Here is a 461,373-nt window from a genome sequence, read left to right as displayed (position 1 = left end):
AACCCTACAATGAAGTCTTAAAAGAATGGTTAGATCGGGCCGATCTACTCTTCACAATTTCCCAAAAAACTAAAGACGATGTTTTAAAAGTTTTTCCCAATGCTACCTATGCTAGTAAATTAAAAGCTGTACCCTTAGCAGGATTTGTCGAGCAGTCTAATCCCAAGAGTGATTTAGTCAAAAGTGAGCTAGTTACTTTTTATTTTCCCTCCTCCTTTGGTATCTACAAAGATCATCTGACTTTGCTCAAAGCAACTATACAACTAGCCAAAAAAGGCTTAAACTTCAAGGTTGTTTTGATTGGCAAGGAAACCGATAATCTAGTTAGTGGAAATTTGCAATTATCTCAACAGTCCCAAACCCAAGAATACCAAGATTATCTCAAAGAATGTACCCGACTTTATCGGGAAAATCAAGAAATTTTCGAGAGTCATTTCAAGGGATTAGGTTATCAAGACTATGAAACATTGCAGTTTTATTATCAAACCTGTTCCTCTGTGGTATTTCCCTCAAAATACGAAGGTTTTGGATTAGCAATAGCGGAAGCCATTTTACAAGGTATTCCCGTTATCGCTTCCGATTTAGAAGTGTTTCAAGAACAGGTGGAATTATATAATTGTCCTGAAAGAGTGCAATTCTATCCTAGGGAAGATGCGGAAAGTTTAGCCAACTGTTTAGAACAATTTATCCTCAATCCAATTCCTCGCTTGTTACCCGAAGATATCCCCAATAAAATTAATCTCTGGACTTGGGAAGATGTGGCTAAAAAATATGTAGAACTACTGAAAGAAAATGCAGGTTACTGATCTCTATATCTACCCGATTAAATCCTGTCGAGGTATTCAATTATCCCAAGCTGAAGTGACTCCTAAGGGTTTACTCTGGGATCGAGAAATGATGTTAGTGGATGGCAAGGGTAAATTTATCACCCAAAGGGAATATCCGCAATTAGCCAGGGTTTCTGTCACGATGACAGGAGATAAATTTTCTCTAAAAACATCTCAAGATTCCCTGACTTTCCAGCCTAATTTCACAGGAGAAAAAAGAGCGGTTCAAATCTGGGAATCTCAAACCATAGCCATGGATCAAGGGGATGAAATCGCCGAATGGTTCGAGAAAATTCTCGACATTCCTTGTCGTTTAGTGCGACAATCTCCCGATTATCCACGTCCCGCGAATCCTCGCTATGCAGGGAATGATCATACTCCCGTCAGCTTTGCCGATGGTTATCCAATTTTATTAACTAATACTGCTTCTTTAGAGGACTTAAATCGGCGTTTAGTTGCACCGGTGCCGATGAATCGTTTTCGGCCTAATATTGTTATTAGTAGCGATCGAGCTTTTAGCGAAAGTAGTTGGCAAAAGATCACAATTGGAGAGATAAATTATGCCCTAGTTAAACCCTGTAGTCGCTGTATTATCACCACCACCGATCAAGAAACAGGTAGGAGAAATCCCCAGCAAGAACCTTTAAAAACCTTAAGCACTTTTCGCAGTTTCCCCGGGGGCATCATGTTCGGAGAAAATGTCATCCCCGAAAAGACAGGTACAATTAAAGTCGGCGATCCTATTACCGTAATCTAGAGATCTAGAGATCTAGGGGGATAGGGGTTATCAGTTATCAGTTATCAGTTATCAGTTATCAGTTATCAGATGTGAGTTTTCAGTTCACTGATTAAGTACCTAAGCAAAATTAATTACACATATCTAACCCCGCTCTTGCCTATTGCCTTTTGCCTCTTGCCTATCTTCACTAGGAAATTAATTTTGCACGACTACTTACTGTTCACTGTTCACAGCAAAAAACTCCCCACTCCCCACTGATAACTGTGCGGGCATCAAGGTTAAGATAAATAACCATAAGAACAATACTTGATTAGAGACACTGAAACCATGCCCCTTGATACCGCATCGATTTTAGAAGTATTACGTCCCGTTCAAGATCCGGAACTGCAAAAAAGCCTAGTGGAATTGAACATGATCCGCAATGTGGCGATCGATGGCGGAAAAGTTAGCTTTACCCTAGTTTTGACCACTCCTGCCTGTCCTTTGCGCGAATTTATCGTGGAAGACTGCCAAAAAGCCGTTAAACAGCTGCCCGGGGTGGAAAGTGTCGCTGTGGACGTAACTGCCGAAACCCCGCAACAAAAAGCTTTACCCGATCGCCAAGGCGTGGAGGGGGTTAAAAATATTATCGCCGTTTCCAGTGGTAAGGGCGGTGTGGGAAAAAGTACCGTGGCTGTCAATATCGCCGTCGCCTTGGCTCATTTAGGGGCAAAAGTGGGGCTATTAGACGCGGACATCTACGGCCCCAACGCCCCGACAATGTTGGGCTTAAATGACGCACAAGTGACCGTACAGGGCGCAAATGGCGAGATATTGGAACCCGCTTTTAACCATGGCATCAAAATGGTTTCCATGGGCTTTTTGATCAACCCCGATCAACCGGTAATCTGGCGCGGTCCGATGTTAAACGGCATTATCCGTCAGTTTCTCTATCAAGTCAATTGGGGCGATTTAGACTATTTAATCGTCGATATGCCTCCCGGTACCGGGGATGCACAATTAACTTTAATTCAATCGGTCCCCCTAGCGGGTGCGGTGATTGTCACCACTCCCCAGACGGTTTCTTTAATTGATGCGCGCCGGGGTTTAAAAATGTTCCAACAGCTAGGGGCGCGGGTTTTGGGTATCGTGGAAAATATGAGTTATTTTATCCCTCCCGATCAGCCCGATCGCTCCTATGATCTATTTGGGTCCGGTGGTGGGGAAAAAACCTCGCAAGAATTGGGCATTCCTTTACTGGGATGTGTGCCTCTGGAGATAGCCCTACGGGAGGGCGGTGATACTGGTGTACCAGTGGTTTTGGGGCAACCGGAATCGGCCTCAGCTAAAGCCCTGATAGCGATCGCTCGTCAGGTGGCGGCGAAAGTATCCGTAGCAGCCTATAGTTAGGGTTTGCGGCAAAAAGTTTTTCTTGGGGGCAGGGTGTGGGGTGTGGGGTGTAGGGTGTAGGGTTTTACCCATTTTCAGGGAAAAAGTCCCTAAATTTTCCCCCCGATCACTCCAATGGCCGGTACTTTTGGATTTCAAAAAGGTCTAAAAGTATTATCGAACAATGTTTTTAGATTTATTGAGCAAACCCTAGTTAGTTAGTAAATTTGGGGAGAGAAATGGTGAGAAGACAGTCCCTTATTAGTAGGAAACTAAGCGGTTTTAATGAGCGGTTTAGCTTCATTTTCCGGGATATAGCCCAAATTGATTGGCTTTTGTTCGTTTTGGTGACGGGTTTAACCGTTTTCGGTGGTTTAATGATTCGTAGTGCCGAAAGACATACCACTGCTCTCGACTGGTGGCAACACTGGTTATTCGGGGCCGGGGGAGTGGCGATCGCTTTATTTCTGGCCCGTTGTCGTTACGAAAGTCTGCTGAAATGGCACTGGTTAACCTATCTTCTCACCAATCTCTCCCTAATTGCAGTAATTGTCCTGGGGGTGACGGCGAATGGGGCGCAAAGTTGGATTAATATCGGCAGTTTTAACGTGCAACCGTCGGAATTTGCCAAGGTAGGTTTAATTATCACCCTAGCAGCCCTCCTACATCATCGTCCCGCCGATAATCTTTTTGCGATCGCTCGTGTCTTTGTCGTCACTGCCATCCCCTGGGTGTTAATTATGGCGCAGCCGGACCTGGGGACGGGATTAGTCTTTGGGGCAATTACCCTAGGCATGATTTACTGGGCTAATGCGAAACTGCCTTGGATGATTATCCTCTTATCTCCCCTCGCATCGGTTTTTCTGTTTAATTTACTTTTTCCTGCTTGGATTGTTTTAGCAATTATCATCGCTGTGCTTGCTTGGTTTACCCTTCCCTACCGTTTTTTATCTACTTTCATCGTGGTGGCAACTAATCTGGCAGTGGGTAAATTAGGCGAGGTTTTTTGGGGTTTATTAAAAGAATATCAAAAAGATCGTTTAACCCTATTTCTTGACCCAGAAAAGAATCCTTTGGGGGGAGGTTATCAATTAATTCAATCCCGCATTGCCATCGGATCGGGAGAATTATTGGGACGGGGATTACACCAAGGCACCCAAACCCAATTAAATTTTATTCCCGAACAACACACCGATTTTATCTTCTCCGTAGTCGGGGAAGAATTCGGTTTTGTCGGCAGTATTCTAGTTTTAATAGCTTTCTGGTTAGTTTGTTGGCGTTTGTTAGTCATTGCTAATACTGCTAAAGAAAACTTTGGTTCTTTAATAGCGATCGGTGTTCTCTCGATGATCGCTTTTCAGGCAATTCTTAATATTAGCATGACCGTGGGATTAGCCCCGATTACAGGGATTCCTTTACCCTGGTTAAGTTATGGACGTTCATCTTTATTAACCAATTTTATTGCCTTGGGTTTAGTGGAATCCGTGGCTAATTATCGCCCCCGTAAGCGTTTGTACTAAGTAGTTGTACAGCTATCAGTTATCAGTTATCAGATTTGAGTTTTAAGTGTGGAGTATTAAATAGAAGTTTCCTACTGTATTTTTACTGATTACTGTTTACTGATTACTGTTTACTGATCACGGCAAAAAGCTGACGGCTTAGATGTATAATTAATTTTGCTTAGGTAATTAATATTTGAGCAGATTTAGTAGAGTGGGAAACCCACTTTCCGCACTTCTTAACATTCAATTAATAATTTTTACCAATATATTGCTTACAATCCTTGTCCAGTAAGGATTATAGCTACAATCATTGATTTTGATCAAGGTGAAGAATTGTCAATTTTTTTCTCAGAAAAAATCAATTATTGAAAATGTTCTCAATAGTAGTTTCTACAATCAAGGTTTTTCGTTAAAACATCTTGGGGAATGTAAAAACATATACAAGTATATGAAGATGTGCTGAATGTCGGATTTAGCAGAAATTGTTCTTAAGTGCTTGACATTGGCCGGATTAGTGCTTATGATGTTTTCCATCACCCAAACAAAGGCAAATTATTTGCACAATCCCAATTCTGAAAGCCATGCACAGCAAAGCTTTCAGGGGTTATTGCAGGTGGTTAGTTTTGTCTGAGTGATTAAACCTATTCACTCGAAATTACCAGAGGAATAACTATGGCATATCCCAACGATCAACAAGGTAAAGCACTTCCTTTCTTTGCTCGTTTCTTGTCCGTAAGCAAAGAGGAATCTTCCATCAAGTCTCCTTCCCCTGAGCCTACCTACGGGGGCACCTTTAAATACCCTTCTGACTGGGAAGATTATTAAACTCAGATCACTTGAGTAATTGCAGCACTTTTCTTGATTACACCGTACAGACAAAAAGCTAAAAGCTCCACTAAGCAAGGCTCGCAGCCAAAAAAACTGCACGTTGAGATCCTGAGAAGTGCTGTAAAGTAACTTTAGTAATTACTCAAGAAAAAAACAAATACTGCAATTAGTTAAGCAAAAGCAGCAATTTTTTCCGCCTTTTATTGAGATTCTTCTCGATAAATATCCGCCCAAAAGCCTTAAAATGGGTTAAAATATAGGGATTTGCAATTGACATGAAAGAATCGCCTAAAGTTGTTTTATTGTTGACCCATAGCGGCGATTTTTTCACGATTGACCGCGTGGCTGAGGCGATAGAAAAAAAAGGAGCCACACCTTTTCGCTTAGATACCGATAAATTTCCCTTAGAGGTTCAATTAGCAGCCCAATTTAATGGGAAAAAAAGTTTTTATCAATTAACCTATAACCATCAATCTATTGATAGTGAACAGGTGCAATCTGTTTGGACAAGACGTATTTGGCAACCTGAAATAACAGCGGATTTAGATCCTCAGTTTCGGGAGGCTTGTGTGCGAGAATCCCAGACGACTTTGGCTAGTTTTTGGGATAGTTTAAGGTCAGCGCGTTGGTTAGATAATTTAGCGCAAATTGAGAGGGCTAAAAATAAGTTATTACAACTTCGTTTGGCCTCAGAAGTTGGCTTGATTATCCCCCCCACTTTAGTTACCAATAATCCTGATGCTGCCCGGGAGTTTTTTTCCCAGGTTCAGGGAAGAATGGTGAGTAAATTGTTAACTGCGATCGCCAGAAGTATGGAGTCGCCGGAATTTTTTCTTTATACCAGTAGGGTGAAAGCAGAAGACCTTGAGGAAGCGGAATCTTTACGCTATTGTCCTATGGTTTTTCAAGCGGAAATTCCCAAACAATTAGAATTGAGAGTTGTCGTGGTTAATGGACAGACATTTGTGGGAGCTTTAGAATCTTCTCAGTATAATAATTCTGCCGTAGATTGGCGAAGACCGGGTATTGATCCGGGTGCTTGGCAACATCATACTTTACCTGATTCACTATTGCAGCAACTTCAGATTTTTATGGCTAATTTAGGGTTGAATTTTGGGGCGTTTGATTTTATCTTAACTCCTGGGGGAGAATACGTTTTTTTAGAAGTTAATCCGGGTGGTGAGTGGGGAATGTTAGAACGGGATTTAGATTTACCTATTTCTAATGCGATCGCTGATTTTTTAGTCTTCGGTTGATCGGCAAAGCTGGCGCTCAAAAAATTGTTAATATTAAGTTTTCAAGGAAATCTATGACCGTTTTAATTGTTACTTTTAGCCACGATAATGAAAGTATTCCTCTGGTAATCAAAGCCATAGAAGCCATGGGTAAAAAAGCCTTCCGTTTTGATACTGATCGCTTCCCTACAGAGGTGAAAGTTGATCTTTACTCAGGCGGTCAAAAAGGCGGAATTATTACCGATGGAGAACAAAAATTAGAGCTAAAAGAAGTTTCTTCTGTCTGGTATCGACGCATGAGATACGGACTAAAATTACCCGATGGGATGGATAGTCAATTTCGCGAAGCTTCTCTTAAGGAATGTCGGTTAAGTATTCGAGGAATGATTGCTAGTTTATCTGGCTTTCATCTTGATCCAATTGCTAAGGTAGATCATGCCAATCATAAACAATTGCAGTTACAAGTGGCGCAACAATTAGGTTTATTAATTCCGGGGACTTTAACTTCTAATAATCCTGAAGCTGTCAAGCAATTTGCTCAGGAGTTTGAAGCGACGGGAATTGTGACTAAAATGCTTTCTCAATTTGCTATTTATGGAGACAAGCAAGAGGAAATGGTTGTTTTTACCAGTCCTGTTACAAAGGAAGACCTAGATAATTTGGAAGGTTTGCAATTTTGTCCAATGACTTTTCAGGAAAACATTCCTAAAGCTTTGGAATTACGCATCACTATCGTCGGTGAACAAATATTTACGGCGGCGATTAATTCCCAACAATTAGACGGTGCTATCTACGATTGGCGAAAAGAGGGAAGAGCGCTCCATCAACAATGGCAACCCTACGATTTACCGAAAACTATTGAAAAACAACTACTAGAATTAGTGAAATATTTCGGTCTTAATTATGGTGCAATTGATATGATTGTCACACCAGATGAACGTTATATCTTTTTAGAAATTAATCCCGTTGGCGAGTTTTTCTGGCTAGAACTTTATCCTCCTTATTTTCCTATCTCCCAGGCGATCGCTGAAATCCTAGTTAACTCATAAACCAACAAATACAGAGCCAGAGTATTTTATCGCATCGACGAGGCTCTGACTCCAGATTTCCCCCCCGACTACTGACTTGAAAGAGGGTGTAGGGTGTGGGGTGTGGGGTGTAGGGAAAATTTTTCAGACTTCCCCCTCTCAGGAGAACTAGAGAATCAGGTTTTTGCTGGGTAAGTTGATTAACACTGATAACTGATAACTGATAACTGATAACTGATAACTGATAACTGATAACTGACTCCTAACCCCACCAACAAACTTTTTCAGCAAACCCTACTTAATTTCCAGACCAAGACTTTCTCTCGTGCTTCTATCAGATCCATGCCTATTTTTTCTAAAACTCGCTTTGAAGCTATATTATCGGGAGCGCAGCCAGCGGTCACTGTTTGCATACCAGGTTGAGAAAGTGTCCAGTCCATCATTGCTTTTGTCGCCTCAGATGCGTAGCCTTGTCGTCGATATAACGGCGCTACTTGATAGCCAATTTCTACAGCATCTGTGGGTAAACCTGTGACATCAGGAATAATTTTGATCATCACATGACCAATAAGGGTATTTTCTGTTTGATGAATAATTAAACTCCCCCACCCCCACTCATTTTGTAAGGGGAATTGCAGCAAAATATTCGCAATATCAGGGAAAGCTTGAATCAACTCTTGTTCGGCCCAGTCAGCTGCAACTTTTACCCCCAAAATTGTTGCTAATTCATCGATACCTATAATTGCGGCCTTGAGAAGTTCAAGCTTGAAGGGGACTAAATATAATCGTTCCGTCACCAGTTTTTCCAGTGCTTTCATGTGATAAAACTCCTATACCAGTTATCAGTTATCAGTTAGTAGCTTGTTAATCAACTTACCCAGCAAAAACCTGATTCTCTAGTTCTCCTGAGAGGGGGAAGTCTGAATACTCTGTCTCACTTTCAATCTGTTTGTCACCCCATTAGCTATATTCTCACCCATTTTAAGGTTTTTGGGTCTTTATCGTAACGATAATTAAAACCATCTTTGGCAGTAATGATTTTACCTAAACTGGCTCGATTACGAACGCTACTTAAAGAATAATCAGTTAGGGACTGCATTTGTTGATGGGACAAACCTTCGGCTATTTCAGAAACTCCTGCAATTTCCGCATCATGCTCAGTTTTAACCTCAGACAAAGTCTCTATTTTTACCGCCGAAAAATTTTCTGATTTTTTTGACATCATCACTAGGTTATTCACTTTTTTGCGCTGATAATCTTCTACAGTTGACAGCTGCCAATGGGAATTTTCTGTTAACTCTAAGACCCATCGATGATAATTAAATAAACTTTCCCGATGACCAACACTAATAAAAGTGGTTTCACTTTCCTGTAATTGCTGATATAAGCTGGCTTCATTGGCCAAATCTAAAGCGCTAGTTGCTTCATCTAAGATAGTAAAGGTAGGTTTAGTGATTAATAGTCGAGCAAAAGCTAATCTTTGTTGTTCTCCCAGAGATAAAATTTGTTCCCAGTTGACTTCTTTATCTAAGCTATTTTTGTCAGTTAATAAATGTTGCAGGTTGACTTTTTTTAAGATATTTTCTAATTCTTCATCGCTCACCTGATCATTGGTATGGGGATAAAGTAATTGCTGGCGTAAACTGCCAAGGATAATATAAGGACGTTGGGGCAAAAATAACATTTTAGCTAAAGGAGGACGCACTAAACGGCCGCTACCTGCTTTCCATAAACCGGCGATTGCTCGTAACAAGGAACTTTTTCCTCGACCACTGGGGCCAATAATCAGTAGGCTTTCTCCCAAAGGGACAGAAACCGATAAATTCTCCACAATTACCTTTTCATAATCGGGAGTTTGTAGGGTAAAATTTTCAAAAGCTAGACGATTATCTTCCAGGGTGATAATACGACTTAAGTTTTTCGGCTCTTCACTGGCAACTTTTAAGGCATCTGTCAAGGTAGCTAACCGTTCAATATAACTTGAAACTTTACCCGATGTTCCCCATTCAGTAATTAATTGTCCCAAGGCATTAGAAAAAAGGAAACAGCATAAACTCGCTTGACTTATTTCCCCATAATCGATTTCATTTTTAATAAACATCGGGGTCAAAATAAACATTGAAAATACACTAATCGCTGACTGATAACCTCGATTAAAAAGATTATTAAACCGTTCCCAATTTATCAGTTTTTCCGAGCTTTGAATAACCCGTTCAAAACGGCCTTCAATGATTTTTTCTTCCTGCTCTTCTCCCTGAAAAAAAGCAATGGATTCGGCGTGGTTACGCACATGGGTTAAAGCATAATTATAATCAGCTTTATTATTAAGCTCAGATTGATTAATCTTGTTTAATTCTTGAGTTAGATAAATTGCTATGAAATTTCCTGCGATCGTATAAATTATTAGATAAACCGCAATTTGCCGAGAAATTGTCCAAAGAATAATCGCAAAAGTAATCATTTGTAACCCTTTTTCCACGAAGGTAATTAACAACCTTAGGGTCATGGTCGTAATTGGTTCAATTTCTTGAGATAATCTTTGATCGGGATTTTTTAAAGCTGAGGTAAAATCAATGTTATAATAAGCGCGATAATTGAGATATTTTTTGACGGTTTGTTTCGTTAACCACTTATACCAATCTAAGGCTACTTTGCGACGAATAAATTGAGAAAAAGCAAATAACCCCGTTGTTAATATAATCAACAAACTGGATAACCACAGCGTATTTAGATATTTAGAAAGATCTCTATCTTCAATAATAATGTCGAGTACATAACGATTCCAGTAGCTACTAAAAGCTTCTACCCCCACCGTTGCCAAGATACTTAAAAGAATCAAAGCTGACATCCCCCAAGAAATGATCACATCTCCAAAGGCACGTCCATTTAACTCCGTTGGATACCAATAGGGTTGAGCGACAATTTTTAGGCTTTCCCAAAATTGACCAAATAGTGAAAAGGGATTCTTGGCGGACTGGTCGGACACAACAGGGTTTTCCGTTGCTTGTTTAGTAGTATATTGAGGCATCTAGATCCAATTGGCAGTTCTTTTACTGTTCTCTTGACAACTCGCTATCATATTGTAGCGGCAGAATTACCCGCTTTTGTCTTTTGATAACATTTTTATCTAGAAGATGAAAGCCAGCTATGGCCAGAAAGCTCTGACATAACTAAGAACTACTTGACCCACTTTTGTCAATGTGGCACTTTAGATACTGATTACTGTTTACTGTTTACTGATCACTGAAAAACCCCCATCTCTCAATCTCCGTGATCCTCAAAATGATTAGCTAGTAGGAATTTTTGACTGGTATTCAACTCTTGCCAAAGCTGGTTAATTTTCTCGTAAGCTTCCGTGGAGGTAAGCTTTCCCCCACTGTGTAAACCAGCGATAAAAGAGACTCTCAGGGCGAATTCCTGCAAATTAGCGTTAAAAACTAAATTTTGTGGCGTGAATAAACCCCTGTAGCTGGTTTTAGGGTAGAGAAAGTTATCTTTAGAATTGAATTTTTCCATTGTTACCGACCCCCCAGTATAGGATATCTACATTATTATATATTTAAACTTTTGTTAACTTAAGCTTAACCTAAGAATTTAAACCTGTCTCTAGATTCTTAAGAGAGTAGCTGCTGAACTTGATTAGCCGCCGCTATCCCAGAAGTTAAGGCCGTTTCTAGGGAAGAATTTCTCGACAAATCTCCCCCTTGACACCAATCACCACAGGCAACTAGAGGTAAAGGACTATTAACACTTAAACAGGGTACAGCTAAACCCTGACGGACTAAAGCATAACGCCAACGGTGAATCCAGGACCAATCGGGGAGAGGCAAAGAAGCACGAGCGAGCAAATCTAGCTTAACTGCTTCTAAATCCTCGCTATCGAGATATTTAACCGCAAAATCTCCACTACTATGCACAACAAAGACATAATCAGGGGATGATTGCCGTTTACTGCTATCAAGTCCTAACCAAGCGATATCGGTGGAGGGAGCAACTGCGGGTAAAGAATCGCCATAACCCGCCATTACCGTTAAACAGGGATCGTAAACGATCGATCGCAATTCTGGCATAGTAGTTATGAGAGAGTTTTCTAACAATAACGCTGCTTGCGGGGCGGGAATAGCCAGGACAATCGCCGAAAACTCTCCCCGAATTTGACCGTTATTGTTTAAAACCCATTTTTCTTGACGATTTTCCAGACGAGTAACCAGAAAATCTCGTTCAATTTCTAAACCTTTAGCTAAAAATTTCGCCACGCTATTGATGCCAGAAGGAGCAACATAGCTAGAATCAAACCAAGAAGTAACTAGATTCTCTCTCAGGAGATTATCAATTAAAGCCGCCGTTTTTTCGCCCTGAATAGTCAAAAAAGGCAAACCATGATCCACAGCAATCACTTGATTGACTCGGTTAACCCGTCGTGTGGCTAAACGACCACCAATGCCTCTAGACTTATCAAATAGCTTAACAGTATAACCTCGATCGCACAACTGACGAGCGCAGGTTAACCCGGCTAAACCCGCACCAATGATCCCAACCTTAATCGAAAAATTTGTCACTAGCCTTCCTAATCCTGTGAACCCTTGAGTTAATATTAGTAGTAATCAGCACTAGCGAAACTAAGTTGATTATTGGGGCTGAGGAGGACAAACCACATTGGACGAATTACGCACAGCTTTGGAGTTAGCCACCGAGGAGGAACTACAGCAAATCACTAACATCCTCTTTTGCCGTCGTTTTAACCCTCTCGATTATCTACGAGCGCCGGACGCAATCGCCGTTCAAAGTCAAGATTGGGATAGTTGGTTAGATAGCGTCGAGGATCGTTTTCGTTACTTGGCTGCCGATGGTGTGACAGTATTAAAAGGTCAAACCGAAAAAGTTAGTTATCGTCAAATTCTCGTCCGTGTCTGTCATTTCCTCAAGGTTCCCTACTCCCAAAAAATGCCGACAACGGAAATTGAAGCGGAAATCTATCTTCATCTGGTTAACAAAGCTTGGAAACGTCTCCCCCCATCGGAACAAAAATCCCTCTCGATTCAAATTCAAAAAGCGCTCGCGGATTCCCACACTCCCCAACCCTTACCCGTTCACCTACAACACAATCCCCTCGATATAGTCCTCAAAGGCGGCAGCGTCATCGCCGTTAATTCTATCCTGAAACCGATTCTGCTCAAACATATCGCCGGGCAGTTCGCTCTCCATTTTGTCCGCTATCAAGGGGCAAAAACTGCCCTAGTCCAGGGTGGGGCAATTGCTAATCAAATCGCCCTACAAACGGCTAAACAGGGCATGACTACGGCGGCGGCCCGCTACGGAGCGGTCAGAACCGTGTTAAGTTTGGTAGGACCGGCTCTATGGGGTTGGTTTATTGCTGACCTCGGTTGGAAAGCGATCGCCACCGATTACGGCCGGATTATCCCGACTATTTTTGCCATCGCCCAAATTCGTCTGACCCGTGACGATTGTTGGCAGCCTGCATAGCATGAAAAAAATTTTTTGTCAAGGGTGGGAGTGGAATTTAATACTTTTTTCAGTTTTTATTGCCATGATGCTGCCGGAGTTAGCGGGTATCGGCATTATTATCGTCTTAATTAGGGTTTTTACCGGCAATTTTCGGGCAATTATCCGGTCACGTCTTAATCAAGGTCTCGGTATCGTCACTCTTTGGTTGATGATTAGTGCCAGTCTTTCCCCAACTCCGGGGGATGCTTGGATTGGTTTAGGAAATTTCCTGCCTTTTTTCTTCTTTTTTAGCAATATTCGGCAATTAATTAAAAAACCCTCTCAATTGCGTCAACTAGCTTGGGTGATGGTTATTCCGTCGGTTTGGGTAGTGGTGATGGGATGGGGACAAATTTTTCTCGGTTGGCAAAAACCGGAAGCATTAAAAGGGATTTTTACCTGGCCCTACGGGGCGGGGGGTGAACCGAGCGGGCGGATGTCTTCGGTTTTTATGTATGCTAATCTTTTGGGGGCTTATTTATTAATAACTCTGATTTTAGCGATCGGTTTATTAATTCTAACTTTGCGGCAGTGGCACAGACAAAGAAATACCCTTTTAAATCTCAAAGTCGGGTTTTTAACTTTAACCATATTGATCGACGGTGTAGGGCTATTTTTAAGCAATTCTCGCAATGCTTGGGCCTTAGCCTTTTTAGGAGGCCTAATTTTCGCCCTTTATCTGGGTTGGAATGCCTTAGTCGCCGGTTTTATCCTCTTGGGGGGGGTGATTTCCCTCGCTTCTTGGGGACCAAATCCTTTAAGGGATAGTGTGCGTTTTTTGGTTCCTAGGACGATTTGGGCGCGATTATCCGATGAAATGTTCCCTGATCGCCCTCTAGCGACTCTCAGATCAACTCAATGGCGTTTTACTCTCGAAATGACCCAAGAAAGACCCCTATTCGGTTGGGGATTACGCAGTTTTACACCTCTCTACGAAAAAAGTCAGGGATTATGGTTAGGTCATCCCCATAATTTATATTTGATGTTAATGGCAGAAACGGGAATTATTGGCTTAATTTTATTGTCCGCTTGGGTGGGTTGGATTTATGCCCAAGGGGTGCGTTTATTAATCTTTTTACGACAACAAAAAGCCGGGGGGGAGTTAATTATCTTTACCTATCTGGTAGCTTTTGGCGCTTGTGTTTTATTTAATCTCGTCGATGTCACCCTCTCCGATGTCAAGATTAATACTATTGTTTGGTTTCTCTTGGCTGCTATTGCCGGGGTGAGTCAAAGGTTAAATTATGAATTATGAATTGGGAAGTGGGAAGTGGGAAGTGGGAAGTGGGGAAGTGGGGTGTGGGGTGTGGGGTGTGGGGTGTGGGGTGTGGGGTGTGGGAATTGGGGAAGTGGGGTGTGGGGTGTGGGGTGTGGGGTGTGGGAATTGGGGAAGTGGGGAAGTGGGGTGTGGGGTGTGGGGTGTGGGGTGTGGGGTGTGGGGAGAATAAATAAAATAATCTCCTATCTCCTGACTCCTGACTCCTGACTCGGAGAATCCTGACTCCTGACGACCGACTCCTGACTCCTAACCCCACCAACAAACTTTTTGCCGCAAACCCTACTTATAAATAGACTTTTATAGTCATTTCAAATAAGTGTGAGACGAGGGAAAAATAAGGTAAAATCAAGAGAAACGAGCAACCCATACAGAAAAATGTCTTATAGCCTAGACTTGAGAAAAAAAGTAATCGATTATGTAGAGAATGGGGGAAGCATAACCAAAGCCGCCGCTCTATTTAATATAGGAAGAGCGACGATATATAGATGGCTAGGTAGGGAAAAACTGGAAGCAACAAAGGTAAAACACCGTCAGAGAAAGCTGGACTGGAAAGCACTGTCAAAAGATGTCCAAGAAAATCCCGAGGCAAGATTAAGAGACAGAGCCGAGAAATTTGGAGTGAGACCAAGTGCCATTTGCTATGCCTTAAAAAACATGAAAGTTACCAGAAAAAAGAAGGAACTTCGTTATAGAGAAAGAAACCGAGAAGAAAGAATGAAATACTACAGAGTGCTGAGAGAATTGATTAAAATATATGGAAGTGAAAGCCTTGTATTTATTGATGAGTCAGGGTTTGAAGAATTTCAAGCCTGTTTTTATGCTTGGTCAAAAAAAGGGAAGAAAGTCTTTGGAGATAGACAAGGAAAACGAGGAAAAAGAGAGAACCTTGTCGCTGGTAGAAGAAAGGGAAAAAAAGACTTTATTGCACCGATGGTATTTACGAGAAGCCTGAATGCCGAAGGTTTTGAAGGGTGGTTATCTTTATATTTGTTGCCCTCTCTAACCATAACATCAGTATTAATTATGGATAATGCACCAATTCATCGGAAGACAGTCATTAAACAACTGGTAGAGGAAGCAGGTCATCAGGTCGTGTTTTTGCCAAAATACTCTCCTGATTTAAATGATATCGAACATGATTTTAGTGCATTAAAGAGGGCAAGAATGTATGCTCCTGTGGGGACACCCCTTGATGAAATTATTCGTACTTATTGTGTCGCCTAGTGTCTCGTTCTTATTTGAAATAACTATAATAACCAAAGAAAGAAAGGAATAGTCAGAAAACTAGCAAGGGTAGTGACCACAACTGTGCGGGCCATTAAAGCTGCTGAACCACCGAATTCTGTGACTAAAATGACGGTATTAACGGCGGTGGGCATGGCACTTTGTAGGATAAGAATTTTTAGATCCATACCGGTTAATCCTAAACTATTGCCGATCGCAAATGCCAAAAGAGGAGCGACTAAAAGACGCAAACCAGCCCCTAATAATTCTAATTTACCGATCGCTAATTTTTGCTGAGATAATTGGATACCTAGGATAATTAAAGCCAAAGGAATTGCCGATTGTCCTAGATAGCTAATACTTTTATCTAATTGCAGGGGAAGATGAAAAGAGAAAGTTTGAAAGCTAATGCCGATAAAAATTGACCAGATTAAGGGCAATTGAAAAACCAGGCGAAATCCTGAAAGAAAGCTTTTTCCTCGCAAATAAGCGGGACTAATACCAAATAACAGAATACTAGAACCAATCATATAGATTATCGCTCTTTCCAGTCCAGCCGCACCCAGGGCAAAACTAGCCACCGGTAAACCCATATTGCCGTTATTGGGCATCACAGCGGCAGCCATGAGGCTTTTGCGGGTATCACCATCGAGACTAAGACAATAGGCGATAATTTCGACGATAATCACCATTACCAGTGAAATAAGAGCAAAACCTAGGAGAATTAAACCGATATTGCTGCCGGATAAAGTGGTGCGATAGAGTCCATCAATCACTAAAGCGGGAGCAAGAATATACACCGTTATTTGGGAAAGGGAATGCACTTCCACAGTGAGAATTTTTCCTGCTATCACACCGATGAGGATGATAAAACCCACTGGAACAATAGCGGAGAGAATAGCAAGCATTAATCAAGTAAAAAGTAAATAGTACATAGAAAAAAACTTATCTGATTTTTTAACGGATTTCTGTTATATCTTCGTATAAAGATTCGATCGCACAGTGAAAATCGATACTAGCTAGATAAATATCTGCTCCTTTGCTGTAGGGATAAAGAACCCAGAATCCTTCGTCATTGCGACGAAAACAATCCACACTGATGCGTTCTTGACTGATAAGAACGTATTCTTCTAAAGTTTCAAGGGAACGATAGTCGGCAAATTTATCACCCCGATCTCGCTTCGCGAGCGCGTTGCGAGCAAAGGCAGCCGTAGTGGGGGATAATACTTCTACAATCAAGCGCGGATAACGGATAAAATCTTCCGAGAAAGACTGATTATCTCGCGAGTCGCAAGTGACCACAAGATCGGGATAAAAATAACTATTAGCTATTTCTAGACGAACTTTCATATCTGTGGCATAGACAAGACAACCACTACCCCGCAGCCGGTTTTTTAAAAGTGTGGCTAAGTTGATAATAATCATACCGTGGGCTTTACTTGCACCAGCCATGGCGTAGGTTTGACCGCGAATATATTCGTGTTTATCCTTGGCTATTCTCTCCGTTGCTAAATAATCTTCCGGGGAAAGATAGTTATGGTCAAAGTTAGCAATCATTTGGTTAAATCACCTTTATTGTCTCTAAAATCAATTCTAACTCTCGATCGAGGAGCGGTACATTTTAAAAATTTTTCTGACAAACACCTGCAAATTTTGCCAGTTGATCGGCAAATTATTGAGCTAATTGACCTGCTCGGACAATATCTAGTAAAAAAGCCTTATCCCGCCACATAAATCCCTTGCGCTGTCCCTAAAATCTCTCGTTGACGAATCCAATTATGACTCTGCTCGATCGATTTTTTCGTTAGCAAATCAACTTTCCGTCCCAATAAATTCTCTAATTCCCGTTTCATCCTCGAAAACTCCAGAAGTCCCCAAGAAACACTATCGGCTCTCTTGGGTTTGGTGGGTAAAATGTATTCTAAGATACATTCCTGCCAGTGAGCGACTGGAACGAACCACAAAGACACAAAGGACACAAAGATTGATCGGTTCTATAAAGGAGAATTATCGCTAACGACACGAAAACCGATATCGTAGAGTCCAGCAGTAGCCATAAATTTGACTCGGTAGGCCGAGCGACATTTGTTAGGGCCGTCATTCCAAGAACCGCCGCGTAAAACTCGTCTGTCCCTATCTTCTATTGTGGCTGCTTCGTAGTTATCGCGCCAGTAATCTGCACACCATTCCCTGACATTTCCGTGCAGATCGTAGAGTCCGAAAGGGTTAGCGACGGCAAACATTCCCACTGGTGTGGTTTCCCTGCGATCGCAACCTAGGCGACCTTCCCCATAACGACCAGAACTGCACACTTTGCCGCCATAATCCCAGTCCACCCCGGAATAGTTGGCTAAATCAGTGGAAATTGTCGGGCCGAAGTGAAAAGGGGTTGATGTTCCTCCCCGACAAGCGTATTCCCATTCTTTTTCTGCGGGTAAACGATAATTGAGTCCCGTGAGACGGGATAGGCGATCGCAAAATTCCACCGCTTCCCACCAGTTAATTTGTTCTACTGGGCGATCATAACCTTCAAAATGGGCCGGATAGGGATTAAGTTCAATATTTACCGGTTCTAATTTTGCCACCTCGCGCCATTGTCGTTGGGTAATTGGGTAGCGACTCAGACAAAAAGCCTGAATATTAACCGGAGATTGGGGACTTTGACTCAATTTCCAGCCTAACTCGCTTTTGGGCGCACCGATGAGGTATTGACCGCTAGGGATAGAAATCATTTCTAAAAAGGTTTTTTTGCTTAAAAAATATTTATAACCTCGATTAGTGACTTTTTCCCGTTTAATTTCCTCACCTTTGCCATTAACAGTGACCACTTCATCGGTAAAATCTAACCATTCTCCCATTCTGCACCCCTCTATCGGTTATCGGTTGATCGGGTTAAGCTGCGGGCCTAGAAAAATCCCAAAACCTACCAGTTTAAGAATAACAAGACTTCGATCGCTTATCCCCCGATGAGTTTTAATTTTAATTAATTTTTTGCTTTGACAGCAAATCGGTTTTTGATAGATGGATGGTTTTCCCTCCACTTCCCACCTTCCTACTCCCCATATTAATTGCTGGAGTCATTAACAACTTCAGGGACAATCTCTAATTCTTGTTCACCAATTACAGGTAAATGATTTTTCTGTAAACCCATAGCAGTTAAACAAGTATTGAGAGAGTTTATCGCTTGGTTATAATCCTCAATTGTTTGGTGAATTTCTTCCTGTTTGCGGGCATTATTCGCAATTTTTTCCGCTGCTTCCTGTTCTAAAGTTTGTTCTAGATAAGAACGAGCTTGATTGAACTGTTGTAGAATAGTAGCCGCTTGTTTTTTTGCCATTGGTATCAATTGATTTTTCAGAGTATTATTAACAGTTTGGCGGAAATTTTTATGAATTGTCGCTGATACTTTTGGCTCAAAATCTAACTTAAGTAATTGACGGATAGCAGGTTCGGCAGCAAGAATACTTTCACAGTCATAACCTTGGGCAGTTTGTTGCACAGTTTGCCGAAATTGAAAGATCGAAAAAGTGCCTTCGTTGTAAAAATTATGATTTTCTCGTACATAGCGATCACACTCAGTTTTTGCTTCGGAAATCAAGGCATGAATTAACTGCAATTCTAGCTGTTTTAGCTGACTTTCTAGGTGGCCATCATTGCCTAATAAGCGGTAAATTTGTCGATAATAATCACCTTGTCTTACCGCATCTAAAAGACGCTGACAAAAGCGACTAATTAAACTGGTTGACTCCTCAATTAACACATCTTCTAGCTGGTTAGACAGATAATAAAAAGCTTCCACTAATACTGCTAATAAAGGTGCTGTAGCATTGCGGGGATGGTTTAAAGTCGCTTGCGAGTAAGCATTTTTAACAGAAAAAGTATTTAATAACTCATCCAATCTTGATACCATTCTCGCTTTCAGTTTTTTAAAGTCTTCTTCAAAGTTTTCATCGCTATTAACCACGATAGCATTGACATAACCCTCGATATGTTTAGTTAATTTCTCTCCCACTTCCTTTAACTCTTGATTGAGGTGATTTAACTCCAGAGCTTTCATCGCCTCAATTTCTCGTGGTTGACTTTCTAAATCACGATAAATACCCTGGTAATGATTTTTGAGAGTGATACAGAGAGATTGTAAATCATCAGCTAAAGTTGCAAACAATTGCGGGCGTTTTTCTTCGGTGAGATAACGAGTAATTGCCCTGCGAAATTCTTCGATACCGCTATCAGCAATTAACTGCTCTAGTAAAGGAGTTCCCCACTCGCTTAAAACTCGGAAGTAATTTTTATTAGGAGTTTCATAACCGTGGATGGAAACTTTAAAGGGAGTTGCCAGTAATTTACCGGAGTTGGCACAATAGTTATTAAACTCGCTGACAAATTGCGGTGTTTCTTCTTCTCCTCCTAAATTTTTAACACTTTCGGTAAAGATAGAATCTAAACCATAACGCTGATTAATATTGGTTTGATTTTTCACCTGATACCCATAAAACCCTAAAAGTCCGCTGGTTTTGTAAATGCGGGAAGTATCACGAAATTGCGTTTGAATTAGGTTTTCTAAACGCTGTTTTAGTTGGGCTGAGTACCAGGTTTCATCGATGCGGTTAAAAACATAAAAAACTCGATCACGAATACCAGCATTAGAGCGAATTTTTTCGAGTAATTCCGTTTCTTCTGTGGCTAATTCTCCCGCAGAAGCAGCCTTTAAAACACAAACCACTGCCGAAGTATCAGGATGCTCTATTTTACGATAGGCTAAGGCGGCATCTTTTTGGACTGGGGCATCAATACCGGGCAAATCTACCAAAACGTTACCATCTTTAAGGAGAGGATGATGACAGTAATATTCTAGACGTTTTAAGACGGCGCTATTGCTACCACGACGGGCAAAACTTGCCGCTTCTGCTAAATTAGAAAAGTGAAATTGTTCCATGGAATAGGTGGCATTATGCAGCGTATGGATCCGCTCACGATTTTGAGTAAATCCTTCAATTAATAATTTTAAACCCTGAGCTTGTTTAGCTCGCTCGGATTTGCCTTCTCCCCCTTCCTGTTCGATAATTTTTTGACAGTATTGGTTTAACTGACTACAGTATTCGTGGGAATTAATGTTACTGGGATTAGTTAATTGCAGATTTTGACAGACGGTATCGACTAAAGTACGAATTTCTACTTCGCTGAGAAAGGTTAAAACCACTCTTTCCTCATCAGCTTCTGCGTACTCAATATAACATTCTGTACCCGTTGCGTGTCCTTCGGCACTATACAGCAATTCTCGCTCTAAAAGTGCATTGATTAACATTGATTTCCCGGCACTAAAAGCACCGGCAAAAACGATTTCAAATTTGGGAGAAATGGCTTTTTGTAGGGCAATTTCTATCTTGCTGGTATCCTGTTGATTGCGGAGAGAGGATTCGCCTTTGAATAGTTCAATTATACTGTTAACATTACCAGCCAGATTACTGCATTGGGGTAAAAGTTCAGTCATGGTAAAACCCAAATCTAGAAGAACAGTGCTATTGTTCCCCAGATTATAACAAAATTCCCTAACTAGATGTCACATCTTTGGTCAGCGATTTAAGCAATCAAAGACAAAGCCATCGTCTTCAATCTAGAATCAGGATTGATTAAGTAGTTGGACAAAAGTAAAGTTAACTGTGGGGTAAGGAGTCAGTAGTCAGTAGTCAGTAGTCAGTAAGAATTGCGGCAATTTACATTTCTTAAGATAGACAACAGAATTTATGTCCGACTACTTATAATCAATTTAGTACATACCGATTTCCGAGAACCTCCTTAGGTAAAAATTCCCTCCTGAATCCTAGGGTAATGATAATTATGTGGACAAAAATGGCAATAGATAAATTGAGATTAAAAAAAATTCGGCCTATGGGACAGTTGGGATTTTTGTTAGGAACAGTTTCTCTTTTGGGTGGCTGTCATTCTTTGAATGCTATCCAAAATCGTCCGCAACCCTTGCCCCAAGATCAATATATTCAAGTCTATTTTAATTATAATCAGGCCCAGGGGTCAAATTATACCGATCCCTATCGCCAAATTAATCGCCCGGGGGATAATTTAGAACAGGTTATTATTGATAATATCAACTCGGCCAAAAGTTCGATCGATCTAGCAGTGCAAGAGTTACGTTTACCCGCCATTGCTCAAGCTTTAGTTGCTCGTCAGCAGCAGGGAATTAAAGTTAGGGTTATCCTCGAAAATATTTACAATAAACCTATTCATAGTTTAGCCAAAAACCAAGAAAAATCAAGCGATCGAGAACAGGAACGTTATCAAAACCTTTTTGACTTAGTTGATCTAAATCGAGATGGTAAATTAAGTGCGGAGGAAATCGCCCAAAGAGATGCAATTACTATCCTCAAAAAAGCTGGTATTCCCCTAATTGATGATAGGGCAGATCGCTCAAAAGGTAGCGGTTTAATGCACCATAAATTCATGGTTATTGATAATTACACTACTTTAATCAGTTCAGCTAACTATACCTTAAGTGATATTCATGGAGACTTTTCTAATACCCAAACTGTCGGGAATGCCAATCACTTATTAGTCATTAATAATCCCCCACTAGCTAGAGTTTTTCAACAAGAATTTAATCTGATGTGGGGAAGGGAAGATCGGCCTAAATTTGGGTTAGATAAACCCCAAAGAAAACCGCAAAAAATTCCTATCGGTAATAGTAGTCTGACGGTCAAATTTTCCCCCGATTCTACCGCTTATCCCTGGGCAATTACTAGCAATGGTCTGATCGGTGAAACTTTAAATAAAGCTGAAAAATCCGTGGATTTAGCCCTGTTTGTCTTTACGGAACAGCCTCTAGCTAATATTCTCGCCAGACGACATCAAAAAGGGATAGAAATTAAAGCTTTAATTGATCCTAGTTTTGCCTTCCGATACTATAGCGAAGGATTAGATTTATTAGGAGTTGCTCTCAGTAATAAATGTCGTTATGAACCAGATAATCAGCCTTGGCAAAACCCAATTAATACTCTAGGAGTTCCCGATCTAGCCCGGGGAGATAAATTACACCATAAATTCGGTTTAATCGATGATAAAATTGTGATTACTGGTTCTCATAATTGGTCAAGAGCCGCTAACCATCAAAACGATGAAGCTTTAGTTATTATCGATAATCCCACCGTTGCCGCTCATTTCGATCGAGAATTTCAATATCTTTACCGTACCGCTAAATTAGGACTGCCGGAAACTATTAAAAATCGGATCGAACAGGATAGAAAAAACTGCCCCCAATCTGTAACAATTAAAAGCGATCGCTTAATTAATTTAAACACCGCCACCAAAGAAGAACTAGATAGTTTACCCGGTATCAGTGGCAAATTAGCCGAAAAAATTATCGCTGCCAGGCAACAAAAACCCTTTACTTCCCTAGAAGATTTGGATCGAGTATCGGGAATCGGTCAGGGAAAAATTAGCAAGCTCAAAGGCAAAGTCAGCTGGTGATCAGTGCCTCGTCTGTATTTTTTGCCATAGACAAAAACTAGCAATTTTCCCTTGTTACGGCAAGCTAAGTAGGTAGGTGTTAAAATCGTCAGCCCCCCTTATTAAGGGGGATCCCCCCGCCTATCGGCACCCCCCTTATCAAGGGGGGCAGGGGGGATCGAACCCAAAATCTATCTTCTATTTAATTATAACCACTTATTTACCACAGACAAAAAAGGGTTATTTTAACGGTTCGGGAATACTATCGGAAGGAGCTTCAAACTGTCCAGTAATAACGTATTCTAGACGCAATTTCAGCCAAGTAATAAACTGTTGATTGAGAGAAACAATCGCCGCTGCCGGTTGGGGAGTTTTCTTTTTGATATCGGCAAAAGCGGGAGTATCTAAAAAAGCTGGATTGGCAATTAACCAAAAATCAATTTCTTGACCTTTTTCTTGATAATTCCTGATTCTTTCCTTCAAAACTTCCTTTTCGATCGCTTCTTCTTCTAAAAACTTTTGACTGGCTACCAAATAATAATAAGTTGTCATCATCTTTCCTTTAATTTTTCAGTGTAATTGTTCGTTAGTCGGTAGATTAGCTGATAGCTGATGGCTTTTACAATTGTCCACGCATAGCCAATTTCATTTCCCTAACAGCCCGTTCCAACCCGACCAAAACCGCACGACTGATAATTGTGTGACCAATGTTCAATTCTTCCATATTGGGCAAACAGGCGACGGCATAAACATTCCCATAGGTCAAACCGTGACCAGCATTCACCCGCAAACCCAGAGAGGAAGCGTATTCACAACCTTCTTTAAGAATTGTTAACAATGCTTGACGATCGCTCTCCTGTTGTGCTTCGGCGTATTGACCGGTATGGAGTTCAATAAATTTCGCCCCCGTATTAGCGGCCGCTTGAATTTGGGCAAAATCGGCATCAATAAACCAACTAACGGGGATATTAGCCGCTTGCAGGCGCTCTACAACCCGACAAAAACGGTCAAAATTGCCCAGCATATCGATCCCCCCTTCCGTGGTCACTTCCTGGCGCTTTTCGGGGACAAGGGTGACATAATCGGGTTTAATATCGAGAGCAATGGCGATCATTTCCTCCGTCGGGGCCATTTCCAGATTCAGATGAGTCCGCACCGTTTGCCGGAGAATCCGCACATCGCGATCTTGGATATGACGACGATCCTCGCGCAAGTGAACGGTAATGCCATCAGCACCACCGATTTCGGCCAAAACTGCCGCCGCCACGGGATCCGGTTCCACGGTGCGGCGCGCTTGGCGAATTGTGGCCACATGGTCGATATTGACACCCAAAGTCAGCAAAGTTGAACCTCCTTGTTTGTTAGTCCAACTTTCCATCTTACCATTGCCGTCAAAAGCGATTACATACTGGGGATATTTAAACCACTGGTCAGTTCTTCCATTTTGCTGCGCATGGTTTCCGTGGAGGCATCATAGGCGACTTTCATGGCTTCTAGAATAGACCCAGCCACAATCTCCAGATCTTGGGAGAGGAGAGCCGGATCGATTTCAATCCCCCGGGGTTCTTGGTTGCCACTGAGATAGACTGTCACCAAGCCATTTTCACTCTGGCCGGGAATTTCCATATTTTCCAGTTCTTCTTGCAGAACTTTGGCCCCTTGTTGCACCTGTTGCGCTTTTTGGAAAGCGTCTTGTAATTCTTTAATCTTACCGAGACCGAATCCGAATCCTTGTCCTTGTGCCATAATGTTTTTTTTGTTTAAGGGGTCACTCAAGGTTTTTATTGTACTGCTTAAGGTGAACTCGGAGCAACTTTTGGCCATTTGAGGGCAAAAAGTGATTATTGACAACGATGACTTTCTGACTGGGTTAAGGTTTGAGGGAACTTGTTCTCTCTTCATCCGTCACGGGATGGTCAGAAAGAGAAATCCGAAAAATTATCCTAACCACTCAGTCGATTACCCCACGCCATAATACAATTGTTGCTTTGACGAGGAGAATAGCAATTTTGAACGCCAAAAAAACGGGAATTTTCTTGACAATTGCCCTAAGTTGTGCTTTAGCGGGGAAAGCGGCGATCGCTAATACTTCCCCTTTGGAGGGGACTCGATGGAAACTAAGGGGGTGGACAGCTGGAAGTTTGGTGAAAGAAACGGAAATTACTGCCGCTTTCCAGAAAAATATCCTCAGTGGTTCGGCCGGATGCAACCAGTATAATACTGGCTATCAAGTCAATAATGGCACGTTCCAGATCAACCAAGCGATCGCTACTACCAAAAAAGCTTGTCCGGAACCGCAGATGAAACAAGAAAATCAATATCTGGCCGCCTTGCAAGGAGTGGAACAATTCCAAGTAACAGTTAAAGGCGATTTACAATTATTTTATCGTACTCCCGAAGGTTTAGGAATACTCACTTTTACCCCCGCACCGACCACCACGCGCACGGAAAAGACAATTTATATCAATTCTAGGAAACAACCCTGTAGCCAAGGACCAACCAAAGACTGTTTACAGATACGAGAAAAACCAGAGGAAAACTGGAGATTGTTCGCCAATAGTATCGAGGGATTTGATTATAAACCAGGATTTTTCTATCAAATTAAAGTTAGCATTGAAACCGTCTCCAATCCAGCTAATAATCAAAATTCGGAAACATGGAAGCTATTAGAAGTTATTAGCCAAACCCCAGAAAAAGAGACTCCGCGAGCTTGGTTTGATCGACCGTTAACTAATTGGAATAAAGCCAAGGCACCTATCCCCAAATCTCCCGTTAAAACCGTGATTGATAACCAGTGTCGTGAACAGGTTCGTCCGGCAATTACTGCCAATGATCAAGCGCTTAATAAAGCAGGATGGTTACTGTACGGGTCCGTGCAAACCTATGGTAAAACTAGCGTTATTTCGGCCATGAGTGGAGTGGATGGAATGTGCCGACCGATGGGTTATCAAGACTTTGTTTTTGTCGATGGTAAATTCGCTGGCACTCTTTCCCCGCGACCGATGGATTCCCGCACTGATGGAGCATCTCAGAGAATTGTTTTACAAAATAGCGATCGAATTATTGTGGTTTTTAATCGCTATAAAGACACGGATCCTCTCTGTTGTCCTTCCCAATTAAGTCGCGTTATTTATCAAATCGAAACAGTCAGCGGAGTGCCAGTTGTTGTTCCCAAAGAAGTGGAAACAGAAGCGGTGAGAAACTAATTCAGTTATCAGTTATCAGTTATCAGTTATCAGTTATCAGTTATCAGTTATCAGTTATCAGTTATCAGTTATCAGTGAGATAGGGAGATAGGGAGATAGGGAGATAGGGAGATAGGGAGAAAAAGAACGTAGGTTGGGTTGAAGCATGAAACCCAACGCCCGATTATGTTACGCTACCGCTAACCCATCCTACAAATAATTGTGCCTCCCTACTTAATAGCTTCCTTTTTTATTATATCTCCCGCAAAATTGAGTTTTTAATCGCAGATGCTATTAAAGTCCTTAATTTAAGGATTTTTACAGAAAAAGATCGCTTTTCTACTGCCAGGAAATAATCTATTTCTTTCTGCTTCTCCTGACTCGGAGAATACTGGCTCGGAGACTTCTCACTTAACGGAAGATTTTTGATTTATGCAGCAGGTTTAGTGATTAGGCACTGATACTAGATAAGTAGTTATAGAATTCTAATAACTCCTCATTAGTTAGCAGTAAACGGGACTTTTTGCCATAGGTAGAAATCAGGTATTCCCGACCTTTTTCTGTGGTCCAAGCTAATCGTTTCATCTCCACATCAATTTTAGTTTTAAGAACTGAATAATCGATTTCTTCGGGAATAACAACAACTGGTTCCGGTTCTGGGGGTTCTTCTTCGGTTAAACTCGCTTCTTCTGGCAATTCTGATAATAAGGAGTAATTATCGGTTTCCATTTCTAATAATAAAGGCTCTGGTTCCGGTAAAGGAATATCCTTAACTTGGGGTAATTCTGGTTCAATTTTAGCTGGGGGAATATCCTTAACTTGGGGTAATTCCGGTTCAATTTTAGCTGGGGTAATATCCTTAACTTGAGGTAATTCCGGTTCAATTTTAGCTGGGGGAATATCCTTAACTTGAGGTAATTCCGGTTCAATTTTAGCTTCAGGACGAGGTATTTCAGTGACTTTAGGCGTTTTGGTCGATTTTTTGGCACTAGCGACGGGTTTAGGTAAATCTTCTGGTAGAGAAATATTATTGGGGCTGACTTTTTCCACAAGCTGGAGATCGGGGGTGCTTTCAGCCTCTAAAAGCAGTAAAGCCCGTTCTCTGGCTCTATCTTCGGCGATTTCCACCGTATCTGCCGCAGCTAAACCTGTAACGACCGTTTTTCCCTCAATTTCGACGATCGCTTTCACAATATACTTGCCGTGATCGATTTGAACTAACTCGCTAATCAGGGCAACTTGGGGGTAACGTTGGCGTAACTTTTGCAACATGGTGACTTTTTCGAGTTCTTTTGTACTTATATTAGAATACTCTATCGCAATTCTGGAAAAATGTAGCAAGTTCTTGCTAAGATTAAAGGTTAGATAAAATTTTCAGTCCTAGGATTAGCCTTGCCCACAGCAACAAGATTCTACTAGGCTGAAGCTTCTGCCAGAAAGACTAGCGATCGCCAAAAAGTTTGCCGGTGTTCGCTATTGGCTTATACTAACGAAGGCTTCGATAATTCTCAGGGTAGGTTCGGGTGTTCGATGCTTGGTCAGTTTACCTTCACTGTCACCACCAGCGATCGCAATTACCCCGACAGAGATAATCTCTCGAGTCAATAGTTTAAATCAATCTTCCCATTATTAAGTATTTAAACTTAATTATTCACGATTCCGTCAGTGTCTTGTAAGTAAGGATTATTGTTAGATGGACTTCTCGATCGCCACACTCCTCTCTCATCTTAGTGATGATAAATTAGCTACGGGTAAACTTCTCGAAAAAAAACTGGGCTGCGAAGACGATCCCGAAAGCTGCGAAAAATTGCAAGTGATTCTCGATGCTTTGGAACGTCTGGGAATGGTTGTCAAAGAACGCGGGCGCTATCGTCGTGTGATCGAGGAAAATGTCGTAGAAGCAAAGCTGCGCTGTTCCAGCAAAGAATTTTGCTTTGCTATCCAAGATATCGAAGATGCTGATGACATCTACGTCTCGAAAAATCATTTAAGTAACGCTTGGAATGGCGATCGAGTTTTAGTCAAAATCATCCGCGAGGGAACCCGTCGTCGTTCCCCAGAAGGAGAGGTGAGATTAATTCTCGAACGAGCTAATCCTTCGCTTCTAGCGCAAGTAAAACAGGAAAATGAGCGGTTTGTGGCGGTTCCCCTGGATGATCGCCTGAAATTTACCCTTAATCTCCTCGAAAACGGTCAAAATCTCCAAGAAAACATCGATCACCTCGTTCATGTTTCCGTCCTCCGTTATCCCCTAGGGGAAATGCCTCCCATCGGTAAAGTTACTCGTGTTCTCGGTTCCACGGCCGAGGCCGCTGCCGACACCGATATCGTCTCCTGTAAACACGATCTACCCCATAATTTTCCGCCAGAAGCCCTCGAAATTGCCGATAATTTAGCGGATTTCTTCGATAGTGGCGAAAAAGAACAACTGCGAGATTTAACCCCACTCTTCACCTTTACCATCGAAGATGACAACCCCCTGGATTATCCCCCGATCATTGAAAATGCCTTTTCTTTAGAGAAAATCAACCAAAATCGCTGGCGAGTCGCCATTCATATCAGCGATGTGGCCCGTTACATTGAACGGGGCGGATTATTGGATAAAGTTGCCAAAAAACGGGGAACTGCCGTCTATTTAGGCGAAAAAGTGCTGCCATTAGTCCCGGCTGCCGTTACCAGTCGTTGTTCCCTGTCACCGCAAGAACAGCGCCCCGCTATTTCTATCCTCGTCACCCTCGATGACAAGGGGGAGCTAGTGGAGTACGAAATCACCCGCAGCCTCATCCAAGTGGATCAACATTTTACCTATCAACAGGTGCGCGATCTGCTCAGTGAAGAAGATAGCGAAGCTGCCCCCACCGATACCGTTGAAACCCTGAAAGATTTATTTTTTAGCGTTTGCCCCACCCTAAAATCCCAACGTCTGCAGCGGGGTAGTTTTGATATTCAATTAGACAAAATCTCTCCCTACAAAGACGAAGGACGGGGGGGGACTGTTCTCGCTTCTAATAATTTACCGGCCCGTTCTTTACTGACAGAAGTGGCAATTTTAGCCGGCAAAGTCGTCGCTGAACATTTGCAAGCTTTACACTTACCCTGTATCTACTGTGGACAATCGGAACCGGATTGGGATGAATTGGAGGATTTACTCAAATTAGCCAATAATTTAGGGGCAGAATTAAATTTAACTGCCGAGGAGGAGATTAAACCCAATGACTATCAAAATCTCACCCGCATTTTTTCCGCTTCCACATCGGTGAAAGTCCTCAATTATCTCCTGCAAGAAACTCTCAAATTAGTTAGATATAGCAGCCATCCTTTACAGCATTTTGGTTTGGCCTATCCTAGCAATTATACCCACTGTCTCTCACCCCTGCAAAGATATGCCGATCTTTGGGTACAACGGGTGTTAAAAATCTTATTAACAGAGGGGAAAGATCGCCGCAGCAAAATCGTCAAAGTCGGGGTTAATTTGGGCAGTAATAGCTGTCATGGACAGATTCATTGGAATATTCTCCCAAGTCAAATTCAGGAGGAGTTAGAAGAAGAAAGCCACCTCATTGTTTCCCATCTTAATGATCGCTCAAAAATTGCTGAAGATGCGGAAAAAGACCTAGAAGGATTGAAAAAAGCCGAGAAAATGAAAGAAAGAATGGGTCAAGTTTTTCGCGGCTTAATTACCGGTGTACAATCCTATGGTTTTTTCGTGGAAATTTCCGATTTATTAGTGGAAGGGTTGGTCCATGTTTCTTCTCTCAAGGATGACTGGTATGAATATCGCGCCCGTCATAGCTGTTTGGTAGGACGGAAAAATCGCGTTGCCTATCGTCTCGGTGATGAGGTGGAAGTGGAAGTAAAAGATGTAGACTATTATCGTCAGCAAATCGATCTAGTTACGGTTAGCGGTGGCAGTTCAGCAAGTTATGACGACTTAGAAGAAGATTAATTATGAATCAACCAACCACCGAAAAAATCGGGAAAACCCGCTTTATTCTGCCCTTTTTATGCGGTATTTTTCTCTTTTTAACTGGCTGTGTCCGTTATGATGTGGGCATTAATTTTCCCCACCAACACCACGGGGAAATTATTCAACATATCACCCTCGGACAACGTTTAACCAGTCTCAGTCAAACCGAAGCCACTAAATGGTTAAATAGTATCGAACAGAGGGCAAAATTACTTAAGGGGAAAACCGATCATATTTCCGAACGAGAAATAATTGTCACTATTCCCTTTAGTAATAGTCAGGAATTAGAGGAAAAATTCAATCAATTTTTTGATCCTAGTTCTTCCTTTAAAATCAAAAATTCCCCTAATACCGATGATATAAAGTTACTGCAACTAGATTCAAAACTGGCAGTGACAGAACAAGATTGGTTCTTTTTGACCCAGAAAAACTTAAAATTAACCGTTGATTTGCGGGCTTTAGGTGTGCTTTCCGAACAGGGAAATATTATCATTAGCCCCGGTTCTTTAGTCGATATCGACTTCGCTTTAAAGACTCCCTTAGCTGGTCAAAATCTTGAAGATGACTCAGGATTAAATCCCCCGGTAGAAAAAGTTGATGATCAGTTAATTTGGCATTTAAAACCAGGAGAAATTAACACCATTGCGGCAGCTTTTTGGGTTCCTAACTATTTAGGTATCGGCACAATAGTTATTGTTTTAATAACAGGTTTTGCCTATTACTTGAAATATAAACGCTTGCCCGGTGTATCCCCATCGACTTAAATTGAGAGGGCAACTATTGACCGGGATTTAATGATCAATGAGGGGAAAATTAGCCAACTCTAAAACTGATCTAAAAATTGGACCGCAATAGGGAAAATCTTGGCTAGGATCAAATCATAGTCACAATTGAGACTAGACGGGTTTCCCTTTTTTACTTTATTACTGGCAATTACAGTTATGGTTAGCAATATTCCCTTTTCTATCCCCGAACATAGCCTCGATCGAGATTGTACCACCCTCTCCCGTCACGTCCTGCAACAACTACAAAGCTTTTCCTCCGACGCGCAGGATTTAAGCGCAATTATGAGTCGGATTGCCCTAGCGGGGAAATTAATTGCCCGTCGTCTCAGTAAAGCGGGATTAATGGCGGATGTGCTAGGTTTTACTGGAGAAACCAACGTCCAAGGGGAATCGGTCAAGAAAATGGACGTTTTTGCCAATGAGGTATTTATCTCGGTTTTTAAGCAAAGTGGTTTAGTTTGCCGTCTTGCTTCCGAGGAAATGGATAAACCCTATTATATCCCAGAAAACTGTCCCATCGGTCGCTATACCCTACTCTACGACCCGATCGATGGTTCTTCCAATGTGGATATTAACCTAAATGTGGGTTCGATTTTTGCCATCCGTCAACAGGAAGACAATGATTTAGACGGAGAGGCGCGGGATTTACTGCAAAATGGTCGTAAACAAATCGCCGCCGGTTATATTCTCTACGGACCCTCGACTATTTTAGTTTACTCGATCGGTCGCGGTGTTCATGCCTTTGTCCTTGACCCCAGTTTAGGGGAATTTATCCTCGCCCAAGAGAATATTATTATCCCCGATCACGGTCCGATTTATAGTACCAATGAGGGCAATTTTTGGCAGTGGGATGAGGCAATTCGCGACTATACTCGTTATGTCCACCGTCATGATGGTTACACGGCCCGTTACAGTGGGGCATTAGTGGGAGATATCCATCGAATTTTAATGCAGGGTGGAGTTTTTCTCTATCCGGGTACTGTTAAAAATCCCCAGGGAAAATTGCGCTTAATTTATGAAACTGCCCCCCTTGCTTTTTTAATTGAACAGGCAGGAGGTAAAGCTAGTGATGGGGTGACAAATCTTTTAGATATCGTTCCCGATAAATTACACTACCGCACACCTTTAGTGATCGGTAGTGTCGAAGATGTTAAATTGGTGGAGTCTTTTATCGCTGATCGCCGTCATCGCGATCGAGTTTAACTTATAGTTTTATTTAGCGATTAAGTAAGTAGTTATAATTAAATTGAAGATAGATTTTGCGTCTGATCCCCCCTGCCCCCCTTGATAAGGGGGGTGCCGATCCCCCCTTAATCCCCCCTTAATAAGGGGGGCATTTGAGAACTTTTAACACCTACCTACTTAGGAAGCCAGATATTTTCCCTATCTTCTAACTGTTTTACGGTTTTATACCTAGTCTATCAGCAGTCAGCATATCCCTCGCCACTCTCACCGATATGGAAATTCAACGGGTCATCTTAAATAACATCGGGCTATTTGAAAAGCTGGAAATTTCCTTGGCGCCTACAGAGCAAAACCCAAGCAACATTACCGTTTTTGTTGGTAATAACGGGGCTGGTAAAACTGCTATACTAAAAGCATTAGCAACTTCTCTTAGTTGGTTTACTGCTCGTTTACTTACAGAAAAAGGGAGTGGTAACCCTATTTCTGAAGATGCCATATTTAATACTGCTAATGCTGGCAGCATTGAAATCGAAGTCTGGGATTCCTCCAAATCATTAAACAATCCTGATCAAAGCGATATTGACCATTATTTCAGATGGATTCTTGCAAAAAATAGAAAAGGACGTAAAGCCCAATATAATAGCAACCTTAATGACTGTACGCGCTTGGCCAATCGTTATCGTGATGCCCTCACCCATGATGACAAAACTAGCCTACCCCTAATTGCGTTTTATCCTGTCGAGCGTGTCGTACTCGATATTCCACTAAAAATTAGGACTAAGCATACCTTTTTGCAATTGGACGGTTATGATAACTCCTTAAGTCAGGGCGTTGACTTTCGCCGCTTTTTTGAATGGTTCCGAGAACGGGAAGATACCGAAAATGAATCAGGAGTTCCAGAAGACGTTCTCAACCAACTAAGACCAATAATGGCTGAAACCAATCAAGACGTATGGCAATGGTTAAACGAACGCAATGCCTCCGCTAAAGATCGGCAATTAACAGCAGTTCGCACCGCCATTGGCCGATTTATGCCCCATCTGGATAACCTTAGAGTCCGTCGTAAACCTCGTCTCTACATGGCAGTGGACAAAAATGGTGAAACCCTCAACGTCGCCCAACTTTCACAAGGCGAAAAATCCCTAATGGCTCTTGTTGGTGATATTGCCCGCCGTCTAGCCATGCTGAACCCTGCCTTAGAAAATCCTTTAGCAGGTGATGGTATCGTTTTGATTGATGAAGTCGATTTGCATTTACATCCCTCTTGGCAACGTCGCCTCTGCGAGCGCCTGACCGAAACTTTCCCAAATTGTCAGTTTGTGCTGACAACCCATTCACCTCTAGTGATCAGTGATTGTAAAAATGTTTTGATCTACACTTTAGCTAATGGCGAATTGCGACAGTTACCATCTCAATATGGGCAAGATGCTAATACTGTCTTATTAGATGTCATGAATACCAGCATTCGTAATGAGAAAATTGATACTGAATTGAACGATCTGCTAGATGCCATACAAGATTCAAAGCTAACCGAGGCTCAACAATTGCTGGCAGAATTAAGTGAGGAACTACCTGCCAATCATCTCGAATTGGTCAAAGCAAAACTACTGCTCCGTAAACAAGAATTGCGTCATGGGAACCATTAGTAAAGGGGCTGAACCTTATGCGAACCATTAGTAAAGGGGCTGAACCTTGTTGTTTAAAAGCTTGGAAAAGGAAGAACCCTCATGGGGCATACGATGATTTAGATAAAACAGAAGAAGGGAAAGTCGTTCGGGCAAAGATTCGAGACTATGCTCTTAATGAGCAGTTTTATCTTTGTGCCTATTGCTGCCAGCGAATCGAAAAAATTAATGCTTGCCATAATGAGCATATAGAAGCTCAAAAGCTAAATCCTAAACGTACGCTCGACTTTTCAAATATTGTTGCTAGTTGTAATACCCCTAATCAATGCGGTGATGCACATAAATCTCAACACCTACCCCTAACTCCCCTGATGACAGAATGTGAAACAGAACTGCGATTCAAAATTAGTGGACGGGTAGAAGGATTGAGCGATCGGGCAGCTGTCACGATTCGAGTTTTAAATTTGGGTGACCATGAAAAAAATAACCGTGCTTTGATCGAAACACGGAAGCAGTTGTCTAATGTTTTATTATGGGAAAATGGCATAAATCCAGATGACGGCTTAGAGGATGATGAAATATTAAATATATTAATCGATGACCTATCACAACCTCAGCAAGATCAAATGGAACCTTTCACTCCAGTAGTAATTAATATCTTGAGAAGTTGGCTCCAAGCTTAAGAGCAACCCTCTTGATAAATATGCTCTAAATTAAAACCTAAAACAGACAAATAACAACTGAAATGCAACGGACGGTTAAAAGAAGTAAGGCTCACCAGAATTCAAAAAAGCAATTTTAATAAAAAAAGCTGGCTCTTCTCGACTTTGTGTGATAATTTTTGCTTATGGAGTCGTGAAATGCTTATCGGGCAAGACTTTTAGGGCTATTTTGCGGATATTCTATCAGTATAGACCTCGTTTCCACACAGAAACCAGAAGAGCCAAAAGCTTTTTGCTTTGTTAGATTCCAGACTATTTAAGGGTTTAGGCTGATTTAAACTACTAATTTGCTATAACCAGTTTAGGAGAGCCAGAAAAGTTCAGGGATGGGATTAAAAGAGTGATTGTAATTCTGGACTCTACTCAAAGAAAAATATCCCAGTCGTCGGGTTATTATTGCCAGCAAAAATATCAAAGATTTCCAAAACATTACTGATTGCTCCCTCTGGCAAGATATACATTATTAAAGCGAAACCGCTTGCTTTTATTTTTTTCAATAATAATTATAGATCCAAAACAATCTATTTGCCACCCGAAAAATTCTTGATCAATAGGACTCGATCGAGGATAATTAGAGAAAGTATCTTTGCTGGTGAAATTGAGCTTTACTTTGTCTAGGAAAAACCTGCCTTAGACAAAGTAAAGATCAGAAAATCCTACACCATGGATACTCTAACGGTCGTGCGGTGCGCCAAACCCAACGGTTAAGGTGTTACCCATTGGATCATAATAAACGTTTACTTCTGCCATTTTTGTCTGATTAATTATAAGGTTGTAATGATTGGGTAGGAGCGAATTTTTTGGTCAACTGTAATAATGATTAAATCATTTTGGATTGCTTGACAAATTAGCAGTCTATCAAAGGGATCACGATGCAAGGGAGGTAATTTCATTAAATAGGCGATGCTTTCTTCATCAATCGTTAAACTCGCTATTTGATGGCGATCGCGTTGTTTGGGCAGATAAACTTCTGGTGATTCTGGCAAGGGAAGTTTACCTAATTGATATTTAATAATGGCTTCCCAGATGGAGGCTACACTTAAATATACGCTATTTTTAGCGTCTTTAATGGCATCACAAAAATCTTGTGAAAGTTGAGGATCTCCATTAAGAAACCAGAGAAAGATATGAGTATCGAGTAAAAGTCGCATGATTTTTATAAAGGGTTTTCAAAGTCCTGTAGGATTTCATCGGGTAAGGGATCGTCAAAGTCAGCAGGAACGGTAAATTCTCCTTGACAGAGGGCGTAGGGTCTAGGCGTTTTTGGCTCTTTTTGTTGATTCCTTCTGGCTTGGGTAAATAATAAAAAGTCAAGCAGTTCTTCAACAATTTCTTCGGAGATTTGAGATATTTCTTGGATCAGTCTTTCTCTAGTTGTCATTAGGTTTGCTCCTTTTAAGGTTGAATATTTAAGATTTGACGTTGTTGATTATTACGGCGATCGAGTTCTTGCTTAAGGGTTTCTTTTGTTATCGTTGGCATTCAATTTTTCTTGGCGGTCTAATTGCGGGAAATAGCTCTTATAACAGTATAGCTATTGGTTTGGCGGTTTTGGTCATTTACATAGGGTTTTCTGAATAATGGTAAAACCCTTTTAAAATAAGGCTTTTGACCTGTTAAAATCCGATGTTAGTGCCAGACAATCGGATTGGGACTCTCAAAAACCTTTTGAAAAATCTGGGAACGAGACGCATTCATTCCTTTAAGTGTGTCAATCTATTCTAGGGCTACAGAATTGGCTCCTTTATAAGCTTGGTTAAAGGCTACAAACACAGTTGAAAAAACTGCGATTGCCACCTTCATACCAAACAAGCGAAACCGCTTGCTTTTATTTTTTTCAATAATAATTATAGATCCAAAACAATCTATTTGCCACCCGAAAAATTCTTGATCAATAGGACTCGATCGAGGATAATTAGAAAAAGTATCTTTGCTGGTGAAATTGAGCAGATTAGTCTAGGAAAACCCTGCCCTAGACAAAGTAAAGATCAGAAAATCCTACACCATGAATACTCTAACGATCGCTTGGATAGTCGTTCCCTTTTTGAGCGGCTTTATTGGCTATTTACTGTCTCGCTGGGCTAAATATCTGTCCTTAATTACTTCTGTTATCTCTCTCGCCTATTCTCTCCTTCTATTTAGCCAATCCTCCCCCATAACCCTCAACCTACTGGATAATTATGGCGTGAAACTGGTAGCCGATCAGTTAAGTGCCTATTTTATCCTCACTAATGCCCTGGTGACGATGGCAGTTATTTTTTATAACTGGGAAAGTAGCAAAACCGCCTTTTTTTACGCCCAAGCTATCATTCTCCACGGCAGCATTAATTCTGTCTTCGTCTGTGAAGATTTTATTAGCGTTTACGTTGCCTTAGAAGTAATTAGTATTGCCGCTTTTCTGGTGATTGCCTATCCTCGCAGCGATCGCTCTCTCTGGGTTGCCCTGCGTTATCTGTTTATCAGCAATGTGGCGATGTTATTTTACCTTATTGGCGCAGTTTTAGTCTATAAAGCCAATAATTCCTTTGCTTTTGCTGGTTTAAAGGACGCACCTCCCGAAGCCTTGGCTTTAATCTTCATGGGATTATTAGTCAAAGGGGGAATCTTTGTCTCGGGATTATGGCTACCGATGACACACTCGGAATCGGAAACCTCTGTCTCGGCGCTGATGTCAGGGGTGGTGGTAAAAGCGGGCATTTTTCCCCTCCTGCGCTGTGCTTTAATCCTAGAGGATTTGGATGGACTAATTCGGCTTTTCGGGGTGCTAACGGCGATTTTTGGTGTACCCTATATGATTTTTGAAAAGGATAGCAAGCGGATGTTAGCCTTTAGCACGATCGTGCAGCTGGGTTTTATTTTAGCCGCCCCGGTAGTCAGTGGTTTTTATACCCTTACCCACGGTTTAGTTAAATCTTCCCTATTTCTATTAGCGGGAGTTTTACCCAGTCGCAATTTTAAAGAATTACAGCAACAATCGATCCCTAATTCCCTCTGGATTGCTATTGTTATCGCCAGTTTTTCCATCTCTGGATTCCCCTTATTATCTGGTTTTGGGGCGAAAGCGTTAACGATGAAAAATTTATTACCTTGGCAAGAGGTAGCCATCAATTTAGCAGCCGTAGGTACAGCGATCGCCACTGCCAAATTTATCTTTTTACCCCACGCAAAAGTTACCACTGGGAGAAAGTTAACCTTGAGTGGTTGGTTAGGAATAATACTATTGTTAACTGCCTTATTTGTAGCCAATGCTGTCTATTTCGATGCCTACAATCTGGGAAATATCAGCAAAGCTTTAGGGATTATTGCTATCGGTTGGGGGTTGTATCTAGGGATATTTAAAAAGCTGTCCTTACAATTATCAACAGCTTGGGAACAATTTGATAATCTCGTCGGTATGATGGCTGTTATATTAATGCTGTTGTTCCTTTCAATTCTAGCCCAATTAGCTCCCTCATTCCTAGCTTTTAGCTAATAGTAACTATAGATCTTCACCAATTCACCGATGATTCAAGGAAGAAGCGGCAAAGCCTGAGAATTTTTTGATCAATTGGGACTCGATCGAGGATAATTAGAAAAAGTATTTTGACTCATAACCAAATCTAATCAAGAAGCCCAGTGACGATTCCCCTGCTAGAGTTGTTTGTATTCGCCACCGTTTTGTGCGGATTTTTAGGAACATTCCTGAAAAAAAACTTAATCATGAAGATTATCGCCATGGATGTCATGAGTACGGGCGTTATCGCCTACTATGTGGTGATTTCTTCCCGTGACGGTTTATTTACTCCCATCCTCGGTACAGTTAAACAGCAAAATTACGCCGATCCTGTACCCCAAGCAGTGATTTTAACAGCGATCGTCATCGGTTTTTCCATTCAGGCGTTAATGCTGGTGGGAGTGATGAAATTAGCCAAAGATAACCCCACCCTCGACAGCAGCGAGATAGAAAAAAATAACACACCATGAATACTTTAACGATCGCTTGGATAAGTTTACCCTTTTTGATCGGCTTTATCATCTATTTATTGCCGCGATTAGACAAATATCTTGCTCTCGCCGCCACTATTATCTCTCTCGCCTATTCTCTCCTTCTATTTAGCCAATCCGCCCCCATAACCCTCAACCTACTGGATAATTATGGCGTGAAACTGGTAGCCGATCAGTTAAGTGCCTATTTTATCCTCACCAATGCCCTGGTGACCATGGCGGTGATCTTTTATAATTGGGAAAGTAGCAAAACCGCCTTTTTTTACGCCCAAGCTATCATTCTCCACGGCAGCATTAATTCTGTCTTCGTCTGTGAAGATTTTATTAGCGTTTACGTTGCCTTAGAAGTAATTAGTATTGCCGCTTTTCTGGTGATTGCCTATCCTCGCAGCGATCGCTCTCTCTGGGTTGCCCTGCGTTATCTGTTTATCAGCAATGTGGCGATGTTATTTTACCTTATTGGCGCAGTTTTAGTCTATAAAGCCAATAATTCCTTTGCTTTTGCTGGTTTAAAGGACGCACCTCCCGAAGCCTTGGCTTTAATCTTCATGGGATTATTAGTCAAAGGGGGAATCTTTGTCTCGGGATTATGGCTACCGATGACACACTCGGAATCGGAAACCTCTGTCTCGGCGCTGATGTCAGGGGTGGTGGTAAAAGCGGGCATTTTTCCCCTCCTGCGCTGTGCTTTAATCCTAGAGGATTTGGATGGACTAATTCGGCTTTTCGGGGTGCTAACGGCGATTTTTGGTGTACCCTATATGATTTTTGAAAAGGATAGCAAGCGGATGTTAGCCTTTAGCACGATCGTGCAGCTGGGTTTTATTTTAGCCGCCCCGGTAGTCAGTGGTTTTTATACCCTTACCCACGGTTTAGTTAAATCTTCCCTATTTCTATTAGCGGGAGTTTTACCCAGTCGCAATTTTAAAGAATTACAGCAACAATCGATCCCTAATTCCCTCTGGATTGCTATTGTTATCGCCAGTTTTTCCATCTCTGGATTCCCCTTATTATCTGGTTTTGGGGCGAAAGCGTTAACGATGAAAAATTTATTACCTTGGCAAGAGGTAGCCATCAATTTAGCAGCCGTAGGTACAGCGATCGCCACTGCCAAATTTATCTTTTTACCCCACGCAAAAGTTACCACTGGGAGAAAGTTAACCTTGAGTGGTTGGTTAGGAATAATACTATTGTTAACTGCCTTATTTGTAGCCAATGCTGTCTATTTCGATGCCTACAATCTGGGAAATATCAGCAAAGCTTTAGGGATTATTGCTATCGGTTGGGGGTTGTATCTAGGGATATTTAAAAAGCTGTCCTTACAATTATCAACAGCTTGGGAACAATTTGATAATCTCGTCGGTATGATGGCTGTTATATTAATGCTGTTGTTCCTTTCAATTCTAGCCCAATTAGCTCCCTCATTCCTAGCTTTTAGCTAATAGTAACTATAGATCTTCACCAATTCACCGATGATTCAAGGAAGAAGCGGCAAAGCCTGAGAATTTTTTGATCAATTGGGACTCGATCGAGGATAATTAGAAAAAGTATTTTGACTCATAACCAAATCTAATCAAGAAGCCCAGTGACGATTCCCCTGCTAGAGTTGTTTGTATTCGCCACCGTTTTGTGCGGATTTTTAGGAACATTCCTGAAAAAAAACTTAATCATGAAGATTATCGCCATGGATGTCATGAGTACGGGCGTTATCGCCTACTATGTGGTGATTTCTTCCCGTGACGGTTTATTTACTCCCATCCTCGGTACAGTTAAACAGCAAAATTACGCCGATCCTGTACCCCAAGCAGTGATTTTAACAGCGATCGTCATCGGTTTTTCCATTCAGGCGTTAATGCTGGTGGGAGTGATGAAATTAGCCAAAGATAACCCCACCCTCGACAGCAGCGAGATAGAAAAAAATAACACACCATGAATACTTTAACGATCGCTTGGATAAGTTTACCCTTTTTGATCGGCTTTATCATCTATTTATTGCCGCGATTAGACAAATATCTTGCTCTCGCCGCCATATTATCCTCTGGCCATTCCTTCCTTCTATTAGGCCAATCCGCCCCCATAACCCTCAACCTACTGGATAATTATGGCGTGAAACTGGTAGCCGATCAGTTAAGTGCCTATTTTATCCTCACCAATGCCCTGGTGACCATGGCGGTGATCTTTTATAATTGGGAAAGTAGCAAAACCGCCTTTTTTTACGCCCAAGCTATCATTCTCCACGGCAGCATTAATTCTGTCTTCGTCTGTGAAGATTTTATTAGCGTTTACGTTGCCTTAGAAGTAATTAGTATTGCCGCTTTTCTGGTGATTGCCTATCCTCGCAGCGATCGCTCTCTCTGGGTTGCCCTGCGTTATCTGTTTATCAGCAATGTGGCGATGTTATTTTACCTTATTGGCGCAGTTTTAGTCTATAAAGCCAATAATTCCTTTGCTTTTGCTGGTTTAAAGGACGCACCTCCCGAAGCCTTGGCTTTAATCTTCATGGGATTATTAGTCAAAGGGGGAATCTTTGTCTCGGGATTATGGCTACCGATGACACACTCGGAATCGGAAACCTCTGTCTCGGCGCTGATGTCAGGGGTGGTGGTAAAAGCGGGCATTTTTCCCCTCCTGCGCTGTGCTTTAATCCTAGAGGATTTGGATGGACTAATTCGGCTTTTCGGGGTGCTAACGGCGATTTTTGGTGTACCCTATATGATTTTTGAAAAGGATAGCAAGCGGATGTTAGCCTTTAGCACGATCGTGCAGCTGGGTTTTATTTTGGCTGCCCCACCGGTGAGCGGTTTTTATACCCTTACCCACGGATTAGTTAAATCTTCCCTATTTCTGTTAGTGGGAGTTTTACCCAGTCGCAATTTTAAAGAATTACAGCAACAATCGCTCCCTAATTCCCTCTGGATTGCTATTGTTATCGCCAGTTTTTCCATCTCTGGATTCCCCTTATTATCCGGTTTTGGGGCGAAAGCGTTAACGATGAAAAATTTATTACCTTGGCAAGAGATTATGATCAATCTTGTGGCGGTGGGGACGGCGATTTCCTTTGCTAAATTTATCTTTTTACCCCACGCAGGTGGCGAAAGCAAACAGAAGCTAACTATCGGTTTCTGGACAGCAATAATTCTGCTCCTTGCCGCCCTATTTTTATCCAATGCCGTCTATGTTGAAGCTTATAATCTACCCAATATTATCAAAGCTTTAGCTGTCATCGGTGCCGGGTGGTGGTTATATCTGGGAGTTTTCAAAAAGTTATCCATAAAATTATCGCGAGCCTGGGAACAATTTGATAATCTCGTCGGTATGATGAGTATAATGTTAGTTCTATTATTTTGGATGGTATTCGCATGATCGGACATATAATTCTGCGTTTAACTATGTGGTTTTTGCTCACCGCTAATTTCACCCCTGCTAATATTATGATCGGGGTTGCTATTGCTTTTCTTTTGCCCCGTAATTTCGCCTCTAGCGAAACTTTAGGCGATTGGTTAAAGGTAATAATTAAAGTCTTTATGGCTATTCCCCAAGCTTATAAGGAAGCGTTTGAAATCATCTTTCGTCCCCACAAGGAAGAAGAAATTATTTTCGAGAGAATTTCGGGTAAACGTTCACCCAGATTAGCTTTTTGGGATATATTTCTCATTACCTTTACCCCGAAAACTATCGTCACCGAATACAAGGAAAATGAGGGTTATGAAGTTCATGTAATTAAACGGAGTTCCCAGGGATGAATATTGTTCTCATTGCCATGATTGTCGCCCTATTAATTCCCCTTTATGAAGTGGCAAAAAATGATGACATCTGGCAAAAAATGGCCGCCTTTGCCAGTGCTTCCAGTAAATCATCGATTATTATTCTAGTGGTGTCAGTTCTGCGGGATGATTGGATGATTGGAGTGGTAGCAGTGATTATTCTCAGTGTCGGTAATGCTGGTTTTATGTTATTAGCACAAATTCTTAAACGATTGAACGAATCATGATTGACATTTTCAGTTATATCTGCATCGCTATCGGAGTTTTTTTCTGGTTTTGGGGAACGGCGCATCTTTTAGACAAGCGCTCGGTATTATATAAATTACACGGTCTATCTGTCGCTGATACTTTGGGTTCCATGGCGATTATTTTCGGGCTACTTTTGAAAGTTCCCCAAAATTGGCCTTTATTATTATTGGCAATAATTTCCCTAGCAATTTGGAACACCATGTTAGGCTACGTTTTAGCTTATACTTCTAGCGATCGAGAGTAAAATTAAAGATGAATGAAAGTTATCTCTATGTTATTGTTGCCCTCTTGCCTTTAACTGCGGCGATGGTGATGTTACAATCTAATCCCTACCAAGCTCTAGTAATTCGCGGGGTTTTAGGGGCAATAGCAGCCTTAGTCTATGCTTTATTAGGGGCAGCAGATGTATCTTTAACCGAAGCTTTGATGGGAACCATGTTAGCCGTAACTCTCTACGCGGTGGCGATTCGTTCCTCTTTAGTGATGCGTTTAGGAGTAATTGCCGAGGAAACCGATACGGTTTTAGAACAGTTAAAAACTCAACTACAAACGGTTTTAAGTAAACGTTTTATGCGTTTAGAATTAGTTGCCTACAGTGACAGGCAAGCTTTGCAACAGGCACTTATGGATAAGGATATTCATGCCGTCTGTATCCGTCAAGACAATCCAGAAACCATCCCCTACGAAACCACAATTAGATTACCCTATCTCTACGATATTTTTAAAAATGAATTAACGGCAGCCAACACGATTTTAACCTGTATTGAAACCCCAAAATTAGAGGAGAAACACTAATGAAATGGATTTACACTCTAGCCGCCATTGCCTTCGCTGTCAAAATGGTAATTATTCCCAATACTGCTTCCTCTGTATCATCCTTAGAAATTGTTAAATCCCTGGTGGACGACGGCGGTGTTCCTAATGCGGTTTCGGTGGTTATTTTTCGTAATCGTCTCTACGACACCATCTATGAAGTGGTTGTTTTTACCATTGCCATTATGGGGGCGAATTTTCTTCTAGCCACCGAAAAACCCGCCAGTAAAATCCATCAATTTACCGACCAACCTTCAATTATTTTAGCCCGTTTGGGGTCAACAATTGCCGCTTTAGTGGGCATTGAATTAGCTATCCGCGGCCATTTAAGTCCGGGGGGAGGTTTTGCCGCCGGAGTCGCCGGAGGTACGGCAATTGGTTTAATAGCAATTATCTCGTCTCCCGAATGGATGCAAGCAATTTATCGCCGTTGGCAAGCGGCAACATGGGAGAAAATTTCCGTCTTAGTTTTTATTGTTTTAGCCGCCATTACTCTCTCAGGATTTGAGTTACCCCACGGGGAATTAGGGGCGCTATTTAGTGGTGGTATTTTACCGATACTAAATATTTTAGTCGCCGTTAAAGTAGCTTTAGGTTCCTGGGCAGTAATCCTCGTTTTTATCCGCTATCGCGGTTTATTGTGAGAGGTTAATATCTATATCTATAGAACGTAGGTTGGGTTGAAGCATGAAACCCAACGCCCACTCATGTTACGCTACCGCTAACCCATCCTACAAATAATTGTGCCTCCCTACTTAATAGCTATAATTTATAGCTTTAGGTCAAAACTGGGGATTAACCGATGAGCATAACATGACTTGATGGTTGAAAAAATGCTATAGTAATTTTGTTGCCCTCCTCAAGAATCAATAGGCATCTAATGATTCTGCTAAAAGAACTCCCGAGGTAAAAATTATGGTTAACGTTATTCGCGGTTCTTCAGCTAAACCTGTATCTTCTCAAAGATTAGCTAAATATTTTGAGGAAAGAACAGATATAGAGGGAACATTGTATATCGGCTATCCTATTATTGGAACTCCCCAAGGAGGATATCAAATTGATGCTCTATTAGTCTCTCGTCAGCAAGGGGTTATTATTTTTAATATTGATGAGGGAAAAAATTATGATTTGGATATTGAAGGCACTCAAGACGAGAGCATAACCAAGTTAGAAGCAAAACTGCTGTCTTATAAAGAGCTTGTTCAAAAAAGAAAGCTAATGGTTAGCATTTCTGTAGCCACCTATGCACCGATTTGGAATAATTATCCAGAAGCAATTAACCGAGAGGAATATCCTGTTCTTATTAAAGATGAAGATCTTGATAATTTTATCAAGAAATGTCAAGGCAATGATTCTGAATATTTCGAGAAAGTCAACTCAGTTATACAAGCTGTTACAACCATTAGAAAAAAAGACGCTCGCAGTTATGTTGTTAAACGAGATTCTAGGGGAGCAAAGTTAAAAAAATTAGAAGATTCTATCGCTAATCTTGATGAAACTCAAAATAAGGCTGTTTTAGAAACCACTAAAGGTGTACAAAGAATTAGAGGTTTAGCAGGTTCGGGAAAAACAATTGTCTTAGCGCTGAAAGTAGCTTATCTTCATGCAACTCATCCCGATTGGAATATTGCTGTTACCTTCTATACACGCTCGTTAAAGGATCAATACAAAGATTTAATTACTCGGTTTAGTTATGAGCATAAAAATTCCGAACCAGACTGGGAAAAAGTAAAAATTATTCATGCGTGGGGAAGTCCTAAGATAGAAGGAATTTATTATGAGCTATGTAAACGACATAATATTGAATATTTAGGTTTTAGTCAAGCAGACAACCTAACATATTCGCATGAAGAACCTTTTGACTTTGCCTGTCAAAAAGCCTTCCGAGAGATTAAAAAATTTCATCAATATTATGATCTTATTTTAATTGATGAAGCTCAAGATTTTCCTCAAGACTTCTTAAGACTCTGCTATGAAATCTTGAAAGATGATAAACGTTTAGTTTATGCCTATGATGAGTTGCAAAGCTTAAATAGTAAAGTCATGCATTCTCCCGAAGTTATTTTTGGAAATGATAATCATGGTAATCCTAGAGTTAAATTGGAGAATTTACCCAGCGAACCCCAACAAGATGTGGTTTTAAATACTTGTTACAGAAATTCTCGTCCTATTCTGTCCTCTGCTCATGCTCTAGGTTTTGGAGTTTATTATCCACAGGGACTAATTCAAATGTTTGATAATCGTCAATTATGGCAAGATATTGGTTATGAGGTTGAAGAAGGAGAATTAAAATCAGGAGAATTTGTTAAACTGATTAGAACCCCCAAAACCAGTCCTAAATTCCTTGAAGAACATTCTTCTATCGATGATATTATCAACTTTAAATCTTTCGATAACAATCAGGAGCAATTTGAATGGCTAGTGGAACAAATTGCCAAGAATCTCAAGGAAGATGAATTAAGATGCCAAGATATTATGGTTATCCATCCAATACCTAAAAATGCTCGCAACGTTTTTGGAAAAGCTAGAGAAATGTTATTTACAAAAAATATTAATTCTCATTTAGCAGGCAGCACATCTTCTCCCGATGAGTTTTTTCAAGAAAACTCGATTGCTTTTACACAGATTTATCGTGCAAAAGGCAATGAAGCGGCAATGGTTTATTTCATTAACGCTCAAGAATGTTTATCTGGTTCACAAATTGCTAGTAACCGCAATATTTTATTTACAGCGATGACTAGAAGTAAAGCTTGGTTAAGAGTTATTGGTTATGGAGCAAATATGCAAGCTTTAGAGAGGGAATTTCAGGAAATTAAATCGAGAAATTTTGCTCTTGAGTTTACCTATCCAACCCCCGAAGAACTTCAACAAATGAAGAAGGTTTATCGAGATACTCTTAATACCAAGAGATATAAAAATGACAGGGAAAAGCAAGAATTAATTGCCAAGTTAAAAAGTATAGAATTTTCATCAGATGAAAAAAACGAAATTATCAAAATATTCCAAGAATAGTTAAGAAATGCTTAATGTTCAGAATATCTTTAAAGATGTTAAAAATTTAACGGCTAAATTGATAGAAGTAGGATTATCAAGTCAGCAGAACTTTCCGACTTTGAATAAATTGAGTCAAAATATTTCTGAGATTAGCTATGCCAATAGTTCCGACTTATCCATTGCCCTAAAAAATGTTGCCTATCAAGATATTTATGATGAGCTTGATCGCGGTAAGAATTATAATATTAAAATGATTGATGGAGCCTTGATTCAATTACTTTATCGCTTCCAAGGATCGCAGTTATTATCCCATAGACTAGCTTTCTTCTCATCCCCTTATTTAGAATCTTTTCAAAATGAGCCAGAACTATATGAAGAAGATGAGATATTTGCCGATATTATCGACAAAAATATTGTAGCTGTACCGATTAGATTTGATTACGATCCTGATAATTTTCAAGAGATTCATCACCCCAGATGTCATCTCACCCTAGGACAATTCAAAAACTGCCGAATTCCAGTGTCCTCCCCTTTAACACCCAGCATATTTATTGCTTTTATCCTTCGTAACTTTTACAATACAGCCTATCATCTATATTCCGAGCAGATCAATTTTAACAATCAGCGATTTCCAGAAACCATAACTGAAATAGAAACGAATATACTACATTTTGCTATTAAATCTCCCTCTCTATAGTCCCTATTGGATTTACCCTCATACAGTTCAGCGAAACCTCGAAATTTTTTCTCAAAAAAGCTTGACAAAATCCCTCAACTTGCCTTATACTTTCTAGTATAATGGGAATCCGTGCCTGCCTGCGAACAGCTATTTTTTCAAGGAATAAGGAGTCAGGGAAAATAAAGACTCCTTAACTGAAGACAGTTTATTTGTGGAATTGGTGCAGTAGGTTGCGAAACTCCGGAAAACTAATCTGATTATCGCGACCGGTATCGGCCTGTTGTAACATAGCTTCGATTTCCTTGTCTGTCACCCCCGGTTCGATCGCCTGAAGACAAGCTTTTAACTCCTCAAGGCTAATTTGTCCCGAACCATCACTATCGAATAGCTGGAATCTTTCCAATAAAATTCTTTCCTGTTGATCACGATCGCTGTCACTACTAAAAGATAGACGATCAAAGACCTGAAAAGCGCGGGCGATATTTTGCCATAATTGACGGGACAGAGGACGATGGAGAATCGTTTCCTCCTCCTGACCGGTAACTCCGTACTCCCGACGCAAAGACTCGACAGTTTCCGTTTCCGAGGCCGGCAATTCCGTCAATAAATGCTTGATCGCCTCCCTGGAACTCTTACCGGTTAACACTTGCAGCAATTCTGACCCCACCCGGCGATCGGGGTCTTTTTTCCAAGTCACCAACAAACTTTCCAACAAAGCATCGCGGTAACTCTGCAAACGCAACCAATCCTCGCGACTATACTGCTTGTCCGGATCGAGAAGTTCGGCCGATTCCACACCCAACTCCGTTAGAATTGCCTGATGTTCGGCCTCGGTAATCGTCAACTCTAAGCGCATTTGTTCTAGGATTTCGAGGCTGTGGCCGAAGTCAGTATATCCCTCCTCCAAAGCCTCTTTTAACAAGGCTTTATAGGCTTTTAAACACTTCTGGTGTGTGAAATCCGGCAGTATCTTGGCTAACACATACACCTCATCCGCGTCCAAAGCTTCCAGCGATCGCCGATCAAGATATTTAGCCGTATCGAGACCCAGTTTACCCAACTGTTTACGCAATCTTCCCGCTAGTCCTTCTCGTTGGTAACGGCCCGGATCCCTTGTCCAGGTGCGATATAACCATAAACTACTCAAAACAGCCGGTAAAATATCAGCGAAATAATACCAAAATTTTGGCAAAAGATTAATAAAAGGACGACCAGCGAAAATAAAGAAGAAATTGAAAATCAGAAAAGTTCCGACAGTAAAGACGCGGTGACGGATAATTTCTGTAGTTAAAGGCGACTTTTTGCGAATTCTATCGACTTTGTAGGCATTTTCAACTTTTTTACCGAGAAAGTAACCCAAAAAAGTGCAGATTGCCAAAGTTAAGGGAACAGCTACCAGCTTCGGAATCGCAATTGCCTGACCAGCAAGATAAAAACCCGGTTTAAAGAGGGATTCTAGTTGATTTTCTTCGTGCGCCCAAGCTCCAGAGAAATAATAGTCCCAATTGCCAGCATAGAGATAATAATAGATAGCATAGCCAAAAACTAAGCCAAAATAACCGTAATAAAGCCATTGGCGATCTCTGTTGGTTATCCCATCCCAATAGGATCTTTCCGCATCGATATCGATACAGGGACTCTGACAGGCAACACAGGCACTTTGTTCGCTACCATCTTCCCGGACAATACGACACATAGATTGAGTAATCCCACCGCGACTGTCTTCGTGAGCGGTACTATTTAGTAAACCCCTCGGTTCACCGTAAATCCTTTCCACTGGACTCATGGGACAGAAATAGTTACACCAAGATTTGCCCCCATACCAATAACCCACAAAGATCGCCACTAGAATAGTAAAGATTAAAAAGCTGCCTAAGACTAAGCGATCGGAATTATCAAAGAGAATCCGTCCGCATAAACCCAAAAATAACAGACTTAATTGTAGATAGAGATAATTCCGAGCTAAAAAAGAGTTTTTCGGCACTTTATAGATTTCATAGCGGACTTTCCCCGATTTATCGGTGTATTTTTTCTGACGCTGTTTACCCAAAGCGCGCGGTATTTGAGAAAGAAAGGATAAAGGACAGATACGCCGCCAGAGTTCGTGACCGAATACTAATAAGATAAAAATGCTACTAGGAACCACTATTCCCCAAAAAATCGGCGCAGCTAACTGATAGGAGGATTGGGGTAAGCAAACTCCCTGGACTTTAATGCACACATCGGGAGCAACTCTCAGGGGACTAGAGAGATTATTAGTATCGGTTAATTGTGCCGAAATCGGGTCAAAAAACAGAGAAAATATCAGAATTAACCAAGCGATGGTAACAACCCATCGCAGATAGTGCATTGATCGTTCGGGAATTTGTGCAAACATAGGTCTAAGTAGTGACGGAGAAGAGACTTTTAAGGGAGATTAGGGCTTCAATCCTCGAATTATCAAGCTTTTACTTTAATAGCGGCGAAAAACTTGCCTTTTTGAGAGACTGCATTGCCTTTTTCTACCCCCGAGGAAATTCCCCTTCAGGCAGCAGGGTGCGGCGTTGACAAATTAACAGTGATCCAGTATATGTGGGAAAATTGTCTTAAAATATTATCTACGCTGCTACTATCACTAGACTAGAACATTAAAGAGCGTATTGGCTTAATCCTTCTCAAAAGTTTAAATTCTATGGCTGAAAGCTTGAACCATAAATCCGAAAAACCCTCTCCTCCTCCCGTCCCCCAAGAAAACCCTTGGCTAGAAGCAGTTAAAACCATTGTCACGGCTGGAATTTTGGCTTTTGGCATCCGCACTTTTGTGGCCGAGGCCCGTTATATTCCCTCTTCTTCCATGGAACCCACTCTCCAGATTAACGATCGCCTAATTATCGAGAAAGTTAGCTATCATTTTCAGAAGCCAGAACGGGGTGATATAGTGGTTTTTAGTCCGACAGCCGCCCTGAAAGCTCAAAATTTTCAGGATGCTTTTATTAAACGGGTGATTGGACTGCCGGGGGATAAGGTGGAAGTCAAAAACGGTCTAGTTCACGTCAACGGTAAAGTTTTAGCGGAAAAGTATATCGCCGAAGAACCTAATTATACTTTCGGACCGGTGACAGTTCCCCCCGATCAATATTTGGTTTTGGGCGATAATCGCAATAATAGTTATGATTCCCACGCTTGGGGCTTCGTTCCCCGGGAAAACTTAATCGGTCGCGCCGTGGTGCGTTTTTGGCCCTTCGATCGTCTGGGAGGACTTGACAACCCCGACGCTGCCATAAATCAGAATTAATGTCAAGAAAATTTAGTCATTCTCAATAAATTCTAGACATTCTTGACCGGTGAAAGCCTCCACTGGTCTAATATTGGTCTTCTCAATCCCGATCGAAATGACTAGAGATTTTTCAGTATTATGAGGTACAGTAACTAATATCAGTTATCAGTTTTTTAGCCATCAGCTTGTTTCTCCCTCTTCCCTAAAACTGGAGACTTTGTATCTCACCAGTATCAGAATTGCGACAATATTTGGAAAACTTTTGTAATTATAGTTTTCTATAAATCTAAATTTTCAATATTGCTTTGGGCCATAGACAAATGCTCAAGATCCAGTTGATCACTCTCAACATAATCTTTTGCGGTCATATCTTCTAAGCTTACTACTAAACCATCAGACTGAAAACGTCCAGAGTTAGGTAATAAATTTAACCACTTGTCTAGCCATTTGTCCCATCCAATGTCATTATAGTCCTCTTGTTCTTCTTCACGAATAAAATAAAACATAAGTTCAGGATTTTCATCATTCCACGAAGGTCTTGCACTAACTCTAATTTCCCGCAAAGCTCGTAAGGCTTCCCCTTCATCACTTTGTTTAGTATGCTTATCTTGCATCCGGTTTTGAAGTTTACTGACAAATTGAACAAAATCATCTGGAAAAGCAAAACGAATTCTTTTTCTTGCTATCGCTTGTCTTAAGAGTCTTTTTTCTTGATCAGTTACACAACCCTGTTGACGATTCCATTGTAAGATCAATGCTTTTTCGACTGTCATTACCCTATCGAGATCAGCTACTAAGTTTAGTTTGGCAACTCCTTCAATGTAAACGTATTGAGGTCGTCTGCCTTTTTTTATCTCACTAATTTTTTCAGCTTCAATTTCTACCAGAGGAACAACTTCTAGAAAAGGACGTTCACAACAAGAACGGACAATATCGCAAGTTTGTGTAACAACAACTAGACCTTTTACTTCCGATTCTACAAGATCATTTTCTTCAGCATCTTGCTTTGTAGAATCAGGTGTAAGAGGAAATTGAGGATTAAATCGATGAACAAACCACTGTTCTCCTAAAACAAAATCCCCTTGACACCATGTTTGTAACTCATTGTTAATGAGATCAATCTGTTTGCTTTCCACTGCGATTTTGACCACTCCTCAATGTTTTAGCAGGTCTAGAACGTCCAACATCATGATGAATAGAATCTTGTAAAGCATCAATTAATATCTCCGGTGGTAAAGGCCTACGAAGCTCACTCTCCTCCTCAGACAAAGGTCTTAATTGCGGTCTTTTGGGTGGATTACCACGCCCAAGATTCTCTCTTACTTTATCATATTCTCCTGATATTAATTGGTCTAAAGGCAGTTCCCCATCAGCATTAGGATTCAATAATAACTTACGGTTAAGACTTGCACTTCCTCGATCAATATATCTAATCACTCCCAGTAATCTATTTAATTTCTCCTCATTGTCACTAGCTAGAGGCTGTCCACTTGCCCAAAAATGAATGCTTCGACGTGAAACATTAAATAGTTTGGCAACTTGCTCCCAGGTCAGTCCACTGGTTTTTCTGAGTTCATTAATCGCTTTTTGACTATCTTGAAAAAGATGAGGATTGTGCTTCGGAACAACTATTTCGCTATTAGTTCTTTCTGAAATCGCTAGTAACTTTTGAGCGGCAAGATTATCATAGCCAATGGTACTGGATTCCGCAATACCAGGAATCATTCTAAATCGTTTTTGAGGATTGATTGAGCCAAAAGTATTTGAACGTTCAATCACTAAGTTACTCATTGTTCACCTCCAAAGCGTCTTAGAAATTCTTCGGTTACTGACCATCTAAAAAAAGTATAAATTCTTTCAGAAAATCGTTTTGCATCCTCTAAAATTTTTTCAACGTCAAATTCTTGATTCTCTGAAATAGACATATCTAAATCAAGAAACCAACTCGGTTGATCAATCGGTTCAAGGACATTTGGATCAAAAGTAGCGTTACTGGGAATCAATCCCCATCTTGCTACAAGTGTCCCTTGGGTATTAGGTAACTGAAACAGAGATTCATTATAACTTTGAAGAATATGTTCTTGAAATGTTGACGCGGTGATATTTATCAGTTCTGATCTGACTAAATTAGAAATATTCCCTACATCAATACCCTCAATACGATCAACATATCTAATACCGATTCGCTCAACAAGGTTGGGTTGAATATGTTCATTAACCGCAGTTAAAACTTCTCTCATTCGCTCTAAAAAGTCCTGACGACTGACATACTTTGATGTGTCTAAGGCTACAAAATTAGACGCTAATGAGACTCGCCAATGATTATTGGCATCTGTAAATTGCCAGATAACCTCAGCTTGAGATCTGACGGCATCTTTTTCTTGATTATCAAAAGTTAATTGATAAGTTCGTTCCTGCCGTAACTTAGGATACTTTGTTCTAATAGCTTCCTGAAATGGAGTCACAAATTTCCTATCCTCAACGGCCAGAATTTGTGGGAACCGTACTTGTCCAAGCACACACACTAGAGGTGCATTAGTTAAGTGAACCTCTGGAGGAGTTGGATCGATCAGTGGATTGTTAATATCGACCACTTTGGACATTTTAGGCTATTTATCTCCTATATTAAGCGTTTTTAGCTAATAGAACACAATAACTATCGGAAGAACTGTTCTGCATCTCCATTGTACGGCAAGACTGTGAAATAACCAGTGAAGTTTAAGAATTGCTATATTTAATTTTCCGATCGATTCTCTCTCTACACCTTCCCCCTCTCTCTGCGAGATGGAGTGGTTGATAATGCCATTAACCCACCCCATTTCCACAGAAAAGGGCTAAATATAAAAATTCCCCCTAGTTTTAGGGGGATTCGGCCATCTATTTGAACATATTACTCACGGAATTGTCCTCATGAATGCGCCATATGGCCTCACCCAGAATCGGGGCAACCGGCAAGACTTTCAGTTGCGGGAAAAGATGTTCTTGGGGGACGGGAATCGTGTTAGTAACGATCACCTCCTCGACTATGCCACTGGATAAACGCTCGATCGCAGGACCAGAAAAAACCGGATGGGTGGCACAAGCATAAACCTGTCGCGCCCCCTTGGCTTTCAGTAACTGCGCCCCTTGAGCGATCGTACCGGCCGTATCGATCATATCATCGACTAAAACCGCCGTTTTATCCTTAACATCGCCGATCAAGTTCATCACTTCCGCCACATTATGGGTTTGCCGGCGTTTATCAATAATTGCTAGGGGAGCATCATTGAGTTTTTTGGCAAAAGCCCGCGCCCTGGCCACCCCACCCACATCGGGAGAAACCACGACGATATCGGGTAATTGTTTACTGAGAAGATAGTCCACCACCACTGGGGAACCGTAAACGTGATCGAAGGGAATATCGAAATAACCTTGAATTTGGGCCGAATGCAAATCCATGGCCAACACGCGACTTGCCCCCGCTTCCGTGATCAGATTAGCCACCAGTTTAGCGGCGATCGATTCCCGGCCGGCGGTTTTGCGATCGGCGCGAGCATAACCATAATAGGGAATTACGGCGGTAATTTGTCGGGCAGAAGCACGACGACAGGCATCAATCATGATCAACAATTCCATCAAATGATCGTTGACGGGATTGCAACAGGGTTGAATTAAATAGACATCACAGCCCCGGATCGATTCCTGAATCTGGATGTACAATTCACCATCGGCGAAACGTTTACGAATCATCGGACCCACATCCATGCCCAGATAACGGGCCACCTCTTGGGCAAGAGATACATTAGCGGATCCCGAAAAGAGACGAAGACGATTGCTGTCCGACGCGGCGGGAAACATCGGATGTCGCATCAAAGTAGCAGAATAGCTCACAGCAGATTCTTTACCCTCAAACTCAAGGCACTTTTTTCTATCATCTCAGTTTTGTTGAAAATCTGAGTGGATTTCTTTGTTAGATATTGCCGCCGGATTTTGTCAAAACCGATTAACGTTTGGCTAACTTTTTCACCGGTAATTTACGCAGACGGATCGATTTCGGGGTAATTTCTACCAACTCATCCGGTCCGATGTATTCGAGGGCGCGTTCGAGACTCATATCCACGGGGGATTGTAACTGAACCAATTCATCCCCGGTGGCGGAACGATGGTTAGTTAACTGTTTAGTTTTGCAGATATTGATCTCCACGTCCTGAGGCCGGTTGCTTTCGCCGATAATCATGTTTTTATACACTTTTGTCCCCGGAGTAATAAAGAATACTCCCCGGTCCTCGGCGTTTTTGAGGGCGTAGAAAGTGGCCACTCCTTCCTCAAAGGCAGTAATCACGCCATTGTAACGGGTGGCCAATTCCCCGGAGAAAGGACGATATTCGAGAAAACTATGGTTCATAATCCCCTCACCGCGACTCAGACGGATAAATTCGCCCCGGAAACCGATTAAACCTCGGGCCGGAATCACGAATTCCAATTGAGTACGGCCATTGCTGCCCGTCTGCATATCCTGCATTTCCCCTTTCCGTTGGCCGAGACGTTCGATACTGGAACCCACCGCTTCTTCGGGTACATCTAAAACGAGGTATTCGTAGGGTTCACAGGGTTGACCGTTAATTTCCCGGTAGATAACTTGCGGCTGCGATACTTGGAATTCGTAGCCTTCCCGACGCATGGTTTCGATGAGAATGCCTAAATGCAGTTCTCCCCGTCCCGAAACTAGGAATTTCTCGGCAGAATCACTTTCTTCCACCCGCAGGGCGACGTTAGTTTCTAATTCTCGCATTAGACGATCGCGAATTTGCCGCGAGGTGACAAAAGTGCCTTCCTGACCGGCAAAGGGAGAATCGTTCACCGAGAAGGTCATTTGTAGGGTCGGTTCATCGACTTTAATTAGGGGTAAAGCTTGCGGGTCATCGGCTAAAGTTACGGTTTCCCCGATGTTAGCGTCGGCAAAACCAGCCACGGCGACGATATTACCGGCGCTGGCCTCGTTTAGTTCCACCCGTTTAAGACCTTCAAAACCAAGAAGTTTTGTTATTTTACCCTTGACAACCGCGCCCGTATCCTTTACTAAAGCTGCCTGTTGACCAGCTTTAATTACGCCGTTATGGATGCGGCCGATAACGATGCGTCCTAAGTATTCCGAGTAATCGAGGGTGGTTACTTGCAGCTGTAGGGGTTTGTTAACGTCCCCGGCCGGTGGTGGAACGTGGTGTAAAATCGCCTCAAACAGGGGCTGCATATCTTTGTCTTCGTCTTCGAGGCTTTCTTTGGCGAATCCTTGCATCCCGGAAGCGAACAGAGTAGTAAAATCACATTGGTCGTCATCGGCACCCAGTTCCACAAACAGATCGAAAACTTTGTCCACGGCTAGGTTAGGATCGACGTTAGGGCGATCGATTTTATTAACCACGACAATCGGTCTTAATCCCTTTTCTAGGGCTTTTTTCAGCACAAAACGGGTTTGGGGCATCGGCCCCTCGTTAGCATCGACAATCAGGATACAACCGTCCACCATACCTAAAACCCGTTCCACTTCGCCACCAAAGTCGGCGTGACCGGGAGTATCGACGATGTTAATCAGGGTGTCTTGGTAACGAACGGCGGTGTTTTTGGCCAGAATGGTGATACCGCGTTCTCTTTCGAGGTCATTGGAATCCATGACGCAGGTGGGTACATCTTCCCCTTCTCGAAAGATTCCCGACTGTTTGAGGAGTGCATCGACGAGGGTGGTTTTCCCGTGGTCAACGTGAGCAATGATAGCAACGTTACGGATAGGCAGAGACATAAAATATTGAAGTAGTCTTAGGTTTATTTTTACAAGTAAACATTTCTTAATAATTCTAGCTTAGACTGACCAGCACCGTTAGCAAATCTTTATTTTTCCTTGGTTTCCCATCAGCAAGCTCTACTGCTTACTGTTGACAGGCCCCCCAAACCCTAGGCAAGCAACCCACCCTCACAGGAGTCCAGACGATAGAAAAGACGACTGGAGGCAGGGGGTAGGGGTAAATTAAAGCTAGAGTGAAAATCCTCTTGAACTTTGTAGGTTAAGCGGGGGGAAACTTGGCGAACAATTTGCGTCAACAGTTTATCACCGGTTTTTTGGAGAATGGGACGGGGAATCTTATAAATAAACTTGGGAAACTTAACCATAACATCCATACGCAGTTCCCAGGTGACTTGGGTGATAACCGCCGGAATATCCCGTCCCTGTTGCCGAAAAATTGCCTCTATTTCCCGACTAGGAGAAGATAGGGGCATTTCCTCTAGTTTCATAATTGCCTGATAATCCACTAGATAGCCTAAAAACGGTTGATCGGGAATGGGAACACTGCGAGTATGATAGACTCCATTGACGGGCAGCTCCAGAACCACAGCGATTTTCGGCTCCAGTTCATAGCCAAAAGCTCCATATTTACCGATGGTGATAATATAACCATTCTCACCGAAGGGCAGAGTTTTCATCGGTTCGGCACAACGACAAAACCAACCTTCGTGAGCGCCCAGATAATCGGCAACCTTGTCCTGATTGCTATACATATCCATGGCTCCGGCAAAACGGGTTTGAAAACCGAGAAATTGATTGTCTTCTTTGACTTCTACAGATTCGCGAGCTAGGGAGTTAATGAGGGGACGCTGCATGACTTATAAACCTGGCAAATGATAGTACTAGAAACATTTGGGGATTAACCGCCAAAGGATCAGGGAAATTTGTAGAATCGAGATTAGTGTAACGTATTGTTAAAAACTATTAGGTCAAGAAGCGATGAAAGCATTTGTAGCAGGAGCCACGGGGGAAACGGGACGGCGAATTGTTGCCCAATTAGTCGAACGTCAGATTCCCGTCCGCGCTTTGGTGAGAAACCCAGAGAAAGCGGCGGAAATTTTGCCCGCAGGGGTAGAAATCGTCGTCGGAGATGTGCAACAGGCCGATAAGTTAGAGGCACTCATCGCTGATTGTAGCGTTTTGCTATGCGCCACGGGAGCCAGACCGAGTTTTAATCCCACGGAACCTTTGTTAGTGGACTACTTGGGAACTAAAAATCTCATCGATGCCGCAAAAAAGAAAGGAATCGAGCATTTTGTTCTCGTTACTTCCCTCTGTGTATCTAACTTTTTCCATCCCCTCAATCTCTTTTGGTTAATTTTATTCTGGAAAAAACAAGCGGAGGACTATTTAATCAATAGTGGCTTAACCTACACGATTGTGCGCCCCGGCGGCCTCAAAAACGATGATAATCTTAATGCCCTTAAAATGTCATCCGCCGATACCCTGTCTGAGGGCAATATTCCCCGCACGAAAGTGGCTTCCGTTTGCGTAGAATCCCTATTTTATCCCGCCGCTAACAATAAAATTCTCGAAATTGTTGCCCCCCCAGACGCTCCCAATCTCGATTGGCCCCAATTGTTTCAAAGTGTCACCTAATCAGTAATCAGTAATCAGTAATCAGTAATCAGTAATCAGGGATAAAGATGAAGATAAATAAATAAATAAATAAATAACTAATTAAGTAGGTGGGTGGAATTAAATATAAGATGAACGTAGGTTGGGTTGAAGTATGAAACCCAACCCCCGCTCATGTTACGCTACCGCCAACCCATCCTACAAATAATCGTGCCTCCCTAATTAATTAACTTAGGCTCTCCTAGACTGCTTATAGCAAATTAGTAGTTTAAATGAGCCTAAAGCCTTAAATAGCCTGGAATCCAACAAAGCAAAAAGCTTTTTTTATTAAAATTGCTTTTTCAAATTCTGGTGAGCCTTACTTGGCAAAGCTTGCGTCGATTATTTTTTGCTAATATATCATAACTACTCTAGAAGAGTTTTAACTTAAAACTTACATCTGATAACTGATAACTGATAACTGATAACTGATAACTGATAACTGATTTAGTCTGATTTTGATCGGGAGAGAGAATTTCAATCAGCCAGTCAGGAGCGATCGCAAAATTATTTAATACTTTTCCATCGGCATCGCGGGGAATATTTTCCCAGAGAAAAACTGAAACATCAGGAACTAGAGAACGACTGCCAAAAGTACAACGCAATTCGGGATAAGCACGGGCAATTCGTTGGGGTTTTAGACTGGCGTTAATAGCTGGAACTAAATCACCTTGAATAGTGCTATGTTTACCCTGGGGCATGGGTTTAGGAATAATTTGACCGTCAATAAATTCCTTGCGGGGTTTAGTTTCTGGTAATTGCAGAAATTCCCTTAGTGTCAGGGAATTATTAACAGTGACAACCATAAAATTTTTTTATTGATCGTTATGATCGTTAATTTTATCGCAATTTCTCCAAGCAGAGAAGATCAAAACAGTTATATAGGGCTGGCTGAATAAATCTAAAAACCTTGTTGGGTAAGACTTTTAGACCTTTTGTCAATCAAAAAGTACTGGCTCTGGGAGTGATCGGGGGGAAATTTAGGCACTTTTTCCCTGAAAATTAGGTAATTGGCCACCTCAAAACTGGTAAAACCCCACACCCCACACCCCACACCCCACACCCTGCCCCCAGGAAAAACTTTTTGCCGCAAACCCTATATAAAAATGTCCGTCACATCGCCGGCACCGGCTTGGGTTTGGTGGTAGTGCAGAAATGCGTGGAACTACACGGAGGCTCGATCGAAATTGCTAATATCCCCGGTAATGGAACCACTGTCACGATTCTATTACCGAAAGTGGCCTGAAAAAAATCGGAGCGAGAATGATTCTCACTCCCTACCAATCACGATATGAGGGGAAAACTTCTGGGGAAGAAATTAGAAAACATCACCTAGACGGGCATATTCTAAAATTGACCGGCTAAGAGCATCGCGATCATCGCGGGTGAGGTAATAATTCCGGCCGCCGATATCATTGAGAAATCGCAGTAGGGCAAGACAAGCGGACTCTAGATCCGCTCTGTGTCGGGCAGCCGCTAAAGCTTGTTCAGAGGTGGCATAAACTAGGCAATCGCTAATTCCTTCCCTGCCATCCACTCGCCAACATTGAAAAGAATAACCCTGCATTTCTAGGATCAATTCAATCTGCCAGCCGTGATAGTCAAATCGCGTATAAATCATTTCAAGCAGCCCCTTTTAGGAGAGGAGAGTCACAGGTTTGACCGCTCTGATTGTCTAGAAGCCCTGCACCTGTCTAACTTTCTAATTTAACGGGTGATTATGGAAACCCTCTGCAAACTTCGTGCAGATTTCGTGCAGAAATGATTTTGTCTACTGTCCCAAGGCAGATATTACTTTAAACGATAACCAAGACCGTGAACGGTTTCAATAAAGTCTTCCGGCGCACCGAGGGATTTTAGCTTGTGACGAAGACCGCGAATATGGGAAGTAACGGTTTCCTCGGCCGGAGAATCGTCCAAAGACCAAACTCGCTCAATAATACCCGATCGACTTAAGACCCGGCGCCCATGGGTAACAAGTAATTCTAAGAGAGCGAATTCCTTGGGGGTGAGGGAAAGAAGTTGACCGTTATAACTGGCCTCGTGGGTACTGGGATTTAACTGCAACCCCCCCCAAGATAATAAAACACTGCTGGTGCTGCTGCCACGCCGGATCAAGGCCCGAATCCGCGCCATTAATTCGCCCAAATCGAAGGGTTTAGTGACATAATCATCGGCCCCTGCGTCTAATCCGTCGATTTTATCGATTACCGTATCCCTTGCGGTTAATAATAGGACGGGAACGGTGGCATTAGCAGAGACGGGATGATGGGATTCCGCTCGTCGCAGACGTTGACAGAGCAAAGTTCCGCTTAATTTGGGCAGGGTGACATCGAGAACTAAAAGGTCATATTTGCCTAATTCTAGCCAATTCCAGCCTTCTTCTCCGTCTCTAGCCACATCGACAACGTATTGTCGCTCGCTCAAGGCCTCTCGCAAAATCTCGGCTAGTTGCATATCATCTTCTACTACTAAAATTCGCATGGTCTAGACTTGACACTCCCGCCGTTAAGCTGACGCTGTGACGGGGGATTCTTGATTCACCCCAAACCCGCTTTTCGGTACAAGTACCAACGAGTCTTACAGTTTCTCCCCAAGCTTGAAATTCCGACTGTCCATCGGTATTTGTTGACAGTATTCTCATACCTTCTTCCCTTACATTCTTGGCGGCGTTTTCATCTCTATCGTGCTGCGTCTTACATTCTGGACAAATCCATTCACGAATACTGAGAGTCAATAAATCATTTTTAAATCCACAGCAAGAACAGAGTTTTGTACTCGGATAAAACCTGTCAACTTCTACAAGTTTTCCTCCCTCTCTTTTTAGCTTGTAGTCCAAGAAATTAAGCAACATACCAAAACCAGCGTCATGTATTGATTTGGCTAATTTAGTCCTTGCTAACCCTTTAATATTCAGATTCTCGGCTACAACGATTTGGTTTTCATCGCATAACTTTCTGGAGAGTTTATGAAGAAAATCCTGTCTAGTATTTGCTATCTTTTCGTGAACCTTGGCTACCTCCTTAATGGCTTTTTGGCGATTATTAGACCCCTTGGCTTTACGAGACAATGCTTGTTGTCTCCGCTTTAAACGTTTAGCATATTTTCTGGTAGGTTTGATTGGGTCAATCTTGTAGGTTGTTTCACCATCAAAAACCGTAACTAAAGAAGATAAACCTAGGTCTATCCCTGATATTTTTAGTTTTTCAATGGTTGTTGAGTCATCCATCTCAAACAAGATGGCAGCAAAATATTTATCTGTACTGGTTTTAGAAACAGTTACGGATTTAATCTTACCATTTATTACTTGAGAAATCTTAGCTTTTACAACCCCTAATTTAGGTAGCTTAATTCCCTTATTTCTAATTGAACAACTTTCAGGATAACGGATTGATTGTTTTTTGTGCTTACTTTTAAATTTAGGGAATTTTGTTCTTTTTGAGAAGAAGTTCTTAAAAGCAGATTCTAAGTTTTTCAATGATTGCTGCAAGGTAGCGGCAGTAGCCTCAGCTAACCATTCAAAATCCAGCTGTTTCTTGAGTTGGGTAAGGTCTTTTGCCATGTCACAGTAGGTCATTCCTTTACCAGTCTCTAGGTACTGATTGTTAGTTTTATTTAAGTAGTAATTCCAAACAAAACGGACGCAACCAAAGTTTTTAGCTAAGGCTAGTTCCTGTTTTTTGTTTGGGTATATTCTCACTTTTAAAACATTTAACATCAGCCTGACCCCATCTGTGCTATCTTTTCAGTATAACACTTACCGCTTAAATATGTCAAGCTCATACATACCTTGAGAATCAAGCCTTTCCTTATTAGGAAACGCTGTCGCGTTAGTTTAGATTCTGGGGGCAATTCATCTCCCGTTAATTTCTGGTATATTTTTAATTAAGGAGAAATTTAACGGGAGTCCTCTTGCTCCATTTAGATAGAGTAAGCTGGAAATAGCTTCGGTTTGCTGCTGATGAATTGGCTCAAACAAGGAAAATGGATCGCGGGAGGTTTCGGGCTAACTGTCTTATTGATGGGAACTATTAGCCTAGTTTCCTATCGCAATACCCTCGCCCTGCGTCAGCGCGCTGCCGAGGTGGAAGTTACCTACGAGATCATCGATAATCTCGCTAATCTTTACGCTAACATGGCGGTGGCCGAATCGGGAAGACGGGATTATGTCAAAACTGGCAGCCCTAGGGAATTAAGCCGTCATCATCGGGCGATCGCTTTGATGCAATCTAACTGGCAACTCCTGGCTAAACAATTAGAAAACGGCACGGATTTCGAGCGGGAAATGGTGACTGAGATCGGGGATTTAATGTATCGGCGAATTGTCCTATTCGAGCAATCGATCGCTACCTATAAATCCGATCGATCCGATGATATTTCTCAAGATGCAATCACGGTTAAAAGTGTCGAAGTCCGGGATAAGTTTCAAAATCTTCTTACCTATTTACAAGCTAGTCAGAAAAGGAATTTAAGAAGTAGCATCGCTAGTTCTAGGGATAGTATCAGCGAAAATTCTCTTTTGGGTTTACTGGGAACTTTTATCAGTTTTGGGATTATTTGCGGAGTTTATTTTTTGATTTTTTGGCAAGAGAAACGGCGACAAAAAAGTGATGAAATTCACCGGTTATTACTACAGGAAAAAGAACTTTCCGATCTAAAAATTCAGCTTTTTTCTATGATATCCCATGAGTTCCGAACTCCTTTAACCGTGATTCTTTCCGCCTCGCAGTTATTAGAAAATGGCTTAAAAGATGCAGATCAGTCGAGCAGAAAAAACCTATATAGAATCCAGTCTTCTGTCAAGCTAATGAATCAATTTTTAACAGATATTTTGATTTTAACAAGGGCAGAATCTGGCAATCTCAGTTGTCAGTTAGAGCCGCTCGATATTGAAGCTTTTTGCTTAAATTTGGTCGAGGATTTTCAATTTATCAATAAAAATAATACGCCGATTAAATTTGTCAGTCAGGGATTGATGATCCGTCCTTATCTAGATGAGAAACTGCTCTACTCGATTTTAAGTAATTTACTCTTAAATGCGATTAAATATTCCCCCACAGGAGCAGGGATTAGTTTGATTTTGTGGAAAGATAGCGATCGCATTGTTTTTCAAGTCCGGGATCACGGTATCGGCATTGCCGAGGAAGATAGAGGTAAGATCTATGAACCCTTTTATCGGGGTCAGAATGTGGAAAATATTATCGGCACGGGATTGGGGTTAGCAGTGGTTAAAAAATGCGTCGAACTCCACCGTGGCGAAATCGCCCTAGATAGCCAAGTGGATAAGGGAACAAGCTTTACCGTCAAACTGCCCATTTCACCCTAGTTCCAGCTTGAGCGGCCCAAAGATGACAAAATTTAACTTTCTTTCTTCCGAAATGGGACGAAAGCAACGAAGAATTTTTAAGTAAGTAGTTATAATTAAATTGAAGATAGATTTTGCCTCTGATCCCCCCTGCCCCCCTTGATAAGGGGGGTGCCGATAGGCGGGGGGATCCCCCCTGCCCCCCTTGATAAGGGGGGTGTCTGACAACTTTTAACACCTACCTACTTATCTTCTAGATTGATCGCTCGCAAAGTCCAATCTCGATCGACCCTGAAACCGCCACCAGTGCCTGATCGCAGCCCGAATTAGTCCAGAATCAACTCACTCCGGGTTGATGGCATCGAAATTTTAGGCAAAAATAGGGCTTTTACCGCCCAAAAAGCCTATATTTGGGCTATTTACCCCCAGTTGACCCCTGACTAAAGGAAAGATTTTTGATTTTTGCAGCAGGTTGACTCTCCTGGGGAACTGGTCACGGTTTCCTGATAGGATAAGGTGACTTGGGATTAACTTATGGTGTTGAAAATATGTCTCTAAAACCTTACATTTCTCGCTTATTAGCTTTGGTTCTCGTCCTGGTCATCGGATTGATGGGTTGTTCTAGTAGTTCCGGGTTAACGGGCAATTATGGAAAAGATACCCTGACGGTGATTGAAAGTTTAACCACAGCCCTTGATTTGGTCAAAGATGACCCGAATAAAGCGGCAGTTGAGTCGCAAGCAAAGGAACAAATCAACGATTACATCTCCCTCTACCGACGAGATAAAAAATCCGGGGGTTTGCGTTCTTTCACTACTATGCAAACAGCCTTAAACTCTCTGGCAGGTTATTATACCGCCTACGGTTCCCGTCCCATCCCCGACAAACTCAAACAACGTTTAAAACAAGAATTTAAACAGGTGCAATTCTCTCTCCAGAAAGGAATTTAGATACAGTTATCAGTTATCAGTTATCAGTTATCAGTTATCAGTAGAACTCGACCTAATATTATAAGCTGTACTGAATTTAAACTGCGTATGAGAAATTTTAGTACAAATGCTCGAACTTCCTCTCCCTGCTCCCAACTCCGGCACTCCAGTGCAGTCTTAACGAGTAATTTAGATAGTCAACAGATTGGCGAGATTGTTAAGTGACAGGTATTAGGTGCGAGTAACAGTGCTGTCTTTTCCCTTGACTGATTACTGTCGGCTGAAATGACTCCTGTAAAAATCAGACCAAATCCGGTTAGACTAGAAATACAAAGCGTATTATAAAAAACTACAAAATTGATTCAAGACGAAACCCTAGAATTATTGGAATGGCCGCGGCTATGTCAACACCTAGCTACTTTTGCAGCGACTAAACTCGGTGCGATGGCGATTCGTCAATTGCCCTTACCGGAAAGCAAAGAGGAAAGTTTAAACCTACTCTGCCAAACCAAAGAAGTTTATAGCTTAGAACAAAAATTAGATAGTCGTCTTTCCTTTGATGGGATTACCGACATCGGTGATGCCCTAGAAAGGGCGCATCTGGGGGGTTTATTATCGGGACAGGAACTTTTAAATATTGCCACGACTTTGGCCGGAGTGCGACGTTTACGGCGTTTAATTGACGAACAAGAAGATATACCGGTTTTAAAAGAGTTAGTAGCGGAAATTCGCACCTATCCAGAGATAGAACAGGAGATACACCGTTGTATCGATGAAGATGGCCGGATATCCGATCGCGCTAGTCCCCAATTACGGGAAATTCGGGGACAAATGAAGGTGATTAGAGAGCGAATTTACCGCAAATTACAGGATATCATGCAAAAACAGGGCGGTGCTATCCAAGAAGCGGTGATTACCCAAAGAAGCGACCGCTGGGTGATTCCCGTCAAAGCAGCACAAAAAGAGCAAATACCGGGGATAATTCACGATACTTCCAGCACAGGAGCGACTTTTTACATTGAACCTCACTCTATCGTTGACCAAGGCAATCAACTGCGGCAATATCGTCGTCAGGAACAAATCGAAGAAGAAAAAATCCTGCGGCAGTTAAGTAATACAATCGCCGAAGCCTTTGAGGACTTAGAATATTTACTAGCGATCGCTACTAGGCTCGATCTGGCCACCGCCAGGGCCCGTTACAGTTTATGGTTAGAGGGTAATCCCCCCCACTTTATCGATGGTTCGGAAACGATTACTTTGCGGAATTTGCGTCATCCTTTGCTCTGGTGGCAAAAACACCACGAACAGGGGGGGGAGGTCGTACCAATAAATGTGCAGATTAGCCCAGAAATTCGCGTTGTTGCCATCACCGGACCAAATACCGGCGGAAAAACCGTTACTTTAAAAACTCTCGGATTAGCGGCTTTAATGGCGAAAGCGGGCCTGTTTATTCCAGCGCGGGAACCGGTAGAGATACCCTGGTTCGATCACGTTTTAGCCGATATCGGGGATGAACAGTCTTTGCAACAGAGTTTATCGACTTTTTCGGGTCATATTCGCCGGATTGTTCGCATTTTAGCGGCTTTAAATTCTCGTTCCTTGGTTTTACTCGATGAGGTGGGAGCAGGTACGGATCCGGCCGAGGGAAGTCCTTTAGCGATCGCTATTTTACAATACCTCGCCGATCATAGTTTACTGACGGTGGCTACCACTCACTACGGAGAATTAAAGGCGTTAAAGTATCGAGATTCTCGCTTTGAAAATGCCTCGGTAGAGTTTGATGATCGCACTCTTTCCCCTACTTATCGACTATTATGGGGCATTCCGGGGCGTTCTAATGCTTTAACTATTGCCCAGCGTTTGGGATTAAGTCCCGAAATTGTGGCCGAAGCGAGAAATCATCTGGGGGGGTTATCGGAGGAGATAAATCAAGTAATTGCTGGTTTGGAAGCGCAAAGACGGGAACAGGAGTCAAAAGCTCAAGAAGCTAGTCAATTACTCCAACAAACGGAGAAATTTTATACAGAAGTGTCCACGCGGGCCAATTCTCTACAGGAGAGAGAGCGAGAATTAAAACGTTATCAGGAGCAGGAGATACAAAAAGCTTTATTATCGGCAAAAGCAGAGATTAATGAGGTTATTCGCCGATTGCAAGCGGGAACAAAAACTGGTAGAGATGCCCAAAAAGCCACAGAGGAGTTAACTGCGATCGCAGAAAGGTTATTACCAAAAACGGAAAAAACTAAGGTTAATTATCGTCCGCAAGTGGGGGAAAGGGTGCGCTTGCCCAATTTGGGACAAACTGCCGAAGTTTTAGCAATTTCACCGGAATCAGACGAGATTTCCCTGCGTTTCGGTATGATGAAGATGACCCTACCCTTAGATCAGATTGAGTCTTTGGATGGTCAAAAAGTGGAAACTGCGCCAAAACCTGCCAAAAATTTGCCACAAACTCCCACAAAACCCCAGGAGACTCCTTTAATTCGTACTGCTAATAATACTGTCGATATTCGCGGTTCCAGGGTGGCAGAGTCAGAAACGGATATCGAACAGGCGATCACCCGCGCTACCCCATCGGGTATATTATGGATTATTCACGGTAAAGGTACGGGGAAATTGCGTCAAGGTGTTCACGATTTTTTATCCCGTCATCCCCAGGTAAAACGCTTTCAATTAGCACCCCAAAATGAGGGCGGTTCGGGGGTAACTATCGCTTATTTAACTTAGGGTTTTCAGAGGTGAGACTAAATCCCTTGAGTATAGGCTACTTATGGGGGTTGTCAAATTGAAAGATGCTCCGAATCAGCACCGGAACTGAAATTACTTTGATAGGAAAGATTACATGGCATCTTTCCTATTCTGATCTGACAACGCCAAATTTTCTGACCGAGTGTTACCCGCAATCGCTCCACGCCAACCCCACCATTTATCCTTAAATATAACTTAACGAACACTCTGTTCTCAACGAGCTACCATGTAGGTACAAGTGAAGGTTACATAAAAAGGACGGTCACTTTATAGTTGAGCAAAAGTGGGAATGTATTAGACAAGACACCCCGTTTGCCGAAGTCGGAAGATTTGATGAAAGACTAGACAACCTCGTGCCTCTCAACCGAATACTGTGGTCCCACTCGATAAGACTGTTGCGTGAAGGGCAAAAAAGCCCTTCCTTCAGCCCATAAAGAGAGAAAAACGCTACGGATTGCCTGAAAGGCTTAGGAGTGGTGCCATGGCTAGTAATACGCTCGTTCCCATAATTATCGATGAAGGTCTCCTACTCGATTCTCTGCCAAGAGTTGGGGGCAGTCTATTTTACGTCTTAGAGACAGCTTGGAGTTCAGTCACGGAAAGGTTGCGGGACTTTGCCCGGAGTCCAGAGTTCGCTGCCAAGATGGAACTGGCTTTTGGGCAAGATGTGAATGTTTCTGAGTTGCAGACAGCGTGGGCAGCAGGAGATTTTAGTAAGTTACCCCGGATTGAAGTGCGATTGCGCTCGCACCTCAATGGGGCGAATGGGGCTTATGCCGCAGCCCTCGATAGGATTTTTATCTCTGAGGAATTTTTAAATCAAAATGCTGGTAATATGGGCGCAGCTTCGCTGACCGCCAGAGTTATTTTAGAAGAAATTGGACACGCCGTTGATGGGCGACTGAATGAATCAGATAGCCCCGGGGATGAGGGAGCGATTTTTGCGGCGTTAGTGTTGGGGGAAAGTCTGGATGCTAAAACGCTACAGGCATTGAAGGCTGAAGACGATACGGGGGTTATCAACCTCAATGGGCAGATTGTCGCCGTAGAAATGCAGGATTTCACGGGGACTAATGGAAATGATAATATTATCGGAACTGCGGGGGATGATACGATCAGTCCCTTAAGAGGAAAGGATGCGGTCGATGGAGGGGAAGGTAATGACCTCTTAATCGTTGACTATTCCAGTAACCTCTATGCAGGAACGGCTACTTATCCTAGTGGGATTGTTGTGAGTTCTCTTGGTTCTAACGGTAATGGAGGATGGAATGGTAACTTGTATGCCTACACCAGAAACGATGGTGACTATGACGTTGTTAACTTTACCAATATCGAACGTTTCCAAATCAAGGGGACTAATGTTAATGACACCTTTGACCGAGGGGGTTATGGTGTTTTTAACCTAGATGGGGGTGCAGGAACAGATATCATCCGGTATGCTGACTTTGGTAGTGAGACCGCAGGTTTAACCGTTGATAACAGTGGCATCACCTTAACTCAAGCTAACGGGAATGTGGTCAAAAATGTGGAGGTGTTCGCTAACCTAAGCACGGGATCGGGAAACGACACCATCAACTATTCTGTTGGCTTACGCAATTACGAAAATATTAATACGGGTGCGGGGGATGACACCATCAACCCCGGACGTGGACAGGATACGGTCGATGGAGGAGAAGGCAATGACCTCTTAATCGTTGACTATTCCAGTAACCTCTATGCAGGAACGACGACTTACCCTAGCGGTTTTTTGGGTCATGCTATCAATCCTAACGGCACTGGAGGATGGAATGGCATATTTGCTGCCTACACCAGAAACGATGGTGACTCTGACCATGTTTTCTTCAGCAATATCGAACGTTTCCAAATCAAGGGGACTAACGTTAATGACATTTTTGACCGAGGCGGTTATGGAGTCTTTAACATAGATGGGGGTGCAGGGACAGATATCATCCGGTATGCTGACTTTAGTAGTGAGACTACAGGTTTAACCGTTGATAACAGTGGCATCACCTTAACTCAAGCTAATGGCAATGTGGTCAAAAATGTGGAGGTGTTCGCTAACCTAAGCACGGGATCGGGAAACGACACCATCAACTATTCTGTTGGCTTACGCAATTACGAAAATATTAATACGGGTGCGGGGGATGACACCATCAACCCCGGACGTGGACAGGATACGGTCGATGGAGGAGAAGGCAATGACCTCTTAATCGTTGACTATTCCAGTAACCTCTATGCAGGAACGACGACTTACCCTAGCGGTTTTTTGGGTCATGCTATCAATCCTAACGGCACTGGAGGATGGAATGGCATATTTGCTGCCTACACCAGAAACGATGGTGACTCTGACCATGTTTTCTTCAGCAATATCGAACGTTTCCAAATCAAGGGGACTAACGTTAATGACATTTTTGACCGAGGCGGTTATGGAGTCTTTAACATTGATGGCGGCGCAGGGACAGATATCATCCGCTATGCTGACTTTGGTAGTGAGACCGCTGCTTTAACCGTTGATAACAGTGGTGTGACCTTAACTCAAGCTAATGGTAATGTGGTCAAAAATGTGGAGGTGTTTGCAAATCTGTGGACGGGAACAGGAAACGATACTATCAACTATTCCGTAGGGCTACGCAATTACGAAAATATTAATACCGGTGCGGGGAACGACACCATTAACACCGGAAGTGGAAGGGATACAGTCGATGGGGGAGCCGGCAATGACCTCTTAATCGTTGACTATTCCAGTAACCTCTACGCAGGAAACGCCACTTACTCTGGGGGAATTGGGAGTTCTATCAACCCGAATGGTTTTGGGGGATGGAATGGCTACTTTTATGCCTACAGCCGAAATGATGGTGACTATGACAACGTTACTTTCAGCAATATCGAACGTTTCCAAATCACGGGGACTAATTTTAATGACACCTTTGACCGAGGGGGTTATGGTGTCTTTAACATTGATGGGGGTACGGGAACAGATGTCATCCGGTATGCTGACTTGAGTAGTGAGACTACAGGTTTAACCGTCGATAACAGTGGCATCACCTTAACTCAAGCTAACGGCAATGTAGTCAAAAATGTGGAAGTGTTTGCAAATCTGTGGACGGGAACAGGAAACGATACTATCAACTATTCCGTAGGGCTACGCAATTACGAAAATATTAATACCGGTGCGGGGAACGACACCATTAACACCGGAAGTGGAAGGGATACAGTCGATGGGGGAGCCGGCAATGACCTCTTAATCGTTGACTATTCCAGTAACCTCTACGCAGGAAACGCCACTTACTCTGGGGGAATTGGGAGTTCTATCAACCCGAATGGTTTTGGGGGATGGAATGGCTACTTTTATGCCTACAGCCGAAATGATGGTGACTATGACAACGTTACTTTCAGCAATATCGAACGTTTCCAAATCACGGGGACTAACTTTAATGATTCCCTCAATACAGGCGATGGGGACGACATCATAACCGGCGGGATGGGGAATGACACCCTTAATGTCAGGAATGGTAATGACATCCTCATCGGGGTTGATCCCAATAGCAGTAACCCCGGACGGGGAGAAATCGATTCTTTCACCGGCGGGTTAGGGCGCGATCGCTTTATCCTGGGAGATGTCAGTTGGCTGGGTTACGATGATGGCGATAGCACCCTAGCAGGTAACAACGATTACGCTCAAATAAGCGACTTCAACCCCACAGATGACATTATTCAGCTACGGGGAACGAGTAGTAACTATCTGCTGATGGTATCGGGTACTGATACTCAACTTTACCTCGACAAACCGGGCAGCGAACCCGATGAACTGATCGCGATTCTCCAAAACCGCACAGGATTAAGTCTAACGGGCAGTTACTTTAATTATTTTTCCGCTCTCCCCAACATTACCCTCGCTATTAACCCTGCCAGCGTCAACGAAGACGGAACCCCTAACCTAATTTACACCTTCACCCGGGATGGTTCCCTGACCAATCCCTTAACCGTTAACTACACCATCGGTGGGACGGCAACTAACGGGACAGATTATGGCAATATCGGCACAAGCGTTACTTTTACCGCCAATTCAAGCACAGCTACTGTGACTGTCAATCCGACAGCGGATACTGTCTTAGAAAGTGATGAAACCGTTGACATAACCCTAGGGAGTGGCACAGGATACACCATTGGTACAACCACCGCCGTCACAGGAACCATCCTCAACGATGATCTTCCCAGTATTACCCTCGCGGTTAACCCGCTCAGCGTCAACGAAGACGGAACCACCAACCTCATTTACACCTTCACCCGGGATGGTTCCCTGACCAATCCCTTAACCGTTAACTACACCATCGGTGGGACAGCAACCAAAGGGACAGATTACGCAAATATTGGCACAAGCGTTACTTTTGCCCAGAATTCAGCCATCGCCACCGTCACGGTTGACCCTAAGGCGGATGCCACAGTAGAAAGTAATGAAACGGTCGCCTTAACCCTAGCGCCTGGAACAGGATACAAAATTGGGACAACCACCGCCGTTACGGGAACCATTCTCAATGATGACCCTGCGCCTGCTACCGCCCTTTCTATCAACGACCTCACCGTGATTGAGGGCAAAGATACCCGGGCGATCCTCACCGTCAGCCTCAGCAGTCTTAGCAGTAAATCCATCAGCGTTAACTACACCACTACTCCGATTAACGCAACTGCAAACAGTGATTACACTCACCAAACAGGGACTCTCACTATTGCTGCCAATTCCAGTATAGGGACTATCTTCATTCCTATCCTCAATGACAACCTCAACGAAGTCGATGAAGCCTTTACTGTCACCCTTTCCAATCCCATCAATGCGACCCTCAGTGCTGACTCAGTAGGCGAAGTTATCATCACCGATACTTGGCAAAGTAATATAACTCGCACTTTACCCAGTGGAGTAGAAAACCTGCGACTAATTGGTGATAACCCCATCAATGGCACAGGTAACGCCGGCAATAACGTTCTCACGGGCAATAGTGCCAACAATACCCTGGCTGGGTTAGCAGGAAATGATGCTTATGTCTTTACTGCCAATAGCTATTTAGGTCTGGACACTATCAGTGAAACCACGACAGGAGGCATCGATACCCTCAACCTTTCTGGTACAAACAATCCAATTCGCCTTAATTTGGGCAGCATCAGCAACCAAACTGTTGTTACCGGCAATCTAACCCTGAAATTATCCGCTGTCAATGTCATTGAAAACGCTTTTGGAGGCAGTGGTAATGACCGGATTACGGGTAATAGTCTCAGTAACGCTCTTAACGGCGGCCCAGGCAATGATACCCTGAGTGGGGGTGCAGGCAATGATATCCTGACCGGTAATCAAGCAGATGATATTCTTGTTGGAGGCGTGGGTAATGACCGATTTAGTTATCTGACGGGAAGAGCGTTTATGGCCAGCGATATCGGACTTGATACCCTGACCGACTTTACCCCTAACGCCGATAAATTGAGCCTGAGCAAAACCACCTTTAGCGCCCTAACCAGCACCGTCGGCAATGGCTTTAGTCAAGCCACGGATTTCGCCATCGTAGAAGATGATGCCCTCGTCGAAACCAGCGCCGCTTTTATCGTCTATAGCAGTAACAGCGGCAGCCTTTTCTACAATGAAAACGGAAGTGCGATCGGATTGGGAACAGGAGTCGAATTCGCAGTTTTAGTGGGGAGTCCAGCGCTAACCGCCAGTGATTTTACCCTAGTCGCCTAGGAAATAACTGCTGTGATCAAGTGCTAAAGTAGGGCTGGCTGAATAAATCTAAAAACCTTGTTGGGTAAGACTTTTAGACTTTTTGTCAATCAAAAAGTACCAAATATGGGAGTGATCAGGGGGAAAATTCAGGTACTTTTTCCCTGAAAATTGGGTAATTGACCCCCTCAAAATCGGTAAAACCCTACACCCCACACCCTCTTTCAAGTCAGTCCCGATGCCAAACTTGGCACCGCCAAACATGAAAATATTCTGATTGACGAATTGGCGTTATTTCAGCTTCTATTTTCCAGTCAGTGCCTCTCCTGATATGTAGCCTATACTCAACGGATTTAGTATTACTTGCCACTTGATCACTCAATCCAAGCTTTTGGGGGGTTCTACCCCCCAAACCCCTAGGGCTGTTTCATTCTCCCATCAGAATATCAAAAGTAAAAGCGATCACTATCAGGTAAAATGAGGAGTGACCGCCAACCTTTAAAATATATGTTGAGCTTAATAGAAAAACTGAAACAAGTCAAGGACTTTAGGAAAGATAAAGGAAAAAGACACCCTTTATGGATAGTATTAGTAGTAATAATACTGGGAACAATGCTAGGATACTCAGGTTATAGAGAACTAGGAGAGTTTGCTAAAAATAATCGGCACAGGCTCAGTAAAGAATTTAACATAATTCCAGAAAGAGTCCCATCCTATTCAACAATTAGAAGGGTAATGATGGGAGTTGACTGGCAGAGTTTGTTAAAAATGTTTAATGAATGGGCATTAGAAGAATATGGACAAAGAGATGATATAAATTGGCTAGGTATGGATGGAAAAAGTCTCAAAAACACCCGAAAGAATCCTAATAATGAACAACAAAATTTTATCATGTTTGTCTCATTGTTTAGTCAAGAAAGTGGATTAGTATTACACTTAAAAAGAATCGAAAACAAAAAAGGGTCTGAAATCGACGAAGGGCAAGCTATAATTGAGGATTGCTCTCTCCAAAATAAAGTTTTTACTGGCGATGCTTTACACTGTCAGAAAAAAACAATCAGCTTAATAGCCAAGACTAAAAATGATTATGTTATCACCGTTAAAGGAAATCAGAAAAATCTTTATAAGCGAATACAAGACCTGAGTAATTCCTCAAAGCCAGAAAGTTGCTTTCTTGAACAAGATAATAGTCATGGACGAAAAATATCAAGAAAAATAGAAGTTTTTAAAGTGAGAAAAAATGAAAGACAAGGGTTTGAAAATCTGCGAAGAGTTATTAAAGTAGAAAGAAAGGGTAGTCGCGGGGATAAAACCTATGAAGAAACAGCTTACTATATCAGTAGCCTAACCGAATCCGCTCAAGTATTTGCTAAAATTATTCGAGGACATTGGAAAATAGAAAATCAGTTACATTGGGTAAAAGATGTAATTTTTGAGGAAGATAAAAGCGAGATAAGTGATTTTCAAGCGGCCAGCAATTGGTCAATTCTCACAACTATAGGATTGAATCTTTTCAGAGGTTTGGGTTTTCTCTCAATAACAGAGGGACAGAGGTGGTTAGCTGAACGTTGGGAAAAATTGATAGTTTTATCGACGTAAGAAGCAGAAAAATTAGCTAAATTAACAGGATGTACTCTCAGACAATTTCAAGAGAGATAGGCTTTTAGTGGCTTGGGAACAGGCTTTATCAATTTATTCATAATAAATATTGGCAGAAGATTAAAGATTAGTTATTGTGACTAACTCTTTTGATTAGAAAAAGATAAACTTGAGAATCTTCGGTCAAATTTATTGACTCAAAATCAGCTGTAATTAATTTAAATGAAACAGCCCTACCCAAACCCCGGAGCGCATTAGTTTTTCGGTGAGATGCTTACACGCAGCCGCTGACACATCTGTAATAATTTAAGAGGCACTCCTGCAAGTGGAGTGCCTCTTCTGATATGTAGCTTATAAGTACCTAGGCAAAATTAATTACATACTCGCCTCCAAAATTGTCCAGCACTTTTTTAACGTAAGCGAGGAGGCTCTTTCGGTCTTTATAGGCGCTAAATTCAATCCATTCATATTTTAAAAATCTCCATAATATTTCAATTAAATTTAAATGAGGTGAATAAGTGGGCAACCAAAATATTTTCAAGTTTTTCTTTTCCCATTCCTCAAGTTTCTCCATAAATGCCTCGCTGGTATGAATGGAAGCTTGGTCAATTATTATGACAGTTTTTTTCTGTATATTTTGGCAATATTTATCCAGAAAATTAATAACTATCTCGCTAGTAACCGTTCCGACCTGTGTCTCATAAAATAATTGATTATCTCGTTTCATTATTCCTAAAATATTTAGTCTTTTACCTTCAATTGGTGGTAACTTTATCGTGGTTTTTTCTTCTTGCCAAGCGTCAGGAATACAAGGCTTTGAATCCCCTCCCATTTCATCCAAATATCCTATCTCAATCTCTCCTCTTTTTTCCTGTTTTTTTAGTTCTTCTAAAATAGGTAGTTTGACCTCAAGCTCCCACTCATCAGGGGTTTTGGCGACCCCTCTTCTCACCCTTTTCCACCTCATGTTGATTTTTTTTATGAGTCTTTTTATCTTGTCTTTGCTTACGGTTAATTTCCCTTCTTCTACAATTTTTATCTGGATTTTTTTTAAGCTTTTCGGTTCTTCTTTTACCCAGTCAATAACTTGTTGACCTTGTGCTTCTGTCAATTTAGGTTTTCTCCCTCTTCCTCGACGATTATAAAAACCAATTAGTTTTCTATCTTCCCAGTCCGTCAACCAATTATAGATGGTCTTTCTCGTAACTCCAAATATTCCGCTCAATTCTTCTATCGTGGTTCCCTGAAAACTTAAGAGTATACATTTCGCTCGCTCTCTTACTTGATGATGTTTACTAGCTCGATAAATTCTCTCTAGCATTTTCTGGCTCTCGGGGTTTAGGTCTCTAATCAATCTCATTGTATTTTCCTGCTGCTTCGTTTTTTTATGTATTATACTTCTTAATTTTTTATTTGGGTAATTAATTTTGCATGACTACTTACTCAACGGATTTAGCTTGACATCCTCACCGCCGTAAACGGACGGTGATTCCCAAACCTCACGATTTAGGTTTCTGCTTCTTTCCCTTGCGGGGTTCCGCACCTGCCTTAACAGATTTACTCTGTTCTGGTCTTATGGTCGCTCTACAGACTGACACCGCAAGCCCTGCGGCCAAAATATTTTTACTAGCGTTAATATCTCGGTCATGGTGAGTCCCACAGTCTGGACAGTCCCATTCTCGAACATTTAACGGCATTTTCAAGGGCAATATACCCGCAATTACTACACCTTTTAGAGCTAGGAAACCATCTATCTATTTCGATGTAATTTCTTCCATACCAACGGCATTTATAGGCTAATTGTCGGGTAATTTCTCCCCAGCTTACATCAGATATTGCCTGAGATAATTTCGGGTTTTTGACCATATTCTTGACGGCTAAATTCTCAACCACAATCGTTTGGTTTTCACGAACTAATTGAGTGGTTAGCTTATGTAAATGGTCTTTTCTACTATCCGTGATTTGAGCGTGAATTCTGGCTACTTTGATTCTTGCCTTTTCTCGATTCTTTGAGTTTTTCTGTTTTCTAGAAAGATTTTTCGATGCTCTTCGCAGTCTCCGATAATGCTTTTTAAAATGCTTGGGATTAGACACTTTATCGCCATCGCTGGTAATCACGAGGCTACTAATTCCTAAGTCAATTCCAATGGCTTTATCTGTTACTGGTAAAGGCTTAATCGTTGGGTCATCAAATCTAATTGAAATATGCCAACGTCCTGAGGGATGTAATCTGACTGTTACTGTGCTTGGTTCACAGCTTTCTGGTATTTGTCTTGACCATCGAATAGGTAAAGGTTCTGTGCATTTAGCTAAATAGATTTGTTTGTCTTTAAATTTAAAAGCAGATTTGGTAAATTCGGCACTTCCTCCCTGATGTTTTTTCTTAAAGTTAGGATACTTAGTACGACCAGCAAAGAAGTTAGTAAAAGCTGTTTGTAGGTGTCTTAACCCTTGTTGTAAAGGTACACAGCTTACTTCATTGAGAAAGTCTAATTCTTCTTGCTTTTTCCAATCGGTTAGCATTGAAGAAGTTTGAGCTTAGCCTACTCTTTCTTGTCTTTCGTACCATGCTTGTGTTCTGACATGGAGAGCTTTATTGTAAACTAATCTTACACAGCCCAAAGTGCGCCGCAATAGCGACTCTTGTTCTGGTGTGGGGTAAAATCGGTAAGAATAGGCTTTTTCCATGTCTCACATTTTAGCATATATTTCGTAAATGTTCTAATATTTAACAGTAAAGCCGTCGTAGAACGACGGGGTTTCAGACCCAAATTTTCGATGATCGACGAATTTGCGTTATTTCAGCCTCTATTTTCTAGTCAGGAGATAGGATTCAGGAGATAGGATTCAGTATTCTCCGAGTCAGTATTCAGGAGATTATTTTTATTTATTCTCCCCTCTCCGGCGCTCCCATCTCCCATCTCCGGCGCTCCCATCTTCCCTCTCCCCTACACCCCACACCCTACACCCTTCTCCCCAACTCCCACTCTACAATAACTACTGGCAGCCAGAAATACATTGGGGTGCTATCATACTTTGTGCTTTTTGTCAAAAAAACTTTTTTTTTGCAATAAAACTACACAAAAAAAAGATCATCGTTAGGGGTGAAATTGACTGATTTACCCGTCTTAATTAGGATCACCTTGTAGGTGTGGCAAGGGTTTCAACCATTGCTGCCCAAAAAAGCACAAAATAACCCATTATGAAATTCTATCAAATCGCTGTAACCTTCATAACATCGTCGTTAAATAAAAATTTTTCTCAATTAATTCTTAAGAATTTATAAATATTGCGAAATGTTAATTTAAATATTCTCAAGTTTTTGGAGTCAGTCAATAATTTTTGCTTATCTTTCTGGACTTCCCCCGTATAAACATACTAGCTATGGCTAAAAGTCTTACAGAGCCTGAGTTAAAGCCATATAATACTAATGGACTACTGGACACAAAATCCTGAAGTCCTTACGCAGATAGGGTTTGAGGCAAAAATTTTCAAATTTGACCTTTCGACCATTATAGCTTGTTTCGGGGCAGAAAACCATCAAAAACATGGCTACAGAGGGAATCGCTGACTCTAGAGATTAATGACACCATCTGTTACAATAAGGTTAGCGATCACTATACAGCCAACTCTACGGAATCGCTCTACTCCAGATACAGTCAACGGTACAGCCATTTTCAAGGGAAAAATGTACCCAGTAGCCTCTTTTCAATTTTTTCTGAGAAGCTCCATGCAGTAAGGGTTTTGTTAATTTTTTAGTATTTCTGTATGGGGGAAGTCCAGATCTTTGACCAACATTGGGTTAGGAGACAGTATTCTCCGAGTCAGGAGTCAGGAGATAGGAGTCAGGAGTCCGGAGTCCGGAGATAGGAGTCCGGAGATAGGAGATAGGAGATAGGAGACTTTTTTTATTTATTCTCCCCACTTCCCCACACCCTACACCCCACACCCTACACCCCACACCCCACACCCCACACCCCACTTCCCCACTTCCCACTGTGCAGGGGGATTATTTTCTAGAGAATAAAACGTAAAAACAGGGAATAATAAACAGAGTTAACAGAGTTGCTAAAGACAAACCCGAAAAAACGACAATTCCTAAAGGTTGCAGGAATTGTCCCCCCTCTCCTAATCCTAAAGCGAGGGGAAATAAACCTAAAACCGTGGTCACGGTAGTCATTAAAATCGGTCGTAAACGTTGGGGAGCGGCCTTTAAAATGGCTTGTAGTCGAGTAAAACCGAATTCTTGCCGCAATTGATTGGCTAATTCCACCATAATAATCCCGTTATTAACCACAATCCCCACCAATAAAACCACCCCGACGATGACAATGGCATTAATCGGGGTTTTAGTCCAATATAGCCCGAAAATTCCCCCCGCTAGGGCCAAAGGAACGGTTAACATAATCACCAAAGGGTCTATGAGTGAGTTATACTGCACGGCCATGACTACAAAGACTAAAAATACCGATAAACCCGCTAATAAACCCAAAGAACCCTGAATTTCTTGATTAGACGTGGCAGCAGCACTGGGTAAAATGCTGATACCATCGGGTAAGGGAGTGGAATTTAAAAGCGATTGTACTCCCGCGAGTGCGTCACTTAATTTCGCCCCTTCGACTAAACTGCCGATAATAATAAAAACTTGACGCTGATTGATTCTCTGGATGACTCCGGGGGTTTTTCCCCCTTCAATCCGGGCTATATCTGCTAATTTTAAGTCTTCTTGCCTATTGACAAAAATAGGTATTTGTGATATGTCACTAATTTTTTGCCGCGAGTTGGGGTCCAATTGCACCCGGATATCGATTAATCTTTCTCCCCGTTGCAGTTGGGTGGGGATCGATCCTTGAATAGCGGTCCGTAGCGTTTGTCCCACTTCCAGGGTACTCAATCCCAAACTATTTAAGCGGGTCCAATCGGGTTTAATCTGAATTTCTGGTTGTCTGGGGTCAGCATCGGCACGAAAACGCGCACTAGGGACTTTTTCATCGAGAATACTGAGGATTTCTTCACCAGCTTGCTCTAAAGTTTTCCCATCGCGTCCCTGTAACATCACATCCACATCAGCACCAACGGAGGGAGAGTTATTAAGAATAATACCGCGCACTTGACCGGGGGTGAGACGCAAACGCACGTTAACGAGGTTTAATTGCTCTAGTGCTTTGCTCATCCGTTCGATATATGCTTCTGTATTAGTGCCTTTTTTGAGATTAATCGTACTAGAAGCGCGCAAAATATTTTCATTGGTAGTTGTGCCAAAAAGAGAACCGCCACTGGTAGTAAAAACATACTCAGTTTCCGGTTGTGATAATAAAATCTTTTCTACTTCCCGCATCACCTGACGGTTAGTATTTAAATTGGTACCCGGGGGAAATTGAGCAAAAACGTTCACCTGTCCAGTTTGAATACGACTAAAGACTTCCTGGGGGATATATTGCCAGAGATAGAAACTACTTCCCCCTAAAATTAAAAAGGCCAGCAGGATAACAGGTATTCTGTAGTGGATGATTTTAGCTAAAAAACGACCGTAGAGGATGGTTAAACCTTCTAGACGTTGACTAAAGACTCTTAAGAGCCAAAATCGATGGATACCACTAGAAACCTGCATATTTAACAAACGACTGGCTAACATGGGAACAACGGTTAACGCACACAACAGAGAAGCAGCCACAGCAAAACTGATAGTGAGGATAATCTCGTTAAACAGCAGGGAAATAAAACCACCCAGTAGTAAAAATGGCAGGATAGAGACGAGATTAGTCGCAGTGGAGGCCAATAAAGCAGATTCTACCTCTTGGCTGCTATTCCGGGCAATTTCTAAAAAATCTTGCTTATTTTGGTTTTGATTAACTTTGAGGGCAATATTTTCCAGCATGACAATGGAATTATCCACCACGATACCCACCCCTAGGGCCAATCCTCCCAAACTAAACACATTTATCGATAACCCGAATAACTTCATACAGATAATTGCGACGAGGGTAGAAAGAGGAATCGCTAGGGTAATGATAAAAGTCTGTCGCAGGGAACCGAGAAAGACGAATACAGTCAGTCCTGCTAGAATTGTCCCCGCTAGTCCCGACGAAACCACGTTATTAACCGCGTTTTGGATAAATACAGACTCATCAGTAGTGGGGACGACTTGTATTCCCCCGGTCATTAACCCGGATTTTTTTAATTCTGTAATGCGTTTTTTGACCCCTTCTACCACAGCAATCGTGTTCGCATTCGGTTGTTTTTGGACGCTAACCCTCACGGCATTTTTTCCATTTAGGGTGACAAAAATTCTTTGTTCTTCTGTCCCATCGATAACTCTGGCCACATCCCGCAGATAGATTTTTTCTTCGGGATTATTACTATCGGTCAGTGCTAAATCTTGGATATCCGCTACGTTTTTAAATTTCCCCACCGCACGGGTTAAAGGTTCCCCGGTTTCTCCCTCTAGTCGGCCCCCAGAGATGTCCTGATTGCGTCTTTTTAGGGTGTCTAAAACCTGATTTAATCCCACTCCTAAAGATTGTAATCGCTGCAGGTCAATATTAACTTGAATTTCTTCTCTAACTCCCCCAATCACGTCCACCACTGCCACTCCTTCCACAAATCCTAATTCTCTCCCTAATTCTTCATCGGCAAATAATCTTAAATCTTTTAGGGGTAGGGTATCAGAAACGACAGCGAATTCATAGACGGGTAAACGAGAGGGTTCAAATTTGTTTAAGCGCGGTTCCTCAATAATATCGGGTAAATTTTGTCGGACACGATTAAAACTTTCGGTAGCTTCATTTAAAGCGACATTTAAGTCTCCCCCCGGTTGAAAAAATAAATCTACTCGCATCCTTCCCTCGCGAGTTTCTGAATAAACTTGCACTACTCCCTCGGTGGCACTCATTCCTTCTTCTAGGGGTTTAGTTACTTCTTCGAGAATGACTTCCGGGGAAACTCCAGGTACATTCATCCTTAAACTAATGCGGGGATAAGTGATAGAAGGAAGCAAGTCCACTTCTAAACGATTTAGAAAAAAAAGACCGATGATGATAACTGCTATAGTTAACATCAATACTCCTATGTGACGACGAATTGACAGACCGCTTAGGGAGATGTTTTCTGACATGATTACCTATGGGGGAGAGTAAGGAGTGAGGAGTTAGGGGTTGGGGTTTTAGGGTTTTGGGGTTTTGGGGTTTTAGGGTTTTGGGGTTTTGGGGTTTTAGTTGAAATTTCCCCATTTCCCCATTTCCCCATTTCCCTGATAACTGATTAATTGTGCATAACTCGACCGAAACTCCATAATTTTTGATAATAATGACGACTAACGCTATCCCTATCATCAGTAAGTAGATTTATAGCGATACCATTGTTACCTGTTTCTTTTCCTGAACTGTGGATATATTGATTATTCCCTAGATATAACGCAACATGATTAACTCTTTTATCACCAAAAAAAATTAAATCTCCTGGGAGTAATTCCTCTCGGTTTATTTTTTGACAAAAAGCCTCCTGTTGATAGGAATCCCTCGGCAGCCAAATGCCAAAAGTGGCAAAAGCAGCCTGGATTAATCCTGAACAATCGTAATTAGGTGCAAGGGTTCCACCCCAGAGATAATGATTGGTACGGTTCCTTGCTTCCTGAGTAAAAGTGATAATCTCAGGAATATGTTTTTCTATGTCGGAACGAGTTAGAGGAATTTTTTGATAAGCTGTGGTGGCCAACGCAATTGCATCTAAATCTTCTCCGCATAACCAAGCTAAATAATTATCTTCCCTTAGCTGAATTTGTAGCCCTTTTTCGGTAATTTCTAGGGAAATAAATTTTAATTGTCTTCCCTGTTGTGCTTGGGTAGCTAACTCTTGACAACTGGGAGAATTGTAGAGATTTAAGTCTCTTATACAGAGATATTCTTGGGTCGATGATGGGGGAATAGAGATGATTTTCATAAAAAATAGATCAGAATTATATTGACAGAAACAAATGCCCAACTAGCCAAAAGCTAAGGGATAAAAACAAGGAGAATAACCTTAGTTCTGTCATCTTCAAGTTTCCACCTCTCTTAATTCTTGGCCACAGAGATAATTTATAACCGAACTGAATCCCTCAAATTCCTCTTGCCTAATTAACTTTTCAGGGTTCAAAAACCGCAAAAATAAGGATTAAATGGCATAAAATCTCTAAATAGACCATTTAATTGCTCATTATTCATTCTTAATTCTCCTGACTACTGACTACTGACTACTGACGACCGACTCCTAACCAACCAAGACAAATTTTGATTTTTACAAGAGGTCTATTATAGCCAGTTCCTTAACAATATGTTACAATAGCCGGCGAGAGGGGGGTGGCCAATATCTGGAACTTTTGGGCTAGAGATAGATTCTAGGGATCAGCAGTCACCTCCTAAAGTAAGCTTTTAATCAGATGTTGAGGTTAGTCCATGGCCAATGTTTCGGGGCGGTTTGAAAAGCAGGAATACAGCCAAAACTCAGAAAATACCGTCACGGTGGTCAGTTCGGTCATGTCCGGTTTAAAAAAAGCATCTCCCCTGCAAAAGGGCTTATTTTGGGGAATAACCCTCAGTTTTACCGCCCTAGTGTCCGCCACTGTTGGGGCTGCCGTCGCTTTAATTAGTCCCTTACCCGCACCAATTGGGGCCATCTTCCAAAAAACGACTTTTCCCACCCAAACAGACATCCTTGAGGCTCAAGCTTGGAATAGCTTAATTAACCAGCAGCTTTCTCGTCCTGTTAATATTTTAGTTATGGGCATCGATCGAGTTTTAGATGCCAAAAACGGCGACGATGTATTTAAAGGTCGCAGCGATACCATGCTCCTAGTGCGCTTCGATCCTAGCGATAAAACCGTGAGAATGTTGTCTATCCCTCGCGATAGCCGCGTCAGAATTCCTGGCCACGGTTTCACTAAAATTAACGATGCCAATGTTCACGGTGGACCAACTCTAGCGGCGGAAGTGGTCAGTAATACTTTAGGGGATGTCACCGTAGATCGCTATGTCCGGGTGACTACCGATGCCTTTAAGGAATTAGTCGATTTAGTCGGGGGCGTAGAGGTTTATGTACCCGAACGAATGTATCATAAAGATGTCACCCAAAAATTAGAAATTGATTTACAAGAGGGTTGGCAAAATCTCAACGGCGACCAAGCCGAACAATTTGCCCGTTTTCGTAACCAGCAATACGGCGATATCGGTCGCGTACAAAGACAACAAATTTTATTAAAAGCACTACAACAAAAGATTTTTAGTCCGACAATTCTCCCCAGTCTCCCGAAAGCAGTACAGGTTTTACAACAATATATCGATACGAATTTATCCGTCGAGGAAATGCTGGCTATCGCTAATTTTGGCCGGGAAATTAAACAGGATGACTTAAGAATGATCCTACTCCCCGGCCGGTTTAATAACCTCGAGGAATACGATGGTCGCAGTTATTGGATTTTGAACCGTCGCGAAATTAGAACCATTGTGGCTAATAATTTTACCGATAACTATTCGCGGGGAGAAACCTCCATTTATAGTCTGCGGATTGCCATTCAAAATGCCACCCATACCAAAGGTTTAGCCCGTCGTACTCGCAATTATCTGGCCAAACAGGGCTACACAAATGTTTATATTAGCGATGACTCCTCCCAAAAGCTAGAAACCACGGCAATTATTGCTCAAAAAGGTGATATTCAGTCCGCTAACCTCTTGAAAAATCAATTGGGAATCGGTAAAGTAGAATCATCCTCCACTGGTGCTTTAGACTCAGACCTAACTATTCGGGTGGGTGATGATGCAGCCCAGTTTTTCGACGCTCAACAGTAACAATGTTGAAAAAAATTTTCAGTCTGGTTTTAATTATTTTGCTGGCGATTCTTTGGCTACTTTTCGCGGCCCGTCCGGTGGCTTTGGCCCAAGATAAAACGATTAACTATAGTTTTGCCCAGCTGCAAGATCGGGATTTTTCCCATCAGGATTTACGCGGAGGAGTTTTCGCCGCTGCTGCTATGCGGGGAGTTAACCTAGAAGGGGCCGATTTATCCTATAGCATTCTTACCGAGGCTGTCCTCTTAAAAGCTAACTTAAAAGGGGCCGATTTGACCGCCTCTTTGGTAGATAGAGTTACCCTCGATTTTGCCGATTTAACTAATACTATTTTTACCGATGCGATCGCTACTCGCAGCCGTTTTTATGACACAATTATTACCGGGGCCGATTTCACTAACGCGGTCATTGATAACTATCAGGTCAAGTTAATGTGTGAACGGGCCGATGGGATTAATCCGGTCACGGGAGTGGCCACCAGAGATAGTTTAGGCTGTGATTAGCAATTCCGGGCAGATTCTAGCTGACTGCTCAAAAATAGCCTACCCCCTACACTCCGGCTATCTCGATCGAGACAGCCAGGATGTAGAATGAAAATACTGAGCGAGGCTAGAGAAAGGAGAGGGACTCTTGATAATCGTCATCGATAACTATGATAGTTTTACCTACAATTTAGTCCAGTATTTGGGAGAATTAGCCTCCGAGTTCCCGATCGCCGTGCCGATCGAGGTCTATCGTAATGATAAAATCGATCTGGCCACGATCGAACAAATGCGGCCGGATGGAATTGTCATTTCCCCCGGTCCAGGTCGTCCGGTCGATGCGGGCATATCTCTGGAATTAATCGCTAAATTTGGCCCCCATTTGCCGATTTTGGGGGTCTGTCTCGGTCATCAAAGTATCGGTCAGGTATTCGGGGGGGATGTGGTCTGGGCCCCAGTCTTGATGCACGGCAAAACTTCCCCAATCTATCACAACAACGAAGGGGTATTTCAAGGCTTAGAAAATCCTTTTACTGCCACCCGTTACCATAGTTTAGTGATCGAGCGCTCAACTATGCCAGATAATTTAGAGATCACGGCCTGGGTAGAAGATGGCACGGTCATGGGAGTCCGTCATCGGGATTACCCCCACATTCAAGGAGTACAATTTCATCCCGAAAGTATTTTAACCACTGCTGGCAAGGAACTTTTAAGAAACTTTCTGCGATCCCTCTAGTGTTTGCTAATCCCCAACCCCTGAAATTAACCTTCAATTGATTAATTCTGCATCTACATTTATGAAAAGGCGAGATTTTATCTTATCGGCGGGGGCAAGTTTCTTAACCGTGGCAGTAAGCTCAGTTTTAGCGGAAACTAAACCGAAACCCACTAACCCCACTTCCCCCCAAAAACCCGATAATTCCCTCTTAGTTCAATGGTTGGGTCATAGTTGCTTTTTATTCACCGGAGGAGGGCAAAGAGTCCTAGTTAATCCTTTCCGGGCAATTGGTTGTACGGCGGGTTTTCCTTTGCCAAAAGTAGAAGCAGATATCGTTTTAATTAGTAGTCAACTGTGGGATGAAGGGGCGGCCGAGGGTTTACCCGGTAATCCGAAAATTTTGTTTGAGCCGGGGGCTTACGATCTGGGTAAATTAAAACTACAGGGTATTAGTATCGCCCACGATCGCATGGGTGGGCAACGTTTCGGTATGAATGTGGCCTGGCGTTGGACCCAAGCGGGGATTAGTATTGTCCATTTAGGGGGGGCAGCGGCCCCAATCGAATTAGAACAAAGAATTCTCCTAGGTTCGCCGGATTTAGCTTTTATTCCCGTGGGAGGTGGTCCAAAAAATTATAATCCCCAAGAAGCAAAACAGGCGATCGAAGTTTTACAACCGCGAATTGCTATACCAACTCAATACTTTACCAGTGCCGCCGATAAAAATGCCTGTGAATTGGTGTCTGTAGATGAGTTTCTCAAGTTAGTCAAGGATAAAAATATCCGTTTGATCGAGGACAATAAATTACGGATTCGTGCCGCCGATTTACCCAAAAAAGGGACGCTCATTCGCGTGTTTGACTACCGCAAGCTGTTAGAGAAATCCTAATTTTTAGGAGCCAATGACCTAGGCTTATTGATTAGCTAATTTTCCTCGATCGACGGGACTGTAGATCATCTCCTAGTTCTCTAAAAATTGCTTTAACAATCTTATTAAAAATGTTTTTTCTGAAAGAATCTCGCTCTTTTTTTAGACAGGGATGGACAATTGCGGTTTTACTAATTGCCCTGCTTGTTTCCCTGCCAATTTTATCGGTTGCCAGTAGTTTATTAACTAATTCCAGTCAAGTCTGGCAACATCTGATCGAAACTGTTCTCTGGGATTATCTAGTTAATTCTTTTTGGTTAATGTGCGGGGTGGGCAGCGGCGTTTTAATCATCGGTGTCGGCACAGCTTGGTTAACAACGATGTGTCAATTTCCCGGTTGTCAACAATTTCAATGGTTATTATTACTACCCCTTGCCGCTCCTGCCTATCTCTTGGCCTATACTTATACCAATATGATGGACTATTTTGGTCCGGTGCAGACGTTCTTAAGAAGTGTTTTCGGTTGGAATAGTGTCGAGGATTATTGGTTTCCTAGTATCCGTTCTCTTTGGGGGGGGATTCTGATGTTAATACTGGTGCTTTATCCCTACGTTTATCTGTTAGCAAGGGTCGGTTTTTTAGAGCAATCTGTCTGCACGGTGGAGGCAAGTCGCTCCTTGGGATGTAATCCTTGGCGCAGTTTTTTTACTGTCGCTTTACCCCTAGCAAGACCGGCAATTATGGCGGGATTAGCTCTAGCTTTAATGGAAACTCTGAACGATTTTGGTACGGTGCAGTATTTTGGAATTAATGCTTTTACCACGGGGATTTATAATACTTGGTTCGGTATGGGTGATCGCATAGCGGCGGGGCAGTTATCAACAGTTTTAATGGTATTTATCCTCGTTTTAGTTTTCCTTGAACAATCCTCCCGTCGTCAAGCTCGTTACTATGAAATGACCAATCGTTTCCAGTCACCGACTAAGTACGAACTAGGATTTGTTCGGATTTTTTTGGCAATTATCGCCTGTTTTTTGCCAGTATTTCTTGGGTTTATCGCCCCTGCTTTCTATCTGACCTATCTAGCCTTTAATCACGCCCAAGAAACTTTTAATAATGACTTTTTTAGTTTATCGGTAAACAGTTTTTTTCTGGCTAGTTTAAGCGCAATTATTGCGGTAGTTTTAGCTTTAATTCTCGCCTACGGGGAAAGACTTAATCCGAATAAAACTCTTAAGGGTTCTGTGCGGATTGCGGCGGCTGGTTACGCTATCCCCGGCATTGTTATCGCGGTGGGGGTTTTAATTCCTATCGGCAAATTAGATAACTTTTTCAATCAAGGATTAAATATCAATTTAATTCTGAGCGGCACGATTTTCTGTGTGATTTTTGCCTATATTGTCCGGTTTTTAGCCGTAGCTTTTTCCACGTTAGAATCGAGTTTAAGTAAAATTAAACCTAGTTTAGATGATGCTTCCCGCAGCCTTGGCTATGGCACTGGTGCCACTTTAATTAAAGTGCATATTCCTCTTTTGTCGGGGGGATTATTGACGGCGGCTATGTTAGTTTTTGTCGATGTGATGAAGGAATTACCTGCTACTTTGGTCTTAAGACCTTTTAATTTTGATACCCTAGCGGTGCGCGTTTATCAATACGCCAGTGATGAACGTTTGGTGGAAGCGGCGGCACCGGCCCTGGCCATTGTCTTAGTGGGATTAATTCCGGTAATTTTTTTGAGTTGGCAAATTTCCCGACGGGCGATCGATTAAAGTGGCGGCTGATTCCTAGACCAGTTGGCGAGCGCCAGTCCGCTTAGTTCTATTTAGGCACTTTTTCCCTGAAAATGGGTAAAACCCCACACCCTACACCCCACACCCCACACCCCACACCCCACACCCTGCCCCGAGGAAAAACTTTTTCGGTAAATCCTAGTTCTATAGTCTAGTACAAAATAATGTTACAGTTCTTGACAAGACTACTAGAGAGAGGGGGTGTCAGTGATAGGATTCCCTAAAACCCCTTTTGTTTATTTTTGTAGAGAGAACAAAATCCTATGACAGAACTTTCTGGAAAAGCTCCTAAGTTCGGTGGCAGCACGGGCGGTTTACTCACCAAAGCCGATCTGGAAGAAAAGTACGCCATCACCTGGACCAGCAGCAAAGAACAAGTCTTTGAAATGCCCACCGGTGGCGCCGCTATCATGAACGAAGGCGAAAATCTCCTCTATTTGGCCCGCAAAGAACACGCGCTCGCTCTTGGTACCCAATTACGGACGAAATTCAAGCCCAAAATCGAAGATTACAAAATCTATCGGATTTACCCCAGTGGTGAAGTGCAATATCTCCACCCTGCTGATGGTGTCTTCCCCGAAAAAGTTAACGCCGGTCGTGAATTTTTCGGCAAAAAAGACCGCAATATCGGCAAAAACCCCGAACCAGCGACAATTAAGTTCTCTGGTGTCACTCCCTACGAAGCATAATAAATAATCCCTAAAATCGAGAGTGGGGAGTTAGATTAAGAAGCTATTTAGCCCCAAGATTTAACTTCTGACTCTCGATTTCTCTTATCGCAATCGGCAATTAATTGCTAGTTAGGGTTTGCGGCAAAAAGTTTTTCCTGGGGTTAGGAGTTAGGAGTCAGTATTCAGGAGATAGGGTGGTCACTGCGTGCGCATTGCGGGGGGTTTTGGGGTGTTAGGGTGATGAGACAACTTCCCCACTACCCCACTACCCCACTACCCCACTTCCCCACTTCCCCACTTCCCCACTCCCCACTCCTTCATAATTCATAATTCATCATTCCGTTTTCTCCCCTACAAGTGTTGTGCTATCCGTTTCCTGAACCATCAAAATATGATCTTCCCCGACTTCGATCGCTTTCGTCAACTCGCCGGTCAAGGTAACTTTATTCCTGTCTATCAAGAATGGATCGCTGACCTAGAAACACCCGTTTCGGCCTGGTATAAAGTTTGTGCCAATCAAGCCTACAATTTTTTATTAGAGTCGGTGGAAGGGGGCGAAACCTTGGGACGCTACAGCTTTTTAGGAGGCGATCCCGTCTGGGTATTAGAAGCACGGGGAAACACCACTACCCAAACTTTTCGCGATGGTTCTCAAGAGATTTTTTCGGGGGATCCTTTCGAGATTTTAACCCAATGTTTAGCCCCGATCGTGCCGGTTAAATTGCCGCAATTACCCGCCGGAATAGGGGGGTTATTTGGTTTTTGGGGTTATGAATTAATTAATTGGATCGAACCGCGAGTGCCTATTTATGCTGCTACCGATGCCGATCTACCAGATGGTATTTGGATGCAGGTGGATAATCTCATTATTTTCGATCAAGTTAAACGGAAAATCTGGGCGATCGCTTATGCCGATATCCGGGGTAAAAATCCCGATTTAGCGGCCGCTTATCAAGCGGCCTGCGATCGAGTGACACAGTTAGTTCTGAAGTTACGATTACCCCTACCAACTAATGCCAAAACCTTGGAATTATTACCGGTTGGTCAGGGGAAAGAATTAGTCTATGAAAGCAATACAACTCAGGAAAAATTCTGTCAAAATGTCTTGAAAGCGAAGGATTACATCAAAGCGGGGGATATTTTTCAGGTGGTTATTTCCCAGCGTTTAAATGCCAATTATCAGGGTCATCCCTTCGATTTATATCGTTCCCTGCGTCTGATTAATCCTTCTCCCTACATGGCTTTTTATAACTTTAAGGATTGGCAAATTATTGGCTCTAGTCCTGAAGTGATGGTTAAGGCAGAACGGGACGAATTAGGTAAAATAAAGGCTACGGTCAGACCAATTGCTGGCACCCGTCGCCGGGGACAAAACTTCAGTGAAGACCAAGCTTTAGCAACGGATTTATTGCAAGATCCCAAAGAAATTGCCGAGCATATTATGTTAGTGGATTTGGGGAGAAATGATCTAGGTCGGGTGTGCGATCGAGGTACGGTCAAAGTGGATGAATTAATGATAATTGAACGTTATTCCCACGTTATGCACATTGTTAGTAATGTGGTCGGGGATTTAGCAACCAATAAAAGTGCTTGGGATTTATTAAAAGCTTGTTTTCCCGCGGGAACCGTCAGTGGGGCCCCGAAAATTCGCGCCATGGAAATTATTCATGAATTGGAACCCTGTCGTCGTGGTCCCTATTCAGGGGTTTATGGTTACTACGATTTCGAGGGACAGTTAAATAGTGCCATCACAATTCGCACTATGATTGTTCGTCCCCAAGGTAATCAAAATTATCTGGTTTCTGTGCAAGCGGGAGCCGGGTTAGTAGCCGATTCTGAGCCGGAGAAAGAGTATGAAGAAACCCTCAACAAAGCCAGGGGTTTATTGGAGGCAATTCGCTGTTTAAGTTAGATTTTTTAGCCTAGGATCATCCTTTAGACTTTTTTCCCATCAAAAAGTGCCAGTGATTGGAGTGATCGGGGGGGAAATTTAGGCACTTTTTCCCTGAAAATTAGGTAATTGACCCCCTGAAAATGGGTAAAACCCTACACCCCACACCCCACACCCTACCCCCAGGAAAAACTTTTTCAGCAAGCCCTATTTAACCTCATTCCAGTTAAGGGGATTTGGCCATGATTTCCGAGAAGGAATAGGGTCAACTAACCAGGATAACATCAAGGTTTCAGCTTATTGCCATAAGTTTAGCTACTTGGGTTCAATGGTTACTAAAATCTGATAGGAGTTTGGTGGAGTCGTTTTAGTCGTAAACACGAATAAAACTTGGTTATTATCAAGATTTCTGGGTGAATCCCTGCTATCAGAGGTATATACATCTACATCTCTGGTTTGAGCTCCATAGACATTATGCAACCCATCCACATGGACCGCAATGCCATCTCCAGGAATTGCATCAACAGGTCTACCAAACTCGCCATTTGGTTCCGGTGTCCCGGGCAAATCTCCTTTAGGTGCAGTAAGAACACCGCAGGAAGGACTGAATGTACAAGTTCCTCCTTGAATAATTTCAGCTGTAACAGTTGCAGGCACGATAACGATGGGTATATGTCGTTTGTCAGGGTCAGCCCCGGCATCAGCCGTCAGATAAAAATAGGTGGGGGAGTCTAGGTCGCAAAATTTTTGACAAGGTATCGGGAAAACTCTGGTACTGACAGAGTATTCAAGTTCCTCATTGGTAGTCATCCTTACCTGAGCCTTGGCATGCAAAATCACTTGATTACGACCTTTGGGAACACAGGTATAAAAATCGTCCACATTGCCAGTCTGGGGGATTCGGGTAAAAGTCGGATCATCACAAATGGGGTCATTAACAGCCGCTGCTAACCTATCGATGACAGGGGAATGTTGCCAAGTCAAAGTATCATAGTTGCCATTAGCGTCCAATTGCGGACCATAGCGCCACAAGACTCGCGGACCGGTCAAGCTAATTTCATCAGGAGCAGGGTTTCTGGTATAGTAAACGATCTGTCGATCGAGCGGATGACTGGGATTGCTGGGATCAGGAATTTGGAAAGCTAGAACTGCTCGCGCTCCTGGTATTCCTTTCAAATTGAGTTGTTGAGTCGGTATGATCTCATTTTCGTTCTCAGCGATAATTTTTGCTCGTCTCACTTCATCTGAAACAAACTCTAGAGTACGATTAAGATTATTCTGGATTTCACTATCGGCATTAGCTCGATAGTTACTTCTGAGCAGGTTAATCAAGCCATTTCCCGCCACCAAGACGGCAATCAGCATCATCAAACCTGCCAGTAAGACTTCTGTAATCGTGAAACCCGCTTGCAGACGACGATGAGCAGATTTTTTCTGCAAACGACCTGAGTGATTGATGTACTCTAAATAAAAACGCATAGTTTTAACCTGTCCCGATTCCCATTTTATTATATACTTGCCTAAATATTTAACATTTATTACAATCACGCAGATTTTATTAAACTATCGGTCAATCAAGTCGAAAAGGGTTTTCGGAAACCAGTGAAAATTTACTACTACCTATTTCCTTGACAATTTCCCCAGAAAACTCCCGATCAAAAATGTCTTGACCTAACTAACTTCACCACTAACCACAGGATAAACCGAGAAAATCCTCTAGATAGTGATTTAGGTGTGGCCAGAGAGGTGATTTTGATCAAAGCTATTAATCGCTTTGGGGAGTATACTTTGCACGGCTATAACTTGCATTTTTTCCTCAAAGACAATAATATAGTTTAAGAGTCATAATTAGAAGCAAAGCACTCATTGAAAACATGATTAACCTAGAATTCACCGAAGAAGAAAAGAACTCACTGTATTATGAAAGATTTCATCATCCCCCATCCCCGGGTTCAACTGAAGATGGAAGTTCTTTGGTTAAAGAGTCAAAAGATACCGCACCAAAAAATTTGTGGTTCTTCGTTACTTGGTATGGTTCAATAGGGGGGCATAAATCGACTAAATCCTTATCTGGCAAGAGACTTAATTGATTAGTTCGCTCTAGATCGAAAACAATTGACATAAATCCCCGAATGTCTTTCTATATAAGAGTTTCATTCCTTGTAACCCTGTCAGTTGCATAAGACAAACCGAAGAACCAAATTTGTCAGTTAGCAGGAATCTCGCCAAATACCTTATTAACTTATCTTCGAGATTATCAAGAAGGCGGAATAGAAAAATTAAAAGAAATCAACTTCTATCGCCCTAAAAGTGAATTAGAGTCTCAAAAAGAAACGCTCAAAAAATATTTCGATAAAAATCCACCAGCCACAATAAATGAAGCTGTATATAGAAGAGAAGAATTGACAGGAATAAAACGAAGTCCTACTCAAGTGAGGAAATTCTTAAAATCAATGGGAATGAAATGTATAAAAGTAGGTTCTCTTCCTTCTAAAGCTGACCGGGATGAACAAGAAGACTACCAAAAAAAAAGCTAGAACCCAGACTAAATGAGGCAAAAGAAGGAAAAATGGCTGTTTTTTTTGTTGATGCCGCTCACTTTGTTATGGGAGCTTTTCTCGGTTTTGTTTGGTGTTTTGAGAGACTTTTCGTTAAGTCACCGAGCGGGAGTAAACGCTTCAATGTTTTAGGAGCATTAAATGCGATAACTCATGAAGTTATTATGGTAACATATGACACTTATATTACAGCAGCTCAAGTCTGTGAACTTCTTAAAAAAATAGCTGCTTTAGGAATAACTATTCCCATCACTCTAGTCTTAGATAATGCCCGCTATCAAAAATGTAAAATTGTTGAAGAATTGGCTCTTTCTTTGTCAATAGAGCTACTCTATTTGCCGTCTTACTCGCCTAATCTAAATTTAATTGAAAGGCTGTGGAAATTTGTCAAAAAGAAATGTTTGTATGGTAAATACTATGAAAACTTTTCTGACTTTTCTTCAGCTATTTATGAATGTCTGAATGATGCCCACCTGAAACATAAAAAAGAACTGGATTCCTTGCTCACTCTACGATTTCAGAAGTTTAATAAATCTCAGATTATGAACGTCTAAAGTATATGTGATTTTACAGGTGAGTTTTCGTACATTTGTATTGGTATAATTGTTGACCCTCAAGGAGATAAGAAGGCACAAGGACTGGTTACAATCAAGGATAAGTAATTTTTCGATCGATGTCATCTAAAAATAATCATGCGTCTCTTACACACCATGCTCCGGGTCAATAACTTGCAGGAATCTCTACAATTTTACTGCGATGTGCTAGGAATGAAGTTACTGCGCCAGAAAGACTATCCCAATGGTCAGTTTACCCTCGCTTTCGTCGGTTATGGCGATGAAGCTAATCATGCTGTCATCGAACTGACCTATAATTGGGGAGTCGATCGCTACGAAGTCGGTAATGCTTACGGTCATATCGCCCTAGGCGTGGATGATATCTATAGCACCTGTGAGAAAATTAAAGCCCTTGGTGGCAATGTCACCAGGGAACCGGGCCCGATGAAACACGGTTCTACCGTGATTGCTTTTGTGGAAGATCCTAATGGCTACAAGATCGAGTTAATTCAACTAGGAACCCAAGCTGCTGCCGTGGCTACGGCTTAAATTTATTGCCATCAAAAGCTTATGACTGTTGAAATTGAACGGAAGTTTCTGGTTAAAGGGGATTCTTGGCGATCGCTGGCTGCTGCCAGTGGGTTGTATCGTCAGGGATATATTCCTACCCAAGATGGATTGACAACCGTGCGAGTTCGTGTAGTTGGAGATCGGGGTTATTTAACCATTAAAGGCAAGACTGAGGGCATTAGTCGGCTGGAATTCGAGTATGCAATTCCCCTAGAAGATGCGGCGCTCATGTTAGAAAACCTCTGTAAGAAACCTTTAATTGAAAAGATTCGTCATCGCATTTCTCTGGATAATTTAACTTGGGAAGTTGATGAATTTTTAGGGGATAATCAAGGTTTGATTATGGCTGAAATTGAGTTAGAACAAGAGGATCAAGTCATTACTATTCCTGATTGGATCGGCGAAGAAGTCACGGGAGATGAGCGATACTACAATATCAATTTACAGGAATATCCCTATAAAATGTGGTCATTGTAGTATTAATTTCTTTCGGGGTTAACTCTGGGTAGATACGGCTTTTTCTGATTCGTTTAGCTTATTCGTTACCCGTCGGAGAACGCCATTAATAAAGCGATAACCTTCATCATCAGAATAACGTTTTGCTAATTCGATTGCTTCATTAATCGCTACTTTTTGAGGTAGATCGAGATAGAGCATTTCTGCCACGGCAATTTGGAGGATATCCCGATCAATTCTTGGTAAACGATGTAGTTGCCAATCCACTAAAGCACCGGTTAATTCCTGTTCGATTTCCGCACGACGACGATAGACTGTACCGATTAATTCTAGGGCATATTCCCGCACTTCGTACTGACTAGATAACTGGACAATTTCGGGAAAATCTATCACGGTTCCTAAACGATTAATGGCATTGTGAGTAAGAGAAATCGCTTCTTTTACCATGGTTTGGGCGCTTTTTAGATTTGTCGCCTTAGTATCACTAGCGAGAATCCGTTCATTACCACGACTAATTTCGGCAGCGGCGGTTTCTAAGGTTTCTTGAATTTCCAGGGTTAAGGTTCTAACCGCGACTAAAATTAAATCGTTTAAAGTTTGCTGTTCTAGGTTTTCAGGATTGCCTTTAATCTGACTTAAACTCAAAAGGGCAAGTTCTCGAGCAATGCGGCGGGGTTGTTGACGGGGAGACATAGAAGTTTAGAAGTAGAGGAAAGAAAATTATACAACTTTATTGATCGCTATTCGGTTGGGTTAATTTTTCTCGGCGATCAATCTTGACTTTCAGATCAATTCTTGACTAACTTCTATTCTAGCATAAAAGCTGCCAAGATTTAATTTTTCAGGTTTTAATTAGACAAAAGACAATATCTATCTTGAATCTCCCCTAATTTAGTCTCAGCTTCTTGAGCATTAATAGCTAATTGGGCAAACTCCAGAAAGCGTTTTAATTCCTTGCGTAATAAATTCCTTTCTACTTCCCAAGTTTCTCGATCTAAGGTCGGTGGCATAACAATCATATCAAATAAAGTGGCCTGTTTTTTATCGGGATGGGGTCGCAATATTCGCCCGCGACGCTGAATAAATTGTCGAGGATTACCACTACTAGCCAGAATGACTGCGTTTTGAATTGATGGCAGATCTACTCCCTCATCTAAACATCTAATTGCCACTAATCCTTGTAGATAACCCTCCTCAAATTGTTGGCGAATTTTTTCTCGTTCTTCTAGGGAAGTTTCTGCGGTGTAGGTAGCAACTCGATAACCTAATTGATTGCCCAATAAATGAGTAACTGCCTCTACTTGACGACGATAATTAGCAGTATAATTTTCCACATAACCATCCCCACAATAAAATAAAGTATGATCCGTATCTAAACGCTCTTGCATCAGTTGTTGTAAAGCCTGTAATTTATTACTTGCTGAACCGACTAATCGTGACCTTTGCATTAACAAAGCGGTGAGGTTTTCATTACCATTGAAATTACTATTTTTCTGCAAAGTCCAGCCGATTCTTTGGGTTAATTTTGCGTATAATAAAGCCTCACCGTCGGTTAATTCAACCAAGACTGGATAATAAAAATAATTGACTAAAGCTCCTTTACTAATAGCATCAGCTAAGGTAAATTCTGGTTGTAGAATTTGTCCAAAATAATCAAGAATAGCGTCAGTGCCTTCCTCATCAAAATATCTTTCAGGAGTAGCGGATAAAGCCAATCTTAGACCTAAAGAACGGGGTAATAATTCTTCTAATCGGGGGGAACCTAAATTATGTGCTTCATCACCAACGATTAAAGTTTTATCGGGAAAAAATTTTATTTGTGATTGAAACCCCTCGCTAATAAAAGTTGAGTTAGTAGTTAAAATAGTGACAAATTTTTGATTACCCGCTTGCACATTATATAATTCTGTGGCTAGTTGACTTTGCCATGTATGGACACTTTCGTAGGCTAAAATCGGTTTAAGATTAAATTTTTCCGCTTCTCGTTGCCATTGATTGACTAGGTGACGATAGGGGCAAATTACTAATAATACTTGCAGTTCTATCGCTTGGTAAAGTTCCATGGCAATAGCTAAAGCAGTAATAGTTTTACCGCTGCCGGTGGCCATTTTTAAAGTTCCCCGTCCCCGATTACGAAACCAACTGATAATCGCTGTATTTTGGTAGTCTCTCAATTCTAAATCGGGGGGAATTCTAGGAATACCAGAGGGATTAACTCGATAGAATCCTCGCAATTCAGCAACTTGCTTGAGTTTGCGGGAACTGAGAAAATCTCTAGTTATTTTTTCCCAATCTATCCAGCAACTATTCATAGGACCTCTTGTAAAAATCAACAATTGTTGTTAGGGTTAGGAGTCAGTAGCCAGTAGTCAGGAGTCGGTCGTCAGGAGTCGGTCGTCAGGAGATTGTTTTTATTTATAGCGTTTCCTGTTCGCAAGAGGTTTATACTAAATCCTGTTTAAAAGGTATAGGGGAGCAGCGGAGCGCCGGAGCAGGGAGAAACAATCCATAGCTTGGGAGTTCATCACACTATTAAAAATAGTTTTTGTATAAGCTCAAAAGTAGCAAAAAGCCAAAAAGCTAAAAGCTAAACGTTGCTACCTATACAATTGGGATGGACTAAAAAGACCATCCCACAGCTGTCAAACCACTCTTAACTGTTATCCTAGAAACCTAGGGAATGATTGAGATAATTTACCTGATCGCTACTTCTTCTTTTTGGGGAGTATTTTGCCGAAGTTTTTCTTGATCTTTGCGACGTTTTTTAGCATAAAGTTGGATTGTCACCGCCATTAATACCACTAAAGCTACAATTAACCAAGTGGTCAAATCGAGGGGTAATTGATTCTTAAATACTGCCAAAAGGACAATAACTACCAATAACAGGGTTGGTGCTTCATTTAAGGCCCGAAATTGCTGTCCCGTCCAATTACATTCCCCTTTTTCTAGCTTTTTCATGATGCGACCACAGTAGAAATGATAGAGCAGTAAAAGAGCCACAAAGGATAATTTAATATGTAACCATCCCGATTTTAAAATTTCCGGTTCTGTGGAGATTAAACCGATCGCCATGGCTACGGTGACAATCATCCCCGGTGTGGTAATGATATTGTAGAGTCGCTTCTCCATGATCTCGTATTGTGCTTTCAGAATAGCTTGTGCGGGTTCCGTTTCTGTTGCTGCCTCCGCGTGATAGACAAACAAACGTACCAAATAAAATAGTCCCGCAAACCAAACAACTACCCCAATCAGGTGAAATGCTTTAAACCAATAGTAAGCCATAGTCTATATTGTGATGTGAGTCCCGAATTACTTAGTCTAAGAGTTATCGATACTTTCCCAGACTATCCCTATACAAAAGTTTAGACGGAAAATAGGGGTTGCGGGTTAGGGAGCAGGGAGAGGGATGTGGGGTGTGGGGTGTGGGGTGTAGGGTGTAGGGTGTGGGGTGTGGGGAGCTTTTTCAGTAAACAATAAAAGAACTCTTGCAAATTAATTATATGTTATAATGATGGGTTAACTAATTTTCCCCAAAAAATTAGTTAATCAGTACATTCGTCCTGAATGAAAACTTGAAGTTTAACTTTTAACTCAAAACTCTTTAGAGCTGCTTTAATTTGGTTATCAAAACCTCTTTATTTAAGCGGCACAAACTATCTCAATTTTTATAATTGAGAATAAATTCTCCTTGACTTGATTAATCTTTAGGCAACTTTTAAGAAGCTGCTATACCTATCCCTAACTCACAGTTATAAATAGCCGCCAACAAGTTAACTCTTAAACTATATCTTCGACGACGATTCCGATATTTACAGGATAAGATTTTAAAGATTTTGAGTTTCCTATTTATATGTTCAATGATAATCCTTTCTTTAGCTAAAGCCTTGTTATACTCTTTTTCTAACTCTGTTAATTTTCTATTTTTCGATTTCTTTTTCGGTGTATAACTATTACTATGGTATGCAGCTATTCCCTGATAACCACTGTCTTCTATGCTGGTAGTTAAAGGATGAAAACGAACTCGACTTTTTTTAAATAAACTAAAATCATGACCTCTACCTTTCCCACAGAAGACACAGATAATTTCCTCTGTATTTTGATCAGCTACTAATTGGGATTTTAAAGTATGATAACCTCTTTTACCCGAAAAAAAATCTTTCTGTTTCTTTTGGGGGCGTTCAATGGGAGTTTCCGTTACATCCATTACCGTTATGACCGGTATCTCTGCTTGATTGAGTAAAGCTTTTTTTCCTTTTAAACGGAAGTTTCCCGATTGTAAAAGCATTTTTTCCGTCTTATTTACAATCCGACATATAGTTGATTCTGATAGTTCCCAGCTTGTACCAATGTGAAAATATGTTCTATATTCTCGCCAATATTCTAACGTTACTAAAACTTGTTCTTCTATAGATAGTTTAGGTTTCGGTCCCCTTTTAGATGGTGAATTAGAGTCGGCTTCAACACTTTTTACTGATTCTACCATCTTTCTATATGTTTGTTTGTACACACCGAAACGGCGTTTGAATTGTTCATCTGATAAGTTTTGATAATCCATAATTTTGCTAATAAACATAGCAAAATTATAGATGATTTCCTGACCTAAGATCACATTTTATTCTTTTTTCCACTTCAATCTAAGAATTGAGAAAAAAGCAAAACCTTATATTATACCATAAAAAAATTATGCAAGAGGTCTAAACTAAAAACTCACATCTGATAACTGATAACTGATAACTGATAACTGATAACTGATAACTGATAACTGTCTCCTAACCCAATGTTGGACAAAGATAAGCAAAAATTATTGATTAACTCCAAAAACTTGAGAATATTTAAATTAACATTCCGCAATATTTACAAATTCTTAAAAATTAATTGAGAAAGATTTTTATTTAACAACGATGTTATGATGGTTACAGCGATTTTATGGAATTTCATAGTGGCTCTTTCTGTGCTTTTTTGGGCAGCAACGGTTGAAACCCTTGCCACACCTAGAAGGTGATCCTAATTAAGACAGGTAAATGAGTCAATTTCACCCACAACGATGATCTTTTTTTTGTGTAGTTTTATTGCAAAAAAAAAGTTTTTTTGACAAAAAGCACAAAGTATGCTGCGGTCTAGCGGATTTCTAGCTGCGAGTAATTATCTAACAGCAGAGGTCGCATAAAACCGCCATAATTCTCATCATCTGTACCGATAAAGACTTCTACTTTACCTCTAGGAGATTCTCTGGTAGTCACCGCTTCCACTTTGGAGCCGTCGATTTCTGCAATTTTTTGGGGATTAGGGGCAATAATTAGGCTATTATCGGCTGTAACTTGACCGATACGGTAAACAGCACTTCTAAACACTCCCGCACTATCTGGATCGTCAGCGGAAGCTATGTAGATATTACCTTGCTTATCTACGGCTAAATCGGAGATGAGGCGAATATTTTTACCACTACCAAAAGGACTCCGAAAAGTTACCGACTGAAATTCCCCGAATTTTAAGGGATTGAAGGAGATATCCGTCCAGCGAATCTTTGTACTCTCTTGACTATCGGCCCGTTCTGCGTAGATAAATAGATAACGATCGCCTTGCCGACTAACAGCGATCGCCTCTACATTTTCCACCGCGATCGGCCAATTTATTTGCTCAACTATCTTGACTTTTTGCTGGTTATATGCTACTAAAAATAGTCTTTGAAAAGGTTTTTTCTCGCCACTTTCAGCCAACAAAAATAAATTAGTTTCTGGGATAGAAGTAATACTTTCGAGATCGTTACTCAATCCCTCTGGATTTGGCCAATCTACCCTTAAAACCTGCCATAATAGCGGTTTTTCCTCTGTAGGCAGCTGTAAAAGACTCAGCCTTGGTTGAGATGGATCACTGTTTTTGCCCTTATTTTTGGCATCGTGAACCCCTAGAAAAATATCCGCTTCTACCCAAGCTAAACCACTGAGATCCGGGAGATAAGTATCCAGTCGTCTCGATTCTTGGGCAAAAGAGACTTGAACGGCCGAAAAAAAGAAAACTAGGACTAAAATCCCCGAAAAAACAGTTTTTAATCGGCTATTCTTGCTAAAAAATGCTCTCTTCTCTAACACCTATTCCCTAACTCCCAATATCACTGAATTAACTCCTCCACCACCCGATTTAAACCGACGGAATGGGAAGCTTTACATAAAATGCGATCGCCGAAATCGATCACTTCCTTTAAACGATTAATTAAATCTGCGTGAGTTTGAAAACATTCGCAATCGACCGCAGTAGCCGCCTCAGCAATAAACTTAGCTTCCGGGTCATCTACCAAGACAAACAAGCGATCTATGCCTAGTTTTTGCACCCTCTCACCGACTTGGCGATGTAATTGCTCCGAAAAAGACCCTAACTCCTTCATCGTGCCTAAAACAGCAATATGACGCTGACCGGGGGTAGCTTTCAGTAAATCCAAGGCCGCTAACATTGATTCTAGACCCGCGTTATAGGTTTCATCGAGGAGTAGGATATCGGTTGCTAATTGGTAACGTTTGGCCCGACCACTGGGTAAATTAACTTTAATTCCCTCTTGCAAAGAAGTCCAATCGATGCCTAAAATTTTCGCTACGGCCAAGGCCGCCATAAAATTTAAAGCATGATGACGACCGGATAAAGGTAAGTTAAAATCTAGTCCATTTACTCGTAAAGTAGTTAAATCCAGTAATTCCCCGACTATATCGCCGCCAGAGAAGCCATAGGTAATTGTTTCCCCCTGCCATACCCGTTTAGCTGTTTCGGTAAGTAAAGGGTGATCGTAGTTAAGAACAGCTATACTACTAGAAGGCGACTCGGCCAATAACTCGCATTTGGCCTCTGCGATCGCTGCTTCCGACCCTAAACGACCGATGTGAGCGGTTCCCACATTAGTAATCACTGCGATCGTCGGTCGGGTGATTTGAGCGAGCAGGGCAATTTCTCCCCGTCCCCGCATTCCCATCTCGATTACGGCACTATTGTGAGTTTCATCCAGTTCGAGGAGAGTTTTCGGCACTCCGATCTCATTGTTATAATTAGCCAGGGTTTTATGTACCTTTCCCTGGGTTGCTAATACCGAAGCGATTAATTCTTTAGTCGTGGTTTTCCCCACCGATCCCGTAATAGCAATCACGGGTATAGTAAATTGATTCCGCCACCAATGGGCTAATTGCTGATAGGTTTCTAGGGTATTATGGACTAGGAATACAGGAATATTACTAGAGGAATTTACCGAAACTGGCTGATCGACAATCAAGGTTGCCGCTCCTTTTTCGATAGCCATATCGATAAAATCATGACCATTAAAATTATCACCTTTTAAGGCCAAAAATGCTTGTCCTGACTCAATACTACGGCTATCAGTATTAATGCCAGATACTAAACTATCGGGACTAAAACTTATGTCACCATTATCTTGTAAGGACAATAATTGAGCTAGTTGATTGAGGGATAAATGAAAGGCCATAGACAATAAAAATACTTAGGATTAACATACTCCCACCGTCAAGCTACGCTGTGACGGGGGATTCTTGACCTATCACTATCGGAAATTCCTTGTTCAACGAGACAGCTTAGATTCTCAATGTCTCCACTGAAAATCCAGAGACCGGACTCTCCCAAGTCGTTTGGGTCGGTTTCTGTTTGCCCAACAGTACCGTTGAGATAATTTCCCAAATATTGCAACCCTTTTTTAAGAATATTTATTGCTGCATTATGATCCCTATCCAAGACTGTTTGACAATTAGGACATTGATGAGTTCTAGTACTTAATGTTTTTTGAACTCTCGTCCCACAAACTGAACAATCTTGAGAAGTGAAATGCGGTGGTACAGCAACACAGACAATCCGATAAATCTTGGCAAAATAATTCAACCATTCAGTGAATTGATACCAAGAAGCATCAGAAATCGACTTAGATAGCTTACGGTTTTTGACTAAGTTTCTTACCTTTAAAGCCTCATAGACTACCAGATCATTAGACTGGACTAACGCCAAAGCGTCTTTAATTGCTTTGTCTTTACGTTGTCTTGATACTTTAAGATGAAGCCTAGCTACTTTTATCCGTTGCTTGTGATAGTTTTTAGACTGTTTGTTTACTTGACGAAATCGTTTTGATAATCTCCTTTGTGCTTTTTTCAGTCGTTTTTCTGACTTGCTTAAATAACGTGGATTCTCTACAGTATTGCCTTGAGCGTCAGTATAAAACTCTTTTAACCCTAAGTCAATTCCTGTTATTTGTCCCGTTGGTTTATGGTATTCTTGCCGTTCTACGTCAATCAAAAACTGACAATAATAACCGTCAGCACGTCTAACAACTCTTACCCGTTTAATCTGTTGTTCTGAATAATAAACTAAGGTTTTTTGACTACACCATAAATCAAATTCTCCTGCTTTAAAACCATCAGTAAACTTAATTTGATGTCGCTCATCAGATAGTTTGTAGCCTGTTAGTTTATACTCAACCGAACGACTATGCTTTTTGAACCGAGGAAAACCCTTTTTCCCTGGTATCTTAGCATGACAATTCTGGTAAAACCGATTAATTGATTGCCAGGCTCTATCAGCAGCCGATTGACGAGCTTGAGAGTTTAATTTATTAACCCATGGGGTCTCTTTATTGTTAGCTAGTACCGCACAAAGTTTTTGGAGATCATTGCGGGTTGTCCCTTGATTGGACTGCCAATAACGAACACAATAGTTACGCACAAACTGAGAAGTTTTGATAGCTTCATCAAGCTGGTGATATTGCTCTGGGGTTCCGTTTTTTAGCTTTGCTTCTACGACTAGCATCTAACAATCCTCGACCATTGGCTAAATTAAATATAACACAGTTTACCCACAGATGATGGAATTAAACCGATGCTACGCGGTTGATATTCTGGTCGGATTTCATCCCCCGCAAAGGTGAGTATCTTGTCGAAAAATGTAGCGTGGGTATTCATCCGACATTTTAGGTAAATTCCGAATTATCTCGAAGATGGATTGAGGTTTAAATGTGACTTAGATCACATACAATCGGGGTTTCTTTTCGCTAACTTAATTAGGGTTCTTCGTTACTTGGTATGGTTCGATAGGGGGTCATAAATCGACTAAATCCTTATCTGGTAAGAGACTTAATTGATTAGTTCGCTCTAGATCAAAAATAATTGACAAAAATCGCTAAATGCCTTTCTATATAAGGGTTCCATCCCTTATAACCCCCGTCCATTGCATAACAATTACCGAAGAGCCTTAATTAGCAGGGTACGCTGCCTAAATTTTTAGTAATCTGGGTATAGTCCGCAAGCTTGGCCAGGTAAGCCAAGGGGAATTTTCCCAAACTTGCCAAGCTAAAATGGATCGACTCGATCAGTGCAATGACCCAAAATAGGGGCATCCTAAGAAGGGAGCATCTACTATCTAATCACAATTGACCCCTTTATGGTCATAGCCCTAAAATCCATCCGCTTACTGATTTAGGAGGGCTGAATCAAATAACCATGGCTAGTCTAAACACTGGACAAAGACAAACAAGAGACGAAGAACAGCTACTATACGATTATTGGCTCGACCGCGCCAGGACCGATTCCCCCGAGCAATTAATCGAGGATTTTTGTCGTTTGTTTATCGAAGGTGGCGGTTATCAAGAAGCTCCTATTTATTTAGCCCTAGAGCGTCTTGTCAAGGCTAAGGATGCCGAAATTCGTTTTTATCATGTCTTTAACCGCTGCTGTCATATTTTAGTGAATCGATGGCAAACGCAGCCTACCCATCAGCCGGCAATTCCCGAATTGGTATCGCTACTGGAAAATTTGCCCTCCCCACGTCCCGGACATTACAGCAGCCCCAATAATTTGGGCCATCTGGTCAAAAATTTTACCTTCTCGGATGACTACGTTAGGCTGCAGCGTCTGGCGAGAATTATTAGCGGCAAATACAGCGAAAAAACCGCCGCTTCCCTGGGAACCCTGATTAGTCGTTATCCCTATCTCTATGATTACTATTTACTCGGTGATGAAAGTCCCCGAGAACAGCGACAAACCGTTAGACGTATTAAGGTGAAAACCGAGAGCCGTTTCGAGGTAAATATCTCTCGTTATGTCACCTATCAGGTACGTTTGGCACAGGTTGCTCATCGCCCAAAAATCAGGGAAGAAGCGGGAAGAATCATTCAATCGGTAGAAAATCCCACCCTGCTCAATGATAAGGAGCTAAATCGCGCCCTCAAGTATTATCTGGGGACGGTAGCAGGAAATTATACTTATAAGGAGCTTTCGCAAAATTTTCTGGCGAATACAGTTTATACCCCTACCTATAAAGATTTTAAAAATGACCTCTACGATTATCTGATTACCTCCCTAGACTACGGCAAGGGGCAATTTAACAAAAAACTCGACGATGTCCTGCAAAATACTCTACCCCACTGCGATCAACAAAAACCGAGTGAATTTCTCATGCTGCGTACTTCTAGCCAACTGTTAAATTATCTGGTGGTGGAAAGCGGGCAAAAACCCGATCATTACATTTTTATCGATATGATCACCAATATGGGGGTAACTCGGACTGTGGGGTTATTGCTCAAGTTGATTTTGATCTGTCCCCAGGCAAAACCCCACTTAGATAAACGTTTTGCGATTCTATTTAACCACTACGAGAGTTATTCTTGCGAGCGGGTGCCTTGGTTGGTTAAATCCCTAGAAAATCTGCAAGTAGCTTTTAGTATTCATTTCGGTCAAGCTGATTTGTCCTGTCTCCGTCAAATCCAGTGATCAGCTGTTCGCTATCTAAATTACTTGTTAAGACTGTCTATGAGAGGAGAAGGGGGGAAGTGGGGAAGTGGGGTGTGGGGTGTGGGGTGTGGGGTGTGGGGTGTGGGGTGTGGGGAGAATAAATAAAATAATCTCCTATCTCCTGACTCCTATCTCCTGACTCCTATCTCCTGACTCCTATCTCCTATCTCCTATCTCCTATCTCCTATCTCCTATCTCCTGACTCCTGACTCCTGAATCCTGAATCCTGAATCCTGCCTCCTGAATCCGTCAAATCGATTAAAAAGTTAAGTAATCTCAACTTCTAGCCAATGGTGACCCGGAGCTAGGGGATAATTAAACCATCGTCATTCAGGCTGCGTTTATCCGTGAAAATTATCGTTATCGGCAGTGGTGGTCGAGAACACGCCTTGGCTTGGAAACTGCTGCAATCGCCCGAAGTAGAACAAGTGTTCTGTATTCCAGGTAATGGGGGAACGGCAATTTTACCTCAATGTGAAAATATCCCCATAGCAATGGAGGATTTTGCCGAAATTAGCCGCTTTGCCCGAGAAAATTGCGTCGATCTCGTGGTTGTCGGGCCAGAATATCCCCTCTCCCTCGGCATTACCGATCATCTTCTCGGCCAAGAAATTGCCGTTTTTGGCCCCACACAAACCGGGGCCTTAATTGAATCGAGCAAATCCTGGGCAAAAGAATTAATGAGCGAAGCAGCAGTTATCACCGCCGTCTCGGAAACCTTTACCGATGCAGAATTAGCAAAAACTTATATCCGAGAGCAAGGAGCGCCAATTGTGGTGAAAGCTGACGGATTAGCCGCAGGAAAAGGGGTAATTGTCGCCGAAACCGTAGATACGGCCCTAGAAGCGATCGATGATCTTTTTACCGGTGGCTTTACTAAAGTGGTGGTGGAAGAATTCCTAGAGGGAGAAGAAGTGTCTATCCTCACCCTCACCGATGGGATCAGTTTTCGTTCCCTGCTACCCGCCCAAGATCACAAGCGGATCGGTGAAGGCGATACCGGCAAAAATACCGGCGGTATGGGAGTTTATGCCCCCGCACCCATAGCCACCGCCGCCATTATCGAAGCGGTAAACCGAGACATCCTCGCCCCCATCGTCGCCACCCTGCAAAAACGCGGCATTGACTATCGGGGAGTCCTCTACGCGGGTTTAATGATTTCCCCCGCCGGAGAGCCAAAAGTTCTCGAATTTAACTGTCGTTTTGGCGATCCCGAAACCCAAGCGGTTTTACCCCTACTGGAAACTCCCCTGGCACCGCTGCTGCTGGCTTGCGCTCAACAAAAATTAACTGATTTCCCCTCTTTACAATGGCGATCCGGTAGTGCCGTTTGTGTGGTGGCCGCGTCTGCCGGTTATCCCGACCACTACGAAAAAGGCCAGTTAATCACTGGAATTAAGGCAGCTGAAACCGCGGGAGCGATCGTTTTCCACGCCGGCACGGTTTTAAAACACGGCGATATCTTCACCGATGGCGGCCGCGTCTTGGGTGTCACGGCTATGGGAGCTAATTTTAATCAGGCGATCGAACTTGCCTATCAATCGGTGAAAAGGATACACTTTCAGGGCATCTATTATCGTCGTGATATCGGCCACCGGGTAAGGGAAAAATAAGGGTCAGTATTTAGGCAGGGGTAAAAGGGGGAATAGTTAGGGGTTTTGAGGATTAATTTATTAGCCAATTTCCCTTTTTTTCCGCATCTCTCACCGCTAATCCTCACCTGATGCCAAACCTCTTTCTAGGGTCATCCCTGACAAAAGCGCATCTGATTTGTCAAAAAAACAGTAACTATTGATAAAATCATGAAACTGAATCGCCCAACCAAATTGCCATCCCTATGCGAATTTTGCTCTATTCTTATAACTATTATCCCGAACCGATCGGCATCGCTCCCCTGATGACGGAATTAGCGGAAGGATTGGTTAAAAGAGGTCATCAAGTCAGGGTTTTAACCGCTTTTCCTTGGTATCCTAATAGTGAAATCGATCCCGAATACCGAGGAAAAATCTATCTAGAAGAAGAACGAAATGGTGTTAAAATTCAACGTTCCTACGTCTGGGCGCGTCCCCAAAGAAGTTTAAAAAATCGAATTTTATTTGAATTGAGCTTTGTTTTTTTGAGTTTCTTTCAGGCTCTCAAGGGTGAAAAACCCGATCTAATTTTCTTAACTGTCCCCGGATTACCCGTTTGCGTTCCCGCCGCTTTATTGAGTAAATTATATGGGGTACCGATTATTCTAAATTTACAGGATATTTTGCCCGATGCGGCAGTTCATGTGGGATTATTAACTAATGAGAAAATGATTAAGGTTTTTAGTCGTCTCGAAAAATTTGCCTATCAAACTGCCAGCAAAATCTCGGTTATTGCCGATGGTTTTACCAAAAATCTCCTAACTAAAAATGTGCCGAGTCAGAAAATTATTGAAATTCCTAATTGGGTGGATGTAAGCTTTATTAAACCTCTGCCGAAAAACAATAATTATTTTCGCCAAGAAAATCATCTTGAGGGCAAATTTGTTGTTTTATATTCTGGCAATATTGCCCTAACCCAACCCCTAGAAACCCTGATCGATGCTGCAGTTTACTTAGTTGACATCCCTGAGATTAAAGTGGTAATTGTTGGTAAAAAAGAAGCACTCGATCGCCTAGAAAAGTATCGCCAACAACAGGGGGCCAGTAATGTGCTTTTATTACCCTTTCAACCCCGGGAAAAATTACCAGAAATGTTAGCAGCCGCCGATGTGGGTATGGTGATGCAAAAACATAACGTTATTTCCTTTAATATGCCGTCCAAAATTCAGGTATTATTAGCTAGTGGCCGTGCTATTATTGCTTCTGTTGCCGCCGATGGAACCGCCGCTAGGGCGATCGAGCGTAGTGGTGGTGGTTTGGTGGTTACTCCTGAAGATCCAGAGGCATTAGCTACGGCTATTTTAAAATTATACAAAAACCCAGATTTAGCAACTATACTAGGAGAAAAAGGACGACAATACGCGGAGGAAAATTATGCCTTTGAAAAGACTTTGGATCAATACGAAAATCTTTTTTCTCAAGTAGTTAGTTAATAATTAGGGTATAGGGATTAGGGATAGGGAAATGGAGGAATAGGGTAATGGGGGGATAGGGGAATTTCAACTAAAACCCTAAAATCCTAAAACCCTAAAACCCCAACACCTATTACCCAACCCCCATCACCCCATCACCTAACCCCTAACTCCCACTTAACTATTTTCATGTTCGATAATTTCTCAAAAAAACTCCCCTGGCAAAGTCTCAAACAAGCGCTCGCTTTTTTCTTAACAATTATTGCTTTAACTCCAGTGGTTACAGCTTTAATTTCTAGTGTTAATCAGCCTCAAATCCAATCGAATATTCAACTGTATCAAACCAATATCAATCTACAAGCCACGACTCTCAGCAGCGATGCTGACCCTAATAGCGAGGAATTTGCTAATCTTAAATTAATTCAAACTTCCCTGATCGGTGAAGCTCCTTATACCACTGCCGAGGAACAGTATTTATCAGCCCAGAAAAGTGCCAAAAAAACAATCACCGAACTAGAAAAATCAGCAGTTAATCCCGAACAAAAAAAATCTCTTGAGCGCGAAATCAATTCCTTAAAAGATTTAGAGCTAAAATTAAGTCTCATTCAAGCTAGTCAAGGTGACTTGGATTCAGCACGGCAAATCTGGCAAGATATCAAGGAAAAATCAGAATTTAAGAACTATAAGCCTGCTATTTTACGAAATGCGCTGCTGTTAGAGGGATTGTACAGTGACCCCCCCCAAATTGCTGCCGATGCTGAAGCGAGAATCGAGCGCAATTTTCAAGGATGGTTTCGTTATACCATTCTGGAAAAATTATATAGTCTCGAAAATCGTCAAGAGGATTTACTCGCTTTAGAGGAAGAACAGAGTGAAGTGGCGGCTAATGCGTTAATTAAACTAATTTTACTGGCTTTGTTGCCTCTTATCGGTGGTTTAATCGGTGTTGTGCTGTTGATCTTTTTATTAGTGCAGTGGCTTCTCCGTCAACAGCGATCGCTGCTCTTTTTAGATGATAGTCTCGCTTGGCAAACTAAGTGGGGAGGAGAAACCCTCTGGTGGGGAATAATTATCGGTTTCTTTTTCGTCGGACAAATTGTTTTACCGGTAATTTTCGTGATTTTATCGAGTTTCTTGAGTCTCAATCCCGAACAATTTAACCTAGAAGCTAAAGCAATATACGTTGTAGTTAGTTATTTAGCCTTAACAGTGAGCAGTTTATCGGTTTTATACCTAGCGATCAAGCCTTTTCGCCCTTTACCTCCCGATTGGTTTCGTTTTAACCTCTTTAGTCCTTGGCTTCTCTGGGGATTGGCCGGCTATTTCGTCGCTTTACCCCTCGTTATTATCGTTTCTTTGCTTAATCAACTAATTTGGCAAGGACAAGGGGGCAGTAACCCGCTGCTGACTTTAGCTCTAGAATCCCAGAATACCTTCGCTTTACTCTGTTTTGCCTTTACTGCTTCCCTTGCCGCTCCTTTTTTCGAGGAAATTGTCTTTCGCGGCTTTTTACTAGCTTCTTTGACTCGTTATCTACCCGTCTGGGCTGCGATCGCTCTTAGTAGTTTGATTTTCGCCCTGGCTCACCAAAATTTGTCAGAAGTGCTGCCTTTAACCGTCCTAGGTTGTGTTCTTGGCTTTGTTTACACCCGATCGAAAAATTTATTATCCTCGATGTTGGTTCATAGTCTCTGGAATGGTGGCACCCTGTTAAGTTTATTTTTATTAGGCAGCGGTGCAGGTTAGGTATCTGAACTATTCAGCGAATATTTTTTAAGGAAGCCTTGTTTGTCGATTGTACCCGATAACGGCTAGTTCAAAAATCGATACAACTACCTCGGGGGAAGGCTTTCGTGATTTTTCTTGGGGGAAAGTTCAGCTATAAGAGCCAATGACTCAAATCTCTATCAATCAACTGACTTAACTGCTGTATTTCTGGAATGAACTCCTGCTGTAAGGCTTTATGGATATCAATGGGCAGTTTTTTCTCGTCTTTGGATAGGACTTGCTTGTTCGTTTTTTTGAGATAGTCTTTAATTTTCTTCAAGAGTTCTCTTCTTTGTTCTTGAGGTAAAGGAATAAAATATTTACCAATCTCTAGTAATTTTGCTGGTGGTCTTTTATACAGATCTTGTAGAAAATAGCTACGAACCTTTTTTCGGCTATTAGTTGAGTTAAATGTGGTAGTAAAACTATACTCTACTTCTAAAAATCTGAGAACTTCTCGATAAGATTCATCGGTCTTGTTGACGAAATCATCAAAGATAATAATGTGAATTTTACTTTTGTCAAAATACCGCAAGTATCTTTTAATTTGTGCCGTAAATTGGACAACATTTCTATAAAATAATTTTTCTACATTTGAACACTTTTCTGGTATACATCTTCCTGCTCTGCGCTCATTTTCTAAATTAAGTGCTTTTAAAAAATCTGTCTCATCTTCCGAGCTGCCGTCCCATAACAGTTGAGCATGAAAAGAATAGAGTAAAGCCACGGGTTCGCGCAACATAATAATAATTTTCGCCTCGGGATTGAATTCATAAATTCGAGCGGCGGCAGTTTCACTCCTTAGATAAGAGGGGGTTCCTTCTCCACAAATCATTTTCTGTCCATCCCGAAAAAAATTGAGATATTTTTCTAAGGTGAAAACAGGATCATTACTATTAAAATATCTGAGTTCTTTTTCTGCTGGGATAAAAATTTGAGGATGTCTACTCAGATATTTACAAAGAGCCGTGGTTCCAGATTTTGGTGCGCCAACAATAAAAAATGAAGGTTGTTTTAACATAATTATCAGATTTTTTTGACTAATTTAGTCGTTCAAGTCTTGATTGTTGTTCATATTAGTTACAGCCTTTCTGGTAAAGGCGAAGCAGAGACTAATCCTTGCTAATCAAGTATTTCAGATGCAAGAATGAACCTCATGTATCTGAGAAACGCTGTATTGTTGTAAAAAACAAGTTCATCTTAGGAAATAATTGTCTATATGTCAAGCTTTTTAGGCACTAATTTCTAGACGACTGGCTATCCGTTGACATCCTCACCGCCGTAAACGGACGGTGATTCCCAAACCTCACGATTTAGGTTTCTGCTTCTTTCCCGAAGGATTTTTCGCACCTGCCTTAACAGATTTACTCTGTTCTGGTCTTATGGTCGCTCTACAGACTGACACCGCAAGCCCTGCGGCCAAAATATTTTTACTGGCGTTAATATCTCGGTCATGGTGAGTCCCACAGTTCGGACAGTCCCACTCTCGAACATTTAACGGCATTTTCTCAGCAATATACCCGCAATTACTGCACCGTTTAGAACTAGGAAACCATCTATCTATTTCGATGTAGTTTCTCCCATACCAACGGCATTTATAGGCTAATTGTCGGGTGATTTCACCCCAACTAACGTCAGATATTGCCTGAGATAATTTCGGGTTTTTGACCATATTCTTGACAGCTAAATTCTCAACTACAATCGTTTGATTTTCACGAACTAATTGAGTGGTTAGCTTATGTAAATGGTCTTTTCTACTATCCGTGATTTGAGCGTGAATTCTGGCTACTTTGATTCTTGCCTTTTCTCGATTCTTTGAGCCTTTCTGTTTTCTAGAAAGGCTTTTTTGGGCCTTTCGCAGTCTCCGATAATGCTTTTTAAAATGCTTGGGATTAGACACTTTATCGCCATCGCTGGTAATCACGAGGCTACTAATTCCTAAGTCAATTCCGATGGCTTTATCTGTTACTGGTAGAGGCTTAATCGTTGGGTCATCAAATCTTATTGAAATATGCCAACGTCCAGAAGGATGTAATCTGACTGTTACTGTGCTTGGTTCACAGCTTTCTGGTATTTGTCTTGACCATCGAATAGGTAAAGGTTCTGTGCATTTAGCTAAATAGATTTGTTTGTCTTTGAACTTAAAAGCAGATTTGGTAAATTCGGCACTTCCTCCTTGATGTTTTTTCTTAAAGTTAGGATACTTAGTCCGACCAGCAAAGAAATTAGTAAAAGCTGTTTGTAGGTGTCTTAACCCTTGTTGTAAAGGTACACAGCTTACTTCGTTTAAAAAGTCTAATTCTTCTTGTTTTTTCCACTCAGTCAACATTGAAGAAGTTTGAGCGTAGCCTACTCTTTCTTGCTTTTCGTACCAAGCTTGTGTTCGTTCGTGGAGAGCTTTGTTGTAAACTAATCTTACACAGCCCAAAGTGCGCCGCAATAGCGACTCTTGTTCGGGTGTGGGGTAAAATCGAAACGAATAGGCTTTTTCCATACCTCACATTTTAGCATATATTTCGTAAACGATGCTCATATTTAACAGTAAAGCCGTCGTAGAACGACGGGGTTTCAGACCCAAATTTTCGATGACTATTTTCTTATAGCAGTTGTCTTAATGGCAAGGTAGGAAATCTCTGGTTTTAGGGAACGCCGGAACAGCAGCTGGTAGTCTAGAGATAACTAATCTTTCTCTGTCATCCCTTGCACTTAATTAGATAACCACATCGTTGCTCACCTTGATTGATCCAGTGAGTCCGTTCGATCGTACAATCGGGAAGCAGCATCGCAAACATTTCTAATTCATGGCCACAGATACTGGGATAAGAACCAGCCACCTCAGCAATAGCGCAATGATGCTCGGCCAGGACATAACTATTTTCTGCTTCCAGTGCCACTAATTCTGCCATATAACCCTCCTCTTGGCGAATTTCCAGCAATTTTCTCATTCTTTCCCCTAAAGACCCCTTCCCGAGGCGCAATTGATATTCTGCCGCTTTGCGTTGCCACTGTTTTTTGAGAATTTCCCCCACCTGTTGCTCTCCCACCGTCTCCACGAGAGTATTGAGGAAAGAAACGGCGAAATTATCGTAATTATGGGGAAAACGGCCACGACCTTGACGACTGAGACGATAAATGTGCTGGGGCCGTCCTATCTTATTTTGTACGGCAAAATATTCTATCAGTCCTTCCTCCTCCAAATCCTTAAGATGGCGGCGCGTCGCTTGCGGACTAATACTTAACTCCTCAGCCAAGTCTTGGGCGGTAGATTGACCGTTTTTGAGCAAATATTGCAGAATATCGTCTTTCGTCGAGGCGGGTTGAGTCGTGGTCATGATACCAAAAACAGAGGCTTTAGCGTACAATTGCTGAGGGTCAAGGAGCGGCCAATTACCCCTACAGAGTAACCTGAATAACAGAGGTTTACCAGCATCCTCTGAAATTTTCCGTGACTTTGACAACAGCTTTGTTGTTAATCTATTATATAATCAATTTAAACAACTTTATTGTTGTTTAACTGCCTCCCCTGCCTACCGCGTAGAGAGAACACTAACCCCCATGAGTGCAACCACCGTTAAAAATCTCGTTAACCAACCCTACAAGTACGGTTTCATCACCGATATCGAATCGGAAACCATCCCCCGCGGTTTAAATGAGGAGATTATTCGCCTAATTTCAGCGAAAAAGAAGGAACCGGAATTCATGCTCGATTTTCGTCTCCGGGCCTACCATCAATGGCAAAAGATGACCGAACCCAGTTGGCCGCACGTTTCCTATCCTGCCATTGATTATCAAAATATTATCTACTACTCTGCACCCAAACAGAAAAAAGAAAAACTCAACAGTCTGGAAGAAGTTGACCCCACTTTAATCGAAACCTTTGAAAAATTAGGCATTCCCCTTTCGGAACAAAAACGCCTGTCTAACGTGGCCGTCGATGCTATCTTTGACAGCGTTTCTATCGCCACAACTTTTAAAGAAAAACTAGCAGAACAGGGGGTTATCTTCTGTTCTATTTCGGAAGCTTTACAGGAACATCCCGACTTAGTGCAGAAATATCTCGGCAGTGTAGTCCCCGTGGGTGATAATTATTTTGCCGCTCTTAATTCGGCCGTTTTTAGCGATGGTTCCTTTGTTTTTATACCCAAAGGTGTCGTCTGTCCGATGGAATTGTCCACCTATTTTCGGATTAATAACGGTGAGACGGGACAATTTGAAAGAACTTTAATTGTCGCTGAGGAAGGGGCATCGGTAAGTTATTTAGAAGGTTGCACTGCTCCGATGTACGATAGTAATCAACTTCATGCCGCCGTCGTGGAATTAGTCGCCCTCGATAATGCGGATATTAAATATTCGACGGTACAAAATTGGTACGCTGGCGATGCCAATGGGAAGGGAGGTATTTACAATTTCGTCACTAAACGGGGTCTGTGTAAAGGAGTTAATTCTAAGATTTCTTGGACGCAGGTGGAAACTGGTTCGGCAATTACTTGGAAGTATCCCAGTTGTGTCTTAGTCGGCGATAATTCCGTCGGGGAATTCTACTCAATTGCCCTAACTAATAACAAACAACAGGCCGATACAGGTACGAAAATGATTCACATTGGCCGCAACACCAAGAGTACGATTATTTCTAAGGGAATTTCTGCGGGTAACTCCCAAAATAGTTATCGCGGTTTAGTGAAAATGGGACCGAAAGCCAAGGGAGCAAGAAATTACTCCCAGTGTGATTCTATGCTGATTGGAGATAATGCTGAAGCTAACACCTTTCCCTATATTCAGGTGGATAACAACAGTGCTAAAGTAGAACACGAAGCTTCTACTTCTAAAATCGGTGAAGACCAATTATTCTACTTCGCACAACGGGGTATTTCCGAAGAAGATGCTGTCTCTATGTTAGTCAGTGGTTTCTGTAAGGATGTCCTCAGTAAATTACCGATGGAATTCGCCGCTGAAGCTGATAAACTCCTCAGTCTCAAGCTAGAAGGAACCGTCGGATAATCAGTAAAGTAGTAAAGTAGGGTGGGTTAGGCGATAGCCGTAACCCACCAAAAGCTAAGTTAGGCGATAGCCGTAACCCACCAAAAGCTAAGTTAGGCGATAGCCGTAACCCACCAAAAGCTAAGACAATTTATCCATCAATTGATGATTCGCCGTCAACCACCAAAACTAATATTTTTGTTCTAGAAAAACATCTCATGAGTGAAGTAATTTTATCGGTAAAAAATCTAACCGCTAGTATTGATGGAAATCAGATTCTTAAAGGAGTTAACCTCGAAATTAAAGCAGGTGAAACCCACGCAATTATGGGGCGCAATGGCTCAGGAAAAAGCACCTTTTCAAAAGTAATCGCTGGACATCCCGATTATGAAGTAACTGGGGGAGAAATAATTTATAAAGGCGAAAACCTTTTAGACAAAGAACCCGATGAACGAGCGCTTATGGGTATCTTTCTCGCATTCCAATATCCCCTAGAAATCCCCGGCGTTAGTAACCTCGATTTTCTTCGCGTTGCCTACAATGCCCGACAAAAATATCTAGGCTCGGAAGAATTAGATAGTTTTGACTTTGAGGAATTAGTCGAGAAAAAACTAGAAGTTGTCCAGATGAATCCTAGCTTTCTTGGCAGAAGTTTAAACGAAGGTTTCTCCGGTGGTGAGAAAAAACGTAATGAAATCCTACAAATGGCTTTATTAGAACCTACTTTAGGAATTCTCGATGAAATTGACTCCGGTTTAGACATCGATGCTTTGCGAATTGTTGCCCAGGGAGTCAATCACTTAGCTACTCCCGATAACGCTTTTTTACTTATCACCCACTATCAGCGTCTGCTCAACTACATTGAACCCGATGTTATTCATGTTATGTACGATGGGCGCATTGTCACCAGTGGCGGTAAAGAATTAGCTCTCGAATTAGAAAGAACTGGCTACGATTTCCTCGACGAACAATTATTAGCCGTTAAGTAATCTAGCTATCAGTTATCAGTAGTCTGGGGAGTCAGGAGTCAGGAGGCAGGAGTCAGGAGATTATTTTTACTTATTCTCCCCACACCCCACACCCTACACCCCACACCCCACACCCTACACCCCACACCCCACACCCTACACCCCACACCCCACACCCTACACCCCACACCCTACACCCCACACCCTCCTACCAATGACAGCCATAATCACGAAACCTGAACAATCAGGAGAATTATTGTTAAAATTGTCGCGAGAAACGGTTCCCACTGTCGATAACAGTAAAATTCTCGAATTAAGAGAATCGGGAGCCAGTAAAGCTCACGAATTAGCCATCCCTGGCAGAAAAGACGAAGAATGGCAATTCACCGATTTAAGTCAACTCTGGGCGATCGATTTTCGCGCTCCCCAAACCGTTACAATCGATAAAAATGCCCTCGCTACCTTTTTGCTGCCCGAAGCCAAAAACAGCCGTATAGTCTTCGTTAACGGCATTTATCAGCCTGAATTGTCCGATATCTCCGCTTTACCCCCTGGTGTCAGCGTCAGCAATCTTGCCAATGCACAAAAAGATGTTCTTGTCAACTATCTAGGGAAAGAAAAAACCCCCGAATTTTTTACCGCACTCAACCAAGCTGGACTAAGCGATGGGGCAGTAATTCACGTCACCGCTAACACCGTCGTCACAACTCCCATACATCTCTTATTTATCACCGTTGTGGAGGAAATTCCCCGCTTTTATCAGCCCCATAGCCTAATCGTGGCGGAAACGGGAGCCAGTGTCAATATTATTGAGAACTACGGGGCTTTAGCCGAATATTGCTCCGATTTACCTGTAAATTACTCTTATTTCACCAACGCTGTCACGGAAATTTACCTCGAAGCCAACGCCGAGGTCATCCATACCAGAGTACAACGGGAATCGGGAGATGGTTTTCACATCGGACGCACGATAATTGAACAAGGGCGCGATAGCCGTTACACTCTCAACGAGATAAATCTAGGAGCTAAACTCTGCCGTCATAACCTCGATATCCTGCAAAAAGGAGAACAAACCGAGACAAATCTGCACGGATTAGCCATGATTACTGGACAACAAACCACCGATACCCACAGCGCCATCTATCTCAACCATCCCCACGGCATCGCCAACCAACTGCATAAATGTATAGTTGATGGTAGCGCTCACGCTATCTTTAATGGTAAAGTGTTTGTTCCCAAACCCGCCCAATTAACCAACGCCTCCCAGTTAAATCGGAATTTGTTAATTTCTAACAAGGCACGAGTCAACACCAAACCCGAATTACAAATTACCGCCGATAACGTCAAATGTTCCCACGGGGCAACCGTTAGCCAACTGGAAGCCGATGATTTATTCTATCTGCAAAGCCGGGGCTTAAGCACCGACACCGCCCGCAGTTTGTTAATTGATGCTTTCTCGGCCGAGATTTTAGCTAAAATTCCTCTAGAATCCCTCCGCCAAAGATTGGGGCAATGCGTCGCCTGTCGCAGTGTGGAATAACTCTACCGGGGTGGGTGTCAACCTGCCCAAAGTACCCCTCTGACTCCTGACTAAAATGACAATTATCCAAGAAAAAACCCTCGCCCAAAAAGTCCGCGCCGATTTCCCTATCCTCCATCAAACCGTACACGATAAACCCCTTATCTATCTCGATAGTGCCGCCACTTCCCAAAAACCCATTCAAGTATTAGAAACCCTGCGAAACTATTACGAAAAAGATAACGCTAATGTGCATCGGGGGGCGCATACTTTAAGTGTCCGGGCAACGGAAGCCTACGAAGGGGCCAGAGATAAGGTGGCTAGGTTTATTAATGCCGCTTCTCGTCAGGAAATTGTCTATACTCGCAACGCCACGGAAGCGATTAATTTAGTCGCCTACAGTTGGGCATTAAATACCCTGAAAGCAGGGGATGAAATTATTCTCTCGGTCATGGAACACCACAGTAATTTAATCCCCTGGCAAATTGTCTGCCAAAAGACGGGGGCAGTGATTAAATATGTGCAGTTAACCAGCGACGAAAGCTTTGATTTAGAACAATATAAATCTTTGTTATCTGACAAAACTAAATTAGTTGCTGTCCTTCATGTTTCTAATACATTAGGCTGTATTAATCCCGTTGCCGAAATAGTCAGCCTTGCCCATCAAGTCGGGGCGAAAGTATTAATTGATGCCTGTCAAAGTGTCCCCCATTTAGCCATTGATGTGCAGGCCATAGATTGTGATTGGTTGGTGGCTAGTGGTCATAAAATGTGCGCCCCCACCGGTATTGGATTTTTGTACGGCAAAGAGGCGATTTTAGAGGCAATGCCGCCCTTTTTTGGTGGTGGCGAAATGATTGCGGAAGTCTATTTAGACCATTTTACCTGTGCCGAACTGCCCCACAAATTTGAAGCTGGAACCCCCGCTATTGGCGAAGCGATTGCCCTCGGTGCTGCGGTAGAATATTTAAGGGGTTTAGGGATGGATAATATTCATGCCTACGAAGAAGAATTAACCGCCCATTTGTTCAAAAAATTAGGAGAAATTGAGGGTTTAAGAATTTACGGGCCGCCACCTAGTTTAACAGGCCAAGGTCGGGCTAGTTTAGCCGCCTTTAATGTGGAAGGGATTCATGCTAGTGATTTAGCCACTTTATTAGACCAGGAAGGAATCGCTATTCGCTCCGGTCATCACTGTACCCAACCTCTACACCGCTTTTTTGATGCTTCCGGCAGCGCGCGGGCAAGTCTATATTTTTATAATACCCGAGAAGAAATCGATCGCTTTATTGTCGCTTTACAGGAAACTATTGATTTCTTTGCCAATTGTTTTTCTTAGGGGTATCTCTGGCCCCTTTTCCTGTTCTTAAATAGTGAAGGAAGTTACTTATTATTATCAAGGAATTTGTCGCGAAACGGGCGAGTTATTGCGCTTGCCCCGCACTCTTTTGGCTGAAAAAATTGCCCAAGATTTGATGACAACTATCACCAATCCTGAAGGTAAAATGTATGGAATTTTGTTAGGAGAAAATGCTGCTGGCGAAATAGAAATTTTAAAAGCTTTTTCTGGACAGGGAGAAGCTGCTGGCTGGGTTCCGTCCCTAGTGGGGAGAGAAAAAATTATTCGGGAGGAAGAGCGAGTTTTACAACTTTTAGAAACAATTAAACAGGAAATTATTGACCTACAATCAATTCCCGAACATAATTTATATCGACTCAATCAAGCAAATTTTGAGCGTAAAATACAAGCTTTACAGCAACAACATCAAAACCATAAACAGGAACGAGATAGGTTAAGAAATTTAGGAGATTTAAACCCAGAAGAATTAGAAAAATTAAATAATATCAGTCGTCAGGAAAAAAGAGAAAGAAAGCAATTAAAACAGGAACAAAAACAAGTTTTAAAACCCTTAATTGAGAAAATAAACTTCGCCAATCAGAGAATTATTGAACTTAAGCAACAGCGTAGGAACCTCTCCAAACAGTTACAGGAATTGCTGTATCAATCCTACTGTTTAAACAACTTTTCTGGACAATCTCTCTCCTTGGCTAAATTGATGGGCAGTAATTTGTTACCGACGGGAACAGGGGAATGTTGCGCCCCGAAATTATTAAATTATGCCGCCATGAAAGGATTAAAACCTGTCGCCATGGCCGAATTTTGGTGGGGAGAATCGAATCGAGATAGAAAACAGGGAGAATTTTATGGCGCTTGTCAAGAAAGATGTCAACCTCTCATGGGTTTTTTACTCTCTGGTTTACGTTTATCTCTAGAAATTATCTACGAAGACGAGGGAATAATTGCTATTAATAAACCCGCGGGATTATTATCGGTAGCAGGACGTTATCAAGATAGTCAAGATGCTGTGGTCAATCGTTTTCGTCGTCAGGGAAAAAATCTCATTCCCGTTCATCGTTTAGACCGAGAAACTTCTGGTATATTATTACTAGCTAAAAGTTTAGATATTTATCGTTGTTTATCCCAACAATTTCAACGGCGAGAAGTGGAGAAAATCTACGAAGCTATATTATCAGAAATTATTGAGCGAGAATCAGGCATAATTGACCTACCTCTCTGGGGAAATCCGCAAAATCGACCCTATCAAACTGTGGACTGGCAAAGGGGGAAAGCTAGTCAAACCTATTTTAAAGTTGTCGGTAAAGAAGGCAATTATTCTCGGCTAGAATTTATTCCCTACACGGGAAGAACCCATCAAATTCGTGTTCATAGTCAACAGGGATTAGGGATAGGAATTTTAGGCGATCGCTTGTACAATGGTAAGCAGTCCGACCGTTTACACCTACACGCTAAACAATTATCTTTTCGTCATCCTCAGACCGAAAATAAACTTGATCTCATCATTCCCACCCCCTTTTGAGAGCTATAATTGCTAACAGCCAAAAATTAGCTATAGTAACCCGAACTGGGGTTAAATAGGGACAGAATCAGGGTTCCCGAGGATACTTTATCTCGGCTGATTTCTGAGAGCCTTGTAAATCAAGACTAAAGATATAGTTGCACACGGGTAACGTCGCTTTACGGTAAACTTTTTCAGCTTGTCCGAGCGGGATTCCTAGTTCGATATCTTCAACAGTGCCATCGTTGGGATTCTCTGTCTGAATGATTCCCATCGGAAACATAAAAAAGAACTTGATTCCTTGCTCACTCTACCATTTCAGAAGTTTAATAAATCTCAGATTATGACCTTCTAAAGTATAGCTTGTAATCACTTGCTCGAATGAATGAGCATGGTGCGTTCCCAAAAATCTATCGGTGTGGCAGTAGGAGCCACATCAGGGAACGCACTCTACAGCGATGGCGTACTGCTATGCAGTGCCTTCGGCATCGCACTACTAGGAATAAGCAGTGTTAGACATCTTTTAGCTCTTCAAACCTTGACAAGAGCCGATTAGGAACTAAGAAAATCATTTTAATATGAGAGTTGGTCGGTTTTGTTTCAATCTTGATGAATTTTGGTTGTAAATTAGCTCCATCCTCATCCTTAGGTTTGACGAAAGCAAAACAGGTAAATTCAATAGATTTAATAAATTCAAGGAGCTTCTTTGTTGGATAAATTTCCGACAAGACCAAAGGTTGATCTCGAATTAGAAGATTTTTGCCACCCATTAGTATATCGAAGTCTGCTCCTTCAGCATCTGTTTTGATACAGGAAACACTTAGTAACGGATAATCAGACATCAATTTGTCTAAAGTATTTACCTTGACTGTCACCTTGTTCTCTTGGGGACTATGCCTGACCAGCGAATTTAGTTCAGGCATTGAGTTTAAATTAAGATCCATGGTGCCAGGCTCGGAAAAAAGTGCTTCTTCTAGAACATGACAATTTTGAAACTGGGAAAGATTTCTCTTTAAGTGTTCAACCATTCTCGGATCGGGTTCAAAGGCATAAACCTGATTGGATAAAGGAGCAGCCAGTAAACTGTAATAACCAATATTAGCTCCAACATCAATAAAGTCTTTATTAATATCTAAGAACCGATGAAGGATAATTTCAGATCCCCAATCCAACTTGCTTCCCTTGAGGAAAATTTCCGTTCCGAATCGACTATCGTACGGCAGCATCATTTCTACATTATTAAATAGAACCATTTTCTGGTTGAGCTTGGTTATTTTATAAAATGCTCGTACTACATAGCGGTATAGGAAATCCCAGCCGCCAATCTCTCGAACCAATCCAAGAAAATAACTGAACTTATGCAAATAAGTAGTTTCTTTAAACATATACTCTCACTTCAAGTTAGCCATGGAGGCATCTAAATATTAATTATAGCGCTCTCTGCGGTCGAGCCACCCCCTCTGTCCTAATATCCCACCCCCATCGGTCTCACACCCCCTCAATAAAACCTAATACCGCACTGTGTTGAAAATGAGTATCGGCAGTCAGTGCGTCAGAGATTCCTCGATCCTGCATTACAACCAATGATATACAGTCCACTAAACCCCATTCTTAAACAAATCGAATGCTAATTTGTCAAGGCTATTGGTTAATAAAACAACTTCGATGCTTGGATCAGTTTCGAGAGCTTCTAAAAGCTCGATTGCCGCTGCCCTGAATTGGCTCTTCTCGTTTCTGTGTGGGAGTAAGAAGAATAGGGATAATTGGCTCTTCTGGTTTCTGTGTGGAAACGAGGTCTATACTGATAGAATATCCGCAAAATAGTCCTAAAAGTCTTGCCCAGTAAGCATTTCACGATTCCATAAGCAAAAATTATCACACAAAGTCGAGAAGAGCCGATAATTTTCCAGAAATATAGTCTTCAAAGCCTTGCCTAGCAAGACTCCTACGAATGATAAGCACTGATTATCACACCAAGTCGAGAAGAGCCCTGAATTTTTGCTTAGAAAGCGCATTACCTATTTCTAACAAGATCACCTTGGGACTAAATGGGTTCTATTAGTCTCAATTTGATTGGCAAGTTTAACAGCCTGTAGATGATTTTGATCGGTGACAGAAGACAAGGTGATCGCAAAATATGTATCTAAAAAAACTTCATTCATTATTCAAAAAAGGTTTCCCCATAAAAGTATCGGTAAATTTTTTCTGACCAATCAGGCTCACCCTGTAATTTTAAAAAATGGCCAGTTTTAAGAGAGGTCTATTGACTGAATGATGGAATGTAATATTTCAATAACCAGCATTTTCTTGGTGCTTGAGCTATACAATGAGATCTATATTTTGATAGGATAAAAAAAGATTAGTATAGAGGTAAAATTAATGGCTGAAACCCTATATGAGAAAGACTATGTAGCTTGGCTGCAAGACCAGGCAGAAAAACTGCGATCGCCTGATCGCAATACTTTAGATTGGCAAACTTTAGCCGAGGAATTAGAGGAAATGGTTGATGAACGCAAATACAAAGCAGAAAGCTTTCTTATTCAACTCCTCAGTCACCTGCTACTTTACGCCTACTGGAAGCATCCTTACTACCTACCCCACTGGACAGACGAGATAGATAATTTCAGATTGGAATTGAGCTTGCTGTTTCGCTCTAAGGTAATCTACAATCATGCCTTAGAACGGTTTGGTTATTGTTATCAAAAAGCTCTGGGAAAAGCGAGCCGCAAAAGTGGATTAACTTTACCAGTTGACTGTCCTTGGACAATTGAGAAAATTCTTGATGAAGATTGGTTCCCTGGTTAAAAACTGGAGCTTGCAATCCAACTTACATCCATACAACAATAGGGTGGGCAATACCCACCTTACTTCAGTTGCTCAACAACTAATAGCTGGTATTCCAAAATCTGGTTGAAAAAGAAATTGAGTCATGCGAGGAAGTTTCGGCTCCATCCATGACTCAATTTTGATATATAGCGTTTCTAGGTTCACTAAATAAGAACTACGTCAAGAGAAACCGCAAAACCAGCTGGAAGGTTTGCTATCTTGGCAAACTCGGTCCCCAAAAATGAAAGTGATCCAGTCCCTGCGTTGTAACTGATCTGACTCAGAGAAGTGGCTCCAAAACCCGATTTGCTAACTTCAATTTTGTCTCCTTCTGGCCGGGAAAAGTCTTGGATAGTATCAACTTTCTCGGAGAGGAAATTGAAGCGGAACTTATCGGCACCAGCATCACCAGTCAGGGTGTCATTGCCAGCGCCGCCAATCAGGGTGTCATTGCCAGCACCGCCATTGATGCTGTCGTTGCCAGCACCGCCATTGATGCTGTCGTTGCCAGCACCGCCATTGATGCTGTCGTTGCCAGCACCGCCATTGAGGATATTGTTGTCGCTGTTGCCCGTGATCGTGTCGGCAAAGCTGCTGCCGATGACGTTTTCAAACTGGCTCACCTGGAAGGTCAAGGGCAGCGGCGCAGCCGTGCCGTTCACCGTCACCACGCCGGTGGCGAGGTTGGTCACCCTTCCCGTGGCGAGAGCCACGCTGGCGCCGCTGTGATCCACCGTGTCGCCCAGCAGGCTGCTGCCCACAATGGATTCCACGGCAATCAAGGTGTCGGTACCCAGCGCTCCCTTGTTCAACACCCCGAAGGCACCCAAAGTGACGACATTGCTCAGAGCGCTGTAGTTGGCCGTATCGAAGCCGGCACCACCATTAATCGTGTCGTTGCCAGCGGTGCCGAAGAACGTGTTGGCCGAGGCGTTGCCCGTGAGGATGTTGTTTTTGCTATTGCCAGTAGCGTTGATATTGCCAAACCCCGTCAGGGTCAAGTTCTCAATCCCATATCCTTGGTTACCAAATGTCCCCGGTGCTAGAGAATAACTGACTGAGGCCAATACCGTATCAGCCGTCCCACCCGGGGCATCATCGAAGACCTCCTTGACGATATCGCCCACATTGTCCACGAAGTAGGTGTCGTTGCCATCACCACCATCCATCGAGTCAACACCAACACCACCATCGAGGGTGTCGTTGCCAAGGCCACCATTGATGGTATCGTTGCCAAGGCCACCATTGAGGACATTGTTGCGGATGTTGCCCGTGAGGATGTTGTTTTTGCTATTGCCAGTAGCGTTGATATTGCCAAACCCCGTCAGGGTCAAGTTCTCAATCCCATATCCTTGGTTACCAAATGTCCCCGGTGCTAGAGAATAACTGACTGAGGCCAATACCGTATCAGCCGTCCCACCCGGGGCATCATCGAAGACCTCCTTGACGATATCGCCCACATTGTCCACGAAGTAGGTGTCGTTGCCATCACCACCATCCATAGTGTCGGCACCCAGGCCACCATTGATGGTGTCGTTGTCAAAGGTACCAAACAGTATGTCGTTGCCATTAGTTCCTGTAATTATGGCCATAAATTTAACCCTCCTTCACAATTACATCCCACATTCCGCACCCTAGTCGTTGAAATCAAAAGTTGCTCTAGCCCTTGTATAGTAAGACTTTTAGCGATTACTAAGAATTATGAAGTGTCACACTCTAGTCAGCGATCGCCAGCTTAATGAGAGTTGATCTCAATAATTTGGTATCAGAGCTATCAGATTTTTAGGGCTAATTGTGCATCTGCTGGGCAAACAAATTAGCCTGTAATTCAGAGCCGGCAATCGTTTTGACGATTTAGATAAAATTTTCAATGTGACACTTTAGGGTGCGGAATGTGGGTTACATAATTTACACCCTGTGCAACTGTATTTTTAGTCTTGATTGCCAAGGCTTTCAGAAATCGGCAGAGATAAAGTATCCTCTGGAACCCTGATTCTGTCGTTTTTAGTTGCACATTGCGTAATTGTTGCCATCTTACAGCCAAACGTCTAGAATGGTCATTAATTTTTGTGCATGGTCGGGTCTTCTAACCGAAGGCATTGACGAAAAACACATTGTATCTGTCCTAGAGGCACTATGAAAAAGCTTAAGCAATACTGGACTGCTGAAGCACTGGAAAAAGACTTAGGCGATCCTCTCAATCCCGATAACCCTCTATCCTACAAGCGGGTGATCGAAATTGACGAGAGCGAAGAATTTCCCCACGAGGAAATTCGCTGGTTATACGACTGGAAACTCCAACACTACTACATTCCCACGGATTGCGGCGGTGAGTTCACCTCTTTTGAGGAATTTGTCGCTTTTGTGCGGGTACTTTCCCGACGGGATCAAACTATCGGCATCGCTTTTACTACCCTATTCTGGTCGTTTTTAAACTGGATGGCGGGAACCCCGGAACAGAAACAGAAGCTCGCCCGTTTTATCATGGATGACTATGGGGCGATGTGTCTGGGTTACTCGGAAAAGGAACACGGCAGCGATCTGATCAATGGTGATCTGACCGCGACGAAGGTGGAAGGAGGTTATATTCTCAATGGTGAGAAATGGCCGATTAACCGGGCGACTATCTCTGGAGTTTCCTTTATTTTGGCGAAAACCGATGCTAACGGCGGGCCAAAGTGTTTAACCCTATTTATGGTAGATAAACGGCAATTAGACCCCGAAAAATACTATAATTTGCCGAAAATATACACCCATGGCGTGCGCGCCTCGGATATGAGTGGCATTGGTTTTAAGGATTGTTTCGTCCCCGATTCCATGCGTTTACGGGAGGAGGGAGACGGTTTAGAATTAGCCCTGAAAGGTTTCCAGATTACCCGAATGTTGTGCGCCGCTTTTTCCCACGGGGCAGCCGATACCGCTTTAAGAACTACCCTCGGTTTTGCCGTTAATCGGGTAATTTATAACAAAACTGTGATGGATTTGCCCCAACCCCGGCGCACTCTCGTGGATGCTTTCCTTGACATCCTTATTTGTGATTGCGAGACGATTCCGGCCGCGAGAGGTTTTCATATTATCCCCGAACAGTTTAGCGTCTGGGCTTCGGTGGTAAAATATTTTGTCACCGTCCGTCTGGAGGAGATGGTTAATAGTGTTTATGTGGTCTTGGGATCGCGTTTTTATATGCGAGAAGAACACGAATTCGGCATCTTCCAGAAGCTACTGCGGGATAATTCGATTATCAGTATGTTTGACGGCAGTTCGATCGTCAATCTTCATGCTTTAATCCTACAATTGCGTCCTTTAACTAAATATCGGGCTAAACGCAACTCGCGCACCATGTCGGCGTTAAAAACCCGTTTAGAGGCGATTTTTAGCCTAGAAAAGTCAGTTCCTCCCTTTGAACCCAATAATTTAGAATTATTTGGCCGGGGAATGGATGATTCCCTACAGGGTTTAGAGATTGCCCTTGATATGCTGGAAGGATTGAAAGATTCTCAGGAGGTGGACCCGGAAGTATTAGAAAATCTGTTGATGTTGGGTAATTTAGTTTTAGAGGAACTAAATGCTCACGATGAACAGATTAGTCAATCGAAATTCGAGTATGGTCACGACCAATCACCCGAATTGTTCGAGATTGCCAAGAAATACTGTACTTTACACGCCGCTTCCGCTTGTTTACACACTTGGCTTTATAATCGTTCCATCTTGGGTGAATTTTTTGCCCGGGGGGAATGGTTGGTGTTGAGTTTACACCGATTACTGCGAACTCTCCGGCCGCTGCCTTACACTCTATCTGAGGTGTATGTAGAAAATGTTGCCCAAGAATTGCTGAAATTATATCGAGAAAATCAACATTTTTCGATCGTGCCTTTTCAATTAGCCCATTCACAAACTACCGAGGAAAAAACCCATGAACTCCAACTCCAATCTTAATAATCTCGTACAAAATTGGTTAGTTAAACAGTTAGCCGATCAGTTATCTTTGGATGCAAAAACGATTAATGTGACTGAACCTTTAACCCGTTATGGTTTAGATTCGATCGATGCGGTAACGATGGTCGGTGATCTAGAAGATTGGGTCGGTCAAGAGTTACCTTCTACCCTTTTCTGGGATTATTCTACTATTGAAAAAGCGTCTCTTTTCCTAGTAGAAAACTACGATCTTTCTAATCTTTCCGGTGAGGAAACCCCCGCAGAAGTTGCTCCCATCGCTGAAAAAGCTGAACCGGCCGTTAGTGGTGGCAAAGGTTGGAGTTTATTCGGTCGTCGTTAATTATCAGTGATCAGTGATCAGTTATCAGTTATCAGCTTCTGAAGGCAAGAGGCAACAGGCAATAGGCAAAAGACAGAATCTGACAATTCTCCTACCTAAAAAGAAGGTTAGAAACTAAGCACATCAAAGCTTTTAGCTTAACCAATTAGGTCTTAGTTTCTGGAGAGTTATCAGTTACTCGGTTATCAGTTACGGCATTTCTCTTAAAAATGAAGTATAATACTAAATCCGGTTATTAAAGACTGATTATCTATTCCCTACTTTTGCATGAGTGCCTGTCCTGATATGTAGCCCATACTCAACGGATTGAGTATCAGATAACTGCTGTAAATTGAAATATACAAAAAAGGGCGATCAATTGATCGCCCTTTTCTCCTAGTAAATAACAAAAATTATCTCAAGATATACACCAGTAAAAACAGGATAATCCAGACCACATCGACGAAATGCCAGTATAATTCTGCCGCTTCGACACCAAAGTGAGATTGACTAGAATAGTGGTCTTTTTGACGAGAACGCCAGAGGACAGATAGAATTAGCACTAAACCAAAAGTAACGTGGAGACCGTGGAATCCGGTTAAGGCATAAAAAGCGCTGGTGAAAACATTAGTTGTCAGACCGAATTCAGCGTGATAATATTCGTATCCTTGACCACAAAGGAAGATAATTCCCATCAGAGCAGTAATGCCGAACCACAATTGTAAACCGGCATTATTGTTTTGTTTAATCGCCTTTTGTCCTATGTGCATAACAAAACTACTGGACACCAGAATAATCGTGTTAATTGTCGGTAGGGTTAACTCTAATTCTGGCGTGCCGGCGGGGGGCCAAACGGGTAACATGGTACGGTAGAACAAGAAAGCGGCAAATAAGCCTAAAAAGATGGAACTTTCCGCCACTAGAAACAAAACCACACCGAATAAGCGATGATCCGGGTGGCCATGATGTCCGTGTTCCACCGTTTCCTGATGATAATTGACAGAGAGTTGAGAATCTTCGAGCGTTGAACCTTGCATGATTGAATGTCCTTAGTTTACACAGGAGACGGGGAGCTTTTTGTCAGTGGGAAGTGGGAAGTGGGAAGTGGGAAGTGGGAAGCTTTTTTTCAGTGATCAGTAAACAGTAAACAGTAAACAGTGAACTGAAAACTCACATCTGATAACTGATAACTGAAAACTCACATCTGATAACTGATAACTGATAACTGATTATTGGGATTCAGCACCCACTTCAGCGAGGAGATCTTGTACTGATTCCGCTGCTTCCGATTCTTCCATATCAATACCGTAATCGTAGGGGCCAGACCAAAGAATCGGCATTTCCTCAAAATTCTCGATAATTGGGGGGGAGGAGGTTTGCCATTCTAGGGTTAAAGCGCGCCAAGGATTACGACCAGCCGGTTGACCTTTAAAGGCACTCCAGACCATATTAATAGCAAAGGGAATACTCGATATACCGAGAATATAAGCCCCTGCGGTACTAAGAACATTTAAATCCTGAAACTGCACATCATACAGGGCAATACGACGGTTCATACCCAATAATCCCAATTCGTGCATCGGCATGAAAGTTAAATTCAAACCGATAAAACTGAGAACAAAGTGGATACGACCGAGAGTCTCGTTATACATCCGTCCGGTCATTTTCGGGAACCAATGGTAAACGGCAGCAAACAGGGCCATTGCCGTACCACCAAATAGTACATAATGGAAGTGACCGACGACAAAATAGGTATCGTGGACGTGGATATCGAAGGGAACAGAAGCCAACATAATCCCAGTCAAACCACCGATGAGGAAGGAAGACAGGAAACCGATCCCAAATAATAAAGACGTATTGAGACTAAGTTTACCCCCCCAAAGGGTGGCACACCAACTAAAGATTTTAATGCCCGTGGGAACGGCGATTAACATAGTTGCCGCCATGAAAAACATCCGTAACCAGCCGGGGGTGCCGCTGGTGAACATATGGTGGGCCCAGACGATTAAACCCAAGAAACAGATGGTGAGACTGGAATAGGCGATCGCTCGATAACCAAAAATCGGTTTACGCGCATGAACCGGTAATATCTCCGATATAGTGCCGAAAAAGGGCAAAATCATGATATAAACAGCAGGATGGGAGTAAAACCAGAACATATGCTGATAAACCACCGGATCGCCGCCGCCGGCAGGGTTAAAAAAGCTCGTGCCAGCGATTAAATCAAAGGACAAGAGAACAAGAGCAGAAGCGAGAACGGGAGTGGAAAGCAGTACCAGAGTCGAGGTGGCCAGCATTGCCCAACAAAATAGCGGCATACTGTACAAATCCATCTCAGGAATCCGCATTTTCAGGATCGTGGTGATGAAATTAATCGAGCCTAAAATCGAAGAAGTCCCGATCAATAAAAGGCTCAAAATCCACAATTCTTCCCCCCATTTGCCGCTAATTAAGCTTAAAGGTGGGTAGGAAGTCCAACCGGACTGGGGGGCGCCGACAAAGAAACTGGATAATAATAGCAGCCCGCCGGGGGGGTTAAGCCAGAAAGCCACAGCGTTAAGACGAGGAAAAGCCATATCTTCGGCCCCAATCATCAGGGGAATGAGATAATTGGCAAAACCTGCCCCAACTGGAACGATCCAAAGAAAGATCATGATCGTTCCGTGCATGGTCATGAATTGGTTATATAGTTCTGGGGAGACAAAATCGGGGTCAGGAGTGGCTAATTCCGTCCGCAGCACTTCTGCGAAAGCACCGCCAATAAAGAAGAAAAGAAAGGCAGTCACCAGATATTGAATACCGATGACTTTATGATCGGTGCAGAAAGTAAAGTAATCGGTCCACTTGCGGTGATGGATCACCTCGGGAACGGTTGCTGGGGTGGTTATTTCCGTTGATGCTGTCATAAGGCCAAGATTTTAGATGACAAGAAAAATTACATTTGCTGCTGATGGGCAACTTGGGCGAGGATTTCACCGTTTATGCCCATTTCTTCGGTGTAGGGGGTCAAATATTGACTATCAGAGCGATCTTTAGTGGTCATGGCTACAGTTCGATCGCTGTCAACTTCGGCGATCGTGTTATCCTGCACCCATTGGTCGTAATCGGCTTGGGAGTGAACTACAAAGCTAGATTTCATGCCGCCGTGATAGGCCCCGCAAAGTTCCGCACAAATGATCGGATATTGACCAATTTGGTTGGATGTGAACGATAAGACCGTTTCCTGTCCGGGGATAACGTCCTGTTTTAGACGCAATTGGGGAACCCAGAAAGCATGGATCACATCCCCCGCTTCCATATTCAGTTGCACGGGGCGATTGACGGGAGCGTGCAGTTCCCCGGAAACAATGCCAGTTTCGGGATAGGTGAAGATCCAAGCGTATTGAATGCCTTTAACATTGACCACTAGGGGGGGAACTCCTTCACCATCGTAGGAATTGCCGATACCTAGGGATACTCTGCGATCGCCGCCCATGGCCATCATCGTGCCGTGGTGATGACTGTGGTGGGCGATTTCTCCTTTGCCACCCTTGGAAATCAAGGGATCGAGACCGCCGATATTGTTATAAATCTCGAAGCTATAGACGGCAAGGATAAAAACGATTACCGTCGGGATGGCTGTCCAGAAGATTTCTAGGGGGACATTGCCCTCCACTGCCGGCCCGTCGGTTTGATCCCCCGGTTTACGGCGAAAGCGAATCACTATATAGATAATCACGCCTTCAACTATTAAAAATAGTCCCGTGGCGATGGTCATCATCAGATTAAAGATATTATCTATCTCCTGAGCATCTTCAGAAGCGGCCACAGGCATTAAGCCATGATTTTGGCCATACCAGAGACTAATTAAGGTTAAGGTGATCCCGAGTACGAGCGTCAGGATACTGCTGGGAATTTTCACGGTCTTTTCAATATTTTTAATAGTGGCTACTTATTCAAGGCTAAAACATGATTCCCCTATAGATGGGAAATTTAACCAGCATCTTCTGAGAATTTTATCTTTTCTTTGGGATCGTTTTCGGGGAAAGTATTTAAAATAACTAATTTTTATGTTTTATTCTGAGTTTATGTAAACAAATGTAACGGAAATGGCCAGAAATCTAAAGAATATCTAAAAGGTTTTACCAGTCGTAAAAAAACTCATTCACAGTGATAACTGACTGGCAAACAAAGCCAGGATCTTTGATGACAGACTCCTTGAGAACAGGCAAACCGATGACCGAATCTGTTTTTAACCCGACACCCCTAAGAGAAACCGGCAATATTCAGGTGTGGATGCGCCGCTTAGTCTGGAAAATTGCGATCGCTACTTTCGCCCTCATGGTGGTGGGCGCTGCCACCAGAGTTATGAACGCCGGTTTAGCTTGTCCCGATTGGCCCCTCTGTTACGGTCAATGGATTCCCAGTCAGCAGATGAATCTACAGGTATTTCTGGAGTGGTTTCATCGTCTCGATGCCTCTTTGATCGGGTTTAGTACGATCGCTCTCGTCGGTCTGTCTTGCTGGTATCGTCGCCATCTTCCCCCTTGGCTGTGGCCATCTGCGATCGCCGCCTTGGCTTTAATTCTCCTGCAAGGAGTCCTGGGAGGATTAACCGTCACCCAATTACTGCGATTTGACATCGTAACCGCCCATTTAGCCACAGCTTTGCTCTTTTTTGCCACCTTAATCGTCATTGCTATTTGTCTGACTCCCTACCGTGGCACAGGTACGGTCGGAAAACTAACCGGGATGGGAATGGTCGCCACCAGTCTAGTTTATCTGCAATGTCTCCTCGGCGGTCTCGTCGGTTCCCGTTGGGCAGCCCATCAGTGTTTAACGGTTTCCCAACTCTGCACGGTGATGAATAGCCACATTATCGGGGTTTTTCCCGCCACTATCTCGGTTTTAACCCTAGTTTTCTTCGCTTGGCGAGCTGCCGCTATCCATCCTCTCCTCAAAAAACTAGCTTTTAGCGCCGGGGGATTAGTCGCCCTACAGGTGTTTTTAGGCGTTGCCACCCTGAAACTACATCTCCAGGTGGAACCCTTAACCATTACCCACCACAGCATCGGTGCGCTATTGGTGGGAACCCTCGTCGCTTTTACCACTTTTGCCCTTCGCGATCGTTCTTTCGCGCCTATAAGCCATCTCTAAGGATTTAATCACGATGACTGGAACTCAAGCCCTTCGCCACCACGATAATTTTTTACAAGTCGCTAAAAGTTATTATCAACTCACTAAACCGCGAATTATTCCTCTACTGCTGATTACTACGGCCGCTGCCATGGAAATCGCCTCTAAAGGTCAGGTTTCCCCCCTCTTACTCTTTCTTACTCTCCTCGGTGGCACTCTCGCCGCCGCCGCCGCTCAAACCTTAAACTGCATCTATGATCGCGACATCGATCACACCATGCTTCGTACTCGCGCCCGTCCGATCCCCTCCGGTCGCGTGCAACCCCTCCACGCCCTCATTTTTGCCCTCGTTTTAGCCTCCCTTTCTCTAGCACTTTTTGTCTTTTTTGTCAATACTTTGAGCGGATTTTTAGCAATGACCGGTATCGCATTTTATATGCTGATTTATACCCATCTGCTCAAGCGTCATAGTATCCAAAATATTGTTATCGGTGGCGCGGCTGGCTCGATTCCTCCCCTCGTCGGTTGGGCGGCAGTAACGGGCGATCTCGGTTGGATTCCCTGGATTTTATTCGCCATTATTTTCCTTTGGACTCCTCCCCATTTTTGGGCTTTGGCTTTAATGATCAAGGATGATTATGCAGAAGTAGATATACCGATGATGCCCGTAGTTAAAGGGGAAGAAGCCACTAGCGAGCAGATTTGGCTCTATACTTTAATCGTCGTTCCTTTCACTTTCCTCCTGATTTATCCCTTGGCTGCCTGTGGTGTGGTCTATGGTGTAGCGGCTTTGGTTTTAGGGTTTGTTTTCCTGAAAAAAGCTTGGCGATTAAAACAGAATCCTTTTGATCGGGATATCGCTCGATCGCTGTTTAAATATTCCATTCTTTACATGATGTTATTATGTACAGCTATGGTGATCGATAGTTTACCCATGACCTCTCATCTCATCGCTACAATTGCCAGTTTATTCTCCTGTAGTTAGGTTTTGCTGAAAAAGTTTGTTGGTGGTGTCGGGAGTCAGGAGTCGGGAGTCAGGAGTCAGGAGATTATTTTCATTTATGCTCCCCATCTCCCCATCTCCCCCCGCAACGCGCACGAAGTGGTCTCCCCATCTCCCCCCGCAACGCGCACGAAGTGGTCTCCCCATCTCCCCATCTCCCCAATTCATAATTGATAATTCATCGGAAATTTTGGGTCTGAAACCCCGCCGTTCTAGGTTGGCTTTACGTTAGAATTAAAAGGCCAGTCTCGAAAACCAAGTGGACGGCGCAGCACCTTGAAAACTCGGCTTAGGGGGTTCCGACCAGAAAAGCTTGGCCGGGTAAAAAGTCGCGCGCAACAAGTACAAGAAGCTATAGGCGGTCAACGTACCGTGGGACACACGGAATCGGGCTTCTGAAATGGGGCGAAAGTCTGTGGACTCTGTGTAAGACAGTACATGGTTTTTTAACTGTGGTATGCGACGGTGGTGGAAGCAGAAACTTAAATCGTGAGGTTTAGGAATCGCCGCACTTTTAGGGCGGCGAGGATGTCAAAATTACCCCCGACTACTGATTGCGACTGAGGGAGTTAATTCGCTCGATTAGTTGGGCTAAGATTTCTTGTAATTGTCGGTCTTGATGCTGGGAAAGGTTGATTTTATCACAGCTATAAATAACGGTGGTGTGATCTTTGCCGCCAAATTCTTCGCCAATGCGCGGTAAGCTTAAATCCGTGTGTTGACGCATCAAATACATCCCAATCTGTCGGGCAAAACTAATTTCTCGTCGGCGGGAATTTCCTTTTAGATCGGCGATCGAGAGTTGAAACTTTTCCGCTACTACCGCCATAATAATCTCAGGAGAAGTGGCAATTTTGGCCATTGGTGGATTTAAAACCGGCGCGATATTTTCTACCGTCATCGGCAATCCAGAGATAGAAATATAAGTGGTAGCCCGGATTAATGCCCCCTCTAATTCGCGAATATTAGAAGTATAATTAACGGCAATATATTCGATAACTTCTCTTGGGAGACGCAGATTTTCGTACTCGGCCTTTTTTTGTAAAATTGCCATGCGAGTTTCGATATCCGGTGCTTGGATATCGGCGACTAATCCCATAGAAAATCGAGAAATTAAACGATCCTGTAAACTGGGAATCTGTTTGGGGAGGCGATCGGAGGCTAAAACTACCTGTTTTCCCGCTTCGTGCAGGGTATTAAAGGTATGAAAAAATTCTTCTTGAGTGTATTCTTTTCCTTCAATAAATTGCAGATCATCCACTAATAATATGTCCGCATGGCGATAATGATTACGAAAACTTTCCATACTATCTTGACGGATAGCGGTGATTAAATCATTCGTAAATTGTTCCGTCGATACATAAAAAACCCTAGATTGGGGATATAATTCTAGACGATAATGACCGATCGCTTGCATTAAATGGGTTTTACCTAACCCCACCCCACCACAGAGAAAAAGCGGGTTAAATTCGCGTCCAGGTAATTCCGCCACCGCTAAAGCGGCCGCGTGGGCCATGCGATTAGTTGGCCCGACAACAAAACGGGAAAAATTATATTTAGGGTTAAGTTGATTGGTGGGAGATAATTCTGATTCTAAGCTAGTGTGAGGCTGGAAAATAGCGATCAAATCGCCCTGTTGTGCCGTGAGTTGAATCTCGACGGGATAACCGACGATATCCTGCACTACTTCGGCAATTGTTGACAGATAATTTTTCTGAAGATGGTTAAGAATAAAGGGATTGGCAGCCTGAATTACTAAGCGATCGTTTTGCCATTCTTTAACCGTCGCCGTTTGAAACCAAGTCTCGAAAGCGGGACGGGTTAATAGTAATTTTAGACGCTCTAGGAGATTATGCCAAAGTTGTTGGGCGCTGCTGTCCACGGTTAATTTTGATTAAGTGGGTGGGTGTAATTAAATATAAGATGAACGTAGGTTGGGTTGAAGCATGAAACCCAACGCCTATCCACGGTTAATTTTGATTAACAAAGTTGCTCTAGTGCTGCTGCGGGGAAACCTTATCAGTTTAGCGAGATTTTTCCCCTCAAGATAAAATGATTTTCAGAGCGAAACAATTAATCTTTAGACAGATGACGCAAGTTTTAACAATCACCCAATTAGGAAATCCAATTCTACAGCAAAAAGCAGCAGCGATCGATAATCTTCTCGATGCTGACTGTCAAAATTTGATCGATTCCCTGATTACCACCGTGCAAGCTGCCCACGGGGTGGGAATCGCCGCGCCCCAAGTTGCTCGGTCTCTGCGTCTGTTTATCGTTGCTTCTCACCCCAATCCTCGTTATCCCGACGCTCCGATGATGCCACCCACTGCCGTGATTAATCCTCGCATTTTGCGGGTCAGCGAGGAAATGGTCAAGGGTTGGGAAGGTTGCCTCAGTGTCCCCAATTTACGCGGTTTTGTCCCCCGTCATCAGTGGATCGAGGTGGCCTATTGCGATCGCAATGGTCGCGAAATCCGTCAAGTTTTCAGGGATTTTGTCGCGCGCATCTTTCAACACGAATACGATCATCTGGAAGGAATCCTCTTTCTCGATCGCCTTGCTTCTCCGGCGGATTTATACTCGGAGGAAGAATACCAAAAAATCAGTAATATTGCTGAATATAAGCGATAAAATCGCAAAATCTCTCTACATCTTCAAAATAAGTTAAATAGCTTAACGGGACTATCTTTATCTGGCGACAAAATTTTTGTTGGTAAATCTAAATTTTTTGTTAAAATGATAACGATTATCATTCTAGGAAACCTGCCCTAACAAACAAATGAACTACTTGACAAAATAAATTAATTATGCAGTAGAACTCTGCCCTCAATTAACTAGGGAGATACTCAAGACTTTTTCGGTGACTAGGAAAATCAATTTTTCCAGGTTTCCCCACGGAGATAACCCCAAAGACGAGGGAATAACCGAATAGCTTTCATTCATTAGTTGTCGTCTAGATGTCCAGAAAAATAAATACTCTAGCAAAGGGTATTTATTGACAATTGGTAACATCAGAAAACTTGGCCGATTAATTAACTATTGGAGTCCATAAAATATCTATGACCTTAGCTAAGTCCAAAGCAATTTTCGACAATGATGACTACAATCACTTTCCCGAAGTGATTACCGAACCTAAATCGCCGGTATCGGAAGCCGAGATGATGCAAGCAGTACGAACACTGCTGTTAGGATTAGGAGAAGATCCCGATCGCGAAGGTTTACGAGACACTCCTAAACGAGTAGTAAAAGCCCTAAAATTTCTCACTTCTGGTTATCAGCAATCCCTGGATGAATTGCTGAATGGGGCAGTTTTTCACGAGAATGCTAACGAGATGGTTTTAATCCGAGACATCGATATTTTTAGCTCCTGTGAACACCATATTTTACCGATAATCGGCCGCGCTCATGTTGCCTATATTCCTAACGGGAAAGTGATCGGTTTATCGAAAATTGCCCGCATCTGTGAAATGTACGCCAGACGACTGCAAGTACAGGAACGTTTAACCGCACAAATTGCCGATGCTTTGCAAGGATTACTACAACCTCAAGGGGTAGCTGTGGTGATTGAAGCGACTCATATGTGTATGGTAATGCGCGGGGTTGAAAAACCCGGTTCTTGGACTTCTACGAGTGCCGTGCGCGGTATTTTTGCCGATTCTGCTAAGACTCGTCAAGAGTTTATGAGTTTGATTCGTCATAGTCCCGATTTTCACTAATTAGTCAGGGGGATCAGGATTATTTGATCGTCCTATCCCCGGTTTTTGCCTAGGTAAAAAACTAGAGCAAAACCAGCTATTTACTGTTTACTTTTTATTTTTAACTCGCTGTTATCATGCTGATTCGTCCCCGTCGTCTTCGTTATAATCCAGCGATTCGCCGTCTTGTTCGTGAAACTGAATTAACCGTTAATGACTTGATTTATCCCCTCTTTATCATGGAGGGAGAAAATCAAAAGGTGGCTATTCCTTCTATGCCCGATTGTTATCGTTATTCCCTCGATTTATTGCTCAAAGAAGTAGTTAATGCTTATAATTTAGGCATTAATGCCATCGCTCTTTTCCCCCTGATTGCCGAAGATAAAAAAGATAATTTCGGTAGAGAAAGTTATAATCCCGATGGTTTAGTGCCAAGGGCGGTGAAAGCGATTAAAAAAGAAGTCCCTGAAATAATTATTATTACCGATGTTGCCCTCGATCCTTTTTCGATTTATGGTCATGATGGTATTGTGGAGGACGGTAAAATTCTCAACGATGAAACCCTGGAAGTTTTAGTGAAAATGTCGCTCTCGCAAGCGGCAGCCGGGGCTAATTTCGTCGCCCCTTCCGATATGATGGATGGTAGGGTCGGGGCGATCCGTCGAGCTTTAGATGCGGCTGGGTATCTGGATGTGGGAATTCTCGCTTATACGGCTAAATATGCCTCTGCTTATTATGGTCCCTTCCGAGATGCCTTAGAATCAGCCCCAAAATTTGGTGATAAGAAAACCTATCAAATGGATGGGGCTAATAGTCGGGAAGCCTTACGGGAAGCCAGTTTAGACATAACAGAAGGGGCAGATATTATTATGGTTAAGCCCGCTCTGGCCTACCTCGATATTATCCGTCGTCTGCGCGATAGTAGCCATCTTCCCGTCGCCGCTTACAATGTTAGTGGTGAATACGCAATGATTAAAGCGGCGGCAAAACAGGGCTGGATTGACGAAAAAAGCCTGATTTTGGAAACTTTAACCAGTATGAAACGAGCGGGGGCCGATTTGATTTTGACCTATTTTGCTGCCGATGTGGCATTATTGACATCCTCACCGCCGTAAACGGACGGTGATTCCCAAACCTCACGATTTAGGTTTCTGCTTCTTTCCCGAAGGATTTTTCGCACCTGCCTTAACAGATTTACTCTGTTCTGGTCTTATGGTCGCTCTACAGACTGACACCGCAAGCCCTGCGGCCAAAATATTTTTACTGGCGTTAATATCTCGGTCATGGTGAGTCCCACAGTCTGGACAGTCCCATTCTCGAACATTTAACGGCATTTTCTCAGCAATATGCCCACAATTACTACATCTTTTAGAGCTAGGAAACCATCTATCTATTTCGATGTAATTTCTTCCATACCAACGGCATTTATAGGCTAATTGTCGAGTGATTTCTCCCCAACTAACGTCAGATATTGCCTGAGATAATTTCGGGTTTTTGACCATATTCTTGACGGCTAAATTCTCAACCACAATCGTTTGGTTTTCACGAACTAATTGAGTGGTTAGCTTGTGTAAATGGTCTTTTCTGTTATCAGTAATTTGGGCGTGAATCTTGGCTACTTTGATTCTTGCTTTTTCCCGATTTTTTGACCCTTTCTGTTTTCTAGAAAGGCTTTTTTGTGCCTTTCGCAGTCTCCGATAATGCCTTTTAAAATGCTTGGGATTAGACACTTTATCGCCATCGCTGGTAATCACGAGGCTACTAATTCCTAAGTCAATTCCAATGGCTTTATCTGTTACTGGTAATGGCTTAATCGTTGGGTCATCAAATCTAATTGAAATATGCCAACGTCCTGAGGGATGTAATCTGACTGTTACTGTGCTTGGTTCACATCCGTCTGGTATTTGTCTTGACCATCGAATAGGTAAAGGTTCTGTGCATTTAGCTAAATAGATTTGTTTGTCTTTGAACTTAAAAGCAGATTTGGTAAATTCGGCACTTCCTCCCTGATGTTTTTTCTTAAAGTTAGGATACTTAGTACGACCAGCAAAGAAATTAGTGAAAGCTGTTTGTAGGTGTCTTAACCCTTGTTGTAAAGGTACACAGCTTACCTCATTGAGAAAGTCTAATTCTTCTTGCTTTTTCCACTCGGTCAACATTGAAGAAGTTTCAGTATATCCTACTCTTTCTTGTCTTTCATACCAAGCTTGTGTTCGTTCGTGGAGAGCTTTGTTGTAAACTAATCTTACACAGCCCAATGTGCGCCGCAATAGCGACTCTTGTTTTGGTGTGGGGTAAAATCGAAACGAATAGGCTTTTTCCATACCTCACATTCTAACACATATTTTGTAAATGCGCTAAGATTTAACAGCAAAGCCGCCGTAAAACGGCGGGGTTTCAGACCCAAAATTTCCGATGAAACAGGAAAGCCGATTTTAGGGTTTTTGCCAGCGAAATTGATAGACATTATCCTGCGCTCCCCATACCTGCTGCCCAAGGCTATCATAACCTCGATCGCTGGTATCCATGCCCTGGGAATGTAGAATAATTGTATTAGTTATTTTCACCGCACCTCTGGCATTAGTGGGACAACCCTGGGGGGGAGTTTCTCCCCGATAACCCCCCGCTATCGGTTGTAAAAACACAGTACACACCGACTCAGCCAAATCTGATACATTCAATTCTCTTTCTGTCAAGTCTTTGTTACAAAAATTAATAAAGTTAGGGGCATTATTTAACTTATAAGCTTTCGATTCCACAGTGGAATTATCAGCGCTAGGTTGAATGACTAAAATTCTTTGACGATAGGGTTGATTTAAGCGATCGATAATTGCCTGTTCCTGATAAAGATAAATACTATCCTGTTTGGGGGAAAAATCCACCGCACAGGTAGTCATTTGCACCTTAGCAATACGCGGGTTAGTCTGCGCTTGTTCCCTGGTATCCATAACCCCAATTAAATGATTAGCCACCCCCTGCACTTGCGGGTTAAGGGGCAAAGATTGAGTGAGAAAAAATCCTAGGGCGATCGAAGTTTTCAGCATAAGCAGAGGCTTGATTCCGGTTAGTCTCTAATTAGCTTAAACTAATAAGCAGCAAGAGCAAAAATACCCCTTTTCCCATGGCTAATCATCTGGCTGCATCTGAAAGTCTTTACCTGCGAAAACACGCCGAAAACCCGATCGATTGGTGGTATTGGTGTGACAGCGCCCTAGAAATTGCCAGGAGAGAAGATAAACCGATCTTTCTCTCGATCGGTTATTCTAGCTGTCATTGGTGTACGGTTATGGAAGGAGAAGCTTTTTCCGATCAGGCCATTGCCGATTATCTCAATCAGTATTTTTTGCCGATCAAAGTTGATCGCGAGGAAAGACCGGACATCGATAGTATCTATATGCAAGCATTGCAGATGATGGTCGGTCAAGGGGGTTGGCCGCTGAATGTCTTCCTAACACCCGATAGTTTAATTCCCTTCTATGGTGGCACCTATTTTCCCGTGCAACCGCGCTTTAACCGGCCCGGTTTTCTGCAAGTGTTGCAATCGGTACGTCGCTATTATGACGAGGAAAAGGAGAAATTAAGCAAATTTACGGCCGAAATGCTGGGCGCACTGCGTCAATCAGCTATTTTACCCCGATCAGAGACTAATTTAGCCGCTCCTTCCCTTTTAGCCACAGGAATCGAGACAAATACGGCGGTGATTCGGGTTAATCCCAATAACTACGGTCGGCCCAGTTTTCCGATGATTCCATATTCTCATCTGGCTTTGCAGGGTAGTCGCTTTGGTGACGATTTTGACGATTCCCTCCGGCAAGCGGCCTATCAACGGGGGGAAGATCTGGCCCTGGGGGGAATCTATGACCATGTGGGGGGAGGATTCCATCGTTATACGGTGGATTCGACGTGGACAGTTCCCCATTTTGAAAAAATGCTCTACGATAACGGGCAAATTGTCGAATATTTAGCCAATTTGTGGAGTGCGGGTAATCGAGAGGCGGCCTTTGAGAGAGGGATTAAAGGCACGGTTAACTGGCTAAAACGGGAAATGACCGCCCCAGAAGGTTATTTTTATGCGGCCCAAGATGCCGATAGTTTTGAGAAGGCCACGGATGGGGAACCGGAGGAAGGGGCCTTTTATGTCTGGTCGGATCTGGAGTTAAGGGATTATCTCTCGACCGAGGAATTGGGGCTGCTGCAGGCTAATTTTACCGTCACTGCCGAGGGGAATTTTGAGGGTCGTAATGTGCTGCAACGTCGGCAAGGGGGAGAATTAGGGAAGGAGATAGAAAATATGCTCGATAAGTTATTTATTCGGCGTTATGGCAGTTCTCAAGCCCAATTAGCTCTTTTTCCCCCGGCCAGAGACAATCAGGAGGCGAAAACTGTCTCTTGGCCGGGACGCATTCCGGCGGTAACGGATACGAAAATGATCGTCGCTTGGAATAGTTTGATGATTTCCGGTTTAGCCCGGGCCTTTGCCGTCTTTGGTGAACCTTTGTACTGGCAAATGGCTACGGTCGCGGCCGAGTTTATTCTCAAGCATCAGTGGTTAGATGGACGTTTTCAGCGCTTGAATTATCAGGGTCAGGCCTCGGTTTTGGCCCAATCGGAGGATTTTGCCTATTTTATTAAGGCTTTGCTGGACTTGCAAACCGCTAAACCGCAAGAAACTGGCTGGTTAGAGGCGGCTATCGATTTACAGGGGGAATTTGATCGCTGGTTTTGGGCCGAGGATGAGGGAGGATATTTTAATACTGCTTCTGATCATAGTCTCGATCTGATCGTGCGAGAACGGGGTTATACGGATAATGCCACCCCTTCGGCCAACGGAATTGCGATCGCTAATTTATTGCGTCTGTCGCGATTGACGGAAAATCTAGAATATCTCGATCGGGCCGAAAAGGCCTTGCAATCTTTTAGTACCATCCTAGAAGAGTCCCCCACCGCTTGCCCCAGTTTATTTGTTGCCCTCGATCACTATCGTCACGGTTTCTGTCTGCGCGCCCCGGAAAGCTCGATCGAGTCGCTGTTAAGTCGCTATTTGCCCACTGCGGTGTATCGAGTCGATGCCAGTTTGCCCTCTAGCACATTTGGGTTAATTTGTCAAGGGTTATGCTGCCTTGAACCAGCGGAAAATTTAGAACAGTTAGACCGACAAATTGCTGGGGTGATGAGGGGGGAGTCAATACTACTCGGTTAAGGTTTTTTTCTCTCTCAAGCAGAGAACAGTGATAAAAAAGCAATTAACGCTTTTTTAATCACCAAGGTTCGGGATCATTGATTATACAGAGCGATCGCACGAATCTCCAGGGAGCATCTCATTTATGCAAGCTAGTAATTAGGGTTTGCTGAAAAAGTTTTTCGTGGGGGTAGGAGTCAGGAGTCAGGAGTCAGGAGTCGGTCGTTTCAGGCTTTGTTGCCCTCTTTTTTTGTACCAGTTTATGTACTATAAGGAGAATAATGCAAGGTTTTTGAATGTCCCAATCCTATTTTCTTGCACTAACATCAGATTTTAACAGGTCAAAAGCCTTATTTTCAAAGGGTTTTACCATTATTCAGCAAGTCCTAATTATACTTGTCTCTAAAACTGGTTTCTAGCAAGGCTTTCAAAATAGCTTGACATGAAACCTGATTTAGGGGTTACAAGAGTGAGATGCTCCCCATAGCGTTCCCCAGTAGAACCTAAGAACGAGGTAATATATAGCGTTTCCTAAGTTAGTGAGGTACACATATTTTTCTTCCCTTTTGCCTAAAACCCATAACTTTTGTACCTCAGCAGACTGAAAAACGCTATATTACCTCCATTACTTAGCAAATCCGTTTTTAATAGTTTGATTAACTCCCAATCCAACTTTAACTTCCCACTATCCTATGCCTTTTAAACAGGATTTAGTATTAGGTTGATTTTGCCAGGGCCAGCCAATGGGGGTTAAAGATTGCTTGATAGATGGGATTATGGACCAGCAGCCGGCCTTGGTCTTTGATCACTAACCCCGATAAAAGTAACTCTTTTTCTGGAGGGCTATCCTCGGAAATTACCTCTTTTTCCCTTAAAATCCGTTCATAGAGTTTCAGGAGCAACTGGGAGCGATGACTGTTGAGAAGCCGATCGCGAATAGTCCGCAGATGTTCCGGTTCATCCTGAGCCTCCCAATTGTCAATGATCTTCTTCTGTACCAAGTCCTCAATCCAGGAGGCCTCACCATTGGGGGGAATCGGCGAGGCGGCGGTGCGAATTAACTGACAGAGTTTTTGGGTCAGAAAAGGTTGACCGTTTGTCCAAGCAAAGACTTCTTTTAAGACAGTTTGCGGGTTACTAACTTTCTCGGCCAATCCGCGCAGTAAAGGCTGGGCTTCGTGTTCCTTAAAACCCTCCAATTGAATCGAATGACCGATATTAAAAGGAGTGATTTGGTGGTCGGTAATTAAATCGGAGGGGGTGACAACACCGAAGAAAGCGAAGGTCAAACGCCGATAGAGCGGGTTAAAACCACGCTGGTTATAGCAGGAACGAATCAGGGCAAAAAAGTCATTAACCGCGAAATTTAAGCCCAAAACGCTATCAATTTCATCGATAAAAATCGCGATCGGTTTCGGGGGAGAACCTTCCACGATCCCCACTTCCAGCAATAACACTTCTTCGATAAATTCGCCCAAGCGCTGTACTGCCGAGACATCTTCCCGTTCTTGCCACCAAGCTTTGAGATTGACCCTTTTGAGCAGTCCAAAACGTCGCCCTAACTCGAAGGCTATCCCCTTGTACCATTGGTCGGGAGTGACATTTTCGCTGCCGATGCGGGTTAAATCAATGGGAGCGCAACAGACCCCCTCGTGTTGGAGGTGGTCGATCATGCGTACCATTAAACTAGACTTACCCATTTGACGGGGATTGAGAACATAGCAAAAATCGCCCCGTTTGAGGGCTTTATAGAGATAACGGTCGGCGGCGCGGACCACGTAGGTGGGGGCATCCATGGGTAAACTGCCCCCCACTTGGTAGTCAAAGGTGCTAGATTGTTCGTTAGTTTTGAGGAGTTCGTTTTCAAACAGTAATTCTGCTTGGGTGGCCTTGAGAATTTCTAGGGTTTGGCTGAGTTCTAGGGTGCGCTCCTGCACTTTCTGTTCTAGGGTGCGGCTATACTCGGCTAATTCTTCGGTAAAGCGAATCCGTTCCGCTTCCGCCTGTTTTCGTTCGGTAATATCGGTAAAAGCGGTGATCGCATAGATAATTTCTCCTTTTTCGTCAAAAACGGGCGTGGCATACACTTCTAGGGGAATAATCTTCTCTCCTTGGTGAATTTCTAGATCATCCATCGTGTTTTTTTCCCCCCTTAAAGCTCGGACAATCGGATGGTATTCTGTGGGATACAATCGATCGGTTCCAGCTTGATATAACTGATAGGTTTCCCCCAACTGATTAGCCGTGGTGATATTAACTATCTCTTTGCCTAAAATCTCTTGGGCGGTTTGATTGGCATAATAGGGTTGACTGCCAGCATCGAGGACGAATACCCCCACTGGCATCGCTTCTAAAAATTGCGCTAGTTGTCTCTGTTTGGCTTTGATTTCGGCGTAGAGTTTGGCGTTAGTAATTGCGATCGCCGCTTGGCTGGAGAGCAGTTGCAGCACTTCCAATCTTTCTTGGGTAAAAGCCCCGACGGTGAGATTATTTTCTAGATAGACAATTCCCCGCAGTTGTCCTTGGTCGAGGAGGGGCGAACAGAGCAGGGATTTGGTTTGATGGGTTTTAATATAGGAATCATTGCTAAAATTGCCCTCATGGGCAGCATCGTCATTAAGAACGGTTTGACCGCTCCGGGCTACATAGTTAATAATTGAGACGGGAAGATGTTCTTCGATGGCATTAGATTTAAAGACTGTCACCCCATCTTCCTGCACCGAACCGGAGGCTTCGATCAATAGTTGTCCGCCGCTTTCTAGGATAAGATAGCCCAGCTGCGCCCCAGCATTTTCGATGAGAATTTTCATCAGGGTGGCGAGTAATTTATCTAAAACTATCTCGCTAGAAATGGCTTGGAAGGCCTTCATAATCGTGGCTAAATCTAACAGTTCTCCCGAATGACTAGCTGAATTTTTTCTGGTGGAAGTTCTCCTAGTTTCGGTCAGGGAATTGGAACCATAATTATTGACCATTAACTGAGAATAACGGCTTTCTATATCTTTGACTTTAGCTGTTGCTCCCCAAAGAGAATAGAGATAAGCAGCTTCATTGATGTAGGTTTTGGCAATTTTTACTTTACCCCAATCGAGATAGAATTTCGCCGCTAGTTCGTTAGCCAGTGCCTCTTCATTAATGTATTCATTTTCCTTGGCTTTAGCGATGGCTAGATCGTAGTTTTCTATGGCTTCTAGATAGGATTCCTGCACCCGATCCTTTTCCGCTGCCACTAAATAAAATTTATGGAGATAGTTAGGGGGTGCTTGATTAGCCCATTCCCGTAGCTTTTTCTGATTATTCGTCACCCGTTCTAATACTTGCTGTTTTTGGTCATTATCCAGATGATTATAAATAGCTAAATGGGCGAGGGAATCATAGAAATTATGCAGAGGAATCAATAAAGTAGCGGTAGCTCCCCCTAGATAATTTTGGGCTTGGTTAGCATTTTCAATGGCTGGTTCGTACTGTCCAAATAGATAACAAAGGTATAATTTATTAACAAATAAAGCACAGAGACCGAAGAGATCATTAGCCTCTAGATGGTACGGTAACATAAGAGTTTCTTGATAGTACTGTCCTTCTAAATGACCGGGATTTTCCGAGTGCCTCAGCAGATTTAAAACTGTTTGACCATAGATTTTTAGATAGTTGCGGGGGTTTTCTTGTTTGAGCTTAACAAAAGCCAGATCATAGTTAGCTATTTCTTGGGCTAATTCGGTTAATTCCTGTCCGATAAAGGCGGAATGAAAACAGTAAAGATAGGCGCAGGTTGTTCCGTAGTAGAGATCGCCCATTTCTAAACCGGTTTGATAGGAAGATTTTAACAAGGACAGGGAATTTTTAATCGGTTCTTTCCAGATACTAATAGTGGCGGAAAAGACGGCAATTATTTTCGGCATCAGGGCTTTGGCATGAAATTTATCAGCAATGTTTAAAGCTAATCGTCCAAATTGATAACCCGTTTCCCAATCTTCTAAAAGACCACAAAGAATTAAGCCATAATTGACATAAGTAAAAGCCGCTAGATAACTATTGCCGTATTCAATTGATAAGTTAACCTGTTTTGATACTAGGATGGGTAAGAGATGAGGGGCGGCAATATAAACAGGAGAAAATATGGCACTTGCTATCTTCATGATTGCTAATTTTTCTTCTTCATTTATCGGCGGTAAATTAATTAAATCTTTGATATTTTTACCCGCTAATTTTTGTCTGGTTTTAGTTAGTTCTTTTTGAATATCTGATGATTGTAAGGATTCAGGAATCTCGAAATCTAGGCTTTTGAGGACGGATAAACCAATTTCTACCGCTTTTAGTTCTTGATTTTGGGCGTGATAGGCTTCGATGATGACTTCATAAACTTTAACCTTATCTAGGGTTGTTTTTGCCTGTTTTAATACGAGATTAGCCCAGCGTTGCATCTGCTCAAAGTTCCCACTTAAATAGGCGATTTCTGTGGCTTCAGAATAAATATTTAAAGTCAGTTGATAGTTATTTTTCCAGCTGGATTTTTTGAGAAGTTTTTGAGCGATTTTAATATATTTTAAGGCTCCAGTTTGGGCATTAGCGGCTTTTGCCTTTTGGGCTGCTAGTAAATTCAAGTTAGCCACTGACTCTCGTTCTTTTTCCTCGCTAATTAGTCGATAACCAAGATTGAGATGATCGACTATTTTAAAAATCTTTTCCGATAATTCGTTGACAGATGTATGCTGCCAAAGGAGGCGACCAATTTTTAAATGAATTAAAGATTTTTTGCTGTCTTCGATGAGAGCGTAAGCTCCTTGTTGAATGCGATCATGAGCAAATTTATATTCTTGAATCAGTAATTGTTCATCCAATTCTGAGAGGGGAATAATTAAACCAGCTTCGCTACTAGAAGTTAAAATTGGTAAAAGTTCTGGAGGTGATTTTTCAGAGATTACTGCCAGACTATATAAATTAAACTCTGGCCCAAGACAAGCTGCTAAACTTAAAATTTCCTGGGTTTCGGGGGGCAATTTCTGCATTTTACCGACCATAAATTGAATCAGATTATCGGTACTACCAATCCTTTGAATTTGACCGAGATGCCATTGCCAATAACCCCTATTATTGTCGGTTTTAGTGGTTTTTTCCTGCTCCAGTTGGAAAAATAGCAAATTTTCCCAGTAGATAGTTTTGAGAAATTCATTGACAAAAAAAGGATTACCGTGGGTTTTTTGCCAGACTAAAGCGGCCAAAGATTGCACATATTCTGGTGAATGATTTAAGGTGTCAGCAATTAACTGATTGACCTGTGCAGGACCTAGAGGTCTTAAAATAACTTGATTGATAATTATGCCCCCCTGCTCTAATTTATCGAGAGTAGCGGTTAGGGGATGGGTGGAATTAATTTCATTACTGCGATAGGAGCCAATTAAAAACAAATAGTCCATATCGCCATCGAGCATAATTAATTCTATTAACTGGAGACTAGCCAAGTCTGCCCATTGCAAATCATCGAGAAAGATGACTAAGGGGTGTTCCGGGGAACAAAAGACCCGAATAAAATTTTTAAAGACTAAATTAAAGCGATTTTGAGTAGCGATCGCTCCTAATTGTAACACCTCTGGTTGTGGACCGATAATTAATTCTAGTTCAGGAATCACATCAATAATAACCCGTGCATTCGCCCCCAAAGACTTGAGGAGTTTTTGTCGCCATAGTTCCAGTTGTGGTTGACTTTCCCCCAAAAGTTGCTTGACGAGATGAGTCAAAGCGCTAACCACGGCAGCGTAGGGAGTATCGCGCTGAAATTGGTCAAATTTACCGGAGATAAAAAAGCCGCGTTTTTCAGTAATTGGCTGGTAAATTTCCCTAACCAGGGTGGTTTTACCCATGCCAGAATAACCCGTAACTAGCATCAGTTCGGTGTGAGAGGAGTTTTTATCTGCGGTGGCTACCCGTTGAAAAGCAGTGAGGAGAGTGGCGATTTCCGCCTCCCTACCGTAGAGTTTTTGGGGAATTTGGAACTGATTGGCTAGATCTTGCCCAGCGATGACAAAATCCTCAATTTTACCCGTTGTTTCTAGTTGTCTTAAACATTCTTCTAAATCTGCCCGAATACCATAGGCACTTTGGTATCGTTCCTCGGGGGTTTTAGCCATCAGTTTCCTGATGATTGCCTCCACCACCGGGGGAATTTTCTCCCTGACGAGACTATTAATCTCCAGAGGTTGTTTTGCCAGATGACAGTGAACTAATTCCAAAGCATCTTTAGCCCGAAAAGGTAATTGTCCGGTGAGAAGTTCGTAGAAGCTAACGCCCAAGGAATAAAAATCCGTGCGGTAATCGAGACTGCGATTCATCCGTCCGGTTTGTTCCGGAGAAATATAGGCTAAAGTCCCCTCAAGGACGTTGGGATTTTTTAGCCCCGGATTTTCCCGCCGCAGGACGCTGGCAATGCCAAAATCGATGATTTTAATTTGTCCGGTTTCGGGGTTAAGAACTATATTGGCAGGATTAATATCTTTGTGAATAACCTTGGCGTTGTGAATTTTCTCTAAATTAGCCACTATTCGGGGTGCAAGGCTTAAAAAGTCCCTTAAGGCCAGGGGTTTGCCCTCTAGCCATTTTTTTAAGGATATACCCCCGAAATCTTCCAAAATAATCACGGGAGTTCTGCGGTAGGTTTCTAAACCATAGGCTTTAATCGCCCCCTCGAAGTTCAGGCCGCAGATGGTTTTATACTCCTGTTTGTAGTGGGTTAGTTCTTGTGCGGTTGGATATTCTTGCTTGAGGATTTTGAGCATAACCGGTTGATTATCGGCGATGCGAATGGCCCGATAGACTTCTGAGTTAACACTTTCGTAGATTTGGGCAAGAATGTCGTATCCGTTGAGAACAATCATTTTTTTACTTGGCGATTGTAAATGGCTGCGGGTCTCCCCAAGAAAAATTCTACGGGAACTAAAACAAGACTCCGCAAGGCTGACAGGACTCGATTTACCTGTGAGACGGAAGGACGGGGAGAAGGCAGCACTTGCTCGAAATACTCGGAATGCAAGGTAAAACCAAAGTGAACATCTTCCGGCAAACTCAGTTTAGCAATCGGTCCGTCCTTGAGATTGTCAGGGTTAAATAACCAAGCTTCTAATACTCTGGTCGGGGTTAAAACCGTCGTAAATAGATAGCCCTGTTCTTGGGGAATAAACTGAATGCTATCTAAAATATAGCCATCGGGACAAACATAAAAATCCAGTAGTCCCCGACCTAAATGTGATACATGAGTATTACTGGCTTTTTTTTCTTGGCTAATCTGTTCAGTTAACTGATTCCAATCCTTATCGAAGGAAACCTTGGCTAATACCGAGGGCAAGTCATGACAGGGAAGTTCGGCATCCCTGAGGATGCGATTACTTTGGTCGCGAAAATCCATATACTGACGACGACAGATTAATTCGCGCACATAACCGGCATAAACCTGATAAATAGCGCTGTATCCCTGTTCCGATTCCCGCGGGTCGGCGGTGTAGAGAGTGGTAGAGAACCACCCCGGATGGATGAAAGCTTGTTCGCTCATCACCCTGGCATCTTCGATAACCACTTTGCGCAGCACTCCGGGGTCAAAGGAAAACATCCAGGGAATGCCGTGGTATTCGGGAGGATAACCCTGACCGGTAAAATGTTGGATATCGTCTTTTTCGATCGCTTCGGTTAAACTAATAGTGGCGTTTTGGATGGCCACCAGCTGAATTTGACCGTTGGTACTATGGTAATTACAAAGGAAGTGATAACTGTCGCCATTGAAGGTAATTAATTGCGAGGGAACGGTGGTTTCTTCTTCCTTGAGGTCTTGACGTTTAACCAGATAAATTTGAGTTTTCGGATAGGTTTCTTCCGGCTTAATTCTGATACCTAATAGTTTGGCTACTCCCATCTGAAAAGGCATATCGGGAATCATGATATAATCCTCGGTGACGATGACCGAATGGGGACTACCATCGAGGATAGCTCCCTGTAGTTTCCAAGGTTTAAGTTGTTTTTGTTGATCCCAAAGAACAATATACGCCGATTTATCTAAGTCTTTTAACATACCTCCCGATACAAGTTTTAGCTTTAATTCACAGGTGATAAATTCTTTGGTTTTTTTGTCGTAGAAGGGATGAGCGGTATTTTCTAGGACTGGGAAAAAAGATAAAGGCACGGAAACAATATGTTGGTCAAAATAACCAATCGGAGTGATAGTATCAAGGGAAACGGGGTCCACTTCCCAGTAACGTCCCGCATCGGCGGTGAGAATTAATCTGGTTTCTTCTAGTTGTTGATCTTCGGCAACTTTTTCTAGTTTAATCATAGCAGTATTCGCTATTTCTGAACAACCCAAAATGCTGACCACGGCAGGAAAAGTGGCTTGACTAATATTAAATATCGGTAAAACTTTTCGCCAAAAACTATCCCAGGTTTTCAGTTTCTTACTGTAAACATTAACTTGATTATTTTTCCCTTGCAAGTCCCATTTAATAATTACACCCTCGCCAGAGAACAAATGACGGTCATTTTTTCTATGAAAAGGACAGACGATAAAAACGTATCCCGACAGATTTTCTGGCCAACGTCCCTCGGTAATTGTGGCGACTGCTTGATATAAATTGTTCTCATCCGGTTGACCTAGTTGCGAGCGACTAAAATTACTAACGTTGACAGTATTTTGGACAGTATCTTTGATTGACATATTCATAAGTAGGGTTTGCGGCAAAAAGTTTGTTGGTGGGGTCAGGAGCCGGTCGTCGGTCGTCAGGAGATAGGATTCAGAAGTCAGGATTCAGGAGCCAGGAGACAGGTTTTAGGTGTTGGGGTGTTGGGGTTTTGGGGTTTTAGTTCAATTTCCCCACTTCCCCACCTCCCCAATTCATAATTCATAATTCATAATTCATAATTCCCACTCCCCCCACACCCTACACCCCACACCCCACACCCTCACTGATTACTGATTACTGTTTACTGTTTACTGATAACTGATAGAGGATTTCACCTCTAAAAAATAGCGTCGATACAATTCATAGCCTGGTACTACTTTATCTCCTGATTGTTTGAGCAGCCCCATACTGCTGAGTTTGTAAGCGAGAATTGGGTCTAATTGTACGGGTTCCACCGCGCTCATCACCCGATCGAGGGCTTTTGCTAGTTCAGGCTGTTGTTCTAATACCGCCCAATGGCGTCGCAGGTGATGGGCATAAATCCCCGTGACGGAGGTGGCACTGGTTAATATTTGCGTCATGGTTATTTCCTCCCGACTGAGATAGTAGAGGGCAGTTTGTACCAAAGCCGGGTGTCCTCCCACTAACTCCATCAATTGTTTGACTTTTTCCTGATTTTCCCAGGTGAGTTGATAACGTTGGGCTAATTGCAATACCTCCTCAAGACTAAAATGACTTAACTGTGCGGGGAATCCCACGTTAAAGGGGGATTGATTGAGCTGCAGGGGAACATAAATTTCCGTGGAATGGACGACGATAAGACGGAGTTTTTGCCAAATAGGTAGGGTTTTGGCTTCTTCGTACCAAGAACGCAGCAGCGGTAAAAAATCCTTGGCCACCTGGGGATGTTCAAAAATCTGATTAAGTTCATCGAGAGCGAGGACAATGGGGGCGGTAATCGATTCAAGCAGATAGTCTTGAATGTAAACCGTACAGCTAATCTTGCTGCCTAAATCCTCATCCCAATACTCATCTAATTGCGGTTTTAACTGTAGTTGACGGGCGGCATTGGCACACAACCAGCGCAAAAATTGGTTTAAATCAGCCAAAATCGTCTGGTCCACCTGTTCTAAGTTCAAACTCACCGTGCGGTAGCCTTGCTGTTTGGCAAAATCGAGCATTCTCAAAAGTAGGGAAGTTTTGCCCATTTCTTTCGGGGCTTTTATCCGCACTAAAGCCCCCGGTTTCTTGATTTCCTGCCTTATCTGTTCTTCGAGGGGAAGACGTTCTAAATAAAATGGGGAACCAAGGGGAACTGCCCCATTGGGATAGGGGGGTAATGTGTCCAATTTTTCGCTCTTGGATGGAGAATTAACCAGAATTTTGTCTTGAGGGGGTGCTGTTAGCTGAACATTCAGGGCGGCGATTTCTTGCCAGTCGAGGCATAATCGACGACAAATTTGGGCAAAAGTGGCTTTTTCTACCGGTTTACCGGTCAGGAAGTTACTGACAATAGCCAGACTAAATTCAGCTTCTTTAGCTAAGGAGCGTTGACTGCTAAAGCCCTGCTTTCTCACGGCTAATTTAACTTGATTGAGGCAATGTTGTTGTACTCTTAGATGGCTCGATAGGGAATCTCTCATAAGAATTGGGGTGTAGGGTGTGGGGTGTAGGGTGTGGGGTGTAGGGTGTGGGGTGTGGGGAGTTTTCTCAGTGAACTGATAACTGATAACTGATAACTGATAACTGATAACTGATAACTGATAACTGATAACTGATAACTGATAACTGATAACTGACTTCTAACCCAATGGTAGATGTTGGATTTTTGCAGGAGTTCTATTTTTCAACAAAGATAAGCAACCATTATATACTGACTCCAAAAACTTGAGAATATTTAAATTAACATTCCGCAATATTTATAAATTCTTAAGAATTAATTGAGAAAGATTTTTATTTAACAACGATTTTACAATGGTTACAGCGATTTGATAGAATTTCATAGTGGGTTATTATGTGCTTTTTTGAACAGCAATGGTTGAAACCCTTGCCACACCTACAAGGTAATCCTAATTAAGACGGGTAAATCAGTCAATTTCACCCACAACGATGATCTTTTTTTTGTGTAGTTTTATTGCAAAAAAAAAGTTTTTTTGACAAAAAGCACAAAGCATGATATGTAACCAACGTATTTCTGGCTGCCAGTAGTTATTGCAGAGTGGGAGTTGAGGAGTATTTCCAGTAATCAGTGGACTGAAAACGCAAATCTGATAACTGATGACTGATGACCCTCTTTTCTTTCCTCTGGCATCAAAATGGTTTCCCAACGCAAGGTGACAGCCATCATAATTTGGTTGGCAATCTTACCGATGTCGTTTTTGACCGCGCTGCCCTGAGCTCAGCGTTCGAGAAAAGCTCACGCCGAGATCCGAACGGTGCGTTCATCCGGCGATGACTGGGTTTTTTAAGCGGTTGCTTACCCTGCCCGCTATTCTTAATAGCATACATCATATAAAGTCGCCCTAAAAGAGCGAGGCTTTAAACCCAATTTTTCGGTAAGTTTTGACGAAATATTGGGTGAGGATGTGTAAATCCGATGTGAATCCCTAGTCAGGGAGAATAATGTAAAGATTTATTAAATTGTAGCGTAGGATACTGTGCGGGGGGTAGAGTGTATTGTTGTTTTCAATAGTTAGGGAGAGATTAAGTTAAGATTTGTGACAAGATCGAGACAAACCAGAATTAATAGTTCCAGTGGTTCAGGGAGATGAACTGATTAGCAAGGGGGACGTTAGCAGTTTCGAGATTGGCGATTGCCTTGACAATTGCCTTGAAGCCCATATTTTTTAAGAGGTTAGCGTTACGGTAAACCGCGAAGAGCCCCGAATGGTTTGGATTCGCTTGGTGCAACTCTTCAAAGTCATCGCAGTTATGAGTTAGCAGAATCCGATTTTCCTGTATAGCATAGTCAAGTACGACATTATCTGTGCAGCCAGCCAAACCAATTTCATTGATCGTCAGTACGTCATGATCAGCAGCCGTAAGTAACTTAACCAGAAGTTGGGATTGCGAGTCCTCATCAAGCAATAATCTTAGGCTCAATACTAATCCCCTTTGCTTCCAGACGGTGGCGTTCTTCTTCCGCTTCTTGCTTGAGTAGCTGCTGATTAGCCTCGCAGTAGTCAATTGCTTCGTAGATGGCAGCCAGGGGTAACTCCCAATTAAGGGCTGCTTCTTGAGGAGTCATGTCATTGACAATCATATCTGACCAGACATCAAAAGCTTTCAGCCTCCTGCCTTGAAAACAAAGCTGTTGTCGCCAAGGATGAGGACGTTTCTCTAAATACTGCCATTGAGTTTTCGCTACGTTGGTGGTCATGCTGATGCCTTGATAAGGTCTCTTATCCCCAGTTTATCATCTGGTTGATGGGAGGTAATCGGGCTTAATTTGGTTAGCGATCGAGTTGAGAGTCCGTCAAGGGAGAAGGCAAAGGCGAATAGGACATACTGCGTCACAATATCTCACGGAATGAGGATAGGTCGCCTAAGAAGGGGTAAAACAGGAGAAAACAACTTTCCCTGTCAATCCCTAAGCTAGGGAAAAAATGTAAAGATTTATTAAATTGTGTCTTAAAATACTTTCTTTATGGGGATAGTGTGAATTATTATGTTGTCTGCCTTTGGGGTTGGGTGGGGCTGTTTAAGCGGTTGATTGATATAATGACAATGTATTTACCAAGCAGTCAAAAATGTTGCTGAAAATCGTACAAATCGGCAATTCTCAAGGAATTACAATTCCTCAAGCGATTATGGAACAGTGCGAACTCACTGATGAAGTCGAAGCGATAGTCGAAGGTAAAAAAATTATTCTGAGTGCTAAAAAGAAGGTGAGAGAGGGGTGGGCTGAATTATTTGATGACGAACCGCTCGAAGCAGAGTTACAGGATTGGTTAGGAGTGGAAAACGAGTTCGAGCAAGAAAATCTATGGTAGAAAGATTTGCTGTGGTTCTAGTGGAACTCGATCCGACTAGGGGTTCCGAACTGCAAAAAACCCGACCTTGTGTTATTGTTTCCCCTAGCGAGATTAATGCTCGGTTGAGAACAGTAGTCGTCGCTCCCATCACCAGCACAGTCAAAAAATACCCCACCAGAATCCCGATTGACCAAGAAAATGTGCGAGGTAGTATTGCCTTAGACCAAATTAGAGCGATCGACAAAACCCGAATCGTCGCTCAAATTAGCCGTCTTGACGAACAAATGGCAATGTTAGTGGCTGATCGCTTGGTTGAATTTTTTCACTACTAATTTTTGGATTATAGTTCGCAAAGAGGAAATATTGGGACTTAGACAAAAAACAAATCGAGAAAAGCTTCAACTCCAATCCCCGCTTGGGATTTACTTCGAGAAGCCCAAAATCGCTGAAACCCAGATATATCAAGGAAAATCATAAATCGAGGTTAACCCTTTGTCCCGTAATGGTTTGAGCCTTTTTTGCTGACCGAAAACGCCTAAGTCCCAATATCTCAATTGTCCCCAGTGAATCGCTGCTAGGGAGAGGAATGTAAAGATTTATTATTTTGTAACTTTTAATACAGTTGTGGGGGGGTGAGTGTGTATTGTTGTTTTGTCCGCCTTTGGTGTTGGGTTGTTGCTTAATCTGGCTGCGAGGGGGAGCGATCGCACTTTGAGGAGATACATTAATGAAAACAAGTGTAATATACATAACGGCTGTATTAACTTTATTGGGACTAACTGTGTCTCGACAAGCTAAAACATTTAACTTAAGTGAAAACAAAGACTTTTTAATAGCTCAATCTGGTCAAGTATATAAGTGTATAAATGATCATGACAGATTTTCGATAGTGCCAGGTATTCCTGGTGCAACTTTTAGTAGGATTAGTTGCCTGATCCCCGCAAAATTGGTAAAAAGATGTATGCAAAAAACTATTTTGGATAAAACTTTCCGGCGTTGTTATTTAGCCATACCACCTTTACATGGTGTTCCAGTCAATACATATTATTCCATAGGGGCTGATCGTTCGGGATATCCCACATTTTTTACTATCGATTAATTTACAGGAATATCTATCCATGTATCGATTAGTGTGGGAATCTCTGATACCTCAATATTTTTGAGAACTTGTTTCATGGCTTAAGTAGGTGCATCTACATCTTTCATTGTACCTTATCTAATCATATCTACATATCTAATAGTGTGATCGCATCGCCTGTAGGTTGGGTTGACGCAAGGAAACCCAACTTCCATATTCATATTAAAATAAAAGATAAGTTTTCAAAAATTCTGAACCTGATGAAAATCAAAGCTATTATTCATCCAGCCGAAGAAGGCGGTTACTGGGCTGAAGTTCCCGCTCTGCCCGGTTGTATAACAGAAGGAGATAGTATGGACGAAGTTGTCGATAACCTCCAAGATGCCATACAAGGCTGGTTAGAAGTTGCCAATGAAAGCAAACAACCTGAATCTAGGTCAGAAGTGATTGAAATTGCTGTATGAAATCAATATCAGGGAAAAAACTCTGTAAAATTGTCGAAAAAAAAGGTTGGATACTCAAAAAAATTACCAGTAGTCACCATATTTATGAAAAGGAGGATGAAGATAAAATTGGTTCTTCGGTTTTTGTTATGCAATGGAGGGGGGTTATAAGGGATGAAACCCTTATATATAAAGACATTGCTTCGATTTTTGCCAATTGTTTTCGATCTAGAACGAGCTAATCAATTAAGTCTCTTGCCAGATAAGGATTTAGTCGATTTATGCCACCCGATCAAACCATACCAAGTAACGAAGAACCATAAAATTCTATCTATTCCTGTACACCGCAATCAGGACTTAAAAATTGGAACTTTAAAATCAATTATGAAAATAGCTCGATTATCGGAAGATGACTTATAAGCTTTCGTAGTGGACTGTTTCAGCTAATTTGGTGCAATAGATTCTCCCGATTCCTCCTCCTCAAACACAGGATAAAGATGTTTCAGCTTGACCCTAGCATCGCTGGTCGTAAACGTCCATATTACTGTAGATGCAGTCTGATTACGTTCTTTTTGCCAGGTTTCTATCTCCCTTTTCAGTTCTTCCTTGCTAGAAATCCTTCTATCTAAACATTGCCTCGATAAGACGCTTAGTTCAGTTTCGGCTACATTTAACCAGCTACCATTACGAGGTGTGTAATAAATTTCCAGTCTTCTAGCTAAACGATGAGCAACGGGTGCTGGAAATGCTTCATAAAGCGAGGCTATGTTATGAGTGTTGAGATTATCACAGACGAGCTTGACTTTTCGAGCCTTTGGATAGTCCACATCCAATAATTGACGAATTTCTTCTGCCCAATCTATTCGGGTTCGACTATCTCGGTTACTCACCCGTCTCCATCCTCGATGGGGGTCAAAAAACATGAACAAGGCTTGAACCCCTTCACGACTATAGTGATAGTCTTCTTTTTTATCTTGTCCAGGTTGCATGGGTATCGGAGGGTAAACTTCTCCAAGTAGTTGCTTTGATGCTTCATCCATCGCGATTAACGGTTCTTCTTCCGATGGCTGAGTGCCATACAGGTCAAGGACAACTTCCATCTGGGCAACAAATCGGGCTAAATCCTGTTCCGGAATACAGTATCTTTGGGTTTTCCAAGGGCGTAATTGGTTTTTTTTAGAGTACGCCACACCGTTGGACTGGAAATCTCGGTGATAATTTGTCTTTGTTTGAGTTCCGAGGTTAATAGTCGGATTGTCCACTCGGCTCGGCCAGATGGTGGCTCCGAACAGCACAGGGCAATGATTTGGGCGGCGGCGGCTCCATCAACTTTTGCCGGAGTGGGGGGAGTTTTTCTCGATTTCCGTTCTAATGCTGGTTTTTCGCCTTTTTGAAGAAATCTTTGACGAATACGTCCCACTGTATTTCTATGAACTTCTAAAGCTTCGCCTATTTCTTCATCTGTCCATTTCCTTTTCGCCTGTTCTCCCTCGTCACACATCAGCAAAATCCGAGCGTGGAGAATTTTTTTAGCTGGTGCATAGCCATTACGACTGATTTGTTCGAGGTTTTCTCTTTGTTCCCCTGTTAGATTGACTTTATCTCGCCGACCTCTTCCCATGATTGATGTCCTCTGCTTGTTCGAGCTATTGCCCTATTTTAGCTGAAACAGTCCAGTAGGGTGCGTTAATGTTAATGTAACGCACCATCAATTTCCTAATATTCGGTGGGTTACGCTGTCGCTAACCCACCCTACAGTGCTACTGTGAAGAGACAAGCTGATGTCCGAGGTTATAATGGTCAAAGAGTTAAAAAAGAAATTAATCTAATCAATAGCCACAATGAAGGTACAGCCAAATGAGTCAAGTCTTAACCCTAGAATTGAGCGATGAAGTCTATGCCGCCTTGCAACAGCAAGCTAAAATATTAGGTATCGACCTGTCAGAATTAGTAACAACTTCCCTCGAACGACAGTATCGCTTAACAAAAGCTAAAGACCAACGCACGGAAGCCGAAAAAGAAGCAGCACGTCAACGCTTTCGAGCGCACGCTGGCTCAATTAGCGGCTATCCGACAGGAGCAGATAATGAAAGCATTGATGCTGACTTAGGGAGAGAGTATGGAGATACTCATGAGGAGACATCAAATCGGTGATACTCCTCGATACTTCTGGGTTACTTTGCTATGTCTATCGTGATCAACCAGGACATGAAGAAGCTGTCCAATTGTTAGATAGTGCAGGTAAAAGCATCACCCACAGTTACGTTTTAGCAGAGTTAGTTGCTCTAGCTCAAGTTCGGCGTTACCCGCGTTTAGCTACCCTAGAATTTATCACCGATTTGCTAGAAAATCCAGATATCGAGACAGTTTGGATAGATGAGCCTTTACATCGTGCTGCGGTCAAACTATTGATGGCACGGCAAGATAAGACTTATTCCTTGTGTGATGCAGTTAGCTTTTTATTGATGCGTCAGTTCAATATTAATGAAGCATTAACCACCGATCGCCATTTTGAGCAAGAAGGTTTTCACCGTTTACTTGTATTCTAAAAAGGGCAGAGCTACGTCAGGGGTTGGTATTTCTCCAACTGGTACTCCTGCCATTTCCCCGACCCCCGTTCGGTGAGGGATTGGGCGTTTCCCAACTGCGCGGCAGCTTCCCGCCAGAATTGTTCAAACCCACATTCCGCACCCTAAGTGTCACAACGTCTCAAAAGAGGAAGGGGCGTGAGTCAAAATACTTATCTAGAGGAGTGAGTTGGCGGCAAGCTGCCGGCAACTAAGCCGAAAATTTCAGAGTTCCCCCGGTCATTCTCAATAAACAGTGCTTGTTGAGAATGACTAGGCAATCAGACTTAACATCTAGGGGGAGATGTTCCAGTTGCTCGCTTTGTTTTGTCACCCCTTGAAGTCAATCCATCTGGTCAAGATAAGAGATAATATTCCTGGCAAGGTTTGGGAAAAAATCTCAAAATGTTGCGCCTCTCATCCGTTAAGTTGCTAATCTTTTGATTGTCTTGAATACGGACGAGATGAATCCCTTGAAAGCACTGAAATATCCAGCGTAACGTCGGTCGGTCAGTTAACTTACCCAACGGATTTTTCAGTCCCGTCTCCTGCTGTTTTAAACTTAAACGAAGTTGTCTTTGACCAATAGTATAAACCAGCAGGCACAAGCCCATGAGCATGGCCATGACCTCGATTCTATGGGGAGATTTGAGAAAGACACTGTGGGCAAAAAAGCAGGGGTCTTTGAGAAAAGAAAATCCTCTTTCCGGAGCTTGTTGCCCTTTATATTTTTTGAGTATATCCTCACTGCTTAATCGTTGTTTCTCCAAATCGTTAGTTGCTAAAACGAATCGTCCTGCTCGTTTCTTTAGCCTCTCAATGGCGGTCAAATTCAACTCTAATTTGGCTTGAACTTGATAGCTTTGAGAGGGTAAATCGTCTTTTGATTTGAGTTTTGACCCCTGGGACTCAGGCGGAATGAGATTGACTTTAATCTCCGTTAACTGATGAGATTTTAAGGAGTCAGATAATCCTTTGGCTATCGCCAACGCCACCGCTCTATTCTCAAATTCTCTTCGGGATAGTTGCCGGATTTTTTCTTGGGCAGAATTCTTTTCCTGCTCGATTTTTTTCTCTAATTTTTTCAAGTCTGATTCTTGTCTAGCTTGACTTTCAACTAGCAACCATCTTTGTTCTATCCCCCCATAGTTAGAGCTTGTTTCCCGCCAGGAATAACCCGGTATTTCTGAATCGGTTAACTCTTTTTCTGAGATGCTATCGACTAACTCTTGAGCCTCTTTAATGCTTAATGGTACTCGAGACAACCAACGCATTTCTTTCATTAGTTTTAAATTCTCTTTGCTATAGAGGGCGCTATCGCCGACTATTAAACTGTCAAAGTCAACTTGTTTTTTAAATTCTCGGGCGATTTGACCAAAAACCGCTTTGTCCGCTTCATTTCCGTCCCCTACTTTCAGGAATAAAGGTACATCTCCATCCCCACTTACGATTAAGTCAATCATAAATTGTTTTAAGTCAGGTCGTCGGTCGCGGGAGTATCCGTAGGTAATTTTTATTGGCTGTTGTCTGGTTTCAATTTCTTCTCCCACTGCTCCTGATTTCAGGATTTCTACTGTTGGGTATTCCTTTTTATATTCTCCTTCTACTGATAGAGAAGTCGAATCTAAATGGGAGTTCTCGGTTGCTACACCAAATTTTTTCACGGCGGCTAAACTGATGAGTAGGAAAATACCCGAAACATCCAGTTGATAAAGTTTGTCCATTACTCGACCAATTTTATCATCATTCAAGTGCTTGGGTTCGATGCCCTCTCCCAGCAGATGTTCGGTTGCTTTATCTTCAAAAAATTGAGGAAATAAATACAAGGCTCGGGAGACAAATCCCAATCCATTCAGGATAATTGCTTTCACTACTTGCCCCGCTGTGACAATTTCTCCTCGCTCAATTGAGACTTGTTCGTTGATAATTTCAACGATTCCTATTTCATCGATAATTCCGGCTACTAATCCCAGATGGTCTAGATTTTTGACTTCAATTTCTGTTGATTGATTCATGGTCGAACAGTCCACTCGCCTCAGTTTTCCAACAATTCCTATTTTTTCATAATTAGGGGTCTCAAGACCCCCCTAGCGGCCACCGAGAAAACCTTCACCAGCTAGGTATTTTTACTCAAGTCTCTGGAGGGGGACAGCTTACACCATTTTTCTTTATTCGCGTCACAACGAACACCGGCTTGGCAAGCATTCGAGCGTGGATGTCTGTCATGGATTTAGAAATTTGGTATTATGTGACAGTTGAGGGTGCGGAATGTGGGTTCAAAGTTCTGCCGCAGTTCTCCGGTGGCAATCATTGATTTTAACCCGATAATTTAGCCAACAATTCCAAGAATTTTTGACTATTAGGAGTCAAGAGAGTTCGACGATAGGCATCGGCGGCCTTTTTAATCGCTTCCGCTTGGGTAGGATAGGGATGAATAACAGTAGAGAGTTTACTCAGTCCGATTTTAGCAACCATAGCGGTGGTAATTTGAGAAATCATCTCACCGGCGTGAGCGGCGACGATAGTGGCTCCTAAAATTTGGTCGGAACCTTGTTTGTGAATAATTTTTAAAAAACCTGCTGTTTCCCCATCAGCGATAGCTCGATCGACTATACTCAAAGGAATTTTAATAGTATTAGTGGCCAATCCCCGGGCTTGTGCTTGGGTTTCATCCATGCCCACATGGGCGATTTCTGGGTCGGTATAAGTGACCCAAGGCATAACTAAATTACTGAGCTTATAGCGTCCGAAACCGAAGGGAGAAAAGAGAGTATTTTTAATCACAATACGGGCGGCTGCATCGGCGGCATGGGTAAATTTCCAATCCATACAGATATCACCGGCCGCATAAATTTTCGGGTTAGTAGTTTGCAGATAATCATTAACTTTGACTCCCCGACGAGTATCGTATTCCACGGCTACCGCTTCTAAATTTAATCCTGACACATTAGGCTCCCGGCCCGCACCGACTAAAATCTCGTCAACGGTGATAGTTGCTCCTTGACCGTTGCTTGTATATTCAATGGTTTTACCCCGCTCATTTTTTGTCACCCGTTCAATTTGGCAGCAGAGAATCAATTGCATTCCTTCCCGCAGGAAAGTATTCTCAATAATTTCGGTCGCTTCTCGGTCTTCTTTATTCAAAAGATGGGAATGATTATGAAATAAAATCACCTGCGCGCCTAACCGTTGAAAAGCTTGGGCTAATTCACAACCAATCGGCCCGCCACCGATAACAGCTAATCGAGGAGGTAATTCTGTTAGGGAAAAAATTGTTTCATTGGTATAAAATCCAGCCTCTTTTAGTCCGGGGATATCGGGATGAAAAGCCCCAGCACCAGTGGCAATGACAGCTTTTTTATAATCGAGGGTTTTTCCCGTCACTTCCACAGCATTTTGTCCTAAAAAACGAGCGCTACCCAAGAAGACATCGATACCTAGTTTTTGGAAACGTTGCACCGAATCATTAGGGCTAATATCGGCGCGAATTTGCCGCATTCTGGTCATGACTCTGGCAAAATCTACCCTAGTATCCCCAATATTAATTCCTAATTTTTTGGCTTTCTCAATTTCCCCGATAATTCTAGAGGAACGAATCAGACATTTAGAAGGAACACAACCGAAATTGAGGCAATCTCCCCCCATGAGGTGTTTTTCCACTAAAGCCACTTTTAAACCTATATCTAAACCCGCCGCTCCCGCCGCTACGACTAAACCCGCAGTACCCGCACCAATGACGACTAAATCATAACAATCTTGGGGTTGTGGATTGACCCAATCGGCAGGATGAACATAATTAACTAATTTTTGATTATGTTCGTCCATGGGGAGAACATTAACTTCCCTAGAGCTATTTTCAAACATATTAGACCTCTTGTAAAAATCAAAAATTGTTGTTAGGGTTAGGAGTCAGTAGCCAGTAGTCAGTAGTCAGGATAATTAAGAATCAATAATAATCAGTTAAATGGTCTATTTACAGATTTTATGCAATTTAATTGGCTCTTCGGTTTGTGTTATGCAATGGACGGGGGTTATAAGGGATGGAACCCTTATATAGAAAGGCATTTAGCGATTTTTGTCAATTGTTTTTGCTCTAGAGCGAACTAATCAATTAAATCTCTTGCCAGATAAGGATTCAGTCGATTTATGCCCCCATATCGAACCATACCAAGTCCCGAAGAGCCATTTAATTCTTATTTTTGCCGTTTTTGAACCCTGAAAAATTAATTATGCAAGAGGTTTATTAAAGCAGTTATAGCAATTCCCATAGTTGTGAGGTGCAGAGTCTTAGGTTTTGAGGAGTCAGGAGTCAGGAGTCAGGAGTCAGGAGGCGGTCGGCGGTCGGCAGCTTTTTTCTCCCCACTTCCCACACCCCACACCCCACACCCCACACCCCACACCCCACACCCCACACCCCACTTCCCCAACCCCTGACTGATAAATGATTACTATTCATTGATAACTGATGCCAGGGCCTGACGGGCAATTTTTGTGACGTAGAGGGTGACGGCAACGGTAGCGATAAAACCGATCAGGCGAATAGTCCATTGTAAAACTGGGTTAGTAGCTGGTGTTGAGGTGCCGATAGTGGCAAGATTACCCGCTAAAGAGCCAATATAAACATACATTATCGTCCCCGGAATCATGCCCGCGGAACCTAGTAGATAATCTTTCAGGGAAACCCCGGTGACACCATAGGCATAATTGAGCAGATTAAAGGGAAATACGGGAGATAAACGGGTTAAAAGCACTATTTTTAAGCCTTCTCTCCCCACAGCTTCATCGATAGCTTGAAATTTACTATTACCTTGAATTTTTTCCGCCACCCAACCCCTAGCCAGATAACGTCCCACCAGAAAAGCGACAGTAGCGCCGATAGTTGCCCCGATAAAGACGTAAAAAGAGCCTAAAACCAGGCCAAAAACCACACCAGCCCCTAAAGTCAGGATTGAACCTGGAAAAAAGGCCACAGTAGCTAGAATATAGATAATTATAAACGCGATCGCTCCCACAGACCCCAAACTATCCACCCAAGTTAAGGCATTGAAAAGAATAGTTTGAGGATTAAAACCGGTGGAGGCACTGGATTCGAGGGCAAAAGCGGGGGGAGTAATCAGGAGAAAAGTGCCGCTAAAGGCGATTAGCAGCGGCAAATAACGGCAAATAACCAGCTTTTTCCAGTTGCTGGACTGGGAAATAATCATCACAAGTCCCTAAAAAGAGAATAAAAGAGAGATTAAACTATAAAAGCGAATTAAATAGGGTTTGCTGAATAAATCTAAAAACCTTGTTGGATAAGACTTTTGGACTTTTTTCCCCTCAAAAAGTGCCAGCCATTGCGGGGATCGGGGGAAAATTCAGGTACTTTTTCCCTGAAAATTAGGTAGTTGACCACCTGAAAATCGGTAAAACCCCACACCCCACACCCCACACCCCACACCCTGCCCCTAGGAAAAGCTTTTTCAGCAAACCCTAAATAGAACTAGGGGCTATTCTACCGTAGTTATCATTGTTTAGACCAGAAAGCCAATCCTGAAAATTCCCAGAAAATCCCCCTCTCTGGGAGAAGATAGGACAAGCAACAGCCCGGTAAATTTTGCTGTTTACTTGATAAGCTAAGAGGTATCTTAACTGCCTATCCTTAGATTAGCTAAATCTCCCCTAATCCCTTTACTTTTGCCTCTTGCCCCTTGCAAGAGTGCCTCTTGCCTCATCTCAATAAGCAATTTAAATGCGCGGGCAGCTTATTACACCTTGCCGTCTCTGGGGAAAAAATGTCACAATTAGAAATAATTAGCATTCGATATAGCAATTAATCTATGAAAATCCTCCCCAAGGTCAAAGCCCCTACCTTCCTGCAAATGGCACAATGGATCATTAATCCCGTAGCTTTTATGGAAAATGCCGCCCGCAAGCATGGCGATATTTTTAGCACAAAAGTGGGTTTAACTGTAGATAATTTTATCTTTGTCAGTAGTCCTTCGGCCCTACAACAAATTTTAACTAATGACCGTAAACAATTCTCGGCACCGGGGGAAGCCAATCGGATTATTGCCCCGATTATTGGTGATTATTCCGTCGTCATGTTAGACGGAGACATCCACAAAAAACGCCGTCAGCTTTTATTGCCACCTTTTCACGGGGAAAGAATGCGTTTCTACGGCGATTTAATCCGCGATATTACCCTGAGAGTAATGGCAGAATTGCCCCAAAATCAACCTTTTAAGGCCCGTTCAGCGACCACAGCGATTGCTTTACAAGTAATTATGGAGGCAGTTTTTGGAATTAGTCAAGGGGAACGTTATCAAACCCTGAAAAAAACTCTCGCTGAAATGCTCGATATTTTTAACTCTCCGGTGATGGCTTCTTTGTTATTTTTCCCAATTTTGCGGGCTGATTTTGGTGCTTGGAGTCCCTGGGGAAAATACCAGCGTTACCAAGAAAAAATTGATGATATTATCTATACAGAAATTGCCGAAAGAAAAGCTAATCATAACCCCAATCGTACCGATATTTTATCACTCCTGATGTCGGCCTGGGACGAAGAAGGCAACCCGATGAGCGATAAGGAATTGCGCGATGAATTAATGACCTTATTATTCGCCGGTCATGAAACCACCGCCACCGCTATGTCTTGGGCGCTCTACTGGACTCATCGCTATCCAGAAATTCAAGCAAAAATTCTGCAAGAAATAGCCACTTTAGGAGATAATCCTAACCCCATTGATATAACTCGATTACCCTATCTTTCGGCGGTTTGTTCGGAAACTTTACGCATTCATCCCGTGGGAATGTTAACTTTTCCGCGAGTAGTGGAAAAACCGGTAGAACTAGATGGTTATCCTTTAGAAAAAGGGACAATTCTTATGGGTTGTATTTATCTAGCTCACCACCGCGAGCAAACTTTCCCCGATTCCCATACTTTTAAACCGGAACGCTTTTTAGAAAAACAATTCACCCCCTATGAATATATGCCTTTTGGTGGTGGGGCGCGTCGTTGTATCGGGGAAGTTTTAGCTATCTACGAGATGAAAATCGCTATCGCCACAATTTTGGCTAATTATCAGTTAACTCTAGTTAATAATACCCCCGAAAAACCCAGTCGTCGCGGTGTCACCCTTGCTCCCTCGCGAGGAGTTCCCATGGTCTTAAAAGGACGACGGGAACCTCTGGTGACTGCCCCCATGCTCGCCGAAATTTCTTAAAAAAACTGACAAACTATTGTACAATCAGAGTTGTGGTATCCCATATCATAACTCTGTTTTTTTGTCAATAAAATTGGGAATAATTAGGGCTTGCTGAATAATGGGAAAACCCTTTTAAAATAAGGCTTTTGACCTGTTAAAATCCGATGTTCATGCTGCGAAAATCGGATTGGGACCATCAAAAACCTTGCATTATCCTTGTTGTAGTACATAAGTTGGTACAAAAAAGAGAGGGCAACAAAGCCTGAAACTCCCGACGACCGGCTACTGACTCCTGACGACCGACTCCTAACCCCACCAACAAACTTTTTCAGCAAATCCTAATTATGGTCTTAATTCGTTTAGCTAAATCCTGGCAAATTTCCGAAAATGAAGTCACTTCCGAAAGTGTTTATTTTAACCGTCGTCGCTTTTTACAGGGGTTAATCGGGACAGGAATTGCGGGGAGTTCCCTATTATTAACTGCTTGTGGTAAATCCTCCTCCTCGGAAGCTTTAGAAAAAAGTTTGCAATTACCTAAAATTGAAGGTTTCAGCAAGAATCCGCAGTTTTTAACGGTAAATCGCCCCATAGCTGCCGAAACTGTAGCGGGGAGATATAATAATTTTTATGAGTTCGGAGGGGGGAAAAATATCTGGTTAAAAGCGCAGAAACTACCGACGAATCCCTGGACGGTAGAAGTGGGAGGATTGGTAAAAAATCCCCAAACCTACGATATAGATACTATAAAAAAAACCTTTCCTCTCGAAGAAAGAATCTATCGTTTTCGTTGTGTGGAAGCTTGGTCAATGGTCTTACCTTGGCTGGGTTTTCCCATGAGTGCTTTAATTGCGGCAGTGGAACCAAAACCAGAAGCTAAATTCGTCCGTTTTACTTCCTTTTATAATCCAGAAATTACCCAGGGGCCAGGATTACATTTAGGAGCCTTACCATGGCCCTATACAGAAGGTTTAAGAATTGAAGAAATGGCCAACGAATTAGCTTTCTTTGCTGTGGGAATTTTCGGTCATGATTTACCGAAACAACAGGGCGCACCCTTGCGAATGGTTATTCCTTGGAAATACGGTTTTAAAGGAGCAAAATCGATAGTAAAAATTGAATTTACCGCCAAACAACCCGCCACCTACTGGAACACAATTGACGCTCACGAATACGATTTTGAGGCTAATGTGAACCCTAGTAAACCCCATCCCCGTTGGTCGCAAGCAACGGAGAAATTTATCGGCAGTAGAAGTGATTTATCTTGGGAAATTATCGAAACTCTGCCCTATAATGGCTATGGTGAATATGTGGCTAGTTTGTATAGTTAAGTTTTATGATTATCCCCGTTTTATTTAGTTTAAGTGAGTATTTATGGAAAATAAAACTCTGTACGAACAAGACTTTTATCTCTGGATTAGAACTACTATTAATCAACTGCAAGCCAGACAGTTTGAGCGGGTAGATTTAGATAATTTACTGGAGGAGTTAGCAAGTATGGGAAGGAGTGAAAAACGCAAAATCGAAAATCTTTTGATTCAATTGCTGGTACATTTGCTGAAACTAACCTACTGGACAGGAGAAAAAGCTAGAAATGAGGGTCACTGGAAAGGGGAAATTAGAAACTTTCGCCGACAAATAATCAAAGAAGTTAAAGATAGCCCTAGTCTCAAACCCTATCTTTTGGAAATCTTTGAGGAATGCTATCAATTTGCTAGAAAAGATGCTAGTGATCGCTCTCAATTACCCCTCGATACTTTCCCCGCTATTCCCCTTGGTTCCCTTGAACAAATTCTCGATGAAGATTGGTTTCCCACTAATAACCATGAGTAATATATAGAGGTCAATTATGGATAATAAAACCCTGTACGAACAAGACTTTTATCTCTGGATTAGAACTACTATTAATCAACTGCAAGCGAGACAGTTTGAGCGGGTAGATTTAGAGAATTTACTGGAGGAATTAGCAAGTATGGGAAGGAGTGAAAAGCGCAAAATCGAAAATCTTTTGATTCAATTACTGGTACATTTGCTGAAACTAACTTACTGGACAGGAGAAAAATCTAGAAATGAGGGTCACTGGAAAGGGGAAATTATCAACTTTCGCCGACAAATAATCGAAGAAATTAAAGATAGCCCTAGTTTAAAACCCTATATTCTGGAAATCTTTGAGGAATGCTATCAATTTGCTAGAAAAGAGGCTCAAGTTAGAACTCAATTACCTCTTGATACTTTCCCCCCTATTCCCATTGGTTCCCTTGAACAAATTCTCGATGAAGATTGGTTTCCCACTAATAACCACGAGTAATATATAGAGGTAAATTATGGATAATAAAACCCTGTACGAAGAAGACTTTTATCTCTGGATTAGAACTACTATTAATCAACTGCAAGCCAGACAGTTTGAGCGGGTAGATTTAGAGAATTTACTAGAGGAATTAGCAAGTATGGGAAGGAGTGAAAAGCGCACAATTAAAAGTCTGTTAACCCGATTATTAGAACATTTACTTAAGCTCAAATATTGGGCGGCAGAAAGAGAGAGAAACGAAGGTCACTGGAAGGGAGAGATTAGAACTTTTCGTCTCGATATATTAGATGAACTTAAAGATAGTCCTAGTCTGAAACCTTATCTTTTGGAAATTTTTGATGAATGTTATCTTTCAGCCCGAAAAAATGCCAGTGACCGCTCTCAATTACCCCTCGATACTTTCCCCGTTATTCCCATTGGTTCCCTTGAACAAATTCTCGATGAAGATTGGTTTCCTGCGGGCGATAATCTGGAAATATAGCCATCAGTTAGACTGCTCCATACTGCTCTAACAAAAAACAACTATCTCCCGATAGCGATCGCAAAAGGTCGAATAACTGTAAGTTTCTGTTAAGGGGTGCGGTCAGATCGAAGAATCATCGCTAGAATGAGCCTAATTGTCAGTGCGATGCCGAAGGCACTGCATAGCAGATCGCCGCTCTTGTAGGGTGCGTTCCCTAATGTGGCTCCTACTGCTCCACTGATCGATTTTGGGGAACGCACCACACCCATTGATTGAAGCTGTGGTCTAAATTTGATCGCCGATCTTGTAGTACGGGGCCTGGTGATGCTCACACAAATGATACTGAATTGCCAGATATTGGAGTTCACTACTGGCTAGATGCAGGAACGAGGCTGAAATACATTTTGAAGGTCTGGGTCGAGGATTAAAGAGCTTGCGAATTAGTAGTCAGGGTGGGCGTTTGCTCACCTTACTTTTTCATGCGGTAATATGGAATGAGATGGTGAAAGACTGAGACTATAGCTATGACGCTCGCATCTAATGGAAAAACCGCTATCATTCGTACAGAGCGAGGACTGACAATCGCAGGAACCCGCATCACCCTCTATGATGTAATGGATTATGTGACTGCTCAATATCCACCTAAGTTCATTCAGGGATTATTTGATCTGACGGAAGAGCAAATTAACACTGCCCTGGCTTATATTGAGGCTCATCGTGCGGATGTGGAAGCTGAGTACCAGCAAGTTCTCAAAGAAGCTGAAGAACTCCGACAGTATTACGAAGAGCAAAATCGTGAGCGAGTTGCCCGTATTGCTGCGCAACCACCTAAGCCAGGCTCCGAGGCTGCTTGGGAAAAGCTTCGAGTGGCTAAGGCAAAGCGTGAGTCGAAAGTATGATTTTTTTGATTGATCACAATCTCAAAGGTCATGCCTTGGTTTTCTTGGGTGCGATCGCAACTCAGGGCTGGCTTGATATCGTCCCGATGCAGTTCGTCACCTTTGCAGAGATGGATTTGTCGATCAACAGTGATGACAGGACGGTTTGGCGACTTGCTCAAGAGAATCAGATGATTTTGCTTACCGCTAATCACAGTATGGAAGGGAAAGATTCCCTAGAGCAGGTCCTGCGTGAAGAAAATACCTCAGAGTCATTGCCTGTGATCACCGTTAGCAATGCTGATCGGCTTTTGATTGACATCCTCGCCGCCCTAAAAGTGCGGCGATTCCTAAACCTCACGATTTAAGTTTCTGCTTCCACCACCGTCGCATACCACAGTTAAAAAACCATGTACTGTCTTACACAGAGTCCACAGACTTTCGCCCCATTTCAGAAGCCCGATTCCGTGTGTCCCACGGTACGTTGACCGCCTATAGCTTCTTGTACTTGTTGCGCGCGACTTTTTACCCGGCCAAGCTTTTCTGGTCGGAACCCCCTAAGCCGAGTTTTCAAGGTGCTGCGCCGTCCACTTGGTTTTCGAGACTGGCCTTTTAATTCTAACGTAAAGCCAACCTAGAACGGCGGGGTTTCAGACCCAAAATTTCCGATGATTCCGAATATCGAGGTCGGTGTGTTGAAAGTCTTGTTGAAATTGTGCTTGATATTGATACCTATCGAGGCGCAAGGCGAATATTCATTCCGTGACGCGGCGAATGCTAGGGCCGTTGAAGTCTATCTGTAGGGACACGGCATAACGGGGTCTTTATACTGAATCGGTTTTTAATAGTATGATTAACTCCCAATCCAACTTGAAAAACCCGCTCCCTTCTCCCCACTGCTGTAACAAAAAACAACTATCTCCCGATAGCGATCGCTAAAGGTCTAATAATTGTAAATTTTTGTCAATGGGTGCGGTCAGATCGAAGAATCATCGCTAGAATGAGCCTAATTGTCAGGAATTTAGTTAACCAAGGTTTTTGGCAATAGGCTAATCTGGCTAACACGCTTTTGGACGTGATATGGGGAAAACTTCTGGCGATTACGCCTATCTCTTGGTATGATATATTTATAGTTCCATATCTCTGGACAAAAATTTTTAAATTTATAAAAGTTGATCTAAATTCCGTGATTACTATCTATCAATTAAAGCCAGCTTTTCAAAAGATATTGAGTCCGCTAGTCAAGCAACTAGCGAAACAAGGAATCACGGCGAATCAAATTACCACATCTGCTGCTGTCTTATCAGTATTGATGGGAATAGCAATTGTCCTTTGGCATTGTCAGCGCTGGCTACTGTTGCTGATGCCTTTGGTACTTTTTATGCGAATTGCACTGAATGCGATTGATGGGATGTTAGCCAGAGACTACAACCAGAAAACATCGTTAGGTACTATCTTAAATGAACTAGGAGATGTAATTTCTGATACTGCCCTCTACCTTCCCTTTGCCTTAATACCAGGAGTTTCTAGTATTTTGGTTGTCCCAATTGTCTTACTGTCAATCATCAGTGAAATGACTGGAGTTCTCGGGGTTACAGTGAGTGGAAAAAGACAATATCAAGGGCCAATGGGCAAAAGTGATCGTGCTTTTTTATTTGGTATAATTGCTTTATTATTAGGATTAGGATTGACAGCAGGAAAGTGGTTAGATTATATTTGGATTACCACAATCTTACTGCTATTTTCGACAATTATCAATCGGGCTTACAGCAGCTTAAAGGAATTAGAGTATCATGGTTTGGACGAAGCCAGCAATTAATGTTATCTGGGGGTTAGCAGGGGTATTTATCCTATTAATACTAGCGACTCTCATAATTCAGCTTCTCTCCCTAACTTTGCCAGAGAGAAATTATACAGAACTGAAGCAACGAGTCAAATCTTGGTGGGCAATTACCCTTCTTTTCTCAACTTCTCTCATCCTCAGTCCTGGAATAGCTGTGATCTTTTTTGGTTTTGTCAGTTTTCTGGCCCTGAAAGAATATTTATCTCTAATTCCGACACGGCGGGCAGACCGTCGCGTCTTGTTTTGGGCTTATTTAGCAATCATCTTACAATATTACTGGATTTACAGTCGGTGGTACGGAATGTTTTTAGTATTTATCCCAGTTTATATGTTCCTTATCTTGCCGATGCGGATGGTAATTTTAGGAGAAATACACGGTTTTCTCAAGGCAATAGGAACTCTACATTGGGGATTGATGCTGACAGTATTTAGCATCAGTCACGTCGCCTATTTATTAAGGCTACCACCCGCAGGTAATCCCATAGCTGGCGGTGCTGGATTGTTACTGTATCTTTTATTTTTGACGGCTCTGAATGATATTTCCCAGTACTTGTGGGGAAAAAGTTTGGGAAGACATAAAGTTTTACCGACAGTTAGCCCCAACAAAACCTGGGAAGGCTTGCTAGGAGGGATAATAACGACAATAGTATTGGCAGTAATTTTGGCTCCTTGGTTAACTCCGTTTAATTTAACTCACGCATTCTGGCTGGGGTTACTATTGGGAATTGCCGGTTTTATTGGTGATGTTACTGTATCGGCTCTGAAGCGAGACTTAGGAGTTAAAGACAGCGGTAATCTCTTACCAGGACACGGTGGTATTCTTGATCGTATTGACAGTTTAACTTATACTGCTCCCCTATTTTTCCATTTTACTGTTTACTTTTATTTCCGGGGGATGTTAGCTTGAATAAGTTACTGCGATTGTTGTTTTTTGGTTGCGTGGTTAGACTGATTGTCTTGGTCATTATCGGACTAAGAATCAGTCACAAAGAGAGGCTACCAAAATCGGGACCAGCGATAATTGTTGCCAACCACAACAGCCATCTCGATACCCTGGTATTGATGACACTCTTTCCCTTAAGGTTATTAGACAAATTGCGTCCAGTAGCGGCGGCGGACTATTGGTTAAAGAATCCCTGGCTGACTTGGTTTTCTCTAAATATTATTGGTATCATTCCCTTAAGACGCGAAATGGGGAATGTTCGCGAGCATCCTCTAGACAGTTGTTCTCAGGCATTAGTGCGGAGAGAAATTCTGCTAATCTATCCTGAAGGCTCTCGCGGCAATCCTGAATCTTTAACTAGCTTTAAGAGTGGCATTGCCCATCTAGCGAAACGGCATCCAGAAATCCCCATCTATCCAATTTTCTTGCATGGTTTAGGCAAGACACTTCCCAAAGGTGAAGCTTTATTAGTCCCTTTCTTTTGTGATGTTTGGCTTGGTAATCCTCTCCATTGGACTGGCAATAAACAAAGCTTTATGGATTTGTTAAATCAGTCAATACAAGAGTTGGCATCATCAGGAAATTTTTCTGCTTGGCAATAAAAAAGTTCTTGATTTTTCTTGATTAAACGAAGGAATTAACCATGAATTCTCAAACCTTACCTAGCTATGATTCACTAAGTCGTCCGCTGCCAATTTGGCATCCTAAAGCCATCTACTACAGCCTTGTAAGATTGCTGTTTCAAACCATCGGGCAACTTTCAGACGGAATTCGTCTGGGCTTGAAATACGGCTTTGATTCAGGAGTCATGTTAGAGTATGTTTATCGCAATCGTCCCAGCGGCATTAGGGACTTCCAAAAAATAAACTATTCATGCTCAAGAATAATAATCATTCTCGGAGTGTAGGAGGTAGGGGTCGATGGTTGCCTCCTCCTTCCAATTTTGTAGTAGAATTAATCCTGTACATTATTAATCAAGTTTTTCTTTGTAAGTGTATATGGAATTAACTGATTCCCTCAAGAAATTGCTCAGTGAAACTGCACTTCAATTAAAAGGTGCAGCTAAAAGAAGATTCATGGCCCAAACAGTCTTAGAATTAGGCTATGGGGGACAAACCCTTGCTGCACAGGAGTTAGGCTGGAATCGAACTACTATTCGTAAAGGAATTAAAGAACTAAAAAGAGGTATTATTTGTGTTGATAATCATTCAGCTAAGGGGCGGAAAAAAGCAGAAGAACATTTACCTTTTCTATTGGAAAACATCAAAAGTTTAGTGGATTCTCAAAGCCAAACTGACCCAAGTTTTAAAAGCCAAAGGCTTTATGTGAGACTGAGTGCGGCCGAAGTCCGAAAGCAATTAATCTCTAAATATGGGTACAGTGATGAGGATTTACCGAGCGAGGAAACTATTCGGGTTAAATTAAATAACTTAGGTTATCGTCTGAAAAGAGTCGCTAAAGTTTTACCTCAAAAAAAATTCCAGAAACCGAGGCAATCTTTGAGGAATTAGCTAACATTAATCGGGAAGCGGATGAAGACCCTACGATGTTACGTCTTAGTTTGGATGCCAAAGCCCGTGTTAATATTGGACTATTTGATCGAGGAGGTAAGAATAGAATAACTGTCGAAACAAACGATCATGATTTTAATCCGAAAACAACCCTAACCCCTTACGGAATATTTATTCCAGAATTTGATGAGTTGTTTTTGTATTTCACTGCCTCCACAGTCACCAGTGACTTTATTGTTGATATATTAGAAGATTTCTGGGAGTCGGAAAAATCTCGTTTTGAGAAAATTAAAACTTTGATAATTAATCAAGATAATGGACCAGAAAATAATTCGAGACGAACTCAGTTCATGAAACGTATAGTTGAGTTTTCCCAAAAATATCAAGTTAATATACGTTTAGCTTACTATCCCCCTTACCATAGTAAATATAATCCTATTGAACGAACCTGGGCTGTGTTAGAAAACCCTTGGAATGGGAGTATTTTAGATGAAATCGAAACGGCTTTGAAATTCGCCCAAACTATGACTTGGAAAGGAAAACACCCGATTGTTAAGTTGATTACTGAAACTTATGAAAAAGGAGTAAAGCTTACTAAAAAAGCCATGGAAAAAATCGAAGAAAAAATCGAACGTCTCACAGAATCAACGAATCAAGACTTTCCCGATTTGGGACAATGGTTTATTGATATCTATTATGATAAGACCTAGTTTGTAGTTAACTAAGATGGTTAGCTAAAAACTGTCTTTGATTCTTTAACTTGTCCTTGTTATACTCGAAAAAGCTCGGAAGTATAAGAGTTTGTGCTGCCTATTTTTTCGGAAAAATAGGTTGTAATGGGAGACTCTTTGTTTTCCTAGACAAAAATAATTACTTTTTCAAAAAAACACTTTTCTATTTTTTTGTTGGGTATTTTATTCTCTGGAAGTCCCTTACCTGGTTTGGCAAGATAATTGACCGTGTTTATCTCGACTCCCAGGGATGGCAGGGAATCCGTCAACGTGGGGAAATTCTGAAAAGCGTATTGCGTCAAGTTATCCAAGATAATTTTGAGCAAGGGGTAACAACTAACCTCCTCGATGTTGCTTGTGGTGGTGGCCGCTATGACTTGGAAGTTTTGCTAGATTTTTCGGGTGGTGCAGTGAATGCTTTATTGCGAGATTACAAGGCAGAAAATGTGCAAAAAGCGCAAGAATTAGCTCTCCACCTTGGCGTATCAGCAACTATCGAACAAGCTGACGCTTTTAACGATGACGACTTAAACCGGGTCTTACCACCGCCTAATTTAATTGTCGTCTCGGGACTCCACGAAATATTACCAGATAATGAGTTAATTCGTCAGCATTTCCAGCAATTATATCGTCTTCTTGAACCAGGCGGGACGCTCATTTTTACCATTCAACCCTACCACCCCCAATTAGAGTTTATTGCCAGGGTATTAAATTCTCATACAGGTAAACCTTGGGTGATGCGCCTGAGACCGCTAGAATTAACCGAAGCATGGGCAACTGATGCGGGTTTTCAAGATTTCCAGGTACAGATGGATAACTTTAATATTTTCGGGGTCGTCAAAGCGAGAAAGTGAAGTCAGCGAAAACTCATTTTGTAACTATTCAGGTCTAGGGGTTGACAAAGAGAGAAAAATCAGCAGTGGGGATAAGAGAGACAACCGTATTCAAGGGGTGATGGACAGAGGCCAAAGCCTGACGGAAGAAAGTTAAAACCGAACGGCCTTGGGCGCGACAAGACTGAATCACGGTCAATAAACGGGCAGTATCAACAAAGCCACTGAAGGAGCGAGAACCACCAGCTATCTTGCGCTTAGTTACTCCCAAACGCAGAGAACGCTCGGCTCGGTTATGATCGGGAGAGACTTGAGGATGCTCGAGGAAATACCACCACTGATGGGACTTGTCCAGCAAGGATTTCAGCAATAAACCTGCAGCATAACCCGCCTGGGGTCGCCACACAGCTAAAGCTTGCTCTAACCGCAGCGATCGCCGATCTTGTAGGGTGCGTTCCCTAATGCAAGTCCCACTGCTCCAGCGATCGATTTTGGGGAACGCACCATGCCCATTGATTGAAACTGTGGGTTTAAGTGCGATGCCGCTCTTGTGGGACCAGTTGGGGAATGTTAGCGAAGATTCCCAATGTTTAGGTTAAAATAGAGGGGCAAAAGTTGCAACAAGATCAATCCTATGACAGTCCGACAACCCCGCTATAGCAAAGAAGAATTTGCCCAGCGTGGCGATCTGATTTATCAAACTCAAATACGTCCACAAGTCGAATTGGGTAATCAGGGCAAAATTGTAGCAATTGACCTTGAAACTGGCGACTTTGAAATTGATGCGCGTGAAATATCTGCTTGCAATAGACTCGAAGCCCGTCACCCAGATGCTCAAATCTGGATTGTTCGAGTCGGTTCTCGCTATGTTCGCCGATTTGGTGGACGGACAAAGAGATTAGTATGATCGCCGGAATCGTTAACGCGGATTTTGAGGCGATTATTTCACTTTCGATCTTGTGACTCTGAAGGAAATATTTACGCGCAAGATGCGATCGTTGATACAGGTTTTAATGGTTGGCTTTCATTGCCACCAGACCTAATCGATCAGCTAAACCTGAAATGGAAAAGACGAGGACGTGCTATTCTCGGTGATGGTAGCGAATGCGTTTTTAATGTCTATGAAGCTCTCGTAATTTGGGATGGAGATTATCTGACTATCCCAATTGATGAAGCTGATTCGGAACCTCTAGTTGGAATGTTATTAATGGAAGGCTATCAACTCACGGTTCAAGTATTTGAAGAAGGCAGCGTAGAAATCCGCAAAGTAAGTGCCGTCTAACACTGCGTTGGAGACGACTTCACAAAAAATACCTATAAAAATTACAGGTTATCTGCGGCGGCTGAACTAGACCGTTATACTGAATCGGTTTTTAATAGCATGATTAACCCCCAATCCAACTTGAAAAACCCGGCTCTTCGGTTTGTCTTGTGCAACGTACAGGGTTATAAGGAATGAAACTCTTATAGAGAAAGACATGGCTGCGATTTTTGTTAATTGGTTTCGATCTAGAGCGAACTAATCAATTAAATCTCTTGCCAGATAAGGATTCAGTCGATTTATGCCCCCATATCGAACCATACTAAGTAACGAAGAACCAAAAACCCGCTCCCTTCTCCCCGCTCTCCTATACTCTTTAAACAGGATTTAGTCTAACTATCTAAATTACTCGTTAAGACTGTCTATGAGCAGGGAGCAGGGAGAAAAAACCTGACTACTGACTACAAGCTGATCACTGACAAAACCTATCCCAAAACGATCAAATCGCGCAGGGATTGAATTTCCTCGGTTTGTAAACGCGCTCCAAAAGTAGAAACCACCCGGGCAGCCGCTAGAGAAGCGAGATTTCCCGCTCCTTTGTAACCCATACCGTGGGTAATACCATTTTTCTAAATTCCTGACAGACATAGAGCTTCTAAAATCCAAGACCATCCCGTCAAATACCCGATCGTGTCATTGGATAGAGAATTTAAAAGATGGTAAAGTTTACTTCTTAAGTTATCAAGGGAGTTAAAATTGCCCCAGGCCAATAGGTTTTTCAAATATAGCCAAACTCTCTCAATTGGATTTACTTCTGGACAATAGGGAGGTTGATAAAATAGGATAATATTATCAGGTATTTCTAGGTCGGTCGCCGTATGTGCGGGAGCATTATCTAATTGAATAATATGTAATTCCTCAGAAAAAGCTTGAGAAAAAAGCGTTAAATATTGATTAAAACATTCCCCATCTAAATGAGAAAATTCATAGAAAAAACTGCTACCTGTTCGAGGTTCTATTAAACCATAGAGCCAGAGATATTGAAAATTATACTGAAAATTACCAAGGGGCTTTATGCCTTTAATTGTTATTTTATCTCTGACAATGGTATGACAGCCGAAGCGACTTTCATCTTGACACCAGAAGCGGACTTTTAAATATTGACTAACTTTTTCAGATTCCTTTTCTAGTAAAGCTTGTAGCTGTTCAGATAGATTATTTTGGAATATTTTTACTTCTCCTGGTAATTGTTTTAAATTTTGAGGTCGAGCCACTTTTAATTTAGCTTGTAATTCATTTCTTACGAGACGGTAAACAGTTATATAACTGGTGGGTATTTCTAAAATAATTGATACCCAAAAATGAATTTCTTTATAACTTTGAAATCCTTCTGGGTCTTTTAATTCATTCTGAATTAGAGCGGCTTCTTCCACTGAAATCTTTTTGGGTCTTCCCAGTTTTTCTGGTTCTGACAAGAGATTTTCTATCCCTCCTTCTCGATAACAACTTAACCAGCGATGAATAGTTCTTTCTGAGCGTCCTATTAACACGGCGAGATGACGAACCGTTTCTACCTCCTTAATTTTTAGTAGATACAGGGATTGTACTTTAGCAAAGTTTAAAGAGGTTACTTGTTGCTTCAACAAGGATTTTAAGTCTTCTACTGACTCAGCAACATTAATATTAGGGACTCCACTCATTGCCTTTTTACCACACAAACTATACCTTTACCAAGTATGACATACTTTTTGAAAAATGGTATAATACCGTAGAGAAACGCACCTGCATACATATCCCCCGCACCGACGGTATCGATCGCCTGTACGGGATGGGGGTCAATTTCCAGGAGATTTTCGCCATCATAGATCTGGACTTCCCCCATACAGAAATACTAAAAAATTAACAAAACCCTTACTGCATGGAGCTTCTCAGAAAAAATTGAAAAGAGGCTACTGGGTACATTTTTCGCTTGAAAATGGCTGTACCGTTGACTGTATCTGAAGTAGAGCGATTCCGTAGAGTTGGCTGTATAGTGATCGCTAACCTGATGGTAACAGATAGTGTCATTAATCTCTAGAGTCAGCGATTCCCTCTGTAGCCATGTTTTTGATGGTTTTCTGCCCCGAAACAAGCTATAATGGTCGAAAGGTCAAATTTGAAAAATTTTGCCTCAAACCCTATCTGCGTAAGGACTTCAGGATTTTGTGTCCAGTAGTCCATTAGTATTATATTGCTTTAACTCAGGCTCTGTAAGACTTTTAGCCATAGCTAGTATGTTTATACGGGGGAAGTTCAGATAGATCAAAGAACCATTGGCACCCCGGGTGATAGCGAATCCTTGGGCAATGGTTTTAAAATAGGCGATCGCTGACTCAATTTCCTCGCTGCCGGAAATATACTTTAGACGTTCATAATCTGAGATTTATTAAACTTCTGAAATCGTAGAGTCAGCAAGGAATCCAGTTCTTTTTTATGTTTCAGATGGGCATCATTCAGACATTCATAAATAGCTGAAGAAAAGTCAGAAAAGTTCTCATAATATTTACCATATAAACATTTCTTTTTGACAAATTTCCACAGCCTTTCAATTAAATTTAGATTAGGCGAATAAGACGGTAGATAGAGTAGCTCTATTGACAAATAAAGAGCCAATTTTTCAACAATTTTACATTTCTGATAGCGGGCATTATCTAATACGAGAGTGATGGGAATCATTAGTCCTAAAGCAGCTATTTTTGACCGGAGTTCACAGACTTGAGCTGCTGTAATATAAGTGTCATTAGTAACCATAATAACTTCATGAGTTATCGCATTTAATGCTCCTAAAACATTGAAGCGTTTACGCCCGCTCGGTGACTTAACGAAAAGTCTCTCAAAACACCAAACAAAACCGAGAAATGCTCCCATGACGAAGTGAGCGGCATCAACAAAAAAAACAGCCATTTTTCCTTCTTTAGCCTCATTTAGTCTGGGTTCTAGCTTTTTTTCTTTGTAGTCCTCTTGTTCATCCCGGTCAGCTTTAGAAGGAAGAGAACCTACTTTTATACATTTCATTCCCATTGATTTTAAAAATTTTCTCACTTGGGTAGGACTTCGTTTTATTCCCGTCAATTCTTCTCTCCTATATACAGCTTCATTTATTGTGGCTGGTGGATTTTTCTCGAAGTATTTTTTGAGCGGTTCTTTTTGAGACTCTAATTCACTTTTAGGGCGATAGAAGTTGATTTCTTTTAATTTTTCTATTCCGCCTTCTTGATAATCTCGAAGATAAGTTAATAAGGTATTTGGCGAGATTCCTGCTAACTGACAAATTTTTTGGTGCGGTATCTTTTGGCTCTTTAACCAGAGAACTTCCATTTTCAGTTGAACCCGGGGATGGGGATGATGAAATCTTTCATAATACAGTGAGTTCTTTTCTTCTTCCGTGAATTCTAGGTTAATCATGTTTTTAATGAGTGCTTTGCTTCTAATTATGACTCTTAAACTATATTATTGTCTTTGAGTAAAAAATGCAAGTTGTAGCCGTGCAAAGTATAGTCAAAGCTTCCGACTCATTAGCGAAAACGAAATCTAACCCCGTTCCGATCATTTCCAGTAATCCCTCCCGGAAGAAGATCGCCATATTGGGATCCGACAGGGATAAAGCGGTTTTGACTCCAGCAGCCTGAGCAATTTCTCGCCCTTTAATAGCGGCAGCTTTGGCAGTGGGAGAGGTGACGAGATAACCTTCGAGATAGAGATAATCGGCATTAACGATCGCTGAAGGTACTAATTCTCGTTCGGAAATTTCCCCGGTGATGCCGAGAAAAGTATTCATGGTGCGATCGGCATCGGGAGTCACGAAAACTAGACATTTTCCCGTGATTCCCACCTCTTTTTCGCCACCGTGTTCATTGGTAAGCTAAACGGCGCTTAACCTGCATGATCCAACAGCTATAACCCTTTTGGAGTCTATATCGGTGATCCGAAGTAAAAGCCGTTTAGCTTATGCAAACCACAGGCCCGCAGATCTTGCAGATAAAACTTACCTAATTCGTCATTGCCCACTTTACAGGAATAGAAACCTTTACCCCCCAACTGAGCGATCGCTACTAGGGTATTCGCCGCCGATCCGCCACCGCTGCGTTTACAATCAAGAGCCAATTTTTCCATCAACTGGGTTTGACGATTTTCGTCCACCAGCGTCATCACTCCTTTAGGGACTTGCGTATTAATAAATTACCATCTAGACTAGAGAAGCAACTTGTTACTCCCACTCTCAACTATGGTAACTGAACTGACTGAAAAAATCAAATCAAGCTTGAAAGATGCGGCAAAAAAGCTGACAGGTTTTAAGAAAAGGGCTTTTATGGCGCAAGTAACTATAGACTATTTTAACTCTTCGCCGCGCCGGGCCGAAACAGAATTGGGATGGTCTAGGCAGGCAATAGCAACGGGATTGAAAGAGCTAGAAACTGGGATTATTTGTGTTGATAATTATCGTGCTAGGGGGAGAAAAAAAACGGAGGAACTGCTACCAAACTTAGAGGCAGACATCAAAAGTTTAGTGGAGATGTACTCGCAAGCAGACCCTAAATTTCAAGGCTCTTCGTTATCCTTTATGCTAAATCAACAGACAAGATGCCAAGACAACATACTTCTAACCCAAAAATTCCGAAAGTTTCTCAAGCCATAGCCTCTCCGTTTTATTAGTTTAAGTTTATTGTTGATTCCCTCGACCACCCCATTCGTTGTCCTTCGCTCAAAATAACTAATGATTTCTCCAAACCAGTTTCGGATTGTTTGACAACTCTTGGTAAAAACACTGGAGGATTTTGCCAACCATTCCGAGATGGATAGCATTCCCTCTGTCGGATTCTCTGAGGTTTCATAAATCTTTCTAAATTCTTCCTTTAATTCCTGCATCTTTTTCAAATTTGGGAATTTTTCTTTGATAGCTTCTAGTTTAATTTTTTGGGGTTCCGTTAAATCTTCTTCATTTTTTAACAGGCTATATTTACTTCGCTTTAAAACTTCTAGCTTCGCTTCTTTTTCTGCTTTCTGTTTTTTATTTTTCTGCGCTTCTACGGCTCTTTTTTCCGCTCTTCTCTGTTCGTCTAACTCTTGATTAATTTGTTTCATGACATGGAATCTATCGGCGACTACCTCGGCCGATGGCATCAATTCTTTCACCAAATTTTTATAGGGCAACCAAAGGTCTATGCTCACTTCTTCAATTTGCTCTAACACCTCTTTTCCCCACCCAGTAAGCGTTTCCCTCAACTCTTCTTGTGTTCGCTTCTCTAGAATAGCTATTAGTTTTCCCGTATCTAAATTTACTAAAACCGCACAGTAATTTTTTTGTCCTTTGACTAGAGCGATTTCATCAATTCCTAGTCTTTTTAATTCCGATAGGTCTGGCTCTGTAATTTCTTCGGCGATGTCCTCTATCATTCTTTGAATCTCTTCTTCCGTTACGTCATTTATTCGACTAACATTTAAAATATCTCCTTCTTTTAATTGTTCGAGTATATTTGCGGCTAGTCTTTTCGTATAGGTTCGTTTCTTGGCGACAAAATCTAACTCTTCGCTAAAGGGTTTCTGACAATTATCGCACTTAAATTGACGACGATTAACTTGTAGGTATACTGGTTGACCTGAGATTGGTAAATCTTTGACTAAATGTCGATGATTTTGGTGGAGTTTATCGCTCTCTAACCCACAACGAGGACAGGTTGCTTTTTGATTTTTCGATTCGACTGGTCAAACTATACCGATATTTTCTAGGTGTCGATAGCCTTGAATACAGGTTCCTTTTAGGTTCAAAAATTTGTCAAGTATCATAAGTAAAATAATCTCGTTTTTGGCTATTATATCAAATCTTAACTCGATTGTCTATCTTTTGGTATTAACTTGTTTGTGCCTTAAGTCCTTCCCTATATGGATTTCAGATACTTTTGAGCGTAGGCGCTCTCATCGAATTTTATTTTAAGTTAATTATTTGCATAACAATTCCCGAAGAGCCAATTTCAATCAACTTTTGCTTTGACAAAAATTAGTGCCAGAGCCGTAAGAGAGGCATTAAAAGAAGAAAAAGGCTATCGAGATGAACAATTGCCTTCTCGTCAAACCATTGGAGATATTTTGAATCGAATGGGCTATAGTTTAAAAAAAACACAAAAAATAAAACCGCTCAAAAAAATCCCAGAAACCGAGGCAATTTTTGCCAATGTAGCTCAAGCCAATCAAGCCGCTGACAACCAGACTAAATCTTTGAGAATTTCCTTGGATAGCAAAGCTAAAGTTAAGATATACTTTAGACGTTCATAATCTGAGATTTATTAAACTTCTGAAATCGTAGAGTGAGCAAGGAATCCAGTTCTTTTTTATGTTTCAGGTGGGCATCATTCAGACATTCATAAATAGCTGAAGAAAAGTCAGAAAAGTTTTCATAGTATTTACCATACAAACATTTCTTTTTGACAAATTTCCACAGCCTTTCAATTAAATTTAGATTAGGCGAATAAGACGGCAAATAGAGTAGCTCTATTGACAAAGAAAGAGCCAATTCTTCAACAATTTTACATTTTTGATAGCGGGCATTATCGGGAGCAAGTCGCAAGTAGGGGAGCATCTCACTTACGCGATAAGTAATTATACTTAGCCTAAAAGCCACTCTTAATCGTGTCTTGGAACGAAATAGTGGGACTTAAACAAATTTCAAGCCCAAACAAAGCCTAAACTGGCTTTGTAAGCGGCAAACACATCCCGATTCTCGGTCAGCCACTCAAAGAAACGGAAAGACATCGCTGTCCGAAAAGCTTCCAAGGCTTCCACAAAAGTGTTTAAAGGTCGATTCGCCCACTGCCTTTGCAATCCCCCAGTTAACTTATGCCACAGGATAAATGTATAGGCACAAAACACCAGGATAAAATGACGAAGTAAGCTTCGTTTATCCCTGACTTGATATTCCCTTAACCCTAACCATCCTTTGGCTTCTCGGTAGAATACTTCCACCCAATTTCTTTCGGTGTAAGTCCTCACTATCCACGAAGCTGTTACTGTATCTGCCTCAACTACATTGGTGATGAAATAGTCCACCTCTGTGGCTTTTTCCATTGAACTTGCATTCATGACGATCGCCAAGTTCCTTTCTCCTTCTAGTTGAGATATTTTCGCTCTGAATACCGCTACCCAAACCGTTTTTTCTTTATCTAGATTTAGGGTGATTTTCTCCCAATCCTTTTCTGATAGGCTTTTTGCTAGTTGCTCAAGCTGGATTGTTTCTTCCACACCCCCTTCTTTTTCAATAATTACTTTTCGATTTTTTGCCAATCCTCCTAAGTATTTTAGCTTTCTTTCTTCCAGGGCTTTGAGAAAATTTGTGTTGTTGCCATAACCAGCATCTATTAAGACGATTTTCGGTCGATAGCCTCTGGTTAAGCTCCGGTCAATTAAATCTATCGCTATCTCTGGTTTCTTCTTAAATTCTTTGTCTTCTTTCCCCTCGGCTAAGGAACTAGCCGGTTGATAAATTTCAATGTCTAGGGGGACACTTTTTTTGCCGTCGTAGAGATGGGTAGTGACGGCGACTATTCCGTTGTCTGTCTTGCCAATTTCTCCTAGGTACTGCCTGCCAACTCCGGCGGTCAGATTGCCACTTTTTCGATGTCCTGAGTCATCGACAATCAGGGAAAATCCTCGGGGGATTTGCGTCTGGCGGCATTGGTTCATCACTTGCAACCGACATTCATTCACCTGACGGTCTGACCAGGGAGATTCGGTCAAAAAGTGATGTAATCGGTTATAAACTACTCCGACGGCATTATTGGCCATTTGAGTGAGGTTTTTCCTCTCACTTTCCCCTAATAATCCTCCTAAATATTGTCTGAAGCCGTTTTTTTGCGCTTCGTTTTTGAAGCAATTGTCAAACCGCCGACACCATCGGTCAAAGCATGGGGGCATCGCGGCTGGGGTTGTCTCTTTCATCGCTGATCTTTCAACGTAAAGTGCTTACTCTTTAACGATTATACTCGATTTGATCTTTATTTGGCGTTTAAGTCCCAATAGAGGCTTTTAAAGACTGCGTACATGGAGAATTAAAACAAGAATTACCCTCGAAAAGCCTATTTTTCCACTAAGTATTTATGCTCATTGCAAAGGTGAGATGCTCCCGCAAGTAGCAAGTCAGTTTTGTCAGAACATAAATACTATTCAATAGCTAAAGACTGTTATTTAGGTAAGCACAGCGGTGTTTAAGCACTTGAGGGATATTTTCTTCATTCCACTGGGCTCCAGAAATTTTCAGTCGTCGGTCAATCTGTTTAACCGTGGATTCAACGGCTCCCGAAGCAATAGAGCAAATCTCTTCTTGTTGATAGTAATTATAATTAACAATTCGATGACGATGAATCTCTAAATAACGACAGAAATTTTCAGCTCGTTCGTTTTTTAAAGGAGAGATTAATGCTATTGTTTCCTCAATTTTGCCCTGCCATAATAAACTTGCTGCTTTTTTCAATCTCTTCACTGAACCGCCGACTTTATGAAGATTTTCTACCAAATGAAACCAGTCAAGTATTTCTCTTTTTTCTCCTGGACAATCCCAATTTTTCACAATTTTCCCAATACCGGGATGTCCGTCTCCCAAACAGGTAAGGGGGTCAGATAAAGGTTGTTGATTAACCCAATATATTAACGATTCATTCTCTCCAAACCAAGCTTTTCTTAGGAAAGTATCAACACAGATTGCTTGATAATCTTTCCAGATACAAGCCTCTCCCTTAGTTTCGGTTCTTAAGCGCACTTTTCCTCCATCTAGACTAATTTCTTGAACGGGGTTTCCTGATTCTTCTTCGGCAAATTGGTGGCGATGGACTAATCGTTGTTGAGTCCTAGCCGAGACCTTCATCCCTGTATAAAATTGAAGATCTCTGGCGGCATTTTCATAAGAAACATTGGCACTAGCTCTTAAACAACAGCGTTCTAAGTAAGGACTAATTTGGTTATTACGAGGAATATTTAAACGGATTGCTTGTTTTTCTGTCAGGCATAATTCTCCGATGATGCTTTTTATTTTTCTCGGTCTCCCGGCTTGAGTTCCTGTCGTTTTTGTGACCAAAAAAAATCCTAGTTTCGGAGTTATATATTTTCAGGTCTGTTCTCTTATTGTCGTCTCTATTCCCTCTAAAGTTTGGATTTTTTCAGCCTCAGCTTCCTGATGAAGAATCTTGGCTATCGCTTGAATATGTTGGTTAAGTTCTTGTTGTTGCTCTGGAGTCATTTTTGTCTTTTCCCCACTCTTTTCTCTATCCCATACCCAATTGATGCTTTTGTCAAGTAGTTTATTTGTTCTTCAGCTTTGACTTGCTCCCGGCATTATCTAATACTAGAGTGATGGGAATAGTTATTCCTAAAGCAGCTATTTTTTTAAGAAGTTCACAGACTTGAGCTGCTGTAATATAAGTGTCATTAGTAACCATAATAACTTCATGAGTTATCGCATTTAATGCTCCTAAAACATTGAAGCGTTTACGCCCGCTCGGTGACTTAACGAAAAGTCTCTCAAAACACCAAACAAAACCGAGAAATGCTCCCATGACGAAGTGAGCGGCATCAACAAAAAAAACAGCCATTTTTCCTTCTTTAGCCTCATTTAGTCTGGGTTCTAGCTTTTTTTCTTTGTAGTCCTCTTGTTCATCCCGGTCAGCTTTAGAAGGAAGAGAACCTACTTTTATACATTTCATTCCCATTGATTTTAAAAATTTTCTCACTTGGGTAGGACTTCGTTTTATTCCCGTCAATTCTTCTCTCCTATATACAGCTTCATTTATTGTGACTGGTGGATTTTTCTCGAAGTATTTTTTGAGCGTTTCTTTTTGAGACTCTAATTCACTTTTAGGGCGATAGAAGTTGATTTCTTTTAATTTTTCTATTCCGCCTTCTTCATAATCTCGAAGATAGGTTAATAAGGTATTTGGCGAGATTCCTGCTAACTGACAAATTTTTTTGTGCGGTATCTTTTGGCTCTTTAACCAGAGAACTTCCATCTTCAGTTGAACCCGGGGATGAGGATGATGAAATCTTTCATAATACAGTGAGTTCTTTTCTTCTTCGGTGAATTCTAGGTTAATCATGTTTTCAATGAGTGCTTTGCTTCTAATTATGACTCTTAAACTATATTATTGTCCTTGAGTAAAAAATGCAAGTTATAGCCGTGCAAAGTATAGGAAATTTGTCTCGTGAGGGTAAAGCCCGCTATCTCGAGCCATTAAAAGCGGATGATCATGATAGTGAATGGCGGGCTGTTTTAGTCCCTTTAGGAATTCTAGATATGAGGGGAGAACGCCTGTCAATTTATTTCGGTCAATCGGCTGAAACCTCAGATTTTGTGGCAGATTGTTTAGAGTTGTGGTGGCAAGAAAATCAAGCAATCTATCCAGGCTTAGAAGAATTAGTCATTGATTTAGATGGAGGAGCCGCCACTCGCAGCAACCGCACTCAATTTATCAAAAGAATGGTAGAATTTGCCCAAAAAACCCAGGGGCAAATACGGCTCATTTACTACCCGCAAATGCCATAGTAAATATAATCCCATTGAACGGTGTTGGGCCGTCTTAGAGAACTATTGGAATGGGGCAATTTTAGATTCAATTGATGCGGCTCTTAATTGGGCTTCTAACATGACTTGGAAGGGTATAAAACCTCTAGTGCATTTGGTAGAAGGAACTTATGAAAAAGGGGTGAAGGTTTTGGCTAAAGAACTAGAACAATTGCAACCTTTCAAGGCCAATTCAAGTCTGAATTGCATCACTGTCTGATCTACCTTTATAGAATACCTCATTCGGGGTACGATAGTCAAGACATTTTCGAGGACGATTGTTAATCAAGTTTACGGCTCTTTCCACCTCCTCTGGCTTAACGATTTTAAAATTCGTTCCCTTGGGGAAAAATTGTCTTAACAGTCCCTTGGTATGCTCGTTTAATCCCCTCTCCCACGAATGATAAGGAGTAGCAAAATAAAAATCTGCTCCTAGTTTCTGACTCAACTCTTGATGTCCACAAAATTCTTTGCCGTTGTCACAAGTAAAGGTTTTTCTTTTGTCAGGGTGAATCTCTTGAAAAAGTTTTTCTGTGACTCTATTGATTTCCGATGCGGTTTTGTTTTTGGCTAATCCTGCTCCTAAAAATTTCGAGGCTTTATCTACATGAGTAACGAGAACTCCTAGATGATTGCCTCCAATCATTGTGTCACTTTCCCAATGACCGATTTCAGTTTTCTGGTCAGCAATTACTGGTCGCTCGCTGATATCTACACGCCCTGGAATCCCTCCACGCTTACTTTTTGCTCCGCCTCGACTCTTTCTTTGACAAAGCCCCCGGCGTAAATATTTCTGGTACTCTCCACATCCGTGATAGTTCTGATAGATCATTTGATAGATGGTTTCGTGACTGAGAGATTCTTGACTGGCTCTTTTCAGACGACCTGCTATTTGTTCGGGACTATGATAATCTTTCAATCCTTCTTTGACCAACTCTAAGGCTGACTCGCTGACATTTTTAAAGGGTTGTTTGGCATTTTTTCGCCTTGTCTCGCTTTGAGCTTGTGCTGTGTCAGGTAGATAGCAGCCAAGGGAACTTTGATTCCTTTTTAATTCCCGTGATATTGTGCTTTGATGACATCCGAGCCAGACGGCCATTTGCCGTTGAGATAAATTTCCCTCCTGACTAAGTTGGTAGAGCAAGTTTCTTTGTTCTATGTTAAGATGTTGGTGGCTCATTTTGGGTCTGATTTGTTTTTGTTAATGATCAGACAGTACCTGATGAGCCTTTCTTTGTCAACTCTTGAGGTTGATGCGTTTCATTTTTGAATTGGCGAACTTTGGGGCCAGTTTACCAGGTGTTTACCGACAATGCGCTGTTGCTTCCACAGACTTTTGGGAGTCCTATAAGACAGTAATTCCTAGTAAACGTCATCGACCAGTCGGAAAAGAAACTGGTCAAACTAATCCTATTGAAAGATTAAATAAGTACCTAGGCAAAATTAATTACATACTCGCCTCCAAAATTGTCCAGCACTTTTTTAACGTAAGCGAGGAGGCTCTTTCGGTCTTTATAGGCGCTAAATTCAATCCATTCATATTTTAAAAATCTCCATAATATTTCAATTAAATTTAAATGAGGTGAATAAGTGGGCAACCAAAATATTTTCAAGTTTTTCTTTTCCCATTCCTCAAGTTTCTCCATAAATGCCTCGCTGGTATGAATGGAAGCTTGGTCAATTATTATGACAGTTTTTTTCTGTATATTTTGGCAATATTTATCCAGAAAATTAATAACTATCTCGCTAGTAACCGTTCCGACCTGTGTCTCATAAAATAATTGATTATCTCGTTTCATTATTCCTAAAATATTTAGTCTTTTACCTTCAATTGGTGGTAACTTTATCGTGGTTTTTTCTTCTTGCCAAGCGTCAGGAATACAAGGCTTTGAATCCCCTCCCATTTCATCCAAATATCCTATCTCAATCTCTCCTCTTTTTTCCTGTTTTTTTAGTTCTTCTAAAATAGGTAGTTTGACCTCAAGCTCCCACTCATCAGGGGTTTTGGCGACCCCTCTTCTCACCCTTTTCCACCTCATGTTGATTTTTTTTATGAGTCTTTTTATCGTGTCTTTGCTTACGGTTAATTTCCCTTCTTCTACAATTTTTATCTGGATTTTTTTTAAGCTTTTCGGTTCTTCTTTTACCCAGTCAATAACTTGTTGACCTTGTGCTTCTGTCAATTTGTCAATTGGGAGCATCTCACTTACGCGATAAGTAATTATACTTAGCCTAAAAGCCACTCTTAATCGTGTCTTGGAACGAAATAGAGGCTTTTAAAGACTGCGTACATGGAGAATTAAAACAAGAATTACCCTCGAAAAGCCTATTTTTCCACTAAGTATTTATGCTCATTGCAAAGGTGAGATGCTCCCCTGTCAATTTAGGTTTTCTCCCTCTTCCTCGACGATTATAAAAACCAATTAGTTTTCTATCTTCCCAGGCCGTCAACCAATTATAGATGGTCTTTCTCGTAACTCCAAATATTCCGCTCAATTCTTCTATCGTGGTTCCCTGAAAACTTAAGAGTATACATTTCGCTCGCTCTCTTACTTGATGATGTTTACTAGCTCGATAAATTCTCTCTAGCATTTTCTGGCTCTCGGGGTTTAGGTCTCTAATCAATCTCATTGTATTTTCCTGCTGCTTCGTTTTTTTATGTATTATACTTCTTAATTTTTTATTTGGGTAATTAATTTTGCATGACTACTTAATACCTTTAGACAAAGGATTTCTCGGCTGGTGAGAGAGAGTCTATCTTTCTCTAGACCTCTTGCATAATTTTTTTATGGTATAATATAAGGTTTTGCTTTTTTCTCAATTCTTAGATTGAAGTGGAAAAAAGAATAAAATGTGATCTTAGGTCAGGAAATCATCTATAATTTTGCTATGTTTATTAGCAAAATTATGGATTATCAAAACTTATCAGATGAACAATTCAAACGCCGTTTCGGTGTGTATAAACAAACCTATAGAAAGATGGTAGAATCAGTAAAAAGTGTTGAAGCCGACTCTAATTCACCATCTAAAAGGGGACCGAAACCTAAACTATCTATAGAAGAACAAGTTTTAGTAACGTTAGAATATTGGCGAGAATATAGAACATATTTTCACATTGGTACAAGCTGGTAACTATCAGAATCAACTATATGTCGGATTGTAAATAAGACGGAAAAAATGCTTTTACAATCGGGAAACTTCCGTTTAAAAGGAAAAAAAGCTCTACTAAATCAAGCAGAGATACCGGTCGTAACGGTAATGGATGTAACGGAAACTCCCATTGAACGCCCCAAAAAGAAACAGAAAGATTTTTTGGGGGGTAAAAGAGGTTATCATACTTTAAAATCCCAATTAGTAGCTGATCAAACTACCGAGGAAATTATCTGTGTCTTTTGTGGGAAAGGTAGAGGTCATGATTTTAGTTTATTTAAAAAAAGTCGAGTTCGTTTTCATCCTTTAACTACCAGCATAGAAGACAGTGGTTATCAGGGAATAGCTGCATACCATAGTAATAGTTATACACCGAAAAAGAAATCGAAAAATAGAAAATTAACAGAGTTAGAAAAAGAGTATAACAAGGCTTTAGCCAAAGAAAGGATTATCATTGAACCTATAAATAGGAAACTCAAAATCTTTAAAATCTTATCCTGTAAATATCGGAATCGTCGTCGAAGATATAGTTTAAGAGTTAACTTGTTGGCGGCTATTTATAACTGTGAGTTAGGGATAGGTATAGCAGCTTCTTAAAAGTTGCCTAAAGATTAATCAAGTCAAGGAGAATTTATTCTCAATTATAAAAATTGAGATAGTTTGTGCCGCTTAAATAAAGAGGTTTTGATAACCAAATTAAAGCATATCTAAAGAGTTTTGAGTTAAAAGTTAAACTTCAAGTTTTCATTCAGGACTAATGTACTGGTTAACTAATTTTTTGGGGAAAATTAGTTAACCCATCATTATAACATATAATTAATTTGCAAGAGTTCTTCTAAAAAAATGGAGAATCACGTTGGGGAGCCCTTTGGTATTTTATCCATGACTACAATGCACAGCAAAGCAAAGGATTAAGCCGCCATCACTACTACCGAATCACCACCGAAGAGCGAAAGTGCAAGGGTTTTGAGTCCCTCGGATCGATTTCTCAACGTTTGTTTCTGGCACTTTTTTGGCTAAAAAAGTGCCAGAACCGTTTTCTAGTAAGGCTTTCAGTAATTTTCAGCAAGCCCTAGTTAAGAAAAATAATAAAAGATCTGTCACCTACGATATCGAACATAGTCAAAACTTGTTATCACTCTTAGAATCTTCTCAGCCGTGAACAGTAGGTTAACGGCTCTTCGTTACCCTTTATGCTAAATCAACATACAAGATGCCAAGATAACATACTTCTAACCCAAAAATTTCGAAAGTTTCTCAAGCCATAGCCTCTCCGTTTTATTAGTTTAAGTTTATTGTTGATTCCCTCGACCACCCCATTCGTTGTCCTTCGCTCAAAATAACTAATGATTTCTCCAAACCAGTTTCGGATTGTTTGACAACTCTTGGTAAAAACACTGGAGGATTTTGCCAACCATTCCGAGATGGATAGCAGTCCCTCTGTCGGATTCTTTGAGGTTTCATAAATCTTTCTGAATTCTTCCTTTAATTCCTGCATCTTTTTCAAATTTGGGAATTTTTCTTTGATAGCTTCTAGTTTAATTTTTTGGGGTTCCGTTAAATCTTCTTCATTTTTTAACAGGCTATATTGACTTCGCTTTAAAACTTCTAGCTTCGCTTCTTTTTCCGCTTTCTGTTTTTTATTTTTCTGCGCTTCTACGGCTCTTTTTTCCGCTCTTCTCTGTTCGTCTAACTCTTGATTAATTTGTTTCATGACATGGAATCTATCGGCGACTACCTCGGCCGATGGCATCAATTCTTTCACCAAATTTTTATAGGGCAACCAAAGGTCTATGCTCACTTCTTCAATTTGCTCTAACACCTCTTTTCCCCACCCAGTAAGCGTTTCCCTCAACTCTTCTTGTGTTCGCTTCTCTAGAATAGCTATTAGTTTTCCCGTATCTAAATTTACTAAAACCGCACAGTAATTTTTTTGTCCTTTGACTAGAGCGATTTCATCAATTCCTAGTCTTTTTAATTCCGATAGGTCTGGCTCTGTAATTTCTTCGGCGATGTCCTCTATCATTCTTTGAATCTCTTCTTCCGTTACGTCATTTATTCGACTAACATTTAAAATATCTCCTTCTTTTAATTGTTCGAGTATATTTGCGGCTAGTCTTTTCGTATAGGTTCGTTTCTTGGCGACAAAATCTAACTCTTCGCTCAAGGGTTTCTGACAATTATCGCACTTAAATTGACGACGATTAACTTGTAGGTATACTGGTTGACCTGAGATTGGTAAATCTTTGACTAAATGTCGATGATTTTGGTGGAGTTTATCGCTCTCTAACCCACAACGAGGACAGGTTGCTTTTTGATTTTTCGATTCGATTCGGCAAACTATACCGATATTTTCTAGGTGTAGATAGCCTTGAATACAGGTTCCTTTTAGGTTCAAAAATTTGTCAAGTATCATAAGTAAAATAATCTCGTTTTTGGCTATTATATCAAATCTTAACTCAATTGTCTATCTTTTGGTATTAACCTGTTTGTGCCTTAAGTCCTTCCCTGTATGGATTTCAGCTACTTTTGAGCGTAGGTGCTCTCATCGAATTTTATTTTAAGTTAATTATTTGCATAACAATTCCCGAAGAGCCAGGTTAACTCAGTTCTGGATAAAACGAAATCCTCAGAGCTTATCGGTTTAAAATCCCGATTTTTTAGCTTCATTTTGTCAACTGGGTTTTGAAGATTGGATTGACAGTTAATCACACTATTAAAAAAGGATTTGGCATCAGTCAACGATTTTTAAAAGCTTCGATCGCCGCCGGCAAAGTATAGCTATCTCACCATTGAGATAAGCTAAAACGCACTTAAACCACCTAAAATAGAAATAGTAACTTGAGAAAAATCCTACTTATGCCAGCCAAAGATTTCCTAGACTTAGAAGAAAAGAAAAACTTACAAAAAGCTCTTAAAGAAGAAGAAAGAGCAGAGGTTAGGGAAAGAATTTTAATGTTTCTCTTGCTAAACGACGGAAAAACTCAACGAGAAATAGCTGAGTTTATTGGCTGTTCACTCAAAACGGTCGCCCCTTGGTGTGTTCACGGCGATCCTAACAATTTAGAAAGTCTAGAAGATGGGAGAAAAAATGGAAATCATAAAAAAGCCACAGAGGAATATATTAATTTACTATTGAAAATAGTTGATGAAGACCCGAAGGAATTTGGATATGAATTCGGGAGATGGACAGCAGCAAGATTAGCAGAGCATCTAGAAAAGGAAACAGGAATTAAACTGAGTGGCTCGCAAGTGAGAAGAATATTGAGAAGAAAAAAGTATGTGTATATCTGGGCGAAATATAGTCTAGAAGATAAGCAAGACAAGAAATTAAGAAAAGCATTTAAAGAAAAATTAGATGAATATTTAAGGTTGGCTAAAGAAAAGCCAGAGTCAATCCAGGTATGGTTTTGGGACGGGGCTTTCAAGGTGGCGACGCAGGTTCGCCACACAGCCCCTCATGAGTGTGGATTTAGTTTGAGAGTAATAAGAAGGAGAGCTTGGACAAAAAAAGGAAAGCGAAAAAAAGTGAATGGGCAAAGAAAAAGAGGAAGGGTGAATGTGATGGGAGCCTTAAGATATAATGATAAGAAACGAGTCTGTTTTATGATCAAAAAAGGAAATTCAGAAACTTTCCATGAACAATTAAAGAAACTTCATGAAGAGATTCGTCAAGAATGGATAAACTTGGGAAATCTGCCCGAAGATTTTCGAGAAAAGGGACCGAAGATTATCATTATATTAGACAATGCTAGTTATCACAAAAAGAAAGATGTTATTGAGCAGGTGGAAAAAGAGTTGCCCAATATTAGGCTAGAGTTTTTACCAGCTTATAGTCCAGATTACAACCTAATAGAATTAGTATGGCATTCCGCTAAAGAATACATAGCTAATCGAGAATTTGAAAATAAAGAAGAACTGGAAAAAGTAGTCAATCAGCTTTTAAATGAAGGGGGATTGATTATTAAATGGAGTAGAAAACTTAAAAATAAGGGTAATGCTGTCAATGTAACTTAAATGCGTAAAAGCTTAACTGCTGTAGCTACAGGTCGATCGCTAACTGTTTACTCTCATCTTAACCAAATTCTTAAATCTTACTGAAATCGTCTAAAACTGACTGAAAGTGTCGGCTAATTTATCAGCAATTCCCTCGATCCAAATTTCATCTTGTTTAGTATAACTGCGCGGCGCATTTGCCGCCAAAATTAACACCCCTTCCTTACCGATGGGTTGACAGATTAAGCCTTGGGTGTTTTCTGGCAAATAGTCAAACTCGATTTTAGCGGGATATAAATTTAAATTAACTAAATAAACGGCTTTACCGGTTTCTAAAACTCTTTTGATAATATTACTAACTTTAACTTCAGAATTCTCCCTTAGGATACCGCGACGTAATAAAACTTCTCCCCGATAATAAACGATCAGAGATTTTGTCACGGTGTTAGTTAAAAGTAAATGGGAAGCCCAAGCAAGCTCAATTTTAACCGGTTCTGGCAAATCTGGGGCAAATTCCAGGCCTTCGCGCCCGATTAATTCCACAGCATCCGGTAAGCGGGGTTGAACTCTTTGCCAGATTAAACCCACCAAAATTAAAACCCCACTCAAAATCACTCCCATCACATCGGAACGCGCTTGCGATGGGGTTAAATCGGCAGTGGCAAAACGATTAAACATTAATACCGTACCCCCGACGATGCCGGCGAACAGGGGTAACAGTCTTAAAATACGATTGGGATCAGCTTGTGCCATAGCTGAGAACTATTCCTCGTCTGGTTCTAGAATACGTTGAAAAAGATAGCCTGTACCTCTAGCGGTGAGAATTAACTCAGGATTGCTGGGATCATCCTCTAATTTGGCTCGTAAACGGGAAATATGCACATCTACCACCCGCGTATCCACATGACGTTCGGGGGTATAACCCCAAACTTCCTGAAGGATTTCCGAGCGCGAAAAAGCTTCTCCCGATCGACTGACCAATAATTCTAGTAAACTAAATTCCATACCGGTCAGACGGATGCGTTCATCCCCCTTATAAACTTGGCGTTTATTGGTATCGATTTTAATTGAACCGATATGAATCACACCAGAACTGGGAATCCCCGGGACGCCATTTTTCTCTACCCGACGCAACACCGAACGAATCCGCGCTTCGAGTTCTTTGGGAGAAAAAGGTTTAACTACATAGTCATCGGCACCCAATTCTAGCCCGGTAATTCGATCGGCCACATCCCCCAAAGCCGTTAACATAATGATAGGAATATCCGATTCTTTGCGGAGTTCCTGACAGACACCGTAACCGTCTAATTTCGGCATCATCACATCCAAAACCACTAAATCGGGTTCGGCGGTGCGGAAGGTTTCTAAAGCTTCCTCGCCGTCGGCGGCGGTGACGACTTCATAACCAATCATCGACAAACGAGTCTCTAAGATACGACGGATGCTGGCTTCATCATCAACAACGAGAATTTTTTCCTTCTGGTTCTCCAACTGAATTAACACTCCTTAGTTAAATAGTGTGATGAATTTTAAAGTTAAATAACGAGCGTTCCTGTTTATAGAATATCCTTTTGCCGTTATCATTAAGCCTAAATTTCCTATTTTATTTCTTTTATGGCAATTATCAATAACTTTAGGGTCTTGCTTCCCCTATATCATACTTAATTAAATTTGACAAGAGAATTGATCCTCAAACCGCTTTTCTTCAACTTTTCTTAAAAAACATGGCGAAATCGCGAACAATATATATCTGTAGTGCTTGTGGGGCGGAATCTCCCCAATGGTTGGGAAAATGCCCCAGTTGTGACACCTACGGGACGCTAGAAGAACAAGTGGTAGCTGGTGGCAATAATCCGGCGGTAAATCGCCCAGGATGGCAAAATAGTCGCCCAAATAACGGCAAAGGGCAACGCAACCCCCAGCCGCGCATCTCGGTTCGCTTCTCGGAAATTACCCAGTATGAACAGGAACGTTTTCCCTCCGGTTACGGGGAATTTGATCGCGTTCTCGGTGGTGGCATCGTCCCCGGTTCTCTTGTACTAATCGGCGGCGATCCGGGCATCGGCAAATCGACGCTTTTACTGCAAGTCACCAACCAACTCGCCCAAAGATTACCGCGCATCCTCTACGTTTCCGCCGAAGAATCGGGACAACAGATTAAACTGCGGGCTGCCCGTTTGGGGGTGGGAGTGGTTGCCGTGGAGTCGGAAAATAACGGCAATGGCAAGGAGAAAAAAGCCTCTGAATCAACCGCAGAACTCGATAATCATCTCTACGTTCTGCCAGAAACAGATTTAGAGGAAATTTTGCGAGAATTAGAATCTCTACGCCCACAGGTGGCGGTAATTGACAGTATTCAAACTCTTTATTTTGGGGCGTTAACTTCCGCACCGGGATCTGTCGCCCAAGTTCGCGAATGTACCTCCGCCTTGATGCAGGTGGCAAAACGGGAGAATATTACTTTATTGATTGTCGGTCATGTTACTAAAGAAGGGGCGATCGCCGGTCCGCGAGTTTTGGAACATTTGGTCGATACGGTGTTATATTTTGAAGGCGATCGCTATGCCTCCCATCGTCTCTTAAGATCCGTGAAAAACCGTTTTGGGGCAACCCATGAGATCGGTATTTTCGAGATGGTGGATCACGGTTTGGTGGAAGTGGAAAACCCCTCAGAATTGTTTTTAGGCAATCGCGACGAATTTTCCCCTGGTACGGCGACGGTGGTAGCCTGTGAAGGTACACGCCCGATTGTGGTGGAGTTACAGGCATTAGTTAGCCCCACCAGCTACGCTTCCCCGCGAAGATCGACCACGGGCATAGAATACAACCGATTACAGCAAATTCTCGCCGTTTTAGAAAAGCGCGTCGGCATTCCTTTATCGAAATTAGATGCCTATGTTGCCTCCGCAGGAGGGTTGGGAGTGGAAGAACCGGCGGCGGATCTGGGAGTTGCGATCGCTGTTGTCGCCAGTTTTCGCGATCGAGTCGTGGATCCGCGCACAGTCTTAATCGGGGAAGTGGGATTAGGCGGACAAGTGCGCCTAGTGTCGCAAATGGAACTAAGATTAAAAGAAGCGGCTAAATTGGGCTTTAAACGGGCGATTGTCCCTAGAGGTCAAGTTTATCCCGAAGATGTGGGCTTAGAAATTGTTCCAGTCGGCAAGGTAATCGAGGCAATTGTCGCCGCAATCCCCCCCCAGCAGCGCTTTGGGGAAGATATAGAAGACGAGGAAGGGGAAGGGCAAGAATAACGGTACAATGCTAAAAAAGATTAAATTACTTGGGAGATTTTCACCATGTCTGTGTTAGCTGTTGCTGCTTTGGCGGGTTATCTGATCGTTTTTACCGGAATTGCCCTCGGTCTCTTTTTCGGTCTGCGCTCCGCTAAAATTATCTAGTATATAAACAGTAAAAAAGCTTTAGTGATCGGTTTAACTGGTCACTATTGCCAATTCTAGGGGAGATAAAAAATGACTGTTATTCTAGACTTAAAAACTCTCTACGAAATTGATGATTCTCTCTGGTTAGAAGAAACTATCGAACTGCTCAAGGCGAAAAATTTTGAAGCGCTAGACTTAGAAAACTTGATCGAGGAGTTAGAAGATTTGGGAAACGAGAAGAAGTTTCGTGTTGCTGGTTTTTTACAGCAAATTATTAGACATTGTTTATTATTACAATTTTGGACAAGTGAAAGAGAATATAATCAGGCTCATTGGCGTTCAGAAATTATCAATTTTAAAGATGAACTTAATACTTATTTGACGACTAATTTAAGAAATTATCTAGAACATAATTTGGCAACTATTTATGAAAAAGCCCTTCGCTATCTTCGTCAAAAAACCGATAATAAAGTCAACTTTCCTGATACTTGTCCCTACAGTTTAGAAGAACTGCTCGCTCCTAATTGGCTACCACCTTACAAATAAAGGAGATAAAAAATGACTGTTATTCCCGACTTAAAAACTCTCTACGAAATTGATGATTCTCTCTGGTTAGAAGAAACCATTGAACTGCTCAAGGCGAAAAAATTTGACGCTTTAGATTTAGAAAACTTGATCGAGGAGTTAGAAGACTTGGGAAACGAGAAAAAGTTTCGTGTTGCTAGTTTTTTACAGCAAATTATTAGACATTGTTTATTATTACAATTTTGGACAAGTGAAAGAAAATATAATCAAGCTCATTGGCAAGCAGAGATAGTCAGTTTTCAATATCAGTTAAAGCGCTATTTAACTACAAATCTTCGTAAATATCTAGAACAGGAATTTGAGCAAATTTACTTTGAGTCCGTGCGATATGTTCGTCAAAAAACTGATAATAAAGTCAACTTTCCTGATATTTGTCCCTACAGTTTAGAAGAACTTCTCGATCCTAATTGGCTACCACCTTACGAATAAAGGAAATGATAATGACTGTTATTCCCGACTTAAAAACTCTCTACGAGATTGATGATTCCCTCTGGTTGGAAGAAACTATCGAACTCTTAAAAGCGAAAAGATTTGACGCTTTAGATTTAGATAATTTAATCGAGGAGTTAGAAGATTTGGGAAACGAAAAAAAGTTTCGTGTTGCCAGTTTATTAGAGCAAATTATTAGACATTTTTTACTCCTACAGTTTTGGACAGAGGCAAGAGCATATAATCAGGATCACTGGGAGTTAGAAATAGTCAACTTTCAAATTCAGCTAAAAAGACGCTTAACCACCAATCTCCGTAATTATTTACAAAATGAATTAACTAACATTTATGAAGATGCAGTTTTCTTGGTGCGGAAAAAGACAAAAAATAAAGTGACTTTCCCTAATACTTGTCCCTACAGTTTAGAAGAACTTCTCGATCCCAATTGGCTACCACCATACGAATAAAGGAGATAAAAAATGACTGTTATTCCCGACTTAAAAACTCTCTACGAGATTGATGATTCCCTCTGGTTGGAAGAAACTATCGAACTCTTAAAAGCGAAAAGATTTGACGCTTTAGATTTAGATAATTTAATCGAGGAATTAGAAGACTTGGGTAACGAAAAAAAGTTTCGTGTTGCTAGTTTTTTACAGCAAATTATTCGTCATGCTTTGTTACTGCAATTTTGGACAAGGGAAAGAGAATATAATCAAAGTCATTGGGAATCAGAACTGGTAAATTTTCAAGATCAATTAAATACCTACCTAACGGCAAGTTTACGGAAATATTTAGAACAAGAATTTGATAATATTTATCAGAAGGCAATCCGTTATGTGAGAAAAAAGACAAAAAATCAAGTTACTTTCCCTAATACTTGTCCCTACAGTTTAGAAGAACTTCTCGATCCCAATTGGCTACCACCATACGAATAAAGGAGATAAAAAATGACTGTTATTCCCGACTTAAAAACTCTCTACGAGATTGATGATTCCCTCTGGTTGGAAGAAACTATCGAACTCTTAAAAGCGAAGAGATTTGACGCTTTAGACTTAGAAAACTTAATCGAGGAATTAGAAGACTTGGGAAACGAAAAAAAGTTTCGTGTTGCCAGTTTATTAGAGCAAATTATTAGAGATTGTTTATTATTACAATTTTGGACAAGTGAAAGAGAATATAATCGTAGTCATTGGCGTTCAGAAATCGTCAATTTCAAAAACCAGATCGACACTTATTTAACTACTAATCTCCGCAATTATCTCACTCAAGAATTACCTCGTATTTACCAGAAAGCTTTAAATTATGTTAGAGAAAAAACCGATAATCAAGTTAGTTTTCCTGGGGAATGTCCCTACAGTTTAGAAAATCTTCTTGATCTCGATTGGTTCCCCCCAGAAAATGAATAAAGGAAAAAATGAAATGCTGAAAAAGTTTCTACGTTGGCTGATTATTGGGGGAACCTTATTTTTTGTTCTCAGTAACCTTAAAAATAACTGGGATAACGTCACCTCAGTTAGAATTGAAAATCATGGTTGGTTATTTCTTTTCTTGGCACTTGTAACCACCGTTATCGCTCAAATTTGGGCAGGATGGGTGTGGACATGGATACTCAAAAGCTATCAACAACCGATTAAAACCTCCACAGGAATTGGCATCTATATGATTACCAATTTAGGAAAATATCTACCCGGTAATATCGGCCACTTTTATGCTCGCATTGTGGCAATTAATAAAGCAGGAAGTGATTGGGGAACCGCTAGTTTAAGCGTTTTATTAGAACTTTTATTGCTGGTGTGTGCAGCCTTAGCCATAGCAGTTATTGGTAGTGGTTTAGGTTGGATGAAATCTAGCTCAAGTCTAGGGATACAGATATTAGTTTTAGGATTAATTTTAATCAGCATTCATCCCAAATTTTTAAATTATCCTCTGAAAATCCTTAGCCAAAAGAAAAAGATTGCTCAAGAACCTGTTTATCTAACTAAATATCCTCTCGTCCCTCTCTTGGGTGAAACTGGATTTTTATTGTGGCGCGGTGCGGGTTTTATTTTAGCTTGGATGGTGTTAAAAATGATTACCCCCGCTCAGATTTTACCACTCTTAGGAACCTTTAGTTTTGCTTGGTTATTGGGTTTAGTTGTCCCCGGAGCGCCGGGAGGATTAGGAGTTTTTGAAGCTACAGTGATCGCACTTTTAGACACAGAAAACTTTCCCGCCGCTAACGTACTTATCACCGTTGCTATCTATCGTTTAATTAGCATTCTCTCTGAGGTCATTGCCGCCGGAATCGGGACAAAATTAGTTAAAGATAAAGCCAAGTTTTTTGGTTAGCTTAAGAATATTATTCGGGTGTGTTAGCCCAATGTAACGCACCCAGAAGAAAAGTTTTGATCATTGTTAAGCGAAGATAATTTTCTCAACTCCTATCTATCTCCTGACTTGAAAGAGGGTGTGGGGTGTGGGGTGTAGGGAAGGAAACCTCTTTCATCTGTGGGGGTGAAAAATTTTTCATCGGGACTGACTCCTAAATTCTGATGTAACATAGGATCAATAATCAGCAAAAACATGGATACTCCCACCTAGAGAGGCCAAAAAAATGACGATTGCCAAAAGCGACGAAACTGCCACCTCTCCGGCACTGATAGAAGAAGATTTCGAGGACTTCTGGGAACCCCCCCCACCCCCCACAGACTTAATTTTTGATGATGGTGAACCCTTGGAAAGCAACCGACACCGCATTGCCATGAATGTGCTGATTCGCTCCCTACAGGAAGGTTACGGTGAGCGAGACGACTTCTACACGGGTGGCAATATGTTTATTTATTTCAGCCGCGAACAGGCGAAAAATCGCGATTTTCGCGGGCCTGATTTCTTCGCTGTCCTCAATGTCGATGGCAGCAGAGAGCGACAGGGTTGGGTAATTTGGGAAGAAGAGGGACGTTATCCTGACGTTATCGTGGAATTAACCTCTCCTAGTACCGCGAGAACCGATAAAGTGCGAAAAAAAGCCATTTATGAGCGAACCTTCCGCACGCCAGATTATTTCATCTACGATCCTTTTGATGCCAATTCTTTACAAGGATGGCATTTAGGAGCAGACCAACGCTACCATTCTTTAGAACGAAACGAGCGCGGCTGGTTATGGTGCGAAACCTTAGGCTATTGGTTGGGAACTTGGGAGGGGACTATTGACCGAGAAACGGCAATTTGGGCGAGATTTTATGACTCGGAAGGCAATTTAATCCCCTTGCCAGAAGAAGCGGACCAGGAGCAAGCGGCTGCGGCCCAGGAGCAATTAAATGCTACTCAGCAAGCTCTGGAGGCGGAAAGACAGCGTTCTCAACAGCTGGCGGCTCGTTTGCGAGAAATGGGGATAGACTTGTAGTACAAGTGTGGGGAGCTTTTTGCCTGACTGACGGACATATTTTCAACACAATAAGTGGTCGTGCCCAATTAGGGTTTGCTGAAAAAGCTTTTCGGTGGTGGCAGGGTGTGGGGTGTGGGGTGTGGGGTGTGGGGTTTTACCAGTTTTGAGGTGGTCAACTACCTAATTTTCAGGGAAAAAGTACCTGAATTTTCCCCCGATCCCCGCAATGGCTGGCACTTTTTGAGGGAAAACAAGTCTAAAAGTCTTATCCAACAAGGTTTTTAGATTTATTCAGCAAACCCCAATTAATTTCCTAAACCTTGACGAGGAATTCTGTAAACTTCGATCAAAAGCCGCGTAAATTCTGTATTTTCTCTGGAAGTCTTAGATATAGCTTTTAAAATTGTGATCGTAGCGGTAGGCTAATTCAGATCAATTAAAATTCTTCCTCACTCCCGACTTTGTTAGTACCATGAAACCTAACTCTGGCCGTAAACGGTTATTATCCCTGATATCTGCCGTTTCTTGTAGTTCCCTCTTGATTTTATCCCCTCTAGCCCAGAGAGCGCAAGCAGACGATATTACGGATGCCCTAGAAGCGGTAATTGAATATACGGCTCAATTACACCAGATCAATTTTAAGTATTTGTTAAGCGATGGCCCGATAACCACTCCCTGCGGTGTAATTTCCCTAGCGGCTTTCTGCACTGTAGATAATACAGTCTATGTCAATCTCAAGCAAGTTACTGGTATTAGCGATAATCCTTTATTTCCCCTTTATGCCGTCGCTCACGAGGCCGCTCACGCTGTTCAGTGGAATCGGGGTATTGGTGGCATCGATGAAGGTGGGATGAGCATCGGCATTGAATTACAGGCCGATTGTCTAGCGGGAGATACCCTTTCTTGGTTATTTACCGAAGCTAGAGGTTTATCCAAACAGGATTATATAATAGCGGGAAAACTTCTAGCGGAAGCCGCTTCGGAAGTGGGCGATTTTGAAGCTCCTAATCGCTCCCACGGGACACCGCAACAGCGAGGTGATTCGGTCTTGCAAGGATTCTACGGGGAAAATCATGAAGCTTGTATGCGTTAACTAACACTCAAGGCTGTATTTCCCCTAGAATGCCTAAAAAAGCTTAAAAAACTACTGTAACCCTAACCAAGATAACAGACCTTGGCCAGTTAGATACTCGATCAACAGGGTGATCACAAAACCAATCATAGCAGCCCTACCGTTGAGGCGCTCGGCATAGTCATTAAAGCCAAATTTGGGATCTTCTAATTTGGGGGTTTGAGTCGGTTGTGGTTCAGTCATAATCTTTACAGGCTGTTTACATTTCTTTACCATTCTAGCGGAGTTAGAACTTAGGGTGTAACTAATTTCTAACTCCTCCCTATTTGCCCTAATCTCGACCGTTAAGAGCGATTAAAAGGCGCAGAATAAAGATAAATAGGTTGATATAGGTCAAATACATCGATAAAGCAGCGCTGAGATACTGCTCATCTCTGTAGGTACGGGGCAAGATGTAAAAGTCCACCACTGCCGAGCCGGCAAACAAGAAAACCCCGATGCCAGAAATGGCGATTTCTAACCAGGTGGGAGTAGCACCACCAAAGATAGAGAAAATTAGCTGACCAATGATAACAATAAATAGAGCGAGAATACCGATGCTAACGGTTTGAGTCAGGGCTAAACCATCTTTTTCCGACAGATTCGAGCCGATATTCCGTCCCAACACAAAAGCAATGCCGCAACCGAGGGCAGCAATTGCTACTCCTCGCAAACCGACACCGGAAGTACCTAAGGCCACATAGACGATTCCACTGAGAGTATAGCCAGAAAGAAGGCTATAGAGAGTCAGTAGGGGCAGAGCAGTGCCTGTATTGCCTCTTTCGGCAGTATTACGGGCGACAAAAAATAAAATAATCTCGGCAACCAGGGCGACAAAGAAAGTCGGGAAGAAAATCTGGGGATAGGATTGGATCACACCTAAACCGCCATAGGTTCCCACCGCAGTCAAAATTAGACCGCCACCGAGATAGGGCAGGGCCTTGGGGATAACATTGGGGCCGATAAGAGCTTGGCTTTTAGCCTCGCGTAAAGCTTGACGAAAGTTACTGGTATTACTCATGGTTACTAGGATTCGAGATACTTGTCTCAATCAATCTTGTTAAACAGAAACTATTCTTGATTAGTTCGTCAAGAATGCCGAATCGCAGGGAAGAAAAAAAAGTAATTTTTCCCCCAGCATCGATTCCCTCTTGATTGTAACGAAAAGACTGGTGATCGAGCTAAGTAGGTAGGTATTAAAAATTGTCAGATACCCTCCTTATCAAGGCGGGATCGGCACCCCCCTTATCAAGGGGGGATTAAGGGGGGATCGAACCGAAAATCCATTTTCACCCCCCTTGACCGCTCAAGTTACCGTAAACAGAAGCCCGATTCAAGGCGATAATGTCCCGTAAACTGAATATTTCCTGTTTTTACTAACTACAATCTTCAGAGTATCCCCTGACCTAAAGCCAAACCTGTCACCAACATTCCTAACACTAGAAAAGGCTGGGCGCTGGCTTGATATTTGACATCATTTTTGAGCGGATCCCGCAGAAAATACATATCTTGGAAAGTGATCTGAGGGATAATTAATAACAGTAAAATAGCGGCATAAAGATTCTGATGAATACTAATCAGATAACCCGCAATTCCTGCTTGAAAAACATCGATCATAATCACGCAAATCCAAGCCGAGGTGGTAATTCCAAACATAACTGGCAATGATTTTAAGCCTAATTTTTCGTCACCTTCCACACTTTTAAAGTCGTTAACTACAGCAATGCCTAAACCCGCCAGACTATAGATGAGGGTTAGGATCATAATTGTCCAATTTAACTGACCAAAAAGGGCGTGACCAGCCCACCAAGGTAATGCTATATAACTAGCACCGAGGGCATAATTTCCCAGCCAACCATTTTGTTTTAATTTTAAAGGTGGCGCTGAATAAATATAGGCGATAAAAGAACCAAATAGGGTTAAACAGAGCATGATCGGGAAATCATGACCGGCCCAGCGATCGAGAAGATAGGCTATTCCTAACCCACCCGCTAATAAAACCAAAATCTGGCCGACTACTTGCGGAATAGAAATTGCCCCCGAAGGAATCGGGCGATAGGGTTCATTAATTGCATCGATTTCTCGATCGTAAAAATCATTTAAAGTTTGGGTATAACCGGTCATCAATGGACCGGAAAGTAACATACAGGTGGCCGCTTTTAAGACATCTTCTAAAGACCAAGTATAATTCCCCGATGAAGCAGCCCCACAGACAACCCCCCAAATCAGGGGAATCCAAGTGATCGGCTTCATCAATTGTAAGCGGATTTTCCAGAGGGAGGTTTCTGCCGATGAGGCCCCTTTCATGCCCAATAATTGGCGAGTTTTGGCCGCTCGATCGTCCTTGTTTTCTATCTCGGTGTTCGACATAATCCCTTAAAAAGAAATAATTAAGTAACCGTCTTGGAATTTTGCCCCTTTTACCGCTCCTCCGGTTAGAGGCGGTGGTACATCAATATTACGCCGTTGATCTCCCGCTTCGATGGTTAATTCTGGACCCGATTGCGTCAGTTTTACCTGTTTTTTCTCGAATCCGGGTAAATAAACCTTGACCTGACCGGCTGCCGGATCGATTATTAACGGTTTGGGCGGCTGCACCGTGAGAAAATTGGGTAACTCGGCGATTAACTCCTGCCAATCTTCTCCTTGACGGTCGGGTAAAATCGCAGCCGGCAGCGGGGCAAAATCCTCCGTGGCACTCTGACAGCGATTAAAAATCACTCCCCCCACATTTAAACCGATTTGCTGCGCCCCACCCCAAAGATATTTGGACTCTGCGATCGCAATTGGATCATCATTGGTGACTAGATAGGCTAAAACTCGCCGAGGATCGGCTAAAGCGGAACGTCCCTCGTCTAAAATGTTATTATCGGCCTTCTTCCCCAAACCATCGGGATTAAAGGAGAAATTCAGCACGGCAGCGGCAATCGGTTGGAAAAAGGGAGAAAGGGTGCGACCAATCTCGGAATCACTGAAAACCTGCCGAAAACGCCGTAAATACCAGCCACCTACCTCTGGAATCCCCAACATTCTCAGACTGTTGATATCTCCGCTGCCGTCGTAGATGATGACATCGTAATTTCCGCTTTTATCCTGTTCCCGCAGGAAATTTAAAGCTAGAGCTTGATCCATTCCGGGTAAAATGCCCAACTCTTGACCATAAACATTTTTCAAGGTGGGAGAACGCAAATACTGCTTTTCTAATTCCTTGACTTCTTCCCAACTTTTTTCTAGTAACTGTGTACTACTAAGCTGCACAACCGAGAGATTGGGGGCAATTTCCGTAATGGAGGAGCTAGGGGAGGCCTTGAGGAGTAATCCCCAAGCAGGGCCGGAATCTTGACCGATCAAGAGAACTTTTGACCCCAGACCAGCCATTTTCTTCGCCGAAGCGATCGCTATCGTACTGCGACCGCTGCCCCCCTTGCCCAAAAAGGTCAAAATTAAGGACATGGTTAATTCCTAAGCGTTGTATTTAGATGAGTTTGAGTTCATCCTCAAAAAACCAAGTAGCGGTCTTATCATCGAACTGGACAACAGCACCAATACCGCTGCCATCGGTCATCTTAAAATTTTTGATGACACCCACTTTACCCAATTTACCCGCTACATCCGAGTTAACGCGGTCTCTTAAGCGACAGACCTTGACTTTTTGCCCGATTTCCATTACTTCCACAGTTTTAATAAGACGATAATTCAACAAACCAATCCTAAGTTTAATTTGACATCCTCACCGCCGTAAACGAGCGGTGATTCCTCACCACGCCACCTTTTTAAGATGGTCGCTGAATGGGGTTGACGCTTCACAGGATGCCGCTACCTTAGCGGTAGTCTTATGCCTTCCTCCACGTCCGTTTAAAGTCTCCGAATGTCCTCCGGCGACCAATACTTTTTTGGGTTTGTACATACCGACCCGCGGTACGTTTTGCCTCTAGCATGGAGTTCCCAGCGGCCGTCAGCTTCCCCTTACTCATCGTCAACCCTTTGCAGGAATTTCAACCTAGTATGTTTATTCGGTCGTATCTATGATAGGGCGGGTTTTTTAGACCAGTAAGATTTTAACACAAAGCCGCCCTAAAAGGACGGGGTTTTCAACCCAAATTTTCGATAAACCCCCCAATGACCGAAGATCATTGGTCTTTCTAAGCTCCTCTGCACTCAGCGATCATATATACTAGGACATGGAACAAAATCAACCTCTTGGTTAGGATAGGCAATAGGCAATAGGCAATAGGCAATAGGTAAGCCCCCCCGATGTCGGGGGGATTGGGGGGGTAAGAGGTAGTTAGATATGTGTAATTAATTGTGTCTAGCTACTCAAAAAAAAGGTTTTTATTTGGTTTCTGGGGCAGGATTTTGGAGATTTTCTAGTTGTTCTCTTTGCTTGCGTTTAAACTCCTCGGCCGCTTCGTTGATATTATTGCGAGTATCTTCCTGAAATTCCGATCCGTCCCGGCTACGACGAAAATTACTATTATGAATCAAGTCTAGAGGATTAAAACCACCGAGACTATCCCTGCCATCGGAACTACGTTCATTTTTTTGATAATCTGGCTGACTGGGGTTCAAGCTTTGAGCTAACACTTGCGGATTAAAATCAGCCCCGACCAATAAAATAGTAGCTAGGAATAAAGACGATTTGATTAACATTTTTTGAGTATTCATAATCTGACTAACTCCTCAGAAAATTAAGTGGGTAGGTGTTAAAAGTTGTCAGCCCCCCCCTTATCAAGGGGGGACTAAGGGGGGATCGGCACCCCCCTTATCAAGCTATCCATTAGTCACATCTTTCTTAACATAAAATTTGACAAAAAGAGAAAAGTGTGCAAGATGGCTCAAGGGGGTTCTATGGGGGGACTAATTTGATGAGATAGTTTCCAAGTCTGGCTGATATCATGTAACCTTCGCAGTCCCAACCAAATAGTTTTAACACCTGGTTCACCGTCACCTTTTCTACCTAAAAACCCCCCAAGAGAAGCAATCATTCTGACCGCTTCTCGAAAGGAGGGCGGCTTTTCAGGTGGCGGACTCTTTTTATGAATAGTGGCACACAAAGATTGCCATTCATGTTCTTCCAAAAAACTTTCACAACTCTCCTCTCCGTGTAAGCGTGCTTGATAGGTTAACCAAAGTAATCTCCAAGCTACAATTGAATAGGTAGCTAAGGCCATCTCAATTCTACGACCCGTTTCTAATTGCAGTTTTTCTAATCCACAACCACTTTTTAAAACAAAATGATAGCGTTCTATTAACCAGCGATAACTATACCAGCGCACACAGGTTATCGCCGATTCAAAGCTACTAATGTCTAGGCTAGTTAAGAGGAGCCAACTGATAGGATTAACTCCGGGACGCGGCTTTTCTTCTTCAGCTAAAATTACCTGTAATTTGACCGGTTGACGAGGGTTCGCTTTCGAGTGATGCTTAGGTACTTGTATTTCAAAACTGGCAAATCTAACTGTTAGTTTAGCTAGTCTAGCCTCGTGATTAGGATTGCGTTTTACTTGCACATCTAGGCTACCACAGGCTTTAACTTCTCTGATGGATTGATGTAAATATTTAGGCTCTGGATGCCCTGACCTTTGCTTGTCTTCGAGATAGTTAACTTTTCGGTTATGAGTTCCTCGGATTAATAAATGAGAGTTAGGACTTCTTGATTGGGCAAATAAATCAAATATGTCTGCCTCACAATCTCCGATTGTTACTACTTGAATATCTTCGGGTATTTGTTGTTGTGTTTCTGATAAAGAATCTAACCATCTTTGACTTTCTTTTTCTTCGGTTTCTCTTTTTTTTCTTTGCTTGGCAATCCCTAAATTCTTTTCTTCTCTTGCCCAGACATATTGATTAATCAGTCCTAAAGGTATTCCTTGCGCTGACACTCCTAATGTGGTATGAACTTTGAGACCAAAGGATTTTTTATAATCTAGATAACCCATTCCTTTTTTGGCTTTTTGGGTCGTAAAGTCTAAACTTGTTGTGTCTTGCACTGCCAAAACTATTGGATGTTCTTTGATTCTTTCTACTGTACTTTTAGCTTGGGCGGCAATTATATCTGACGGGTGAAAATAGGGGGAATTCCAAAAGTCGTAGGTGGCACTCGCTGCGGCTAGATTTCCCGAGGCTTGTGGCACACTTGTACTAGGTTGGCTGGCCAAGTTTTCTACGATACTGATTAACCTTTTCTTTCTTCTGGTGTCCCCTAGGTCTGCATACTGTAATTCTTGGGCTGCCCATTTCTCCATTTTTTTGCTTACCTCCACCTTAATTCCTTCTTTCAAAACTATACCTATCAATCGTTTCCCCTTTTTTTAAGTTTCTTCTCTTTTTGTTAAGAAAGATCCGACTAATGGATAGCTTATCAAGGGGGGCAGGGGGGATCAGAGGCAAAATCTATCTTCAATTTAATTATAACTACTTACTTGTCTAGTTTTTGGTTGTGAGAAAGTTGCAGGCTTTTCAGTGAAAGTAAACTGATAACTGATAACTGATAACTGATAACTGATTTAAGCAAAACGACGACGAAGTAAGGGCTGAATTGCCAAAAGGATTAGCAGATCAAAAGCTAAGAGCAGGCCTAAAACTGTCAAGAAATTGAGGTCAAGCCAAGGGGTTTGTAAGACTATGCTATCAAAAGACCAGTGCTGATTGAAATAAATATAACGGATCGGTTCGATCGCATAGGTAAGAGGGTTGAGACTAGCGATTACTTGTAACCAATCTGCCATAAAGTTTAAGGGAGCGAGGGCGGTACTGGCAAATAAAAGCGGTAAATTGGTGACGAAAATGACGGCGATTAATTCGATATGTCCGGGGAGAGCAAAGGTTAAACTGAGACTTAAGGCAGTCATACCCAAAACTATTAGGAAAACAATCAAAGCGATCGCACCTAATCCAGCTAAACTGGGCAATCCTGCCCCTAAAAAGGCACTAGCGGCCACGATCGAGGCGGTTTGGATGAAACTGAGGGCGATAATATAGATGGTAGAAGCGGCCACGATCGAGTACCGAGTGGTTAAAGGCGCTACCAAGAGACGGTTAAGAAAGCCAAATTCTCGATCGAACATTACCGGTAAACCGGCATTTAAGGCCCCAGAAAAAGCGGTAAAGACAATCACCCCGGGGGCGAGAAATTTAGCATAACTGAGATCGTTGCCGAATAGACCCTGGGGAGCCTTATAAAACAATGCCCCAAATAAAATCAGCCACATAAAGGGCTGAATTACCCCCGCGATTAGGGTTGAAGGACGACGTTGTAATTGGATGAACAGACGTTTAGTCATGGCCAGAGTTTCTTGCAGAAATTCCCCTAGCACATTTCCCCCATCGTCCACCGTTGCTGCTCTAGTGGGATTGGGGGCTAAACTAGCTTTTAAGGAAGAAGGTGTGATGGTTTGGCTCATGAAATATTTACCTCTAATGCAATCTCAACGAGTAATTTAGATAGTCAACAGTTTATAAGTGATCAGATGGCTCTCTTGGGGTTCTGGTGATCGGCAAATCCTCTCGAAAAAAAGGCTTACACCCTACCACTTCTCCAATATACAAGGGGCGCAAGCCCTGGGGGAGAGGAATGTAAATATTTATTAAATTGTAGCTTTTAATACAATGTGGAGGGAGAAAGTGTGTAATTCGTCTTTGAGCATTCGCTTGTCATTGTTTTGGGTTGCCCTATCGCTTAACCCAAATCTAAATGTCACGCACTCAAATCATTTACCATTAACCCTTTGTTATGAAATTACAACTCGGCATTGTCTGTGCCGGGGTTGCCCTGGCAACTCTGGGAACCAGTGCGGCACAAGCTGCTTTGGTGGTCGTCCCACCTGGCTTGAATCCAGGCGATCAGTTTCGCTTGGTGTTTGTTACTGACGGCAAACGGGATGCAACAAGCACCAACATCAACGACTACAATAACTTTGTTACCAGCCAGGTAACAGGAAGCGCTCTTGCTACGGCTTTAACAACGGCAGGATTTAACCTAGGTACGATCACTTGGAAGGCGATCGGTTCTACTTCCGCTACGTCTGCCAAAGTCAATACCGGTACTGATGGCAGTCAGCCAGATGTTCCCATCTACCTCATAGATGGCAACAGGGTCGCCAACAATAATGCCGATCTTTGGGATGGCTCAATCGCTAAATCTATCGATCGCACTCAGATAGACACATCTAAGAATGCAAGTGTATGGACGGGCACTCAGGCGGGGGGCTCCACTGGTTCGCCGTTGGGTAATGCCATAGGATTTCCGCCTGTGGCTAATATGGGCGCGACTATTTACACCGACTCCAGATGGATCAACGACATCACCTTTCTGAGCGTGAGTCAAAGCTTATCTCTATATGGAATGTCCTCAGTCCTGACAGTTCCGACTCCAGCAGTCACTGTCCCCGAACCCTCTAGCCTTCTTGGTTATATCACACTGGGCGGTTTAATGCTAGGGGGTGCTGTCCGCAAAGCGAGGAAATAATGCCTACAAGGGAGAGGAGACGCGGGTTTCCTCTCTCTTTTTTTGGGGTAGTTTGTTTAATTCCTGGTTCCAAGGCAGAGCCTTGGAACCAAACATTTAGGCTCTGCCTAAATTTAAAAGTCAATCTGAGGAATAGTTTCAGGATCTATCCCTAATTCCCGCAATCGTGCCGCTAGTTGTTCTGCTCGTTGTTTCGCCGCAGAAGCCTCTTGTTTAGCCGCAGAAGCCTCTTGTTTAGCCGCAGAAGCCTCTTGTTTCGCCACAATTAACTCCTCATCGGCAAGGGGAATCAACTCTCCCTCCAGCGTCAACCAGCGCAACCATAGCCGCTCAATTCCCCGATAGGAACCTTGCCACAAACCCAAGCTCAATTCCAGTTGAGGAATCGGTAAGCGTCCCTCCACTAAAGTCACGGGTTGGTAATGACCATCTACCAGTTCAAACGCTTGAAGTTGGTTAGTATAGCGGCTAAAAACTACATAGTAGGGAACCTGCAAAATCTGTTCATAAACTGTCCACTTAGTTGGCGGTTCTTCTGGTTGGCGTAGTTCTTCTCCTAAATCTTGATTTTCCGTACCTGGAGACAATAATTCCACCACAATCGCAGGGGAAACCCCTTCCTGCCAAATCACATAACTTAAGCGCAGGTCATGGCCATCGTAGAGGCGAGAAACACCGACCACCCCAAACCAATCAGGACGCTTGTACCATTGAGGGTGTCTGACATCGTAGTAAAGGTTAAGGTCAGCGGCGCTAAAAACTAGCTCTGGTTCCCAGTTGGGAGGCTGGAAAGTCAGCAGTAATAACTGAGGTTGTAATAGGTGAAATTCGTCAGGCAAACCGGGTTCCAGTGGATTATCACTAGGTAAATCGTACATCGTCGGCAGGGATTGCCGGGGGGAAAGGGAAGGGTCAGATTGGGGAATGGTGAAGGTAGGTGTAGTCATTTCAGTTATCAGTTATCAGTTATCAGTTACCACTCAGACCTCTCAAACATTGTAACTGTGATTACTGTAGCGGCGTAAGCCCTGGGGGAAAGGAATGTAAATATTTATTAAATTGTAGCTTTTGATACAATGCGGGGGAAGCAAGTGTGTATGTTGCCCTTTAAGCCCTATTCGTGTTTAATTCTAAAAATGAAAAATCCAATTTTAGCGGCGCTGAGTCAAAAATCTCTCTCAGTTGGTATTGTGGCATCAACCGTTTTCTTCGGCACTACTAGCCAAGCCTTGGCCAGCGTTCTGATTGCCGGAGCTCCCTATGATGCTAGTTTTCTCAACGACGTTCAAGCAAAAATTGCTGGAACTGGCCTGATTTCTGGGAGCGTAGATATACTGAATGTCAGTTCTTCTACCCCGACTCTCGCGCAATTACAGGCTTATGATGCCGTACTATTCTTTTCTGATTTCGGTTTTGCCGATCCAACCACTTTCGGTAACGTATTAGCAGATTACGTCGATGCGGGTGGTGGAGTAGTCCAAGCGACTTTTTCATTCTGGAGCGCTGGCGCAGACATTGGTGGTCGGTGGAGGGCGCAAAACTACGATGTTTGGCAACCAGGAGGACAGAACCAACGCAGAAATCTAACATTAGGAACAATTTACGATCCATCCAACCCGATCCTCGCAGGCGTTACCAGCTTCAATGGCGGATCAAGGAGTTTCTACAATACAGTGGGACCTCTCAACCCCGGTGCGGTAGCAGTGGCTGACTGGAGTAATGGTGCACCGCTAATCGCCGTCAATACCTCCACATTTGCGGGCAAAATAGCTGGGTTGAATTTTTATCCCCCATCAAGCGATGCTCTCTCCGGTCTCTGGGTCAGTAGTACCGATGGCGCACTGTTAATGGCCAATTCCCTGAACTTCGTCACCAAACAAGTTTCTGTTCCCGAACCCAATTCTCTTCTTGGACTGTTTGCTATCGGCACTCTTGGCGCAGCTTCAACCCTCAAACGCAAACTAAAATCATCCAAATCAGCCGAGAAGTAAACCACAAAAGTCGGCTAAATTGGCCACAAAATATCACAAACACCCCTTCATTCAGTCAGTGGAGGGGGTTTTGTTTTTTTGGTTTTTCGATGGGTAGCATCTCAGTCGTGAATTATGCTAGGATTCGCCCTAGAATGAGCAAAAATCATGACTACACAAGCAACAGTAATCCAAGGCACGGCCAGGGAAATTAGGGAAGCACTGGCGCTTATACCTTGGAGAAGTCAGAGCCTACATTTCATCGGGGTTAATTCCAAGCGCTCTGAGCCTTTCAGCCAACCGGATGGCTTTTTGTTCAGCCTCTTGTTTAGCCAGACGTTCTTGAGCAGCGATCGCCTCAGCCTGGTTCGCTCTTTCCTCAGCCGTTAGATAGCGATTTCCTGGCTCGTCATACCAGTATAACCATTCCCGATACCAGGCAATATGTTCTCCTTTTTCATAACCTAGCGCCAAGCCAATTTCAGGCAACCAAACTCGATTATTCTCACTCTCTAGAAGTTCATATTTGCCTGAGATTAATTTATATACCTCTAATCTTTGTCGGTTTTTAAATCTTCCCCTTCTGCCACTCAAAGGATTGTATATTGCATAATACAGAATCCCCAGGGTTTGGTAATTTAAGAATTTTTCCTCATACTCACTATTATACTTCTCGGAAATTACCTCTAAAAACAAAATCGGCAAGATATACTTTTCTCCCCACAAAATATAGCTTAACCGACCTCTTTCTCCCGTATCATGGTTGACTCCAACCGCTAAGAAACCATCGGGGACAAAAGCTGATTCGTCTGGATTATAATAAACAGCCATATCTACCCCAAAATACCAATCATCTCGACCAGACCAAATTAAAGCTAATAAACTTAGCAGTAGATTGGGAATATCATTCTGTAACTGATTATCCACTGGAGTTTCGTCGGAAGAGGGCAATTCTTCGGCGCTGGGAAGAGGGCGATTTTTGTTATAGGTGAGGTTAACCATAGCTCCGACAAGCGTGGTGTTTGATTACTGCTAATTCTAACGGAAAATTACGGTTTTAGATTTCGTTGTTTTTCTGCGATCAAGTCTAAGCGATGATTGTTTTTACTGGTTGCAAGGCTCTGCCTAATTGTCAACACATTATTCTTAAGATATTATCCAACAAGGTTTTTAGATTTATTCAGCCAGCCCTATTTAATGATCGCTACCGTTTTCCTGTACCGCTCCTAACTGTTGACGCACATCATCGATCGCTAGATTTAACTGGGCAATTTTATCTTCTAAACTGCGGCGGGCCACTTCCATGCCTTCCTCTGGAGTCAAGCGCCCATTGCGGCTCTCCTCCAAAAAAGCTTGATTATCCCCATCTGCTAAACCGCGACGGCCGCGATTAGCCAACACTGTCCCCAAAACACCGCCCACTAAACCACCGACAATCGCACCGGCTAAAAAACCGCCCGTAAACCCATCTCGCTGACTCATAATCCCTTTTTCTCCTAATAGGTTCCAAAAGCTCGATCGCCGGCATCGCCCAATCCAGGCACGATGTAACCGCGGCTATTTAATCCTTCATCGATAATAGCCGTATAGATGTTCAAGCTGGGATAATTTTGACTCAATTTCTGTAAAGCTGGCGGGGCAGCCACCACGGAAATCAGGCGAATCAGGGTAGGATCAACGCCTCTGCCGGTAATTTCTGCCATTGCCATGGAAATTGATCCCCCCGTGGCTAACATCGGTTCAAGAATTAAGACTCTCGTGGCCGGATCAAAACTGGCCGGTAATTTATTTAAATAACAACTCACCTCCAGGGTTTCCTCATTTCTGGCCAAACCGAGGTGATAGGTACTAGCTAGGGGTAAAAGGCTTTGGGCCCCTTCCAACAGGGCTAATCCTGCCCTTAAAATCGGAACTACGGCGATCGGTACGCTAGGATCGATAAAAGTAGCGGCACATTCCGCTAGAGGGGTTTTAACGCTAGTTTCCAGGGTCGGCAACCATTGCCGCGCCGCTTCGTAGGTTAACCAGCGCCCTAGTTCCGTCATCGCTGTTTTAAACAGTACCGAGGGGGTATTTTGATCGCGGGCGATCGCCAGCCAATGCTTAACCAGAGGATGTTCGGGAACGTAGACCCGCAGTTGTAATACCATGAAAACACTAGAACTCGATCGAGGGCTAAACTTTATCTTAAGCGAAAAAGCCTTCAGGAGTCAGTTATCAGTGATCAGTGATCAGTAATCAGTAATCAGCTTTTGGTGGTGATTCGGTAGTAGTGATGGCGGCTTAATCCTTTGCTTTGCTGTGCATTGTAGTCATGGATAAAATACCAAAGGGCTCCCCAACGTGATTCTCCATTTTTTTAGAGAAAGATAGACTCTCTCTCACCAGCCGAGAAATCCTTTGTCTAAAGGTATTATTTAATCTTTCAATAGGATTAGTTTGACCAGTTTCTTTTCCGACTGGTCGATGACGTTTACTAGGAATTACTGTCTTATAGGACTCCCAAAAGTCTGTGGAAGCAACAGCACATTGTCGGTAAACACCGGGTAAACTGGCCCCAAAGTTTTTTAGCTGATTGACGACTCCTATCTCCGCGCATAGGGTCTGCTGAAAAAGTTTTTCCTAGGGGCAGGGTGTAGGGTGTGGGGTGTGGGGTGTGGGGTTTTACCCATTTTAATCGGGTAAATTACCTAATTTTCAGGGAAAAAGTCCCGGAATTTTCTCCCCGACCACTCCCATATCTGGTACTTTTTGATTGACAAAAAGTCTAAAAGTCTTACCCAACAAGGTTTTTAGATTTATTCAGCAAACCCTAAATAGCAACCAATAATTTCTCTTGTCTTTCTATCAATTAACCGCCAAATATAAACCTTTATCGTCTTAGAAAAAACCCAAGACCACATCTCATCACATTCTCTAACTAATTTACCTTTTAGTTTGTCCGAAACCTTTATTTGACGGGGGACAGCCGCCAGTTTATTGTTGACATAGTTTTGTAACCATGACCAACTTACCCCTATTACTCTCGCAATTCCTCGCAAGGAAATTCGTTCGAGCAAGAGTTTATCAATTAATTGTTTGGTTTCGTCAGAGACAGTTTTATTAGTGGGATTGATCACCAACGGTTGACCACATTCTTTACCTTGACGTTTGGGTTTTCCATTATGAATAGAACCATTCTTAATCGTATGGTGAGAACCACAATTAGGACAGGGGAATAGAGGTGAAGGGGGGATTTTGTTCGGTGCTAGACTGATATTTGAGTAAGCCAGACAGAAGCCAGAAAAAGATATTTATCAGAAAAGTCATGATCAAGCTAGAGGTTTAAAGACTGAGCGGGTTCCAATTATTTTTATTAATAAATATTTTACACAATTCATACCAGGTAAGCAAGAGGGCTACGCCACTACTACCAAATCATTACCGCACCCTATCTCAACAAGCAATTTAAATGCGTGGGCAGCTTACAACAGCATTTCCACCTATTGGGGAGATTCAAAAATTAGTTCGCCATTATTCATTTTTTCAACGACTAAATGGCGATAGAGTGTCACCTGACGAAGGATTTGGTCGGGATTGTTTTTCTTGTTAGAAAACATGATCATTTTAATCGATTCAAATTCTATTCTTGTGATCACACCATCTTTGATCGCTCGTTCAATTGTAACTCGTAAATATTCTAATTCTTGGCTTTCCTCTGGGGTAATTTCTAGACTGTTAGGACGTTCTATTTTCATGATCGATCGATTGTTCTTACCTGCTAACTGATAACTGGATAATCACGGCTATTTTTTCACACTTTCACGATCGGTGGAGAGAGAGTTTCCGTCTGGCTAGAAACGGCTAGATTATTATTTTGGCCGTTATTTTGCGGCAATTGTCCAGAAGCTAAATTTTGCCCCTCTCCCGTAATCAAACGAGCGCCACGACCGCGGGTAAAATAATTCCAACCCCATTGCACCATCACCACTAATTTATTATCAAATTCGATCAGATAGTAAATATGGGCCCAAACCCAGACTAACCAAGCGATGAACCCGGAAAACTTAACAAATCCCAAATCAACCACGGCCGCATTTTGGCCGATAACTGCCAGACTACCTCGATCGATATAATGAAAAGGTTGAATAGTTTGCCCTTTTAGGCGAGAAATTAATAAATTGGCCAGATATTCGCCCTCCTGCATGGCCACGGGGGCAATTCCGGGTAAAGGTTTATCTCCCTGATGGGCAAAATTAGCCAGATCCCCGATCACAAAAATATTGGCATAACCAGCGATACTTAAATCCGGTTCGACGATTACCCGGCCGACGCGATCGAGATTTACCCCGGTTCTTTCGGCCAAAATTCGCCCCATTCTCGATGCTTTTACCCCTGCTGCCCATAAAATTGTCTCGGCGGCGATTTCTGTCGTCTTTTCTCCCTGACGGACGCTGACACAACCTTCAACAATATTGGTAACGATGCTGTTGGTTTGCACTGTCACCCCTAATTTTATGAGAGAAGCGGCAGCTTTAGCGGATAAATCGGGCGAATATGGGGGTAATACTCGATCCATCCCTTCTAAGAGCAAAATTTTCGCTTCTGTGGGGTTAATCTGGTGGAAATCAGACCTAAGCGCACCGTGGGCAATTTCTGCGATCGCTCCTGCTAATTCTACCCCCGTCGGTCCGCCACCGACAATAACAAAAGTTAATAAAGCTTGCCGCTTTTCGGCATCGATTTCTTTCTCGGCCTTCTCGAAAGCGAGATAGATGCGACGACGCATTTCTACTGCGTCTTCAATGGTTTTTAACCCTGGAGCGTAGGGCTGCCATTGATCATTGCCAAAATAGTGATGACTGACTCCCGTGGCAATGACTAATTGATCGTAGGCGATCGGCGGGTGATCTTTCAAGATCACTTCTCCCTTGACCGGATCGATATCGATGGCATGATCGAGGAGAATATCTGTATTCTCATGGCCCCGTAGGATTAAGCGCAAAGGTGAGGAGATATCGGCCGGAGACAGCGCCCCAGTAGCGACTTGATAGAGGAGGGGCTGAAAAAGATGGAAATTTCGCTTATCGATGAGGGTAACATGAACGGGAGCGTTTTTTAGGGCTTTGGCCGTGTATAAACCCGCAAATCCGCCGCCTATGATAACAACTCTTGGCTGTTTTTCAGTCATTGCTTAACAATAATTCATAAATTTTTCCCTAGTGTAGTCCGGATTGTCACAATTTAGCGGTGACAAGCGTTACCGAAAACAGCAGTCTTTAATCTAGAAAAAAATATAGATACTCGCTTTTTTGGCCAGCGAGGATGGCAAAACCAACGAAGTACAGGGACTCTGATCTGCTCAAAAAACTTGAAAAGACCGCTACGCCGTTTTACCTAAGTTTATGACCTGGGTTAACCAGGTGGGAACTTATATTCCGCGTTTCTGTTTCCGAGTACAAGCTCGGTTTACTACCACACGGATTGGTTACTTGCTCCCTTATCACAATCAAGCATAGATCAAAAAACTTGAAAGGCAGTCACCAACGTAGAAGCCTGATTTGGTTTTATCGTAGCATTTTTTTTTCTCAGAGGCAAGAGGGGCGATTCAGTGATCAGTTATCAGTGATCAGATTTGAGTTTTCAGTTTACTGTTTACCGACCACAGCCAAAAAGCCTGCCAACACCCAGCAATTCCCAATTCAAACGGTAGCACAGAATACAGAACCAGTCTTACTCTTGCCTTTCAAAATGGAGTGAAGGGTTTGAACAGTGGGTTTCGGGGGAATGGAAGTCAAACAACTGGGTTTTATGGGGATGCTGAGCTATTTCCAGGTAGTTATCCCTGGGATAACTGACCCTCGAAGTGCCAGCAATGCTACCCGCTACAGTCTGAAAGACGCAATATTAGGGGCATTCGCCGCCTTTTTTCGCCAGAATGAATCATTTCTAGAATATCAGCGTCAACTTAATAGTCGTTGTGGACGAGATAATGCTCAAAGTATGTTTGGTTTGGTCAATATCCCGACAGTAGAGCAGATGCGGAACATCCTCGATGGAATAGCCGCAAAGCATCTTTTTCCCCTGTTCAGATGGATTGATCAAGGTCTGGGAGACCAAGGCTATTTAAGGCTGTTTGCAGCCTTGGATGGCAACTTACTCGTCGCCCTAGATGGGACTCAGTACTATAGTTCAGAGAAAATTAGTTGTCCTTGTTGCTCAAGCCGCACCTCAAAACAGGGAAAGATAACCTATCAAATCAGGAGAAAGGTAAAATTGGCTAAAGATTTAGTTTATCAAGCAGCCAAAAACGCTTTGATCAAAGATAATTGGTTAATTACTCATGACCCTTATACGATAAGTTTTGGAGGGGTGAATATGGCTGTTGATTTAGGCGCAGAAAAGCTGATTGCTGCGACTAAAGATCATCAAAAGATTGCCGTAGAAATTAAAAGTTTTTTAGAGGGGTCTTCAGCGATCTCAGAATTTCATACTGCTCTAGGACAATTTATTAATTATCGGGCGGTTTTAAAGAGAAAAGATCCAGATAGGGTTTTGTTTTTAGCTATTCCTAGTTTTACTTACGACACTTTTTTCTCTTTAGATTTTACCCAATTAATGATTAGAGAAAACCATTTAAAATTAATCATTTTTTCGCCAAATCAGGAGGTAATTTTAACATGGATAAATTAGCAAAATATCGTCAATTAGTCAAAAATATTCTCTCAGAATATACTCAATATAAACCCACTGGTAATGATTTAGAGATTCAAGCTATTTTTGATGAACAAGAAGAACATTATCAGGTCGTTACTTTTGGGTGGGAAGGCGAAAAATATGTACATTATTGTCTCATTCATATTGACCTCAAGTCTGATAAAATTTGGATTCAGTGGAATATGACAGAACAAGATATTGCTGAAGACTTAGTTAAATTAGGTGTTCCTAAAAAAGATATTGTCATTGGCTTTCATCCTCCTATACTTCGTCAATTGACCGATTATGCAGTAGGATAAACTAATTTATCCTACTGCAATAGATCGCAGTTAGCTGTCTGGTTCTTGGGGGTTATCTGTTGGTGACTTTGCTTTTTTTGATAGGATACCTTTTACTTTTGTTGCGGCTAAACCTAGTCCGAGCAAGCCTAAACCAAAGATGTTAGAAGGTTCAGGAACACTTTTGGGAGGCTGTGCGGCAGATTTTATTGCCAGGCGATCGAAGGACAGAAAATCACCTGAGCCACCACGAATACCAATAGAATTAATGACTTCATTAGTATTAGCATCTAGTCGGATATAGATACTTCTGCCCGTAGTGCCTAGTATGGGTGCTGGAACAAAATTATCAAAGTCGGCAAAATCTACGCCATTTACTACTAGAATAGAACTATTAGAGCCTGTAAATTCTAGGTTAGAGATCCCTATCCCAACAGAGGTAGGCTGGTTAAAAAAATTAAAGGTTGTGGTTGAAGAGATAGGGTTTGGCCATAATTTTTGCTGGAGATTATTTAATGTTAAATTACCATCCCAAGCATTACCAGTAAAACCTTGAATATTCGGATTATAGGTTGCGGGTAACGTACTAACGGGACCGAGATTGGGAGACGCCCATTCTACTGATAATCCGGGGATTAAGGTTGTATCTTCAAAATCCTCAATCTGAAATCCTGTGATTCCCGCGATCGCATCACTAAAGCTGATGGGAGAGAATGTGGTCAGTGTAATTGCTTGAGCAGAATTATTTTGACTCAAGAATAATGTGACGGTTGTTCCAGTAATTGCGATTATTACTTTCGTGAAATGTTTAGTATTCATGGAAGAAATCTCCTTAAATAGGTAAAGTGAATTTGTGATTAATTTTCTACTTCTTGGGAATCATTTTTTGGTTTTTTGCCCATTACTTTAGACTTAATTAATGAGCCTACACCTAGAGTGCCAAGCGCGAGAAGTCCGAGAACAGAAGATGATTCAGGAATGGATTTAGTCCCTACACCAAATGCAGATTCTCCGATAGAAATGAACCCATTCGTAAAAGGATAGGAAGTATTAATTTTTAGCCGAACAAACTGAGCATTAGCAGGACTAAAACTAAATCGTTGTGGTAAATAACTAACTCCATTTGGATTAAAATTTGCAACGAAAGATCCGACTGAAGTAAAGGAGCTAAAATCTGAAACCGATGAGACTACAAGATCGAAATTTTGAATACCAGCCGCATCACCATTCCAAAGAACAAAATCCGTTATAGAAAATAAACTGCCTAAATTGAAATCCACTATTCCGGGCAAAATGCTGGCTGCATTGAATCCACTAAACCAATCATTATTTTGACCAACATAGGTATGGAAGGGATTCTGGGCTAAATAGCCATTCAGATCTTGACCATTCGTGTATGGAATAAATAAGCCGGATTTATTGATTATATTACTGATATCAAATTCAGAGCTGCCCACTCCTAAATTTGTAGATACTGAAATTGCCCCTTGAATATTAGTTGCTTTAGCTGGGTTGATATTACAATATAATATCAGGGTTGCAGTCGTAGTAAAAACAGTAACGCGAGACAAGATATTATTAGTCATGATGGATTTTCTCCTTTGATTAACAGTTGAAAACTTGGCGATCAAAGAAAAATTAGGTGATCTTTAAAAAAGAAGCTCACTTAATTTTGTTTTTTTAATGGTACAAATCTGATTTGTTTACAGACATTTTGGTAAATAATCGAGAGAAATTAATGTCAAAAGACTAAACTTTGTTTCATTAGCTTTCTCGACAAAACCCAACACCTTTCCCTCAGACATCTCAGCATTAATCTCAACAAAAACATAACCAATTCTGTCCGATAAAACCTCCTCAGTAATCTCGATAAAATCCTCACCCGGCATCACAGGACAACATTCTACTTTTCCCTTACCCCTCACCACCAAATCCGCTACAGCTAAATGCGATCGCATGATAGGATTCCAGCTATCACTCGCTTCCAAATCTGTGGCAATACCCAGAGACCGTAAGCAACAGTTGACCGCATACACAGCCAAAGTATTGAGATAGACTTGTTCTGCTAGAGCAAAATCCGAATGTTGTTGACAAAAGTAATCCGCGATTTCATGGGCTTCCCTTTCTAGAGGAATCAAAAATACAGAACTATGATTAATTCCTGTAGGCATTATCTTGATTTCCCCCCATTGGAAGCTTAAATTTTCCACAAGAATCCCTGCAAACTCAGCCAGTGAGTTTTTCAAAAGCTATTCACCTCCTCAAAAAATTACAACTAAGACAAAATTTCCTGCCAGATTAAAGGCGCAACCGTCTTCATCTGGCGCGAGAAAAAATTCTTCACCACCGCCACAGTCAAACTAAAAGAATCCGCAATCTCCTGCCAAGATCGCGCCTCCAATCGCGCCCTCAAAATTGCCTTTAAAGTCGCCTTCGGGCAATTATGAACATGAGGGCGAGACAACAACTCCGGATCAGACTCAATATACTCAGCGATCAACTCCGACAAACAAAGCTGCTCCACTGGTTGAGCCAAATTCTCAAAGACAACAGACTCACCGCTCACCTGCTGTAAAGGCGATACCGATAACGTTGCCCTTGCCAGATCCAGAAAAACGCGATCGCCCAAAGCCCGATTAGCCTTTCTTAGCCCAGATAACCGACAGAGAACCGCCAACCAGACAAAGCTTTGCCCATTAATCGCGATCCCTTTAACCTGCAACGTTAACCAGAATCCCAGCCCAACCTTACCGACTTGACTAACCATTGCCGTCAGTTGGTACTTGCGGCGAATCAATTGCTGCTTTTGCGCCCTGACCAGCGGGTCAAGGGTTTCGGTATATGCCTCCCGCAACAGAATATCCAGGCGATAGTTGACCCAAGCCAGAAAACTGCCCCGGTCAGGATCGAACTGGTCGAGGTGGAAAGCAACCCAACATAACGTTCGATTAACCGCATCCTCATAGACCTCTACCGAATAATGACCTCGACCCCGTAGCCGACCCGAAAATCGCAGAGCATCAAGTAACCGAGCGATCGCGGCTTGCTGCTGCAAACCCACTGTCCCAGTATAGGAACGCGCTTGCAGGGCGAGGTATTGCAGGTCATCATCATCGGTTTGCTTCAGGGAAGTTCCGCGATCGCGATGGGAGACAATGGAATTCAGACGAACTTCAGAAGAGGAGAAACAGGGTTGGGTTAACGGCATAGATGATATTCTCAACTGCTTTCATAATTGGACTTTGGACAAAGAAAAACAGATTTGCGTAAAACTTACGCAAATAAAATTTGAGGCAATATCTCCTTTGTCTCAGCCAGAAAAAAAGCTGAAAAATAGCGGTTCTTAAGGTCTTCTTAGCAAGACTTAGGGAACTTTCATCTTTTCTTTTTTACTTTTTGTCTGTTTTTTGATAACTTGATGGCGGGTTCGTGGCACTTTTTTATAACCTTTAATTCGTCCAGCCGAATAACCTCGGCGTTTGGGAGATTTGACCAAAGTGCCAATCTCCGAAATTATTCTGTAAAAGTCTCTTTGAACCAAGCTGGGTGTAATTTCTACCGATTCACTTTTTTTCAAATACTGCTCCCAAGGACGGGGTAAAACCAGAGCTAATTTCCTAGTTGCCCATAAATTTACAGCAGCTAATAGGGTGAGTTGAACCCAATTTTCCTCATGATTAACTTCAGGGGTATAATAGGCATTCAGCAACAATTTTTGTTGACCAAATCGAAAAAGATGTTCCAGATCATAACGTTGTCCATAAGCCTCATAACATTCTTGAAGACTTAACTCATAACGACGAGAACCAATAAGGATAAGCCACATCGGTTTCCAGACGGCTTTACCAGTTTCATCACTGACAATAATTTGTAGTAAGGTAAAGGGATGAGAGTGCATTTCATAGTCGGATGTTCCCCTCATTAGCATTTGTTTCCAACCAGAGATTTTGAGATTAAGTTCACGTCCCCTTTTAGTCGTAAAAGTTGATTGAATGATTTCATCTGGTTCGAGCCAAGTTGTCTCATCTTTGAGGTCAAATTTATCCCCATACCAACGGGGATGACCCGGTTGTTTGGGAGAATAATCTTCAGGAATAAATTGCCGATAAAAGACCCGATTACTTCTCCCTCGTGTGAGGGTAACTAAATTATTTTGCTTGACTTGTTCTCCAAGAAAACCTCGCTGACTATAGAGACTATCAGCGACTAAAACTGATAATTTATCTTTCCAGGGAACTGAGGAATGGTTCAGGATTTTTTTGACTTGGTTACTGGCCACAGAAATGTCTTTTTCTCCTGAAGATACTCGTTGTCCTGACAGGGGAATTGCCCAAGGCACGTTTCCCGTTTCACTTCGTTCTGGCAGAGCAGCAATTACTGAATAAGCATGACCAATATTGATGGGTTTATTGCCTTTGATAGTATTGGGTTGATAGATATACTTTTTGTCTTCTAGAGTCGCCGAATAAGGTCTTGGACAAGGAGTTACATCTACTCCAAATAAATAGAATTGTCTAGAAACGGGGGGAGGAATAGTAGCCGAAACGACTGATAATAAGCTATCAAATGCTTTTTGATAATTGTCATTTGTTGGACTTGGTAAAAACTCTTGAATCCCTTTATATAAACTGTTATAATCTCGACGAAATAAAGGGTTCAAAGATAATTCGGCAACTGTTGAAGCTTGTCGATTCGACGAGAGGGAATCCAGCAATTCCATGACCGTCTCGCGTCTCGAACCAAGGGCGTTATAGAGTTGCCTTCTCCACTTCAAAAGTTCTTCGACATCAGGACAAATTTCTTGACTTTTCATCGGAAAAAATATATGAGAAATTAATCTGCGTGAAATATACGCAAATATTCTTATAATATAAGAAGCCCCCAATCTGTAAGCTGATGCTCAAATATAATTTCTTGAAGACGAACCAAGAAGCTGGACTTAGAGCCAAACAAATCAAGGCTACTATTCGTAAGTTGAAGCAAAAAATCCAGAAAATCGAAGCAGAAGGAGAAGTCGCTCCGCCCCCTTGTCATGTGATTCGTTATCAAACTAAGCTTTCATCAAAAAATTTACTGGTATTATAAACTACAAAGCAACGAACCGCTTTTTCCAACAGCAACTGATAGTAACAAAAAAAGTAAATATTTATATTTAGGTAAAGCTGGAAGCGAAGCTCATCTTGAGGCGGTGGAAAAAGTAGCTCGAAGAAGTCTTATTGACGAATTAGAGAGAGTTATTAATTCTCTCCATGAAAGTTACTTGGATGTTTGTTTTGGAGGGGAAACGGAGCCTGACCCTTCTTATTATAACGAGGGATTAAAAGAGGAGTAACCCTTTCCTCTTTGATGTGAGACTGACTAGGCAAAATTAAACGCAAATTAAATTTGCGTAATATTTACGCAAATTTAATTTTTTTTGTCCAAAGTCCAATTCATAAAAGAAATCACCTCAAACTCCTGCGAACGTCTCAAGTTGTCACAAAACTTTATATTTTAGAAATTTAAATGACGGTCAACCCCCTGATTGACTAATGGGACTTAGACACTTTTCGAGCCATAAAAGCACTGAAAAACCCTCTGAATAAGGGAAAGAGGTAAATAAGAAAAAAATGACTGAAACCCTCAAGAAGACTAGATTGAGTGTTGTTTGAACTTAAGTCATCTCTCTGTATGGGTTTGAAGCTATTTTTGTCTTAGGTTTTGTTTAAGTCCCACTAAAGCGATTTCTTGGAATGAATATCCCGGCAGCCTCCATTAACGGTGCGTTCACTGGCGCTAGCGACACCCTACCTCGATCAATTTTGCTACATTCTGAATTTGGAATTGCTGGCCAACACCTGATCTTGTTTGCTCTGTGAAAGTCTGGGACTACAATAGAGAAAAGTGACAATTTTTGCCAGAGTGATTACCGAGGACTAATAAAGAATGACGGCTATCCTAGGGAAACCTGCCACGCTCAACACTCCGATTCTGCACCGTCTTGCCAATGGTTTAACGATTATTGCCGAAAGTCAACCGGTAGAAGCGGTTAATCTCAATGTTTGGCTGCAGGTCGGCTCGGCCTTAGAATCGGATCAGATCAATGGGATGGCTCATTTTCTCGAACACATGGTTTTTAAGGGAACCCCTAACTTAGACAGTGGTGAATTTGAACGGGCGATCGAATCGAGGGGAGCGGTGACTAATGCCGCTACTAGCCAAGAATACACCCATTATTACATTACCACTGCCCCGCAGGACTTCGCCCATCTAGCTCCGCTGCAGCTAGAAGTGGTTTTAGAAGCTTTAATCCCCGATGAAGCTTTTGAGCGGGAAAGACAGGTTATTTTAGAAGAAATTCGTCGTTCTCAGGATAATCCCCGTCGGCGCACTTTTTATCGCACCATGGAGACTTGTTTTCAGGTTTTACCCTATCGTCGTCCGGTGTTGGGTCCGACGGCAGTGATTGAAAATCTTACTCCTCAACAAATGCGCGATTTTCATCAGACTTGGTATCGTCCCGAATGGATGACGGTGGCGGTGGTGGGTAATTTACCTGTAGATGATTTAATGGCTATTGTGAGGGATTCTTTAGATACTTTAGGCAGTAAGGGCAATTCTGGGCTTATTTCTCATCCTATCGCCAATCTACAGCCCGAAGCTCCTTTTAACGAGATTATCCGTCAAGAATACGAGGATGAAAATTTGCAGCAGGCCCGCTTAATCCTATTTTGGAAAGTGCCGGGGTTAAGAGACTTAGAAAAAACCTATCCTCTCGATGTTTTAGCGGCTATTCTGGGTCAGGGCAAGGTATCGCGATTATTTCAGTCTCTGCGCCAAGAAAAGGGGCTAGTTTCCCAAATAACTGCCAGTAATATGTCCCAAGCAGTGCAAGGAGTGTTTTCCGTGTCGGCCCAATTAGCCTCGGAAAATATCGAGCAAGTGGAGAGAGAGGTGATAGCACAGATTGGACAAATTCAACAGGAAGCTGTGACAGTTTCTGAACTGGAACGAGTTAAAACCCAAGTGGCCAATCGGTTTATTTTTAGCAATGAAAGACCGAGCGATCGGGCCAACCTTTACGGTTATTATCATACTCAGATCGGTGATTTACAACCAGCTTTTTGTTATCCCCAACACATTGAAGCCCTCACTTTAGAGGACATTCAAAATGCCTGTCAAGAGTATTTAAATCCTAACGCTTACGGTGTGGTGGTGGTGAGACCAATTCAGTAATCAGTGAACAGTAATCAGTAATCAGTGAACAGTAATCAGTAATCAGGGATAAAGATGAAGATAAATAAATAACTAAATAACTAATTAACGGTTCTTCGTTACTTAGTATGGTTCGATAGGGGGGCATAAATCGACTAAATCCTTATCTGGCAAGAGACTTAATTGATTAGTTCGCTCTAGATAAAAAATAATTGACAAAAATCGCCAAATGCCTTTCTATATAAGGGTTCCATCCCTTATAACCCCCGTCCATTGCATAACAAAAACCGAAGAACCTAATTAACTTACATCTGATAACTAAATAACTAATTAACTTAAAACTTACATCTGATAACTGATAACTGATAACTGATAACTGATAACTGATAAACCATGTGGACTCAAATTGCTCGACATATTACCCAAACCACGGAAAAACCCTTTGAAATCGAGAAAAGTCATCCCGTTAGTGGTGGCTGCATCAATCAGGGTTATGCTGTCAGTGGCAATGGTTTAATTTATTTCGTTAAGATTAACCAAGCGAACCAAGAGGCCATGTTTGCAGCCGAAGCTTTAGGATTAAAGCAAATTCACGCCACCAAGACTATCAGGGTTCCAGAGCCAATTTGTTGGGGAATTGCCGAGAAATCTAGTTATTTAGTGCTAGAGTGGCTAGAATTCGGCGGTGGCAATAGTCAAAGCTGGGAAAAAATGGGGCAAAATTTAGCTCGTTTACATCAAGTTTCCCTGTCTGATCGCTTTGGTTGGCAGTGTAATAATACCATTGGTTCTACTCCCCAGATTAATACCGTTAGTAACAGTTGGGCGGATTTTTTCGCTCATCAGCGTATTGGCTATCAATTAAGACTTGCAAAGGAGCGCGGCGGCAATTTTCCCGACGAGGATCAAGTTATTCCCGCTATTAGCGAGATTTTGAGTCAGCATCAACCCCATCCCTCCCTCGTCCACGGTGATTTGTGGTCGGGAAATGCGGCAATTACCGTCGATGGGGAACCGGTAATTTTAGACCCTGCCACCTATTGGGGAGACCGGGAGGTAGATTTAGCCATGACGGAACTTTTTGGCGGTTTTCCGGCGGCTTTTTATCGGGGTTATAACGATGTTTTTCCCCTCGATGCTGGTTATCAACAGCGCAAAACTCTTTACAATCTCTACCATATTCTCAATCACTTTAATTTATTTGGTGGTGGTTACGCTTCCCAGGCCAATCGGATGTTACAGGAAATTCTTTAAGGGTTTTACTTGTGAATCTTTACCGAGGATAAGTTATGTCTATTCGAGAAACTACTGTGATTAAAACTCCAGAGACAAAAGTATGGACTGATGCAGAATTTATGGCGTTACCTGACGATGGTAATCGTTACGAATTAGTCAAGGGAGAGTTAACTAATATGGGGAATTCTGGGGCTTTACACGGTTATATTGCCATTATTTTAAGTGCTGCTTTATTCGCTTTAGTAACATCTCGAAAACTAGGGGTATTATTGGACTCCAGCACTGCTTTTACTATGAAAAATGGCAATAAACGTTCTCCTGATATAGCCTTTTTTGCCAAGGACCGTCTGCAAGGATTGGAAGAATTGCCGACGGGTTTTTTAGAAGGTGGGCCAGATTTAGTGGTAGAAATTCTCTCTCCAGGGAATACAGTGGCAGAAATCGAGGACAAAATTGCCGAGTATTTTGCCAATGGTACTCGTTTGCTCTGGGTTATCAGTCCAGGTCAACACTATGTTTTAGTTTATCGTTCCGGGTACGAACCGCAGGGATTATTAACATCAGGAGATTTTTTGGAGGGGGAAGATGTGGTTCCGGGGTTCACTTTTCCCGTGGCTGATTTGTTTCAAAAACTATCTTTTTGACTCTTTCTTCTCAACAAATCGGCTAATAAATCGGCACTGTCACTAATGGCTAGATGAGAAGCTTGTTGAGCCATGGCGGCCAATTTTTCGGGATTAGACCATAAATCGAGGACTAATTCGCTTAAAAACTGAGCAGTTAACTCATTTTGACGGTAAAGATAAGCGGCTTGAGCTTCAGCGAAAACTTGGGCATTATAGAACTGATGGTCTTCGGCAGCAAAAGGATAGGGAATTAAAATCGAAGGCGTACAAGTGATCGCTAATTCTGTTAAAGTGCTGGCACCGGAGCGACTGATAGCCAGATTAGCTCTTTGCCATAATCCTGCCATATTGTCGTAAAAAGGCTGGGAAAAATAGTTAGAATGGCGCAAACTATCCGCTTCGGGGTCGTTTTCTCCCGTGAGATGCACGATATAAATGCCTTTTTCTAACCATTGGGGAGCGCTTTGTCGCACAAGTTGATTAAGAGCCACGGCCCCTTGAGAACCACCGGCAACGACAATTAAAAAAGCAGTCTCTGGAATCGGTAAATCTAGGGACTGGGGAATGAGAAACTGCTCCCGTACTGGTGTACTAACCCAAGTGGTGCGAGTGCCGGGTAAATAGCTGGCGGTTCCCTGAAAACCGAGGGCAACCGTATCGCACCAGCGACCGAGAACTTTCGTGACTTTGCCCGGTATGTAGTTAGATTCGTGTAGGATGACGGGAATATTGGCTAAACGAGCCGCTAAAATGGTCGGGCCTGCGATATAACCCCCGGTGGTAAAAACTGCCGCTATCTGACGTTTTTTGATTAAACTACGCACTTGCCAAATGGCCCGCAGTTGACTGAACAGAATCTTGAGAGTTTTTAACCCCAAACGGGTTTGAAATCCCTCAATGGGGATGGTGTGCAGGGGATAGGTTTTTGGAACTAAGGACTGTTCGAGACGGTCTGGAACTCCTAACCATTCAATCTCGTAATCCGGCAAGCGCTCGGCCAGGGCCAAAGCGGGAAATAAATGACCACCAGTACCACTAGCGGCAATCAGTAGACGGGTTGGAGTGCGTGCCATAATTCGAGAGAGGGGAAATTCAGCCCTAGAATGAAATAATCTACCATAGTTATTGATCGATCCTTACACAAACTATCACTAATGCGTAACTTGAACACGATCCCCGATAAATTTTTTCGTCAATCCCTCAATTTTTCCCTATCGTTGCTGTTAGGTTTGGGGTTAACTTTCACCCTCGCTACCGGTTTGCGGGCCGAAAAGCCAGAAACTGCTCCGGCTAATTTAAAAACGCTTATCTCCAAAATCGAAACGGCGGCTAATGAGCGAGATCTCAAGCAATTAATGGAGTTTTATAGCCCGAAATTTACTAACTCCGATGGCTTGAACTACGAAAAAACTAAAAAGGCTTTAACTCATTTTTGGGAACGTTATAACAATCTAGAATACACCACTACTCTCGAATCTTGGAGTCGTTCCGGGGACAAGTTAACGGCCAATACAATTACTAAAATTACCGGGACGGGAAAGGTGCAGGGACGAGTGGTGGGAATGAATGCTACGATTCGTTCTCGTCAACAATTTCAAGGGAATAAACTGGTTTATCAGGAGATTTTAAGCGAGAGAGTCGAGTTAAGCACCGGCAAAAATCCCCCCAGTATTCAAGTGAGAATTCCCGAAAGGGTGAAAGTGGGTCAAGAATTTGATTTTGATGTGATTGTCCGCGAACCTTTGGGGGATGATTTATTGGCCGGAACGGCGATCGATGAGAAAGTAGATATTGATCGTTATATTAATACAAAGCCTCTAGAATTGGAATTATTACAGTCCGGCGGTTTATTTAAGCGGGTAAAAGCGCCGGCAACACCGGAAAATCGCTGGTTATCGGCGATTTTAATTCAAGGCGATGGGATTGTTGTCGTTACTCAACGGGTTAAGGTAGAAAAGTAATTTTTATCTGGGTGTTGCGGCAAAAAGCTTGTTGGTGGGGTGTGGGGTGTAGGGTGTGGGGTGTAGGGTTTTATTCCCCCCGTTCACTCCAATGGCTGGCACTTTCAGGCAATTTAATCCTTATTTTTGCCGTTTTTGAACCCTCAAAAATTAATTATGCAAGAGGTTTAATAAATACTCTGATTAAGCATAGAGGTGGGAAACATCGCTCGTCCATACTTTAAATTTTGTTAAATTTACTTGACCAAAAGAAGTTGTTAGGGAAGCATCGACGGCATCTAAGCCGCGAGTCATTAAAATCCGCCCGATTCTGGGGGTGTTATGACGAGCATCAAAGGTGTACCATTGATGGTCTAAATAAACTTCAAACCAAGCACTAAAATCCATCGGTAGAGGTTGGGGAGAAATACCGATATCTCCGAGATAGCCGGAGGCATAACGGGCAGGAATATTTAGGCAACGGCAAAAAGTCAAAGCTAGATGGTTAAAATCGCGACAAACCCCCGTTCTTTCCCGATAGACATCATAGGCGGTTTTCGTCACCCGCGCGTATTCGTAACCAAAACGAATGTGACTATGAACCCAATCACAAACCGCTTGTACCCTTGCCCAACCGGGGGGAGTTTGTCCGAAAAGTTCCCAGGCAATTTCCGCAAGCAAATCTACTTCGCAATAACGGCTACTCATTAGGTAGGGAAAAACTTGGGTTGGTAACTCTGCTAAAGGAATTTCTTGGGCATTCCAATTAACGATATCGGGTTTCCATTCATTCTCGATAACTGCTTCATTGTGAATGCGGATCTGTCCCGCGGGTAAAATTAGACGACTGGTTCGATTACCGAAGCTATCTAAAAATTCTTCTATTTTTGTTGCCGGTTCCACCTGCAAGTTTTCCGATTGTCTAACTTGAGCTAAAATTGAGGGGTGTAGATAAAGTTTTAACAACATAACCACGGGTAAGGGGGCATCAAAGCCAAATTCATAACCAACACGGATTAACATTAGGACTCCTATCTAGATAGCAATTTTGTCGGGATTTGTCGGGATGAAACGCCAATAATCGCCAGACTGAAAAAAGTTAGGCCCGACTACTTAGGGGCTGCTGAAAAAGTTTTTCGTGGGGGCAGGGTGTGGGGTGTGGGGTGTGGGGTGTGGGGTTTTACCCATTTTCAGGTGGTCAATTACCTAATTTTCAGGGAAAAAATCCCTAAATTTTCCCCCCAATCACTCCAATGGTAGGCACTTTTTCAGGGAAAAAAAGTCTAAAAGCCTTATCCAACAAGGTTTTTAGATTTATTCAGCAAACCCTACTTAGTTAAAAGTTTGAGAATAAAGTAATAGCCAAGCTGAAACCCGATAAGCTTTGTACAGAGTTACTTTTATTATAAACTGCTTCAAATAAAAGCTTTGTAACTTTGAAGACAAGCCATCGGGAGGATTAGCTCTATCGAAAAGAGTCTGGGGTGGATGGTTCCTCTAATAGACGGATTTCAATGGGGATGTAGGCCAGTTTAGCAAAAATCTTTTGTTGATAACTGACAGGCCACCATTCGTAAAGAAAAATTTCTAAAGGTCGCCAGAGGGCCACCCAACCACTAATTAATAATCCTTCTTCTAAGAAGTGAATAAATGTATCGGTGCCAAAACGACCAATTAATTCGCTGAGACTCAAACAAACAAAAAGAAAGGAGAGACCAATTAGCAAAGATATGCGTCCCTGTCGCCAAATTGTGCGTAATTTTCTTTGTTCTCCCTGTTGGCGATAGTCAAAATAATTATGTAAAGCTGAGGGTAACAGATGTCGGGCGGTATTCTGTTCGTTACTGGGAAGATAAAAGACTAATTTAAGGGGGGTATTTAGGGGGAATTCATCCACAGAGTTAATAATATAGTTTTCGGCGTTATCGTCTAAATCTCTATCTAAAAATGGCGAAGGATCGAGAGAATTAAAGACTTGCTGTAACTGATTAAGTTTAATTTCAATTAAGTAAGTTCCTTCCTCCTCTCGATAATAGGATTGTAATTTATTTACCAGTCTAGACATTAGTTATTAAGGTTAAGCAAATGTGGTGAACTGACACAACTAAAATCTACTAAGTAGGTAGGCACAATTATTTGTAGGGCGTTGGGTTTCATGCTTCAACCCAACCTACGTTCATCTTATATTTAATTCCACCCACCCACTTAGAAGTTACTTCATCTTGCTCATACAGGCTGAGAATTGAGCTATCTGTGGGAATATTTTAGCTGTATCAGTCCCAGATCATTAATTTAATTTAGCGACCAAAACCAGCGTACCAAAAATAGGTAACCATGGGGATTACTGTGGCTAAAACCAGTAAAACTATCACCCAAATCGTGGCATTTTTATCGTCAGTTTCTTCTGCGGTAGTAAAGGTACTTTCGATATTAATTGTCGCTACTTCCGGCGGTCCGGTATCCGCTTCTCCAGAAAGTACCGCCGTTAGACGACGACTAGCATCGAGTAAAGCTTGATTATATTTTCCCCCATCTTTGAGGGGAACTGCCATAGTTTCCGAGAGGATACTATCAGCAATAGCATCGGTTAATAGGGGTTTTGCTTCCTCCCCAACCCGAATAGCAGTTTTATTGGTTAAAGTATCAAGGACGATGATAGTTTGATTGGCACGATCTTCGGAGTTAGGATACCATTCTCTCAGGATATCATCGGCTAAATTGTCAATTTTTTGACCGTAATCCAAGCGCCGGACTACTACCATTCTCACTTCCTGGCCGGTTTTTTCGGCGAGATTTTTCAGGTCTTTATTTAATTTTCCCTCGTTAGCGGCACTAATGGCCGCAACGGGATCGACTACATAAGTGGGCGCTCCGGGGCTTAAAATAGGGAGGTCATAGACTCCCATGGCAGCAGCCGGTGACAGGGAAACACCCAAGGCTATACAGCAGGAGAGAAGGAGAGAAGCTAATAATTTGAGCATATTGATTCGGTAAAATTCCTATAGAACATAATAGGGGAAAAGTTTACTGTTTTTTGAGTCGGGAGACGGGAGACGGGAGACGGGGTGATGGGGAAGTGGGGAAGTGGGGTGATGGGGAAATTCAACTAAAACCCTAAAACCCTAAAACCCTACAACCCTACAACCCCAACACCCAAACCCTTTTAACTGATAACTGATAACTGATAACTGATTATGAGTGATTTTGAGGAACTAGAGTCTAAAAAACGGGAAAAAGCCCTAGAAATGCAGGCCCATCGCGATAATTTGCTCTCACGGGTGACAAGATTACTAATTTCTCAAGATATCCACTTGGCGATCGATCATACCCTAGAACTGCTCTGTCAATTTACCCAGAGTGCGCGCTGTTACATTATTCAATATTCCACCTGTCGTCAGCAGTGGAGTATGGTTTATGAATACTGTCACCCCGACTATCCGCAGGTTATCCCGATTCGGGAACAATCACAAAATCTCTCAACGGAAACCTTTCCTTGGTTTTCTGAACAATTATTAAACGGTATTCCAGTTAAACTGAACTCTTTAGACGATTTACCCGCTACTGCTATCCCTGAAAGAGCTATTCTCGCTAATAGTTCTACTCCCTGTCTCTTAATCGTTCCCATGTGGGATAGTTGTGGGGTAACGGTGGGTTATCTGGGATTGGATGCAAGTGCAGAAAAGCAATGGACAAGGGAAGATGTCACCTTTGTGCGGTTGGTGGGAGAATTAATTGCGATCGCAGAAAGTAGATATGAAGCGGAAAAAGAATTAAAAGAGGCTAAAGAAGCGGCAGTTAAGGCAAATAAAGCTAAAAGTGAGTTTCTAGCTAACATGAGCCACGAATTACGCACTCCTCTTAATGCTATCTTGGGTTTTACTCGCTTAATATCCCGGGATAGCAGCATCAGCAGTGAATATCGGCAATATTTGGAAATTGTCAATCGTAGCGGAGAACATTTATTAGAGTTAATCAACGATATTCTAGAAATGTCGAAGATAGAAGCGGGAAGAACGGTTTTTAATCCTAGTAATTTCGATTTATACGCTCTTTTAGATAATATTGCCGAAATGCTACGCTCACAAGCGCAGGCAAAAGCTTTAAGCTTAATTTTTGATCGCAGCTCCGATCTGCCTCAATATATATGTACTGATGAAAGTAAATTGCGACAGGTGTTAATCAATCTCTTGGGTAACGGATTGAAGTTTACTGAGTCGGGAGGGGTGACTCTCCGGGTAAAATTAGGGGAGAAAAGAGAAGATGATCAGCGATTGCTCTGGGAAATTGAAGATACAGGACTAGGAATCGCTCCAGAGGAGATTTATAAGCTATTTCAACCCTTTAACCAAACGGAAACGGGACGAAAATCCCAACAGGGGACAGGATTGGGTTTACCTATCAGTAAAAAATTTGTTGAGTTGATGGGAGGTGCGATCGGAGTTAGTAGTATTCTGGGTCAAGGAAGTATTTTTAGTTTTGATATTCAGGTGGGTTTGGTGGGAGAAAATGAGATTAAAACCGAAACCAATAGGGCAAAAGTTATCGCTTTAGCGGAAAATCAGCCTAAATATCGCATATTAGTCGTCGATGATCGACCGGAAAGCCGTTTGCTGTTGCTGAAACTCCTGACTACCCTAGGATTATCCGTGCAAGAGGCCGCTAATGGTCAAGAAGCGATCGCAATTTGGCAAGCATGGCAACCTCATCTTATCTGGATGGACATGAGAATGCCGGTGAAGGACGGTTACGAAGCAACTAGGGAAATTCGGCAGTTAGAGGCTGATAATCGCGGAAAAACGGTGATAATTGCCCTAACTGCCAGTGCTTTTGAAGAGGATCGCGCCTTGGTTATTGCCGCCGGTTGTGATGATTTCGTGCGTAAACCTTTCCGAGAGGAAGTTATCTGGCAAAAAATGAGCGAATATCTAGGATTAAAATATATTTATGCCGATAATGAGCCAAATCAACCCAATTATTCGCCAGTTTTCCTCGATTCCCTGCAATCCCTATTAAAATTAATCAGTCCCGACTGGATTAGACAATTGCAACAAGCGGCGCGAGAATGTGATGATGAAAAAATTATCGCCCTAACCGCAGAAATTCCCCCCGATTATGCTACCCTTGCCCAAGGTTTACAACAGTTAGCCAGAGAATTTTCCTTTGATGCGATCGAAACCATCATTAGAGATTTAAACATATCTTAAGAGAGTATTTTATCTAGATCTCAAAAACGTGATATTCTAAAGGCATAAATCCCTAAATATGACAATTTTAAAGGATGAAACTGTTAAAAATGCTCATCGGTACTTGGTTAATACTACCGATTTTTTCCGTTCATGCTCAAGTCCCCTCGCTTCCCCCAATTAAGCAAAATTCCCCCAATCTTGGTGATCTACCCAATGATCCCACCCAGCAGAAAAATTGGCTTTGTACCCAAGGAGATCAACGCATTGCCGTGGCTGCCAAAGAAGAGAAAGGTTGGAAAGAATTAATTGAAAAACAAGGTTGGCAATGTCGTGAGGGAAATACCGACATACCCGATAAAACTCTCGGCTTTTCCTGTGAACCAGAACAAACCCTCGGCCTCTTGACAGTTTACTGGTTAAATGGTAGTAATGGTCAACAACAATTAAGCCAATGGCGAGATAAATTAGCAGCACAACAGGGGATGGTTTGTACCATTAATAACGTGCAGTTATTCGATACTCAAGAAAATATACCCAACCCATCAAAACCATGATTAAATTAGCAATTTTGCCTCAATCTATCCTCCTAGGTATCAGTTTACTATTAAATAATTCTCTGCCCTTACTTGCCCAATCTACACCCCTGAGCGTGGATAATTTAAGGAATACCGTCTATAACATTCCCAATCGGGGTTCCGTAATTGTCAGCGATGGTATTTTTCAATCCAATGAGGGAGAGATTTTAGGAGTGCAAGTCAGTCGAGAAGCTTTGATGGGGGACTATAATAATGATCAAAGGACTGATGGTATTGTCGTGTTAAGAGTGATTACCAGAGATCAACAGCAATTACATTACTTAGCCCTAGTGATCGATAATAACGGTACTGCCACTAACACCGATACTGTCCTGTTAGCCGATCGAGTAATTGTCGATAATCTGAGTGCTAAAGATGGTATGATCACCGTCAACATGAGAAGATTTCTCCCCCGGGATCCTTCCTGTTGTCCGTCGGGAGTCATTACCCAACAATTTGCGATTAATTCTAGTATTAATCAATTGACTTTACTGAGTACCAACGAAAGTCAACCCACCACCCCAAATGTGCAGGTAATACCCAGTTCTCCCCTGAGAATTAATAATAATAATCTCCCCTTTCAACCTCCTGCTGGGGCCATCCAAATCCGCTTTTAACCTTGTTTTTGGTGCGTTAGCACAGCGTAACGCACCCTACCTTTTTGTTTGAGAAAAAATGACCTACAAATATCCCATCCAACGCTGGTATATTGCCGCGACTAATCCCGAAAAAATTGCGGGGTTAGCGCGAGAAATGGGACTATCATCTTTATTAGCAACTATCTTAATTAATCGCGGTATTGATACCCCCGAATTAGCTAAAACTTATATAGATCCTGAAGCGGATACCTTACCCTCTCCCCTGGGAGAATTTCCCGACTTAGAAAAAAGTGTCAATTTATTAGTAAAAGCGATCGCTAGGGGCGATAAAATTGCTATCTGTGGGGACTACGATGCCGATGGCATGACCAGTACATCTTTACTGTTAAGAGCCTTGAGACATCTCGGTGCTAGGGTAAATCATGCCATACCCAGTCGCATGAAAGAGGGATACGGAATTAATCAGCGCATTGTCGAAGAATTTGCCGAGTCGGGAGTCGGATTGATTCTCACCGTTGATAATGGTATTTCCGCTCACGAACCGATCGCCCTAGCGATAGAATTAGGATTAAAAGTTATTATCACCGATCATCACGATCTGCCGCCAATTTTACCAAATGCCTCCGCTATTCTCAACCCAAAATTATTAACACCGAACTCTCCCTATCAGGGATTAGCGGGGGTGGGAGTCGCCTACATTTTAGCGGTGACAACTGCCCAAAAAATGGGTAAATTACAGGGATTAACCGAGTCATTATTAGCATTATTTACCCTAGGCACTATAGCAGATTTAGCTCCATTAATTGGGGTAAATCGTCGCTGGTTAAAACGGGGTTTAAGAAAATTACCCAAATCCCAATTAGTCGGGATTCAATCCCTCATGCAAATAGCGGGAATTAGCGAGGAACAAAAGCAATTACAACCGGATGATATTGGCTTTAAATTGGGACCGAGAATTAATGCCATTGGCAGAATCGGTGATCCCCAGATAGTTATTGAATTATTAACCACCGATGAGGCGGGAATTGCCTTAGAAAGAGCGATGCAGTGCGAACAAATTAATCGTACTCGTCAAGAATTGTGCGAAAAAATTGAAGAAGAAGCGATTAAATTAGTGGAAGAAACGCCGATTTTTTGGCAACAAGATCGAGTTTTAGTATTAGTCGAAAAAGATTGGCATCATGGGGTAATTGGTATTGTAGCTTCCCGTTTAGTGGAACGGTACGGAGTGCCGGTTTTTATTGGTACTTACGAGGAAGAAGATACGGGTAAAATTCGCGGATCTGCCAGAGGAATTGAAGAATTTCACGTTTTTGAAGCCCTGCAATTTTGCCAAGATTTACTAGGAAAATTTGGCGGTCATAAAATGGCGGGGGGTTTTAGTTTACCCACAGCTAATTTACTAGCATTTAAACAAAGATTAAGTCAATTTTCTCACAAAATTTTACAAATAGAACAATTAAAACCTTTAATTAAAATTGATACTATCCTCGACTTTAAACAAATAAACCTGCAACTTTTTCAACAAATTGATAGTTTACAACCCTGGGGAATTGGCAATGAATTACCCGTTTTTTGGACTCCTAACGTGCGGGTAGTGGAACAGAAAACTATCGGAAAAAATCATTTAAAATTATTGCTGGCTCAAAGCGATAATACCAGAATTAAAGCCCTAGCTTGGCGTTGGGGCGAATATTGTCCTTTACCAACGCGTTTAGATATTGCCTATAAACTCAAAGAAAATACCTGGAATGGCAATACAACCATAGAAATTGAATTAGTGGGAGTGCGATTACCCCAAGAAAATAATAATATTAAAAAAGCAATTTTTATGCACGCCGAAAAAATGTATCAATGTAGTTTTTGGGGTGATGTAAACGAGATTCGCATCAAAAATGAACAGGGCGATATTTTAGTCGTGCAGAAAGGGCAGCGCATTGGTTTATTAGGCAAAAATCGGCAACAAGCTAGAGAAGTCAACGTGACTGAACCCCGTTTTTATACTTTAATTAAAGTTGCCATCAAAGCTTTGGCTATCTAGCAACACCTCCCCAAAAGCACCTTGACGATGAACCAAACCATAGTGATCAAAATCGGTACTTCCAGTTTGACCGATAATGAAACCGGCCAATTATCCCTCTCCACGATCGCCGCTTTAGTGGAAGTCCTCACCCGGTTGCGCGCTGCCGGTCATCGGGTGGTATTAGTATCTTCCGGGGCCGTGGGGGTGGGCTGCCGTCGTCTGGGAATACAGGAAAGACCGAAAAAAATCGCCCTCAAACAAGCGATCGCCGCCGTCGGTCAAGGTCGTCTGATGCGGATCTATGATGACCTCTTTACCAGTCTTGGTCAACCGATCGCCCAAATTTTGCTGACCCGTCCCGAATTGATGGAACGCACCTGTTATGTCAACGCCTATAATACCTTTCAGGCTTTGTTTGAATTAGGGGTGATTGCCATTGTCAACGAAAATGATACGGTGGCGATCGATGAGTTAAAATTCGGCGATAATGACACTTTATCAGCCCTTGTAGCCAGTTTAATCGAGGCTGACTGGTTATTTATCCTCACCGATGTGGATCGCCTCTACAGTGCCGATCCGCGGCTATTTCCCGAAGCGGCGGCTATTGCCCGAGTTAGTCCCGCGGAATTAGCGCAACTATCGATCGATGCCGGTAGTAGTGGCAGTCAGTGGGGGACCGGGGGTATGGCGACTAAATTGGCGGCGGCCCGGATTGCCACCAGCGCCGGGGTAGAAATGGCGATTACTAGGGGACGGCAGCCCGGTAATATCTTAAAAATTATGGCAGGAGAGGCGATCGGAACCCGTTTTGAGGCCCAAAAACGCAGTGATAACGCCCGCAAACGCTGGATCGCCTACGGACTACTGCCCATGGGTAAAATCTATCTCGATGCTGGGGCGATTCAAGCCATTTGTCAGGGGGGAAAATCTCTCCTTGCGGCCGGAATCACCAAAGTGGAGGGGGAATTTAGCGCCTCGGAATCGGTGCAATTGTGCGATCAAGAAGGCCGGGAATTGGCCAGGGGAATTGTTAATTATAGTAGTGAGGAGATCGATCGAGTGAAAGGTCAACATTCCGAGCGTATTGCCAGTTTATTAGGTTATATGGCCGCAGAAACCATCATTCATCGGGATAATCTCGTCATTTTGAGTGCCTCGTCCACCACCTCGACTAATAAAGGATAATTCCGCCACCCAGCGCCGGTCCAGCCAATGCCTTAAATGTAAAGAAATGTCTCAAAAAAACAACAAATTGTTAGACAAGCAAGAGAGTTAGACTAGGGATGTCCCCCGAAGTTCAACCCTGTGAGATTATAAATAAAGCGAAACTCAAAAATGTCTTTATTGCTGTTGGGAGAAACTTAATAATGCGAGACGCGGTAACTAGCCTGATTAGAAAATACGATGTCACCGGACGTTATCTCGATCGAGATGCGATCGATAATCTTAAACAATATTTTGCCTCGGGAACTGCCCGTCTAGCTGCCGCCGCCCTCATTAACGCTAATTCGGCGGCGCTCGTGCGTGGGGCGGCGATTCGTCTATTTGAAGAAGTTCCCGAATTGATCCGCGCCGGGGGTAATGCCTACACCACCCGTCGTTATTCTGCCTGTCTGCGGGATATGGATTACTATCTCCGCTATGCCAGTTATGCGCTGGTGGCTGCCGATACTAATGTTCTAGATGAACGGGTACTGCAAGGACTACGGGAAACCTATAATTCCCTCGGTGTTCCCATCGGTCCGACGGTGCGCGGTATCCAAATCATGAGCGAAATGATTCAAACCATGGCTACTGAGGCGGGTATTGCCGACACCTCTTTGATCGCTGAACCCTTTGATCATCTCACTCGCGAATTAAGCGAAGTGTCTATCTAATATTGAACGAACCTGCGTCAGTCCCCACTCTCAGCCTAGGGGAGTGGGGAAGGTACAGGAAGGGGAACCATTAAGTGGTTCTCCTGGTGCGGAAGTCTGAGGCAACCGCCATCGACGAAGAAGCGTCAGAAACTTCCCACTCAGCCAAGGGGTGGGGAACAGTTGATTAAAACATTGTCCAGCTTTCTTTGACCCATGACTCTCCCCTCGGATTTTCCCCTAGAACCACCGGCTACCAATAAAGATCCCCATCGTGATTATCGCGGACTCGATCGCAGTAAACTCACCCCCATGTATCAGCATTATGTGGAGGTAAAAGAAACCTATCCCAATGCTCTTTTACTCTATCGTGTGGGCGATTTTTTCGAGTGTTTCTTTCAGGATGCGGTGATTATCTCCAGAGAATTAGAATTAGTTCTCACCAGCAAGGAAGGGGGTAAAGGTATTGGGAGAGTCGCCATGACTGGAGTTCCCCACCACGCCCTAGAGCGTTATAGTCGTTTATTGGTGGAAAAAGGCTATGCAGTGGCGATTTGTGACCAAGTAGAGGATTCAACGGAAGCAGCCGCCGAAAAACGACTCGTAGAACGCGCTATCACCAAACTGCTCACCCCCGGAACCCTCACCGATGAGGGAATGTTAAACGCAAAAAAGAATAATTTTCTGGCCGCTGTGGTGATCACCGGAGAAAATTGGGGATTAGCATATTCAGATATCTCCACCGGAGAATTCTACACCACCCAAGCCAGCGATTTAACGGCTTTAAGCCTAGAATTAAGCCGTTTACAGCCCTCAGAAATCCTTTTTCCCATCAATGCCCCCGATTTAAACCGTATTTTGCGCCCTGGGGAAAAATCTGACCATCTCCCCCCCTGTTTACCCGATAGTTTTTGTTATTCTCTCCGTCCCCAAACTATCTTTACTCTCACAGAGGCGAAAAATCGTCTCCTAATCACCTATAAAATGCGTTCCCTAGAGGGTATGGGCTGCGAACATTTACCCCTCGCTATTCGCGCAGCCGGAGGCCTCTTAGAATACATTGAAGATACCCAAAAAGCCAATCAAGTCCCCCTACAACCTTTAAAAACCTACTCTATCTCCGAATTTTTGATTTTAGATGGGCAAACCCGTCGTAACCTTGAAATTACCCAAACGGTGCGCGATGGTAGCTTCTATGGTTCTCTATTATGGGCGATTGATCGCACTTGTACAGCCATGGGTAGTCGCGCTTTACGTCGTTGGTTATTGCAACCTCTCTTAGATTCTCGCGGTATTCGCGCCCGTCAAGATACTATCCAAGAGTTAAAGGATAATCCCGCCCTGCGCCAAGATATTCGGCAAAAATTAAGGGAAATCTACGATATAGAACGTTTAAGCGGTCGCGTTGGCGCAGGAACGGCTAACGCCCGCGATTTACTTTCCCTAGCGGCATCTTTAGTCAAATTAGCCGATTTAGCGGCTTTGGTCGCTTCGGGAAATTCGCCCTATTTGAAAGCTTTACAGCAAATTCCCGCCGATTTAGAAAAATTAGGCCAGCAGGTGATAGCGCATCTGGTGGAATCTCCCCCGCTGCATCTGAAGGAAGGGGGGGTGATTCGCGAGGGAATTGATGCCCAATTGGATGCCCTACGGCGCGACTATCAGGAAGTAATCGATTGGTTTAAGAATCTGGAGACGACAGAGAAAGAAAGAACGGGTATTAGTAATCTTAAGGTTAGTTATAACAAAACTTTCGGTTATTATATCAGTTTACCCCGCAGTAAAGCTGATTTCGCCCCAAAAGATTATGTGCGTAAGCAAACTTTAGTCAATGAGGAACGTTATATCACCACCGAGTTAAAGGAGAAAGAAAATATAATTCTGACGGCAGTAGATGAATTAAATAAGTTAGAATACGAGATTTTTAGCGATTTACGCCGTCAAGTGGCCGAATTTTCCCCAGAAATTCGGGAAGTGGCCACAAAAGTCGCCGCTTTAGATGTGTTGGCAGCATTGGCAGAAATCGCCGTTTATCAGGGATATTGTCGCCCAGAAATCGCCGATGGTCGTCTTATCGATATTAAAGATGGTCGTCATCCCGTGGTGGAACAATCCCTTGGGGCTGGCTTTTTTGTGCCGAATTCGATTAATTTGGGCAATCAGGAGGGTTTAGAATACCCCGACTTGATTATTCTCACCGGTCCCAATGCTAGTGGCAAAAGTTGTTATCTGCGACAGGTGGGATTAATTCAATTGTTGGCCCAAACCGGCAGTTTTGTCCCAGCAAAGTCGGCCAAAATCTCCATCTGCGATCGCATTTTCACCCGGGTGGGGGCTGTGGATGACCTCGCTACGGGCCAATCCACCTTTATGGTGGAAATGAACGAAACCGCCAATATTCTCAATCACGCCACGGACAGATCATTAGTATTACTAGACGAAATTGGCCGGGGGACAGCCACCTTTGACGGTTTATCCATAGCTTGGTCTGTGGCGGAGTATTTAGCCACGGTACTGCAATCGCGGACGATTTTCGCCACTCACTACCACGAACTAAACGAATTAGCTTCAATTTTAGAGAATGTGGCTAATTATCAGGTAACAGTCAAAGAATTACCCCATGAGATAGTATTTTTGCACCAAGTACGACCGGGAGGTGCGGATAAATCCTATGGTATCGAAGCGGGGAGATTAGCCGGTTTACCAACTTCTGTGATCGATCGTGCCATGCAGGTGATGGGTCAAATCGAAAAACATAGTAAAATTGCGATCGGTTTGCGTCAGGGAATTAAGAAAATTAAACCAGTTAAGTCGGATAATTCCCCCTCTCTGCAGCAGTTAGATATTTTTGATGACAGTAAGTAGGTATGTGTTAAAAATTATCAGAAACCCCCCTTATCAAGGGTAGATCCCCCCGCCTATCGGCACCCCCCTTATCAAGGGGGGCAGGGGGGATCAGGCACCCCCCTTATCAAGGGTAGATCCCCCCGCCTATCGGCACCCCCCTTATCAAGGGGGGCAGGGGGGATCGAACCTAAAATTCATTTTTAATTTAATTATAACCAGCTACTTAAGTAGTTGTGAAAAGCCCAACTTTGTGTCCTTTGTGTCTCTGTGGTTCACAAAAACAAAAAAGGCTTAATTTGGCAACACTATTAAAACTGTAAAAACTTTTTAACTTGTGTCCAAAGATTGGTAAAAGACTCTTTCATTTCCTCTTTAATTTTCCAGCGTTTAAATGCCTCTTCGTAGGCAATTCCTTGATTTTGAAAAGTTTTCCAAGCCGAGAGAGAAAGAGGTAAACCCATCAGCAAAAGCAGATAAATTGCCCAAGAAATTGTTCCCGCACTAATTAAATTAATGATAATAAAAAAACTATTAATAATCAGATAGCGAACGGTTTTATTTTTTAGCTCCTCGCGACGAAAGCGATCGAATTCTTGCCGTTTATAACTGACCATTTTTGACTCTTGCCAGTCCTTTTCCGCCGCTTCTAAGTCTTTAACTTCAATAGCTAAATCGTCGGCAATTTCTAACAACTGTTGACGGGTAATTTCTCCCTTATCCCCTTGACGGGAGATAGCCAAATAGAGAATTTCCTGCACATCCTCTTGACTGTAGGATTGGGGAGGGAAAAAATCGGGGTTTGGCATAGCGATAGAGAAAGAAATAGTTTCCTTCTCTATTATGGGCGATCGATTTAGCGATTGACAGTTAGACGAGACAGGGAGTTTTTAACTGATTCATCCATGCTTCTAAATCCTGCAAAGAGCGATCGGCATATTGACCGTAACGTTCCCGTTTATTGCGGATTTTTCTGGTAAAATTCGGCAAAATGCCAAAATTTGGTGGCATCGGTTGAAAATGTTTCGGTTCGGCACTGCTGATAAACTCAAATAATGACCCCATCATCGTTGTGGTTGGCAATGTCACCGTTTCTAATCCTAAAGCTAAACGAGCGGCATTAGTTCCCGCTAACCATCCCCCAGCAGCCGCAGCCGTATAGCCTTCCGTGCCGATTAACTGTCCTGCCGCTAATAGCGTCGGTCGCGATTTAAACTGGAGACTGGAGGATAATAACTGGGGAGAATTAATAAAGGTGTTTTTGTGCATCACCCCCATGCGGACAAATTCGGCCTTTTCTAACCCCGGAATCAGACGGAAAACCCGTGTTTGTTCACCCCATTTTAAATTAGTTTGAAATCCCACCATATTCCACAATTGCCCCGCTTTATCTTCCATTCGCAACTGTATAACTGCGTAGGGACGTTGATCCGGATATCTGGGATCCGCTAATCCCACCGGTTTCAGGGGACCAAAACGCATGGTATCCTCTCCCCGACTGGCTAATTCTTCGATTGGCAGACAAGCCTCGAAAAATTTGGCATTTTCTCGCTCAAAATCCTTTAATTCTGCTTGTTCTGCCTGTTTTAGTTCTTGCCAGAAGTGCAGGTATTGTTCCCGATCCATAGGACAATTGAGATAGGCGGCCTCACCTTTATCGTAACGGGAGGCCAGAAAAGCGATCGATCGATCGATCGATTCCCCTAGAATAATCGGACTAGCGGCATCAAAAAAGCTCAGATAGTCCAGGCCGGCAAAATTTTGCAGATCTGCGGCCAAAGCAGCACTGGTTAACGGTCCAGTGGTTAAAACGACGATACCATCCCGGGGAATTTCCGTGATCTCCTGACGTTTTAAGGTGACTAGAGGGTGGTTAGCCAAGATTTCCGTCAAATTTCGACTAAAGACCCCTCGATCGACCGCTAAAGCCCCTCCTGCGGGGACACTGTGCTGATCGGCCTGGGCAATAACTAGAGAATTTAAGCGTCGTAATTCTTCATGGAGTAACCCGGTGGCGCGATCCACCGCCATGGCACCAAAGGAGTTACTACAGACTAATTCGGCTAAAAATTGGCTATGGTGGGCGGGACTAGAGCGAATTGGGCGCATTTCGTGCAGGATCACGGGAATACCTGCTTGGGCTATCTGCCACGCCGCCTCAGTCCCCGCTAATCCTCCACCAATTACATGAATAGGGCGATCGATCATAGTTGGGAGAAAATGGCTAGAGTAGGATTATTTTAGCGTCAGTTCCGAGTCACCAAAAAATAGGGCCAGCCTAGGGCGATCGCATAAAGATTGGGGCTGATCGCAAACTCAGGTTATAATCAAGGAAGGGATAGAATATTATATTTTATCTCGTCACGGTTTTTGCTTTCGAGAAGGTGGCAACACCGCCCCACTTTCTCACCATCTCCTTCCAGATGGGCTAGTTAGCGGTTTGACTTCTATGAACACCAATTATCTTGAAGAATACCAAAAATACCTAGCCGAATGGCAGAAAATGCTTCTGTCCGCTTGGGGTAATGGTCTTCCCACGACTACACCAGTGTTTGAGTTTCCAGAAACTTTGGTTAAATCCCTCGAATATCAACAAGAATGGGTGAAATCCTATCTAACCGCCCAAGAAACCGCCACCAAAGTTGCCCTCGATAGTCAGAAACAATTCTGGGATAGTTATTTCGGTTTTGCTCGTCAGTCCATGGCTGTAATCAATAAACCAGCCTAATTAGATATAAATTGGCTAGATAGGGTTTGCTGAATAAATCTAAAAACCTTGTCCAACAAGGTTTTTAGACTTTTTTTCCCTCAAAAAGTGCCGACCTTTGGAGTGATTGGGGGGAAAATTCCTGGACTTTTTCCCTGAAAATTAGGTAATTGACCACCTGAAAATGGGTAAAACCCCACACCCCACACCCTACACCCCACACCCTGCCACCAGGAAAAACTTTTTTAGCAAACCCTAGATAGTTCGATTGGTGACTTAACTTCCCTTAAAAAATGAAATTCCTCAAATACAATCCCCTCTGGCTCTGTATTTGAGGCTTTTTTGGGTTTTATTACCTTTAGGCAATTAGGGAATTTTGGGGTTTAGCAAAAATCATCCGTCCGGCCGAGGTTTGCAGTGCAGATGTCACCACTACCCGCAATTCTCCCCCTAGATAATCTTTTCCTTCTTCTACCACCACCATCGTGCCATCTTCTAGATAACCAATGCCTTGGGTGGGTTCTTTTCCTGCTTTGAGAATTTTTAGATCCAAAGTATCCCCGGGCAAGTAGATCGGGCGTACTGCTTGGGCGAGATCGTTGACATTCAAGATGGTGACTTTTTGCAGATTGGCCACTTTACTGAGATTATAATCGTTAGTGAGCAAGGTGGCGTTAATTTCTTGGGCAAGATGGACTAATTTAGCATCTACGGTGCTAATATCCTCATAATCGGCCGGATGAATGATAATACGCTCGGGGAATTCTTGCTGCATCCGGTTTAGGATATCTAATCCTCGTCTTCCTCTGACTCGTTTTTGGTCGTTACTGCCATCCGCTAACTGTTGCAATTCCTGAAGGATAAATTGGGGGATTAGTATCTGTCCTTCGATAAATCCCGTGTCTAACAATTGTTCGATACGACCATCGATAATACAACTGGTGTCAACAACTTTGGTGGCGGCAGCTTGCAGGGTTCCCTCTGCCACTAGAATTGATTCCATACTATTGGGGTTAATCAGACGCAAAAAAGTGCGACCGTGGGTATCTGCTAAACTAACCCCCAGATAGGAAAACATAACACTGCCTAAAATGGCGATTATCGGCTTAACAAACGAGAATTCTCTGGGAATCGGTAGGAAGAAAATCGGAGCTAGGATCAGATTAGCAATTAACAAACCGATAACTAGACCGACGGAACGGGTTAAAATAACTTCGATCGGAGTTTGTCTTACTTGGGTTTCTAGACGACGATAGGTAGTTTGGGCAACTAAACCAAGAGCTAAACCAATAATTGAGGCAAAACCCGCCGATAACCAGCGTAAAGCTTCAATATTGCTGATTTGCGACTGGACAGCAACCGGCAGCAAGTCCACACCACTATAACCAATACTGGCAATAGCGAAGACGAATAGTAAAATTATGACTGCATCAAGCATGGGGATAATACCAGAGGGGATAGAGGGGAATGACGGTAGAAAATAATGAGTATGGATGCTTTTATATTATATCTGTGGGGTTCTCCTAATTTGTGTAGGGAAAGTTGCCTTCATTCTAGGAGATGTTCTCCCCAGCCATAATACATCTTAACGAAGATAAACGAAATCACAGTAGGATAAGGGAGTGGTTTGGCGGCAAAAAGCATATATGTCGCTCTTAGCCCATAAAAAGGCAGAAATTAGGGTAAAATAGCATTAATTTGAGTTTTTAGCCTTGGTTGTCTAGTCTAGATAGGCAGAATAGTTATTACAGGGTTTTTCATCTCAACCAAGTTCGATTTGTAGGGCATCCTTCTTGATTTTCCTGATAAGAATTTTTGTAAACAATGCAGTATAATTACTCATTGGCTCATTACAATGAAATTGTACATAGGTAGGTCGATGCGATCGAGTGTCAAACGCGATCAAGTGTGGAATGTCGGACATCTTGAAACCCTTTTGATTTCTGACTTCTAACCCTTTGTGTCCCGTTGACCTCCCTCAGGTCTGCCTACTGAGGGCGATTCTACGATAAATTCGAGATGGTGGATCGAGTCACGGTTAAGCCATCGGTAGATGAGAGTTTTATGGTGAGAGAATAGATAGGCGAAAGCTCGATGATGCTAGTCACGGGTAGTGGAGTTTTCTAGAGCCTTCCTTGTGGGGTGGGATTGCGGTTGAAGTGTTTTTGAGCTTCCGCAGTCAGTTAGGAATAGTGGTTGCCAATAAGAATGGGGACAACCCGATTCTCGTCGGGGGGATTTTTTAACCTTTTATAGATGCCTCGTTCACGGGAAAACCGCTATCGGTATTTTTTTCGAGAAGAAAGACGGGGGAAATTATGAATACTATCTCTTTGTTTCCTGTTTATAGTTTATCGGATGATTTAAGCAATAATTTATCGTTCAATCCGCTCTCAGATGAACAACCGATTATTTCTGTTGCTGTATCTCCTGAAAGTGTTACCGAAAATGGCGCAGATAAGCTAGTGTTTACCTTCAGCCGAACTGGGAATATCACTAATGCTTTAGATGTTTTAATAAGTATTGAAGGGACGGCATCTAATTATAGTGATTACTCACAAACAGGGATCAACTTTGGTCATCCTCAATACGGTGATGCTTTTTATGTTCACTTTGGGGAATGGTCAGAAACAACTACCGTCACCGTCAACCCTTATGCTGATAATAATGCAGAATCCGATGAAACCGTAACCTTAAGAATTTTGGAGACTCCTGATAATTCTGGTTATGGTATCGGCATCAATTATTCAGCAACAGGAACGATTATTGAACCGCCACCGCCACTGCCGCTCATTTCTATTTCTGGGCCTTATCCGGATTCTTTGGCTGATGACATACAATTTGTAATGCCTATCAGCGGTACCCCCTATATATATAATGATGCCGGCACAATAGGGCCTGCTGGTGGTCCTTTCCCTAACCAGCAGTCCTTATCTAATACGGTGCGAGAAGTTTCTCTAGGAACACCCACTTTAATTCAAGGTGTATATGAGTATATTTGGCATCATGGCTGTGGTCCAACTGCAGCAGGTATGGTGATTGGTTACTGGGACAGAAATGGTTTTCCGAATTTAATTCCAGGAGATAGTACAACTCAGACAAATGAAGTAAACGAAGCTATTGCAAGTAGTGGCCACTATAATGATTATTCTCTACCAAGAGATGATGAACATACCGGTCTTTTACAGGATCGATCTGTCTTCGGTGGGGCTCACTCTAGTGATTCTCTAGCCGACTTTATGAGAACATCTTGGAGTAGTATCAGTAATTACTATGGATGGTCTTGGTTTGACGATGTGGATGATGCCATCATCGGGTATACAAACTATCAAGGTTATGCTCAGTTTAATTCATGGAATGAAGTCTGGGGGGGTTTTACTTGGGATGACTTCGTGAATGAAATCAATAATGCGCGTCCCATGGTATTTTTGGTGGATACGGATGGTAATGGTGGCACAGATCATTTTGTAACTGCTATTGGTTATGATGCAACTACCAGGCAATATGCCTGTCATGATACCTGGGATGGTGCGGCAGTTCGGTGGTTTGATTTCTCCCAGATCAGCAGTGGTAAACGATGGGGAATTTACGGAGCGACTTTTATTCAGCCACCGAAACCTACTATTTCCTTGAGTGTTTCACCTAGTAGCATTAGTGAAAATGCAAGCGGAAACCTAGTTTACACCTTTACTCGTACAGGTACAAAAACGAATCCTCTTACGGTTAATTATCTTGTCGGTGGATCAGCAACCTTTAACACTGATTATACTCAAGTGGGTGCTACCAGTTTTACGGGGACATCTGGAACGGTCACTTTTGCCGCTAATTCCCCAACGGCGACTTTAACTGTTAGCCCAACGATAGATACTAATATCACTGAGGGCGATGAGACCGTGGCTTTGACGTTAGTAACAGGAACAGATTATAATATTGGTACAACCACCGCGGTTACTGGCACTATCCTCAATAACGACTATCCTACAGATATTCTTCTCACCAAAATACCTGCTGTTGGGAATCTCCCAATTGGCACACTATTAGGGAACTTTAGCACTGTAGATCCTGATGTTGGTGATGCCTTTACTTATAGCTTAATATCTGGACTGGGTGACAGGGATAACAGCCGATTTATTCTTGTGGGAAATCAACTCAAAACTAACGCACTCTTAAACACCCAAGATCCGTTTGACTTTAGTATTCGAGTCAGAACTACAGATCTAGGGGGTTTATCTTATGAGGAAATAATACCCATTCGGAGCCTTATAGGTGATGCTTGGGGAGATGTACATTTTCTCAATTTTGATCGCCGAGTCGATCAAAAACCTGGCGTTGATTCTTGGTTTCATCAGCAATCCGTAGGCGACTTTATTCTCGTTAAGTCCACTGTTGATGGTTGGCAAATTCAAACTCGTCAAGAACCTTGGTTCTACGATTCTAGAGTTTCTGTAAACACCGCTTTTTCGACACAAACCGAAGGTTACAAAATTATATTCGATCAAGATTTTGAGCCAGACAAAAAACTCAAAATTGACGGGGCTAAAATGACATTAACCAGTGGCCAATTCCTCACCGTTGGTAACTCTCTAATCCAGCGACAAGATAATGTCTATACCTTAATTTATGCTGGAGCAGACAGGAGGCTCTATACGGCTGACGATGATAGACTTATCGCTTGGGACAATGGCAATCATATCAACATAACTGTTCTTCCTTCCTACGAACGAGTAGGTCTGATGCAAGGATTTCTGGGGAATGGAGATGGTAATCGCTCTAATGACTTCGCTCTGCGGGATGGGACTTTATTACCAGCTGATCCCAGTTGGGAGCAATTGCACGGAGTATGGGCTGATAGCTGGCGGGTGCGTCAGAGCGAATCCCTGTTCGATACCCCCTCGCCTGACGCTCCTTCTCCCCCTCGAATCACCCTAGACGATTTACCCCCCGATCAAGTTCAAGCCGCTATCGATGCCGCCATTCGAGTAGGTATCCCGGATGAGGCCTTGGATGCTGTTGCCTTAGACTCTGTGATTACCCAAGATCAAGGCTTCCTCGACGGTGCAGCTAACCAGTTCTCACCGAGATTCAGTATCACAAGCTCCTCTGTTGCCGAAGAAAATAGTGATAGTCACGCGGTGCGTCTAACAGTCAATCTTTCGATTCCTAGCACGCGCATCGTAACCGTAGATTACGCTACCCAAGATGGTACGGGAAATCATCCAGCGATCGCTGGTTCCGACTATACCGCCACCAATGGTACTTTAACTTTCCATCCCGGTACTACGGCCCTAACCCTAGATATCCCGATTGTGGGGGATACGGGTCTCGAATTCGATGAAAGTTTCTCGGTTAACCTCACTAACCCAAACGGAGCGATTCTCGGAACCGATCGAGGTAATGTCACGATCCTAAATGATGATGTAAATGCACTGCCCACTTTTGTCGGTACTAGCGGTAATGATGTTTTTGCCGGGGGTGACGATAATGACATTATCAACGGGCGGGAAGGCGATGACAACCTAAATGGCGGTGCCGGCGATGATATCCTGAACGGTGGCCCCGGCAAAGATGTCCTTACTGGTGGCACGGGGGCCGATACCTTTGTTTACCAGAACTTTACCGACTCTCTGTTTGCCAATCCCGATCGCCTGCGGAGTTTTAACCCCGATGAAGGCGATCGCATCTACCTAGTCACGACTCCAGACGCTACCTTCAACGCGGGGATTATCAGCGCCGCCAATCTAACCGAAGCGGTAAACCTCGCCTACGCCGATGCCGATCCCAACACCCCCGGAATGCAAACGTTAGGGGTAAATCAGGCGGTCTTCTTTAGCTTTGGTGCCACTACTACAACCCGTCGCAGTTATCTCGCTGTCAATGACAATATTTCCGGCTATAATGCGGCAAGCGATCTTTTCATTGAAGTGACAGGAATGGTCGGAACCTTATCCACAGGATTATTGGTCTCCAATAACTATTTCTTCGACGCTCTTGGTTAAGAAGAGATCGCATTCCCAATAAACAACCTCTTTGGAATATGCGAGATAAAAGTCAACCTGCGAACTATCATCCCGTTCTGAGCCTCGGCCTAGCCACGTCCATTACTCTGGGGATATTGTCCACACTTCCGAACAAAGCCATCGCCTTTAGCTTTACCGGTCCTTTCGCCCCGAGTAATTGGACATTAACTAATACCAATGCCGATGGGTCAGTGGACACCACCAATGCCGCTACTGGTACAATTGTCCTAGCTGGTGGCAATAACGGGAGCAATTCAGCCGGTACAACCGATTGGACTATCCCCATCAACGCTTCTAGGGCCGGTAATATTCTCTTTAACTGGAGCTACTTTACCCTAGATACTCCTGGATTTGACTCGGCGGGTTATCTTCTCAACGGGACCTATACTCCCCTAGCGACTCAAGACGGGGACTTCAGTGCCGCACCCGTATCCCTTAATGTCAATATCGGGGATGTCTTCGGTTTTCGTGCGGCTACTGACACGAACAGTGACGGGCCACCCGTGTTTACTGTATTCGCTGTCCCCACGGTTCCCGAACCCTCATCAATTGTGGGTTTGTTAGCGGTTGTCGGCTTAGGGGCTATATCCTTGAGAAAACAGTAGAACCGAAAACCGTATTTAGATCGTCCTCACTGCGAACTCTGGTAATAATTACACCGCTTTCGCAGGGGACGCGGTTGACAATCGAGATTAGTCATGCAGACCATCACCCTGAAGTAGGTCAACGTCCAGTTCTATTCCCTGCGCTTTAATGTCCTATTTTCACCCCGTAACCTCGGTTTATATTCATATTCCCTTTTGTCGTCGGCGCTGTTTTTACTGCGATTTCCCGATTTTTGTCCTTGGTAATCGCACCAATCCGGCGACTTTTCCCCCTGTGGTGGAGTATGTGGAAATATTACAGGAAGAAATTAGCCTTAGTCAGGGGACGGGGAAACCCCTAGAAACAATTTTTTTTGGGGGGGGGACTCCTTCCCTATTACCGGTGGAATTATTAGGATCGATTCTGGATACTTTAGCTAAAAAGTTTGATTTTGCGGCCGATATAGAGATTTCTATGGAGATTGATCCGGCTACCTTTAGTTTAGAACAATTACAGGGTTATCTTAGCGCAGGAGTCAATCGGGTTAGTTTAGGAGTACAGGCTTTTCAAGAACCATTATTACAGGTTTCCGGTCGATCGCATACTGTTAAGGATATCTATCAGGCAGTGGAATTAATTCAGGGATTGGGAATAGTTAACTATAGTTTGGATTTGATTTCAGGATTGCCACAACAAACCCTGACAGATTGGGAAAATTCCCTAGAAAAAGCGATCAAACTGCAACCGGCCCATCTTTCCTGTTACGATTTGGTCTTAGAGGCGGTTACTCCTTTCGGTAAACAGTATCAACCGGGGAAAAAACCCTTACCCGATGATGAAACCACGGCAAAAATGTATGTTTTAGCCGGTGAAAAACTAGCTTTAGCCGGTTATCAACATTACGAGATTTCTAACTATGCCAAACCGGGTTATCAATGCCGACATAATCGGGTTTACTGGGAAAATCGTCCCTATTACGGCTTTGGTATGGGGGCTGCTAGTTATCTTCATCAACAACGTTTTACCCGTCCGCGCAAAAGTCGCGACTATTTCGCTTGGGTAAAAGAAGGCTGTCAGATTGACGTGGAGAAAAATAGCTTGATTGATGATCTTCTCGAAACCTTAATGCTAGGGTTAAGGTTAGCAGAAGGTGTGAGTTTGCCCGCAATTGAAGCTAATTTTGGCTCGGAAATCAAAAAAGCAATTTTAGAGGTCTTAGAGCCGCATAAACAGCGTAATTTAGTAATAATTGAGGGGGATAGCAGGGTAAGATTAAGCGACCCCGAAGGTTTTTTGTTTTCTAATCTAGTTTTAACCGATTTATTCGATCGCTGGCAATAGTTAGGGTCTGCTGAAAAAGTTTGTTGGTGGGGGCAGGGTGTGGGGTGTAGGGTGTAGGGTGTAGGGTTTTACCGATTTTGAGGTAGTCAGTTACCTAATTTTCAGGGAAAAAGTACCTGAATTTTACCCCCGATCACTCCAATGGCTGGCACTTTTTGAGGGGAAAAAAGTCCAAAAGTCTTATCCAACAAGGTTTTTAGATTTATTCAGCAGACCCTAGTTAGAAACTATATTTTACTAGCGATAATGGATAGCTAACCAAATACAAGGGGGATTATTGCTAGTAAATTCGACGCGATGTTTTTGGTGAGGAAGAATCAGCAGATAATCCCCTGCTTGCAGATTAACTTGGCTGCCATCCTCATAACTAATCTCAGCGAATCCCTGTAATAAAATCACCCATTCAAACTCAGATTGATCGTACCATTGACCCCTGGGAGTGGTTTGACCGGTGGAAATAATTCTTTCCAGACGAATAGCCTGACTTTGGGCCAAAATTTCCAGAATTTCTCGGTCAGGAATTAGTTCAGGTAAATCAAAAATTGAAGCTGCTATCATTAGTTATGATCCCTTTCTGGATGAAAATCTTTAATCACCGTCGGTATTGCTGTTAAAATTTTCTCAACGATATCAGTAGGTGTATCTAGGTCAGAAACAACAATCCGAAGATCTGCTTCTGCATAAAGTCCTCGTCTTTGTTCTAATAATAATTCCAGTTTACTGTCTAAATCAGTGGACTGAAGCAAGGGACGAGAGGTATCTTGTTTTAAACGTTTAACCAAGATTTCTAGGGGAACATCTAACCAAATCATTAAACCGTGACGAAGATAACTCCAATTCATCGGTTTTAAAACCATCCCTCCCCCGGTGGCAATCACAGTTTTAGTCAGAGAGGATAATTCGGCTAAAACTTGGGTTTCTAACTCCCGAAAAGTCGCTTCTCCCTCGTCGACAAAAATTTCCCTGATTTTCTTTCCCGCGACCCTTTCTATTAATATATCTGTATCAAAAAAACGATATTGTAACCGTCGGGAAAGCAACTCTCCCAGGGTGGATTTGCCAGATCCCATCATTCCTAGCAAAAAAACACTTAATCCCCGTAAGGAGTTAAAATCCGTTGAATTGTCCATAGTTAAAATTTAGCTGAATGTAGTCCTCGCTACTAAGGGACGATGTTTTGATAAGCATGTGGGAGTAAAAACCGCGAGATGAAATCAGAAAATCTTCTCAGAACTCCCATTGACACCGACATCGTGTCAGAATCTGGATAACCATGATACCATCTTGGTAATTAATCGACAAAATCAGCTTGATTAATCTAATCAAGTGGTGTGGGGAGTGTGAACACAGGAGTCTAAAATTCATGTCCAATCAACCAGCAAACTTTCCGGGTAACAGAAATCAACTCAAACCGATTAAAGTCGGGATTATCGGGGTCGGTAACATGGGACAACACCATAGTCGCATCCTGAGTTTATTAAAAGACGTGGAATTCGTCGGGGTGGCCGATGTCAACGTCGAAAAGGGACTGGAAACTGCCAGTAAATACCGAGTCCGTTTTTTTGAAAATTATTTAGATCTCTTACCTAGGGTAGATGCGGTTTGTATCGCTGTCCCCACGCGGTTACACCATCGAGTCGGGATGGACTGTCTGCAAGGGGGAGTACATACCTTGATCGAGAAACCGATCGCCGCTAGTATTAGTGAAGCGGAATCTTTAGTCAATGCGGCAGCCGATCACGATTGTATTCTGCAAGTGGGTCATATCGAGCGTTTTAATCCCGCTTTCCAAGAGTTATCGAAGGTCTTGAAAACCGAGGAGATTTTAGCGATTGAATCCCATCGCATGAGTCCCTATTCCCAACGCGCTAATGATGTGTCGGTGGTGTTAGATTTAATGATCCACGATATAGATTTAATTTTAGAATTAGTCTCCGCTCCCGTGGTGAAATTAACCGCTAGTGGTAGTCGCGCTGCCACTGATTCCGGTTATCTCGATTATGTCACTGCAACCCTTGGTTTTAGTAATGGAGTAGTGGCTAATTTAACCGCTAGTAAGGTGACTCATCGCAAGATTCGCCGTTTAGCAGCCCACTGTAAAAATTCTCTCACGGAAGCGGATTTTCTCAATAATGAAATCCTCATTCACCGGCAAACCACCGCTAACTATAGCACCGATTACGGTCAAGTTCTCTACCGTCAAGATGGTTTAATTGAAAAAGTTTATACCAGCAATATTGAACCTCTACACGCGGAATTAGAACATTTTGTTCATTGTGTGCGCGGTGGGGACCAACCTTCTGTCGGTGGGGAACAAGCTTTAAAAGCTTTACGATTAGCTAGTTTAATCGAACAAATTGCCCTTGATGGTCGCGTTTGGCAACAATCGGACTGGAATTATCAATATCTTAATTCTCCCGTGATTACTGCTTCTTAATTGTTTCTACCCCGATTCTTTAAATGAGAGAATTGGGGTGAGGAACCAAAATTAGTTATTTTGAGAACTTTCCAAACATTTTTCTGAGGATTTTTTTCCACACCATTGACTTTCACAGGGAACTCCATCACCGTCTCCATCCATTTTGACATTGGGGCAATTTCTCAAGAAAAAAGTCGCTTCTGCACAGGAGGTCATCTGGGAACAGTGAGTTCTACCATCGCACCGAAACTGTGGAGAAGGACTAGGTTTTTTCTGGGGAGTGGGACGATTATTGTTGTTAGCTACGGCTAAATTATTGAGGGTTTGATTGCCAGAAATTGGTGATTTTATTGATATTTGTTCGCTCAGAAAACCCAGAATTAAAATAACAATTACTTTTTTCATAAAATGCTTGCCTGATTCTCTGCTCTTATCATAGTACCAGATAGGATACAGGATAATAAATCAGAGTTATTCCCAGGTAAACGTTTGGGGGGGGTCAAGCAGCCAGTGGCACTGAATCTTCCGATTATTTGTTAGTATATGCAGAAAAACACCATGAAAATTAGCCCTAACGGACAAATCACTATTCCCCCTGATATTCAAGAAAAGCTTGGGTTGTTACCCGGTACAGAAATCCAGCTGGAAGTGATTGGGGATATCTTGCAAATTCGCAAGCCTAGAACCCTAAGCCGGGGAAAGCAACTGATTGCCGCTATCCGTGGCAAAGCAACTAGCCGTCTAACAACCAACGACATCATGCAAGCGACCCGTGATACTAAATCCGGTTATTAAAGACTGATTATTTATTCCCCCTTTGCCTCTTGCATGAGTAGAAAACGGGTTTCTCGGAGAAACCCGTTTTCTGTGCGTTACTCAACAGATTTAATGACTCTAATAACTAAATCAGGCTTGAGTCTTCTTAGTTGAGTCCCATAGAGAGGATCAACATTTTCATCTAAGAGATATTTCAGACTCATTTACTTGTTTGACTGCTTTTCTTTGTTGCCTTAACTTTCTTAATTTTTCCGCAACAGGAGGAGGATGGCTCTTCGGTTTGTGTTATGCAATAGAGGGGGGTTGTAAGGGATGGAACCCTTATATAGAAAGGCATTTAGCGATTTTTGTCAATTGTTTTTTATCTAGAGCGAACTAATCAATTAAGTCTCTTGCCAGATAAGGATTTAGTCGATTTATGCCCCCCTATCGAACCATACCAAGTAACGAAGAACCAGCTGTACTGAATTTAAAAAATAAGCTTGCCTACATATCTAAGTTATTCCCCGTTTCCTATTCCCTGTATTTAGGGCTTGCTGAATAAATCTAAAAACCTTGCTGGATAAGACTTTTAGACTTTTTGTCAATCCAAAAGTACCGGCCGTGGGAGTGAGCGGGGGGAAAATTCAGGTACTTTTTCCCTGAAAATTAGGTAATTGACCAGATGAAAATCGGTAAAACCCTACACCCCACACCCCACACCCCACACCCTGCCCCCACGAAAAACTTTTTGCCGCAAACCCTATTTAGAGTAAAATTTCCCTGTGTTGAATTGCTAATTTATGGGCGGGAAAACCTTCGTACTCGGCTAAAGTTTTCGTGGTTTCTTTTAACTTTTCAAAGCCTTCAGGGGTGACATAAGCCAAAGTGGAGCGCTTGAGAAAATCATAAACCGAAACCGCCGAATAGGAACGGGCAAAACTTCCCGTCGGCAGCACAGCATTGACTCCGATGGCGTAGGTAGCCATAGAGGAAGGAGTATGATTTCCCAGGAGAATTTCGCCAGCATTTTTAATCTTGCCCAGAATGGCAAAAGGATTACTAACTAAAACCTCTAGATGTTCCGGGGCGTACTCATTGACAAAATCGAGGGATTGCTGCAAACTATCGGTTAAAATTATGCCCCCATAGGCGGCTAAACCCGCCTCACAGAATTCCCGTCGCCAATCCGGGAGTTTTTGCAGGTATTCCTGTGCATATTCACTAGCAGCGATCGCCAAATCTTCACAGTGGGTGACTAATAAAGCCGCCGAATCCGCCCCGTGTTCCGCTTCAATTAATAAATCCAAGGCCGCTAAACGGGCATCGGTGGACTCATCGGCCAAAACTATCGACTCACTTGGACCGGCCGGCAAACCCACATCCACAGTACCGAACAGTAACCGCTTGGCCGCCGCCCCATAGACGCTGCACGGACCGGTAATTTTGTCAACCCTTTTGATATTTTTTGTTCCCAAAGCCAAAGCGGCGATCGCTTGTACGCCCCCTAATTTATAAATTTCTCTGACTCCAGCCATCTGCGCCGCCACCAGAGAAACGGGTTCCACGTTGCCCTGTTTATCGGGGGGAGTGCAAACGACAACTCTTTCCACTCCTGCCACCATTGCCGGGATGGCTAACATTAACATCATCGAGGGAAAAGCACCGCGGCCCCGGGGAACGTATAAACCCACATTGGGGATAGGAGAGATTTTTTCGCCGGCAAAGACACCGGTTTCAATTTCTGCCAGTAGTGTTTCTTCTGGCATTTGGCGACGATGTACCTCTTGAATATTCCGGAAAGCCTGTTCAATGGCAGTTTTTACTTCCGGTTCAATTAAATGAAAAGCCCGCTCAAATTCTGCCTCGCTGACTTTGATATTTTCTACCGTCGCACCTTCGTAGTCAAAACGCCGCACATAGTCCACAACGCCGGCATCCCCCCGTTCGCGGATGGTTTCTATGACCGTTTGAGCGACTTTGAGGGCGTTATCAATATCTAACTCGGCTCTTTTCTGAAGTTTTGCCCGTTCTGCGCTACTTAATTGCGAAAGTTTTAATATTCTAACCACTATTGCTGCTCCTACTGCCCCCCGTCCTCTCAAGAATAGCGGGGAATCTGAATCTTTTTTGATTATAATGCAGATCATGTTTAAGCTCTCTTGCTGTTCTGTAAATGCGATCGCTCTTGGTTTATTATGGGGGGCGATTGGTCCGGTGTGGGCAGAAACGGAGTTAGACTTAGACCCGAAAATTCGGCAAGAAAGCCCAGTTTTAGAGCGTTGGTTAGAAAAAATACCCGATATCGCCGAAGATATTCGCCGCGATCCTAGTTTTCGCACTCGTATCCGTTTAGGATATGCAGAGTTTCCTTCTACCGATAATTCCAGTGGCGTGATTTTGGGGGTAGAAGATGTGTTTTTCGGTCAAACCAGTTTAACCCTAAGCGGCGATTATCAGACGGCTTTTAACGGCAAAAGGACGGCAATAGGAGCAAATTTACAATACTATCTCCTCCCTTTGGGTGATTATGTCAATCTGGCTCCCATGGTGGGCTATCGTTACATTCAGACAGGAAATTACAGCACCGATGGGCTTAACTTAGGATTAAAGCTCAAATTAGCCCTTTCTCGCACGGGGGCAGCAGATATCACCGTCAGTCAGAGTTTTATCTCACCGGGGGGTGCTAACGAGGTGGGATTGACTACTCTTTCGGTTGGTTATGCGATTACCTCTAATTTACGTTTAGCCGCCGATATTCAAGCCCAAAATTCCCGCGCCCGTAAAGATAGCTCCCTAGGAATTTTACTGGAATGGCTGCCCTAATTAGGGTTTGCGGCAAAAGGCAAAAAGTTTTTCTTGGGTGTAGGGTGTGGGGTGTGGTGCGATTCGTTGGCTAGAAACTAGACAGTAAGACGTTTAGAGGATTAGCCGCTTGGTAAATGTAGTACCTTGATAACTTTATAACCCTACAGGTGCGGGTTAGTAATAACCTTAGTCCTGTCCTCTAGATGCCTAGAGTGACGGCATTTCCTGCTGCTTTAGACTTGGTACATCTGAGGTAGTGAGCGAGGAAAAAAAAAAGCGGTATCTGATAGCCTAAATCAGAAACCCGTTGAGCCAGAACCTATGGATAGCCCTGGGGCGAAGATACGAATTAACCATCGTCAACACCCACGAGCCAAAAGGCTGACAGGCTCGAAACAAAAGTTAACAGAGTTGGGGCTGATAGCTCATACCACTATCAGTAAGGCATTCCCGTTACTCTGTTGTGGACAGTATCATCCTAAGGGTTCAACCAATGGTTATAGGGAACGAAGTAACCCTGATTGACTCTGCCCGTTCGGGGCAGTAGGAAACCATCCGCAAGTCAATAGAGGGAGAGGATGTCCTTAAAAGCCAAGGCTTTGAGTAATATCAAAGATATGCTGACAAAGGACGGGTAACTAGGAAGTCTAAGCAACAATCAACGGTCATATACGCCCTAAAACCAACAATCTTGTCTGGTGGGGATACAGCCAAGAGGGTTGAATAGACAAGGAAATAATAATTCCCATTATTATTCTACTAATGACAGTAGCCTAGTTACTCAGGAGCCGGATACGGCGAAAGTCGTAAGTCCGGTTTTGAAGCAGGGGGTGGGAAGGCGACTTCCTGCTCTACTGTAACGGGTGTAGGGTGTGGGGTGTAGGGTGTGGGGTGTGGGGTGTAGGGTGTAGGGTGTGGGGTGTAGGGTGTGGGGTGTGGTGCGATTCGTTGGCTAGAAACTAGACAGTAAGACGTTTAGAGGATTAGCCGCTTGGTAAATGTAGTACCTTGATAACTTTATAACCCTACAGGTGCGGGTTAGTAATAACCTTAGTCCTGTCCTCTAGATGCCTAGAGTGACGGCATTTCCTGCTGCTTTAGACTTGGTACATCTGAGGTAGTGAGCGAGGAAAAAAAAGCGGTATCTGATAGCCTAAATCAGAAACCCGTTGAGCCAGAACCTATGGATAGCCCTGGGGCGAAGATACGAATTAACCATCGTCAACACCCACGAGCCAAAAGGCTGACAGGCTCGAAACAAAAGTTAACAGAGTTGGGGCTGATAGCTCATACCACTATCAGTAAGGCATTCCCGTTACTCTGTTGTGGACAGTATCATCCTAAGGGTTCAACCAATGGTTATAGGGAACGAAGTAACCCTGATTGACTCTGCCCGTTCGGGGCAGTAGGAAACCATCCGCAAGTCAATAGAGGGAGAGGATGTCCTTAAAAGCCAAGGCTTTGAGTAATATCAAAGATATGCTGACAAAGGACGGGTAACTAGGAAGTCTAAGCAACAATCAACGGTCATATACGCCCTAAAACCAACAATCTTGTCTGGTGGGGATACAGCCAAGAGGGTTGAATAGACAAGGAAATAATAATTCCCATTATTATTCTACTAATGACAGTAGCCTAGTTACTCAGGAGCCGGATACGGCGAAAGTCGTAAGTCCGGTTTTGAAGCAGGGGGTGGGAAGGCGACTTCCTGCTCTACTGTAACGGGTGTAGGGTGTGGGGTGTGGTGCGATTCGTTGGCTAGAAACTAGACAGTAAGACGTTTAGAGGATTAGCCGCTTGGTAAATGTAGTACCTTGATAACTTTATAACCCTACAGGTGCGGGTTAGTAATAACCTTAGTCCTGTCCTCTAGATGCCTAGAGTGACGGCATTTCCTGCTGCTTTAGACTTGGTACATCTGAGGTAGTGAGCGAGGAAAAAAAAGCGGTATCTGATAGCCTAAATCAGAAACCCGTTGAGCCAGAACCTATGGATAGCCCTGGGGCGAAGATACGAATTAACCATCGTCAACACCCACGAGCCAAAAGGCTGACAGGCTCGAAACAAAAGTTAACAGAGTTGGGGCTGATAGCTCATACCACTATCAGTAAGGCATTCCCGTTACTCTGTTGTGGACAGTATCATCCTAAGGGTTCAACCAATGGTTATAGGGAACGAAGTAACCCTGATTGACTCTGCCCGTTCGGGGCAGTAGGAAACCATCCGCAAGTCAATAGAGGGAGAGGATGTCCTTAAAAGCCAAGGCTTTGAGTAATATCAAAGATATGCTGACAAAGGACGGGTAACTAGGAAGTCTAAGCAACAATCAACGGTCATATACGCCCTAAAACCAACAATCTTGTCTGGTGGGGATACAGCCAAGAGGGTTGAATAGACAAGGAAATAATAATTCCCATTATTATTCTACTAATGACAGTAGCCTAGTTACTCAGGAGCCGGATACGGCGAAAGTCGTAAGTCCGGTTTTGAAGCAGGGGGTGGGAAGGCGACTTCCTGCTCTACTGTAACGGGTGTGGGGTGTAGGGTTTTACCGATAAAAACTCACACCTGATAACTGAATCACTGATAACTCACACCTGATAACTGATCACTGATCACTGATAACTGATTAGGTACTAAAGTATTTAGCGGTGGGGTGATAGGTGATAATGGCGGTGGTGGATTGTTCTGGGTACAATTGTTCGCTTTCGTCCATAGACATCCCAATGCGATCGCATCCTAACAGATCTAGTTGCTTGTATTGGTCCTGAATATTGGGACAAGCGGGATAGCCGAAACTATAGCGAGAACCCTGGTAACGCTGTTGTAGTATATCGCGGATATTATCGGGATCGAACTCTGCGAAACCTAACTCGCGACGGATGCGGGTGTGGGTCCATTCGGCCATGGCTTCGGCGGTTTGGACAGCCATGCCGTGATAATAGAGGTATTCGGTGTATTGGTTGGCATCAAAGAGAGATTTAGCGTATTCCGTGGCGATTTCCCCCACTGTCACTGCTTGCATCGGGAAAACGTCGATAATACCGGATTCCTGCGGGGCGAAAAAGTCAGCAATACAGAGACGACGACCGGATTTCTGGCGAGGAAACTCAAAAATGGCGATCGGTTGCAGATTTTCGGGTTTTTCGCCCGCTTGTATCGATTCGGGATCGTAAATTAACAGGGAATTACCGGACGACTGACAGGGAAAATAACCATAAATTAATGTGGGGTTTAGTAAATTTTCCTTGACAATTTTCTCTTTCCATGCTGCTAGAATTGGATGAACTTTTTCCTGTAAAAACTGGTCGTATTCTGGCTTCGATTGGCTTTTGGGTTTGCGGAATTGCCATTGACCGACAAATAAAGCTTGTAGGTCTAAATACCAGAAAACCTCCTCGATGGGAATTTCTGCTGCTGTTAATATTTTAGTACCCCAGAAGGGCGGTGTTGGTCGGGGAATATTAACTTCCACCGCTTCCGAACGACGGGTATCAATAACTAATTCTTTGTCCACGCTGCCATCGGTAAAAATAGTATCGGGATTAACCTCTAATTCTTCGGCGACAACCGGGGTTTTTTCTGTCTCGGCACACTCCGCTAAAAAGCCTTTGCTATCATCCCATTGACCCCCAGCTTTAGCGGGCATTAATTTATCCATAAAATGCAGGTCAGAGAAGGCATCTTTACCATAGATAACCTGTCCCTTGTAGGTTTTTTGACAGTCATCATGGACAAATTTGGGAGTTAAAGCTGCCCCGCCAAGGATAACGGGAACGGTGATTCCTTTTTCGTTAAAAACCTCCAGATTTTCCTTCATAAAAGCCGTTGATTTCACCAATAAACCGCTCATAGCGATACAATCGGCTTTATGTTCTTTGTAGGCTTCGATGATATTTTCTACGGGTTGTTTAATGCCCAAATTAATCACCTTATAGCCGTTATTTGTCAAGATAATATCAACTAAATTTTTACCAATATCGTGAACATCCCCTTTAACTGTTGCGATAATAAAAGTCCCTTTGGCATTATTATCCCCCTCTTTTTTCTCCATAAAGGGTTCTAAAAAAGCAACAGCTGCTTTCATAGTTTGGGCAGATTGGAGAACAAAAGGTAACTGCATTTGTCCCGAACCAAATAACTCACCCACTACCTTCATCCCATCCAAGAGGAAAATATTAATAATATCTAGGGGTGGATAGTCCTGTAAAGCTTGATTCAAAGCGTCTTCCAGTCCCAATCTTTCCCCATCAATAATATGCTGTTTTAATCGTTCCTCCACGGGTAAATTAGCATTACTAGAGGGGTCTTTTTTAGTAGTTTTCCCCGCAAATAATTCGGTTAATTTGGTCAGGGGATCATAAACACATATATCGCCATCAAAACGACGATTATCATAGATTAAATCCCGACAAACTTGCTGATATTCTGGTTCAATTTTTGCCAGAGGAAGAATTTTATTAGCGCTGACGATTGCCCCATCCATCCCCACCTGCATCGCTTCGTTGAGGAAGACGGAATTTAATACCTGACGCGCTGCCGGATTCAAGCCAAAGGAGATATTAGACACACCTAAAAGAATGTGACATTCTGGCAATTCTTGGCGAATTCGGCCCATTGCTTCGATAGTAGCCTTGCCATTTTCTCGGTCTTCTTCGATACCGGTAGAAATCGGTAAAGCTAAAGGATCAAAAAAGATTTCGTAGGGAGGAATTCCGTATTCTATCGCCGCATAATAGGCCCGTTTAGCTATCTGGAATTTTTTCTCGGCAGTGCGTCCCATTCCTTCTTCATCAATGGTTCCAATTACTACCCCCGCGCCGTATTTTTTCGCTAAATCCAAGACTTGATAAAAACGCGGTTCCCCGTCTTCGTAGTTAGTAGAGTTGAGGATACATTTACCCCCCGCTACTTTTAACCCCGCTTCCATTTTTTCCCATTCGGTGGAATCTAACATTAAAGGTAGGGTGACATTATTAACTAAACGAGAGGCTAATTGGTGCATATCGCGCACCCCATCCCGGCCCACATAATCGACGTTGACATCGAGAATATGCGCCCCTTCTTTTACCTGCGCTTTCGCCATAGATACTAAACTATCCCAGTCTTCAGCATTGAGAAGTTCCCGACATTTTTTAGAACCACTGGCGTTTAATTTTTCCCCGACAATCAGGAAAGAATTATCTTGAATATAGGGTTGGGTACTATAAATAGAAGCGGCGGAGGGTTCATAATGATAATGACGAGATTTCGGAGTTAAACCTTGACATAGTTCCGCTAAAGCTTGAATATGGTCGGGACGAGTACCACAACAACCGCCGATAATTTGTACTCCCAAATCTTCGATAAAGTGCATTAAAGCCATTTTTAATTCTACGGGAGTGAGGCGATAGTGCGCTTGACCGCCGACATTTTCCGGTAAACCAGCGTTAGGAATACAAGAAACAATAAAAGGGGAATTTTCCGAGAGATATTTAATATGGGGTTTCATTAAATCGGGACCAGTGGCGCAGTTAAGTCCCAAAATATCGATTTTATAGGGTTGTAAAATAGAGACAACGGCGTTAATTTCCGTTCCTACTAACATCGTTCCCATGGTTTCCATCGTCACCGAAACCATGAGGGGCAATCGTTGACCTTTTTGCTGAAATACTTCTTCAATAGCATTTAAAGCCGCTTTAATTTGCAGGACATCCTGACAGGTTTCTACTAATAATAAATCTGCCCCGCCATCGTACAGACCCTCTACCTGTTCCACATAGGCATTTTTGAGAGTATCAAAGTCAATATGACCCAAAGTGGGCAGTTTTGTCCCCGGCCCCATGGAACCCGCCACAAAACGGGGTTTTTCGGGGGTAGAGTATTTATTAGCGCAAGCCTTGGCCAGTTCGGCGGCGGTTTTGTTGAGATAATAGGCTTGATCGGCTAAATCGTACTCGGCTAAAACTATCGAGGTTCCCCCAAAGGTGTCGGTTTCAATCACATCCGCACCCACGGCTAAAAAAGCTTCGTGGACTTTCGCTACGGCGCTAGGTTTAGTATGGACAAGATACTCGTTACAACCTTCGTATTCTGCCCCACCAAAGTCCTCGGCCGTCAGATTTTGGCTTTGTAGGGAAGTTCCCATCGCCCCATCAAAGACGAGGACGGGATGCTTGGGGCCGTTGAGGTAGTCGAGAAAGGGGCTATTCATAGAGAGATTTACTGCTATAGCATTTTGAAAGTTTATTGTAATACGGTTACTAGAAATCTGCTATGGTCTGCATTTCAGTTATCAGTGATCAGTTATCAGTTATCAGTGATCAGATTTGAGTTTTCAGTTATCAACTAGAAGAAACAGGTCGGCAAGCTGTTGGGAATTTTAGTACAAATGCTCAACTATTTCTCCCTGCTATAGTCAACAGCCTAGCACCAGCGATCGAGAAAGCCAATCAATCTAATTTTGTAGAACTAGACGGGCTAAACCAACTCCGGGATAATAATTACCGAGAATTTGTTGATAATCTAGGCCTTTTTCCGCTAATTTATAAGCCCCAGTTTGACTCATACCGCGACCACCGTGGGCCCAAGCGACAATTTCATCGGTGGCAGCATAAAGAGACTCGACTACACCCCCTTTATAGCTGAGAATCTGCCCAGCAGTGGCATTAACCGCTTGGTGAGTCGATTGATACTCCGAGCGAATGCCTTTATATACCTGCCAGCGTTGGCTATTGCCCAGATGAAACCAAGCATTAGCGGGGCGGATTATATGTACTAGGGCGTAGGAACGGGCGGCGATCGCTTGTGCCTTTAAAGCGTGCATTGGCGCGGTGGAGTGCATTTCACTACCCACCACACTATAGAGATAGGCCTCTAAATTAACATGATTGACCACTAACAAGCGATCGCCTTGCGCAACAAGCAGCACTTTGCCCCGATACCAACCATCATCCACATAAACTAAACCATCGGCACTGGTGGGCTGCACAAAAATCACCTCTGGCAGCGATAAATCGCCCATTTTTAAGCCATTGGCACCTGGAATGACCGGTAAACCCTCGTTAGTGGTAATCGTTTTTAAACCGCCACCTTGGCGATCGGTGATCACCGCCGGTCCGTTAACTCCAATCAAAACACTGGCCACATCCCTTTTGATCGCCACGCGAATTTCTATGGCCGGCGGCGTATAATTAGCGGGAACCGCTAAGGGTTGTCTAGTTACCGGTTTGGCTGCGGCAGCGGGGGAAGTATTGGGGGAAGTATTAGGGGAATGAACCGATGGCGCTAATTTTTTCGGCGCTGAGAGGGAAGACTGAGGAGAGGGTGCTGATTTTGGAATCGCAGAAGATTGGGGAGAGGGCGCTAGTTTCGGCGATGGCGCGGTTAAGGGGGCGATCGGAGATGGGATAATAGGGGAAGGAAAGGCAGCAGTCTCTAGATTTGCCTGGGGTTGCGGGGTTTCTGGTTTTTCCTTGGCTAAATAAGTTAAGAGAATTGGCGTAAAAGTGGCGATCGACAACAAAGGAACGGCACAATGGCGCAGCAGGGAAAAATAGGTACTAGCAGCAAATTTCACTTTAATCACACCATCTTTAATTTTCTTATCTAACTTTACCATTCCCCTCTCAGGCCGGGCAATTCTAGAGAAAAAATCTCGTATTCTTGAGCTTGTCAGGACAAATCAGGCTGAAATAGTCAAGAAAAGCCGAAAAAATCCTGATAATTTTTATTTATGCCTAACTGATTTGTTCCTTGCAGAGCAAATTATACAACAGAGGGAAATAGGAGAGTAATGATTTTGTAGGTACTGATTATCTTGATACTCAAATTAGTTGACAGAGATGTTTAAGGATTTTGAGAACCTCATATAAATCCCCCGGATTTCTCATGGCAAATAAACGAGAGGTTCCGTATAAAGGTTTACCGTCCCATAATAATTTAACAAATAAAAACTCGGAACCATTGGTCAACATTCCATAATTAGGACGGTTGGGATGAGGATTGACCATTAAATAAGCTAATAATTGCGGTAAACCTACTTCAACGGAATAAATAACCCGTTTTGATTCAATAATCATTACCCATAATTGTTCTTTTAGAATTAAAGTATCTAACCTTCCTTTAATTATTAAATCTTGCTCTTCTGTAATAATTTCAACGGACTCTTCCGCTTTAATCTGAAAGGGAAATAGATAAAAGTTACCAATAAATAACAATGGATCTAAAACCGTCATCCTCACCGAAGTTTCTAAAAAGGGAGGATAATTTAATAAGTTTAAATAACCTGTTTTGATTTTATCTAACAATTCTTTTTCTTGTTCAGAGATTGCTTCTAGGTCTTGCTGCCATTCCCCAAAAAAATGCTTATCTTCTATAAACTGTAGTTGAAAATGATTAATTAAATTTCTAAGAGTGACTTCTTTTGCTTGTAAAAATTGAACCATATTTACCACCTTAATTAAGACTTACGTTAACTGAATTGATAGCCGCAAACACGCACCCTGCGCCCAAACAATCCCTACGCCCAAAACCCATCCTAACCCTCCAGCAAACCCCGCACCTCCTCAATCCCAATCCTCAAAATATCAGCCACAGCAACGAAAATATCCTCATCAAACCGGGTTCGTAGCGATCGTGAATTGGGATTCTTAGTTATTTTAATAAGATTATTTCAATTTGATCAGGTTAACGGTAAATGAATAATTTGGTTTTCATATTCATTGTCAAAAGAGCCTTTAGCAATTACAATTAATTCTAACAAATTATCACCAACACTTAAATCTTGATTGAGAATAAAAATTCCAGGAACATGACGATTTTGCCTGAAGTGAGCTATTAAATGAACGGGCATAGAGGCACGATTATTTGTCACTAAAATAAAACCCATTACCTCACACCAAATCAAAATTTCTGGATCTAATGTACCTAATTTTGGTGTATCTGGTTCACCAACTACTCGAACAATGATTTCTGGTTCTCGGCGACGCAATTGTTGAGGATACACCGAATTAACATTTTCATCAATTAAATATTTCAGTGTCATTAGCTTTCTGCTTGGCTGTTATTTCAGCTTTCAATTTTCTCAGTCGTTCAACCGAAGGCGGAGGATTTTTTTGCTGTTCTTCTCGCATTTTTCGCCCCCATTCTAGCCAGTCGGTGATGTATTGACTCACTTTTTCTTTTTCATGAAGATAATAAAGAATCGTCGCATATACCTGTTCTAGGGTTAAAGACGGATAAGTATTGGCAATTTCTTCGGGAGTTCTCGCTTGGTAAATAAAATCGTATAAAATGGTTTCAATACCGATGCGGGTTTCTTTTAGTCGGATATCGTTAGGGGCAAGAAAATTAAAATAGTCTTCGAGTTGCATGAGTTATCCTAATTGAAGATTCAAACTTCACTTTGTTTTCTAAGTAACATTGTTATCTTAATTATACTTGATCGTTGCCGAATAGTGCGATCGCATTGGGTTCTTAATTATTGACCTCTCCCCTGAACCCTATCCTACAAGGAAAGGGGAGAGAATTTAGCGAAGAGAGCTTCGACTACAAACTGGGTTTGTTGTCAAGGCTCTCGCCCGAACAAGTTTAACCTGTTTTCTTTAGATAGTGAGGAGCTAAATGGACATAACCCTATTGCCCAAATTGGGTAACTTATCTAGAATAAGTATATGAAGAGAGGAGGAGACGTGATGGAGTATCAGAATTTTTCGCTCATTAAAGAAGATATTCAGGCTGATGCTTGCGGACGGATTAGCCTTGGGACTGAATGTAGCAACCGTCACTATCGAATACTGATGAATGCAAGCGGGGAGCTTCTTTTGGTTCCCATGGTGGCGATTCTGGGGGGAGAACTATGGGCTTTTCAGAATCCTAGGGTCCGCGAGTCGCTCAAACGGGGACTCGCAGAAGCCCGCACAGGAAATTTCGCTGAAGAAACAGTCGATTTAGGCGCTATGCTTAAGTTAGCTGAATCTATTCCTGATGAAGTCGAGGAGTAAATGAGTTTCTCTAGCGACTAAAAACGCTATACTCTTAGTAAATTGTCAGCAGATTATGAATAAATCAGTTGAATTAATTTAAATATCGAGGAAGCTAGAAAGAATATGAAAGTTTTTATTAGTCATGCCTTTACTGAGGCTAAGTTAGCTAAGAGAGTTGCTGATTCTCTCAAAGAAGATGGCTTTCAAGTTTGGGATGCTGCTGAAATGTTACCCGGGGAAAACTGGGCTAATAACATAGGTAAAGCCTTACAAGAATCTGAAGCAATGATAGTCTTATTAACACCAGAATCACTGAAGCCTTTTAATGTTGTTTCTGATATTAGTTATGCAATTGGAGAAGAAAAGTATCAAGGTCGTATCATTCCTGTTATTGTCTCTTCCTCAGATAATTCAAACCTAGAACATATTCCTTGGATTCTCAAAAAATTTCCAATGATTTTCGTCCCTAATCTTGAACAAGACAATCAAGAATTGAAAGAAATTACACAGGCACTTAAAAATACGACAAGCTCCGACGGACTGACTCATGAGATACACCACTTTTAGATTTGGCTTGTCTCATCCCAAGCTATGCTTTGTCTAATTTTAACTATAGGTATGAGATGATTCCCCAAGAAGCTTTTCTTTCCCATTCTAGCAAAAATCGAGAGTTTGTCTCTCATTTGGCCAATGAATTACGCCGTCATGGAGTTCCCGTTTGGTATAGTGAAACTAATATTTTAGGCGCACAGCAATGGCATGATGAAATTGGGAAAGCTTTGAGGCGATGTGATTGGTTTATTATCGTTCTCTCTCCTGATGCGGTCGATTCTATGTGGGTAAAGCGAGAACTAATTTTTACTTTACAGGATCAGCGTTTTGAAGATAAAATTTTGCCAATTCTCTATCAACCTTGTGAATATACAAAACTTTCTTGGGTCTTACCTAGCTTCCAAATTATTAATTTTAATGATAATTTTGAAGAAGGATGCCGAGATTTGCTTCGTGTCTTTGGCTTGGGTTATATCTATATTTAGTAGTAGTTTGTAGCGTAACAAACCAATTTTATGAAGATGGTGCGTTAGGGTTCAATGATAATTTAATCATTAAAACAATATCACCTGTTTTCATGGTTGATAAGTAGTCGTGCAAAATTAATTTCCTAGTGAAGATAGGCAAGAGGCAAGAGGTGGTTAGATATGTGTAATTAATTTTGCTTAGGTACTTATTCTGGTTTCATGGTTTTATTATTGATAATGTTTACTTTCGTTTTTATCCGTAAAAGTCCTCATTTAGAATCTGTTCAGGTGTGAAAGGACAAGCGAGGGGATACTCACTTTCTTGGGGAATACGAATACCAAATTGAGCGCGTTTACCCTGTTTGATGGCGACTTTACGAGCGCTGGAATAGGCTTGTGTGATGGAGATTAAGAGATAAGATTTAAGAGAGGGAGTCTTAAGTAAATCATCTTGAACGCGCTGGCGATGCTCATCTACTGAATTATACCAACTTGCTTTCATTGTCTCAGGAGCATCATGCTGTATCTTTAATTTGAGTAAGTGAATCAACAAGACCATTAAGTTGCTCTCTAAGGCGCGTTTCTCTGACTTACCCAAATCTTTTAACTCCTCAATTAAGTTTTCTATATCCAGTTGTTCAAACTGTCGATTCTGTAATTGATGAATAGTTTGCTCAATCCACAACTGAAGATCTTGTTCGTAAAGTGTTGTGGGATTTTCTTGAATGTCCGATTGTTTTAATAAGTTCATTTGGCTTTCATTAAGTTAACGGTAGATGAATAATTTGGTCTTTATATTTATTATTATACTTGATCTTTACCAGATAGTGTGATCGCATTGGGTTCTTAATTATTGACCTCTCCCCTGGCCTTTCTCCTACAAGGAAAGGGGAGAGAATTTAGCGAAGGGAGCGCAACAACAAACTAGGTTCGTTATTCCCCCCTTATCAAGGGGGGCAGGGGGGATCGAACCTAAAATCCATTTTTAATTTAATTATAACCAGCTACTTACGTTAACTGAATTGATAGCCGCAAACACGCAGCCTACGCCCAAAACCCATTCTAACCCTCCAGCAAACCCCGCACCTCCTCAACCCCAACCCCGAAAACAGAAGCAATACCGACAAGAATCTCCTCATCTTGCGTTTGCTGATAAAGAGCAACAAGACGAGGCAAAGAATAGGTTTGTATGGTGTAATTATCGTTAAATTCTGCCCAAATTTGTAAGGCTTGCAGGTAATAACTTTTGGCTTGGCTCAATTCCCCAACTGCTTTGGCTACCATTCCCAAATTGTGCAGGGTTCCAGCTTGGGAGTAGCGATCCCCATATTCAATGTAGATCTCAATAGCTTGCTGGTAGTAGCTTCGGGCTTGCTCCCATTCCCTCAATGCTTGCGCTAGGTTTCCCAAGTGGTGCAGGGTGCTGGCTTGGGAGTAGCGATCCCCATATTCAATGTAGATCTCAATAGCTTGCTGGTAGTAGCTTTGGGCTTGCTCCCATTCCCTCAATTCTGCCGCTACCATTCCCAAACAGTGCAGGGTGATGGCTTGGGAGTAGCGATCCCCATATTCAATGCAGATCCCAATAGCTTGCTGGTAGTGGCTTCGGGCTTGCTCCCATTCCCTCAATTCTGCCGCTACGGCTCCCAAATTGTGCAGGGTGATGGCTTGGGAGTAGCGATCCCCATATTCAATGCAGATCCCAATAGCTTGCTGGTAGTAGCTTCGGGCTTGCTCCCATTCCCTCAATTGTTGCGCTACCGTTCCCAACTGGTGCAGGGTGGTAGCTTGGGAGAAGCGATCCCCATATTCAATGTAGATCTCAATAGCCTGCTGGAAGTAGAGTCGCGCCTGTTCCCATTCCCTCAATTCTTGCGCTACGATTCCCAAATTGTGCAGGGTGATGGCTTGGAAAGATTGCTTAGATTGACTGTAACTTTCACTAATTGGCTTGAGTAATTCAAGGCTTTTTTGGTAAATCTCTTTCGCTTTCTGATAATTTTTACTTTGTAAATATTTGTTTCCTGCCTCGTCAATTATACCAATGATTTCTATTGCCACCTGCCCTTGTTTGGCTTCAGGGGGATAGTTTTCAAAAGTTTCGAGAACGAACTCTAGGAGCTTTAAATTAGTCTGAGTATCTTGGTTTAAATCCAGATAACTATGCAAGCAATTAATAATAGTCAATACGCTCTCTTGCTGATTGAGGGCGATTTGCAACGCATTAAACAGATTTTCATACTCCCAGCGACAGAACAATATCCCTAACTGCTTCTCCTGCGGATTTTTGGAATCTAGTAAGGTATCATAATAACCTGCCAAGTCTCGGTAATGATTCTTAAAACCCTCCCAAATTGCTGCTTGTGTCTCTGGTGCTAATTCCTTTAACTTCGTCTTCAGGAAGTAGGGAAAAATGGGCTGGATAGTCAATAAATACGGCAATTCTTCACTCATCGGCGAAAGCAAACCCCAATGAATCGCTTCTTCTATCGCTGCATCAAATTGATCAAACTGATAGCCTTGTAAAGGTTCTAATTGCTGTAGTTTTTGGCTATAAATAGGAATAACACCCCTGTGAATAAACCCACTAAAAGGTGCTAAACAGAGTAACAACTTCTGCGCCTCCTCCGACAAATTACTGTGGGAATATTCCACACACTTGATGATATTATTAGTCTTATCCTCATCCCCCACATCAGCTAATTCCGCCAACTGTAACCCTTGCCAAATCTCCTCCGGTGACTGTCGCTTCAGATTCGCTAATACCACTTCCATCGCCAACGGATATCCCGCCAACAACTTCATCAAACGTTTAAAATAATCATCCTTTTTAATCGCATTTTTCCGACTCTTCGCCTGACGTTCTAAGATTCTCTCCGCTAATTCAGTTCTCGACTCTTGGTCTAATCCTTGTAACTGATAGATATTCTCCTTAAAAGTCCTGCGTTGCAGCCAAGTTTCCTCACTGCGAGAACCCAAAATCACCTTCGTTTTTCCCCCGACCAAATTCTTGAGAAATTCGGCGATTGCTTCCCTTTCATTCTCCGGTAAAGTATTCTGAATTGCTAACGGTTGTCCCGTCACCGACTCCAGATTATCTAAAATGAGAATATACGCCTCACTGCGGAGTTTTTGCTCTAGTTTCTTTACCCGCGCTTTCAGGTTCATCGCTTGGAAACTCGCCTGTTCAAAGCGATTATAAATTCCCTGACCAATTTCATGGACAATCTGTTCTAACGTCCAAGCTTTTCTATCATAACCAAAATAGAAAATATGGGTCGCCCAGTTGGTTTTCTGCCACCATTCTCGTAGATAATTGAGTAAAGTAGTTTTTCCTGTCCCTCCCATTCCTTTGAGTAAAAGGATATTATGTTTCAGCAGCGCCTTTTCCATCTTGAGAATTTCTAAATCCCTTCCCACAAAGCCGTATTCTGGTAAAGGAAAGACATATTGATTGCCGATATGTTCCCAGTATTTTTCCTCCTCTTCTGGAGTAAATGGACGCAAATTGAGATTAATTTTACCGCGACAATAAATCACCGGTAATAACCAATCTTCTAAATCTATTCTCGTGTTATAATAGGCGCGGCGTTGCTTATTATTGAATAACTCTAACCGTCCCTTTCGCATCGCTTCCGTTAGGTCTTTTCCGTTCAATAATTGCTGATAAATTGGTTTCATCATCAACTTAGCTGCAGAAACCGTCACCGAATATCCCATCGCCACCACAGCTTGCATTCCCGCAGTCATCAAACGACTCCCTAAACTGGTTTCCCGATAGTCTTCTGATTCCTGGGAAATTTGCTTTGCTGACTGACAAGCATTGAGAATACAAATAGGGATATTTTTCCCAGTGAGTAAATTCGCTAATTCCGTCGCTTCTACCGGAGTCGCTTGACCTTTTTCTTCTCCTTCCAGAAACAGAAAAGCTTTTACTCCCTCATATTCTGCTAAATCCTCCAGTCCCCATCCCCTTTGATAGCGCCAAGAATCCCCGTGAACCTGTCTTTGGTACTGTTCATATTCCATTAATCCGCCATGAACATCGAAATGAATAACATGATAGTATCCTTCTCCCTTCTCATCCAGATGTCTGGTTAGTGATTCATAAGTTCCGGGACGCAATATATCAATTTTTACCGGTATTTCACTACTATTTACCAGTTCTACCAAAGGACGGGAAATCGTGCGATAGTTAACATCAGATTCCTCATTAGGACGCGCAATCACCACCAGAAGATTGATAGTAGGATAAGTGGCCATTTGCACCGGGACAACTGTAGCCCCTCGACGCTGGCGGGAGATGATACAATCTATAGAAAAAGGACGCGGTAAATCAGGATCTTTCAGCGCTTCCCAATGTAAAGCTTGAAATTCTGGCGACTGACTTTCGATGATAATTTGCAGTTGACTTAACTGCTTTCGCAAGTCTCGATATTCCCCATAAGCATTTAAATTACTCTGGAAAACCTGTTTAAATAGGTTTTCGCCATAGTTTTGGACGCTGTTGGCGGCTTTTTGCGCCTTATCCGTGTCTAGCGTCGGAAATACTAACCATTCCTCAAAGTACCATTCTAGTTGTTTTTCTTCTTGGTTAGTAAAGGGGTCAGTAACCGTAATTGGGTAGCTGTTACCGCTATCAAAATTGAGAGTAGCAGTAAAGCCACCATCGTTAATTCCTTCTTCGCGGATGGTGAGGACTGGCATAGAGATAAGTTGAGAATTGTTCTATTACAACTCTTCAGCAGTTTAACGGTATTATACTGGAAAGAACCTATTGCTTTGAGCCTATGGATGTTCGAGCGGCAGTTGCCCTAGAAGCAGGAAAACCCCTAACTATTGAAACGGTACAATTAGCACCACCGCAAGCGGGGGAAGTGTTAGTAGAAATCAAAGCCACGGGAGTTTGTCACACCGATGCCTATACTCTCTCTGGGGCCGATCCTGAAGGCTTATTTCCCTCAATTTTAGGCCATGAGGGGGCAGGAATCGTGGTAGAAGTGGGAAAAGGTGTCACTAGCCTAAAAGTGGGGGATCATGTTATTCCCCTATACATTCCCGAATGTCGTCAGTGCGAATACTGTCTCAGCTTTAAAACCAATCTCTGTCAAGCGATTCGTCTTACCCAAGGTCGGGGAGTAATGCCGGATGGAACCAGTCGTTTTTCCCTCGATGGTCAGCCTCTTTATCACTACATGGGAACCTCGACTTTTGCTAACTATACCGTACTGCCGGAGATTTCCCTAGCCAAGATTCGCCCGGATGCTCCCTTTGAAAAAGTCTGTTATATCGGCTGCGGAGTCACTACAGGTATCGGTGCGGTGATTAATACCGCTAAAGTGGAACCGGGGGCAAAAGTGGTGGTTTTTGGTCTGGGAGGTATCGGTTTAAATGTTATTCAAGGGGCCCGCTTAGTGGGGGCCGATATGATTGTCGGGGTCGATATCAATCCCCAGAAACAAGCTTTAGCGACCAAATTCGGGATGACTCATTTTGTTAATCCCCAAGAAATCGAGGGGGATTTAGTGGCCTATCTGGTGGATTTAACTAAAGGTGGGGCCGATTATAGTTTTGAGTGTATCGGCAATGTCCAGATTATGCGTCAAGCTTTGGAATGTTGCCATAAGGGTTGGGGTGTTGCCACTATTATCGGTGTAGCCGGGGCCGGCCAAGAAATTAGTACCCGTCCTTTTCAATTAGTCACCGGACGGGTCTGGAAAGGTACGGCTTTTGGTGGAGCGAGAGGTCGTACAGATGTACCAAAAATAGTCGATTGGTACATGGACGGCAAGATTAACATCGATGATTTAATCACCCATGTTCTACCCCTGGCAAGAATTAACGAGGCCTTTGACCTGATGCGCCAAGGGGATTCTATCCGCAGTGTGATTACATTTTGAACAGGGATAATGTTAGATATAGTTAAGAAACACTTGACAAACTCTTAACTATATGTCTGCGCCAGTTTCCAGGCTCTCTTTAACTTACTATAGAAGCGATCAATCTTTGTGTCCTCTGTGTCTGGAGTGGTTCCTTCCACTCCCAGTATTTACTCCGATTTTGTTAAGATATATTGCGGATACCCTGAACTTTAGTAAACAGAGGAGCTAAATCACCTAGTATTGCGTCCTTTTCAGTAAGCAGTAAACAGTGAAAAGACAGTGGCAAACTACTATTTAATACTGCTCACTTAATACATACTACTCACTTAGAACTCAAATCTGATAACTGATAACTGATGACTGATAACTGATAACTGCCCTAATAACTTTTAAATTTTTAACTTTAAGCAAATGCGTAATAGCGGACTCCTATCAAAAACCAAAGTCAAACTGAAACCGAAAAAACCGCTCACCTCGCCGACGCGGCCAGCGCCGAATAAATTACAGAATAAAATCAAAGATAAGGAGCGTCTAGTCGGTCGTCAGCGTCAGTCATGGCTAATTATGGGATTAATTAGCATTGTCCTGCTAGGAGGAGTCGGCTCACGATTGGCATATTTACAACTGCAGCAAGGACAAATTAACCGAGAAAGGGCAGAAAATAACCGGATTCGCATTATTCCCAAACCCCCAGTCCGGGGCAACTTATTCGATCGCAATGGCAAAGTTTTGGCTACGGCCCGCTTAACCCATGCGGCCTATATTTGGCCCAAATCCCAGCGTAATCCCGCCCAAAAACTCAATCTTGACCGTTTAGCCAGTATTTTAGGCATTCCCAGAAGCGACCTAGAAAAACGCATTAACGAAGCGGACGAAAACCCCTCCACCCTGATCCGCATCGCTAGGGGTTTAACTCCAGGCCAAATTATCGCCCTAGAGGAATACAAAGACGAATTAACCGGCATTGAAGTGGACGTGGAATCAGTGCGCTACTACCCCAATGGTAAAATTGGGGCGCATATTCTCGGTTATACGGGGGAACTAACCCCGGAGGAATATAAAGCCAAAAGACCCCAGGGCTACCGGTTGGGAGATGTCGTCGGTAAAATGGGTGTGGAAGCCGCCTACGAGTCAAAATTGCGGGGAGAATGGGGAGGAATGCAGTTAGAGGTCAACGGATCGGGACAAGTAATCCAAATTCTCGGCCAAAAAATTGCTAAACCGGGGCAAGATGTCACCCTGACACTAGATTTAAAACTCCAAAAAGCCGCCGAGGCCGCTTTAGGAAAACGCAAAGGTGCGATCGTGGCAATCGATCCCCGGGATGGTTCCGTGCGGGCCATGGTCAGTTATCCTAGTTTTGATCCCAATGTTTTCTCGGCCCCAATTACCACCGCCACTTGGAAAAAACTGCAAGCGGAGGGCAACCCGTTTGTTAACCGCGCTCTCCAAGGATTCCCCCCCGCTTCCACCTTTAAAGTCGTCACTGCCACTGCTGGCATGGAATCGGGGAAATTTCCGCCAAATACGGTCTTAAATACCTTTGCCGCCCTTTATGTGGGGGGGACAGCTTTTGGAGAATGGAATCACGCCGGTTTTGGTCCGATCGGTTTTGTCCGGGCTATGGCCATGAGTAGTAACACTTTTCACGGTCAAATTGGTCGCGGGGTGGGGGGACCGACTTTAATTGCCACGGCTCGGCGCTACGGTTTCGGTCAGAAAACCGGGATAGAATTAGCGGAAGAAACTCCGGGGTTAATTGCCGATCGCGATTGGAAACTGCGTAATTTTAAAAACTGGGATTGGTCTGTAGGGGATACGATTAATATGTCGATCGGTCAAGGATTTACCCTAGCGACTCCCCTACAGGTAGCTGTGATGTTTGCTGTCCCCGCTAACGGTGGTTTTTTGGTGAAACCGCACCTTTTACAGGATGCCCGCGATGTTAAGGAATGGCGAAAATCTTTGAACATGAAACCTAGCACCCTAGACACCCTGAGAAAGTCCCTGAGAGCCGTGGTAGCGGAAGGAACGGGGCGGGCCCTATCGGACCCCGCTTTACCGCCTGTAGCGGGCAAAAGCGGCACGGCAGAAGCACCTCCCGGAAAGTCCCACGCTTGGTTTGGAGCTTTCGCACCCTTCGACAAGCCCGAAATTGTCGTGGTCGCCTTTGCGGAACATTCTGGCGGTGGTGGTGGTAAAGTGGCCGCACCTATGGTACGTCAGGTAATGGAGGCTTATTTTAATGTCAAGCCGAAAGAAGAAAAACCCCGGCCGAAGCCTTAGAGACTTGTGGCGGTAAGTGGCACACAGCGCACGGTAATTCCCGTGGCCGTGGCGATTTTTTGCGCCCAAATTGCCAATATTTCAGCGTTTACGGGTTTGAGAATTTGCATTCCGTCGGCAGCGGTGAGGGGATTATTACCGCGGGTTTCTAATTGTCTTTGTCTGGCCCGGGGACGGGTCGGGGTGTTAAGTTGAATTTCATCCGGTTGTAGCTGTTGCATCAAATCGATGTATCGGTCTTGATCTTGGGGCGACCAAGAGGCCAGTAGCATGGTTTGAATTGCTAGTTTTCCCGACCATTCTTGGCGAAATTGTCTTAATCCCCACCAAAGCTCCTGCCAATCCAGACCGGAGACCGGACGGTTAACCCGTCGCCATTGGGCCTCGGAAACAGCATCGATTTTAGCGGCGACGATATCAGCTTTGCTCAAGTCTTGACGCACTCGGTCATCTCCCAAGAGGGTACTATTGGTTAAGACCGCCACCGGCCGCCTGGTTATTTCCTTGACGGTGGCCAGTATTTCCCCTAAATTGAGGGCGAGGGTGGGTTCCCCGCTACCACTGAGAGTGACTATATCCACGTCCCAAGGAGCAAAAGCGCTTAAATCCCTGCTAATTTGTTCACTGGTGATAAAAATTCTTCGCTGCTCGGTTTTTTGCTCAATTTCTCCTAACTGACAGTAGGCACAGTTAAAGGAACAGGTGGAAACTAAACCGATCGGATCGATGCCCAGGGAACTGCCGAAACGCCAAGAGGCAACCGGGCCATATACGGAGCAGAAATAATCCTGGGGAGCAGTCATCGAACCTACCCAAAAAATACGGAGAGGGAGGGATTCGAACCCTCGGTACGGTCTTACGATTCGTACAACAGATTAGCAATCTGCCGCATTCGACCACTCTGCCACCTCTCCAAGATGACATTATTTTAGTCTAACATGAAAGGCCAATTTTTGGCAAGTAATTTTTGGGCAGTTAATCGCCTAAACGACCATCCTCCATATTGACAATGCGATCGGCGATGTCGAGAATCCGGTTATCGTGGGTGACAAGTAAAATCGTGCAACCTTGTTCTTTTGCCAATTTCTGCATGATTTCCACCACATCCCGCCCGGATTGTTTATCTAAGGCCGCGGTCGGTTCATCGGCGAGGACTAATTTGGGATGACTGACGAGGGCGCGAGCGATCGCAACCCGTTGTTTTTGTCCCCCTGATAGATCATGGGGATAATAATCAACGCGGTTGCCTAAACCCACTGACTCCAGAATTGCCGCCGCTTTTTGATCGAGATCTTGTTCTAAAAACTCCTCGTGCAGTTCCAAAGACATCCTTACGTTTTGTTTCGCTGTGAGGAATTTTAGTAAATTATGTGCTTGAAAAATATAGCCAATTTGTCGGCGAATTTTCAGCATTTTGCCCTTACCAATTCCTAACATTTCTTGGCCGAGAATTTTTAAACTGCCCGCTTGTGCCGATCGCAAACCTCCCAGTAAACTCAATAAAGTAGTTTTCCCCGATCCCGAAGGACCGGTCATAATCACTACTTCCCCCGCTTTAATTTCCAGATCGATATCGTATAAAACCTGTTTTTTTAATTCCCCCGTGCCAAAATAGTGATTTAAGCCTTTAATGGCAATTACGGGTTCATTAGGGCTAAAATCCTCTAATTCTCGCTCTTTTTGAAAAATCAGCATTATTTCACCCTTGATAGTTTAAAAAATATCGGCTGGATCTGCTGTCCTTAATTTGCCCATAGCGACAATTCCAGAGGCAATACACATGATAACTGTTAGGATTAAAACTTCGATCGCCCTAGCGGTAGTCATCACTATGGGTAAAAGTGTAGCGGAGGAAGCGAGATGATAAACACCGAGAGAAACGATAAACCCGGGTATATACCCCAAAACGGCTAGTAATAAAGCCTCTTGCATCAAAACCCCGACTAAATACCAATCACCGTAACCCATAGCTTTTAGGGTAGCGTATTCGGGTAAGTGATCGGTGACATCGGAATAGAGAATCTGATAGACAATAACGATACCGACGATAAAACCGACTACTGCACCTAAACCAAAGATAAAACCAATCGCTGTACCATTTGCCCAATAGGTTTTTTCCTTTTCAGCAAATTCTTTTAAAGTAAGGACTATTACTTCATTTTTAGGGAAAAGTGCCTGTAAATTGACCTTAACTGCTTCGATATTTGCCCCCGGTTGCAGTTTCACCAGTCCTATATCGATTTCGTGGGGTTGACGTTCGGGAAAGAGCCTTAAAAAGGTAGAATCACTGCTAATGACGTTACTATCGGCAGCAAAGGAGGCACCAAGGGTAAAAATTCCCGCTACCTGTACCTCTTTTTTATTTAACTGAACTGTCAAATCGGGGTTTTTCTGGAGTAAATCGGCAATTGGTCCGAATTCTGGCCTTCCTGCTTGATCGTACAAGACGCGATTTAACATCTTTAGATCACTGGATTTTTGATTAACTTCCGGGAGGGTAAAAACCCGTTGACTGGGATCAAAACCAAAGACTAAAGTAGTTCTTTCTAGGGCAGTTTCGGGATTGCGCCACTGGGCCGAAGCAATATAAACTGAGGCTATAGATTGAATACCCTCGACTCTTTTAGCTTGGTACAAGCGATCGCGCGAGAAACTTTTCACAGCAAAGAGGGTATTGAATTGGGGATTAATCAGGACTAAATCCGCATTGAGGACATAATGGGGTTTAACGGAAGCATCAAATAAGGCATCCCGAAACCCCAACTGCGTGAAAATTAGGAAGTCGGCAAAAGCAATCCCGGCAATAGCTACGATCAAACGGGTTTTCTCTCGCGTCACCTGTAACCAAGATAGGGGCGTTTTTTTGAATAGATGGGTTAGTTTCATGGAAAACCTACTCATTGATAGTTACAGTTACTTGGGAATTGGTTAAACCTGCCACTTTTTCACTGTTTTCGCGATCTAAGGCAATGCGGACAGAGATCACTTTGCGATCAAAGTTTTCTGGCTCTTCGTTACTTGTTATGGTTCGATAGGGGGGCATAAATCGACTAAATCCTTATATGGCAAGAGACTTAATTGATTAGCTCGTTCTAGATTGAAAACAATTGGCAAAAATCGAAGCAATGTCTTTCTATATAAGGGTTTCACCCCTTATAACTCCCGTCCATTGCATAACACAAACCGAAGAACCAGTTTTCTCCCGGTTGATTGCTGAAGATATTTTGTTGGTCAACTTTTAAAGCAATTAAGCGCACTTTTCCCCTAACTTCGCCCTTAAACGCCGATCCGGTAATCGTGGCAGTTTGTCCAGAGCGAATTTTCCCGATATCGCTTTGATAGATTTCGGCAATTACTTCCATGCGCTCGGTTTCAGCAAGGTCAACAATTCCTTGATCGCTGATTTGTTCCCCGATACGGGTATTGACTTTAATCACTTTGCCGGTAATTGGCGATCGAATATAAGCCTGATTTAACTCGGTTTGGGCTTTTTTAACGGCAACTAGGGCAGCATTTACCTCCGCTTCGGCTGCCCGCACATCAACTCCCCGCACTTCCGAGACTTGATTTAAAGTGGATTTGGCCTCTTTGATCTGCTGTTGACCGGTGGATTCAATCCGGGCTAGGGTAGTCTTGGCTTCTTCTATCTGTTGTTTACCGGTGCTTTCAATTCTCTCTAGGGTAACTTTTGCTTCTGTTAGTTGTTGATTACTGGTTTCTAAATTCAGTCTTTTACTATCAAAACTAGAGGCGGAAATTGCCCCTTCTTGATAGAGTTTTTCGTAGCGATCGAATTCAGCTTTGGCATTGCGATATTCTGCTTCTAATTTAGCAATTGTCGCTTTTTGGGCAGCCCTATCCCCTTCTAATTGCGCTGTTAATCTTTGGATGGTTGTCCGTTGGGTTGCTTGATCCCCTAACCATTGTGCTTCGATTTTTCGCACGTTAGCGGCATTAGCATCGATTTCGCCGACTTTTGCGCCAGCTTTCACCTGTTCTAGTTTGGCTGTGGCTACTTTCACCTGTTCTTGTGCCTGTCGCAGGTTATCCTCTAATCTTTCCCGACTTTCGAGAATGGCGATTATTTGTCCGGTTTTGACGCTATCTCCTTCATCGACTAATAATTGCTTGACTCGATCGGAATCAAGCAACATCGGGGCAGATATGCTGATAATTTCTGTCCTCGGTTCAATTCTGCCTAAAGCGGTGATTTTTTGCGGTGTGGGCGACGCAATGACAGGAGTTTTGGTTTCGGGTTTGGGGGCGACTTGGGAAAGACTATAAAAGGTGGTTATTCCTAATAATCCTGTGCCTAATACTATTAACCCGATCATTAACTTTTGATTTGGTTTCACAAAAGTTTTACCTTTCATAATTTTTTAGTTAATAAGTGATTGTTGGGGGTTAACAGTTTTTCTGCAAATAAGTAGTAAGAATTTTACCTAATAATTCCATTTGTTCATCGATCGCAATTTATGCGATCACCATCTAAAGGTAAGGGAGCATCTAGACGGATAACCTCACTTTCAGACTCTAATCTTGCCAACGCAGCTACTTTTATAATACTGGGTGTTGTTGCTTTTGGTTGAGAAATAGGTGAACTTACCCCATCTCCAGGGCAAAACCTGGTAAACTACCCCCACACTGGTAATAGTTGTAGCAGTAATAGCAATGGCTAAAATCCAGCGTAAAGGATGAGAATGCTTGGATAATGAATTAGGTTTCATCGCTATTTCTTGAGAGTTGTTTTTGTTTTATATAAGCGGCAATCATGTTTTTATAGTATGACGCGATGTGCAACTAAAAACGACAGAATCAGGGTTGCAGAGGATACTTGATCTCTGCTGATTTCTGAGAGCCTTGTAAATCAAGACTAAAAATATAGTTGCACACGGGGTTAGTATGGACAAAAGACAATCTGTATCCTTTTTCAGTAAGAACTACCGATAGAGAAAAACCCTCCTAGCCATAAAATCAAATAACCAATTTGGCAACAACCAGTTTATCAAAGCCAGAGCTTTAGCATCAAGACCGATCCGATAGCGAATTTTGGGGTTCCTGCTAGTTAACGCGTGCAGAATGGAGGGTACAACTTGTTCTGGTGATGTGGCAATTTTGTAAAATAAATTGGTTTCCGATCTCGACTTTTTTAAAGCTTCCGACCAAGATGGATAGTATAACTGAAGAGTTTCCATCGATACATATTTCGGTAACTCTTCAAAAGCCTCTTGGGTTTTTTGCCACAAAGGGGTGGCGATCGCTCCTGGTTCGATGATCGATACTTTGATTCCCCAAGGGGCTAATTCCATACGAAAAGCATCCGACATCGCCTCGACAGCATATTTTGCGGCGCACCCTGTGCCAACACTCGGAAATACGATTAGTCCATTGATAGAACTAAAATTCACGATCCGTCCTCGCGACTGCCGCAGAAGTGGTAAAAAAGCTTTGATAACTGACAAATAGCCTAAATAGCTCACCTCCATTTCTTGACGGGCGAACTCGATGGGCAGGAGTTCTAAAGGCCCGTGAAACTCGTGACAGGCATTGTTAATAATGCCCAACAATTTCAGATTTTTTTTGCTTAATACTTCTGCCACCTGAGTAGCGGCCGAGATAATGCTATCTTCTTTCGTAACATCAAGCAGGATCGGGGTTGTATTCCCCCCCGTTTCTTGTTGCAGTGATCGGGCTTGATCTAAATTTCTTAGTCCGGTAAAAACCCAAAACCCTTTTTCTGCAAGAATTTTTGCACAGACCCTACCAACTCCCGACGAACTGGCGGAAATAAACACCGCCCCTTTGATTTGAGATCTCGAATTCTCAAATGAAGAAAGAGAAGTCATCTTAATTGTTTCACTCCCATAGCAAGAAAAAATACACCAAAAGCGATTAAAGATAAACTAATAGTGATATTCAGAATGAGGTAAAGCAACTTAAAATGTCTAGATAGCCATGTTTCTAAAGGCTTTTTATGCCAGATTCCAGCCAAATTTAAAAGAACAATAGGCAAGGTATAAATCGTAGCATAAAGACCTAAGTAAAATGGTAAAAACACGAAAGGAGTTGCTAGTTTTCTGATTTCAATAATAGCCAGAATCATTAGGAACGCTCCCGGTGTCTCCGCGAGGGTTGTCGCGCTACCAAAAGCTAAGAATTTGAGTCGATTTGCGTAATCTAAGGGGGGGAGAGAGTCCCACCTCCTTAGATTCGGAATTTCCTTTCTATGACACCAGCGATATAATCCATAAGCACTGACCACCACTCCAACAAGAATTAACAGCCAGCCCCAGTTAACAGAAGATAGGTGTTGTCTCGATATTATCTCTTGCAGTTCACTTAATCCGAAGTAAAAAACGAATGATTGAACCAAAGTAGTCAAGAAAATACCATAGACGTAAGCCCAAACTCCCCGAGTCCCCCGATACAAAAATATCAGGATAGCGATGGCAATAGGGGTGGGATTGATGCTATCAATAAAAGCCAGCCACAAAATGGTCAAGGTAAGCATTGGATTAAGACTAGAAATAGGATTGTAGCGTCCCTCGACGACGGATATCCAAGGTAGCGCAGTGGAAAGAGCCACCGAAAGGCGCGTAATTCATGAAAGGGCAGGGAATTGGCTCAAATCCATGATCTTTGAGAAATCGAATCATCGTTTCTTGATGTTTTTCAATGATTACCCTTTTCTCATCAAGCATTAATACATTCATGCTAATCCATAAACTACACATACTAGCATTGGCATTGAAAAAACCTCCTGTGATAATATCGGGTTTAGGAGCAATGAGAATATCCCAAGATTTAAAAATGTCTGGGATTTTAGCCACATCAATATAATCTGGGTTCACTAATAACTTTCCAGGAGCCAGAGGCATGAAACTAGAATCAATGTGCATTGGTTGTCGGCATTTACTTTCGACTCTATGAATATTAAATTTATCCCCAACATGGCGTTCTAGCCATTGAATTCCCATCTCATTTGTCACGTTACTTCTCGTAACAAAAATGTCCTTACCACAGCGAATAAAATCCGCCGCATCAAAGACAGGTTCGCATTCCGTGATTACGTAGCGAATCGGTTCCCCTTCTTGAGGTATCTGATAGTTGCGATCATAGAGTCGATCGGTTAACTTGGGTTTAGGTGCGGCAGTCCATCGTGCACCTTTTTGAAAATATTCAATTAATAATGTTTGGTAAGCGTGGAGTTCAAAATATCGAGAACGCCATGCCATCGGGGTTTCAATAATTTCGTCTCCCAATACTAACAAACCATCTCGCGGACAGGCAGTACATAACCCTTTTGATTTCCAATCGGGAGTTTTGTAGGTCACGCTAAAATCCATAACATCGGGACGACGGACGGTAACTCCTTCAGATTCTAAAATATGGATGAAATGTTCTAAATCCTTACTCGCTTCTTCTATTAAAAATTTTGGATAACGTCGGCTACCAAACCACATCAATATTTTTGATAAACTTTGAGGAATTGTGGCGTGAACACTAAGATGATTCGGGGGAAACACCGCATTATCTAAACTTCCAACGATTACCTCTTCTAAAGGATCCCATTCATTATAAGAGTTGACAGTGGCGTTAAGAGTTGAGCATTTTTCTGCTTGTAAAGTATTGGCAATCATCATTTTTCTCCTTTTGGTTTTGTGAATCGGGTAAGTTACCCATTTTTTCTAGTTTTGTGATGGGAACTTAATTGACAGAAGTTGGATATTGTCGGCTTTAAAATTGATAGTGCTCTCGGGTTTTTTTGAGAGCTTCAACAAAAAGATTAATATCCTCATCAGTATGCTTATTGTTGATCATCAAGCGAATTAAAGCCTTGCCACGCTCAACAGCAGGATAACGGAATATAGGGATACAATACCCCATGTCCAGTAAGTCTCGTCGTACCTGTTCAGCTACTTCATCTTGACCAATAATAATTGAGGTAATGTAAGAAGGTACATCATTGAGGTGAAAACCTAAATTAATTAGAGTTTCTCGCAATTGTAAACAGCGTTTTAGATAGTCATCCATAATTTTGGGATTTTTCTCCAAGTGCTGTATAATTTCCAGATTCGTAGCAGCCGTTGGTGGTTGCATAGTTGCTGTAAACAAGGAAGTACCAGAGAGAATCTCAAAAGATTTGACAAATTCTTTCGGTCCACTGATTGCTCCCCCTTCAATACCGACAGCTTTGGAGAAAGAAACCATGATAAAAGTAGCTCTGCGTAAAGCTTTGTACTCCTGATAGAAAGGTCGATTAGGAGTGCCATAAATCATAAATCCGTTAGCATCATCAACGTAAGATAAAGCTCCATAACGCTCACAAATTTCGATTAATTCACCAACAGGAGCTACACTGCCATCAGAAGAATATACTGTTTCAAAGACGACAATAACCCTCGATGATTTAATCTTCTTTAACACTTGCTCAAGAGAAGAAGGATCATTATGCTTAAAGGCAAATACTTGAGAACCCAACTTTCGGTTAGCCAGCGGATTCCATAAACTCCAGTGACAATCTCGATCTAAAACAAAAACAACATCCTGATTATCTATTGTGACAGTTGCATCAAAGCCAAAAGAACTGGTCATAGCATTAATAAAACCAATATTAGCTAAAGCTCCTGTCCCAAAGGTTAAAGTATAATCTTTTTGCCAAATTTCGTTCATCTTTTGTTCCAGTAAAAGATGGGGACGGGAAACTCCTTGAGTAAGACGAGATCCTCCCGTAGCTAAACCATATTGGCGGGTATTTTTACAGAAAATCTCAACGAATTGCTCTTCTTGTTGTAGTCCGAGAAAATTAATCCCTGATAAATTAATCATTTCCCGACCATCACGTTTAATGCGAGAGCCACTCATCCCGTCCATAACCGGAATACCATCACCAAGAAGAAATCCAGCTGCCTCAGCGTCATCGAGAAATTTTTCATTACCCCATTGGCTAGGATTTTTCGACGGAGACATATAGTCAGATTTTTCTGAAAGTAGTTGTTTCAAAAGATGGCGCTTTTGAGCAGATGAAAGCGAATTTAGAGTCTCAATATTGGTAGTCATGATTCAATTGTCTCCTATCTATTTAGATAATATGGAACTGAGTAAAGCATCCACTTCTTCATCATTCATTTGGTCTATTTGTTCCGTAAACTTCCAGCGATTCTCTGATATTTTGTTAGTCAAAATTGCTGTTAAACTATTAACACTAACACCTTCAATAAAATTATCTATAGGGATTTCAACTCCCCAGTTAGTGTTAAACAGATTATTTAATTCAGCAGCTACCAAGGAATCAAATCCGATATTTTGTCGAACGTCTATGTTTTCATCAGCCGTTTCCTTTAGTTCTGCAAATTTAGCAATTAACCACTGTTCAATCTCTTCATAAATAGCCTTGTACTCAGATGATTCTGATAAGTGCGAAAAAGTTTTTAATTTTTCTAACAAATGATTAACATCTGATTCTAGTTTTATGAAGTCCTTTTTTTGAGATGGAATTTTACTCCAATCGCCAATCACATCAAGAGTTCCCGCTAGGAAAGCAGTCCGACAAGCTATTCGTTGAATTTTACCACTAGAGGTTTTAGGAATACTTGCTGTCTTAAGAAGTGCGACGGCATAAACATCTAGCTGATGTTCTTCGGCAACAGAGCGAATAATTTGCTCAATTACCTCTGGTGAGTCTAATTTACGCAGATAACTCCGCTCTACCTCTTGGACAACCACTAGCCTTTCTTGGCCAGCAATTTCCACTGAAAATACTGCTCCACACCCTTGCCGCAATCCCAGGTGACTTTTTTCGACGGTGGATTCAATATCTTGAGGATAATGATTACGTCCTTGAACAATAATTAAGTCCTTGAGTCTGCCTGTGATAAATAACTCACCAGCCAGTAAAAATCCTAAATCTCCTGTCCGCAGAAATGGACCGACCTGGGTATCAGCTAAATAAGCTTTGAAAGTTTCTTCTGTCTGTTCGGGTCGATTCCAATAACCCTGAGCTACACTATCACTAGATACCCAAATTTCTCCTATTTCTCCATCTCGACATTCAGTTAACGATTCAGGATTCACAATCACAATTTTTTCTGATAACCAAGCGTGACCACAACCGACCAATAACTGAGCATTCGGGTGTTGACAGTTAATAGTAACGGCACTATTTTCTAAAAGAGCTAATTTATCAACTGCTTCAATCACAGGAGATTGGCTTTTAATTCCCCCCGATACAAATAGAGTAGTTTCAGCCATCCCATAACAAGGGTAAAATGCCTCTCTCTTAAAACCACTATCAGCAAAAGTATTAGCAAATTTTTCTAATGTAATTGCTCGCACAGGTTCGGCTCCATTAAAAGCCACATCCCAACAACTTAAATCCAGATTTTCTCGCTCTTGAGGTTTAATTTTAGAGGCACATAATTCATAAGCAAAATTAGGTCCACCACTACTGGTAGCTTTGTAGCGAGAAATAGCTTGTAACCATCGGAGCGGTTTTTGGATAAATGCTTCTGGAGGCATAATCACAGAAGGAAATCCGACGTATATGGGTTGTAATACGTGACCAATTAGTCCCATATCATGGAATAGTGGCAACCATCCTACACCAATAGTTTTGCTTGTGTGTCCAAAGGCAGAAGCAATCAGTCTTTCATTATGAAGTAAATTTTTATGACTAACCATAACTCCTTTAGGCATACCTGTTGAACCGGAAGTATATTGTAGGAAAGCTATGTCCTCTAAAGAAAGATTGGTTCTTCGTTACTTGGTATGGTTTGATCGGGTGGCATAAATCGACTAAATCCTTATCTGGCAAGAGACTTAATTGATTAGCTCGTTCTAGATCGAAAACAATTGGCAAAAATCGAAGCAATGTCTTTATATATAAGGGTTTCATCCCTTATAACCCCCCTCCATTGCATAACAAAAACCGAAGAACCGAAAGATTCAGTTTTTGCCAGTTTTCTGCTTGCTCATCCGAGATGTTATTAGTAGCTAAGCAAGGTACTGTTACTAACTCAGGATCACTCGAAAATTTTTCCTCAATAGTCCTTAATAAGGATGTAGTAGTTAAGGCCAGTTTGGCCTGAGCATCTTTAGTGATTGCTTGTAGTCGAGAGAGCTTTTGATTACGTCGGGGGGGATAAACAGGAACAGCAATAACACCAGCATATAAACAGGCAAAGAAAGCAATGATAAATTCTTCCCCTGATGGATAGAGCAATAAAGCTCTTTCTCCCGGAGACATTTGTAACTGAAGTTGAGCCGCCAAAGCTTTTGCTTTTTGATCTAATTGCTGATAAGTCAGTCTGGCGGTTTCTGTTTCTCCATTAGCCAAAAAGATATAAGCTGTTTGCTCGGCTTGCTGCAATGCTCTATGGTTCAAAATATCTACAAAAGTAGAAATGTCCTGAAAAATTTCGCCTTGAGATTTTGACTCTACAGATAAACAAAGCATTTTTTCCTCTACAACTGATTTCTGAAGTTCTTTTAACTTAAAACTAATTATCGGCGAATTATTTTGGAACTACAACCTAAGTTTAGGAAGTTAAGAAAGAAGTTAAGGATAACGTAACCTAAGTTTAGGAAGTTAAGAAAGAAGTTAAGGATAACGTAACCGTTCAGGAGAGGTGTCAAGCCGCCAGTGGCATTGACTCTGTGGAAGGACTCTCAAGGAGAAGCGCTGCCTTTCCTAGAAGCGCGAATCGCTTCGGTCATAAGTACCTAAGCAAAATTAATTACACATCTAAGCCATCAGCCGTCAGCTTTTTAAGTGATCAGTAAACAGTGATATAGCGTTTCCTGTTCGCAAGAGGTACATTATCGATGTTGAAAAGCTTAATCAGGAAAGGTTTAGCTGTCACATACAGGTGTGAGAACCGCTACAATTACTATAGATGAAGATCGGTCGTCCCTTTGCCTGTATGCTAGAAGGAAGGGCTAATTCGTTATTGAGCGAGCTTTTTCGCAAGGATTGACAGTATGGGTAATATTCACGAGCAGTTATTAGAGGAATTAGCCGAAGTGGAGTGGAGTGACTTGATCCCCCATGCTCAAAGGGATGCGCTGATCGTGGTTTCGGATTCCCTCAATTTAATCGAAGTGGCAGAAGCGATCGCCGGTGATCGGGTTGCTCAAGTGCAGAATTGGATCGGGGAAAAACTACTAGAAAAACCGACACAAGAGCAGTTAAGCGATTGGAATTCCCATCCCGATAACCTTTTTAATACACTAATCGTGCAACCTTTTGTGTTAATTCAGGCGGTAGTTTAGATAAAAGCCTACCCCCCAATCTGGTGGGATTGAGGGGTAGGAAAGAATAATCCTGGCATCGAGCTATTGTCCCGGTCGGCAACCCGACAAGTATCTTGGCCACGGTGAAGTTTCACAACCGAGTTCGGGATGGAATCGGAGTGGTGCCATCACGTTAAAGACACCAGGAAGGGTAGAACCCTCAAGACTGCAAAAGCTAGGGAAAAAGTGGTGAAAAGAAGAATCAGGTCAAGCCCTCGGTCGGTTAGTACTCCTCGACTGCACTCGTTACCGAGCTTCCATCTAGAGCCTATCAACGGGTAGTCTACCCGAGACCTTACTGGCTTAATGCCATGAGAGCAATCATCTGGAGGTGGGCTTCCCACTTAGATGCTTTCAGCGGTTATCCGCTCCGCACATGGCTACCCTGCGTTTACCGTTGGCACGATAACAGGTACACCAGCGGTGCGTCCTTCCCGGTCCTCTCGTACTAAGGAAGGCTCCTCGCAATGCTCTTACGCCTACACCGGATATGGACCGAACTGTCTCACGACGTTCTGAACCCAGCTCACGTACCGCTTTAATGGGCGAACAGCCCAACCCTTGGGACCGACTTCAGCCCCAGGTTGCGATGAGCCGACATCGAGGTGCCAAACCTCCCCGTCGATGTGAACTCTTGGGGGAGATCAGCCTGTTATCCCTAGAGTAACTTTTATCCGTTGAGCGACGGCCCTTCCACGCGGTGCCGTCGGATCACTAAAGCCGACTTTCGTCCCTGTTCGACTTGTGGGTCTCACAGTCAAGCTCCCTTCTGCTTTTGCACTCTATCGTCCCATTTCCAACGGGACCGAGGGAACCTTTGCGCGCCTCCGTTACCTTTTAGGAGGCGACCGCCCCAGTCAAACTGCCCACCTGAAACTGTCTCCCGCCCCGATCAGGGGTCAGGGTTAGAATTCTAGCCTCGCCAGAGTGGTATCTCACCGTTAGCTCCACTCTCCCCACGAGGAGAGTTTCAAAGCTTCCCACCTATCCTGCGCAAGCGAAGCCCGAAGCCAATTCCAGGCTACAGTAAAGCTTCATAGGGTCTTTCTGTCCAGGTGCAGGTAGTCCGTATCTTCACAGACAATCCTATTTCGCCGAGTCTCTCTCCGAGACAGTGCCCAGATCGTTACGCCTTTCGTGCGGGTCGGAACTTACCCGACAAGGAATTTCGCTACCTTAGGACCGTTATAGTTACGGCCGCCGTTCACCGGGGCTTCGGTCGTCAGCTTCAGATTACTCCTGACCAACTTCCTTAACCTTCCGGCACTGGGCAGGCGTCAGCCTCCATACTGCGTCTTACGACTTGGCGGAGACCTGTGTTTTTGGTAAACAGTCGCCTGGGCCTATTCACTGCGACCCTCTTGCGAGGGTACCCCTTCTCCCGAAGTTACGGGGTCATTTTGCCGAGTTCCTTAGAGAGAGTTATCTCGCGCCCCTTAGTATTCTCTACTTCCCCACCTGTGTCGGTTTCGGGTACAGGCAATTAATGATTAACGTGGTTCGGGCTTTTCTAGGAAGCTTGATCAGCGCCACTTCCCTCCCGTGGGAGGTGGGACTCGCGTCTTAGCTCCTGGTGTTTTCGCCACCTCTCATCGCCTCGACTGCTTGCACTGGTAACCAACATCCAGCTGACGTTGACCTTCTCCGTTCTCCGGCACAATCATTAATCGGTACGGGAATGTTAACCCGTTGTCCATCGACTACGCTTTTCAGCCTCGCCTTAGGTCCTGACTGACCCTCCGCGGACGAGCCTTGCGGAGGAAACCTTGGGGTTTCGGGGTGTGGGATTCTCACCCACATTTTCGCTACTTAAGCCGACATTCTCACTTCTATAGAGTCCACAGCTGCTTGCCGCTACTGCTTCACCCCCTATAGAACGCTCCCCTACCACTACAATGTAGTCCACAGCTTCGGTAGATAACTTAGCCCCGTTCATTTTCGGCGCAGGAGCGCTTGACCAGTGAGCTATTACGCACTCTTTTAAGGATTGCTGCTTCTAGGCAAACCTCCTGGTTGTCCATGCACTCCCACCTCCTTTCTCACTTAGTTATCATTTGGGGACCTTAGCTGGTGGTCTGGGCTGTTTCCCTCTTGACGATGAAGCTTATCCCCCACCGTCTCACTGGTAGTTTTTTTAGCCGTATTCAGAGTTTGCCTCGCCTTGGTACCGGTCTCCCAGCCCGCGGCGAAACAGTGCTTTACCCCGACTAAACTTCCACTACCGCTGCGCCTCAACACATTTCGGGGAGAACCAGCTAGCTCCGAGTTCGATTGGCATTTCACCCCTAACCACAGCTCATCCGCTAATTTTTCAACATTAGTCGGTTCGGACCTCCACTTGGTTTTACCCAAGCTTCATCCTGGCCATGGTTAGATCACCCGGGTTCGGGTCTACAAATTATGACGCTTCGCCCTCTTCAGACTCGCTTTCGCTGGGGCTGTGGGGTCTTCCCCCTTCACCTGCCATAACCTGTAAGTCGCCGGCTCATTCTTCAACAGGCACACGGTCAGACGTTCAATCGTCCTCCCATTGCTTGTAGGCTAACGGTTTCATGTTCTATTTCACTCCCCTTCCGGGGTTCTTTTCACCTTTCCCTCGCGGTACTGTTTCTCTATCGGTCACACGGGAATATTTAGCCTTACCTCGTGGTCGAGGCAGATTCACACGGGATTTCACGTGCCCCATGCTACTCGGGATGCAGTTAAGCTGGTGCCTTTTTCGACTACAGGACTTTCACCTTCTCTGGTGCGGTTTTCAGCCGCTTCGTCTAAATTTCCCAGTCTTTTGTCACTGTCCCACGACCCCAAGTTCCGCAGAACTTGGTTTAGGCTGTTCCCTTTTCGCTCGCCGCTACTGGGGGAATCGCTGTTGCTTTCTTTTCCTCTGGCTACTAAGATGTTTCAGTTCACCAGGTTTGCTCGCTCCACCCTATGTATTCAGGTGGTCGTGTTTAGGGTTGCCCCATTCGGATATCTTCGGATCAATGCTTGCTTCCCGCTCCCCGAAGCGTTTCGTCGGTAACTACGTCCTTCTTCGCTTCCGTGTGCCTAGGTATCCACCGTTAGCCCTTATTAGCTTGACCTTGCGGTCTTCTTTTTTGGCTTTTTCACCTAGCTCTATGCAGTTTTCAAGGTTCCTCTGGACTCTGTACTCAGAGCCAGCATTCTCTCTTATATATGTATATAAGATAAGGTGCTGATTCCTCGCTTCTCTTGTTTTTGCCACCTGTGCAGGTGGGCCATCCTGGACTCGAACCAGGGACCTCACCCTTATCAGGGGTGCGCTCTAACCACCTGAGCTAATAGCCCTTGTTCCTGATTCAGGTCTTTTATGAACCCAGAACCTAGTTTGAAAGCCTCATACCTCGTTCCGACCTTTTGGGATTGATTCTTGGTAGGGACTACTTTTTTTTCGTCTTATACCTGAATTAGGTCTCCCTTTAAGGAGGTGATCCAGCCACACCTTCCGGTACGGCTACCTTGTTACGACTTCACCCCAGTCACTAGCCCTGCCTTAGGCATCCCCCTCCTTGCGGTTGAGGTAATGACTTCGGGCGTGACCAGCTTCCATGGTGTGACGGGCGGTGTGTACAAGGCCCGGGAACGAATTCACCGCCGTATGCTGACCGGCGATTACTAGCGATTCCTCCTTCATGCAGGCGAGTTGCAGCCTGCAATCTGAACTGAGGCCGGGTTTGCTGGGATTCGCTGGCTCTCGCGAGTTCGCTGCCCTTTGTCCCGACCATTGTAGTACGTGTGTCGCCCAAGACGTAAGGGGCATGCTGACTTGACGTCATCCCCACCTTCCTCCGGTTTGTCACCGGCAGTCTCCTTAGAGTCCCCAACTTAATGCTGGCAACTAAGAACGAGGGTTGCGCTCGTTGCGGGACTTAACCCAACATCTCACGACACGAGCTGACGACAGCCATGCACCACCTGTGTTCGCGCTCCCGAAGGCACCCCCAGCTTTCACCAGGGTTCGCGACATGTCAAGTCTTGGTAAGGTTCTTCGCGTTGCATCGAATTAAACCACATACTCCACCGCTTGTGCGGGCCCCCGTCAATTCCTTTGAGTTTCACACTTGCGTGCGTACTCCCCAGGCGGGATACTTAACGCGTTAGCTTCGGCACGGCTCGGGTCGATACAAGCCACGCCTAGTATCCATCGTTTACGGCTAGGACTACAGGGGTATCTAATCCCTTTCGCTCCCCTAGCTTTCGTCCCTGAGTGTCAGATACAGCCCAGTAGCACGCTTTCGCCACCGATGTTCTTCCCAATCTCTACGCATTTCACCGCTACACTGGGAATTCCTGCTACCCCTACTGCTCTCTAGTCTGCCAGTTTCCACCGCCTTTAGGTCGTTAAGCAACCTGATTTGACAGCAGACTTGGCTGACCACCTGCGGACGCTTTACGCCCAATAATTCCGGATAACGCTTGCCTCCCCCGTATTACCGCGGCTGCTGGCACGGAGTTAGCCGAGGCTGATTCCTCAAGTACCGTCAGAACTTCTTCCTTGAGAAAAGAGGTTTACAATCCAAAGACCTTCCTCCCTCACGCGGCGTTGCTCCGTCAGGCTTTCGCCCATTGCGGAAAATTCCCCACTGCTGCCTCCCGTAGGAGTCTGGGCCGTGTCTCAGTCCCAGTGTGGCTGCTCATCCTCTCAGACCAGCTACTGATCGTCGCCTTGGTAGGCTCTTACCCCACCAACTAGCTAATCAGACGCAAGCTCTTCTTCAGGCCAATTAGGTTTCACCTCGCGGCATATCGGGTATTAGCAGTCGTTTCCAACTGTTGTCCCCGTCCTGAAGTTAGATTCTTACGCGTTACTCACCCGTCCGCCACTAGAATCCGAAGATTCCCGTTCGACTTGCATGTGTTAGGCACGCCGCCAGCGTTCATCCTGAGCCAGGATCAAACTCTCCATGATGAATCGTTTGATTCTTTTGACTTTTTTTTCGTCTCCCCCTTGCGGGTTTGACTTCTTTGTTATAGAATTGCTTCTAAACGAGGCTGTTTTGCTTGGCTTTCAAACTATTGTTTTGTCTAGGTTCCAGCGTCGTTGGTTTCGCTTCGCTTTCGCTTCGCTTCAACCGCGCATTTACCAATGTATCTAACTTCCCTAAGTTTGTCAACCCCTTTTGGCAAAATTTTTTGATCTTTTTTCTATCCCTTGCTACATCAGCCTTTCAGACCTTAGTCTTTTTTGCTAGTCCCTTGATTAGAACTGGCGGTGCGGATGTATTAGTTTATTTGTACTAAATATTTTCCTCAATTTAATTTTTTATTCAATCCCTCTCGATCGCTGGGTCGATTTTGGGGTATGGTTCCTTGAGAATCTATTTTCTGATCGGAAAGCCCTCATGTCTCGCCACTCCGCTTTACAATCCTATTTACTGGTGCGTTTACTCCTAGCTCCCTTGATGTTATGGACGATCGTGACGGTGGTTTTTCTGCTGATGCGTGTTGCCCCCGGTGATCCCACGGATGCGATTTTAGGCAACCGCGCCCCTGAAAGTGCCAAAAATGCCCTAAGAGAACAATTAGGACTGAATAAACCCCTATTTTTCCAGTACCTAGACTATATTTTCCACCTAATGCGCCTCAATTTAGGAGACTCTTTAACCAGTAAGGGGGTGACGGTATGGGAGATTATCGCTAAACATTTTCCAGCGACGGTGGAACTAACTTTTTATGGAATGCTAATTGCGGTGATAGTGGGAGTCGGATTGGGAATTATCACCGCTTCTCGTCCGAATACTCCCTTAGATGCGGGGGGACGTTTATTTGGGTTGATAACCTATTCCTTGCCGATTTTTTGGGTGGGAATGCTCTTACAGCTAATTTTTGCGGTAAAGTTGCGCTGGTTTCCCTTGGGGACTCGTTTTCCTTTGAGTGAGACTCCACCCCAGACAATTACGGGTTTATACACCTTTGATAGTCTGATGACTCTACAACTAGATAAGTTGCCCACAGCTTTGTATTATCTAGCCTTACCTAGTTTTACTCTCGGCATTCTTTTGAGTGGGATTTTTGAACGGATGGTGCGAGTTAATCTGAAACAAACTTTGCAAGCGGACTATGTAGATGCGGCCAAAGCGAGAGGAATACCAGAAAAAACGATTATGATCGCCCATGCGCTGAAAAATGCCCTAATTCCCGTAATTACTGTCTTAGGATTAACTTTTGCGGCTCTTTTAGGTGGTGCAGTCTTGACGGAAGTTACTTTTTCTTGGCCGGGTTTGGGAAATCAGTTATATCGCGCGATTTCTCTGCGGGATTACCCAACAGTGCAGGGATTAATGGCTTTTTTTGCGACAATAGTGGTTTTTGCCAGTATTTTAATCGATCTCATCAATGCTTACATTGATCCTCGCATCCGTTATTAATCAGGGAGAGGGAATTATGAATTATGAATTATGGTTCTTCCGAACTTACACTGTAGAAAAGTCCCCAAGCTCCCTCTCTGTCCAGCAATGTTCTAAAGTTGATAAATATCAATCTAACAAAAACTCAAAGCTTTATTGTACAAGCTTTACAAGCATAAGTTGTTGATAGTTTTGCATGACAGGTTCGGTAGAGCCTGAATTATGAAGTGGGGAGGTGGGGAGATGGGGAAGTGGGGAAGTGGGGAAGTGGGGAAGTGGGGAAGCAGCAATTCTCATTTTGAAATAAATAGCTGAGAGGGGGACAAGCGAGCTAGAAGGTAGATAGGGCAAGCGATATACCTCTTTGTCCCTTGGGTGCGGCTCTTTTAGAAAGACGGATGGCAAGTCAAACAAGCATCGCTGTGTGTCTTGAAGTAGTAAGCTTTTACGCATTTAAGTTACATTGACAGCATTACCCTTATTTTTAAGTTTTCTACCCACATTCCGCACCCTAAAGTGTCACATTGAAAATTTTATCTAAATCGTCAAAACGATTGCCGGCTCTGAATTACAGGCTAATTTGTTTGCCCAGCAGATGCACAATTAGCCCTAAAAATCTGATAGCTCTGATACCAAATTATTGAGATCAACTCTCATTAAGCTGGCGATCGCTGACTAGAGTGTGACACTTCATAATTCTTAGTAATCGCTAAAAGTCTTACTATACAAGGGCTAGAGCAACTTTTGATTTCAACGACTAGGGTGCGGAATGTGGGATTAAATGGAGTAGAAACCCACATTCCGCACCCTAAGTGTCACAACGTCTCAAAAGAGGAAGGGGCGCGAGTCAAAATACTTATCTAGAGGAGTGAGTTGGCGGCAAGCTGCCGGCAACTAAGCCGAAAATTTCAGAGTTCCCCCGGTCATTCTCAATAAACAGTGCTTGTTGAGAATGACTAGGCAATCAGACTTAACATCTAGGGGGAGATGTTCCAGTTGCTCGCTTTGTTTTGTCACCCCTTGAAGTCAATCCATCTGGTCAAGATAAGAGATAATATTCCTGGCAAGGTTTGGGGAAAAATCTCAAAATGTTGCGCCTCTCATCCGTTAAGTTGCTAATCTTTTGATTGTCTTGAATACGGACGAGATGAATCCCTTGAAAGCCCTGAAATATCCAGCGTAACGTCGGTCGGTCAGTTAACTTACCCAACGGATTTTTCAGTCCCGTCTCCTGCTGTTTTAAACTTAAACGAAGTTGTCTTTGACCAATAGTATAAACCAGCAGGCACAAGCCCATGAGCATGGCCATGACCTCGATTCTATGGGGAGATTTGAGAAAGACACTGTCAGCAAAAAAGCAGGGGTCTTTGAGAAAAGAAAATCCTCTTTCTGGAGCTTGTTGCCCTTTATATTTTTTGAGTATATCCTCACTGCTTAATCGTTGTTTCTCCAAATCGTTAGTTGCTAAAACGAATCGTCCTGCTCGTTTCTTTAGCCTCTCAATGGCGGTCAAATTCAACTCTAATTTGGCTTGAACTTGATAGCTTTGAGAGGGTAAATCGTCTTTTGATTTGAGTTTTGACCCCTGGGACTCAGGCGGAATGAGATTGACTTTAATCTCCGTTAACTGATGAGATTTTAAGGAGTCAGATAATCCTTTGGCTATCGCCAACGCCACCGCTCTATTCTCAAATTCTCTTCGGGATAGTTGCCGGATTTTTTCTTGGGCAGAATTCTTTTCCTGCTCGATTTTTTTCTCTAATTTTTTCAAGTCTGATTCTTGTCTAGCTTGACTTTCAACTAGCAACCATCTTTGTTCTATCCCCCCATAGTTAGAGATGGTTTCCCGCCAGGAATAACCCGGTATTTCTGAATCGGTTAACTCTTTTTCTGAGATGCTATCAACCAACTCTTGAGCCTCTTTAATGCTTAATGGTACTCGAGACAACCAACGCATTTCTTTCATTAGTTTTAAATTCTCTTTGCTATAGAGGGCGCTATCGCCGACTATTAAACTGTCAAAGTCAACTTGTTTTTTAAATTCTCGGGCGATTTGACCAAAAACTGCTTTGTCCGCTTCATTTCCGTCCCCTACTTTCAGGAATAAAGGTACATCTCCATCCCCACTTACGATTAAGTCAATCATAAATTGTTTTAAGTCAGGTCGTCGGTCGCGGGAGTATCCGTAGGTAATTTTTATTGGCTGTTGTCCGGTTTCAATTTCTTCTCCCACTGCTCCTGATTTCAGGATTTCTACTGTTGGGTATTCCTTTTTATATTCTCCTTCTACTGATAGAGAAGTCGAATCTAAATGGGAGTTCTCGGTTGCTACACCAAATTTTTTCACGGCCGCTAAACTAATCAGTAGGAAAATGACCGAAACATTAAGTTGATAAAGTTTGTCCATTACTCGACCAATTTTATCATCATTCAGGTGTTTTGGTTCGATGCCCTCTCCCAGCAGATGTTCGGTTGCTTTATCTTCAAAAAATTGAGGAAATAAATACAAGGCTCGGGAGACAAATCCCAATCCATTCAGGATAATTGCTTTCACGACTTGCCCAGCTGTGACAATTTCTCCTCGCTCAATTGAGACTTGTTCGTTGATAATTTCAACGATTCCTATTTCATCGATAATTCCGGCTACTAATCCCAGATGGTCTAGATTTTTGACTTCAATTTCTGTTGATTGATTCATGGTCGAACAGCCCACTGCCTAAGTTTTCCAACAATTCCTATTTTTTCATAATTAGGGGTCTCAAGCTCCCCCTAACGGCCACCGAGAAAACCTTCACCAGATAAGTATTTTTACTCAAGTCTCTGGAGGGGGACAGCTTATTGGGACTTAAACAAATTTCAAGCCCAAACAAAGCCTAAACTGGCTTTGTAAGCGGCAAACACATCCCGATTCTCGGTCAGCCACTCAAAGAAACGGAAAGACATCGCTGTCCGAAAAGCTTCCAAGGCTTCCACAAAAGTGTTTAAAGGTCGATTCGCCCACCGCCTTTGCAATCCCCCAGTTAACTGATGCCACAGGATAAATGTATAGGCACAAAACACCAAGATAAAATGACGAAGTAAGCTTCGTTTATCCCTGACTTGATATTCCCTTAACCCTAACCATCCTTTGGCTTCTCGGTAGAATACTTCCACCCAATTTCTTTCGGTGTAAGTCCTCACTATCCACGAAGCTGTTACTGTATCTGCCTCAACTACATTGGTGATGAAATAGTCCACCTCTGTGGCTTTTTCCATTGAACTTGCATTCATGACGATCGCCAAGTTCCTTTCTCCTTCTAGTTGAGATATTTTCGCTCTGAATACCGCTACCCAAACCGTTTTCTCTTTATCTAGATTTAGGGTGATTTTCTCCCAATCCTTTTCTGATAGGCTTTTTGCTAGTTGCTCAAGCTGGATTGTTTCTTCCACACCCCCTTCTTTTTCAATAATTACTTTTCGATTTTTTGCCAATCCTCCTAAGTATTTTAGCTTTCTTTCTTCCAGGGCTTTGAGAAAATTTGTGTTGTTGCCATAACCAGCATCTATTAAGACGATTTTCGGTCGATAGCCTCTGGTTAAGCTCCGGTCAATTAAATCTATCGCTATCTCTGGTTTCTTCTTAAATTCTTTGTCTTCTTTCCCCTCGGCTAAGGAACTAGCCGGTTGATAAATTTCAATGTCTAGGGGGACACTTTTTTTGCCGTCGTAGAGATGGGTAGTGACGGCGACTATTCCGTTGTCTGTCTTGCCAATTTCTCCTAGGTACTGCCTGCCAACTCCGGCGGTCAGATTGCCACTTTTTCGATGTCCTGAGTCATCGACAATCAGGGAAAATCCTCGGGGGATTTGCGTCTGGCGGCATTGGTTCATCACTTGCAACCGACATTCATTCACCTGACGGTCTGACCAGGGAGATTCGGTCAAAAAGTGATGTAATCGGTTATAAACTACTCCGACGGCATTATTGGCAATTTGAGTGAGGTTTTTCCTCTCACTTTCCCCTAATAATCCTCCTAAATATTGTCTGAAGCCGTTTTTTTGCGCTTCGTTTTTGAAGCAATTGTCAAACCGCCGACACCATCGGTCAAAGCATGGGGGCATCGCGGCTGGGGTTGTCTCTTTCATCGCTGATCTTTCAACGTAAAGTGCTTACTCTTTAACGATTATACTCGATTTGATCTTTATTTGGCGTTTAAGTCCCATTATGTGACAGTTGAGGGTGCGGAATGTGGGTTCTTAGTTAACTTGTCTTTGACTTCCCTGTAGAGACAATCTAGGATTTGGGAGCATCTCACTTACGCGATAAGTAATTATACTTAGCCTAAAAGCCACTCTTAATCGTGTCTTGGAACGAAATAGAGGCTTTTAAAGACTGCGTACATGGAGAATTAAAACAAGAATTACCCTCGAAAAGCCTATTTTTCCACTAAGTATTTATGCTCATTGCAAAGGTGAGATGCTCCCTCACTGTTGGAGTTTCCCTTTTTCTTGAGCAGCCACCACAAGATGGGAATGGCGACTCCTTCGTGGACTATGCCTACAGTCAGGATGTTGTAGCAATGCTCGCCCAACTCCCAGGTAGTCCGGTCAAGACTCAACACCCAAGGCTGGGGGAGCTTCAACCAACCCACGACAATTTTCGCAATTTCAGAATAATCAAGCTCGAAGTTGCGGAAAAAGCGTTGTAATCTCTTGTAGTTGGATTCTTTGAGGGCTTTACCTCCAAATCCTACTGCTAACTCGCTCAGATTGACGGTTTTGACTTTAATTAAGGCTAGTAGTAGAGCATCAATTTTGTTTTGATGGATAAAAAAAGAGCTAATCTGGAAGAAGTTATCCAACTTCAGACAAAAAAATGCCGAAGAAAAAATATATTGTAGAGCTAACAGACTCCGAAAGAACTGAACTCGAGCAGCTAACCAAGAAAGGAAAAATAGCAGCTTACAAAATGAACCATGCCAGAATACTACTTTTAGCAGACGTCAATCAACAGGAAGGTGGTTGGACTGACTCGAAAATTAGTGAAGCCTTAAATGTTGCTCAAGCCACCATTGAGAGAGTACGACAAAGATTTGTCGAGTCAGGAATTGAATCATCATTAACTCGAAAAAAGCAAGAACATCGCCGTGCCAAAATTATCGATGGGGAAAAGGAAGCATATCTGGTTCTTCGGTTTGTGTTATGCAATGGACGGGAGTTATAAGGGATGAAACCCTTATATAGAAAGACATTGCTTCGATTTTTGCCAATTGTTTTCAATCTAGAACGAGCTAATCAATTAAGTCTCTTGCCAGATAAGGATTTAGCCTATTTATGCCCCCTGATCGAACCATACCAAGTAACGAAGAACCGCAGATCTGATTGCCATCGCTTGTAGTGAAACACCAACGGGACGAGCAAAATGGACACTTCAAATGCTGGCAGATAAAATGGTCGAACTTGAATATGTGGAAAAAATATCACGAGAAACCATCAGAAAAACCTTAAAAAAAATGAATTGAAACCATGGCTGAATCAATCATGGGTCATTCCCCCAAAAGAATCAGCGGAGTTTGTCTGTGCCATGGAAGATGTCTTGGATATTTATCATAGTGAGTATGACCAGCAAAATCCCTGGCTGTGTTTTGATGAGAGTTGTCAACAATTAGTCAAAGAAACAAAAGAGAAAATACCAGCCGAACCGAGAGAACCAGAAAGGTATGACTATCAATATGAGCGTAATGGTGTAGCCAATATGTTTATGTTTTTTGAACCATTACAAGGTTGGCGACATGTAGAAGTTACACAACAAAGGACGGCGAGCGATTATGCACACCAAATGAAATATTTGGTTGATGAGCGTTATCCGGATGCCCAGAAAATTAGAGTAATTCAAGACAACTTAAATACTCATGTAAAAGCCTCATTATATAAAGCCTTTGAACCGGAAGAGGCCAAGAGAATTTTAGATAAACTCGAATTTCATTACACTCCCAAACATGGCAGCTGGTTAAATATGGCAGAAATTGAGTTGAGCGTTTTGAATCGTCAATGTCTCGAGCGTCGTATCCCAGACATGGATAGTGGGACTTAAACGCCAAATAAAGATCAAATCGAGTATAATCGTTAAAGAGTAAGCACTTTACGTTGAAAGATCAGCGATGAAAGAGACAACCCCAGCCGCGATGCCCCCATGCTTTGACCGATGGTGTCGGCGGTTTGACAATTGCTTCAAAAACGAAGCGCAAAAAAACGGCTTCAGACAATATTTAGGAGGATTATTAGGGGAAAGTGAGAGGAAAAACCTCACTCAAATTGCCAATAATGCCGTCGGAGTAGTTTATAACCGATTACATCACTTTTTGACCGAATCTCCCTGGTCAGACCGTCAGGTGAATGAATGTCGGTTGCAAGTGATGAACCAATGCCGCCAGACGCAAATCCCCCGAGGATTTTCCCTGATTGTCGATGACTCAGGACATCGAAAAAGTGGCAATCTGACCGCCGGAGTTGGCAGGCAGTACCTAGGAGAAATTGGCAAGACAGACAACGGAATAGTCGCCGTCACTACCCATCTCTACGACGGCAAAAAAAGTGTCCCCCTAGACATTGAAATTTATCAACCGGCTAGTTCCTTAGCCGAGGGGAAAGAAGACAAAGAATTTAAGAAGAAACCAGAGATAGCGATAGATTTAATTGACCGGAGCTTAACCAGAGGCTATCGACCGAAAATCGTCTTAATAGATGCTGGTTATGGCAACAACACAAATTTTCTCAAAGCCCTGGAAGAAAGAAAGCTAAAATACTTAGGAGGATTGGCAAAAAATCGAAAAGTAATTATTGAAAAAGAAGGGGGTGTGGAAGAAACAATCCAGCTTGAGCAACTAGCAAAAAGCCTATCAGAAAAGGATTGGGAGAAAATCACCCTAAATCTAGATAAAGAAAAAACGGTTTGGGTAGCGGTATTCAGAGCGAAAATATCTCAACTAGAAGGAGAAAGGAACTTGGCGATCGTCATGAATGCAAGTTCAATGGAAAAAGCCACAGAGGTGGACTATTTCATCACCAATGTAGTTGAGGCAGATACAGTAACAGCTTCGTGGATAGTGAGGACTTACACCGAAAGAAATTGGGTGGAAGTATTCTACCGAGAAGCCAAAGGATGGTTAGGGTTAAGGGAATATCAAGTCAGGGATAAACGAAGCTTACTTCGTCATTTTATCCTGGTGTTTTGTGCCTATACATTTATCCTGTGGCATAAGTTAACTGGGGGATTGCAAAGGCAGTGGGCGAATCGACCTTTAAACACTTTTGTGGAAGCCTTGGAAGCTTTTCGGACAGCGATGTCTTTCCGTTTCTTTGAGTGGCTGACCGAGAATCGGGATGTGTTTGCCGCTTACAAAGCCAGTTTAGGCTTTGTTTGGGCTTGAAATTTGTTTAAGTCCCAATAGTTTAAAACAAGAAATTAAGGCATGGGAAGAAAATCGAAATGAAAAGTCAAATTCAGTTGACTGGAGATTTAAGCTTAGACGCATTTAAGTTTCCTACTCGTATCCCTATCTACAAGGCGTTCCAGGATATTAAAGTGCAATGTAAGTGCGTCTAAGCTTACTACTGCTGATGCTCGTATTAAATTAAAAAAACTCTATCCCTCAATTCAAACTTGACAGACTAGTAGGAACAGTGCTAGAAACGAGAGCCTGGCTCCATGCCATGCCAGATGGGGTTTAAGGGCTTGCTTTAAGGCGCTATACTGGTTCATAGGGTTTTAGAGATTGGTTCTATTTCTCATAAAACACTACTCTCGCCTACTTTTCAAGCTTTTTGTCCTGTACTGAGAACTCAACCCCACATCCGTCCGATAGTCAGAGGAAAAGCTGGAAAACCGGTAGAATTTGGGGCAAAATTCTCAGCAAGCTGTATTGATGGTTACGTATTTTTAGACCGGATTAGTTGGGATAACTTTAATGAATCAGGAGATTTAAAAGCACAAATAGAAGCTTATTATGACTATACAGGATACTATCCAGAATCAGTTCATGTGGACAAAATTTATCGAACCAGAGAAAACCGAGCTTGGTGTAAAGAAAGGGGAATCAGAATCAGTGGTCCCCCATTAGGAAGACCAGCCAAAAATGTTAGTAAAGAACAAAAGAAACAAGCTACTGATGATGAGAGGATTCGGAATTGTATAGAGGGCAAATTTGGACAAGGGAAAAGAAGATTTAGTTTGGCTCTCTGGCTCTGGGAGCATCTCACCTTTGCAATGAGCATAAATACTTAGTGGAAAAATAGGCTGTTCGAGGGTAATTCTTGTTTTAATTCTCCATGTACGCAGTCTTTAAAAGCCTCTATTTCGTTCCAAGACACGATTAAGAGTGGCTTTTAGGCTAAGTATAATTACTTATCGCGTAAGTGAGATGCTCCCCTGGCTCTCGGGGTTTAGGTCTCTAATCAATCTCATTGTATTTTCCTGCTGCTTCGTTTTTTCATGTATTATACTTCTTAATTTTTTATTTGGGTAATTAATTTTGCATGACTACTTAGTCCACAATGCCTAGCTCATCAATGATAGCGGCGATGATGCCTAAATGGTCGAGATTTTTAACGGTTAGTTGAGTCATTTTCAGGTGAGTGACTGGTTGATTTGATTGTAGCTATTCCGTCGCTATTTCTGAGTTTATTTTTGGTTCTTCGTTACTTGGTATGGTTCAATAGGGTGGCATAAATCGACTAAATCCTTATCTGGCAAGAGTTCTATTGATTAGTTCGTTCTAGATCGAAAACAATTGACAAAAATCGCATCAATGTCCTTCTCTATAAAGGTTTCATCCCTTATAACTCCGTCCATCGCATAGCACCAACCGAAGAACCATATTTTTTACTTCCTCTTAACCAGTACGGAATATGGGGTATAAAATTCCACTACGCAGTTTAAATACCGTACAGCTTGAGATGAGACAACAGCCGTGAAATTGATGTCACAGCTAATAAAAAATGGATCAGGATTGCTTTTTATCCGCCAATTCAAAAATGAAACGCATCAACCTCAAGAGTTGACAAAGAAAGGCTCATCAGGTACTGTCTGATCATTAACAAAAACAAATCAGACCCAAAATGAGCCACCAACATCTTAACATAGAACAAAGAAACTTGCTCTACCAACTTAGTCAGGAGGGAAATTTATCTCAACGGCAAATGGCCGTCTGGCTCGGATGTCATCAAAGCACAATATCACGGGAATTAAAAAGGAATCAAAGTTCCCTTGGCTGCTATCTACCTGACACAGCACAAGCTCAAAGCGAGACAAGGCGAAAAAATGCCAAACAACCCTTTAAAAATGTCAGCGAGTCAGCCTTAGAGTTGGTCAAAGAAGGATTGAAAGATTATCATAGTCCCGAACAAATAGCAGGTCGTCTGAAAAGAGCCAGTCAAGAATCTCTCAGTCACGAAACCATCTATCAAATGATCTATCAGAACTATCACGGATGTGGAGAGTACCAGAAATATTTACGCCGGGGGCTTTGTCAAAGAAAGAGTCGAGGCGGAGCAAAAAGTAAGCGTGGAGGGATTCCAGGGCGTGTAGATATCAGCGAGCGACCAGTAATTGCTGACCAGAAAACTGAAATCGGTCATTGGGAAAGTGACACAATGATTGGAGGCAATCATCTAGGAGTTCTCGTTACTCATGTAGATAAAGCCTCGAAATTTTTAGGAGCAGGATTAGCCAAAAACAAAACCGCATCGGAAATCAATAGAGTCACAGAAAAACTTTTTCAAGAGATTCACCCTGACAAAAGAAAAACCTTTACTTGTGACAACGGCAAAGAATTTTGTGGACATCAAGAGTTGAGTCAGAAACTAGGAGCAGATTTTTATTTTGCTACTCCTTATCATTCGTGGGAGAGGGGATTAAACGAGCATACCAAGGGACTGTTAAGACAATTTTTCCCCAAGGGAACGAATTTTAAAATCGTTAAGCCAGAGGAGGTGGAAAGAGCCGTAAACTTGATTAACAATCGTCCTCGAAAATGTCTTGACTATCGTACCCCGAATGAGGTATTCTATAAAGGTAGATCAGACAGTGATGCAATTCAGACTTGAATTGGCCATCTCTAGGTTGTTGTTAGGTGATTGCTGACTGATTAATAATGGTTGAATGTTAATCTGCTTTTCCTTTCAGGGAGACGAAATTAGACCTATGGGAATTACTATTGTCACCATTTTGCGGGGGATGAAAAGGATTTCTCACTTCGGGGGGAGTGGGTAAACCCTGTTTCATTTCCGCTACTTTTAAGAGGATCAAATACTCATAAAAAGCTTGCAAAGTACACCAAGCAAAACCAGCCTTACCATCGAGAATTCCCGCCAAGATAAAATACATATAAAACCAACGAAGCAAGGGACGAAAAGGCAATCGTAGAGATAAATCTTTTAAAGCTCTCCGTCTTTCGACTTCGGTTTTACCAAAAAATAATTTTTTCCAACTAACACCACCGTTAGCCAACTGATGTAGGGTTTCTGCCGCTTCATCGGTAGAATAACGATTATGTTTTTCAATCCAACGACTTAAACCTTTACTACAGGTATAGTGGGGATAGGTTTCTTGTAAAAAAGAGGTTTTTCCCAGACATTCTTCCCTTTCCGTGTGACCATAATCGCTAAACCAGACTTGATCTTTTCTAAATAGACGCATTTGATAACGGGGATACTGGGTGCTGCGACGGATCCAAGTTCCCATAAACATAACTCTTTCGGCCACATAAAAACCAGTAAATTCTTTCTGTTGAGTGGCACGCAGACATTCTGCGTAGAGTTGGGGTGTCATCCTTTCATCTGCTTCGAGAATATAAACCCAATCGTATTTAGTCTCGATATTTTCTAACATCCAAGTTCTTTGTTTACCATGACTCTCGAATTGATGCTGAATCACGCGCACTGGATAACGAGAAGCGATCTCTACTGTGCGATCGCTACTGTAGGAGTCAACCACAATCACATCATCGGATAGAAGTGCCGATTCCACACAGGCGGCAATATCAATTTCTTCGTTATGAGTGAGAATGTAAATGGAAAACATAGATATAATATGGTGTTTGATTATACGAAACCTGATCGGGCATTAGTCCTATTGTGTACCGGAAAAAGTGGAATAAAAACCCTTATTATCCAAGAAATTTTCTTAAAACTGCCAGACTGAGCCTATTCTAACCTCGATCGCCATTTTGTCAATAAGTACCTAAGCAAAATTAATTACACATCCAAGCCGTCACCCGTCAGCCAAAAGCTTTTTGCTGTGACCAGTAAACAGTGAACTAAAAATTCAAATCTGACCCCTGATAGCTGTCTCGGAGTCCCCCGTCTCCTGTCTCCTGTCTCCTGTCTCCTGTCTCCTGTCTCGACTAGGAAATTAATTTTGCACAACTACTTATTTCTTAAGTATTACTTGAACAATTCTTTACCTGAGCTTGCGGCAACCAGCAATGAGCTATTCCCCGCCATGAGATAATAGACGGTGCTTTATGTCTCCAGTAATTTTCGATGACTGCTGTTACCGAGTGTTTTCGTTCTCTCCGTTCCCAGGGGAATTGTGCCTTAATTCCCTTTATTACTGCCGGTGATCCCGATTTGTCCACTACTGCCCAAGCTTTACGCATTTTAGACCGGGCAGGGGCCGATCTGATCGAGTTGGGGGTTCCCTATTCCGATCCTCTTGCGGATGGTCCGGTTATTCAATCGGCGGCCACGCGCGCTTTAAATCGGGGTGTCAAGTTGGAAGATGTGCTAGAAATCGTCAAAAATGCTCAGGGAGAGGTGAAAGCTCCCATTATTCTCTTTACTTACTATAATCCCATCTATCATCGCGGGATAGATGTCTTTTTAGACCAAATAAAAGCGGCCGGGGTGAGTGGTTTGGTGGTTCCCGATTTACCCCTAGAGGAAGCGGAAAGTCTGCTGCAACCGGCTGCCGCTAAGGGAATTGAAGTGATTTTATTGGTAGCGCCTACCAGTCCCCCGGAACGAATACAAGCGATCGCCCTGCAATCCCAAGGTTTTATTTATCTGGTGAGTGTCACGGGAGTGACGGGAATGCGGAAGCAAGTGGCCACCAGAGTGGAGGAATTGCTCGATTCTATCCGTTCTGTCACCGATAAACCCGTGGGGGTAGGATTTGGCATTTCTGAGCCGACACAGGCGCTACAGGTGAAAAACTGGGGTGCTGATGCGGTAATTGTGGGCAGTGCCATGGTTAAACGTTTAGCCGATAATTCCCCCAGCGATGGGTTAAAATCCCTCGAAGAATTCTGTCGCAGTTTAAAACAGGCGATTCAGTAAAATAATCCGTAGCGACTGTCTTGGCTCTTCTAGGTTCTGTGTGAGCATGGTATAATAGTAACACAGAACAGGAGGTGGGTTATGTGGATAAATTTTGATCAACTCCTCGATTTACCAAATGTAACAGTGGTCAATTATCAAAAAATTGCTCAGACAATTTTCCTAAAGCTCGCTCTTTTAAATGAAACAATTGAATGTCCGAATTGCCATCAAACCTTGGACAGAATCAATCAGACAGAGTATAATCTAGCCAGAGATTTGTCAATATTAGGCAATCCGGTATATTTAGAAGTACCACGCCGCCAGTTTCATTGTCAAAAGGGGAGCATCTCACTTACGCGATAAGTAATTATACTTAGCCTAAAAGCCACTCTTAATCGTGTCTTGGAACGAAATAGAGGCTTTTAAAGACTGCGTACATGGAGAATTAAAACAAGAATTACCCTCGAAAAGCCTATTTTTCCACTAAGTATTTATGCTCATTGCAAAGGTGAGATGCTCCCTCGGGGTTGTCAAAAGTGCCAAAAGTATATCAGCGAAAGACTGAGTTTTATGGCTCTTCGTTACCCTTTATGCTAAATCAACATACAAGATGCCAAGATAACATACTTCTAACCCAAAAATTCCGAAAGTTTCTAAAGCCATAGCCTCTCCGTTTTATTAGTTTAAGTTTATTGTTGATTCCTTCGACCACCCCATTCGTTGTCCTTCGCTCGAAATAACTAATTATTTCTCCAAACCAGTTTCGGATTGTTTGACAACTCTTGGTAAAAACACTGGAGGATTTTGCCAACCATTCCGAGATGGATAGCATTCCCTCTGTCGGATTCTCTGAGGTTTCATAAATCTTTCTAAATTCTTCCTTTAATTCCTGCATCTTTTTCAAATTTGGGAATTTTTCTTTGATAGCTTCTAGTTTAATTTTTTGGGGTTCCGTTAAATCTTCTTCATTTTTTAACAGGCTATATTTACTTCGCTTTAAAACTTCTAGCTTGGCTTCTTTTTCTGCTTTCTGTTTTTTATTTTTCTGCGCTTCTACGGCTCTTTTTTCTGCTCTTCTCTGTTCGTCTAACTCTTGATTAATTTGTTTCATTACATGGAATCTATCGGCGACTACTTCGGCCGATGGCATCAATTCTTTCACCAAATTTTTATAAGGCAACCAAAGGTCTATGCTCACTTCTTCAATTTGCTCTAACACCTCTTTTCCCCAGCCCGTAAGCGTTTCTCTCAACTCTTCTTGTGTTCGCTTCTCTAGAATAGCTATTAGTTTTCCCGTATCTAAATTTACTAAAACCGCACAGTAATTTTTTTGTCCTTTGACTAGAGCGATTTCATCAATTCCTAGTCTTTTTAATTCCGATAGGTCTGGCTCTGTAATTTCTTCGGCGATGTCCTCTATCATTCTTTGAATCTCTTCTTCCGTTACGTCATTTATTCGACTAACATTTAAAATATCTCCTTCTTTTAATTGTTCGAGTATATTTGCGGCTAGTCTTTTCGTATAGGTTCGTTTCTTGGCGACAAAATCTAACTCTTCGCTAAAGGGTCTCTGACAATTATCGCACTTAAATTGACGACGATTAACTTGTAGGTATACTGGTTGACCTGAGATTGGTAAATCTTTGACTAAATGTCGATGATTTTGGTGGAGTTTATCGCTCTCTAACCCACAACGAGGACAGGTTGCTTTTTGATTTTTCGATTCGATTCGGCAAACTATACCGATATTTTCTAGGTGTAGATAGCCTTGAATACAGGTTCCTTTTAGGTTCAAAAATTTGTCAAGTATCATAAGTAAAATAATCTCGTTTTTGGCTATTATATCAAATCTTAACTCAATTGTCTATCTTTTGGTATTAACCTGTTTGTGCCTTAAGTCCTTCCCTGTATGGATTTCAGCTACTTTTGAGCGTAGGCGCTCTCATCGAATTTTATTTTAAGTTAATTATTTGCATAACAATTCCCGAAGAGCCAGTTTTATGAGATTAAGACAGCATCATACAATTCGCTATGAATCGATGATTTATGAGAGAGTAAAAAATTGTAGTATCGAAGAAATAAGTCGATAAGAAGGGTTAGGATGGGAAGAAGTTAAGTTAATATTTAATTCCTTGGCTAAAGAACTAGAAAAGGAAGAGTGGGAAGCACCAGAACGAATAAGCTTGGATGAATTTAGTAACTTAAAAGGACATAAAGATTTCATAACAACGGTCGTAGGTCTGGACAAGAAAATTTTACTAGATGTGATTAAAGGACATAAGCAAGAAGAATTAATGGAAGCCTTAAAAGCACAGCTAGACGCAGTTCGGGAGAAAGTGAAAGAAGTGAGCGTCGATATGTGGTCAGGATTTACAGCAGTGATCAAGGAATTATTTCCCAATGCTAAAATCATCTATGACCGTTTTCATGTAATGGCTATCATCAATGACGAGCTTAATAAATTGAGAAAGTTAATGGGGGTGCATGAAAAAGGATTACCTCATTTATTATGGAAGAATAAAGAGGACTTAAAGGACGAGCAAAAACAACAACTACAAGTTATCTTAAAAGAACATCCCTGCTTGGGAATAGCCGACGAAATGAAAGAAGAAATTAGACAAATTTATCAAGGTTGTAGAACGTTCAGAGGTGCTGAGAGAAAATTGGAAAAATGGATAAGAATAGGCGGAATATTATATCAAAGTAGTGCCAGTATGATCCAGAAGCATTTGCCTGGTATTTGTAATTACTTTGAAAATCATACAACCAACGGATTAATTGAGGGAATGAATACCAAAATAAAGCTTATTAAAAGAATGAGTTATGGATTTACCAATTTTGAACATCTTCGACTTAAGCTGTTTGCTTGCTTTAATTCATAACAAAAATTAACACACGAAAACCAGAAGAGCCCTGTCTTGATGGTCAAGGGGTAATCCAAAAAAACTCAAGCAGTTGCCGTAAAACTCAAAATCTCAAGCCGGAAAAAAGCGCAGCAAAAACTAAGTCGCTCAGGTTAAACCAAAGCAAGCGCAACCCTTGATCAGAGATAACAAAAAGTGTGAATCTCTAGGAACAAGGTGGTAAATTGTCAGCAAGCTGCCAAGGCTGATTTTGGCGAACCATTGCATTAAGAATAACTAAGATTTTCCGCACACAAGCAGTCAGAGCCAGTTTTTTTGATTTACCTCGTCCGACTAGTAGAGCATCAATTTTGTTTTGAGGGATAAAAAAAGAGCTAATCTGGAAGAAGTTATCCAACTTCAGACAAAAAAATGCCGAAGAAAAAATATATTGTAGAGCTAACAGACTCCGAAAGAACTGAACTCGAGCAGCTAACCAAGAAAGGAAAAATAGCAGCTTACAAAATGAACCATGCCAGAATACTACTTTTAGCAGACGTCAATCAACAGGAAGGTGGTTGGACTGACTCGAAAATTAGTGAAGCCTTAAATGTTGCTCAAGCCACCATTGAGAGAGTACGACAAAGATTTGTCGAGTCAGGAATTGAATCATCATTAACTCGAAAAAAGCAAGAACATCGCCGTGCCAAAATTATCGATGGGGAAAAGGAAGCAGATCTGATTGCCATCGCTTGTAGTGAAACACCAACGGGACGAGCAAAATGGACACTTCAAATGCTGGCAGATAAAATGGTCGAACTTGAATATGTGGAAAAAATATCACGAGAAACCATCAGAAAAACCTTAAAAAAAATGAATTGAAACCATGGCTGAATCAATCATGGGTCATTCCCCCAAAAGAATCAGCGGAGTTTGTCTGTGCCATGGAAGATGTCTTGGATATTTATCATAGTGAGTATGACCAGCAAAATCCCTGGCTGTGTTTTGATGAGAGTTGTCAACAATTAGTCAAAGAAACAAAAGAGAAAATACCAGCCGAACCGAGAGAACCAGAAAGGTATGACTATCAATATGAGCGTAATGGTGTAGCCAATATGTTTATGTTTTTTGAACCATTACAAGGTTGGCGACATGTAGAAGTTACACAACAAAGGACGGCGAGCGATTATGCACACCAAATGAAATATTTGGTTGATGAGCGTTATCCGGATGCCCAGAAAATTAGAGTAATTCAAGACAACTTAAATACTCATGTAAAAGCCTCATTATATAAAGCCTTTGAACCGGAAGAGGCCAAGAGAATTTTAGATAAACTCGAATTTCATTACACTCCCAAACATGGCAGCTGGTTAAATATGGCAGAAATTGAGTTGAGCGTTTTGAATCGTCAATGTCTCGAGCGTCGTATCCCAGACATGGATAGTTTAAAACAAGAAATTAAGGCATGGGAAGAAAATCGAAATGAAAAGTCAAATTCAGTTGACTGGAGATTTACTACTGCTGATGCTCGTATTAAATTAAAAAAACTCTATCCCTCAATTCAAACTTGACAGACTACTAGATTGGGCTGAAGAGATTCGTCAATTATTGGATGTAGATTATCCCAACGCTCGAAAAATTAAGCTAGTCTGTGATAATCTCAATACTCATAATATTGCGTCTCTTTATGAAGCCTTTCCCGCCCCAGAAGCCCATCGTTTAGCCAGAAGGCTGGAAATTTATCATACCCCCCGTAATGGCAGTTGGTTGAATGTGGCAGAGATTGAATTGAGTGTGCTGTCAAAGCAATGTTTGGAGAGAAGGATTCCTACGGTTGAAGAGTTAAATCGAGAGATAGAAGCATGGCAAAAAGAACGTAATCAGACAGCCTCAAAGGTAATATGGCGTTTTACCACCGAAGAAGCCAGAGTCAAACTGAAACATCTTTATCCAGTTTTTGAGGAGGAGAAATCTTCTGAAACTAATGCACCAAATTAGCTGTGTCAGTCCAGTAGGATGGGTTAGCGGTAACGTAACATGATCGGGGGTTGGGTTTCATGCTTCTAACTTCACAGTTTCCATCAATGTGCATGGTGCGTTCCCCAAAAGCGAGCGCTTTGTAGCAGGACTTGCATTAGGGAACGCACCCTACGGCGATAGCGATCGCCTCTCCTTATCCCCAAAAAGCGATCGCCCTTGGCGTTCCCATCCCGAGCAATGACAATTTCAAAGTTTAATCAAGAAGATGACAGCGATCGCACTACAAGATCGGCAATCATAGTTCAATTCCATTGATCCAAATTTCATACTCGCTTATATCAACTTCATCATTCCAAACGATTCCGCTACCTGATGGATCAAGTTGAAAGTTTTTAAAGAAAGCATAGTTTTTAAGGGAAGAAAACATCGTTTTTTCTAGTAGATTTTCACAGTTATATTTTCTAGCTTGATGATTAGAAAAATGCACCAATAGAGTATAATTTTCAATGATTTCGGCTGATGTTATTTTGGGATAAAGCATTGTTTTATTTCAAAGGTGGTAATTTATTAAATTCTTGAGTGTTCCACATTTTCAATAATTCTGATTGATAGATTGTTGCCCATTCTACAACCATTTTTGTGGCTCTATTAGGTAAGTCTCCTTCAATGATTTCTAAGGTTTCCAGATTAAATAGGGCGTTATATTCTCCATAAATCGCATGAAAATGGGGAGGTGGATGATCGGCAAAAAAGATTTTAATGATAATTCCATAAAATCGAGTAATTTCTGGCATAAATCTATTTTTATAAGTCTTGCTTTATGACAAAAATATTATAACAAAGCTTGTTGGGTTTTGTTACCTCGACCTAAACGACAAGATCAGCGATCTGCTACGCAGTGCCTTCGGCATCGCCTCTCCTCATCCCCAAAAAGCGATCGCCCTCTGCGTTCCTGTCCCAAGCAATGGCAGTTTTAAACATTAATCAAGAAGATGACGGCGATCGCACTACGTTCTTCGGCATCGCACTGACAGCTGCCATCAATGGGCATGGTGCGTTCCCAAAAATTGATCGCTGGAGCAATAGGACTTGCATTAGGGAACGCACCCTACAGCGATAGCGATCGCACTACGGCGATAGCTGCAACAGGTCTATAAAATCCGAACCAGCAGCACTCTTGATGGGGAATTTGTTAATTTTAAGCTCGCGAACAATATCTGGAAGCCGGTGTATGATTATTCCATGCTCGGCAATTAGCTCTACTTCCTGCTCAGATTTGACGTTATTTATGACTAGCTCCGAGGACCACTCACCGCTCCACAGAATTTCCATAAGGGAGCGCTTTTTGGTAGCGTGGAATTTCCCCTCAACCCACTCGGCGACACCTTCCACGAGCTCCTCGGGCGAACGTGCTGCGCTATTCGCAGCCCGACCAGTCTTTCGCGCAGCTTTGGGAACCTTGGAGATGTAGCTGACTGGCCTCATCGACGCCTGGACCTCTACATGACGGCAGACAGGACTTTCGCCTGATCTGAACTTCACCGCAACCAAATCAATTTCATTAACGCCAAGACGGATACCACGTATGGTGAAATAACCCTGCCTATTCAGCCATTCTTCAACTATTTCTTCGGCCAAAAGGGCCATAGCATTACCTCGTCATAGACACACAACTACATATTATACAGAAACTTTCTGTCTAACAGTCCTCAGAGTAACGACAGGTGGAAACTTGCGGCATACTACCCCATTTTAGCGCAATCGCTGGAACTTTTCCCCATATCATACCCAAGAGCATATTAGCCAGATTAAACAACGTCTTTTAAGTGGATTCCTAACAACAAGCTCAAATAAAATAGACTTTTCGGGAAGTGTAGCACTAAGTCTTCAATCCACCCCACAATTACCTAATTTTCGGGGAAAAAGTGCCTCAATTTTGCCACCGGCTGGCACTTTTTGAGAACAAAAAAGTCTAAAAGTTTTATCCAACAAGGTTTTTAGCTCTATTCAGCCAACCCTATTTATTGGTGTACTTGCAAATGAAGGACATAATGACCTAAAATCAGGTTATCTGACCATAATTCGTACTCTAGACGCAAATATTCGGGGAAATTATCCCCCTCTAATTGGAGACTACGGGTATAGTTGCGGAGGCGAAAAGCGTAACCCGGTTGAGGACTTTCGGCATTTAACCAGTAGCGACTGACACCAAAAACCCCTTGCTCCCAAAAATGACGATAGGCGAATTTTCCCTGGCCCTGCATGGTCATAATTACCCGGTTGGCCGAAATTTCCAGCCAAATTAACTTATTTTGATTATTTTCGGGTTTAAGTGTCTCTATTTCTGCGAGAGCCACCGGTGGTTGATTGAGGAGAAGATGAAACCGGTGGCGATCCTTTTGGTAGAGGGTAGCGGCAGTGTCTAAAGTGGAGAGGATGGGTAGATCTGTCGAGAGCAGACAGAAGGAAACGGGACGGCGGTGATGGGCAAGCATAGACTAGACTTAATGGTGTCCTTATCTCCACAATAGTCGATTCTCTGCCCACCGCTACCGGCACCGGAAATTTTTTTGAGAAAAAATCCAGAAAGCACTTGCATTATTGACAGACTTATGATTATAATTATTAATTGTGAGTAGCCTTCCTCGGTAGCTCAGTGGTAGAGCGGTCGGCTGTTAACCGATTGGTCGTAGGTTCGAATCCCACCCGGGGAGTTAATCAAAAATAGCAGCGGCAATAGTTTTTTATTGCTGCTTTTTGATGTTTTTAAGTAAGCTGTTGACTATCTAAATTACTCGTTGAGACTGTCTATGAGATGGGAGCGGGGGTTGGGAAAATGGGGAATTTCAACTAAAACCCCAAAACCCTAAAACCCCAACACCTAACCCCACCAACAAACTTTTTGCCGCAAACCCTATCTAAATTACTCGTTGAGACTGTCTATGAGATGGGAGCGGGGGTTGGGAAAATGGGGAATTTCAACTAAAACCCCAAAACCCTAAAACCCCAACACCTAAAACCTATCTCCTATCTCCTGACTCCTATCTCCTGACTCCTATCTCCTGTCTTGACTAGGAAATTGATTTTGCGCGACTACCTAGAGAATTTCAGCGATCGCATTTTCTGGACCGACTAGAGAAATGTAAGGATTTTGAAAATATTTACTGGCTACCGATCGCGCTTGTTCGGGAGTAATCTGATTAATAGAATCCAGGAAAGTGCGATCGAATTCAATCCCCAAACCTAAGCTTTCATACCAACCGTATAATTGAGCGATTTCGGCGTTAGTTTGTTTACCGAGAGCATATTGACCCAATAACTTATTTTTAGCTGACTTTAACTCCTCCTCACTCAAAGTTACTTTATATAACCTTTCTGCTTCCTGACGCAATCCCGACAGGGCCATCGCTGTGTTTTGGGGTGCAGTTCCCATATAAATGACAAATTGGGAAGAATCGAGACGGGTGGGATAAAAAGCAGAAACATCGTAGGCTAATCCCCGTTTTTCTCGCAATTCCACGAATAGACGACTAGATAACCCATTCCCCAGATAGGTACTCAATAATTTTAAAACCGCATAATCATCCTCTTGCACAGAAGAGCCGGGATATCCTAACATAACGATCGCCTGTTGACTAGCTTGGACGGTAGTTAAACAGGTGGGCTGAAAATCAAAAGCGGCCGGGGGTAAACTAGATAAAGGAAGATCGGGAATTGACCAACTCCCAAAAATTTCCGTCACTGCTTTTACTGCTTGCTCTAGGGTAATACGGCCAGAAAGACTAATTACCAGGTTATCGGGACGGAAAAAGCGACTATGATAGGCCAGCAGATCATCCCGTTGCAATTGAGAAACCGTTGCCTCCGTACCCAATAAAGACATACCATAGGGATGATCCGGGTACATAGCGGCGCGTAATTGATTAAAAGCCACATTAAAAGGCTGTTCCAATTGAGAGCGAATGCTTTGACGGGTGAGATTTTTCTCTAATTCGATTTCTGGGGGTGGAAAACTGGGAAAACGAATAATTTCCGCTGCCAGACGCAATATATCTAGAAAATCCTTGGTAACGGTCTTTAAACTAACCACAAAATAATCGGTCCCCGTGTCCGCACTTAAACCGGCCCCCGTGGACTCAATGCGATCAGCAATTTCTAGGGAAGATAACTTTTCTGTACCTTTGGTGAGCAGCACGGCTAAAAGACGAAATAAACCCGCTTTTTCGGGTTTTTCCCAACGAGTACCCGCATTTTTGAGAAAAATCCTCCCCGCAACCAACTCCACGGCCGTATTTTCCATCACTAAAAGAGTGATGCCATTTTCTAAGGTTAAGCGGTGAATGGGGGAAGCGGACATCGTTTATTCACAGGGTTGCATTATTGTAATAGCATATCGCTCCGGGGAGAGATACTGACGAGCGAGACGTTGTAGATCTGACGGTTGAAAACTTTGGATAACTTGGGGATAGATCGTTGCTAGGTCGGCAGCTCTCAGGGTTTGATAATATCCATAGAGTCCCGCTAATTGGCCCGGGGTTTCTGTGGAGAAAATATAATCGTTAGCTAATAACTGTTGAGTGCGGTGTAATTCTGCGGGGGTGACGGGATCATCGTGCAGATGTTGGAGATGTTCACAGATAATAGCTTCAATTGCCGCGGTTTGTGAGCTAGATAGCCAAGCGCCGATGGTAAAGAGACTGGAATCTCGTTGCAGGGAAAAATTACTGTTAATATCGAGGACGATTTGCGCTTCTTCCCGCAGCTGTCGCACTAACCGCGAACAGCGTCCCCCGGCAAGAATTACCGAAAGCAAGTCTAATCCAAAGGCATCTTCTAGGCGATCGCATCCCGGTCCAGTCCATCCCATCAAGAGACGACAATGTTCTAGGTGGGGTAAATATACTTGGGAACGACGAATTTCGATCAGGGGGGGTTCGGCAACCACTAGATGGGGGGGGGATTCCGAGGGGACGGGAAATTCCCGAAAAGATTGCCGGATAATTTCTAAAGCTGGTTGGGGTTCAATTCCCCCGATAATCGCCACACACATATTTTCTGGTTGATAATAGGTGCGATGGAAACAGCGCATTTGATTGGGGGTTAATTGCTCTAAACAGGGTTGATCCCCTAGAATAGAGCGTCCGTAGGGATGGTTTTGATAGATACTTCCGCAGAGGGTTTGGTAGGCAATCCAATCGGGATCATCATAACAGGCCCGTAATTCTTCTAAAACTACATCTTTTTCCCGATAGAATTCCTCATCGTCAATCTCAGCATGGAGGAGAATTTCGGCCAGATGGGGTAAGGTATGTTCAATTTGGTCCACACTGGTGGTGAGATAGAAGTGTGCGTAATCGTGACTGGTGGCAGCGTTGGTCATTCCGCCACAATTTTCGATTAAATAGTCAAAGAGTCCGGGGGGAAGTTTTTTCGTCCCCTTAAAGATCATGTGTTCGAGAAAATGGGCCATACCTAACCATGGGTCGGGTTCAGCGATCGCACCTGCTTTCACCCACACATCCACCACCACCACAGGAGTCACGGGTAAATACTGATGAATTACGGTTAAGCCGTGATTTAATTGCCATACCTGAGCGGGAAAAGAACTCGTTTGACACTGTGCTATCGACTTGATCAATGTCCGTTAACCAGATTTTTTGTTAAATTCTATACATAGGTTATCTTATCTCTTGCCTGCTCAACCATTAAAAAACTTTTGTCATGATTTCTAGACAATTCCCCCAAATATCAGCCTTATCGGTGATCAGTGATCAGTTATCAGATGTGGTTCTTCGGTTCACTGATTACTGATTGCTGTTTACCGCTCCCTAATTACTGATTACTGATGACTGTTTACCGATAACTGAAAAACCCCCTATGACAGACAATAGAGATAACTTCAACGAAACTTATAATGCACTAATTGATCGCATTGTCAATCTAACTTTGGAAGGAAAAATTAGGGCTAAGTCACAGGTTTATAACCTTTTGTCCGAGGGAGTAAAAAATGGCACAGGAGAAATTTTTGAGCGTTGTTTAACCGAAAAAATAATCGTTACTCGCTCACAGTTAGAAACAAAAATTAAAGCCACTAGGGTTTTGCGGGCCTTGGAAACGATCGAAAGTGAATGGGAAAAATATCAAAAAACCAATCAGCAAAATTCTCTCACTGCAGCGGCGATCGATAATCTTGTGAAAATCGATCGAGAGGATCGTTTACTGACTTTAGTAAATTTAATTGATCCCAATCAAAATAATGCTTTAACCCTAGAACAATTGCAACAGTTAGCCAAGCATTTACAGACAGTTGCTCAGCAGCGGGGAGAAGCGGATTTATGGCAAATTGCCACGGGGATTAATCTGGGGTTAAATACTTGGTCAAATTTATCGAATGATCTCACCAGTTGGCTCTACGAACAAAATCGCAATCTTGGTTTTACTAATGACAATGAGCGAGTGACTCCTTGGCAAATTTGGGCAAGTAAAGTTAATCCCTCTTGGTTAAAACGAGTCTTAGAAAGTTTAGCTAATCAACAAGCTTTTCATCCTCTCACTCAGGATTTAACTTTAACCGATTGGGTAGAAACTGCTATTGTTTTTCAATATATCCAAAGAGGACTAATTAACTTTTTTGATCAGCGCATCTATAGCGAAAAATTAGGAGCCAAATTATCCATCTCTACCTTTCTCACCTTTGCTTTAATTTGGTCGCTGTTAACCAATAGTTTCGAGCAAGTTAGTAAAAATTCCCTCTATAGTCGTGGCTGTTTTCAGATGGCTTTACAAATTCTGAGAACCTTTGCTCAACGGGATTATTTTCCTTTATACGGGGGAATTTTTGCCTCCTTTTCTGGCAGTTATCTCAAGGATGCGTTAGACTATTTATCAATTCCTCTGCGTTATGTGGAAGGCACGGGAGAAAAGGCGAGAATTTTAACTTTAATTGCCTATTCTAATCGCATTCGCGGCGACTATCCACAGGCCAGAGAATGTCATCAACAAGCTTTAGAAATTGCCCGTCAACAACAGGATTATGCTTGTGAAATAGCTAATTTAAACCATTTATCCCGTCTCAATGCTATCCAAAAAAACTATGCAGAAGCGATTAATTTAAGTCAGAGAGCTTTAATTTTAAGTCGTCAACAGGGTAATAGTTTAGGACAGGCTAACGCTTTAGCTAATTTGGGTTATAGTCAGGTACAGGAAGCGCAACAGTTAGAGAGATACGATCCCGAAATTTATCAAAGTTCGATCGAGTATTTACAGCAGGGATTAAAGTTAGCGGAAAGTCTCCAAGATTGGCAGAGTAAATCCCTTTGTTGTAGCAGTTTAGGTCTAGCATATCTTATCCTTGAAAGAACCCAAGAAGCGATTAATATTCTCCTGCAAGGATTGGAATCGGCCAAATACTACGGGGATGTATATCTGCAAGGTTTATTACTAACTTATTTAGGCGAAGCTTACTATCAAGATAAGAATTTTGAACAGGCAATTTATATGGGTTCTCTAGGAATGTATTGGCTGCACGAAATCGGTGCAGCAGAATGGCGACAAGCTGCTAGTCTATTAACGGTTATTCGCGGCAAAAATATCGCAGCTTTTGAACAAACTTTCAGTCTGGAACGTTCCTCCCTGATTAAATCTATTGGACTGGAAGGCTACCAATATATCTCAGAAATTCTCAGCAAATATCAACAGGGTAATTAGTGAATACACAGCATAAGTTATTAATTAATCTCTCGGTACTTTTTCCCCAACCCACAGGAATCAGTACCTACATTCTTAACCTCTTACCCTACCTGAAAAATTTAGAACCAACCCTACTAACAGCTAATAGTTATCCCGACTTTAACTGTTATTCTATCCCCAAGGGTCTCGCCCCCGATCGAGGAGCGAAAGGTCATTTAAAACGCTTACTCTGGACTCAGTTTCGGTTATCGTCAATTTACCGACAATTAAAGGCCAATTTACTCTTTTCTCCCCTTCCAGAAGCGCCGATAAATTCTCCCTGTCGCTTTGTCGTCATGGTCCACGATTTAATTCCCCTGCGGTTTCCCAGTTTTACTTCCCCCTTAACTCACTATTTCCGTTATTATGTGCCGCAGGTATTACAACAGGCAAAACATATTATCTGTAACTCTCAGGCAACGGCCAAAGATATCACTGAATATTATCAAATTCCCGCCGATAAAATTACTTCTATTCCCCTAGCCTACGATCATCATCACTTTCGCCCTATTCAAGATAATAAGCCAGAGCATCCCTATTTTCTCTATCTCGGTCGTCCCAATCCCTATAAAAATTTACCGCGTTTAATCGCCGCTTTTGCCCAACTGCCCCCAGATTTAAGCGATTATCGTCTTTGGATTGCCGGCAGCTTTGATCGCCGTTATACCCCCAATTTACAACAACAAGCGCAAGAATTAGCCGTCAGCGATCGCATTAAATTTCTCGACTATATCCCCTACGATCACCTACCCAAAGTTATCAGTCAAGCCACTGCTTTAGTCTTCCCCAGTCTCTGGGAAGGCTTCGGATTGCCCGTTTTAGAGGCTATGGCCTGCGGTACACCCGTCATTACCTCAAATTTGTCATCTTTGCCCGAAGTCACGGCAACAGCGGCAATTTTAATCGATCCCTATCGAGTCGAGGCCCTAGCCGATGCCCTGAAAATTATCGCTCAAGATCGACAATTACACTCAAAATTAAGTCATCTAGGCAAAAAACGGGCCGATGAGTTTAGTTGGCAAAAAACTGGTCTAGCTACGGCCGCAATCTTAAATCAATATCTAGGGTATGCTTGAAAAGTCTTGCAGTGGGACCCCCAGACAGGTTACAGCGTTTCCCATCAAAAAATAATTTGACAGATCGGCAGCATTTGCTGTAGGATTGATGATCGTGACCTCAATTGGAGAGATGGCCGAGCGGTTGAAGGCGCAGCACTGGAAATGCTGTTTAGGGGTAACTTTAACGAGGGTTCGAATCCCTCTCTCTCCGTCCCCAAAGCACCTCATATCTATGAGGTGCTTTTTATAACAGAGTATAGGAGTCAGGATTCTGAATTCAGGAGATTACTCTTATTTATTATCTTCTCCCCTGCTCCCCACTCCCCACCTCCCGCTCTCCTATACCTTTTAAACAGGATTTAGTCTAATTCCCCATCGGTAAACCATCTTTACACTTAGCCAACCAGTCCAATAAACTATCTAACTGCTGTGGTGGTTTTACCAATCCTAAACCCCTAACCGTCACCTGTTTGGGACTATAAACAAAGCGTGATTGTATATGTTGGGGTAGGTGTTCTTGTAATAATTTCCACGCTGGTTCCTCCATAGGAGTTTCGAGGATAATATGCTGTTTTCCATCGGGTTTAATGCGCGAAAAACCGAGGGATTTAGCCAGATGTTTTAACTCGATTACCTTAAATAATTGTGCCACTGGGGAAGGAATTGCCCCATATCTATCGACTAAATCGGCGGCAATTTGTCCTAAATTTTTCTGAGAATTGGCAGTAGCGATCGCCCGATAGACATCCATTTTCTGCTCCGGATCGGATATATAATCGTTAGGAATAAATGCCGTCAATTTCAGATCGATTTGGGTATCCTCCACTTGAGGAATTTCTTGACCTTGAATTTCTCGCAAAGCTTCCTGTAACATTTCCATATATAGATCAAAACCGATCGCTTCCATTTGTCCCGATTGTTCCGCACCTAATAAGTTACCCGCACCGCGAATTTCCAGATCCCTAGTTGCTAATTGATACCCCGATCCTAACTGGGTAAATTCTTGAATTGCCTTTAATCTTTCCCGAGCGGTTTCTGTTAGTTCTGCCTTGGCCGGATAAAGTAACCAAGCGTGCGCTTGTACTCCCGATCGCCCCACCCGTCCCCGCAGTTGATAGAGTTGCGCTAAACCGAATTTTTGGGCATCTTCAATGATAATCGTGTTAACTCTGGGAATATCTAACCCCGACTCTACAATAGTCGTACAGACTAAGATATCCGCTTCCCCATTATTAAAAGCTAACATGGTGGTCTCTAATTCAGCCTCATCCATACGACCGTGGCCGATGGCAATTCTAGCACCCGGAATCATCCCTTGAATTGCTGCCGCTTTTTCTTCAATTCCCTCGATTCTTGGTACTACATAAAAAATCTGTCCCCCCCGATCCAATTCATTGCGAATTGCCGTTCTAATCACATCAGAATTATAACTAGAAAGGTGGGTTTGGATGGGACGACGAGAGGGAGGAGGTGTGGTAATTAAACTCATTTCTCGCACCCCAGAAAGGGACATATAAAGAGTCCGGGGAATCGGTGTTGCCGTCAAGGTTAACACATCAATATTACTTTTAAAAGCCTTAATTTTTTCCTTTTGATTGACCCCAAAACGCTGTTCTTCATCAATTACCAATAATCCTAAATCTTTAAACTCCACCGCTTTACTCAATAACAACTGCGTCCCCACTACTATATCCAATTCCCCCGTTTTCAAGCGCTGGACGATATCTTTTTTCTCGGAATTGGTGCGAAAACGATTTAATAAACCCACATTAATGGGATAGGGAGCAAAACGTTCTTTTAGGGTGTGATAATGTTGTTGGGTTAAAATCGTTGTTGGTGCTAATAAAGCCACCTGTTTATGACCCGTGGTGACAGCTTTAAAAATAGCACGAATGGCCACTTCTGTCTTACCAAAACCCACATCACCACAGACTAAGCGATCCATCGGGCGATCGCTTTCTAAATCCCGTTTCACATCCTGTATTGCTTTCAGTTGATCAGCAGTGGGTTGGTAGGGAAAAGAATCCTCTAACTCCCGCTGCCAGGGATTATCCATCGGATAGGCAAAACCCGATTTTTGGGCGCGTTGGGCGTAAATATTGATTAAATCAACCGCTAACTTCTTAACCGACTTCCTGACGCGGGCTTTCGTTGCTTCCCACGCTTTGCCAGAGATTTTATGTAATTCAGGCTCTTGATTACCTGTATGACGATAACGGGAGAGATTATCAACAGAATCGGCAGGAACCCGCAATAATCCATCAGCATACTTAATAACTAGATAATCTCGACCTTGCACTACTCCGCTAATTGTGCTTTCCTGCTTTTCTAGTTTGATAAACTGTCCGATGCCATGGTGTTTATGTACTACAAAGTCGAGGGGACGGAGTTTGTTCACGTCCACCTGTACCGAGGCTGCTTGCCGACGTTTGCGGACGTAACCAGCAGTATTTAAAAGATGTTGCCCGAAGAACTCTCGATCGCTAACGACGACTATGCGATAGGTGGGGAGGATAAAACCTTCTAATTCAGCTAATCCTGAGTATTTTAGGGCTGTAGCGGTGTTTTGAATGATTAAGCGCTCGATCGCCCCAAAATCGAGGGGATTGGGGATAAATTGGGCTGGACAGTCGTGTTCCTGTAATAACGAGACTGTACGGGAGGGTTGGGCAGATATTAACCATGTAGCGTACTTATTTACTTTAATACCGCTATAAATCTCTCTTTTTCCCCGTAAAATTTCCGCTAGTTTGGCGAATTGCCCCGGATTGGTGGGAATCGGACGACTGGAGAGATTAAGACTATTTTCGGAGAGGTGATCGTCTATTTCTGAGAGGTAGAGATGGGGAAATTTAACCGATATTTGCAGAGATTCGCCAAAAGAACGGTGAATTTGCGGTAAAGCTGGTTCTATCTCTTGCCAGCGTTCCCCAATATATTCTATCCAGCGATCGCTTCTAGCTTGACAGCTTTCCAGTTCATCAAAGGCAATAAGAGTATTTTCGGGGAGATAATCCAATAAAGAGGCAGGTTGACGGAAGGACAAGCCTAAAAATCGCTCAATTCCCTCTGGATAAATGCCATTAGCCAATTTTTCTCGCTCTTCAGCCTCCAAATAATCGGCCACTGTGGGGGGAAGAGAAGGGGCAATCATCGCCGCGAAGCTAGTGGGAGTAAGAAGCAGATTGGGGATAGAATCGAGGGATCTTTGGGTGGCAGGGTCAAATTCTCGCAATTTTTCCAATTCATCGCCGAAAAATTCTAACCTGACCGGTAATTCGGCCGAAACTGGGAAAATATCAACGATATCGCCGCGACGACTCCATTGCCCTTCGGTTTCTACCAGTGAAACCCGTTCATATCCTAATCTAGCTAGGGTTAGATCGAGGTTTTTGGCTTCTATAACCCTTCCTACCGCAAAATTATCGCTATACTGCTCGAAAACCTCTCTAGGGGGTAAATGGGGCTGCAGGGCCTTTTCGGTGGTAACGATCGCAATTCCGGCCTCTTGATGACTGATTGCCGATAATACCTGCATCTGCCCCCAAATCATCTCGGATTCCCGATTAAATCTCTCGTAGGGGCAAGCTTCCGAGGTGGGATAAAAGAAAACACCTTTCCACGTCATCGCTTCTAATTGTGCCGCCCAACGTGCCGCTTCCTCCAGATTGGCACAGATAATTAAAAGATTTTTTCCTTGACAACGGGCGAAAGCTGTGCCGATTAATCCTTTCGGTAAGCGGGCAAGGCCGGTTAGGGTTAAATTGCCGTTTTTCTCCAGTTTTTGGATAAGTTCGGCAGTTAATGGCGATTTTTCAATGTTGCGAATAACGGAGGCAAAAGTCATTTTTTAGTGATCGGCACTCGGTTTTTGGTTAGGGTTTGCGGCAAAAAGTTTTTCGTGGGGGTAGGGTGTGGGGTGTAGGGTTTTACCGATTTTGAGGGGGTCAATTACCTAATTTTCAGGGAAAAAGTCCCTGAATTTTCCCCCCGATCACTCCCATGTCCGGTACTTTTTGATTTCCCAAAAAGTCTAAAAGTCTTACCCAACAAGGTTTTTAGATTTATTCAGCAAGCTCTAGTTAAGCTCTCCTGAATTTATACTGCCTATTGGGAGTTCTAGTACAAATGCTCAGGCTTCCTCTCCCAACTCCGGCACTCCGGTGCAGTCTTAACGAGTATCAGTTTCCAGTTTACCCACTACTTTTTGGGGTTAATTTTTTTGGGCTTTACTTGACTTGACCAGAGGGGGGTCGCAGGCGCACGGATTTTCCATTATCTATATAATATCATGTCAAGCGTTAGTTAGCAAGAGAAAATTTTTAATTGGGAGCGAAAGATCGAAGGACGAAAAACCAGTACATCTATACCGAAATATTTTCAGAATGATAACGATTCTCACCGACTGTGATAAGATCAGAATCATAATCAGACTCAGTTAATCCGATGGGTAAAAAATTCCAGTTAACAGCGATCGCTTTAACCCTGACTATAGCCAGCTTAACAGCTTGTAGTGGTCCCTCGGTCAAGGAAGAGGAAGCAAAGACACCCTTACAGGTGACAGTGAGTATCGTACCGCAGGAATATTTTGTCAAACGTATCGGCGGTGATAGAGTCAGTGTTAATGCCATGATTCAACCCGGGACAGATCCCCACACCTATGAACCAAAACCCGAACAATTAAAAACCACAGCCCGATCGCAAGCCTATTTTAAAATTGGTGTATCCTTAGAAGATGCCTGGAAAGATCGCTTAAACAGTGTTAACCAACAGATGTTAATCGTCGATACCAGTCAAGGAGTAGATAAAATCCCTTTGACAGCAGAACATAATCACGATCATGACCATGATCATAATCACGATCAGGATCATGCCAAGGCAAAAACAGAGCAAGCTGGAAAAAACACCCTAGATCCCCATATTTGGTTATCACCAAAACGAGTCAAAGCACAAGCAGAGACTATTTATCAAACCCTAGCACAACTCGATCCCGGTCAGGAAGCCATCTATCGGGCTAACTTTGAAAAATTCAGTCAGGAATTAGACGCATTAGATCAAGAAATTCGGCAAAACTTGGCAGGGATTAAAAACAAAAAATTTATGGTATTTCATCCCGAATGGGGCTATTTTGCCCAAGATTACGGTTTAGAGATGATTGCGATCGAAATCGACGGTAATGAACCCAGTGCTGCCCAGTTAAGTCAACTAATCAAACAGGCCAAAAAAGAGAATATAAAAGTTATTTTTACTCAACCAGAATTTAGTCAGAAAAGTGCCGAAACTATTGCTAGGGAAATTGGGGGACAGGTAATCCCTATCAGTGCCTTTGATGAAAATTGGAGTGAAAACCTGCGACAAGTTTCCCAAAAAATGGCCACAGTTTTAAATCAGTAATTGCTTGTATATGTAGCTAGACACAATTAATTGCACATATCTAACTACCTCTTGCCTATTGCCTATTGCCTTTTGCCTATCCTAACCAAGAAGTTAATTTTGCCCTATTGTATATGTCAACGATCATTACCATTAATCATCTCTGGGCCGGCTACGAACAGGAACCGATCCTCGAAGATATTAATTTAACCATTGAAGAACTGGATTTTCTGGGAATTATCGGCCCGAATGGAGGAGGAAAAACTACCCTCCTTAAGGTTTTACTGGGATTAATTAAACCTTGGCGGGGAGAAGTCAGTATTTTGGGGCAAAGTGTCCAAAAAGGTCGGGAATTAGTCGGTTATGTGCCGCAGTTTGTCGAATGTGATCGCTCATTTCCCATCACTGTGGGTGAGGTGGTGAAAATGGGGAGATTGAGCAGCAAAAAACTCTGGCAAGGCTATAGTAAAAAAGATGAGTTAAGGGTAGATAAAGCTTTAGATAGTGTGGGAATGTTAGCGTTGAAAAAAAGGTCGATTGCTGAACTTTCGGGGGGACAGCGCCAACGGGTTTATATCGCTCGCGCTTTAGCAGTAGAACCCCGTCTCTTGATTTTAGATGAACCCACTGCCAGTGTCGATCCCCAAATGCGTGCTAGTATTTTTTCCCTGTTGCAAGAATTGAATGAGTGGATGACCATTTTAATTATTTCCCATGATCTGGGAACCCTATCTACCTATGTTAAATCGATCGGTTGTCTCAATCGTCGTCTCTATTATCACGGCCAAAAATCTCTCACTACCGCTATGTTAGAGCAAGTGTATTGTTAAAAGTTTTCTCCCTTTCTACTGTCAAAACCCTTGACAAATCCCCGCACTTGACATATACTCGTATATATAATGGGAATCCGTGCCTGCCTGCAAACCCTCTTTTTTTAGGTTAGATAAGCGTCAAGAAAATAAAAACCTAATACCTGACCAGCGCTAAAGACTTATACGAACAAGACTATCTTGCTTGGTTAGAAGAAACGGCCAAACAACTGCGACAAAGACAGACAGATGTATTGGATTGGGGAACCAACAGAGACAAAAATTATTATTATTAGTTGTAAATTTCATTATGACTAGGCTCAATGTAATCGCTGTTATTTTGTTGATTAAACTTTAAAATTGTCATTGCTGGAACGCCGAGGGCGATCGCTTACAATAGGGGGAAAACTTTTAGAAAGCAACCTTTATTACTATTCTTACTCATGCCCACTCTATCAAGCTTCTATGGAATAAAAATCACCATGAACTATAACGATCACAATCCGCCTCATATCCATGCCGAGTATCAAGATTATGAAGCAGTTATAATGATTCACACAGGTGAAGTTTGTGGTCAAATGCCCAAAAGAGGACTAAATCTAATATGGGAGTGGCTTGATCTACACCAATCTGAACTATTGGAGAACTGGGAAAATGCGCGTCAAAGAAAACCTCTTAACAGAATCGATCCCCTTCCCTAAAAAAGAGCTATTTCTTCACGTTATCTGTGTGGAATATCTGGATAAGTATCAATTAAAGCTAACCTTTAATAATGGAATAGAAGGGATTGTAGATTTAGAACAAGAATTGTATGGAGAAATCTTTGAACCCTTAAAAGATAAAAGTTTATTTCAAAAAGTATATGTAAATAGTCGGACAATAGAATGGCCAAACGGAGCAGACTTGGCCCCTGAATTTTTATTTGAAATTGCTCTCGACAAGCAACCAGTTAGTATAGTCGGTGATCCTGTAGGATACGCTAATAAAATGTAACGGACCAAATTGTTTTCTTAACAATAATTATCTGATTTGCGATTATTTTGGCCTTTAGTGCGATCAGGTTTTCTTCTCATGGTGTGATCGCTTTTTGATCAGGAGCGGCGATCGCTAATTGCCGTCTTGACTTAAAAGATAGTTACTTAACGCGCTTTTTTGCTTTTAATCATAAGGAAAATAATTGGGTGCAGACGATTCCTGAAACGGGTTGGAACACGATTCTTCGACTTTATGGCCCGCTCGATCCTTGGTTTGATAAGACTTGGCGACCAGGGGAAATTGAGTTAAAGTAATCCTATTGAGAATCTGGCTAGATCGCCGATCTGTTGCTTGGATTGAGGTGATAAAGTTCGGCGATCAAACTTTGTCAGAGAAAGTGGGCGCGGTAACTTGACAATTAGCCAAAAACTTAGTTATCATGTCTCTACAATATCAGTGATCGCATTTTTAGGTGTATACTCCCTCATTCTCCTACCCTAACATTTTCGATAAAGCTGCCGCTTATTGCGAGAAATTACACCCAAAGAGACTAAAATTTTAATTAAATTATTAGGCAGATTGTAAATCCCATGAATACAAGAGAAGCTATTAAGGATATTGTTGTGCCATTGTTATCGGCATTTACAGCGATAATAGTAGGAATATTAACTTACAATGTATCTGACCAAAATGCTAAGACAGAAGCTAAGTTTAAGGATACAGAAGCAAGGTTTAGGGAAATAGAAAGTAAGATATCAGAATCAAAAGAACAGAGAGAAGAAAGAGAAAGTACGCAAAATTTTAACTTTAAAATCTATGATCTTGTTCTTAAGTCCGTTGAAGAAAAAAATGCACAAAAACAAGAAGTTGCAAAAACCTTTATAGTAGTAATGGTAGACGACCCATTAAGAAGTTCTCTGTTAAAAGTACTAGAAAAAAGGGGTGAACCACAAGTTCGTCAAGATGTCGAAAAAACATTAAATGCAGAAAAAAACAGTAGCTATACCGAAGGTACAAAACCGACAGTTTCTGGGAGCAAACAGCGGTCAGATAAATGGGGAAAATGGGATATTGATGTTTTTTGGTGCTCATCTTCTTTAGATAAGATAACGGAATTGCAAGCCAATAAAATAGCAAAACAAATACTATTAGAAGGCGCAGAGGGTAAAATTAGGGTTAGAGAATTACCCGATTCAATTAATGCTAAATCTGGGTATAGAGTTAATGGTTATGTCATTCGGAGAAATGATATTAAAAGGGAAAGAGACATAGCAGACGATTTAAAAAAATTAGGTGATTCAACACTGGGCCAAGATATTTTTACTTTGCAAACTACATTACAAGATACTCCTGGGTATGTAAGTGTATTTGTATGTCCTGGCAGGTAATTTAACGTTATGTACCGTAATTATCTGATTTTTGAGATGTTTATTAATGTGATCGCTGTCATCTTGTTGATTAAACTTTAAAAATGCGATTATTTTGGCTTTTGAGTGCGATCACTGTTTATCTTTTTTATTCAAGGGTAAGGGGCGGTCTATTTGGCGTTTGAAAGTGCGAGCGCTGTCATCTTGTGGATTAAACTTTAAAACTGCCATTGCTTGGGATAGGAACGCAAAGGGCGATCGCTTTTTGATGATGGGGAGGGGCGATCGCTTTTTGATGATGGGGAGGGGCGATCGCTGTTGGGAGGAGCAATTTTTGGGGAATAGCGATCGCTTTTTGAGAATGAGGAGGGGCGATCGTTTTTTTTGGGATGAGAAGGGGCGATCGCCTGCCCTGAGATTAATCTCTCAACAAAGCTCGAAAACCAGCTTGCTGAAAATGAATATCCGTTGTTAATGCTTCCGTTATTCTACGCTCTTCCATTACAATAAAAGAAATACAGTCAACAATTCCCCAATTTTTATCGTTTCTTTGACAATAGAACTCTTGCAAATTAATTATATGTTATAATGATGGGTTAACTAATTTTCCCCAAAAAATTAGTTAATCAGTACATTCGTCCTGAATGAAAACTTGAAGTTTAACTTTTAACTCAAAACTCTTTAGAGCTGCTTTAATTTGGTTATCAAAACCTCTTTATTTAAGCGGCACAAACTATCTCAATTTTTATAATTGAGAATAAATTCTCCTTGACTTGATTAATCTTTAGGCAACTTTTAAGAAGCTGCTATACCTATCCCTAACTCACAGTTATAAATAGCCGCCAACAAGTTAACTCTTAAACTATATCTTCGACGACGATTCCGATATTTACAGGATAAGATTTTAAAGATTTTGAGTTTCCTATTTATATGTTCAATGATAATCCTTTCTTTAGCTAAAGCCTTGTTATACTCTTTTTCTAACTCTGTTAATTTTCTATTTTTCGATTTCTTTTTCGGTGTATAACTATTACTATGGTATGCAGCTATTCCCTGATAACCACTGTCTTCTATGCTGGTAGTTAAAGGATGAAAACGAACTCGACTTTTTTTAAATAAACTAAAATCATGACCTCTACCTTTCCCACAGAAGACACAGATAATTTCCTCTGTATTTTGATCAGCTACTAATTGGGATTTTAAAGTATGATAACCTCTTTTACCCGAAAAAAAATCTTTCTGTTTCTTTTGGGGGCGTTCAATGGGAGTTTCCGTTACATCCATTACCGTTATGACCGGTATCTCTGCTTGATTGAGTAAAGCTTTTTTTCCTTTTAAACGGAAGTTTCCCGATTGTAAAAGCATTTTTTCCGTCTTATTTACAATCCGACATATAGTTGATTCTGATAGTTCCCAGCTTGTACCAATGTGAAAATATGTTCTATATTCTCGCCAATATTCTAACGTTACTAAAACTTGTTCTTCTATAGATAGTTTAGGTTTCGGTCCCCTTTTAGATGGTGAATTAGAGTCGGCTTCAACACTTTTTACTGATTCTACCATCTTTCTATATGTTTGTTTGTACACACCGAAACGGCGTTTGAATTGTTCATCTGATAAGTTTTGATAATCCATAATTTTGCTAATAAACATAGCAAAATTATAGATGATTTCCTGACCTAAGATCACATTTTATTCTTTTTTCCACTTCAATCTAAGAATTGAGAAAAAAGCAAAACCTTATATTATACCATAAAAAAATTATGCAAGAGGTCTAATATAGTTGAAAAGCTTTTTGATAAAGAATTTCCGATAAGGGAATAACTGTCACTGTTCTGTCCTTTTCTAATGAGGACAATAATTTAATTGACTTAGAGCGATATTTTTGTTTAGATAAAGCATTGCCAATCTCTAAAATAATGGCTCTGGTTGTAACTAAAGGTGTTTTTGAAGTTTTTAATTGTTGGGCAATGGCAAGTGCTTTATGATGATAATCGTCCGTAGATGAAGATAAAGCGATCGCATAACTTGTATCGAGAAATTTCTCAGGGTTCATGCTCTTTTTCTTCACCATATAAATATTTATCTAGATTTTCTGACCAATCAGAGGGGCCGTCTAGTTGTAATGATTCTGCTGTCTCTAAAAAAGAAGTGAGTTCATTATTTTCATCCGATAAGTTATCAACAATAATGCGGACACGAGTATTAGCCTTCAATGTAACGGGTTGCTCTGGATGAAAGACCTTTCCGTCAAATAATGCGTTAATAGAATTAAGCATGATCTGTTGGTGAAATGATTTTTACTTGAAATATCTATATTATAAATGTAACACACCAAATTGATTGTTATTCGCTGTCATCTTGTGGATTAAACTTTAAAACTGCCATTGCTTGGGATAGGAACGCAAAGGGCGATCGCTTTTTGATGATGGGGAGGGGCGATCGCTTTTGGAGAGGAGGAGAAGCGATCTTGTAGGTTAAGTTGAGGTAAGGAAACCCAACATTACTTTTTTCCCAAATTACCACCCAATATCTGAGTTATAATCAATACCATCAATTCTACACCTTAATCAAATAATTTAACTTATGTCTGCTACAATTCGTGAAGAACTTCACCAACAGATTGACCGATTACCTGATGACATTGTTGAAAAAATTGCCAACTTTACCCGATTAATTTCCCCTGAGCCAAACAACATTTCAGAATATACTAATTGGCAAGATGAAGACTGGCAAAAATTTTCATTAGAGCAATTTTTCAAAGAAGAAGATGAAATTGAATATTCCCTAGCAGATGCTCAAGAAATTTATGGCTCTTCCGGACTTGGTATGGTTCGATAGGGGGGCATAAATCGACTCAATCCTTATCTGGCAAGAGATTTAATTGATTAGTTCGCTCCAGATCGCCAACAATTGACAAAAATTGCGGCAATGTCTGTCTCTATAAAGGTTTCATTCCTTAGACCTCTTGCATAAATCCGAAAACAAACGATAGAAACAATAATAGGAGGGACTTTCAGTTAATTATTTATTAGTAGTTGATAATCTTCAAAAATGTTGCTGTACAAGGATCGACTTAAGACTTTTGCAAGAGGTCTCTTATAACCCCGTCCATTGTATAAGACAAACCGAAGAACCCGAAATCCTCGTGAACTTTATTTTAAGTCACCATGCCGAAGAAAAAATTATTCAACGCCAAATCTCTTTAAAAATATTGCAGGACATCCTTAATAATCCTGAGCAAATTTTAGAAGAAGATGGACTCAAAGTTTATCAAGGTACGTTTGTCGCCATTAACAATAAAACTTATCTTCTGAGAATTTACATTAATGACTTAGTTGAGCCTCAAAAAATTGTTACACTATATGTAACCAGTAAACTTAGAAAATATAGGCAGCTATCAAATGAAAGCTAAATATGATGCTGAAGTTGACGTTTTAACAATTACCTGGCATGACACACCCGTAGAAGAAAGTGAGGCAATCAGTCCGGGGGTTATTCTTGACTATGATCAAGCAGGTAATGTAATCGGGATTGAAATTCTTAATGCTTCTCGAAAAATCGAGAATTTTTCTCCGAATGTGCAGGTAGCTATTTCTTCTCGATAAAGGTGATCGCTGATCCTGTAGTGCGATCGCTGATCTTGTAAGTTGGGTTGAGGTGACGAAACCCAACATTACCTTTATTTCTTACCTGAATTTTTTGGGTTTCACTTCTACATTTTATTCCATACCAATATCACTATCAAAGATCAGCTTTTCTGAAGCTCCCCACATCTGATCATAAATTCCTTCTTCAACATAACGGTGAAAACTGGAATATTGCCAATCTTTCGGAGCGTTTACTAATCCATGATGCACGGTATTCGAGATGATTAACAAAATCTCAATAAAAAACCCTTGACAAATCCCCGCCCTTGACAGATACTTATATATAGAATGGGAATCCGTACCTTCCTACAAACCCTCTTTTTTTAGGTCAAATAATGCGATTAAATTTATTCCTGCTCCCTGGGGTTGAGTTCTAGCTTCAGCAGTTTTAGGAGATGGGAAATATGGCAGCTTGGATTATCGCTATTGTGAGCATAAAATCTTCCTATTTGTAGTGCCAGTTGTTCTCTATATCTTTCTGGGGGTGATGTATGGTCCTCTGGAGGTTCAACTTGTAACCAATATTGCTTCGCTTTTTTGATAGTCAACAGAGCCAGCACTAATTCCGATTGGCTATTGTCGTGGCTAACTTGATATTGTTTTTGCCAAGATAGCTGTAATTTCTCCACTTCCGATAGTTCTAGGTTTTGACAATGAGAAATTCTCCCTTTAACTCTGGAAAAATTATTTTTTAAATCGGCATCATCCTTAATTTTATCTGCCATATCAAGATAAATATTTTCTAGCCTAGCAGCGGAATTTTGATAAACAGCCGAATGTTCGCTAAGAATTGATTGAATATGAGTATCGGGAAAAATAAAATAGCACTCTTTATGAATCAATCCCGTCACCCAAATTCTATGCTGTCCAACCCGATTGACTTTAATCAGTGATTTTTTATATAAGTCCTCAAAAATTTGCTCTAAATCCTTAAATGGATAGGAATCATCTAAACGTTTATTTTGTAAGTCTAAATCGGCTCTTCTGGTTTTCGTGTGTTAATTTTTGTTATGAATTAAAGCAAGCAAACAGCTTAAGTCGAAGATGTTCAAAATTGGTAAATCCATAACTCATTCTTTTAATAAGCTTTATTTTGGTATTCATTCCCTCAATTAATCCGTTGGTTGTATGATTTTCAAAGTAATTACAAATACCCTGCAAATGCTTCTGGATCATGCTGGCACTACTTTCATATAATATCCCGCCTATTCTTATCCATTTTTCCAATTTTCTCTCAGCACCTCTGAACGTTTTACTACTTTGATAAATTTGTCTAATTTCTTCTTTCATCTCCCAGGCTATTCCCAAGCAGGGATGTTCTTTTAAGATAACTTCTAGTTGTTGTTTTTGCTCGTCCTTTAAGTCCTCTTTATTCTTCCATAATAAATGAGGTAATCCTTTTTCATGCACCCCCATTAACTTTCTCAAGTTATTAAGCTCGTCATTGATGATAGCCATTACATGAAAACGGTCATAGATGATTTTAGCATTGGGAAATAATTCCTTGATCACTGCTGTAAATCCTGACCACATATCGACGCTCACTTCTTTCACCTTCTCCCGAACTGCGACTGGCCGTGCCTTTAAGGCTTCCATTAATTCTTCTTGTTTATGTCCTTTAATCACATCTAGTAAAATTTTCTTGTCCATATCTACGACCGTTGTTATGAAATCTTTATGTCCTTTTAAGTTACTAAATTCATCTAAGCTTATTCGTTCTGGTGCTTCCCACTCTTCCTTTTCTAGTTCTTTAGCACAGTGATTAAATATTAACTCAACTTCTTCCCATCCCAACCCTTCTTCTCGACTTATTTCTTCGATACTACAATTTTTTACTCTCTCATAAATCATCGATTCATAGCGAATTGTATGATGCTGTCTTAATCTCATAAAACTCAGTCTTTCGCTGATATACTTTTGGCACTTTTGACAATGAAACTGACGGCGTGGTACTTCTAAATATACTGGATTACCTAATATTGACAAGTCTCTGACTAGATTATACTCTGTCTGATTGATTCTGTCTAAGGTTTGATGGCAATTCGGACATTCAATTGTTTCATTTAAAAGAGCAAGCTTTAGGAAAATTGTCTGAGCAATTTTTTGATAATTGACCACTGTTACATTTGGTAAATCGAGGAGTTGATCAAAATTTATCCACATAACCCACCTCCTGTTCTGTGTTACTATTATACCATGCTCACACAGAACCTAGAAGAGCCCTAAATCGACGATAGCGAACAGTTGCTGGGGATTTAAATAAGAAGCTTCTGGGTTATCTTCATGCAAACGCAAAAGATTAAAGTAAGTATTTAAAACATCATTTCTATCACCACAGTTAAAAAAAGTCGGTATCTGTTGTCTCCAATCCCTAGGAACACAGGCTTTATAAAAATTAGCATCGGGAAAATCTTCCATAGCTCGATAGGATTGAGGAGATAACCTGCCGGCAGTTTTTTTGATTTCCCCTTCACAGAGGATGACAAATTTATTACGAATTTGACGGTTTGCCAGAATAAATTGACAATGTTCTAAAAGTTCTGTTTCCCTAAGACTCATGGGTTAGTTTCTCCATCTTTATTTCAATAGTTTTGGTTCTATCTCTTTAACATGAGCGGGAGTTAAAGCTTGACAGAGTTCATAGGAATGAGTGGCTAAGATATAGCAATTCTTGGAGCTATGAGGTACAATGGAAAGCAAATAGACAAATAATAGAACTTACCAGCTTCCTATGAGACCCTATTCCGTAGATTTTCGCCAAAAAATTATCGATGTCTGGAAGAAAGAAAAAATTTCCATTCGAGGACTAGCCCAGAGATTTGACGTGGCTAAAAGCTTTATTCAGAAGTTATTGAAGCAACATAAAGAAACAGGAGATATCCGTCCTCGTCCGCAAGGGGGAAGTCCGCCAACCAAGTTAAATAGTGAACAACTGATAATTTTAATAGAAATCATCGAAGCTAACAATGATGCAACTCTCGAAGAATTATCGGACTTACTGTATGAAAAGACACAGGTGAAAGTCAGTAGAGCCACCCTGGGGCGGCTTACGCAAAAACTCAATTACAGTTTCAAAAAAAAACACTACACGCGGCGGAAAAAGAAAGTGACAGGGTACAGCAAAAAAGAGTGGAATACTGGTCAGAAGTTCGGGAAATTGAGGCATCAAAACTAATTTTCATCGATGAATCGGGGGTAAATTTAGCCCTTTTGAGACTCTATGCTAGAGCCTTAATTGGCCGAAGAGCTCGGGGAAGAAAACCACAAAAAAGAGGGAGAAATATTTCAATAATTAGTGCTATAAGCTTAGAAAAAGTTGTCGCATCAGTCAACATATACGGTGCAGTGGATGCGGTAACATTTGAAGGATTTATTCTCAAGGAAGTGCTGCCAAAAATTAAAGAAGGAGACTGTCTGATCATGGATAACGCCAAGATTCATCTCGGAGAAATGGTCAGAGAAATAATCGAACAAGAAAAAGCTAGACTCATCTATTTACCTCCTTATTCTCCCGAATTCTCTCCTATTGAAAACTTTTGGTCAAAAGTGAAAGCGACGTTAAGAAAACTGAAGGCGAGAACTTACAAAGACTTAATAGAAGGGATTGAATTGGCTATGTTAGAAGTTACTCAAAAAGATATTCGCAATTGGTTTACTCACTGTTGCTACTGTACCTCATAAGTCAGAGAATTGCTATATATTGATTGCTAGGTTCCCATTCCTGCAAGTCCTCAATAATTTTATATTGCCAGTCGGGATGGAGAGCAATCTCAATTTCATCCATCAAGACAATCGCATCTTTTATCCTACGATACTTTAGCCACAGATAGATACTTAATCGCTTCAGTTCCCCATGACTCAAATCCTCTGGATATAATTCTTCTCCGTTTGTGTCTCCTTTGAATTTAAAGGTAATCCTCGATATATCTTTATCTAAATTAATTTCTTTGTCGGATAAAATTGAATTTAATTTTTGTCTTCTTAGTTGATAATTATTTCCATATTCACCAGTTTCTATAGCTTGGGCAAAATCTTGATCACGAGCCATGATAAAGTAATTAATCAATAGCTCAACTGGCAGAAAATCGTAGGTAAATAAGTTGCTAAGTTTCTTTTTAATATCTGCCATGGCTAAATAATAGTTACTAGAGTCTGGATTCCCTTGATTTATCTGAAAAAGACTCTTGTTAGTAGCTTTGGGTAAAAAGATAAAAACTTGCGTTGAAGGTGCAGCTAAAAATATTTTTGAGGATAATTCTTTCATGAATAATTGACATTCTTCTTGGGTGGCTTGACTAAATTTACACAACAAAAATATCTCTTCATTCTTCTGGTTTTTGGCTTGACAAAGATATAGGAATTGACCGTCAATATCAGATACAAAGTGTTTTATATAAACATCTCCGAAATCATATACAAATTGACCGTCAAGATCAGATACAAATTGTTTTACATAAGCATCTCTGCAAATAAAAAAATCTAGTTTTACTTCTTCCCGATTGTCGGTTAGAATTTCAAAAATAGCCAGGGTTTTCTGCTCTAACTCATCTTCTAGTTGACATCGATGGAGTACATTTACCACATATTCTATCTTTTCTGGATCACCAGAACAATGAAGCAGGATAAAAATTAATTGTAGAAGGGTACTTTTGCCACCGCCATTTTGACTACCGATAGGGAAGATCTGGGGAAAAAAGTCTTTCTCGAAACTAATATCAATATTCTTTAACACTCGAAAGTCAGGAACTTGAACCCGTAGTAACCGCATTGTCAAAACTCCTGTAATCCTATCCTCTTGCTCATCTGCTTATTGTAGCTCACAGGCAAAGGTGAAACAATCTCTTATCCTACCGGCCAAATTCTGGTAGATTTTTTCAAAAAAACCCTTGACAAATCCCCGCCCTTGACAGATACTTATATGTAGAATGGGAATCCGTGCCTGCCTGCGAACCCTCTTTTTTTAGGTTAGATAAGCGTCAAAAAAATAAAAACCTAATACCTGACCAGCACTAAACAGGATAGGGTATGACAACTAAAGACTTATACGAACAAGACTATCCTGCTTGGTTAGAAGAAACGGCCAAACAACTGCGACAAAGACAGACAGATGTATTAGATTGGGAACATCTCGGAGAAGAAATCGAAGCATTGGGGAACGAACAGAGACATAAAGTGCGATCGCCGATCTTGTAGGTTGGGTTGAGGTGACGAAACCCAACATTGCCTTTATTTCTTACCTTAATTTTTTGGGTTTCACTTCGTTCAACCCAACCTACATTTTATTCCATACCAACTATTAGTGACGAAACCCAACATTGCCTTTATTTCTTACCTTAATTTTTTGGGTTTCACTTCGTTCAAACCGACCTACAGTGCGATTATTTGCTTTATAATTTTTGCTAATCCAGGCTCTTCGGGACTTGGTATGGTTCGATAGGGGGGCATAAATCGACTCAATCCTTATCTGGCAAGAGATTTAATTGATTAGTTCGCTCCAGATCGCCAACAATTGACAAAAATTGCGGCAATGTCTGTCTCTATAAAGGTTTCATTCCTTATAACCCCGTCCATTGCATAAGACAAACCGAAGAACCCTAATCCCTTACAAAAAAATACTCCGAAATCCTCGTGAACTTTATTTTAAGTCACCATGCCGAAGAAAAAATTATTCAACGCCAAATCTCTTTAAAAATATTGCAGGACATCCTCAATAATCCTGAGCAAATTTTAGAAGAAGATGGACTCAAAGTTTATCAAGGTACGTTTGTCGCCATTAACAATAAAACTTATCTTCTGAGAATTTACATTAATGACTTAGTTGAGCCTCAAAAAATTGTTACACTATATGTTACCAGTAAACTTAGAAAATATAGGCAGCTATCAAATGAAAGCTAAATATGATGCTGAAGTTGACGTTTTAACAATTACCTGGCATGACACACCCGTAGAAGAAAGTGAGGCAATCAGTCCGGGGGTTATTCTTGACTATAGACCTCTTGCATAAATCCGAAAACAAACGATAGAAACAATAATGGGAGGGACTTTCAGTTAATTATTTATTAGTAGTTGATAATCTTCAAAAATGTTGCTGTACAAGGATCGAATTAAGACTTTTGCAAGAGGTCTTATGATCAAGCAGGTAATGTAATCGGGATTGAAATTCTTAATGCTTCTCGAAAAATCGAGAATTTTTCTCCGAATGTGCAGGTAGCTATTTCTTCTCGATAAAGGTGATCGCTGATCCTGTAGTGCGATCGCTGATCTGTAGGTTGGGTTGAGGTGACGAAACCCAACATTGCCTTTATTTCTTACCTTAATTTTTTGGGTTTCACTTCTACATTTTATTCCATACCAATATCACTATCAAAGATCAGCTTTTCTGAAGCTCCTCACATCTGATCATAAATTCCTTCTTCAACATAACGGTGAAAACTGGAATATTGCCAATCTTTCGGAGCGTTTACTAATCCATGATGCACGGTATTCGAGATGATTAACAAAATCTCAATAAAAAACCCTTGACAAATCCCCGCACTTGACAGATACTTATATATATAATGGGAATCCGTGCCTGCCTGCGAACCCTCTTTTTTCAGGTTAGATAAGCTTCAAAAAAATAAAAACCCGATACCTGACCGGCGCTAAAGAGGATAGGGTATGACAAATAAAGACTTATACGAACAAGACTATCTTGCTTGGTTAGAAGAAACGGCCAAACAACTGCGACAAAGACAGACAGATGTATTAGATTGGGAACATCTCGGAGAAGAAATCGAAGCGCTGGGGAATGAACAGAGACATAAAGTAGATAGTTATCTCCTACAATTGCTCATTCATCTGCTTCTCTACCAATACTGGCCGGAGGAACGAGAAAGATGTGCGCGGGGATGGCAGGACGAAATCGGTAACTTTCGGGTGGAATTAGAACTTTTATTGGAGTCAAAAACCCTTTATAACTATTTTTTAACCAGAATCGCCGTTATTTACCCCAAAGCAGTGAAGCGAGTCCGACAAAAAAGCCAATTACCGGCCGCTATCTTTGCCGAAAGCTGCCCCTATAGTCCCGAACAAATCCTCGATTCCGATTTTCTCCCCTAAAATTCTGGCAGATTTTTTCAAAAAAACCCTTGACAAATCCCCGCCCTTGACAGATACTTATATATATAATGGGAATCCGTGCCTGCCTGCAAACCCTCTTTTTTTAGGTTAGATAAGCGTCAAAAAAATAAAAACCTAATACCTGACCGGCGCTAAAGAGGATAGGGTATGACAAATAAAGACTTATACGAACAAGACTATCTTGCTTGGTTAGAAGAAACGGCCCAACAACTGCGACAAAGACGGACAGATGTATTAGATTGGGGAACCAACAGAGACATAAAGTAGATAGTTATCTCCTACAATTGCTCATTCATCTGCTTCTCTACCAATACCGGCCAATGTCTTCCCTACCGGCCAAATTTTGGCAGATTTTTTCAAAAAACCCCTTGACAAATCCCCGCCCTTGACAGATACTTATATATAGAATGGGAATCCGTGCCTTCCTACAGACCCTCTTTTTTTAGGTTAGATAAGCGTCAAGAAAATAAAAACCTGATAACCGATACCTAACTACCTATAAGCTTTTCATCCAATCACCAATCAACCGGTTAACCTCTGTGGGAATTTCATCGTGGGGACAATGACCGGCAGTTAGATAATATTCTGTGAGAGAAGGATAGTATTGACGGAATTTGGCCCCGCGTTCCCTAGTATTCATCCAAGTGTCCCCCTCACCCCATAACATCAACAGGGGACAACTTAACTTTTGCAGGAGAATATCCACATTTTCCCCCCGGGGAGATTTAAACACAGAAGCAAAAACTTTGGCTGCTCCCGCATCCAGGGAAGGACGACGGATATCTTCTATTAACTGCTCGGTAATGGCACTGCGATCGAGATATACTTTCTCTAGGGTTTTGCGGATAGTTTTGGGTTGACGGGTATAGAGAAATAAGAGATAACTGGCCCAGGGTTGCACCAGCATCGATCGCAGTAATTTTTGTGCTAAATTAGGCTGACGATTGCTTTCTGTCTCGCTAAAGGGACCGGCACTATTGAGGAGAATTAATCCCCGAACATTCTCGGAATGATTAGCAGCCACACAGAGAGAAGCGTAACCCCCCAGAGAATTACCGGCTAAAACCGTCGGTTGGCCCACAACTTCCTTGATAAAATCGTTTAATTGTTGCTGCCAAAGACTGCCACTATAGACAATATCCGGTTTAGCTGATCTACCAAATCCTAACAGATCGATCGCCCATACCTCCCATTCTGAGGCTAAACCTTGCACATTTTTTCGCCAATGGTCGGTGGAAGCGCCAAAACCGTGGACTAATAGTAAAGGGGGTTTTCCCGTGACTCTAGTACCCGCTTGCACATAGTGTATCGAATGTCCTTGCCATTGCCAATTTTGCTTTATCGTCAGAGCAGCTGTATTCATCGGCTGTTTTGTTAAGTAATGTGAATAATTCTTAGTCTAACCGATTGGGAAACTGGAGACAAAGCTAGAGATTTTTGACCAAACCTCTTGACTGAAAACGGGACTTGACATATACTTATATATATAATGGGAGTCCGTGCCTGCCTGCGAACCCTTCATTTTTGGGCAAATAACCCTAAAAAACACTCTCAAAAAAAATCTTGAGCGGGATTAATCTGCCGGTATGGGTGGCTAACCCCAGAGAATTACTCCTGAATCATCGGGACAGTTTTTTGCTAATTCTGATATAACAGCTATGAAGATTTTGACGATTTTACGGGGATTAATCGACAAAAATCCCTTAAGTCAGGCGGATCTAGAAGAATTACTAGAGATCGAATCCTTAAGTTTTCAGCAGACTAACCCTCTCATCCTACAGGAAAGGGCGGAACTACTAATGATTCTCTGGCCGCGAGTCTGGCAAAAATGTCAGGAGTTAGGGATAAATCAGCCAAATCAGATTTTGATCAGCTGTTGGCGCTTCTGGATTCCCTGGGCGCTACAGCTACGCAGCCACGCAAAACCGTTGATTCAAGGCATTTTGGCCCCTCAAGGCACGGGAAAGACCACCTTAACATCCATAATGTCGATTATTTTAGCCTATTTTGATTTAAAAGTAAATAATCTCTCTTTAGATGATATTTATAAGACCTATAATGAGCGAATAAAATTGCGTCAAAAGGATGAAAGATTGCGCTGGCGTGGTCCACCGGGTACTCATGATATAGCATTAGGAATTAAAGTTTTAGAACAGGTTTGTCAGCAAGAAAGTCCGATTTTAATCCCGCGTTTTGACAAGTCCCTGCATCGAGGACAAGGAGATAGAATTGCAGCGGAACAAGTGGAACGAGTTGATATTCTTTTTTTCGAGGGTTGGTTTGTGGGCATGAATCCAGTAGAAGAAACAGTCTTTGATCATGCCCCCGATCCGATTAATAGCGAGGAAGACCGACAATTCGCCAGGGATAATAATCAAAGATTGCGAGAATATCTACCCCTCTGGTCAAAAATCGATCGCTTACTGATTCTTTTTCCCCTTGACTACCGTTACAGTTTACAATGGCGACAGGCGGCCGAAACAAAAGGAGGTATGAACCCATCAGAAATCGAGGAATTTGTCAAGTATTTTTGGAAAAGTTTACATCCGCAATTATTTCTGCCACCCCTGCTCAAACAAGCGCATCTAGTGGTAGAAATTAATCGGGATCATAGTCTGGGAAAAATCAGTTATCAGTGAGCAGTAGGCAAGAGGCAAGAGGCAAGAGGCAAGAGGCAAAAGAAAGAATCTGGCAATTCTCCTACCCAAAAAGAAGGTTAGAAACTAAGTCCATAAAATCTTCTAGCTTAACAAATTAGGTTTTAGATTCCGTCGAGTTAAAAGAAAGCTCCGAACTTGTCACTTAACACTATTGACTGATAACTGATAACTGATAACTGATAACTGATAACTGATAACTGATAACTGATAACTGATAAAGCTTATGATTGAAGTCGAACATCTGAGTAAAATTTATGGTTCTACCACGGCAATAAGTGACGTAGATTTTACCGTAGAAAAAGGAGAAATTCTCGGTTTTTTGGGACCAAATGGAGCCGGAAAAACCACGACTATGAGGATTTTATCTGGTTATATTCCTGCCACAACGGGAACAGCAAGGATAGCAGGATACGATGTGCATCAACAATCCTTAGAAGTGCGTCGTCGCATTGGTTATCTTCCCGAAAATCCCCCCTTGTATCCAGAGATGACCGTGGAAAGTTTTCTTGATTTTGTGGCACGGATTAAAGGCATCTCATCGGGAGATAGAAAAGCGCGGGTAGATTTAGTTTTAGGTAAATGTCAGTTACTAGAAAAAAGAAAAGTTATTATCCGCAAATTATCCAAAGGTTATAAACAGCGTGTAGGAATTGCCCAAGCGATCATACATGATCCACCGGTAATTATTTTAGATGAACCGACAGTAGGATTGGATCCGAAACAGATTATCGAGGTGAGAAATCTGATTAAAAGTTTAGCGGGAGAACATACAATTATTCTCTCCACTCATATTTTGCCAGAAGTGAGTATTACCTGCGATCGAGCGACAATTATTAATCGGGGTCGCATCGTGGCCAATAATATTACTACCGCTACCCCTGCCGGTTCCAGTTATGAAATTGAGATCGAAGGTGATAGGGATTCCCTGCTAGAAATCCTGCAACAAATACCCCAAGTCGAACAAGCAGCAAAAGTCGGCGATAACCTGCTCAAAATTGTTGGTCAAGTGGGAACAAACTTAGGGGCAGAACTTGCTAGAATAGTTGTCAACAATGGTTATAACTTATTAGAAATGCGTCGCACCCGTAAAACCCTAGAAGATATATTTCTGGAAGTAATCGGCAGCGGGGAAAGTAACCAGCAAGAGGAGAGGCATGATCAATAATATCTGGGCGATTTTTCGCAAGGAATTTCAAAGCTATTTTACCGCCGCCAATGCCTATATCATTATGGGGATATTTTGGTTAGTAGCAGGATTTTTCTTTAACTCCCTTCTCTACGGAATTATTCTCGATATTAGTATCCAGGAACAATCGGGATTTCTGGTAGCCAGAGATGTGGTATCTGAATTTATGACCACTTTCATCGGCATGATTTTATCCTCTTTATTGTTGGTAATTTTGCCAGCCCTGTCTATGGGATTATACGCAGAGGAAAAAAAACAGGGAACCCTAGAACTTTTAGCCACTTCCCCCCTGACCAATTGGAGTATAGCCATCGGTAAATTATTGGGAGTGCTGGCCTTTTTTACCGTGATGATTGCCCCCCTCTGGGTTTACGAAATAGTGGTTTTTAGTAGCGCAGTTCCCCCGGTGAATATAGCCAGTATTTTACTGGCTCATCTAGGATTAATTTTACTGGCAGCGGCCATCCTAGCCATCGGAATGTTTATTTCTTCCCTCACCAATAGTTCTATCCTTGCTTACATCATCACCTTTATCACCATCTTATTTATCTGGATACTGGATGTCATTGCTAACAATGTCGAAACCTTCTTTCGAGATCGCATCGGAGGAGAAGTGGGAGAACAGATCGGATTTTTCCTAAAAGAATTGCTCTCCCATCTATCTTGGTATCAACCCTTTAACAATTTCGTGCGGGGAATTTTTGACAGTAGTAGTTTAGTCATCCTCCTCAGTTATATTCTGCTGGGAATCTTCCTAACTACTCAAGCGATCGAAGCGGACCGTTATCAAAGAAACTAACTATGAGATACTGGCAAAAATACAGTAAATTTCTCTATATACCCGCCCTATTTCTGGGTAGTGCCGGCCTAACCGTGGGGTTAATCTCCGGTCAATGGTCATCCCTCTCTCTGGGGTTATTAATTGCCGGGGCTATTCTGTTTCTAGGGTGGCTGTTGTTATTAGTAATCACTTCCAAAGACTTTTGGCAAAAAAGAAGTACCCGCACCGGCACTCAAACCCTCATTACTACTATTATTGTCCTCGGTGTTATCGGTTTAATTAACTTTCTCGCCCTCCGTTATCCCTATCGAGTTGATTTAACCGAAAACCAAATCTTTAGTTTATCCCCCCAAACCGAAAGACTATTAACCAATCTGTCAAAACCAGTCAAAGTCTGGATTTTTTCAACCCGGGGAATCAGTGGCAACGAACAGGAACTTTTAGCCAATTATCAACGCAAAAATCCCCAATTTCAGTACGAGATAGTTAACCCGGAGAAAAAACCCAATATCGCTCAAGAATTTAAAAAACTAGCTAATGATAATCTGTCCAGAGTCTATCTACAGTATGGTGAAAAAAAACAACCCCTGAAAACTATTAGTGAACAGGAAAATCTCACCGAAGCGAAACTGAGTAACGCCATCGAAACCGCTAAAACTAATCGCACTTTAACCGCTTACTTTCTGCAAGGTCATGGAGAAAATGCCCTCAAAGAACCTCAAGGGGGTTTAGGACAAGCAGTCAATAGTTTAGAAGCAAAAGGTTATCAAGTAAAACCACTTAATCTAGTAGAACGTTCCACCATTCCCAGTAATGCCGATGTCATTATTATTGCCAGTCCCAAAAGAAAAATATTTCCCCAGGAAGTCACCGCTTTAAAAAACTATCTTGAGCAAGGGGGCAAAATTTTATTAATGATTGACCCCCAAACCGAAACCGGATTAGAACCCTTATTAACCGCTTGGGGTGTGAAACTAGATAATCGGATTATTATTGATGCTTCCGGTGCCGGGGAAATCATCGGACTAGGACCAGCTAGTCCCATTATTACCAATTACGGTAATCATCCCATTACTCGCGATTTTGCTAACGGTATTTCTATCTTTCCCTTTGCTCGTCCCATCGCTACCGTTCCCGTGGAAGGAATCGAAGCCATATCTTTAATGATTACTAATGATAAAATGTGGGCTGAGAGTGATTTAAATGATCAGAATCTCCAGTTTAACCCTGAAAAAGATTTAGCCGGCCCCTTTGATCTAGGAGTTGCTCTGACGGGAAAAAAAGGTAAATTAATCGTGATTGGTAATGCCAGCTTTGCCAGCGATGGACTGTTTGAACAACAGTTAAACGGAGATATATTTTTAAATTCTGTGCAGTGGTTAGCCAGTGGTGAAACAGCCACCTTATCTATCCGGGCTAAGGAACCAGAAAATAGAAGAATCAATTTAAATCCCCTGCAAGCTAACGCTATTTTTTGGATAGCGATGGTAGTGATGCCTTTAGTAGGATTTACCCTAGCTGGATTGACTTGGTGGCAACGTCGTTAATCGAGTTAGAATCTAGAAAAATCATCTCTCTTATTTACCCTAACTGCCATGACCACAACCCAAACCATCCCCCAATTGTTGACTTTTGATGACTATATTAATCAATATCCCGATGATGGACAACAATACGAATTAATCGCAGGAAAATTATTGGCCATGATGCGACCGATCGGAAAACACGAAGAAATTGGCGGATTTGTTTCTGGAACCCTATTCTTAGAGATAAATCGGCAGCAATTGCCCTATTTTATCCCTAATACTGCGGCAGTAAAACCCCTTCGCCCCCATACAGGTTATCTACCCGATATTATTGTCTTAGACAGAGAAAATCTAGTTAATGATCTCTATTGGGAAACCGCTTCCTCAATTTCTCTGGCAACATCAGCTAAATTAATTATTGAAATTGTCAGTTCCAATTGGCGAGATGATTATCTGAAAAAATTCGACGACTACGAACAATTAGGAATTGCCGAATATTGGATTATCGATTATTTAGCCAAAGGTTCGGCCCGATATATCGGCAGCCCCAAAGAACCCACCATTTCTATCTATCAATTAATCGATGGAGAATATCAAGGTAATTTATTTAAACAGGATCAACGTCTTATTTCAGGGGTTTTTCCAGAGTTAAACCTCACTGCTAATCAAATTTTTCGTGCTAGAGCTTAAAGAAAAACCCGTATTTTTAGATTGGACTTATGGTAAAAATCAAAAACTTACCTGAGAGTAAGGAGTCAGGAGCTTATAAGTAGGTAGGCGTTAAAAATTATCAGACACCCCCCTTATTAAGGGGGGATCCCCCCGCCTATCGGCACCCCCCTTATCAAGGGGGGCAGGGGGGATCGAACCTAAAATCCATTTTTAATTTAATTATAACCAGCTAATTAATAAAAACAACTCAAGAGCGGAGAAATCAATCAATGTTTGCCACAATAGAAGATAAACAAGCCCTTTCCCTCGAAGTATTTCTTGCCCTTCCAGAAACTAAGCCTGCTAGGGAATATTATCATGGAATTGTCACTCAAAAACCTATGGCCAAAGGAAAACACAGCATCTTACAATTTGAGTTAGCCTCTGCCATTAATCAACAGACTAAACCTCAAAAATTAGCTTATGCTCTACCTGAATTGCGTTGTACTTTTGCAGAACGTTCAATTGTGCCAGATATTGCGGTGATTCGTTGGGAGAATTTGCCAAGAGATCTAGATGGAGAAATGGCCGATCAATTTTTACGTTATCCCGATTGGATTATTGAAATTATGTCTCCTGAACAATCTGTTACCTTAGGGATGGAGGTTCTTCGTTACTTGGTATGGTTCGATAGGGGGTCATAAATCGACTAAATCCTTATCTGGTAAGAGACTTAATTGATTAGTTCGCTCTAGATCAAAAATAATTGACAAAAATCGCTAAATGCCTTTCTATATAAGGGTTCCATCCCTTATAACCCCCGTCCATTGCATAACAATTACCGAAGAGCCGGGATGGAAAAGATTATTTTCTGTTTACAACAAGGAACAGAATTAGGTTGGTTGATTGATCCTTCAGCCAAGTCAGTCACCGTTTTTCAAACAGGATTACCGAAAGTACATATTGCAACTGAAGGAAATAATGAGCCTTTAGCAGTGATTAAAGGATTAGAACGTTGGTCAATATCAGCAGTGGATATTTTTGCTTGGCTAAAGGTTTAATTTGTTCTGTCAGCATCCTTTGGTTGACCAGTTTATTCCAGAAGAGTAAAGTTGTCAAAGTTATACGGATGTGGACTCATTATGAATAACCCCTCTTATTTATTTTATACTGGTAACATTAATGATTGATTTGGATTGTAAAAATTAGGAACATGAAAGGCTTATGGTATAAGACTTTTGCCTTCCGCAAAGCGGTATAAATCCCCTCAAGATAACATAAAAATACGATATAAATACCCCCTCAACTGACTGAATGAAGGGGGCATTTATGGTATTTTAGAAGCAATTTAGCTGGCTTTTGTGGTTTCTTTTTCGATGGATTGGGATGGTTTTAGTTTAGTTTTGAGTATCTCGATTATTCTAAATTTCGCTTTTTCCAGTAATCAGGTTTACGTTTTCCATGTGCGATCGCAACTACCCAAATAGATGCTTCAAATTCTACATAAAAGATGATGTAAGGAAAACGGCGAATGAGATAACGGCGCATCCCTTCGATAGTATGGGCTGTTCCCAGATTAGGGTTATAGTCATTTCAAATAAGTGTGAGACGAGGGAAAAATAAGGTAAAATCAAGAGAAACGAGCAACCCATACAGAAAAATGTCTTATAGCCTAGACTTGAGAAAAAAAGTAATCGATTATGTAGAGAATGGGGGAAGCATAACCAAAGCCGCCGCTCTATTTAATATAGGAAGAGCGACGATATATAGATGGCTAGGTAGGGAAAAACTGGAAGCAACAAAGGTAAAACACCGTCAGAGAAAGCTGGACTGGAAAGCACTGTCAAAAGATGTCCAAGAAAATCCCGAGGCAAGATTAAGAGACAGAGCCGAGAAATTTGGAGTGAGACCAAGTGCCATTTGCTATGCCTTAAAAAACATGAAAGTTACCAGAAAAAAGAAGGAACTTCGTTATAGAGAAAGAAACCGAGAAGAAAGAATGAAATACTACAGAGTGCTGAGAGAATTGATTAAAATATATGGAAGTGAAAGCCTTGTATTTATTGATGAGTCAGGGTTTGAAGAATTTCAAGCCTGTTTTTATGCTTGGTCAAAAAAAGGGAAGAAAGTCTTTGGAGATAGACAAGGAAAACGAGGAAAAAGAGAGAACCTTGTCGCTGGTAGAAGAAAGGGAAAAAAAGACTTTATTGCACCGATGGTATTTACGAGAAGCCTGAATGCCGAAGGTTTTGAAGGGTGGTTATCTTTATATTTGTTGCCCTCTCTAACCATAACATCAGTATTAATTATGGATAATGCACCAATTCATCGGAAGACAGTCATTAAACAACTGGTAGAGGAAGCAGGTCATCAGGTCGTGTTTTTGCCAAAATACTCTCCTGATTTAAATGATATCGAACATGATTTTAGTGCATTAAAGAGGGCAAGAATGTATGCTCCTGTGGGGACACCCCTTGATGAAATTATTCGTACTTATTGTGTCGCCTAGTGTCTCGTTCTTATTTGAAATAACTATAATTTTAATTTTTTCGAGAGCTTGTTCAATTTCAGATAGTAAATCTAGCCCTAACCCTATCTTTTGCTTCTCATAATATTGAATAGCATTGTCAAGTTCTCGTCTTGCTTCACTGTGAATAATAACAGGTTTCACGAATATTTCTCTCGTAATTCCAATAATACTTTATCCGATGGTTCACCCTTGGCTGTTCTAGCATAAATTTCGGCTAATCTTTGAGTTAATTCTCTATCCCAAGCCTCTAAAACATTGTCATCTACACCTTCATCTAAGGAATGGATGAGAAAGTAAGCCAGTTCAGCGCGATCTTGCACAGAAAGTTGAGCAAGTTCTATTTTGAGGGTTTCTGCTGTTTTAGTCATCTTGAAAGCATCTATAACCAGTCATCTTAGATTGTAGCAGCTCTCGGCTTGCAAGATAAACCATACTCCTTAAAATCATGAGAATTGAGAGAGTTATGCAAAAAACACCCCCTCAACTGAATGAATGAAGGGGCATTTATGGTATTTTTAGAGGCAACTTAGCCTACTTTTGTGGTTTCTTTTTCGGTGGATTGAGAGGGTTTTAGTTTGCGCTTGAAGGTTGAGGCTGCACCGAGTGTTCCGAGAGCGAGGAGGCTTAAAAGAGAAGAAGGCTCTGGAGATTTTACGCTGGCAAAACCAACAATATAATTGCCACTAATATCGGTAGGAACAGTATCGGTAGCCCCTGGAGCATCATCAAGAGCTTTCCATGTCGTCCCATCATATAGAAAACCATGAGCTAGACCATTAGGACTTTTTCGGTAGTAACCAACAAGGTTATTCCCATCAATACCAACTACACCTGTTCCTTTTGCTCCTGGAAAGTTCAGAGTATTCCATGTCGTTCCATCATATAGGAAACCATTTTCAACTCCATTAGCATCTAGGTATAATCCCACAATATTGTTATTAGAAATGCCAAAAGCGTATGTTAGTGTTGATCCTGGAAAGTCAAGATTAGTCCACGTTGTTCCATTGTATAGATATCCATGATCCGTACCACCTTCTCTATAGGCGCCAACGATATTACCACCTTGGACTCCATAAGCCGCTGTTGCTTCTGCTCCAGGAAAATCAAGTGTGTTCCAAGTTACTCCATTATATAGATATCCACGTCTTTTATTTGAAGTATCTCCATACCAACCAACGATATTATTACCATCAATACCATAGGCGTGTGTAAATGTTGAGTTTGGTACATCGATATAATTCCAAGTCACACCGTCGTATAAAAAACCGCGTGCATTTCCTTGATTGTCCTTATACCAACCAACAATATTAGTGCCGTCTATTGAACGAGCACTTGTCTCTAATGATTCGGGTACATTGAGGATAGTATAATTATTGCCGTCCGTAACGAAGCCAAAAAACGTCTCCTCTAGAGCATTTACTTTATCGGGCATCAGCCCGCCAGTAAAAACTGCTACTAATGTAATGCCAGCAGTTGTAATGCCAGCAGTTTTTGAAAAACTTTTTATACCTAACCTATTCATAAACTCTTTTTTGATTGCAGAGAAGGTGGACTTACCGAAACAATACACACTCCCCCCCCCCACAACTGTATCAAAAGCTACAATTTAATAAATTCTTTATATTCTTCTTCCTAGCTTAGGGATTGACAGGGGAAGATTCCCTCGCACTAACCAGCTGATAGACTAGGGATACCAGCTTTCATTTTGGAGTGAGAGAGTGGTTAAGTTAACCGATTCCCAAATTGATCAAGAAATTGGCAATATTGTCAGTCAATTCCAGCTTTATCAATGTTATGAATGTGCTAGAGCAGTAATGCAGTGGCTAACAGACAACGAAATTGAGGGGAAAGTGATCGAACTGAAAACGCGCTATCATGACGAAGATTATATCATTAGCGATCGCATAGGGAATGATCAATCAATTACGATCAATGGAAAACATTATGGGGTAGAAGTAAGGGGAAGAGTATTTGATAATCTGTCTCCTCAAGGGATGACACGAGATGATTGGCTGAAAGATTTTCATTGCCAAAGTGAAGAGTTTATAATTACTGAAGCAGGAGAAGGGTAAAGATGGAAGTAAAAGGCGGATTATTTGAGATTTTGTCTAAGATTAAAGCTAGACCTGGACTGTATATTGGTCGTCCTTCCCTGTCGGATTTGTTTATGTTTTTAGTGGGTTATAAAACTGCTAGACGGGAGTTAGGAATTGAACCGACAGCCGAAGAAATCAGATTCTATCAAGAGTTTCATCAGTTTGTTGAAAACAAATACAATCTTCATACATCTAATGCTTGGGCTAAAATTATCCTGCTCTATTGCCCCGATGAAAAGCAGGGATTTGAGCGTTTTTTTCAGTTACTAGGGGAGTTTCAACAACTTGGCAGTCAGGAAATTCCTGCCGATGGGATTGAGGATCAAGAGATTATTATAAGTCGTGTCAGCTAGTGCGATCGCAAATCTCATATCTCAGGTCAAACAACAGCCCAACCCAACGCCAAGAACGGACAGCAAAACAATACACACTACCGCACTAAAAACTGTATTCTAAGCTACAATTTAATAAATATTTTACAAATCTTTACATTTCCCTCCCAATCTCTATAAAGAAAACCCAGAACCAGAATAAACAATCCCCAGAAGACGAGACAGAGAAACCCGATCCGACTTCAGTAGTGCAATCGCAGCATCCGTAACTTGTCCCCTCACCTCTGAAAACCCATGCTATCCTTGAGGTATTGCCCCAAAATCCTCAAATCAAATCGTGATGAACAATGCTGGCCTAGATACCAATTCTCCTTTGTTGCAAACCCTTCAGACATTACCTGTCCAACAACAACAAGAAATTCTCGATTTTTTGGAATCTATAGTCAATCAACACCATCAAACCCAAATAACCCCAACAGGTAGAATTGCGGGATTATATCAAGGTCAAGGCTGGATCAGCGATGACTTTAACGAACCCCTAACCGATCAACTCTTGCCTCCAACTTAACCCATGCAACTTTTATTAGATACCCATAGCTTTATTTGGTGGTCAATTAACTCAGAAAAACTATCACTAACCGTGCAGGATTTGTTATTTGATCGAAATAATCGCTTGTTTTTAAGCGTTGCTAGTGTCTGGGAAATGCAAATAAAACTGCAACTGGGAAAATTACAACTTAACCCATCTTTACAGGAATTAATTAAAAATCAAATAACCATTAATAATCTAGAAATACGGGAGCATCTCACTTACGCGATAAGTAATTATACTTAGCCTAAAAGCCACTCTTAATCGTGTCTTGGAACGAAATAGAGGCTTTTAAAGACTGCGTACATGGAGAATTAAAACAAGAATTACCCTCGAAAAGCCTATTTTTCCACTAAGTATTTATGCTCATTGCAAAGGTGAGATGCTCCCTAGAAATACTTTCTATTGATCTAGCTCATATCTGGACACTAGCAACCCTTATCCACTATCATAAAGACCCCTTTGATCGACTTTTAATATCCCAATCAATAACCGAAATTATGCCTATTCTGAGCGTTGATGAAATATTTGACCGTTACCCCGTTCAAAGAATTTGGTAAATTTCCCAAAATGTCAGGCGATCGCTCACCTGGCAGCTAGGTCAAGCAACACCCCCACCCAACGTCAAAGGCAGACAACAGGAGCATACACATCCCAAAAAAAACTGTGTCAAAAGCTACAATTTAATAAATCTTTACATTCTTCTTTTGGGGAGTTTTGGTTCTCGACGTATTTTTTTAGTTGTTCGACGGTAACGCCGCCACAACTAGCCACGAAATAAGCTCCCGTCCAAAAATAAGGTTTATTGTCGAAATACTTTGCCGCCAAATTCGGAAATTCCTTTCTAATTAATGGGACTACTAACTGTTTTAAGGTTAGCGATTAGTTTGGATAAAGCGATGTCAGGTTTGTCATCAATAATCAGGTGAACGTAATCCGATTCACCGTTGAAATCAAGTAATGTGCTGTCCCATTTCGTGAGCGTTGACACAAAGATTTCTTGAAGTCGGACTAAGATTTCATAGTTAATAGCAATGGCCTGTATTTGATGACGAATACGACGTGAGCGGTAAGTCTATAAACAGAGCAAAATCCATAATTGTAATCAGTTGACATATTAGGCGGTAAGTGTTATAATTTAATTTTACATCACGAAACGAACGACAGTGATAACGCTTACCTACCAGTACAAACTAAAGGTAAACAGACAACAGGAACGGGAGATTGTACATATTCTTGATGTTGGCAAGAGCGTTTACAATTACGCTCTTTCAGAACGGAAAGATTGGTTGAACTCTCGAAAGTGTCTTGCGGATCGTTGTTCGTTAGTTTCCGAGTACATAATTCCTGCGGATGAACCCTATCCAAATTACTTCGTTCAAGCTAAAAATCTAACGGAAGCTAACAAAGTTTACCCGATATTAAAGACGGTTAACGCTCAAGTCTTACAGCAAGTCTTAAAAACTTTAGATAAAGCTTTTGACCAGATAAAATCGAAAGGCTTCGGCTTTCCTAGATTCAAGAAAAAGATGCGGAGTTTGGTTTTTCCTGCGCTGTCAAAAAACTTTCTAGGGGATGGATGTTTGAATTTTCCACAATTAGGAAAAATTAGAATCCGGCCATCTAGAGAATACCCGTCTGGGTTCGAGCCTAAACAAGCTCGAATTATCCAAAAAGCGTCGGGATTTTACGTTTCGGTTTCCTTCCAATCTACGGAATTAGTTCCCGATATGACAGTAGGGAAGACCTGTTTAGGAATTGACGCGGGGATTGAGAGTTTTGTCGCTACTTCACGGGGAGATTTAATCAAAGCCCCTCGATTTTTGTTGAAAGTACAGAGTAAGCTTAAATTGCTACAAAGACGCTTGAAACGGAAAACTAAAGGCTCGAACAATTGGTTAAAACTCCAAGATAAGATAGCGAGATTACACGAAAAAGTGGCTAATACTCGTAGAGATTGGCATTTTAAGTTAGCTCATTACCTTTGCGATTTTGCTGATAATATCTTTGTTGAAGATATTAACTTCGTTTCCTGGTCTAGAGGGATCGTTAGAAAACAATCTCTAGATTCGGGCATCGGTAGTTTTATTAATGAGATACTACCGTTTGTTGTTTGGAAACGGGGGAAATATTATCTTAAAGTCGATAAAAACGGAACTTCCCAGGATTGTCCGAATTGTGGTGTGTTCACCGGCAAAAAGTCGTTATCGGAAAGAGTTCACCGGTGTGATTCTTGCGGTCACATCGAACCGAGAGATACGGCATCAGCAAAGGTAATCGAGAACCGAGGAAAAAATGCGGTCGGACTGACCGTGTTAGAAAACGCTTGCGGAGGCGATCGGTTGGGGATCGTCCGGTTAAACCAGGTTGATCTAGTCAAGAGCCTATGAACCAAGAATCCCCCGCTACACCGCGCGAGCGGTTAGCGGGGGAGAGTCAATAATTACTATTTTCGACCGTGGGAAGAGGAGAAGGTGATAAAACCGGAGGAGCGATCGGTTCAATTTTATCCTCATTAACCGGGGGATTAATCACCTCTGGAACAGGGGAAGGAGAAGGGGAAGGAGAAGGAGAAGGAGAAGGAGAAGGGGAAGGAGAAGGAAGGGGAGAAACTTGAGGACTCGGCTCCGTTTCAGGAAGGGGAACAGGAATAGGAATTACTTCTTCTGGGGTGGGACCAGGAGTTAATTCTGGAGTCGCTTCTGGAGTAGGAATCACCTCTGGGGTAGGAGTCGGGGATGGGGTAGGAGTCGGGGAATAAATGGGAGTCCGTTGACGAGAAGGTCGTCGGATAGGGGGAAAATCTTGAGAGGGAGGAGGAATGATTTCAGGACTAGGAGAAGGTTCAGGGGTTGGTAATGGTTCAATTTCCTCATTTTTGGGTAAAAGAGCCATAAATCCCCGATATCCTAGGGCAAAAGCCCCAATTGTCACCGCAAAAATCAGCAAAATCGACGGCCAAGGATTCTTTTTTTTTCCGGAAGTGGGTTGAATAACCACAGTGGGGGAGACGATTGGTTTTGGGGGTGTAGAGGACTTTAATCGGGGACTATGGGGAGAAACCGCGATAGTCGGTTGGGTGGACAAATCGGGGGCTATTTCTGCCAAAGCTGCTAACATTTCCCTAGCAGTAGCAAACCGATCCCGGGGATGAAAACGGATCGCTCGATCGATTACCATAGCTAAATTAGGATTAACATTTTCTGCCTCCTGTCGCCAGAGAATTTCCCCCGTGCGCGAGTCAGTTTCTAGATATTGGGGAGTTTTTCCCGTTAATAAAAAAATCGCCGTTAAGCCTAGGCTGTAAAGGTCACTAGAAAAGACCGGTCTCCCGGCAGCCTGTTCCGAAGCCATATAACCGGGGGTGCCAAGGGCGATCGAATAGGCACTTTTTCCCGTAGGATCGAGTAAGGTGGCGACTGCTTCTTTCATTACCCCAAAATCGATTAAAACGGGCAAATTATCACTATTTCTTAAGATAATATTATCGGGTTTCACATCCCGGTGAATAATGCGGCGACTGTGAATAAAATCAATAACAGGCAGCAAATTCTCTAAAATCGTCCGCACTGCTGAGGAGGATAAATTTCCCTGTCGTTGCTGTTTTTGGGTTAGTGTCTCCCCGTCAATCCACTCCTGCACCAGATAGAAATGATTATCTTGGGCAAAATAACCGTATAAACGGGGTATTTGGCGATTTTGTTCCCCCAATTCCTCTAAAACGCTTGCTTCTTTCTGAAAACGTTCTTTTAACCATTCTGGCATCCCCTCACTTTGAATGGCCGGCTGCAATTTTTTAATCACACAGCGCCGTTGAGAAGGCATATTCGTATCGATAGCGATATAAGTTTCCCCAAATCCCCCCCTAGCAAGGATACTAACAATTTGGTAGCGATTGTTTAAAAGCACTAGATTCATTACCCTGAGAGTGCAAGCGTGGTCATAAATTGTTCCTAGACTAACATTCTTTTGTTAAGGAAAAAGTCAAGGGAAAAACTAGAGTCAAGTCTAAGGAATCCAGCGACGGATTTTCGTCCACAAAGGTGCATTATCTTGACTACTCATCTCCTGAAAACTTTGATAACAATCGTAGGCGCGATTAAGATGGGCAGTGATTTCTGTAGCATTGGGATGGGAATTGCGATCGGGATGCCAATAACACAAGAGAGTTTTATAATTATTCTCAATCCGGCTAGTCGTGGTAAAAGGAGTAATCCCCAAAACTCGCCACCAAACGGGATTAGCCGACTCTATAATCATCACGGCCAAGGAACGAGGCGAAGGATAGAGAATTTGGGCGATTAATGACCAATATGCTCCATAACAGAGCCGATAAACCGCTTTAACCCGCTCTTTTCCCAACTGTTGACAAGCTTGTAAATGCCATTGACGAAAATCCTTCCGCATCTGCTGATGAGTTCGCAAATCTCGCCTGGCAAATCTGCCCTCAGCTAGTTCATTAGTCCCGATATTGTTAAAGTTACCATGAGCGATCGCTTTTAGATCCCAGTAAAGATGATAAAAAGGATCTTGATTCAAGGCGAGACTTTCCAGAATTTCCTTAGCGTAACCTCTAGCCGGATTTAATTGCAATAATTCCCCTAATTCCCGACAAAACTGCTCATTTTCGGGCATACCGCGCCATTGCCAATAGTTAACATCCGGTTTTGCCAGAGACTGCCTATATACACTGCGCCACACCTGCGGAACAGTACAGGCTATCGGGGTAGCCAAGGGAGTAGCCAGGGGATAAAATTGACCCTTTAAAGAGCTTTCAGGAGCATCTTCTAGTAAACAAGCAAGATGATAGGCGGGATGACTACGGGGCTTTTTTTGGGGGCTAATAAACCAAAAAGCCGTTAAAATGAGAATTAAGTACAAGAGTAGAGAAAGAATTTGCTCCGCCATCGCCACTTTTAGTTAGTCTGCTCAGTTACCCGAAGAATTATACCATTTTTCAAAAAGTATGTCATACTTGGTAAAGGTATAGTTTGTGTGGTAAAAAGGCAATGAGTGGAGTCCCTAATATTAATGTTGCTGAGTCAGTAGAAGACTTAAAATCCTTGTTGAAGCAACAAGTAACCTCTTTAAACTTTGCTAAAGTACAATCCCTGTATCTACTAAAAATTAAGGAGGTAGAAACGGTTCGTCATCTCGCCGTGTTAATAGGACGCTCAGAAAGAACTATTCATCGCTGGTTAAGTTGTTATCGAGAAGGAGGGATAGAAAATCTCTTGTCAGAACCAGAAAAACTGGGAAGACCCAAAAAGATTTCAGTGGAAGAAGCCGCTCTAATTCAGAATGAATTAAAAGACCCAGAAGGATTTCAAAGTTATAAAGAAATTCATTTTTGGGTATCAATTATTTTAGAAATACCCACCAGTTATATAACTGTTTACCGTCTCGTAAGAAATGAATTACAAGCTAAATTAAAAGTGGCTCGACCTCAAAATTTAAAACAATTACCAGGAGAAGTAAAAATATTCCAAAATAATCTATCTGAACAGCTACAAGCTTTACTAGAAAAGGAATCTGAAAAAGTTAGTCAATATTTAAAAGTCCGCTTCTGGTGTCAAGATGAAAGTCGCTTCGGCTGTCATACCATTGTCAGAGATAAAATAACAATTAAAGGCATAAAGCCCCTTGGTAATTTTCAGTATAATTTTCAATATCTCTGGCTCTATGGTTTAATAGAACCTCGAACAGGTAGCAGTTTTTTCTATGAATTTTCTCATTTAGATGGGGAATGTTTTAATCAATATTTAACGCTTTTTTCTCAAGCTTTTTCTGAGGAATTACATATTATTCAATTAGATAATGCTCCCGCACATACGGCGACCGACCTAGAAATACCTGATAATATTATCCTATTTTATCAACCTCCCTATTGTCCAGAAGTAAATCCAATTGAGAGAGTTTGGCTATATTTGAAAAACCTATTGGCCTGGGGCAATTTTAACTCCCTTGATAACTTAAGAAGTAAACTTTACCATCTTTTAAATTCTCTATCCAATGACACGATCGGGTATTTGACGGGATGGTCTTGGATTTTAGAAGCTCTATGTCTGTCAGGAATTTAGAAAAATGGTATTATAATTGGTGCTATGGTCGCTGAAAAGTTCTTTGTATCTCGGCTGATTGTCAGAAATCTGCCTAAAGGAGGTTGTTTGCAGTAGGCTAATCTAGCTAACAGGCTTCTGGGTTTGATATACGGAAAAGTTCGCCGCAATTCCGCTAAAACGGGGTGATATGCCGAAAGTTTTCCCATATCCTTACTCTGGTTATTCGGAAAGTTTCTGTATAATTAATAGTTGGATGGCTTAGGTTATCGGTTGGGGCATACTTGAAGAGTGTCTGTTCGAGTTCAAAAATTAAAGTGATCAGCACACCTGGAGCAATATGCGGCAATCAGAATCAAAAATTGCGCTGCTGATTGATGCAGACAACGCCCCTGCATCAAAAATTGAGGCGATCGTCTCTGAAATTGCAAAGTATGGAGTTGCCAATATTCGTAAGGCTTACGGAAACTGGAAAAGTCCTGCGCTGAAAGCCTGGGAGGAGTGTTTGCATGAATACGCTATTCGCCCCGTCCAACAGTTCGACTATACGAAGGGCAAAAATGCTACTGATGCTGCAATGATTATTGATGCAATGGATTTGCTGTATACACAACAGTTGGATGCTTTTGCAATCGTGTCGAGCGATTGTGACTTTACTCCTTTAGTGATGCGAATTTTGACAAATGGCTTAAAAGTCTATGGATTTGGCGAGAAGAAAACACCATTGCCTTTTGTTTATGCGTGTTCAACATTTTTATACCTAGAAACTATTGATCAAGCAGTAAATTCTGAGGAGACTTCCAAAGTTTCTGCAAGTGTGAAGAAAACTGGTAAAGAGTTGAAGCAAGACACCAAATTAATCAGTTTATTGAGGGGCGCTGTTTCTAGCACTCTAGACGATGATGGTTGGTCGAATTTGGCAGAGATTGGCGGACACATAGCAAATCAGACATCTTTTGACCCACGCAACTACGGATATGCAAAGTTGAGTGGCCTGTTCGAGGCTATTGACTTATTCGAGATTCAGCGAAAAAATAAGGCAGTCTTCGTGAGGAGCAAGCAAAAGAATGGCACTACTCCAAAAACGTAGTGCAGATCTGGTAGGGTGCGTTCCCTCATGCGAGTCCTACTGCTGCAGCGATCAATTTTAAGGAAACCCAACATCCTTACCTGTTACTATGAAAGGGTATAATAACTGGACTTCCCCCGTATAAACATACTAGCTATGGCTAAAAGTCTTACAGAGCCTGAGTTAAAGCAATATAATACTAATGGACTACTGGACACAAAATCCTGAAGTCCTTACGCAGATAGGGTTTGAGGCAAAATTTTTCAAATTTGACCTTTCGACCATTATAGCTTGTTTCGGGGCAGAAAACCATCAAAAACATGGCTACAGAGGGAATCGCTGACTCTAGAGATTAATGACACCATCTGTTACAATAAGGTTAGCGATCACTATACAGCCAACTCTACGGAATCGCTCTACTCCAGATACAGTCAACGGTACAGCCATTTTCAAGGGAAAAATGTACCCAGTAGCCTCTTTTCAATTTTTTCTGAGAAGCTCCATGCAGTAAGGGTTTTGTTAATTTTTTAGTATTTCTGTATGGGGGAAGTCCAGTAATAAGTTTACTTAAGGTCATCAAAGAGGTAACAAAACCTTAATGGAAAGTCGTATCCATATCCATCCAGATATTTGTAATGGAAGACCTGTTAAGTAGTCATGCAAAATTAATTACCCAAATAAAAAATTAAGAAGTATAATACATAAAAAAACGAAGCAGCAGGAAAATACAATGAGATTGATTAGAGACCTAAACCCCGAGAGCCAGAAAATGCTAGAGAGAATTTATCGAGCTAGTAAACATCATCAAGTAAGAGAGCGAGCGAAATGTATACTCTTAAGTTTTCAGGGAACCACGATAGAAGAATTGAGCGGAATATTTGGAGTTACGAGAAAGACCATCTATAATTGGTTGACGGCCTGGGAAGATAGAAAACTAATTGGTTTTTATAATCGTCGAGGAAGAGGGAGAAAACCTAAATTGACAGAAGCACAAGGTCAACAAGTTATTGACTGGGTAAAAGAAGAACCGAAAAGCTTAAAAAAAATCCAGATAAAAATTGTAGAAGAAGGGAAATTAACCGTAAGCAAAGACACGATAAAAAGACTCATAAAAAAAATCAACATGAGGTGGAAAAGGGTGAGAAGAGGGGTCGCCAAAACCCCTGATGAGTGGGAGCTTGAGGTCAAACTACCTATTTTAGAAGAACTAAAAAAACAGGAAAAAAGAGGAGAGATTGAGATAGGATATTTGGATGAAATGGGAGGGGATTCAAAGCCTTGTATTCCTGACGCTTGGCAAGAAGAAAAAACCACGATAAAGTTACCACCAATTGAAGGTAAAAGACTAAATATTTTAGGAATAATGAAACGAGATAATCAATTATTTTATGAGACACAGGTCGGAACGGTTACTAGCGAGATAGTTATTAATTTTCTGGATAAATATTGCCAAAATATACAGAAAAAAACTGTCATAATAATTGACCAAGCTTCCATTCATACCAGCGAGGCATTTATGGAGAAACTTGAGGAATGGGAAAAGAAAAACTTGAAAATATTTTGGTTGCCCACTTATTCACCTCATTTAAATTTAATTGAAATATTATGGAGATTTTTAAAATATGAATGGATTGAATTTAGCGCCTATAAAGACCGAAAGAGCCTCCTCGCTTACGTTAAAAAAGTGCTGGACAATTTTGGAGGCGAGTATGTAATTAATTTTGCCTAGGTACTTATAGCTGGAACCCGAATTCCGGTGCAAACAGTTATGGAATTTTTGGGAGCAGGGGATTCTATTGAAGAATTCCTTGAAGAATATCCTTCTCTGAATCGAGAAGATATTTATGCCTGTATGCAATTTGCAGCAAGATTGATGGCGAATCACTATGAAGTCAGAAAAATTGCATGAATGGTTTTTTCTTTGATGAAAATTTACCAGCTAAAATCCTCTTCACTCCATCTTTACCGATCATTTTTAGGGAGAAGTCCAAGTGATACGGAAATTTGGCAATATGCAAAGGATAAAAAACTGGTTATTGTTACGAAAGATACAGACTTTTCCGATCAACTAATGCTTAATTTTTTTTGCACCTAAAGTAGTACATCTCCGTTTTGGCAATATACGAAAACGCGAATTTCATCAGTTTTTAGCTCGTATTTGGCCAGAAGTTGAAGCTTTGGTTATTGAACATAAATTAGTTAATGTCTATTTAGATCGAATTGAAGCATTTAGATAATTTTTCCTAACATTCAGTGCGATATCGCTAAGGTGGGTAATGCCTACCTTACTCTAGGGAAAGTCCAGTAATAATATCTTCTGGGGGAATCCCAGCTTGAATTAAATTGGTTGTTAATCCTTCTTCAAGATTATCATCTTCAATGACAATTTTATTTTTCAATAAACGAGCGTGAAATAAAATTGTATTAATCCATGCTTCTTTTTCCCAACCAGTCATAATTATTAAAAAGTTGCCTGATTCTGGATCACAAACTGGGGTAATTTTAAGGGTTTGTAATCGAGGTTGCATCGCCGACTCTTTTCTGATAACTTGAGTCAGAATATCGGCATAATTTACTGTGTTATCCATTCGCAAATTATCTCCTTTTGAGGATTATAAATAATTAAATTGATTCTGTTACGTTTAATAACCAGTTGGAAAATAGCTTTTTTGAAGTGTTTTAAATAAACCGCTTGACTAATGCCCAAAAAAAGTTTTCTTTCAGGTTCTTGTGAATCTAAAGCCCATTGGTATAATTGAAGTTGTCCTATTGTTTTTTCTAATTCACTGATAACTGAAGGCGTATCAAAGTCTTTGATTTCTACGGCAATTTTACGATCTTCTTTTTCCGCAGCAAAAAACTTTTCTGCTCCTAAATCAGCTTTAAGCAAGGTTTTTTCTAAGGTTAGAATTAAAGGATCATCAGTGATTTTCCAACCTTCTTTTTCTAAAGTATGACGTAATGATAAATGTAGATCGTCTCGTCTGGACATCCTTATAAACCCTGCTTAAGAGGTTCGATTTCTATTCTACTACAGTTCGCCCTAATTCGGATTTATTATGACCGAAAAAGCGGTAAGGTGGGCAATGCTCACCCTACTATTTCTATTTTCGCTTGGTCAGGCTAGAGACTAACCCTAATCCTCCTAATCCTAACAAGGCAACAACGGAACTCAGTGCAGATCTGGTAGGGTGTGTTCCCTCATGCAAGTCCTACCGCTGCAGCGATAGATTTGAATGATAATAATCTAAAAACGTCTAGGCACAGCGACGGACGGGAGTGCGAGTGCCGTCAAATAATTGTAAATTTTTGTTACGAAGTGCAGTCAGATTGAAGAATTAGTGATAGGGTCGCTGAAAAGTTCTTTGTATCTCAGCTGATTGTCAGAAATCCACAAAACGGGGTGATATGCCGAAAGTTTCCCCATATCCTTACTCTGGTTATTCGGAAAGTTTCTGTATAATCAATGGTTAGCTGGCCTCGTAATATCACGATGTATCTGATTAGGAGCGATATTATGCGACTTAGTGAAAATTTTTTACAGCCAGCATTGTCAGATGATTTTTACTGGCTCAACGAGCCGACGCATTATCGTTTGGGTAATGGCTTGGAAATTTCTACAGATGAAAAAACTGATTTTTGGCAAAACACGCACTATGGTTTTCAAAGAGATGATGGGCATTGCTTATTGATCCGACAAGTTGGGGATTTTTCCCTAATGACCCAAGTAGAATTTCAGCCTCGGGAAAAATATGATCAATGTGGCCTAATGGTGCGGATTGACAGTCAGAATTGGATAAAAGTTTCCACGGAATATGAAAGCGAACAAGCTAGTCGGCTTGGTTCTGTGGTGACCAATTTGGGATATTCTGATTGGGCAACGCAAGACATTGCTTCAGGATACCGCGAAATGTGGTATCGCATCAGTAAACGGGGGAGCGATTTTCTGCTAGAGAATTCTTATGATGGGCAGGCTTGGCTGCAAATGCGGATCACACACTTACACAAGATAGCCGACGATTGCGAAATCGGAGTGTATGCCTGCAGCCCGATAGGCAAAGCGTTTCGCTGTTGTTTCAAAACCTTGGAAATCTCAGACAATCAGTGGCTGGCAATACCGGAAGCCAGCTAACAACCGTATGCACCTGACTGGCGCTACGCGCCTTAACGCCTGGCTTGTTGTGGTTCACGGCTTGTCTGTCTTATGCTAGAGTTTCATAATTACCCAAAGCTAATGAGGCAAAAAATAATGGACAAAAATAAGCCAGAAGAAGTTCAAGAGGCAATGATTTCAGTGGGAGTAGGTACAGCGATTGGAGCTAGTGCATCGGCAGTAGTTGGCGGTATGGGACTTGCTGTAGGAGGAACTGCTCTAGGAGTCGGTATGGCTCCAGTAGCAGCAGCAGGAGCAGTGGTCGGCACGGCAGTTTACGGAACCAAAAAAGCAATAGAAGAACAAGACGCAACGGCAATTGGAGCAGCAGCAATTGGTGCGGGTGCTGGAGCCGGTATATCAGCATTGGTTGGAGGTATGGGATTAGCAGTAGGGGGGACGGCAGTTGCAGTGACGATGGCTCCCGTAGCGGCAGTAGGAGCAGTAATTGGTTTGGCTGGGTATGGTATCTCTAAATTATTCACTGAGTAAGAATGGCTAAACGAAAAAGACAGTCCCCCAATGCTGCTCAAAAATTAGTAAGAGGAGCAATTCGGGACTTTATTAATCAGCTTAATGGCATAGTTATTGAGCCGGAGATAAATACTCCTGTAAAGGGGACAGAGGCTTGGTATCGGGACAAACTTGCTAGAGAATTAGGAGGAAAAACCGAGGTTTACATTGATAAGGTAGGTAGAATAGATGTCTTAACTAATACGGAAATAATTGAAGTTAAAAATACAAAAGGCTGGAAATCAGCGATTGGGCAAATCAAGAGTTATGGACAGTATTATCCTAAGCATAAAATGAGAGTTCACCTATTTGGGAAATTGACTGAGAGTAAACTGGAAACTATTCAGAGAGTATGTAACCTAGAAGGCATAACTCTAACTTGGGAATAGTATGATCGCCGATCTGGTAGGATGCGTTCCTTAATGCGGGTCCTACCGCTACAGCGATCGATTTTAAGGAAACCGAACATCCTTACCTGTTACTATGAAAGGGTATAATAAGTTTACTTAGGGTCTGCTGAAAAAGCTTTTCCTGGGGGCAGGGTGTGGGGTGTGGGGTGTGGGGTTTTATCGATTTTGAGGGGGTCAATTACCTAATTTTCAGGGAAAAAGTACCTGAATTTCCCCCTGATCACTCCCATATCTGGTACTTTTGGATTTCAAAAAAGGCTAAAAGTCTTATCCAGCAAGGTTTTTAGATTTATTCAGCCAGCCCTATTTAGGGTTTGCGGCAAAAAGTTTGTTGGTGGGGTTAGGAGTCGGTCGTCGGTCGTCAGTAGCCGGTCGTTTCAGGCTTTGCTGCCCTCTTTTTTGTACCAGCTTGTGTACTATAAGAAGGATAATGCCAGGTTTTTGAGGGTCCTAATCCGATTTTCGCAGCATGAACATCGGATTTTAACAGGTCAAAAGCCTTATTTTAAAAGGGTTTTACCATTATTCAGCAAACCCTAACTAGAAATAATTGAAGTGTATAAAAATTAAAATCATAGTCCATCAAACAATCATAAAAATCATAGTTTAGACGTTTTCACAAAGCATTTTTGGGGCTACGGTTCCAGAATTCGGGCTAGTCAAGGACTAAACCCGAACTTGACCGAGTTTTTTAATCCTCTAAGCTAATCTTGACTGGATTAACTTTCCAAATCTCTTGACAATATTCCCAGATCGTGCGATCGCTAGAGAATTTTGCCATACGAACCGAGTTGAGAATCGACATCCGCGTCCACTTGTCCCGATCGCGATAAGCTTCACTTACCTGTTCCTGACAATCAGCGTAGGATTGATAATCAGCTAAAAGCATATACTGGTCATCGTAGAGGAGAGAATCGACGATCGGCCTGAATAATTCCTGGTCACCATGGCTAAAATAACCACTCTTGATCCGATCGATCACTCCCTTCAATTCGCGATTATTTTTGTAATAGCTCATCGGTTCATAACCGTGTGCTTTCTTAGCATAAACTTCTCCTGCTGTCAAGCCAAAAAGGAAGAAATTTTCTGCTCCTGCTTCCTCGCGAATTTCGATATTAGCACCGTCAAGGGTACCGATGGTGAGGGAGCCATTCATGGCAAACTTCATGTTACCGGTTCCGGAAGCTTCCTTACCCGCCGTGGAAATCTGTTCGGAAAGATCAGCCGCCGGATAGATGCGTTGACCCAAAGAAACGTTAAAGTTAGGCAGGAAAACCACTTTTAAACGACCTCTGACATCAGGATCCTTATTAACAATTTCAGCTACAGCATTAGTTAACTTAATAATTAACTTAGCCATAAAGTAACCGGGGGCTGCCTTACCACCAAAGATAAAAGTGCGCGGCACGATATCGATCTGAGGGTTCTGTTTAATGCGATTGTAAAGGGCGATAATGTGCAGAACTGCCAGATGTTGGCGTTTGTATTCGTGAATCCGTTTTACCTGCACATCGAAAATCGAATTAACATCCACCTCGATATTGCGGGTTTTCAGCATATAAGCCGCTAAATCGGCCTTATTCGCCTGTTTAATTTCATACCAACGCTGACGGAATTCGGGATCATCAAGGTATTGTTCCAGTTTTCGCAATTCCTTCAGGTCTTTTAACCAATCATCGCCGATTTTTTCAGTAAATAGTGCCGATAATTGGGGATTGCTCAATAAAATCCACCGGCGCGGGGTGACACCATTGGTTTTATTGTAGAATTTTTCCGGCCAGAGCATGGCAAACTCTTTCAGGGTGTCTTTTTGCAGTAACTCCGTGTGTAAAGCGGCGACTCCATTAATCGAGTGACTACCCACACAGGCTAAATTAGCCATGCGAATTTGTTTATTACCCCAACCAGCTTCTTCAACTATCGACAATTTGCCCAATAATTCCTCGTTATCGGGAAACCAAGTCCGCACATCCTCAAGGAAAAAGTGATTGATCAGGTAGATAATTTCTAGATGTCGGGGTAGCAATTTCCCCAGCAGATCCGCCGACCAACGTTCTAGGGCTTCCGGCAATAGGGTATGATTGGTATAAGCGAAGGTTTTTTGGGTAATTGCCCAAGCTTTTGACCATTCTAAGCCGTTTTCATCCACTAACAAACGCATTAACTCAGCGATCGCAATGGCTGGGTGAGTATCGTTCAGCTGAATAGCGGCGGTTTCGTGGAAGTTTTGCAGATTTTTGTGGCTTTTTAGGTGAATGCGAATTAAATCTTGCAGGGAAGCAGCCACAAAAAAGTATTGTTGGGCCAGACGTAATTCGCGACCGGCGGGGGTGTTATCGTTGGGATAAAGGACTTTAGAAATGGTTTCCGCGTCCATTTTTTCGGCCACGGATTGATCGTATAACCCGGCGTTAAAAGCCTCAAAATTAAACGATTCACTCGCTTCTGCTTTCCAGAGACGCAAAGCGTTCACCGTGTTGGTTTTGTAACCCGGGACGGGGGTATCATGGGGAATGGCTAAAACCCGACGTTCCGGCAGCCATTGTACCCGTTCCTGTCCCTTATCATCGTGATAGATTTCCGTCCGGCCACCCAGTTTTACTTCCACACTTTCATCGGGACGGGGTAATTCCCAAGGATTGCCGAACCGTAGCCAGTTATCGGGGATTTCCACCTGCCAACCGTCTTGGATCATTTGATGGAAAATGCCAAATTCGTAGCGGATACCGTAACCGATGGCGGGAATTTCTAGGGAAGCGAGGGAATCGAGGAAACAAGCCGCTAAACGCCCTAAACCGCCGTTTCCCAGGCCGGGATCCGGTTCCTGTTCGATAATTTCCTCAAAATCAAGACCTAATTCCTCGATCATCTCTTTGATTAGGTCATAAATACCCAAATTAGCGAGATTATTACCTAAATACCGCCCCATGAGAAATTCGGCGGAGAAATAGCAGACGAGTTTAACTTTTTCTTGTTTGTAGGTGTCGGTGGATTTCAGAAAACGACGCAGCAGGCGATCGCGAACGGTGTAGGCAAGGGCGACATAGTAATTGTAGGGACTGGCATTAGTGCGGTTAACCCCTTGCAAATAAAATAGATTGTCCAGAAAAGCCCGTTTTAGGGTTTCGGGACTCATGCCGGTGCGATCGTCTTCAACTAAAGTGGGGCATTGAAGTGCTTCACGCCCATCAGCTAGGGTAGAGGTTGTCTCCATGGGTTTTTGTTGTCCATATATTCGGGAGTTGATCGCCGATCAGACCTGATGACGATCTCCTTTATAGTTTACTTGTTACCTTTTGGAGAGACTCAGACATTTAGATTTCTATTGGTTTTGAGGGGAACGGCGATCGCAATTGTCGACGAAAAAAGGGTGAACCCTATCCACCCTCCCACAATTATTTACAAAAAAAGCTTAATAGCGTTTTTTTCTGTCACCACCACCACCATTGAAGGGCGCGCGCTCTTCACGCTCGCGGGCCTGGTTAACTTTAATTGATCGCCCCATCCATTCAGCACCATCCAGTGCCTCAATTGCGGTAGTTTCCTGGGCTTTACTTTCCATTTCCACGAAGGCGAAACCGCGTTTGCGGCCTGTCTCTTTGTCAACGGGAATATGAACCCTTTGAACCTTGCCGTACTCTTTAAAGACATCGACCAGATCTTCTTGGGAAATCTCGTAAGAGAGATTACCAACAAAAATAGACATAATACTTGAATCCTCGATCAATACTCGAAACGGTGTGGAGACACAAAATTCAGGGAGAAGCCGAACAATACTAAAGTAAAAGACTTACCGAATTAATACTGAAAACGAACTTGAACACCAATCTTGACTCTCGCCTCGATCATAACACAGAAAGAGTTGATCGCCGATCAGACCTGATGACGATATCCTTTATAGTTTACTTGGGGTTTGCTGAATAAATCTAAAAACCTTGTTAGATAAGGTTTTTAGATTTTTTTTCCCTCAAAAAGTGCTGACCCTTGGAGTGATCGGGGGTAAAATTCCGGGACTTTTTCCCTGAAAATTAGGTAACTGACCACCTGAAAATGGGTAAAACCCTACACCCCACACCCCACACCCTACCCCCACGAAAAACTTTTTGCCGCAAACCCTACTTGTTACCTTTTAGAGAGACTCAGACATTTAGATTTCTATTGGTTTTGAGCGAAACGGCGATCGTAATTGCCGACAAAAAAAGGGTGAACCCTATCCACCCTCCCACAATTATTCACAAAAAAAGCTTAATAGCGTTTTTTTCTGTCACCACCACCACCATTGAAGGGCGCGCGCTCTTCACGCTCGCGGGCCTGGTTAACTTTAATTGATCGCCCCATCCAGTCAGCACCATCCAGTGCCTCAATTGCGGCGGTTTCCTGGGCTTTACTTTCCATTTCCACGAAGGCGAAACCGCGTTTGCGCTGTGTCTCGCGATCCACGGGAATATGAACCCTTTGAACCTGGCCGTACTCTTTAAAGACATCGACCAGATCTTCTTGGGAAATCTCGTAAGAGAGATTACCAACAAAAATAGACATAATACTTGAATCCTCGATCAATACTCGAAACGGTGTGGAGACACAAAATTCAGGGAGAAGCCGAACAATACTAAAGTAAAAGACTTACCGAGTTAATACTGAAAACGAACTTGAACACCAATCTTGACTCTCGCCTCGATCATAACACAGAAAGATTGGAGTTAATGTTAACTTTTATTCTCCAGGGAAAGAGACCGTTTTGGCTATCGGTGGCTACTCCCTCAACCGCCAGCTTTTTTTTCCCGACGAAATAACCAAATCATCAGGGCCACCACACCGATTTGTAGGGCAAAATTGGGTAAGGCGGTGGCTACGTCCCTTGCTGCCGCTAATTGGGCCAGAAAAACCACCGCACCAATAAAACCGGATGCCCCTAAACCGAGATAGATAAACTGTCGCAGACCTCGGTAGGGATTGGCCGCTTCCGCTTTCAAGCGCGCGTATTTTTGGGGATCGAGTCGAGGAGATTTGCTCATAAAAAAATTTTTCTAGCTCTGTATCTATTGTCCGTGATATAATCAGAAACTGGCAATGTGCCGATGTAGCTCAGTGGTAGAGTAGTTGATTCGTAATCAATTGGTCGTGGGTTCAAATCCCATCATCGGCTTGGGGTTTTACCCCCCCAAAGTTGACTCAGAAATACAGAAGTCCGGCTCAATAAATCCAAAAACCTTGTTGGATAAGACTTTTAGACTTTTTGGCCATCCAAAAGTGCCGGCCATTGGAGTAATCAGGGGGAAAATTCAGGTACTTTTTCCCTGAAAATGGGTAAAACCCCACACCAGGCTCCCACCAACCAACTTTTTCAGCAGCCCCTAGTTACTGAAGAAAAGGTTGAATGATTTCTGCGATCGCTTGACGTTGGCAATCGTCATATCCCCAGCGCTCTAGAAAGGCTTGATATTCTCCTTGTCCCGCGTTTAAACTGGTGGCTAATTGTTGTAATTTTTCCTCCAAGGCAGGCGATAATAACTGCTTAATTAGTTGACCAGTTTTTTCTTGGACTTTCTCAGAACCTCGGGCGTTTTCTTCGTCCCCTTGACCGCGATGATAGATAACCATTGCCGTGGACATAGCCAGATTTTTGACTAATAATTCATTGACCAATATCGGGGAAGTTTTTAAAGCAGTGATGACTTCTAAAATAGGATATTCCGTAGGGGATAAATCGCTAGTTAAGTAAGTAACCAAAAAACCTCTAGCTCCATTTTCTGTTGAGACTATATCAGTCACTGCTTGAATGATTTTATTTGCATCTAAAAACTCAATTTGACTTAGTAAATCTTGAGTTTTTTGGATGGCATTTTCAAAAGTTATACTCATACCCATAAATAGCCTTCTGTGAAGTTTAAGAGAAAAACACTAAGCATCTAAAGCATTTAACCAATTAGTTAAATCCTCCCATGTCGAAAAATCTAATAAAGCTTCCCCCACTCGTTCCAGATCATCAATATTCAAGGTCATAATCCGACTCTCTATATCCACATCAATATCTCCTAACTTACGTTTAATCAGACGAACAATTAGATTTCTTTCTCTTGCTAAACCCTGTTCTAAACCCTGTTCTAAACCCTGTTCTAAACCCTGTTCTAAACCGCGGCGCATCCAACTGGTGGTAATCTGCATAACTCCCTCCTGTTCGGGTTGAATAAATGTGCTAATCTCCTGTTGAAATTCTATCTCCTCGGACGAGTTGAGATTGAGATAGGTATCGACAAAGCCTGAAATCAATTGCATTCTAGCAGCATCTAATCTTAATGTTACCAATAATCTTAGACATTGTGCCTTAACTTTTGCTCTATCCCGAGGGGCAATTTTCATCTTGGCCATCAAAGCGGCGGCGACGGGATTAGCTTGATTGAGAAAATCTCGCCAATGCAAGCGATTTAACTGGACAACTTGATAGTTAAATTCTAATACTTTTAAGTCAGGAAACTCAATTTTGTATTGACGAATTGCTTCTTTTTGCGGACGCTCATAGGAGAATATGACAATCGGATAAACTGGTAAGGCAAATTTTTGATGCAGACGAGCGAAATAAGTAAACATTCGCCGATTAAATTCCGGTTGAGAGCTAGACTGTGCTTCTAGATGAATTAAGAAAAATGATGATTGTCCTCGAAATTGCACTTGGGCGACTAAATCACTTTCATACTTTTCTCCTTCCGTGACATCGGTAAAGACTTCTTTGTCTAAAAATGTGATCTGATTAGGCTCTAAATAATTAATAATCTCAGAAAAAAACAACTGAATAAATTCAACAAAAAAAGTCGCAATTAATTCCTTAAATAAACGATCATGGTCAATAACATTATTCATAGATAATAATTGCAAACGGGGAATCGTTCGGGAGCATCTCACCTTTGCAATGAGCATAAATACTTAGTGGAAAAATAGGCTTTTCGAGGGTAATTCTTGTTTTAATTCTCCATGTACGCAGTCTTTAAAAGCCTCTATTTCGTTCCAAGACACGATTAAGAGTGGCTTTTAGGCTAAGTATAATTACTTATCGCGTAAGTGAGATGCTCCCAATCGTTCAGCTTATCTTCATATTCTAGTAATTATAAGGGTTTTACCCAATGATTAGCACTAGGAGGCCAAGAAATTAAATCCTCGATATTACCTTCCATAGTAGCACAAATTTGAGCGAGGGGTAATAGCAAATCCTGTTATCATACTAAATCCGTTGAGTATAGGCTACTTATTAGGACAGGCAAAAGGCAAAAGGCAAGAGGCAACAGGAGGAATAAATAATCAGTCTTTAATAACCGGATTTAGTATCATAAGAAGAGTAAGGACGAGGAGATAAAATGCCCAAAAAAGCGTACTTATCCGAACATCTAAGTTCAGAGGAACCGAAAGATAAATACAGAACCAGTCAAGACTCAGTGGCAACAAGAAGATGGCACTGGTTAGGTAAAATATCTTGAGGATCGACAATCAAAAATGCGGCAGTAGCTCTCGGATTAGATCATCAATATAGTTTTAAAATTATGGTTCTTCGTTACTTGGTATGGTTCGATCAGGGGGCAAAAATCGGCTAAATCCTTATCTGGCAAAAGACTTAATTGATTAGCTCGTTCTAGATTGAAAACAATTGGCAAAAATCGAAGCAATGTCTTTCTATATAAGGGTTTCACCCCTTATAACTCCCGTCCATTGCATAACACAAACCGAAGAACCCAAATTATCAAAAGCTTTAACGAATTAGGAAAAGAAGGAGTTAAAATCTCAAGAAAAAGAGTCAGGAACATCCGAGAGGAAAAGAACCTTTATTGAAGGAAGAACAATTCCAAAAAATAAAATTGAATAAATTCAGGGAAATTTACGGTAATTTTGCCGGTTAAATCAATTCCCTGCTATCTCCATCCCAAATTACTGCTAGTACAAAAGTTTTATCTAATTTTCAATTATCGATTGAGAATAGAAATAATTCGATGATTTTGAGTAGTTTTTCCCTGAATTATAGGACGCAGTTGTTGCACCAGTTCCCTAGAGCGTCTTATTCTTGCTTCCGGTAATAAATGCTCATGGGTATCGGCAAATAAACTAGAATCTGTTTGCAGATTAAGAGTTTTTGGATTGTAGATTAAAGGCACTATATTAGACAATTCTTCAATAGTTTTTTTAACATTTTTTACAGTGGTTTCATCGGTCTTAGCATAAACCCAAGAGAGAGAAACTACTAAATAAGCACCTTTAGCTTTTAACTCCTCTTGAAATTGAGCGATGCGTTTGAGGGAGTATTGAGAAATAGGTTGATCGAATGTTCTAGCCCACCATTTACCTGTACGATGTTTGACTACGGTAGGATCTCCTTTTTCTGTGATTGGATCTGATAAATAACCCCTAGCTTTTCCTGTTTGTATAACATCAACAGCAGTTTTTACTATAGCGCGTAAACTAGGAACTCCCATTAACCAAGTCTCGGAAACTAATTGTTCTAAGGGTATATTTCCTAAACCCGGTTTTCCAATGGCAACACTAAAGGGAACCGAACCAAATAAACCATCACCATAACCAATACCATCATCATCCAGTAACATCAAATATTCAGGAATGAGAACCACTATATCCCCCGGACGTACCTGTTCTAAAATAATTGGGCAAATGACATTTAATCCCAAATCTCCCTGTAAACCAAAGTTAAAAACTGGGATTTTTAGCTCCTGTTCGAGGAATTGAGAGTTAATACTATATTGTACTCCCGACCCCCCCGCAAAAATTATTCGTCTCGGTGCATCTATCTGCTTGGCAAAAGATACTTTTTGTTCGTACATTTGTAGGAGCCACTTTAATTCACCCCCGTAGTATACGTTATAAAAAAAACCCAAAGACCAGGCCACCCCAACGGTAGCTAACCAAGGCCAAAAAGTAAACATTTTCTTCATAAGTTTAGCTTCTAGAGTTGAAGAACCAGAGGATAGTTCTAGTTCAAAAAAGAGATAATTGTCTTATCTTTCTTGCCACAATTGCCAAATAGTTGCCACATATTTCCGTCCTTTTGACAAATAATCCCAGAGATTAATTCCAGTTTTACTCTCACCATAAATGCGGGGAACGCAAAGATAAGGAACTTCCACTAACTTATAACCTAAACGATTGGCACGGGTTAATAAATCAATGCAGTATTCTCCATAATCTCCCTTTAAGCGAATTTTTTCTAAAACCTGAGAACGAACGGCAATAAAACCACTGGTATAGTCGTGAACTTGATTGCCTAGCATCACGATGGCCATGCGATTAATAATCCAGCTTAACATCCGGGCCATCAGTCCGTGGGCAACATCATCACCCCCCGGAATCCAACGAGAACCTACAACCATATCAGCTTTTTTAGTTCGAATCGGTGTGATTAATTGTGGCAGAGCTTCTGGAGGCATAGATAAATCACAATCCATCCAAGTAATAATTTTAGCCCCATACAGATTAATCGCATCGTCAATACCTCTCTGTAGAGCCGAAGTTAACCCTTTCTCGTTGATTCTGCGACACAAAATTACCCCCGATTGGAATTGCGAATCTTGGGGAGGAGTGGGATATTGTTTGGCTAAATCTTCTACTATCTGCCAAGTTTCATCGGGAGAATTATCATCCACCACTAGCACTAAATAAGGACTAGGAACACTAGCTAGTAAACGTTCAATTAATTGACTAATATTATCTCGCTCGTTATAAGTGGGTAAAATCGTACAGACTAAATCATTAGCTGCTGGGGTAATTGTGGGCTTATCCTCGGATTTTTTGGATAGTAAACCTGTCTCAGAAGCAGATATAACTATTTCATAGAAAGGATACTTACCAATGATTCCAGAGCGATTTATGCCAATTTGAAACTTTTGTCCATCTTGGCTAAATTCCAGTTCTTCCGGTGGGGATTCTAAGAGTTGACAAGGGCGATAGGGATAGCAAACGTAGGGAAAACTAGACAATCCTTGACCGACTAATTCTTGGCATAGTTTAACCATGGCTTGACTATCTTCTACACGGAAGAAAGTTTTTTGTTTCTCCAAACCAAAACCCAAAACTTGTGCCGCATATTGATGAGAAAAGACAACAATAGAATTAGGATTCTCTTCTATGCTTTTGATAGCTGGTGCTATCCCCTGATGGGTTTTATAGAAAAATTCTCCACCTTGATAAATGTTTTTATAGACAGCTATTGCCAGTAAGATTAACAGTAAAACCCAGCTTCCCTTGGCTAGTAAAACTTCTTGGTTCGCTCCGACAATTTTTACTTGTTCCACCGTTAATAAGGTAACAAAGGGGATAAGAGGCAATAAATATCTCGGTCCCCATTGTTTACCTCCCACCATGACTTCTCCCGGGGCAATATCGACTAAACAAGACACCCCTACTGTGTAGATAAAATAGAGATCATAGACAAAAAGCATTTGTTTATCTAGAGATATATTGGCGATGTCAAATAGATAACAACTGGCTAAAAGTATCAGCAAGTAAATTATATTGTCCTTGACTAACGCCTTGGTTTTGACCATTCCTTGCCAGCGAAGATTGACGAGAACAGCCAAGATGATAATCGCCATTATACTAATTAAAGTTACGGGAATATCCCTGGCAAAATTCAATTGTTGACCGCTCCAAGTGAGCAAGTAAGCTAAGGGAATTATACAGATAGGAAAATGCAGCAAAAAAGAGCTATTCAACTGATAAAAACTGGTCAGGGCTTCTTGAATACGTTTTTTCCAAGAAAACTCCTCAAGGACTAACAGAGCGTGAACTCCTAGAAAACGATTATAAATTAACTTATTGCACAACCACAGTAAAAACACACTAACAATCATACCTAGTACAAAACTAAAAGCTATTCGATTAGTTAGCAGAAAATCAGAAACATTAAGATTTTGCTCGGTTGAATACCAAGCAAAAATTGAGGTTTGTTCTGGAGTTAAACCCAAGAAAACTAATAAAGTTAAAGTTGCCACTAGGGCCAGACATTCGGAGCGGAACCATACTGATAAACCCACTAGAAATCCGCCTAATAAATTGGGCAGCCAGCCACTATTAGCTGTATCGGGTAGAAAAAAAGCGATAACAATTCCCAAAAATCCTAAAGTAACAGCGAGGGTATGTTCACAATATATGGCACTGTATAGAGTTAAGGGCGAAGCAAAAATCAAAATAACTAATCCCAAAAGACTCCCCCAACTGTCTAGGGAAAAAGCGGGAATTGCTCTTGAAAAACTGAGCCACAATACCCAAATTGATAGGAGGGGAATCAAGTAAAACCCACGATAACCCCAAAGTTTATAAAAAAGGGAAGTTAGCAAAGAGAATGAAAAAGGAAAGGAGATATAATAACGTTGATTTAAGTAGTAAACAAAAGGGGGGCGATAACTGTATAAACCCTCTTGCCAAAGACGAGTAACCCAAGCTTCTGCGCGCTCAACTAAGTCAAATCGCCATGGACCATTACTTAGCTGACGAGCTAGTAAAGCTTTCAGCGCCCCATCGCCATTAAAAAAAACATCCTTGGGAACTGAAATACATAGATATAGGGAATAAAAGCAACCAGAGGCAATTACTACCCAAGATAAAAATTCCGTGCCAATTATCATAAAAGTCGGTTTTTATTCAAAAAATTTTCATCAATTTTTCATCCCTACTCAGCCTCAGCAAAAACTTGCTGAACTGCTTGGGCCACTCGCTCAATTTGCTCGTCCGTGAGAGCTAAACCGCTAGGCAGATAAAAACCCCTGCGCGCCAGTCTTTCAGCCACGGGACAGGAAACATTTTGCAATAATCCCATTTTGTGAAATACCGGTTGTTCGTGCATACACCAGAAAAAAGGACGCGTACCAATCTGATGTTCTTTGAGGCGTTTCATCGCTTCCATAGCATCAAAGTTAACCTCATCTTTGAGAACAATACCATAAACCCAATAAATATTTTCGGCATAATCAGTTTGAGGTAGAGGCAATTCTAGACAGGGGATATTTTGCAATAATTCCCTGTAGCGTCTGCCCATTTTTCTCTTGCGCTGGACAAAAGTTTCTAGCTGTTCTAATTGTGCTAAACCCACTGCCGCTTGCAGATTAGTCATCCTCAGATTCCAGCCCAGTTCTTCGTGAATAAAACGTCGTTGGGGCTGAAAATATAAATTTCTCAGGGAACGACAACGCTCAAAAATATCCTCTTGGTTGGTGACAATCATGCCCCCTTCCCCAGTGGTAATATGTTTGTTGGAATAGAAACTAAAGATACTGATATCACCGAAACTACCACAGGGTTTACCTTGATAGGTTTGACCGTGCATTTCCGCCGCATCTTCAATAATTTTTAAACCGTATTTTTGAGCTAATTCTAAAACTGGAGTCATTGCCACCGGTAATCCGTAGATATGAACCACCATTATCGCTTTAGTGCGGGGCGTGATTTTTGCCTCTATCTGCCCGATATCCATGTTCCAAGTCTGCGCTTCGCAGTCCACGACCACGGGAATCGCCCCGGCTTTGACAATGGCAGCTCCGCAGGAAATGATGGTAAAAGTGGGGAGAATCACCTCATCCCCCGAACCAATTCCTAAAGCGACGATGGCCGCTTCTAAGGCCATAGAACCATTGCACACGGAAACGGCATACTTTCGCCCAACAGCGAGGGCAAAATTTTCTTCAAACTTCTGAACGAAGGGACCTTCCGAAGAAATCCAACCGCTATCAATACATTCGTTAAGATACTGTTTTTCCTTGCCCGCAAGTAGTGGCTCATTGACGGGAATAAAGCTACTCATGCTATCTCTGCTCCCGCCATTTTAACCACAGTTTCCTCAATTCCTGTAAAGCGAGTTTTATCCTGATTACCAACGTAGGGACCTTGTTTTACTTCAATCATTTCTACTTCTTCTAAGACTTGGAAACCATGACCACCTTGGATCAACAAAACCACATCCCCATCTCTCAATATATGACTTTCTAGATATTGTTGGTCGTCATCATAGAAATCTACCCGCAGTTTTCCTCTTTTGATAATTAAGACTTCCTGGGTAAAAAATACTTCCCGTTGTACTTTGTTATGAACGTGGGGCATAATACTTTTTCCCGTCGGGTGTCTCATATAGGCCAACTGTTGGGAAAAATCATCGGGAGTTAGGAAATGAATCCCCTCTTGGTTAAACTCTCGTCGGAGAATTATCGCTAAAACTTTACCCTCTTTCGTGATTTGAGAAATTGGCAAAGAGTTAAATTGACTTTCTGGCTTATTTTTCTGATTTTGTTGGCGGAGAAAATCTAAAGATAAAAAGTCTGAAGCTAGTTTAAACATGAATTTAACCCCCCTAGGGAATGGTTGTGAGAAAGGCTGAAATTAATTGACAGCAAAGAAGGGGCGAACCAGTGACTAACTTTTGTCACCCCTGGTAGGCTAATTTAATTTAATTAGCTAAAGCTTAATTTAATTAACCTTCTGTTAATTTAGTTAACAGAAGGTTAATCCCGACTAAGGCAAGATGCTTCTACCATTAAGAAAATACGGGAGCATCTAACTTTAGAAATAAGTAGAAATACTTAAGGGTAAAAAAATAGAATTAAACAGGGGTCTCATGAAGATAAGCGGAACGATGGCGAAGCACTTGTGGAACATTTAGAACACAAGTCCGAGCATTTGTACTAAAATATCTAATAGACGGCTAACTGCTATATTTTCTGATGACGATATAAATAGGGTTTGCTGAAAAAGTTTTTCGTGGGGGCAGGGTGTGGGGTTTTACCCATTTTCAGGGAAAAAGTACCTGAATTTTCCCCCCGCTCACTCCCAGGTCCGGTACTTTTGGATTGACAAAAAGTCTAAAAGTCTTATCCAGCAAGGTTTTTAGATTTATTCAGCAAGCCCTAAATAGCAAAAACTATAGACGAATAGCTATGAGCTTTGGTGAAGAATTTGAATTACTGCTGCGGGCGCGCTATCCTCTCATCTATATTACCACCCTAGAAGAGGAACGTCTCGAAAAAGCGATCGCCGATATTGCCAAACAGAGCAATAACCGTGCTGTCTATGTCTGGGATTTCGTGGATGGTTATCAAGATAATCCCAATAATGAGAACTTTGCTCGGCGTAATCCCCTCCAAGCTCTTGAATTCGTCGAAAAGCTGCCGCCTAACATCGCCGCCATCATAATTTTACGCGATTTCCAGCGCTTTTTAGAAGATATTTCCATCGCCAGAAAATTGCGAAATCTGGCCCGTTCTCTGAAATCTCAGCCTAAAAACCTAATTATCGTCGCTCCCGAACTGTCTATCCCCTCGGATCTAACCGAAGTAATCACCGTCGTCGATTTTCCCCTCCCCAGTGGCGAAGAAATTAAACAGGAAATCCAGCGATTAATCGCTGCCACCGGACAACCCGTCAAAGAACCACTCCTCGATGAATTAGTGCTTTCTGCCCAAGGATTATCCCTAGAGAGAATTCGTCGGGTTTTAGCCAAATGTTTAGCCAGTCACGGCAAAATTGAGCCAGAGGACGTGGAATTAATTTTGGCAGAAAAACGCCAATCGATTCGTCAAACCCAGATATTGGACTTTTATCCCGCCACAGAGCAGATTTCTGACATCGGCGGCCTAGATAATCTCAAAGATTGGCTGATTCGTCGCGGTGGTGCTTTTAGTGAACGCGCCCGCGCCTACGGTTTACCCAATCCCCGGGGTTTACTATTGGTGGGAATTCAAGGGACGGGTAAATCCCTGACAGCGAAAGCTATTTCCCATCATTGGCACTTACCCCTACTGCGTCTAGACGTGGGGCGTTTATTTGGCGGATTGGTGGGAGAATCGGAATCGCGTACCCGTCAGATGATTAATCTCGCCGAAGCTTTAGCTCCCTGTGTGCTGTGGATAGACGAAATCGATAAAGCTTTCGCCGGAGCGGAGGGAAAAGGTGACGGGGGAACCACCGGGCGGGTTTTCGGGACTTTTATCACTTGGTTAGCCGAGAAACAATCGCCGGTTTTTGTCGTCGCTACAGCTAATAACATCCAATCTCTGCCCCCGGAAATGTTGCGAAAAGGACGCTTCGATGAGATATTTTTTGTCGGACTACCTAGCCAAAAGTCCCGCGAGGAGATTTTTAGCGTTCATTTAGGGAAAGTTCGGCCCCATAATCTAAAAAGTTATGATATAAAGCGACTAGCCTACGAAACTCCCGATTTTTCGGGGGCAGAAATCGAACAAACCATCGTGGAAGCGATGCACATCGGTTTTAGTCAAAATCGCGACTTTAGCACCGATGATGTGCTTGAGGCCGCTAGTCAGATTATCCCCCTAGCTCGGACTGCCCAAGAACAGATTCAATTTCTACAGGATTGGGCAAAGTCCGGTAAAGCTCGTTTAGCCTCTCGCGATGATCGTTTTAATGTCAATTCTAGCAGTTAATTTAGCACCAATATGAAGCGTTTATCTGGTTTATTGCAATTTATGCTCGGTTTTGTCATGGGAGTGGCGATTTTGGTCGGTGGGGCTACTGCTGTCGCCTATATGCTTCTCTCCGGTATGAATTCTAATCCTCCTAAACCCGTCTTTACCGAGGAGAAAAAAGAGGAAACTAAGGAGGAAAAAACCGCCGTCAAACCTTCTCCCATCCCTACTACTCCCGTCCAAGAACAACCCCAAGCTGAGGTGAAAGAGTCTCCCACAGCTGCACCAGCACCAAAAGCTTCCCCGAAACCCAGTCCCGAAGCAAGAAAAAGAGAAGCCACATCCGAGGGTTATCAAGCGCGGGTGACATGGCAAAGCGGTTTAAGTCTGCGCTCTCAACCTACCAGTGAATCGACTCGTCTCGGCGGTCTGGATTATAATACTAAAGTCAGTGTGGTGGGAACCAGCAGCGATGGCCAATGGCAGCGCATACGTCTGTCCGATGGTCGCGAAGGTTGGATTAAAGCGGGTAATATTTCCAGAGTCCAGTAAATAGGGTTTGCGGCAAAAAGTTTTTCCTGGGGGCAGGGTGTGGGGTGTGGGGTGTAGGGTGTAGGGTTTTACCCATTTTCAGGTGGTCAATTACCTAATTTTCAGGGAAAAAGTCCAGGAATTTTCCCCCCGCTCACTCCAATGGCTGGTACTTTTGGATTTCAAAAAGGTCTCAAAGTATTATCGAACAATGTTTTTAGATTTATTCAGCAAGCCCTAGGGCTGGCTGAATAAATGTGAAATGTAGGCAAAGTAAGGGTTTTGGGGCTTTACGAGCGAAACAGGTGCAAGATTTTGAGAGAATCATGTTTCAAAACCTTACATCTTCATCGGCCCGCGTCCTGTAGGGGCGAAGCATTCGGGCATAACCTATCGCTGAAACCCTAGATTTCCTATCCGAATGCTTCGCCCCTACTTTTTGCCGCAAACCCTATTTAGAAGGGATAGATTTTCTAAATCTATCCCTTTCCCTTAATTCAAGAGCGATTATCGCGATTAACTTTTCTGATTAACCAATAACTTGCCGCTAAAGCTAGGGTTCCCACGGTGAGGGCAATTAAATCATCTTTACTGTATTTATTGGGATCAAAAATAATAATTTTTCGAGAGATGGCAATCAGGGCAGTAACTACGACTAATTCAACCTGTACGATGTGTTTTCTTAAGTAAGCAGTGACGTTTTCTAATAACTCTAAAGCGATCAAAATATTGAGAAATAATCCGAAGATTTCAATTAAAGTTTTACTAAAAAAACCGACGGGTTCCGTGGTAAATAAATCTTTGATTAGGATAACTACTAAATCATAAAGAGAAACAATAATAACAACAATTAAGGCTACGGATAAAACCTTAGAAACTATGTTTTCGATGAGATGAATCGACCTCATGAAATCTTCATCGCGCCATTGTTGACCGAAATTGATAAGTAGTTTCCGTATCTGTTTGAGCATGATCGATTAAGTAAAAAGTAAAAATTATTATTGTATTTTATTGCTAATTGTTCTATTTAGCTAACAAGTAAGCTGATCCCCCCTTAATCCCCCCTTTATAAGGGGGGTGCTGATCCCCCCTTAATCCCCCCTTAATAAGGGGGGTGCTGATCCCCCCTTAATCCCCCCTTGATAAGGGGTGCTGATCCCCCCTTGATCCCCCCTTGATAAGGGGTGCTGATCCCCCCTTGATCCCCCCTTGATAAGGGGTGCTGATCCCCCCTTGATCCCCCCTTGATAAGGGGGGTATCTGACAATTTTTAACATCTAAGTAGGGAGGCACAATTATTTGTAGGATGGGTTAGCGGTAGCGTAAACTATGCGGTCGTTGGGTTTCATGCTTCAACCCAACCTACGTTCATCTTATATTTAATTCCACCCACCCACTTACTTACTTAGAAATAATTTTACTTGAAGAAGGCTTCCCTAGAAAAAAAATCTAGGTGCGATCGCTATTAAGTCAACCGCACCCCAAACTAATACAAATGCTCACATCTAGCTAACATCATCGTGAGCGAAACGATTATAGAGGAAGTCGAGGGCATAGTTACGCAGACGATAATATTCAGGGTCCTCCATAATTCTCTCCCGATCGCGGGGACGGGGGAAATGAATATTCATCACTTCGCCGATTTTTGCTTCTGGTCCATTGGTCATCATTACCAGCTTATCAGCGAGGAAAAGAGCCTCATCGATATCGTGGGTAATCATCAACACCGTACAGCGTTTATCTTGCCAGATTTTCAGCAATTCTTCCTGTAATTCCTCTTTGGTAATCGCATCCAACGCACCGAAAGGTTCATCGAGAATTAATACTTCTGGACGGATAGAAAGGGCCCGGGCGATCGAAACCCGTTGTTTCATCCCCCCGGAGATTTGGGGAGGGGTTTTGTCCATAGCTTCGGTTAAACCCACCATCGCTAAATGTTCCCGCACGATCGAGCGTTTTTGCGCTTCCGGAGCATTGGGAGACACCGCATCTACCGCGAGATAGACATTTTCAAAAACGCTTAACCAAGGCAATAAAGCATAGTTTTGAAACACTACCATGCGATCGGGCCCGGGTTTAGTAATTGTCTTACCGTTAACTTTAACGATGCCATCGGTGGGAGAAGAAAAACCCGACACCATATTTAATAGGGTCGATTTACCGCAACCGGAGTGACCGATCACACAGATAAATTCACCTTCATCGATGTTGAGATTAACGTCCTTGAGGACGGTGTAGGGGCCTCTAGCAGTGGGATAAACCTTAGAAACTCCTTCAATGGTGACAAAAGCTTCTTTACTGGGGGTCTGGGTTGCCGGGTTAACTGTGTCGGTGGTAGTGTACATGATTAGTCTTTGGGGGAAATTAGTTAATAGGAGCAATGGCTAGGGATAATTGGCTAGGAATTATCCCCTTAGTCGATTTTTAGGCAATTTTGCGAGATTCACTGGCACCAGGACGAGCATCAATAGCCACTTCGGCCATGGTGATGTTTTGTTTGATCTCTAAACTATTGAGATAACCGATCGGATCCTCGGCATCAAACTCGATACCATCGAATAAAAGGATCGGTGTGCGACGATATTTAATATCCCCTAGACCCAATTCCCGGGCCGCGGTACTAAAAACACCCACCCGACAGACGCGTTCGAGAATTTCTACCCAGTTACGGGGGAAAGGAATGTGGCCCCAGCGCGCCATTTGGGTCATCATCCAGAGGTGTTCGGTACGACTGGGACGATTTACCCCTTCTCCATAGAACAGATGGTGTGCATATTCTTTCATTGGTTGATCGAGACTGCACGCGTAGGAGTTGGGATCACCCAGTTGGATATAATCGATATTGGTACTAAGGTACTGACGACTGGCGAGGATTTGACGAATTTCTTCCTGATTTGTTTCATCGGCACAGTAGCGACAACCTTCCAGCAGTGCTTTAACTAAAGCGACATGGGTATTAGGGTATTTATTGGCCCAATCTTCCCGGACTCCCAGGGCCTTACCCGGGTGGCCCTGCCAGATTTCTAAGTCGGTAGCGACAGTGTAACCGATATCTTCCATAGCGGCCCGTAGGTTCCAGGGTTCACCGACACAGTAACCGTCAATACTACCGGTTTTCAGGTCGGCTACCATTTGGGCTGGGGGAATAGTTTCGAGGTGAACGTCTTGATCCGGGTCAATTCCCGCTGCCGCTAACCAGTAACGTAGGAGCAAATTGTGCATCGAGGAGGGGTGAACAATGCCAAAAATATGGCGCTGCTCCTTCGATTCCAATAGCATCTGTTTTAAAGCGTTACCGTCAATCACTCCCTCGTCATAGAAGCGTTTAGCGAGGGTGACACCGTTACCGTTACGAGTCATAGTCAGGGCGCTGACAATCGGCAAAGGTTGCTCCTGATAACCACCGACGGTTAACCAGGTGGGCATTCCCGAAGGCATTTGCGCCCCGTCGAGGAATCCCCCCGCGATCCCGTCCACAACCCCTCGCCAACTGGTTTCCCGGACCAAATTCACCTCATCTAGACCATGTTTAGTGAAGAATCCCTTTTCTTTGGCCACTGCTAGGGGCGCGCAAGCGGTGAGGGGAACAAAACCGATTTCTAGATTGACTTTTTCTAAACCGTGACGGGCAATTACTTCGACTTTGCGGGCGCGCAGTTTTTTGATCCGTTTTTGTTGGTTGAGGAAATAGATAATTTCACTCCGGAGACTGTAGTAACTGGGGTGTTCCACCACTTCCATGCGTTTGCGGGGACGGGGGATATCCACTTCCAAAATACCGCCAATTTTTGAGCCGGGGCCGTTGGTGAGCATGACGATGCGATCGGATAATAGCACCGCTTCATCCACATCGTGCGTCACCATTACCGAGGTCATTTGGTATTCTTCGCACAGCTGCATTAACTGTTCCTGTAGATTACCTCTAGTCAGGGCATCTAACGCGCCAAAGGGTTCATCTAAAAGTAGCACTTTCGGACGAATGGCTAGGGCGCGAGCGATCGCTACCCGTTGTTTCATCCCCCCCGATAATTCGTTGGGACGTTTATCCACTGCATGACGAAGATTGACCAGATCGATATATTTTTCGACTTCAGCTTTTCTTTCTTCTTCTGATAGTTGGGTGAGAACTTGATCGACGGCCAGAGTAATATTTTCTTTGACAGTTAACCAGGGCAAAAGGGAATAGTTTTGGAAGACTACCATGCGATCAGGTCCCGGTTTTTTAATGCTTTGACCTTGCAAAGTCACCACTCCTTCCGTGGGCAAATCTAAACCAGCGATCATGTTTAAGAGGGTGGATTTTCCGCAACCGGAGTGACCGATGAGGGAGATAAATTCCCCTTTTTTTATCTGTAAATCAATCCCTTTCAAGGCCACATATTCACCGCCACCACTAAGGGGGAATACTTTATCAATGTTATCGACAGCGACAAACAAACTCATAGTTTTTTCTCCTTAAATTGGCTCAAGTTTCAGTTATTTGAAAATGGGGAAAGTTTCCCCATTTATTCCCTATTGACGAACGATTTGATTTTGCAACCAAGCCATAAAGCGATCGAGCAATAAACCCACACCACCGATATAAAACAGCGCAAGAATAATATCGCTGATGTAGTTATTTTGGTAGGCATCCCAGATAAAGAAACCGATACCGACGATACCCGACATAACGATTTCAGCTGCGATAATCGCTAACCAAGCTAAACCGATCGCAATTCTCAAACCAGTGAAGATGTAGGGAAGTGCCGAGGGAATTAATATCTTGAAGAAGAATTTTTTGCTGGACAATTGCAAGACTTGTTTAACGTTGATATAGTCTTGGGGAATTTGTTGGACACCGACGGTGGTATTAATCAAAATCGGCCAAACTGCGGTAATAAAGATCACGAATAAAGCAGCTGGTTGATTTTGTTGTAAAGCGGCCAAAGATAGGGGAACCCAAGCAAGAGGAGGAACTGTTCTTAGGAATTGGAAAAGGGGATCGAGGGCCTTATTTAAGAAGGAATTTAAACCGACCATAATCCCAACGCCAATACCAACCACTGCGGCAAAAGAATAACCGATTAATACCCGTTGCAGACTCGCTAAAGTTTGCCAGAATAGTCCCTTATCAATGCCCCCACGATCAAAGAAAGGATACATTAAATAGGTACGAGTCCGTTCATTGGTGATTAGGTCGGATGGGGGGGGTAATTTGATTAATCCCAGCATCGAGACTAATTGCCAAACAATCAGAAAACCCAAGGTACCGATAATAGGGGGAAGAATGTCTTGGGAATGTTTTTTCCAGAATTTACCGAAGTTGAAACCACCGTTACTTTTTCTGCTGACGCTACTTGCCATTTTGCCGTTTTCCTTTGTTGAAGATAAAGTTACTGGATTGGGAAGAGAAGAAAACACTTTTGGGATTAATAGACTAGATATTTTATGCCCCTAGCCTATCGAGAAAAGCTCGCTATTTTTTGATCGCCAAACTATCGAGATAAGCTTGGGGATTGGCAGGATCAAAAGTTTTGCCATCAAAGAATTTTTCGACACCCCGGGAGGTACTGGTGGGAATATCGGCCGCAGGAACTCCTAATTCTGTGGCTGCCGCTTTCCAAAGATCCTCGCGGTTAACTTTGTCGATTAATGCTGAGGCAGTGGTTAAAGTTTCTTTCGGCAAGAAACCCCAACGAACACTTTCGGTTAAAAACCAGAGATCATGACTCTTGTAGGGATAGGAAACGCTACCGGCGGGATCTTTCCAGTAGAAAACCCCTTTATTTTTGTCGGTGATTTCCGGTTTACCGTCACCCATTTTCTGCATTCCTTTGAGGGGACCGGCGATAATTTCTTCTTTGAGGTTGAAATAAGCCGGTTTAGCGAGAATTGCCGCCGCTTCTGCCCGATTTGCCTCTTGATCGAGCCATTGCTGCGCTTCCATAATTCCTTTTAACACCGCTTTGGTGGCTTTCGGGTTTTTATCCACCCAATCGGCGCGGATAGCGAGGTATTCTTCCGGGTGATAGGGCCAGATTTCTGCGGTTAAAGCTGACATAAAACCGATCTGATCAGCCACAATTCGCGCCGGCCAGGGATCGCCGGTACTAAACGCATCCATGGTTCCCGTTTTCATGTTGGCCACGGTTTGGGCTGCGGGTACGGCAATTAGGTTAATATCCGTATCGGGGTTAATACCACCGGCGGCTAACCAGTAACGAATCCAGAAGTCTTGATTAGCTTTCGGGAAAGTATAGGCGGCTTTGAAGGGAGTTCCCGTCGTTTTCATGCCGAGGATGTAATCTTTGGCGGGTTTTAGGTCTAAACCGATATTTTTGCCCTCGTGTTTACCCGCAATCGCAATTCCGTTACCCTGGGTGTTTAACTGCGCTAACACATACATGGGGACTTTAACGTTATTTTTGGTGATTAGTCCCTCGGAAATTAGGTAAGGCATGGGCATTTGCCACTGTCCCCCGTCAATTCCGCCCGCATCTGCCCCAATTTCGACGTTATCTCTAGCAGATCCCCAGTTTGCTTGTTTGGAGACTTCCACATCGGGCATCCCGTGTTTGGCGAAAAAGCCTTTTTCCTTGGCAATAATTAAGGGTGCGGCCTCAACGATAGGAATATAACCTAATTTAATTTTGGTGGTTTCAGGAGCTTGTTCCGGGGCGATGGCGACGGGAGAAGCAACCGGGGAAGCGGGCGCGGTGGTGGTGGTTCCACCCGTAGTGTCGGGGGGATTACCAACACAACCTTTCAGGACAACAGCCCCTGCCGCTGAAACTGCCGCTGTGGTTAAGAATTTCCGTCTCGAAAAATTTGACATAGAATCTCCTGCCTGCTGCTAAAGCAAGTATGTGTGCTGAATTATGGGTAAAGGAATCCCTCGCTAAACTTTCCTTCTAGCCCGTGCTATAGAAATTTAGCTATGGAATATTGAATCTCGATTGAACTTACTAAATAAGTCTAGCGGAATTTGGAAAAAATAATTAATCCGAGCGAGAATTTTATTTACAAAAATTTAATTCGATTGATAAGAATTAATTAAGACCATTGATATATCTAGCTTCTAGCCACTTAAAAAGGTTTCCGCAGGAGCGCCGGCGCAGGGGTGATGGGGTGATGGGGTGATGGAAGTGGGGAAGTGGGGAAGTGGGGAGATGGGGAAGTGGGGAAGTGGGGAAGTGGGGAGCTGGGGAAGTGGGGAATTGGGGAATTGGGGAATTGGGGAATTGGGGAATTGGGGAGGTGCGAGAAACAACAAAATGAGCCAAGGGTGAGTTTTAGGAATGCGGCTCCTTCCGGCTTGGTAGAATAGACAATATGGTGCGAAACGTTTAGGCATGAAATAGGGCTGAAATGCCCGAAATAACCGCCTAGTAAGGTCTTCAGTCCCCCGACTGAATCTAAGAGGTCAACCCAGACCAACCTTATAACTGTTTATATGTCCCAACGTTTAGTATCACCCGATACCAAATCAGGCAAGGGGACTCAAGGTCAATACACTTTGTAACAATCAATCACAAATCGTTACAAAGCTGAGAGTAACGGCGATAGCCACCCCCAGATTCAGAAGTCACAACTCTGGGACTGAAGCGGGGAACGGAAGGCTCCTAGATGTAACCTAACATCCAAACCGAGACCACTGCCAACCATCCAAGATTAGGCGTGAGCCAAATGTCCGACTTGAACCATCGTAAACATTGAGTAGTGAAATAGGTTGACACACTACATTCAAAAGAATAAGGGGAATAGTGAGGGTCTTACCTTTCCCACTCACACAGACCTTTAAAGTACCCCGGTGGAGAGGACAAATCTAAAGATGGAATGCCCATATAAACGGAACGTTATAAACCCTTTTAGGCTCTGAGTATCGGTCGAAATACCCAGTAGCGATAAGTGTAAGCGCAAGCCTTCAAGGGTGTGAGATGTAACCAAAAGCCAACGCCTGACAGTAATAATCAGGATATGCTGACGGGTTACGGTTTGATTGTAAGGATAGAGTCTAGTAGGAGTCTATATGACGAAATCGAGAGAAGGTAAAGGATTCGGGAAACCGAAAACCACTAAGACTACGAATGTATGGAAAACTATCAATTGGGCAAAAGTCCAAAGATATGTTTTCAAGCTCCAAAAGAGGATATACCAAGCGGCTAAATCGGGACAGGATGCAAAGGTTAGAAGGTTGCAACGTCTATTGGTGAAATCATACTATGCTCGTTTATTAGCAGTTCGCAAAGTAACCCAAGATAATCAAGGAAAGAAAACAGCAGGAGTCGATGGAATGATAGCAATATCCCCAGAACAAAGGCTAAATCTAACCGAAGAAATCAAAGGAACACTTAAAGCAAAACCGCTAAGAAGGGTATGGATTCCTAAACCCGGCAGGGATGAAAAACGCCCATTAGGAATACCAACCATCAAAGACAGAGCTAGACAAGCGTTGATTAAATCGGCACTTGAACCAGAATGGGAGTCAAAAATGGAAGGAACCAGCTATGGTTTCCGACCCGGAAGGTCTGACCATGACGCTATATCAAGGATATACATCACCATTAATCAAAGTAGCTACTTTGTATTAGATGCTGATATTGCCAAGTGTTTTGACCGAATTAATCACGACTTTTTACTGTCCAAAATTCATTGTCCAAGTTCCCTGAAAAGAGACATAAAACAATGGCTCAAAGCAGGAGTTTTGGATAACGGTGTATTTGAAGAAACAGAAACAGGGACACCACAAGGAGGGGTAATAAGTCCACTACTAGCCAACATCGCACTGGATGGAATGGCAAGATTAATTGAAACACTATTTCCCAAAAAGGGAAATGGTAAAAATCAAGCTGTTTTAATAAGGTACGCCGATGATTTTGTGGTGATTTCACCATCACTCGAAATCATTGAACAGTGCAAAACTGCCATTTCTGAATGGTTAAAGCCTATTGGATTAGAACTTAAACCAGAAAAAACCAGAGTGTGTCACACACTCAAACCTATTGAATACAATGGGAAAATGGAAGAACCCGGTTTTGACTTTCTAGGATTCAATATCAGGCAATATCCAGTAGGAAAATACAAATCTGGGAAAGATGGGGCAAAACGATTAATTGGTCACAAAACCCACATCAAACCCAGCCAAAAAGCAGTTAAAACCCACACAGAAGCGATTAAAGGTGTAATCAAAAAACACAAAACAGCACCTCAATCAGCCCTGATTAGTCGACTAAACCCAATCATTAGAGGTTGGGCTAACTACTACTCAGGAGTAGTATCTATGGATACCTTCAATAAACTAGACAATACAACCTGGTTAATGTTAAGGGCATGGACAGTATCAAGATGCGGTAAAGCGAACTACGAAAAGCTGAGAAATTATTTTAGACCGGATACAGTTAAACTCAGCAATGGGAAAGAAAGACACGAATCTTGGTTATTCAAAACCAAAAACGGTCTCTATCTATGGAAACATAATTGGACACCAATCGTCAGACATACCCTAGTACGCCCCGACGCATCACCATTTGACGGAAATTGGACTTACTGGGCGACCAGACGAGGACAAGCAATCGACACACCGACAAGAGTAGCCAAACTACTCAAAAAGCAACAAGGCAAGTGTAGCCGATGTGGGCAGTATTTCACCCCATCGGATTTAATTGAAGTTGACCACATTCACCCTCTAAGCTTAGGCGGAAAGGATGAATACAAGAACCTTCAATTACTACACCGCCACTGTCACGATGATAAATCGGCATCTGATGGAAGCCCAAAATCATCTACGCTAACACCATTAGAAGTTAGTATAGATAATACAAGGACAACCAAAAGAAGTCAAGCTGTATCCTTAACAAGGGAACAGTCAAACTAGGAGCCGTGTGATGCGAAAGTATCACGCACGGTTCTGAATGGGAGGGGAGGTCGGTGACGACCTTCTCGACCCCTAATCTTTCACCCCAAAGTAATGACCAGATCTAAAAAGCCGAAATCACCGAACTCCTCTGATTCGCCTACCTCTCCTTCCTTGGCTCTGTCTTCCCTACATTTTCGTCTCCAAGCTTTAGAGGAGGAGCACCAGTGGCTCCTCAAGCAGATTGGCAGAAAACGCAACGAACTGAAGAAATTCCTCGACCAGATGCGTTCCTTAGCGACGGAGATTTTCCAGAGAGGGCAACCTCTCTATCAAAAACTTACCGACCTCGACCGCGAAATACACGCCCTTTTTGACGAAATCCTCACTGCTAGAAAATTGGGGCAGCAGACAAAAAAAAGGATTCTCGGAATTTACGAGACACTTCAGTTAACGGGGGTGATTAGCCCAAAATTTGACGATGGAGATGAAGAACTAGACGAACTTTTCGGAGACGAAGAACCAGAAGGAGCATCGGAGCAATCCGCGCAGGATTTCTTCTCTGGGGGAGACTCCTACGGCCGTCACGATGATGGAACAGAGCTATCACCTGAAAGCTCGCCTAAATCTCCTGAATCTAGACAAATACGCCGCACTTTCCTGAGAATGGCCGAGATTTTTCACCCCGACAAGGTTACAGACCCCGAAACTCGGATGCGTCACAACGAGATTATGAAGGAAGTCAACCGCGCCTATAAAGAGGGAGATATTGCCAGACTGCTGGAAATCGAACGACAGCATCAAATGGGGGACTCTTTCGCGGTTGAAGGCTCATCGGAAAGCGACCTCAAACGACAGTGCGAGAGGGTTGAAACCAATAACGAACTACTCAAAAAGCAATACGAGAACCTGAAAAGAGAACTGCGCTCGGTGCGAAATACCCCGGAAGGCGAGATGGTGAGGGCCAGTCGCGCTTGTGAGAAGGATGGCATCGACCCGATTGAGCAAATGCTAGAGGAGATGAAATTACAAGTTCAATCCACCGAAAAAATCTATAATTTTGTCCGTGACTTCCGCGATAAAAAGATAACGGTTAAAGAGTTTCTGCGCGGACCGGTCAGGATGGGCAGAAGCCCGGAAGAGATGGAAGACATTCTTGATCAACTTCTGGAGCAACTTCGCGGAATCAGCCGTTAAAGACAGAAAGCCAGTATTTAGGGTATGCGGCAAAAAGTTTTTCGTGGGGGCCGAGTGTGGGGTTTTACCTAATTTTCAGGGAAAAAGTCCCTGAATTTTCCCCCCAATTATTCCTAAAAGGCGATTGTGTCCTCTGGGGGCGAAGCATTCGGGTATAACCTATCGCTGAAACCGTAGATTTCCTGTCCGAATGCTTCGCCCCTACTTTTTCAGCAAGTCCTATTCAATTTAAGATTATCGAAAATTTGGGTTAAAACCCCGTCCTTTTAGGACGGCTTTAAGCTACAATGGAAAAAGCGATAACCAAGCTAAAAACTGAACCTTGACCACAGATAGTAGGGGGTTTTGTTCAGAAAAGAATTCAAATTCGGCCTTGAACGAGTAAAACTTTCTAGGAAATAAGGTTGAACATTAGATTTTTTCGACTTGTTCAAAGTGGCCGTCCGGCATCCGGACACTCAAAACGGACGGGTCGAAAGAGTCAGACTTAAGCAATTAAGCGTTTTTCGCTATCTGCGTCAACCCCATTCAACGACCATCCTAAAAAGGTGGCGTGGTGAGGAATCACCGTCCGTTTACGGCGGTGAGGATGTCAAGAGTAATCGCCGTTGCACCTATTAACAGACAGTGATTTTTGATCTGCCCTAGAGTATTGCTATCACCTTTGACAAAATCACTAATCGTACAAGTATCGAGCAAAACCAGCACTAAATCACCTCATCTTCTCTAGGTGGGGAAAGTTCCTTTCTATAAGCTTCAAAAACAATACCATCACTTACCCCTTGAAAATTAAGGATAGTTGACGACCATTGCGACTGTTCCTTTGTGGTAATTAAAAGCTGTATTGCTTCTCGGATCAAAGCATTCTGGGATTTGCCTGTAGAGCGAGATAAAGCCTGTAGTTGCTGACTTAATTCATCTTCCAGATCAAGGTTGAAGTTCATAACTTAAATTAAGCAAATAAGTAGCTGGTTATAATTAAATGAAAAATGGACTTTAGGTTCGATCCCCCCTGCCCCCCTTGATAAGGGGGGTGCCGGTAGGCGGGGGGATCCCCCTTGATAAGGGGGGTGCCGGTAGGCGGGGGGATCCCCCTTGATAAGGGGGGTGCCGGTAGGCGGGGGGATCCCCCTTGATAAGGGGGCATCTGATAATTTTTAACGCCTACCTACTTATCAATTAACTTTATTATAACAGGATAACTTCTTTCTTTTCTGGGCTGAGATATTTATCAGCGTTTACTATTCTAATAGCAAACTGACCAGCTTTTTGAGCAACTTTACTACCCATAATATCACACCACCTTCCCAACTGATAACCGATAACTCTTGAGTAACGCACAGAAAACGGGTTTCTCCGAGAAACCCGTTTTCTACTCATACCAAATTTCTAAATCCATGACAGACATCCACGCTCGAATGCTTGCCAAACCTTCATTCGTTGTGACGCAAATAAAGAAAAATGGTATCATGCAAAAGGCAAAAAGGGAAATAAATAATCAGGATTAAGCTTTTGTTACTCCCGATCAACCTTTTTTAAACCACGCCTTAAGTCTCACTAATTTCTTGTCGTGGGTCATCCTTGGGTGGATGGAGTTGGCCGGCTATCCATTGCCGTCGGGCATTCTGGATAAAGGGTTCTTCACGACGTTCATCATTCAAATCTAGGCGGTGGCAGGTGGCGCGTCCTGATGGAGTTTTGCCGATAATTTTCAAGGCATCCGCCGACCACAGAAAATGCTCTGACCATATTTGCTGGCGTGGGTTGAACAGTGAAGCTTCTGCCTCGGTTTCTGGGTCAATCCCCGTTGTGAAGTTATAACGCCTTTCATTGCAACGACGACAGGCTAGGGCGAGGTTGTCCAGCGTATCGCTACCACCGAGGGATTGGGGTTGAATATGGTCGATCGAAAGAGGGGCGGAACTGAGGAGTTCGGGATAGTGACAGTATTCACACCGGAACCTAGCGCGTTGTCGAACAATATGGTAAAGCGATTTAGGAATGACCATTTACTCTGGCGGCAATGACAGCGTTGATGTAGCTGAAAATTTGGTCGAGTTCGCCAATCGCTTCTAGCTCAAGGACTTCCTCCGGGGTGAGATCATCAGCTTTTTTCTTGTCAAGAAGCGTCTGCATCCGATCGCCCAGTTCATCTGTAAATTTGAATAGGGTGAGATTATTAATCTGTTGCACCCGCAATCCTTTGGGAATCAGGCTAGAGGGTTTGACAAGAGCGCTCATGGTTGTAGCTGGCTTTTTGAGCAACTTTACTACCCATAATATAACACCACCTTCCCAACTGATAACCGATAATTCTTTCATTGCCTTAATAAAATTTAACATTAACGCCATTTTCTCAAAAAAATCGACCCGTCTAAGAGCAGGAAATAAAAGAAAAAAGAAAAAATAGAGAATGAGGGTAAAAAGGGAAAAAAAGAGAAAAAGGGTTAGAGAGTTCTCCCGAATACGCAGACTACCCGAAAACCGACGTTGTTGAGGACGTCGCAGCGGTAGCTGAATCTTGGTTAATTGTCCAACGGTCTTTTTTAATGGCATTTCCCACAAGATTATGGCAGTAATCCGCCAGCTGTCATGGCTACAGTTCCCCCCTAAATGCCCTTTGTAAAAGGGAATTAAAGAGATTTTCGGAAATTTCTTCCGACTCTTTCTGATGCTCTTTTTTGAGCCAAAATTGATTGAAAATTTCCCTATACTTCAACTGAAGCAGTTGTGGCGGAACCGGAAATGGTAAAGTACGAAGTCTCGCTTTTGAAATATTTGGCATAGAACCTGCTGTACCTCCAGCCAATCCACTCAACTTAAGACGCATTGTTTTTTGGCTGAGGGTTTGCCACACATACACTGGATCTATTCCGTCTATTAATCGAAGCCTAAAAATCAAGTCTGGTAGCATTAATTTGGGGCGAGTCATCTGTACAAAAGCAGAAGCGCCAACTAATTCATAAGTGTTCTTTCTAGTAACCAATAAATCACCTGTCTTGATCTCCAATTCCTGTCGAGGAACGTCATCTGGTAGCATAGCTTTGTTTTCATCAGGATTAAAATGCCCGTATGTTACTGCCCCCAATTTCAAAACACCCCATTCTTCAGGTTCGGCTTGTCGCGTATCACATTTAGGACTCCAACCCGATTCAATATCCTTGACACAATCACCTAGTTCTCTAACCTCCCACCCTTTCGGATTAGTAACGGGATCACCGAACATCTCTAGGAAAGTCGATTTTAACAACTCATCAGTCAACCTAATTGCCTCTTTGCGCTTGCGTCGCACCCCATCCGCTTTATCTAAAATTGCCGCAATTCTTCGCTGTTCTTCGAGGGGTGGGAGAGCAATAGGAATATTATTAGCCGCAGTCTTAGTTAGCTTCCCTCGTGTACTTCCAGTAATAAACGGGGTAACGTCATATCTTTCTAAATGACGGCAGATGTATCTAATATCGACATCTTTTTTGGGTCGCAAAACATGAGCGTGATTGTTAACCCAACATTTTCCCTCCACTTGATAAGCAATAGTCTTATCAGCATCCCCAAAATGCCCTCCGTCTTCCGCTAAAAGTACAAGAGGCTCATCAAAGATATAATCGGCCACGGAGTCCTGCTGACCATTAGCTCCATAATATGGATATGGTCCAGGCACTCGATCTTTTTGAGTAATTGGTTTTCTCTTACTATCGAGGAAATCAACGACTTCTGACAAAGGGCGGTGAGGCCACTTCTTTGTGATTTCTGATGGATAGATCATGATCATCCCAACATCTCCTTTAACGCGTGTAAAACCAGATCAATCTTATTTTCAAACATAAATCAAACATCCTTTCGGTGGACTAAAACGGTGGGTTACGACGGATTGTTAGATTGACTTTAACGCCTAGATTGTTGCCGTCTAACCCACCCTACTATGAACTCTTCTCCCCCCTTTTTAAGGGGGGTTGGGGGGGATCGAACCTAAAATCTATTTTTAATTTAATTATAACCAGCTACTTAGGGTGGCAGATACTAGGAAAAAATCAAGCCACTACAGTGGCACCCCTGAGATAATCTTCTAGTTGGCGACCATTGTCGTGACTGAGATTGCCTAGAGGTAAAGTTTCGACGCTAAAAGCTCTCACCTCACTAACTTCTAATGTATCTTTGATCTGAAAATTACCCGCAGCTGTAACTTCAATTAACAATGAAATGGAGTGAATGCGCGGATCACGCTCAAAAGAGGAATAAACCCCGACTAAACGCCCTAAACTGACTAAATTTAATCCTGTTTCCTCTTTTAATTCCCTTTGAGCAGTATTAAAAATATCTTCCCCCCAATCGATCATTCCCCCCGGTAAGGCCCATTTGCCGGTGTCTCTGCGTCGGATTAAAACAATTGTACCATCAGCAAGCAGCGGAATCATTGTCACCCCAGTTACAGGATGACGAAAGATAATTCCCATAACACTTTTAATAAAATACCAAACACGACCCATATATAAAGCTAAAAAATAAAAAAAGGGGACGGGATTACTGGAGTTAGGACTTTTGCCTATTGCCTATTGCCTAACACCTATCCCCCAACCCCTAACAATATCAATCTTGACATCCTCGCCGCCCTAAAAGTGCGGCGATTCCTAAACCTCACGATTTAAGTTTCTGCTTCCACCACCGTCGCATACCACAGTTAAAAAACCATGTACTGTCTTACACAGAGTCCACAGACTTTCGCCCCATTTCAGAAGCCCGATTCCGTGTGTCCCACGGTACGTTGACCGCCTATAGCTTCTTGTACTTGTTGCGCGCGACTTTTTACCCAGCCAAGCTTTTCTGGTCGGAACCCCCTAAGCCGAGTTTTCAAGGTGCTGCGCCGTCCACTTGGTTTTCGAGACTGGCCTTTTAATTCTAACGTAAAGCCAACCTAGAACGGCGGGGTTTCAGACCCAAAATTTCCGATGATCGAGAATGGCTTTAGCTTGAATTAAAGCCGATCGCACTTCTTCAAAACCTGTGCCACCATAGCTATTACGGGCCGCTACCACCTGACGAGGAGCGATCGCGTCGTAGATATCGGCCTCAAAAGCTGGATGTAATTCTTGCCATTCGGTCAGGGTTAAATCTTTCAATAACTTACCCGCTGCCAAACTGCTTTTAACGACTTTCCCGACTAAATTATAAGCTTCTCGGAAGGGAATCCCCTTACTGGCTAAATAATCCGCCACATCCGTTGCATTAGAAAAATCTTCCGCCACCGCATTAGCTAATCGGTCGGTTTTAAATTGAATTCCGGTGGCTAAAAGTACCGTCATCGCTTGCAAACAAATCCGCACGGTTTTAACGCCATCAAATAACGCCTCCTTGTCCTCCTGCAAGTCTTTGTTATAGGCTAGGGGTAAACCCTTCATTAAGGTCAATAACGCCTGTAAATGCCCAAAAACCCGCCCTGTTTTGCCGCGCACCAATTCGGGAACATCGGGGTTTTTTTTCTGGGGCATAATGCTAGATCCCGTGGCACAACTATCGGTGAGAGTGATAAAACTAAATTCTTGGGAAGCCCAGAGAATCATTTCTTCGCTCAAACGGCTCAGGTGGACCATAATCAGACTAGCGGCCGTCATAAATTCAATGGCAAAATCTCGATCGCTAACTCCATCGAGACTATTGTTATACACCTGCTCAAAATCGAGTAAATTGGCGCTGTAATGACGATCAATAGGAAAAGTCGTCCCCGCTAAAGCACCACATCCTAGGGGCGAAATATTAGTCCTGGCGCGAATTTGCCCTAATCTTTGGTGATCCCGTTCGGCCATTTGAAAATAAGCGAGGAGATGATGGGCTAAACTAATCGGTTGAGCGCGCTGTAGGTGGGTGTAACCGGGGATCAGGGTTTCCAGATGGTTTTCGGCGTGATTGACTAAAGCTTGCTGAAAATTGCGAATTTCTTGCCTAATATCATCGATTTGTTGTCTAAGATACAGACGTATATCCGTTCCTACCTGATCGTTGCGCGAACGGGCCGTGTGCAGTTTTTTGCCCACATCTCCCACAATCTCGGTTAAACGACGTTCTACGGCAAAATGCACGTCCTCTTGATCGATGCCGGGGTTAAAGTTGCCGGTGCGGTATTCTTGACGAATTTGTTCCAATCCAGAGACGAGACTATCTGCTTCTTCGGGACTGATAATACCCGTATAGGCGAGCATTTTAGCGTGAGCGATTGATCCGGTGAGATCATACTCGATTAATTCGATATCAAAGCCAATACTGGCGTTAAATTCCACGATCGTAGGATGGAGACTACCTTCAAAGCGATCGCTCCAAGTTTTCTTTGCTGTCACTGTTTTCGTTAGATGATTGTGTATAAAGTTAACCAAAATATGCTGGACAATTTTGGGGAATAATCCGCTGCTGATAGCATTACCGCTTCAGGTTAGAAAAATCTCCAACCCTACAAGCATAAGAATAGCAAGAATTGCTCACTCTGGCTGAATGCTGATAGGCGAAAAGCTAATAAGAAGTAAAACCTCGAAACATATAACCGACAACCAAACCGATTAATAAGGCCCATGCTTGCCCAGTTTTGACAAAATTTGAGAAGGATTTCTGGACATTGCCGATGATATCCACGTCTTGCTCCGAAATAGTCATCAAGACATTGGTAAGGGGCGAAAAGTCGATCGAGACAGATAGATGATGGAAGATGTCGATCACGATGGCATTCCTCAAAGACGAAAATCTACAGAATAAGTTAACATGAAAACGACTAAATCAAAACTACTTTTTTCTCCCTGGTGGTGAGTTGGAGAGGAGGTCACTTTCAAGATGCTTGAGATTGCCAGTAATAGGATAATAATAATTTGCCCGCTTTTTCTAAATCTTGACCAAAGGCGATAATTCCTTCTTCATGACCACTCATCACTAAAATTTGTTGCTCCTCTAGACGCTCTTCTTGACATAAACGGATAATTTCTGCGGCCATGTCTGGGGTTCCATAGGCGATATTTTCTTGAGTGGTCGGCACTCGATACATCAAATTTTGCCACAGGGGGCGATGATGAATATGAATCACCCCATTAATCTGGGGATTCGCTTCATAAATTGCTCCATGGGTGAGAGTTTCCGAAGAAGCGGCAATTGTTCCCCGACAAGTGACCCGATTTTCTTGCCAATTGTAGTCTATAACTGTGGTGTAATGGGATTCATTTAATACTGGAATCCCTCCAGTATTAGTGCCAGAAATAATAATTTTTTTGTCTATTTTTCCTCGTTGACTCACATTCCCAAAACCGATTCCGTTATCGTATTGACCGATTAATCCCAGTCGATAGAGCCGATTGCGCCAATAATTTAATTCTGCAATTTCTGAGCTTGCTAAGGGACGGTCAGGAATCCAAGTACAATTATATTTAACGTAACCTTCATCAATCATAAATTTTTCTAAAAATATTCGGGATAATTTTGACACACTTTCCGCACAAATTCCTGGAGAGGATAGGAGATATTAGTGATATAATTATCTTTAATAACTTGGGAGAATAGGGGTAAAACTTCCGTGTCTAAGGCGGGTTTAAATAAGTCCATCGGCAGGATTAAATCGGAACCTTCCCGCACATCAATTGTCTCAAAACTATCGGCTACAATTAACCAAAGAGGACGCACCCAAAGAGCCGAACGACTTTCGATCACCTGAATTACTTCTCCGTATAAAGTTCGATTTTTGCAGAATAAACTAACAATTTGATGGGGGGTAAATGTGTTCATAGACAATTCTAGTTTTCCTCGATACTATAGCAGTTATCTTAATGGTGAAGTACAAAGTTTTTCTTTTCGGGAACGACGGAACTGCGGAACAGTTTAGTGATCACATTGTAAAAGGATAAACCTCTTAGCTTATTTTGATTTCCCAACCTTTGTTTCTGCCACTTTCTGGTCAAAAAAGCCCAAAACTCTTTGATAGCAAGACTTACACCGATATTCAGCCAACTCTTGATAGAAGCTCAAATCACCCAAACCGAGGAAATACCCATGAAATCCTGGGGTTGCTGATTTGAGATAGGAATCTTCTTGTCTGGGATTTTTAAAACCTAGACCCAAACTAACTTTTGCACGGGAACCTGCACAGTTGGCATTCATATTTTGATTCAGCAACGCCCAAAATTTTTCAAATTTGACCTTTTTGCCATTATAGCTTGTTTCAGGGGAGAAAACCATCAAAAACATGGCTACAGAAGGAATCGCTGACTCTAGAGATTAATGACATCATCTGTGTTAATAAGGTTAGCGATCACTATACAGCCAACTCTACGGAATCGCTCTAGTCTAGATACAGCCAACGGTACAGCCATTTTCAAGGGGAAAGTGTACCCAGTGGCAGCTTGTCAATCAAGGTTTTGTTAATTTTTTAGCATTCATGTATTGGGCAAATCCAGACCCTACTTAGTTATTTTATAAAGCCAATATCGCTTTTTATCCTTATCACTGACTATAAGCTGAGTATTGTAACCATTAGTCTCGATTTGCTGAATTAATTGATCAGAGGGGATGTATAGAAATATATTGTCAAATTTACTACCTATTTGCTCTAATTTAGATAGTTTTTCTTCTAGTTCCTTTTGATTTTCCCCATAGACAACCTGTAGATAAACATCTGAATTTAGTAAGTGAGTTAAAGCCAGAACTCGATGGTACATATCATCAGTAATTACTAAGACATTAGGTGATTTGTTAATTACTTCAGCAATCTGTAAGTTCATAATAGGTACAATTCCTTGAGTTCTTCCCGTAGGAGATTTAGCAATAGCAAGAGAGGAAAATATTCCTAGAGAAATTATGGCTATGCTGATCAATTGCCATAACCTTCTTTTGAGAGGCTTTTCAACACCATGAAAAGCTTTAGAAGCAAGTAAATAAGCAACAGACAGACTAACCCCTATATAGCTTGGAGTAAGATAGCGAGAGTATATAGTTCTTCTACCACCTTGCAAAAAGTCGGGAATAATCTGGGATAGACCAGGTATGATAACTAATAGAGCTATAAATAAGAAAGTATGAAATGGAGCCTTGCGATACATAAACCAAAAGGAATATATAATGATAATAAATATTAGATACGGTAAGGGGTTTTTAAAATTGAACTGGTTGTTAAAATCCACTAAAACTGTGGATGTATTAAAAATAATTGTTAATATTCTTTCAAGGACACTAATTTGAAAGTTAGTCATCCAGCCTAGCCCAGATGTGAGGTTGCTCCAATTTATAATAATAAATAAAGCCCAAGGAAGAAAGGAAACAAATAAAATGGTAGAAGCCAGTATATGGTTTAGTATTAATTTATTAAACTTAAATTTTTGAGTAACAATTACATAAACTGTTTGTGCAAAATAGACAAAGATAAAATTAACGTGTGAATAAATACCTAATGCAAGAGTTAATCCATAACCTAACCAGTTAAAATTATTGTTACTTCTCAGGCTGCGTAGTAGTGCCAAACTAGATAATATAATTGCTAACGAAAATAGACTATAGAAACGAATTTCCTGAGAATTAATCATATGGAAAGGAGAAACAGCAATTAAGCAAACTGTCATCCAACCTACTATACTTGATGAAAATAATTCTAAAGATAACCAGTAAACCACAGGTAATAGTAATAAGCCTATCAACACAGATAAACCGCGAGTCACTAGAACCGAATTACCCCAAAATTTCATCCAGTAGCGAAGTAGGATAAAGTAAAGAGGCGGATTGGAATCTTGTTTAGTTACGGCGTAAATAGTATCTTTGTCAGTTTTCTCACTGGCAAAGTCTTGATACTTGTTTAGGTCTTTAACAGTAAGAATTTGTCCATTAAAAGATTGAGAGATAAGCTCTTGGCTGGTATATCCTGAAGAACTAAGCAGCGTTCTTACCTCGTCTGTTGTATAGGGTTTTTGGGATAATTCAAAAAACCTCAAAAAAATACTTAGTGAAAGAATGACGATGATTAGTAATACATTTATGCTAAAATGTTTTTTTGTTCTTAGAGATTGAGGTTTTAAACTCATATGTTGGCTCCTCTCGACTTTGTGTGATAATTTTTGCTTATAGAATCGTGAAATGCTTATCGGGCAAGACTTTTAGGGCTATTTGGCGGAAGAAACTGTCAGTACCAGAAGAGCCTCATGTTTATTTACTTACTCTTATTTATACTGAGTTGACAGTGATCCTAGCATATACTAACTCCTAAAGCGTAACCGTTCAGGAGGGTAAAGGTATGATAGCATGAAAGCTATGGATGAGAAGCACTTAAGAGAGAAATACGGAATAGACGACGATGATTGGGAAAGAACTTCAGGGCGAGCGCCGCATCGTTTTGTAGATTGAGACCTCGGAACGAAACCCAACACCCAACACCTAAATCTGTCTGAATGAGCGCTCGCTATTCCCCTCCTCCCATTGCTTTTTGTTGGGTTTCCTTGGGTCAACCCAACCGACGACAATTGTTATGATTACTGTAGTCCGTAGTCGCTGCCTTTTTTGCCATCTTGAGGAAATTTGACTAACTAATAGAGTTCCACCTATTAATTTTATCTTAACGGACAACAATTATAAATTTTTATTTTGATAATAAATCGGGTCAATTTTTCTTTTTGGTGATCGCCCTATAGCTGACGACATAATTCTTTTGTACTAAACTTTGAGGTTCGCAATAGGGGTTAATTCATCATTTATTTCAAAATGAGAATTGCTGCTGGAAAACACCAATATTTTTCTAGAGGTCTAATGGCTATGCGCTTTATCCAGCGAGCCTTTTAGTCGCTCTGTCACCCCTGGAAGTGTCAAATATTTCCTAATCAAAATAATTGCCAAAAAAATCTTTAAAACTGATGTTTTTATAGTGACTCTCCTGACAAATATCTTTTTTTCACCGCCTAATTTTGTTTCCCACTTGAATCAGTTATCATACTAAATCCGTTGAGCATAGGCTACTTATGAGGATAGGCACTCATGCAAAAGGCAATAGGCAAAAGGGGGAATAAATAAGTACCTAGGCAAAATTAATTACATACTCGCCTCCAAAATTGTCCAGCACTTTTTTAACGTAAGCGAGGAGGCTCTTTCGGTCTTTATAGGCGCTAAATTCAATCCATTCATATTTTAAAAATCTCCATAATATTTCAATTAAATTTAAATGAGGTGAATAAGTGGGCAACCAAAATATTTTCAAGTTTTTCTTTTCCCATTCCTCAAGTTTCTCCATAAATGCCTCGCTGGTATGAATGGAAGCTTGGTCAATTATTATGACAGTTTTTTTCTGTATATTTTGGCAATATTTATCCAGAAAATTAATAACTATCTCGCTAGTAACCGTTCCGACCTGTGTCTCATAAAATAATTGATTATCTCGTTTCATTATTCCTAAAATATTTAGTCTTTTACCTTCAATTGGTGGTAACTTTATCGTGGTTTTTTCTTCTTGCCAAGCGTCAGGAATACAAGGCTTTGAATCCCCTCCCATTTCATCCAAATATCCTATCTCAATCTCTCCTCTTTTTTCCTGTTTTTTTAGTTCTTCTAAAATAGGTAGTTTGACCTCAAGCTCCCACTCATCAGGGGTTTTGGCGACCCCTCTTCTCACCCTTTTCCACCTCATGTTGATTTTTTTTATGAGTCTTTTTATCGTGTCTTTGCTTACGGTTAATTTCCCTTCTTCTACAATTTTTATCTGGATTTTTTTTAAGCTTTTCGGTTCTTCTTTTACCCAGTCAATAACTTGTTGACCTTGGGCTTCTGTCAATTTAGGTTTTCTCCCTCTTCCTCGACGATTATAAAAACCAATTAGTTTTCTATCTTCCCAGTCCGTCAACCAATTATAGATGGTCTTTCTCGTAACTCCAAATATTCCGCTCAATTCTTCTATCGTGGTTCCCTGAAAACTTAAGAGTATACATTTCGCTCGCTCTCTTACTTGATGATGTTTACTAGCTCGATAAATTCTCTCTAGCATTTTCTGGCTCTCGGGGTTTAGGTCTCTAATCAATCTCATTGTATTTTCCTGCTGCTTCGTTTTTTTATGTATTATACTTCTTAATTTTTTATTTGGGTAATTAATTTTGCATGACTACTTAATCATTCTTTAATAACCGGATTTAGTATCAGTTATCAGATGTAAGTTTTCAGTTTACTGATTACCGTTTACTGATCACTGAAAAAAGCTTGCCACTCCCCGCTCCCTTGCCAGATTGGGGAAAAACTCCGTTAGAATACGGAAAGCCGTTAACAAAACGATACAAAATCATGACCGTTGCTTACCCTCGTAAATTCAAGAAGACGATGAGCGCTCGCGACATCATGAAGCGTGTCATTAGCGATCGCGAAATTCATCTTGTCACCCTCAACCGTTACCGCTACAACGAACAACGTAGCTGTAAAGACCTGACCGAACTGATCGAAACCCTAGACGGACAACCAAAAGAACTGATCCAGGACCTTTCCCACCACGTCGCCGATGAGGCCCGCCATGCCTACTGGTTAACCGATTTATTGATCGAATTGGGGGCCGATGTGGGGAAACCGCCGGGGTTGTCCTATATCGACGAATTTGAACGTCTTCTCGATCAAGACCAATTCCAAGGCGAAGAACAAAGGGAAGATGGACTGATTGCAGCCCTAGCGGCAATTAACGTCACGGAAAAACGGGGATGCGAATACTTTGCCGCCCATATCTATGCCCTCAAGGAAGGGGAACAAACCCCAGAAAATCTGAAAATTCGGGAAACGATCGCCAAAATTTTTCCTGAAGAAGCGGGTCATGTGCGTTGGGGTAATCGTTGGTTAGCCAAAATTGCCCAAAAAAGCCCCGAACATCGGCAAAAAGTCGAAAAAGCGAAGGCCAAATACTCAGCGATCGAACAGGCCGCCTATGAATCGGGTATGGATATCACCCTGGGGGCAGAATTGCGCCGCGTCGGTCATTTAATGGAAATCGCCGCCACTATGCCGCTTTGGGAACGTCCTCAATATCTGATGGAACGTTTACCCCAATCCCTTCTCGACCCGAAATTACAATTATTCCGGGTAGAAGCGGCGCAAAAAGCCTGGAATCGTGATCCAAAAATGTTTATGGAACGCTTTTTGCCGATGTTTTTTAATGCGGACGACAATATCGGCAAAAAAGAGAAAGTCAACTAATTTAACCTTGATTTTCAGGGGCAATCGTTCAGCGATCGCCGAAGAAATGTTCATCGAGGATCGAGAAAATCGGCTATTGTTTTAAATAGGGGTGAGTTCTCGGCTTTAGGGCCGGAGAAACACCACTTTTTTACTGTTTATTTTGGCTTTTCTCTTTTGGATTATGCGTCTTTTAGCTGCCTTCGATCGCTATCCCGATAGTGTATCTTTAACCCTAAAACCAGTAGCCACCGACTCGCAAAAATTTGATTTATATTTAACTTTACACCTACAAGCTCAAATTCAATCTCTCCTCGGCGGGGAAATTAAATGGGGACTGAAAGGAGGAAAATTAGATTTTGTTTTAGTTAATTGTCACCTAACACCAAATCCTCTTTCTAGTCAAGAGTTATACATAAATCGTATTAATAATCATCAATGGCGGTTATCGTTCAAAAGTCCTCAGTCAATATTTACAGGAGCGATCGAAAGGATTAACCTAGGAACCGTGAGTGTTGAGGAAGAACCTTATCGTCTCACGGTGCAATTTTCGCTGACAGCTGCCGATATCTGTATCACGGAAACATCGGGATTATGGAAACACGATATAAGTCCCAATAAACATAGTATTTTAGAGCGAAAGTTAGCATTTTTCCTGATGGAAAATCAATTTGATGCTTTTTTGAGTCGTATTTCTTTGGGGTCATCGCAGGTAGAATTAGATACTGTTCTAGTGGAACCGAAACCAGCAGCATCAGAAAATTTAGAGAAATTGCAGACACAAATCGAGGGAATTTATGCTGCTGTTAGTGATGATTTTCTCGAACTGGCCCAATTAGCTGAACTCGATCCCCTAAGGGATTTTACTGGGGCAAATCTCCTAGCCGCGGAATTAAGTGGTATATCTTTAGGTATGGCCAATCTCTATCAAGCTAATCTGCGCGGGGCCAATTTAACCGATGCTGATTTAAGCGAAATTAATGGCAGTCATGCTAGTTTTAGGGGAGCAGATTTAAGCGGGGCTTTATTAGCTAATGCCGATTTAAGTTATGCTGATTTTTACCGTTCTAGTTTGGCTTTAGCTAATTTAATCGGCTCCAATTTAGAAGGAGCTAATTTGGTTGAAGTCAACATCACTCAAGCGAATTTTAGCGGGGCAAAAGTGAAGGGGACAAAGTTTACCGATAATGTGGGTATGACCGAGGAATTGCGGGAAAATTTACGCTTGCGCGGGGCTTTCTGTGATTAGTCAACTATGATACTAAATCCGTTGAGTATAGGCTACATATCAAGACAGGCAAAAGGCAAGAGGCAAAAGGCAAAGGGGAGAATAAATAATCAGTTTTTAATAACCGGATTTAGTATGAGGCCTCTAAATGACACCAAATACCCTCACCTCTCCCCGAAAATAGCGTTATTGAATAACAAAAGGAGACTAGAGATTTTCCTCGGTATCTATGCCTAATTCCCGCAGTTTAGCCGCTAATTTCGCAGCTTTTTGCTTTTCTTGCTGGACTTGGCTTTCTGCCTCTAAAACCCGGTTTTCTGCCTCTACAGCCCGATTTTCTGCCTGTTGTGCCGCTTCTGCGGGAGTGGGTACTAATTCCCCTTCGGGGGTAAAATAGCGCAATTTATTGGCAGATAAACCCAAATATAAGCCTAATTGTTGACTCCAGAGCCATCCCTGGGGATTGGGGGCAATCGGTTGATATTGACCGCTAATTAGGGTAAATCCTTGAAATTCTCGGCTTTCTGGGTCAAACCAAAAATAATCGGGAGTGCGAAATATATCTTGATAAATTTGTTTTTTCTCCTCTCGGTCAACTTTGGCGGTACTATCGGAGAGAATTTCGATAATTAAATTGGGATATTTGCCCTCTTCTCGCCAAACTACCCAACTTCTGCGGTTGGGGTTGGAATTTGTCCCCAAAACGACGAAAAAATCAGGACCACGGCAGAATTCTGACTTTTTCTGGTTGGGACTGTAATAGATAGTTAAATTGCCGGTGGCAAAATAATCTTCTCGCTCGCGCCACCACCATTCTAAACACTGAATTAATAAAATAATTTGTTGTAGATGTAGGTTACTTTCCAAAGGGGGTTCATCACTCCAAAATTGGCCTTGTGGGAAGATTATCTCAGGGTTTACATGAGACTCGACTAGGGGTAAGCTTTGAGCGATAGTCATGGTTTATCCAACAGAGATAGGTCGATAACTTATTATAAATGATTGAATATACTTTTTGGATGGTTATAGCACCGGCAATTGAGTTAAAAAGTTAAAATGGGCTTAATGGCTACAATGTAAGAATATTAATAGCTCTCTGAGAGTTAAAAAATGCTAAAAACCAGCACTTTTCGAGTTTTGTAAGAGGTCTTATGAACAGAATTAACAATATTGTTTTGGTTCACGGTTTTTGGGCCGATGGTTCTAGTTATAATCAGATAACTGCCCAGTTATTAGCCGAAGGATACGTAGCGATCGCAGTGCAAAATCCTCTCACTTCTCTAGCGGATGACGTAGCTGCTACGAAAAGAATTTTAAACCGTATCGAAGGACAATGTATTCTAGTCGGTCATTCTTGGGGGGGTACGGTAATCACAGAAGTCGGCAACGATGAAAAAGTGTCCGGTTTAGTTTACATTGCAGCGCTGGCTCCCGATGCGGGGGAGTCGATGGTAGATTTGTTTAGTGAATACGAAACCCCATCACAGTATTTTCAAGAACAAGAGGGGTTTATCTGGATTTCTCAAGAGGGAATAGAGAAGATTCTCGCCAATGATTTGCCCGCCGAAAAAGCCGCTTTAATTTATGCCACCCAAACCCCAGCAGCCGCCTCTTTACTAACAGCAAAAACCACTACAACCGCCTGGAGAAATAAGCCAAACTGGTATATTGTCTCTAGTCAAGATCAAGCCGTACCCCCAGAATTACAGTTTAATTTGGCCGAGAGAATGGGAGCAAAGACAGTGGTTTTGGCATCCGGTCACGTCCCGACTATTTCCCATGCTTCAGAGGTTTTAGAGGTGATTAGAGAAGCCTCGAATAGGGGATAAGTAAATCGCCATTTTCCCCTTAAACAATACCCGAACGCAGGGCAATTACCGCCGCTTGTACTCGGTCATCAACGGCTAATTTGTTCATAATTCCCCGCACATGGGTTTTAATCGTATTGGTACTTAAATAAAGTTGTTCGGCGATTTCAGCGTTACTTTTGCCCTCAACAATTAACTTTAAAACCTCCATTTCTCGCTCTGATAAAAGTGCTAGATTGGGATTAGGTTGCACTGCCGGCGGTTTGAGATTATCCATGACTAAACGGGCAATTTGGGGGTCTAAATAGGTGGCCCCATCCTTGGCCGCTTCAATGGCGGCCAAAAGGCGATCGAGACTGGCTCCCTTGATACAATAGGCATCAGCACCACTAGCCAGAGCTGCGATCACTTCCTGTTGCAGAGTGTGGGAAGTGAGCATAACCACATGAACATTAGCTAAACCCTCCTTAATCTGTTTAGTTGCCGCAATGCCATCGAGACGGGGTAAACCGATGTCCATGACCACTAAATCTGGCCGTAGGGATAGGGCTAATTGTACCCCCGCCAGACCATCACTAGCTTGACCGACGATCTCAAAATCTGGCTGTTCACCGAGCGCTTGTTCTAAACCTAACTGCATTAAAGGATCGTCTTCAACAATTAAAATCCGCATGATCTTTGATTCCTAACGGGAAAATGTACGGTTTTCACCCATCTGCATGAGGCAGAACTACTCCTAGTTTAGGCAATCTGGAAATAGATTAACAGTGACCAGTGACCAGTGATCAGTGACCAGTGACCAGCGACCAGTGAAAGATACTAAATTTATTGAAAATTGAGGTTCTTCGTTACTTAGTATGGTTCGATAGGGGGGCATAAATCGACTAAATCCTTATCTGGCAAGAGACTTAATTGATTAGTTCGCTCTAGAGCAAAAATAATTGACAAAAATCGCCAAATGCCTTTCTATATAAGGGTTCCATCCCTTATAACCCCCGTCCATTGCATAACAAAAACCGAAGAACCAAAATTGAAAACTTAAACCTAATAACTTAAAACTTAAACCTGATAACTGATAACTGATAACTGATAACTGATAACTGATAACTGATAACTGATAACTGATAACTGATAACTGAAAATGCTACGGATTTCATCAGATCGGTCTAAAATTCTGCTTGTTGCCCTAGTTTATCTGGGTGTTGGTTGGCTAGGCTATCTCTGCTTAAATTTAGGGTCGCGACCTGCCCCAATTTGGATGAGTGCTGGTATTGGCTTAACTGCTGTTTTTTTAGGGGGAAAAAGGCTAGTTTTAGGCGTTTTTATCGGGGATTTGCTTCTGACCTTCTTTTTAGCGGCCAGTTGGCCCATAGCTCTATTTTCGGCGATCGGTAGCAGTTTATCGGCTCTGTTAGGGGCGCAATTCTTGCATTATCTGAGATTTTCCGCCACTTTACAGCGCATTCGCGATATCCTTTTACTGGTATTTTTAGCGGCTTTATTAGCCTCGGCAGTCAATGCCACTATCGATACTTTTGCCCGTAGTTGGCTAAATACTTGGGATTGGCGGCAATTTGGACAGTCTTGGGGCATGATCTGGCTCGGAGATAGTACGGGAATATTAATGACCACGCCGCTGCTGTTGCGTTTTTTCTTCAATCATCACTCCCTGCGAGAACCACGGCAACCCCAACGCCTTGGCGAGGCCTTACTTTGTCTGAGTTTGCTAACGGTGGTGACTTCCGTGGTTTTTGGTGATCAACCAAATTTTCTTAACCCCGATTGGAGTATGGTGCAGTACCTCGAATATCTGCCTTTTCCTTTTGTGGTTTGGGCCGCCATGCGTTTTCAGACTTGGGGAGCGGTAATAGCGAATTTTTTAGTATCTATTTTAGCTTTGATGGGATTGGCTAGGGGAATCAGCCCTTTTATCCTACAGGCTCCCGATTATACCAGAGGTGTCTTGATCTTACAAATCTTTTTAGTCATTGTCATGTCAACTTCTCTGTTTTTATCGGCGGCGATTAGCGAAAGACAACAGATCGATCGAGCTTTAAATGAAACTTTAGAAAGAGAACATTTAGTAACACAAGTTGCTTTAAAAGTCCATCAATCTTTAGATATAGATCAGGTTTTAAATACCATTGTTGAGGAAATCAGAAATTTTCTCGATGCCGATCAAGTCTATATCGGTCACTGTCAAGAGCGGGGGTGGTCTAAGGTAATCGCTGAGTCCCGTCGTCCCGAGATTCCCTCACTGATGGGTTGGTTTCCCGAACCAGAATTACTGGAAGAATTGGGACAATTATTTTCTTTAGATAAGTTAATTATTGCTGATAATACCGCTAAGGTGCAAACTCTGCCGACTCTCAAGGGTTATTACGAATATCTGCAAGTTAAATCCTCTTTAGTTTTACCTCTAACGGTTAATAATCAACATTTAGGCGCTTTAGTTGTCCATCAATATTCCCATCCTCGTCATTGGCAAAAAAGCGAGGTCAAATTACTAGAACAGTTAGCCACCCAAGTTTGTATCGCTATCGGCCAAGCGCAACTATATCAGAGGGTGCAAAGCTTGAATAATAATTTAGAACGGGAAGTGGCAGCAAGAACCCTGGAACTACGGGAAAAAGTCCGGGAAATTCAGCGTTTATGCGAAATGAAAACGGTTTTTTTACAGGCAGTATCCCACGATCTTCGCACTTCGATTATGGGATTAGTGATGTTATTAAAAAATTTACAGTGTCGGCAAACAGAAAAAGTAACTATCTCGCGAGCAATGCTCGATCAGGTGGTGCGTAGTTGCGATCGACAATTAACTTTAATTAATGCTTTATCAGAAAATCATTTTGCTGAAGAACGGCCTTTAATCTTGCATCGTCAACCTCTGTCTTTAAAAGAACAGGTGGAAATTTGGCTCAAAGATTGGCAAAAAGATTTTGATTTATACCAAGCTACTTTTATTAATCTTCTCCCCGATGACTTACCCGCTATTGATGCCGATCCTTGTCAGCTAAGAAGTGTTTTTGAACAATTATTAAATAATGCCTTAAAACATAACCCTTCACCGATTCAATTAGCTTTAGATGCTCGTATTGACCAAGATATGCTCTACTGCACTTTAAGCGATAATGGCATTGGCATGGATGAGGAACAATGTCAACATCTTTTCCATTTATATGTAAGAAATCTTCATAATCAACACCTAACGGGAATCGGTTTAGGTTCCTACCAATGTCGGCAAATAATCGAGGCTCACTCTGGGAGAATTGGGGTAAAAAGTACCCCGCGGGTTGGCTCACAGTTTTGGTTTAGTTTACCCCTTACCCATCAAAATTCTAGAGTGATTAAGCAGGAGTTAGTCAACAGTAATCAGTGATTTTTAACAGGATCGAGATAATTATGCTTACTCGTCAATCTGGGGTTAGATTTGCTTTAGGTTTATTGATTATTTTCAATATTTTCTATTTTGTCCATCTCGCCTACTATAGTTATGTTTGGCACGATGAATCTTTGGTCTTACTGCATCTTTCTGGTTACACACCCGAACAGTTAATTAACTATCTGTTCGATGGACAAATTAAATCTACAGAACAACTCTGGCAATTTCAAGGGGTTAATTCCGTGAAAGGTTTTCCCGATACCTTAGCCTCTCTTTATACTAGCTCGAATTACGATCTACCTCTCTATTACAGTTCCCTCTGGTTTTTAGCAAGATTATTAGGCAATTCTTATTTAGTATTAAGGGGATTTTCGGTAATTATTTGGTTTGGTATTTTAGGGAGTTTTTACCATTTAGCTTTGACTTTATTTAAAAATAAAAACGCTGCTTTAATCGCCACTACACTTATCTTCTTTTCCCCTCGTTTTACTGGTTATGCTCTAGGAATTTGGGAATACGGACTATATGTTTTCTGTTCGATACTTTCTAGCTGGTTATTTCTCAAAGCTATTGATTCCTCGCAACCGAAAAAAGATTGGTTTTTCTATAGTTTATCCCTAATCGCTGGTTTATATACCCATGTTTTCTTTATCTTTGTTTTAGTGGTTCATAGCCTATATTTTCTGCTACAGCTGAATTATTTTAACTTTTTAACCAAAAAATACTATAGCATCAGCTTACTTGCTTCCCTGTGGATTTATTCAATTTGGTTAACCCGGATTTTTACTGGTCGATTTACTATCTTTGGATGGTCAAAAGGCAGTTTACCCCTAGAGGTACTTTGGCAAAGATGGGTAACAATGATCGCTCGTTTATTTTATAATTTTAGTTTAGCCAATCCCACCATCAACCCTATTATTGAATACTGCCTAATTATCCTCGTCATCATCTCCTTTATTTATCTGAGCAAAAAAGCCGATAAAAAAGTTTTTACCCTGATCATTCTCCTGACAATTATCCCCTTTTTCTCTCTTTTAGCATGGGATCTAATCAGAGGATTTCGCTACACGGCTGTGGGCAGATTTTACTTACCGAGTTTTCTCGGTATGCTGCTGGCAGTTACCTTTTTACTAAGCAAGGGATTACAGCAGCGCCAAGGCTGGGCAAAAATTCTCTTAATATTATTGCTAGTTTTCGGATTAATTGCCAAAATTCCCTATCCACCGCCGGCAGCTAGATATGTGGGTTATGGTAGTAATATTCCCAATGCTTATACAATGATTAATCGCAGTCAAAAACCTCTAATTATTTCAGAACATTGGTTAGATACCTTGCCCCTTATCCATACTACTGATGCTAAGACCAAGTATTTATTTGTTCAGTCGAACCCTAGAGTTTCCATCCCATCCTTAAAAAATCAATTTACCGATATTTATCTCCTCAATCCTTCCCCCAGTCTCAGACAATATTTAGATGACCAGTCTATACAATTATCCCCTACGGAAAATCAAGCCTTTTGGCGAATTGATTAAAAAACCATTGACCCCTCTTGCCAAAACAGACCACAACCTGATAGACTCAATCAACCAAGGCTTCAGGGAATAGAATTGGGCAGTTCATCCCTAAGAGGGATTGACTTTTACAAAGTTTTATGCTTGCTCAACTGGAGAGTCCCCGAAATCTGGTGATTAAGAGTTTTAGCCTCTTGGCTACCGGACTGACTAAGCAGACCTAACAAATTCAACTGTATGATACCGAGTCAAGACATCGGCGAGGCAGTAGATTCAGTCAGAAAAACTGACGCACAAGACTTCTCTAATTTAATGCCTAGACCTGGCTGGCAACAAGTGGCGGGTTTAGGTAGAGACTGTTTTTGGTATTGAACCCCGATTCTTTTCGTTCTTTACCGGTTTTAGTGATTGCCAATAGGGATTTTAAGCCCGTAATTGGTTGAAAATTTCTATTTATTCGCAAAAATTCCCAGTCGCTCCCTGTACTAATCCTAGAGATCGACTTCATGATCAGTAATTTTCCCCAACCAATTCTCTGGAAATCAGCTTCCAGAACAATTTAGTTATTTTATGAGTAGCAATGCCTTAACCAATCGTGAACATCTAATCGAACTGTATAATCGAGGTGAACGCAACTTTGCGGAAGTCAGACTTAGCGGAGTCAATTTAAAGAGACAGTGTTTAAACCAGATTAACCTAAGTCATAGTTACTTAAAACGAGCCAATTTAGCCGAAGCTTGTTTAATTAACGCTAATTTCAAGGACGCTTCCCTCGAAGAAGTTAATTTAAGCAAAGCTTGTCTTATCGATGCTAACCTGACTAAAGCCGACCTTTCTGGGGCAAATTTGCGCCAAAGTCAACTAAGCGGCGCAATTTTGAGTAATACTGTTCTCAAAAAGGCTGATTTAAGTTCTGCCTGTTTAATTCACAGTAGCTTACTTTTTGCTCAACTGTTGAAAGCGAATCTCGAAGCGGCTAATCTCACCTCAGCCACTTTAACCCATGCCATGGCGGGGAAAGCTAACCTAAAACGGGCTATTCTCACTCGTGCTATTCTTAGCTCTGCTAATCTTAGCCATGCTAACTTAAAAGAGGCTAACCTAATTCGAGCCTATCTCTATCAAGCTAATCTGGAAAACTGCCATCTTCAATACGCCGACCTCAGCTATGCCGATTTGCGCGGGGCGGATTTACGCGGGGCGGATTTACGTTATGCTAACCTCGAAGGTGCTAATCTGACGGGAGCTAACCTCAATTGTAGCGATTTTGAGGGAGCTAACTTAACCGGAGCCGATTTAAGTAAAACTGACGCTAATAAAGCCAATTTTCGCCAGGCTAACTTAACCGGTTGTAATCTGCTCGGCGCTAATTTAGCCTCCGCTAACCTTTCCGGTGCTAATCTACACCAAGCGGGATTACTCTTGAGTTATTTAGTGGGAAGCAATCTTAAACGAGCTAATCTCAAACAAGCTAACTTAATTGGGGCGATTTTAACCGAAAATAATCTTCTTTCTGCTTCCCTCGAAGAAACTATTCTTCCTAACGGTAGTCGCGGTAATCTCCTTTCCTAATATTCCTAGAAAAACCCGGTTGTAGAGACTTTTCTGCCGAGGTTTCTATAACCGTGGGGAGTGGGGATAATAACTGGACTTCCCCTTTGACAAAAGGCCATAACCTGTGCTGTAGGAGGGATTAAAAGAATTTCCGCTGCCCCGTTACTGGGGACAAATTAAAGAAACTCCCAATAAATATAACGCCTTCTGTTGCAGAGACGTCGGTCGAGTTATCTTAGAAAAACGATAACTTCCCTCTCTAATTCTACAATAGAACTCTTGCAAATTAATTATATGTTATAATGGTGGGTTAACTAATTTTACCCCAAAAATTAGTTAATTAGTACATTTGTTATGAATAAAAACCTGAAGTTTTACTTTTAACTCAAAACTCTTTAGATATGCTTTAATTTGGTTATCAAAACCTCTTTATTTAAGCGGCACAAACTATCTCAATTATAAAAATTGAGAATAAATTCTCCTTGACTAGATTAATGTTTGACAACTTTTAAGAAGCAGCTATACCTAACTCACAGTTATAAATAGCCGCCAACAAGTTAACTCTTAAACTATATCTTCGACGACGATTCCGATATTTACAGGATAAGATTTTCAAGATTTTGAGTTTCCTATTTATAGGTTCAATGATAATCCTTTCTTTGGCTAAAACCTTGTTATACTCCTTTTCTAACTCGGTTAATTTTCGATTTTTCGATTTCTTTTTCGGTGTATAACTAGGGTCTGCTGAATAAATCTAAAAACCTTGTTGGATAAGACTTTTGGACTTTTTTCCCCTCAAAAAGTGCCAGCCATTGCGGGGATCGGGGGGAAAATTCCTGGACTTTTTCCCTGAAAATTAGGTAGTTGACCACCTGAAAATCGATAAAACCCCACACCCCACACCCCACACCCTGCCACCACCGAAAAGCTTTTTCAGCAAACCCTAACTATTACTATGGTAGGGTTTGCTGAAAAAGTTTGTTGGTGGGGTTAGGAGTCAGTAGCCGGTCGTCAGTAGCCGGTCGTCGGGAGTTTCAGGCTTTGTTGCCCTCTCTTTTTGTACCAATTTATGTACTATAATAAGGATAATGCCAGGTTTTTGAAGGTCTCAATCCGATTTTCGCAGCATGAACATCGGATTTTAACAGGTCAAAAGCCTTATTTTAAAAGGGTTTTACCATTATTCAGCAACCCCTATGGTATGCAGCTATTCCCTGATAACCACTGTCTTCTATGCTGGTAGTTAAAGGATGAAAACGAACTCGACTTTTTTTAAATAAACTAAAATCATGGCCGCTGCCTTTCCCACAACAGACACAGATAATTTCCTCGGTATTTTTATCAGCTACTAATTGGGATTTTAAAGGGTTCTTCGTTACTTGGTATGGTTCGATAGGGGGGCATAAATCGACTAAATCCTTATCTGGCAAGAGACTTAATTGATTAGTTCGCTCTAGATAAAAAACAATTGACAAAAATCGCTAAATGCCTTTCTATATAAGGGTTCCATCCCTTATAACCCCCGTCCATTGCATAACAATTACCGAAGAGCCTTTTAAAGTATGATAACCTCTTTTACCCCAAAAAAATCTTTCTGTTTCTTTTGAGGGCGTTCAATGGGAGTTTCCGTTACATCCATTACCGTTACGACCGGTATCTCTGCTTGATTTAGTAGAGCTTTTTTTCCTTTTAAACGGAAGTTTCCCGATTGTCAAAGCATTTTTTCCGTCTTATTTACAATCCGACCTATAGTTGATTCTGATAGTTGACCGCTTGTACCAATGTGAAAATATGTTCTATATTCTCGCCAATATTCTAACGTTACTAAAACTTGTTCTTCTATAGATAGTTTAGGTTTCGGTCGCCTTTTAGATGCTGAATTAGAGTCGGCTTCAACACTTTTTACTGATTATACCATCTTTCTATAGGTTTGTTTATACACACCGAAAGGGCGTTTGAACTGTTCATCTGATAAGTCTTGATCATCCATACTTTTGCTAATAAACATAGCCAAAGTATAGATGATTTCCTGACCTAAGATCACATTTTATTCTTTTTTCCACTTCCATCTAAGAATTGAGAAAAAAGCCCAACCCTCCATGATACCATAAAAAAATTATGCAAGAGGTCTATTGGAGTTTTAAGTAGATAGTGTTAAGTGAAAACTTCGGCACTTTATTTTCACTGATTACTGGTTACTGGTTACTGGTTACTGTTCACTGATCACTGATCACTGATTCAAGCCTGACAGCGATAAAATTAAGTTAGATTAGGAATATCCCGACTGAATCCTCATTGCTAAGGAGATAGCGTATCGATGCCTGCCGCAGATTATAAAGATTATTATGCCGTTCTGGGAGTAGGTAAAACTGCCAGCGCTGAAGAAATTAAAAAAGCTTTTCGTAAATTAGCCGTCAAATATCACCCCGATCGCAATCCTAACGATAAAAGCGCCGAAGAACGTTTTAAAGAAATTAGTGAAGCTTACGAAGTCCTCTCCGATAGCGAAAAACGCCAAAAATACGATCAATTTGGACAATATTGGCAACAGGCTGGGCGATCGAATTGGCCGGGTGGTAATCCGGGGGTTGACTTCGGTTCGGCCGGTTTTGACTTTAGCCAGTACAGCACCTTTGATGATTTTATCAACGAACTACTCGGTCGCATGGGGCGCTCCGGCGGTACTCGCCCCGGTTCCCATTCCTACGGGACTCCGGGGGGAGGATTTGGCGATTTTAGCAATTTTAACGACTTTGCCGGCGCTCGTACTCCACCGCAAGCTGTCACTTCCGGCATCTCCACCGCTAAACTGCGTCTGACTTTTGCGGAAGCTTTGCGAGGAGTACAAAAACGGGTTAATTTAGCCGGAGAAATGATCGATATCAAAATCCCCCCAGGAACTAAAACCGGTAATCGTCTCCGGGTACGGGGGAAAGGACTAATCGATCCCTTGAGTAAACAACGGGGAGATCTATTTCTCGATGTGGAATTAGAACCCCATCCTTTCTTTGCTTTTGAAGGCGATAATTTAACCTGTGAAGTCCCGATTACTCCCGATGAGGCGGTTTTAGGCACAGCGATCGAAGTTCCTACCCCCGATGGCCTGGTGACGGTAAAAGTTCCCGCCGGTATTCGTTCCGGTCAATCCCTGCGCTTACGAGGCAAAGGTTGGATCGATAATAAAGGACAACGCGGCGATCAATTAGTCAAAATTGTCATCGATACTCCCAAAGAATTAACGGCGATCGAACGGGAATTATACGAGAAAATTAAATCTCAGCGTACCACCGATCCCCGTCGTCATCTCAGACAGGTGCAAATTTAAGTCCCTAGCTAGGGTTTGCCAAAACAGTTTTTCTTGGTGTTGATTACTGTCTCTGGGGTTTATAAGTAGTTAGGTGTTAAAAATCGTCAGTTCCCCCCCTTATCAAGGGGGGATTAAGGGGGGATCGATCTAGAATTTAACCTTACTAGCCAACCAATTAGTAATTAATTTGGGGCTATTTTTCTTCACCCAATAGAGAGCATAAATTCTGAAGATAGGCTTAGAAAAACGAGCGATCGCTTTCATGATAAAATTTAAGTGACGACTATGAAACTTTTTATTAATTAAATTTAACGAACCCACATCGTAAAGACAGTCGATGATAATTCTAAAAGTCGTTTCCTCTCTTTGGAATAAACTATCTATTAACAATAGCACTTCCTGAATCCGTTGCTGTTTAAGCTGTTCCTCTTCGGAAACAGCCGAGAGAATCTGCTGCTGCTTAGATAATTTACTATCCGATGGGGTTAACATGATATGGTCGCCGAAAAATTAACTTGTTTTGATTTTATCCCTATTTGCCGATTTTGCAAGACCAAACCCCCCATCTATCCCCGTTTTTACGATAACACGGACCATTAGTGGTATTTACTCCCCCATGCCGTCTTGACTGTGATTGGTGTGATTATGTGATGGACTGTGATTGATTATTGATAAAAGGTTGCTGAAGGGCGTTGTCAAATTGAAAGATGATCCGAATCAGCTTGGAACTGAAATTACTTTGATAGCAAGGATTGCATTGCATCTTTCATATTCTGATCTGACAACGCCTGCTGAAGACAAGACAATCATAGTATTCATTCAATCATTTCAATCACAGTTGAGACTAATTATGTGATGGACTGTGATTGATTATTGATAAAAGGTTGCTGAAGACAACACAATCATAGTATTCATTCAATCATTCCCATCACAGTTGAGACTAATTGTGTGATGGACTATGATTGAATTGATCACTGTTTACTGTTTACTGATCACTGATAATAACCCTTGACCACCAAAACGGACAACATCGGTACAAAATAACCCCGTTTCCTCCTGCACAGTTTCTATAGCTTGAACTGCCGCCTCCGGACTAAGATGAAAAGTATTTAAACTAATCCCTTTTACCTTCACCTCCCCGAAACTTCCCCCGGCGCTGGCAGTCATTTCGTAGAGTTTAATCACTTCTGTTAGGGGAGGGATGAGAATATCGGGTAAATCATTGATATGAATTTGTCCAGCGCGATGGACGAGAATTAACCCCGTTGGTTGACTGCCACGCATTAAGGGCAAGGTAGCAGTCGAACCAGGGTGTAAAAGGGAGCCTTGACCCTCAATAAACAAAATATCGTTATTTTCCGCCGATTCTAACACCAAAGCCTCGATCGCACCAGCAGCATAATCGACGCGCACTGCATCCAAGGGTACACCCTTCCCCGCGATCATAATTCCCCCCTGTCCAGTGGCTAAAAATTGCGATTTTAGCCCTTTTTCTGGGGCAACCCGGTGTAATTCGATGCTAGTGGACATTTTGCCCACACTCATATCCGTGCCTACGGTTAAAATACGCTGACAGGTTAAATTTTTCGCCCGCGCTTGCCCAATTTTTAAGTCTTGGGGTTCCAGACGGATATCCCAAATCCATTGATCTGGTTTAAGCTGAGGAAAAAGGGGTTTTAGGGGTGTATGGAGACCATTAACGAGGGATAACCCCGCCTTTACCCCCTCTTTGATTTCTTCTAGCCAATGGGGGGGTAAAATGCCTCCTGAGGGTGCGATGCCAATTAACAGGGTATCGGGATGATAGGTTAAAGCTTCCCTAACACTAGCAACAATCGGCAAGGGGCGATCGATTCCGGCCACTTCTTTTAAGGCGCTGCCGGCGTTTTCTGCGTCAATAATCGCCACTACCTGCGCTTTCCCGTAACGCAGATAACTTAATCCGGTTTTGCCGCGAGTTCCTTTGATTCCTTCGTGGAGAAGAATCGCTACTTTCTTGTCAGGAGTCAAATAATTAGTCATCTTTATATCCGTAAACTAACACCCAAACCGGGTGAATTATTTGGTTGTAAACGTCCCTTTTCTAAGCTTAAACCCGTAAAGGGATCATCGCGTAAATTTAAATGACTATCTAGGTCAAGATAGTTGACAAGCGGGCCAAGATGTGCTAGGGCAGTATTGGCTAAACTGCTGTCAGAGTAACATCCGAACATAATTTGCAGTCGGCAAGCTTGGGCAATATGAATCATTCTCTGCACTTCGGCTAATCCACCAGCTTTCATTAGTTTAATATTAATGCCGTGGACTCGATCGGCCAGTTTCGGGATATCTTGACTAGAAAAACAGCTTTCATCGACGAAGATAGGTAGGGGCGATTTTTGGTATAAATCGATTAAATCTCGTTCTTGTCCGACGGATAGGGGTTGTTCCACATAAATAACGCCTTTTTCCTCTAACCATTGGCACATTTTCACCGCATCGCTAAATTGCCAACCACCATTAGCATCGACAGTTAGGGGCAAATGGGGGACAATTTCTTTAATAGCCAGAATTATGGCTCGATCGGCTTCTATACCGTCCGGTGAGCCTAATTTGACTTTTAATAAGCTAAAATCGCCAATTTCTAGCCAATCTAACAGCCTTTTCTGCACATTTTCTGGAGAATTTAAACCGATAGTAACAGAAACCGGCGGAATTAAAGAGCGATCGAGTCCAAAAATTTGCCAGAGAGGTAAATTAGCTTTTTTGCCTAACCAGTCGTGCAGTGCCGTATCAATAGCGGCACGAGTAGCCGAAGATATCTGATTTTGCCATAAAATTTTCTCAATTTCTTGGCGTTGACAGGGATGAAAAGATTGTAAAATAGGAGCGATCGAGTTTAATTCTTGCAGGATTTTATCGGGTTTTTTCTCCTCGCTGGTAATATCAAAAGGGGATGCCTCTCCCCACCCTTCGATATTTTCCTCGCTAATTTTCAGCCAGATATTAGTATTTTCGCTGGTAGTGCCGCGACTAATCCTTAAAGGTACTCGTTTATGAATAGTAAAAGTTTGCCAGTTTAGCAGCATAATTCACCTCGGGATGATCGGGGAATAGGAACAGAAAAATTATCTACACTTACCCAAATCCTTACTTCTGTCCACTCTCCCCGCAATCATACAACTTCCGGCGGTGTTTTTCGTCAAAGACAAAATATGATAGGCTAACCGAAGGTGTAAGCAAGACGGCTGCGGGTTAGGAAATGGGATGAAATAGGAGTGAGTTAACCAAAATCAATGATTAAGAAAAAGATTTCTTACTGGGTAAATGGAGGTATTGCCCTCATTGATCGCTATCTGATCAGCCAACTACTACCCCCATTTTTATTTAGTGTTGGTTTATTTGCCTCTTTGGGAGTAGCGATCGGCAATCTTTCCGATTTAGCTAATCAGGTAGTTGATGCCAATCTACCCCTTGCCTCGGCCCTAGAAATTCTCCTGTTAAAAGTGCCAGAATTTGTCACCTATTCCCTGCCAGTTTCCCTTTTACTGGCCACTTTAATCACCTACGGTCGTTTAAGTAGTGATAGTGAAACCGTTGCCCTGCAAAGCTGTGGAGTCACTCTTTACCGTCTTTTTATACCCACTTTCTGCCTGAGTTTAATAGTTACAGTGGTGACATTTTTATTAAATGAATATGTGGTTCCCAATGCTAATTATCGAGCCACAGAAATTTTAGTGCAGAAAATTAATAAAGAAGCAAGTTTTTGGAAAAATAAAGATTTTTATTATCCCGATTATGAAATAAAAACCCTAGAAAATGGTACGATTAATCGCAATTTAATAAGTTTATTTTATGCCGAACAATTTGACGGGGAAAAGATGAAAACCGTCACCGTTATCCGTTGGCTAAAACAAGAATTAAATCAAATTATTATCGCCGATTCGGCCCGTTGGAATGCCGTCGATAACGTCTGGGACTTTTTTAACGGCATTATCTATGAATTAACCCCCCCTAACGCCTCCTATCGCCAAGTTATCCCCTTTAAAGCCGAAAAAATCGCTTTATCTCGCTCCGCTTTCGATTTTGCTCGTCAAAGCCGCGATCCCTACGAGATGAACATACCACAGGCGATCGAATATGTGCAACTGCTCAAACTCAGTGGCGATGATAAGAGAGTCAGGTTTTTTCAAGTGCGAATCCAGCAAAAAATCGCCTTTCCCTTTGTCTGTATCGTCTTTGCTACCATAGGTTGTGCCTTGGGTTCTCTACCGCAAAGAATTAGTCGGGGAACCAGTTTCGGTCTCAGTGTCGCCATTGTTTTCCTCTATTATCTTTTAAACTTCTTAGTCGGCAGCTTGGGACTAACCGCCACCCTCTCCCCCTTCCTAGCTGCCTGGCTGCCTAACTTTTTCGGTTTTGGGTTGGGTCTATGGTTATTATGGCGACTTAACGGTTAGACTTTTTTGAAAATTTTCGTCAAGATAGGAGACGTAGAGTTATAGCAGGCCCCTTAGTCTATGTTTCCCTTCTTCTTTAACACTTGTGGCAGCACTTCCCGCCAAGAATGTCAAGAGCGTAAATTAACATTCCTCAAATGGATGCGCGATGACCTCGAAACCCGTCTAGCGGGATTAAATGCCGCTATCGAAACTATCGAGCGTCAAATCAGTCGGGAAGGTCAATAAACCCTGAAAATAGGCGAGTTTTCCCCTCGCCTTCTCCCCACAATTAGCTAAGAGAGATAACTTGACAGTTGTATTCGCCAAGAGGGATAATAGCAGTTTGTGTGAACTTTAGCTAGACTAAAATACCTTGGCTAACGTTATTGTAATCGGCGCTCAGTGGGGCGACGAAGGAAAAGGAAAAATCACGGATCTGCTGAGTCGATCGGCGGATGTGGTGGTGCGTTCTCAAGGTGGCGTAAATGCGGGTCATACCGTCGTCGTCGAGGGTCAAACGTTCAAACTCCATCTAATTCCCTCTGGGATTCTCTACCCAGATACGGAATGTATAATCGGCTCAGGAACAGTCATAGATCCCTCGGTGTTACTCAAAGAGATGGCGCAATTACACGCCCTCAATGTTACCACCGACAATCTCTATATCTCGCAAACGGCTCATGTCACTATGCCCTATCATCGGCTGCTCGATCAAGCATCCGAGGAAAAACGGGGTAAATATAAAATCGGCACCACGGGACGGGGTATCGGCCCCACCTATGCCGACAAATCCGAGCGCATCGGTATTCGAGTCATCGACTTGATCAATACCGAGAATCTGCGGCAAAAACTAGAATGGACGATCAATTATAAAAACGTCATTTTAGAAAAGTTATATAACTTACCGCCTTTAGATGCGAAGACGGTGATCGAGGAATATCTAGAATATGCCGAGATACTGCGTCCCCATGTGGTCGATAGTTCCCTAAAAATCTACGAAGCAATCCGCAAGCGTAAGAATATTCTTTTTGAAGGGGCCCAAGGCACCCTACTCGACCTCGATCACGGAACCTATCCCTACGTTACCTCCTCCAATCCGATCGCTGGGGGTGCTTGTGTGGGTTCTGGCATTGGTCCAACGGTAATCGATCGAGTGATCGGTGTGGCCAAAGCTTACACCACTAGGGTAGGTGAAGGTCCATTTCCGACGGAATTAGAGGGGGAGATCGAGCAGTTATTGTGCGATCGCGGGGCGGAATTCGGGACCACCACCGGCCGTCGTCGTCGTTGCGGTTGGTTTGATGCGGTTATCGGTCGTTACGCGGTGCGAATCAATGGTTTAGACTGTCTAGCGATCACCAAATTAGATGTTCTCGATACCCTAGAGGAAATCAAAGTCTGTGTCGCCTACCAATTGGACGGCCAAACCTGTCGCCATTTACCCAGCAGTGCCGGGGAATTCGCCCGTTGTCAACCGATTTACCGAACGATGCCGGGGTGGCAACAACCCACCAGTGATTGTCGCAGTCTGGAAGACCTACCCAAACAGGCCCTCGATTATCTAAAATTCCTGGGGGCGATCATGGAAGTACCGATCGCTATTATCTCCCTAGGAGCTAGTCGCGACCAAACTATTATCGTTGAAGACCCCATTCACGGACCAAAACGCGCTCTTTTGGACGAAAATGGCTCACCTTGGGATAATCACGAATTTTAAGTCATTGCTAAAGAGGATTAGTCAACTATGCAAGTTAGCGTTGAATGTCAAAAAAGACCCGAAAATATTAACCCCAGGGCCCTGCGTCGTCAGGGTTTGATCCCGGCGGTTCTCTATGGCCACAACGGCACGGAATCGATTTCTCTGGTGGTGGGAGAAAAAGCGGCCTTAACCCTGCTTAAAAAGGCTTCGGTAAATAATACCCTGGTGGATGTGAATGTTCCCGAAATGCCCTGGACGGGAAAAGCTTTGATCCAAGAGGTGCAATCTCATCCCTGGAAAAGAAATCTCTATCATCTCAGTTTCTTCTCGGTATCTGCCCACGGTAAGCTCGATATCGTCGTTCCCATTAAGGCCATAGGAGAAGCGATCGGAACCAAACAGGGCGGTTTAATCGAACAGTTCGTCAACGAAGTTAATGTCTCCTGTATTGCCGATAATATCCCGGAAGTGATCGAATTTGATGTTTCGGAGATCGGTGTGGGGCAATCCCTGCTCGTGGGTGATTTGAAAATGCCAGAAGGGGTGACTTTAAAAGATGATCCCCATACCACCGTTTTTGCCATTGTTGCCGCTAAACGGTAAATTCAGTGATCGGTGGTCGGGTGATCGGGTTTTGGGGTGATAGGGTGATGAGACAGCTTCCCCCTCCCCAACCCCCACTCTGCCATAACTGCTACTGCATACTTTGTGCTTTTTGTCAAAAAAACTTTTTCTTTGCAATAAAACTACACAAAAAAAAGATCATCGTTGTGGGTGAAATTGACTAATTTACCTGTCTTAATTAGGATCACCCTGTAGGTGTGGCGAGGGTTTCAAGCATTGCTGTCCAAAAAAGCACAGGGTAAGCCACTATGAAATTCTATCAAATCGCTGTTACCACTGCAACATCGTTGTTAAATAAAAATCTTTCTCAATTAATTCTTAAGAATTTGTAAATATTGCTAAATGTTAATTTAAATATTCTGAAGTTTTTGGAGTCAATAAATAATTTTTGCTTATCTTTGGCGCACATTGGGTTAGAAGTCAGGAGTCAGTATTCAGTTATCAGTCATCAGTGTCAGCTTTTTTCTCCCTTCTCCCCTCAAAAACGGCGGTTAATTTCGAGAGACAATTACGCACATCGGCACGAGTGGGAGAATTACGATCGGGTTCTAGGAGAGGGTTCTTTAGGGCAATTTGACCTAATAATCCTAGTTGACATCCTCACCGCCGTAAACGGACGGTGATTCCCAAACCTCACGATTTAGGTTTCTGCTTCTTTCCCTTGCGGGGTTCCGCACCTGCCTTAACAGATTTACTCTGTTCTGGTCTTATGGTCGCTCTACAGACTGACACCGCAAGCCCTGCGGCCAAAATATTTTTACTAGCGTTAATATCTCGGTCATGGTGAGTCCCACAGTCTGGACAGTCCCATTCTCGAACATTTAACGGCATTTTCAAGGGCAATATACCCGCAATTACTACACCTTTTAGAGCTAGGAAACCATCTATCTATTTCGATGTAATTTCTGCCGTACCAACGGCATTTATAGGCTAATTGTCGGGTGATTTCTCCCCAGCTTACATCAGATATTGCCTGAGATAATTTCGGGTTTTTGACCATATTCTTGACGGCTAAATTCTCAACCACAATCGTTTGGTTTTCACGAACTAATTGAGTGGTTAGCTTATGTAAATGGTCTTTTCTACTATCCGTGATTTGAGCGTGAATCTTGGCTACTTTGATTCTTGCTTTTTCCCGATTTTTTGACCCTTTCTGTTTTCTAGAAAGGCTTTTTTGTGCTTTTCGTAACCTCTGATAATGTTTCTTAAAATGCTTGGGATTAGACACTTTATCGCCATCGCTGGTAATCACGAGGCTACTAATTCCTAAGTCAATTCCAATGGCTTTATCTGTTACTGGTAGAGGCTTAATCGTTGGGTCATCAAATCTTATTGAGATATGCCAACGTCCAGAAGGATGTAATCTGACTGTTACTGTACTTGGTTCACATCCGTCTGGTATTTGTCTTGACCATCGAATAGGTAAAGGTTCTGTGCATTTAGCTAAATAGATTTGTTTGTCTTTAATTTTAAAAGCAGATTTGGTAAATTCGGCACTTCCTCCTTGATGTTTTTTCTTAAAGTTAGGATACTTAGTACGACCAGCAAAGAAGTTAGTAAAAGCTGTTTGTAAATGTCTTAACCCTTGTTGTAAAGGTACACAGCTTACTTCATTGAGAAAGTCTAATTCTTCTTGCTTTTTCCAATCGGTTAGCATTGAAGAAGTTTGAGCTTAGCCTACTCTTTCTTGTCTTTCGTACCATGCTTGTGTTCTGACATGGAGAGCTTTATTGTAAACTAATCTTACACAGCCCAAAGTGCGCCGCAATAGCGACTCTTGTTCGGGTGTGGGGTAAAATCGAAACGAATAGGCTTTTTCCATACCTCACATTTTAGCATATATTTCGTAAATGCGCTAAGATTTAACAGCAAAGCCGTCGTAAAACGGCGGGGTTTCAGACCCAAAATTTCCGATGAGCGACAGTTATTTGCCCCTCTGGATGAGGCGAAAAAAATAGATCAATCTGTGGGGTTTCGTCGGTAATTTCTTTGCTAATTTCTACTTGGCCTAGGGGCGTTAACGAAGGCGGTCGGCAGATGGCAGCGGGCAGGAGGTTTCATCAATCGAGGCGAAGAAAAAAACGGTAAGATTAGTTAAAGAAAATGATACAAATATACATTGATTAGACAAAAAAAGCTATAAGTAAAAGAAAAGTCAATCTTCCTCAGCCCCATGACGAGAAAAGAACGGCCCCACTCGTGGTTCTCAAGAAAACCCTTGACCTGGCAACAATCGCGGACTATGTGGCGCGATTTATGGTTAGAAGCGTCCCTCGATTTTCCCTATCTAGCTTTGATTGTCAGTTCTTGTGCGATCGCTACCTTTGGCTTAGTCGCCAATAGTGCGGCCGTGATTATTGGGGCGATGATTATTGCCCCTTTGATGTTGCCGATTCGTAGTCTGGCTTTTGGTGGTTTAATTGGCAGTTGGCGATTAATTCGTAAGTCGGCCTTGGCGATTTTAGTTGGTACGATCATCGCTTTAGCGATAGCTTGGTTGCTAGGATTATTGATCGGAATTTCCGAATTTGGTAGTGAAATTCAGGCCCGTTCTCAACCGAATCTTTTAGATTTAGGAGTAGCAATTACGGCGGGGGCAATCAGTGGTTATGCCAAAATAGAACCGAAAATTTCAGGTACTTTAGCGGGAACAGCGATCGCCGTGGCTTTAATGCCGCCAGTTTGTACGATTGGTTTAGGATTATCCCAAGGGAATTGGCTCCTAAGTTTGGGGGCAACTCTGTTATATATTACCAATTTATTAGGCATTGCTCTCTCCTGTTTGTTGGTCTTTTTGCTGGCAGGTTATTCTAATTTTCATCGGGCGCGTAACGCTCTAATTTTGACTTCTATCCTGACAGCAGTTTTGCTAATTCCGTTAGGAATAAGTTTTGCAACTCTGGCCAATCAAGCTCGCTTAGAAAGGTTGCTCAAAAAAGCTTTATTACAACGAACGATTACTTTTCAACGGGCAGAATTATTGGAATCTTCGATTAATTGGCTCAAGCAACCTCCCCGGGTGAGATTAGTAGTAAGAACTGCGGAAAGTATTACCCCCAGACAGGTAGAATTGTTGGAAGAATTCATTACTAAGGAAATGGGGCGACCTTTTCAATTAAATGTCTTGGTTTCTAAGGTTAATGAAGTCACTGCCCCAGAATAAAGTCGAGAAAATTAGCTCAAGTAATGACAAACAAGGATTAATTCGTTATCTTAATGTTTGATATTTAATCTATAGGTAGGGTTCAGGTGAGTGGCGACAATCGACCAGAAAGCACGGCTTATGTGCGGATAATTAAGCAATCTTGGCAAACGGGTAAATTAGAGGGAGAAGTGCGGACGGAACAATATCAATGGCGTTTTCAATGGCATTTTCTTCAAGGCAAGTTATCAGTACAACCTTCCCTAGGTAGGGCTTTGATTTTTGAACCCTTGAATCGGTTTTTAGAACGCTACGATTATCAATTAGAACCGGGAGGAGATTATGAATTTACAGTGCGCTCAAAATTTTAAATATGGGGGATTGAATTACAGCCTTTCTCCTAAGGATGAAGTTTAACCTAATTTGGCCTCATAAAAGGAAAACCTTGTACCTCATCATTAAGATAACAGCCTATTGATCAAGAGAAATTGACGGTTTATGGACAACCCGGCCGAGATACTAGGTTTTTACAGGAAGTTTTTTGATTTAAATCCCACCGGTTAGGCTAAAATTCAGCCAGAACAAAACGTTATATTAACGATAAGAATTTTTAGGAACAAGGGAAATGACGCAAGGACAGAAGGTTTCAGTGGGTATTGTCGGCGCTTCGGGATATGGTGGCGTACAGTTGGTACGTTTGCTCAAAGAACATCCCCTTGTCGAATTAGCGTATCTGGGGGGCGATAGTAGCGCCGGGAAACCCTACAGTGATTTATATCCCCATCTCGGTCATAGCATTAATCTTAATGTGGAGGCGATCGATTTAGAGATAATTGCCTCCCGTTGTCAAGTGGTTTTCTTGGGTTTACCCAATGGTTTAGCCTGTGATTTAGCCCCTCCTTTGCTCGCTAAAGGGTGTAAAGTCTTGGATCTGTCGGCAGATTATCGTTTTACTAGCCTAGACACCTATAGTAAATGGTATGGCAAGGAACGTCAGGATCAAGCGATCGCATCTACGGCTGTGTACGGTTTACCGGAACTTTATCGGGAAGATATTAAAAATGCCTCTTTGATCGGTTGCCCCGGATGTTATCCTACCGCTAGTTTAATGGCGATTTCTCCCCTGTTAAAACAGGGTTTAATTGTCCCGGAAACCACGATTATTGATGCCAAATCGGGAACTTCGGGAGGGGGAAGACAAGCTAAGATTAATATGTTATTGGCAGAAGCAGATAGTTCGATCGGGGCCTATAATGTAGCGGGAAAACACCGTCATACTCCCGAAATTGAGCAGATTTGCGGTGATTTAGCCGGTCATGAGGTGCGCGTCCAGTTTACTCCCCATTTAATGCCCATGGTCCGAGGTATCCTGTCCACAGTCTATGCAACTTTGCGGGATCCCAATCTGGTGCGGGATGATTTAATCACTATCTACAATGCTTTTTATCGCGCTTCTCCCTTTGTCAAAATCCTACCGGGGGGAGTCTATCCACAAACTAAATGGGCCTGTGGTACTAATTTATGTTATCTCGGTATTGAAGTAGATCCGAGAACCGATCGAGTGATAGTGATGTCAGCGATCGATAATTTAGTTAAGGGACAATCGGGACAAGCGGTACAATGTCTCAATCTCATGATGGGTTGGGAAGAATCCCTTGCTTTGCCGCAAATGTGTTTTTATCCTTAAAAATTCCTGGATGCGTTTAACCGAGTACATCTCATTTTTGTAAATCTACTGAGTTGGGATTTTTAAAGGGAAACTATCTTCTAAAATTGGTGATCACTTCCGATTTTATCACTCAATCCAAGCCTTTGGGGGGTTCTACCCCCCAAACCCCGGAGCGCATTAGCTTTTTGGTGGGATGCTTACACGCAGCTGCTGATACATTTGTAATTATTTTAAGAGTCACTGATAATTGCTGATTGTCGGTATTTCTGCAAATGTGAGATGCAGCCCGTTTGACCAGGCATCCTTTGCTCAATTTCGGGAAAAACTGGCAAAATTTTGTCACTATGATTGGGATGCGATGTTTACCGATTGGCAGCAAAGACAAGGAGAAAATGGCTGAAAAGTAGTCAGTTTATCCATAAAAACAAGTGGAGAAACTTCTAAGCTGTTCGTAATTTAAATTGCTTGTTGAGACGAGGCAAGAGGCACTCTTGCAAGAGGCACCCCCAAGGGGTCGGGGGAGATTCGGCTAATCTAAGAATAAGCGGTTTAAATACGTCTTAGCTTAGCGGCTCCTCGATACAAAATGAACATTGTTGACCAAATCATATCACTTTTTAACTCGCTATAATTAATTTATCTCTACACCAAGAATTGACCAGCATTTCTACAGAAATTTGCTGTTCTCTGGCCACTTCTAAAAGTTTCACCATCAAATCTGCATCGATTGCTACTAAATAATGCTTTTTTTTCAGATCGACATCAAAATTGACTTCCGGTAGTTCCGATTCAAATTCTCCCAGATCGTGGCTATCAAAAAAATTGACAATTTCCTCGGTAGAATTAAACTTAGGTAGGCTTTTTGATTTATTTTCTGTCATACATTTTTCTCTCCTTATCAGCCATATCTCTGGCACTTAAAATCAAGGCTTGGTTGGATAATTTATAGACGAATATAACAGCTAAATAACGTCCGCTATCGGTTTGCCCTAAAGCTAGATATAGATATTCTCTCGCTTGAACGCCCTTTTCTACAAATCGAAACTTGGGCTTATTGCCAAGAACTTCTTCCACCTCATCAGGAGTGACACAATGCTTCACGGCCAGTTTTTCTACAATTGTTTCCAACCAAATGATTTCCTCAATGCTCACTAATTTTACCTTGAGCTATAGCAGACAGTTACATTTTAGCCAATCAATTCTAGAAACCCTGACTGACCCGACTGGGATCACCTAAAAAAGCTCTTTCAGGAATCGATCCTTTAGTAGCTTCCGGGAGAATTTGCCAGTGTTGATCTAAAGCTTGTAAAACTCGATCCTGCTGATTTCTGAATCCCTCGATATTGCTACTACCAGCATTCATAATCACAAACCAAACTTTACCCCTTTCTTGGGTGGGAATTTCTCCGGCTAAGGCGCTAACTTGGGCCAAAGTTCCAGTTTTAATCACCACTCCTTTGGGAATGGCGCGCCACTGCATAGTTCCTTTGGTATCGCGTCCCCCCACCGGAAATAAATCGGCGACTTGTATCGGTTGATTGGCTAACTTGCGATCCAAGGCCTTGAGAATCTCAATAACTGCCCGGGGAGACAAGCGATTTTCTACCCCCAATCCCGAACCATTAATTAATTGAATTTCTTCCGCTCCTACCCCAGTGATTTTAGTATTAATTGCGTCCACTGCCGCGGGGCCACCGAGCAGTTCCGCTAACATTTCTGACATGACGTTGTTACTATAAATATTCATCTGACGCAACAGTTCCGTTAAAGTTAAGGACTGATGACGCAATAATAATCGGGCATTTTCGGGGCGAATTTGACTGGCTCGAACCATGCCCAAAATCTTCACCTGTGGGGCTTGTGTGCCGCTAGGAAGACTCTTAAAAGCTTTTTGGGTTTCTTTTGACCATTTCGATTGATCAAGCCCAATTTTCAGCAATTCTCCCGCTTTGAGGGGATCGGTTTGAAAATTCATGGCGAATTTACCCGTAATGATCAGATCGCCTTTGACCTGACGGATACCTAATTGATCGAGGCCATTGCCCACTGCGATCGCTTCTTCCCAGACAAACAGAGGATCCCCTTGCCCTTCAATAATTAAATCTCCCTCTAACACCCCGTTTTTTACCTCTCCCGTGCTGTAAAAACGAGTAGCAAAACGATGATCGAGAGGCCAGGTTTCCACGGCGGCGAGAGTAGTGGCGATTTTAGTTAAAGAGGCGGCTGAAGCGGGCATATTACCCTGATGATCGGCTAAATCAGCCCATTCCGTCTCAATTAAGACCCGTTGTTGACTAGAGTTTAAACCTTTTTTAGTCAAGTCTTGCAGATAATCGGCCACGATCGCCGCCACCCGGGGATCGGGAGCGGTGGGAAGGTGGAAAATAGGTTGATTTTGCCAAGAAATTAGGGGAATATTGGCGATAGGTTGGGATTGCCCCCCCAACCAACCCAAGAGAAAGCCGAAAACTGCCAAATTAAAAACTGAGAACATCTTTTCCTTAATCGCAATGATGCCTTATTGTATAGAGATGATTGGTAATTTTTAACAATTGCTCGATCAGAAAACACTAATCCTCGATCGGCCAGCTTTTGTCAAGAGCTGCCGCTCAACTTATTAAAGATTTCTATCCCACTGACTCAATGGCAGAAACGGCATTAAATCGGGCAAGAATCGCGGTAGATGCGATGGGAGGTGACCACGCTCCCAACGAGATTATCGCGGGATCGATGCGAGCTTCCGAAGAATTAGATGTAGAAGTATTATTAGTCGGCGATTCTGAACGGATTGAGGCTTATTTCCAGCATCATCCCCGTCCCAAGAATCTCACCATCGTCCACGCAGAGGAAGTGGTGGCCATGGACGAAGAACCGATCACCGCTATCCGTCGCAAACCAGCGGCCTCGATTAATGTGGCCATGGATTTAGTCAAACAAAATCGCGCCGATGCGGTGGTGTCCGCCGGTCACTCCGGGGCAGCCATGGCGGCAGCGTTACTGCGTTTAGGTCGTTTAAAAGGAATCGATCGCCCGGCGATCGGTGCGGTGCTGCCGACGATGTTGGCGGGTAAATCGGTGATTATCCTCGATGTCGGGGCGAATGTGGACTGTAAACCCAAATATTTAGAGCAGTTTGCCCTAATGGGGACAATTTACAGTAAATACGTTATGGGTGTTGAAGAACCGCAAGTTGGTTTACTCAATATTGGCGAAGAAGCCAGCAAAGGTAACGATCTCGCCCTAAAAACCTACGAATTATTAGAAAATAACCAGCAAATTCCCTTTATCGGCAATGCGGAAGGCCGGGATGTGCTATCGGGACAATTTGATGTGATCGTCTGCGATGGTTTTGTCGGTAATGTCCTGTTAAAATTTGCCGAAGCGGTGGGGGGAATTATCCTACAAATTCTCAAAGAGGAATTACCTAAGGGGATACAGGGTAAAGTCGGGACGGCTTTAATTAAACCCAATCTTAAACAGATCAAACAACGCATGGATCATGCGGAACACGGTGGCGCACTGTTATTTGGAGTCGATGGGGTCTGTGTGATCAGTCACGGCAGTTCCCAAGCGCCTTCAATTTTTAACGCTATCCGACAGGCAAAAAATGCCGTTGATAATCGCGTTTCTGAGCGCATTCAAGCCTACAATGACCACCATCATCAATTAAAAAAGTTGTCGGTGAACGTTGAAGATTAAGCTGTCATCCTTTTGCTGTTATCAGTAATCAGTAATCAGTGAAAAGACGGTGGGAAACTGCTATTTAATACTGCTTACCTAATACTCAAATCTGGTCACTGATAACTGACCCACTGATAACTGACCCACTGATAACTGACCCACTGATAACTGATAACTGATAACTGATAACTGAAAAAGGGGGAATATTTTGAACGGATTCGGGGCAGCAGTCGTCATTACCGGTTGTGGATCGGCCACACCAGCGCAATTTCTTAGTAATGAGGAACTCAGCCAAATTGTCGAGACTTCCGATGAGTGGATTAAAAGTCGCACAGGCATCGGTAAACGCCATTTAGCGGATCGATCGGTGTCTTTGAGCCAATTAGCAGCCCAAGCGGCGATTAAGGCTCTGGAAATGGCTCAGGTGTCGCCTAGGGACATCGATCTGATTCTCTTGGCTACTTCTACCCCCGATGATCTGTTCGGTAGTGCCGCCCAAGTTCAAAGTCAGATCGGGGCCAATCGGGCGATCGCTTTTGATCTCACCGCCGCCTGTTCGGGTTTTCTGGTGGGATTAGTCACCGCCACCCAGTTTATCCGTACTGGTACTTACCGCAATGTCTTGGTTATCGGGGCCGATGTTCTCTCCCGTTGGGTGGATTGGAACGATCGCGCTACCTGTGTCCTCTTTGGAGATGGGGCAGGGGCGGTGGTTTGTCAAGCAAATGATACAAAAGATAACATTCTCGGTTTTGAACTCCATAGCGACGGCAGTCAGAATGGTTCTCTCAATCTCGCCTATGAGGGGGAAGAATTGCCCCTTAAGCAGGGGATAAGGGTTCAAAAAGGGACCTATAAGCCCCTAAGGATGAACGGACGGGAAGTCTATCGTTTTGCCGTGGCGAAAGTGCCAGAGGTCATCGAAAAAGCTCTCTATCGGGCTAATTTAACCACCAGTGACATCGATTGGCTAGTTTTGCACCAAGCTAATCAAAGAATTATGGACGCGGTGAGCGAGCGCCTGAAACTGCCTCCGGAAAAAGTGATCAGCAATCTCAGCGAGTATGGCAACACTTCCGCAGCCTCGATTCCTCTAGCCCTCGATGAAGCTGTCAGGAGTGGTAAGGTCAAAAAAGGTGATATTATTGCTTCTTCTGGCTTTGGTGCCGGTTTAACTTGGGGTGGGATTATCTTCCGTTGGGGAGATTAATTCAGTGATCAGTAAACAGTAACCAGTGATCAGTAAACAGTAAACAGTAACCAGTAAACAGTAAACAGTAAACAGTAAACTAAAAACTCACATCTGATAACTGATAACTGATCACTGATCACTGACCCAAACACATCTATCTATCTATTTTAAGAACTTATGAAAACAGCGTGGATATTCCCTGGACAAGGATCGCAAGCGTTAGGAATGATTGGAGATTTAGCGGAAAGTGCGCTTGGCCAAGAGAGATTAGAAATAGCAGAAAGAATCCTCGGGTGGTCGGTCTTGGAAAAATGTCAAGGGGATGAAGAAACCCTATCTCGTACTCTTTATACCCAACCTTGTTTATTTGTGGTGGAGAGTATTTTAGCGGATTTGTTGCAAGAAAAAGGTCATTTTCCCGATCTAGTTGCCGGTCATAGTCTTGGTGAATATTCGGCTTTGTATGCGGCCAGGGTGTTTAATTTTGAAACAGGATTAAATCTAGTTCAAAACCGTTCCCGTTTGATGGATGCGGCCGAAGGTGGTAAAATGGCCGCCTTAATGAAATTCGATCGCACCAGTCTAGAGACAGTGATTAATCAGACGGAAAATGTAGTTATTGCTAATGATAATAGTGCCGAACAAGTGGTGATTTCTGGGACTCCTGCAGCGGTGGATTTGGTATTAGGTCAAGTGAAAGTTAAGCGCGTTATGCCGTTAAAAGTATCCGGTGCTTTTCACTCTCCCTTGATGGAAAATGCTGCTATTCAGTTTCAGCAGATTTTAGAATTAGTTAATTTTCGGTCTGCCAAAGTTCCCGTTATTTCTAATGTTAATCCTAGCCAACCGATCAACGATGCGGAGGAATTAAAAAGTTATCTCATTCAGCAGATGACTAGCTCCGTAAGATGGCGAGAAATTATGTTAAAATTGCTGGATGTGGGTGTGGAAAAAGCGATCGAAGTGGGACCGGGTAAAGTTTTAACTGGTTTAATTAAACGAACTGTTCCTGCAATTGAGTTAGAAAATATCAGTCAATTAGCCGATATATCCAAGGGTAGCGAAGATGTTAAATTGCAGGGTTCATTAATTGGTGTTGGTTAAATTATCTGGCAACATTTTCGACAAAGGAAGTAGATTGATAGATACCTAGCCAAAAATTTGGTTAGGTATTTTTTTAGAAAACTATCATAACTGAACTTCCCCATACATATCTACTAAGCTAAGACGTATTTAAACCGCTTATTCTTAGATTAGCCGAATCTCCCCCACCCTTGCCCCTAGGGCTGTTTCATTCTCCGATCAGGATATCAAAAGTAAAAGCGATCACTGTCAGGTAAAATGAGGAGTGACCGCCAACCTTTAAAATATATGTTGAGCTTAATAGAAAAACTAGAACTCTTGCAAATTAATTATATGTTGTCATGGTGGGTTAACTAATTTTACCCAAAAAATTAGTTAATTAGTACATTTGTTATGAATAAAAACCTGAAGTTTTACTTTTAACTCAAAACTCTTTAGATATGCTTTAATTTGGTTATCAAAACCTCTTTATTTAAGCGGCATAAACTATCTCAATTATAATAAAAATTGAGAATAAATTCTCCTTGACTAGATTAATGTTTGACAACTTTTAAGAAGCAGCTATACCTATCCCTAACTCACAGTTATAAATAGCCGCCAACAAGTTAACTCTTAAACTATATCTTCGACGACGATTCCGATATTTACAGGATAAGATTTTCAAGATTTTGAGTTTCCTACATTATTCAGCAACCCCTATGGTATGCAGCTATTCCCTGATAACCACTGTCTTCTATGCTGGTAGTTAAAGGATGAAAACGAACTCGACTTTTTTTAAATAAACTAAAATCATGGCCGCTGCCTTTCCCACAACAGACACAGATAATTTCCTCGGTATTTTTATCAGCTACTAATTGAGATTTTCAAGTATGATAACCTCTTTTACCCCAAAAAAATCTTTCTGTTTCTTTTGAGGGCGTTCAATGGGAGTTTCCGTTACATCCATTACCGTTACGACCGGTATCTCTGCTTGATTTAGTAGAGCTTTTTTTCCTTTTAAACGGAAGTTTCCCGATTGTCAAAGCATTTTTTCCGTCTTATTTACAATCCGACCTATAGTTGATTCTGATAGTTGACCGCTTGTACCAATGTGAAAATATGTTCTATATTCTCGCCAATATTCTAACGTTACTAAAACTTGTTCTTCTATAGATAGTTTAGGTTTCGGTCGCCTTTTAGATGCTGAATTAGAGTCGGCTTCAACACTTTTTACTGATTCTACCATCTTTCTATAGGTTTGTTTATACACACCGAAACGGCGTTTGAACTGTTCATCTGATAAGTTTTGATAATCCATAATTTTGCTAATAAACATAGCAAAATTATAGATGATTTCCTGACCTAAGATCACATTTTATTCTTTTTTCCACTTCCATCTAAAAATTGAGAAAAAAGCCTAACCTTCCATTATACCATAAAAAAATTATGCAAGAGGTCTAATCTGATAACTGATAACTGATCACTGAAAGGGAAATTGCCGACGACGACGATACCAAGTTCCCACACCTACTAACAGAGCAATGAGGGTAAAAGCCACCATCAGTGGCAATATATCGCCTTTTCCTAAAGATTTTAAACCCGCACCCATCATGACAAAGGGTAAAATTCCGGGGACAGTGCCTAATAAAGTACCGATCAAATAATCGCGAAAACGGATAGAAGTTAATCCCGCAACAAAGTTAACGATACCGTAGGGAATAATCGGTAATAGACGGATAGCAAACATATAAAATAGGCCGCCTTGCTGCATTTCTGCATCGATCGCTTGCCATTTTCCCTGAAATTTTTTGGCGGTATATTCCCGGCCAATAGTACGGGTAAAAGCAAAGGCAACTATAGCGGCCACCAAAGCGGCGATCGTTGTCCAAACTGTTCCCATAACTACCCCAAAGATGGCCCCACCACTGAGGTTTAAGGGGGTAGAAGGCAGGATTAAAATTGTCCCAATCGTATAGAGAATAATATACAAAATGGGGGCCATAATTCCCATTTGTTTTAACCATATCTGTAATTGTTGGGAGTCGATACCATCGATTAGATAAACTCCCATCGCTGTGGCGATAATACAAATTATGGTTAGGATAATAACACTACTTTTAGTTTTAGACATTTAACGGCAATTTTGGGCTAAGTGCGGGTTGCAAAACATAAGATGCAGCTGGGGTGGGTATTTCCCTATTGCCAAAAATATAGCAGAAATCGGCTAAGAATCGATCTCGATCTCAATATTAGTGGGCTGCCCGATCCGTCTCTAAATTACCCTCGATATGGGTTTGGTTAGTTCAGTTAATCTCCTGGCAAACCACGATCGAAAAACCATTGACTTGATAGTTATCGGCAATTACTGTCCCTTGATCCACAGACCAACAATTATAATCGGTTTCTGCCCAAGCGGCCGTGTCAATAATTCTTAGCCAACGATAATTATTGGATGATGAGGGAAGACGAAAATCCACCGGCAGATGATACATATTAATTAACACCAAAAAATCGTGATCGCCGACGGCACTACCATCAATTAAAAACCAAATACAGCGATCATCGGCAGTTAAATCGCTAACCCCATCGGTTTTTTTAAATAAATAGGTGACATCATTACTGGCATCGAGAACCATATCACCGTAGTGGCGCTGTTTGAGGGCTGTATGATTCTGTCTTAAGTGAGCAATATAAGCGGCAAAAATAAATAAAGGATTGCGTTCTTCTTGATTAGTTCCCGTGCCAAAATTATTGTGATAAGCTTCCCGATAACCCGTGGGCAGTAGATGGGGTGAACGGGTGGCAATCATGTCATAATTATTCCAAGTGGCCACACTATCAATATTGTAGGGATTATTATTACCATTTTGGCTGCGGCCAAATTCATCGCCCCAGACAGTCATCGGCACACCGCGAGATAAAAATTGAATCGTCCAAAAGTTGCGTAATCTTTGGCGACGTAAGGCCTGATCACCCCCAGAATCACAAGAATCGTTATTACTATTGCCGCCATCGGAAGGACCAAAGGGCCAGGGAGTGAGGTTATTTTTGCTGTTATAACTGACCAAATCCATCAGGGTAAAACCATCGTGGGCAACAATAAAATCGATCGATTTTTCTGGTCCGCCTTGGTCGTTAAAATTGTGATAATCTCCGTTCACCTGTTCGATGAATTTAAAAGTATTACCATCTCCCTTTAAAAAACGCCGAATTGCATCGCGATAACGGCCATTCCACTCGCCCCAACCCGTCGGGAAATTCCCCACTTCGTAACCCCAGCTATCCCAAGCTTCGGCGATCATTTCCGCATCGTATTTCTTGCCTAATTTCTCGATCTTTTCTAACAAAGTATGTTTAGGGAAGAATTGTTTTTGTTTGCCCCGATCTTCTCGTTGATGACTAGAAGGAGTTCGGCCGAGGACGGGGGCCAGATCAAAACGAAAACCATCAACTCCCATGGTTTCTAACCAATAGGTGAGGGAATCAAGAACCAGATTACAGGTGACAATATGGGAAAAGTTTAATTGATTTCCGCAGCCGGTGGCCCCATCGACTAGATAATGTTCATCGGTGAGTTGATAGTATTCCACCACATCAAAACCACCAAAACTAACAAATCCGGTGACATCGTTGCTGCCCCAATTGCCCCCTTCTCCGGTGTGGTTATAGACCACATCGAGATAAACTTCCATGCCTTGGTCGTGGAAAGCTTTGACCATGGCCTTAAATTCTCTGGTGGGTCCCCCGGGGGAGCGATCATAAGCATAACGGCGATCGGGGGCGAAATAACCAAAGGTCATGTAACCCCAATAGTTACCGCTGGGGCGATCGTCAGGGTTATTATCGTTAGCGGTTTCTTGGACTGGTAAGAGTTCGATCGTGGTAAATCCTAGCGCTTTTAGGTATTTGGCCATATAGCCGGCTCCCGCATAAGTTCCCCTGTACCGGTCGGGAACGTTGGCCACTTCCTCAAAACCCCTAATTCCCTTGAGAATATCTTCTAAACGACTAGCGGAGGGGTGATTGCTTAAACCGCGTACATGGGCCTCATAAATGATCGCTTTTTCGGCACCCAGACGGGGACGAATCCCGGTAGAAGTCCCATCCGGAGCGATCACAATGCCTTTGGGCGACCATTTGCCCGTATCGTATTGCCGCTGGATCACTCCTTTGTAGTCCCCCCCTCCTGTGGCATAGATTCCAACATTTTCTCCCGCCGCGACCATGGCCGGGGTTTCAATGTCCTGGGAAAGTTCTCGCGCGTAGGGATCGAAGAGGACTTTATTGGGGTTAAAACGATGGCCGAAATCGTCCACATCTGCCCGAAAACCGGCGTTACTGTGGCCTCTTTGCCATTTTTGATCAAATTGCCAATTGGGACCCCAACAGCGAAAAGCGTAGTAGCTGCCGTGGGCAATACCAGCGATTTTTGCCCGCCATATATCATCATTTGGGTTTTTTGTCAACCAGTAATCATACTTAGCGTTTTCTCCCGTCGGGCGATCGTAGATTTCCAGAAGAATCTGACTGGCATTTCTAGAATAGACGGCAAAGGTGACACTATCGCCCCGATAATGCGCCCCGAGGGGATAGGTGGCATCGGCCCAGAGATGGCTATCTAGGGGGGCATAATTACCAGATTGGGGATGATTTTGACCGATCGCTGGTAACATAAATTGGCGGGATAATATCGCCTTTGATGATAGACATTTTTCGCTCAAAGAAATAAGAAAAAAATCTAAAGCTTGCTCCCCAAAAAAAACCAGCTATGCAATTCCTAGTAACTGCTATAGTAATTATCTTAGAGAATCCTCAAGAGAATTATATTCTTCGGAGCAGTAGTCAACCATTTGACGTAGAGATAAATTTTCGGCTTGTAAACAACCATTTTCTCGGTGCAAGTCCCATTCAAGATAAGCTAATCTTTCTTTAATGGCTCGATTTTCTGCCGTCAGTAAACTAATTTGGGTAACTAAATCACTGACTAATTTTTCTAGATGGTGTAGATTGCTAGGGGAATTATACATAATTTTTCTCTCTAAAGCCAGAATTGACAATCATCTTCTAATAAACTAGGATAAATTCCTTGTAAGCGTCGATAAGCAATAATGTCCGCTCCATACAAAGGGATAGGTAAACGGGGGTCTTTGAGAGAACCATAGTGAAGTAAAGTTAATTTTAACGTAGTGTCAACTAACTGTTTTAAGTTTCTTTGTTCTCCTAATTCATGAACTTTTAAGCGCAAGGGACGAGGAACACCAATTTGTTCAGAAACTTGGGACGTTATCAGGATAACTTCCCGATTTGATAAAGCTAAAGCTAATCCTTTGGAGGGAGCATTTATCTGTTTTTGCTGAAGATTATAAAGTCTAGGAATGCCAGTCTTATAACATTCTACGAGAATAAATTTAGCATTAATTGCTCTAGCTCTTGCCAGTAAATTTTCAACCTCCTTTCCTTGAAATTTACCATCTCTGTAAATGAGAACTGTCTGATTTTTTAGTTCAGCTTGCGGTAAACAATTTTCCAGAATCCGTTGAGGAATTTCTTCTCCCTCGGTTAAACTATCTTCTACCCGACAGCGAACAAATTCTCCCTGTTTTCCATATAGTCGCACACTTGCACAAACATTGAGACTCCCCGGAAGATTTTTTTTAGGCATCCTTCCCACATCTAAACCAATAAAATAATCGGCAATTTCTAGAGGTTCAGCAAGGACATAGGGTAAATTTCCTAATTTGGCCAGGATCCCTGGGACAACTTGATTGAGAATATTCTTATAGTTGCTCTTATCATTTAAAGTCTTCTCATAAATCATTTGAGTTATAACTCCACGACCCAGAAACTTTCTTTTAATCCACGAATATAAACTCCCTTCTTCAGTATTATCAGCATTGCGATCCTCTTGAGGAAGAAAGACTAAAGCAATATCTACAGGAATTTCTACTCCAATTAATCGATCAACTGCTTCTTCCAGTCTAGCTCTTTTTTCAAATCCTAAACCTTCAACAGAGAAATTTATTTGATTCTCTGGTGGCAAAATAGTCTCAAATTTATAAAGTTTTAATCGCTTTTCTAATTGTTCTCTAAAATCTCCCACTTTCAAATTAGCTGGTTTCAGAATAGCTAAACGAATCTTACGAGCAGGATCGACATATTCTCGATGACGTTTATATACACCCCCCTTCGATAATCCTTTGATAATTTCTCTTTTTTCTCCCCTTTCTCCTTGACCAAATAAGATAGGAGTTTGCTCAATAGAAATAGAAGGAGTCCAAAATAATTCGGGGTATTCTTGGCTGTTAATACTTTTTTCTCTTAACTGAAACCCAAAGTTATTTAAAGCCTTTTGTGCCTCCTGTTTATATAACTTTAATAGTTCTTGTCGTTCAGCATAAAAGATTTTTGTTGCTTTTAATAAGTTTCCGTAATTGACTTGAAATAAACTCTCATCCTCATCTGTCACCCAGGGTTTTAAAGCTGCTAATGGATAAATATACTCCTGAGGATTTTTGCCAAATTGTACCGCTACCACTGGTTGCCCCAGATGAGCTTCTTCTAATTTTCTTCGACTAATTGAACCTGTGGCTTTTGTTAATAAATCCTCTCTTCTTTCCCCAATTCTACCCGCTATTCTAATAATTTTAGCTGTCCCATTGGTTTCTCTATCTTTAACCTTTAAACCTACTAATAATTTAACAGCATCTTGTCTATAGGGGTGATTTTCATAAAATTGTTCTAAATCTCCACTATAGACAATACTACTGTCAACAGTTAAACAAATAGCCGGATCGGTGTCATTGATGATTTCTGCCCAAAAGTTAACTTCTCTCCTTACCTGTACTTGGTTTTCACTTATCTGACTATCTTTGGGAAAAACTATTGGATCGGAAAATTTACCAAATATTTTTAGAATTCTAACTGCTAATTGTGCTGTAACTAAAGCTGTTATCTGAAAGTCTTTTAGCCAATGAATAGAATAATAGTGATCGCCAATATCTTCTCGTAAAACCTCTTGAATATCTGATAAAGCTTCTTTCCACTGTTGTAGAGAAGGAATAGATTTTTCATCTTTAGCTAATACCCAAAAACAATTATCTTCAAAAATAACCACCACATCGGGAAACTTCCGACTGAATTGCCAACTAAAACGATTACCTATTTTCCTAGTAACTTGATGATTAAGCTGAAAACAATTTAAACAACTATTCTTGAGAGTTAAGGAACTAATTTCACTCAAAAATATTGGAGAGTTGGCTGTGTTAGCTGCTGTGTAATTCATGATCTAAACTTCCTTATTTGCAGAATCACAAATCGATGTAAAAGGACAATAACGACAGGCATAGCCACTTTGGGGCGGGAAAATATGATAAAAATCTTCGGGGTGATTTTTATATTTTTTTAGTTGTTGTTGATGTTTTTTGGACAGGAAAGCTAGTTCGATTTTAACTGCTTCTATTGCCTCGGAAGACAGGGAGATATTTTCTGAGCTTGTTTGGGTTTCTAAATTGTAAAAAGAAGCGACAATTTTTTCCTGAGGATAACGGTAACTAGCCGCCAGTAAATAAACATGAGCCTGACGACGATCAAAATTAGATTGACCAGTTTTCAAATCTAAAATATGTATAGTGTCATCAGCTTCTCTAAAAATACAATCAAAGGCAGCGGACAAATTAAACCGATAGTTACCTTGCTCGATAACAATAGGTTCTGGATAACCTTCATCACCTCTAGGTAAATCAATAATCTGTTTATTCAATAAAATTGGTTGTTGATAGTAATTGTTTAAAATTACTAAAACCCTGGCTTGAATTTCTGGCGATTCTTGATTTAATTGCAGGATTTCTGCGACTTGTTCCACCCCATCAGGACTCGATAATCTCCCTGGCTCTTGATGAAACTCAAAAACTCCTCGTTGTGCCAACTTACCAATTTTTTGCGGTTGATTATCTTGCGATAGTAATCTTTGAACTTCTGGTTCTTTGTTTCGCGCTTTTTCAAACCCCCGTTTTGTCTGACAATGCCAATTCTCATAGCCAATCGCTGGTTTAAGCGATCGCCAAAGACTATAGCTCATCGGAGGATACCAAGGCTTTTTGGGAAACTGGCAGGACACGATTTTTCCCCTCAGTCAGGAAAATGCTAGGATGATACGGCAGTGTTTGCTATTGTGTTGACTAAAATAATCAACGCCAATGAACTAACTCTAGCGTATGTTGACTGAAATAGTCAACCCTTGATATAATTTTTTTTGAGCGATTGAGAGAAAAGCAGTGTCAGAAACATTTGGACAGGTTATCCGCAAAGCTCGTCGAGAGGAAGAATATAGTCAGAGAGAACTAGCTAAGTTGATTGGGGTGGACTATACCTATCTATCGAAGCTAGAAAATGATCATGCGGGTTATCCTCCTAGTCAGCAAGTTATTGAGTCCTTAGCGACTCATTTAAAATTAAATGCTCAAACCTTAGGGGAATTGGCGGGACGACTGAGTTCAGATGATCAAAAAGTCTTCAAAGAATTAGTTCAAAAATACCAACAAATGCCGATTTTATTGCGTCGCATGAAAGACAATCCCAATTTTGCCAAAAAAATTATTTCTGAGGCGACAAAATTAGATGAGCAGGAGTAAATATCTTGGATATTATTAAACCCTATAGTTTTATTCCCAAAACAGTGATTGAAGCTCAGGCAGACAATATTCTTAAGAAAGTAAAAGCTCATCGTCGTCGTCCCTTAAAAAATTGCGATATTGCGGAAGCAGCGGCCGATTATTTTGATTTGGCTATTGAATGGACGGATATAAAGCCAGATAAAGAGGGAGAAATCGCCGCAATGATTATTCCCACAGAAAAGAAAATTATTCTTAATGAAGATGTAAAATTCTTAAAAGATTCCCAAAATTCATCCCTAGCAAAAGAAGGTTTTAAAAATTCGAGTTTAGCCCATGAAATTGGTCATTTTGTACTCCATATTAATCAAACAGCTGTCTCTAACTTTTTGGATCGAATCAATCAGGGAGATTCCCTAGAGACAATTCAACCTTTTCTGTGTCGGACAGTTGATTCTAGCCAAAGAATTGAATGGCAAGCCCAATATTTTGCCAGTTGTTTACTAATGCCGATGAGTGAGTTAGAGAAAGCCATCAAGGGACGTGACTTGACGAAATGGGGACCTCTGTATGCGATCGCCGACGAGTTGGGAGTAACTATTACTAATCTTAGAAGTCGTTTAGAGAGTCTCCATTGGATTAAAGTCGATAAAAAAGTAATTTATCCCGGCAGTAATTTTCCCAAGAGATAGCTTAAATGTAGGGAGATTTTGCCCATCTCGAGCGACTTATTTACTAATAATTTCGGCGGGTTGCGAGTTAGGAATCGGTTCAAAGTTGTGGTCGTCAGCCAGATATTCGGGATAGGTGGAGAATTGGGGGAGTATTTCTAGGGTAAAAGCTTCGGCGGCTTTTGATCGATAGCGATTCGGGTTAATAATTACCGACAAAGTGCGTCGTATTTCCACGTCTTTAATTCTGGTAGCGTGGATAACTCCCATTTGTAGTTCTTTTTCGATCGCTGTCACCGAGACAAAAGCCGCCCCTAACCCAGATTGTACGGCATTTTTAATCGCCTCGATCGAGTTAAGTTCCATCTCCACTTTTAAGCGTTTGGTATCGATCTCGCAACGAGTTAAAACCTTGTCGATGACTTTGCGAATCGTCGATTGGGAATCGAGGGTGATAAATTTTAGTCGATATAAATCCTCTTTTTGAATCATTTCTACCTTAGACAGAGGATGAAAAATCGGCAGGACTAAAGCCAGTTCATCTTCTGCGTAGGGGATAATCCGCAGGGTTTCTTGTAATTCGGCGGGAACTTCCCCCCCGATAATGGCTAAATCCACTTGACCGTTAGCAACGCTCCAAGAGGTGCGACGGGTGGAATGAACTTGTAGCTGTACGGATACTTCTGGGTATTTTTGCCGAAAAAGCCCGATCATGCGGGGAAGAAGATAGGTTCCCGTGGTTTGGGAAGCGCCGACGATCAGGGTTCCCCCTTGCAGATTTTGTAGATCTTCGATCGCCCGACAGGTTTCTTGACAGAGAGTGATAATTTTTTCGCCGTAGCTTAAGAGTAGGTATCCCGCTTCCGTTAATTGGGCTTTCCGACCGCCCCGGTCAAATAACGGCACATTTAGCTGTTTTTCGAGGTTTTGTACCTGAAGACTGACCGCCGGTTGAGATACATACAGGGTATCTGCCGCCCGTTTAAAGCTTCCTTCGGCAGCGATCGCTTTGAGAATTCTCAGTTGGTCTAGGGTGAAAGGAATGTCGGTCATAGAAAGCCTCAAAAACAGCGACGAGAGAAGGGGAGGACAATAGCGACAAATCTTAAGCCAGTGCCGATAAATACACTGAATTGACAGTACCACACCACGGGGATCAATGCTTCAGGTAGTTCCAGTTATCAGTGATCAGTTACCGGTTATCAGTTATCAGTTATCAGGAGATAGGAGACTCCGAGTCAGGAGATAGGAGACTCCGAGTCAGGAGATAGGAGACTCCGAGTCAGGAGATTATTTCTATTTATTCTCCCTACACCCTACACCCTACACCCTACACCCGACACCCTACGCCCTACACCCCACACCCCACACCCCACACTGAAAAAGGCTGCCCCAGCAATTATCGGGTTGACTTTTGTTTACCACTTAATCGTTCTTAACCAAGAATCTTAATGATATTTTAAGATTTTTTAAAAAACCGCCCCTAGCCGAGATGAACGTATATCCTAGAGGGGAGCGAGTATAGATTCCTATTCCCGTTCGATCGCCCCCTAATTCTCTGGAGATCAGCACCCATGCTTACTTTGCTCCGTTCCCTGCTATTTTCCACCCTATTAAGTTTTGTTGCCCCCGTCCTCTTGGTCGGTTCTATTTTAACGGCTTTATTGGCCACCAGTCACGTCCCCGGCTTTACTTGGGTTTGTCAGACCGGTTTTAGCCAAATCCTGCAATTTTTAACCATTTTCGGCGGCGGTTATCCCCTACAAGGCCTGTTAACCATCGCTGTCACCTTTGCTTTTGTTGGCAGTTTATTCGATTTATTTAACTTTTACGTCTATCAAACCAATCGCGGACAGTAACAGGTAAAGGGTGATAGGGACTGTCTAGAATGGGAATGAGGTTTTTATGGGATCGAATCGTCTATGCGCCCTATTTTCTGCCGTTTTTGGCTATTAACAATAATTTCTCTGCTGCTCACCCTGAGTATCGGGATTGTCAATCCCCAACCCAGTTTCGGGCGCTCGTGGATGGATTTACCTAAAATGTCGGATGAATGCCCCCGCTAAATTTTTCGACAAGACATCAACCTTTGCGGGGGATGAAATCCGACCAAGATATTAACTGAGAAGCCCGATTTTAATTCTACCATTTGTAGGTAAACTGTGTTATAATTAACTTAGCCAAAGGTCAAGGATTGTTAGATGCTAGTCGTAGAAGCGAAGCTAAAAAACGGAACCCCAGAGCAATATCACCAGCTTGATGAAGCTATCAAAACTTCTCAGTTTGTGCGTAACTCTTGTGTTCGTTATTGGATGGACAATCAAGGGACAACCCGCAATGATCTCCAAAAACTTTGTGCGGTACTAGCTAACAATAAAGAGACACCTTATGTTAATAAATTAAACTCTCAAGCTCGTCAATCGGCTGCTGATAGAGCCTGGCAATCAATTAATCGGTTTTACCAGAATTGTCATGCTAAGATACTTGGGAAAAAGGGTTTTCCTCGTTTCAAAAAGCATAGCCGTTCGGTTGAGTATAAACTAACGGGCTACCAACTATCTGATAATCGACGTAAAATCAAGTTTACCGATGGTTTTAAAGCAGGAGAATTTGATTTATGGTGTAGTCAAAAAACCTTAGTTTATTATTCAGAACAACAGATTAAACGGGTAAGAGTTGTTAGACGTGCTGACGGTTATTATTGTCAGTTTTTGATTGACGTAGAACGGCAAGAATACCATAAACCAACGGGACAAATAACAGGAATTGACTTAGGTTTAAAAGAGTTTTATACTGACGCTCAAGGCAATACTGTAGAGAATCCACGTTATTTAAGCAAGTCAGAAAAACGATTTCAAAAAGCACAAAGGAGATTATCAAAACAATTTCGCAAAGGAAAGAAACAGTCTAACAACTATCACAAGCAACGGATAAAAGTAGCTAGGCTTCATCTTAAAGTATCAAGACAACGTAAAGACAAAGCAATTAAAGACGCTTTGGCGTTAGTCCAGTCTAATGATCTGGTAGTTTATGAAGCTTTAAAGGTAAGAAACTTAGTCAAAAACCGTAAACTTGCCAAGTCGATTAGTGATGCTTCTTGGTATCAATTCACTGAATGGTTGAATTATTTTGCCAAGATTTATCGGATTGTTTGTGTTGCTGTTCCTCCCCATTTCACTTCTCAAGATTGTTCAGTTTGTGGGACGAGAGTTCAAAAAACATTAAGTACTAGAACTCATCAATGCCCCAATTGTCAAACAGTCTTAGATAGGGATCATAATGCAGCAATAAATATTCTTAAAAAAGGGTTACAATATTTGGGAAATCATCTCAACGGTACTGTTGGGCAAACAGAAACCGACCCAAACGCCTTGGGAGAGTCCGGCCTCTGGATTTTCAGTGGAGACATTGAGAATCTAAGTTGTCTCGTTGAACAAGGAATTTCTAACAGCGATGTGGAAAGAATCCCCCGTCACAGCGTAGCTTGACGGTGGGAGTATGTCAAGCAATACTGCCCTCGCCCAAGGACTTCTCAGCGCGGCGGGATTAGACACAAAAACTTGGGTACAATTGGCAGTCAATCTCGCCTATAATCTGCCCAATAGTCGCAAGGATGAATTAGAAGCGGACCGACTGGGTTTAAACAATCTAGCTGAGGCTGGTTATGCAGCCAAGGCGATGATCTCCTTGATGGGAAAATTACCACAACAGGGGGGTTCTACCCCGACAATTCTCAGCACCCATCCGGCTACAAGTGATCGCATTTTGGCACTACAAAAACAGCTTAATTCGGTTAATAACAAGCAGAATCAAGGTTTAGACGAGGATTATTACCAATTGCAGATTCGTTCTCTCCGCTAATCAGACAATTTCCTGAACAGATAAAAACTCGGCCACCGCTTGATTAAAACTTTCAGGTTCCCCTAAAAATGCCCAATGATTACCCGGTATCTTTTTAATCTCTAGAGAAGTTAAATACTTTTTATAAGATTGAATTTGCCAAGCAGTGCGATTTAATCCCTGTTGGGGAAGGATTAATAAACTGGGAATATCTAAAGTTTTAGTTAATCCGGCAAACCCCATGACATCCTCAAAAATTTCCCCGCGTGCCGATAAAGTGAATTTACCGCTCCAACTGCCATCAGCTTTTTGTTCGATGGCATTTTTAAACACCTCTTGCTGTAGATTTGACCAACCTTTATATTGTTTTAATTGACGAGCGATCGCTTCTATGCTCTGATAACTATCAAAGGAGCGAGTAATCTTTAAAAAGGGCAAAACTTGATAGAGAATTGGAAAAGTTATCCTAATCCAACTAGGCATTTTATCGATAAAAAAGGGATCGACTAAAATTAAACTCTTAAATACTTCCGGCTGTTGAGTTGCCCAAATTGCCGCTATTTTAGCACTCCAAGAATGACCTAAAATATGTGCTTGCGTCCAACCTAAATGATTAATTAAAGCCCTTAAATCGCCGATATAATCCTGAAAGTGATAACCGGTTGCCGGTTTACCGCTTTCCCCATGTCCCCGCAAATCTGGGGCAATAACTTGATAATTTGAGCTTAAATAATCGCCCAAACTTGACCAAACCAAAGCATGATCCGCCATGCCGTGCAATAATAATAGAGGCATACCTCGATCGCTCCATTGTAAATAGGAAATTTCCATCGAGTTATTGGTAAAAGTCTGGCGTTGTGGCATAAATTCTCGACTGATTTTTACTCTATAATTTACCTATCACTTAATAAAACTTCATACAATGGCACTACAATCTCCGATCACTGGGACTAGCTTAGAGCAATTGTCTTGGACATGGCAAGGTCACACCATCCCCTACACTGTGCGGGGAGAAGGACAACCCCTAGTATTAATTCACGGTTTTGGGGCATCTATCGGTCATTGGCGCAAAAATATCCCCGTTTTAGCGGAAAATGGCTATCAAGTCTATGCCCTAGATCTTTTGGGATTTGGGGGTACAGATAAGCCCGCTTTAGATTATAGTCTCAACCTTTGGCAGCGGCAAATACAGGACTTTTGGCGAGAAAAAATGGCAAGACCGGCGGTATTTGTCGGTAATTCCATCGGGGGACTGATTACCTTAATGCTGATGGCAGAATCTCCCGAAATCACTGCCGGAGGAGTAATTATTAACTGTGCCGGAGGATTAAACCATCGTCCCGAAGAATTAAATTTGCCGCTGCGTTTAATCATGGCTGCCTTTACCGGTTTAGTTAGTTCTCCCGTGACAGGAAAGTTTATTTTTGAACAGGTAAGGCAGAAAAATCGCATCCGGAAGACCTTAAAACAGGTTTATCGGGATCATACCGCGATTACCGAGGAATTAGTCGAAATTCTCTATCAACCCTCCTGTGATGCGGGTGCGTGGGGAGTGTTTGCATCGGTGTTGACAGCACCCCCCGGACCATCGACCCAGGAATTATTACCGCAAATCGATCGCCCTTTATTGGTACTCTGGGGAGAGGATGACCCTTGGACACCGATCGCCGGTTCGGTAATTTACCAAGAAAGAGCTAAAATGGGAAATAATACCCAATTTTATCCGATTGCCAAAGCCGGTCACTGTCCCCACGATGAACATCCCGAAAAAGTTAATCAATTAATTTTGAGTTGGCTGTCGGAAATGGGGATTTAGTCAGTTATCGAAGATTTTAGCGATTAATAGTTACTGGAGAAATCTGCCAATCGGGGCGAAGATTTTTCGCCCCTTGCAGATAGACGTGCTGCATTTCCCCTTGTAGTTTGGGAGTATTAACGTGGAGAATTACGCGAATACACTTGTCCAGACTACCAACGACGTGCATCTGTTGCACATCGAGGAGGGGGACATTTTGCCAATGGGGACGTTCGCGAGCGATAGCGGCGGGGAAAATCGCGTCTAAATCCTGAGTTGCCGTAAAGATAATACTAACAATATCATCGGGATCGAGACTATTGTGGATTTCGATCGCTTCGAGGAGTTCTGTTACTGCTTCTCGTATAGCTTCAATAGTATTAGCCGTTACTGTCGTTGCTCCCCGAATGGCTCGAACCTTCCACTGCACGATTGTCATCCTCCGCTAATCCTGATGAGTCAATTTTAGGGGTTAACGCGCCCTTTTTCTCGACTTTAATCTGGCCATCAGGGTCGGTATAACCACAATAGTTGTCCGTTAACTTCCAATTCAAATTCTAGGCGCTGTAGGGTTTTTTGTAATCCTGGGGGTATTGGGGAACGATTGCCCGTCAGACGACTGAGGAGGGGTTTCGGTTCTTCGATAGTCTGACATTTAGTTTTATCTGGGGGTAATCCTGCCAATTCTAGCGCCCAAAGTCGGGCATCTTCCTCGGTTCCCAAGCGATCAACCACTCCTAATTCTAACGCCTGTTGGCCGGTAAAAATGCGCCCATCGGCAAAACTTTTCACCTGATTGACATCTAAATTTCTCGCTCCGGCGACGGTTTGCAGAAATTGCTGATAACTGGTATCGATCATATCCTGGAGAATTCTTTCTTCTTCATCAGTTAATTCTCGATCGAAGGAGAGAATATCTTTATAGGGGCCAGATTTAATCACTTTAAACGAAACTCCCACCTTATCCAACAATCTTTCCAGATTGTTCCCTCTGAGGATAACACCGATCGAGCCAGTAATCGTGCCGGGGTTAGCCATAATATAATTAGCTCCCATACCGATATAAACGCCGCCAGAGGCGGAAATATTGCCAAAACTAGCGATTATTTTCGTGTTTTTTTGTAACCGCTTCAATGCTTCATAAATTTCTTGGGAATCCCCCACGGTTCCCCCGGGGGAGTCAATGCGGAGAAGTAGGGCGGGATATTGCCTTTCTTTGACGATTTCTAGGGCTTTTAAGACTCTTTTGCGGGTATCGGAGGCAATTGCACCTGTAATTTCTATTCGAGCGATTTGTTTGTGGGTTTTCGGTTTAAAAGGCCAGACCATCAGGTTTAAATATCTCTCAAAAAAGGACTCTTTCTAATCTAACGCTTTGATCGTTCCGGGTTAAGCAGACGTTATATTTCAGAATTTAAGGACAAAATGTCTGGTTAAGTGTTTGACATCCTCACGGCCAGGGCCGGACGGTGATGACCGGGCAGCTCGAACAAGATTTATTCAGCAAACCCTAATTAGGGCTGGCTGAATAATGGTAAAACCCTTTTAAAATAAGGCTTTTGACCTGTTAAAATCCGATGTTAGTGCCAGAATATAGGATTAGGACATTCAAAAAACTTGCATTATCCTTCTCTTAGTAGATAAACTGGTACAAAAAAGAAGGGCAACAAAGCCTGAAACGACCGGCTACTGACGACCGGCTACTGACTCCTAACCCCACCAACAAACTTTTTGCCGCAGACCCTAAGTAGGGTTTGCTGAATAAATCTAAAAACCTTATCCAACAAGGTTTTTAGACTTTTTTCCCCTCAAAAAGTGCCGACCATTGGAGTGATTGGGGGGAAAATTCCTGGACTTTTTCCCTGAAAATTAGCTAATTGACCACCTGAAAATCGGTAAAACCCCACACCCCACACCCCACACCCCACACCCTACCCCCACGAAAAACTTTTTGCCGCAAACCCTAAGTAGGGCAAGGGGCAGTAGAAGCTGATAGGCAAATGGTCATTCCCAGCGATTACCGACCTGAACAAGGAAATTACAGATTTTTTCAAGCTAGGATTAAAGATTTTGTATCGAAAAATACAAAACCGGCCAAAGTGACTGTTTAGGATGGATTTTTTGAGAAGCTTAAGAACTGATCCATACATCAAAGGAGTTTTCCATGCCCGAAACGCCACAAGAAGTCTTGAAAATGATTCAGGACAACAATATTAAGATTATCGACCTGAAATTTATTGATATGCCAGGTATCTGGCAACATTGCTCGTTCTACTACGATCAAATCGATGAAAGCTCTTTCAGCGATGGTGTTGCCTTCGATGGTTCCAGTATTCGCGGTTGGAAAGCAATTAACGAATCCGATATGGCCATGGTTCCCGATCCCACCACTGCTTGGATCGATCCCTTCTACAAGGAACCTACCCTAAGCATGATCTGTAGCATCAAAGAACCGAGAACCGGTGAATGGTATAGCCGCGATCCTCGCTCTATTGCTCAGAAAGCGATCGATTATCTTAGCACTACCGGTTTAGGTGATACCGTATATTTTGGACCGGAAGCGGAATTTTTCCTCTTTGATAGCGCTCGTTTCGACCAAACCGCCAACTCGGGCTATTACTACATGGATAGTGTCGAAGGTCGTTGGAATAGCGGTAAAGACGAAAAAGACGGAAATCTTGCCTATAAACCCGCCTACAAACAGGGTTATTTTCCCGTTAGTCCCACCGATACCTCTCAAGACATTCGCACGGAAATGCTCTTAACCATGGCCGACTGCGGAGTTCCCATCGAAAAACATCACCATGAAGTCGCTACTGGTGGTCAAAACGAGTTAGGGATTAAATTCTCTACCCTAGTACGGGCTGCCGACTACTTGATGACCTATAAATACTGCATCAAGAACGTGGCCAAGAAATACGGTAAAACCGTCACCTTTATGCCTAAACCCATCTTTGGTGATAATGGTTCCGGGATGCACGTTCACCAGTCTATCTGGAAAGATGGTCAACCCCTGTTCGCTGGGGATAAATACGCCGGACTTAGCCAAATGGCACTGCACTACATCGGTGGTTTGCTTAGACACGCTCCCGCACTCTTAGCTTTAACTAACCCCACCACCAACTCTTACAAGCGTCTCGTCCCCGGTTTTGAGGCCCCTGTAAACCTGGCTTACTCCCAAGGTAATCGCTCCGCTTCGATTCGGATTCCTTTATCGGGAAGCAACCCGAAAGCCAAACGTTTAGAATTCCGCTGTCCTGACGCGACTTCTAACCCCTACCTCGCTTTTGCAGCTATGCTCTGTGCCGGTATCGATGGGATTAAAAATCAAATTGAACCGGGGGAACCTCTCGATGTGGATATCTACGAACTCAGTCCCGAAGAATTGTCAAAAATACCCTCTACCCCCGGTTCTTTAGAAGCAGCTCTGGAAAGTCTCGAAAAAGATCACGCTTTCTTGACCGATTCTGGTGTCTTTACCGAAGACTTTATCCACAACTGGATCACCTACAAGCTCGATAACGAAGTTAACCCGATGCGCTTACGTCCTCACCCCTACGAGTTCTCTCTCTACTACGATGTCTAAGGTTTGATTGACCAATCATTAATACTAGGGGAGGCTTTTGTCTGCCCTTTTTTTTCCGAATCAGCAAGTCAGTCCCGATGAAAAAATTTTCACCACCGCAGATGAAAGAGGTTTCCTTCCCCACACCCCAACCCCCAGGAAAAACTTTTTGCCGCAAACCCTAGTATAATCCCTTGCTGCCAATTAAGTAGGGAGGCACAATTATTTGTAGGATGGGTTAGCGGTAGCGTAACATAATCGGGCGTTGGGTTTCATGCTTCAACCCAACCTACGTTCATCTTATATTTAATTCCACCCACCCACTTAGCATAAAATAGGATTAATTGACCAGAATTTTGGGGCGATAGTTTATGGAACGCGGGTTATTGTGGACACCTTTATTAATTCTATTTATTTGGTTGGCTTGGAGTGGTTGGAATGAATACCAAAAAGTGGAAATCTATCGATCATGGGCGGAAAACTTCGAGCGAGCTAAGTATGATATATATTCTGTCTTAGGTCAAAAAGATAAAATTATCACTTGGGGAAAGCCAACTCGTAAGGGAGTCATAAATTTACAAACTTTTTCCCTAGAGGAGGTCAAAGAAATCCGTCTGTTAGTTAATAATCAAGTGGTGGATTTAGATGCTCTTCCCCCCCAAGGTTCCCCTTGCCTAGAATTTATTTTTAAAGAGCGATCGCCTGAAAGAATTCCCTTTACTGAAGTTGAATTAGCCAGTCGGTGGGCGAAATTTTTACAACAACAAATCTTAATTTAATGGCGATAATTTCTAGCGCAATCTTCCTGATCGCAGGATACCGACAACTAACCATAAACCGATAAAACTAGCTGTAGCAAATAATACGGTACTAATAATAGTTAATTGCCGAGATTGGGTGCTGGCTGTGACAATGGCGGCCCCGATAATTAAGGAACCAATAATCACACTAAAAGCTAGTCGATTGGCGGAATTATCTAAACTGCGACGGAGATTATCTAAGTCGCGAATTTTCAGATTAACATTTAAAGTTTCCGAGGTTAAACCATCTAGTAAAACTTCGATTTGACGGGGAGATTTCAGGGAAAAAGATTTCAAGTCTAAAACTGTTCTTAGGGCAGTTTGTAGGGGAGTGCTACCGATTAACTGTTGTTCAAGAATATTAGTTAATAGCGGTTTGACTTCTTCTAGGATATTAATATCAGGATTAAATTTTCGGGCAGTTCCTTCTAGATTAGCGAGACTTTTGGCAAATAAACCTAAATTACCCGGAAGTTTAATTCTATTGCGACGGGCAATTTGCAAAAGTTCATAAACCACCTCACTAAAGTTAATTTGATTTAAATTGAGGTTATAATATTTTCGCAACATCCGCTCATAATCCACCTCTAATTGTACTAAAGTAATCGGCACGACTGACTCGGATAGTTTAATAGTTAGTTGACTGCATCTTTTGGCATCTAAGTCAACAATTGCCAATAACAATTCTGTTAAAATTTGTTGAGTTTGTGGGTCTAATCTGCCCACCATGCCACAGTCAATTAAAGCCACTCTACCATCATCAAGATAGAAAATATTACCCGGATGGGGATCGGCATGAAAGAAGCCATCAATATAAATTTGTTGAAAAAATGACCGAAACAAAATCCGAGTTATTTCGGTTTTTCTTTGGGAAATTGCTTGCTCAGTTGCTGGTCTAGAAACATCGGCCTCTAAAATTTGTTTTCCTTCTAACCATTCTAACACTAATAGCCTGGAATTAGTTAAGTGCCAATAAATTTTAGGAATAACTAACTGTTTGGGTTCTGACCACCGACTCTGGGTTAAATTATAGCGTAATTGGTCAGTATAATGACCTTCTTGGGTAAAATCTAATTCCGCATTGACTGCTTTAATAAACTCCTCTGCTAAGTCAACAACGTCGTAACTTTGACCAAATTCTGTGAGGGCAACTAAATCAGCAATTCCCTTAATTAAGGCACTATCTTGGGCAACAATTTTTTCGATTCCAGGACGCAAGACTTTAATCGCTACTTCCTCCCCAGATAATAAAGTTGCCCGATGAATTTGCCCGATTGATCCTGCGGCAATCGGTTGGGGATTAATATACTTAAATACCTCTTCGATCGGTTTTGCTAACTGTTCGGTGATGACTATTTCTATATCTGTCCAAGCAACGGGAGGAACTTGTGCTTGTAGGGCAGTTAAAGCCTCGATATAATTAGCAGGTAGCAGATCGGGACGGGTACTAAGTAACTGTCCCAATTTGACATAAAAAGGCCCCAATTCCACAAGGATTTTTTTGAGAACTTCTGGGGTGGGAATCTGGGGATTTTCCGTTTTTCCTAGGGTTAAAACCCCGCGCATATAGTCCCAACCGTTGCCGAGAACTATCTCAAGGATTTCTTTTTGTCTTTGACTGGTTTGGGGGAGTGAGAACACGGTATTATCAGTTATCAGTTATCAGTGATCAGTTATCAGTTATCAGTTATCAGTTATCAGTTATCAGTTATCAGTTATCAGTTATCAGTTATCAGTTATCAGTTATCAGTTATCAGTTATCAGTTTATCAGTGGGTAAGTTAGGTACTTATCGATGGGTGCATCCCACATTTGCAGGAACACCGATAATCAGCAATTATCAGTGACTTTTAAATTATTACAGATATATCAGCAGCTGCCTGTAAGCATCCCACCGAAAAACTAATGCGCGGGGGGTTTGGGGGCGGCGCCACGCCCCCAACGGGGGGTTTGGGGGGTTCTACCCCCCAAAAGCTTGGATTGAGCGATAAAACCGAAAGTAACGCCCGATTTTAGTAGGAAGTTTCCCTTAAAAAATCCCAACTTAGTAGATTTACAAAAATGAGATGTACCCCTTTCAGTTATCAGTTATCAGTTATCAGTGATCAGATTTGAGTTTTAAGTGAGCAGTATTAAATAGAAGTTTCCTACTGTCTTTTCACTGGTTACTGGTTACTGTTTACTGATCACTGATTACTGAAAAAAAGGCTTTTAGACTTTTTTTTCCTCAAAAAGTGCTGACCATTGGAGTGATCGGGGGTAAAATTCCTGGACTTTTTCCCTGAAAATTAGGTAACTGACTACCTCAAAATCGGTAAAACCCTACACCCCACACCCCACACCCCACACCCTGCCCCCACGAAAACCTTTTTCAGCAAACCCTACTTAGGTACTTATCAATCCTATAACAATTTCTCCAATTTGGGATCGGTTTGTAATTGCTTGAGAACTTGTTTAATATCTTGGGTACGATCTTTGTGGAC

At 42.2% G+C, this 461,373-nt stretch carries 411 protein-coding genes, 5 tRNA genes, 3 rRNA genes, 1 other RNA gene and 42 pseudogenes (2 of these 462 cut by a window edge); 233 read left to right on the top strand and 229 right to left on the bottom strand.

The genetic code is table 11. The features are described 5' to 3' along the window. The 7 genes from MAE_RS10545 to MAE_RS10520 form a co-directional block, all read left to right on the top strand. On the top strand, positions 1–806 hold the 3' portion of the coding sequence (locus MAE_RS10545) for a glycosyltransferase (protein ID WP_012265560.1). The gene continues 472 nt to the left of window position 1, outside the view; 806 of the gene's 1,278 nt are visible here — the last part of the coding sequence; its start codon lies beyond the left edge, outside the window; its stop codon occupies positions 804–806. Beyond that, positions 793–1,584, top strand: coding sequence for an MOSC domain-containing protein (locus MAE_RS10540; protein WP_012265559.1), 792 nt, complete (start codon positions 793–795; stop codon positions 1,582–1,584). The genes MAE_RS10545 and MAE_RS10540 overlap by 14 nt, the downstream gene beginning before the upstream one ends. 309 nt (positions 1,585–1,893) lie before the next feature. Beyond that, a complete protein-coding gene (locus tag MAE_RS10535; protein ID WP_002782914.1) occupies positions 1,894–2,955 on the top strand; it encodes an Mrp/NBP35 family ATP-binding protein in 1,062 nt (353 codons plus the stop codon). 218 nt (positions 2,956–3,173) lie between these two features. Beyond that, entirely contained in the window at positions 3,174–4,454 is a 1,281-nt protein-coding gene (gene rodA / locus MAE_RS10530) for a rod shape-determining protein RodA (RefSeq protein WP_012265558.1), read from the top strand. A gap of 654 nt (positions 4,455–5,108) precedes the next feature. Continuing rightward, the gene (locus MAE_RS29285) at positions 5,109–5,261 is read left to right on the top strand and encodes a microviridin/marinostatin family tricyclic proteinase inhibitor (protein ID WP_012265555.1); all 153 of its coding nucleotides are present in this window, start codon (positions 5,109–5,111) and stop codon (positions 5,259–5,261) included. Positions 5,262–5,539: 278 nt separating this feature from the next. Next, positions 5,540–6,520 carry an MvdC family ATP-grasp ribosomal peptide maturase gene (locus MAE_RS10525; RefSeq protein ID WP_012265554.1) on the top strand — a complete coding sequence of 327 codons (981 nt, stop codon included), beginning with the start codon at positions 5,540–5,542 and terminating at the stop codon, positions 6,518–6,520. Positions 6,521–6,573: 53 nt separating this feature from the next. Continuing rightward, complete coding sequence (locus MAE_RS10520) at positions 6,574–7,548, top strand: MvdD family ATP-grasp ribosomal peptide maturase (RefSeq protein WP_012265553.1); 975 nt, start codon at positions 6,574–6,576, stop codon at positions 7,546–7,548. A 263-nt stretch (positions 7,549–7,811) separates the two neighbouring features. Here MAE_RS10520 and MAE_RS10515 read toward each other — a convergent pair whose 3' ends face one another. The 4 genes from MAE_RS10515 to MAE_RS10500 all read right to left on the bottom strand — a co-directional run bounded on the left by MAE_RS10515 (position 7,812) and on the right by MAE_RS10500 (position 12,086). After that, positions 7,812–8,345, bottom strand: a complete 534-nt coding sequence (locus tag MAE_RS10515) for a GNAT family N-acetyltransferase (RefSeq protein ID WP_012265552.1) — start codon at positions 8,343–8,345, stop codon at positions 7,812–7,814. Between the two features lie 146 nt (positions 8,346–8,491). Further along, positions 8,492–10,555 (bottom strand): ABC transporter ATP-binding protein/permease, encoded by a 2,064-nt coding sequence (locus tag MAE_RS10510; protein WP_012265551.1) that lies wholly within the window; start codon positions 10,553–10,555, stop codon positions 8,492–8,494. A gap of 233 nt (positions 10,556–10,788) precedes the next feature. After that, the gene (locus MAE_RS10505) at positions 10,789–11,043 is read right to left on the bottom strand and encodes a DUF7219 family protein (RefSeq protein WP_002740468.1); all 255 of its coding nucleotides are present in this window, start codon (positions 11,041–11,043) and stop codon (positions 10,789–10,791) included. A 98-nt stretch (positions 11,044–11,141) separates the two neighbouring features. Further along, on the bottom strand, positions 11,142–12,086 hold the full coding sequence (locus MAE_RS10500) for an NAD(P)/FAD-dependent oxidoreductase (RefSeq protein WP_002796714.1): 945 nt from the start codon (positions 12,084–12,086) through the stop codon (positions 11,142–11,144). Positions 12,087–12,183: 97 nt separating this feature from the next. On the opposite strand from MAE_RS10500, the gene MAE_RS10495 reads away from it, so the two are divergent. The 4 genes from MAE_RS10495 to MAE_RS29275 all read left to right on the top strand — a co-directional run bounded on the left by MAE_RS10495 (position 12,184) and on the right by MAE_RS29275 (position 15,535). After that, entirely contained in the window at positions 12,184–13,011 is an 828-nt protein-coding gene (locus MAE_RS10495) for a YaaW family protein (RefSeq protein WP_002796715.1), read from the top strand. A gap of 1 nt (position 13,012) precedes the next feature. Beyond that, positions 13,013–14,287 carry an O-antigen ligase family protein gene (locus MAE_RS10490; protein WP_012265549.1) on the top strand — a complete coding sequence of 425 codons (1,275 nt, stop codon included), beginning with the start codon at positions 13,013–13,015 and terminating at the stop codon, positions 14,285–14,287. A 15-nt stretch (positions 14,288–14,302) separates the two neighbouring features. Next, positions 14,303–14,518 carry a hypothetical protein gene (locus MAE_RS32015; protein ID WP_158303508.1) on the top strand — a complete coding sequence of 72 codons (216 nt, stop codon included), beginning with the start codon at positions 14,303–14,305 and terminating at the stop codon, positions 14,516–14,518. A 168-nt stretch (positions 14,519–14,686) separates the two neighbouring features. Further along, on the top strand, positions 14,687–15,535 hold the full coding sequence (locus tag MAE_RS29275; protein WP_012264307.1) for an IS630-like element ISMae21 family transposase: 849 nt from the start codon (positions 14,687–14,689) through the stop codon (positions 15,533–15,535). 23 nt (positions 15,536–15,558) lie between these two features. Here MAE_RS29275 and MAE_RS10475 read toward each other — a convergent pair whose 3' ends face one another. Both MAE_RS10475 and MAE_RS10470 read right to left on the bottom strand, forming a co-directional pair. Beyond that, positions 15,559–16,443: an AEC family transporter gene (locus MAE_RS10475; RefSeq protein WP_012265547.1), complete on the bottom strand. Its 885-nt coding sequence runs from the start codon at positions 16,441–16,443 to the stop codon at positions 15,559–15,561. 49 nt (positions 16,444–16,492) lie between these two features. Next, positions 16,493–17,092: a Uma2 family endonuclease gene (locus MAE_RS10470; RefSeq protein ID WP_012265546.1), complete on the bottom strand. Its 600-nt coding sequence runs from the start codon at positions 17,090–17,092 to the stop codon at positions 16,493–16,495. On the opposite strand from MAE_RS10470, the gene MAE_RS10465 reads away from it, so the two are divergent. Next, positions 17,072–17,269, top strand: a complete 198-nt coding sequence (locus MAE_RS10465) for a hypothetical protein (RefSeq protein WP_002783098.1) — start codon at positions 17,072–17,074, stop codon at positions 17,267–17,269. The genes MAE_RS10470 and MAE_RS10465 overlap by 21 nt on opposite strands. On the opposite strand, the gene MAE_RS10460 is transcribed toward MAE_RS10465, so the two are convergent. The 3 genes from MAE_RS10460 to MAE_RS10450 form a co-directional block, all read right to left on the bottom strand. After that, positions 17,254–17,514, bottom strand: coding sequence for a hypothetical protein (locus MAE_RS10460; RefSeq protein ID WP_231859762.1), 261 nt, complete (start codon positions 17,512–17,514; stop codon positions 17,254–17,256). The genes MAE_RS10465 and MAE_RS10460 overlap by 16 nt on opposite strands. A 15-nt stretch (positions 17,515–17,529) precedes the next feature. Beyond that, a complete protein-coding gene (locus MAE_RS10455) occupies positions 17,530–18,393 on the bottom strand; it encodes a formylglycine-generating enzyme family protein (protein WP_012265544.1) in 864 nt (287 codons plus the stop codon). A gap of 206 nt (positions 18,394–18,599) precedes the next feature. Then, a complete protein-coding gene (locus MAE_RS10450; protein WP_002796722.1) occupies positions 18,600–21,026 on the bottom strand; it encodes a dynamin-like GTPase family protein in 2,427 nt (808 codons plus the stop codon). A gap of 347 nt (positions 21,027–21,373) precedes the next feature. Here MAE_RS10450 and MAE_RS10445 point away from each other — a divergent pair, with 347 nt between their 5' ends. Further along, positions 21,374–23,014, top strand: coding sequence for a DUF655 domain-containing protein (locus MAE_RS10445; protein ID WP_012265542.1), 1,641 nt, complete (start codon positions 21,374–21,376; stop codon positions 23,012–23,014). 219 nt (positions 23,015–23,233) lie between these two features. On the opposite strand, the gene MAE_RS10440 is transcribed toward MAE_RS10445, so the two are convergent. From MAE_RS10440 to MAE_RS10430, 3 genes are all read right to left on the bottom strand, one after another. Further along, positions 23,234–23,545, bottom strand: a complete 312-nt coding sequence (locus tag MAE_RS10440) for an MgPME-cyclase complex family protein (protein WP_002797828.1) — start codon at positions 23,543–23,545, stop codon at positions 23,234–23,236. Positions 23,546–23,612: 67 nt separating this feature from the next. Next, complete coding sequence (locus tag MAE_RS10435; RefSeq protein WP_197533167.1) at positions 23,613–24,335, bottom strand: pyridoxine 5'-phosphate synthase; 723 nt, start codon at positions 24,333–24,335, stop codon at positions 23,613–23,615. A 59-nt stretch (positions 24,336–24,394) separates the two neighbouring features. Further along, positions 24,395–24,739 (bottom strand): YbaB/EbfC family nucleoid-associated protein, encoded by a 345-nt coding sequence (locus MAE_RS10430; protein ID WP_012265540.1) that lies wholly within the window; start codon positions 24,737–24,739, stop codon positions 24,395–24,397. Between the two features lie 263 nt (positions 24,740–25,002). Here MAE_RS10430 and MAE_RS27690 point away from each other — a divergent pair, with 263 nt between their 5' ends. Further along, positions 25,003–26,199 carry a DUF4377 domain-containing protein gene (locus tag MAE_RS27690; RefSeq protein WP_002797825.1) on the top strand — a complete coding sequence of 399 codons (1,197 nt, stop codon included), beginning with the start codon at positions 25,003–25,005 and terminating at the stop codon, positions 26,197–26,199. Between the two features lie 429 nt (positions 26,200–26,628). Here MAE_RS27690 and MAE_RS10415 read toward each other — a convergent pair whose 3' ends face one another. Then, positions 26,629–27,450 carry a hypothetical protein gene (locus MAE_RS10415; RefSeq protein ID WP_002796723.1) on the bottom strand — a complete coding sequence of 274 codons (822 nt, stop codon included), beginning with the start codon at positions 27,448–27,450 and terminating at the stop codon, positions 26,629–26,631. A 201-nt stretch (positions 27,451–27,651) separates the two neighbouring features. Next, entirely contained in the window at positions 27,652–27,783 is a 132-nt protein-coding gene (locus MAE_RS35695; RefSeq protein ID WP_261779241.1) for a hypothetical protein, read from the bottom strand. An 88-nt stretch (positions 27,784–27,871) separates the two neighbouring features. Between MAE_RS35695 and MAE_RS10410 the strand changes: the two genes are divergently transcribed. From MAE_RS10410 to MAE_RS10390, 5 genes are all read left to right on the top strand, one after another. After that, positions 27,872–30,124, top strand: coding sequence for a ribonuclease R family protein (locus MAE_RS10410; protein WP_012265538.1), 2,253 nt, complete (start codon positions 27,872–27,874; stop codon positions 30,122–30,124). Between the two features lie 2 nt (positions 30,125–30,126). Further along, positions 30,127–30,909: a DUF3153 domain-containing protein gene (locus tag MAE_RS10405; RefSeq protein ID WP_012265537.1), complete on the top strand. Its 783-nt coding sequence runs from the start codon at positions 30,127–30,129 to the stop codon at positions 30,907–30,909. Between the two features lie 177 nt (positions 30,910–31,086). Further along, entirely contained in the window at positions 31,087–32,133 is a 1,047-nt protein-coding gene (gene fbp, locus MAE_RS10400) for a class 1 fructose-bisphosphatase (RefSeq protein WP_012265536.1), read from the top strand. Positions 32,134–32,387: 254 nt separating this feature from the next. Further along, positions 32,388–33,761: an AAA family ATPase gene (locus tag MAE_RS10395; RefSeq protein WP_012265535.1), complete on the top strand. Its 1,374-nt coding sequence runs from the start codon at positions 32,388–32,390 to the stop codon at positions 33,759–33,761. A gap of 17 nt (positions 33,762–33,778) precedes the next feature. Continuing rightward, entirely contained in the window at positions 33,779–34,423 is a 645-nt protein-coding gene (locus MAE_RS10390; RefSeq protein ID WP_012265534.1) for a hypothetical protein, read from the top strand. Positions 34,424–35,226: 803 nt separating this feature from the next. Here MAE_RS10390 and MAE_RS10385 read toward each other — a convergent pair. After that, complete coding sequence (locus MAE_RS10385) at positions 35,227–35,613, bottom strand: type II toxin-antitoxin system VapC family toxin (RefSeq protein WP_012265532.1); 387 nt, start codon at positions 35,611–35,613, stop codon at positions 35,227–35,229. 5 nt (positions 35,614–35,618) lie between these two features. Continuing rightward, positions 35,619–35,843, bottom strand: coding sequence for a DUF2281 domain-containing protein (locus tag MAE_RS10380; RefSeq protein ID WP_002796731.1), 225 nt, complete (start codon positions 35,841–35,843; stop codon positions 35,619–35,621). Between the two features lie 624 nt (positions 35,844–36,467). Here MAE_RS10380 and MAE_RS10375 point away from each other — a divergent pair. The 12 genes from MAE_RS10375 to MAE_RS10320 all read left to right on the top strand — a co-directional run bounded on the left by MAE_RS10375 (position 36,468) and on the right by MAE_RS10320 (position 46,963). Next, a complete protein-coding gene (locus tag MAE_RS10375) occupies positions 36,468–37,934 on the top strand; it encodes a cation:proton antiporter (RefSeq protein ID WP_012265530.1) in 1,467 nt (488 codons plus the stop codon). 143 nt (positions 37,935–38,077) lie between these two features. Beyond that, positions 38,078–38,425, top strand: a complete 348-nt coding sequence (locus MAE_RS10370) for an NADH-quinone oxidoreductase subunit K (protein ID WP_002796737.1) — start codon at positions 38,078–38,080, stop codon at positions 38,423–38,425. Next, entirely contained in the window at positions 38,422–39,888 is a 1,467-nt protein-coding gene (locus tag MAE_RS10365) for a cation:proton antiporter (RefSeq protein WP_012265529.1), read from the top strand. Before MAE_RS10370 ends, MAE_RS10365 begins: the two co-directional genes overlap by 4 nt. Positions 39,889–40,031: 143 nt before the next feature. Then, a complete protein-coding gene (locus MAE_RS10360; protein ID WP_002796737.1) occupies positions 40,032–40,379 on the top strand; it encodes an NADH-quinone oxidoreductase subunit K in 348 nt (115 codons plus the stop codon). Then, on the top strand, positions 40,376–41,809 hold the full coding sequence (locus MAE_RS10355; RefSeq protein WP_012265528.1) for a cation:proton antiporter: 1,434 nt from the start codon (positions 40,376–40,378) through the stop codon (positions 41,807–41,809). Before MAE_RS10360 ends, MAE_RS10355 begins: the two co-directional genes overlap by 4 nt. Then, positions 41,806–42,189, top strand: coding sequence for a Na+/H+ antiporter subunit E (locus MAE_RS10350; protein ID WP_002771871.1), 384 nt, complete (start codon positions 41,806–41,808; stop codon positions 42,187–42,189). Before MAE_RS10355 ends, MAE_RS10350 begins: the two co-directional genes overlap by 4 nt. After that, positions 42,186–42,437 (top strand): hypothetical protein, encoded by a 252-nt coding sequence (locus MAE_RS10345; protein ID WP_002739224.1) that lies wholly within the window; start codon positions 42,186–42,188, stop codon positions 42,435–42,437. The genes MAE_RS10350 and MAE_RS10345 overlap by 4 nt, the downstream gene beginning before the upstream one ends. Then, positions 42,434–42,703 carry a monovalent cation/H(+) antiporter subunit G gene (locus MAE_RS10340; RefSeq protein ID WP_002752066.1) on the top strand — a complete coding sequence of 90 codons (270 nt, stop codon included), beginning with the start codon at positions 42,434–42,436 and terminating at the stop codon, positions 42,701–42,703. Before MAE_RS10345 ends, MAE_RS10340 begins: the two co-directional genes overlap by 4 nt. An 8-nt stretch (positions 42,704–42,711) precedes the next feature. Further along, positions 42,712–43,254, top strand: coding sequence for a DUF4040 domain-containing protein (locus MAE_RS10335; RefSeq protein ID WP_012265527.1), 543 nt, complete (start codon positions 42,712–42,714; stop codon positions 43,252–43,254). Beyond that, complete coding sequence (locus MAE_RS10330) at positions 43,254–43,916, top strand: Na(+)/H(+) antiporter subunit B (protein ID WP_012265526.1); 663 nt, start codon at positions 43,254–43,256, stop codon at positions 43,914–43,916. The genes MAE_RS10335 and MAE_RS10330 overlap by 1 nt, the downstream gene beginning before the upstream one ends. Before the next feature lie 271 nt (positions 43,917–44,187). Next, the gene (locus MAE_RS10325; RefSeq protein WP_012265525.1) at positions 44,188–46,284 is read left to right on the top strand and encodes a DEAD/DEAH box helicase; all 2,097 of its coding nucleotides are present in this window, start codon (positions 44,188–44,190) and stop codon (positions 46,282–46,284) included. 7 nt (positions 46,285–46,291) lie between these two features. Further along, on the top strand, positions 46,292–46,963 hold the full coding sequence (locus MAE_RS10320) for a DUF2290 domain-containing protein (protein ID WP_002796746.1): 672 nt from the start codon (positions 46,292–46,294) through the stop codon (positions 46,961–46,963). 187 nt (positions 46,964–47,150) lie between these two features. On the opposite strand, the gene MAE_RS10315 is transcribed toward MAE_RS10320, so the two are convergent. Further along, a complete protein-coding gene (locus tag MAE_RS10315) occupies positions 47,151–49,322 on the bottom strand; it encodes an EF-hand domain-containing protein (protein ID WP_012265524.1) in 2,172 nt (723 codons plus the stop codon). Positions 49,323–49,616: 294 nt separating this feature from the next. On the opposite strand from MAE_RS10315, the gene lepB reads away from it, so the two are divergent. Beyond that, on the top strand, positions 49,617–50,219 hold the full coding sequence (gene lepB, locus MAE_RS10310) for a signal peptidase I (protein ID WP_012265522.1): 603 nt from the start codon (positions 49,617–49,619) through the stop codon (positions 50,217–50,219). A gap of 260 nt (positions 50,220–50,479) precedes the next feature. Here the strand turns inward: lepB and MAE_RS10305 are convergent, their stop codons facing one another. The 6 genes from MAE_RS10305 to MAE_RS10280 all read right to left on the bottom strand — a co-directional run bounded on the left by MAE_RS10305 (position 50,480) and on the right by MAE_RS10280 (position 56,834). Further along, positions 50,480–51,337, bottom strand: a complete 858-nt coding sequence (locus MAE_RS10305; protein WP_041804672.1) for a hypothetical protein — start codon at positions 51,335–51,337, stop codon at positions 50,480–50,482. Then, a complete protein-coding gene (locus MAE_RS10300) occupies positions 51,318–51,992 on the bottom strand; it encodes a helix-turn-helix domain-containing protein (protein ID WP_041804010.1) in 675 nt (224 codons plus the stop codon). The genes MAE_RS10305 and MAE_RS10300 overlap by 20 nt, the downstream gene beginning before the upstream one ends. Further along, on the bottom strand, positions 51,989–52,804 hold the full coding sequence (locus MAE_RS10295) for a TIGR04255 family protein (RefSeq protein WP_012265519.1): 816 nt from the start codon (positions 52,802–52,804) through the stop codon (positions 51,989–51,991). The genes MAE_RS10300 and MAE_RS10295 overlap by 4 nt, the downstream gene beginning before the upstream one ends. 274 nt (positions 52,805–53,078) lie before the next feature. Continuing rightward, on the bottom strand, positions 53,079–54,050 hold the full coding sequence (locus tag MAE_RS10290) for a ribose-phosphate pyrophosphokinase (RefSeq protein WP_012265517.1): 972 nt from the start codon (positions 54,048–54,050) through the stop codon (positions 53,079–53,081). Between the two features lie 133 nt (positions 54,051–54,183). Beyond that, positions 54,184–55,977 (bottom strand): translational GTPase TypA, encoded by a 1,794-nt coding sequence (gene typA / locus MAE_RS10285; RefSeq protein ID WP_002796752.1) that lies wholly within the window; start codon positions 55,975–55,977, stop codon positions 54,184–54,186. A 152-nt stretch (positions 55,978–56,129) separates the two neighbouring features. Beyond that, positions 56,130–56,834: a DUF1997 domain-containing protein gene (locus MAE_RS10280; protein ID WP_012265516.1), complete on the bottom strand. Its 705-nt coding sequence runs from the start codon at positions 56,832–56,834 to the stop codon at positions 56,130–56,132. 124 nt (positions 56,835–56,958) lie between these two features. Between MAE_RS10280 and MAE_RS10275 the strand changes: the two genes are divergently transcribed. After that, entirely contained in the window at positions 56,959–57,618 is a 660-nt protein-coding gene (locus MAE_RS10275; protein ID WP_012265515.1) for an SDR family oxidoreductase, read from the top strand. Between the two features lie 458 nt (positions 57,619–58,076). Here the strand turns inward: MAE_RS10275 and MAE_RS10270 are convergent. Further along, positions 58,077–58,442, bottom strand: a pseudogene (locus tag MAE_RS10270) (Uma2 family endonuclease); the annotation flags it as partial. A gap of 95 nt (positions 58,443–58,537) precedes the next feature. Continuing rightward, positions 58,538–58,729: a hypothetical protein gene (locus MAE_RS32005; RefSeq protein WP_148204739.1), complete on the bottom strand. Its 192-nt coding sequence runs from the start codon at positions 58,727–58,729 to the stop codon at positions 58,538–58,540. Here MAE_RS32005 and MAE_RS29255 point away from each other — a divergent pair. Beyond that, the gene (locus tag MAE_RS29255; RefSeq protein WP_080506960.1) at positions 58,721–58,882 is read left to right on the top strand and encodes an ATP-binding protein; all 162 of its coding nucleotides are present in this window, start codon (positions 58,721–58,723) and stop codon (positions 58,880–58,882) included. The genes MAE_RS32005 and MAE_RS29255 overlap by 9 nt on opposite strands. A gap of 72 nt (positions 58,883–58,954) precedes the next feature. On the opposite strand, the gene MAE_RS10265 is transcribed toward MAE_RS29255, so the two are convergent. The 3 genes from MAE_RS10265 to MAE_RS10255 all read right to left on the bottom strand — a co-directional run bounded on the left by MAE_RS10265 (position 58,955) and on the right by MAE_RS10255 (position 61,354). Further along, the gene (locus MAE_RS10265) at positions 58,955–59,257 is read right to left on the bottom strand and encodes a hypothetical protein (RefSeq protein ID WP_002796757.1); all 303 of its coding nucleotides are present in this window, start codon (positions 59,255–59,257) and stop codon (positions 58,955–58,957) included. A gap of 170 nt (positions 59,258–59,427) precedes the next feature. Continuing rightward, positions 59,428–60,120, bottom strand: a complete 693-nt coding sequence (locus MAE_RS10260; protein WP_002758477.1) for a response regulator transcription factor — start codon at positions 60,118–60,120, stop codon at positions 59,428–59,430. Next, positions 60,095–61,354 (bottom strand): RNA-guided endonuclease InsQ/TnpB family protein, encoded by a 1,260-nt coding sequence (locus tag MAE_RS10255; RefSeq protein WP_012265511.1) that lies wholly within the window; start codon positions 61,352–61,354, stop codon positions 60,095–60,097. The genes MAE_RS10260 and MAE_RS10255 overlap by 26 nt, the downstream gene beginning before the upstream one ends. A 243-nt stretch (positions 61,355–61,597) precedes the next feature. On the opposite strand from MAE_RS10255, the gene MAE_RS10250 reads away from it, so the two are divergent. The 5 genes from MAE_RS10250 (at position 61,598) to MAE_RS10220 (ending at position 73,924) form a co-directional block, all read left to right on the top strand. Continuing rightward, positions 61,598–62,962: a sensor histidine kinase gene (locus MAE_RS10250; RefSeq protein WP_041804007.1), complete on the top strand. Its 1,365-nt coding sequence runs from the start codon at positions 61,598–61,600 to the stop codon at positions 62,960–62,962. Positions 62,963–63,489: 527 nt separating this feature from the next. Continuing rightward, positions 63,490–63,891, top strand: coding sequence for a photosystem II protein Psb27 (gene psb27 / locus MAE_RS10240; protein ID WP_012265509.1), 402 nt, complete (start codon positions 63,490–63,492; stop codon positions 63,889–63,891). A gap of 336 nt (positions 63,892–64,227) precedes the next feature. Then, the gene (locus MAE_RS10235; RefSeq protein ID WP_012265508.1) at positions 64,228–66,597 is read left to right on the top strand and encodes an endonuclease MutS2; all 2,370 of its coding nucleotides are present in this window, start codon (positions 64,228–64,230) and stop codon (positions 66,595–66,597) included. Positions 66,598–67,099: 502 nt separating this feature from the next. Beyond that, positions 67,100–72,346, top strand: coding sequence for a beta strand repeat-containing protein (locus tag MAE_RS34895; protein WP_012265506.1), 5,247 nt, complete (start codon positions 67,100–67,102; stop codon positions 72,344–72,346). Between the two features lie 486 nt (positions 72,347–72,832). Next, positions 72,833–73,924: an ISAs1-like element ISMae8 family transposase gene (locus tag MAE_RS10220; RefSeq protein WP_012265503.1), complete on the top strand. Its 1,092-nt coding sequence runs from the start codon at positions 72,833–72,835 to the stop codon at positions 73,922–73,924. Positions 73,925–74,285: 361 nt separating this feature from the next. On the opposite strand, the gene MAE_RS10215 is transcribed toward MAE_RS10220, so the two are convergent. The 5 genes and pseudogenes from MAE_RS10215 to MAE_RS10200 all read right to left on the bottom strand — a co-directional run bounded on the left by MAE_RS10215 (position 74,286) and on the right by MAE_RS10200 (position 81,862). Next, positions 74,286–75,284, bottom strand: a complete 999-nt coding sequence (locus MAE_RS10215; RefSeq protein WP_012265502.1) for an IS630-like element ISMae24 family transposase — start codon at positions 75,282–75,284, stop codon at positions 74,286–74,288. Positions 75,285–75,423: 139 nt separating this feature from the next. After that, positions 75,424–76,612 (bottom strand): annotated as a pseudogene (locus MAE_RS31980) (RNA-guided endonuclease InsQ/TnpB family protein). A 1,114-nt stretch (positions 76,613–77,726) separates the two neighbouring features. After that, entirely contained in the window at positions 77,727–77,921 is a 195-nt protein-coding gene (locus MAE_RS33280; RefSeq protein ID WP_125730136.1) for a hypothetical protein, read from the bottom strand. 12 nt (positions 77,922–77,933) lie between these two features. Then, positions 77,934–81,038: an efflux RND transporter permease subunit gene (locus MAE_RS10205; RefSeq protein ID WP_012265498.1), complete on the bottom strand. Its 3,105-nt coding sequence runs from the start codon at positions 81,036–81,038 to the stop codon at positions 77,934–77,936. Between the two features lie 146 nt (positions 81,039–81,184). Next, the gene (locus MAE_RS10200; RefSeq protein WP_012265497.1) at positions 81,185–81,862 is read right to left on the bottom strand and encodes a C40 family peptidase; all 678 of its coding nucleotides are present in this window, start codon (positions 81,860–81,862) and stop codon (positions 81,185–81,187) included. Positions 81,863–82,356: 494 nt separating this feature from the next. Here MAE_RS10200 and MAE_RS10195 point away from each other — a divergent pair, with 494 nt between their 5' ends. The 7 genes from MAE_RS10195 (at position 82,357) to trpE (ending at position 90,186) form a co-directional block, all read left to right on the top strand. Continuing rightward, positions 82,357–83,745, top strand: a complete 1,389-nt coding sequence (locus tag MAE_RS10195) for an LCP family protein (protein ID WP_002796768.1) — start codon at positions 82,357–82,359, stop codon at positions 83,743–83,745. Between the two features lie 2 nt (positions 83,746–83,747). Continuing rightward, on the top strand, positions 83,748–84,248 hold the full coding sequence (locus MAE_RS10190; RefSeq protein WP_012265496.1) for a pentapeptide repeat-containing protein: 501 nt from the start codon (positions 83,748–83,750) through the stop codon (positions 84,246–84,248). A 127-nt stretch (positions 84,249–84,375) separates the two neighbouring features. After that, positions 84,376–84,963, top strand: a complete 588-nt coding sequence (locus MAE_RS10185; protein ID WP_012265495.1) for an anthranilate synthase component II — start codon at positions 84,376–84,378, stop codon at positions 84,961–84,963. 61 nt (positions 84,964–85,024) lie between these two features. Beyond that, a complete protein-coding gene (locus MAE_RS10180; RefSeq protein ID WP_002758464.1) occupies positions 85,025–85,834 on the top strand; it encodes an MBL fold metallo-hydrolase in 810 nt (269 codons plus the stop codon). 110 nt (positions 85,835–85,944) lie between these two features. Continuing rightward, a complete protein-coding gene (locus MAE_RS10175) occupies positions 85,945–87,582 on the top strand; it encodes an ABC transporter permease (RefSeq protein WP_012265494.1) in 1,638 nt (545 codons plus the stop codon). Positions 87,583–87,866: 284 nt separating this feature from the next. Further along, positions 87,867–88,292 (top strand): photosystem I reaction center subunit II PsaD, encoded by a 426-nt coding sequence (locus tag MAE_RS10170; protein WP_002796771.1) that lies wholly within the window; start codon positions 87,867–87,869, stop codon positions 88,290–88,292. A gap of 373 nt (positions 88,293–88,665) precedes the next feature. Further along, positions 88,666–90,186 (top strand): anthranilate synthase component I, encoded by a 1,521-nt coding sequence (gene trpE, locus MAE_RS10165; RefSeq protein WP_012265493.1) that lies wholly within the window; start codon positions 88,666–88,668, stop codon positions 90,184–90,186. Between the two features lie 294 nt (positions 90,187–90,480). Here trpE and MAE_RS10160 read toward each other — a convergent pair whose 3' ends face one another. Then, entirely contained in the window at positions 90,481–91,644 is a 1,164-nt protein-coding gene (locus MAE_RS10160) for a PulJ/GspJ family protein (protein WP_012265492.1), read from the bottom strand. 454 nt (positions 91,645–92,098) lie between these two features. Further along, positions 92,099–92,287 carry a hypothetical protein gene (locus MAE_RS33770; RefSeq protein WP_041804002.1) on the bottom strand — a complete coding sequence of 63 codons (189 nt, stop codon included), beginning with the start codon at positions 92,285–92,287 and terminating at the stop codon, positions 92,099–92,101. Positions 92,288–92,354: 67 nt separating this feature from the next. Between MAE_RS33770 and MAE_RS29225 the strand changes: the two are divergent. The 3 genes and pseudogenes from MAE_RS29225 to MAE_RS10140 form a co-directional block, all read left to right on the top strand. Further along, a pseudogene (locus MAE_RS29225) lies at positions 92,355–93,277 on the top strand (IS630 family transposase); the annotation flags it as partial. Positions 93,278–93,415: 138 nt separating this feature from the next. After that, positions 93,416–93,826 carry a lactoylglutathione lyase gene (gene gloA / locus MAE_RS10145; protein ID WP_002796773.1) on the top strand — a complete coding sequence of 137 codons (411 nt, stop codon included), beginning with the start codon at positions 93,416–93,418 and terminating at the stop codon, positions 93,824–93,826. A gap of 21 nt (positions 93,827–93,847) precedes the next feature. Continuing rightward, positions 93,848–94,324: a CYTH domain-containing protein gene (locus MAE_RS10140; protein WP_002796774.1), complete on the top strand. Its 477-nt coding sequence runs from the start codon at positions 93,848–93,850 to the stop codon at positions 94,322–94,324. Between the two features lie 18 nt (positions 94,325–94,342). On the opposite strand, the gene nusB is transcribed toward MAE_RS10140, so the two are convergent. From nusB to MAE_RS35690, 8 genes are all read right to left on the bottom strand, one after another. Continuing rightward, a complete protein-coding gene (nusB, locus tag MAE_RS10135) occupies positions 94,343–94,996 on the bottom strand; it encodes a transcription antitermination factor NusB (RefSeq protein ID WP_002796775.1) in 654 nt (217 codons plus the stop codon). 155 nt (positions 94,997–95,151) lie between these two features. Then, a complete protein-coding gene (locus tag MAE_RS10130; RefSeq protein WP_002796776.1) occupies positions 95,152–96,615 on the bottom strand; it encodes a DNA phosphorothioation system restriction enzyme in 1,464 nt (487 codons plus the stop codon). A gap of 382 nt (positions 96,616–96,997) precedes the next feature. Then, positions 96,998–97,585: a protoporphyrinogen oxidase HemJ gene (gene hemJ, locus MAE_RS10125; RefSeq protein ID WP_002796778.1), complete on the bottom strand. Its 588-nt coding sequence runs from the start codon at positions 97,583–97,585 to the stop codon at positions 96,998–97,000. A gap of 433 nt (positions 97,586–98,018) precedes the next feature. Continuing rightward, a complete protein-coding gene (locus MAE_RS10120) occupies positions 98,019–98,876 on the bottom strand; it encodes an IS5-like element ISMae4 family transposase (protein ID WP_002732125.1) in 858 nt (285 codons plus the stop codon). A 544-nt stretch (positions 98,877–99,420) separates the two neighbouring features. Continuing rightward, entirely contained in the window at positions 99,421–100,392 is a 972-nt protein-coding gene (locus MAE_RS10115; RefSeq protein WP_012265488.1) for a hypothetical protein, read from the bottom strand. A 20-nt stretch (positions 100,393–100,412) separates the two neighbouring features. After that, entirely contained in the window at positions 100,413–101,765 is a 1,353-nt protein-coding gene (locus MAE_RS10110; RefSeq protein ID WP_012265487.1) for a UDP-N-acetylmuramoyl-tripeptide--D-alanyl-D-alanine ligase, read from the bottom strand. Positions 101,766–101,803: 38 nt separating this feature from the next. Next, a complete protein-coding gene (locus MAE_RS10105; RefSeq protein WP_012265486.1) occupies positions 101,804–103,090 on the bottom strand; it encodes an RNA-guided endonuclease InsQ/TnpB family protein in 1,287 nt (428 codons plus the stop codon). Between the two features lie 26 nt (positions 103,091–103,116). Further along, a complete protein-coding gene (locus tag MAE_RS35690) occupies positions 103,117–103,242 on the bottom strand; it encodes a hypothetical protein (protein ID WP_269453983.1) in 126 nt (41 codons plus the stop codon). Positions 103,243–103,779: 537 nt separating this feature from the next. Between MAE_RS35690 and MAE_RS10100 the strand changes: the two genes are divergently transcribed. The 5 genes from MAE_RS10100 (at position 103,780) to MAE_RS10085 (ending at position 109,858) form a co-directional block, all read left to right on the top strand. Then, a complete protein-coding gene (locus tag MAE_RS10100; protein ID WP_012265485.1) occupies positions 103,780–105,048 on the top strand; it encodes a hypothetical protein in 1,269 nt (422 codons plus the stop codon). After that, entirely contained in the window at positions 105,045–105,170 is a 126-nt protein-coding gene (locus MAE_RS35685; protein WP_269453982.1) for a hypothetical protein, read from the top strand. Before MAE_RS10100 ends, MAE_RS35685 begins: the two co-directional genes overlap by 4 nt. 246 nt (positions 105,171–105,416) lie before the next feature. Then, complete coding sequence (gene purD, locus MAE_RS10095) at positions 105,417–106,682, top strand: phosphoribosylamine--glycine ligase (RefSeq protein ID WP_012265484.1); 1,266 nt, start codon at positions 105,417–105,419, stop codon at positions 106,680–106,682. Positions 106,683–106,906: 224 nt separating this feature from the next. Then, the gene (locus MAE_RS10090) at positions 106,907–108,133 is read left to right on the top strand and encodes a glycosyltransferase family 4 protein (RefSeq protein ID WP_012265483.1); all 1,227 of its coding nucleotides are present in this window, start codon (positions 106,907–106,909) and stop codon (positions 108,131–108,133) included. A gap of 168 nt (positions 108,134–108,301) precedes the next feature. Then, positions 108,302–109,858 (top strand): CPBP family intramembrane glutamic endopeptidase, encoded by a 1,557-nt coding sequence (locus tag MAE_RS10085; protein ID WP_012265482.1) that lies wholly within the window; start codon positions 108,302–108,304, stop codon positions 109,856–109,858. 133 nt (positions 109,859–109,991) lie between these two features. On the opposite strand, the gene MAE_RS10080 is transcribed toward MAE_RS10085, so the two are convergent. The 3 genes from MAE_RS10080 to sufR form a co-directional block, all read right to left on the bottom strand. After that, positions 109,992–110,900 carry a sulfotransferase family protein gene (locus MAE_RS10080; protein ID WP_012265481.1) on the bottom strand — a complete coding sequence of 303 codons (909 nt, stop codon included), beginning with the start codon at positions 110,898–110,900 and terminating at the stop codon, positions 109,992–109,994. Between the two features lie 285 nt (positions 110,901–111,185). After that, positions 111,186–112,373 (bottom strand): RNA-guided endonuclease InsQ/TnpB family protein, encoded by a 1,188-nt coding sequence (locus tag MAE_RS10075; RefSeq protein ID WP_012265480.1) that lies wholly within the window; start codon positions 112,371–112,373, stop codon positions 111,186–111,188. 199 nt (positions 112,374–112,572) lie between these two features. Continuing rightward, on the bottom strand, positions 112,573–113,211 hold the full coding sequence (gene sufR / locus MAE_RS10070) for an iron-sulfur cluster biosynthesis transcriptional regulator SufR (RefSeq protein ID WP_012265479.1): 639 nt from the start codon (positions 113,209–113,211) through the stop codon (positions 112,573–112,575). A 223-nt stretch (positions 113,212–113,434) separates the two neighbouring features. On the opposite strand from sufR, the gene sufB reads away from it, so the two are divergent. The 5 genes from sufB (at position 113,435) to MAE_RS10045 (ending at position 120,222) form a co-directional block, all read left to right on the top strand. Then, positions 113,435–114,877, top strand: a complete 1,443-nt coding sequence (gene sufB, locus MAE_RS10065) for a Fe-S cluster assembly protein SufB (protein ID WP_002783201.1) — start codon at positions 113,435–113,437, stop codon at positions 114,875–114,877. Between the two features lie 197 nt (positions 114,878–115,074). Beyond that, the gene (sufC, locus tag MAE_RS10060; RefSeq protein WP_002778368.1) at positions 115,075–115,845 is read left to right on the top strand and encodes a Fe-S cluster assembly ATPase SufC; all 771 of its coding nucleotides are present in this window, start codon (positions 115,075–115,077) and stop codon (positions 115,843–115,845) included. Positions 115,846–116,038: 193 nt separating this feature from the next. Continuing rightward, complete coding sequence (gene sufD, locus MAE_RS10055; protein ID WP_002796788.1) at positions 116,039–117,364, top strand: Fe-S cluster assembly protein SufD; 1,326 nt, start codon at positions 116,039–116,041, stop codon at positions 117,362–117,364. A 55-nt stretch (positions 117,365–117,419) separates the two neighbouring features. Then, on the top strand, positions 117,420–118,682 hold the full coding sequence (locus MAE_RS10050) for a SufS family cysteine desulfurase (RefSeq protein WP_002796790.1): 1,263 nt from the start codon (positions 117,420–117,422) through the stop codon (positions 118,680–118,682). 34 nt (positions 118,683–118,716) lie between these two features. Next, the gene (locus MAE_RS10045; RefSeq protein WP_012265478.1) at positions 118,717–120,222 is read left to right on the top strand and encodes an RluA family pseudouridine synthase; all 1,506 of its coding nucleotides are present in this window, start codon (positions 118,717–118,719) and stop codon (positions 120,220–120,222) included. 67 nt (positions 120,223–120,289) lie between these two features. On the opposite strand, the gene MAE_RS10040 is transcribed toward MAE_RS10045, so the two are convergent. Then, positions 120,290–120,475, bottom strand: a complete 186-nt coding sequence (locus tag MAE_RS10040) for a hypothetical protein (RefSeq protein WP_231859760.1) — start codon at positions 120,473–120,475, stop codon at positions 120,290–120,292. Between MAE_RS10040 and MAE_RS31975 the strand changes: the two are divergent. Beyond that, positions 120,422–120,556 (top strand): annotated as a pseudogene (locus tag MAE_RS31975) (IS630 family transposase); the annotation flags it as partial. The gene MAE_RS10040 and the pseudogene MAE_RS31975 overlap by 54 nt on opposite strands. A 157-nt stretch (positions 120,557–120,713) precedes the next feature. Here the strand turns inward: MAE_RS31975 and MAE_RS10035 are convergent. Continuing rightward, entirely contained in the window at positions 120,714–121,586 is an 873-nt protein-coding gene (locus MAE_RS10035) for an FkbM family methyltransferase (protein ID WP_012265476.1), read from the bottom strand. Positions 121,587–122,580: 994 nt separating this feature from the next. Here MAE_RS10035 and MAE_RS10025 point away from each other — a divergent pair. Continuing rightward, on the top strand, positions 122,581–123,006 hold the full coding sequence (locus MAE_RS10025) for a DUF29 domain-containing protein (protein ID WP_012265473.1): 426 nt from the start codon (positions 122,581–122,583) through the stop codon (positions 123,004–123,006). A 185-nt stretch (positions 123,007–123,191) separates the two neighbouring features. Here MAE_RS10025 and MAE_RS10020 read toward each other — a convergent pair whose 3' ends face one another. Further along, positions 123,192–124,619: a calcium-binding protein gene (locus MAE_RS10020; protein WP_125730126.1), complete on the bottom strand. Its 1,428-nt coding sequence runs from the start codon at positions 124,617–124,619 to the stop codon at positions 123,192–123,194. Positions 124,620–125,163: 544 nt separating this feature from the next. On the opposite strand from MAE_RS10020, the gene MAE_RS10015 reads away from it, so the two are divergent. Both MAE_RS10015 and MAE_RS10010 read left to right on the top strand, forming a co-directional pair. Further along, a complete protein-coding gene (locus tag MAE_RS10015) occupies positions 125,164–126,963 on the top strand; it encodes an acyl-CoA dehydrogenase family protein (RefSeq protein WP_012265470.1) in 1,800 nt (599 codons plus the stop codon). Continuing rightward, complete coding sequence (locus tag MAE_RS10010; RefSeq protein ID WP_012265469.1) at positions 126,941–127,303, top strand: acyl carrier protein; 363 nt, start codon at positions 126,941–126,943, stop codon at positions 127,301–127,303. Before MAE_RS10015 ends, MAE_RS10010 begins: the two co-directional genes overlap by 23 nt. A gap of 392 nt (positions 127,304–127,695) precedes the next feature. Here the strand turns inward: MAE_RS10010 and MAE_RS10005 are convergent, their stop codons facing one another. The 3 genes from MAE_RS10005 to MAE_RS09995 all read right to left on the bottom strand — a co-directional run bounded on the left by MAE_RS10005 (position 127,696) and on the right by MAE_RS09995 (position 131,183). Beyond that, the gene (locus tag MAE_RS10005; RefSeq protein WP_002738397.1) at positions 127,696–128,319 is read right to left on the bottom strand and encodes a cytochrome c oxidase subunit 3; all 624 of its coding nucleotides are present in this window, start codon (positions 128,317–128,319) and stop codon (positions 127,696–127,698) included. Positions 128,320–128,511: 192 nt separating this feature from the next. Beyond that, positions 128,512–130,188 carry a cytochrome c oxidase subunit I gene (gene ctaD, locus MAE_RS10000; protein WP_002738565.1) on the bottom strand — a complete coding sequence of 559 codons (1,677 nt, stop codon included), beginning with the start codon at positions 130,186–130,188 and terminating at the stop codon, positions 128,512–128,514. 29 nt (positions 130,189–130,217) lie between these two features. Further along, complete coding sequence (locus MAE_RS09995) at positions 130,218–131,183, bottom strand: cytochrome c oxidase subunit II (protein WP_012265468.1); 966 nt, start codon at positions 131,181–131,183, stop codon at positions 130,218–130,220. A 314-nt stretch (positions 131,184–131,497) separates the two neighbouring features. Here MAE_RS09995 and MAE_RS09990 point away from each other — a divergent pair, with 314 nt between their 5' ends. Next, positions 131,498–132,418, top strand: coding sequence for a COX15/CtaA family protein (locus MAE_RS09990; protein ID WP_080506959.1), 921 nt, complete (start codon positions 131,498–131,500; stop codon positions 132,416–132,418). 13 nt (positions 132,419–132,431) lie between these two features. After that, positions 132,432–133,382 carry a heme o synthase gene (locus tag MAE_RS09985; RefSeq protein WP_002796806.1) on the top strand — a complete coding sequence of 317 codons (951 nt, stop codon included), beginning with the start codon at positions 132,432–132,434 and terminating at the stop codon, positions 133,380–133,382. Here MAE_RS09985 and MAE_RS33275 read toward each other — a convergent pair. Together MAE_RS33275 and dnaA are read right to left on the bottom strand one after the other, a co-directional pair. Beyond that, positions 133,365–133,568, bottom strand: coding sequence for a hypothetical protein (locus MAE_RS33275; RefSeq protein WP_041803999.1), 204 nt, complete (start codon positions 133,566–133,568; stop codon positions 133,365–133,367). The two genes, MAE_RS09985 and MAE_RS33275, sit on opposite strands and share 18 nt — an antisense overlap. Positions 133,569–133,947: 379 nt before the next feature. Next, entirely contained in the window at positions 133,948–135,282 is a 1,335-nt protein-coding gene (gene dnaA, locus MAE_RS09975) for a chromosomal replication initiator protein DnaA (protein ID WP_012265465.1), read from the bottom strand. A gap of 170 nt (positions 135,283–135,452) precedes the next feature. Here dnaA and def point away from each other — a divergent pair, with 170 nt between their 5' ends. The 3 genes from def to hemB all read left to right on the top strand — a co-directional run bounded on the left by def (position 135,453) and on the right by hemB (position 138,210). Further along, positions 135,453–136,031, top strand: coding sequence for a peptide deformylase (gene def / locus MAE_RS09970; RefSeq protein WP_080506958.1), 579 nt, complete (start codon positions 135,453–135,455; stop codon positions 136,029–136,031). Between the two features lie 428 nt (positions 136,032–136,459). Next, positions 136,460–137,116, top strand: a complete 657-nt coding sequence (gene folE, locus MAE_RS09965) for a GTP cyclohydrolase I FolE (protein WP_002783992.1) — start codon at positions 136,460–136,462, stop codon at positions 137,114–137,116. A 116-nt stretch (positions 137,117–137,232) separates the two neighbouring features. Further along, on the top strand, positions 137,233–138,210 hold the full coding sequence (hemB, locus tag MAE_RS09960; RefSeq protein ID WP_012265462.1) for a porphobilinogen synthase: 978 nt from the start codon (positions 137,233–137,235) through the stop codon (positions 138,208–138,210). Positions 138,211–138,231: 21 nt separating this feature from the next. Here hemB and MAE_RS09955 read toward each other — a convergent pair whose 3' ends face one another. Both MAE_RS09955 and MAE_RS09950 read right to left on the bottom strand, forming a co-directional pair. Beyond that, a complete protein-coding gene (locus MAE_RS09955; protein ID WP_012265461.1) occupies positions 138,232–139,419 on the bottom strand; it encodes an RNA-guided endonuclease InsQ/TnpB family protein in 1,188 nt (395 codons plus the stop codon). 111 nt (positions 139,420–139,530) lie between these two features. Next, positions 139,531–140,139, bottom strand: a complete 609-nt coding sequence (locus MAE_RS09950) for a chromophore lyase CpcT/CpeT (protein ID WP_012265460.1) — start codon at positions 140,137–140,139, stop codon at positions 139,531–139,533. Positions 140,140–140,216: 77 nt separating this feature from the next. Between MAE_RS09950 and MAE_RS09945 the strand changes: the two genes are divergently transcribed. Beyond that, complete coding sequence (locus tag MAE_RS09945) at positions 140,217–142,295, top strand: thioredoxin domain-containing protein (RefSeq protein WP_012265459.1); 2,079 nt, start codon at positions 140,217–140,219, stop codon at positions 142,293–142,295. A 695-nt stretch (positions 142,296–142,990) separates the two neighbouring features. Here the strand turns inward: MAE_RS09945 and MAE_RS09940 are convergent. The 5 genes from MAE_RS09940 to MAE_RS09920 all read right to left on the bottom strand — a co-directional run bounded on the left by MAE_RS09940 (position 142,991) and on the right by MAE_RS09920 (position 154,310). Further along, positions 142,991–149,143, bottom strand: a complete 6,153-nt coding sequence (locus MAE_RS09940; RefSeq protein ID WP_012265457.1) for an AAA family ATPase — start codon at positions 149,141–149,143, stop codon at positions 142,991–142,993. After that, the gene (locus MAE_RS09935; protein WP_041803997.1) at positions 149,140–150,972 is read right to left on the bottom strand and encodes a carotenoid oxygenase family protein; all 1,833 of its coding nucleotides are present in this window, start codon (positions 150,970–150,972) and stop codon (positions 149,140–149,142) included. Before MAE_RS09935 ends, MAE_RS09940 begins: the two co-directional genes overlap by 4 nt. A gap of 267 nt (positions 150,973–151,239) precedes the next feature. Then, positions 151,240–152,574: an AAA-like domain-containing protein gene (locus tag MAE_RS09930; RefSeq protein WP_012265454.1), complete on the bottom strand. Its 1,335-nt coding sequence runs from the start codon at positions 152,572–152,574 to the stop codon at positions 151,240–151,242. 1,099 nt (positions 152,575–153,673) lie between these two features. Continuing rightward, complete coding sequence (locus tag MAE_RS09925) at positions 153,674–154,033, bottom strand: DUF5615 family PIN-like protein (protein WP_041803995.1); 360 nt, start codon at positions 154,031–154,033, stop codon at positions 153,674–153,676. Next, complete coding sequence (locus tag MAE_RS09920; protein ID WP_002796815.1) at positions 154,011–154,310, bottom strand: hypothetical protein; 300 nt, start codon at positions 154,308–154,310, stop codon at positions 154,011–154,013. Before MAE_RS09920 ends, MAE_RS09925 begins: the two co-directional genes overlap by 23 nt. Before the next feature lie 370 nt (positions 154,311–154,680). On the opposite strand from MAE_RS09920, the gene MAE_RS09915 reads away from it, so the two are divergent. The 6 genes and pseudogenes from MAE_RS09915 to MAE_RS34885 all read left to right on the top strand — a co-directional run bounded on the left by MAE_RS09915 (position 154,681) and on the right by MAE_RS34885 (position 156,846). Continuing rightward, the gene (locus MAE_RS09915; RefSeq protein WP_041803993.1) at positions 154,681–154,923 is read left to right on the top strand and encodes an AbrB/MazE/SpoVT family DNA-binding domain-containing protein; all 243 of its coding nucleotides are present in this window, start codon (positions 154,681–154,683) and stop codon (positions 154,921–154,923) included. After that, positions 154,917–155,237, top strand: coding sequence for a type II toxin-antitoxin system PemK/MazF family toxin (locus tag MAE_RS09910; RefSeq protein ID WP_002784949.1), 321 nt, complete (start codon positions 154,917–154,919; stop codon positions 155,235–155,237). Before MAE_RS09915 ends, MAE_RS09910 begins: the two co-directional genes overlap by 7 nt. Before the next feature lie 395 nt (positions 155,238–155,632). Next, positions 155,633–156,004: a hypothetical protein gene (locus MAE_RS33270; protein ID WP_155120258.1), complete on the top strand. Its 372-nt coding sequence runs from the start codon at positions 155,633–155,635 to the stop codon at positions 156,002–156,004. 239 nt (positions 156,005–156,243) lie between these two features. Further along, entirely contained in the window at positions 156,244–156,447 is a 204-nt protein-coding gene (locus MAE_RS09900; protein ID WP_002734086.1) for a type II toxin-antitoxin system HicB family antitoxin, read from the top strand. Next, positions 156,444–156,557: pseudogene (locus MAE_RS34890) on the top strand (type II toxin-antitoxin system HicA family toxin); the annotation flags it as partial. The gene MAE_RS09900 and the pseudogene MAE_RS34890, both read left to right, overlap by 4 nt. Before the next feature lie 43 nt (positions 156,558–156,600). After that, positions 156,601–156,846, top strand: a complete 246-nt coding sequence (locus MAE_RS34885) for a type II toxin-antitoxin system HicA family toxin (RefSeq protein WP_012265447.1) — start codon at positions 156,601–156,603, stop codon at positions 156,844–156,846. 23 nt (positions 156,847–156,869) lie between these two features. Here MAE_RS34885 and MAE_RS29190 read toward each other — a convergent pair. Continuing rightward, a protein-coding gene (locus MAE_RS29190; RefSeq protein WP_125730803.1) for an IS630-like element ISMae25 family transposase occupies positions 156,870–158,047 on the bottom strand; the annotation gives its coding sequence in 2 pieces (ribosomal slippage) (positions 156,870–157,606 and positions 157,606–158,047; 1,179 coding nt in all). Between the two features lie 236 nt (positions 158,048–158,283). Between MAE_RS29190 and MAE_RS09880 the strand changes: the two genes are divergently transcribed. After that, the gene (locus MAE_RS09880) at positions 158,284–158,580 is read left to right on the top strand and encodes a hypothetical protein (RefSeq protein WP_002753598.1); all 297 of its coding nucleotides are present in this window, start codon (positions 158,284–158,286) and stop codon (positions 158,578–158,580) included. Further along, the gene (locus MAE_RS09875; protein WP_002753596.1) at positions 158,577–158,975 is read left to right on the top strand and encodes a type II toxin-antitoxin system VapC family toxin; all 399 of its coding nucleotides are present in this window, start codon (positions 158,577–158,579) and stop codon (positions 158,973–158,975) included. The genes MAE_RS09880 and MAE_RS09875 overlap by 4 nt, the downstream gene beginning before the upstream one ends. A 374-nt stretch (positions 158,976–159,349) precedes the next feature. On the opposite strand, the gene MAE_RS09870 is transcribed toward MAE_RS09875, so the two are convergent. Continuing rightward, positions 159,350–161,008 (bottom strand): IS1634 family transposase, encoded by a 1,659-nt coding sequence (locus tag MAE_RS09870; protein ID WP_012265444.1) that lies wholly within the window; start codon positions 161,006–161,008, stop codon positions 159,350–159,352. A gap of 301 nt (positions 161,009–161,309) precedes the next feature. Further along, the gene (locus tag MAE_RS09865; RefSeq protein WP_012265443.1) at positions 161,310–162,857 is read right to left on the bottom strand and encodes a mercuric reductase; all 1,548 of its coding nucleotides are present in this window, start codon (positions 162,855–162,857) and stop codon (positions 161,310–161,312) included. A gap of 211 nt (positions 162,858–163,068) precedes the next feature. On the opposite strand from MAE_RS09865, the gene MAE_RS34055 reads away from it, so the two are divergent. Then, positions 163,069–163,212: a hypothetical protein gene (locus tag MAE_RS34055; RefSeq protein WP_164517019.1), complete on the top strand. Its 144-nt coding sequence runs from the start codon at positions 163,069–163,071 to the stop codon at positions 163,210–163,212. A 90-nt stretch (positions 163,213–163,302) separates the two neighbouring features. Here the strand turns inward: MAE_RS34055 and MAE_RS33265 are convergent, their stop codons facing one another. After that, positions 163,303–163,449, bottom strand: coding sequence for a hypothetical protein (locus tag MAE_RS33265; RefSeq protein ID WP_158303507.1), 147 nt, complete (start codon positions 163,447–163,449; stop codon positions 163,303–163,305). Next, positions 163,442–164,197, bottom strand: coding sequence for a TVP38/TMEM64 family protein (locus MAE_RS09860; protein WP_012265441.1), 756 nt, complete (start codon positions 164,195–164,197; stop codon positions 163,442–163,444). The genes MAE_RS33265 and MAE_RS09860 overlap by 8 nt, the downstream gene beginning before the upstream one ends. Before the next feature lie 615 nt (positions 164,198–164,812). Here MAE_RS09860 and MAE_RS09855 point away from each other — a divergent pair. The 13 genes from MAE_RS09855 to MAE_RS09795 all read left to right on the top strand — a co-directional run bounded on the left by MAE_RS09855 (position 164,813) and on the right by MAE_RS09795 (position 175,708). Further along, on the top strand, positions 164,813–166,198 hold the full coding sequence (locus MAE_RS09855) for a cytochrome P450 (RefSeq protein WP_012265440.1): 1,386 nt from the start codon (positions 164,813–164,815) through the stop codon (positions 166,196–166,198). Positions 166,199–166,524: 326 nt separating this feature from the next. Next, positions 166,525–167,508 (top strand): protein-methionine-sulfoxide reductase catalytic subunit MsrP, encoded by a 984-nt coding sequence (gene msrP, locus MAE_RS09850; protein WP_012265438.1) that lies wholly within the window; start codon positions 166,525–166,527, stop codon positions 167,506–167,508. A gap of 43 nt (positions 167,509–167,551) precedes the next feature. Further along, positions 167,552–168,010 (top strand): DUF29 domain-containing protein, encoded by a 459-nt coding sequence (locus MAE_RS09845; RefSeq protein ID WP_002758350.1) that lies wholly within the window; start codon positions 167,552–167,554, stop codon positions 168,008–168,010. A 16-nt stretch (positions 168,011–168,026) separates the two neighbouring features. Continuing rightward, on the top strand, positions 168,027–168,485 hold the full coding sequence (locus MAE_RS09840) for a DUF29 domain-containing protein (RefSeq protein WP_012265437.1): 459 nt from the start codon (positions 168,027–168,029) through the stop codon (positions 168,483–168,485). A 16-nt stretch (positions 168,486–168,501) separates the two neighbouring features. Next, positions 168,502–168,966, top strand: a complete 465-nt coding sequence (locus MAE_RS09835) for a DUF29 domain-containing protein (protein ID WP_002796831.1) — start codon at positions 168,502–168,504, stop codon at positions 168,964–168,966. Positions 168,967–169,472: 506 nt separating this feature from the next. Beyond that, positions 169,473–169,847, top strand: coding sequence for a DUF433 domain-containing protein (locus tag MAE_RS09830; protein WP_002784772.1), 375 nt, complete (start codon positions 169,473–169,475; stop codon positions 169,845–169,847). Then, positions 169,844–170,194: a hypothetical protein gene (locus tag MAE_RS09825; protein ID WP_012265434.1), complete on the top strand. Its 351-nt coding sequence runs from the start codon at positions 169,844–169,846 to the stop codon at positions 170,192–170,194. The genes MAE_RS09830 and MAE_RS09825 overlap by 4 nt, the downstream gene beginning before the upstream one ends. Before the next feature lie 818 nt (positions 170,195–171,012). Beyond that, positions 171,013–171,645 (top strand): CDP-alcohol phosphatidyltransferase family protein, encoded by a 633-nt coding sequence (locus MAE_RS09820; protein ID WP_002768800.1) that lies wholly within the window; start codon positions 171,013–171,015, stop codon positions 171,643–171,645. After that, a complete protein-coding gene (locus tag MAE_RS09815; RefSeq protein ID WP_002768798.1) occupies positions 171,620–172,576 on the top strand; it encodes a phosphatidate cytidylyltransferase in 957 nt (318 codons plus the stop codon). Before MAE_RS09820 ends, MAE_RS09815 begins: the two co-directional genes overlap by 26 nt. Next, the gene (locus MAE_RS09810; RefSeq protein WP_012265433.1) at positions 172,573–173,214 is read left to right on the top strand and encodes a lysophospholipid acyltransferase family protein; all 642 of its coding nucleotides are present in this window, start codon (positions 172,573–172,575) and stop codon (positions 173,212–173,214) included. Before MAE_RS09815 ends, MAE_RS09810 begins: the two co-directional genes overlap by 4 nt. A 41-nt stretch (positions 173,215–173,255) precedes the next feature. Continuing rightward, complete coding sequence (locus MAE_RS29185; protein WP_012265432.1) at positions 173,256–173,519, top strand: class I SAM-dependent methyltransferase family protein; 264 nt, start codon at positions 173,256–173,258, stop codon at positions 173,517–173,519. A 91-nt stretch (positions 173,520–173,610) separates the two neighbouring features. Then, a protein-coding gene (locus tag MAE_RS29180) for an ISAzo13-like element ISMae28 family transposase (RefSeq protein WP_125730310.1) occupies positions 173,611–174,833 on the top strand; the annotation gives its coding sequence in 2 pieces (ribosomal slippage) (positions 173,611–174,091 and positions 174,091–174,833; 1,224 coding nt in all). Positions 174,834–174,889: 56 nt separating this feature from the next. Next, positions 174,890–175,708, top strand: a complete 819-nt coding sequence (locus MAE_RS09795) for a class I SAM-dependent methyltransferase family protein (protein WP_012265431.1) — start codon at positions 174,890–174,892, stop codon at positions 175,706–175,708. Positions 175,709–175,742: 34 nt separating this feature from the next. On the opposite strand, the gene MAE_RS09790 is transcribed toward MAE_RS09795, so the two are convergent. After that, positions 175,743–176,093: an IS66 family transposase gene (locus MAE_RS09790; RefSeq protein ID WP_002768794.1), complete on the bottom strand. Its 351-nt coding sequence runs from the start codon at positions 176,091–176,093 to the stop codon at positions 175,743–175,745. A gap of 228 nt (positions 176,094–176,321) precedes the next feature. Here MAE_RS09790 and MAE_RS09785 point away from each other — a divergent pair, with 228 nt between their 5' ends. Together MAE_RS09785 and MAE_RS09780 are read left to right on the top strand one after the other, a co-directional pair. Then, on the top strand, positions 176,322–176,594 hold the full coding sequence (locus MAE_RS09785) for a hypothetical protein (RefSeq protein ID WP_002757090.1): 273 nt from the start codon (positions 176,322–176,324) through the stop codon (positions 176,592–176,594). 120 nt (positions 176,595–176,714) lie between these two features. Further along, positions 176,715–176,969 carry a hypothetical protein gene (locus tag MAE_RS09780; RefSeq protein ID WP_012265429.1) on the top strand — a complete coding sequence of 85 codons (255 nt, stop codon included), beginning with the start codon at positions 176,715–176,717 and terminating at the stop codon, positions 176,967–176,969. Between the two features lie 464 nt (positions 176,970–177,433). On the opposite strand, the pseudogene MAE_RS31950 reads toward MAE_RS09780, so the two are convergent. The 6 genes and pseudogenes from MAE_RS31950 to MAE_RS09760 all read right to left on the bottom strand — a co-directional run. Next, a pseudogene (locus tag MAE_RS31950) lies at positions 177,434–177,571 on the bottom strand (adenosine kinase); the annotation flags it as partial. 6 nt (positions 177,572–177,577) lie between these two features. Next, a complete protein-coding gene (locus MAE_RS09775; protein ID WP_012265278.1) occupies positions 177,578–178,648 on the bottom strand; it encodes an IS630-like element ISMae27 family transposase in 1,071 nt (356 codons plus the stop codon). A gap of 62 nt (positions 178,649–178,710) precedes the next feature. Next, positions 178,711–178,815 (bottom strand): annotated as a pseudogene (locus MAE_RS31945) (PfkB family carbohydrate kinase); the annotation flags it as partial. A 429-nt stretch (positions 178,816–179,244) separates the two neighbouring features. Continuing rightward, positions 179,245–179,343: pseudogene (locus tag MAE_RS36395) on the bottom strand (adenosine kinase); the annotation flags it as partial. A 5-nt stretch (positions 179,344–179,348) separates the two neighbouring features. Then, a complete protein-coding gene (locus MAE_RS09765) occupies positions 179,349–180,392 on the bottom strand; it encodes an IS630 family transposase (RefSeq protein ID WP_012265427.1) in 1,044 nt (347 codons plus the stop codon). Between the two features lie 46 nt (positions 180,393–180,438). After that, a pseudogene (locus tag MAE_RS09760) lies at positions 180,439–181,151 on the bottom strand (adenosine kinase); the annotation flags it as partial. A 61-nt stretch (positions 181,152–181,212) separates the two neighbouring features. Between MAE_RS09760 and MAE_RS29160 the strand changes: the two are divergent. Then, positions 181,213–181,623, top strand: a complete 411-nt coding sequence (locus MAE_RS29160; protein ID WP_174718080.1) for a hypothetical protein — start codon at positions 181,213–181,215, stop codon at positions 181,621–181,623. Here MAE_RS29160 and MAE_RS09755 read toward each other — a convergent pair. Then, positions 181,557–182,771, bottom strand: a pseudogene (locus MAE_RS09755) (ISL3-like element ISMae36 family transposase). The gene MAE_RS29160 and the pseudogene MAE_RS09755 overlap by 67 nt on opposite strands. A gap of 201 nt (positions 182,772–182,972) precedes the next feature. Between MAE_RS09755 and MAE_RS09750 the strand changes: the two are divergent. Next, on the top strand, positions 182,973–183,257 hold the full coding sequence (locus MAE_RS09750) for an ISAzo13-like element transposase-related protein (protein WP_041803987.1): 285 nt from the start codon (positions 182,973–182,975) through the stop codon (positions 183,255–183,257). On the opposite strand, the pseudogene MAE_RS09745 reads toward MAE_RS09750, so the two are convergent. The 4 genes and pseudogenes from MAE_RS09745 to MAE_RS09730 form a co-directional block, all read right to left on the bottom strand. Continuing rightward, positions 183,244–183,543: pseudogene (locus tag MAE_RS09745) on the bottom strand (transposase); the annotation flags it as partial. The gene MAE_RS09750 and the pseudogene MAE_RS09745 overlap by 14 nt on opposite strands. Before the next feature lie 104 nt (positions 183,544–183,647). Continuing rightward, positions 183,648–184,916: an IS701-like element ISMae34 family transposase gene (locus MAE_RS09740; RefSeq protein ID WP_012264345.1), complete on the bottom strand. Its 1,269-nt coding sequence runs from the start codon at positions 184,914–184,916 to the stop codon at positions 183,648–183,650. 232 nt (positions 184,917–185,148) lie between these two features. Then, positions 185,149–186,210, bottom strand: a pseudogene (locus MAE_RS29155) (ISKra4 family transposase). Between the two features lie 91 nt (positions 186,211–186,301). Next, positions 186,302–187,063, bottom strand: a pseudogene (locus MAE_RS09730) (IS630 family transposase); the annotation flags it as partial. Positions 187,064–187,128: 65 nt separating this feature from the next. Between MAE_RS09730 and MAE_RS35680 the strand changes: the two are divergent. Both MAE_RS35680 and MAE_RS36390 read left to right on the top strand, forming a co-directional pair. Next, a complete protein-coding gene (locus MAE_RS35680) occupies positions 187,129–187,509 on the top strand; it encodes an ISAzo13-like element transposase-related protein (protein WP_012265419.1) in 381 nt (126 codons plus the stop codon). Then, on the top strand, positions 187,454–187,747 hold the full coding sequence (locus MAE_RS36390) for an ISAzo13-like element transposase-related protein (protein WP_080506955.1): 294 nt from the start codon (positions 187,454–187,456) through the stop codon (positions 187,745–187,747). Before MAE_RS35680 ends, MAE_RS36390 begins: the two co-directional genes overlap by 56 nt. Here the strand turns inward: MAE_RS36390 and MAE_RS09720 are convergent. Next, positions 187,721–188,707: an IS30-like element ISMae39 family transposase gene (locus MAE_RS09720; protein ID WP_012265332.1), complete on the bottom strand. Its 987-nt coding sequence runs from the start codon at positions 188,705–188,707 to the stop codon at positions 187,721–187,723. The two genes, MAE_RS36390 and MAE_RS09720, sit on opposite strands and share 27 nt — an antisense overlap. A 109-nt stretch (positions 188,708–188,816) precedes the next feature. Between MAE_RS09720 and MAE_RS34500 the strand changes: the two are divergent. Next, a pseudogene (locus MAE_RS34500) lies at positions 188,817–188,935 on the top strand (ISNCY family transposase); the annotation flags it as partial. Positions 188,936–188,960: 25 nt separating this feature from the next. On the opposite strand, the pseudogene MAE_RS09715 reads toward MAE_RS34500, so the two are convergent. After that, positions 188,961–189,713 (bottom strand): annotated as a pseudogene (locus tag MAE_RS09715) (IS630-like element ISMae24 family transposase); the annotation flags it as partial. A 151-nt stretch (positions 189,714–189,864) separates the two neighbouring features. Continuing rightward, positions 189,865–190,158, bottom strand: coding sequence for a helix-turn-helix domain-containing protein (locus MAE_RS09710; protein WP_012265417.1), 294 nt, complete (start codon positions 190,156–190,158; stop codon positions 189,865–189,867). A gap of 258 nt (positions 190,159–190,416) precedes the next feature. On the opposite strand from MAE_RS09710, the pseudogene MAE_RS09700 reads away from it, so the two are divergent. Then, positions 190,417–191,274 (top strand): annotated as a pseudogene (locus MAE_RS09700) (IS5 family transposase). Positions 191,275–191,878: 604 nt separating this feature from the next. On the opposite strand, the gene MAE_RS09695 reads toward MAE_RS09700, so the two are convergent. Beyond that, on the bottom strand, positions 191,879–193,093 hold the full coding sequence (locus MAE_RS09695) for an ISL3-like element ISMae36 family transposase (RefSeq protein ID WP_012265414.1): 1,215 nt from the start codon (positions 193,091–193,093) through the stop codon (positions 191,879–191,881). Positions 193,094–193,536: 443 nt separating this feature from the next. On the opposite strand from MAE_RS09695, the gene MAE_RS09690 reads away from it, so the two are divergent. After that, positions 193,537–194,694: an IS630-like element ISMae23 family transposase gene (locus MAE_RS09690; protein WP_012265412.1), complete on the top strand. Its 1,158-nt coding sequence runs from the start codon at positions 193,537–193,539 to the stop codon at positions 194,692–194,694. A 90-nt stretch (positions 194,695–194,784) separates the two neighbouring features. Here the strand turns inward: MAE_RS09690 and MAE_RS09685 are convergent, their stop codons facing one another. Together MAE_RS09685 and rpaB are read right to left on the bottom strand one after the other, a co-directional pair. Further along, positions 194,785–195,426 (bottom strand): cofactor assembly of complex C subunit B, encoded by a 642-nt coding sequence (locus MAE_RS09685; protein ID WP_002796847.1) that lies wholly within the window; start codon positions 195,424–195,426, stop codon positions 194,785–194,787. 9 nt (positions 195,427–195,435) lie between these two features. Continuing rightward, positions 195,436–196,164, bottom strand: coding sequence for a response regulator transcription factor RpaB (gene rpaB, locus MAE_RS09680; RefSeq protein WP_041804658.1), 729 nt, complete (start codon positions 196,162–196,164; stop codon positions 195,436–195,438). Positions 196,165–196,397: 233 nt separating this feature from the next. Between rpaB and radA the strand changes: the two genes are divergently transcribed. The 11 genes from radA (at position 196,398) to MAE_RS09630 (ending at position 203,524) form a co-directional block, all read left to right on the top strand. Then, complete coding sequence (radA, locus tag MAE_RS09675; protein WP_002796849.1) at positions 196,398–197,924, top strand: DNA repair protein RadA; 1,527 nt, start codon at positions 196,398–196,400, stop codon at positions 197,922–197,924. Between the two features lie 45 nt (positions 197,925–197,969). Beyond that, on the top strand, positions 197,970–198,071 hold the full coding sequence (petL, locus tag MAE_RS09670) for a cytochrome b6-f complex subunit PetL (protein ID WP_002752397.1): 102 nt from the start codon (positions 197,970–197,972) through the stop codon (positions 198,069–198,071). A 72-nt stretch (positions 198,072–198,143) separates the two neighbouring features. Next, complete coding sequence (locus MAE_RS09665) at positions 198,144–198,599, top strand: DUF29 domain-containing protein (protein WP_002796850.1); 456 nt, start codon at positions 198,144–198,146, stop codon at positions 198,597–198,599. 12 nt (positions 198,600–198,611) lie between these two features. Continuing rightward, entirely contained in the window at positions 198,612–199,067 is a 456-nt protein-coding gene (locus MAE_RS09660) for a DUF29 domain-containing protein (protein ID WP_002796852.1), read from the top strand. 11 nt (positions 199,068–199,078) lie between these two features. Continuing rightward, positions 199,079–199,534 carry a DUF29 domain-containing protein gene (locus tag MAE_RS09655; RefSeq protein ID WP_012265411.1) on the top strand — a complete coding sequence of 152 codons (456 nt, stop codon included), beginning with the start codon at positions 199,079–199,081 and terminating at the stop codon, positions 199,532–199,534. A gap of 12 nt (positions 199,535–199,546) precedes the next feature. Next, the gene (locus MAE_RS09650) at positions 199,547–200,002 is read left to right on the top strand and encodes a DUF29 domain-containing protein (RefSeq protein WP_012265410.1); all 456 of its coding nucleotides are present in this window, start codon (positions 199,547–199,549) and stop codon (positions 200,000–200,002) included. 12 nt (positions 200,003–200,014) lie between these two features. Further along, positions 200,015–200,473, top strand: coding sequence for a DUF29 domain-containing protein (locus tag MAE_RS09645; protein WP_002799586.1), 459 nt, complete (start codon positions 200,015–200,017; stop codon positions 200,471–200,473). Next, entirely contained in the window at positions 200,466–201,395 is a 930-nt protein-coding gene (locus tag MAE_RS09640; RefSeq protein ID WP_002799587.1) for a lysylphosphatidylglycerol synthase transmembrane domain-containing protein, read from the top strand. Before MAE_RS09645 ends, MAE_RS09640 begins: the two co-directional genes overlap by 8 nt. Before the next feature lie 265 nt (positions 201,396–201,660). Continuing rightward, complete coding sequence (locus MAE_RS09635) at positions 201,661–202,449, top strand: Uma2 family endonuclease (RefSeq protein ID WP_012265407.1); 789 nt, start codon at positions 201,661–201,663, stop codon at positions 202,447–202,449. A 75-nt stretch (positions 202,450–202,524) separates the two neighbouring features. Next, positions 202,525–202,716, top strand: a complete 192-nt coding sequence (locus tag MAE_RS33260; RefSeq protein WP_012265406.1) for a hypothetical protein — start codon at positions 202,525–202,527, stop codon at positions 202,714–202,716. A 187-nt stretch (positions 202,717–202,903) separates the two neighbouring features. After that, positions 202,904–203,524, top strand: a complete 621-nt coding sequence (locus tag MAE_RS09630; protein WP_002796853.1) for a hypothetical protein — start codon at positions 202,904–202,906, stop codon at positions 203,522–203,524. Between the two features lie 51 nt (positions 203,525–203,575). On the opposite strand, the gene MAE_RS34050 is transcribed toward MAE_RS09630, so the two are convergent. The 8 genes from MAE_RS34050 to MAE_RS09590 all read right to left on the bottom strand — a co-directional run bounded on the left by MAE_RS34050 (position 203,576) and on the right by MAE_RS09590 (position 210,945). Further along, entirely contained in the window at positions 203,576–203,746 is a 171-nt protein-coding gene (locus MAE_RS34050) for a high light inducible protein (RefSeq protein WP_002742489.1), read from the bottom strand. Positions 203,747–203,834: 88 nt separating this feature from the next. Then, positions 203,835–204,563, bottom strand: a complete 729-nt coding sequence (locus MAE_RS09620; protein WP_002796854.1) for a Bax inhibitor-1/YccA family protein — start codon at positions 204,561–204,563, stop codon at positions 203,835–203,837. Between the two features lie 368 nt (positions 204,564–204,931). Continuing rightward, the gene (gene chlG, locus MAE_RS09615) at positions 204,932–205,912 is read right to left on the bottom strand and encodes a chlorophyll synthase ChlG (protein WP_002796856.1); all 981 of its coding nucleotides are present in this window, start codon (positions 205,910–205,912) and stop codon (positions 204,932–204,934) included. A gap of 6 nt (positions 205,913–205,918) precedes the next feature. Further along, a complete protein-coding gene (locus tag MAE_RS09610) occupies positions 205,919–206,995 on the bottom strand; it encodes a Get3/ArsA fold putative tail anchor-mediating ATPase NosAFP (RefSeq protein WP_012265405.1) in 1,077 nt (358 codons plus the stop codon). 22 nt (positions 206,996–207,017) lie between these two features. Continuing rightward, positions 207,018–207,209, bottom strand: coding sequence for a cytochrome b6f subunit PetP (petP, locus tag MAE_RS09605; protein ID WP_173351108.1), 192 nt, complete (start codon positions 207,207–207,209; stop codon positions 207,018–207,020). Positions 207,210–207,874: 665 nt separating this feature from the next. Continuing rightward, positions 207,875–208,207, bottom strand: a complete 333-nt coding sequence (locus tag MAE_RS09600) for a hypothetical protein (protein WP_002796859.1) — start codon at positions 208,205–208,207, stop codon at positions 207,875–207,877. A 170-nt stretch (positions 208,208–208,377) separates the two neighbouring features. After that, positions 208,378–209,787: an IS4-like element ISMae7 family transposase gene (locus MAE_RS09595; RefSeq protein WP_080507082.1), complete on the bottom strand. Its 1,410-nt coding sequence runs from the start codon at positions 209,785–209,787 to the stop codon at positions 208,378–208,380. Positions 209,788–210,048: 261 nt separating this feature from the next. Further along, positions 210,049–210,945: an ABC transporter permease gene (locus MAE_RS09590; RefSeq protein ID WP_002799574.1), complete on the bottom strand. Its 897-nt coding sequence runs from the start codon at positions 210,943–210,945 to the stop codon at positions 210,049–210,051. A gap of 329 nt (positions 210,946–211,274) precedes the next feature. Between MAE_RS09590 and MAE_RS09585 the strand changes: the two genes are divergently transcribed. Beyond that, positions 211,275–212,009 (top strand): hypothetical protein, encoded by a 735-nt coding sequence (locus MAE_RS09585; protein WP_012265400.1) that lies wholly within the window; start codon positions 211,275–211,277, stop codon positions 212,007–212,009. 113 nt (positions 212,010–212,122) lie between these two features. Here the strand turns inward: MAE_RS09585 and MAE_RS09580 are convergent, their stop codons facing one another. Then, positions 212,123–212,956, bottom strand: a complete 834-nt coding sequence (locus tag MAE_RS09580; RefSeq protein WP_012265399.1) for a Uma2 family endonuclease — start codon at positions 212,954–212,956, stop codon at positions 212,123–212,125. A gap of 129 nt (positions 212,957–213,085) precedes the next feature. Between MAE_RS09580 and MAE_RS09575 the strand changes: the two genes are divergently transcribed. Next, positions 213,086–214,000, top strand: coding sequence for a PEP-CTERM sorting domain-containing protein (locus tag MAE_RS09575; RefSeq protein WP_002799283.1), 915 nt, complete (start codon positions 213,086–213,088; stop codon positions 213,998–214,000). Between the two features lie 231 nt (positions 214,001–214,231). Here the strand turns inward: MAE_RS09575 and MAE_RS09570 are convergent, their stop codons facing one another. The 8 genes and pseudogenes from MAE_RS09570 to ssrS all read right to left on the bottom strand — a co-directional run bounded on the left by MAE_RS09570 (position 214,232) and on the right by ssrS (position 219,519). Further along, positions 214,232–214,981 (bottom strand): Uma2 family endonuclease, encoded by a 750-nt coding sequence (locus MAE_RS09570; protein WP_012265398.1) that lies wholly within the window; start codon positions 214,979–214,981, stop codon positions 214,232–214,234. Between the two features lie 192 nt (positions 214,982–215,173). Further along, the gene (locus MAE_RS09565) at positions 215,174–215,461 is read right to left on the bottom strand and encodes a hypothetical protein (RefSeq protein ID WP_002798884.1); all 288 of its coding nucleotides are present in this window, start codon (positions 215,459–215,461) and stop codon (positions 215,174–215,176) included. Positions 215,462–215,475: 14 nt separating this feature from the next. Further along, complete coding sequence (gene upp / locus MAE_RS09560) at positions 215,476–216,129, bottom strand: uracil phosphoribosyltransferase (RefSeq protein WP_012265397.1); 654 nt, start codon at positions 216,127–216,129, stop codon at positions 215,476–215,478. A gap of 95 nt (positions 216,130–216,224) precedes the next feature. After that, a pseudogene (locus tag MAE_RS29140) lies at positions 216,225–216,572 on the bottom strand (IS1 family transposase); the annotation flags it as partial. Between the two features lie 214 nt (positions 216,573–216,786). Further along, positions 216,787–217,288, bottom strand: a pseudogene (locus MAE_RS29135) (IS1/IS1595 family N-terminal zinc-binding domain-containing protein); the annotation flags it as partial. A 173-nt stretch (positions 217,289–217,461) separates the two neighbouring features. Beyond that, the gene (locus MAE_RS09550) at positions 217,462–217,716 is read right to left on the bottom strand and encodes a hypothetical protein (RefSeq protein WP_012265395.1); all 255 of its coding nucleotides are present in this window, start codon (positions 217,714–217,716) and stop codon (positions 217,462–217,464) included. A gap of 56 nt (positions 217,717–217,772) precedes the next feature. Beyond that, the gene (locus MAE_RS09545) at positions 217,773–219,149 is read right to left on the bottom strand and encodes an NAD(P)/FAD-dependent oxidoreductase (protein WP_012265394.1); all 1,377 of its coding nucleotides are present in this window, start codon (positions 219,147–219,149) and stop codon (positions 217,773–217,775) included. A gap of 182 nt (positions 219,150–219,331) precedes the next feature. Beyond that, a non-coding RNA gene (gene ssrS / locus MAE_RS27915) (6S RNA) lies at positions 219,332–219,519 on the bottom strand. A gap of 256 nt (positions 219,520–219,775) precedes the next feature. On the opposite strand from ssrS, the gene MAE_RS36035 reads away from it, so the two are divergent. Beyond that, complete coding sequence (locus MAE_RS36035; RefSeq protein ID WP_012265393.1) at positions 219,776–220,651, top strand: element excision factor XisH family protein; 876 nt, start codon at positions 219,776–219,778, stop codon at positions 220,649–220,651. Continuing rightward, positions 220,639–220,974: a XisI protein gene (locus MAE_RS09535; RefSeq protein ID WP_012265392.1), complete on the top strand. Its 336-nt coding sequence runs from the start codon at positions 220,639–220,641 to the stop codon at positions 220,972–220,974. Before MAE_RS36035 ends, MAE_RS09535 begins: the two co-directional genes overlap by 13 nt. A 30-nt stretch (positions 220,975–221,004) precedes the next feature. Here the strand turns inward: MAE_RS09535 and MAE_RS09530 are convergent, their stop codons facing one another. The 5 genes from MAE_RS09530 to MAE_RS09510 form a co-directional block, all read right to left on the bottom strand. Further along, the gene (locus tag MAE_RS09530) at positions 221,005–221,772 is read right to left on the bottom strand and encodes a PEP-CTERM sorting domain-containing protein (RefSeq protein WP_012265391.1); all 768 of its coding nucleotides are present in this window, start codon (positions 221,770–221,772) and stop codon (positions 221,005–221,007) included. Positions 221,773–221,810: 38 nt separating this feature from the next. Further along, positions 221,811–222,539, bottom strand: coding sequence for a hypothetical protein (locus MAE_RS09525; protein WP_012265390.1), 729 nt, complete (start codon positions 222,537–222,539; stop codon positions 221,811–221,813). Positions 222,540–222,656: 117 nt separating this feature from the next. Beyond that, on the bottom strand, positions 222,657–223,199 hold the full coding sequence (locus tag MAE_RS09520) for a DUF1822 family protein (RefSeq protein ID WP_050766286.1): 543 nt from the start codon (positions 223,197–223,199) through the stop codon (positions 222,657–222,659). A 29-nt stretch (positions 223,200–223,228) separates the two neighbouring features. Beyond that, positions 223,229–224,176 carry a hypothetical protein gene (locus MAE_RS09515; protein WP_231859759.1) on the bottom strand — a complete coding sequence of 316 codons (948 nt, stop codon included), beginning with the start codon at positions 224,174–224,176 and terminating at the stop codon, positions 223,229–223,231. A gap of 141 nt (positions 224,177–224,317) precedes the next feature. After that, entirely contained in the window at positions 224,318–225,766 is a 1,449-nt protein-coding gene (locus tag MAE_RS09510; RefSeq protein WP_012265387.1) for an NF041680 family putative transposase, read from the bottom strand. A gap of 83 nt (positions 225,767–225,849) precedes the next feature. Between MAE_RS09510 and MAE_RS34870 the strand changes: the two genes are divergently transcribed. The 5 genes from MAE_RS34870 to MAE_RS09490 all read left to right on the top strand — a co-directional run bounded on the left by MAE_RS34870 (position 225,850) and on the right by MAE_RS09490 (position 230,027). Further along, a complete protein-coding gene (locus MAE_RS34870) occupies positions 225,850–226,038 on the top strand; it encodes a hypothetical protein (RefSeq protein WP_012263819.1) in 189 nt (62 codons plus the stop codon). Between the two features lie 103 nt (positions 226,039–226,141). Further along, a complete protein-coding gene (locus tag MAE_RS34865) occupies positions 226,142–226,285 on the top strand; it encodes a hypothetical protein (protein WP_231859621.1) in 144 nt (47 codons plus the stop codon). Positions 226,286–226,878: 593 nt separating this feature from the next. Further along, positions 226,879–228,168, top strand: coding sequence for a M16 family metallopeptidase (locus MAE_RS09500; RefSeq protein ID WP_012265385.1), 1,290 nt, complete (start codon positions 226,879–226,881; stop codon positions 228,166–228,168). A gap of 372 nt (positions 228,169–228,540) precedes the next feature. Further along, positions 228,541–229,401 (top strand): fructosamine kinase family protein, encoded by an 861-nt coding sequence (locus tag MAE_RS09495; protein ID WP_012265384.1) that lies wholly within the window; start codon positions 228,541–228,543, stop codon positions 229,399–229,401. 35 nt (positions 229,402–229,436) lie between these two features. Beyond that, entirely contained in the window at positions 229,437–230,027 is a 591-nt protein-coding gene (locus MAE_RS09490) for a Uma2 family endonuclease (RefSeq protein WP_012265383.1), read from the top strand. Here MAE_RS09490 and murG read toward each other — a convergent pair. Beyond that, positions 230,009–231,082, bottom strand: coding sequence for an undecaprenyldiphospho-muramoylpentapeptide beta-N-acetylglucosaminyltransferase (gene murG, locus MAE_RS09485; RefSeq protein WP_012265382.1), 1,074 nt, complete (start codon positions 231,080–231,082; stop codon positions 230,009–230,011). The two genes, MAE_RS09490 and murG, sit on opposite strands and share 19 nt — an antisense overlap. 81 nt (positions 231,083–231,163) lie before the next feature. On the opposite strand from murG, the gene MAE_RS09480 reads away from it, so the two are divergent. Continuing rightward, a complete protein-coding gene (locus MAE_RS09480; protein ID WP_012265381.1) occupies positions 231,164–231,970 on the top strand; it encodes a hypothetical protein in 807 nt (268 codons plus the stop codon). 183 nt (positions 231,971–232,153) lie between these two features. Here MAE_RS09480 and MAE_RS09475 read toward each other — a convergent pair whose 3' ends face one another. The 3 genes from MAE_RS09475 to psb32 form a co-directional block, all read right to left on the bottom strand. Beyond that, positions 232,154–232,972 carry a transglutaminase-like domain-containing protein gene (locus MAE_RS09475; RefSeq protein ID WP_012265380.1) on the bottom strand — a complete coding sequence of 273 codons (819 nt, stop codon included), beginning with the start codon at positions 232,970–232,972 and terminating at the stop codon, positions 232,154–232,156. Positions 232,973–233,414: 442 nt separating this feature from the next. Further along, the gene (locus MAE_RS09470; RefSeq protein WP_012265379.1) at positions 233,415–234,014 is read right to left on the bottom strand and encodes a hypothetical protein; all 600 of its coding nucleotides are present in this window, start codon (positions 234,012–234,014) and stop codon (positions 233,415–233,417) included. A 232-nt stretch (positions 234,015–234,246) separates the two neighbouring features. After that, positions 234,247–234,930 (bottom strand): photosystem II repair protein Psb32, encoded by a 684-nt coding sequence (gene psb32, locus MAE_RS09465; protein ID WP_012265378.1) that lies wholly within the window; start codon positions 234,928–234,930, stop codon positions 234,247–234,249. A 213-nt stretch (positions 234,931–235,143) separates the two neighbouring features. On the opposite strand from psb32, the gene MAE_RS09460 reads away from it, so the two are divergent. The 7 genes from MAE_RS09460 to mutS all read left to right on the top strand — a co-directional run bounded on the left by MAE_RS09460 (position 235,144) and on the right by mutS (position 245,053). After that, positions 235,144–237,153 (top strand): ATP-binding protein, encoded by a 2,010-nt coding sequence (locus tag MAE_RS09460; RefSeq protein ID WP_012265377.1) that lies wholly within the window; start codon positions 235,144–235,146, stop codon positions 237,151–237,153. A 74-nt stretch (positions 237,154–237,227) separates the two neighbouring features. Further along, positions 237,228–237,689 carry a hypothetical protein gene (locus MAE_RS09455; RefSeq protein ID WP_012265376.1) on the top strand — a complete coding sequence of 154 codons (462 nt, stop codon included), beginning with the start codon at positions 237,228–237,230 and terminating at the stop codon, positions 237,687–237,689. After that, a complete protein-coding gene (locus tag MAE_RS09450; RefSeq protein ID WP_012265375.1) occupies positions 237,686–238,327 on the top strand; it encodes a hypothetical protein in 642 nt (213 codons plus the stop codon). Before MAE_RS09455 ends, MAE_RS09450 begins: the two co-directional genes overlap by 4 nt. Positions 238,328–238,385: 58 nt before the next feature. Then, entirely contained in the window at positions 238,386–240,350 is a 1,965-nt protein-coding gene (recJ, locus tag MAE_RS09445) for a single-stranded-DNA-specific exonuclease RecJ (RefSeq protein WP_012265374.1), read from the top strand. A 27-nt stretch (positions 240,351–240,377) separates the two neighbouring features. Then, a complete protein-coding gene (gene proB, locus MAE_RS09440; RefSeq protein WP_012265373.1) occupies positions 240,378–241,517 on the top strand; it encodes a glutamate 5-kinase in 1,140 nt (379 codons plus the stop codon). Positions 241,518–241,615: 98 nt separating this feature from the next. Then, positions 241,616–242,209 carry an allophycocyanin subunit beta gene (gene apcB / locus MAE_RS09435; protein ID WP_004266814.1) on the top strand — a complete coding sequence of 198 codons (594 nt, stop codon included), beginning with the start codon at positions 241,616–241,618 and terminating at the stop codon, positions 242,207–242,209. Positions 242,210–242,404: 195 nt separating this feature from the next. Next, complete coding sequence (gene mutS, locus MAE_RS09430) at positions 242,405–245,053, top strand: DNA mismatch repair protein MutS (protein WP_012265372.1); 2,649 nt, start codon at positions 242,405–242,407, stop codon at positions 245,051–245,053. 290 nt (positions 245,054–245,343) lie between these two features. Here the strand turns inward: mutS and MAE_RS09425 are convergent, their stop codons facing one another. Next, positions 245,344–245,841, bottom strand: a complete 498-nt coding sequence (locus MAE_RS09425; RefSeq protein ID WP_012265371.1) for a 2TM domain-containing protein — start codon at positions 245,839–245,841, stop codon at positions 245,344–245,346. A gap of 61 nt (positions 245,842–245,902) precedes the next feature. After that, positions 245,903–247,240 carry an FADH(2)-oxidizing methylenetetrahydrofolate--tRNA-(uracil(54)-C(5))-methyltransferase TrmFO gene (gene trmFO / locus MAE_RS09420; protein ID WP_012265370.1) on the bottom strand — a complete coding sequence of 446 codons (1,338 nt, stop codon included), beginning with the start codon at positions 247,238–247,240 and terminating at the stop codon, positions 245,903–245,905. Positions 247,241–247,481: 241 nt separating this feature from the next. On the opposite strand from trmFO, the gene MAE_RS09415 reads away from it, so the two are divergent. Next, positions 247,482–247,760 (top strand): hypothetical protein, encoded by a 279-nt coding sequence (locus MAE_RS09415; protein WP_002736942.1) that lies wholly within the window; start codon positions 247,482–247,484, stop codon positions 247,758–247,760. 64 nt (positions 247,761–247,824) lie between these two features. Here the strand turns inward: MAE_RS09415 and MAE_RS34045 are convergent, their stop codons facing one another. Continuing rightward, entirely contained in the window at positions 247,825–247,962 is a 138-nt protein-coding gene (locus MAE_RS34045; RefSeq protein WP_173351069.1) for a hypothetical protein, read from the bottom strand. A 135-nt stretch (positions 247,963–248,097) separates the two neighbouring features. Beyond that, positions 248,098–249,177 (bottom strand): PIN/TRAM domain-containing protein, encoded by a 1,080-nt coding sequence (locus tag MAE_RS09410; protein ID WP_012265369.1) that lies wholly within the window; start codon positions 249,175–249,177, stop codon positions 248,098–248,100. A gap of 880 nt (positions 249,178–250,057) precedes the next feature. On the opposite strand from MAE_RS09410, the gene MAE_RS09405 reads away from it, so the two are divergent. The 3 genes from MAE_RS09405 to hemW all read left to right on the top strand — a co-directional run bounded on the left by MAE_RS09405 (position 250,058) and on the right by hemW (position 255,682). Continuing rightward, positions 250,058–253,735, top strand: coding sequence for a Calx-beta domain-containing protein (locus tag MAE_RS09405; protein WP_041803980.1), 3,678 nt, complete (start codon positions 250,058–250,060; stop codon positions 253,733–253,735). A gap of 116 nt (positions 253,736–253,851) precedes the next feature. Then, the gene (locus tag MAE_RS09400) at positions 253,852–254,361 is read left to right on the top strand and encodes a PEP-CTERM sorting domain-containing protein (protein ID WP_231859758.1); all 510 of its coding nucleotides are present in this window, start codon (positions 253,852–253,854) and stop codon (positions 254,359–254,361) included. 148 nt (positions 254,362–254,509) lie between these two features. Further along, positions 254,510–255,682, top strand: coding sequence for a radical SAM family heme chaperone HemW (gene hemW / locus MAE_RS09395; protein ID WP_012265363.1), 1,173 nt, complete (start codon positions 254,510–254,512; stop codon positions 255,680–255,682). A 237-nt stretch (positions 255,683–255,919) separates the two neighbouring features. On the opposite strand, the gene MAE_RS09390 is transcribed toward hemW, so the two are convergent. Together MAE_RS09390 and MAE_RS09385 are read right to left on the bottom strand one after the other, a co-directional pair. Beyond that, the gene (locus tag MAE_RS09390) at positions 255,920–256,240 is read right to left on the bottom strand and encodes a cupin domain-containing protein (protein WP_012265362.1); all 321 of its coding nucleotides are present in this window, start codon (positions 256,238–256,240) and stop codon (positions 255,920–255,922) included. Then, positions 256,240–256,812 carry a shikimate kinase gene (locus MAE_RS09385; RefSeq protein ID WP_012265361.1) on the bottom strand — a complete coding sequence of 191 codons (573 nt, stop codon included), beginning with the start codon at positions 256,810–256,812 and terminating at the stop codon, positions 256,240–256,242. Before MAE_RS09385 ends, MAE_RS09390 begins: the two co-directional genes overlap by 1 nt. Positions 256,813–257,045: 233 nt before the next feature. Here MAE_RS09385 and MAE_RS09380 point away from each other — a divergent pair, with 233 nt between their 5' ends. Then, positions 257,046–258,119, top strand: a complete 1,074-nt coding sequence (locus MAE_RS09380; RefSeq protein ID WP_012265360.1) for a Gfo/Idh/MocA family protein — start codon at positions 257,046–257,048, stop codon at positions 258,117–258,119. A 51-nt stretch (positions 258,120–258,170) separates the two neighbouring features. Here the strand turns inward: MAE_RS09380 and MAE_RS09375 are convergent, their stop codons facing one another. After that, positions 258,171–258,506, bottom strand: coding sequence for an excalibur calcium-binding domain-containing protein (locus MAE_RS09375; RefSeq protein ID WP_012265359.1), 336 nt, complete (start codon positions 258,504–258,506; stop codon positions 258,171–258,173). A gap of 138 nt (positions 258,507–258,644) precedes the next feature. Between MAE_RS09375 and MAE_RS09370 the strand changes: the two genes are divergently transcribed. Continuing rightward, a complete protein-coding gene (locus MAE_RS09370) occupies positions 258,645–258,896 on the top strand; it encodes an AbrB/MazE/SpoVT family DNA-binding domain-containing protein (RefSeq protein WP_004266827.1) in 252 nt (83 codons plus the stop codon). Positions 258,897–259,624: 728 nt separating this feature from the next. Here MAE_RS09370 and hisD read toward each other — a convergent pair. Further along, positions 259,625–260,929, bottom strand: coding sequence for a histidinol dehydrogenase (gene hisD / locus MAE_RS09365; protein WP_002798851.1), 1,305 nt, complete (start codon positions 260,927–260,929; stop codon positions 259,625–259,627). Positions 260,930–260,996: 67 nt separating this feature from the next. On the opposite strand from hisD, the gene MAE_RS09360 reads away from it, so the two are divergent. Next, positions 260,997–261,683, top strand: coding sequence for a hypothetical protein (locus MAE_RS09360; RefSeq protein ID WP_041803978.1), 687 nt, complete (start codon positions 260,997–260,999; stop codon positions 261,681–261,683). A 2,611-nt stretch (positions 261,684–264,294) separates the two neighbouring features. Here MAE_RS09360 and metH read toward each other — a convergent pair. The 5 genes from metH to MAE_RS09335 form a co-directional block, all read right to left on the bottom strand. Beyond that, the gene (metH, locus tag MAE_RS09355) at positions 264,295–267,858 is read right to left on the bottom strand and encodes a methionine synthase (protein ID WP_012265356.1); all 3,564 of its coding nucleotides are present in this window, start codon (positions 267,856–267,858) and stop codon (positions 264,295–264,297) included. Positions 267,859–268,101: 243 nt separating this feature from the next. Beyond that, a complete protein-coding gene (locus MAE_RS09350) occupies positions 268,102–269,265 on the bottom strand; it encodes a SpoIID/LytB domain-containing protein (protein WP_012265355.1) in 1,164 nt (387 codons plus the stop codon). Between the two features lie 205 nt (positions 269,266–269,470). Beyond that, positions 269,471–270,091: a type I restriction endonuclease gene (locus tag MAE_RS09345; RefSeq protein ID WP_012265354.1), complete on the bottom strand. Its 621-nt coding sequence runs from the start codon at positions 270,089–270,091 to the stop codon at positions 269,471–269,473. A gap of 236 nt (positions 270,092–270,327) precedes the next feature. Beyond that, complete coding sequence (locus MAE_RS09340) at positions 270,328–270,690, bottom strand: DUF5615 family PIN-like protein (protein WP_002798845.1); 363 nt, start codon at positions 270,688–270,690, stop codon at positions 270,328–270,330. Then, complete coding sequence (locus tag MAE_RS09335; RefSeq protein WP_012265353.1) at positions 270,668–271,018, bottom strand: DUF433 domain-containing protein; 351 nt, start codon at positions 271,016–271,018, stop codon at positions 270,668–270,670. Before MAE_RS09335 ends, MAE_RS09340 begins: the two co-directional genes overlap by 23 nt. Before the next feature lie 321 nt (positions 271,019–271,339). Here MAE_RS09335 and MAE_RS09330 point away from each other — a divergent pair, with 321 nt between their 5' ends. The 3 genes from MAE_RS09330 (at position 271,340) to MAE_RS09320 (ending at position 272,667) form a co-directional block, all read left to right on the top strand. Next, entirely contained in the window at positions 271,340–271,648 is a 309-nt protein-coding gene (locus tag MAE_RS09330) for a hypothetical protein (RefSeq protein WP_002798843.1), read from the top strand. A gap of 105 nt (positions 271,649–271,753) precedes the next feature. Continuing rightward, positions 271,754–272,197 (top strand): toll/interleukin-1 receptor domain-containing protein, encoded by a 444-nt coding sequence (locus MAE_RS09325; protein ID WP_002735722.1) that lies wholly within the window; start codon positions 271,754–271,756, stop codon positions 272,195–272,197. A gap of 56 nt (positions 272,198–272,253) precedes the next feature. After that, a complete protein-coding gene (locus MAE_RS09320) occupies positions 272,254–272,667 on the top strand; it encodes a toll/interleukin-1 receptor domain-containing protein (RefSeq protein WP_002745372.1) in 414 nt (137 codons plus the stop codon). 235 nt (positions 272,668–272,902) lie between these two features. Here MAE_RS09320 and MAE_RS09315 read toward each other — a convergent pair whose 3' ends face one another. Continuing rightward, positions 272,903–273,400, bottom strand: a complete 498-nt coding sequence (locus tag MAE_RS09315; protein WP_002798842.1) for a DUF29 domain-containing protein — start codon at positions 273,398–273,400, stop codon at positions 272,903–272,905. Between the two features lie 311 nt (positions 273,401–273,711). Continuing rightward, complete coding sequence (locus tag MAE_RS09310) at positions 273,712–277,356, bottom strand: tetratricopeptide repeat protein (RefSeq protein WP_012265351.1); 3,645 nt, start codon at positions 277,354–277,356, stop codon at positions 273,712–273,714. Positions 277,357–277,439: 83 nt separating this feature from the next. Between MAE_RS09310 and MAE_RS09305 the strand changes: the two genes are divergently transcribed. Both MAE_RS09305 and mrdA read left to right on the top strand, forming a co-directional pair. Next, a complete protein-coding gene (locus tag MAE_RS09305; RefSeq protein WP_012265350.1) occupies positions 277,440–278,549 on the top strand; it encodes an S-(hydroxymethyl)glutathione dehydrogenase/class III alcohol dehydrogenase in 1,110 nt (369 codons plus the stop codon). Between the two features lie 393 nt (positions 278,550–278,942). Continuing rightward, entirely contained in the window at positions 278,943–280,817 is a 1,875-nt protein-coding gene (gene mrdA, locus MAE_RS09300; RefSeq protein ID WP_012265348.1) for a penicillin-binding protein 2, read from the top strand. On the opposite strand, the gene MAE_RS09295 is transcribed toward mrdA, so the two are convergent. The 14 genes and pseudogenes from MAE_RS09295 to MAE_RS09245 all read right to left on the bottom strand — a co-directional run. Continuing rightward, positions 280,814–281,620, bottom strand: coding sequence for a radical SAM protein (locus MAE_RS09295; protein ID WP_002736791.1), 807 nt, complete (start codon positions 281,618–281,620; stop codon positions 280,814–280,816). The genes mrdA and MAE_RS09295 overlap by 4 nt on opposite strands. Positions 281,621–281,639: 19 nt before the next feature. Continuing rightward, positions 281,640–281,731, bottom strand: a tRNA-Ser gene (locus tag MAE_RS09290). Between the two features lie 61 nt (positions 281,732–281,792). Further along, positions 281,793–282,512, bottom strand: a complete 720-nt coding sequence (locus MAE_RS09285; RefSeq protein ID WP_002735398.1) for a DevA family ABC transporter ATP-binding protein — start codon at positions 282,510–282,512, stop codon at positions 281,793–281,795. Between the two features lie 18 nt (positions 282,513–282,530). Further along, the gene (gene devC, locus MAE_RS09280) at positions 282,531–283,703 is read right to left on the bottom strand and encodes an ABC transporter permease DevC (RefSeq protein WP_002735966.1); all 1,173 of its coding nucleotides are present in this window, start codon (positions 283,701–283,703) and stop codon (positions 282,531–282,533) included. A 7-nt stretch (positions 283,704–283,710) separates the two neighbouring features. After that, positions 283,711–283,860 carry a hypothetical protein gene (locus MAE_RS31920; protein WP_231859757.1) on the bottom strand — a complete coding sequence of 50 codons (150 nt, stop codon included), beginning with the start codon at positions 283,858–283,860 and terminating at the stop codon, positions 283,711–283,713. A 103-nt stretch (positions 283,861–283,963) separates the two neighbouring features. Then, positions 283,964–285,190, bottom strand: coding sequence for an efflux RND transporter periplasmic adaptor subunit (locus MAE_RS09275; RefSeq protein ID WP_012265347.1), 1,227 nt, complete (start codon positions 285,188–285,190; stop codon positions 283,964–283,966). A gap of 153 nt (positions 285,191–285,343) precedes the next feature. Beyond that, positions 285,344–285,544, bottom strand: coding sequence for a hypothetical protein (locus MAE_RS29090; protein ID WP_002735439.1), 201 nt, complete (start codon positions 285,542–285,544; stop codon positions 285,344–285,346). Between the two features lie 213 nt (positions 285,545–285,757). Next, the gene (locus tag MAE_RS09270) at positions 285,758–286,663 is read right to left on the bottom strand and encodes an SDR family NAD(P)-dependent oxidoreductase (protein WP_002736732.1); all 906 of its coding nucleotides are present in this window, start codon (positions 286,661–286,663) and stop codon (positions 285,758–285,760) included. After that, a complete protein-coding gene (locus tag MAE_RS09265) occupies positions 286,660–287,310 on the bottom strand; it encodes a GAP family protein (RefSeq protein ID WP_231859756.1) in 651 nt (216 codons plus the stop codon). Before MAE_RS09265 ends, MAE_RS09270 begins: the two co-directional genes overlap by 4 nt. A 28-nt stretch (positions 287,311–287,338) precedes the next feature. Beyond that, positions 287,339–288,457 carry a hypothetical protein gene (locus MAE_RS09260; RefSeq protein ID WP_002736748.1) on the bottom strand — a complete coding sequence of 373 codons (1,119 nt, stop codon included), beginning with the start codon at positions 288,455–288,457 and terminating at the stop codon, positions 287,339–287,341. A gap of 97 nt (positions 288,458–288,554) precedes the next feature. Then, positions 288,555–289,877 carry an aminotransferase class I/II-fold pyridoxal phosphate-dependent enzyme gene (locus tag MAE_RS09255; protein WP_002736994.1) on the bottom strand — a complete coding sequence of 441 codons (1,323 nt, stop codon included), beginning with the start codon at positions 289,875–289,877 and terminating at the stop codon, positions 288,555–288,557. Positions 289,878–289,895: 18 nt separating this feature from the next. Further along, positions 289,896–291,512 carry an AMP-binding protein gene (locus MAE_RS09250; protein ID WP_012265346.1) on the bottom strand — a complete coding sequence of 539 codons (1,617 nt, stop codon included), beginning with the start codon at positions 291,510–291,512 and terminating at the stop codon, positions 289,896–289,898. Further along, positions 291,505–291,675 carry a hypothetical protein gene (locus tag MAE_RS31910; RefSeq protein WP_231859755.1) on the bottom strand — a complete coding sequence of 57 codons (171 nt, stop codon included), beginning with the start codon at positions 291,673–291,675 and terminating at the stop codon, positions 291,505–291,507. The genes MAE_RS09250 and MAE_RS31910 overlap by 8 nt, the downstream gene beginning before the upstream one ends. Positions 291,676–291,768: 93 nt before the next feature. Then, positions 291,769–292,272, bottom strand: a pseudogene (locus MAE_RS09245) (AMP-binding protein); the annotation flags it as partial. A 524-nt stretch (positions 292,273–292,796) separates the two neighbouring features. On the opposite strand from MAE_RS09245, the gene MAE_RS09240 reads away from it, so the two are divergent. After that, complete coding sequence (locus MAE_RS09240) at positions 292,797–293,087, top strand: DUF2288 domain-containing protein (RefSeq protein ID WP_012265343.1); 291 nt, start codon at positions 292,797–292,799, stop codon at positions 293,085–293,087. Between the two features lie 50 nt (positions 293,088–293,137). On the opposite strand, the gene rrf is transcribed toward MAE_RS09240, so the two are convergent. The 4 genes from rrf to MAE_RS09220 all read right to left on the bottom strand — a co-directional run bounded on the left by rrf (position 293,138) and on the right by MAE_RS09220 (position 298,038). Beyond that, a 5S ribosomal RNA gene (rrf, locus tag MAE_RS09235) occupies positions 293,138–293,255 on the bottom strand. A gap of 56 nt (positions 293,256–293,311) precedes the next feature. Then, positions 293,312–296,191, bottom strand: a 23S ribosomal RNA gene (locus MAE_RS09230). Between the two features lie 152 nt (positions 296,192–296,343). Beyond that, a tRNA-Ile gene (locus tag MAE_RS09225) sits at positions 296,344–296,417 on the bottom strand. Between the two features lie 132 nt (positions 296,418–296,549). After that, positions 296,550–298,038: ribosomal RNA gene (locus tag MAE_RS09220) — 16S ribosomal RNA — on the bottom strand. Together the 16S, 23S and 5S rRNA genes with 1 tRNA gene alongside form the textbook arrangement of a ribosomal RNA operon. Positions 298,039–298,471: 433 nt before the next feature. On the opposite strand from MAE_RS09220, the gene MAE_RS09215 reads away from it, so the two are divergent. Continuing rightward, positions 298,472–299,497 (top strand): ABC transporter permease, encoded by a 1,026-nt coding sequence (locus MAE_RS09215; protein ID WP_012265341.1) that lies wholly within the window; start codon positions 298,472–298,474, stop codon positions 299,495–299,497. A gap of 1,018 nt (positions 299,498–300,515) precedes the next feature. On the opposite strand, the gene MAE_RS09210 is transcribed toward MAE_RS09215, so the two are convergent. The 3 genes and pseudogenes from MAE_RS09210 to MAE_RS09200 all read right to left on the bottom strand — a co-directional run. Beyond that, the gene (locus tag MAE_RS09210; protein ID WP_012265339.1) at positions 300,516–302,174 is read right to left on the bottom strand and encodes an IS1634 family transposase; all 1,659 of its coding nucleotides are present in this window, start codon (positions 302,172–302,174) and stop codon (positions 300,516–300,518) included. A gap of 158 nt (positions 302,175–302,332) precedes the next feature. Continuing rightward, positions 302,333–303,601, bottom strand: coding sequence for an IS701-like element ISMae34 family transposase (locus tag MAE_RS09205; RefSeq protein WP_012265338.1), 1,269 nt, complete (start codon positions 303,599–303,601; stop codon positions 302,333–302,335). Between the two features lie 338 nt (positions 303,602–303,939). Then, positions 303,940–304,257: pseudogene (locus MAE_RS09200) on the bottom strand (IS4 family transposase); the annotation flags it as partial. 74 nt (positions 304,258–304,331) lie between these two features. On the opposite strand from MAE_RS09200, the pseudogene MAE_RS09195 reads away from it, so the two are divergent. The 7 genes and pseudogenes from MAE_RS09195 to MAE_RS09170 all read left to right on the top strand — a co-directional run. Continuing rightward, positions 304,332–304,631 (top strand): annotated as a pseudogene (locus MAE_RS09195) (helix-turn-helix domain-containing protein); the annotation flags it as partial. Positions 304,632–304,718: 87 nt separating this feature from the next. Beyond that, positions 304,719–304,853, top strand: a complete 135-nt coding sequence (locus tag MAE_RS34315; protein WP_422730584.1) for a hypothetical protein — start codon at positions 304,719–304,721, stop codon at positions 304,851–304,853. Then, positions 304,828–305,540, top strand: a pseudogene (locus tag MAE_RS09185) (IS630-like element ISMae29 family transposase); the annotation flags it as partial. The gene MAE_RS34315 and the pseudogene MAE_RS09185, both read left to right, overlap by 26 nt. A 76-nt stretch (positions 305,541–305,616) precedes the next feature. Then, entirely contained in the window at positions 305,617–306,885 is a 1,269-nt protein-coding gene (locus MAE_RS09180) for an IS701-like element ISMae34 family transposase (protein WP_012264111.1), read from the top strand. A gap of 16 nt (positions 306,886–306,901) precedes the next feature. Further along, positions 306,902–307,122: pseudogene (locus tag MAE_RS31895) on the top strand (hypothetical protein); the annotation flags it as partial. A 173-nt stretch (positions 307,123–307,295) separates the two neighbouring features. After that, a pseudogene (locus tag MAE_RS09175) lies at positions 307,296–307,694 on the top strand (transposase); the annotation flags it as partial. Between the two features lie 878 nt (positions 307,695–308,572). Then, positions 308,573–309,559 (top strand): IS30-like element ISMae39 family transposase, encoded by a 987-nt coding sequence (locus MAE_RS09170; protein ID WP_012265332.1) that lies wholly within the window; start codon positions 308,573–308,575, stop codon positions 309,557–309,559. Between the two features lie 58 nt (positions 309,560–309,617). Here MAE_RS09170 and MAE_RS09165 read toward each other — a convergent pair whose 3' ends face one another. Then, positions 309,618–310,535, bottom strand: coding sequence for a glycosyltransferase family 2 protein (locus tag MAE_RS09165; protein ID WP_012265331.1), 918 nt, complete (start codon positions 310,533–310,535; stop codon positions 309,618–309,620). Between the two features lie 461 nt (positions 310,536–310,996). Between MAE_RS09165 and trpA the strand changes: the two genes are divergently transcribed. Further along, complete coding sequence (trpA, locus tag MAE_RS09160) at positions 310,997–311,791, top strand: tryptophan synthase subunit alpha (protein WP_012265329.1); 795 nt, start codon at positions 310,997–310,999, stop codon at positions 311,789–311,791. An 81-nt stretch (positions 311,792–311,872) separates the two neighbouring features. Then, a pseudogene (locus MAE_RS29085) lies at positions 311,873–312,112 on the top strand (transposase family protein); the annotation flags it as partial. A 259-nt stretch (positions 312,113–312,371) separates the two neighbouring features. On the opposite strand, the gene MAE_RS09155 reads toward MAE_RS29085, so the two are convergent. Continuing rightward, on the bottom strand, positions 312,372–313,586 hold the full coding sequence (locus MAE_RS09155) for an ISL3-like element ISMae36 family transposase (RefSeq protein ID WP_012263890.1): 1,215 nt from the start codon (positions 313,584–313,586) through the stop codon (positions 312,372–312,374). A gap of 169 nt (positions 313,587–313,755) precedes the next feature. Here MAE_RS09155 and MAE_RS29080 point away from each other — a divergent pair. Further along, positions 313,756–314,655 (top strand): annotated as a pseudogene (locus MAE_RS29080) (ISL3 family transposase); the annotation flags it as partial. A gap of 187 nt (positions 314,656–314,842) precedes the next feature. Here MAE_RS29080 and MAE_RS34860 read toward each other — a convergent pair. Beyond that, positions 314,843–314,974: pseudogene (locus tag MAE_RS34860) on the bottom strand (IS110 family transposase); the annotation flags it as partial. A 74-nt stretch (positions 314,975–315,048) separates the two neighbouring features. Here MAE_RS34860 and MAE_RS31890 point away from each other — a divergent pair. Next, a protein-coding gene (locus MAE_RS31890) for an IS630-like element ISMae29 family transposase (protein ID WP_148204737.1) occupies positions 315,049–316,187 on the top strand; the annotation gives its coding sequence in 2 pieces (ribosomal slippage) (positions 315,049–315,481 and positions 315,481–316,187; 1,140 coding nt in all). A gap of 7 nt (positions 316,188–316,194) precedes the next feature. Next, positions 316,195–316,614 (top strand): annotated as a pseudogene (locus MAE_RS09135) (transposase); the annotation flags it as partial. A gap of 277 nt (positions 316,615–316,891) precedes the next feature. On the opposite strand, the gene MAE_RS09130 reads toward MAE_RS09135, so the two are convergent. Beyond that, positions 316,892–317,137: a DUF2442 domain-containing protein gene (locus MAE_RS09130; protein WP_002737254.1), complete on the bottom strand. Its 246-nt coding sequence runs from the start codon at positions 317,135–317,137 to the stop codon at positions 316,892–316,894. 4 nt (positions 317,138–317,141) lie between these two features. Next, positions 317,142–317,390: a DUF4160 domain-containing protein gene (locus MAE_RS09125; protein WP_002736965.1), complete on the bottom strand. Its 249-nt coding sequence runs from the start codon at positions 317,388–317,390 to the stop codon at positions 317,142–317,144. 170 nt (positions 317,391–317,560) lie between these two features. Between MAE_RS09125 and MAE_RS34040 the strand changes: the two genes are divergently transcribed. Further along, on the top strand, positions 317,561–317,716 hold the full coding sequence (locus MAE_RS34040) for a hypothetical protein (protein WP_012265323.1): 156 nt from the start codon (positions 317,561–317,563) through the stop codon (positions 317,714–317,716). An 8-nt stretch (positions 317,717–317,724) separates the two neighbouring features. On the opposite strand, the gene MAE_RS09120 is transcribed toward MAE_RS34040, so the two are convergent. Both MAE_RS09120 and MAE_RS09115 read right to left on the bottom strand, forming a co-directional pair. Next, on the bottom strand, positions 317,725–318,243 hold the full coding sequence (locus MAE_RS09120) for a hypothetical protein (RefSeq protein ID WP_012265322.1): 519 nt from the start codon (positions 318,241–318,243) through the stop codon (positions 317,725–317,727). A gap of 374 nt (positions 318,244–318,617) precedes the next feature. Continuing rightward, a complete protein-coding gene (locus tag MAE_RS09115) occupies positions 318,618–319,091 on the bottom strand; it encodes a hypothetical protein (RefSeq protein WP_002798457.1) in 474 nt (157 codons plus the stop codon). A gap of 147 nt (positions 319,092–319,238) precedes the next feature. On the opposite strand from MAE_RS09115, the gene MAE_RS09110 reads away from it, so the two are divergent. Continuing rightward, positions 319,239–319,310: transfer RNA gene (locus tag MAE_RS09110), tRNA-Asn, on the top strand. 383 nt (positions 319,311–319,693) lie between these two features. Here MAE_RS09110 and MAE_RS09105 read toward each other — a convergent pair. Together MAE_RS09105 and MAE_RS09100 are read right to left on the bottom strand one after the other, a co-directional pair. Further along, positions 319,694–320,953, bottom strand: a complete 1,260-nt coding sequence (locus tag MAE_RS09105) for a M16 family metallopeptidase (RefSeq protein WP_002798456.1) — start codon at positions 320,951–320,953, stop codon at positions 319,694–319,696. A gap of 3 nt (positions 320,954–320,956) precedes the next feature. Further along, a complete protein-coding gene (locus MAE_RS09100; protein WP_012265321.1) occupies positions 320,957–322,234 on the bottom strand; it encodes a M16 family metallopeptidase in 1,278 nt (425 codons plus the stop codon). A 239-nt stretch (positions 322,235–322,473) separates the two neighbouring features. Between MAE_RS09100 and MAE_RS09095 the strand changes: the two genes are divergently transcribed. The 3 genes from MAE_RS09095 (at position 322,474) to MAE_RS09085 (ending at position 325,593) form a co-directional block, all read left to right on the top strand. Next, on the top strand, positions 322,474–324,303 hold the full coding sequence (locus tag MAE_RS09095; RefSeq protein ID WP_012265320.1) for a tetratricopeptide repeat protein: 1,830 nt from the start codon (positions 322,474–322,476) through the stop codon (positions 324,301–324,303). Continuing rightward, entirely contained in the window at positions 324,303–325,400 is a 1,098-nt protein-coding gene (locus MAE_RS09090; RefSeq protein ID WP_012265319.1) for a glycosyltransferase family 4 protein, read from the top strand. Before MAE_RS09095 ends, MAE_RS09090 begins: the two co-directional genes overlap by 1 nt. Before the next feature lie 106 nt (positions 325,401–325,506). Beyond that, positions 325,507–325,593: transfer RNA gene (locus MAE_RS09085), tRNA-Ser, on the top strand. 153 nt (positions 325,594–325,746) lie between these two features. Here MAE_RS09085 and mfd read toward each other — a convergent pair. Next, positions 325,747–329,229 carry a transcription-repair coupling factor gene (gene mfd, locus MAE_RS09080; protein ID WP_012265318.1) on the bottom strand — a complete coding sequence of 1,161 codons (3,483 nt, stop codon included), beginning with the start codon at positions 329,227–329,229 and terminating at the stop codon, positions 325,747–325,749. Between the two features lie 599 nt (positions 329,230–329,828). On the opposite strand from mfd, the gene MAE_RS09075 reads away from it, so the two are divergent. The 6 genes and pseudogenes from MAE_RS09075 (at position 329,829) to MAE_RS09060 (ending at position 333,927) form a co-directional block, all read left to right on the top strand. After that, positions 329,829–330,776, top strand: a complete 948-nt coding sequence (locus MAE_RS09075; RefSeq protein ID WP_012265316.1) for a metal ABC transporter solute-binding protein, Zn/Mn family — start codon at positions 329,829–329,831, stop codon at positions 330,774–330,776. A 113-nt stretch (positions 330,777–330,889) separates the two neighbouring features. Continuing rightward, complete coding sequence (locus tag MAE_RS09070; protein WP_012265315.1) at positions 330,890–331,585, top strand: metal ABC transporter ATP-binding protein; 696 nt, start codon at positions 330,890–330,892, stop codon at positions 331,583–331,585. Positions 331,586–331,728: 143 nt separating this feature from the next. After that, a pseudogene (locus MAE_RS36030) lies at positions 331,729–331,827 on the top strand (DUF29 family protein); the annotation flags it as partial. A gap of 180 nt (positions 331,828–332,007) precedes the next feature. Beyond that, complete coding sequence (locus MAE_RS29070) at positions 332,008–332,265, top strand: DUF4160 domain-containing protein (RefSeq protein WP_002792623.1); 258 nt, start codon at positions 332,008–332,010, stop codon at positions 332,263–332,265. Beyond that, positions 332,219–332,557: a DUF2442 domain-containing protein gene (locus tag MAE_RS09065; RefSeq protein WP_012265313.1), complete on the top strand. Its 339-nt coding sequence runs from the start codon at positions 332,219–332,221 to the stop codon at positions 332,555–332,557. Before MAE_RS29070 ends, MAE_RS09065 begins: the two co-directional genes overlap by 47 nt. Positions 332,558–333,129: 572 nt before the next feature. Continuing rightward, positions 333,130–333,927 carry a hypothetical protein gene (locus MAE_RS09060; protein ID WP_002735130.1) on the top strand — a complete coding sequence of 266 codons (798 nt, stop codon included), beginning with the start codon at positions 333,130–333,132 and terminating at the stop codon, positions 333,925–333,927. A gap of 397 nt (positions 333,928–334,324) precedes the next feature. On the opposite strand, the pseudogene MAE_RS34855 reads toward MAE_RS09060, so the two are convergent. The 5 genes and pseudogenes from MAE_RS34855 to MAE_RS29065 form a co-directional block, all read right to left on the bottom strand. Beyond that, positions 334,325–334,471: pseudogene (locus MAE_RS34855) on the bottom strand (PIN domain-containing protein); the annotation flags it as partial. Between the two features lie 230 nt (positions 334,472–334,701). Continuing rightward, a complete protein-coding gene (locus MAE_RS09050) occupies positions 334,702–335,559 on the bottom strand; it encodes an IS5-like element ISMae4 family transposase (RefSeq protein WP_002732125.1) in 858 nt (285 codons plus the stop codon). A gap of 124 nt (positions 335,560–335,683) precedes the next feature. Further along, a pseudogene (locus MAE_RS09045) lies at positions 335,684–335,962 on the bottom strand (type II toxin-antitoxin system VapC family toxin); the annotation flags it as partial. Then, complete coding sequence (locus MAE_RS09040) at positions 335,952–336,185, bottom strand: hypothetical protein (protein ID WP_002755783.1); 234 nt, start codon at positions 336,183–336,185, stop codon at positions 335,952–335,954. The pseudogene MAE_RS09045 and the gene MAE_RS09040, both read right to left, overlap by 11 nt. 67 nt (positions 336,186–336,252) lie before the next feature. Further along, the gene (locus MAE_RS29065; RefSeq protein ID WP_012265310.1) at positions 336,253–336,432 is read right to left on the bottom strand and encodes a hypothetical protein; all 180 of its coding nucleotides are present in this window, start codon (positions 336,430–336,432) and stop codon (positions 336,253–336,255) included. Between the two features lie 60 nt (positions 336,433–336,492). Here MAE_RS29065 and MAE_RS09035 point away from each other — a divergent pair, with 60 nt between their 5' ends. The 3 genes from MAE_RS09035 (at position 336,493) to MAE_RS09025 (ending at position 337,514) form a co-directional block, all read left to right on the top strand. Then, the gene (locus MAE_RS09035; RefSeq protein ID WP_012265309.1) at positions 336,493–336,747 is read left to right on the top strand and encodes a hypothetical protein; all 255 of its coding nucleotides are present in this window, start codon (positions 336,493–336,495) and stop codon (positions 336,745–336,747) included. A gap of 307 nt (positions 336,748–337,054) precedes the next feature. After that, positions 337,055–337,321, top strand: coding sequence for a hypothetical protein (locus tag MAE_RS09030; protein WP_002798441.1), 267 nt, complete (start codon positions 337,055–337,057; stop codon positions 337,319–337,321). Continuing rightward, entirely contained in the window at positions 337,311–337,514 is a 204-nt protein-coding gene (locus tag MAE_RS09025) for a DUF2283 domain-containing protein (protein ID WP_002792612.1), read from the top strand. Before MAE_RS09030 ends, MAE_RS09025 begins: the two co-directional genes overlap by 11 nt. Positions 337,515–337,903: 389 nt before the next feature. Here the strand turns inward: MAE_RS09025 and MAE_RS09015 are convergent, their stop codons facing one another. The 3 genes from MAE_RS09015 to MAE_RS09005 all read right to left on the bottom strand — a co-directional run bounded on the left by MAE_RS09015 (position 337,904) and on the right by MAE_RS09005 (position 340,115). After that, complete coding sequence (locus MAE_RS09015) at positions 337,904–338,407, bottom strand: hypothetical protein (RefSeq protein WP_231859753.1); 504 nt, start codon at positions 338,405–338,407, stop codon at positions 337,904–337,906. Positions 338,408–338,564: 157 nt separating this feature from the next. Next, complete coding sequence (locus tag MAE_RS09010; RefSeq protein ID WP_012265305.1) at positions 338,565–339,719, bottom strand: ISL3 family transposase; 1,155 nt, start codon at positions 339,717–339,719, stop codon at positions 338,565–338,567. 48 nt (positions 339,720–339,767) lie between these two features. Beyond that, positions 339,768–340,115 (bottom strand): hypothetical protein, encoded by a 348-nt coding sequence (locus tag MAE_RS09005; protein WP_012265304.1) that lies wholly within the window; start codon positions 340,113–340,115, stop codon positions 339,768–339,770. 172 nt (positions 340,116–340,287) lie between these two features. Here MAE_RS09005 and MAE_RS29060 point away from each other — a divergent pair. Beyond that, a protein-coding gene (locus MAE_RS29060) for an IS630-like element ISMae26 family transposase (protein ID WP_076611860.1) occupies positions 340,288–341,237 on the top strand; the annotation gives its coding sequence in 2 pieces (ribosomal slippage) (positions 340,288–340,630 and positions 340,630–341,237; 951 coding nt in all). Between the two features lies 1 nt (position 341,238). Here MAE_RS29060 and MAE_RS08990 read toward each other — a convergent pair. Next, the gene (locus MAE_RS08990) at positions 341,239–342,324 is read right to left on the bottom strand and encodes an AAA family ATPase (RefSeq protein ID WP_012265303.1); all 1,086 of its coding nucleotides are present in this window, start codon (positions 342,322–342,324) and stop codon (positions 341,239–341,241) included. 257 nt (positions 342,325–342,581) lie between these two features. On the opposite strand from MAE_RS08990, the pseudogene MAE_RS29055 reads away from it, so the two are divergent. The 6 genes and pseudogenes from MAE_RS29055 to MAE_RS29045 all read left to right on the top strand — a co-directional run. After that, positions 342,582–342,746, top strand: a pseudogene (locus MAE_RS29055) (DUF29 family protein); the annotation flags it as partial. A 438-nt stretch (positions 342,747–343,184) separates the two neighbouring features. Next, on the top strand, positions 343,185–343,451 hold the full coding sequence (locus tag MAE_RS08985) for a hypothetical protein (protein ID WP_002798441.1): 267 nt from the start codon (positions 343,185–343,187) through the stop codon (positions 343,449–343,451). Then, a pseudogene (locus MAE_RS36025) lies at positions 343,402–343,545 on the top strand (DUF2283 domain-containing protein); the annotation flags it as partial. The gene MAE_RS08985 and the pseudogene MAE_RS36025, both read left to right, overlap by 50 nt. A 134-nt stretch (positions 343,546–343,679) precedes the next feature. Continuing rightward, positions 343,680–343,784 (top strand): annotated as a pseudogene (locus tag MAE_RS36385) (DUF2283 domain-containing protein); the annotation flags it as partial. A 429-nt stretch (positions 343,785–344,213) separates the two neighbouring features. Then, positions 344,214–344,654, top strand: a complete 441-nt coding sequence (locus MAE_RS08980; protein ID WP_012265300.1) for a DUF29 domain-containing protein — start codon at positions 344,214–344,216, stop codon at positions 344,652–344,654. 168 nt (positions 344,655–344,822) lie between these two features. Continuing rightward, positions 344,823–344,942, top strand: coding sequence for a DUF29 family protein (locus MAE_RS29045; RefSeq protein WP_231859752.1), 120 nt, complete (start codon positions 344,823–344,825; stop codon positions 344,940–344,942). A 229-nt stretch (positions 344,943–345,171) separates the two neighbouring features. Here the strand turns inward: MAE_RS29045 and MAE_RS08970 are convergent, their stop codons facing one another. Then, positions 345,172–346,038: an alpha/beta fold hydrolase gene (locus MAE_RS08970; protein WP_012265298.1), complete on the bottom strand. Its 867-nt coding sequence runs from the start codon at positions 346,036–346,038 to the stop codon at positions 345,172–345,174. 295 nt (positions 346,039–346,333) lie between these two features. Between MAE_RS08970 and MAE_RS08965 the strand changes: the two genes are divergently transcribed. From MAE_RS08965 to MAE_RS08935, 7 genes and pseudogenes are all read left to right on the top strand, one after another. Then, positions 346,334–347,314 carry an ABC transporter ATP-binding protein gene (locus MAE_RS08965; protein WP_012265296.1) on the top strand — a complete coding sequence of 327 codons (981 nt, stop codon included), beginning with the start codon at positions 346,334–346,336 and terminating at the stop codon, positions 347,312–347,314. 244 nt (positions 347,315–347,558) lie between these two features. Beyond that, on the top strand, positions 347,559–348,500 hold the full coding sequence (locus MAE_RS08960; RefSeq protein WP_012265295.1) for an ABC transporter ATP-binding protein: 942 nt from the start codon (positions 347,559–347,561) through the stop codon (positions 348,498–348,500). Next, positions 348,490–349,320, top strand: a complete 831-nt coding sequence (locus MAE_RS08955; protein WP_012265294.1) for an ABC transporter permease — start codon at positions 348,490–348,492, stop codon at positions 349,318–349,320. The genes MAE_RS08960 and MAE_RS08955 overlap by 11 nt, the downstream gene beginning before the upstream one ends. Positions 349,321–349,322: 2 nt before the next feature. Next, entirely contained in the window at positions 349,323–350,849 is a 1,527-nt protein-coding gene (locus tag MAE_RS08950; RefSeq protein ID WP_012265293.1) for a GldG family protein, read from the top strand. Between the two features lie 48 nt (positions 350,850–350,897). Next, positions 350,898–351,518, top strand: a complete 621-nt coding sequence (locus MAE_RS08945) for a Uma2 family endonuclease (RefSeq protein ID WP_012265292.1) — start codon at positions 350,898–350,900, stop codon at positions 351,516–351,518. A 251-nt stretch (positions 351,519–351,769) separates the two neighbouring features. Next, positions 351,770–352,144, top strand: a pseudogene (locus tag MAE_RS08940) (Uma2 family endonuclease); the annotation flags it as partial. A 189-nt stretch (positions 352,145–352,333) separates the two neighbouring features. Beyond that, a complete protein-coding gene (locus tag MAE_RS08935; protein WP_002794694.1) occupies positions 352,334–352,540 on the top strand; it encodes a Uma2 family endonuclease in 207 nt (68 codons plus the stop codon). Positions 352,541–352,895: 355 nt separating this feature from the next. Here the strand turns inward: MAE_RS08935 and MAE_RS35675 are convergent, their stop codons facing one another. Then, entirely contained in the window at positions 352,896–353,027 is a 132-nt protein-coding gene (locus tag MAE_RS35675; RefSeq protein WP_269453980.1) for a hypothetical protein, read from the bottom strand. Positions 353,028–353,139: 112 nt separating this feature from the next. Between MAE_RS35675 and MAE_RS29035 the strand changes: the two genes are divergently transcribed. After that, positions 353,140–353,988, top strand: coding sequence for an IS630-like element ISMae21 family transposase (locus tag MAE_RS29035; RefSeq protein WP_012264307.1), 849 nt, complete (start codon positions 353,140–353,142; stop codon positions 353,986–353,988). 158 nt (positions 353,989–354,146) lie between these two features. Here the strand turns inward: MAE_RS29035 and MAE_RS08925 are convergent, their stop codons facing one another. Continuing rightward, positions 354,147–354,377 carry an addiction module protein gene (locus MAE_RS08925; RefSeq protein WP_012265289.1) on the bottom strand — a complete coding sequence of 77 codons (231 nt, stop codon included), beginning with the start codon at positions 354,375–354,377 and terminating at the stop codon, positions 354,147–354,149. Between the two features lie 158 nt (positions 354,378–354,535). Further along, a pseudogene (locus MAE_RS36380) lies at positions 354,536–354,661 on the bottom strand (PEP-CTERM sorting domain-containing protein); the annotation flags it as partial. 1,066 nt (positions 354,662–355,727) lie between these two features. Here MAE_RS36380 and MAE_RS08915 point away from each other — a divergent pair. The 4 genes from MAE_RS08915 (at position 355,728) to MAE_RS08900 (ending at position 357,272) form a co-directional block, all read left to right on the top strand. Further along, complete coding sequence (locus MAE_RS08915) at positions 355,728–356,081, top strand: papain fold toxin domain-containing protein (RefSeq protein ID WP_002798426.1); 354 nt, start codon at positions 355,728–355,730, stop codon at positions 356,079–356,081. Positions 356,082–356,083: 2 nt separating this feature from the next. Then, on the top strand, positions 356,084–356,458 hold the full coding sequence (locus MAE_RS08910) for a hypothetical protein (RefSeq protein WP_012265286.1): 375 nt from the start codon (positions 356,084–356,086) through the stop codon (positions 356,456–356,458). A gap of 319 nt (positions 356,459–356,777) precedes the next feature. Next, positions 356,778–357,005 (top strand): DUF2281 domain-containing protein, encoded by a 228-nt coding sequence (locus MAE_RS08905; protein WP_012265285.1) that lies wholly within the window; start codon positions 356,778–356,780, stop codon positions 357,003–357,005. A gap of 3 nt (positions 357,006–357,008) precedes the next feature. Further along, positions 357,009–357,272, top strand: coding sequence for a type II toxin-antitoxin system VapC family toxin (locus MAE_RS08900; RefSeq protein ID WP_012265284.1), 264 nt, complete (start codon positions 357,009–357,011; stop codon positions 357,270–357,272). A gap of 423 nt (positions 357,273–357,695) precedes the next feature. Here the strand turns inward: MAE_RS08900 and MAE_RS35670 are convergent, their stop codons facing one another. After that, entirely contained in the window at positions 357,696–357,854 is a 159-nt protein-coding gene (locus tag MAE_RS35670; RefSeq protein ID WP_269453979.1) for a transposase, read from the bottom strand. 16 nt (positions 357,855–357,870) lie between these two features. After that, positions 357,871–358,044, bottom strand: coding sequence for a transposase (locus tag MAE_RS35665; protein ID WP_422730595.1), 174 nt, complete (start codon positions 358,042–358,044; stop codon positions 357,871–357,873). Between the two features lie 148 nt (positions 358,045–358,192). Here MAE_RS35665 and MAE_RS08895 point away from each other — a divergent pair, with 148 nt between their 5' ends. Then, positions 358,193–359,416: an RNA-guided endonuclease InsQ/TnpB family protein gene (locus MAE_RS08895; RefSeq protein WP_041803970.1), complete on the top strand. Its 1,224-nt coding sequence runs from the start codon at positions 358,193–358,195 to the stop codon at positions 359,414–359,416. A gap of 46 nt (positions 359,417–359,462) precedes the next feature. Here the strand turns inward: MAE_RS08895 and MAE_RS08890 are convergent, their stop codons facing one another. Both MAE_RS08890 and MAE_RS08885 read right to left on the bottom strand, forming a co-directional pair. Beyond that, positions 359,463–360,944: a serine/threonine-protein kinase gene (locus MAE_RS08890; protein WP_012265280.1), complete on the bottom strand. Its 1,482-nt coding sequence runs from the start codon at positions 360,942–360,944 to the stop codon at positions 359,463–359,465. A gap of 90 nt (positions 360,945–361,034) precedes the next feature. Beyond that, positions 361,035–361,934 carry a J domain-containing protein gene (locus MAE_RS08885; RefSeq protein WP_012265279.1) on the bottom strand — a complete coding sequence of 300 codons (900 nt, stop codon included), beginning with the start codon at positions 361,932–361,934 and terminating at the stop codon, positions 361,035–361,037. 101 nt (positions 361,935–362,035) lie between these two features. Here MAE_RS08885 and MAE_RS08880 point away from each other — a divergent pair, with 101 nt between their 5' ends. The 5 genes from MAE_RS08880 (at position 362,036) to MAE_RS34850 (ending at position 366,249) form a co-directional block, all read left to right on the top strand. Next, positions 362,036–363,106: an IS630-like element ISMae27 family transposase gene (locus MAE_RS08880; RefSeq protein WP_012265278.1), complete on the top strand. Its 1,071-nt coding sequence runs from the start codon at positions 362,036–362,038 to the stop codon at positions 363,104–363,106. 319 nt (positions 363,107–363,425) lie between these two features. Then, entirely contained in the window at positions 363,426–364,175 is a 750-nt protein-coding gene (locus MAE_RS08875) for an NYN domain-containing protein (protein WP_012265277.1), read from the top strand. 709 nt (positions 364,176–364,884) lie between these two features. Beyond that, positions 364,885–365,883: an IS630-like element ISMae24 family transposase gene (locus tag MAE_RS08870; protein ID WP_012265275.1), complete on the top strand. Its 999-nt coding sequence runs from the start codon at positions 364,885–364,887 to the stop codon at positions 365,881–365,883. A gap of 6 nt (positions 365,884–365,889) precedes the next feature. Then, a complete protein-coding gene (locus MAE_RS27675; protein ID WP_050766285.1) occupies positions 365,890–366,063 on the top strand; it encodes a DUF433 domain-containing protein in 174 nt (57 codons plus the stop codon). Beyond that, positions 366,064–366,249, top strand: a complete 186-nt coding sequence (locus MAE_RS34850; protein ID WP_331448528.1) for a DUF5615 family PIN-like protein — start codon at positions 366,064–366,066, stop codon at positions 366,247–366,249. A gap of 190 nt (positions 366,250–366,439) precedes the next feature. Here MAE_RS34850 and MAE_RS08860 read toward each other — a convergent pair whose 3' ends face one another. Both MAE_RS08860 and MAE_RS08855 read right to left on the bottom strand, forming a co-directional pair. Beyond that, positions 366,440–366,742 carry an element excision factor XisI family protein gene (locus MAE_RS08860; protein WP_002784929.1) on the bottom strand — a complete coding sequence of 101 codons (303 nt, stop codon included), beginning with the start codon at positions 366,740–366,742 and terminating at the stop codon, positions 366,440–366,442. Continuing rightward, positions 366,727–367,146 carry a XisH family protein gene (locus MAE_RS08855; protein WP_002774526.1) on the bottom strand — a complete coding sequence of 140 codons (420 nt, stop codon included), beginning with the start codon at positions 367,144–367,146 and terminating at the stop codon, positions 366,727–366,729. The genes MAE_RS08860 and MAE_RS08855 overlap by 16 nt, the downstream gene beginning before the upstream one ends. Before the next feature lie 525 nt (positions 367,147–367,671). Between MAE_RS08855 and MAE_RS08850 the strand changes: the two genes are divergently transcribed. From MAE_RS08850 to MAE_RS08840, 3 genes are all read left to right on the top strand, one after another. Continuing rightward, a complete protein-coding gene (locus tag MAE_RS08850) occupies positions 367,672–368,286 on the top strand; it encodes a DUF1349 domain-containing protein (protein WP_012265272.1) in 615 nt (204 codons plus the stop codon). 114 nt (positions 368,287–368,400) lie between these two features. After that, complete coding sequence (locus MAE_RS08845; protein ID WP_079209156.1) at positions 368,401–368,799, top strand: hypothetical protein; 399 nt, start codon at positions 368,401–368,403, stop codon at positions 368,797–368,799. A gap of 2 nt (positions 368,800–368,801) precedes the next feature. Next, a complete protein-coding gene (locus MAE_RS08840; RefSeq protein ID WP_012265270.1) occupies positions 368,802–369,209 on the top strand; it encodes a hypothetical protein in 408 nt (135 codons plus the stop codon). A 712-nt stretch (positions 369,210–369,921) separates the two neighbouring features. Here the strand turns inward: MAE_RS08840 and MAE_RS08835 are convergent. The 4 genes from MAE_RS08835 to MAE_RS08820 form a co-directional block, all read right to left on the bottom strand. Next, the gene (locus tag MAE_RS08835) at positions 369,922–372,444 is read right to left on the bottom strand and encodes a glycogen/starch/alpha-glucan phosphorylase (RefSeq protein ID WP_012265267.1); all 2,523 of its coding nucleotides are present in this window, start codon (positions 372,442–372,444) and stop codon (positions 369,922–369,924) included. A 198-nt stretch (positions 372,445–372,642) separates the two neighbouring features. Then, positions 372,643–372,936, bottom strand: coding sequence for an RNA recognition motif domain-containing protein (locus MAE_RS08830; RefSeq protein WP_002798415.1), 294 nt, complete (start codon positions 372,934–372,936; stop codon positions 372,643–372,645). 539 nt (positions 372,937–373,475) lie between these two features. After that, positions 373,476–373,769, bottom strand: coding sequence for an RNA recognition motif domain-containing protein (locus MAE_RS08825; protein ID WP_002798414.1), 294 nt, complete (start codon positions 373,767–373,769; stop codon positions 373,476–373,478). 221 nt (positions 373,770–373,990) lie between these two features. After that, entirely contained in the window at positions 373,991–374,245 is a 255-nt protein-coding gene (locus MAE_RS08820) for a DUF3493 domain-containing protein (RefSeq protein ID WP_008198594.1), read from the bottom strand. Between the two features lie 59 nt (positions 374,246–374,304). On the opposite strand from MAE_RS08820, the gene MAE_RS08815 reads away from it, so the two are divergent. Continuing rightward, a tRNA-Thr gene (locus tag MAE_RS08815) sits at positions 374,305–374,376 on the top strand. A gap of 212 nt (positions 374,377–374,588) precedes the next feature. On the opposite strand, the gene MAE_RS08810 is transcribed toward MAE_RS08815, so the two are convergent. From MAE_RS08810 to MAE_RS08785, 7 genes are all read right to left on the bottom strand, one after another. Then, positions 374,589–375,092 carry a hypothetical protein gene (locus MAE_RS08810; protein WP_012265264.1) on the bottom strand — a complete coding sequence of 168 codons (504 nt, stop codon included), beginning with the start codon at positions 375,090–375,092 and terminating at the stop codon, positions 374,589–374,591. Between the two features lie 39 nt (positions 375,093–375,131). Beyond that, positions 375,132–376,088 carry a DUF4351 domain-containing protein gene (locus MAE_RS08805; RefSeq protein WP_041804633.1) on the bottom strand — a complete coding sequence of 319 codons (957 nt, stop codon included), beginning with the start codon at positions 376,086–376,088 and terminating at the stop codon, positions 375,132–375,134. A gap of 647 nt (positions 376,089–376,735) precedes the next feature. Beyond that, positions 376,736–376,873, bottom strand: coding sequence for a hypothetical protein (locus MAE_RS33760; protein ID WP_162467760.1), 138 nt, complete (start codon positions 376,871–376,873; stop codon positions 376,736–376,738). A gap of 306 nt (positions 376,874–377,179) precedes the next feature. After that, positions 377,180–378,160, bottom strand: a complete 981-nt coding sequence (locus MAE_RS08800) for a hypothetical protein (protein ID WP_012265260.1) — start codon at positions 378,158–378,160, stop codon at positions 377,180–377,182. 63 nt (positions 378,161–378,223) lie between these two features. Beyond that, the gene (locus MAE_RS29000) at positions 378,224–380,848 is read right to left on the bottom strand and encodes a polyprenol monophosphomannose synthase (protein ID WP_012265259.1); all 2,625 of its coding nucleotides are present in this window, start codon (positions 380,846–380,848) and stop codon (positions 378,224–378,226) included. Positions 380,849–380,892: 44 nt separating this feature from the next. Further along, entirely contained in the window at positions 380,893–382,020 is a 1,128-nt protein-coding gene (locus MAE_RS08790; RefSeq protein WP_002759190.1) for a DegT/DnrJ/EryC1/StrS family aminotransferase, read from the bottom strand. Further along, entirely contained in the window at positions 382,017–382,550 is a 534-nt protein-coding gene (locus MAE_RS08785; protein WP_002759194.1) for a hypothetical protein, read from the bottom strand. Before MAE_RS08785 ends, MAE_RS08790 begins: the two co-directional genes overlap by 4 nt. A 596-nt stretch (positions 382,551–383,146) precedes the next feature. On the opposite strand from MAE_RS08785, the gene MAE_RS08780 reads away from it, so the two are divergent. Together MAE_RS08780 and MAE_RS08775 are read left to right on the top strand one after the other, a co-directional pair. Further along, complete coding sequence (locus MAE_RS08780) at positions 383,147–384,652, top strand: AAA family ATPase (protein ID WP_012265258.1); 1,506 nt, start codon at positions 383,147–383,149, stop codon at positions 384,650–384,652. A gap of 12 nt (positions 384,653–384,664) precedes the next feature. Further along, on the top strand, positions 384,665–385,186 hold the full coding sequence (locus MAE_RS08775; protein WP_012265257.1) for an SH3 domain-containing protein: 522 nt from the start codon (positions 384,665–384,667) through the stop codon (positions 385,184–385,186). Between the two features lie 476 nt (positions 385,187–385,662). Here the strand turns inward: MAE_RS08775 and MAE_RS08770 are convergent, their stop codons facing one another. The 5 genes from MAE_RS08770 to MAE_RS08745 all read right to left on the bottom strand — a co-directional run bounded on the left by MAE_RS08770 (position 385,663) and on the right by MAE_RS08745 (position 391,979). Next, positions 385,663–386,136 (bottom strand): phosphate-starvation-inducible PsiE family protein, encoded by a 474-nt coding sequence (locus tag MAE_RS08770; protein ID WP_002800917.1) that lies wholly within the window; start codon positions 386,134–386,136, stop codon positions 385,663–385,665. A 534-nt stretch (positions 386,137–386,670) separates the two neighbouring features. Next, the gene (locus tag MAE_RS08760; protein ID WP_012265255.1) at positions 386,671–387,510 is read right to left on the bottom strand and encodes a nitrate ABC transporter ATP-binding protein; all 840 of its coding nucleotides are present in this window, start codon (positions 387,508–387,510) and stop codon (positions 386,671–386,673) included. 79 nt (positions 387,511–387,589) lie between these two features. After that, the gene (locus MAE_RS08755) at positions 387,590–389,608 is read right to left on the bottom strand and encodes a nitrate ABC transporter ATP-binding protein (protein ID WP_012265254.1); all 2,019 of its coding nucleotides are present in this window, start codon (positions 389,606–389,608) and stop codon (positions 387,590–387,592) included. 69 nt (positions 389,609–389,677) lie between these two features. Continuing rightward, a complete protein-coding gene (gene ntrB / locus MAE_RS08750; RefSeq protein WP_002759210.1) occupies positions 389,678–390,508 on the bottom strand; it encodes a nitrate ABC transporter permease in 831 nt (276 codons plus the stop codon). Between the two features lie 112 nt (positions 390,509–390,620). Further along, positions 390,621–391,979 (bottom strand): CmpA/NrtA family ABC transporter substrate-binding protein, encoded by a 1,359-nt coding sequence (locus MAE_RS08745; RefSeq protein ID WP_012265253.1) that lies wholly within the window; start codon positions 391,977–391,979, stop codon positions 390,621–390,623. 318 nt (positions 391,980–392,297) lie between these two features. On the opposite strand from MAE_RS08745, the gene MAE_RS33255 reads away from it, so the two are divergent. The 4 genes from MAE_RS33255 (at position 392,298) to MAE_RS33755 (ending at position 396,815) form a co-directional block, all read left to right on the top strand. Next, positions 392,298–392,471 carry a hypothetical protein gene (locus MAE_RS33255; RefSeq protein WP_158303505.1) on the top strand — a complete coding sequence of 58 codons (174 nt, stop codon included), beginning with the start codon at positions 392,298–392,300 and terminating at the stop codon, positions 392,469–392,471. A 702-nt stretch (positions 392,472–393,173) separates the two neighbouring features. Further along, complete coding sequence (ltrA, locus tag MAE_RS08740; RefSeq protein ID WP_012264203.1) at positions 393,174–395,018, top strand: group II intron reverse transcriptase/maturase; 1,845 nt, start codon at positions 393,174–393,176, stop codon at positions 395,016–395,018. 93 nt (positions 395,019–395,111) lie between these two features. Further along, positions 395,112–396,194 carry a molecular chaperone DnaJ gene (locus MAE_RS08735; RefSeq protein WP_012265251.1) on the top strand — a complete coding sequence of 361 codons (1,083 nt, stop codon included), beginning with the start codon at positions 395,112–395,114 and terminating at the stop codon, positions 396,192–396,194. Between the two features lie 435 nt (positions 396,195–396,629). After that, positions 396,630–396,815 carry a hypothetical protein gene (locus MAE_RS33755; RefSeq protein ID WP_162467759.1) on the top strand — a complete coding sequence of 62 codons (186 nt, stop codon included), beginning with the start codon at positions 396,630–396,632 and terminating at the stop codon, positions 396,813–396,815. Positions 396,816–396,901: 86 nt separating this feature from the next. On the opposite strand, the gene MAE_RS08730 is transcribed toward MAE_RS33755, so the two are convergent. The 13 genes from MAE_RS08730 to MAE_RS08665 all read right to left on the bottom strand — a co-directional run bounded on the left by MAE_RS08730 (position 396,902) and on the right by MAE_RS08665 (position 408,207). Continuing rightward, positions 396,902–397,138, bottom strand: coding sequence for a ribbon-helix-helix protein, CopG family (locus MAE_RS08730; protein WP_012265249.1), 237 nt, complete (start codon positions 397,136–397,138; stop codon positions 396,902–396,904). Positions 397,139–397,382: 244 nt separating this feature from the next. Beyond that, positions 397,383–397,574, bottom strand: a complete 192-nt coding sequence (locus tag MAE_RS08720; RefSeq protein WP_012265248.1) for a hypothetical protein — start codon at positions 397,572–397,574, stop codon at positions 397,383–397,385. Positions 397,575–397,741: 167 nt separating this feature from the next. After that, the gene (locus tag MAE_RS08715; RefSeq protein WP_012265247.1) at positions 397,742–398,203 is read right to left on the bottom strand and encodes an HNH endonuclease; all 462 of its coding nucleotides are present in this window, start codon (positions 398,201–398,203) and stop codon (positions 397,742–397,744) included. Next, positions 398,190–398,750 carry a hypothetical protein gene (locus tag MAE_RS34845; RefSeq protein WP_012265246.1) on the bottom strand — a complete coding sequence of 187 codons (561 nt, stop codon included), beginning with the start codon at positions 398,748–398,750 and terminating at the stop codon, positions 398,190–398,192. The genes MAE_RS08715 and MAE_RS34845 overlap by 14 nt, the downstream gene beginning before the upstream one ends. A 40-nt stretch (positions 398,751–398,790) precedes the next feature. Then, complete coding sequence (locus MAE_RS08705) at positions 398,791–399,912, bottom strand: restriction endonuclease subunit S (RefSeq protein ID WP_158303504.1); 1,122 nt, start codon at positions 399,910–399,912, stop codon at positions 398,791–398,793. Positions 399,913–400,222: 310 nt separating this feature from the next. Further along, positions 400,223–400,678, bottom strand: a complete 456-nt coding sequence (locus MAE_RS08700; protein ID WP_012265244.1) for an NUDIX hydrolase — start codon at positions 400,676–400,678, stop codon at positions 400,223–400,225. A 441-nt stretch (positions 400,679–401,119) separates the two neighbouring features. After that, positions 401,120–402,520, bottom strand: coding sequence for an argininosuccinate lyase (gene argH / locus MAE_RS08695; RefSeq protein ID WP_012265243.1), 1,401 nt, complete (start codon positions 402,518–402,520; stop codon positions 401,120–401,122). 169 nt (positions 402,521–402,689) lie between these two features. Further along, a complete protein-coding gene (locus MAE_RS08690; RefSeq protein WP_050766283.1) occupies positions 402,690–402,893 on the bottom strand; it encodes a hypothetical protein in 204 nt (67 codons plus the stop codon). Positions 402,894–402,999: 106 nt separating this feature from the next. Beyond that, positions 403,000–403,611: a class II aldolase/adducin family protein gene (locus MAE_RS08685; protein WP_012265242.1), complete on the bottom strand. Its 612-nt coding sequence runs from the start codon at positions 403,609–403,611 to the stop codon at positions 403,000–403,002. Between the two features lie 8 nt (positions 403,612–403,619). Continuing rightward, the gene (locus MAE_RS08680) at positions 403,620–403,943 is read right to left on the bottom strand and encodes a hypothetical protein (protein ID WP_012265241.1); all 324 of its coding nucleotides are present in this window, start codon (positions 403,941–403,943) and stop codon (positions 403,620–403,622) included. Positions 403,944–404,072: 129 nt separating this feature from the next. After that, positions 404,073–404,402 (bottom strand): hypothetical protein, encoded by a 330-nt coding sequence (locus MAE_RS31865; protein WP_070108816.1) that lies wholly within the window; start codon positions 404,400–404,402, stop codon positions 404,073–404,075. A 212-nt stretch (positions 404,403–404,614) separates the two neighbouring features. Continuing rightward, positions 404,615–406,225 carry a glycosyltransferase family 39 protein gene (locus tag MAE_RS08670; RefSeq protein WP_012265239.1) on the bottom strand — a complete coding sequence of 537 codons (1,611 nt, stop codon included), beginning with the start codon at positions 406,223–406,225 and terminating at the stop codon, positions 404,615–404,617. A 983-nt stretch (positions 406,226–407,208) separates the two neighbouring features. After that, positions 407,209–408,207, bottom strand: coding sequence for an IS630-like element ISMae24 family transposase (locus tag MAE_RS08665; RefSeq protein ID WP_012265236.1), 999 nt, complete (start codon positions 408,205–408,207; stop codon positions 407,209–407,211). Between the two features lie 251 nt (positions 408,208–408,458). On the opposite strand from MAE_RS08665, the gene MAE_RS08660 reads away from it, so the two are divergent. Then, positions 408,459–409,352 (top strand): ferritin-like domain-containing protein, encoded by an 894-nt coding sequence (locus MAE_RS08660; RefSeq protein ID WP_002798388.1) that lies wholly within the window; start codon positions 408,459–408,461, stop codon positions 409,350–409,352. Between the two features lie 163 nt (positions 409,353–409,515). Then, a complete protein-coding gene (locus tag MAE_RS08655; RefSeq protein ID WP_012265235.1) occupies positions 409,516–410,580 on the top strand; it encodes a pentapeptide repeat-containing protein in 1,065 nt (354 codons plus the stop codon). Positions 410,581–410,766: 186 nt separating this feature from the next. Here the strand turns inward: MAE_RS08655 and MAE_RS08650 are convergent, their stop codons facing one another. Next, positions 410,767–411,519: a Uma2 family endonuclease gene (locus MAE_RS08650; RefSeq protein ID WP_012265234.1), complete on the bottom strand. Its 753-nt coding sequence runs from the start codon at positions 411,517–411,519 to the stop codon at positions 410,767–410,769. 191 nt (positions 411,520–411,710) lie between these two features. On the opposite strand from MAE_RS08650, the gene MAE_RS08645 reads away from it, so the two are divergent. Continuing rightward, positions 411,711–412,388 (top strand): alpha/beta fold hydrolase, encoded by a 678-nt coding sequence (locus MAE_RS08645; protein ID WP_012265233.1) that lies wholly within the window; start codon positions 411,711–411,713, stop codon positions 412,386–412,388. A gap of 19 nt (positions 412,389–412,407) precedes the next feature. Here MAE_RS08645 and MAE_RS08640 read toward each other — a convergent pair whose 3' ends face one another. Beyond that, complete coding sequence (locus MAE_RS08640) at positions 412,408–413,040, bottom strand: response regulator (protein WP_002737320.1); 633 nt, start codon at positions 413,038–413,040, stop codon at positions 412,408–412,410. A 468-nt stretch (positions 413,041–413,508) separates the two neighbouring features. Between MAE_RS08640 and MAE_RS08635 the strand changes: the two genes are divergently transcribed. From MAE_RS08635 to MAE_RS08620, 4 genes are all read left to right on the top strand, one after another. Further along, on the top strand, positions 413,509–415,746 hold the full coding sequence (locus MAE_RS08635) for a sensor histidine kinase (protein ID WP_012265232.1): 2,238 nt from the start codon (positions 413,509–413,511) through the stop codon (positions 415,744–415,746). Between the two features lie 23 nt (positions 415,747–415,769). After that, positions 415,770–417,281 carry a glycosyltransferase family 39 protein gene (locus tag MAE_RS08630; protein WP_012265231.1) on the top strand — a complete coding sequence of 504 codons (1,512 nt, stop codon included), beginning with the start codon at positions 415,770–415,772 and terminating at the stop codon, positions 417,279–417,281. Between the two features lie 216 nt (positions 417,282–417,497). After that, positions 417,498–417,632, top strand: a complete 135-nt coding sequence (locus tag MAE_RS35660) for a hypothetical protein (RefSeq protein WP_255520608.1) — start codon at positions 417,498–417,500, stop codon at positions 417,630–417,632. 198 nt (positions 417,633–417,830) lie between these two features. After that, positions 417,831–418,832 carry a pentapeptide repeat-containing protein gene (locus MAE_RS08620; RefSeq protein WP_002798377.1) on the top strand — a complete coding sequence of 334 codons (1,002 nt, stop codon included), beginning with the start codon at positions 417,831–417,833 and terminating at the stop codon, positions 418,830–418,832. 490 nt (positions 418,833–419,322) lie between these two features. Here MAE_RS08620 and MAE_RS28965 read toward each other — a convergent pair. The 4 genes and pseudogenes from MAE_RS28965 to MAE_RS28960 form a co-directional block, all read right to left on the bottom strand. Continuing rightward, positions 419,323–419,550, bottom strand: a pseudogene (locus MAE_RS28965) (transposase); the annotation flags it as partial. Between the two features lie 59 nt (positions 419,551–419,609). Next, positions 419,610–419,735: a hypothetical protein gene (locus tag MAE_RS35655; protein ID WP_269453995.1), complete on the bottom strand. Its 126-nt coding sequence runs from the start codon at positions 419,733–419,735 to the stop codon at positions 419,610–419,612. Between the two features lie 275 nt (positions 419,736–420,010). Continuing rightward, a pseudogene (locus MAE_RS31855) lies at positions 420,011–420,178 on the bottom strand (IS5/IS1182 family transposase); the annotation flags it as partial. 177 nt (positions 420,179–420,355) lie between these two features. After that, positions 420,356–420,822 (bottom strand): annotated as a pseudogene (locus MAE_RS28960) (helix-turn-helix domain-containing protein); the annotation flags it as partial. Between the two features lie 309 nt (positions 420,823–421,131). Here MAE_RS28960 and MAE_RS08605 point away from each other — a divergent pair. Next, on the top strand, positions 421,132–422,139 hold the full coding sequence (locus MAE_RS08605) for a DnaJ C-terminal domain-containing protein (protein ID WP_012265227.1): 1,008 nt from the start codon (positions 421,132–421,134) through the stop codon (positions 422,137–422,139). A 129-nt stretch (positions 422,140–422,268) separates the two neighbouring features. Here the strand turns inward: MAE_RS08605 and MAE_RS08600 are convergent, their stop codons facing one another. The 3 genes from MAE_RS08600 to MAE_RS08590 all read right to left on the bottom strand — a co-directional run bounded on the left by MAE_RS08600 (position 422,269) and on the right by MAE_RS08590 (position 425,189). After that, on the bottom strand, positions 422,269–422,613 hold the full coding sequence (locus MAE_RS08600; protein WP_002738818.1) for a hypothetical protein: 345 nt from the start codon (positions 422,611–422,613) through the stop codon (positions 422,269–422,271). Between the two features lie 486 nt (positions 422,614–423,099). Beyond that, positions 423,100–424,143 carry a DUF1611 domain-containing protein gene (locus tag MAE_RS08595; RefSeq protein ID WP_002798374.1) on the bottom strand — a complete coding sequence of 348 codons (1,044 nt, stop codon included), beginning with the start codon at positions 424,141–424,143 and terminating at the stop codon, positions 423,100–423,102. Positions 424,144–424,145: 2 nt separating this feature from the next. Continuing rightward, a complete protein-coding gene (locus MAE_RS08590) occupies positions 424,146–425,189 on the bottom strand; it encodes a dipeptide epimerase (protein WP_002798373.1) in 1,044 nt (347 codons plus the stop codon). A 207-nt stretch (positions 425,190–425,396) separates the two neighbouring features. Here MAE_RS08590 and MAE_RS08585 point away from each other — a divergent pair, with 207 nt between their 5' ends. The 5 genes from MAE_RS08585 (at position 425,397) to MAE_RS36375 (ending at position 429,488) form a co-directional block, all read left to right on the top strand. Continuing rightward, entirely contained in the window at positions 425,397–426,560 is a 1,164-nt protein-coding gene (locus MAE_RS08585) for an LptF/LptG family permease (protein ID WP_012265225.1), read from the top strand. Positions 426,561–426,620: 60 nt separating this feature from the next. Next, on the top strand, positions 426,621–426,788 hold the full coding sequence (locus MAE_RS34035; RefSeq protein WP_002759244.1) for a hypothetical protein: 168 nt from the start codon (positions 426,621–426,623) through the stop codon (positions 426,786–426,788). 127 nt (positions 426,789–426,915) lie between these two features. After that, entirely contained in the window at positions 426,916–428,259 is a 1,344-nt protein-coding gene (locus MAE_RS08580) for an adenylosuccinate synthase (protein ID WP_002798371.1), read from the top strand. A 27-nt stretch (positions 428,260–428,286) separates the two neighbouring features. Then, a complete protein-coding gene (locus MAE_RS08575) occupies positions 428,287–428,844 on the top strand; it encodes a 50S ribosomal protein L25/general stress protein Ctc (RefSeq protein ID WP_012265224.1) in 558 nt (185 codons plus the stop codon). Between the two features lie 356 nt (positions 428,845–429,200). Further along, on the top strand, positions 429,201–429,488 hold the full coding sequence (locus MAE_RS36375) for a hypothetical protein (protein WP_012265222.1): 288 nt from the start codon (positions 429,201–429,203) through the stop codon (positions 429,486–429,488). Between the two features lie 10 nt (positions 429,489–429,498). Here MAE_RS36375 and MAE_RS31850 read toward each other — a convergent pair. Then, positions 429,499–430,687, bottom strand: a pseudogene (locus tag MAE_RS31850) (RNA-guided endonuclease InsQ/TnpB family protein). 351 nt (positions 430,688–431,038) lie between these two features. On the opposite strand from MAE_RS31850, the gene MAE_RS08565 reads away from it, so the two are divergent. The 5 genes from MAE_RS08565 (at position 431,039) to MAE_RS35650 (ending at position 434,076) form a co-directional block, all read left to right on the top strand. Next, positions 431,039–432,028 carry a DUF389 domain-containing protein gene (locus MAE_RS08565; RefSeq protein WP_012265219.1) on the top strand — a complete coding sequence of 330 codons (990 nt, stop codon included), beginning with the start codon at positions 431,039–431,041 and terminating at the stop codon, positions 432,026–432,028. Between the two features lie 86 nt (positions 432,029–432,114). After that, positions 432,115–432,378 carry a DUF3146 family protein gene (locus tag MAE_RS08560; RefSeq protein WP_002798367.1) on the top strand — a complete coding sequence of 88 codons (264 nt, stop codon included), beginning with the start codon at positions 432,115–432,117 and terminating at the stop codon, positions 432,376–432,378. A 254-nt stretch (positions 432,379–432,632) separates the two neighbouring features. Next, on the top strand, positions 432,633–433,694 hold the full coding sequence (gene argC, locus MAE_RS08555) for an N-acetyl-gamma-glutamyl-phosphate reductase (protein WP_012265217.1): 1,062 nt from the start codon (positions 432,633–432,635) through the stop codon (positions 433,692–433,694). A 53-nt stretch (positions 433,695–433,747) separates the two neighbouring features. Beyond that, the gene (locus tag MAE_RS34840; RefSeq protein WP_002798362.1) at positions 433,748–433,930 is read left to right on the top strand and encodes a hypothetical protein; all 183 of its coding nucleotides are present in this window, start codon (positions 433,748–433,750) and stop codon (positions 433,928–433,930) included. A gap of 20 nt (positions 433,931–433,950) precedes the next feature. Further along, positions 433,951–434,076 carry a hypothetical protein gene (locus MAE_RS35650; RefSeq protein WP_269453978.1) on the top strand — a complete coding sequence of 42 codons (126 nt, stop codon included), beginning with the start codon at positions 433,951–433,953 and terminating at the stop codon, positions 434,074–434,076. A 217-nt stretch (positions 434,077–434,293) separates the two neighbouring features. Here MAE_RS35650 and MAE_RS08545 read toward each other — a convergent pair whose 3' ends face one another. The 3 genes from MAE_RS08545 to MAE_RS08535 form a co-directional block, all read right to left on the bottom strand. Beyond that, the gene (locus MAE_RS08545; RefSeq protein WP_002798361.1) at positions 434,294–434,557 is read right to left on the bottom strand and encodes a BrnA antitoxin family protein; all 264 of its coding nucleotides are present in this window, start codon (positions 434,555–434,557) and stop codon (positions 434,294–434,296) included. Next, entirely contained in the window at positions 434,544–434,804 is a 261-nt protein-coding gene (locus MAE_RS08540; RefSeq protein ID WP_231859750.1) for a BrnT family toxin, read from the bottom strand. The genes MAE_RS08545 and MAE_RS08540 overlap by 14 nt, the downstream gene beginning before the upstream one ends. A gap of 73 nt (positions 434,805–434,877) precedes the next feature. Next, entirely contained in the window at positions 434,878–436,170 is a 1,293-nt protein-coding gene (locus MAE_RS08535; protein WP_012265215.1) for a D-alanyl-D-alanine carboxypeptidase, read from the bottom strand. 149 nt (positions 436,171–436,319) lie between these two features. Here MAE_RS08535 and plsX point away from each other — a divergent pair, with 149 nt between their 5' ends. The 3 genes from plsX (at position 436,320) to fabD (ending at position 439,653) form a co-directional block, all read left to right on the top strand. Next, positions 436,320–437,375, top strand: coding sequence for a phosphate acyltransferase PlsX (gene plsX / locus MAE_RS08530; protein ID WP_002798358.1), 1,056 nt, complete (start codon positions 436,320–436,322; stop codon positions 437,373–437,375). A 190-nt stretch (positions 437,376–437,565) separates the two neighbouring features. Beyond that, entirely contained in the window at positions 437,566–438,567 is a 1,002-nt protein-coding gene (locus MAE_RS08525; RefSeq protein WP_002798357.1) for a beta-ketoacyl-ACP synthase 3, read from the top strand. Positions 438,568–438,726: 159 nt separating this feature from the next. After that, entirely contained in the window at positions 438,727–439,653 is a 927-nt protein-coding gene (fabD, locus tag MAE_RS08520; protein WP_002798356.1) for an ACP S-malonyltransferase, read from the top strand. A 532-nt stretch (positions 439,654–440,185) separates the two neighbouring features. On the opposite strand, the pseudogene MAE_RS28940 reads toward fabD, so the two are convergent. The 6 genes and pseudogenes from MAE_RS28940 to MAE_RS08490 all read right to left on the bottom strand — a co-directional run. Further along, positions 440,186–440,947, bottom strand: a pseudogene (locus tag MAE_RS28940) (transposase family protein); the annotation flags it as partial. Positions 440,948–441,091: 144 nt separating this feature from the next. Beyond that, complete coding sequence (locus MAE_RS08510; RefSeq protein WP_012265212.1) at positions 441,092–441,742, bottom strand: TVP38/TMEM64 family protein; 651 nt, start codon at positions 441,740–441,742, stop codon at positions 441,092–441,094. Positions 441,743–441,914: 172 nt separating this feature from the next. Next, positions 441,915–444,284 carry a glycogen debranching protein gene (locus MAE_RS08505; RefSeq protein ID WP_012265211.1) on the bottom strand — a complete coding sequence of 790 codons (2,370 nt, stop codon included), beginning with the start codon at positions 444,282–444,284 and terminating at the stop codon, positions 441,915–441,917. Between the two features lie 123 nt (positions 444,285–444,407). Further along, on the bottom strand, positions 444,408–444,638 hold the full coding sequence (locus MAE_RS08500) for a hypothetical protein (RefSeq protein ID WP_041803957.1): 231 nt from the start codon (positions 444,636–444,638) through the stop codon (positions 444,408–444,410). A gap of 11 nt (positions 444,639–444,649) precedes the next feature. Further along, positions 444,650–446,893 carry a Piwi domain-containing protein gene (locus MAE_RS08495; RefSeq protein ID WP_012265209.1) on the bottom strand — a complete coding sequence of 748 codons (2,244 nt, stop codon included), beginning with the start codon at positions 446,891–446,893 and terminating at the stop codon, positions 444,650–444,652. 3 nt (positions 446,894–446,896) lie between these two features. Then, the gene (locus MAE_RS08490; protein WP_041804625.1) at positions 446,897–447,688 is read right to left on the bottom strand and encodes a PD-(D/E)XK nuclease family protein; all 792 of its coding nucleotides are present in this window, start codon (positions 447,686–447,688) and stop codon (positions 446,897–446,899) included. Positions 447,689–447,884: 196 nt separating this feature from the next. Between MAE_RS08490 and MAE_RS08485 the strand changes: the two genes are divergently transcribed. After that, entirely contained in the window at positions 447,885–448,241 is a 357-nt protein-coding gene (locus MAE_RS08485) for a helix-turn-helix domain-containing protein (protein WP_012265207.1), read from the top strand. Between the two features lie 5 nt (positions 448,242–448,246). Next, entirely contained in the window at positions 448,247–448,912 is a 666-nt protein-coding gene (locus MAE_RS08480; RefSeq protein ID WP_041803955.1) for an ImmA/IrrE family metallo-endopeptidase, read from the top strand. 36 nt (positions 448,913–448,948) lie between these two features. Here the strand turns inward: MAE_RS08480 and MAE_RS08475 are convergent, their stop codons facing one another. Then, complete coding sequence (locus MAE_RS08475) at positions 448,949–449,944, bottom strand: LysR family transcriptional regulator (protein ID WP_012265205.1); 996 nt, start codon at positions 449,942–449,944, stop codon at positions 448,949–448,951. Positions 449,945–450,465: 521 nt separating this feature from the next. On the opposite strand from MAE_RS08475, the gene MAE_RS08470 reads away from it, so the two are divergent. The 4 genes and pseudogenes from MAE_RS08470 to MAE_RS08460 form a co-directional block, all read left to right on the top strand. Further along, the gene (locus tag MAE_RS08470; RefSeq protein WP_012265204.1) at positions 450,466–450,750 is read left to right on the top strand and encodes a hypothetical protein; all 285 of its coding nucleotides are present in this window, start codon (positions 450,466–450,468) and stop codon (positions 450,748–450,750) included. Positions 450,751–450,813: 63 nt separating this feature from the next. Next, the gene (locus MAE_RS31840) at positions 450,814–450,957 is read left to right on the top strand and encodes a hypothetical protein (protein WP_223210688.1); all 144 of its coding nucleotides are present in this window, start codon (positions 450,814–450,816) and stop codon (positions 450,955–450,957) included. A 135-nt stretch (positions 450,958–451,092) separates the two neighbouring features. Further along, positions 451,093–452,379 (top strand): RNA-guided endonuclease InsQ/TnpB family protein, encoded by a 1,287-nt coding sequence (locus tag MAE_RS08465; RefSeq protein ID WP_012265202.1) that lies wholly within the window; start codon positions 451,093–451,095, stop codon positions 452,377–452,379. A 19-nt stretch (positions 452,380–452,398) separates the two neighbouring features. After that, positions 452,399–452,752 (top strand): annotated as a pseudogene (locus tag MAE_RS08460) (M48 family metalloprotease); the annotation flags it as partial. Here the strand turns inward: MAE_RS08460 and MAE_RS08455 are convergent. Beyond that, a complete protein-coding gene (locus MAE_RS08455; protein WP_002798344.1) occupies positions 452,753–453,595 on the bottom strand; it encodes an alpha/beta fold hydrolase in 843 nt (280 codons plus the stop codon). A 58-nt stretch (positions 453,596–453,653) separates the two neighbouring features. On the opposite strand from MAE_RS08455, the gene MAE_RS08450 reads away from it, so the two are divergent. Then, positions 453,654–454,547 carry an alpha/beta fold hydrolase gene (locus MAE_RS08450; RefSeq protein ID WP_012265200.1) on the top strand — a complete coding sequence of 298 codons (894 nt, stop codon included), beginning with the start codon at positions 453,654–453,656 and terminating at the stop codon, positions 454,545–454,547. A 16-nt stretch (positions 454,548–454,563) separates the two neighbouring features. Here MAE_RS08450 and aroH read toward each other — a convergent pair whose 3' ends face one another. Beyond that, the gene (gene aroH / locus MAE_RS08445; protein WP_002789533.1) at positions 454,564–454,965 is read right to left on the bottom strand and encodes a chorismate mutase; all 402 of its coding nucleotides are present in this window, start codon (positions 454,963–454,965) and stop codon (positions 454,564–454,566) included. 68 nt (positions 454,966–455,033) lie between these two features. Beyond that, positions 455,034–455,855: a signal peptide peptidase SppA gene (gene sppA, locus MAE_RS08440; RefSeq protein ID WP_002759971.1), complete on the bottom strand. Its 822-nt coding sequence runs from the start codon at positions 455,853–455,855 to the stop codon at positions 455,034–455,036. Between the two features lie 835 nt (positions 455,856–456,690). On the opposite strand from sppA, the gene glnA reads away from it, so the two are divergent. Together glnA and MAE_RS08430 are read left to right on the top strand one after the other, a co-directional pair. Then, positions 456,691–458,112 carry a type I glutamate--ammonia ligase gene (gene glnA / locus MAE_RS08435; protein ID WP_012265198.1) on the top strand — a complete coding sequence of 474 codons (1,422 nt, stop codon included), beginning with the start codon at positions 456,691–456,693 and terminating at the stop codon, positions 458,110–458,112. A gap of 350 nt (positions 458,113–458,462) precedes the next feature. Next, a complete protein-coding gene (locus MAE_RS08430; protein WP_012265197.1) occupies positions 458,463–458,870 on the top strand; it encodes a hypothetical protein in 408 nt (135 codons plus the stop codon). A gap of 12 nt (positions 458,871–458,882) precedes the next feature. Here the strand turns inward: MAE_RS08430 and MAE_RS08425 are convergent, their stop codons facing one another. Next, entirely contained in the window at positions 458,883–460,532 is a 1,650-nt protein-coding gene (locus MAE_RS08425; RefSeq protein WP_012265196.1) for an ABC1 kinase family protein, read from the bottom strand. 760 nt (positions 460,533–461,292) lie between these two features. After that, positions 461,293–461,373, bottom strand: the 3' portion of a protein-coding gene (locus tag MAE_RS08420) for a mannose-1-phosphate guanylyltransferase (protein WP_012265195.1). It continues 981 nt past the right edge of the window; the window shows 81 of its 1,062 coding nt (coding positions 982–1,062); its start codon lies off the right edge, out of view; it ends in the stop codon at positions 461,293–461,295.

The organism is Microcystis aeruginosa NIES-843 (genome assembly GCF_000010625.1).
Taxonomy (GTDB): Bacteria; Cyanobacteriota; Cyanobacteriia; order Cyanobacteriales; family Microcystaceae; genus Microcystis; species Microcystis aeruginosa.
This window is presented reverse-complemented; position numbering and strand designations above follow the sequence as displayed.

Bases quoted from the DNA above. Each gene is read 5' to 3' on its own strand.
- hemB (WP_012265462.1), top strand. From the start codon at position 137,233: ATGCTGATTCGTCCCCGTCGTCTTCGTTATAATCCAGCGATTCGCCGT.
- MAE_RS08945 (WP_012265292.1), top strand. From the start codon at position 350,898: ATGACCACAACCCAAACCATCCCCCAATTGTTGACTTTTGATGACTAT.
- MAE_RS09720 (WP_012265332.1), bottom strand. From the start codon at position 188,707: ATGAGCCACCAACATCTTAACATAGAACAAAGAAACTTGCTCTACCAA.
- MAE_RS08900 (WP_012265284.1), top strand. From the start codon at position 357,009: ATGCAACTTTTATTAGATACCCATAGCTTTATTTGGTGGTCAATTAAC.
- MAE_RS09655 (WP_012265411.1), top strand. From the start codon at position 199,079: ATGACTGTTATTCCCGACTTAAAAACTCTCTACGAGATTGATGATTCC.
- MAE_RS34885 (WP_012265447.1), top strand. From the start codon at position 156,601: ATGAAACCCTTATATATAAAGACATTGCTTCGATTTTTGCCAATTGTT.
- MAE_RS09920 (WP_002796815.1), bottom strand. From the start codon at position 154,310: ATGACCACCAACGTAGCGAAAACTCAATGGCAGTATTTAGAGAAACGT.
- plsX (WP_002798358.1), top strand. From the start codon at position 436,320: ATGGCAGAAACGGCATTAAATCGGGCAAGAATCGCGGTAGATGCGATG.
- MAE_RS08565 (WP_012265219.1), top strand. From the start codon at position 431,039: ATGACGAGAAAAGAACGGCCCCACTCGTGGTTCTCAAGAAAACCCTTG.
- MAE_RS09455 (WP_012265376.1), top strand. From the start codon at position 237,228: ATGAAACTGTTAAAAATGCTCATCGGTACTTGGTTAATACTACCGATT.
- MAE_RS10345 (WP_002739224.1), top strand. From the start codon at position 42,186: ATGAATATTGTTCTCATTGCCATGATTGTCGCCCTATTAATTCCCCTT.
- MAE_RS10410 (WP_012265538.1), top strand. From the start codon at position 27,872: ATGGACTTCTCGATCGCCACACTCCTCTCTCATCTTAGTGATGATAAA.
- MAE_RS31920 (WP_231859757.1), bottom strand. From the start codon at position 283,860: ATGCCCCCCTATCGAACCATAACAAGTAACGAAGAGCCAGAAAACTTT.
- MAE_RS09860 (WP_012265441.1), bottom strand. From the start codon at position 164,197: ATGATTATTTCCCAGTCCAGCAACTGGAAAAAGCTGGTTATTTGCCGT.
- MAE_RS09870 (WP_012265444.1), bottom strand. From the start codon at position 161,008: ATGAATCAATCAACAGAAATTGAAGTCAAAAATCTAGACCATCTGGGA.
- MAE_RS08855 (WP_002774526.1), bottom strand. From the start codon at position 367,146: ATGTCCAGACGAGACGATCTACATTTATCATTACGTCATACTTTAGAA.
- lepB (WP_012265522.1), top strand. From the start codon at position 49,617: ATGGCTGAAAGCTTGAACCATAAATCCGAAAAACCCTCTCCTCCTCCC.
- MAE_RS09260 (WP_002736748.1), bottom strand. From the start codon at position 288,457: ATGATTGCCAATACTTTACAAGCAGAAAAATGCTCAACTCTTAACGCC.
- MAE_RS09575 (WP_002799283.1), top strand. From the start codon at position 213,086: ATGCGGGGGAAGCAAGTGTGTATGTTGCCCTTTAAGCCCTATTCGTGT.
- MAE_RS10300 (WP_041804010.1), bottom strand. From the start codon at position 51,992: ATGAGTAACTTAGTGATTGAACGTTCAAATACTTTTGGCTCAATCAAT.
- MAE_RS10170 (WP_002796771.1), top strand. From the start codon at position 87,867: ATGACAGAACTTTCTGGAAAAGCTCCTAAGTTCGGTGGCAGCACGGGC.
- MAE_RS10035 (WP_012265476.1), bottom strand. From the start codon at position 121,586: ATGTTTAAAGAAACTACTTATTTGCATAAGTTCAGTTATTTTCTTGGA.
- MAE_RS10010 (WP_012265469.1), top strand. From the start codon at position 126,941: ATGAACTCCAACTCCAATCTTAATAATCTCGTACAAAATTGGTTAGTT.
- MAE_RS09405 (WP_041803980.1), top strand. From the start codon at position 250,058: ATGAATACTATCTCTTTGTTTCCTGTTTATAGTTTATCGGATGATTTA.
- ctaD (WP_002738565.1), bottom strand. From the start codon at position 130,188: ATGACAGCATCAACGGAAATAACCACCCCAGCAACCGTTCCCGAGGTG.
- MAE_RS09470 (WP_012265379.1), bottom strand. From the start codon at position 234,014: ATGTCTAGACTGGTAAATAAATTACAATCCTATTATCGAGAGGAGGAA.
- MAE_RS33770 (WP_041804002.1), bottom strand. From the start codon at position 92,287: ATGTCAATTGTTTTCGATCTAGAGCGAACTAATCAATTAAGTCTCTTG.
- MAE_RS10520 (WP_012265553.1), top strand. From the start codon at position 6,574: ATGACCGTTTTAATTGTTACTTTTAGCCACGATAATGAAAGTATTCCT.
- MAE_RS09500 (WP_012265385.1), top strand. From the start codon at position 226,879: ATGACGGCTATCCTAGGGAAACCTGCCACGCTCAACACTCCGATTCTG.
- MAE_RS29035 (WP_012264307.1), top strand. From the start codon at position 353,140: ATGTCTTATAGCCTAGACTTGAGAAAAAAAGTAATCGATTATGTAGAG.
- MAE_RS35690 (WP_269453983.1), bottom strand. From the start codon at position 103,242: ATGAATACCCACGCTACATTTTTCGACAAGATACTCACCTTTGCGGGG.
- argC (WP_012265217.1), top strand. From the start codon at position 432,633: ATGACGCAAGGACAGAAGGTTTCAGTGGGTATTGTCGGCGCTTCGGGA.
- MAE_RS08935 (WP_002794694.1), top strand. From the start codon at position 352,334: ATGGAAAAGATTATTTTCTGTTTACAACAAGGAACAGAATTAGGTTGG.
- MAE_RS34870 (WP_012263819.1), top strand. From the start codon at position 225,850: ATGCTCAAATATAATTTCTTGAAGACGAACCAAGAAGCTGGACTTAGA.
- psb27 (WP_012265509.1), top strand. From the start codon at position 63,490: ATGTCTCTAAAACCTTACATTTCTCGCTTATTAGCTTTGGTTCTCGTC.
- MAE_RS09685 (WP_002796847.1), bottom strand. From the start codon at position 195,426: ATGGCACAAGCTGATCCCAATCGTATTTTAAGACTGTTACCCCTGTTC.
- MAE_RS08785 (WP_002759194.1), bottom strand. From the start codon at position 382,550: ATGTTTAAACTAGCTTCAGACTTTTTATCTTTAGATTTTCTCCGCCAA.
- MAE_RS09490 (WP_012265383.1), top strand. From the start codon at position 229,437: ATGTCTATTCGAGAAACTACTGTGATTAAAACTCCAGAGACAAAAGTA.
- MAE_RS09630 (WP_002796853.1), top strand. From the start codon at position 202,904: ATGAAACCTAACTCTGGCCGTAAACGGTTATTATCCCTGATATCTGCC.
- MAE_RS08600 (WP_002738818.1), bottom strand. From the start codon at position 422,613: ATGTTAACCCCATCGGATAGTAAATTATCTAAGCAGCAGCAGATTCTC.
- MAE_RS08840 (WP_012265270.1), top strand. From the start codon at position 368,802: ATGGCTAAACGAAAAAGACAGTCCCCCAATGCTGCTCAAAAATTAGTA.
- MAE_RS34040 (WP_012265323.1), top strand. From the start codon at position 317,561: ATGGCAGTTTTAAACATTAATCAAGAAGATGACGGCGATCGCACTACG.
- MAE_RS08850 (WP_012265272.1), top strand. From the start codon at position 367,672: ATGCGACTTAGTGAAAATTTTTTACAGCCAGCATTGTCAGATGATTTT.
- murG (WP_012265382.1), bottom strand. From the start codon at position 231,082: ATGGCACGCACTCCAACCCGTCTACTGATTGCCGCTAGTGGTACTGGT.
- MAE_RS09595 (WP_080507082.1), bottom strand. From the start codon at position 209,787: ATGGAGAAATGGGCAGCCCAAGAATTACAGTATGCAGACCTAGGGGAC.
- MAE_RS08875 (WP_012265277.1), top strand. From the start codon at position 363,426: ATGCGGCAATCAGAATCAAAAATTGCGCTGCTGATTGATGCAGACAAC.
- chlG (WP_002796856.1), bottom strand. From the start codon at position 205,912: ATGTCGAACACCGAGATAGAAAACAAGGACGATCGAGCGGCCAAAACT.
- MAE_RS09570 (WP_012265398.1), bottom strand. From the start codon at position 214,981: ATGGTTAACCTCACCTATAACAAAAATCGCCCTCTTCCCAGCGCCGAA.
- MAE_RS08645 (WP_012265233.1), top strand. From the start codon at position 411,711: ATGAACAGAATTAACAATATTGTTTTGGTTCACGGTTTTTGGGCCGAT.
- trpA (WP_012265329.1), top strand. From the start codon at position 310,997: ATGACTGCTGTTACCGAGTGTTTTCGTTCTCTCCGTTCCCAGGGGAAT.
- MAE_RS09250 (WP_012265346.1), bottom strand. From the start codon at position 291,512: ATGCCTAAAGGAGTTATGGTTAGTCATAAAAATTTACTTCATAATGAA.
- MAE_RS10175 (WP_012265494.1), top strand. From the start codon at position 85,945: ATGTTTTTTCTGAAAGAATCTCGCTCTTTTTTTAGACAGGGATGGACA.
- MAE_RS10540 (WP_012265559.1), top strand. From the start codon at position 793: ATGCAGGTTACTGATCTCTATATCTACCCGATTAAATCCTGTCGAGGT.
- MAE_RS09005 (WP_012265304.1), bottom strand. From the start codon at position 340,115: ATGAGTCTTAGGGAAACAGAACTTTTAGAACATTGTCAATTTATTCTG.
- MAE_RS10260 (WP_002758477.1), bottom strand. From the start codon at position 60,120: ATGCGAATTTTAGTAGTAGAAGATGATATGCAACTAGCCGAGATTTTG.
- MAE_RS08575 (WP_012265224.1), top strand. From the start codon at position 428,287: ATGCAAGTTAGCGTTGAATGTCAAAAAAGACCCGAAAATATTAACCCC.
- MAE_RS09320 (WP_002745372.1), top strand. From the start codon at position 272,254: ATGATTCCCCAAGAAGCTTTTCTTTCCCATTCTAGCAAAAATCGAGAG.
- nusB (WP_002796775.1), bottom strand. From the start codon at position 94,996: ATGTCTCCCCGTCAACAACCCCGCCGCATTGCTCGAGAACTTGCCCTT.
- MAE_RS08980 (WP_012265300.1), top strand. From the start codon at position 344,214: ATGACAAATAAAGACTTATACGAACAAGACTATCTTGCTTGGTTAGAA.
- MAE_RS10390 (WP_012265534.1), top strand. From the start codon at position 33,779: ATGCGAACCATTAGTAAAGGGGCTGAACCTTGTTGTTTAAAAGCTTGG.
- MAE_RS08685 (WP_012265242.1), bottom strand. From the start codon at position 403,611: ATGATTGATGAAGGTTACGTTAAATATAATTGTACTTGGATTCCTGAC.
- MAE_RS09585 (WP_012265400.1), top strand. From the start codon at position 211,275: ATGAAATTACAACTCGGCATTGTCTGTGCCGGGGTTGCCCTGGCAACT.
- MAE_RS10375 (WP_012265530.1), top strand. From the start codon at position 36,468: ATGAATACTCTAACGATCGCTTGGATAGTCGTTCCCTTTTTGAGCGGC.
- MAE_RS08965 (WP_012265296.1), top strand. From the start codon at position 346,334: ATGAAGATTTTGACGATTTTACGGGGATTAATCGACAAAAATCCCTTA.
- MAE_RS09060 (WP_002735130.1), top strand. From the start codon at position 333,130: ATGAATACAAGAGAAGCTATTAAGGATATTGTTGTGCCATTGTTATCG.
- MAE_RS09645 (WP_002799586.1), top strand. From the start codon at position 200,015: ATGACTGTTATTCCCGACTTAAAAACTCTCTACGAGATTGATGATTCC.
- upp (WP_012265397.1), bottom strand. From the start codon at position 216,129: ATGGTATTACAACTGCGGGTCTACGTTCCCGAACATCCTCTGGTTAAG.
- MAE_RS10320 (WP_002796746.1), top strand. From the start codon at position 46,292: ATGCTTAATGTTCAGAATATCTTTAAAGATGTTAAAAATTTAACGGCT.
- MAE_RS08585 (WP_012265225.1), top strand. From the start codon at position 425,397: ATGATTAAGAAAAAGATTTCTTACTGGGTAAATGGAGGTATTGCCCTC.
- MAE_RS09120 (WP_012265322.1), bottom strand. From the start codon at position 318,243: ATGGCCCTTTTGGCCGAAGAAATAGTTGAAGAATGGCTGAATAGGCAG.
- MAE_RS08770 (WP_002800917.1), bottom strand. From the start codon at position 386,136: ATGCTCAAACAGATACGGAAACTACTTATCAATTTCGGTCAACAATGG.
- ntrB (WP_002759210.1), bottom strand. From the start codon at position 390,508: ATGGCAAGTAGCGTCAGCAGAAAAAGTAACGGTGGTTTCAACTTCGGT.
- proB (WP_012265373.1), top strand. From the start codon at position 240,378: ATGAACCAAACCATAGTGATCAAAATCGGTACTTCCAGTTTGACCGAT.
- MAE_RS33270 (WP_155120258.1), top strand. From the start codon at position 155,633: ATGAAAACAAGTGTAATATACATAACGGCTGTATTAACTTTATTGGGA.
- MAE_RS10075 (WP_012265480.1), bottom strand. From the start codon at position 112,373: ATGGAAAAAGCCTATTCGTTTCGATTTTACCCCACACCCGAACAAGAG.
- MAE_RS10220 (WP_012265503.1), top strand. From the start codon at position 72,833: ATGTTGAGCTTAATAGAAAAACTGAAACAAGTCAAGGACTTTAGGAAA.
- MAE_RS09155 (WP_012263890.1), bottom strand. From the start codon at position 313,586: ATGATACTTGACAAATTTTTGAACCTAAAAGGAACCTGTATTCAAGGC.
- MAE_RS09305 (WP_012265350.1), top strand. From the start codon at position 277,440: ATGGATGTTCGAGCGGCAGTTGCCCTAGAAGCAGGAAAACCCCTAACT.
- MAE_RS08830 (WP_002798415.1), bottom strand. From the start codon at position 372,936: ATGTCTATTTTTGTTGGTAATCTCTCTTACGAGATTTCCCAAGAAGAT.
- MAE_RS09510 (WP_012265387.1), bottom strand. From the start codon at position 225,766: ATGAAAAGTCAAGAAATTTGTCCTGATGTCGAAGAACTTTTGAAGTGG.
- fbp (WP_012265536.1), top strand. From the start codon at position 31,087: ATGGTTAGCAATATTCCCTTTTCTATCCCCGAACATAGCCTCGATCGA.
- MAE_RS09710 (WP_012265417.1), bottom strand. From the start codon at position 190,158: ATGAGATTGATTAGAGACCTAAACCCCGAGAGCCAGAAAATGCTAGAG.
- MAE_RS10315 (WP_012265524.1), bottom strand. From the start codon at position 49,322: ATGTTTGCACAAATTCCCGAACGATCAATGCACTATCTGCGATGGGTT.
- rodA (WP_012265558.1), top strand. From the start codon at position 3,174: ATGGTGAGAAGACAGTCCCTTATTAGTAGGAAACTAAGCGGTTTTAAT.
- ltrA (WP_012264203.1), top strand. From the start codon at position 393,174: ATGACGAAATCGAGAGAAGGTAAAGGATTCGGGAAACCGAAAACCACT.
- MAE_RS09950 (WP_012265460.1), bottom strand. From the start codon at position 140,139: ATGCTGAAAACTTCGATCGCCCTAGGATTTTTTCTCACTCAATCTTTG.
- MAE_RS10365 (WP_012265529.1), top strand. From the start codon at position 38,422: ATGAATACTTTAACGATCGCTTGGATAAGTTTACCCTTTTTGATCGGC.
- MAE_RS08755 (WP_012265254.1), bottom strand. From the start codon at position 389,608: ATGAGTTTGTTTGTCGCTGTCGATAACATTGATAAAGTATTCCCCCTT.
- MAE_RS10490 (WP_012265549.1), top strand. From the start codon at position 13,013: ATGAAAAAAATTTTTTGTCAAGGGTGGGAGTGGAATTTAATACTTTTT.
- MAE_RS08465 (WP_012265202.1), top strand. From the start codon at position 451,093: ATGCTAGTCGTAGAAGCGAAGCTAAAAAACGGAACCCCAGAGCAATAT.
- MAE_RS08760 (WP_012265255.1), bottom strand. From the start codon at position 387,510: ATGTACACTACCACCGACACAGTTAACCCGGCAACCCAGACCCCCAGT.
- MAE_RS08450 (WP_012265200.1), top strand. From the start codon at position 453,654: ATGGCACTACAATCTCCGATCACTGGGACTAGCTTAGAGCAATTGTCT.
- MAE_RS09335 (WP_012265353.1), bottom strand. From the start codon at position 271,018: ATGCAACTCGAAGACTATTTTAATTTTCTTGCCCCTAACGATATCCGA.
- MAE_RS10445 (WP_012265542.1), top strand. From the start codon at position 21,374: ATGTGGACAAAAATGGCAATAGATAAATTGAGATTAAAAAAAATTCGG.
- MAE_RS09475 (WP_012265380.1), bottom strand. From the start codon at position 232,972: ATGTTAATCCGTGTTGGTTATGAATTTGGCTTTGATGCCCCCTTACCC.
- MAE_RS09105 (WP_002798456.1), bottom strand. From the start codon at position 320,953: ATGTCCGCTTCCCCCATTCACCGCTTAACCTTAGAAAATGGCATCACT.
- MAE_RS10350 (WP_002771871.1), top strand. From the start codon at position 41,806: ATGATCGGACATATAATTCTGCGTTTAACTATGTGGTTTTTGCTCACC.
- MAE_RS09035 (WP_012265309.1), top strand. From the start codon at position 336,493: ATGTCTGCTACAATTCGTGAAGAACTTCACCAACAGATTGACCGATTA.
- MAE_RS10015 (WP_012265470.1), top strand. From the start codon at position 125,164: ATGAAAAAGCTTAAGCAATACTGGACTGCTGAAGCACTGGAAAAAGAC.
- MAE_RS09985 (WP_002796806.1), top strand. From the start codon at position 132,432: ATGACTGGAACTCAAGCCCTTCGCCACCACGATAATTTTTTACAAGTC.
- MAE_RS08470 (WP_012265204.1), top strand. From the start codon at position 450,466: ATGCTTACTTTGCTCCGTTCCCTGCTATTTTCCACCCTATTAAGTTTT.
- MAE_RS08955 (WP_012265294.1), top strand. From the start codon at position 348,490: ATGATCAATAATATCTGGGCGATTTTTCGCAAGGAATTTCAAAGCTAT.
- MAE_RS08905 (WP_012265285.1), top strand. From the start codon at position 356,778: ATGAACAATGCTGGCCTAGATACCAATTCTCCTTTGTTGCAAACCCTT.
- MAE_RS09125 (WP_002736965.1), bottom strand. From the start codon at position 317,390: ATGCCAGAAATTACTCGATTTTATGGAATTATCATTAAAATCTTTTTT.
- MAE_RS10470 (WP_012265546.1), bottom strand. From the start codon at position 17,092: ATGATTGCTAACTTTGACCATAACTATCTTTCCCCGGAAGATTATTTA.
- MAE_RS09295 (WP_002736791.1), bottom strand. From the start codon at position 281,620: ATGACTGCTCCCCAGGATTATTTCTGCTCCGTATATGGCCCGGTTGCC.
- MAE_RS34850 (WP_331448528.1), top strand. From the start codon at position 366,064: ATGGTTTTTTCTTTGATGAAAATTTACCAGCTAAAATCCTCTTCACTC.
- MAE_RS10205 (WP_012265498.1), bottom strand. From the start codon at position 81,038: ATGTCAGAAAACATCTCCCTAAGCGGTCTGTCAATTCGTCGTCACATA.
- MAE_RS08605 (WP_012265227.1), top strand. From the start codon at position 421,132: ATGCCTGCCGCAGATTATAAAGATTATTATGCCGTTCTGGGAGTAGGT.
- typA (WP_002796752.1), bottom strand. From the start codon at position 55,977: ATGTCTCTGCCTATCCGTAACGTTGCTATCATTGCTCACGTTGACCAC.
- MAE_RS09255 (WP_002736994.1), bottom strand. From the start codon at position 289,877: ATGACTACCAATATTGAGACTCTAAATTCGCTTTCATCTGCTCAAAAG.
- MAE_RS09450 (WP_012265375.1), top strand. From the start codon at position 237,686: ATGATTAAATTAGCAATTTTGCCTCAATCTATCCTCCTAGGTATCAGT.
- MAE_RS09345 (WP_012265354.1), bottom strand. From the start codon at position 270,091: ATGGTTCAATTTTTACAAGCAAAAGAAGTCACTCTTAGAAATTTAATT.
- gloA (WP_002796773.1), top strand. From the start codon at position 93,416: ATGCGTCTCTTACACACCATGCTCCGGGTCAATAACTTGCAGGAATCT.
- MAE_RS10535 (WP_002782914.1), top strand. From the start codon at position 1,894: ATGCCCCTTGATACCGCATCGATTTTAGAAGTATTACGTCCCGTTCAA.
- MAE_RS08715 (WP_012265247.1), bottom strand. From the start codon at position 398,203: ATGGTCATTCCTAAATCGCTTTACCATATTGTTCGACAACGCGCTAGG.
- MAE_RS09550 (WP_012265395.1), bottom strand. From the start codon at position 217,716: ATGAAAATAGAACGTCCTAACAGTCTAGAAATTACCCCAGAGGAAAGC.
- MAE_RS10140 (WP_002796774.1), top strand. From the start codon at position 93,848: ATGACTGTTGAAATTGAACGGAAGTTTCTGGTTAAAGGGGATTCTTGG.
- MAE_RS08860 (WP_002784929.1), bottom strand. From the start codon at position 366,742: ATGGATAACACAGTAAATTATGCCGATATTCTGACTCAAGTTATCAGA.
- MAE_RS35675 (WP_269453980.1), bottom strand. From the start codon at position 353,027: ATGCGCCGTTATCTCATTCGCCGTTTTCCTTACATCATCTTTTATGTA.
- MAE_RS08825 (WP_002798414.1), bottom strand. From the start codon at position 373,769: ATGTCTATTTTTGTTGGTAATCTCTCTTACGAGATTTCCCAAGAAGAT.
- MAE_RS08735 (WP_012265251.1), top strand. From the start codon at position 395,112: ATGACCAGATCTAAAAAGCCGAAATCACCGAACTCCTCTGATTCGCCT.
- sufR (WP_012265479.1), bottom strand. From the start codon at position 113,211: ATGACCACGACTCAACCCGCCTCGACGAAAGACGATATTCTGCAATAT.
- MAE_RS29000 (WP_012265259.1), bottom strand. From the start codon at position 380,848: ATGATAATTGGCACGGAATTTTTATCTTGGGTAGTAATTGCCTCTGGT.
- MAE_RS10515 (WP_012265552.1), bottom strand. From the start codon at position 8,345: ATGAAAGCACTGGAAAAACTGGTGACGGAACGATTATATTTAGTCCCC.
- MAE_RS31865 (WP_070108816.1), bottom strand. From the start codon at position 404,402: ATGTTTTTGATGGTTTTCTCCCCTGAAACAAGCTATAATGGCAAAAAG.
- MAE_RS08665 (WP_012265236.1), bottom strand. From the start codon at position 408,207: ATGAGATTGATTAGAGACCTAAACCCCGAGAGCCAGAAAATGCTAGAG.
- MAE_RS09825 (WP_012265434.1), top strand. From the start codon at position 169,844: ATGATTTTTTTGATTGATCACAATCTCAAAGGTCATGCCTTGGTTTTC.
- MAE_RS31840 (WP_223210688.1), top strand. From the start codon at position 450,814: ATGCGCCCTATTTTCTGCCGTTTTTGGCTATTAACAATAATTTCTCTG.
- MAE_RS08495 (WP_012265209.1), bottom strand. From the start codon at position 446,893: ATGAATTACACAGCAGCTAACACAGCCAACTCTCCAATATTTTTGAGT.
- MAE_RS09650 (WP_012265410.1), top strand. From the start codon at position 199,547: ATGACTGTTATTCCCGACTTAAAAACTCTCTACGAGATTGATGATTCC.
- MAE_RS10215 (WP_012265502.1), bottom strand. From the start codon at position 75,284: ATGAGATTGATTAGAGACCTAAACCCCGAGAGCCAGAAAATGCTAGAG.
- sufD (WP_002796788.1), top strand. From the start codon at position 116,039: ATGACAGCCATAATCACGAAACCTGAACAATCAGGAGAATTATTGTTA.
- MAE_RS10430 (WP_012265540.1), bottom strand. From the start codon at position 24,739: ATGGCACAAGGACAAGGATTCGGATTCGGTCTCGGTAAGATTAAAGAA.
- MAE_RS29275 (WP_012264307.1), top strand. From the start codon at position 14,687: ATGTCTTATAGCCTAGACTTGAGAAAAAAAGTAATCGATTATGTAGAG.
- MAE_RS33265 (WP_158303507.1), bottom strand. From the start codon at position 163,449: ATGAATAGTAATCATTTATCAGTCAGGGGTTGGGGAAGTGGGGTGTGG.
- MAE_RS34895 (WP_012265506.1), top strand. From the start codon at position 67,100: ATGGCTAGTAATACGCTCGTTCCCATAATTATCGATGAAGGTCTCCTA.
- MAE_RS09635 (WP_012265407.1), top strand. From the start codon at position 201,661: ATGACGATTGCCAAAAGCGACGAAACTGCCACCTCTCCGGCACTGATA.
- MAE_RS10395 (WP_012265535.1), top strand. From the start codon at position 32,388: ATGGAAATTCAACGGGTCATCTTAAATAACATCGGGCTATTTGAAAAG.
- MAE_RS09915 (WP_041803993.1), top strand. From the start codon at position 154,681: ATGTTGCTGAAAATCGTACAAATCGGCAATTCTCAAGGAATTACAATT.
- MAE_RS08455 (WP_002798344.1), bottom strand. From the start codon at position 453,595: ATGCCACAACGCCAGACTTTTACCAATAACTCGATGGAAATTTCCTAT.
- MAE_RS08680 (WP_012265241.1), bottom strand. From the start codon at position 403,943: ATGAACACATTTACCCCCCATCAAATTGTTAGTTTATTCTGCAAAAAT.
- MAE_RS10465 (WP_002783098.1), top strand. From the start codon at position 17,072: ATGGTCAAAGTTAGCAATCATTTGGTTAAATCACCTTTATTGTCTCTA.
- MAE_RS35660 (WP_255520608.1), top strand. From the start codon at position 417,498: ATGATACCGAGTCAAGACATCGGCGAGGCAGTAGATTCAGTCAGAAAA.
- MAE_RS09425 (WP_012265371.1), bottom strand. From the start codon at position 245,841: ATGCCAAACCCCGATTTTTTCCCTCCCCAATCCTACAGTCAAGAGGAT.
- MAE_RS08870 (WP_012265275.1), top strand. From the start codon at position 364,885: ATGAGATTGATTAGAGACCTAAACCCCGAGAGCCAGAAAATGCTAGAG.
- MAE_RS09325 (WP_002735722.1), top strand. From the start codon at position 271,754: ATGAAAGTTTTTATTAGTCATGCCTTTACTGAGGCTAAGTTAGCTAAG.
- MAE_RS08655 (WP_012265235.1), top strand. From the start codon at position 409,516: ATGCGTCTTTTAGCTGCCTTCGATCGCTATCCCGATAGTGTATCTTTA.
- MAE_RS09310 (WP_012265351.1), bottom strand. From the start codon at position 277,356: ATGCCAGTCCTCACCATCCGCGAAGAAGGAATTAACGATGGTGGCTTT.
- MAE_RS09765 (WP_012265427.1), bottom strand. From the start codon at position 180,392: ATGATTAACCTAGAATTCACGGAAGAAGAAAAGAACTCACTGTATTAT.
- glnA (WP_012265198.1), top strand. From the start codon at position 456,691: ATGCCCGAAACGCCACAAGAAGTCTTGAAAATGATTCAGGACAACAAT.
- MAE_RS09610 (WP_012265405.1), bottom strand. From the start codon at position 206,995: ATGTCCTTAATTTTGACCTTTTTGGGCAAGGGGGGCAGCGGTCGCAGT.
- MAE_RS08970 (WP_012265298.1), bottom strand. From the start codon at position 346,038: ATGAATACAGCTGCTCTGACGATAAAGCAAAATTGGCAATGGCAAGGA.
- MAE_RS08635 (WP_012265232.1), top strand. From the start codon at position 413,509: ATGCTACGGATTTCATCAGATCGGTCTAAAATTCTGCTTGTTGCCCTA.
- MAE_RS08475 (WP_012265205.1), bottom strand. From the start codon at position 449,944: ATGACCGACATTCCTTTCACCCTAGACCAACTGAGAATTCTCAAAGCG.
- MAE_RS08660 (WP_002798388.1), top strand. From the start codon at position 408,459: ATGACCGTTGCTTACCCTCGTAAATTCAAGAAGACGATGAGCGCTCGC.
- MAE_RS08910 (WP_012265286.1), top strand. From the start codon at position 356,084: ATGGAAGTAAAAGGCGGATTATTTGAGATTTTGTCTAAGATTAAAGCT.
- MAE_RS08800 (WP_012265260.1), bottom strand. From the start codon at position 378,160: ATGAAGAAAATGTTTACTTTTTGGCCTTGGTTAGCTACCGTTGGGGTG.
- MAE_RS10250 (WP_041804007.1), top strand. From the start codon at position 61,598: ATGAATTGGCTCAAACAAGGAAAATGGATCGCGGGAGGTTTCGGGCTA.
- MAE_RS29160 (WP_174718080.1), top strand. From the start codon at position 181,213: ATGGTAACTGAACTGACTGAAAAAATCAAATCAAGCTTGAAAGATGCG.
- hemJ (WP_002796778.1), bottom strand. From the start codon at position 97,585: ATGGCTTACTATTGGTTTAAAGCATTTCACCTGATTGGGGTAGTTGTT.
- MAE_RS10160 (WP_012265492.1), bottom strand. From the start codon at position 91,644: ATGCGTTTTTATTTAGAGTACATCAATCACTCAGGTCGTTTGCAGAAA.
- MAE_RS09180 (WP_012264111.1), top strand. From the start codon at position 305,617: ATGAAAGAGACAACCCCAGCCGCGATGCCCCCATGCTTTGACCGATGG.
- MAE_RS34845 (WP_012265246.1), bottom strand. From the start codon at position 398,750: ATGCCATTAAAAAAGACCGTTGGACAATTAACCAAGATTCAGCTACCG.
- petL (WP_002752397.1), top strand. From the start codon at position 197,970: ATGTCTGTGTTAGCTGTTGCTGCTTTGGCGGGTTATCTGATCGTTTTT.
- def (WP_080506958.1), top strand. From the start codon at position 135,453: ATGATTTTCAGAGCGAAACAATTAATCTTTAGACAGATGACGCAAGTT.
- MAE_RS09375 (WP_012265359.1), bottom strand. From the start codon at position 258,506: ATGAAAAAAGTAATTGTTATTTTAATTCTGGGTTTTCTGAGCGAACAA.
- MAE_RS09025 (WP_002792612.1), top strand. From the start codon at position 337,311: ATGAAAGCTAAATATGATGCTGAAGTTGACGTTTTAACAATTACCTGG.
- MAE_RS09940 (WP_012265457.1), bottom strand. From the start codon at position 149,143: ATGATTGTTCTCAACGGATACGACATTCTTGCCCAAATCTACGAAAGT.
- MAE_RS10290 (WP_012265517.1), bottom strand. From the start codon at position 54,050: ATGCGACATCCGATGTTTCCCGCCGCGTCGGACAGCAATCGTCTTCGT.
- aroH (WP_002789533.1), bottom strand. From the start codon at position 454,965: ATGACAATCGTGCAGTGGAAGGTTCGAGCCATTCGGGGAGCAACGACA.
- MAE_RS08720 (WP_012265248.1), bottom strand. From the start codon at position 397,574: ATGAGTAGAAAACGGGTTTCTCGGAGAAACCCGTTTTCTGTGCGTTAC.
- MAE_RS10005 (WP_002738397.1), bottom strand. From the start codon at position 128,319: ATGCAAGGTTCAACGCTCGAAGATTCTCAACTCTCTGTCAATTATCAT.
- MAE_RS10090 (WP_012265483.1), top strand. From the start codon at position 106,907: ATGCGAATTTTGCTCTATTCTTATAACTATTATCCCGAACCGATCGGC.
- MAE_RS08650 (WP_012265234.1), bottom strand. From the start codon at position 411,519: ATGACTATCGCTCAAAGCTTACCCCTAGTCGAGTCTCATGTAAACCCT.
- mutS (WP_012265372.1), top strand. From the start codon at position 242,405: ATGACTCTCCCCTCGGATTTTCCCCTAGAACCACCGGCTACCAATAAA.
- MAE_RS09525 (WP_012265390.1), bottom strand. From the start codon at position 222,539: ATGACTAATAATATCTTGTCTCGCGTTACTGTTTTTACTACGACTGCA.
- apcB (WP_004266814.1), top strand. From the start codon at position 241,616: ATGTCCCCCGAAGTTCAACCCTGTGAGATTATAAATAAAGCGAAACTC.
- MAE_RS08500 (WP_041803957.1), bottom strand. From the start codon at position 444,638: ATGTATAATTCCCCTAGCAATCTACACCATCTAGAAAAATTAGTCAGT.
- MAE_RS09600 (WP_002796859.1), bottom strand. From the start codon at position 208,207: ATGAATACTCAAAAAATGTTAATCAAATCGTCTTTATTCCTAGCTACT.
- MAE_RS09010 (WP_012265305.1), bottom strand. From the start codon at position 339,719: ATGTGGATAAATTTTGATCAACTCCTCGATTTACCAAATGTAACAGTG.
- MAE_RS09095 (WP_012265320.1), top strand. From the start codon at position 322,474: ATGACAGACAATAGAGATAACTTCAACGAAACTTATAATGCACTAATT.
- sufB (WP_002783201.1), top strand. From the start codon at position 113,435: ATGAGTGCAACCACCGTTAAAAATCTCGTTAACCAACCCTACAAGTAC.
- MAE_RS08790 (WP_002759190.1), bottom strand. From the start codon at position 382,020: ATGAGTAGCTTTATTCCCGTCAATGAGCCACTACTTGCGGGCAAGGAA.
- MAE_RS09205 (WP_012265338.1), bottom strand. From the start codon at position 303,601: ATGAAAGAGACAACCCCAGCCGCGATGCCCCCATGCTTTGACCGATGG.
- MAE_RS08805 (WP_041804633.1), bottom strand. From the start codon at position 376,088: ATGAATAATGTTATTGACCATGATCGTTTATTTAAGGAATTAATTGCG.
- MAE_RS10040 (WP_231859760.1), bottom strand. From the start codon at position 120,475: ATGGGAATCATTCAGACAGAGAATCCCAACGATGGCACTGTTGAAGAT.
- MAE_RS08780 (WP_012265258.1), top strand. From the start codon at position 383,147: ATGAGCTTTGGTGAAGAATTTGAATTACTGCTGCGGGCGCGCTATCCT.
- MAE_RS09785 (WP_002757090.1), top strand. From the start codon at position 176,322: ATGACAGTCCGACAACCCCGCTATAGCAAAGAAGAATTTGCCCAGCGT.
- MAE_RS08535 (WP_012265215.1), bottom strand. From the start codon at position 436,170: ATGTTCTCAGTTTTTAATTTGGCAGTTTTCGGCTTTCTCTTGGGTTGG.
- mrdA (WP_012265348.1), top strand. From the start codon at position 278,943: ATGCGTAATAGCGGACTCCTATCAAAAACCAAAGTCAAACTGAAACCG.
- MAE_RS34050 (WP_002742489.1), bottom strand. From the start codon at position 203,746: ATGACTGAACCACAACCGACTCAAACCCCCAAATTAGAAGATCCCAAA.
- sppA (WP_002759971.1), bottom strand. From the start codon at position 455,855: ATGGTCTGGCCTTTTAAACCGAAAACCCACAAACAAATCGCTCGAATA.
- MAE_RS08670 (WP_012265239.1), bottom strand. From the start codon at position 406,225: ATGAGTTTAAAACCTCAATCTCTAAGAACAAAAAAACATTTTAGCATA.
- MAE_RS09115 (WP_002798457.1), bottom strand. From the start codon at position 319,091: ATGCTTGCCCATCACCGCCGTCCCGTTTCCTTCTGTCTGCTCTCGACA.
- sufC (WP_002778368.1), top strand. From the start codon at position 115,075: ATGAGTGAAGTAATTTTATCGGTAAAAAATCTAACCGCTAGTATTGAT.
- MAE_RS10355 (WP_012265528.1), top strand. From the start codon at position 40,376: ATGAATACTTTAACGATCGCTTGGATAAGTTTACCCTTTTTGATCGGC.
- MAE_RS09170 (WP_012265332.1), top strand. From the start codon at position 308,573: ATGAGCCACCAACATCTTAACATAGAACAAAGAAACTTGCTCTACCAA.
- MAE_RS08775 (WP_012265257.1), top strand. From the start codon at position 384,665: ATGAAGCGTTTATCTGGTTTATTGCAATTTATGCTCGGTTTTGTCATG.
- psb32 (WP_012265378.1), bottom strand. From the start codon at position 234,930: ATGCTCAAATTATTAGCTTCTCTCCTTCTCTCCTGCTGTATAGCCTTG.
- MAE_RS09690 (WP_012265412.1), top strand. From the start codon at position 193,537: ATGCCAGCCAAAGATTTCCTAGACTTAGAAGAAAAGAAAAACTTACAA.
- MAE_RS08960 (WP_012265295.1), top strand. From the start codon at position 347,559: ATGATTGAAGTCGAACATCTGAGTAAAATTTATGGTTCTACCACGGCA.
- MAE_RS09910 (WP_002784949.1), top strand. From the start codon at position 154,917: ATGGTAGAAAGATTTGCTGTGGTTCTAGTGGAACTCGATCCGACTAGG.
- MAE_RS09865 (WP_012265443.1), bottom strand. From the start codon at position 162,857: ATGTTTGAAAATAGCTCTAGGGAAGTTAATGTTCTCCCCATGGACGAA.
- MAE_RS08730 (WP_012265249.1), bottom strand. From the start codon at position 397,138: ATGAACTTCAACCTTGATCTGGAAGATGAATTAAGTCAGCAACTACAG.
- MAE_RS09530 (WP_012265391.1), bottom strand. From the start codon at position 221,772: ATGAATACTAAACATTTCACGAAAGTAATAATCGCAATTACTGGAACA.
- MAE_RS09815 (WP_002768798.1), top strand. From the start codon at position 171,620: ATGGTTTGGACGAAGCCAGCAATTAATGTTATCTGGGGGTTAGCAGGG.
- MAE_RS09315 (WP_002798842.1), bottom strand. From the start codon at position 273,400: ATGAACTTATTAAAACAATCGGACATTCAAGAAAATCCCACAACACTT.
- MAE_RS09545 (WP_012265394.1), bottom strand. From the start codon at position 219,149: ATGACTGAAAAACAGCCAAGAGTTGTTATCATAGGCGGCGGATTTGCG.
- MAE_RS10265 (WP_002796757.1), bottom strand. From the start codon at position 59,257: ATGATTTATACGCGATTTGACTATCACGGCTGGCAGATTGAATTGATC.
- MAE_RS36035 (WP_012265393.1), top strand. From the start codon at position 219,776: ATGCTGAGCTATTTCCAGGTAGTTATCCCTGGGATAACTGACCCTCGA.
- MAE_RS10025 (WP_012265473.1), top strand. From the start codon at position 122,581: ATGGCTGAAACCCTATATGAGAAAGACTATGTAGCTTGGCTGCAAGAC.
- MAE_RS10190 (WP_012265496.1), top strand. From the start codon at position 83,748: ATGTTGAAAAAAATTTTCAGTCTGGTTTTAATTATTTTGCTGGCGATT.
- MAE_RS10440 (WP_002797828.1), bottom strand. From the start codon at position 23,545: ATGACAACTTATTATTATTTGGTAGCCAGTCAAAAGTTTTTAGAAGAA.
- MAE_RS09640 (WP_002799587.1), top strand. From the start codon at position 200,466: ATGAATAAAGGAAAAAATGAAATGCTGAAAAAGTTTCTACGTTGGCTG.
- MAE_RS33275 (WP_041803999.1), bottom strand. From the start codon at position 133,568: ATGAATTGGGGAGATGGGGAGATGGGGAGACCACTTCGTGCGCGTTGC.
- MAE_RS09380 (WP_012265360.1), top strand. From the start codon at position 257,046: ATGTCCAATCAACCAGCAAACTTTCCGGGTAACAGAAATCAACTCAAA.
- MAE_RS09240 (WP_012265343.1), top strand. From the start codon at position 292,797: ATGGGTAATATTCACGAGCAGTTATTAGAGGAATTAGCCGAAGTGGAG.
- MAE_RS10200 (WP_012265497.1), bottom strand. From the start codon at position 81,862: ATGAAAATCATCTCTATTCCCCCATCATCGACCCAAGAATATCTCTGT.
- MAE_RS09855 (WP_012265440.1), top strand. From the start codon at position 164,813: ATGAAAATCCTCCCCAAGGTCAAAGCCCCTACCTTCCTGCAAATGGCA.
- MAE_RS10050 (WP_002796790.1), top strand. From the start codon at position 117,420: ATGACAATTATCCAAGAAAAAACCCTCGCCCAAAAAGTCCGCGCCGAT.
- MAE_RS09835 (WP_002796831.1), top strand. From the start codon at position 168,502: ATGGATAATAAAACCCTGTACGAAGAAGACTTTTATCTCTGGATTAGA.
- MAE_RS08490 (WP_041804625.1), bottom strand. From the start codon at position 447,688: ATGAGCTATAGTCTTTGGCGATCGCTTAAACCAGCGATTGGCTATGAG.
- MAE_RS29090 (WP_002735439.1), bottom strand. From the start codon at position 285,544: ATGAAACCTAATTCATTATCCAAGCATTCTCATCCTTTACGCTGGATT.
- MAE_RS09945 (WP_012265459.1), top strand. From the start codon at position 140,217: ATGGCTAATCATCTGGCTGCATCTGAAAGTCTTTACCTGCGAAAACAC.
- MAE_RS09340 (WP_002798845.1), bottom strand. From the start codon at position 270,690: ATGACACTGAAATATTTAATTGATGAAAATGTTAATTCGGTGTATCCT.
- MAE_RS09410 (WP_012265369.1), bottom strand. From the start codon at position 249,177: ATGCTTGATGCAGTCATAATTTTACTATTCGTCTTCGCTATTGCCAGT.
- MAE_RS08950 (WP_012265293.1), top strand. From the start codon at position 349,323: ATGAGATACTGGCAAAAATACAGTAAATTTCTCTATATACCCGCCCTA.
- MAE_RS10475 (WP_012265547.1), bottom strand. From the start codon at position 16,443: ATGCTTGCTATTCTCTCCGCTATTGTTCCAGTGGGTTTTATCATCCTC.
- MAE_RS10510 (WP_012265551.1), bottom strand. From the start codon at position 10,555: ATGCCTCAATATACTACTAAACAAGCAACGGAAAACCCTGTTGTGTCC.
- MAE_RS10130 (WP_002796776.1), bottom strand. From the start codon at position 96,615: ATGAATAGTTGCTGGATAGATTGGGAAAAAATAACTAGAGATTTTCTC.
- MAE_RS08595 (WP_002798374.1), bottom strand. From the start codon at position 424,143: ATGACTAATTATTTGACTCCTGACAAGAAAGTAGCGATTCTTCTCCAC.
- petP (WP_173351108.1), bottom strand. From the start codon at position 207,209: ATGGAAATCGGGCAAAAAGTCAAGGTCTGTCGCTTAAGAGACCGCGTT.
- MAE_RS09695 (WP_012265414.1), bottom strand. From the start codon at position 193,093: ATGATACTTGACAAATTTTTGAACCTAAAAGGAACCTGTATTCAAGGC.
- MAE_RS09370 (WP_004266827.1), top strand. From the start codon at position 258,645: ATGCAGAAAAACACCATGAAAATTAGCCCTAACGGACAAATCACTATT.
- MAE_RS10110 (WP_012265487.1), bottom strand. From the start codon at position 101,765: ATGGCCTTTCATTTATCCCTCAATCAACTAGCTCAATTATTGTCCTTA.
- MAE_RS08880 (WP_012265278.1), top strand. From the start codon at position 362,036: ATGAGTGGAGTCCCTAATATTAATGTTGCTGAGTCAGTAGAAGACTTA.
- MAE_RS09215 (WP_012265341.1), top strand. From the start codon at position 298,472: ATGTCTCGCCACTCCGCTTTACAATCCTATTTACTGGTGCGTTTACTC.
- MAE_RS10255 (WP_012265511.1), bottom strand. From the start codon at position 61,354: ATGTTAAATGTTTTAAAAGTGAGAATATACCCAAACAAAAAACAGGAA.
- MAE_RS10275 (WP_012265515.1), top strand. From the start codon at position 56,959: ATGAAAGCATTTGTAGCAGGAGCCACGGGGGAAACGGGACGGCGAATT.
- MAE_RS08885 (WP_012265279.1), bottom strand. From the start codon at position 361,934: ATGGCGGAGCAAATTCTTTCTCTACTCTTGTACTTAATTCTCATTTTA.
- MAE_RS09285 (WP_002735398.1), bottom strand. From the start codon at position 282,512: ATGCTGATTTTTCAAAAAGAGCGAGAATTAGAGGATTTTAGCCCTAAT.
- MAE_RS09070 (WP_012265315.1), top strand. From the start codon at position 330,890: ATGTCAACGATCATTACCATTAATCATCTCTGGGCCGGCTACGAACAG.
- MAE_RS10415 (WP_002796723.1), bottom strand. From the start codon at position 27,450: ATGTTGCAAAAGTTACGCCAACGTTACCCCCAAGTTGCCCTGATTAGC.
- MAE_RS09665 (WP_002796850.1), top strand. From the start codon at position 198,144: ATGACTGTTATTCTAGACTTAAAAACTCTCTACGAAATTGATGATTCT.
- MAE_RS09050 (WP_002732125.1), bottom strand. From the start codon at position 335,559: ATGTTTATTAGCAAAATTATGGATTATCAAAACTTATCAGATGAACAA.
- MAE_RS09165 (WP_012265331.1), bottom strand. From the start codon at position 310,535: ATGTTTTCCATTTACATTCTCACTCATAACGAAGAAATTGATATTGCC.
- fabD (WP_002798356.1), top strand. From the start codon at position 438,727: ATGAAAACAGCGTGGATATTCCCTGGACAAGGATCGCAAGCGTTAGGA.
- MAE_RS10505 (WP_002740468.1), bottom strand. From the start codon at position 11,043: ATGGAAAAATTCAATTCTAAAGATAACTTTCTCTACCCTAAAACCAGC.
- MAE_RS09275 (WP_012265347.1), bottom strand. From the start codon at position 285,190: ATGAAAGGTAAAACTTTTGTGAAACCAAATCAAAAGTTAATGATCGGG.
- MAE_RS09535 (WP_012265392.1), top strand. From the start codon at position 220,639: ATGGATAAATTAGCAAAATATCGTCAATTAGTCAAAAATATTCTCTCA.
- MAE_RS29285 (WP_012265555.1), top strand. From the start codon at position 5,109: ATGGCATATCCCAACGATCAACAAGGTAAAGCACTTCCTTTCTTTGCT.
- MAE_RS08990 (WP_012265303.1), bottom strand. From the start codon at position 342,324: ATGCGGTTACTACGGGTTCAAGTTCCTGACTTTCGAGTGTTAAAGAAT.
- MAE_RS10450 (WP_002796722.1), bottom strand. From the start codon at position 21,026: ATGACTGAACTTTTACCCCAATGCAGTAATCTGGCTGGTAATGTTAAC.
- MAE_RS09040 (WP_002755783.1), bottom strand. From the start codon at position 336,185: ATGCTTAATTCTATTAACGCATTATTTGACGGAAAGGTCTTTCATCCA.
- MAE_RS09660 (WP_002796852.1), top strand. From the start codon at position 198,612: ATGACTGTTATTCCCGACTTAAAAACTCTCTACGAAATTGATGATTCT.
- MAE_RS09830 (WP_002784772.1), top strand. From the start codon at position 169,473: ATGACGCTCGCATCTAATGGAAAAACCGCTATCATTCGTACAGAGCGA.
- MAE_RS29045 (WP_231859752.1), top strand. From the start codon at position 344,823: ATGACAAATAAAGACTTATACGAACAAGACTATCTTGCTTGGTTAGAA.
- MAE_RS08620 (WP_002798377.1), top strand. From the start codon at position 417,831: ATGAGTAGCAATGCCTTAACCAATCGTGAACATCTAATCGAACTGTAT.
- MAE_RS08745 (WP_012265253.1), bottom strand. From the start codon at position 391,979: ATGTCAAATTTTTCGAGACGGAAATTCTTAACCACAGCGGCAGTTTCA.
- hemW (WP_012265363.1), top strand. From the start codon at position 254,510: ATGTCCTATTTTCACCCCGTAACCTCGGTTTATATTCATATTCCCTTT.
- MAE_RS08810 (WP_012265264.1), bottom strand. From the start codon at position 375,092: ATGAGTATAACTTTTGAAAATGCCATCCAAAAAACTCAAGATTTACTA.
- MAE_RS08640 (WP_002737320.1), bottom strand. From the start codon at position 413,040: ATGCGGATTTTAATTGTTGAAGACGATCCTTTAATGCAGTTAGGTTTA.
- MAE_RS09580 (WP_012265399.1), bottom strand. From the start codon at position 212,956: ATGACTACACCTACCTTCACCATTCCCCAATCTGACCCTTCCCTTTCC.
- MAE_RS09990 (WP_080506959.1), top strand. From the start codon at position 131,498: ATGACCGAATCTGTTTTTAACCCGACACCCCTAAGAGAAACCGGCAAT.
- trpE (WP_012265493.1), top strand. From the start codon at position 88,666: ATGATCTTCCCCGACTTCGATCGCTTTCGTCAACTCGCCGGTCAAGGT.
- MAE_RS09270 (WP_002736732.1), bottom strand. From the start codon at position 286,663: ATGACTTCTCTTTCTTCATTTGAGAATTCGAGATCTCAAATCAAAGGG.
- MAE_RS34035 (WP_002759244.1), top strand. From the start codon at position 426,621: ATGTTTCCCTTCTTCTTTAACACTTGTGGCAGCACTTCCCGCCAAGAA.
- MAE_RS09460 (WP_012265377.1), top strand. From the start codon at position 235,144: ATGAGTGATTTTGAGGAACTAGAGTCTAAAAAACGGGAAAAAGCCCTA.
- MAE_RS09955 (WP_012265461.1), bottom strand. From the start codon at position 139,419: ATGGAAAAAGCCTATTCGTTTCGATTTTACCCCACACCAAAACAAGAG.
- MAE_RS09415 (WP_002736942.1), top strand. From the start codon at position 247,482: ATGAACACCAATTATCTTGAAGAATACCAAAAATACCTAGCCGAATGG.
- MAE_RS08510 (WP_012265212.1), bottom strand. From the start codon at position 441,742: ATGTCTAAAACTAAAAGTAGTGTTATTATCCTAACCATAATTTGTATT.
- MAE_RS10020 (WP_125730126.1), bottom strand. From the start codon at position 124,619: ATGGCCATAATTACAGGAACTAATGGCAACGACATACTGTTTGGTACC.
- MAE_RS08820 (WP_008198594.1), bottom strand. From the start codon at position 374,245: ATGAGCAAATCTCCTCGACTCGATCCCCAAAAATACGCGCGCTTGAAA.
- devC (WP_002735966.1), bottom strand. From the start codon at position 283,703: ATGAAACTAACCCATCTATTCAAAAAAACGCCCCTATCTTGGTTACAG.
- MAE_RS10380 (WP_002796731.1), bottom strand. From the start codon at position 35,843: ATGACAACTAGAGAAAGACTGATCCAAGAAATATCTCAAATCTCCGAA.
- MAE_RS08630 (WP_012265231.1), top strand. From the start codon at position 415,770: ATGCTTACTCGTCAATCTGGGGTTAGATTTGCTTTAGGTTTATTGATT.
- MAE_RS29070 (WP_002792623.1), top strand. From the start codon at position 332,008: ATGCCCACTCTATCAAGCTTCTATGGAATAAAAATCACCATGAACTAT.
- MAE_RS09495 (WP_012265384.1), top strand. From the start codon at position 228,541: ATGTGGACTCAAATTGCTCGACATATTACCCAAACCACGGAAAAACCC.
- MAE_RS10340 (WP_002752066.1), top strand. From the start codon at position 42,434: ATGATTGACATTTTCAGTTATATCTGCATCGCTATCGGAGTTTTTTTC.
- MAE_RS10105 (WP_012265486.1), bottom strand. From the start codon at position 103,090: ATGCTAGTCGTAGAAGCAAAGCTAAAAAACGGAACCCCAGAGCAATAT.
- MAE_RS09935 (WP_041803997.1), bottom strand. From the start codon at position 150,972: ATGAATATGTCAATCAAAGATACTGTCCAAAATACTGTCAACGTTAGT.
- MAE_RS09775 (WP_012265278.1), bottom strand. From the start codon at position 178,648: ATGAGTGGAGTCCCTAATATTAATGTTGCTGAGTCAGTAGAAGACTTA.
- MAE_RS09565 (WP_002798884.1), bottom strand. From the start codon at position 215,461: ATGAGTCAGCGAGATGGGTTTACGGGCGGTTTTTTAGCCGGTGCGATT.
- MAE_RS10080 (WP_012265481.1), bottom strand. From the start codon at position 110,900: ATGTTAAAACAACCTTCATTTTTTATTGTTGGCGCACCAAAATCTGGA.
- MAE_RS09350 (WP_012265355.1), bottom strand. From the start codon at position 269,265: ATGGTAAAGTTAGATAAGAAAATTAAAGATGGTGTGATTAAAGTGAAA.
- MAE_RS10525 (WP_012265554.1), top strand. From the start codon at position 5,540: ATGAAAGAATCGCCTAAAGTTGTTTTATTGTTGACCCATAGCGGCGAT.
- folE (WP_002783992.1), top strand. From the start codon at position 136,460: ATGACCTTAGCTAAGTCCAAAGCAATTTTCGACAATGATGACTACAAT.
- MAE_RS10325 (WP_012265525.1), top strand. From the start codon at position 44,188: ATGGTTAACGTTATTCGCGGTTCTTCAGCTAAACCTGTATCTTCTCAA.
- MAE_RS08430 (WP_012265197.1), top strand. From the start codon at position 458,463: ATGGAACGCGGGTTATTGTGGACACCTTTATTAATTCTATTTATTTGG.
- MAE_RS09480 (WP_012265381.1), top strand. From the start codon at position 231,164: ATGCGTAACTTGAACACGATCCCCGATAAATTTTTTCGTCAATCCCTC.
- MAE_RS08835 (WP_012265267.1), bottom strand. From the start codon at position 372,444: ATGGAGACAACCTCTACCCTAGCTGATGGGCGTGAAGCACTTCAATGC.
- MAE_RS09845 (WP_002758350.1), top strand. From the start codon at position 167,552: ATGGAAAATAAAACTCTGTACGAACAAGACTTTTATCTCTGGATTAGA.
- MAE_RS09390 (WP_012265362.1), bottom strand. From the start codon at position 256,240: ATGATAGCAGCTTCAATTTTTGATTTACCTGAACTAATTCCTGACCGA.
- MAE_RS10195 (WP_002796768.1), top strand. From the start codon at position 82,357: ATGGCCAATGTTTCGGGGCGGTTTGAAAAGCAGGAATACAGCCAAAAC.
- MAE_RS08925 (WP_012265289.1), bottom strand. From the start codon at position 354,377: ATGACTAAAACAGCAGAAACCCTCAAAATAGAACTTGCTCAACTTTCT.
- MAE_RS08545 (WP_002798361.1), bottom strand. From the start codon at position 434,557: ATGACAGAAAATAAATCAAAAAGCCTACCTAAGTTTAATTCTACCGAG.
- MAE_RS08700 (WP_012265244.1), bottom strand. From the start codon at position 400,678: ATGGGTCGTGTTTGGTATTTTATTAAAAGTGTTATGGGAATTATCTTT.
- MAE_RS10385 (WP_012265532.1), bottom strand. From the start codon at position 35,613: ATGCGACTTTTACTCGATACTCATATCTTTCTCTGGTTTCTTAATGGA.
- MAE_RS09930 (WP_012265454.1), bottom strand. From the start codon at position 152,574: ATGAGAGATTCCCTATCGAGCCATCTAAGAGTACAACAACATTGCCTC.
- MAE_RS10280 (WP_012265516.1), bottom strand. From the start codon at position 56,834: ATGCAGCGTCCCCTCATTAACTCCCTAGCTCGCGAATCTGTAGAAGTC.
- MAE_RS29185 (WP_012265432.1), top strand. From the start codon at position 173,256: ATGAATTCTCAAACCTTACCTAGCTATGATTCACTAAGTCGTCCGCTG.
- msrP (WP_012265438.1), top strand. From the start codon at position 166,525: ATGGTCTTAATTCGTTTAGCTAAATCCTGGCAAATTTCCGAAAATGAA.
- metH (WP_012265356.1), bottom strand. From the start codon at position 267,858: ATGAATAGCCCCTTTCTCGACTACCTCAACGGCCCCAAGCATCCCGTC.
- MAE_RS09210 (WP_012265339.1), bottom strand. From the start codon at position 302,174: ATGAATCAATCAACAGAAATTGAAGTCAAAAATCTAGACCATCTGGGA.
- MAE_RS08505 (WP_012265211.1), bottom strand. From the start codon at position 444,284: ATGTTACCAGCGATCGGTCAAAATCATCCCCAATCTGGTAATTATGCC.
- MAE_RS09360 (WP_041803978.1), top strand. From the start codon at position 260,997: ATGCAGATCATGTTTAAGCTCTCTTGCTGTTCTGTAAATGCGATCGCT.
- mfd (WP_012265318.1), bottom strand. From the start codon at position 329,229: ATGACTTTTGCCTCCGTTATTCGCAACATTGAAAAATCGCCATTAACT.
- MAE_RS10455 (WP_012265544.1), bottom strand. From the start codon at position 18,393: ATGGGAGAATGGTTAGATTTTACCGATGAAGTGGTCACTGTTAATGGC.
- MAE_RS09620 (WP_002796854.1), bottom strand. From the start codon at position 204,563: ATGAGTAATACCAGTAACTTTCGTCAAGCTTTACGCGAGGCTAAAAGC.
- MAE_RS09590 (WP_002799574.1), bottom strand. From the start codon at position 210,945: ATGAGCCAAACCATCACACCTTCTTCCTTAAAAGCTAGTTTAGCCCCC.
- MAE_RS09330 (WP_002798843.1), top strand. From the start codon at position 271,340: ATGGAGTATCAGAATTTTTCGCTCATTAAAGAAGATATTCAGGCTGAT.
- MAE_RS09385 (WP_012265361.1), bottom strand. From the start codon at position 256,812: ATGGACAATTCAACGGATTTTAACTCCTTACGGGGATTAAGTGTTTTT.
- MAE_RS09075 (WP_012265316.1), top strand. From the start codon at position 329,829: ATGGGTAAAAAATTCCAGTTAACAGCGATCGCTTTAACCCTGACTATA.
- MAE_RS10120 (WP_002732125.1), bottom strand. From the start codon at position 98,876: ATGTTTATTAGCAAAATTATGGATTATCAAAACTTATCAGATGAACAA.
- MAE_RS10295 (WP_012265519.1), bottom strand. From the start codon at position 52,804: ATGTCCAAAGTGGTCGATATTAACAATCCACTGATCGATCCAACTCCT.
- MAE_RS35680 (WP_012265419.1), top strand. From the start codon at position 187,129: ATGCAAGTTATAGCCGTGCAAAGTATAGGAAATTTGTCTCGTGAGGGT.
- radA (WP_002796849.1), top strand. From the start codon at position 196,398: ATGGCGAAATCGCGAACAATATATATCTGTAGTGCTTGTGGGGCGGAA.
- MAE_RS09740 (WP_012264345.1), bottom strand. From the start codon at position 184,916: ATGAAAGAGACAACCCCAGCCGCGATGCCCCCATGCTTTGACCGATGG.
- MAE_RS09130 (WP_002737254.1), bottom strand. From the start codon at position 317,137: ATGCTTTATCCCAAAATAACATCAGCCGAAATCATTGAAAATTATACT.
- MAE_RS10100 (WP_012265485.1), top strand. From the start codon at position 103,780: ATGGCTAGTCTAAACACTGGACAAAGACAAACAAGAGACGAAGAACAG.
- MAE_RS09900 (WP_002734086.1), top strand. From the start codon at position 156,244: ATGAAAATCAAAGCTATTATTCATCCAGCCGAAGAAGGCGGTTACTGG.
- MAE_RS10330 (WP_012265526.1), top strand. From the start codon at position 43,254: ATGAAATGGATTTACACTCTAGCCGCCATTGCCTTCGCTGTCAAAATG.
- MAE_RS09840 (WP_012265437.1), top strand. From the start codon at position 168,027: ATGGATAATAAAACCCTGTACGAACAAGACTTTTATCTCTGGATTAGA.
- MAE_RS08890 (WP_012265280.1), bottom strand. From the start codon at position 360,944: ATGAATCTAGTGCTTTTAAACAATCGCTACCAAATTGTTAGTATCCTT.
- recJ (WP_012265374.1), top strand. From the start codon at position 238,386: ATGACCTACAAATATCCCATCCAACGCTGGTATATTGCCGCGACTAAT.
- MAE_RS08590 (WP_002798373.1), bottom strand. From the start codon at position 425,189: ATGCTGCTAAACTGGCAAACTTTTACTATTCATAAACGAGTACCTTTA.
- MAE_RS09065 (WP_012265313.1), top strand. From the start codon at position 332,219: ATGCGCGTCAAAGAAAACCTCTTAACAGAATCGATCCCCTTCCCTAAA.
- MAE_RS10085 (WP_012265482.1), top strand. From the start codon at position 108,302: ATGTTCGATAATTTCTCAAAAAAACTCCCCTGGCAAAGTCTCAAACAA.
- MAE_RS10405 (WP_012265537.1), top strand. From the start codon at position 30,127: ATGAATCAACCAACCACCGAAAAAATCGGGAAAACCCGCTTTATTCTG.
- trmFO (WP_012265370.1), bottom strand. From the start codon at position 247,240: ATGATCGATCGCCCTATTCATGTAATTGGTGGAGGATTAGCGGGGACT.
- MAE_RS09880 (WP_002753598.1), top strand. From the start codon at position 158,284: ATGAGTCAAGTCTTAACCCTAGAATTGAGCGATGAAGTCTATGCCGCC.
- MAE_RS10180 (WP_002758464.1), top strand. From the start codon at position 85,025: ATGAAAAGGCGAGATTTTATCTTATCGGCGGGGGCAAGTTTCTTAACC.
- MAE_RS10335 (WP_012265527.1), top strand. From the start codon at position 42,712: ATGAATGAAAGTTATCTCTATGTTATTGTTGCCCTCTTGCCTTTAACT.